The sequence below is a fragment of the Bradyrhizobium genosp. A genome, assembly GCF_049949275.1.
Lineage (GTDB): Bacteria > Pseudomonadota > Alphaproteobacteria > Rhizobiales > Xanthobacteraceae > Bradyrhizobium.
Genome location: NZ_CP188196.1, coordinates 7,964,657 through 8,387,507, shown reverse-complemented (window position 1 = coordinate 8,387,507; position 422,851 = coordinate 7,964,657). Strand labels below are relative to the sequence as shown.

Annotated in this window: 379 protein-coding genes, 3 tRNA genes, 1 other RNA gene, 6 pseudogenes and 1 riboswitch (1 of these 390 only partly in view); of the genes and pseudogenes, 203 read left to right on the top strand and 186 right to left on the bottom strand. The window is 64.3% G+C overall.

Going from position 1 to position 422,851, the window contains the following annotated elements:
* Positions 1-1,286: 1,286 nt before the first annotated feature.
* Positions 1,287-1,553 carry a 30S ribosomal protein S20 gene (rpsT, locus tag ACP2YP_RS39260; RefSeq protein ID WP_426421624.1) on the bottom strand — a complete coding sequence of 89 codons (267 nt, stop codon included), beginning with the start codon at positions 1,551-1,553 and terminating at the stop codon, positions 1,287-1,289.
* A 388-nt stretch (positions 1,554-1,941) separates the two neighbouring features.
* Between rpsT and ACP2YP_RS39255 the strand changes: the two genes are divergently transcribed.
* The 3 genes from ACP2YP_RS39255 (at position 1,942) to ACP2YP_RS39245 (ending at position 4,009) form a co-directional block, all read left to right on the top strand.
* On the top strand, positions 1,942-2,259 hold the full coding sequence (locus ACP2YP_RS39255) for a hypothetical protein (RefSeq protein ID WP_057754029.1): 318 nt from the start codon (positions 1,942-1,944) through the stop codon (positions 2,257-2,259).
* A gap of 130 nt (positions 2,260-2,389) precedes the next feature.
* Positions 2,390-3,046: a peptide-methionine (S)-S-oxide reductase MsrA gene (msrA, locus tag ACP2YP_RS39250; RefSeq protein ID WP_426426435.1), complete on the top strand. Its 657-nt coding sequence runs from the start codon at positions 2,390-2,392 to the stop codon at positions 3,044-3,046.
* Positions 3,047-3,271: 225 nt separating this feature from the next.
* Positions 3,272-4,009: a polysaccharide biosynthesis/export family protein gene (locus tag ACP2YP_RS39245; RefSeq protein WP_426421623.1), complete on the top strand. Its 738-nt coding sequence runs from the start codon at positions 3,272-3,274 to the stop codon at positions 4,007-4,009.
* Between the two features lie 153 nt (positions 4,010-4,162).
* Here the strand turns inward: ACP2YP_RS39245 and ACP2YP_RS39240 are convergent, their stop codons facing one another.
* The 3 genes from ACP2YP_RS39240 to ACP2YP_RS39230 form a co-directional block, all read right to left on the bottom strand.
* Positions 4,163-4,834, bottom strand: a complete 672-nt coding sequence (locus ACP2YP_RS39240) for a dienelactone hydrolase family protein (protein WP_426421622.1) — start codon at positions 4,832-4,834, stop codon at positions 4,163-4,165.
* A 175-nt stretch (positions 4,835-5,009) separates the two neighbouring features.
* Entirely contained in the window at positions 5,010-5,351 is a 342-nt protein-coding gene (locus tag ACP2YP_RS39235) for a hypothetical protein (RefSeq protein WP_426421621.1), read from the bottom strand.
* Between the two features lie 23 nt (positions 5,352-5,374).
* Complete coding sequence (locus tag ACP2YP_RS39230) at positions 5,375-6,139, bottom strand: alpha/beta fold hydrolase (RefSeq protein WP_426421620.1); 765 nt, start codon at positions 6,137-6,139, stop codon at positions 5,375-5,377.
* A gap of 464 nt (positions 6,140-6,603) precedes the next feature.
* Between ACP2YP_RS39230 and ACP2YP_RS39225 the strand changes: the two genes are divergently transcribed.
* Both ACP2YP_RS39225 and ACP2YP_RS39220 read left to right on the top strand, forming a co-directional pair.
* Entirely contained in the window at positions 6,604-7,095 is a 492-nt protein-coding gene (locus tag ACP2YP_RS39225; protein ID WP_092231998.1) for a (2Fe-2S)-binding protein, read from the top strand.
* Positions 7,092-9,377, top strand: coding sequence for a molybdopterin cofactor-binding domain-containing protein (locus ACP2YP_RS39220; RefSeq protein ID WP_426421619.1), 2,286 nt, complete (start codon positions 7,092-7,094; stop codon positions 9,375-9,377). Before ACP2YP_RS39225 ends, ACP2YP_RS39220 begins: the two co-directional genes overlap by 4 nt.
* 221 nt (positions 9,378-9,598) lie before the next feature.
* Here ACP2YP_RS39220 and ACP2YP_RS39215 read toward each other — a convergent pair whose 3' ends face one another.
* Entirely contained in the window at positions 9,599-10,699 is a 1,101-nt protein-coding gene (locus tag ACP2YP_RS39215) for a Fic family protein (protein WP_426426434.1), read from the bottom strand.
* 261 nt (positions 10,700-10,960) lie between these two features.
* On the opposite strand from ACP2YP_RS39215, the gene ACP2YP_RS39210 reads away from it, so the two are divergent.
* Positions 10,961-12,055 (top strand): HD domain-containing phosphohydrolase, encoded by a 1,095-nt coding sequence (locus ACP2YP_RS39210; protein ID WP_426421618.1) that lies wholly within the window; start codon positions 10,961-10,963, stop codon positions 12,053-12,055.
* Positions 12,056-12,065: 10 nt separating this feature from the next.
* Here the strand turns inward: ACP2YP_RS39210 and ACP2YP_RS39205 are convergent, their stop codons facing one another.
* A complete protein-coding gene (locus tag ACP2YP_RS39205) occupies positions 12,066-13,646 on the bottom strand; it encodes an AMP-binding protein (protein WP_426421617.1) in 1,581 nt (526 codons plus the stop codon).
* Between the two features lie 151 nt (positions 13,647-13,797).
* On the opposite strand from ACP2YP_RS39205, the gene ACP2YP_RS39200 reads away from it, so the two are divergent.
* Positions 13,798-14,640 (top strand): RnfABCDGE type electron transport complex subunit D, encoded by an 843-nt coding sequence (locus ACP2YP_RS39200; RefSeq protein ID WP_426421616.1) that lies wholly within the window; start codon positions 13,798-13,800, stop codon positions 14,638-14,640.
* Between the two features lie 2 nt (positions 14,641-14,642).
* Positions 14,643-15,968, top strand: a complete 1,326-nt coding sequence (locus ACP2YP_RS39195; protein ID WP_426421615.1) for a DUF2330 domain-containing protein — start codon at positions 14,643-14,645, stop codon at positions 15,966-15,968.
* Positions 15,969-15,975: 7 nt separating this feature from the next.
* On the opposite strand, the pseudogene ACP2YP_RS39190 reads toward ACP2YP_RS39195, so the two are convergent.
* Positions 15,976-16,379 (bottom strand): annotated as a pseudogene (locus tag ACP2YP_RS39190) (VOC family protein).
* A gap of 108 nt (positions 16,380-16,487) precedes the next feature.
* Here ACP2YP_RS39190 and ACP2YP_RS39185 point away from each other — a divergent pair.
* From ACP2YP_RS39185 to ACP2YP_RS39170, 4 genes are all read left to right on the top strand, one after another.
* Positions 16,488-17,462: a Bug family tripartite tricarboxylate transporter substrate binding protein gene (locus ACP2YP_RS39185; RefSeq protein ID WP_426421614.1), complete on the top strand. Its 975-nt coding sequence runs from the start codon at positions 16,488-16,490 to the stop codon at positions 17,460-17,462.
* Between the two features lie 144 nt (positions 17,463-17,606).
* The gene (locus ACP2YP_RS39180; protein ID WP_426421613.1) at positions 17,607-18,059 is read left to right on the top strand and encodes an ArsR/SmtB family transcription factor; all 453 of its coding nucleotides are present in this window, start codon (positions 17,607-17,609) and stop codon (positions 18,057-18,059) included.
* Positions 18,059-18,403, top strand: a complete 345-nt coding sequence (locus ACP2YP_RS39175) for an SRPBCC family protein (RefSeq protein WP_426421612.1) — start codon at positions 18,059-18,061, stop codon at positions 18,401-18,403. The genes ACP2YP_RS39180 and ACP2YP_RS39175 overlap by 1 nt, the downstream gene beginning before the upstream one ends.
* A gap of 16 nt (positions 18,404-18,419) precedes the next feature.
* On the top strand, positions 18,420-19,154 hold the full coding sequence (locus ACP2YP_RS39170; RefSeq protein ID WP_426421611.1) for a DUF899 domain-containing protein: 735 nt from the start codon (positions 18,420-18,422) through the stop codon (positions 19,152-19,154).
* A gap of 164 nt (positions 19,155-19,318) precedes the next feature.
* Here the strand turns inward: ACP2YP_RS39170 and ACP2YP_RS39165 are convergent, their stop codons facing one another.
* Positions 19,319-20,569 carry a S1C family serine protease gene (locus ACP2YP_RS39165; protein ID WP_426421610.1) on the bottom strand — a complete coding sequence of 417 codons (1,251 nt, stop codon included), beginning with the start codon at positions 20,567-20,569 and terminating at the stop codon, positions 19,319-19,321.
* A 199-nt stretch (positions 20,570-20,768) separates the two neighbouring features.
* Between ACP2YP_RS39165 and ACP2YP_RS39160 the strand changes: the two genes are divergently transcribed.
* The 5 genes from ACP2YP_RS39160 to ACP2YP_RS39140 all read left to right on the top strand — a co-directional run bounded on the left by ACP2YP_RS39160 (position 20,769) and on the right by ACP2YP_RS39140 (position 23,799).
* Positions 20,769-21,386, top strand: a complete 618-nt coding sequence (locus ACP2YP_RS39160; RefSeq protein ID WP_426421609.1) for a hypothetical protein — start codon at positions 20,769-20,771, stop codon at positions 21,384-21,386.
* Entirely contained in the window at positions 21,373-21,747 is a 375-nt protein-coding gene (locus tag ACP2YP_RS39155; RefSeq protein WP_194465100.1) for a transcriptional regulator, read from the top strand. The genes ACP2YP_RS39160 and ACP2YP_RS39155 overlap by 14 nt, the downstream gene beginning before the upstream one ends.
* 31 nt (positions 21,748-21,778) lie before the next feature.
* Complete coding sequence (locus ACP2YP_RS39150; protein WP_426421608.1) at positions 21,779-22,519, top strand: di-trans,poly-cis-decaprenylcistransferase; 741 nt, start codon at positions 21,779-21,781, stop codon at positions 22,517-22,519.
* Between the two features lie 88 nt (positions 22,520-22,607).
* The gene (locus ACP2YP_RS39145; RefSeq protein WP_426421607.1) at positions 22,608-23,297 is read left to right on the top strand and encodes a DNA-3-methyladenine glycosylase I; all 690 of its coding nucleotides are present in this window, start codon (positions 22,608-22,610) and stop codon (positions 23,295-23,297) included.
* A gap of 208 nt (positions 23,298-23,505) precedes the next feature.
* Complete coding sequence (locus tag ACP2YP_RS39140; RefSeq protein WP_426421606.1) at positions 23,506-23,799, top strand: hypothetical protein; 294 nt, start codon at positions 23,506-23,508, stop codon at positions 23,797-23,799.
* A 163-nt stretch (positions 23,800-23,962) separates the two neighbouring features.
* Here ACP2YP_RS39140 and ACP2YP_RS39135 read toward each other — a convergent pair whose 3' ends face one another.
* Positions 23,963-24,634: a hypothetical protein gene (locus ACP2YP_RS39135; RefSeq protein ID WP_426421605.1), complete on the bottom strand. Its 672-nt coding sequence runs from the start codon at positions 24,632-24,634 to the stop codon at positions 23,963-23,965.
* A 704-nt stretch (positions 24,635-25,338) separates the two neighbouring features.
* On the opposite strand from ACP2YP_RS39135, the gene ACP2YP_RS39130 reads away from it, so the two are divergent.
* The 4 genes from ACP2YP_RS39130 (at position 25,339) to ACP2YP_RS39115 (ending at position 30,085) form a co-directional block, all read left to right on the top strand.
* Positions 25,339-26,403 (top strand): M48 family metalloprotease, encoded by a 1,065-nt coding sequence (locus tag ACP2YP_RS39130; RefSeq protein WP_426421604.1) that lies wholly within the window; start codon positions 25,339-25,341, stop codon positions 26,401-26,403.
* 497 nt (positions 26,404-26,900) lie between these two features.
* Complete coding sequence (locus ACP2YP_RS39125; RefSeq protein WP_426421603.1) at positions 26,901-27,665, top strand: hypothetical protein; 765 nt, start codon at positions 26,901-26,903, stop codon at positions 27,663-27,665.
* A gap of 108 nt (positions 27,666-27,773) precedes the next feature.
* Entirely contained in the window at positions 27,774-28,247 is a 474-nt protein-coding gene (locus tag ACP2YP_RS39120) for a hypothetical protein (protein ID WP_426421602.1), read from the top strand.
* Between the two features lie 224 nt (positions 28,248-28,471).
* Entirely contained in the window at positions 28,472-30,085 is a 1,614-nt protein-coding gene (locus ACP2YP_RS39115; RefSeq protein ID WP_426421601.1) for a S8 family serine peptidase, read from the top strand.
* Between the two features lie 168 nt (positions 30,086-30,253).
* On the opposite strand, the gene ACP2YP_RS39110 is transcribed toward ACP2YP_RS39115, so the two are convergent.
* From ACP2YP_RS39110 to ACP2YP_RS39065, 10 genes are all read right to left on the bottom strand, one after another.
* Positions 30,254-30,330 (bottom strand) — tRNA-Arg (locus ACP2YP_RS39110).
* A 67-nt stretch (positions 30,331-30,397) separates the two neighbouring features.
* On the bottom strand, positions 30,398-31,495 hold the full coding sequence (locus tag ACP2YP_RS39105) for a sensor domain-containing diguanylate cyclase (protein WP_426421600.1): 1,098 nt from the start codon (positions 31,493-31,495) through the stop codon (positions 30,398-30,400).
* Position 31,496: 1 nt separating this feature from the next.
* Positions 31,497-34,607, bottom strand: coding sequence for a bifunctional diguanylate cyclase/phosphodiesterase (locus tag ACP2YP_RS39100; protein WP_426421599.1), 3,111 nt, complete (start codon positions 34,605-34,607; stop codon positions 31,497-31,499).
* A gap of 184 nt (positions 34,608-34,791) precedes the next feature.
* Positions 34,792-35,877: a branched-chain amino acid ABC transporter permease gene (locus ACP2YP_RS39095; protein ID WP_426421598.1), complete on the bottom strand. Its 1,086-nt coding sequence runs from the start codon at positions 35,875-35,877 to the stop codon at positions 34,792-34,794.
* Positions 35,874-36,884, bottom strand: coding sequence for a branched-chain amino acid ABC transporter permease (locus ACP2YP_RS39090; RefSeq protein ID WP_426421597.1), 1,011 nt, complete (start codon positions 36,882-36,884; stop codon positions 35,874-35,876). Before ACP2YP_RS39090 ends, ACP2YP_RS39095 begins: the two co-directional genes overlap by 4 nt.
* Entirely contained in the window at positions 36,881-37,603 is a 723-nt protein-coding gene (locus ACP2YP_RS39085; RefSeq protein WP_426421596.1) for an ABC transporter ATP-binding protein, read from the bottom strand. The genes ACP2YP_RS39090 and ACP2YP_RS39085 overlap by 4 nt, the downstream gene beginning before the upstream one ends.
* A complete protein-coding gene (locus ACP2YP_RS39080; protein WP_426421595.1) occupies positions 37,600-38,376 on the bottom strand; it encodes an ABC transporter ATP-binding protein in 777 nt (258 codons plus the stop codon). The genes ACP2YP_RS39085 and ACP2YP_RS39080 overlap by 4 nt, the downstream gene beginning before the upstream one ends.
* A gap of 166 nt (positions 38,377-38,542) precedes the next feature.
* Positions 38,543-39,727: a substrate-binding domain-containing protein gene (locus ACP2YP_RS39075; protein ID WP_426421594.1), complete on the bottom strand. Its 1,185-nt coding sequence runs from the start codon at positions 39,725-39,727 to the stop codon at positions 38,543-38,545.
* Positions 39,728-39,969: 242 nt separating this feature from the next.
* Positions 39,970-41,706: a putative bifunctional diguanylate cyclase/phosphodiesterase gene (locus ACP2YP_RS39070; RefSeq protein WP_426421593.1), complete on the bottom strand. Its 1,737-nt coding sequence runs from the start codon at positions 41,704-41,706 to the stop codon at positions 39,970-39,972.
* Positions 41,707-42,101: 395 nt separating this feature from the next.
* Complete coding sequence (locus ACP2YP_RS39065) at positions 42,102-43,067, bottom strand: sensor histidine kinase (protein WP_426421592.1); 966 nt, start codon at positions 43,065-43,067, stop codon at positions 42,102-42,104.
* Between the two features lie 194 nt (positions 43,068-43,261).
* On the opposite strand from ACP2YP_RS39065, the gene ACP2YP_RS39060 reads away from it, so the two are divergent.
* Positions 43,262-44,101 (top strand): SDR family NAD(P)-dependent oxidoreductase, encoded by an 840-nt coding sequence (locus ACP2YP_RS39060; protein ID WP_426421591.1) that lies wholly within the window; start codon positions 43,262-43,264, stop codon positions 44,099-44,101.
* A 133-nt stretch (positions 44,102-44,234) separates the two neighbouring features.
* Here ACP2YP_RS39060 and ACP2YP_RS39055 read toward each other — a convergent pair whose 3' ends face one another.
* Positions 44,235-45,611 carry a cytochrome P450 gene (locus ACP2YP_RS39055; RefSeq protein ID WP_426421590.1) on the bottom strand — a complete coding sequence of 459 codons (1,377 nt, stop codon included), beginning with the start codon at positions 45,609-45,611 and terminating at the stop codon, positions 44,235-44,237.
* 138 nt (positions 45,612-45,749) lie between these two features.
* Positions 45,750-46,985: an LLM class flavin-dependent oxidoreductase gene (locus ACP2YP_RS39050; protein ID WP_426421589.1), complete on the bottom strand. Its 1,236-nt coding sequence runs from the start codon at positions 46,983-46,985 to the stop codon at positions 45,750-45,752.
* Positions 46,986-47,391: 406 nt separating this feature from the next.
* On the opposite strand from ACP2YP_RS39050, the gene ACP2YP_RS39045 reads away from it, so the two are divergent.
* Positions 47,392-48,801, top strand: a complete 1,410-nt coding sequence (locus tag ACP2YP_RS39045; RefSeq protein ID WP_426421588.1) for an MFS transporter — start codon at positions 47,392-47,394, stop codon at positions 48,799-48,801.
* A gap of 150 nt (positions 48,802-48,951) precedes the next feature.
* Positions 48,952-50,124 carry an extracellular catalytic domain type 1 short-chain-length polyhydroxyalkanoate depolymerase gene (locus tag ACP2YP_RS39040; protein WP_426421587.1) on the top strand — a complete coding sequence of 391 codons (1,173 nt, stop codon included), beginning with the start codon at positions 48,952-48,954 and terminating at the stop codon, positions 50,122-50,124.
* A gap of 1 nt (position 50,125) precedes the next feature.
* Here ACP2YP_RS39040 and ACP2YP_RS39035 read toward each other — a convergent pair whose 3' ends face one another.
* Positions 50,126-50,431 carry a hypothetical protein gene (locus tag ACP2YP_RS39035; RefSeq protein ID WP_426421586.1) on the bottom strand — a complete coding sequence of 102 codons (306 nt, stop codon included), beginning with the start codon at positions 50,429-50,431 and terminating at the stop codon, positions 50,126-50,128.
* Positions 50,432-50,562: 131 nt separating this feature from the next.
* Between ACP2YP_RS39035 and ACP2YP_RS39030 the strand changes: the two genes are divergently transcribed.
* Positions 50,563-50,931, top strand: coding sequence for a winged helix-turn-helix transcriptional regulator (locus ACP2YP_RS39030; protein ID WP_426421585.1), 369 nt, complete (start codon positions 50,563-50,565; stop codon positions 50,929-50,931).
* Positions 50,932-50,934: 3 nt separating this feature from the next.
* Here the strand turns inward: ACP2YP_RS39030 and ACP2YP_RS39025 are convergent, their stop codons facing one another.
* On the bottom strand, positions 50,935-51,615 hold the full coding sequence (locus ACP2YP_RS39025) for an MBL fold metallo-hydrolase (RefSeq protein WP_426421584.1): 681 nt from the start codon (positions 51,613-51,615) through the stop codon (positions 50,935-50,937).
* A 173-nt stretch (positions 51,616-51,788) separates the two neighbouring features.
* On the opposite strand from ACP2YP_RS39025, the gene ACP2YP_RS39020 reads away from it, so the two are divergent.
* Positions 51,789-53,393, top strand: a complete 1,605-nt coding sequence (locus ACP2YP_RS39020) for an alpha-amylase family glycosyl hydrolase (RefSeq protein ID WP_426421583.1) — start codon at positions 51,789-51,791, stop codon at positions 53,391-53,393.
* A 168-nt stretch (positions 53,394-53,561) separates the two neighbouring features.
* Here ACP2YP_RS39020 and ACP2YP_RS39015 read toward each other — a convergent pair whose 3' ends face one another.
* Positions 53,562-55,259: an alpha-amylase family protein gene (locus tag ACP2YP_RS39015; protein ID WP_426421582.1), complete on the bottom strand. Its 1,698-nt coding sequence runs from the start codon at positions 55,257-55,259 to the stop codon at positions 53,562-53,564.
* Positions 55,260-55,517: 258 nt separating this feature from the next.
* Between ACP2YP_RS39015 and ACP2YP_RS39010 the strand changes: the two genes are divergently transcribed.
* Complete coding sequence (locus tag ACP2YP_RS39010; protein ID WP_426426433.1) at positions 55,518-56,006, top strand: MmcB family DNA repair protein; 489 nt, start codon at positions 55,518-55,520, stop codon at positions 56,004-56,006.
* A 153-nt stretch (positions 56,007-56,159) separates the two neighbouring features.
* Here the strand turns inward: ACP2YP_RS39010 and ACP2YP_RS39005 are convergent, their stop codons facing one another.
* Both ACP2YP_RS39005 and ACP2YP_RS39000 read right to left on the bottom strand, forming a co-directional pair.
* On the bottom strand, positions 56,160-56,714 hold the full coding sequence (locus ACP2YP_RS39005) for an ActR/PrrA/RegA family redox response regulator transcription factor (RefSeq protein WP_426421581.1): 555 nt from the start codon (positions 56,712-56,714) through the stop codon (positions 56,160-56,162).
* A gap of 102 nt (positions 56,715-56,816) precedes the next feature.
* Entirely contained in the window at positions 56,817-58,127 is a 1,311-nt protein-coding gene (locus ACP2YP_RS39000; protein ID WP_426421580.1) for an ActS/PrrB/RegB family redox-sensitive histidine kinase, read from the bottom strand.
* A gap of 157 nt (positions 58,128-58,284) precedes the next feature.
* On the opposite strand from ACP2YP_RS39000, the gene ACP2YP_RS38995 reads away from it, so the two are divergent.
* The 4 genes from ACP2YP_RS38995 to ACP2YP_RS38980 all read left to right on the top strand — a co-directional run bounded on the left by ACP2YP_RS38995 (position 58,285) and on the right by ACP2YP_RS38980 (position 62,515).
* Positions 58,285-59,091, top strand: a complete 807-nt coding sequence (locus ACP2YP_RS38995; RefSeq protein ID WP_426421579.1) for an ABC transporter ATP-binding protein — start codon at positions 58,285-58,287, stop codon at positions 59,089-59,091.
* Positions 59,088-59,906, top strand: coding sequence for an ABC transporter permease (locus ACP2YP_RS38990; RefSeq protein ID WP_426421578.1), 819 nt, complete (start codon positions 59,088-59,090; stop codon positions 59,904-59,906). Before ACP2YP_RS38995 ends, ACP2YP_RS38990 begins: the two co-directional genes overlap by 4 nt.
* 120 nt (positions 59,907-60,026) lie before the next feature.
* Positions 60,027-61,355, top strand: a complete 1,329-nt coding sequence (locus ACP2YP_RS38985) for a polyhydroxyalkanoate depolymerase (protein WP_426421577.1) — start codon at positions 60,027-60,029, stop codon at positions 61,353-61,355.
* Positions 61,356-61,675: 320 nt separating this feature from the next.
* Positions 61,676-62,515, top strand: a complete 840-nt coding sequence (locus ACP2YP_RS38980) for a M48 family metallopeptidase (protein WP_426421576.1) — start codon at positions 61,676-61,678, stop codon at positions 62,513-62,515.
* 346 nt (positions 62,516-62,861) lie between these two features.
* Here ACP2YP_RS38980 and ACP2YP_RS38975 read toward each other — a convergent pair whose 3' ends face one another.
* Positions 62,862-65,078 (bottom strand): transglycosylase domain-containing protein, encoded by a 2,217-nt coding sequence (locus ACP2YP_RS38975; protein WP_426426432.1) that lies wholly within the window; start codon positions 65,076-65,078, stop codon positions 62,862-62,864.
* 169 nt (positions 65,079-65,247) lie between these two features.
* Between ACP2YP_RS38975 and ACP2YP_RS38970 the strand changes: the two genes are divergently transcribed.
* Complete coding sequence (locus ACP2YP_RS38970) at positions 65,248-65,673, top strand: DUF1330 domain-containing protein (RefSeq protein WP_426421575.1); 426 nt, start codon at positions 65,248-65,250, stop codon at positions 65,671-65,673.
* Between the two features lie 60 nt (positions 65,674-65,733).
* Here ACP2YP_RS38970 and ACP2YP_RS38965 read toward each other — a convergent pair whose 3' ends face one another.
* Together ACP2YP_RS38965 and ACP2YP_RS38960 are read right to left on the bottom strand one after the other, a co-directional pair.
* Positions 65,734-66,969 (bottom strand): ABC transporter substrate-binding protein, encoded by a 1,236-nt coding sequence (locus ACP2YP_RS38965; RefSeq protein ID WP_426421574.1) that lies wholly within the window; start codon positions 66,967-66,969, stop codon positions 65,734-65,736.
* Positions 66,970-67,117: 148 nt separating this feature from the next.
* On the bottom strand, positions 67,118-67,480 hold the full coding sequence (locus ACP2YP_RS38960; RefSeq protein WP_426421573.1) for a DUF1304 domain-containing protein: 363 nt from the start codon (positions 67,478-67,480) through the stop codon (positions 67,118-67,120).
* Positions 67,481-67,573: 93 nt separating this feature from the next.
* On the opposite strand from ACP2YP_RS38960, the gene ACP2YP_RS38955 reads away from it, so the two are divergent.
* Complete coding sequence (locus ACP2YP_RS38955; RefSeq protein WP_426421572.1) at positions 67,574-68,104, top strand: methylated-DNA--[protein]-cysteine S-methyltransferase; 531 nt, start codon at positions 67,574-67,576, stop codon at positions 68,102-68,104.
* A 10-nt stretch (positions 68,105-68,114) separates the two neighbouring features.
* On the opposite strand, the gene ACP2YP_RS38950 is transcribed toward ACP2YP_RS38955, so the two are convergent.
* Complete coding sequence (locus ACP2YP_RS38950; RefSeq protein WP_426421571.1) at positions 68,115-70,904, bottom strand: [protein-PII] uridylyltransferase; 2,790 nt, start codon at positions 70,902-70,904, stop codon at positions 68,115-68,117.
* Between the two features lie 262 nt (positions 70,905-71,166).
* Between ACP2YP_RS38950 and ACP2YP_RS38945 the strand changes: the two genes are divergently transcribed.
* Both ACP2YP_RS38945 and ACP2YP_RS38940 read left to right on the top strand, forming a co-directional pair.
* Positions 71,167-71,676, top strand: coding sequence for an OsmC family protein (locus ACP2YP_RS38945; protein ID WP_426421570.1), 510 nt, complete (start codon positions 71,167-71,169; stop codon positions 71,674-71,676).
* A gap of 40 nt (positions 71,677-71,716) precedes the next feature.
* Positions 71,717-72,520: a hypothetical protein gene (locus ACP2YP_RS38940; RefSeq protein ID WP_426421569.1), complete on the top strand. Its 804-nt coding sequence runs from the start codon at positions 71,717-71,719 to the stop codon at positions 72,518-72,520.
* Positions 72,521-72,636: 116 nt separating this feature from the next.
* Here ACP2YP_RS38940 and mutS read toward each other — a convergent pair whose 3' ends face one another.
* On the bottom strand, positions 72,637-75,375 hold the full coding sequence (gene mutS, locus ACP2YP_RS38935; protein ID WP_426421568.1) for a DNA mismatch repair protein MutS: 2,739 nt from the start codon (positions 75,373-75,375) through the stop codon (positions 72,637-72,639).
* A gap of 216 nt (positions 75,376-75,591) precedes the next feature.
* On the opposite strand from mutS, the gene pcaF reads away from it, so the two are divergent.
* From pcaF to ACP2YP_RS38915, 4 genes are all read left to right on the top strand, one after another.
* Positions 75,592-76,800: a 3-oxoadipyl-CoA thiolase gene (gene pcaF / locus ACP2YP_RS38930; protein WP_426421567.1), complete on the top strand. Its 1,209-nt coding sequence runs from the start codon at positions 75,592-75,594 to the stop codon at positions 76,798-76,800.
* 206 nt (positions 76,801-77,006) lie between these two features.
* Positions 77,007-77,708: a protocatechuate 3,4-dioxygenase subunit beta gene (gene pcaH / locus ACP2YP_RS38925; RefSeq protein ID WP_426421566.1), complete on the top strand. Its 702-nt coding sequence runs from the start codon at positions 77,007-77,009 to the stop codon at positions 77,706-77,708.
* A 1-nt stretch (position 77,709) separates the two neighbouring features.
* Positions 77,710-78,312 (top strand): protocatechuate 3,4-dioxygenase subunit alpha, encoded by a 603-nt coding sequence (gene pcaG, locus ACP2YP_RS38920; protein WP_426421565.1) that lies wholly within the window; start codon positions 77,710-77,712, stop codon positions 78,310-78,312.
* Positions 78,313-78,405: 93 nt separating this feature from the next.
* On the top strand, positions 78,406-79,467 hold the full coding sequence (locus ACP2YP_RS38915; RefSeq protein ID WP_426421564.1) for a phosphotransferase: 1,062 nt from the start codon (positions 78,406-78,408) through the stop codon (positions 79,465-79,467).
* A gap of 131 nt (positions 79,468-79,598) precedes the next feature.
* Here the strand turns inward: ACP2YP_RS38915 and ACP2YP_RS38910 are convergent, their stop codons facing one another.
* The 3 genes from ACP2YP_RS38910 to ACP2YP_RS38900 are packed head-to-tail and all read right to left on the bottom strand — an operon-like array spanning position 79,599 to position 82,810.
* On the bottom strand, positions 79,599-81,155 hold the full coding sequence (locus ACP2YP_RS38910; protein ID WP_426421563.1) for an MDR family MFS transporter: 1,557 nt from the start codon (positions 81,153-81,155) through the stop codon (positions 79,599-79,601).
* Positions 81,156-81,159: 4 nt separating this feature from the next.
* Positions 81,160-82,335 (bottom strand): HlyD family secretion protein, encoded by a 1,176-nt coding sequence (locus tag ACP2YP_RS38905; protein ID WP_426421562.1) that lies wholly within the window; start codon positions 82,333-82,335, stop codon positions 81,160-81,162.
* Entirely contained in the window at positions 82,328-82,810 is a 483-nt protein-coding gene (locus ACP2YP_RS38900; protein ID WP_426421561.1) for a MarR family winged helix-turn-helix transcriptional regulator, read from the bottom strand. The genes ACP2YP_RS38905 and ACP2YP_RS38900 overlap by 8 nt, the downstream gene beginning before the upstream one ends.
* Before the next feature lie 157 nt (positions 82,811-82,967).
* Here ACP2YP_RS38900 and ACP2YP_RS38895 point away from each other — a divergent pair, with 157 nt between their 5' ends.
* From ACP2YP_RS38895 to ACP2YP_RS38875, 5 genes are all read left to right on the top strand, one after another.
* Positions 82,968-83,462, top strand: a complete 495-nt coding sequence (locus tag ACP2YP_RS38895) for a Fur family transcriptional regulator (RefSeq protein WP_426421560.1) — start codon at positions 82,968-82,970, stop codon at positions 83,460-83,462.
* A 215-nt stretch (positions 83,463-83,677) separates the two neighbouring features.
* Positions 83,678-84,631 carry a DMT family transporter gene (locus ACP2YP_RS38890; RefSeq protein ID WP_426421559.1) on the top strand — a complete coding sequence of 318 codons (954 nt, stop codon included), beginning with the start codon at positions 83,678-83,680 and terminating at the stop codon, positions 84,629-84,631.
* Positions 84,632-84,644: 13 nt separating this feature from the next.
* Positions 84,645-85,928: a flavodoxin-dependent (E)-4-hydroxy-3-methylbut-2-enyl-diphosphate synthase gene (gene ispG / locus ACP2YP_RS38885; RefSeq protein ID WP_426421558.1), complete on the top strand. Its 1,284-nt coding sequence runs from the start codon at positions 84,645-84,647 to the stop codon at positions 85,926-85,928.
* Between the two features lie 132 nt (positions 85,929-86,060).
* Positions 86,061-86,957, top strand: a complete 897-nt coding sequence (locus tag ACP2YP_RS38880; RefSeq protein ID WP_426421557.1) for a TauD/TfdA dioxygenase family protein — start codon at positions 86,061-86,063, stop codon at positions 86,955-86,957.
* A complete protein-coding gene (locus tag ACP2YP_RS38875) occupies positions 86,954-87,766 on the top strand; it encodes an N-acetylmuramoyl-L-alanine amidase family protein (protein WP_426421556.1) in 813 nt (270 codons plus the stop codon). Before ACP2YP_RS38880 ends, ACP2YP_RS38875 begins: the two co-directional genes overlap by 4 nt.
* A 19-nt stretch (positions 87,767-87,785) precedes the next feature.
* Here the strand turns inward: ACP2YP_RS38875 and ACP2YP_RS38870 are convergent, their stop codons facing one another.
* The 3 genes from ACP2YP_RS38870 to ACP2YP_RS38860 all read right to left on the bottom strand — a co-directional run bounded on the left by ACP2YP_RS38870 (position 87,786) and on the right by ACP2YP_RS38860 (position 90,798).
* A complete protein-coding gene (locus tag ACP2YP_RS38870) occupies positions 87,786-89,396 on the bottom strand; it encodes a Na+/H+ antiporter (protein WP_426421555.1) in 1,611 nt (536 codons plus the stop codon).
* A gap of 45 nt (positions 89,397-89,441) precedes the next feature.
* The gene (bla, locus tag ACP2YP_RS38865) at positions 89,442-90,311 is read right to left on the bottom strand and encodes a class A beta-lactamase (protein WP_426421554.1); all 870 of its coding nucleotides are present in this window, start codon (positions 90,309-90,311) and stop codon (positions 89,442-89,444) included.
* A 112-nt stretch (positions 90,312-90,423) separates the two neighbouring features.
* Positions 90,424-90,798, bottom strand: coding sequence for a nuclear transport factor 2 family protein (locus ACP2YP_RS38860; protein ID WP_426421553.1), 375 nt, complete (start codon positions 90,796-90,798; stop codon positions 90,424-90,426).
* 94 nt (positions 90,799-90,892) lie between these two features.
* Here ACP2YP_RS38860 and ACP2YP_RS38855 point away from each other — a divergent pair.
* Positions 90,893-91,321 (top strand): annotated as a pseudogene (locus ACP2YP_RS38855) (GFA family protein).
* Between the two features lie 183 nt (positions 91,322-91,504).
* A pseudogene (locus tag ACP2YP_RS38850) lies at positions 91,505-93,320 on the top strand (caspase family protein).
* A gap of 264 nt (positions 93,321-93,584) precedes the next feature.
* Here the strand turns inward: ACP2YP_RS38850 and ACP2YP_RS38845 are convergent.
* The gene (locus tag ACP2YP_RS38845; protein ID WP_426421552.1) at positions 93,585-94,508 is read right to left on the bottom strand and encodes a polyprenyl synthetase family protein; all 924 of its coding nucleotides are present in this window, start codon (positions 94,506-94,508) and stop codon (positions 93,585-93,587) included.
* A 161-nt stretch (positions 94,509-94,669) separates the two neighbouring features.
* Here ACP2YP_RS38845 and mtgA point away from each other — a divergent pair, with 161 nt between their 5' ends.
* The 3 genes from mtgA (at position 94,670) to ACP2YP_RS38830 (ending at position 96,491) form a co-directional block, all read left to right on the top strand.
* Complete coding sequence (gene mtgA, locus ACP2YP_RS38840; RefSeq protein ID WP_426421551.1) at positions 94,670-95,344, top strand: monofunctional biosynthetic peptidoglycan transglycosylase; 675 nt, start codon at positions 94,670-94,672, stop codon at positions 95,342-95,344.
* Positions 95,345-95,514: 170 nt separating this feature from the next.
* Positions 95,515-95,697 (top strand): 50S ribosomal protein L32, encoded by a 183-nt coding sequence (rpmF, locus tag ACP2YP_RS38835; protein ID WP_007598106.1) that lies wholly within the window; start codon positions 95,515-95,517, stop codon positions 95,695-95,697.
* A 155-nt stretch (positions 95,698-95,852) separates the two neighbouring features.
* Positions 95,853-96,491: a hypothetical protein gene (locus ACP2YP_RS38830; protein WP_426421550.1), complete on the top strand. Its 639-nt coding sequence runs from the start codon at positions 95,853-95,855 to the stop codon at positions 96,489-96,491.
* 6 nt (positions 96,492-96,497) lie between these two features.
* On the opposite strand, the gene ACP2YP_RS38825 is transcribed toward ACP2YP_RS38830, so the two are convergent.
* Positions 96,498-96,758: a hypothetical protein gene (locus tag ACP2YP_RS38825; protein ID WP_426426431.1), complete on the bottom strand. Its 261-nt coding sequence runs from the start codon at positions 96,756-96,758 to the stop codon at positions 96,498-96,500.
* A 219-nt stretch (positions 96,759-96,977) separates the two neighbouring features.
* Here ACP2YP_RS38825 and ACP2YP_RS38820 point away from each other — a divergent pair, with 219 nt between their 5' ends.
* The gene (locus ACP2YP_RS38820) at positions 96,978-98,672 is read left to right on the top strand and encodes an EAL domain-containing protein (RefSeq protein ID WP_426421549.1); all 1,695 of its coding nucleotides are present in this window, start codon (positions 96,978-96,980) and stop codon (positions 98,670-98,672) included.
* A gap of 10 nt (positions 98,673-98,682) precedes the next feature.
* Here the strand turns inward: ACP2YP_RS38820 and ACP2YP_RS38815 are convergent, their stop codons facing one another.
* A complete protein-coding gene (locus tag ACP2YP_RS38815; protein ID WP_200470672.1) occupies positions 98,683-99,051 on the bottom strand; it encodes an antibiotic biosynthesis monooxygenase family protein in 369 nt (122 codons plus the stop codon).
* Between the two features lie 97 nt (positions 99,052-99,148).
* Here ACP2YP_RS38815 and ACP2YP_RS38810 point away from each other — a divergent pair, with 97 nt between their 5' ends.
* Positions 99,149-99,613 (top strand): MarR family winged helix-turn-helix transcriptional regulator, encoded by a 465-nt coding sequence (locus ACP2YP_RS38810; protein WP_426421548.1) that lies wholly within the window; start codon positions 99,149-99,151, stop codon positions 99,611-99,613.
* A 12-nt stretch (positions 99,614-99,625) separates the two neighbouring features.
* Here ACP2YP_RS38810 and ACP2YP_RS38805 read toward each other — a convergent pair whose 3' ends face one another.
* The 4 genes from ACP2YP_RS38805 to ACP2YP_RS38790 form a co-directional block, all read right to left on the bottom strand.
* Positions 99,626-102,490, bottom strand: coding sequence for a PAS-domain containing protein (locus tag ACP2YP_RS38805; protein WP_426421547.1), 2,865 nt, complete (start codon positions 102,488-102,490; stop codon positions 99,626-99,628).
* Positions 102,491-102,665: 175 nt separating this feature from the next.
* On the bottom strand, positions 102,666-103,541 hold the full coding sequence (locus ACP2YP_RS38800; protein WP_426421546.1) for an acyl-CoA acyltransferase: 876 nt from the start codon (positions 103,539-103,541) through the stop codon (positions 102,666-102,668).
* Positions 103,542-103,577: 36 nt separating this feature from the next.
* Positions 103,578-104,558 carry an amino acid--[acyl-carrier-protein] ligase gene (locus tag ACP2YP_RS38795; protein WP_426421545.1) on the bottom strand — a complete coding sequence of 327 codons (981 nt, stop codon included), beginning with the start codon at positions 104,556-104,558 and terminating at the stop codon, positions 103,578-103,580.
* Positions 104,559-104,619: 61 nt separating this feature from the next.
* Positions 104,620-105,837 (bottom strand): acyl-CoA dehydrogenase family protein, encoded by a 1,218-nt coding sequence (locus ACP2YP_RS38790; RefSeq protein WP_426421544.1) that lies wholly within the window; start codon positions 105,835-105,837, stop codon positions 104,620-104,622.
* Between the two features lie 358 nt (positions 105,838-106,195).
* On the opposite strand from ACP2YP_RS38790, the gene ACP2YP_RS38785 reads away from it, so the two are divergent.
* The 3 genes from ACP2YP_RS38785 to mtnA all read left to right on the top strand — a co-directional run bounded on the left by ACP2YP_RS38785 (position 106,196) and on the right by mtnA (position 108,660).
* Positions 106,196-106,468 carry a phosphopantetheine-binding protein gene (locus ACP2YP_RS38785; RefSeq protein WP_426421543.1) on the top strand — a complete coding sequence of 91 codons (273 nt, stop codon included), beginning with the start codon at positions 106,196-106,198 and terminating at the stop codon, positions 106,466-106,468.
* 188 nt (positions 106,469-106,656) lie between these two features.
* Positions 106,657-107,532, top strand: a complete 876-nt coding sequence (locus ACP2YP_RS38780) for an S-methyl-5'-thioadenosine phosphorylase (protein WP_426421542.1) — start codon at positions 106,657-106,659, stop codon at positions 107,530-107,532.
* Between the two features lie 18 nt (positions 107,533-107,550).
* Positions 107,551-108,660, top strand: a complete 1,110-nt coding sequence (gene mtnA / locus ACP2YP_RS38775; protein WP_426421541.1) for an S-methyl-5-thioribose-1-phosphate isomerase — start codon at positions 107,551-107,553, stop codon at positions 108,658-108,660.
* A 6-nt stretch (positions 108,661-108,666) separates the two neighbouring features.
* Here the strand turns inward: mtnA and ACP2YP_RS38770 are convergent, their stop codons facing one another.
* A complete protein-coding gene (locus ACP2YP_RS38770) occupies positions 108,667-109,302 on the bottom strand; it encodes an HAD-IA family hydrolase (protein WP_426421540.1) in 636 nt (211 codons plus the stop codon).
* A gap of 123 nt (positions 109,303-109,425) precedes the next feature.
* Here ACP2YP_RS38770 and ACP2YP_RS38765 point away from each other — a divergent pair, with 123 nt between their 5' ends.
* Positions 109,426-110,184 carry a S1 family peptidase gene (locus ACP2YP_RS38765; protein WP_426421539.1) on the top strand — a complete coding sequence of 253 codons (759 nt, stop codon included), beginning with the start codon at positions 109,426-109,428 and terminating at the stop codon, positions 110,182-110,184.
* A gap of 120 nt (positions 110,185-110,304) precedes the next feature.
* Positions 110,305-111,807 carry a flavin-containing monooxygenase gene (locus ACP2YP_RS38760; RefSeq protein WP_426421538.1) on the top strand — a complete coding sequence of 501 codons (1,503 nt, stop codon included), beginning with the start codon at positions 110,305-110,307 and terminating at the stop codon, positions 111,805-111,807.
* A gap of 239 nt (positions 111,808-112,046) precedes the next feature.
* Here the strand turns inward: ACP2YP_RS38760 and ACP2YP_RS38755 are convergent, their stop codons facing one another.
* Positions 112,047-112,973 (bottom strand): response regulator, encoded by a 927-nt coding sequence (locus ACP2YP_RS38755; RefSeq protein ID WP_426421537.1) that lies wholly within the window; start codon positions 112,971-112,973, stop codon positions 112,047-112,049.
* Positions 112,957-116,328, bottom strand: a complete 3,372-nt coding sequence (locus ACP2YP_RS38750; RefSeq protein WP_426421536.1) for a hybrid sensor histidine kinase/response regulator — start codon at positions 116,326-116,328, stop codon at positions 112,957-112,959. Before ACP2YP_RS38750 ends, ACP2YP_RS38755 begins: the two co-directional genes overlap by 17 nt.
* 177 nt (positions 116,329-116,505) lie before the next feature.
* On the opposite strand from ACP2YP_RS38750, the gene urtA reads away from it, so the two are divergent.
* The 8 genes from urtA to ACP2YP_RS38710 all read left to right on the top strand — a co-directional run bounded on the left by urtA (position 116,506) and on the right by ACP2YP_RS38710 (position 124,477).
* Positions 116,506-117,765, top strand: a complete 1,260-nt coding sequence (gene urtA / locus ACP2YP_RS38745; protein ID WP_426421535.1) for an urea ABC transporter substrate-binding protein — start codon at positions 116,506-116,508, stop codon at positions 117,763-117,765.
* A gap of 162 nt (positions 117,766-117,927) precedes the next feature.
* Positions 117,928-118,854, top strand: coding sequence for an urea ABC transporter permease subunit UrtB (gene urtB / locus ACP2YP_RS38740; RefSeq protein ID WP_426421534.1), 927 nt, complete (start codon positions 117,928-117,930; stop codon positions 118,852-118,854).
* A gap of 18 nt (positions 118,855-118,872) precedes the next feature.
* Positions 118,873-120,015 carry an urea ABC transporter permease subunit UrtC gene (urtC, locus tag ACP2YP_RS38735; protein ID WP_426410904.1) on the top strand — a complete coding sequence of 381 codons (1,143 nt, stop codon included), beginning with the start codon at positions 118,873-118,875 and terminating at the stop codon, positions 120,013-120,015.
* Between the two features lie 10 nt (positions 120,016-120,025).
* The gene (gene urtD, locus ACP2YP_RS38730; RefSeq protein WP_426421533.1) at positions 120,026-120,781 is read left to right on the top strand and encodes an urea ABC transporter ATP-binding protein UrtD; all 756 of its coding nucleotides are present in this window, start codon (positions 120,026-120,028) and stop codon (positions 120,779-120,781) included.
* A gap of 192 nt (positions 120,782-120,973) precedes the next feature.
* Complete coding sequence (urtE, locus tag ACP2YP_RS38725) at positions 120,974-121,663, top strand: urea ABC transporter ATP-binding subunit UrtE (protein ID WP_426421532.1); 690 nt, start codon at positions 120,974-120,976, stop codon at positions 121,661-121,663.
* Between the two features lie 28 nt (positions 121,664-121,691).
* Positions 121,692-122,921 (top strand): formamidase, encoded by a 1,230-nt coding sequence (fmdA, locus tag ACP2YP_RS38720; protein WP_426421531.1) that lies wholly within the window; start codon positions 121,692-121,694, stop codon positions 122,919-122,921.
* Positions 122,922-123,014: 93 nt separating this feature from the next.
* Positions 123,015-123,392: an FmdB family zinc ribbon protein gene (locus ACP2YP_RS38715; protein WP_426421530.1), complete on the top strand. Its 378-nt coding sequence runs from the start codon at positions 123,015-123,017 to the stop codon at positions 123,390-123,392.
* A gap of 44 nt (positions 123,393-123,436) precedes the next feature.
* On the top strand, positions 123,437-124,477 hold the full coding sequence (locus ACP2YP_RS38710; protein ID WP_426421529.1) for an aliphatic amidase: 1,041 nt from the start codon (positions 123,437-123,439) through the stop codon (positions 124,475-124,477).
* A 189-nt stretch (positions 124,478-124,666) separates the two neighbouring features.
* Here the strand turns inward: ACP2YP_RS38710 and ACP2YP_RS38705 are convergent, their stop codons facing one another.
* From ACP2YP_RS38705 to ACP2YP_RS38690, 4 genes are all read right to left on the bottom strand, one after another.
* Entirely contained in the window at positions 124,667-125,497 is an 831-nt protein-coding gene (locus tag ACP2YP_RS38705; RefSeq protein ID WP_426421528.1) for an MlaD family protein, read from the bottom strand.
* 114 nt (positions 125,498-125,611) lie between these two features.
* Positions 125,612-127,861, bottom strand: coding sequence for an acetate--CoA ligase family protein (locus tag ACP2YP_RS38700; RefSeq protein ID WP_426421527.1), 2,250 nt, complete (start codon positions 127,859-127,861; stop codon positions 125,612-125,614).
* Positions 127,862-128,003: 142 nt separating this feature from the next.
* Positions 128,004-128,573 carry a class GN sortase gene (locus ACP2YP_RS38695; RefSeq protein ID WP_426421526.1) on the bottom strand — a complete coding sequence of 190 codons (570 nt, stop codon included), beginning with the start codon at positions 128,571-128,573 and terminating at the stop codon, positions 128,004-128,006.
* A 176-nt stretch (positions 128,574-128,749) separates the two neighbouring features.
* On the bottom strand, positions 128,750-131,011 hold the full coding sequence (locus tag ACP2YP_RS38690) for a marine proteobacterial sortase target protein (RefSeq protein WP_426421525.1): 2,262 nt from the start codon (positions 131,009-131,011) through the stop codon (positions 128,750-128,752).
* A 187-nt stretch (positions 131,012-131,198) separates the two neighbouring features.
* Here ACP2YP_RS38690 and ACP2YP_RS38685 point away from each other — a divergent pair, with 187 nt between their 5' ends.
* Positions 131,199-131,969, top strand: a complete 771-nt coding sequence (locus ACP2YP_RS38685) for a helix-turn-helix domain-containing protein (protein WP_426421524.1) — start codon at positions 131,199-131,201, stop codon at positions 131,967-131,969.
* 76 nt (positions 131,970-132,045) lie between these two features.
* On the opposite strand, the gene ACP2YP_RS38680 is transcribed toward ACP2YP_RS38685, so the two are convergent.
* On the bottom strand, positions 132,046-133,266 hold the full coding sequence (locus tag ACP2YP_RS38680; RefSeq protein ID WP_426421523.1) for an ABC transporter substrate-binding protein: 1,221 nt from the start codon (positions 133,264-133,266) through the stop codon (positions 132,046-132,048).
* A 78-nt stretch (positions 133,267-133,344) separates the two neighbouring features.
* Positions 133,345-134,895, bottom strand: coding sequence for an acyl-CoA synthetase (locus ACP2YP_RS38675; protein ID WP_426421522.1), 1,551 nt, complete (start codon positions 134,893-134,895; stop codon positions 133,345-133,347).
* 263 nt (positions 134,896-135,158) lie between these two features.
* Between ACP2YP_RS38675 and ACP2YP_RS38670 the strand changes: the two genes are divergently transcribed.
* From ACP2YP_RS38670 to ACP2YP_RS38645, 6 genes are all read left to right on the top strand, one after another.
* Positions 135,159-136,295, top strand: coding sequence for an acyl-CoA dehydrogenase family protein (locus ACP2YP_RS38670; protein WP_426421521.1), 1,137 nt, complete (start codon positions 135,159-135,161; stop codon positions 136,293-136,295).
* 76 nt (positions 136,296-136,371) lie between these two features.
* Positions 136,372-137,028 (top strand): glutathione S-transferase family protein, encoded by a 657-nt coding sequence (locus ACP2YP_RS38665; protein ID WP_426421520.1) that lies wholly within the window; start codon positions 136,372-136,374, stop codon positions 137,026-137,028.
* Between the two features lie 176 nt (positions 137,029-137,204).
* Positions 137,205-138,005: a helix-turn-helix domain-containing protein gene (locus tag ACP2YP_RS38660; RefSeq protein WP_426421519.1), complete on the top strand. Its 801-nt coding sequence runs from the start codon at positions 137,205-137,207 to the stop codon at positions 138,003-138,005.
* Positions 138,006-138,203: 198 nt separating this feature from the next.
* Entirely contained in the window at positions 138,204-139,070 is an 867-nt protein-coding gene (locus ACP2YP_RS38655) for a 3-keto-5-aminohexanoate cleavage protein (protein WP_426426430.1), read from the top strand.
* 123 nt (positions 139,071-139,193) lie between these two features.
* Positions 139,194-140,810 (top strand): acyl-CoA carboxylase subunit beta, encoded by a 1,617-nt coding sequence (locus ACP2YP_RS38650; RefSeq protein ID WP_426421518.1) that lies wholly within the window; start codon positions 139,194-139,196, stop codon positions 140,808-140,810.
* Entirely contained in the window at positions 140,807-142,783 is a 1,977-nt protein-coding gene (locus tag ACP2YP_RS38645; protein WP_426421517.1) for an acetyl/propionyl/methylcrotonyl-CoA carboxylase subunit alpha, read from the top strand. The genes ACP2YP_RS38650 and ACP2YP_RS38645 overlap by 4 nt, the downstream gene beginning before the upstream one ends.
* A 111-nt stretch (positions 142,784-142,894) precedes the next feature.
* Here the strand turns inward: ACP2YP_RS38645 and ACP2YP_RS38640 are convergent, their stop codons facing one another.
* The 7 genes from ACP2YP_RS38640 to ACP2YP_RS38610 form a co-directional block, all read right to left on the bottom strand.
* Positions 142,895-143,881 (bottom strand): ABC transporter ATP-binding protein, encoded by a 987-nt coding sequence (locus ACP2YP_RS38640; RefSeq protein ID WP_426421516.1) that lies wholly within the window; start codon positions 143,879-143,881, stop codon positions 142,895-142,897.
* A complete protein-coding gene (locus ACP2YP_RS38635) occupies positions 143,878-144,885 on the bottom strand; it encodes an ABC transporter ATP-binding protein (RefSeq protein ID WP_426421515.1) in 1,008 nt (335 codons plus the stop codon). Before ACP2YP_RS38635 ends, ACP2YP_RS38640 begins: the two co-directional genes overlap by 4 nt.
* A complete protein-coding gene (locus ACP2YP_RS38630) occupies positions 144,885-145,778 on the bottom strand; it encodes an ABC transporter permease (protein ID WP_426421514.1) in 894 nt (297 codons plus the stop codon). The genes ACP2YP_RS38635 and ACP2YP_RS38630 overlap by 1 nt, the downstream gene beginning before the upstream one ends.
* A gap of 9 nt (positions 145,779-145,787) precedes the next feature.
* Positions 145,788-146,735 (bottom strand): ABC transporter permease, encoded by a 948-nt coding sequence (locus ACP2YP_RS38625; RefSeq protein WP_426421513.1) that lies wholly within the window; start codon positions 146,733-146,735, stop codon positions 145,788-145,790.
* A gap of 98 nt (positions 146,736-146,833) precedes the next feature.
* Positions 146,834-148,432 carry an ABC transporter substrate-binding protein gene (locus tag ACP2YP_RS38620; RefSeq protein WP_426421512.1) on the bottom strand — a complete coding sequence of 533 codons (1,599 nt, stop codon included), beginning with the start codon at positions 148,430-148,432 and terminating at the stop codon, positions 146,834-146,836.
* 170 nt (positions 148,433-148,602) lie between these two features.
* On the bottom strand, positions 148,603-150,153 hold the full coding sequence (locus ACP2YP_RS38615) for an AMP-binding protein (RefSeq protein WP_426421511.1): 1,551 nt from the start codon (positions 150,151-150,153) through the stop codon (positions 148,603-148,605).
* An 18-nt stretch (positions 150,154-150,171) separates the two neighbouring features.
* Positions 150,172-151,326: an iron-containing alcohol dehydrogenase gene (locus tag ACP2YP_RS38610; protein ID WP_426421510.1), complete on the bottom strand. Its 1,155-nt coding sequence runs from the start codon at positions 151,324-151,326 to the stop codon at positions 150,172-150,174.
* A gap of 294 nt (positions 151,327-151,620) precedes the next feature.
* Here ACP2YP_RS38610 and ACP2YP_RS38605 point away from each other — a divergent pair, with 294 nt between their 5' ends.
* The 3 genes from ACP2YP_RS38605 (at position 151,621) to ACP2YP_RS38595 (ending at position 157,465) form a co-directional block, all read left to right on the top strand.
* The gene (locus tag ACP2YP_RS38605; protein WP_426421509.1) at positions 151,621-152,838 is read left to right on the top strand and encodes an efflux RND transporter periplasmic adaptor subunit; all 1,218 of its coding nucleotides are present in this window, start codon (positions 151,621-151,623) and stop codon (positions 152,836-152,838) included.
* On the top strand, positions 152,835-155,993 hold the full coding sequence (locus tag ACP2YP_RS38600) for an efflux RND transporter permease subunit (RefSeq protein ID WP_426421508.1): 3,159 nt from the start codon (positions 152,835-152,837) through the stop codon (positions 155,991-155,993). The genes ACP2YP_RS38605 and ACP2YP_RS38600 overlap by 4 nt, the downstream gene beginning before the upstream one ends.
* A 281-nt stretch (positions 155,994-156,274) precedes the next feature.
* Entirely contained in the window at positions 156,275-157,465 is a 1,191-nt protein-coding gene (locus tag ACP2YP_RS38595) for an ABC transporter substrate-binding protein (RefSeq protein ID WP_426421507.1), read from the top strand.
* A gap of 256 nt (positions 157,466-157,721) precedes the next feature.
* On the opposite strand, the pseudogene ACP2YP_RS38590 reads toward ACP2YP_RS38595, so the two are convergent.
* The 4 genes and pseudogenes from ACP2YP_RS38590 to ACP2YP_RS38575 all read right to left on the bottom strand — a co-directional run.
* Positions 157,722-157,874: pseudogene (locus ACP2YP_RS38590) on the bottom strand (MAPEG family protein); the annotation flags it as partial.
* 27 nt (positions 157,875-157,901) lie between these two features.
* Positions 157,902-158,984, bottom strand: a complete 1,083-nt coding sequence (locus ACP2YP_RS38585; RefSeq protein WP_426421506.1) for a lipocalin-like domain-containing protein — start codon at positions 158,982-158,984, stop codon at positions 157,902-157,904.
* Positions 158,974-161,436 (bottom strand): FtsX-like permease family protein, encoded by a 2,463-nt coding sequence (locus ACP2YP_RS38580; RefSeq protein WP_426421505.1) that lies wholly within the window; start codon positions 161,434-161,436, stop codon positions 158,974-158,976. Before ACP2YP_RS38580 ends, ACP2YP_RS38585 begins: the two co-directional genes overlap by 11 nt.
* Complete coding sequence (locus ACP2YP_RS38575) at positions 161,433-162,086, bottom strand: ABC transporter ATP-binding protein (protein WP_426421504.1); 654 nt, start codon at positions 162,084-162,086, stop codon at positions 161,433-161,435. Before ACP2YP_RS38575 ends, ACP2YP_RS38580 begins: the two co-directional genes overlap by 4 nt.
* A 261-nt stretch (positions 162,087-162,347) precedes the next feature.
* Here ACP2YP_RS38575 and ACP2YP_RS38570 point away from each other — a divergent pair, with 261 nt between their 5' ends.
* Positions 162,348-163,673, top strand: coding sequence for an MFS transporter (locus tag ACP2YP_RS38570; protein WP_426421503.1), 1,326 nt, complete (start codon positions 162,348-162,350; stop codon positions 163,671-163,673).
* Positions 163,674-163,859: 186 nt separating this feature from the next.
* Here ACP2YP_RS38570 and ACP2YP_RS38565 read toward each other — a convergent pair whose 3' ends face one another.
* From ACP2YP_RS38565 to soxX, 10 genes are all read right to left on the bottom strand, one after another.
* Complete coding sequence (locus ACP2YP_RS38565; protein WP_426421502.1) at positions 163,860-165,068, bottom strand: MFS transporter; 1,209 nt, start codon at positions 165,066-165,068, stop codon at positions 163,860-163,862.
* A gap of 200 nt (positions 165,069-165,268) precedes the next feature.
* Complete coding sequence (locus tag ACP2YP_RS38560; protein ID WP_426421501.1) at positions 165,269-165,436, bottom strand: hypothetical protein; 168 nt, start codon at positions 165,434-165,436, stop codon at positions 165,269-165,271.
* A gap of 87 nt (positions 165,437-165,523) precedes the next feature.
* Positions 165,524-166,564 carry an MBL fold metallo-hydrolase gene (locus ACP2YP_RS38555; RefSeq protein WP_426421500.1) on the bottom strand — a complete coding sequence of 347 codons (1,041 nt, stop codon included), beginning with the start codon at positions 166,562-166,564 and terminating at the stop codon, positions 165,524-165,526.
* A 312-nt stretch (positions 166,565-166,876) separates the two neighbouring features.
* Positions 166,877-167,335 carry a hypothetical protein gene (locus ACP2YP_RS38550; protein ID WP_426421499.1) on the bottom strand — a complete coding sequence of 153 codons (459 nt, stop codon included), beginning with the start codon at positions 167,333-167,335 and terminating at the stop codon, positions 166,877-166,879.
* Between the two features lie 2 nt (positions 167,336-167,337).
* On the bottom strand, positions 167,338-169,083 hold the full coding sequence (soxB, locus tag ACP2YP_RS38545; protein ID WP_426421498.1) for a thiosulfohydrolase SoxB: 1,746 nt from the start codon (positions 169,081-169,083) through the stop codon (positions 167,338-167,340).
* Positions 169,084-169,138: 55 nt separating this feature from the next.
* Positions 169,139-169,444 carry a hypothetical protein gene (locus ACP2YP_RS38540; RefSeq protein ID WP_426421497.1) on the bottom strand — a complete coding sequence of 102 codons (306 nt, stop codon included), beginning with the start codon at positions 169,442-169,444 and terminating at the stop codon, positions 169,139-169,141.
* Positions 169,441-170,304: a sulfur oxidation c-type cytochrome SoxA gene (soxA, locus tag ACP2YP_RS38535; RefSeq protein ID WP_426421496.1), complete on the bottom strand. Its 864-nt coding sequence runs from the start codon at positions 170,302-170,304 to the stop codon at positions 169,441-169,443. The genes ACP2YP_RS38540 and soxA overlap by 4 nt, the downstream gene beginning before the upstream one ends.
* A complete protein-coding gene (gene soxZ, locus ACP2YP_RS38530) occupies positions 170,304-170,615 on the bottom strand; it encodes a thiosulfate oxidation carrier complex protein SoxZ (RefSeq protein ID WP_426421495.1) in 312 nt (103 codons plus the stop codon). The genes soxA and soxZ overlap by 1 nt, the downstream gene beginning before the upstream one ends.
* A 10-nt stretch (positions 170,616-170,625) precedes the next feature.
* Entirely contained in the window at positions 170,626-171,111 is a 486-nt protein-coding gene (gene soxY / locus ACP2YP_RS38525) for a thiosulfate oxidation carrier protein SoxY (protein ID WP_426421494.1), read from the bottom strand.
* 22 nt (positions 171,112-171,133) lie between these two features.
* Positions 171,134-171,490, bottom strand: coding sequence for a sulfur oxidation c-type cytochrome SoxX (gene soxX / locus ACP2YP_RS38520; protein WP_426421493.1), 357 nt, complete (start codon positions 171,488-171,490; stop codon positions 171,134-171,136).
* 224 nt (positions 171,491-171,714) lie between these two features.
* On the opposite strand from soxX, the gene ACP2YP_RS38515 reads away from it, so the two are divergent.
* Entirely contained in the window at positions 171,715-172,389 is a 675-nt protein-coding gene (locus tag ACP2YP_RS38515) for a DUF938 domain-containing protein (RefSeq protein ID WP_426421492.1), read from the top strand.
* A 165-nt stretch (positions 172,390-172,554) separates the two neighbouring features.
* Here the strand turns inward: ACP2YP_RS38515 and ACP2YP_RS38510 are convergent, their stop codons facing one another.
* The gene (locus tag ACP2YP_RS38510; RefSeq protein ID WP_426421491.1) at positions 172,555-174,624 is read right to left on the bottom strand and encodes a prolyl oligopeptidase family serine peptidase; all 2,070 of its coding nucleotides are present in this window, start codon (positions 174,622-174,624) and stop codon (positions 172,555-172,557) included.
* 202 nt (positions 174,625-174,826) lie between these two features.
* On the opposite strand from ACP2YP_RS38510, the gene ACP2YP_RS38505 reads away from it, so the two are divergent.
* Both ACP2YP_RS38505 and ACP2YP_RS38500 read left to right on the top strand, forming a co-directional pair.
* The gene (locus ACP2YP_RS38505; protein WP_426421490.1) at positions 174,827-176,074 is read left to right on the top strand and encodes an MFS transporter; all 1,248 of its coding nucleotides are present in this window, start codon (positions 174,827-174,829) and stop codon (positions 176,072-176,074) included.
* Positions 176,075-176,284: 210 nt separating this feature from the next.
* On the top strand, positions 176,285-177,520 hold the full coding sequence (locus tag ACP2YP_RS38500; RefSeq protein WP_426421489.1) for an MFS transporter: 1,236 nt from the start codon (positions 176,285-176,287) through the stop codon (positions 177,518-177,520).
* 96 nt (positions 177,521-177,616) lie between these two features.
* Here ACP2YP_RS38500 and ACP2YP_RS38495 read toward each other — a convergent pair whose 3' ends face one another.
* Complete coding sequence (locus ACP2YP_RS38495) at positions 177,617-178,111, bottom strand: VOC family protein (RefSeq protein ID WP_426421488.1); 495 nt, start codon at positions 178,109-178,111, stop codon at positions 177,617-177,619.
* A 110-nt stretch (positions 178,112-178,221) separates the two neighbouring features.
* Positions 178,222-178,767: a carboxymuconolactone decarboxylase family protein gene (locus tag ACP2YP_RS38490; protein ID WP_426421487.1), complete on the bottom strand. Its 546-nt coding sequence runs from the start codon at positions 178,765-178,767 to the stop codon at positions 178,222-178,224.
* Positions 178,768-178,905: 138 nt separating this feature from the next.
* Here ACP2YP_RS38490 and ACP2YP_RS38485 point away from each other — a divergent pair, with 138 nt between their 5' ends.
* Both ACP2YP_RS38485 and ACP2YP_RS38480 read left to right on the top strand, forming a co-directional pair.
* Positions 178,906-180,120, top strand: coding sequence for an acyl-CoA dehydrogenase family protein (locus ACP2YP_RS38485; protein WP_426421486.1), 1,215 nt, complete (start codon positions 178,906-178,908; stop codon positions 180,118-180,120).
* A 154-nt stretch (positions 180,121-180,274) separates the two neighbouring features.
* Positions 180,275-181,414 carry an acyl-CoA dehydrogenase family protein gene (locus ACP2YP_RS38480; RefSeq protein ID WP_426421485.1) on the top strand — a complete coding sequence of 380 codons (1,140 nt, stop codon included), beginning with the start codon at positions 180,275-180,277 and terminating at the stop codon, positions 181,412-181,414.
* 274 nt (positions 181,415-181,688) lie between these two features.
* Here the strand turns inward: ACP2YP_RS38480 and ACP2YP_RS38475 are convergent, their stop codons facing one another.
* The 12 genes from ACP2YP_RS38475 to ACP2YP_RS38420 form a co-directional block, all read right to left on the bottom strand.
* Complete coding sequence (locus ACP2YP_RS38475; RefSeq protein WP_426426429.1) at positions 181,689-182,726, bottom strand: amino acid ABC transporter substrate-binding protein; 1,038 nt, start codon at positions 182,724-182,726, stop codon at positions 181,689-181,691.
* Between the two features lie 53 nt (positions 182,727-182,779).
* Positions 182,780-183,373, bottom strand: a complete 594-nt coding sequence (locus tag ACP2YP_RS38470) for a L,D-transpeptidase family protein (protein ID WP_426421484.1) — start codon at positions 183,371-183,373, stop codon at positions 182,780-182,782.
* Positions 183,374-183,748: 375 nt separating this feature from the next.
* A complete protein-coding gene (locus ACP2YP_RS38465) occupies positions 183,749-184,723 on the bottom strand; it encodes a hypothetical protein (protein WP_426421483.1) in 975 nt (324 codons plus the stop codon).
* 311 nt (positions 184,724-185,034) lie between these two features.
* Positions 185,035-186,045 carry a cytochrome d ubiquinol oxidase subunit II gene (cydB, locus tag ACP2YP_RS38460; protein WP_426421482.1) on the bottom strand — a complete coding sequence of 337 codons (1,011 nt, stop codon included), beginning with the start codon at positions 186,043-186,045 and terminating at the stop codon, positions 185,035-185,037.
* On the bottom strand, positions 186,042-187,451 hold the full coding sequence (locus ACP2YP_RS38455) for a cytochrome ubiquinol oxidase subunit I (protein ID WP_426421481.1): 1,410 nt from the start codon (positions 187,449-187,451) through the stop codon (positions 186,042-186,044). Before ACP2YP_RS38455 ends, cydB begins: the two co-directional genes overlap by 4 nt.
* Before the next feature lie 141 nt (positions 187,452-187,592).
* Positions 187,593-188,159 carry a thioredoxin family protein gene (locus ACP2YP_RS38450; protein ID WP_426421480.1) on the bottom strand — a complete coding sequence of 189 codons (567 nt, stop codon included), beginning with the start codon at positions 188,157-188,159 and terminating at the stop codon, positions 187,593-187,595.
* Between the two features lie 30 nt (positions 188,160-188,189).
* A complete protein-coding gene (locus ACP2YP_RS38445) occupies positions 188,190-188,888 on the bottom strand; it encodes a cytochrome c biogenesis CcdA family protein (protein ID WP_426421479.1) in 699 nt (232 codons plus the stop codon).
* Between the two features lie 401 nt (positions 188,889-189,289).
* The gene (locus ACP2YP_RS38440; RefSeq protein ID WP_426421478.1) at positions 189,290-189,901 is read right to left on the bottom strand and encodes a sigma-70 family RNA polymerase sigma factor; all 612 of its coding nucleotides are present in this window, start codon (positions 189,899-189,901) and stop codon (positions 189,290-189,292) included.
* A gap of 404 nt (positions 189,902-190,305) precedes the next feature.
* A complete protein-coding gene (locus ACP2YP_RS38435; RefSeq protein ID WP_426421477.1) occupies positions 190,306-191,043 on the bottom strand; it encodes a response regulator in 738 nt (245 codons plus the stop codon).
* 35 nt (positions 191,044-191,078) lie between these two features.
* Positions 191,079-192,824 carry an ATP-binding response regulator gene (locus ACP2YP_RS38430; RefSeq protein ID WP_426421476.1) on the bottom strand — a complete coding sequence of 582 codons (1,746 nt, stop codon included), beginning with the start codon at positions 192,822-192,824 and terminating at the stop codon, positions 191,079-191,081.
* A complete protein-coding gene (locus tag ACP2YP_RS38425; protein ID WP_426426428.1) occupies positions 192,794-194,872 on the bottom strand; it encodes an ATP-binding protein in 2,079 nt (692 codons plus the stop codon). The genes ACP2YP_RS38430 and ACP2YP_RS38425 overlap by 31 nt, the downstream gene beginning before the upstream one ends.
* Before the next feature lie 5 nt (positions 194,873-194,877).
* On the bottom strand, positions 194,878-195,873 hold the full coding sequence (locus ACP2YP_RS38420) for a TRAP transporter substrate-binding protein (protein ID WP_426421475.1): 996 nt from the start codon (positions 195,871-195,873) through the stop codon (positions 194,878-194,880).
* A 214-nt stretch (positions 195,874-196,087) separates the two neighbouring features.
* Here ACP2YP_RS38420 and ugpB point away from each other — a divergent pair, with 214 nt between their 5' ends.
* From ugpB to ACP2YP_RS38370, 10 genes are all read left to right on the top strand, one after another.
* Complete coding sequence (ugpB, locus tag ACP2YP_RS38415) at positions 196,088-197,398, top strand: sn-glycerol-3-phosphate ABC transporter substrate-binding protein UgpB (RefSeq protein ID WP_426426427.1); 1,311 nt, start codon at positions 196,088-196,090, stop codon at positions 197,396-197,398.
* Between the two features lie 221 nt (positions 197,399-197,619).
* Positions 197,620-198,573, top strand: coding sequence for an aminoglycoside phosphotransferase family protein (locus ACP2YP_RS38410; protein WP_426421474.1), 954 nt, complete (start codon positions 197,620-197,622; stop codon positions 198,571-198,573).
* A gap of 227 nt (positions 198,574-198,800) precedes the next feature.
* Positions 198,801-200,423 (top strand): ABC transporter substrate-binding protein, encoded by a 1,623-nt coding sequence (locus ACP2YP_RS38405; RefSeq protein ID WP_426421473.1) that lies wholly within the window; start codon positions 198,801-198,803, stop codon positions 200,421-200,423.
* Between the two features lie 249 nt (positions 200,424-200,672).
* On the top strand, positions 200,673-201,686 hold the full coding sequence (locus tag ACP2YP_RS38400; RefSeq protein WP_426421472.1) for an ABC transporter permease: 1,014 nt from the start codon (positions 200,673-200,675) through the stop codon (positions 201,684-201,686).
* Between the two features lie 3 nt (positions 201,687-201,689).
* The gene (locus ACP2YP_RS38395) at positions 201,690-202,589 is read left to right on the top strand and encodes an ABC transporter permease (RefSeq protein WP_426421471.1); all 900 of its coding nucleotides are present in this window, start codon (positions 201,690-201,692) and stop codon (positions 202,587-202,589) included.
* Between the two features lie 94 nt (positions 202,590-202,683).
* The gene (locus tag ACP2YP_RS38390; protein ID WP_426421470.1) at positions 202,684-204,420 is read left to right on the top strand and encodes a dipeptide ABC transporter ATP-binding protein; all 1,737 of its coding nucleotides are present in this window, start codon (positions 202,684-202,686) and stop codon (positions 204,418-204,420) included.
* A gap of 15 nt (positions 204,421-204,435) precedes the next feature.
* Positions 204,436-204,615 carry a DUF4089 domain-containing protein gene (locus tag ACP2YP_RS38385; RefSeq protein WP_426421469.1) on the top strand — a complete coding sequence of 60 codons (180 nt, stop codon included), beginning with the start codon at positions 204,436-204,438 and terminating at the stop codon, positions 204,613-204,615.
* Between the two features lie 7 nt (positions 204,616-204,622).
* The gene (locus tag ACP2YP_RS38380) at positions 204,623-206,017 is read left to right on the top strand and encodes an AtzE family amidohydrolase (RefSeq protein ID WP_426421468.1); all 1,395 of its coding nucleotides are present in this window, start codon (positions 204,623-204,625) and stop codon (positions 206,015-206,017) included.
* A gap of 1 nt (position 206,018) precedes the next feature.
* Positions 206,019-206,411 (top strand): oxalurate catabolism protein HpxZ, encoded by a 393-nt coding sequence (gene hpxZ, locus ACP2YP_RS38375; protein ID WP_426421467.1) that lies wholly within the window; start codon positions 206,019-206,021, stop codon positions 206,409-206,411.
* Between the two features lie 4 nt (positions 206,412-206,415).
* The gene (locus ACP2YP_RS38370) at positions 206,416-207,138 is read left to right on the top strand and encodes a GntR family transcriptional regulator (RefSeq protein ID WP_254134995.1); all 723 of its coding nucleotides are present in this window, start codon (positions 206,416-206,418) and stop codon (positions 207,136-207,138) included.
* Between the two features lie 148 nt (positions 207,139-207,286).
* Here ACP2YP_RS38370 and atzF read toward each other — a convergent pair whose 3' ends face one another.
* Together atzF and ACP2YP_RS38360 are read right to left on the bottom strand one after the other, a co-directional pair.
* Positions 207,287-209,092 carry an allophanate hydrolase gene (atzF, locus tag ACP2YP_RS38365; RefSeq protein WP_426426426.1) on the bottom strand — a complete coding sequence of 602 codons (1,806 nt, stop codon included), beginning with the start codon at positions 209,090-209,092 and terminating at the stop codon, positions 207,287-207,289.
* Between the two features lie 227 nt (positions 209,093-209,319).
* On the bottom strand, positions 209,320-209,814 hold the full coding sequence (locus tag ACP2YP_RS38360; protein WP_426421466.1) for a MarR family winged helix-turn-helix transcriptional regulator: 495 nt from the start codon (positions 209,812-209,814) through the stop codon (positions 209,320-209,322).
* A gap of 153 nt (positions 209,815-209,967) precedes the next feature.
* Here ACP2YP_RS38360 and ACP2YP_RS38355 point away from each other — a divergent pair, with 153 nt between their 5' ends.
* Positions 209,968-211,818 (top strand): feruloyl-CoA synthase, encoded by a 1,851-nt coding sequence (locus ACP2YP_RS38355; RefSeq protein ID WP_426426425.1) that lies wholly within the window; start codon positions 209,968-209,970, stop codon positions 211,816-211,818.
* 408 nt (positions 211,819-212,226) lie between these two features.
* On the opposite strand, the gene ACP2YP_RS38350 is transcribed toward ACP2YP_RS38355, so the two are convergent.
* Positions 212,227-212,730: a MarR family winged helix-turn-helix transcriptional regulator gene (locus ACP2YP_RS38350; RefSeq protein ID WP_426421465.1), complete on the bottom strand. Its 504-nt coding sequence runs from the start codon at positions 212,728-212,730 to the stop codon at positions 212,227-212,229.
* Positions 212,731-212,813: 83 nt separating this feature from the next.
* Between ACP2YP_RS38350 and ACP2YP_RS38345 the strand changes: the two genes are divergently transcribed.
* Entirely contained in the window at positions 212,814-214,022 is a 1,209-nt protein-coding gene (locus tag ACP2YP_RS38345; RefSeq protein WP_426421464.1) for a cytochrome P450, read from the top strand.
* 226 nt (positions 214,023-214,248) lie between these two features.
* Here the strand turns inward: ACP2YP_RS38345 and ACP2YP_RS38340 are convergent, their stop codons facing one another.
* The gene (locus ACP2YP_RS38340) at positions 214,249-215,403 is read right to left on the bottom strand and encodes an IS481 family transposase (protein WP_426419917.1); all 1,155 of its coding nucleotides are present in this window, start codon (positions 215,401-215,403) and stop codon (positions 214,249-214,251) included.
* Positions 215,404-215,546: 143 nt separating this feature from the next.
* Entirely contained in the window at positions 215,547-216,809 is a 1,263-nt protein-coding gene (locus tag ACP2YP_RS38335; protein ID WP_426421463.1) for an NAD(P)/FAD-dependent oxidoreductase, read from the bottom strand.
* A gap of 307 nt (positions 216,810-217,116) precedes the next feature.
* On the opposite strand from ACP2YP_RS38335, the gene ACP2YP_RS38330 reads away from it, so the two are divergent.
* On the top strand, positions 217,117-218,289 hold the full coding sequence (locus ACP2YP_RS38330) for an ABC transporter substrate-binding protein (RefSeq protein ID WP_426421462.1): 1,173 nt from the start codon (positions 217,117-217,119) through the stop codon (positions 218,287-218,289).
* Positions 218,290-218,638: 349 nt separating this feature from the next.
* Here the strand turns inward: ACP2YP_RS38330 and ACP2YP_RS38325 are convergent, their stop codons facing one another.
* The 10 genes from ACP2YP_RS38325 to ACP2YP_RS38280 form a co-directional block, all read right to left on the bottom strand.
* Positions 218,639-220,510: a bifunctional sugar phosphate isomerase/epimerase/4-hydroxyphenylpyruvate dioxygenase family protein gene (locus ACP2YP_RS38325; RefSeq protein WP_426421461.1), complete on the bottom strand. Its 1,872-nt coding sequence runs from the start codon at positions 220,508-220,510 to the stop codon at positions 218,639-218,641.
* Positions 220,507-221,565 (bottom strand): Gfo/Idh/MocA family protein, encoded by a 1,059-nt coding sequence (locus ACP2YP_RS38320; protein ID WP_426421460.1) that lies wholly within the window; start codon positions 221,563-221,565, stop codon positions 220,507-220,509. The genes ACP2YP_RS38325 and ACP2YP_RS38320 overlap by 4 nt, the downstream gene beginning before the upstream one ends.
* Positions 221,562-222,299 (bottom strand): ABC transporter ATP-binding protein, encoded by a 738-nt coding sequence (locus ACP2YP_RS38315; RefSeq protein WP_426421459.1) that lies wholly within the window; start codon positions 222,297-222,299, stop codon positions 221,562-221,564. Before ACP2YP_RS38315 ends, ACP2YP_RS38320 begins: the two co-directional genes overlap by 4 nt.
* 12 nt (positions 222,300-222,311) lie before the next feature.
* Positions 222,312-223,055, bottom strand: coding sequence for an ABC transporter ATP-binding protein (locus ACP2YP_RS38310; protein ID WP_426421458.1), 744 nt, complete (start codon positions 223,053-223,055; stop codon positions 222,312-222,314).
* Positions 223,052-224,050, bottom strand: coding sequence for a branched-chain amino acid ABC transporter permease (locus ACP2YP_RS38305; RefSeq protein ID WP_426421457.1), 999 nt, complete (start codon positions 224,048-224,050; stop codon positions 223,052-223,054). Before ACP2YP_RS38305 ends, ACP2YP_RS38310 begins: the two co-directional genes overlap by 4 nt.
* Positions 224,047-224,922, bottom strand: a complete 876-nt coding sequence (locus ACP2YP_RS38300; RefSeq protein ID WP_426421456.1) for a branched-chain amino acid ABC transporter permease — start codon at positions 224,920-224,922, stop codon at positions 224,047-224,049. Before ACP2YP_RS38300 ends, ACP2YP_RS38305 begins: the two co-directional genes overlap by 4 nt.
* A 167-nt stretch (positions 224,923-225,089) precedes the next feature.
* Positions 225,090-226,220, bottom strand: coding sequence for an ABC transporter substrate-binding protein (locus ACP2YP_RS38295; RefSeq protein ID WP_426421455.1), 1,131 nt, complete (start codon positions 226,218-226,220; stop codon positions 225,090-225,092).
* A 55-nt stretch (positions 226,221-226,275) separates the two neighbouring features.
* The gene (locus tag ACP2YP_RS38290; protein ID WP_426421454.1) at positions 226,276-227,154 is read right to left on the bottom strand and encodes a shikimate dehydrogenase; all 879 of its coding nucleotides are present in this window, start codon (positions 227,152-227,154) and stop codon (positions 226,276-226,278) included.
* A gap of 132 nt (positions 227,155-227,286) precedes the next feature.
* Positions 227,287-228,228 carry a LysR family transcriptional regulator gene (locus ACP2YP_RS38285; RefSeq protein WP_426421453.1) on the bottom strand — a complete coding sequence of 314 codons (942 nt, stop codon included), beginning with the start codon at positions 228,226-228,228 and terminating at the stop codon, positions 227,287-227,289.
* A 226-nt stretch (positions 228,229-228,454) separates the two neighbouring features.
* Complete coding sequence (locus ACP2YP_RS38280) at positions 228,455-228,631, bottom strand: hypothetical protein (RefSeq protein WP_426421452.1); 177 nt, start codon at positions 228,629-228,631, stop codon at positions 228,455-228,457.
* A gap of 167 nt (positions 228,632-228,798) precedes the next feature.
* Here ACP2YP_RS38280 and ACP2YP_RS38275 point away from each other — a divergent pair, with 167 nt between their 5' ends.
* The 7 genes from ACP2YP_RS38275 to ACP2YP_RS38245 all read left to right on the top strand — a co-directional run bounded on the left by ACP2YP_RS38275 (position 228,799) and on the right by ACP2YP_RS38245 (position 234,122).
* Positions 228,799-229,527, top strand: coding sequence for a LuxR family transcriptional regulator (locus tag ACP2YP_RS38275; protein WP_426421451.1), 729 nt, complete (start codon positions 228,799-228,801; stop codon positions 229,525-229,527).
* 85 nt (positions 229,528-229,612) lie between these two features.
* Entirely contained in the window at positions 229,613-230,272 is a 660-nt protein-coding gene (locus ACP2YP_RS38270) for an acyl-homoserine-lactone synthase (RefSeq protein WP_426421450.1), read from the top strand.
* Between the two features lies 1 nt (position 230,273).
* Positions 230,274-230,492 carry a hypothetical protein gene (locus ACP2YP_RS38265; protein WP_426421449.1) on the top strand — a complete coding sequence of 73 codons (219 nt, stop codon included), beginning with the start codon at positions 230,274-230,276 and terminating at the stop codon, positions 230,490-230,492.
* Positions 230,493-230,797: 305 nt separating this feature from the next.
* Entirely contained in the window at positions 230,798-231,715 is a 918-nt protein-coding gene (locus tag ACP2YP_RS38260; RefSeq protein ID WP_426421448.1) for a branched-chain amino acid ABC transporter permease, read from the top strand.
* Complete coding sequence (locus tag ACP2YP_RS38255) at positions 231,712-232,656, top strand: branched-chain amino acid ABC transporter permease (protein WP_426421447.1); 945 nt, start codon at positions 231,712-231,714, stop codon at positions 232,654-232,656. Before ACP2YP_RS38260 ends, ACP2YP_RS38255 begins: the two co-directional genes overlap by 4 nt.
* Positions 232,649-233,416 carry an ABC transporter ATP-binding protein gene (locus ACP2YP_RS38250; protein ID WP_426421446.1) on the top strand — a complete coding sequence of 256 codons (768 nt, stop codon included), beginning with the start codon at positions 232,649-232,651 and terminating at the stop codon, positions 233,414-233,416. Before ACP2YP_RS38255 ends, ACP2YP_RS38250 begins: the two co-directional genes overlap by 8 nt.
* Positions 233,409-234,122 (top strand): ABC transporter ATP-binding protein, encoded by a 714-nt coding sequence (locus tag ACP2YP_RS38245; RefSeq protein ID WP_426421445.1) that lies wholly within the window; start codon positions 233,409-233,411, stop codon positions 234,120-234,122. The genes ACP2YP_RS38250 and ACP2YP_RS38245 overlap by 8 nt, the downstream gene beginning before the upstream one ends.
* Positions 234,123-234,209: 87 nt before the next feature.
* Here the strand turns inward: ACP2YP_RS38245 and ACP2YP_RS38240 are convergent, their stop codons facing one another.
* The 3 genes from ACP2YP_RS38240 to ACP2YP_RS38230 form a co-directional block, all read right to left on the bottom strand.
* A complete protein-coding gene (locus ACP2YP_RS38240; protein WP_426421444.1) occupies positions 234,210-234,383 on the bottom strand; it encodes a hypothetical protein in 174 nt (57 codons plus the stop codon).
* A gap of 71 nt (positions 234,384-234,454) precedes the next feature.
* Positions 234,455-235,900 carry a glutamine synthetase family protein gene (locus tag ACP2YP_RS38235; RefSeq protein ID WP_426421443.1) on the bottom strand — a complete coding sequence of 482 codons (1,446 nt, stop codon included), beginning with the start codon at positions 235,898-235,900 and terminating at the stop codon, positions 234,455-234,457.
* A 145-nt stretch (positions 235,901-236,045) separates the two neighbouring features.
* Entirely contained in the window at positions 236,046-237,404 is a 1,359-nt protein-coding gene (locus ACP2YP_RS38230; RefSeq protein WP_426421442.1) for a Rieske 2Fe-2S domain-containing protein, read from the bottom strand.
* A gap of 113 nt (positions 237,405-237,517) precedes the next feature.
* Between ACP2YP_RS38230 and ACP2YP_RS38225 the strand changes: the two genes are divergently transcribed.
* Together ACP2YP_RS38225 and ACP2YP_RS38220 are read left to right on the top strand one after the other, a co-directional pair.
* A complete protein-coding gene (locus ACP2YP_RS38225; RefSeq protein WP_426421441.1) occupies positions 237,518-238,303 on the top strand; it encodes an IclR family transcriptional regulator domain-containing protein in 786 nt (261 codons plus the stop codon).
* Between the two features lie 77 nt (positions 238,304-238,380).
* Positions 238,381-238,713 (top strand): PRC-barrel domain-containing protein, encoded by a 333-nt coding sequence (locus tag ACP2YP_RS38220; RefSeq protein WP_027533153.1) that lies wholly within the window; start codon positions 238,381-238,383, stop codon positions 238,711-238,713.
* A 12-nt stretch (positions 238,714-238,725) separates the two neighbouring features.
* On the opposite strand, the gene ACP2YP_RS38215 is transcribed toward ACP2YP_RS38220, so the two are convergent.
* The 3 genes from ACP2YP_RS38215 to ACP2YP_RS38205 all read right to left on the bottom strand — a co-directional run bounded on the left by ACP2YP_RS38215 (position 238,726) and on the right by ACP2YP_RS38205 (position 241,080).
* Positions 238,726-239,160 (bottom strand): VOC family protein, encoded by a 435-nt coding sequence (locus ACP2YP_RS38215; RefSeq protein ID WP_426421440.1) that lies wholly within the window; start codon positions 239,158-239,160, stop codon positions 238,726-238,728.
* A gap of 69 nt (positions 239,161-239,229) precedes the next feature.
* Complete coding sequence (locus ACP2YP_RS38210; RefSeq protein ID WP_426421439.1) at positions 239,230-240,063, bottom strand: helix-turn-helix domain-containing protein; 834 nt, start codon at positions 240,061-240,063, stop codon at positions 239,230-239,232.
* Between the two features lie 108 nt (positions 240,064-240,171).
* Positions 240,172-241,080, bottom strand: a complete 909-nt coding sequence (locus ACP2YP_RS38205) for a helix-turn-helix transcriptional regulator (protein ID WP_426421438.1) — start codon at positions 241,078-241,080, stop codon at positions 240,172-240,174.
* 152 nt (positions 241,081-241,232) lie between these two features.
* Between ACP2YP_RS38205 and ACP2YP_RS38200 the strand changes: the two genes are divergently transcribed.
* The 4 genes from ACP2YP_RS38200 to boxB all read left to right on the top strand — a co-directional run bounded on the left by ACP2YP_RS38200 (position 241,233) and on the right by boxB (position 247,265).
* Positions 241,233-242,774: a benzoate-CoA ligase family protein gene (locus ACP2YP_RS38200; protein WP_426421437.1), complete on the top strand. Its 1,542-nt coding sequence runs from the start codon at positions 241,233-241,235 to the stop codon at positions 242,772-242,774.
* Positions 242,775-243,034: 260 nt separating this feature from the next.
* On the top strand, positions 243,035-243,853 hold the full coding sequence (locus ACP2YP_RS38195; protein WP_426421436.1) for an alpha/beta fold hydrolase: 819 nt from the start codon (positions 243,035-243,037) through the stop codon (positions 243,851-243,853).
* A 125-nt stretch (positions 243,854-243,978) separates the two neighbouring features.
* A complete protein-coding gene (boxC, locus tag ACP2YP_RS38190; RefSeq protein ID WP_426421435.1) occupies positions 243,979-245,667 on the top strand; it encodes a 2,3-epoxybenzoyl-CoA dihydrolase in 1,689 nt (562 codons plus the stop codon).
* Between the two features lie 146 nt (positions 245,668-245,813).
* Entirely contained in the window at positions 245,814-247,265 is a 1,452-nt protein-coding gene (gene boxB / locus ACP2YP_RS38185; RefSeq protein WP_426421434.1) for a benzoyl-CoA 2,3-epoxidase subunit BoxB, read from the top strand.
* Between the two features lie 175 nt (positions 247,266-247,440).
* On the opposite strand, the gene ACP2YP_RS38180 is transcribed toward boxB, so the two are convergent.
* Together ACP2YP_RS38180 and ACP2YP_RS38175 are read right to left on the bottom strand one after the other, a co-directional pair.
* Positions 247,441-248,241 carry an SDR family oxidoreductase gene (locus ACP2YP_RS38180; RefSeq protein WP_426421433.1) on the bottom strand — a complete coding sequence of 267 codons (801 nt, stop codon included), beginning with the start codon at positions 248,239-248,241 and terminating at the stop codon, positions 247,441-247,443.
* A 183-nt stretch (positions 248,242-248,424) separates the two neighbouring features.
* A complete protein-coding gene (locus tag ACP2YP_RS38175) occupies positions 248,425-249,483 on the bottom strand; it encodes a polysaccharide deacetylase family protein (protein WP_426421432.1) in 1,059 nt (352 codons plus the stop codon).
* Between the two features lie 166 nt (positions 249,484-249,649).
* On the opposite strand from ACP2YP_RS38175, the gene ACP2YP_RS38170 reads away from it, so the two are divergent.
* From ACP2YP_RS38170 to phoB, 12 genes are all read left to right on the top strand, one after another.
* Positions 249,650-251,044 (top strand): OmpA family protein, encoded by a 1,395-nt coding sequence (locus ACP2YP_RS38170; protein ID WP_426421431.1) that lies wholly within the window; start codon positions 249,650-249,652, stop codon positions 251,042-251,044.
* 2 nt (positions 251,045-251,046) lie between these two features.
* The gene (locus ACP2YP_RS38165; RefSeq protein ID WP_426421430.1) at positions 251,047-251,343 is read left to right on the top strand and encodes a hypothetical protein; all 297 of its coding nucleotides are present in this window, start codon (positions 251,047-251,049) and stop codon (positions 251,341-251,343) included.
* A gap of 123 nt (positions 251,344-251,466) precedes the next feature.
* On the top strand, positions 251,467-252,057 hold the full coding sequence (locus ACP2YP_RS38160) for a TetR family transcriptional regulator C-terminal domain-containing protein (RefSeq protein WP_426421429.1): 591 nt from the start codon (positions 251,467-251,469) through the stop codon (positions 252,055-252,057).
* Positions 252,054-252,980 carry a haloalkane dehalogenase gene (locus ACP2YP_RS38155; protein WP_426421428.1) on the top strand — a complete coding sequence of 309 codons (927 nt, stop codon included), beginning with the start codon at positions 252,054-252,056 and terminating at the stop codon, positions 252,978-252,980. The genes ACP2YP_RS38160 and ACP2YP_RS38155 overlap by 4 nt, the downstream gene beginning before the upstream one ends.
* Before the next feature lie 522 nt (positions 252,981-253,502).
* On the top strand, positions 253,503-254,558 hold the full coding sequence (locus tag ACP2YP_RS38150) for a lysylphosphatidylglycerol synthase domain-containing protein (protein ID WP_426421427.1): 1,056 nt from the start codon (positions 253,503-253,505) through the stop codon (positions 254,556-254,558).
* 44 nt (positions 254,559-254,602) lie between these two features.
* Entirely contained in the window at positions 254,603-255,895 is a 1,293-nt protein-coding gene (locus tag ACP2YP_RS38145) for an ATP-binding protein (RefSeq protein WP_426421426.1), read from the top strand.
* 151 nt (positions 255,896-256,046) lie between these two features.
* Positions 256,047-257,060, top strand: a complete 1,014-nt coding sequence (gene pstS / locus ACP2YP_RS38140; RefSeq protein ID WP_426421425.1) for a phosphate ABC transporter substrate-binding protein PstS — start codon at positions 256,047-256,049, stop codon at positions 257,058-257,060.
* Positions 257,061-257,201: 141 nt separating this feature from the next.
* Positions 257,202-258,191: a phosphate ABC transporter permease subunit PstC gene (gene pstC / locus ACP2YP_RS38135; protein WP_426426424.1), complete on the top strand. Its 990-nt coding sequence runs from the start codon at positions 257,202-257,204 to the stop codon at positions 258,189-258,191.
* A 1-nt stretch (position 258,192) separates the two neighbouring features.
* The gene (pstA, locus tag ACP2YP_RS38130) at positions 258,193-259,038 is read left to right on the top strand and encodes a phosphate ABC transporter permease PstA (protein ID WP_426421424.1); all 846 of its coding nucleotides are present in this window, start codon (positions 258,193-258,195) and stop codon (positions 259,036-259,038) included.
* Positions 259,035-259,856 carry a phosphate ABC transporter ATP-binding protein PstB gene (gene pstB / locus ACP2YP_RS38125; RefSeq protein ID WP_426421423.1) on the top strand — a complete coding sequence of 274 codons (822 nt, stop codon included), beginning with the start codon at positions 259,035-259,037 and terminating at the stop codon, positions 259,854-259,856. Before pstA ends, pstB begins: the two co-directional genes overlap by 4 nt.
* An 11-nt stretch (positions 259,857-259,867) precedes the next feature.
* Complete coding sequence (gene phoU / locus ACP2YP_RS38120; protein ID WP_426421422.1) at positions 259,868-260,584, top strand: phosphate signaling complex protein PhoU; 717 nt, start codon at positions 259,868-259,870, stop codon at positions 260,582-260,584.
* Between the two features lie 37 nt (positions 260,585-260,621).
* Positions 260,622-261,329, top strand: a complete 708-nt coding sequence (phoB, locus tag ACP2YP_RS38115; protein WP_195801068.1) for a phosphate regulon transcriptional regulator PhoB — start codon at positions 260,622-260,624, stop codon at positions 261,327-261,329.
* 235 nt (positions 261,330-261,564) lie between these two features.
* Here phoB and ACP2YP_RS38110 read toward each other — a convergent pair whose 3' ends face one another.
* Positions 261,565-262,077 (bottom strand): GcrA family cell cycle regulator, encoded by a 513-nt coding sequence (locus tag ACP2YP_RS38110; RefSeq protein WP_426421421.1) that lies wholly within the window; start codon positions 262,075-262,077, stop codon positions 261,565-261,567.
* A 452-nt stretch (positions 262,078-262,529) separates the two neighbouring features.
* Here ACP2YP_RS38110 and ACP2YP_RS38105 point away from each other — a divergent pair, with 452 nt between their 5' ends.
* The 3 genes from ACP2YP_RS38105 (at position 262,530) to ACP2YP_RS38095 (ending at position 265,907) form a co-directional block, all read left to right on the top strand.
* A complete protein-coding gene (locus tag ACP2YP_RS38105; RefSeq protein ID WP_426421420.1) occupies positions 262,530-263,732 on the top strand; it encodes an aspartate aminotransferase family protein in 1,203 nt (400 codons plus the stop codon).
* A complete protein-coding gene (argF, locus tag ACP2YP_RS38100) occupies positions 263,732-264,655 on the top strand; it encodes an ornithine carbamoyltransferase (RefSeq protein WP_426421419.1) in 924 nt (307 codons plus the stop codon). The genes ACP2YP_RS38105 and argF overlap by 1 nt, the downstream gene beginning before the upstream one ends.
* Positions 264,656-264,899: 244 nt before the next feature.
* On the top strand, positions 264,900-265,907 hold the full coding sequence (locus tag ACP2YP_RS38095) for an Hsp33 family molecular chaperone (RefSeq protein WP_426421418.1): 1,008 nt from the start codon (positions 264,900-264,902) through the stop codon (positions 265,905-265,907).
* A gap of 14 nt (positions 265,908-265,921) precedes the next feature.
* Here the strand turns inward: ACP2YP_RS38095 and apaG are convergent, their stop codons facing one another.
* Positions 265,922-266,314: a Co2+/Mg2+ efflux protein ApaG gene (gene apaG, locus ACP2YP_RS38090; protein WP_426426422.1), complete on the bottom strand. Its 393-nt coding sequence runs from the start codon at positions 266,312-266,314 to the stop codon at positions 265,922-265,924.
* A gap of 181 nt (positions 266,315-266,495) precedes the next feature.
* Here apaG and ACP2YP_RS38085 point away from each other — a divergent pair, with 181 nt between their 5' ends.
* From ACP2YP_RS38085 to ACP2YP_RS38075, 3 genes are read left to right on the top strand one after another with little or no spacing between them, the layout of a single operon-like run.
* Entirely contained in the window at positions 266,496-267,761 is a 1,266-nt protein-coding gene (locus ACP2YP_RS38085) for an OpgC domain-containing protein (RefSeq protein WP_426421417.1), read from the top strand.
* Positions 267,761-268,531: an SGNH/GDSL hydrolase family protein gene (locus ACP2YP_RS38080; protein WP_426421416.1), complete on the top strand. Its 771-nt coding sequence runs from the start codon at positions 267,761-267,763 to the stop codon at positions 268,529-268,531. Before ACP2YP_RS38085 ends, ACP2YP_RS38080 begins: the two co-directional genes overlap by 1 nt.
* A gap of 12 nt (positions 268,532-268,543) precedes the next feature.
* A complete protein-coding gene (locus ACP2YP_RS38075) occupies positions 268,544-269,545 on the top strand; it encodes an SGNH/GDSL hydrolase family protein (protein WP_426421415.1) in 1,002 nt (333 codons plus the stop codon).
* A 124-nt stretch (positions 269,546-269,669) separates the two neighbouring features.
* On the opposite strand, the gene ACP2YP_RS38070 is transcribed toward ACP2YP_RS38075, so the two are convergent.
* Positions 269,670-270,866: an O-succinylhomoserine sulfhydrylase gene (locus tag ACP2YP_RS38070; protein ID WP_426421414.1), complete on the bottom strand. Its 1,197-nt coding sequence runs from the start codon at positions 270,864-270,866 to the stop codon at positions 269,670-269,672.
* A gap of 70 nt (positions 270,867-270,936) precedes the next feature.
* Positions 270,937-271,016: riboswitch (SAM riboswitch) on the bottom strand.
* A gap of 80 nt (positions 271,017-271,096) precedes the next feature.
* Here ACP2YP_RS38070 and ACP2YP_RS38065 point away from each other — a divergent pair.
* The 3 genes from ACP2YP_RS38065 (at position 271,097) to ACP2YP_RS38055 (ending at position 275,269) form a co-directional block, all read left to right on the top strand.
* Positions 271,097-272,233: a 2'-deoxycytidine 5'-triphosphate deaminase gene (locus ACP2YP_RS38065; protein WP_426421413.1), complete on the top strand. Its 1,137-nt coding sequence runs from the start codon at positions 271,097-271,099 to the stop codon at positions 272,231-272,233.
* A gap of 195 nt (positions 272,234-272,428) precedes the next feature.
* Positions 272,429-273,481, top strand: coding sequence for a hypothetical protein (locus ACP2YP_RS38060; RefSeq protein WP_426421412.1), 1,053 nt, complete (start codon positions 272,429-272,431; stop codon positions 273,479-273,481).
* Between the two features lie 342 nt (positions 273,482-273,823).
* Positions 273,824-275,269 carry an MATE family efflux transporter gene (locus tag ACP2YP_RS38055; RefSeq protein ID WP_426421411.1) on the top strand — a complete coding sequence of 482 codons (1,446 nt, stop codon included), beginning with the start codon at positions 273,824-273,826 and terminating at the stop codon, positions 275,267-275,269.
* Here ACP2YP_RS38055 and ACP2YP_RS38050 read toward each other — a convergent pair.
* The 5 genes from ACP2YP_RS38050 to ACP2YP_RS38030 form a co-directional block, all read right to left on the bottom strand.
* Entirely contained in the window at positions 275,266-275,745 is a 480-nt protein-coding gene (locus ACP2YP_RS38050; RefSeq protein WP_426421410.1) for a hypothetical protein, read from the bottom strand. The genes ACP2YP_RS38055 and ACP2YP_RS38050 overlap by 4 nt on opposite strands.
* A 170-nt stretch (positions 275,746-275,915) precedes the next feature.
* Positions 275,916-276,308, bottom strand: a complete 393-nt coding sequence (locus ACP2YP_RS38045; protein WP_426421409.1) for an SRPBCC family protein — start codon at positions 276,306-276,308, stop codon at positions 275,916-275,918.
* A 144-nt stretch (positions 276,309-276,452) separates the two neighbouring features.
* Positions 276,453-276,812, bottom strand: a complete 360-nt coding sequence (locus ACP2YP_RS38040) for a VOC family protein (protein WP_426421408.1) — start codon at positions 276,810-276,812, stop codon at positions 276,453-276,455.
* Between the two features lie 55 nt (positions 276,813-276,867).
* Positions 276,868-277,707, bottom strand: a complete 840-nt coding sequence (locus ACP2YP_RS38035; protein ID WP_426421407.1) for a helix-turn-helix transcriptional regulator — start codon at positions 277,705-277,707, stop codon at positions 276,868-276,870.
* 9 nt (positions 277,708-277,716) lie between these two features.
* Positions 277,717-278,295, bottom strand: a complete 579-nt coding sequence (locus tag ACP2YP_RS38030; RefSeq protein WP_426421406.1) for a methylated-DNA--[protein]-cysteine S-methyltransferase — start codon at positions 278,293-278,295, stop codon at positions 277,717-277,719.
* 175 nt (positions 278,296-278,470) lie between these two features.
* On the opposite strand from ACP2YP_RS38030, the gene ACP2YP_RS38025 reads away from it, so the two are divergent.
* From ACP2YP_RS38025 to ACP2YP_RS37955, 15 genes are all read left to right on the top strand, one after another.
* Positions 278,471-278,544, top strand: a tRNA-Gly gene (locus tag ACP2YP_RS38025).
* A 62-nt stretch (positions 278,545-278,606) separates the two neighbouring features.
* Positions 278,607-278,825, top strand: a complete 219-nt coding sequence (locus ACP2YP_RS38020; protein ID WP_426421405.1) for a hypothetical protein — start codon at positions 278,607-278,609, stop codon at positions 278,823-278,825.
* Positions 278,812-279,132 (top strand): type II toxin-antitoxin system RelE/ParE family toxin, encoded by a 321-nt coding sequence (locus ACP2YP_RS38015; RefSeq protein WP_426421404.1) that lies wholly within the window; start codon positions 278,812-278,814, stop codon positions 279,130-279,132. Before ACP2YP_RS38020 ends, ACP2YP_RS38015 begins: the two co-directional genes overlap by 14 nt.
* A gap of 260 nt (positions 279,133-279,392) precedes the next feature.
* The gene (locus ACP2YP_RS38010) at positions 279,393-279,974 is read left to right on the top strand and encodes a helix-turn-helix domain-containing protein (protein WP_426421403.1); all 582 of its coding nucleotides are present in this window, start codon (positions 279,393-279,395) and stop codon (positions 279,972-279,974) included.
* Positions 279,974-280,486, top strand: coding sequence for an N-acetyltransferase family protein (locus ACP2YP_RS38005; protein ID WP_426421402.1), 513 nt, complete (start codon positions 279,974-279,976; stop codon positions 280,484-280,486). Before ACP2YP_RS38010 ends, ACP2YP_RS38005 begins: the two co-directional genes overlap by 1 nt.
* Positions 280,487-280,488: 2 nt before the next feature.
* Positions 280,489-280,953, top strand: a complete 465-nt coding sequence (locus ACP2YP_RS38000) for a GNAT family N-acetyltransferase (protein ID WP_426421401.1) — start codon at positions 280,489-280,491, stop codon at positions 280,951-280,953.
* Positions 280,954-281,039: 86 nt separating this feature from the next.
* On the top strand, positions 281,040-282,083 hold the full coding sequence (locus ACP2YP_RS37995; protein ID WP_426421400.1) for a LacI family DNA-binding transcriptional regulator: 1,044 nt from the start codon (positions 281,040-281,042) through the stop codon (positions 282,081-282,083).
* A gap of 145 nt (positions 282,084-282,228) precedes the next feature.
* Positions 282,229-283,683 (top strand): xylulokinase, encoded by a 1,455-nt coding sequence (gene xylB / locus ACP2YP_RS37990; protein ID WP_426421399.1) that lies wholly within the window; start codon positions 282,229-282,231, stop codon positions 283,681-283,683.
* Positions 283,684-285,006 (top strand): xylose isomerase, encoded by a 1,323-nt coding sequence (gene xylA, locus ACP2YP_RS37985; protein WP_426421398.1) that lies wholly within the window; start codon positions 283,684-283,686, stop codon positions 285,004-285,006.
* An 8-nt stretch (positions 285,007-285,014) separates the two neighbouring features.
* Positions 285,015-285,773: an ATP-binding cassette domain-containing protein gene (locus ACP2YP_RS37980; protein WP_426421397.1), complete on the top strand. Its 759-nt coding sequence runs from the start codon at positions 285,015-285,017 to the stop codon at positions 285,771-285,773.
* Positions 285,773-286,843 (top strand): ABC transporter permease, encoded by a 1,071-nt coding sequence (locus ACP2YP_RS37975; protein ID WP_426421396.1) that lies wholly within the window; start codon positions 285,773-285,775, stop codon positions 286,841-286,843. The genes ACP2YP_RS37980 and ACP2YP_RS37975 overlap by 1 nt, the downstream gene beginning before the upstream one ends.
* A 93-nt stretch (positions 286,844-286,936) precedes the next feature.
* Positions 286,937-287,869, top strand: a complete 933-nt coding sequence (locus tag ACP2YP_RS37970) for a sugar-binding protein (protein ID WP_426421395.1) — start codon at positions 286,937-286,939, stop codon at positions 287,867-287,869.
* 102 nt (positions 287,870-287,971) lie between these two features.
* A complete protein-coding gene (locus ACP2YP_RS37965) occupies positions 287,972-288,949 on the top strand; it encodes an aldo/keto reductase (RefSeq protein WP_426421394.1) in 978 nt (325 codons plus the stop codon).
* 3 nt (positions 288,950-288,952) lie between these two features.
* On the top strand, positions 288,953-289,801 hold the full coding sequence (locus ACP2YP_RS37960) for an amidohydrolase family protein (protein WP_426421393.1): 849 nt from the start codon (positions 288,953-288,955) through the stop codon (positions 289,799-289,801).
* 127 nt (positions 289,802-289,928) lie between these two features.
* Positions 289,929-291,107 carry an IS481 family transposase gene (locus ACP2YP_RS37955; protein ID WP_426421392.1) on the top strand — a complete coding sequence of 393 codons (1,179 nt, stop codon included), beginning with the start codon at positions 289,929-289,931 and terminating at the stop codon, positions 291,105-291,107.
* Positions 291,108-291,352: 245 nt separating this feature from the next.
* On the opposite strand, the gene ACP2YP_RS37950 is transcribed toward ACP2YP_RS37955, so the two are convergent.
* The 4 genes from ACP2YP_RS37950 to ACP2YP_RS37935 form a co-directional block, all read right to left on the bottom strand.
* Complete coding sequence (locus ACP2YP_RS37950) at positions 291,353-291,718, bottom strand: nuclear transport factor 2 family protein (protein ID WP_426421391.1); 366 nt, start codon at positions 291,716-291,718, stop codon at positions 291,353-291,355.
* Between the two features lie 111 nt (positions 291,719-291,829).
* Positions 291,830-292,180 carry a RidA family protein gene (locus ACP2YP_RS37945; protein ID WP_148774597.1) on the bottom strand — a complete coding sequence of 117 codons (351 nt, stop codon included), beginning with the start codon at positions 292,178-292,180 and terminating at the stop codon, positions 291,830-291,832.
* Between the two features lie 100 nt (positions 292,181-292,280).
* Positions 292,281-293,198, bottom strand: a complete 918-nt coding sequence (locus tag ACP2YP_RS37940) for an alpha/beta hydrolase family esterase (RefSeq protein WP_426421390.1) — start codon at positions 293,196-293,198, stop codon at positions 292,281-292,283.
* Entirely contained in the window at positions 293,198-294,868 is a 1,671-nt protein-coding gene (locus ACP2YP_RS37935) for an FAD-binding dehydrogenase (RefSeq protein ID WP_426421389.1), read from the bottom strand. The genes ACP2YP_RS37940 and ACP2YP_RS37935 overlap by 1 nt, the downstream gene beginning before the upstream one ends.
* 252 nt (positions 294,869-295,120) lie before the next feature.
* Between ACP2YP_RS37935 and ACP2YP_RS37930 the strand changes: the two genes are divergently transcribed.
* The 5 genes from ACP2YP_RS37930 to ACP2YP_RS37910 all read left to right on the top strand — a co-directional run bounded on the left by ACP2YP_RS37930 (position 295,121) and on the right by ACP2YP_RS37910 (position 299,549).
* Entirely contained in the window at positions 295,121-295,642 is a 522-nt protein-coding gene (locus ACP2YP_RS37930) for a hypothetical protein (protein WP_426421388.1), read from the top strand.
* A 124-nt stretch (positions 295,643-295,766) separates the two neighbouring features.
* The gene (locus tag ACP2YP_RS37925; RefSeq protein WP_426421387.1) at positions 295,767-295,961 is read left to right on the top strand and encodes a hypothetical protein; all 195 of its coding nucleotides are present in this window, start codon (positions 295,767-295,769) and stop codon (positions 295,959-295,961) included.
* 24 nt (positions 295,962-295,985) lie between these two features.
* A complete protein-coding gene (locus tag ACP2YP_RS37920; RefSeq protein ID WP_426421386.1) occupies positions 295,986-296,576 on the top strand; it encodes an SCO family protein in 591 nt (196 codons plus the stop codon).
* A 209-nt stretch (positions 296,577-296,785) separates the two neighbouring features.
* On the top strand, positions 296,786-297,721 hold the full coding sequence (locus ACP2YP_RS37915) for a transporter substrate-binding domain-containing protein (RefSeq protein ID WP_426426421.1): 936 nt from the start codon (positions 296,786-296,788) through the stop codon (positions 297,719-297,721).
* A gap of 184 nt (positions 297,722-297,905) precedes the next feature.
* Complete coding sequence (locus ACP2YP_RS37910; RefSeq protein ID WP_426426419.1) at positions 297,906-299,549, top strand: lysine--tRNA ligase; 1,644 nt, start codon at positions 297,906-297,908, stop codon at positions 299,547-299,549.
* Positions 299,550-299,747: 198 nt separating this feature from the next.
* Here ACP2YP_RS37910 and ACP2YP_RS37905 read toward each other — a convergent pair whose 3' ends face one another.
* On the bottom strand, positions 299,748-300,401 hold the full coding sequence (locus ACP2YP_RS37905) for a S24 family peptidase (RefSeq protein ID WP_426421385.1): 654 nt from the start codon (positions 300,399-300,401) through the stop codon (positions 299,748-299,750).
* Between the two features lie 316 nt (positions 300,402-300,717).
* On the opposite strand from ACP2YP_RS37905, the gene ACP2YP_RS37900 reads away from it, so the two are divergent.
* Both ACP2YP_RS37900 and ACP2YP_RS37895 read left to right on the top strand, forming a co-directional pair.
* Entirely contained in the window at positions 300,718-301,062 is a 345-nt protein-coding gene (locus ACP2YP_RS37900) for a DUF952 domain-containing protein (protein ID WP_426421384.1), read from the top strand.
* The gene (locus ACP2YP_RS37895) at positions 301,059-302,156 is read left to right on the top strand and encodes a quinone-dependent dihydroorotate dehydrogenase (RefSeq protein ID WP_426421383.1); all 1,098 of its coding nucleotides are present in this window, start codon (positions 301,059-301,061) and stop codon (positions 302,154-302,156) included. The genes ACP2YP_RS37900 and ACP2YP_RS37895 overlap by 4 nt, the downstream gene beginning before the upstream one ends.
* A 121-nt stretch (positions 302,157-302,277) precedes the next feature.
* Here the strand turns inward: ACP2YP_RS37895 and ACP2YP_RS37890 are convergent, their stop codons facing one another.
* From ACP2YP_RS37890 to ACP2YP_RS37880, 3 genes are read right to left on the bottom strand one after another with little or no spacing between them, the layout of a single operon-like run.
* A complete protein-coding gene (locus ACP2YP_RS37890) occupies positions 302,278-303,609 on the bottom strand; it encodes an MFS transporter (RefSeq protein ID WP_426421382.1) in 1,332 nt (443 codons plus the stop codon).
* 36 nt (positions 303,610-303,645) lie between these two features.
* The gene (locus ACP2YP_RS37885; RefSeq protein WP_426421381.1) at positions 303,646-304,743 is read right to left on the bottom strand and encodes a M14 family metallopeptidase; all 1,098 of its coding nucleotides are present in this window, start codon (positions 304,741-304,743) and stop codon (positions 303,646-303,648) included.
* Positions 304,744-304,762: 19 nt separating this feature from the next.
* Complete coding sequence (locus tag ACP2YP_RS37880) at positions 304,763-305,560, bottom strand: gamma-glutamyl-gamma-aminobutyrate hydrolase family protein (protein ID WP_426426418.1); 798 nt, start codon at positions 305,558-305,560, stop codon at positions 304,763-304,765.
* A 117-nt stretch (positions 305,561-305,677) separates the two neighbouring features.
* On the opposite strand from ACP2YP_RS37880, the gene ACP2YP_RS37875 reads away from it, so the two are divergent.
* Positions 305,678-306,658 (top strand): LysR family transcriptional regulator, encoded by a 981-nt coding sequence (locus ACP2YP_RS37875; protein ID WP_426421380.1) that lies wholly within the window; start codon positions 305,678-305,680, stop codon positions 306,656-306,658.
* 119 nt (positions 306,659-306,777) lie between these two features.
* Here the strand turns inward: ACP2YP_RS37875 and ACP2YP_RS37870 are convergent, their stop codons facing one another.
* From ACP2YP_RS37870 to ACP2YP_RS37855, 4 genes are all read right to left on the bottom strand, one after another.
* Positions 306,778-308,103, bottom strand: a complete 1,326-nt coding sequence (locus tag ACP2YP_RS37870) for an MATE family efflux transporter (protein ID WP_426421379.1) — start codon at positions 308,101-308,103, stop codon at positions 306,778-306,780.
* A gap of 87 nt (positions 308,104-308,190) precedes the next feature.
* Complete coding sequence (locus ACP2YP_RS37865; protein WP_426421378.1) at positions 308,191-308,493, bottom strand: DUF6460 domain-containing protein; 303 nt, start codon at positions 308,491-308,493, stop codon at positions 308,191-308,193.
* Between the two features lie 290 nt (positions 308,494-308,783).
* The gene (locus tag ACP2YP_RS37860) at positions 308,784-310,658 is read right to left on the bottom strand and encodes an ATP-dependent DNA ligase (RefSeq protein WP_426421377.1); all 1,875 of its coding nucleotides are present in this window, start codon (positions 310,656-310,658) and stop codon (positions 308,784-308,786) included.
* Positions 310,655-311,692 carry a ligase-associated DNA damage response exonuclease gene (locus tag ACP2YP_RS37855; protein ID WP_426426417.1) on the bottom strand — a complete coding sequence of 346 codons (1,038 nt, stop codon included), beginning with the start codon at positions 311,690-311,692 and terminating at the stop codon, positions 310,655-310,657. The genes ACP2YP_RS37860 and ACP2YP_RS37855 overlap by 4 nt, the downstream gene beginning before the upstream one ends.
* Positions 311,693-311,756: 64 nt before the next feature.
* On the opposite strand from ACP2YP_RS37855, the gene ACP2YP_RS37850 reads away from it, so the two are divergent.
* The 4 genes from ACP2YP_RS37850 to pdeM all read left to right on the top strand — a co-directional run bounded on the left by ACP2YP_RS37850 (position 311,757) and on the right by pdeM (position 317,531).
* Entirely contained in the window at positions 311,757-312,683 is a 927-nt protein-coding gene (locus tag ACP2YP_RS37850; protein ID WP_426421376.1) for a methyltransferase domain-containing protein, read from the top strand.
* 118 nt (positions 312,684-312,801) lie between these two features.
* Positions 312,802-314,031, top strand: coding sequence for an ABC transporter substrate-binding protein (locus ACP2YP_RS37845; protein WP_426421375.1), 1,230 nt, complete (start codon positions 312,802-312,804; stop codon positions 314,029-314,031).
* 210 nt (positions 314,032-314,241) lie between these two features.
* Complete coding sequence (locus ACP2YP_RS37840) at positions 314,242-316,806, top strand: ligase-associated DNA damage response DEXH box helicase (protein WP_426421374.1); 2,565 nt, start codon at positions 314,242-314,244, stop codon at positions 316,804-316,806.
* 53 nt (positions 316,807-316,859) lie between these two features.
* Positions 316,860-317,531, top strand: a complete 672-nt coding sequence (gene pdeM / locus ACP2YP_RS37835) for a ligase-associated DNA damage response endonuclease PdeM (RefSeq protein ID WP_426421373.1) — start codon at positions 316,860-316,862, stop codon at positions 317,529-317,531.
* 120 nt (positions 317,532-317,651) lie between these two features.
* Here the strand turns inward: pdeM and ACP2YP_RS37830 are convergent, their stop codons facing one another.
* A complete protein-coding gene (locus ACP2YP_RS37830; RefSeq protein ID WP_426426416.1) occupies positions 317,652-318,512 on the bottom strand; it encodes a LysR family transcriptional regulator in 861 nt (286 codons plus the stop codon).
* Between the two features lie 99 nt (positions 318,513-318,611).
* Here ACP2YP_RS37830 and ACP2YP_RS37825 point away from each other — a divergent pair, with 99 nt between their 5' ends.
* Positions 318,612-319,523: a DMT family transporter gene (locus tag ACP2YP_RS37825; RefSeq protein ID WP_426421372.1), complete on the top strand. Its 912-nt coding sequence runs from the start codon at positions 318,612-318,614 to the stop codon at positions 319,521-319,523.
* A gap of 13 nt (positions 319,524-319,536) precedes the next feature.
* On the top strand, positions 319,537-320,310 hold the full coding sequence (locus ACP2YP_RS37820; RefSeq protein WP_426421371.1) for an MBL fold metallo-hydrolase: 774 nt from the start codon (positions 319,537-319,539) through the stop codon (positions 320,308-320,310).
* Positions 320,311-320,416: 106 nt separating this feature from the next.
* Here ACP2YP_RS37820 and ACP2YP_RS37815 read toward each other — a convergent pair whose 3' ends face one another.
* The 3 genes from ACP2YP_RS37815 to ACP2YP_RS37805 all read right to left on the bottom strand — a co-directional run bounded on the left by ACP2YP_RS37815 (position 320,417) and on the right by ACP2YP_RS37805 (position 325,924).
* On the bottom strand, positions 320,417-321,187 hold the full coding sequence (locus tag ACP2YP_RS37815) for a TIGR02186 family protein (RefSeq protein WP_426421370.1): 771 nt from the start codon (positions 321,185-321,187) through the stop codon (positions 320,417-320,419).
* Positions 321,184-322,101: a sulfite exporter TauE/SafE family protein gene (locus tag ACP2YP_RS37810; protein WP_426421369.1), complete on the bottom strand. Its 918-nt coding sequence runs from the start codon at positions 322,099-322,101 to the stop codon at positions 321,184-321,186. Before ACP2YP_RS37810 ends, ACP2YP_RS37815 begins: the two co-directional genes overlap by 4 nt.
* Before the next feature lie 337 nt (positions 322,102-322,438).
* Positions 322,439-325,924, bottom strand: a complete 3,486-nt coding sequence (locus ACP2YP_RS37805) for a hypothetical protein (protein WP_426421368.1) — start codon at positions 325,922-325,924, stop codon at positions 322,439-322,441.
* 717 nt (positions 325,925-326,641) lie between these two features.
* Here ACP2YP_RS37805 and ACP2YP_RS37800 point away from each other — a divergent pair.
* On the top strand, positions 326,642-327,403 hold the full coding sequence (locus ACP2YP_RS37800; RefSeq protein WP_426421367.1) for an outer membrane protein: 762 nt from the start codon (positions 326,642-326,644) through the stop codon (positions 327,401-327,403).
* A 13-nt stretch (positions 327,404-327,416) separates the two neighbouring features.
* Here ACP2YP_RS37800 and ACP2YP_RS37795 read toward each other — a convergent pair whose 3' ends face one another.
* Positions 327,417-328,007, bottom strand: a complete 591-nt coding sequence (locus ACP2YP_RS37795) for a PadR family transcriptional regulator (protein ID WP_426421366.1) — start codon at positions 328,005-328,007, stop codon at positions 327,417-327,419.
* A 221-nt stretch (positions 328,008-328,228) separates the two neighbouring features.
* Here ACP2YP_RS37795 and ACP2YP_RS37790 point away from each other — a divergent pair, with 221 nt between their 5' ends.
* Genes ACP2YP_RS37790 through ACP2YP_RS37775 form a run of 4 tightly spaced genes read left to right on the top strand, consistent with a single transcriptional unit; the run spans position 328,229 to position 333,947 of the window.
* Positions 328,229-328,612 carry a nuclear transport factor 2 family protein gene (locus tag ACP2YP_RS37790; RefSeq protein WP_426421365.1) on the top strand — a complete coding sequence of 128 codons (384 nt, stop codon included), beginning with the start codon at positions 328,229-328,231 and terminating at the stop codon, positions 328,610-328,612.
* A 51-nt stretch (positions 328,613-328,663) separates the two neighbouring features.
* Entirely contained in the window at positions 328,664-330,454 is a 1,791-nt protein-coding gene (locus ACP2YP_RS37785; protein ID WP_426421364.1) for an acyl-CoA dehydrogenase C-terminal domain-containing protein, read from the top strand.
* Positions 330,455-330,502: 48 nt separating this feature from the next.
* Entirely contained in the window at positions 330,503-331,711 is a 1,209-nt protein-coding gene (locus ACP2YP_RS37780; RefSeq protein WP_426421363.1) for an acetyl-CoA C-acetyltransferase, read from the top strand.
* A 19-nt stretch (positions 331,712-331,730) separates the two neighbouring features.
* Entirely contained in the window at positions 331,731-333,947 is a 2,217-nt protein-coding gene (locus ACP2YP_RS37775) for an FAD-dependent oxidoreductase (protein ID WP_426421362.1), read from the top strand.
* A 412-nt stretch (positions 333,948-334,359) separates the two neighbouring features.
* On the opposite strand, the gene ACP2YP_RS37770 is transcribed toward ACP2YP_RS37775, so the two are convergent.
* On the bottom strand, positions 334,360-334,668 hold the full coding sequence (locus ACP2YP_RS37770; protein ID WP_426421361.1) for a hypothetical protein: 309 nt from the start codon (positions 334,666-334,668) through the stop codon (positions 334,360-334,362).
* A 234-nt stretch (positions 334,669-334,902) separates the two neighbouring features.
* Entirely contained in the window at positions 334,903-335,517 is a 615-nt protein-coding gene (gstA, locus tag ACP2YP_RS37765; RefSeq protein ID WP_426421360.1) for a glutathione transferase GstA, read from the bottom strand.
* Positions 335,518-335,643: 126 nt separating this feature from the next.
* Here gstA and ACP2YP_RS37760 point away from each other — a divergent pair, with 126 nt between their 5' ends.
* The 3 genes from ACP2YP_RS37760 (at position 335,644) to ACP2YP_RS37750 (ending at position 338,346) form a co-directional block, all read left to right on the top strand.
* Positions 335,644-336,141, top strand: a complete 498-nt coding sequence (locus ACP2YP_RS37760; RefSeq protein ID WP_027533069.1) for a MarR family winged helix-turn-helix transcriptional regulator — start codon at positions 335,644-335,646, stop codon at positions 336,139-336,141.
* A gap of 99 nt (positions 336,142-336,240) precedes the next feature.
* Positions 336,241-337,611 carry a glutamate--cysteine ligase gene (locus ACP2YP_RS37755; RefSeq protein WP_426421359.1) on the top strand — a complete coding sequence of 457 codons (1,371 nt, stop codon included), beginning with the start codon at positions 336,241-336,243 and terminating at the stop codon, positions 337,609-337,611.
* Positions 337,612-337,779: 168 nt separating this feature from the next.
* On the top strand, positions 337,780-338,346 hold the full coding sequence (locus ACP2YP_RS37750) for a PAN domain-containing protein (RefSeq protein ID WP_426421358.1): 567 nt from the start codon (positions 337,780-337,782) through the stop codon (positions 338,344-338,346).
* Between the two features lie 116 nt (positions 338,347-338,462).
* On the opposite strand, the gene ACP2YP_RS37745 is transcribed toward ACP2YP_RS37750, so the two are convergent.
* Genes ACP2YP_RS37745 through tldD form a run of 3 tightly spaced genes read right to left on the bottom strand, consistent with a single transcriptional unit; the run spans position 338,463 to position 341,254 of the window.
* A complete protein-coding gene (locus tag ACP2YP_RS37745) occupies positions 338,463-339,029 on the bottom strand; it encodes a nucleotidyltransferase family protein (protein WP_426421357.1) in 567 nt (188 codons plus the stop codon).
* A gap of 24 nt (positions 339,030-339,053) precedes the next feature.
* Positions 339,054-339,830, bottom strand: coding sequence for a signal peptidase I (gene lepB, locus ACP2YP_RS37740; RefSeq protein ID WP_426421356.1), 777 nt, complete (start codon positions 339,828-339,830; stop codon positions 339,054-339,056).
* Complete coding sequence (gene tldD, locus ACP2YP_RS37735; protein WP_426421355.1) at positions 339,827-341,254, bottom strand: metalloprotease TldD; 1,428 nt, start codon at positions 341,252-341,254, stop codon at positions 339,827-339,829. Before tldD ends, lepB begins: the two co-directional genes overlap by 4 nt.
* A gap of 168 nt (positions 341,255-341,422) precedes the next feature.
* Here tldD and ACP2YP_RS37730 point away from each other — a divergent pair, with 168 nt between their 5' ends.
* Positions 341,423-341,710: a hypothetical protein gene (locus ACP2YP_RS37730; protein WP_426421354.1), complete on the top strand. Its 288-nt coding sequence runs from the start codon at positions 341,423-341,425 to the stop codon at positions 341,708-341,710.
* Between the two features lie 49 nt (positions 341,711-341,759).
* On the opposite strand, the gene ACP2YP_RS37725 is transcribed toward ACP2YP_RS37730, so the two are convergent.
* Entirely contained in the window at positions 341,760-342,323 is a 564-nt protein-coding gene (locus ACP2YP_RS37725; RefSeq protein ID WP_426421353.1) for an invasion associated locus B family protein, read from the bottom strand.
* A 437-nt stretch (positions 342,324-342,760) separates the two neighbouring features.
* Between ACP2YP_RS37725 and coxB the strand changes: the two genes are divergently transcribed.
* The 9 genes from coxB to ACP2YP_RS37680 all read left to right on the top strand — a co-directional run bounded on the left by coxB (position 342,761) and on the right by ACP2YP_RS37680 (position 349,812).
* Complete coding sequence (gene coxB, locus ACP2YP_RS37720) at positions 342,761-343,615, top strand: cytochrome c oxidase subunit II (protein WP_426421352.1); 855 nt, start codon at positions 342,761-342,763, stop codon at positions 343,613-343,615.
* An 86-nt stretch (positions 343,616-343,701) separates the two neighbouring features.
* The gene (ctaD, locus tag ACP2YP_RS37715; protein WP_426421351.1) at positions 343,702-345,327 is read left to right on the top strand and encodes a cytochrome c oxidase subunit I; all 1,626 of its coding nucleotides are present in this window, start codon (positions 343,702-343,704) and stop codon (positions 345,325-345,327) included.
* Positions 345,328-345,387: 60 nt separating this feature from the next.
* Complete coding sequence (locus tag ACP2YP_RS37710) at positions 345,388-346,332, top strand: heme o synthase (RefSeq protein WP_426421350.1); 945 nt, start codon at positions 345,388-345,390, stop codon at positions 346,330-346,332.
* A 7-nt stretch (positions 346,333-346,339) separates the two neighbouring features.
* Positions 346,340-346,504 (top strand): CoxF protein, encoded by a 165-nt coding sequence (locus ACP2YP_RS37705; RefSeq protein ID WP_426421349.1) that lies wholly within the window; start codon positions 346,340-346,342, stop codon positions 346,502-346,504.
* A 5-nt stretch (positions 346,505-346,509) separates the two neighbouring features.
* Positions 346,510-347,154 (top strand): cytochrome c oxidase assembly protein, encoded by a 645-nt coding sequence (locus ACP2YP_RS37700; RefSeq protein WP_426421348.1) that lies wholly within the window; start codon positions 346,510-346,512, stop codon positions 347,152-347,154.
* Positions 347,155-347,219: 65 nt separating this feature from the next.
* The gene (locus ACP2YP_RS37695) at positions 347,220-348,077 is read left to right on the top strand and encodes a cytochrome c oxidase subunit 3 (RefSeq protein WP_426421347.1); all 858 of its coding nucleotides are present in this window, start codon (positions 347,220-347,222) and stop codon (positions 348,075-348,077) included.
* 97 nt (positions 348,078-348,174) lie between these two features.
* Complete coding sequence (locus ACP2YP_RS37690; RefSeq protein WP_426421346.1) at positions 348,175-348,576, top strand: DUF983 domain-containing protein; 402 nt, start codon at positions 348,175-348,177, stop codon at positions 348,574-348,576.
* Positions 348,573-349,337, top strand: coding sequence for an SURF1 family protein (locus ACP2YP_RS37685; RefSeq protein WP_426421345.1), 765 nt, complete (start codon positions 348,573-348,575; stop codon positions 349,335-349,337). The genes ACP2YP_RS37690 and ACP2YP_RS37685 overlap by 4 nt, the downstream gene beginning before the upstream one ends.
* Before the next feature lie 109 nt (positions 349,338-349,446).
* Positions 349,447-349,812 carry a nuclear transport factor 2 family protein gene (locus ACP2YP_RS37680; protein WP_426421344.1) on the top strand — a complete coding sequence of 122 codons (366 nt, stop codon included), beginning with the start codon at positions 349,447-349,449 and terminating at the stop codon, positions 349,810-349,812.
* On the opposite strand, the gene ACP2YP_RS37675 is transcribed toward ACP2YP_RS37680, so the two are convergent.
* Positions 349,809-351,149 (bottom strand): histidine kinase, encoded by a 1,341-nt coding sequence (locus ACP2YP_RS37675; RefSeq protein WP_426421343.1) that lies wholly within the window; start codon positions 351,147-351,149, stop codon positions 349,809-349,811. The two genes, ACP2YP_RS37680 and ACP2YP_RS37675, sit on opposite strands and share 4 nt — an antisense overlap.
* A gap of 86 nt (positions 351,150-351,235) precedes the next feature.
* On the opposite strand from ACP2YP_RS37675, the gene ACP2YP_RS37670 reads away from it, so the two are divergent.
* The 5 genes from ACP2YP_RS37670 to ACP2YP_RS37650 all read left to right on the top strand — a co-directional run bounded on the left by ACP2YP_RS37670 (position 351,236) and on the right by ACP2YP_RS37650 (position 356,539).
* Entirely contained in the window at positions 351,236-351,880 is a 645-nt protein-coding gene (locus tag ACP2YP_RS37670; RefSeq protein WP_426421342.1) for a response regulator transcription factor, read from the top strand.
* Between the two features lie 529 nt (positions 351,881-352,409).
* Positions 352,410-353,828, top strand: coding sequence for a threonine synthase (gene thrC, locus ACP2YP_RS37665; protein WP_426421341.1), 1,419 nt, complete (start codon positions 352,410-352,412; stop codon positions 353,826-353,828).
* A complete protein-coding gene (locus tag ACP2YP_RS37660) occupies positions 353,825-355,114 on the top strand; it encodes a M16 family metallopeptidase (RefSeq protein ID WP_426421340.1) in 1,290 nt (429 codons plus the stop codon). Before thrC ends, ACP2YP_RS37660 begins: the two co-directional genes overlap by 4 nt.
* Before the next feature lie 39 nt (positions 355,115-355,153).
* Positions 355,154-355,741: a GNAT family N-acetyltransferase gene (locus ACP2YP_RS37655; RefSeq protein WP_018316343.1), complete on the top strand. Its 588-nt coding sequence runs from the start codon at positions 355,154-355,156 to the stop codon at positions 355,739-355,741.
* Positions 355,742-355,885: 144 nt separating this feature from the next.
* Complete coding sequence (locus ACP2YP_RS37650; RefSeq protein WP_426421339.1) at positions 355,886-356,539, top strand: hypothetical protein; 654 nt, start codon at positions 355,886-355,888, stop codon at positions 356,537-356,539.
* Positions 356,540-356,736: 197 nt separating this feature from the next.
* Here the strand turns inward: ACP2YP_RS37650 and ACP2YP_RS37645 are convergent, their stop codons facing one another.
* From ACP2YP_RS37645 to ACP2YP_RS37625, 5 genes are all read right to left on the bottom strand, one after another.
* On the bottom strand, positions 356,737-357,222 hold the full coding sequence (locus ACP2YP_RS37645; protein ID WP_426421338.1) for an ATP F0F1 synthase subunit B: 486 nt from the start codon (positions 357,220-357,222) through the stop codon (positions 356,737-356,739).
* 5 nt (positions 357,223-357,227) lie between these two features.
* Positions 357,228-357,791, bottom strand: coding sequence for a F0F1 ATP synthase subunit B' (locus ACP2YP_RS37640; RefSeq protein ID WP_426421337.1), 564 nt, complete (start codon positions 357,789-357,791; stop codon positions 357,228-357,230).
* A 60-nt stretch (positions 357,792-357,851) separates the two neighbouring features.
* The gene (locus ACP2YP_RS37635) at positions 357,852-358,082 is read right to left on the bottom strand and encodes a F0F1 ATP synthase subunit C (RefSeq protein WP_007599451.1); all 231 of its coding nucleotides are present in this window, start codon (positions 358,080-358,082) and stop codon (positions 357,852-357,854) included.
* Positions 358,083-358,135: 53 nt separating this feature from the next.
* Positions 358,136-358,885: a F0F1 ATP synthase subunit A gene (locus ACP2YP_RS37630; RefSeq protein ID WP_426421336.1), complete on the bottom strand. Its 750-nt coding sequence runs from the start codon at positions 358,883-358,885 to the stop codon at positions 358,136-358,138.
* A gap of 113 nt (positions 358,886-358,998) precedes the next feature.
* Positions 358,999-359,370, bottom strand: a complete 372-nt coding sequence (locus ACP2YP_RS37625) for an AtpZ/AtpI family protein (RefSeq protein ID WP_426421335.1) — start codon at positions 359,368-359,370, stop codon at positions 358,999-359,001.
* Between ACP2YP_RS37625 and ACP2YP_RS37620 the strand changes: the two genes are divergently transcribed.
* From ACP2YP_RS37620 to ACP2YP_RS37610, 3 genes are all read left to right on the top strand, one after another.
* Positions 359,251-359,643 (top strand): hypothetical protein, encoded by a 393-nt coding sequence (locus tag ACP2YP_RS37620; protein WP_426426483.1) that lies wholly within the window; start codon positions 359,251-359,253, stop codon positions 359,641-359,643. The two genes, ACP2YP_RS37625 and ACP2YP_RS37620, sit on opposite strands and share 120 nt — an antisense overlap.
* A 112-nt stretch (positions 359,644-359,755) precedes the next feature.
* Complete coding sequence (locus ACP2YP_RS37615) at positions 359,756-360,274, top strand: hypothetical protein (RefSeq protein WP_426421334.1); 519 nt, start codon at positions 359,756-359,758, stop codon at positions 360,272-360,274.
* Between the two features lie 165 nt (positions 360,275-360,439).
* Positions 360,440-360,871 (top strand): hypothetical protein, encoded by a 432-nt coding sequence (locus ACP2YP_RS37610; RefSeq protein ID WP_426421333.1) that lies wholly within the window; start codon positions 360,440-360,442, stop codon positions 360,869-360,871.
* Positions 360,872-360,901: 30 nt separating this feature from the next.
* Here the strand turns inward: ACP2YP_RS37610 and ACP2YP_RS37605 are convergent, their stop codons facing one another.
* A complete protein-coding gene (locus tag ACP2YP_RS37605; protein WP_426426415.1) occupies positions 360,902-361,675 on the bottom strand; it encodes a DUF2865 domain-containing protein in 774 nt (257 codons plus the stop codon).
* Positions 361,676-361,831: 156 nt separating this feature from the next.
* On the bottom strand, positions 361,832-362,395 hold the full coding sequence (pyrE, locus tag ACP2YP_RS37600) for an orotate phosphoribosyltransferase (protein WP_426421332.1): 564 nt from the start codon (positions 362,393-362,395) through the stop codon (positions 361,832-361,834).
* A 173-nt stretch (positions 362,396-362,568) separates the two neighbouring features.
* Here pyrE and ACP2YP_RS37595 point away from each other — a divergent pair, with 173 nt between their 5' ends.
* Positions 362,569-363,195 carry a glutathione S-transferase family protein gene (locus ACP2YP_RS37595; RefSeq protein WP_426421331.1) on the top strand — a complete coding sequence of 209 codons (627 nt, stop codon included), beginning with the start codon at positions 362,569-362,571 and terminating at the stop codon, positions 363,193-363,195.
* 119 nt (positions 363,196-363,314) lie between these two features.
* Here ACP2YP_RS37595 and ACP2YP_RS37590 read toward each other — a convergent pair whose 3' ends face one another.
* The 3 genes from ACP2YP_RS37590 to ACP2YP_RS37580 all read right to left on the bottom strand — a co-directional run bounded on the left by ACP2YP_RS37590 (position 363,315) and on the right by ACP2YP_RS37580 (position 368,404).
* Entirely contained in the window at positions 363,315-363,950 is a 636-nt protein-coding gene (locus ACP2YP_RS37590; RefSeq protein WP_426421330.1) for a LysE family translocator, read from the bottom strand.
* A gap of 94 nt (positions 363,951-364,044) precedes the next feature.
* Positions 364,045-367,095, bottom strand: coding sequence for a DNA polymerase I (gene polA, locus ACP2YP_RS37585; RefSeq protein ID WP_426421329.1), 3,051 nt, complete (start codon positions 367,093-367,095; stop codon positions 364,045-364,047).
* Positions 367,096-367,336: 241 nt separating this feature from the next.
* On the bottom strand, positions 367,337-368,404 hold the full coding sequence (locus tag ACP2YP_RS37580) for an acyltransferase family protein (RefSeq protein ID WP_426421328.1): 1,068 nt from the start codon (positions 368,402-368,404) through the stop codon (positions 367,337-367,339).
* A gap of 194 nt (positions 368,405-368,598) precedes the next feature.
* On the opposite strand from ACP2YP_RS37580, the gene ACP2YP_RS37575 reads away from it, so the two are divergent.
* The 4 genes from ACP2YP_RS37575 (at position 368,599) to ACP2YP_RS37560 (ending at position 374,838) form a co-directional block, all read left to right on the top strand.
* Positions 368,599-369,915: a UDP-glucose dehydrogenase family protein gene (locus ACP2YP_RS37575; RefSeq protein WP_426421327.1), complete on the top strand. Its 1,317-nt coding sequence runs from the start codon at positions 368,599-368,601 to the stop codon at positions 369,913-369,915.
* Positions 369,916-370,042: 127 nt separating this feature from the next.
* Positions 370,043-372,517: an ATP-dependent helicase HrpB gene (gene hrpB, locus ACP2YP_RS37570; protein ID WP_426421326.1), complete on the top strand. Its 2,475-nt coding sequence runs from the start codon at positions 370,043-370,045 to the stop codon at positions 372,515-372,517.
* A 128-nt stretch (positions 372,518-372,645) separates the two neighbouring features.
* Positions 372,646-373,158, top strand: coding sequence for a TIGR02281 family clan AA aspartic protease (locus ACP2YP_RS37565; protein WP_426421325.1), 513 nt, complete (start codon positions 372,646-372,648; stop codon positions 373,156-373,158).
* 180 nt (positions 373,159-373,338) lie between these two features.
* Positions 373,339-374,838, top strand: coding sequence for a phosphomannomutase/phosphoglucomutase (locus tag ACP2YP_RS37560; RefSeq protein ID WP_426421324.1), 1,500 nt, complete (start codon positions 373,339-373,341; stop codon positions 374,836-374,838).
* 159 nt (positions 374,839-374,997) lie between these two features.
* Here ACP2YP_RS37560 and ACP2YP_RS37555 read toward each other — a convergent pair whose 3' ends face one another.
* From ACP2YP_RS37555 to ACP2YP_RS37515, 9 genes and pseudogenes are all read right to left on the bottom strand, one after another.
* Positions 374,998-375,507 carry an Lrp/AsnC family transcriptional regulator gene (locus tag ACP2YP_RS37555; RefSeq protein WP_426421323.1) on the bottom strand — a complete coding sequence of 170 codons (510 nt, stop codon included), beginning with the start codon at positions 375,505-375,507 and terminating at the stop codon, positions 374,998-375,000.
* A gap of 99 nt (positions 375,508-375,606) precedes the next feature.
* Positions 375,607-376,527, bottom strand: coding sequence for a sugar kinase (locus tag ACP2YP_RS37550; RefSeq protein ID WP_426421322.1), 921 nt, complete (start codon positions 376,525-376,527; stop codon positions 375,607-375,609).
* A 6-nt stretch (positions 376,528-376,533) separates the two neighbouring features.
* Positions 376,534-377,473 (bottom strand): annotated as a pseudogene (nudC, locus tag ACP2YP_RS37545) (NAD(+) diphosphatase).
* A gap of 11 nt (positions 377,474-377,484) precedes the next feature.
* Complete coding sequence (locus tag ACP2YP_RS37540; RefSeq protein WP_426421321.1) at positions 377,485-377,904, bottom strand: HIT domain-containing protein; 420 nt, start codon at positions 377,902-377,904, stop codon at positions 377,485-377,487.
* A gap of 132 nt (positions 377,905-378,036) precedes the next feature.
* The gene (locus ACP2YP_RS37535) at positions 378,037-379,164 is read right to left on the bottom strand and encodes a muconate cycloisomerase family protein (RefSeq protein WP_426421320.1); all 1,128 of its coding nucleotides are present in this window, start codon (positions 379,162-379,164) and stop codon (positions 378,037-378,039) included.
* Positions 379,161-379,916: an SDR family NAD(P)-dependent oxidoreductase gene (locus ACP2YP_RS37530; protein WP_426421319.1), complete on the bottom strand. Its 756-nt coding sequence runs from the start codon at positions 379,914-379,916 to the stop codon at positions 379,161-379,163. Before ACP2YP_RS37530 ends, ACP2YP_RS37535 begins: the two co-directional genes overlap by 4 nt.
* Positions 379,916-380,722: an amino acid ABC transporter ATP-binding protein gene (locus tag ACP2YP_RS37525; RefSeq protein ID WP_426421318.1), complete on the bottom strand. Its 807-nt coding sequence runs from the start codon at positions 380,720-380,722 to the stop codon at positions 379,916-379,918. Before ACP2YP_RS37525 ends, ACP2YP_RS37530 begins: the two co-directional genes overlap by 1 nt.
* Positions 380,719-381,381, bottom strand: a complete 663-nt coding sequence (locus ACP2YP_RS37520) for an amino acid ABC transporter permease (protein WP_426421317.1) — start codon at positions 381,379-381,381, stop codon at positions 380,719-380,721. Before ACP2YP_RS37520 ends, ACP2YP_RS37525 begins: the two co-directional genes overlap by 4 nt.
* A 183-nt stretch (positions 381,382-381,564) precedes the next feature.
* A complete protein-coding gene (locus tag ACP2YP_RS37515; RefSeq protein ID WP_426421316.1) occupies positions 381,565-382,419 on the bottom strand; it encodes a transporter substrate-binding domain-containing protein in 855 nt (284 codons plus the stop codon).
* Between the two features lie 184 nt (positions 382,420-382,603).
* On the opposite strand from ACP2YP_RS37515, the gene ffs reads away from it, so the two are divergent.
* The 5 genes from ffs (at position 382,604) to ACP2YP_RS37490 (ending at position 386,043) form a co-directional block, all read left to right on the top strand.
* Positions 382,604-382,700, top strand: an RNA gene (gene ffs / locus ACP2YP_RS37510) — signal recognition particle sRNA small type.
* A gap of 94 nt (positions 382,701-382,794) precedes the next feature.
* Positions 382,795-384,636 carry a DNA polymerase III subunit gamma/tau gene (locus ACP2YP_RS37505; RefSeq protein ID WP_426421315.1) on the top strand — a complete coding sequence of 614 codons (1,842 nt, stop codon included), beginning with the start codon at positions 382,795-382,797 and terminating at the stop codon, positions 384,634-384,636.
* Between the two features lie 23 nt (positions 384,637-384,659).
* Entirely contained in the window at positions 384,660-384,980 is a 321-nt protein-coding gene (locus ACP2YP_RS37500) for a YbaB/EbfC family nucleoid-associated protein (protein WP_212303945.1), read from the top strand.
* A gap of 1 nt (position 384,981) precedes the next feature.
* A complete protein-coding gene (gene recR / locus ACP2YP_RS37495; RefSeq protein WP_426421314.1) occupies positions 384,982-385,584 on the top strand; it encodes a recombination mediator RecR in 603 nt (200 codons plus the stop codon).
* 27 nt (positions 385,585-385,611) lie between these two features.
* On the top strand, positions 385,612-386,043 hold the full coding sequence (locus ACP2YP_RS37490; protein ID WP_426421313.1) for a hypothetical protein: 432 nt from the start codon (positions 385,612-385,614) through the stop codon (positions 386,041-386,043).
* A 119-nt stretch (positions 386,044-386,162) separates the two neighbouring features.
* Here the strand turns inward: ACP2YP_RS37490 and ACP2YP_RS37485 are convergent, their stop codons facing one another.
* Positions 386,163-387,533, bottom strand: coding sequence for an AmpG family muropeptide MFS transporter (locus ACP2YP_RS37485; protein ID WP_426421312.1), 1,371 nt, complete (start codon positions 387,531-387,533; stop codon positions 386,163-386,165).
* 179 nt (positions 387,534-387,712) lie between these two features.
* Positions 387,713-388,915: a DNA recombination protein RmuC gene (locus ACP2YP_RS37480; protein ID WP_426421311.1), complete on the bottom strand. Its 1,203-nt coding sequence runs from the start codon at positions 388,913-388,915 to the stop codon at positions 387,713-387,715.
* Positions 388,916-389,086: 171 nt separating this feature from the next.
* On the opposite strand from ACP2YP_RS37480, the gene def reads away from it, so the two are divergent.
* Genes def through truA form a run of 3 tightly spaced genes read left to right on the top strand, consistent with a single transcriptional unit; the run spans position 389,087 to position 391,296 of the window.
* Entirely contained in the window at positions 389,087-389,611 is a 525-nt protein-coding gene (def, locus tag ACP2YP_RS37475) for a peptide deformylase (RefSeq protein ID WP_426421310.1), read from the top strand.
* Between the two features lie 12 nt (positions 389,612-389,623).
* Positions 389,624-390,559: a methionyl-tRNA formyltransferase gene (gene fmt, locus ACP2YP_RS37470; protein WP_426421309.1), complete on the top strand. Its 936-nt coding sequence runs from the start codon at positions 389,624-389,626 to the stop codon at positions 390,557-390,559.
* Complete coding sequence (gene truA / locus ACP2YP_RS37465; RefSeq protein WP_426421308.1) at positions 390,559-391,296, top strand: tRNA pseudouridine(38-40) synthase TruA; 738 nt, start codon at positions 390,559-390,561, stop codon at positions 391,294-391,296. Before fmt ends, truA begins: the two co-directional genes overlap by 1 nt.
* A gap of 152 nt (positions 391,297-391,448) precedes the next feature.
* On the opposite strand, the gene dapE is transcribed toward truA, so the two are convergent.
* The 11 genes and pseudogenes from dapE to rpmH form a co-directional block, all read right to left on the bottom strand.
* Positions 391,449-392,627: a succinyl-diaminopimelate desuccinylase gene (dapE, locus tag ACP2YP_RS37460; protein WP_426421307.1), complete on the bottom strand. Its 1,179-nt coding sequence runs from the start codon at positions 392,625-392,627 to the stop codon at positions 391,449-391,451.
* A pseudogene (locus ACP2YP_RS37455) lies at positions 392,624-392,719 on the bottom strand (DUF805 domain-containing protein); the annotation flags it as partial. The pseudogene ACP2YP_RS37455 and the gene dapE, both read right to left, overlap by 4 nt.
* Positions 392,720-392,903: 184 nt before the next feature.
* The gene (dapD, locus tag ACP2YP_RS37450) at positions 392,904-393,749 is read right to left on the bottom strand and encodes a 2,3,4,5-tetrahydropyridine-2,6-dicarboxylate N-succinyltransferase (RefSeq protein ID WP_200470367.1); all 846 of its coding nucleotides are present in this window, start codon (positions 393,747-393,749) and stop codon (positions 392,904-392,906) included.
* Between the two features lie 128 nt (positions 393,750-393,877).
* Positions 393,878-394,570, bottom strand: coding sequence for a pyrimidine 5'-nucleotidase (locus ACP2YP_RS37445; protein WP_426421306.1), 693 nt, complete (start codon positions 394,568-394,570; stop codon positions 393,878-393,880).
* Between the two features lie 14 nt (positions 394,571-394,584).
* The gene (locus ACP2YP_RS37440; RefSeq protein ID WP_426421305.1) at positions 394,585-395,571 is read right to left on the bottom strand and encodes a DUF1036 domain-containing protein; all 987 of its coding nucleotides are present in this window, start codon (positions 395,569-395,571) and stop codon (positions 394,585-394,587) included.
* A gap of 155 nt (positions 395,572-395,726) precedes the next feature.
* On the bottom strand, positions 395,727-396,614 hold the full coding sequence (gene argB, locus ACP2YP_RS37435; RefSeq protein ID WP_426421304.1) for an acetylglutamate kinase: 888 nt from the start codon (positions 396,612-396,614) through the stop codon (positions 395,727-395,729).
* A gap of 87 nt (positions 396,615-396,701) precedes the next feature.
* Entirely contained in the window at positions 396,702-397,067 is a 366-nt protein-coding gene (locus ACP2YP_RS37430) for a DUF423 domain-containing protein (RefSeq protein ID WP_426426414.1), read from the bottom strand.
* Positions 397,067-397,720, bottom strand: coding sequence for a ribosome biogenesis GTP-binding protein YihA/YsxC (gene yihA, locus ACP2YP_RS37425; RefSeq protein WP_426421303.1), 654 nt, complete (start codon positions 397,718-397,720; stop codon positions 397,067-397,069). Before yihA ends, ACP2YP_RS37430 begins: the two co-directional genes overlap by 1 nt.
* 115 nt (positions 397,721-397,835) lie before the next feature.
* Positions 397,836-399,683: a membrane protein insertase YidC gene (gene yidC, locus ACP2YP_RS37420; RefSeq protein WP_426421302.1), complete on the bottom strand. Its 1,848-nt coding sequence runs from the start codon at positions 399,681-399,683 to the stop codon at positions 397,836-397,838.
* Positions 399,684-399,699: 16 nt separating this feature from the next.
* Positions 399,700-400,128 carry a ribonuclease P protein component gene (gene rnpA / locus ACP2YP_RS37415; protein ID WP_426421301.1) on the bottom strand — a complete coding sequence of 143 codons (429 nt, stop codon included), beginning with the start codon at positions 400,126-400,128 and terminating at the stop codon, positions 399,700-399,702.
* Positions 400,129-400,155: 27 nt separating this feature from the next.
* Positions 400,156-400,290 carry a 50S ribosomal protein L34 gene (rpmH, locus tag ACP2YP_RS37410; protein ID WP_008542748.1) on the bottom strand — a complete coding sequence of 45 codons (135 nt, stop codon included), beginning with the start codon at positions 400,288-400,290 and terminating at the stop codon, positions 400,156-400,158.
* A gap of 363 nt (positions 400,291-400,653) precedes the next feature.
* Between rpmH and ACP2YP_RS37405 the strand changes: the two genes are divergently transcribed.
* Positions 400,654-402,183: a sensor histidine kinase gene (locus tag ACP2YP_RS37405; RefSeq protein ID WP_426421300.1), complete on the top strand. Its 1,530-nt coding sequence runs from the start codon at positions 400,654-400,656 to the stop codon at positions 402,181-402,183.
* 161 nt (positions 402,184-402,344) lie between these two features.
* Positions 402,345-402,421, top strand: a tRNA-Arg gene (locus ACP2YP_RS37400).
* A 69-nt stretch (positions 402,422-402,490) separates the two neighbouring features.
* Here the strand turns inward: ACP2YP_RS37400 and ACP2YP_RS37395 are convergent.
* The 5 genes from ACP2YP_RS37395 to ACP2YP_RS37375 all read right to left on the bottom strand — a co-directional run bounded on the left by ACP2YP_RS37395 (position 402,491) and on the right by ACP2YP_RS37375 (position 407,949).
* On the bottom strand, positions 402,491-403,822 hold the full coding sequence (locus tag ACP2YP_RS37395; RefSeq protein ID WP_426421299.1) for a hypothetical protein: 1,332 nt from the start codon (positions 403,820-403,822) through the stop codon (positions 402,491-402,493).
* A 61-nt stretch (positions 403,823-403,883) separates the two neighbouring features.
* Complete coding sequence (locus ACP2YP_RS37390) at positions 403,884-404,702, bottom strand: pentapeptide repeat-containing protein (RefSeq protein ID WP_426421298.1); 819 nt, start codon at positions 404,700-404,702, stop codon at positions 403,884-403,886.
* Between the two features lie 407 nt (positions 404,703-405,109).
* Positions 405,110-406,000 carry an ABC transporter substrate-binding protein gene (locus ACP2YP_RS37385; protein WP_426421297.1) on the bottom strand — a complete coding sequence of 297 codons (891 nt, stop codon included), beginning with the start codon at positions 405,998-406,000 and terminating at the stop codon, positions 405,110-405,112.
* Positions 406,001-406,159: 159 nt separating this feature from the next.
* On the bottom strand, positions 406,160-406,486 hold the full coding sequence (locus tag ACP2YP_RS37380; protein ID WP_426421296.1) for a cupredoxin domain-containing protein: 327 nt from the start codon (positions 406,484-406,486) through the stop codon (positions 406,160-406,162).
* Between the two features lie 26 nt (positions 406,487-406,512).
* Entirely contained in the window at positions 406,513-407,949 is a 1,437-nt protein-coding gene (locus tag ACP2YP_RS37375) for a hypothetical protein (protein WP_426421295.1), read from the bottom strand.
* A 201-nt stretch (positions 407,950-408,150) separates the two neighbouring features.
* Between ACP2YP_RS37375 and ACP2YP_RS37370 the strand changes: the two genes are divergently transcribed.
* On the top strand, positions 408,151-410,484 hold the full coding sequence (locus tag ACP2YP_RS37370; protein ID WP_426421294.1) for a putative bifunctional diguanylate cyclase/phosphodiesterase: 2,334 nt from the start codon (positions 408,151-408,153) through the stop codon (positions 410,482-410,484).
* An 80-nt stretch (positions 410,485-410,564) separates the two neighbouring features.
* On the opposite strand, the gene ACP2YP_RS37365 is transcribed toward ACP2YP_RS37370, so the two are convergent.
* Positions 410,565-412,337 carry a tetratricopeptide repeat protein gene (locus ACP2YP_RS37365; RefSeq protein ID WP_426421293.1) on the bottom strand — a complete coding sequence of 591 codons (1,773 nt, stop codon included), beginning with the start codon at positions 412,335-412,337 and terminating at the stop codon, positions 410,565-410,567.
* Between the two features lie 282 nt (positions 412,338-412,619).
* Complete coding sequence (locus ACP2YP_RS37360; RefSeq protein WP_426421292.1) at positions 412,620-413,804, bottom strand: TIGR03032 family protein; 1,185 nt, start codon at positions 413,802-413,804, stop codon at positions 412,620-412,622.
* Between the two features lie 187 nt (positions 413,805-413,991).
* On the opposite strand from ACP2YP_RS37360, the gene ACP2YP_RS37355 reads away from it, so the two are divergent.
* Positions 413,992-417,606 carry an autotransporter domain-containing protein gene (locus ACP2YP_RS37355; protein WP_426421291.1) on the top strand — a complete coding sequence of 1,205 codons (3,615 nt, stop codon included), beginning with the start codon at positions 413,992-413,994 and terminating at the stop codon, positions 417,604-417,606.
* A 267-nt stretch (positions 417,607-417,873) separates the two neighbouring features.
* Here the strand turns inward: ACP2YP_RS37355 and ACP2YP_RS37350 are convergent, their stop codons facing one another.
* Both ACP2YP_RS37350 and ACP2YP_RS37345 read right to left on the bottom strand, forming a co-directional pair.
* Positions 417,874-418,971, bottom strand: coding sequence for a glycoside hydrolase family 3 N-terminal domain-containing protein (locus tag ACP2YP_RS37350; protein WP_426421290.1), 1,098 nt, complete (start codon positions 418,969-418,971; stop codon positions 417,874-417,876).
* 205 nt (positions 418,972-419,176) lie between these two features.
* A complete protein-coding gene (locus ACP2YP_RS37345; protein ID WP_426421289.1) occupies positions 419,177-420,472 on the bottom strand; it encodes an MFS transporter in 1,296 nt (431 codons plus the stop codon).
* Between the two features lie 101 nt (positions 420,473-420,573).
* On the opposite strand from ACP2YP_RS37345, the gene ACP2YP_RS37340 reads away from it, so the two are divergent.
* Positions 420,574-421,170: a TetR/AcrR family transcriptional regulator gene (locus ACP2YP_RS37340; RefSeq protein WP_426421288.1), complete on the top strand. Its 597-nt coding sequence runs from the start codon at positions 420,574-420,576 to the stop codon at positions 421,168-421,170.
* 356 nt (positions 421,171-421,526) lie between these two features.
* Positions 421,527-421,658 carry a hypothetical protein gene (locus tag ACP2YP_RS37335; RefSeq protein WP_426421287.1) on the top strand — a complete coding sequence of 44 codons (132 nt, stop codon included), beginning with the start codon at positions 421,527-421,529 and terminating at the stop codon, positions 421,656-421,658.
* A gap of 29 nt (positions 421,659-421,687) precedes the next feature.
* Here ACP2YP_RS37335 and ACP2YP_RS37330 read toward each other — a convergent pair whose 3' ends face one another.
* Positions 421,688-422,086 (bottom strand): VOC family protein, encoded by a 399-nt coding sequence (locus ACP2YP_RS37330; protein WP_426421286.1) that lies wholly within the window; start codon positions 422,084-422,086, stop codon positions 421,688-421,690.
* Between the two features lie 164 nt (positions 422,087-422,250).
* On the opposite strand from ACP2YP_RS37330, the gene ACP2YP_RS37325 reads away from it, so the two are divergent.
* Both ACP2YP_RS37325 and ACP2YP_RS37320 read left to right on the top strand, forming a co-directional pair.
* The gene (locus ACP2YP_RS37325) at positions 422,251-422,469 is read left to right on the top strand and encodes a hypothetical protein (protein ID WP_426421285.1); all 219 of its coding nucleotides are present in this window, start codon (positions 422,251-422,253) and stop codon (positions 422,467-422,469) included.
* A gap of 10 nt (positions 422,470-422,479) precedes the next feature.
* A protein-coding gene (locus tag ACP2YP_RS37320) for a hypothetical protein (RefSeq protein WP_426421284.1) crosses the window boundary here: on the top strand, positions 422,480-422,851 show its 5' portion. The gene runs 90 nt beyond the window's last position; 372 of the gene's 462 nt are visible here — the first part of the coding sequence; the start codon lies at positions 422,480-422,482; the stop codon falls past the right edge of the window.

Here is a 422,851-nt window from a genome sequence, read left to right as displayed (position 1 = left end):
CATTTTTGGAAACTTTTCTCGAGAGATAAGGTTGCGTGGTGGGCGCCATGCAGAGTTCCTGCCGTCAGGGTTTCTGCAATGGCGCGACCTCAAACGATTCCATCTGCGGACATAGCTCGGCCGTTCGGCGCGAACGCCGCGGTCAGATCAGCGATGTCAGAGATGGAGGAGTCGCGAGGTCAGCGCGTACTCGGCGCCTCGTCACACGCGGGAGGCTGGAAGTCCGGCAGATCCAGAACGGCATCGTTCGAAAAAGGGATTTGCTTCAATACCGCGTTCAGTCTGTAAGACATGATACCTCCCCGTCCTGCCGTGATTGCTCACGGCAAGTCCTGCGTGTCCTAGAAGACAACTGCGACCAAAGTCGCCGATGTCCCGCCCGTCTGCACTGTTCGTCCGCTCGGCTACGCCATCATGCGTGTCGGAGTAGCTTCATGACGTCCTCATTTGCGCCTGGCGCGAGCGAGATACGAAAAAATCCCGCTTGGAGACATTCAGACAAAGAGCTACCGTTCCCATATTGCTATGGGTTTTGAACCGACAATCGCTTGTTGAAGCGTCGCCTACGTGCACACCGCCGCCGATTTGCACGCTCGCCCCGTTTCCGATACCGCGCTGGTCTCAAGATCGTGGGCGCCGCGAACGACTTAAGGAATACACTAAGCGGAAAGACTCGCAACGAAATTGATTCACACTTGAGGCATCAAAAAACTTGACCAGCGTTAACGCCGCGCACGAGTTGTTCACAGGCTTGAGACCAAGTTTTTGGATTCGTGCACAGATTCGAAAACGCGAGGTGTCATGTGACAACAACTCCTCCACCGCCAAAAATTTTTTACAAAAGCGTCACGCGCGTGGCGTGTGTGCGAATTTTCCAACTGCTTGTCGCTGCTATGTCGATAAGTGATTAGCGAGACATCGCTTTTTGAGTCTCGTTTGGAAGGGTAACCCCGTGGCGAAACATGTTCCCGGAAAACTACGGTGTGCAGAACTCTTCCGCGTGCCAATTCAACTTAAGCGCGCGCCACGGGGGCTTTCGCACCGCAACGAAAGTTTCCGGTGTTGCCAAACATCGGCAGGTAAAACTACGGAACGCAGCATCGCGAACACGACGAAAGTCTCCCAACGGACGATTGGTCGCCCAAAGACCGCAAGCGTGAATTGTGACAGGCAGCAAAAAGCCCGGCGCGAAGCCGGGCTGATTGACGAATGCGCACGCTTCAACCGATCGAATGAGACGATCGGGTCGCGTTGACGAGCTTACTTCGCGAATTTACTTCGCGAATTTACTGGGCGAGCTTGGCGATCTGCGCGGTGAGGCGCGAGACTTTGCGGCTGGCGTTGTTCTTGTGAATGATGTTGCGCTGGGCGGCGCGCATCAGCGCGGGCTCGGCATTGGCCAGCGCCTTGACGGCGGCGGCGCGATCGCCGGTCGCGATGGCTTCCTCGACGTTACGCACGGCACCGCGCATCTGGGTGCGGCGCGACTTGTTGACGGCGGTGCGGCGGGCGATCTTGCGCGTCGCTTTCTTGGCGGAGGTGGTGTTGGCCATGGTCTCAATGTCCTTTGCGGGTACCGGTCGCGTCTTGGTCGGGTAGCGCCGGCAGCTTGACCGCGGAATCGACGCTCGGATTTAGGGTGTTCGGTTGCTGGGCCGTTCCCGGAACATGAGCGATAAGCCTTGCGGCCATCTCTGAGGCTCAAAAGAGCCTGCAACTGCTCAAAGAACAGCGGCGGCAGGATTGCGCCCACCGCCAGTTGGCGCCCTTATAGAGGGGGTCTTTGGCACCGTCAACGCTTTCCGGGCCTGGAAAACAAGACCTCGGCCGGGCCAAGAGGGGCCGTAACGCCCTGATGAGGTTGAATTTCTGCCGTCTCCCGGCTATTGGCTGACGGCGTTTATTGGGGTCGTCCGATCGGATGGCCATAGAGGGTGAGGCATGATCCGCGGCTTTTTCCGACTGATTGGCTTGTTGCTGCTGGCCGGCGGGTTCTTCTTCATGGTCTACGACGGCGCCCGCTGGGTGGCCGACCAGACTCTGCGCTTCACCCGGTTCGGCCAGTTCTGGAACGACATCAACCAGGCCAGCCAGTCCGCATTCCGGACCTGGGTCGAGGCCAAGGCGCCCTGGCTCTGGACCTCGGTGATCCGCCTGGTGCTGGACCAGCCGGTTTTCGCCGTCCTCGGCCTCCTCGGCATTTTGCTGATGATCCTGTTCCGCCCGCGCAAGCCGCTGATCGGGTACTCCCGGGACTGAGCCGCAAACGAGGGCGCTGTAACAAGCCTGCCCCTTGCTGCGTAAAGACCTATATCCCAACCCGATCGCGAGCACGCCGCCTGAGCGCCTGGTTCAGGCGACGGACCGCTCGTTTCCCGGAGATCCGATCATGCTGTTCATGCGCAAGACCACCGCACTGCCGAGCGCTGCTGACGCGCTGCCCGGCCGTGCGCAACCGATTCCGACCGCGAGCATCCATTTCGTCAACGGGGCGAAGCTCGCGCCGCCTTATCCCGCCGGCCTCGAGCAGGCCCTGTTCGGGCTCGGCTGCTTCTGGGGCGCCGAGCGCAAATTCTGGGAGCTCGGCGACGGCATCCATGCGACCGCTGTCGGCTATGCCGGCGGCCATACGCCGAACCCGACCTATGAAGAGACCTGTTCGGGACGCACCGGCCACACCGAAGTGGTGCTGGTCGTGTTCGATCCGAAGAAGATCTCCTACGAGAAGCTCTTGAAGACGTTCTGGGAGAACCACAACCCGACGCAGGGCATGCGCCAGGGCAACGACGTCGGCACGCAGTACAGAAGCGCGATCTACACTTACTCCGACGCGCAGAAGAAAGCGGCCGTCGAGTCGAAGGCGCTCTATCAGAAGGCGCTCGCCGCAAGGGGCCTCGGCGCCATTACCACCGAGATCGCGCCGGCCGGCGAATTCTATTTCGCCGAGCACTATCATCAGCAATATCTGGCGAAGAATCCCGCCGGCTATTGCGGCCTCGGCGGCACCGGCGTGTCGTGCCCCATCGGTGTTGGCGTGAGCGCGTAAGGCTGGCTACGGAAGTTGGTGCACCTCTCCCGCTTGCGGGTGAGGGCTCTGTCCTCTTGGGGAGTGTCCCTTTGCGGAAGCACCCTCTCCCCACCCCTCTCCCGCAAGCGGGAGAGGGAGCGCACCGTGCCCACGGCGCGCATCGTCGCGCCGCATCCCCCTCAACCCTTTATTAACCATAACCGGTGCATCACTGGAGCTGTCTCGTTTTCGGGGATGGCTCCGGTGCCGGTTGCACGCGCGTTTCGATGGTCGATCCTGGCAGCGTCCGCCGCGCTGACCCTGGGCGGCTGCATGCAGACCGCCGGCCCCGTCGCCTACGTGCAGCCCCGTCCCGATCTCGACGCCATGGCCTATGGCCAGCCCTACAGCGCTCCGCAGCCGGTCGTCGTTGCCAACGGCGGCGGCGCCATTGACGCGCTCACCAATTCCTTTGCCTCAGGCCCCGCGCCCGTGCCAATCGCTTATGCTGCGCCGATGGTGGCGGCGCCGGTCCGCTATGACGCCTCCTATCACCTCGATGCCGGCGACAAGCTGCGCGTCGTGATCTATGGCCAGGAAGGTCTCACCAACAGCTACGCCATCGATGCCGGCGGCTCCATCACCATGCCGCTGATCGGCGCGATGCCGGCGCGCGGCCGCACCACCGCAGGGCTCGCCGGTGAAATCGCCGCGCGTCTGCGCAACGGCTACATCCGCGAGCCGTCGGTCGCCGTGGAGATCGAGTCCTACCGCCCGTTCTTCATCCTCGGCGAAGTCGCCGCGCCCGGCCAATACCCTTACGTGCCCAATATGACGGTCGAGAGTGCAGTCGCGATCGCCGGTGGTTTCTCGCCGCGCGCCAAGCGCGACGTTGTGACCGTCACGCATACCGAAGGCGGCGGCGCCATGCGTGCCGTCGTGCCGCTCGGCACGCCCGTCAGCCCCGGCGACACCGTGTTCGTCGGCGAGCGCTGGTTCTAAAACAGCCAAAATTTCTCCTTGTCATTCCGGGGCGCGCGAAGCGCGAGCTATGATGCGCAATTGCGCATCGGAGAATCCATCGCGCCACCAACTCTGCCGCCCGATGGATTCCGGGCATGCACCGCTTCGCGGCGCATCCCGGAATGACGGAGGCTACTTCAAATGCTTCGCGAAAAAATCCAGGCTGCGCGGCCAGGCGATCTCGGAGCTGGTCTTGTCGTAGCTCGGCCGCTCGTCGCAATGGAAGCCGTGTTGGGCGTTCGGATAGATGAAGACCTCGACATCAGGCCGCTTCGCCTTGACGGTCTCGACGTCGGTCAGCGGAATGCCGGCGTCCTTCTCGCCGAAATGCAGCTGCGTCGGCACCTTCGGTTTCTCATCCGCAAAGCGCACGACCGCGCCGCCGTAATAGCCGATCGCGGCGTTCAGGCCGGCGAGCCGCGTCGCGGCGACAAAGGCGATGCTGCCGCCCAGGCAGAAGCCGATGATGCCGACCGGGCCGACGCCCTTCACCGCATCGATCGCAGCCTGGGTGTCGCGCAGCATCGCGTCCCAATCGGGACTGGCGACGAATTTTCGGGCTTCCGCGATCTCATCGGGCGTATAGCCCGATTGGAAGCCCGGCGAAGTGCGGTCGAAGATCGACGGCGCGATGGCGACAAAGCCTTCGCCTGCGAGCCGGTCGCAAACCGAACGGATGTGATGATTGACGCCAAAAATCTCCTGGATCACCACCACCGCGCCCTTCGGGCTGCCAGCGGGGTCAACGCGATAGGCGCCGAGCTGGAAATGATCCGACGCCGTCAGTTTGATGTCTTGTCCCACGCGGGTTGTCCTTCTTGCTTGTCGATCTGAAAGTCGCTTTCGCTCCTCATCCTGAGGAGCGCATCAGGGCGTCTCGAAGGATGAAAGGCCGAGAGGCGAGAGCCGGGCCTTCATCTTTCGAGACGCTCGCTTCGCAAGCTCCTCAGGATGAGGGGAGGCAGTGGCGCTACCGCGCTCACTCCCACATCCAGTTCTCGCCGTAATCCTCCTTCCATCCTGCCAGCCGTCCATGACGGAATTGCAGGAACAGGCGATGGCGGTACGGCACCAATCCACTGCCGCCGATGTCGCGTAGCGCGAGATAGATCTCGCTGCCGGGGCGCCCTTTGACGTATTGCAAGGGCTGTCCGAGGGCGTGCGCGGTCTGCTCCGCATCCATCCCGAACGCCAAAGGCGTGTTGTTCGACAAGGTCTCGACGAAGGGACGGCGCAGCGGCAGCGTGCCGAACGGCTCGGCCTGCGCGCACACTGTCATTGAAAGAAGCGCTGCGCCCGCAGCCAGGATTGCCCGCTTCATTGCCGTGATCCTCATCTCGCCGCCTATCCCGGCAAGTTCTTCAGGAAAGGCACCACGGCGTCAACAAAAGCCTTGGGCTGATCGATGTTGACGGCGTGCCCCGCCGCGGGGATCACGACCTTTTGTGCGCCGGGGATCTTGGCCGCCATGTAGTCGGACGCGGCCAGGAACGGCGTGTCGTCGGCGCCGACCACGATCAGCGACGGCACCTTGATGTCGGTCAGCAGCTCCATTACTTTGGCGTCGCGCTGGGTCAGCATGCCGCGCGCGGCCAGCGCCAGTCCCTTGGCATCGCGATGGCTGGCGGTGGCGCGCTCGCGCGTCGCCGCCTTCAGCAGGTCGAGGCCTTCACGATCGAGCTTGTCGGCGGTGGCGCGCGCGCGCGCGTTCCAGGCCTCGCGTGCGTCATCCTTCTTGAAGCCGGGGCCGGTGTCGATGATCAGCAGCGCCCGCGTGCGCGCTGGATGGGCACGATAGAACGCCAGCGACATGTAGCCGCCGAGCGACAGCCCGCCGATGATGGCGCGCTTGGCGCCGACCGCATCGAGGATCGCGGCGATGTCGCCGACGGTCAGCGCTTCGCTGTAGGCTTTGGGCTCGTCGGGATAATCAGACTGGCCGTGGCCGCGCATGTCCCACAGCACAAGCTTGTGGTCCTTCGCGAGCGCGTCGACCTGACCGTGCCACATCGCCGAGGTCGAGGAATAGCCGTGGGTGAGCAGCAGCGGCGGCCCGTCGCCGTGGACCTCGTAATAAATTCCGACGCCATCCCGATCGATCCTTGGCATTCCACCCACCCTTGTTTGTTTCCCTCTCCCCTTGTGGGAGAGGGTGGCTCGCCGCGATAGCGGCGAGACGGGTGAGGGGTATCTCTCCGCAAGTGAAGCTCGCAGTGAGTTCGCGGATGGATACCCCTCATCCGGCGCTTCGCGCCACCTTCTCCCACAAGGGGAGAAGGGGCGTCCGCATCGATTGCTGCACTCTAGCTCGGCAAGTTACCTGCAAGAAACTGCCTTGCCGCAATGGCATGCATGCCTAACGTGTTGCTTGTTGTGTCCAGTCGCTAGCGTCAGCGCTGTTGTCGCAACGCACAACAATCAGATGCCGAGATAGTTCGATCGATTCCAAATTGCATTTGCCTCCGTGCACGAACGCGATCATTCTTCGCGCAAGGCGGCCGCCGGCCCGGTGGGCGTCCGCTACACAAGTTGCCGCCGTAAGCGGCTTCATGCACCGGCAGGGGAAGACGCCTATGCCAACGCTCACCATCAACGGGCGGAGTATGTCCGTGGATGCGGCAAACGACACGCCGCTCCTTTGGGCCATCCGCGAACAATTGCAGATGACCGGCACGAAATTCGGCTGCGGTGCCGGCCTGTGCGGTGCCTGCACCGTGCACGTCAACGGCGAAGCCGTGCGGTCGTGCCAGACCATGGTCGGCGACGTCGCCGGCAAGAAGATCACCACCATCGAAGGCCTGTCCGCCAAGGGTGATCACCCCTTGCAGAAGGCATGGATTGCCGAGCAGGTGCCGCAATGCGGCTACTGCCAGTCCGGGCAGATCATGCAAGCGGCTTCGCTGCTGGCGAAGAATGCCAATCCGACCAAGGAAGAGGTCGTGGCGCATATGGACGGCAATCTCTGCCGTTGCATGACCTACTCGCGGATCCAGAAGGCAATCATGCGTGCCGCCACCGAGATGCGCACCGCATCCGCCGCCGGCAACGAGCGGAGGCCCACATGAATCAGCACATGAAAAACGTCACACCCGAGACGACCGATCTCAGCCGCCGCTCCTTCCTGGTCGGCACCGCCGCCACCGGCCTCGTGCTCGGCTATGCCGGCGTGCCCGGTGTCAGCGAAGCGCTCGCTGCGGCGCCCGCTAATTTCGAGCCGAGCGTCTGGTACGCGATCTCGCCGGATGGCCTGGTCACCGTGACCTGCGGCAAAGCCGACATGGGCCAGCACATTGCCTCCACCATGGCGCAGATCGTCTGCGAGGAGCTGGGCGCGAAGTGGAGCGACATGCGGGTCAACCTCGCCTCCAATGATCCGAAATTCAACGACCCCGTGCTGGGGGCGCAGATCACCGGCGGCAGCTGGTCGACCATGATGAACTTTGACGCGATGAGCCGGGCGGGCGCCGCCGGACGCATGGCGTTGACGGAAGGTGCGGCTGCGGCCATGGCCGTGCCGGCCGGCGAGCTCGTGGTGCGCGACTCCATGATCTCGCATCCGAAGTCGAAGAAGCAGATGTCGTTCGCCGATGTCGTGAAGAGCGGCAAGGCGACGAAGACCTTCACGCCCGACGAGCTGAAGGCGATCAAGCTGAAGACGCCGGATCAATACACCATGATCGGCGTGTCGGTGCCGCAGCTCGACATCCCCTCCAAGACCAACGGAACGGCCAAATACGGCATCGACGTGATGATTCCCGGCATGGCCTATGGCGCGGTGGTGACGCCGCCGGTGCGCTACGGCGCTACCGTGAAATCGGTCGACGACAGCGATGCGAAGAAGGTGCCGGGCTTCATCAAGGCCGTCACCCTCGACGACAAGACCCAGACGACGACGGGCTGGGTGGTTGCGGTCGCCAACACCTACGCCAACGCCAAGAAGGCGGCGGCAGCGCTGAAGGTCAGCTATGACGGCGGTCCGAATGCGAAGGTGTCGAGCCAGTCGCTGCTCGACGAAGCCAAACGGCTGCAAGGGCTCGACGATTCCGGCCAGTTCTTCGTCAAGGACGGCGATCCCTCAGCCGCGTTCGGCACGGCGGCCAAGGTGCTGGAGGCGGAGTACACCACCAGCATCAACATCCACGCGCCGATGGAGCCGATGAACGCCACCGCGGAGTTCAAGGGCGACATCCTGCACATCTATTCCGGCAACCAGTTCGCGACGCGCTCCGGCGCCATCGCTGCAGGCGCGGCCGGGATCGATCCGAAATTCGTGGTGATGCACCAGATGTGGCTCGGCGGCGGCTTCGGCCGCAGGTTAGATGCCGACATGATGGTGCCGGCCGTGCAGGCGGCCAAGGCCGTGGGCAAGCCGGTGAAGGTGATCTATACGCGCGAGAACGACATGACGATGGATTTCTCGCGCCCGCTCACCTACCAGAAAGTGAAGGCCGGCGTGGACGGCGCCGGCAAGCTCGTCGCGCTCAGCCACGACGTGGTCTCGGCTTGGCCGACGCAGCGCTGGGGAATTCCTGATTTCCTGTCGCCCTCGGTCGACAAGAAGGGGCCGCTTGATGCCTTCACGGTGAACGGATCGGACTTCTTCTACACCGTGCCCAACCATCACGTACGGGCGATCAAGAACGAGATGGCGCACAACGCCACCCCGTCAGGTCAGCTCCGGTCGGTGGCGCCGGGTTGGACCTTCTGGGCGGTCGAAAGCATGATCGACGAGATCGCGGTCGCGACCGGCAAGGATCCGGCGCAATACCGCATCTCGCTGCTCGACGGCGCCGGCAAGAACGACGGTGGCGCGCAGCGGCTGCGCAACACGCTGCTCGCGGCGATGGGCCTTGCCGGCTACGGCACCAAGAAACTCCCCAAGGGAGAAGGCATGGGCGTGGCCTGCGTGTCGTCGCAGGAACGTGCGACCGCAAGCTGGACCGCTTGCGTCGCGCATGTCGCCGTGGCGCCGTCGGGCGAGGTGACCGTGAAGAAGCTCACGGTCGCGACCGATGTCGGCACGCAGGTGCATCCCGACAACATCCGTGCCCAGGTCGAGGGCGCGGCGTTGTGGGGCCTGTCGCTGGCCTTGTACGAGAAGGCGACGCTGAAGGACGGTGGCATCGAACAGACCAATTTCGATGGCTACACGCCCTTGCGCATGAGCCAGATGCCGGAGGTCGCGGTCGCCGTGATCGCCAATGGCGAGAAGGCCACCGGCGTCGGCGAGCCCGCGGTGACGGTGGTGGCGCCTGCCATCGGCAACGCCATCTTCAACGCCTCCGGCGCCCGCGTCCGGGCGCTGCCGATCACGGCCGAAGCCGTGAAGGGGGCGATGAAGGCGTAAGCTGGTCTAACACTGGATGAGATCATCCGCCGGAGGGCAACCTCCGGCGGATTTGTTTTTGGGTCCTCCATCCCCTCGCGAACCGTTATGCCCGGGCTTGTCCCGGGCATCCACGTTCTTCGTGTCCGCCGCTAAGGCCGTGGATGGCCGGGACGAGCCCGGCCACGACGATGTGGAAACACCGTGCGCAAACCTTACCACTTGCAATAGACCCGCGAAGACTACGGTACCAGCGAATAGCTCGTACTGCGGCCGCCGGCGGCGTCCTTTTGCAGGATGCCTTTGTCGATCAGGTCTTCGATGTCGCGCGCAGCGGTCGCTTGCGAAATTTTGACGATCTTTGCCCATTTGGACGACGTAAGCTTTCCTTCGAAGCCATCGAGCAGGCGGTTCAGCATGCGTCGCTGGCGATCGTTGAGAGAGCTCGCGCCGTGGCGCTCCCAGAACCTCGCCTTGTGCAGCACGTTGCCGATGATCAGCTCGGCGCCGTCGAATGCGCGATCGAGACAGTCGAGGAACCATTGCAGCCAGTCGGTGATGTCCAGCGTGCCACGCTGGGTTTTTTCGAGGATGCCGTAATAGGCGTTTCGCTCTTTCCGGATTTGGTCTGACATGCTGTAGAAGCGCTGCGTGCTTTGCTCCGAACGTGCCAACGCCAGATCAGCGATCGCGCGCGCAATACGGCCGTTGCCGTCCTCGAACGGATGGATGGTCACGAACCAGACATGCGCAATCGCGGCCTTGATCACGGGGTCTGAGTCCCGATCGGTGTTGAACCAGTCAAGGAATGCGCTCATCTCATTGTCGAGCCGCTTGGCAGCCGGCGCTTCAAAATAAATGTGCTCGCGGCCGACCGGGCCGGAGACAACCTGCATGGCCCCCGATTGTTCGGTGCGCCATCCGCCGACAACAATCTTCAATATGTCGCTCCGGCCTGTCGGGAAGAGCGCGGCATGCCAGCCGAACAAGCGCTCGGCGGTGACGGGTTGATCGTAATTCTGGGTGGCGTCGAGCGTCATGTCGACGGTGCCCTCGACGTTTCTGTCGGCAGGTGCGAACGCGCCGATATCGATGCCGAGCCGACGTGCGATCGATGACCGGACTTGATTGCGATCGAGGATCTCATCTTCGATCTCGCTGGATTTGACGACATCCTCGGTGAGCGCCTGGAGCGAAGCCTCGGCCTTCAATTTGAAACCGAGATTTTCCATCCGTCCGAGCAGGCGGCCCTGCTTGTGACGCACCTCGGCCAGTCGCGCCGCGAGCTTGTCCGCGCGCCACTGAAACCTGGGCCAGTCGGGTCTGTCGTGGATATAGGTCATTTTCTCTGCACAATGTGAAGAGAATATAGGGCCTATTCTCGTCACGTCTAGGTTATTCTCGTCATTTTCTGACGGGAACGGGGTGACCCGGCTACTGTGCATGGGGTTGTTTTCGACATCTTCGTCGGGACCGCCGGCCCGACAAAATCGCTCAAATTGTACCCGCATCTGCAGGGTTCCATTGAGCACGCCTCTTAAGGGCCGGAGAACCCGATCCGGCTTAGGCTGACGCCAATACAGTCCCATGCCTTTGGGGAAGCCATGAACGCGCCAGCCAAATCCGCCGCCAAACGCCGGCTTCTGCTCGCCTCCGACCGGAGCGATGCGAGCAACGAGCTCGCCAGCATTTTGAAGGCGGTCGGCGAGGTCTCGACGGTGACGACGCAGGGAATCCCCGAGCAGCCATCGCGCGATCTTTCCGGCCTCGTGGTCGACATCAACCTGCGCTCGCCCGAAAGCGTGCAGCGGGTGCGCAACAAATTGCGCGGCGATGCCTATCGCGCAATGCCGCGGCTGTTCGTGCTGGCCGACGCTCTGCATCACGGCAGCATGCAGGCCTGGGCGCTCGGGGCCACCGACACCATCTCGCGACCGCTACAGCCCGACGCGATCCTGCAGCGCATCCGCGCCGCGTTTCCGGACACCGCGACCTATGACGCGACCGATCGCGGCAAGACGCTCAACCGCGGCGTCGAGGCGGCGCATGCGGTGCTGAAGAAGATGTTCGAGAAGCTGCCGCTCGGCGTGCCCTTGACGTTCGACGACGTCATCGCCGCCGAGAGCAAGATCCTGAAAGCGATCAAGCATTCCTCGCTGCGCGAATGGCTCACCACGGTGGGCTGCCACCATGTCGGCAGCTATCGCCACTGCCTGTTCGTCACCGGCTTTGCGGTTTCCTTCGCACAGCATCTCGGCATGCGCGAGGACGACCAGCGCCGGCTGACCCGTGCCGCCCTGCTGCACGATGTCGGCAAGGCCTTCGTTCCCTCCGTGCTGCTCGACAAGCCCGGCAAGCTCAGCGACGAGGAGACGGCCGAAGTCCGCCAGCATCCGCGCCGCGGCTATGACGCGCTCGCAGCGCAAGGCGGCTTCCCGCCGGAGATGCTAGATGTCGTGCTGCATCACCACGAATTCCTCGACGGCAGCGGCTATCCGAACGGGCTGTCCTCGAACCAGATCAGCGACATCGTGCGGCTGACGACCATCGTCGACATCTACGCCGCCCTGGTTGAGAAGCGCGCCTACCGCATGCCCTTCACCCACTCGCGTGCCTTCACGATGATGGAAGGCATGGGCGGCAAGCTGGACCAGCAGCTGTTGCAGGCGTTCCGCCCGGTGGCGCTGGGATCGTTCTGATCCGGCGCCGCTACCCGACCATCTTCCGCAGCTCCGCCTTCGCCACCTTCTCCAGGGTCGAGCGCGGCATGTCGTCGACAAGCCTGATCTCGTGCGGCACCTTGAAGTCGGCAAGACCCCTGCGGCAGGCCGCCATCACGCTGTCCTGAAGATCCGGCGCCGCGCCCGCGACACCGCCATGCGGGATAATGAAGACGACCGGCACCTCGTCCAGCATCGGATGCTTCTTCGCCACCACCGCGGCTTCGCGCACGCCGGGGACCACGGCGATCACCTGCTCGATCTCGGAGGCCGCGACGTTCTCGCCGCCGACCTTCAGCATGTCCTTGGCGCGGTCGCCGAACTTGATGAAGCCGTTCTCCAGCAGCGTGACGCGATCGCCGGTGATGAAGAAGCCGTGCTCGTCAAAGCTCTCGCGCGTCGCCGTCTCGTTGTGCAGATATTCGGCGAACAGCGACAGGCCGGGGATGCCCTTGATCGCGAGATTGCCGGTGTCGCCGACCGCGGTCGGCCGTCCGTCATCGTCGGTGATGCGGATCTGATATTCCGGTGCGGCACGGCCTATCGACATCGGGATGTTGGGCTGATCGACCTCGCCGACGATGCCGTGCGTGATCGTCTCGGTCATGCCCCACCAGCCGGTGATCTTGACGCCGAACGCGGCAAACGCCGGCGGCTCGTTCACCGCCGTGCCCCACAGGCGGAATTTGTGATCCCTGGGGATCTCCTGCTCGAGCAGCGCCTTCATGCAGAACGGAATGGTCGAGGTCCAGGTCGAGCCGTGCTCGCGCGCGACGCCCCAGAATCGGCTCGCGGAGAAGCGCGGCTGGATCACGCAGGTGGCGCCAACCCACAGCGTCGCCAGCATGGAATAGGCCAGCGCATTGGTGTGGAACAGCGGCAGATAGGTCTGGTGCACGTCGCTGGCGTGCAGGTCCTCATGCGCGGCATTGATCTTGGCGCCCCACAGCGCGTTGGCGTGAGTCCAGAGCACCGCCTTCGGCCGTGAGGTCGTGCCCGACGTATACTGCACGCTGCACGACGCGAGCGGATCGGTCGCGCGCTTCGGCCGGTCCGCGCTGTCGGCGAAAAGTGACTCGAAGCTGTCGCCGCGCGAAACGGCTTGCGCAGGCGCTGCACCCGCATCGTGCGAGGTCACCGCCATCCAGCGAATGTTGCGGCAGTTTTGGGCGACAACCTCGGCATAGGCCGGCTGCGTGATCGCGGCGACCGCGCCGCAATGATTGGCGAAATATTCGATCTCCGCCGGCGCCGAGCGCGTGTTGGTGGTGACAGCGATGGCCCCCAACTCGACGCAGGCAAACCAGGCCAGCAGCGCCTCGATGCAATTGTCGAGATGAATGAGCACGTACTCGCCCGGCTTCACGCCGCGCTTGGCGAGCCCCGCCGCGAGCGCACCGACGCGGTCATGAAACTCGGCATAGCTCCAATGCCGCGCCGGCGCCTCGAACGGCGCCCAGATCAGGAATGGATGATCACGGCGCACCTCCGCGCGCATCCTCAGCAGCCACGGCACGTCGAGCCCCTCGAACGGGCCCACGATACCGGCGGCGCCTTGTGAATACGGCATATGTCCTCCCGTGCAGCCTGCTTGTCGTCCGCGGCCGCTCTCATTGGTCTCGCCACCTTTCTGCCATCGGAATGGCCGCCGATCAAACGCGGCCGACCGTATTGGTGTCGCAATTTGAGGGAACCCTCCCGCTCCGGAAGCGGGAGCGGCGATGAACAAGTCGGCGTTGAAGGTTGGATGGGGCGGCTGGCTGCCGCGCATTCCGGATCCGCGCTATTTCCAGATCGCGGCGCTGGCATCGCTGCTTGCCCTCAATTTCGTCCTGGTCGATTTCGGCGCGCGACCTCTGCCGACGCTCGCTGCGGTCGGCGGCGCGGTCCTGACCCAGCTCCTGTGTGCGAGGCTCGCCGGCCTTCCGGAATTCGATCTGCGCTCGCCGCTCATCACCGGCTTGTCGTTGAGCCTGCTGTTGCGCGCCGACGCGATCTGGCTGCATGCGGCCGCAGCAATCATTGCTATTGGTTCGAAGTTCGTCATTCGTCACAATGGCAAGCATGTCTTCAACCCCGCGGGATTTGCCATCGTCGTCCTGCTGCTCGTGGCCTCCAGCCATGTCTGGATCTCGCCGGGGCAGTGGGGCACGGAGATCTGGTTCGCAGCGCTGACCGGCTTCTTCGCCATCCTGGTGCTGAGCGCGTCGCGTCGCGCCGACATCGCCATTTTCTTCTTCGCAAGCCATGCCGTCCTGCTGCTGGCGCGCGCGTTCTGGCTGGGTGATTCCGTGGCGATCCCGCTGCATCAATTGCAGAGCGGCTCGCTTCTGATCTTCACTTTCTTCATGATCTCGGACCCGCGCACCACGCCGGATTCGATGTCGGGCCGCTTCCTGTTCGCATTCGTGGTGGCGGCGTGCGCCCATTATCTCGCCTTCTTCATGCAGTTGCGGCCGGCGCTCTATGTCGCGCTCATCGCGCTCTCGCCGGCGATCATCCTGCTTGACCGCATGATCCCCGCAGCCCAATTCCGCTGGAAACAGTCCCCTCAAGGAGCCTGACGATGAGCCGCATGACGAAGCAGTCGCTGAAATGTTCGGTGGCCGCACTGGCCATTCTGGCCCAGCTCGCAAGCGGCCCCGCGCAGGCCTTCTGCGGATTCTACGTTGCGCAGGCCGACGCCAAGCTGTTCAACAAATCGTCCAAGGTCATCCTCGCCCGCGACGGCGACCAGACCGCCATCACCATGGCCAGCGACTACGAGGGCGACGTCAAGGAATTTGCCGTCGTCATTCCGGTGCCGACCTTCATCGAGCGCAAGCAGATCGGCGTGGTCGATCCGAAGACGGTCGATCATCTCGATCGCTACACCGCCCCGCGTCTCGTCGAGTATCACGACCCCGATCCCTGCAATCCGCCGCAGACGATGGCCGTGTTGGCGATGGCGGGCGGGGGCGGGATGTCGCCGGTCAACTACGCCATGCGCAGTCGCGCCCAAGGCGTCACCATCGAGGCCAGCTACGATGTCGGCGAATATGACGTGCTGATCCTGTCCGCAAAGGAGAGCACAGGCCTGGTCGAATGGCTCGTCGACAACAAGTACCGGATTCCCGACGGCGCAGAGGCCGTGCTCGGCAGCTACATCAAGCAGGGGATGCGGTTCTTCGTCGCCAAGGTCAATGTCGAGCGCATGAAGGGTATCGGCAACGGCTATCTGCGTCCGTTGCAGGTCCGCTACCAGAGCGCAAAATTCATGGTCCCGTTGCGGCTCGGCACGGTCAACGCCAGGGGACCGCAGGACCTCATCATCTACGCGCTGACCAGGAAGGGGCGCGTCGAGAGTGCCAATTATCGCAACGTGAAGATTCCCTCGGACGTGGACGTGCCGCTCTACGTCAAGGATCAGTTCGGCCCGTTCTACAAGGCGGTGTTCGACAAGGCCGTCGCCCGGGATGGGATGACGGCCGTGTTCGTCGAATACGCCTGGGATATGGGCTGGTGCGATCCCTGTGCGGCGGATCCGCTCAGCAGCAAGGAGCTGGTCGAGACGGGGGCGCGCTGGCTCGAGAGCAACGACGATACGCCATACCGGGCGCCGCGCGGTTCGAACGCCTATGTGACGCGGCTGCATGTCCGCTACGACGCGGCGACCTTCCCGGAAGACATCGCCTTTCTCGAAACCGCCGACCGAACCAACTTCCAGGGCCGCTACGTGATGAACCATCCCTGGCGCGGCGATGCCGCCTGCGCGGCGGCGGATGCCTATCGCAAGCTGTTGCCGGGGCGCTTTGCCGCCCAGGCCAAGAACCTCGAGAATGTCACGGGCTGGCCCCATGGCCAGATCGCGGCGCAGATGGAGAGGACCGGGCAGCCGCTCGAGGGCAAGTGAGGTTGCCTCAATCCTCGTACGACGAAATCTCGATCAGGCTGCCATCCGGATCCCGGCAATAGACCGAGCGCAACGTGCTGCGGGCGCCCTGCCTGGGACCCGGGCCTTCCTCGATCGCGACGCCTGCAAATGCGCCATCACCTCATCGGGCGTGGCGGAGGTGAGGAAGCACAGATCCTCGCTGCCGGCGGTTGGATGGTCCGCGGTGAACCACTCCACCTTGTCGGCGTCGCGCGGCCGGACGTTGATCTTCTGGTTACCAAATTGAAGCGACGTCCGCGGCGCTTTGCCGCCGCCGGGGTCGAACACCTTGACTTCCATGCCGAGGATCTTGCGATACCACTCGGCGGTTATCGCGACGTCGGCGACGTTGATCACGAGGTGATCGAGGGCGTGAACCCTAACCGGCATGCCTTATCCTTTCGTCGCCAAGATCGTTGTGCACTTTCCGCGCGTGGCGGGCTTTGTTACAACGCCGCGGACGCCACTATCAAGAACAACACTGGGAGAACCCTTGAGATGATCACTCGCCGTACCGCGCTGGGCCTGCTCGCCGCCACCCCGCTTGCAGCCAGTCCGCTGTCGAAGGCTTTTGCAGCGGATTATCCGTCTCGGCCGGTGAAATTCGTGGTCGGTTTTCCGCCGGGCGGCGCCACCGACATCCTGGCGCGGCTGATCGGCCAGCTGCTGTCGGAGCGGCTCGGCCAGCAATTCATCATCGAGAACAAGCCAGGCGCCGGCAACAATATCGGCACCGAATCCGTCGTGAACGCGGAGCCCGACGGCTACACCGTGTTGCTGGTCAATCCGGCGAACTACATCAACGCCACGCTCTACGCCAATCTCAAGTTCAACTTCGTCCGCGACATCGCGCCAATCGCCGCGTTCCAGCGCGTGCCGAACGTGATGACTGTAAACAAGGACGTGCCGGCCAAGACCGTCGCCGAGTTCATCGAGTACGTGAAGGCCAACCCCGGCAAGGTGAACATGGCCTCCTCCGGCAACGGCACCTCTGTGCATCTGTCCGGCGAAATGTTCATGGCGATGACCGGCTGCAAGATGCAGCACGTGCCCTATCGTGGCGCGGCACCGGCGATCACCGACATGCTCGGCGGCCAGGTGCAGGTGATCTTCGACAACATGCCCTCGATCATCCAGCACATCCGCTCCGGCTCGCTTCGCGCGCTCGGCGTCACCACGGCACAGCGCTCGCCGCAGCTGCCGGACGTGCCTACGATCGGAGAGACAGTGAAGGATTACGAGGCGAGTGCGCTCTTCGGCATGGGCGCGCCGAAGAACATGCCCAAGGACATGATCGCCAAGCTCAACAACGAGATCAACACGCTCATGAAGGAGCCCGACATGACCAAGCGCCTGGTCGAGCTCGGCGGCGATCCGCTGGTGCTGACGCCGGAGGCGTTCGGCCAGGAGATCGAGGCCGAGACCGCCAAGTGGAAGAAGGTCGTCGAGTTCGCCGGCCTCAAGGTCGAGTAGCAGTCTCGTGACCGACCGGACATGGAGCCCCGCCGGAAGGCGGGGCTTTTTTCTTGCGCGGTCTGTCGCCAAGAGCCTTGGGTAGCGAGTTCGTCGTGCGGGTTCCCGCTTGACGGGATGGCGCTTGCGGCTATACTAAACCTTATGGTTAAGTATCAAGACGAGACGCTCGATCGGACCTTTGCGGCGCTGTCCGATCCGACACGGCGCGCGCTGCTCGCGCGTCTCGGCGAGCAGAATAGCCTGTCGGTGAGCGAGCTGGCGGCGCCGTTCTCGATCTCGCTGCCAGCGATCATGAAGCATCTTGACGTGCTCACAGACGCCGGTCTGATCGTGCGAGAGAAGACCGGACGGACGGTCTCTTGCCAGCTCACCGCGCAGCCGATGGAGCAGGCGATGAACTGGCTCAATCGCTACGCGCAATTCTGGTCCGAGAGTTTTGACCGCCTTGCAGCCTTTGTGGAGGACAAACCATGGTCAACGCAGCCGCCAACACCGCCGAACGCGCAACCGAAGGTCCAAGCCTCACACTCACGCGCCGGCTCCGCGCGCGGCCGGAAAAGGTCTTCGCCGCCTGGACGCAAGCCGAGCAGCTAGTGCAATGGTTCGGGCCGCCGAACATGAAGCCGGCAACGCTGAATGCCGAGCTCGATGTTCGCTCCGGTGGCCGCTACCGCATCTCCTTTACCCGCGACGACGGCGAATATTTCGAGGCGGGCGGCATCTATCGCGAAGTCGTGCCGAACGAGCGGTTGGTCTTCACCTGGGCCTGGCATTCGACGCAGGAGCGCGAATCGCTGGTGACGATCACGCTGAATCCGGACAGTGCCGGCACGCTGATGATCTTTCATCACGCCCAGTTCTTCGACGAGACCGCGCGCGACAATCATCAGCGTGGCTGGAGCTCGTTCTTCGACAAGCTCGACACTTTTGTCGCCTAACCGCAAGGAGGACATCATGCAGCAACATCAGATCGTCTCGCGCGAGCAATGGGTCGCCGCCCGCAAAGCCCATCTGGCGCATGAGAAGGAGTTGAGCCATGCCCGCGAACGCCTTGCCGAGGAGCGCCGCGCATTGCCATGGGTGAAGGTTGACAAGAGTTATGTGTTCGATGGCCCGAACGGCAAGGTCACGCTCGGCGATCTCTTCAAGGGCCGCCCGCAGCTCGTGGTCCAGCACGTGATGTTCGCGCCCGACTGGGAGGCCGCCTGCAAGAGCTGCTCGTTCTGGGCCGATGGTTTTGAGCGCATGGTGCCGCATTTGGCGGCGCGTGACACCACCATGGTCGCGATTTCGCTGGCGCCCGTCGAAAAGCTCGAGGCGTTCAAGCAGCGCATGGGCTGGAGCTTTGACTGGGTGTCTTCAGGCCACAACGACTTCAACTATGATTACGAGGTCTCGTTCACGCGCGAGCAGATCGACCAGGGCGTCCCGAAATATAATTTCGGCACTACGCCGTTCTATGGCCCGGAGCTGCCGGGCATCAGCGTGTTCTATCGCAACGAGGCCGGCGAAATCTTTCACACCTATTCCTGCTTCGCCCGCGGCCTCGACATGATGAACGCCGCCTATCAATATCTCGACCTCACCCCGCTCGGCCGACATGAGGAAGGGCTGCCCTATCCGATGGACTGGGTCCGCCTGCGCGACCAATACGAGCCGCAGGCGAAGGGCGCGTGCTGCCACGGGTGAGGGGCCCTGAATCTACACGAACGGTGTCATCGCCCGCGAAGGCGGGCGATCCAGTATTCCAGAGACAGCGAGGGGTACGGAGAAGCCGCGGCGTACTGGATTCCCCGCTTTCGCGGGGGAATGACAGCGGAGACTGACGCCCCAGCGGCCCTTCCGTTTCGCCACTACCTCTTCGCGTCGGCTTGCTCCGTCCCGTTACACGATATCAGCATCGTGTAGGCGCGGGCGTTGCCGGCGATGTCGGTGGTCTTGAGCTCGGCCTTCGGCTCGGCCGTCTGGTACGGCACAACCGAATTGTCGAGGAAGTCGCGCAGGGCGCCGGTCTTGATCGCGAAGTTGATGTTTTCGGGGATGCTGCCGGTTGCCACGGCGACTCGTAATCCATCGAGCTTTCCAGTGACGACGCCGACGATCTGTCCTGTCGTGTCGAACAGCGGGCCGCCGCTATTGCCGGGCTGCACCGGCGCACTGATTTGCAGGAAGCGCGAATCGTTGCGCATGCCGCTGAGCGAGCTCACAATGCCCGTCGTCACGGTAAAGTCCGAAGTCAGCAGCCCGTGGAAAGGGAAGCCGATCGCGACGACGGAATCGCCGGAGCGGATCGAGCGGTCGCGGATTCGCGCAAACTCCTTGAATGTCGCCGTCGACGGCGCCTGCAAAAGGGCGAGATCGTTGTTCGCGTCGCTCGACACGACGCGCAACACCATCGCGGCCTCGCCGGTGAGATTACCCTTGAGCTCGCTGCATCCCTCGATCACATGGTTGTTGGTCACGATGTGTCCGTTGGGGCTGACCACGAAGCCAGTGCCAAAGCCACTCTTGGCGCCTTTGCCGGATTTGGCGGCAGGCGGTGAGCCTTGCTTGTCCGTCACGGCTGCCGGTTTCGCCGTCGCCTTGGTGAAATCGCCGGCCTTGTTGAGCCCGTCGGCTTTGACTTTGATGACGCAATTGGCCAATGCCGCGATCACGGGGCCGGTCGACGTCAAGTCGAAATTCAGGACGGTGCGGCCGGCCGTTGCGACCATCAGGCTCGACTTCTGAAACGTCCGCACGACGTTGGCCGGCATGACGGATGTGAGCATGTTCGGCTGATTGGCCGTGGCAAACAACCTAGCCTGCTCCTGTCCGTCGAAAATGACGTCGATCGCGGCGTTCTCGCCCTTGCTGAAGCGGTAGCCGGGACTTGCGAAGCTCAGCAACCACGAGCCGGCAGCATTCTGCGCGACGACGAGAATTACGCCGTTGGCGTAGGGCGCGGTCGCGGCGCAATGGGAGAAGGCACCCGTCTCATCATTGCTGAAGGCGCCGCCGATCCAGTTGCCGACATTGACCGTACCGAACGGTCCCGCCGCATTCGCTGCTCCGGCAAGACCCACTTGCAAAAGAGACGCAACGACAAATGACTTAAGCCACATATCTTTCCCCCGCACGCTTTTGGGTGCATCCTATCTGCGCGAGCAGGTGTTGCGCAACCGGCAGTTGCTTGTTCGGTTCGTATCTCCCGCCGGCGACATTTCGGCTTGCGTTTACTTTGTAGCGCGGTATGCTTTGCACTACAAAGTGACCGGGTGAGCCGGTCCGCGAACCGGGTGGAGCGGAGTTTTGGCGTTGCCGATGCGCGATCTCGACAAGGCGCTGGCCGACATCGTGGCGATCCGCAGCCAGATTGCGGCCGGCACAGCGTTCCGCGGCTACGGTCCGGCGACAATGGCTGCGACCGGCGCGGTCGCGCTTGTCACCGCAATCCTGCAATTCTGGCTGCTCGGCGATCCCACAAGCGAGCCGCTGGGCTTCTTTTTCGGCTGGTTCGTTGCGGCTGCGCTGTCCGGCCTGATCATCTGGATCGAGATGCGCGCGCGTTCGCACCGTCATCATTCGGGCCTTGCCGACGCCATGATTCACCAGGCGGTCGAGCAGTTCCTGCCCGCGGGCGTCGCCGGAATCCTGCTCGCGGTGGTGATGTGGAAGTTCGCCTCCGAGACGCTGTGGCTGCTGCCGGGGCTGTGGCAGATCCTGGTGTCGCTCGGCATTTTCGCGTCCGTCCGCTCGCTGCCGCGCAGCGTGGCGTTCGCAGGGGCTTGGTACTTCATCTCGGGTTTTGCGGTGGTGGTGCTGGCGAGCCGGACTCACATGCTATCGCCTTGGACCATGGGCCTGCCTTTCGTGATCGGCCAGTCGGTGATGGCGGCCATTCTGTATGTCGCGTCCGGAGAGAATGATGTCGAAGACTGACAGCGCGCCTTTCTCCTATGAAGGGCTCGACCGTGTGATCCACGAGAAGGCAAGGCTCGGGCTTCTGACCTCGCTGATGGCGCACCCGAAGGGGCTTGCCTTCGCCGATCTCAAGCAGCTCTGCGGTCTTACCGACGGCAATCTCAGTCGGCACCTCGCCGTGCTCCAGGAGGCCGGCCTGGTCGAGGTGACCAAGGGCTATGAGGGCAATCGCCCGCACACCACCTGCCGTCTGACCAAGACCGGCCGCCGCCGCTTCCTCGACTATCTCGCCGTGCTCGAGCGGCTGGTGCGCGATGCCGCCAAGGCCGCCGGCCGCGAGGCACCGCCGCTTGGCCGCCTCGGCATTCTCCCGACCTGATCGTCCCCCCTTTTTGACTGGAGACTTTGCGATGCAAAGTGACGTCACGTCCCACAACGAGAAGCTTCATGTCGGCATCATCATGGACGGCAACGGACGATGGGCGACGCGGCGCGGCCTGTCGCGCGTGCGCGGTCACGAGGCCGGCGTCGAAGCGATCCGCCGCATCGTCGAGACCGCGCCCAAGCAGGGCATCGGCACGCTGACCCTGTATGCGTTCTCGACCGACAATTGGCGCCGGCCGAAGGCCGAGGTCGTCGCGCTGATGACGCTGCTGCGCTTCTATCTCGCCAATGAGGTGCAGAGCCTGGTGAAGAACGGCGTGCGGCTCAACGTGATCGGCCGTCGCGACCGATTGCCGGACGGCATCGCCGCCGCCATCGCACGCGCGGAGGCGGCCACTGCACGCGGCACCGCGCTGCATCTGCGCATCGCCGTCGACTATTCCGCGCGCGACGCCATTCTCAATGCCGCGGCGAAAGCGGCGGCGCTGACCAGCCTCACCCGCGAAGCCTTCTCCCAACTGGTCACCGGCGAGGTCGGCTTGCGCGACGTCGATCTCATTATCCGTACGTCGGGCGAAAAGCGGCTGTCGGACTTCCTGCTCTGGGAAGGCGCCTATGCCGAGCTGCATTTCACCGAGCGGATGTGGCCGGAATTCGATGCGGGCGATCTCGCCACGGCGCTCGCCTCCTTCCATGGCCGCGAGCGTCGCTTCGGAGGCCTTCAGGCCATTATGCCGGAGGAGGTGCCTTCACTCTCGCGGGCGTGACGCGCGGCAGGGGCGCAAGGCGTCGCAGGGCTGGACCGGATCGCCGAATTCTGATGTCGTGGAGCACCCCTTAATCGCGGGTGATCGCATGACCTCCTTCAAGACCATTCGTGCCCGTGCCGAGAAGCGCAAGGGCGGGCCCAAGGCGCTCGACAAGCTGATGCCTGACAAGCCCGACCTGAAGGGGCTCGCAAAACTCGGCGACGATCGCATCCTCGCGGAGATGACCAGGCGGGTGTTTTGCGCGGGCTTTGCCTGGAGCGTGATCGATGCGAAATGGGATGGCTTTGAAGACGCCTTCCTGCACTTCCAGCCGGCCAAGCTCAGCTTCCAGCCCGAAGATTATTGGGAAGCCCTGCTGCGCGATGCGCGGATCGTGCGCAATGGCGCCAAGATCATGTCGGTGCGCGACAATGCCGCCTTCGTGCAGGAGATCGCGAAGGAGCACGGCAGCTTCGGTAAGTTTCTGGCGAAATGGCCGCCGTCCAACGAGATCGGTTTGCTCGATCTGCTGACGAAGCGCGGCTCCCGGCTGGGCGGCAACACCGGCCAGATGCTGCTGCGCTTCGTCGGCTGGGACGGTTTCGTCACGTCGAAGGATGTCGTCGCCTGCCTGCGCGATGCCGGCCTCGACATCGCTGAAGAGGCCAAGTCGAAGGGCGATCTCGCCAAGGTGCAGGCTCAGTTCAACGCCTGGGCCGAGGAGACGGGGCTGCCGTACACCTATCTGTCACGCATCTGCGCGCTCTCGGTTGGCGATATCAGGAGTGAGCATTAGCTCACGAGAAATCGTGGACATGGTGTGGCGATCTCGCGCCGTCGGCGCGGCAGATGCAACGCGCGATCACGAAATGCATTTTGCAGGAACATTTGTGCGCAGCACCCGTTCGGGAGTTTGAGCCAGGCGATACAGGGGCAGGGAACACGCGCTCCGGCCAAAAACTTGGTTCAAGCCATGAAACCGACATGACAGAACGGAGCAGCTCATGAAGCTCACATCCGAACAGGTGAAGCAGACCGTCAACCAGCTCGGCGCCCAGGTGCTGCCCGATGAGCATCCCGCCATGCCCCAGCTCAACAGCATGTTCGGCGAGCACACCTTCTTCGTCGACGAGATGGGATTGAAAGTCCTCGAGCCGACCCCGTCGCTTGGCGCCGAGCGCGAGACCGGGGAAGTCGTCAGCCTCGCCGACTGGAGCGATGCGGATCTGACGCGCTTGACGGCGCACGAGCCCGAGCCGACCGGCGTGATCGTGGTGTTCGAGCATGTCAGGCATTGAGATCGCGAGGACGGGGGCCGCGTGCGGCCCCCGTCCGGAGAAGAATGATGCCAGCCAGGCCGCGCCGCCGTGACGCGGGGCACAGAAAAGAACAATCACCCTTCCAGTCACCCTTTGGGGTGCCGAAGGATGGTTGGATCAGCCGTATGGTGCGTCGCTGATATCAGATCCGGTCGTTGAGAAGGACGCCGGACAGCGAGGGGTCGGAAGGATTGGACGTGCCGCTCGATCCCGTCCCGCTGTAGGTCGAATCCGCAAGCGAGGCTTTCAGCGACTCCAGGAATTTCTTAAGCAGGTCAGTCGTGGAATTGGCGGTCGACGAACTGTTCGTGCCGGTGGCCGACGACGGCGCATTTGCACCGGTCGTGTCGCCGGAGTCCGTCGTGCCGGACGAGGTCGAATCCGTCAGCGAGCTCTTCAGCGCCTGAAGAAATTGCTGCAGCAGGTCGACGACCGAATTTCCGCTGGACGAGCTGTCGGTGCCGCCGGCCGGCGGCGGTCCGCCTGCTCCACCCGGTCCGTGCGAGAACGCAGACTTGAAGACACCTTGCAGCTCGGTGGCCTGCTGGCCAGTGAGCTTGCCGGACGACACTTCCTGCTGGATCAGATCGTCGATCTTCGACTTGATGCCGTCAGGTCCGCTGCCGCTGGATTGATCGCCTGTCCCGTCTGATTGCAGGGAGGCGTCGATATCGTTCAGCGCGGAGGACAGTGCCGACTGATCGGACGCACTGATCGTGCCGGAACTGACTTCCGATTGCAGCTCGTCCTGCAGTCGCTGCAACGGCGATGTGTGTTGGCGGTGATGAGTGGAGAGCGCCGAAATCGAGGTCATGGTTGCTTTCCGTGCTTTTGCTGCACTCGGGCTGATGTTGCCCAAGTCACATCAAGTCCTGAGTTCGCAGTCCTGAGTTCACCTGGCGGTTGGATTCGCTCGGTCGAGCGGTCGTAGGCACGGGAGCTTGCGCGGAGCAGTTGGGGCCGTGATATGCCCGTTGCTCGATGTTGCCGTTGAACGATCAGAAATGTTCAGAAACAAAAGTCCGGCCGCGGCCAATCAGGCCGGAGGCGCCCAAAGGAATTCGGGGCGAACTCCCCGCTTCTGGATGAGGAATTACGGTGACAGTGCACTTAACTCGCGCTCCGCCGCGGCGAGCGTTCGCTTCCCAGCGCCAGCCGGCGCGCCTTGGGGGGCGACCAAAACAGCTGGATGTAAGGCGATCCAACTGGCCGGAAATTTCCGTATGTGGTCTGGAGCGCAAATTGCGAAATGGCGCGCCATTCAGGAAACCGCGAATTCATCTATCATTGGCATCACTATGTAATTGCCAGGTTCCGCTCAAGGCATTAGGCGGTCCCGCGCTACAAACTCGTCCTGTTGGGTCGGGGTTGATTGGCCCGACCTCACCAGCTGAGCGCTGACGGCACCGCAATCCCATCGCGCTGCACGACATTTCTGTGTCTATGGCATGGAATTGGCATGACAGCGTTCCAGTTGGGGATTAGCCTCAGCAATGCACAGCTTTTTGGGGGCAGGGAGTGTTTGACGTTGGCGTAGGCCGCGCGGCTTTCCGCGGCAGCCGGACAGGCGAGAACATCACCGCCGGATTTGCGCCGGCCGTTTCATTCGCCCTGATACGGTGTCCGCCACCTAGGGAGTTGCTTCGCGTCTCCCAGAGCGGCGCAGTTGGGGTCGTGGAAATACTTTGGCCAACACAAGAGGCCGGAGTTTTTCTGCGCTGCCGCGTTGAGTTGCAATACCGGAACCGGGAGCTGCTGCGCCGCCGCCTCGTGCACCAGACCGCGAACCATCACTCTTCGGCATTGGCGATCCTCGCCATGATGCTGCTACTCGCGGTATGCGGCTGGATCGTCGGCGGGAACGAAGGGATCCAGCGGGCGCTGATGGGAAGTGCGCCCCGCCCTGACGGCTCGCTCATCTCTCGGGAAACCATGCATCGATGGTTCGGCGCCCGCCTGTTATCGCCTGCCGAGTTGCCGGAGCTGTTCTCCATTCTGGCAAAGGTCTGCTGCCGAGCCGGCCTGGCCCGATTGCCCGAGATCTATTGTCTGCCGGCGCCAACCGACATGAACGCCTATGCACTGGGCGGGCCGGAACGCGGCGCGATCGTCTTGACCGAGGGATTGTTGCGCGGAATGACTCGCGACGAGATCGCCGGGATCCTGGCCCACGAAGTTGCTCACATCCGCAATAACGACGCCTGGACGATGAACTGGGCGGCAACGTTGCGTCGCGCCATCGATTGGACCTCGCTCGCCGGGCTCGCGCTGCTGCGGACGCCGCATCCCGGCGGAGCAACGGCCGCCCGGCCATTGGCGGCTCTGCTGAGATCAGCACCGGCGCTAGGTCATTTGCTGGGTCTTGCGCTGTCGCGCGTTCGCGAACTCGATGCCGATGCGACCGCGCTCGAACTGACCGGCGACTCGCACGCACTCATCGCGGCGCTCGGTAAGCTGGAGCGCCACCACGTCGGCCCAGCGGCAATGCCTGTGTCTGCATTCCAGCACGACCCAATGCGCCTGCTTCGCAGCCATCCCGCGACCTCTGAACGCGTCGGCACTCTGCTCAGCCTCGTCTATTAGGAACGAACTCTTCGCGGCAAGAGTGCTGACAAAGCAAAGAGTGCTAACAAACGCGACTTGGAATCCGCACAGAGTTGCCACGAAAATATCGCGCGGCATTCGCGAAACTGTTTCGACTCCCCGGTATTGTCGGTGCAACTCCACACATTGAAGATTCCCGCGGAGAGGTCAGCAAACAAACCCAAGCATCTGACCGGGGCAACTAGCTCCGGATGGGTTCGGCGAGGCAAGAAGCCGCGTAAGGTTACGTTATCATCGACCCGTTGCCAGATGCGCGCGTGCATGTGGTGTGTTTCGCATCGCGAGCGCGACACGCTCCTCGATTCGATATGTTTCCGACCTGGCGTTGCCGATCTGAAAATTTGAATTTGAAAAAATGCGAGCCCGTCACATCGTCGTGACGGCTGCCGTCGTCACCGAAGACGCCACAAGCGGATGGTCTTCGCAGGGTTTTGGGTTGGGCTGCGGGGCGCCAACCATCGCAAGGAGAACAAGCGATGACCTACTATGACACTCTCCAACAGAATCACGCGAATAATCCGCAGTTCGGTCCGCAACAATGGGGATGGGGCGCGTTCGGTTCGCAAGCCGGTCAACCGTACGCGGGCGGTCTTGGACTCGGACAGGCGGCCTTTGGCCAGCAATATGGGCAGTATGGCGGCCAGCCGTCGATTGGCGGATTTGGACATAATCCCGGCTGGGGCGCGCAACCGATGGGATGGGGACCGCAGCAATGGGGCGGCCAACAGCGGCAGCTTTCGCAACAGGACGTGAGCGAGGTCGTGCGTCAACTGGTGCCGGTGCTGCCACAAATCCTCGCGCAGGCACAGGCCCCGTACGCCGGAATCGGCTATGCGGCCTATGGCCAGGCGCCACGGCAACTGAGCCAGCAGGACGTGAATGAAGTCGTGCGGCAGATCCTGCCCATCGTGCCCCAGATCATGGGAATGCTGCAGAGCCAGCAGCAGCCTCACTACGCCGCCATGCAGGGCGGACTCGGGCAGGGTGGATTCGGGCAGGGTCAACTCGGCTTGGGTCAGTTCGGGCCGGGCCAATTCGGACTGGGAAATCCCGCGTTCAATTTCGGCTCGCAGCTAGGCGCACCGCAATTCCAGTCGGCGTTCGGCAGTCCGCAGGCATTTGGCCAGCAGCGGCAACTGACACAGCAGGATGTCGCCGACATCACCCGACTATTGATTGGCGTGATTCCCCAGATCATCGGCAATCTTCAGGCCTTCAACAACCCGCAGCGGATGATCTGACCGCATTTCGCGGCCGGTCCAAGTCCAAGCAGCAATCAGTGGCCGCCGCCGAAATGCGGCGGTCCGCTGCCCGCGGCCACGCATGCATCCGCATGAAGGAGAACGCCCATGTCAGATTCCAATCCCTCTGCTTCCAATCCCTCTGCCGCAACCGCATCACAGCCGCGATCGTCAGACATTCAACAGCTCGTCGGGCTGCTCGGCAATTTGATGCCGCTCCTCTTGCGACTACAGCCGCAAGCTTTCGAGCCGCCTTTCCAGACCATGCCCGGCAACCTGCCGATACCGAATCCGGTGCTCGATCGTCAGGCCGCGGAGAGCATGATCGGAGACATGACTGCGGAATCGCTGCGCTCGCTCTCCGCCTATCTCGAGGCCAACGCCGGGCAGCATGCCGGCCTGGAAATCTGTGTCCCGATCGTGACCCAGGCCGCGCACAGGTTTGCCGCGCGCGACTATGGACAGGCATTCAACCTGATCTGGGCGGCCTATCGCGCCATCGAGACTGTCCGCGCAGCCGATCCTCGGCTTCCGTCGCTTCGGCAGGCTTCGACTGATCAGGCCCAATCCTCAATCCATTGAAAGCAGTAGGCAACGACATGGCAGCAAATCCAGATGATCCGCGCTCGACATCGAGCAGCGACCGACGCAGAGCTGCGCGCAGCGCGCAGTACATCACGGCGCCGACGGCGCCCGGCACAAGCAGCCAAGCGCTGGCGGAGCGACTGAACCGGTTCGGCAATATCGAGATTCTGCGAACCTACGACCAGGCCGGCATCCTTTCCCCGCCGATTGCGGTTGTGCGCATGTCTGACGACGTCGCCGCGGCACTGCGCCGCTCAGCCGCCGGCGCACTGATCATCGAGCCGGACGGCCACCTGCGCGCCGCATCGTTCGCGGGGCCGTCATCCCTCTCTCCCACGGTCGCGATGATGACCGCACGTGGGACTGCACTCGCGACCGCATTTGGGCCGGATCTCAATCTGACGATCCGGATCCTCAGCGAGGCAGGCGCGCCTGTGGAGCATGCGGTGGTGCGGCTCATCGGAGAACAGGTGTCAATCCAGGGAGTAACGGATGGCGACGGCCGAGTGGATCTGACGCTCCAGGGCGAACTGCCGGACACGATTGACGCGATATTCGTCAACGCGCGTACCGGGTTTTGGGGCCTGTGGCAGCATCGGCCCTACCTTGAGACAGACGCGGTGAACAGCTTCACGCTGAAACCATTGTCGCTGTCTGAGGAGCAGGATTGGGGCGGTGCGGCGATGCGGTTCGACCGGATTCCAAACCAGTGCCGCGGGGCTCGAATCAAGATCGCCCTCATCGACAGCGGCGTTGCGACCAGCCACAAGCAATTGACCACGATCCACCATGGCTTCGATATCAGGGGCGGCGAAGGTCAAGCCGGGTCGACAGCAGAGCTGTCGGCGGATCTCATGGGTCATGGCACGCCATGCGCGGGCCTGATCAAAGCCGCGCCTCAGCCGGATCACGCTATCCGCGGCTGCGCCCCAGACAGCGAGCTGCATATTTGCAAGCTTCCGGCCGATGCCCATTGCAGCGACCTTATCGCGGCGCTCGACTATTGCCTGCACAACGGCATCGACGTGGCATGCCTGGGCTTTGGGTGCGCGCATGGTTCTGCGCTGGTCGAGCAGCGCATCGCGATGGCGAAACAGCACGGCGTCAGCCTCATCGCCGCCGCCGGAAATTCAGCAGGCGCGGTGCTATTCCCTGCCTGCTCCCCGCATGTCCTGGCAGTCGGAGCGATCGGACAGACCGGAAGCTACCCCGAGGACAGCCCGCAGGCGGCGCAGGCCGCGGGAGCCACCGTGGCCGCGGGCGGGCTGTTCGTGCCGTCGTTTTGCTGTCGCGGGCCCGAGCTGGACTTGTGCGCACCCGGCGTTGCGGTCATGGCTTGCCAATCCCCGGACAGCTACGCGGCCTGCGACGGCACCTCGCTCGCGGCAGCTCACGTCACGGCGCTCGCAGCCTTGATCCTCGCCGACCACAGCGATTTCAAGGGCAATTTCGCTGCAAAAGACTTTCAACGGGTCGAACGGCTGTTCCAGATTCTCAAGGACACTGCGCAGCCGATTGGTCATCCCTGGCAGACCGGAGCCGGGCTGCCGGACGCAGCCCGTGCGCTGGGTATTTGGACCGAGCAACAGCCGCTTGTCGCGCCGCTGAATGTCGGGTTGCGCGAGATGCGCAACGCCATCCGACAGATCGACCAGATTCACTTTGGCGCAAGCGAGGCGATGGCGTTCGGGCCGCCGCGTGGCCCAGCCAACATAACCCGCCTGCCGCTCAATCCGGCACCCTTGGCCTTCCCCCAAGGGTTCCAATCCGCCGGCGGCGACAAGCCAAGCGTCCACGAACTCAAGGCAGCGATGACGCTAGCAGGTCTCGCGTGAAGGGCTTGGAACGATGAGCACCGGAGATCAGATTCGCGGCGAGAGGGGTGCGCCACCACCTCCGGTGCTTCGGTCAACTGCGCAGGGGTGCCGCCGCCTGCCACGAGACGGATGTCCGCGTTGAGTCATCCGCCGCTCGGGTTCGTAGCTTTGTTTTCAATGGTGGCTTGGCGCACCCGACACGATTCGAACGTGTGACCTTTGCCTTCGGAGGGCAACGCTCTATCCAGCTGAGCTACGGGTGCAACGAGGGTTCATTTAGCCGATTGGCGAGAGGTGGGCAACCGCTCTCGCCGTGACAATCATCGCGCTTTAGGCGGATTTGCGAGGGGTTAGGCCAGGAACCTGACCGCTGACCGGTACATTGTCCCGACCAAGGCCCGCGAATTCGGCGAGCACCCGCTCGGAGCAGACCACGCGGTTGCGGCCGAGCCGTTTGGCGGCATAGAGCGCCTGGTCGGCGGCACCCAGCAGCCGGTCGGGGGCGCCGTCGGCCTCGCCGGGGATGTGACTGGCGACGCCGACACTGAGGGTAACGTGGCTGCCGGCCCCATGCGCGCCATGGGCGATCCGCAAGCCCATGACGGCACAGCGGATCTCCTCGGCGATGGCGCAGGCATCGTCGCAACTCATGTCGGGCAGGATCAGTGCAAATTCCTCGCCGCCATAGCGGCTGGCCAGGTCGAGCGGGCGGACCGCGTGGCGGCTGACGACGCGCGCGACCTCGCGCAGGCATTCGTCGCCGGACTGGTGGCCGTGCTCGTCGTTGAACAGCTTGAAATGATCGACGTCGACGAACAGCAGCGCCAACGGCTTCTGCGTCCGCTGCGCGCGCGCCCATTCGGTCATCAGCATCTGGTCGAAGTAGCGGCGGTTCGGCAGCCCCGTCAGCCCGTCCTTGGTGGCGAGCTCCTTCAGCGCCATCTCGGCGCGCTTCTGGTCGGTGAGGTCGCGCAGCGTCTCCACCACGGCGATCAGATTGCCGGCCTCGTCATGAATGGGGCCGGCGTCGATCGCGAGATAGAGCTGGCTGCCGAGCTTCGGCATCACGCACCAGTTCTCCGCGCTGAAGCCGAGCCCGTTGTGGCCGCGCGCGGCGTACTCCGAATAGAACTCCGGCAGCTGCTCGGGCCGGTCGAGCGCGACCAGATCGGCAAGGCAAGGGCGCTTGGTCTCGTAGAAGGCCTGCCAATGCTTCGTCGTGCCGATCACCTCGGAGGCGGCAACGCCGGTCAGGCGCTCGCACGCCCTGTTCCAGATCATGACGCGGCGCTTGGGGTCGATCACGAAGGTCGGCACCACCAAATGCTGCATCAGCCGCACCGCGTAGGAATCCGCCACGTCGACGGTTTTGGCAGGAGACTTTTCAGCAAGGGTCTTGCCAGCAAGGGTCTTGATGAGTTTTGCCATCTCAGGCCACCGCCGCCACAGGCACGGCCTCGCCCGGGCCGAACAGCCCGCGCACCTCGGCCGCCGGCCGCGGCTTGCTGAACAGATAGCCCTGCATCTCCGTGCAGCCGAGTGTGCGCAGCATCTCGCGCTGGGCTTCGGTCTCGACGCCTTCGGCCACCGTGGTCATGTTGCTGGCGGAGGCGATGTTCACCACTGCCTGCACGATCACGGGTGACCCGCCGGAATCGGCGATGTCGGCGACGAAGCAGCGGTCGATCTTGATCTTGTCGAACGGGAAGCGCTTCAGATAGCTCAGCGAGGAATAGCCGGTGCCGAAATCGTCGAGCGCGATGCGCACGCCGATCGAGCGAAGCTGGTGCAGGATCGAGAGTGCCGCCTCGTCGTCGCGGATCAGTACGGCCTCAGTGATCTCGAGCTCGAGCCGCCGCGGCTCGAGTCCTGAGGCTGCGAGCGCGCCCGCGATCCGCAGCGCCAGCGTGTCGCATTTCAGCTGCACCGGCGAGACGTTGACGGCGAGGCGCACATGGGCGGGCCAGGTCGCGGCCTCGTTGCAGGCCGTGCGCAGCACCCAGTCGCCGAGCTCGTTGATCAGGCCGGTGTCCTCGGCGATCGGAATGAATTCGGCCGGCGAGACCATGCCGCGCACGGGGTGACGCCAGCGCAGCAGCGCCTCGCAGCCGGAGACCTCGCCCGAATGCAGATTGACCAGCGGCTGGTAATGGATCTCGAAGCCGCCGTCGATCAGCGCCTGGCGCAGATCCTGCTCCAGGGTGAGGCGGGCCTTGGCACTCGCATCCATCTCCGGCACGAAGAAGCGGTAGGTGCGCCGCCCTTCCGCCTTGGCGCCGTACATTGCGAGGTCGGCGTTCTTGATGAGCTGGTCGAGATCGGCACCGTCCTGCGGTGCCAGCGCGATGCCGATGCTGGCGTCGGTGGAGAGCTGGTGGCCAAGGCAGTGATAGGGGCGGCGGATCGCTTCATGGAGCCGCGTCACGAAGGACAGCACGTCGGCGGACGAGTCGATTCCCGTCTGGATCACGGCAAACTCGTCTCCGCCGAGGCGCGCGATCAGATCGCCCGGCCTGAGGCAGGCGCGGATGCGGCCGGCGATCGCCTTCAGCAGCTCGTCGCCGACATGATGGCCGAGCGAATCGTTGATGCCCTTGAACTCGTCGACGTCGATGTAAAGCAGCGCGAATTGCGCGCCGCCGGCGACCTTCTCCAGCTCGCGCTCGATCTGCTCGCGGAACAGCGCGCGGTTCGGCAGGTCGGTCAGCGCGTCGTAATGCGCCATATGCGCGATCTTCTCGTCGGTCTTGCGCTGTTCCGTGACGTCCTCGATGACGTTGATGATGTAGCGTGGCTCGCCGGCCTTGTCGCGGATGCCAATGCGCTTCGAGACGGTATGACGCTGGCCGTCGGTCCGGGTTTTCCAGCTCTGCTCCTTGAGCAACAGCGGATCGGGGGATTGCAGCACGGCGTCGTCGTCGCGCGTGACTAGGTCGGCGTCCGGCCCGGGGAGGATATCCGCCGCCGTCTTGCCGACGATTGTGTGGCCGCCTTCCCCGAAGATGTCCTCGGCGATCCGGTTGACCAGGAGGTAACGACGCGTCCGGGCGTCCTTCACCGTGATCTGCGACGGGATATGGTCGATGATCTCGCGGAGGAACGTGTAGTTGCGGTCGCGCTCCTGCTCCAGATTGCGCCGCTCGGTGATCTCCTCGATCGTGGCGATCCACCCGCCCTGCGCGAGCGGCGTGTTGATGACCTGGAAGGCGCGGCCGTTGGGCAATTGATGCGTTCTTGTGGCAACCTTGCCCTCGGCGACGCCCCTCATGATGTCGGCGCAAAACGCCTCGACGTCGCCGCTGAATGTGTTGCGCTCCTTGCGGTGGTACATCGCCTGGTGGATGTGGCAGCCGGGCTTGATGACATCGTGGGAAAGGCCGAACATGTCGGCATAGCGGCGATTGCAGGTGACGATGTACCCGGCGGCGTCGTACAGGATCAGCCCTTGGGACATATTGTTGAGGGCGGTGTCGAGCCGCAACCGTTCCGCCTCGATCCGCTCCTGGGCCTCGCGGTTCTGCCGGTTGATCTGGCGGATGATCATGAACAGGATCAGCGCGATCACGGCCGCCGACAGCGTCGCGGTGGTAACCATGAAGCCGGTCTGCTGCCGCCAGTCGGCAAGCGCGGACGACATGGTGTCAGTGGCCATGACGACCAGCGGGAAATGCGTGAGCGAGGCGGCCGAAGCGAGCTTCTCCTCGCCATCGACGGGGCTCTTGACGCGCAGCGTGTGCTGACCGCCGCGGGTCAGCACCTTCTGCATCAGCGGCGCACCCTTGTAGCTGATCCCGATCATCGATTCGACGTGCGGGTAGCGCGCCAGCATCACGCCTTCGCGGTCGAACAGCGAGATGGCGGCGCCATCGGCCAGAGCGACCGAGGCGAAATAGCGCTGATAGCTGTCGGGATCGATCCGCCGGACCAGCGCGCCGACGAAAGTGCCGTCCGGCAGGCTCAGTCGGCGTGCCACGATCGTGGTCCATTTGTCGATCAGGAAGCTGCGCACGGATTCGAGCAGCACCGGTTCCGACATCGCATTCGTTTTGAACGTCTGGAAGTAGGCGCGTGAAGACACGTTGATCTTGGGGAGCGGCTGGGCCCGCGACCAAGCGATCAGCTCGCCGTCGGCATCATAGATCGCGATGTCGCCGAGGTAGGAGACCGCGCTGATCTTGCCGCGCAGCATCTGGTTGGCCTCAGGCCCCGACATGCGCTCGCGGAACATTTGCGGCGATGTGATCTCCGGCAGGCGCATCTGCCCGATCAAATCGGCCGCGACCACATCGGAATCTTCAAACTGCTGATCGAAGTGCCGCGCGATCAGCTGCACGGTGTTTTCCAGCTCGCGCTCGCGATTGCTCAGCGTCTTCTCGCGAAACTCGCCGACAGCCATCGCGGTCACGGCGAAGATGCCGGCGACCAGCAACGCGCCTGAGAGTGTCAGCCACAGCACGGGGCCGCGCCGCATGACAGCGTCCCAGCCGCTCTTCGCGGCCAGGAACATCGCAGCTGCCATCCGAACAAAAACCTGGCGCATCCCACTCCCCTGGGGGAACAGAGATACTATGGACAGATGGCGCAATGCTTAGGAAAGCCGGTTACCCATGGCTTAAATCGGCTGCGGACTTATACGGATGTCCACCAACGCGGGAACTGCGGGGTATCACAGCCACGGTCGACGTCGCGTGCACGGCCCGCTGCGCCGCATCGTTAATCGAGGTTTAATGCGATGCGCCGGCGCTCTTGTCGCCGCCGCGATTGCGCAGCCGTCCAACCACGCCGGTCGGAAAGAAATAGACGCTGGCAATAAACAGGAGTCCGAGCCACAGCAGCCAGCGGTCGGGATGCAGCAGCCCAGGCAGCAGCGGCAGACCGGCTTCGCTCGCCGCCTTGGAGGCGACGCCCATCAGCGATTGCAGGTAGTTCTGCGCGAGAATGAAGATCGTCGCGCCGATGATCGCGCCGTAGATCGTGCCCATGCCGCCGATCACGACCATCAGGAGAATGTCGAGCATGATGGAGAAGCTCAGCGAGGTGTCCGGGCCGGCATAGCGCAGCCACAGCGCGTTCAAGATGCCGGCGCCGGCGGCGACCAGGGCCGCGAGGCAGTTGGCGTAGCTCAAATGGAACACGGTGCGGAAGCCGAGCGCCTCGGCGCGAAAGCGGTTCTCGCGGATCGCCTGCAGCACGCGGCCAAACGGCGAGTTCACGACCCGCAGCAGGGCGAGGATCATCAAGGCCGAGACTGCGAACACCAGGTAGAAGGTCAGGATGCGGCCGTTGATCTCGAAGCCGAACAGGTTTTTGGAGATCAGGACCGTGCCGGGACGGAGCAGCTCGGGGAGCTGGAAGCTGCGCCCGTCCTCGCCGCCGGTCAACCAGGACAGCTGCGAGGCCAGCACCTGGAAGGCGGAGGCAACCGCGAGCGTAATCATGGCAAAGAAGATCGCGGCGACCCGCAGCGAGAACAGACCAATCGCGAGGGCGAGCAGCGCGGCGAGCGGCAGGCCGACGACGATCCCGGTCGCGACCGCGGCCCAGTTTGGCCCCAAGCCATAGAGCGCAATCGCGATCGCGTAACTGCCGATGCCATAGAACATGGTGTGGGCGAACGACACCGAGCCGGTATAGCCGAGCAGCAAATCGTAGGAGGCGACCAGGGCTGCAAACACGCAGATCTTGGCCGCGACGTTCAGCGCCTTCGCGCCAGGGAACAGGAACGGCGTTGTCGCCAGCGCCAGGATGATGACAACGAGAACAAACGTGAGCACGCGGCTCCGCGGCGGATCGCCTGACAGGATCATCATCGGCTGGTCACCGCATAGAGGCCGCGCGGTCGCCACATTAGAATGGCGACCATCAGCAGGATGTTGGAGACGAGGGCGAGTTTTGGCACCAGGAAGCCGCCGTAATTGGCGACCATCGCCACCAGGATCGCGCCGATGAAGCAGCCGCCGATCGAGCCGAGGCCGCCGATGATGACGACAACGAAAATCAAGACCGTGAGCTCGTCGCTCATGGAGGCGTGGACCTGCTCGCGATAGAGCGCCCACATCACGCCGCCGAGGCCGGCCAGCGCCGAGCCCGTCATGAACACGCCGAGGAAGAGACGGCGGATGCGATAGCCGAGCGCCTCGACCATCTCGCGGTTCTCGACGCCGGCGCGGATCAAGAGGCCGAGCTTGGTGCGGTTGAGCACGAGCTGGATCGCGATGAAGACGGCGAGCCCAATCAGCATCGCCAGCACGCGGTATTTGGCGATCGCGACGTCGCCGAGGATGAAGGAGCCGCGCAGCGAGGCCGGCAGCGGCATCGGAATGATCTGCGGCCCCCATAGCGCATAGAGCGTCTGCTCGGCGACAATGAGCCCGCCCGTCGTCATCAGGATCTGCTTCAGATGCTGGCCATAAACCGGAAGGATCAGTACGCGCTCGACGACAAGGCCGAGGGCGCCGGACACGGCCATCGACAGCAACGCCGCCGGCGCCAGCACCGCGAGATTCACCCAGAGCGAATCCGCCTGCACCGAGGCCGCGAACGGCGCGAACACCAGCGTCGCCACATAGGCGCCGACGGCGATGAAGGCGCCGTGGCCGAAATTCAGCACGTCCATCAGGCCGAACACCAACGTCAGCCCGGAGGCCATGATGAAGATCATCATGCCCATCGCGAAGCTTGCCGCGGTCAAGGTCAGCCAGGTGCTGGGTGAGCCGACCAGGGGGATGGTGACGAGCGCAAGCGCGACCGGCAGCAAGATCGGCGCGATATCGCGCTTCGGCTTCGGCAGCGGATCGGTGGCGGCGAGTTCAGTCACTGATGTGCCTCCAGGCTGAGGCCCAGGAGCCGCTCCTGCAGCGGCACGTCGGCGGCCAAGGCCGCCATCTCGCCGCGATGGACGATGGTGCCGTTGTCCATCACCAGCACGTCGTCGCCGAGCTCGCGGGCGGCAAAGAAATTCTGTTCGACCAGCAGGATCGTCGCGCCCTTGCGCTTGATCTCCTTCAGGCACTCGATCAGCGCCATGACGATCGCGGGCGCGAGCCCCTTGGTCGGCTCGTCGATCAACAAGAGCTTGCGTGGCTCGATGATGGCGCGCGCGATGGACAGCATCTGTTTCTGCCCGCCCGAGAGGCTCCCTGCGCGCGACAGCCAGAACCGGCGCAGCGCCGGAAAGAAGCCAAAGATCCATTCGAGCTGGGCGTCGTCCAACGGTCCGTCGCGCGCGGCGAGAACGAGATTCTCTTTCACTGTGAGATCGGAGAACACGGCCATGCTTTCCGGCACATAGCCGACGCCGAGACGCGCAATGTCGGGCGTGGCGCGGCTCTCGATGCGCTCGCCGGCGAGGCTGATCTCGCCGGAAGAGGCCTGCCACAGGCCCATGATGGTGCGCAGCGTCGTGGTCTTGCCGGCGCCGTTGCGGCCGAGCAGCATCGTGACCTGGCCTTGCGGCACCGCGAGGTCGATGCCCTGGAGAATGTGGTAGCGGCCGATATGGGTGTGCACGCCGGAGAGCTTTAAGAGATCGATCATGCGGCGCTCTCAGAAGCTTTCTTGGGTGCGACGCCGAGATAGGCCTCCTGCACGATCGGCGAGGCGATCACCTCGGCCGGCGGGCCGTCGGCGACAAGCTGGCCGTTATGCAGCACGATGATGCGATCGGCGAGCGAGCGCACCACGTCCATCTTGTGCTCGACCAGCAGGATGATCTTGCTCTTGTCCTGCTTGAGCTGCGCGATCAGGTTCAGCACGACCGGCACCTCGTCGATGCTCATGCCGGCGGTCGGCTCGTCGAACATGAAGACTTTCGGTTCCAGCGCGATCATCAGCGCCACCTCGAGCTTGCGCTGGTCGCCATGCGACAGCGCGGTCGCTGCCACCCCGCGGCGGTTGCCGAGCGCGACCTGGTCGAGGATGGCGTCGGCGCGCGCAATCAGGTCGCGGCGGACCATCCAGGGGCGCAGCATGTCGTAATGGGTGCCGTTGGCCGCCTGCACCGCGAGGCGGACGTTCTCTTCGACCGTCAGGTTCGGGAAGAGATTTGTCAGCTGGAACGCGCGTCCGAGACCCGCACGGGTCCGCAGCGGCGCGGAGTGCTGGGTGATGTCGGTGCCGTCGAACAGGATGCTGCCGTGTGAGGCGCGCAGCTGGCCCGAAATCAGGTTGAAATAGGTGGTCTTGCCAGCGCCGTTCGGCCCGACGATGGCGGTGAGCTCGCCCGGGCGAAACGTGCAGGTGACGTTGTTGACGGCGACATGCCCGCCGAAGCGGATGGTGAGGTCGCGGGTTTCAAGGGAGAGGGTCATTGGTCTAACAAATGATGGGAGAGAAATATCTCGGCGATCTCGCTGCGCTCCCTCCCCCGCTTGCGGGGGAGGGGTGGGGAGAGGGTATCTCCACAGGCGAGGACCCCCAAGAGGTTAGAGCCCTATCCCGGCCTCTCCCGCAAGCGGGAGAGGTGAAGTAAGACATCTAGCGCTTGTTCTTAACCGGAACGTCCATGTCCTCGATCTTCAGCTCGCGCACCGGCTCGAGCACGGCCCAGGCGAAGTTCGGATCGACCTTGACCTTGAAGTGATACATGCTCTGCAGTGCCTGATGGTCTTCCTTGCGGAATACCATCTTGCCCTTCGGCGTGTCGAACTCCATGCCTTCCATCGCCGCGATCAGCTTCTCGGTGTCGGTCGACTTCGCCTTGGTCACGGCGGCGACGACGGACATCGCGGCGGCAAAACCGCCCGCGGTGAAGAAGTCCGGCGGCGCGTTGAAGCGCTTCTGGTGCTCGGCGACGAGCCAGTCGTTCACCGGGTTCTTCGGGATGTCGTAGTAGTAATAGGTCGCGCCTTCCATGCCCGGCAGGCCCTTATAGGCCGCGAGCGCCGGCAGGATGTTGCCGCCGGTGGAGAGCTCGATGCCGTAGCGCTTCGGGTCCATGTCCTGGAGCTTTGCCAGCGGATTGCCGGCGCCGGCCCAGATCACCCAGATCACCTTGCGGCCCGGCTTGTCCTTCAGCGCGTCGAACAGGCGCTGGCCCACGGCAGTGAAGTCGGTGGTGCTGGTCGGTGCGTATTCTTCCGCGCCGAGCGTCGCGCCGGTTTTGGCCAGCGCCTCCTTGAAGGCGGCGACGCCGTCGCGGCCGAAAGCGTAGTCCTGCGCCAGCGTTGCAACGGTCAGGCCCTGCTTGCCGATCGCGACCGCGTTCGAGATCGCGTCCTGCGACGAATTGCGCGCGGTGCGGAAGATGTAGCGATTCCACTTCTCGCCGGTAATCTGGTCCGCGACCGCCGGCTCGACGATCAGGATCTTCTTGTTCTCCTCGGCGACAGGGAGAATGGCGAGCGCAGCCGCCGACGAGGTCGTGCCGATCGCGATGTCGGCCTTGTCGTCCTGATAGGCTTCAGCCAGCGCGGCCTTGGACAGGTCCGGCTTGCCCTGATCGTCCTTGGTGATGATCACGATCTTGCGGCCGTCGATCGTCATCGTGCCTTTGGTGGCGTATTCGAAGCCCATTTGCAGGCCGGTCTCGGTCTGCTTGGCATAGGCCTCCAGCGGGCCGGTCTTGCCGTAGATCAGCGCGACCTTGAGATCGTCGGCCCGCGCGGAGGGACTCGCGGCCAGGGCGAGAATGGCTGCTGTGAGAATGAATGATCGACGCACGATGGTCCCTCCTTGATTAAAATGGCTTGGTCACAGCGATTTGCACAAGTGTGCATACATTGCAATTCCACCTTCCGGCGGACCCCTGCCCCAGGGCGCATGTGACAGTGTCTTGACGCGTTCGTCACGGATTGCGGCTGCCGAACAAATCGGCAGCGCGAGACCGGCTGATGTGTTGATCTCACCTCGGAACGGGGGCGTTCAGGCCTTACAAAGTAAGGGTGTGGAGGGGCGGCGCGCGGTTACCGCCGATACCCGCTCGCCCGCGAATAGCCCTGGCGGTTCTGCTGCATCGGGCGGGCGGAGACGCTGGCGCGGGACTCGCTCGAGGCGGGCGTGGCGAGCTTCAGCTCCTCCAGGAAGATCGGGCGGGCGAAATAATAGCCCTGCGCGTAGCGGATCTTGGTCGCGGCCTGGAGATAGGCGAGCTCCTCGTAGGATTCGAGGCCTTCGGCGATCACCGTCATGCCCAGCGCTTCGCTCAGGGACTCGATCGCACGCAAAATGCCCTGGCTGCGCGGGCGCTTATGGATGTCGGTGATGAAGGAACGGTCGATCTTGATCTCGTCGGCGGTGATGTCGGCGAGCGCCGACAGCGACGAATAGCCGGTGCCGAAATCGTCGATGGAGATGCCGACGCCGAGCTTGCGGAACATCGGCAGGATCTCGGCCTGGAAATGATTCTTGGCGACGAAGGCGTCTTCGGTCACCTCGATCATGAAGCGCTGCGGAAAACCGGTGTCCTCCAGCGCTTGGGCGAAACTGCGCATGAATTCAGGATTGCCGGCCTGCCTGGCGGCGACGTTGATGCTGATGGTCGCCTCCGCGCCAAAGGTGTCGTTGATCGGGTCGATCGACTTGACGATTTCGGCCAGCACGAGATGGGTCAGCTCGTCGATCAGCCCGAGCTCGCCGGCGAGATTGATGAACGAGCCCGGTGCCTGGATCACGCCCTCGTCGTCGCGCAGGCGCACCAGGGCCTCGATGCCCTTCACGGCTTGCGTCCGGATGTCGACCTTGGACTGAAAGGCGCAGCAGAAGCGTTTTTCGAGGATGGCTTGCCGCAGCGACTGCTCGATCTTCATCCGCGCCAGCGCCTCGCGCTCCATGCCCGAATCGAAGAAGGCGGCGGATCCCTTGCCGTTGTTCTTGATGCGGTACATCGCGATGTCGGCGTTCTGGCGCAGCGTTTCGAAGCTGCGGCCATGGTCGGGATAGAGGCTGACGCCGACGGAGGTTGACGCGAACACTTCCGAATTGTCGATGAAGAACGGCGCGGTCAGCCGCTCCAGCGTCGATTGCATGAATTCGGCGACCTCCTCCTGGCTCCGGATCGGCGAGAGCAGCAGCAGGAATTCGTCGCCGGAGATGCGCGACAGCACGTCGGAATCGCGCAGGTCGCGGCCGAGCCGCTTCGACAGCTCGACCAGCAGCGCGTCGCCGACGGCATGGCCGTAATAGTCGTTGATGTGCTTGAAATTGTCGACGTCGAGAAAGGCGAGCGCAAAACGCTCGCCACCACGATCCTGCGCGAGCAGGCTGTTGGCGCGATGCTCGATCACGCGCCGCGAGGGCAGGCCGGTCAGCTCGTCGAAATAGGCCGAGCGAAACAGCTGGTCCTCGAAATTCTTCTGCTCGGTGATGTCGGCGGAGGCCGAGATCAAGAGGTCGCGGCCGGCGAGCTGGACCGGCCGATGGGTGGTCAGCAGCACCTGGCGTGCGGCGCCGTCCTGGAGCGCTTCTTCGGAAGTGACCGGCTGTCCGGCCCTCAGCGCGCGCTCGCAGGCCTCGCGGCGCTGTGCGAGATCTGGCGATGGACGGCTGCCGTCCATGCCGAGCTGGGCGGCTGCGGCATCGTTAACCAGGAGCAGCTTGCCTTGCGCATCCTGCACGGTCAGGCCGGCAGGCAGCATTCTAACGATTTCCTTGAGAAACCCGAGTTCGGCTTCGCTCGCGCCGTTATATGCATTGTCGTTCATAGAACTCATGAATCTTGTTGTTTCAGCGCGCCTTCGCAATGGGCGCGATCATGCGCAGTTCCCTCTTAGGTTTGGTTAAGGGGTCCGCAGAAATACGGGGGTGTTCTGGGAGAAACGTGTGGCGTGGCGAGGTGCGCCGCCGATCGTCATTAACAGAGGATCAACAGCGCTTGCGAAAGCGCAAGCGTCGCGCGCGAACTGGTTTCGTTTATTTTGAGTTCAGCCGCTTGATGAGCTTGGGTTGAATCGATTGGCTGCGAGGTCGGTGCACCTCTCCCGCTTGCGGGAGAGGTCGGCGCGAAGCGCCGGGTGAGGGTTCTCCCACCCCTCCCCCGCAAGCGAGGGAGGGAGCACACCTCCCACGTTGCGACATTTGAACCCAATCGCACTATGCTCTATTCGCTCTTGGGAATGCGACACTGCATGGTGCAATGCAGCCCGGTTTTCAAATAAGCGACTTCGGTCTTGCCGTCGAAGGCGGATAGCGCCGACTTCAGCAGCTTGGTGCCGAAACCGGGCTCTGAGATTTTGTCGATGCTCGGTCCCTCGGTTTCGTCCCACGTGATGGTCAGGCGATCGTCGCTGACGGTCCATGATACCTGCAGCAATCCGCGAGGTGAGGAGAACGCGCCGTATTTTCCGGCGTTGGTTGCGAGCTCGTGAAACATCAGTGACAGCGTCACCGCAAGCTTCGGCGGCAGGAACAGCCGGTCGCCGTTGAGGGTGAAGCGGACATGGCCGTAAGGGCCGAGCTCCGAGATCAGGAGATCGCGGATGTCGCAGCCGGCCTTGTCGATCTTCGAGATCAGATCGTCGGTCGCGGCCAGCGAACGCAGCCGCGGGTCGATCCGGGCCCAGACCTGCGGCTGGTCGTGCAGCACCTGGTGCAGCACGGCGTGCACGGTCGACAGCTTGTTCTTCAGCCGGTGCTGCAGCTCGTCGACCAGGACTTTGCGATAGTCTTCTTCCTCGATCAGGCGCTTGGAGATCCGGCGCTGCTCCGCCAGCATCGTGCGATAGTGCTCGACGCCCCAAATGGTCAGCGCGGAAACGCCCCAATAGAGCGTGAGCAGGGCGAACCGCGCCCGATCGGCAAAGGCATCGCCGAAATTGACGACGACGCCGAGCACGCCGCCGGCCAGTGCCGTCACCACGCCGATCCGCAAGCCGCCGAAGGCCGCTGCAAAGAACACGGCGGGAAAATACGGCGTGAAGAAGACGTCGGGGCGCACATGCGCGAGCCCCCAGCGCGCCAGGGTCGCGACCAGCACGCAGGCCACTGCGAACGCTATGCTCAGGCCGAGCGATGGCGGTGCCACACCCTGCCAGCCCTTGCGGAATTCGTCGATCAGCTTCCCCATGCGCGGCCCGGTTGCGATAGAAGTCCGAAAATCGAGAGGCGGGCCACGATGTTACGCATCTCGCATACGCAAGCAAAGCTTGCCTTGTCGGCAGCAGGCAGAAATAGTGATTGTTGCGGCGCCGATTGTCGTCGTGACGTCATCGATCGGCGTCCGCCATTTGGCGTCAAATCATTCGAAAGCAGGGACATTCCATGGGCAGGCTCGACGGCAAGGTTGCGGTGATCACGGGTGCGACGAGCGGGATCGGATTGCGTACCGCGGAAGTCTTCGTTGCCGAAGGTGCCAAAATTGTGATCGCCGGCCGGCGTATACCGGAAGGCGAGGCGCTGGCGAAGCAGCTTGGCGCTTCCTGCGTTTTCCGCCAGACGGATGTGACCGTCGAAGTGCAGATGCAGGCGTTGATCGCACTCGCGGTGGAAAAATTCGGCCGGATCGACTGCCTGTTCAACAATGCCGGCGGCCCGGCGCAAACCGGCGGCATCGAGGGCCTCGAGGTCGAGCACTTCGATGCGGCGATGGCGACCCTGGTGCGCAGCGTCATGCTCGGCATGAAGCACGCCGCGCCCTACATGAAGAAGCAGGGGTCCGGCAGCATCATCAACAATGGCAGCATCGCCGGCCGTCTTGCCGGCTTCTCCTCGTCCGTCGTCTATGGCGCGGCCAAGGCGGCGGTGATCCATCTGACCAAATGCGTGGCGATGGAGCTCGGCGAATCCAATGTGCGCGTCAACTCGATCTCGCCCGGCGCGATCGCAACGGGCATCTTTGGCAAGGCGCTGGGGCTATCGACGGAAGCTGCCGAGAAGACGCCGGCGGTGATGCGCGATGTCTACAAGACCGCACAGCCGATTCCGCGCGCCGGCATCCCCGACGACATCGCCCACGCCGCGGTGTTCCTGGCGAGCGACGAATCCAGCTTCATCAACGGCCACGACCTCGTCATCGACGGCGCCATCACCGGCGGCCGCAACTGGAGCCAGCAGCAGCAGGGCTATGTCGCCCTGCGCAAGGCGTTCGATCAGGGGGCGTAGGGCGATCTCGTGCCCCGGACGCAGTGCGGCGCGAAGTGCCGCACTGCAGAGCCGGGGCCCATCTCTCCGAGCTGAAAGGATCGCAAGATTCTGGGTCCCGGCTCGCGCTTCGCGCGTCCGGGACACGTGAAGCTCACACCGCCCGCATCCTTACCCTCAACCCATCCTTCGGCTTCGGGATCGGCCACATCTGCCAGTCCGGCTTGTAGCCGGGCTCCAGCGACACCTCGATGTTCTGCAGGAAGTGCCGGGCAAAACATTTCGCCTGCATGTAGGCGAAGTGCAGGCCGAGGCACATATGCGCGCCGCCGCCGAACGGCACCCAGGCGAAGCGGTGGCGGTTGCGCTGGGCTTCCTCGGTGAAGCGCAGGGGATCGAAGCGATCCGGCTCCGGCCAGATGTCCTTCATGTGATGCGTGAAGAGCGGATTGACGCCGACCGCTGTGCCGGCCGGAATCGTAAAGCCCTTGAAGGTGAAATCGCGCATGGCGCGGCGCGGCATCGAGGGCACCGGCGGCTTGATCCGCAGCGCTTCCTTGAACGCCATCTCCGATAGCGGCATTTTTTCGAGATCATCGAAGCTGGTCGGCGCATCAGCCGCAAGCCTGAGCGCAACAACCTCCTCGCGCAGCTTGCTCTGCCAGTCCGGATTCGCAGCGAGCTCGCCGATGAAGGACGTCAGCGACGAGGTCAGCGTGTCGTGGGCGGCCATCATCAGAAAGCTCATGTGGTCGATGATGTCCTGCTCGGAGAGCAGGGCGCCGTCCTCATGGGTGGCGCGGCAGAGCTGCGAGAACAGATCGTCGCCGCCGTGATTGCCGCGGCGGAGCGGAATCTGCTCGCGGAAATACGCGACGATGCGCTTGCGCCCGTTGACGCCGCGCGCCATCTGGGTGCCCGGCAGGGGCTTGCGGATCGGGGCGACGGCGGCCGCGACCATGTCGACGAAAGCGCGGTTGATCTCGTCGACCTCCGGCCCGATATCGGCGCCGAGGAAAGATGCTGCAGCGAGATCGAGCGTGAGCTGCTTCATCGCTGGATAAAGCTGCATCTCGCCGGGCTTGGCCTTCCACTGCGCGACGCGCGCGGAGATGCCGCGATCGAGATCGCTCAGATAGGATTTCATCGGCCCGGATTTGAACGCGACCGACAGCGCCTTGCGATGCAGCCGATGCTCTTCGAAATCGAGCAGCATCAATCCGCGCGGAAACAACAGGCCGAGCACATGGTTCCAGCCATGCGTCGACGAAAACAGCTTTTGCTGGTCGAACATCACGAGCTCGTTGGCCTCGGGTCCGAGCAGCACGACATTGGTCTCGCCGAAAATGTGGGTGCGGTAGACTGGGCCGTATTTGGCGCCGCTTCGTTCGATGTGGCCTTTGGGATCGGCGAGCACCTGAAAGGTCTTGCCGATGATCGGCCAGCCTTCGTCACCGGGGATGTGCGTCAGCTGGTTGCGCTTGGGCGCGGTGTACTGAAGCACAGGCGAGGCCACATTCTGCATCGACATGACGATTGCTCCGGTTGGCTGACCGAACAGCGCGCGCGCACGGCAGAAGTGTGGCCCGCGCCAGCTGACCGGGTCAGCATAGCACAGGCCGATGTGTTTTGCTCGTGAACGTGCTTACAAGCGTAGTGCCAATAGGGCCTATTGCTTCGCCGCTTCCTTCTGCAAATCCGGCGCGTTGACGGCGGGAATCGCGACGCGGCCGGGGCCGGTCACCTTCAGCGCCTCGGCAGCCTTCTCGTTCTGCATGATCTTGGCCATCACGGCCTGACCGGCGCGCTCGAAAATCGCGCGGTTCTCGATCACGAATTTTTGCGACTTGCGCAGGCCGTCGATGTAGCCGTTGATCTCCGGCACGACGTAGCGCGCCACCATGTCCCAGCTCCGGCGCGTCGCTTCCGGATTGGCCCAGTCGTGCACGAAGCCGATGACGGCGCCGACGCCGCCGGACACCTCCATCACGTTCTTGATGGTTTTGACGAGATCGTCGGGCGTGCCGATGGTGGACGCCGCGCCCTCGACGAAGGCGGTCTTGTCCACGGCCTCGTCGGGCGAGGAGAATGCGGTGAGGCCCGGCCGCTGCAGCGTGCCGACATTATATTCGTTGTGCCAGCGCATCAGCCCGGCGCCGGCCTCCTTGCGCGCCTGCTCGCGGCTCTCGGCGATGTGGAAGCTCAGCAGCACGCGCCAGTCGGCGCGGCTGACCGTGGTGCCGTGCTTCCTGGCGGCATCCTCGGCGAACTGCCATTGCTGCTGCAGCGACATCAGCCCCTGCGTCGTCATCGAGCCCAGCGAGATGATGCCGATGCCGTATTTGCCGGCGAGCGTCATGCCGGACGGCGAGATCTGCGAGGCCACGACGAACGGCATCTCTTCCTGCAAGGGCAGGATCTGCAGCGCGGCGTCGTTCATGGTGAACCAGTCGCTCTTGGCGGTGACGCGCTCCCCGTTGAACAGCCGGCGGATCACGGCGATCGCCTCGTCCTGGCGGTCCCGCTGCGTCATCGGGTCGATGCCGAGCGTATGCGCATCCGACGCCAGCGCGCCGGGGCCGGAGCCGAAGATGGCGCGGCCGCCGGTCATGTGGTCGAGCTGCACCATGCGCTGGGCGACGTTGAAGGGATGGTGATAGGGCAGCGACACCACGCCGGTGCCGAGCTTGATGCGCTTGGTGCGCTCGCCGGCCGCGGCCAGAAACATCTCGGGCGAGGCAATCATCTCCCAGCCGGAAGAATGATGCTCGCCGCACCAGAACTCGTCATAGCCGAGCGCGTCGAGATGCTCGACCAGGTCGAGATCGCGCCGGAACTGAAGCATCGGATGCTCCCCGATCGGGTGATGCGGTGCGAGGAAGGCTCCAAACTTCAGGCGCGCCATGGCGTTCTCTCCGGCTGTTATTTTCTGTTTGTTAGGTAGCCGGAGGCTACGTGCCAGATCCCGCGAACGCAATCGCGCGATGTCCCGCAGGGCGGAATGCAGCTATGTGCCGAGAGGCAGCCAGGGCCTGCATGGTTCGAGACGCCCGCTTTGCGGGCTCCTCACCATGAGGGTCTGAAACTGCGCCGCGAAACAAAACCTCATCCTGAGGAGACCGCGCAGCGGTCGTCTCGAAGGATGGCCGCAAGGGGACTACCCGTCACGTTTGGACAAGTGAGGCGAGATGAAAGCGTTGCTACCGCGTCATTCTGCCAATGCGGTAAGTCCTACCTCTGAGGTAATCGCGCGGATGACGCCGATCTGCGAGCCTGACGCACGAAATCTATTCCGCGGGGTTCGTGCACCGATGCATCAAACCGTTACAAAGCCTGTCGACTCCACCCACCGCTGGTGGGTGCTGGCGATTGTCGTCGCCGCGCAGTTCATGTTCGGCGTCGACGCCTTCATCGTGAACGTCGCGATTCCCACCATCGCGGTCGACCTGCACGCGACGCCGGCGCAGATCGAATCCGTCATCGCGATCTATCTGATCGCCTATGCGACGCTGGTCGTCACCGGCGGTCGTCTCGGCGACATCCATGGTACCAAGAACGTCTTCCTTGCCGGCGTGCTCGGATTCACTGCAACCTCGTTATGGTGCGGTCTCGCGCAATCCGGCATGGAGCTGATCGTCGCCCGGCTGGCGCAGGGTGCGACTGCCGCGCTGATGGTGCCGCAGGTGCTGGCGACGCTGCATCTGCTCTTCTCCGACGAAACGCGCAGTCGCGCCTTTGGCATCTACGGCATTGTGCTCGGGCTTGCGGGCGCCGCGGGCTTTTTGCTCGGTGGCCTCCTGGTCACGATCGATCTCGCGCACACCGGCTGGCGCTCGGTGTTCTTCGTCAATGTGCCCTGCGGGCTCGTCATCGCTATCGCCGCCTGGCGCATCATGCCGTCGGTGCCGCGCCGGGCCGGCACCAGGCTCGACATCAAGGGCAGCGTCGTGCTGTTCGCGGGGCTGTTGTGCCTGATCGGCCCGCTGCTGTTCGGTCACGATGTCGGCTGGGCGCCGTGGCTGTGGGTGGTGATGCTAGGCGGCGGCGCGATCCTCGCCGGATTCCTGAAGCTCGAGCACGTCGTTGCGCGCGCGGGCATGCCGCTGATCGATCTGACGTTGCTGGCGGATCCCGCCTTCCTGCGCGGGCTGGGCGCGGCCTTCTTTTTCTTCGTCGCCAATCTCTCGTTCTATCTGGTGATGACGCTGTTCATGCAGCGCGGCCTGAACATTGCGCCGCTCGCCGCCGGCCTCGCCTTCGTTCCGCTCGCGCTCGCTTTCGTCATCGCCTCGCGCCACAGCGCCGTACGGGCGAAGCATCGCGGCACCAAAGTGTTGATCGAGGGCTGCGCGTTGCAGATCGCGGGCCTCGCTGCGCTCGCACTTGTAGCCGGCTCTGTCGACGCCCCGACGCCGATCGAACTCGCGCTCATCATGGTCATCTTCGGCTACGGCCAGGGCCTGGTGATGGCGCCGCTCTCCGGAGCGGTGCTTTCCACCGTCAAACCCGTGGCGGCGGGCTCGGCGTCGGGCATGTACGGCACCACGGCGCAGATCGGAAATGCGGCCGGAGTGGCCGCAATCGGCGCAGTGTTCTTCGCGATCGAAACGTTGCAATCGGCGCGCGCAGGTTTTCTGGCTTCGCTCGGGCTGTTTGCGGCGTTAATCATGATCTGCGTCGCATTTCTGTCTTGGATGCGCCGCGCCGCTGCACGAAGTTGAGGCATTGCGGTTAATTCATGCGGTTTCGCGCAGATTCTTGCGGGATTCTGCGCGATTCCGGAGGGATCGGCAGCACACGGCCTTTTCATTTCGCACTGCAGCAACTATCTGGTCTGGGTAACGTTGAAAGCCGCCCACCAGGAATTTGCCGTGTCGCTTGCCCGTAATGTCGACCTCTTGAGACGCCTGCCAAGGCTGGACGGTCTGCGCTTGCCTGACTTCGGCGCGAGCGCCGATGCCGCCAGTCCGCTGAAGGAAGTCACAGGCTTCGGCGACAATCCCGGCAATCTTCGCATGTTCGCGTTCGTGCCGGCGCAATTGCAGAAGCCGCGCGCGCTCGTTGTCGTGCTGCATGGCTGCGGCCAGACGGCCGCGGCTTACGATCTCGGCGCGGGCTGGTCGACGCTCGCGCGTCACTACGGTTTTGTGCTGATGATGCCCGAGCAGCAGCGCATCAACAACGGCAACACCTGCTTCAACTGGTTCAATCCGGAAGACACCGCGCGCGACGGCGGCGAGGCGCGTTCGATCCGCGAGATGGTCGCGCATATGGTTCAGGCGCACCGAATCGATCCCAGGCGTGTCTTCATCACCGGCCTGTCCGCCGGCGGCGGCATGGCCTCGGTGATGCTCGCGACTTACCCGGAAGTGTTCTCTGCCGGTGCGATCATCGCAGGCCTTCCCTACGGCATTGCGACGAATTTGCGCGAGGCGCTGGACGGCATGTTCCATTCGCCGGCGCGGCCCGAGCGCGAGCTCGGCGATTTCGTGCGGCGGGCTTCGGACCATCGCGGGCCCTGGCCGAAGATTTCGGTGTGGCACGGCAGCTCCGACCGCACCGTCAATCCCGGCAATGCCAACGAGATCGTCAAGCAGTGGCTCGATTTGCACGATCTGCCGATGACGCCGATGGCCGAGACCAATGTCGACGGCTATCCGCGCCAGGCCTGGTGGAACAAGGACGGCGAGACGCTGGTCGAATCCTATGCCATCACCGGCATGGCGCACGGCACGCCGCTGGGGCTCGCCGACAACGACCAGCGCTACGGCGTCGAAGGCGCCTTCCTGATCGAGGCCGGCATTTCGTCATCCTATCACATCGCAAAGTTCTTTGGCCTTACCGGATGGATTCCGGATGCGGCCAGGAAGAAGGCGGAGGCGAAATCACCGAAGCCTGCGCTGACCCCCGCTCCGCACCTCGCCCGCTCGATCCGCGCAGCGGTCGCCCAAGAGTCGGCCGAGCCGAAGCCCGAGCAGGCCCGCGGCTTCGATCTCGGCCAGATCATCACCCGTGCGCTGACCGCCGCAGGATTGATGAAGTAGGTCAGGCGGTCTGATCGATCATCTCGATCGGCGTCACCGTGACCTCGCCGCCGGCGGCCACCTTCCGCGTCATCTCCGTATAGTGCTTGAAGAAGTCGCGCGATTGCAGCGTTTTTTGCACGGCATCATCTGTGACGCCGGCGAGATGGAAGTAGTGGCCGTCGTCGCGGTTCTTCAGGACGCGATAGCTGAGCCGCCCTTTTAGCTCCGGGTCGCTATCGATTGCCTTGATGAAGCGGCCGATCTCCTGGTGCCAGGCTTCCGTCGTGCCGTTCTTGAATTCGTACTTGATCATGAAGTGCTTCATGTGACGCTCCCTGTTCGTCATGTGCACCATCATCTGCGGCTTATGCGCAGTCCTGCAAGTACGGACAAAATTGATAGTATGGACTTTTTCGGCCGCGCTCCTATCCTGATCTTGCACATGGAGGAGACGACATGGCAAAGGCAATTCCCGCACGCAGATGTCCCGTCGCGGCCTTTCAAAAAATGATCAGCGGCAAGTACAAGCTGCGCATCGTCTGGGATCTCAAGGACGGCCCGCGCCGCTATGGCGAAATCCGCAGCGGCCTGTTGCGGGGCGCGTCCGGCAGCGCGGAAATCGCTCCGCGCGTGCTCAGCCGCGAATTGAAGGTGCTGACGGCGAGTGGCCTGATCGATCGCAAGGATTTCGGCGAGGTGCCGCCCAAGGTCGAGTATCGCTTGACTCGCAAGGGCAAGAGCTTTGTGCCAGTTGTCGCGGCAATTCGTGAGTGGGGTGAGCGTAACCTCAATGAAACGGCGGCGCTCGTGGACGCCGCCGAATAAACCTTACATCTCGCCGGTGATGAACGGATTGGTCATCCGCTCCTGGCCGATGCTCGAGCCGGCACCATGGCCGCAGATGAAGCCGACATCGTCGCCGAGCGGCAACAGTTTTGTCATGATCGAATTGATCAGCGTGGCGTGACTGCCGCCGGGCAAATCGGTCCGCCCGACCGAGCCGGCGAACAAGACGTCACCGACATGGGCAAACCGCAATTCCTTGTTGAAGAACACCACGCTGCCGGGCGAGTGTCCGGGGCAATGCAGGATGTCGAACTTCAGGCCGCCGATCGACACGGTGTCGCCCTCGTCGAGCCAGCGGTCCGGCTCGAAATTGCGGACCCCCGTCATGCCGAAACGCGCGCCGCTTTCGACCACGTTGTCGAGCAGATATTTGTCCGCGACATGCGGGCCTTCGATCGGCACCTTCAGCGCATCGCGCAATTCCGCGGCGCCGCCGACATGGTCGATATGGCCGTGGGTCAGCCAGATTTTCTCGACTGTGACGCCGGTCTGCTTGATCGCCTCAAGGATCTTCGGCACGTCGCCGCCGGGGTCGATCACCACGGCCTTCTTGCCGGGTTCGTCCCAGATGATGGTGCAGTTTTGCTCGAACAGCGTCACGGGGACGATGATCGCGCCGGCCTTGGATTGCGAGGATTTCTGGGTGTCATTCTGCTCGGTCATGGCCTCACAATGCCGATTTTTGCTGCGCCGCCAAGCAAAATAGTCGCGGTCCGCCCGCGGAACAACCACACCGGCCGTCACACGGCCGTCCCAATTCGCGCGGCTGTTTGAACCGGCGCGTTGCTTCCGCGTTCTCTCGCGCGAGACGCAGATTTCAGGGTGGATTTTCCGACATGGCTCAGGGCGGCGAGAACTGGTGGCGCGACGGCATCTTCTATCAGATCTATCCGCGCTCGTTTCAGGACAGTGATGGCGACGGCGTCGGCGATCTCGCCGGCATTTTGCGGCGTCTCGCCTATGTGAAATCGCTCGGCGTCGACGCGATCTGGCTGTCGCCGATCTTCCCCTCGCCGATGGCCGATTTCGGCTACGACATCTCCGACTACACCGGCATCGATCCGCTGTTCGGCACGATGGCGGATTTCGATGCGCTGCTCGTGGCTGCGCATGACAATGGTCTGAAGCTGATCCTCGACCTCGTCCCGAACCATACCTCCGACCAGCATCCCTGGTTCGTCGAGAGCCGCTCCTCGCGCGACAATCCCAAGCGCGACTGGTACATCTGGCGCGATCCAGCCCCCGATGGCGGCGTGCCGAACAACTGGCTGTCCGAATTCGGCGGCAGCGCATGGCAGGTCGACGCGGCAACCGGTCAATATTACTACCACGCCTTCCTGGCCCAGCAGCCGGACCTCAACTGGCGCAATCCGGAGGTCCGCGCCGCGATCTACGACGTGATGCGGTTCTGGCTGGAGAAGGGCGTCGACGGCTTTCGCGTCGACGTGATCTGGCACCTGATCAAGGATGCCGAGTTTCGCGACAATCCGCCGAACCCGCATTATGTCGAGGGCCGGCCGCCGAACGAGAAGATCCTGACGCAATACTCGACCGACCAGCCGGAGGTCTTCGACGTCATCGCCGAGATGCGGCGCGTCACCGATGCCTATGCGGCGCGCGTGCTGATCGGCGAGGTCTATCTGCCGCTGCACCGTCTGATGGCCTATTACGGCAATGATCTCACCGGCGCGCAGATGCCGTTCAATTTCGCGCTGCTCTCGACCTTCTGGAGTGCGCGCTCAATCGAGAAGATCATCGAGGATTACGAGAAGGCACTGCCGAGAGGCGCCTGGCCGAACTGGGTGCTCGGCAATCACGATCGCCCGCGCGTCGCCAGCCGCGTCGGGCCCGAGCAGGCCCGTGTCGCCGCGATGCTGCTGCTGACCTTGCGCGGCACGCCGACACTCTATTGCGGCGACGAGATCGGCATGCATCAGCTCGCGATCGCGCCCGAGGATGTCCGCGATCCCTTCGAGAAGAACGTGCCCGGCATCGGAGTGGGGCGCGACGGCTGCCGCACGCCGATGCAGTGGGATTCGTCCACCTTCGCCGGCTTCTCGGAGGTCAGGCCGTGGCTGCCGCTGCCCGAGGATCACATCCATGAGAACGTCGTCAATCTTGAAGCCGACACGCGCTCGATTCTCAGCCTGTACAAGCGCTTGATCGCATGGCGCAGGACCTGCCCGCCGCTGGTGTCAGGCGACTATCATCCGATCGCCGCGCAGGGCGATCTGCTGATCTATCGCCGCGAGGCGGAGGGCAGGGCGATCATCGTCGTGCTCAATCTCGGCCCCGAGCCGATTGCGGTCACCACCAGCGCGATCCGGTTTGGCAGTGAGATATTGTTGTCGACGTTTCTGGATCGCGAGGGAGAGAGGTTGGAAGGCGTGCTGGATCTGCGGGGGAACGAGGGCGTGGTGGTGGCGCCGCCACACGCTTAGCTGTCGTCCCGCACAAGCGCAGCGCGACGGAGGAGAGAGTGGCTGACACTCTCTCCTCCGTCATTGCGAGCGCAGCGAAGCAATCCAGACTGCCCGCGCGGAAAGATTCTGGATTGCTTCGCTTCGCTCGCAATGACGATCGTTGAAACTGCGAAGCAGATCTCGGCATCACCCCGGATGCTTGTTGCCCGCACTGGTCCTGTCGATATCACTCCGCTTCAGCAGATAATCCAGCCCGCCGACCCGGTACCAGCGATAGCCATACGGCTCCAGCACGATGCGATGCTGGCCGCTCTTGTCGGCGTGGCTGTGGTCCTCGGCGAGCAGATTGATCAGGTGTTCGCCGGCATCGCCGGGCAGCCCGACCGGGAAGGCGGTTTCGCGCGGCTTTTCGTCGAGATTGTGCACGAACAGCACGGAATTGTTGCGCCAGTCATAGCGCATGATGAACACGGCGGGATCGCGGGTCGGGATGACCGCAAAGTCGCCCCAGCCGATCTCGGGCACCTCCTTGCGCATGCGGACGATGCGCTCGGTCCAGTTCAGCATCGAATTGGGATCGCGCCGCTGCTTTGCGACGTTGACATGCGGATAGCCGTAAGGGCCTTTGTCAATGACAGGGCAGGCCGGCTTGTCGCTCTTGGTGAAGCCGCCATGCGGCTCGGTCGACCATTGCATCGGCGTCCGCGCGCAGTTGCGCTCAGCCAGCGAGAGATCGTCGCCCATCGCGATCTCGTCGCCATAGCGGATCACGGGCGTTCCCGGCAGCGTGCACATCAGGCTGTAGGCGAGCTCGAGCCGCCTGCGGTCGCCGCCCAGCATCGGCGCAAGGCGGCGCCGGATGCCGCGATCGTAAAGCTGCATGTCCTTGTCGGGGCCGAACGCCTTGAATACGGCGTCGCGCTGCGCCTTGGTCAACCGGCCGAGATCGAGCTCGTCGTGATTGCGCAGGAACAGGCCCCATTGCGCGGAGGCCGGCCGCGGCTTTGTCGCCTTCAGTGCCTTTCCCAGCGGGCGCGAGTCGCCGGAGGCGAGCGCATAGAACAGGTGCTGGTTGACGTGGAAGTTGAACATCATGTGCATGCGGTCGCCATCGCGGCCGAAATAGTCCATGTCGGTGTTCGGCAACACATTGGCTTCGGCCAGGATGATGGCGTCGCCCTCGCGCCATTGCAGGAATTCGCGAAAGGTCCGCAGCATGTCGTATTGCTCGACCGGCGTCTTCACCTTCGCGCCCTTGGTCGCGATGATGAAGGGCACGGCGTCCATGCGAAAGCCGGAGACGCCGAGCTGGATCCAGAACCCCATGATCTTCAGGATCTCGGCCTGCACGTGCGGGTTCGACGTGTTGAGGTCGGGCTGGAAATCGTAGAAGCGGTGGAAATAATACGCACCCACTTCCTTGTCGCGCGTCCAGGTCGATTTCTGCACGCCTGGAAAGACCATGCCGGTGTTGGCATTGGCCGGCTTCTTGTCCGACCAGACGTACCAGTCGCGATAGGGCGAGTTGTTGTCGCGGCGCGCCTCCTTGAACCAGTGATGCTGGTCGGAGGTATGGTTGACGACGAGGTCGATGATGATGCGGATGCCGCGCTGCTTGCAGCCATGGGCAAACTCGACGAAATCGCCGAGCGTGCCGTAGCGGGAATCGACGCTGTAATAATCGGCGATGTCGTAACCGTCGTCGCGGCCCGGCGAAGTCTGGAACGGCATCAGCCAGATCGTGGTGATGCCGAGCCCATGCAGATAATCGAGCCGTCGCAACAGCCCCTTGAAATCGCCGACGCCGTCGCCGTCGGCATCCATATAGGTGCCGACGGAGAGGCAATAGATGATGGCGTTCTTGTACCAGAGATCGTCGATCATGCGCGAGCGGCCTCGATGCTCCCGCCGGGGTGCGGCGGCTGCGTGATAAGTGCGAGGGGGAGGGGAGGTTCCGCTGTTGCTGTCGTCCCGGGGCGCGCGAAGCGCGAGCCCGGGACCCATAATCACAGGAAGGAGTTTTGCGAAGACTCTGAGTTGCTGGCTCGCCCCGACAACCACTCCCTGTGGTTATGGATTCCGGGCTCGCGCTTTGCGCGCCCCGGAATGACGGGCACACCGGAATCGGCTAAGCTCCCCCGGATGGACAGCCCCGCCCGCGTCGCCCTCGTCCCACCGCCAGACCGCCGCCAGTCGGAAACAGCGCTCGCGATCGCGCGCGGCACGGCGCGGCTCTTACGCTCGCTGGGTTTTTCCTGCATCAGCGAATTACCGCTGCCGTCGGGCCGGCGCGCTGATCTCGTGGCGCTGAACGAGCGCGGCGAGATCTGGATCGTCGAGATCAAATCGTCGGTGGAGGATTTGCGCGCCGATCAGAAATGGCACGAATACCGCGCTCATTGCGACCGGCTGTTCTTCGCCTTCACGCAGGATCTGCCGTGCGAGATTTTCCCTGAAGACACCGGCCTGATCATCGCGGACGCCTATGGCGCGCACATGCATTGCGAGGCGCCCGAGCACAAGCTGCCGGCGCCGACACGCAAGCAGATGACGGTGCGGTTTGCGATGGCGGCGGCATTGCGGATCAACCGGCTGGTCGATCCGCAGGGGCATGCTGATTTTTGGGAGTAGAATGGTCTCGTGTCCCGGACGCGCTGCAACGCCTTAGCGTTGCTGCGCAGAGCCGGGACCCAGAAGGCAGTGGTTCAAGCTGAGGCATGGGCCCCGGCTCAGCAGCGCATCACTTCGTGCTGCGCCGCGTGCGGGGCACGAGAGCGGTGAAAATTACCGCGGCGCGCGCTTGGCCAAAATCCGCTGCAGCGTACGCCGGTGCATGTTCAGCCTCCGCGCCGTTTCCGAGACGTTGCGGTTGCACATCTCGTAGATGCGCTGGATGTGCTCCCAGCGCACGCGGTCGGCCGACATCGGGTTCGCCGGCAGCTCGGACTTTTCAGCGCTGGTCGAGAGCAGCGCCGCGACGACGTCGTCGGCATCCGCGGGCTTCGAGAGATAATCGACCGCGCCCATCTTCACCGCGGTGACGGCGGTAGCGATGTTGCCATAGCCGGTTAGCACGATGGCGCGGGCTTCGGGACGCTTCTTCTTCAGCGCGGAGACGACGTCGAGACCGTTGCCGTCGCCGAGCCTGAGATCGACCACGGCGTAGGCGGGCGCGGACTTGCCAATTTGCGCAAGACCATCCGAGACCGTGTCACATGACGTCACCGCAAAGCCGCGTGTCTCCATGGCGCGCGACAGGCGCTCCAGGAACGGCTTGTCGTCCTCCACGATGAGAAGCGAGCGGTCGGCCTGTTCGTTCAGTTCGGCGATGGCGTTCAAGGTTTTGTCCTCTGTCTGCACATCTACATATGGCGTCGCAATCAGGCAGTGCCAAGGCCGCCAATCGTCGATCGGGCCTCTCGTGCGACGCAAGGTCGCGGACTATCCTATTGTTTCTTCAAGGCTCTCGATAGCCTCAAAACGCTCCCTCGGCCACGCGATCTGTACCACTGCACCGTGTTCCGGGAAGGTCCGATTGGTAAACGAGACCTTGGCACCGGTGCGTTCGAGCAGCGTGCGGGCGATGAACACGCCAAGCCCGAGGCCGCCGCCGGCATCCTGGGTGCGCCGCCGTGACAGATAAGGCTCGCCGATCCGGTTCATGAGATCGGGCGGAATGCCGGGGCCGTCGTCGGAGATCACGATCTCGATCGTCTCGTTGTTCCACCACGCGTTGACCTCGACCGTCGCGTTGGCGAAATCGACGGCGTTCTCAATGATGTTGCCGACGCCATAGAGCACCGCCGGATTGCGCGATCCCACGGGCTCGGTCGTGACGGCCACCGCGATCCGCACCTTGATGTCGACGCCGAAATCGCGGTGCGGTGCCACCACCTCTTCGATCAGCTCCGACAGCTTCATGCGGTCGAACGGCGCACCGGTGGAGGAGAGCTGGGTGATTTTGCTCAAAATGTCGCGGCAGCGTTGCGTCTGCTCGCGCAGCGTCTTCAGATCCGCCGCGAAGACCGGATCCGTCACGGTCTTTTCCAGTTCGCGCGAAATCAGGAAGATGGTCGCAAGCGGCGTGCCGAGCTCGTGCGCGGCGGCTGCGGCCAAGCCGTCGAGCTGGGTCAGATGCTGCTCGCGCGTCAGCACCAGCTCGGTGGCGGCCAAGGCGTCGGCAAGCTTGCGCGCCTCCTCGGTCACCTGGAACGAGTAGAGGCTGGTGACGCCGATCGCGAGCACGATCGAAAGCCAGACGCCGAGGAGATAGATCGGCGGCAGCACCACGGGATCCTCGGAATCCCAGGGCAGCGGCAGATGAAAGAAGAACAGGATCGAGGCGCAGGCCACCGCCAGGAGTCCGAGCGCGAACGTCAATCGGGCCGGCAGCGCGGTGGCTGAAATCAGGACAGGCGCGAGGAACAGGAACGAGAACGGGTTCTGCAATCCGCCGGTGAAGAACAGGAGCCCGGCCAATTCCACGATGTTCAGCGCCAGCAGTCCGGCGGCCTGGAGCGGCTCCAACCGCTGCATCGGGTTGGCGACGGTCTGCAGAGCCAGATTGAGCGCCGCCGACACCGCGATGATGCTGACACAGGGAACAATCTCGACCTCGAACTCCAGCCCCTGCGCCACGATGAAGATCGCGGCGAGCTGGCCCAGCACGGCGAGCCAGCGCAGCCGCAGGATGGTGTCCAGGCGGATATGTCGTTGCGAGGGACGGAAGTCGGAAGCAGCAGTTTCGGTCATGACAGGCCAATCTAGCGGTGCGCGTGTCCGATCACAAACACGCTGGCCCACTGATTCCAACGAGTTACAAGCCTTGGAGTTACAAGCCTTGGAGTTACGAGCCTTGGAGCTACAGGCCTTGCACTCCACCGCGCAATGGCGGAAGAACGCCCCCAGCATGACTGAGAATTCCAAGGCTTCAAGTCGGCCGACTGTCGCGGATGGCGCATTGTCCGCGGCCATCGAGGTCGATCGCCTCGTCAAGCTCTATAAGCAGACCCGTGCGGTGGACGGCATCTCCTTTACGCTTCCCCGCGGCAGCATCACCGGGCTTTTAGGCGGCAACGGCGCCGGCAAGACCACCACCATCGCGATGATCATGGGGTTGGTGCTACCGACCTCCGGCCGCGTCCGCGTGCTCGGGCATCGGATGCCGGAGCAAAGCGCCGAGGTGCTGGGGCGGATGAATTTCGAGAGCCCTTATGTCGACATGCCGATGCGGCTCACGGTGCGGCAGAACCTCACCATTTTCGGCAAGCTCTATGCGGTTAAAAACCTCGCCGACCGCATCGCAAAGCTGGCCTATGATCTCGATCTCAACGACTTCATCGATCGCGCCAACGGCAAGCTCTCGGCCGGGCAGAAGACCCGCGTCGCGCTGGCGAAGGCGCTGATCAACCAGCCGGAGCTCTTGCTGCTCGACGAGCCGACCGCCTCGCTCGACCCGGATACGGCCGACTGGGTGCGGGCGCATCTTGAGCGCTACCGCAAGGACAACAACGCCACCATCCTGCTGGCGTCGCACAACATGCTCGAGGTCGAGCGGCTCTGTGACCGCGTCATCATCATGAAGCGCGGCCGCGTCGAGGACGACGACACGCCGGACGCCATCATGGCCCGCTACAACCGCACCACGCTGGAGGAGGTGTTTCTGGACGTCGCGCGCGGGCGGACGAATGGTGACAGGGAGGAGGCGGGGCGATGAGCGAGCTCACCCTGCATCGCGGCATCTCCGTGCAGCGCATCGGTGCGATGATCCTGCGCTATTGGTATCTCCTGATGTCGTCCTGGCCGCGGCTGCTCGAGCTGTTGTACTGGCCAGCGCTCCAGATCATCACCTGGGGTTTTCTTCAGCTTTACATCGCGCAGAACGCCAATTTCTTCGCGCGCGCCGGCGGCACGCTGATCGGCGCCGTTATCCTCTGGGACATCCTGTTCCGCGGCCAGCTCGGCTTCTCCATCTCCTTCCTGGAAGAGATGTGGGCGCGCAACCTCGGCAACCTCATGATGAGCCCATTGAAGCCGATCGAGTTTCTTTTGTCACTGATGGTGATGAGCCTGATCCGGCTCGCGATCGGCGTCATTCCGATGACGCTGCTCGCCATTGCGTTCTTTCACTTCAATGTCTACAGCCTCGGCCTGCCGCTGATCGCCTTCTTCTGCAATCTGATCTTCACCAGCTGGTCGGTCGGCATCTTCGTCTCGGGTCTGGTCCTGCGGAACGGGCTTGGCGCCGAGAGCATCGTCTGGACGTTGATGTTCGCGATCATGCCGCTCGCCTGCATATATTATCCGGTCAGCGTGCTGCCCACCTGGCTGCAATATGTCGCCTGGTCATTGCCGCCGACTTACGTGTTCGAAGGCATGCGCGCGCTGCTGATCGAAAACACCTTCCGGACCGATTTGATGCTGGATGCGTTGGCCATCAATGCAGTGCTTCTGGTTGCTTCCTTTTGGGCATTCCTTGCCCTTTTGCGCAGCGCCAGGAAGCACGGCTCGCTGCTCGCGGGCGGCGAATAACTCACTTTATCGTGGATTCCTGCTGATTTAACCGCCTGGGCTACGTAGATGTACGGAACCATGGATTGACGCAATATTGCGCATTCGGCAGTATGCTGCGATGCGAAGAGGAATTTGAACATGCCTATTGGTGAGTTTGGCGGCGCGCCGCCCCTGGCGGCAGAAGGCAGCCCGGTCCTGACCACGCCGATGTACTGGATGTACGAGATGGCGCAGGCCTCCCTCAATCCGGCACGTGCGGTCACCGACGCGACCAAGCTGCTGTTTCAGAATCCGCTGAATCCCTGGGCGCGCACCCAGATCGGCAAGTCGGTGGCTGCAGCCTGCGAATTGTTCGAGCGCACCACGCGCCGCTACGGCAAGCCGGAATGGGGCCTCGACGACACCGAGGTCAACGGCGTCCGCGTCCCCGTCGAGGTCCGCTCGGTCTGGGAAAAACCGTTCTGCCGGCTGCTCTACTTCGATCGCAAATTTGCCCGTCCCTTGCGCAGCCCGCAGCCGCGCGTGCTGATCGTGGCGCCGATGTCCGGCCATTACGCGACGCTGCTTCGCGGCACGGTCGAGGCCTTCCTGCCGGCGCATGAAGTCTACATCACCGATTGGGCCGACGCCCGCATGGTGCCGCTCAGCGAAGGCCGCTTCGATCTCGACGACTATATCGATTACGTCATCGAGATGCTGCATGTCCTCGGTGGCAACACTCATGTGATGGCGGTGTGCCAGCCGTCGGTGCCCGTCGTCGCTGCCGTCTCGATCATGGAAGCGCGGCGCGATCCCTTCGTGCCGACCTCGATGACGCTGATGGGGGGGCCGATCGACACCCGCCGCAATCCGACCGGCGTGAACGACCTCGCCCAGGAGCGCGGCATCGACTGGTTCCGCAACCACGTCATCACCAAGGTGCCATTTCCGCATCCGGGCATGATGCGCGATGTCTACCCGGGATTCTTGCAGCTCAACGGCTTCATCAGCATGAATCTCGACCGGCATATGGATGCCCACAAACAGCTCTTCGCCAATCTGGTGAAAGGCGACGGCGATCTTGTCGACAAGCATCGCGACTTCTATGACGAATATCTCGCGGTGATGGATCTCTCGGCCGAGTATTATCTGCAAACGGTCGATACCGTGTTCGTGAAGCACTCGCTGCCGAAGGGCGAGATGACCCATCGTGGAACCCGCGTCGATCCTTCCAAGGTGACGCGCGTTGCATTGATGACGGTCGAAGGCGAGAACGACGACATCTCTGGTCTCGGTCAGACCGAAGCAACGCACGGATTGTGCAGCTCGATTCCGGATCATCGCCGCGTTCATTACGTCCAGAAGGGCGTTGGACATTACGGCGTGTTCAACGGCTCGCGCTTCAAGTCGGAAATCGTGCCGCGCATCCATGATTTCATGGTCTCGGCTGCGAATCCGAGTTCGTTGCAGGCTCTCGCAGCCGAATAAGCGCGTTTTCGAGCGAAGTGGGCACCGGTTCGCGTAAAGAAAACGCGTCAAAACCAGAATCTAGAGCCCATTCCGATTCCATCGGAACGGAAATGGGCTCTAGACGCGTTTTTCGGCTTTCCCGTCGAAAATTCGGGCCCTGCCGGAGGCCTCCGGAGGGCTTGGTTCCCGTCAGATTCGAGGTATTCTGGTAGTCTTGTAGGAGTGAGTCAGCCCTCACCTCTTGGGGGTGCCACATGCGTCCAGCGGGGGCGAAAAATTGGGGTTCCAACCCCAGTCTGTAGGGTCTCCCGGACGCCAGACCCCTGTATATTGGGCAAATGATTTGTTTTTGCGCCGAGCGCTTTCCCTGGCGGCGGTTATGGCAGAATCCGGGCGAACTCTTGCTCCCCGGACTGACAGACATGGCCACTCGCGCGCTCCTCTACCGTCGGCCCCACGAACCAAAGACCCTTGTCATCACCCATGGATCGCAATTCTTTGCGATTCGACTGCGTAGGCACCGCCGAGCGCGCCGTTACACGCTCAGAATTCATCCGAGCGACCGCGAAGCGATCCTCACGATCCCGCCGCGCGGCACGCTCGCCGAAGCCAAGGACTTCGCGCAGCGTCACGGTGCGTGGATCGCGGCTCGTCTTGGTCGTTTGCCGAAGGCTGCACCGTTTCAGCCTGGCACAGTGATACCGCTCCGCGGCGTTCCCCATCGCATCGTGCATCGCGCAGGCAGCCGCGGCACGGTGTGGACCGAAATTCGCGACAGCGGCGAACGCATTGTCTGCGTGGCCGGCGGCCTCGAGCACGTCGATCGCCGTGTCAGCGACTTCCTCAAGCGTGAGGCGCGTCGCGATCTGCAGCGCTCAGCCGAGACCCATGCCGCCGAGCTCGGTGTCAAGGTGAAGCGGCTCTCGATCCGCGATCAGTCCAGCCGCTGGGGCTCCTGCACCTCGGCGGGCTCGCTGTCGTTCTCCTGGCGCCTGATCCTCGCGCCACCCTTCGTGCTCGACTACCTCGCCGCGCATGAGGTGGCCCATCTCGTCGAGATGAATCACTCGGCCCGCTTCTGGCGCGTCTGCGGCAAGGCGTGTCCCTCGATGGAGCGCGCCAAGAAGTGGCTCGACACTTACGGCAATGATCTGCACCGATACGGGGTCGAGGATTAGGGCTGGCTGCTAACGTCTTGGAAGGTGTCATCGCCCGCCTTGTGCGCACTTGCGCACTGGAGCGGGCGATCCAGTATTCCAGAGGCCGTTGTTGTTAAACCGAGACGCCGCGGCGTACTGGATTCCCCGCCTTCGCGGGGAATGACAGCGGAGAATGAGGCGACATCAGCGCGTCTCGTGCGACTCTCGGCCTACGCAACGAAGATTGCGCCACGTCGCCGATTTGCCCCGCCGCATCAACGCCTTCAACCGATCCACCGCGCATCGCACCGGACCACGCCGCCTACTGTGCATGGGGTTGTTTTCGCGGTTTTTGTTTTGAGACCACGACGACCTCCTGCCGAAGCTACCGGTTTCCGCCAAACAGCCGGTCCATCAGCCAGCCATCAAGCCCCGCGGCAGCCTCCGGTCGCACATTGGCGCGCGTCGGCGGTGGGGCACGATAGCCGCCATTGCTGACCGGCGCAGGTCCAGGTGCGGGCGCCGCCTGTGCCGGTGTCGACACCTGCGATGAGATCTGCACGAGGTTCGCCGGCCCCCAATTGCTTTGCAAATTCGGCAAGGCTGCCACCTGCACGCCCTCGTGCGCGGCACGCATGAAGCGGGTCCAGACTTCCACCGGCAGGCCGCCGCCGGTCGCCTTTTTGGTTGGCGAGTTGTCGTCATTGCCGAGCCAGACACCGGTGACAAGGTTGGCAGTGTAGCCGATGAACCACGCGTCGCGATAATCCTGACTGGTGCCGGTCTTGCCGGCCGCCTGCCAGCCGGGGATCTCGGCCTTCTTCGCCGTGCCCGATATCAGCGTCTCCCGCATCATCGTGTTCATCATGCCGACATAGCGCGGCTCGATCACCTGGTTATGCTCGTCGGGCTGGCGCATGTAGAGCAGCTTGCCGTCGAGCGTCCTGATCCGCGTCACCACATGCGGCGCGGCGGCAAAGCCGCCATTGGCGAACGGTGCATAGGCGCCGACCATCTCCACGACAGAGACTTCCGAGGTGCCGAGCGCGATCGAGGCGTTGGGCTCGAGTTTGGAGGAGATGCCGAGCCGGTGCGCGGTGCGCACCACGTTCTTCGGCCCGACCTCGAGGCCGAGGCGGATGGCGACGGTGTTGAGCGACATCGCCAGCGCCTGCGTCAGCGTCACCGCGCCGAAATATTCATGGGTGTAGTTCTCGGGCTTCCAGCCCTTGACCTCGATCGGTGCGTCCTGACGGACGGTGTCGGGCGTCAGCCCCTGCTCCATCGCTGTCAGATAGACGAACGGCTTGAAGGATGAGCCCGGCTGGCGCTTGGCGGTGACCGCGCGGTTATACTGGCTGTCGGAATAGTTCCGGCCGCCGACCATGGCGCGCACCGCGCCGTCAGGCGTCATCGCCACCAGCGCGCCCTGGCTGACATTGAACTTCACGCTCTTGGCCGCGAGCTCGTCGATGACGGCGGCCTCGGCCACGGCCTGGAGTTTCGGATCGATCGTGGTCTCGACCTTGATGCTGTCATCGATCTGCCCGACGAGGTCGTCCAGCACCTCGCCGATCCAATCGGCGACGTAGTTCACGGTGCCGGCGCCGACCGGCTTCACATTGTAGGAGGGATGGCCGATCGAAGCCTGGGCCTGCGCCTCGGTGATGAACTTGGCATCCGCCATCGCCGCGAGCACGATCTGCGCGCGCGCTTCCGCTCCTTCCGGATTGCGGTTCGGCGCAAGGCGCGAGGGCGATTTGACCAGGCCAGCCAGCATCGCGGCTTCGGCGATGGTCACGCTCCTGGCCGGCTTGCCGAAATATTTCTGCGCGGCGGCTTCGACGCCATAGGCGCCGGAGCCGAAATAGACGCGGTTGAGATAGAGCTCCAGAATCTCGTTCTTGGAATGCTTGCGCTCCAGCCAGATCGCGAGCTCCGCCTCCTGCAGCTTGCGCGCCATGGTGCGTTCCTGGGTCAGGAACAGGTTCTTGGCGAGCTGCTGCGTCAGCGTCGAGCCGCCCTGCGACACGCCGCGATGAAGCACGTTGGTGACGAGTGCGCGCAAAATGCCGACCGGGTCGATGCCGAAATGCGAATAGAAGCGGCGGTCCTCGATCGCGATGAAGGCCTTGGGCAGATAGGGTGGCAGGTCCTTCAGCGACACGTTGGCGCCGGCCATCTCGCCGCGCTGCGCCAGCAGGCTGCCGTCCATGCCGACGATCTGGATCGTGGGCGGACGTTTGGGAATTTCCAGCGACTGGATCGGCGGCAGATGGGCGCCGGCCCAGATCACGACGCCGACCACGGCGATCACGCCCCACAGGCTCAGCACGGCGCCCCAATAAACGAGGCGGCCGAGGCCGGCGCCGATGGATGATTTCGACCGGCGCTTGGCGCCGCTGCTTCTGGCCTGTACCTTGCGCTCGCGCGGCGGCTCGTCGTCGGACGGATCGGCTTTGCGTTTGCTGGAGGACTTTTTCGGCTTGTCGTCGCCACCGCCGGGAATGCGATCCGCCGCCGTCAGGCGCAGATCGGCGAGCGCCGCGGGCAAGCCGAACAACGGCTCCTTCCGCCCACCCTTTTTCTTTCCCGACCCCATACGCAAACGCCCGGTCATCCCGCCCCGCCGCACGCTAGCGGTCGCTGTTTAAGGCCCGGTTACTCCGACGTTAACGCGCGATTAGGAGGTGCGGCATTCCCAGGCCGCAGTTCCGCTCATTCCACGGCGGCGCTAGGATCGCGGCCATCAAGAAGAGGGAACCTCACGCATGGGCCATATCGATCCGACCAAGGAAATCTTCGCGCAATTCCGGGACAACGACCGCCCCGGCCCGATCCACATGCTCAATCTGGTGCGGCTGCGCAAGGACGCGGCCTATCCCGACGGCCGCAAGGCCAGCGGCGCGGAAGCCTATGCGGCCTATGGTCGCGAAAGCGGCCCGGTGTTCGAACGCCTCGGCGGCCGCATCGTCTGGCAAGGCAGGTTCGAACTGATGCTGATCGGCCCGCAGGACGAGCGCTGGGACCACTGCTTCATCGCCGAATACCCAAGCGTCGCCGCCTTCGTCGAGATGATCCGCGACCCCGTCTATCGCGAGGCAGTCAAGCACCGCCAGGCCGCGGTGGAGGATTCGCGTCTGATCCGGCATGCGGTGCTGCCGGTCGGGAAGAATTTTGGGGAGATACCGACGTAGGCGCTCCCAAACAAAATCGGCGGCCCGCAGGCCGCCGATTGGATTTTCAGAGCTCGGTGACTAACCCGCCGGTCCGTTATCCTCGATGATCGGTCCGAACAGCTCCCAGCGCTCGCCATTGAACTTCATCATCTGCATCTGCTTGTTGACGCGGTAGTCGTTCGGCCCGGTGTTGATCTTGATGCCGGGCAGCGCGAAGCTCGGGGTGAAGTCCTTGATGTTGGCGACCTGCTTCATGACGTTCTCACGCGACAGGTCGTCGCCGCACTGCTTCAGCACCTGCGTCAGCAGCTCGGCCACCGAATAGGCGTAGGTGTTGACGGTGTTGAGCTTGTCGCCTTCGGGGAAATACTTGTCCATGAAGGCGAAGAAGGCTTTCACGCCGGGATCGTCCTTCCACTGGGGATCGCTGGGCTCCTTGCCGTACTGGGTCGAGATGATGCCCTTGGAGATGTCGAGACCGGCCGGCTTCAGCGTCGCCGAGATCGGGCTCGCATTGATGTCGAGGATATGCACCGGCGTCCAGCCGAGCTCGGCGACCTTCTTGATGGCCTGTGCCGCGAACTTCGGTGTCGAGGCATCGTAGAAAAGATCGGCGCCCAACGACTTCAACTTGACCACCTGCGAGTCCACCGTCGGATCGGTGACCTCGTAGGAGACCTCGCCGACGATCATGCCGGCGGCCTTGTCGCCGAGGCCACTCTTCAGGCCTGCGAGATAGTCTCGGCCCATGTCGTCGTTCTGGTAGAGGACGCCGATCTTGGCGTTGGGATGTTCCTTGAGAATGTACTTGGCGTAGATGCGTCCCTCGGACACGTAGTTGGGATTATACGCGATGGTCCAGGGATAGTTTTGCGGATCGTTGAAGCGCGCAGCGCCGGTCGACGCGAGAAGCTGCGGGATCTTCTTGCCGTTGAGATATTTCTGCACAGCGGCGTTTGCCGCGGTGCCGATGATCTGGAAGGTGAAGAGCACTTCGTCGCCTTCGACGAGCTTGCGCACCTGCTCGACGGTCTTCGGCGGCGAATAGGCGTCGTCATACTGGATCAGGTTGATCTTGCGGCCGTTGATGCCGCCCTGATCGTTGATCATCTTGAAGTAGGCGGCCTGCGTCTTGCCGATATTGGCGTAGACGGAATAGGCGCCGGAGAACGGCACGGTCTGGCCGATCTTGATCTCGGTGTCGCTCGCGCCGGTGTCGTATTTCTTCTGGGCGAGGGCTTGACCTACGAGGCTGGCGGAGAACGCGAAGGCGAGCGCCGCCGTGGCAGCTAGATAGGCTCTGCGAGTCTTCATGGTGGGTTGTTCCTCCTGACGGAATTTTCCGGCCGACGGTCTTTTTCCGTTGCTCGCAACGGTCGCCATCGCTGCCGAAGAGTGTGGAGGAACGCGAAGGGCCGCGCAAGGATCGCGGCGCCGCGCCGTACCGTCTCAGGCCAAAGTCTTAGGCCAGGAGCAATGCAGCCAGGGCGATTGCGGCCGGCAGCGCCTGCACGATCAGGATGCGCGTGCTGACGGTCGCCGCACCATAGGCGCCGGCAACGATCACGCAGAGCAAGAAGAATACCTTGATCTGGAACGCGAAGGCCGGGTTGCCGTGGACGAGACCCCAGATCAGGCCGGCGACGAGGAAGCCGTTATAGAGGCCCTGATTGGCGGCCAGCACTTTCGTGATCTCGGCCTTCTCGGGCGTATTGTGGAAAACCTTCAAGCCCTGCGGCTTGTCCCAGAGGAACATCTCCAGGATCAGGAAGTAGGCGTGCAGTGCGGCGACCAGCGCCACCAGGATATCGGCGACTAGAATCAAGTTGAGCTCCCCCCAAAAGCGTCAGCTTTCGGGTGGACGTTACCATGGCCGGCATGGAAAGTGCGAAGCGTGTTTCGATGCAAGGTGTCGCAAATGGCTGCTCGACCAACCAGGACTCCTGAACATTTCGGCCTCGATCGCCTGGCGACGCCGATCGGGCTCGCGTTGCTCGTCACCGATGCCGACGGCGCGCTGCGGGCGCTCGACTGGGACGATTACGAGCACCGCATGCGCGAGCTCCTGCGCCTGCACCATGGCGCGGTGGATCTGGTTGACCGGCCCGCGCCGGCGGCAATGAAGACTGCGCTGTCGGCATACTTCGAGGGAGATCTCGGTCAGCTCGCACGGATCGAATGGCGCATCGCCGGCACGCCGTTCCAGCAAAAGGTCTGGACTGCGCTCGCGAAAATCCCCGCCGGCACCACGATGAGCTACGGCGCACTTGCCGCAAAGATCGAGATGCCAAGTGCCATTCGCGCTGTCGGCCACGCCAATGGCTCCAATCCGATCAGCGTGGTGCTGCCATGCCACCGCCTGATCGGTGCCGATGGTTCGCTGGTGAAATATGGCGGCGGCCTCGAACGCAAGCGCTGGCTGCTCAGGCACGAGGGCGTGGAGGTTTAGCGCTCCCCCCTCACGCCGCCGGCTGAACCACCTTGTCGTCGGCCATCACACGGGTCAACGCGCTCTTGATTGCGGCCTGGCGAGTCGGCGCGTTGATTTGCGCGCCGAGCAGATCGGTGACGTAGAACACGTCGCGGGCGCGCTCGCCGAAGGTCGCGACATGGGCCGAGGCGATATTGAGGTTGAGCTTGGAGATCGCGGTGGTCAGCTCGTAGAGCAGGCCGGGGCGGTCGAGGCCTGACACCTCGATCACGGTGTAGCGGTCGGACCACTGGTTGTTGATGGTCACTTCCGGCTCGATCACGAAGGGGCGCGCCCTGCTGCGCACGGTGCGCCGCGCCACCACTTCCGGCAAGCGCAGTTTGCCTTCCAGCACGTCCTCGATCATCTCGCCGATGCGCGTGGCGCGCCGGCCCTCGTCCTCGTCGCGGTCGTATTCCCGCGAGATCGAGATCGTGTCCAGCGCACGGCCGTCGGTCGTGGTGTAGATCTGGGCGTCGACGATGTTGGCGCCGGCCGACGCACAGGCGCCGGCAATGATCGACAGCAGCCAGGGATGGTCGGCGGCGAAGATGGTGAGCTCCGTGACGCCGCGCACCTCGTCGAAGCCGACATTGATCGCGAGCTTGTGGCCGGCCTGTTCGCTCGACCGCACAAAGCGGGCGTGGCGAATTTTGCGCGGAAGCTCGACCTTGAGCCAGTAGGCCGGATAGTGCCGGCCGACATAGGCATCGAGCTCGTCCGCCGGCCATTCGGCGAAGGCGTGCCGGAATTCGGCGTAAGCGGCCGTGAGGCGCTTGCCGCGGTCGACCTCCGAGAAGCCGCCGGTCAGCACCGGTTCGGTCTCGTAATAAAGCGAGCGCAGCAGCTGCGCCTTCCAACCGTTCCACACGCCGGGACCGACGCCGCGGATGTCGGCGGTGGTCAGGATCGTGAGCAGCTTCATCTGCTCGACCGACTGCACCACCGCGGCGAAATTCTCGATGGTCTTGCGGTCGGATAGGTCGCGCGACTGCGCGACCGTGGACATCGTGAGATGCTCCTCGATCAGCCACGCCACGAGCTCGGTGTCGGCCGCGCTGAAGCCGAGCCGCGGGCAGAGCCGCCGCGCCACCTTGGCGCCTGCGATCGAGTGATCCTCGGGCCGCCCCTTGGCGATGTCGTGCAGCAGCGTCGTGATGTAGATCACCGAACGATGCTCGGGACGGATCTTGCGCATCAGGTCGCTGGCGAGCGTGAACTCCTCGATGCCGCCGCGCTCGATGTCCTGGAGGAAGCCGACGCAACGGATCAGATGCTCGTCGACCGTGTAGTGATGATACATGTTGAACTGCATCATCGAGACGATCTTGCCGAAGGCGCGGATGAAATGGCCGAGCACGCCGGTCTCGTTCATCCGCCGCAGCACGATCTCGGCGTTGTCAGAGGTCAGGATCTCCATGAACAGGCGGTTGGCCTCGGGATTCTCGCGCATCTGCGCGTTGATCAGGCCGAGCGACCGCGTCACGTCGCGCATCGCGTCCGGGTGGAAGGCGAGGTTGTTCTTCTGCGCCAGGCGGAAGATGCGGATCAGATTGACTGGATCGTGCTTGAAGACGTCGGGCGCGGCGACGCTGATACGGTTGTTGTCGACGATGAAGTCGTCGCTGTCAGGCACGCGCCGCTTCACAGGCGTGGGGCGAAGCCGCGCCATCATCCGGCTCAGCACCGGTGCAGGCTTGGCCTGCTGGTCCTCGAGCTTGGCGCAGAGGATGGCGGTGAGGTTGCCGACTTCCTTGGCGACCAGGAAGTAGTGCTTCATGAAGCGCTCGACGTCCTGCATGCCGGGATGCGAGGTGTAGCCGAGCCGGACCGCGATCTCGCGCTGGAGGTCGAAGGACAGGCGCTCCTCGGCGCGGCCGGAGTAGAAATGCAGATTGCAGCGCACCGACCAGAGGAAGTCGGCGCAGCGGCGGAAGGTGCGATACTCCTGCGCGTCGAACACGCCACGCTCGACCAGCTCGTCGGTGTCGCGGACGCGATAGACGTACTTGGCGATCCAGAACAGCGTGTGCAGGTCGCGCAGCGCTCCCTTGCCGTCCTTGACATTGGGCTCGACCAGGTAGCGCGACTGGCCGCCGCGGCGATGTCGTTCCTCGCGCTCGGCGAGTTTTGCGGTGACGAACTCGGACGCGGTGCCCTGCACCACTTCCCTGTCGAAGCGTTCGACCAGCTCGTTATAGAGCGGCTGGTCGCCGGTGAGGAAGCGCGTCTCCAGGATCGCGGTGCGGATGGTCATGTCGCCGCGCGCCTGCCGGATCGATTCATCGACCGAACGCGTGGCGTGGCCGACCTTCAGCCCCATGTCCCAGAGGCAATAGAGGATGGCTTCGGCGACCTGCTCGCCCCAGGCCGTCTGCTTGTAGGGCAGGATGAAGAGCAGATCGATGTCGGATTCGGGGGCCATCAGGCCGCGGCCATAGCCGCCGGTCGCGACCACCGCCATGCGCTCCGCTCCGCTCGGGATCGGCGAACGGTAGAGATGACGGGTCGCGGCCGAATAGAGGATGCGGATGATCTCGTCCTGCACGTGGCAGAGGCGTTCGGCGCAGCGGCGGCCATGGCGGTCCTTCAGCAGGATCGCCTGCGCCGCGGCGCGCGCGGCGATCAGCTCGGCCTTGAGCAGTTGCGCGGTCGCGGTGCGAAACGTGTCCTCGCGTCCCTGATGCTTTTCGGCAAGCGCATCGACCGCGGCGGTGATCCGCGCGGTGTCGAAGCGATCATCCACCTGTGGCTTATGCTCGGTCGCAACGCTGTCCATGTTCATCCCGAATATAAGAGGTGATGCGTGCTGTCACCCGACATTGGTAAAAAGACAGAGATACGTGCCGGCCTGCCGATTTGGAAGGGCGCGCAGCGGCTGCGGAATATTTGTCTAACATGTTGATCTTGATCAGTTTTTACGTCCACCCCTGTGTTCGCGGCAGCGTTCATGGCAGCCCTCGACCAAACGCGGGCTGACACGATACGGATCGGTCTCTATACCCGGGCCCAGGAAATGAGATTTGGGGAGAAGACGAAAAATGGACGCTGCCCAACTGCGCCAGATGCAGGCCCCGATCAAGGAACGCTACAAGACCGATCCCAAGGCCGCGATGATCACGCTGAAGGCCAAGGGTTCGACCGACGGTGAAGGCATCGCCTGCAAGGTCGAGACCGGCCGCGCCATCGCGATGGCTGGCCTCCATCCCGCCACCGGCGGCTCCGGCCTCGAACTCTGTTCCGGCGACATGCTGCTCGAGGCGCTCGTCGCCTGCGCCGGCGTCACGCTGAAATCGGTTGCGACCGCGATCGAGGTGCCCTTGAAGACCGGTAACGTCTATGCCGAAGGCGATCTCGATTTCCGCGGCACGCTCGGCGTCGACAAGGAGACTCCGGTCGGCTTCGCCGAGATCCGCCTCCGCTTTGAAGTGGACACCGACGCGCCGCAGGACAAGCTCGATCTGCTGCTGAAACTCACCGAGCGCTACTGCGTGGTCTATCAGACCATCAAGAACGGCCCGAAGGTTTCGGTCTCGATGCAGCGGGTGTAGCTGCCACCTTCCCCATCAAGGGGAGGGCAAGAAGAAAAAAATGCCCGCCGAACTGTCGTACATCTTCTTCCTTCTGCTGCGTATGGCGGTTGCGGCCGCCTTCGTGGTGTCGGCGTCGATCATCACCGAGCGCTCGGGCCCGGTGATCGGTGCGCTGGTGGCGACGCTGCCGATATCGGCGGGGCCGTCCTATGTCTTCCTCGCGATCGACCATGACGCTGCCTTCATTGCGCAGGGTGCGCTATCGAGCCTCCCGGTTAACGCCGCCACGATCTTCCTGGGGCTGACCTATGTCGTGCTGGCGCAGCGGCACAGCTTTGCCGTGAGTGTCGGAAGCGCGGTGGCGGTGTGGATCGTGCTGGCATCCATCATCCGACTGTTCGACTGGACTTTGACGGCCGGGCTCGCCGTCAACCTGGTCGCCTTTGGGATCTGCATTCCGCTGCTTGCACAGTACCGGCATGTGAAGATGCCGCTGGTGACGCGCCGCTGGTACGATATTCCGTTCCGCGCCGCGTTGGTCGCAACCCTGGTCGCGATCGTGGTCTCGACTTCGGGCTGGGTTGGCCCGCGCGTCTCCGGCGTCATCGCGCTCTACCCGATCGTGTTCACCAGCATGATGGTGATCCTGCATCCCCGCATCGGCGGCCCTCCGACCGCTGCCGTGCTCGCCAATTCCGCCTGGGGCCTGCTCGGCTTCGGCATGGCGATTGCGGTGCTGCATGTGGGGACCGCAAACTTCGGCTCCGCGATAGGCCTCAGCACGGGCCTCGCCACCTGCATCGTGTGGAATCTGACGCTGTGGTGGATGGGGCGAAGGAAGCGGTTGGCGGTGGCTTCGTAGGGTGGATTGGCGAAGCGTAATCCGCCGGCTTGCTTTCCGCGGGGACAGACCGCGGTGGGTTACGCCAGCGGACTGCGCTTCACGCAGCCGCGGGGCTAACCCACCCTACGGCACCGTCACTGCTTCGGCAGCTTGGCCTTCAGCGCATAGAGCGCATCCAGCGCCTCGCGCGGGGACATCTCGTCCGGGTGGAGCGCCTTCACAGCATCCATCAATAGCTCCGCCTCGGTCGGCGGCGCGGCTTCTGCGGCGGCGCGCGAGGGCACCGCGAACAGCGGGAGGTCGTCGGCGAGGGCACGGGCGGTCTGGCCGCGGTCCTGCGCCTCGAGCTTTGCCAGCACCGATTTCGCGCGCGTGATCACAGCCAGCGGCAGGCCGGCGAGCTTGGCCACCTGGATGCCGTAGGAGCGGTCGGCCGAGCCTGGCAGCACCTCGTGCAGGAACACGACATTGCCCTGCCATTCCTTCACCCGCACGGTGGCGTTGAACATGCGCGGCAGTTTCGCCGAGAGCGCGGTCAGCTCGTGATAATGCGTCGCGAACAGCGTGCGGCAGCGGTTGCTCTCGTGCAGATGCTCGATCGCGGCCCAGGCGATCGAGAGGCCGTCGAAGGTCGCGGTGCCGCGGCCGATCTCGTCCAAAATCACCAGCGCGCGCTCGCCGGCCTGGTTCAGGATCGCGGCGGTCTCGACCATCTCCACCATGAAGGTGGAGCGGCCGCGTGCGAGATCGTCGGCGGCGCCAACGCGCGAGAACAGGCGGTCGATGATGCCGATCCGCGCGCGCGTCGCCGGCACGAAGCTGCCGATCTGCGCCAGCAGCGCAATCAATGCGTTCTGGCGCAGGAAGGTCGACTTGCCCGCCATGTTCGGACCGGTGAGCAGCCAGAGCTGGCCGGATTTTTGCGCTGGCGACGGCGAGAGGTCGCAGGCATTGGCGATGAACGGCTCGCCATTGCGCTTCAAGGCCTGCTCGACCACGGGATGACGGCCGGCCTCGATGGCAAAGCCGAGGGAGCCATCGACCTCGGGCCGCACATAGTTCTCGTCGATCGCGAGCTTGGCCAGCGACGTCGCAACATCGAGCAGCGCAAAGCCTTGCGCAGCAGCGCGCAAATCGTCGCTGATCTCGAGCGCCTTGGCGCAGAGCCGTTCGAAGATTTCGAGCTCGAGCCCGAGCGCGCGGTCGCCGGCGTTGGCGATCTTGGCTTCGATTTCGCCGAGCTCCGAGGTCGTGAAGCGCACCTGGCCAGCCAGCGTCTGGCGATGGATGAAGGTCGCGTTCAGCGGCGCCGACATTAGCTTGTCGCCGTGCTGCGCGGTGACCTCGACGAAATAGCCCAGCACATTGTTGTGGCGTATCTTGAGGCCCTTGACGCCCGTATTGTCGGCGTAGCGCGCCTGCATCGAGGCTACGACCAGACGCGAGGCATCGCGCAGGTTCCGCGCTTCATCAAGGGCCGGCTCGTAGCCGGCACGAACGAAGCCGCCATCGCGCTTGATCAGCGGCAGCTGCTCGTCGAGCGCACGGGCAAATTCGGCTGCAAGTTCGCGCGAGGGCTTTTGCAGCGCCGCCATCACCGCGGCGATCTCCTGCGGCGGCTGGTCGAGCTCGCCGAGCCGGGTCAGCACCTGGTCGGCGGCGATGATGCCGTCGCGCAAGCCCGCAAGGTCGCGCGGGCCGCCGCGGCCGACCGAGAGACGGGCCAGCGCCCGCGACATGTCAGGCGCACCGCGCAGAATGCTGCGGATGTCCTCGCGCGTGGCCGAATCCGCCACGAAGGCGCTGACGGCATCGAGCCGTCGCGCGATCGCCGGCGCATCGGTCAAAGGGGCGGCGAGCCGTTGCGCCAGCAGGCGCGAGCCGGCCGACGTCACCGTGCAATCGATGGCATCGAGCAGCGAGCCGCGGCGTTCGCCGGCAAGCGTCCGCGTCAGTTCGAGATTGGCCCGGGTGGCGGGATCGATCGCCATGGTTGCACCGGAGGCTTCGCGCGCGGGCGGCGACAGCGGCGGATGCTTGCCGACCTGGGTGCGGTCGACATAGGTGACGGCGGCGGCGGCAGCCGTGGCCTCCAGCCGCGAGAGCTGCGCCAGCCCGTCCATGGTCGAGACGGCAAAGTAGTCGCAGAGGCGCTTTTCGGCGGTGGCGCCGTCGAAGACGTCGCGGGTCACCGGCGTCACCGCCGGCAGTTCGCGCAAGGTCTGCCCGAGCTCGTTATCGCTATAAAGCGCATCGGTGACGATCGCTTCGTTCGGGTTGATGCGCGCCAGCGTCGCGGCGAGCTCACCACCCGAAACTTCCGTGACCGTGAATTCGGCGGTCGAGATGTCGATCCAGGCGAGGCCAAAGCGGTCGCCGCCGGTCGACGAGCGCGCCCGCGCAATCGCCAGCAGATAATTGTTGGCGCGCGCATCCAGCAGCGTGTCCTCGGTGAGCGTGCCCGGCGTGACCAGCCGGACCACGCCGCGGCGCACGACGCTCTTGTTGCCGCGCGCTTTCGCAGCCGCAGGATCCTCGGTCTGCTCGCACACGGCAACCCGATGGCCGGCGCTGATCAGGCGATGCAGATAATCCTCGGAGCGCTCGACCGGCACGCCGCACATCGGGATGTCGTTGCCCTGATGCTTGCCGCGCTTGGTCAGCACGATGCCGAGCGTCTTCGAGGCGATCTCGGCGTCCTCGAAGAACAGCTCGTAGAAATCGCCCATCCGGTAGAACAGCAACAGGCCCTGATGCGCCGCCTTGATCTCCAGGTATTGTTCCATCATCGGCGTGACGCGCGCGGCGGCTTCCGCTGGCGGCGCGGGGGTGGGTTCAGGCTCTGACGCTTGGATGGGCTGTTGCATGGTCATGGGCGGCGCAACCTACAAAATTTCGTCCCGTGCTCCTATCGCTTTGGCCGGGGAGGGGAGGTTTTCCACGTTGTCCGCACCGCGGCATGCGTTGGCGGCGTGCGCGCCCCTCGGAACAAGCAAGAAACCGTCAATTGACCTACTGCGGGCGCCCTCCTAAAACTCCGCCGACATTGAAGAATTTTGGCCGGATCGCGGCATTCAGGGAGAACAACGATGCGTGACGTCTTTATCTGCGATGCCGTGCGGACCCCGATCGGCCGTTTTGGCGGCTCACTTGCCAAGGTGCGCGCCGACGACCTCGCGGCAACCCCGATCAAGGCGCTGATGGCCAAACATCCCAATCTCGACTGGGCGCAGGTCGACGAAGTCTTCTTCGGCTGCGCCAACCAGGCCGGCGAGGACAACCGCAACGTCGCGCGCATGGCGCTGCTGCTGGCGGGTCTCCCGGACTCGGTTCCCGGCCAGACCTTGAACCGGCTCTGCGCCTCCGGCCTCGATGCGGTCGGGGCTGCCGGCCGCGCCATCCGCTCCGGCGAGATCGAGCTTGCGATTGCGGGCGGCGTCGAGTCCATGACCCGCGCGCCGTTCGTGATGGGCAAGGCGCAGGAGGCCTTCTCGCGCTCCGCCGAAATCTTCGACACCACGATCGGCTGGCGCTTCATCAATCCGCTGCTCAAGGCGCAGTATGGCGTCGATGCAATGCCGGAGACCGGCGAGAACGTCGCCGAGGAATTCCAGGTCCCGCGCGCCGACCAGGATGCCTTCGCCATCCGCTCGCAGCAACGCGCGGGTAAAGCGATCACAGCCGGCTATTTCGCCGAAGAGATCACCCCGATCACCATTCCCGGCGGCAAGGCCGGCCCTGTCACCATCGACATGGACGAGCATCCGCGTCCCGAGACCACGCTCGAAGCTCTCGCCAAGCTCAAGCCGATCGTGCGCAATCCCGGCACGGTGACGGCCGGCAATGCGTCGGGCGTCAATGACGGGGCGGCCGCGATGATCCTCGCCTCTGAGGCCGCCGTGAAGAAGCACGGCCTGACGCCGCGCGCCCGCATTCTCGGCCTCGCCTCGGCCGGTGTGCCGCCGCGCATCATGGGAATCGGTCCCGTGCCTGCGACCCGCAAGCTGATGGAACGTCTGGGCAAGAAGATCACCGATTTCGACCTGATCGAGCTCAATGAAGCATTCGCCTCGCAGGGCATCGCCTGCATGCGCCAGCTCGGCGTCGCCGACGATGCGGATTTCGTCAATCCGCATGGTGGCGCCATCGCGCTCGGCCATCCCCTCGGCATGAGCGGTGCCCGCCTCGCGCTCACCGCCGTCCACGGCATGGAGAAGCGCGGCGGCAAGCTCGCGCTCGCCACCATGTGCGTCGGCGTCGGCCAAGGCGTTGCCATTGCGATCGAGAAGCTGAATTGACGGTCCACGCAGTGGACCGTCATCCCGGGGCGGTGCGCTAGCACCGAACCCGGAATCTCGAGAATCCGGGTTCAGCCCTGTCGGGCTGCCCCGGAATGACCAGTTATGGAAGGCCGTAAACCTGCTTCCCCCGATTAGTTATATATTATAATGATTGGCACAAATGTTGTCCGGCTGGACCAGAATGGCCGGGGAGGAGTTCGCCAATGACATTCATCTATCCCGTCGACAGCAACCAGGCGCATCCCCTGCCGCTGTCGCCCGAATACAAGAGCTCGGTCAAGCGCGCGCCGAACAAGCCCTTGATCCCGATGCGCCACACGCTGTCGGAATTGACCGGCCCGGTCTATGGCCACGAGACCGTGCGGAACGGCGACAACGACCTCACCACCCAGCACAAGGGCGAGCCGCTCGGCGAGCGCATCATCGTCCACGGCCATGTCCGTGACGAGGACGGCCGCGGCGTCCCGAACTCGCTGGTCGAGATCTGGCAGGCCAATGCCTGCGGCCGCTACGTCCATGTCCGCGACCAGCATCCCGCGCCGCTCGATCCCAATTTCACGGGCGCGGGCCGCACCGTGAGCGATGCCGCCGGCTACTACCGCTTCGTCAGCATCAAGCCCGGGGCCTATCCCTGGGGCAATCACCACAATGCCTGGCGCCCCGCCCATATCCATCTCTCGGTGTTCGGCCATTCCTTTGTCACCCGCCTGGTGACGCAGATGTATTTCCCGGGCGACCCGCTGTTCCCGTTCGATCCGATCTTCAACTCGGTGCCGGACGAGAAGGCGCGGATGCGCATGGTCTCGTCGTTCGACCTGGAGAATACCAAGCCCGAATGGGCGCTGTGCTACCGCTTCGACATCGTGCTGCGCGGCAAGAACGCTACCCCCATGGAGACGAAGTAACGTGCAGGATTCTGTGAAGCCCAACGGGATCACCCCATCGCAGACCGTCGGTCCGTTCTTCAAATACGGCCTGACGCCATCAGGCGAATACGCCTGGAACGACGCCTTTACCAATTCGACGCTGACGCCTGACGTCACTGGCGATCGCCTCCGCATCGAGGGCCGGGTGTTCGACGGCGACGGTGTCGTCGTGCCTGACGCCATGCTGGAAATCTGGCAGGCGGACGCGCAGGGCCGCTTCGCCGATCCGCAGGATAAGCGCGCATTGCCGAATGCCAGCTTCCGCGGCTTCGCCCGCTGCGGCACCGACAAGGACGGCCATTATTCCTTCGACACCATCAAGCCGGGTGCGGTGCCCGATCCGGACGGCAAGCCGCAGGCGCCCCACATCGTTCTGGCGGTGTTTGCGCGCGGCATGCTGCGGCATCTCTACACCCGCATCTATTTCAGCGACGAGGCCGGCAATGCCGCCGATCCCGTGCTGGGATTGGTGCCGGCCGACCGCCGCGCCACGCTGATCGCGGTGCGCGAGCCCGGCAAGCCGGTCTATCGCCTTGACCTGCGCCTGCAGGGCGACAACGAGACGGTGTTCTTCGACGTGTGACGGTCCCGCCGCCTTCCTGTGAAGGCTGCTGTCGCGCGCTGGCGCTTCCCGGTGTGATCATGCAGTATGGCTGCGGCACCGGGGGCGCGATTCATGACATCCTCACAACTGCCGGCGGTCGCTGAGCCCAGTTACCTCACGGCTGCGCTACGCAAGGCCGGCGTGCTGGACGCGGGCGCCGTCCGCGAGGTGAAGGTGCTGCATAAGCGCGATACCGTCGTGTCGCACATCGCCCGGCTTGGCCTGCGCTATGTCGGCGAGTCCGCTGGTGCGCCGCAATCGCTGATCCTCAAGACGCCGCATGCCGATTTTGCCAAGACGCTCGCCGATGGCGGTCGGCACGAGGTGGCGTTCTATACGAAGCTGGCACCGAACATGCCGCCGGGGCTGGTGCCGCGATGCTTTGACGGACGCTTCGACGAGGAGGGCCAGACCTGGCATCTCCTGCTGGAAGATCTCACCGACAGCCATGAGATCGCAACCCAATGGCCGCTGCCGCCGTCGCGTGAGCAAACATTCGCGATCGTCACCACGCTCGCGCGTTGGCATGCGGCCTGGTGGGACCATCCGAGCCTTGGTGACACCGTCGGCACGTGGGCGAGCACTGAAGACAGCGCGCACCACATGGAGACTTTTGCCGGCCACTACGACCGTTTCGCCGATCTGCTCGGCGATCGCCTCAGTGAAGAACGGCGCATTCTCTATCGTCGCCTGATCGACCAGTCGGCCCGGCTATCCGAGCGCTACCATTCACGCCGTCATCTCAGCATCACCCATGGCGATGCCCATACCTGGAATTTTCTCCTGCCGCGCACAGGCATCACTGACACCGTGCGCATCTTCGATTTCGACCTGTGGGGGATCAACGTACCAGCCAACGACCTCGCTTACATGATGGCGATTCATTGGTATCCGGAACGCCGGCAGGCGCTCGAACGCTCACTGCTCAATCTCTATCACGAGACATTGCTCGCAAGCGGCATCACGGGATACACGCGCGGCGCGCTCGATCGTGACTACCGCTTGTCGGTGCTCTGGCACATCACCAAGCCGGTCTGGCAATGGGCCATCAACATTCCGCCGGGGATCTGGTGGAACAATCTGGAGCGGGTGATGATGGCGGTCGAGGATCTGGGGTGCGAGGAGTTGTTGTAGCGCTCGCGCTACAAGCTTGCTGTCGTCGCCCGGCTTGACCGGGCGACCCAGTATTCCAGAGACGTTTGTCGGATGCGGAGAAGCCGCGGCGTACTGGATGCCCCGGTCAAGCCGGGGCATGACACCTGTAACTACTCCATCACCGCATGCTCGGGTCCGGCCGCCTGCTTGCGCAGCGAGGCCTTGGTCGAGCCAATCATCAGCGCCAGCGGAATGGTGCAGAGAATGAAGATCATCACCAGCATATAGTCGTGCGCGAACGCGATGATCTGCGCCTGCACGCCGACCATGCGGTCGGCCATGGCACGGCCGGCATCGGTGGAGAGGTTGATCATGCCGCGGACATCCGGCATCTGCAGCGCGTGGTTGAACGGGTTGATGTACTCGGACAGGATCGCATAAGTCTTGCGCGTGCCCTGCGTCAGCTGGGCGATCACGATGGAGATGCCGACCGAGCTTGCAACGTTGCGCAGCAGCGTCAGCATCGAGGTGCCATCCGTGCGCAGATGGTTCGGCAGCGTCAGGAATGCGACCGTCGAGAGCGGCACGAAGACGAGGCCGAAGCCGAAGCCCTGGATCACGCTCACGACGACGATCTCCGGTACCTGGGTCTGGTCGGTCCAGCCGGTCATCTGGAACAGCGAGGCCGCGGTCAGCGTCAGGCCGGAAATGATCAGCGTGCGCGCCTCGATGTAGCGCATGATGCGGCCGACCATCATCATGGCGAAGAAGGTGCCGAAGCCGCGGCTCGCCAGCAGGCCGCCGGCGGTCATGATGGGATAGCCGATGACGTTTTGCAGGTAGGGCGAGGCCAGCGCCATGGTCGAGTACAGCACCAGGCCCATCACGGTCATGAAGATGCAGCCGGTGAGGAAGTTGCGGTCCTTGAATAGCGCGAACTGGATGAAGGGCCGCGATGTCGTGAACGAGTGGGCGAAGAAGTAATAGAAGGCGATCCCTGAGATGATGAACTCGGTCACGATCTCGACCGACTCGAACCAGTCGAGCTGCTCGCCGCGGTCGAGCGCGAGTTGCAGCGCGCCGATGCCGATCGCCAGTGCGGCGAAGCCGAACCAGTCGAATTTCAGGCTGAGATTCTTGTCGGTCTCGTCCATGAAGACGCCGAGCCCGAGCACGGTGATCGCGCCGAACGGCAGGTTGACGAAGAACACCCAATGCCAGGAATAGGTCTCGGTCAGCCAGGCACCTAGTGACGGCCCCATGATCGGACCCATCATCACGCCCATGCCCCAGATCGACATTGCGGTGGCGCGTTCCTGGAGCGTGTAATAATCGAGCATCACCGACTGCGACAGCGGCACCAGCGCCGCGCCGAACACGCCTTGCAGCAGGCGGAACAGCACCATCTGGTTGATGTCTTGCGCAAGGCCGCACAGCACGGACGCCAGCGTGAAGCCGGCTGCGCAGCCGATGAAGATGCGCTTGCGGCCGAAGCGGTTGGAAATCCATCCCACCGGCGCGGTCATGATCGCGGCGGCGACGATGTAGGAAGTCAGCACCCAGTTGATCTGGTCCTGCGAGGCCGACAGCGTGCCCTGCATGTAGGGCAGCGCGACGTTGGCGATCGTGGTGTCCAGCGCCTGCATGATGGTCGCGGTCATGGCGCAGATCGTCACCATGTTCCGGCGCAGGCCGGGGACCATCAGGCTGGCATTGGGGCCGGACATCGGCTTAGTCCTTGTCCTGGTCTTTATCTTGGCTTGCGGTCGCGGACAGGCCGAGCAGGCCGGCGAGCGAGCGCTGGTGGCCGGTGTCGATGGTGGCATAGACGCTCATGCCGGCCTTCAGCTTCTTCACGTATTTGTCGCTCTCGTCGAAATAGATCCGGACCGGCACCCGCTGCACCACCTTGACGAAATTGCCGGTGGCATTCTGCGGCGGCAGGATCGCGAATTGCGCGCCGGTGCCGGGCGAGAGCGAGCCGATCTTGCCCTTGAAGGTATGGTTCGGAAACGCATCGACCTCGAGCGTGACGGGCTGTCCCTCGGTGACGTAGGTGAGGTCGCTTTCCTTCGGATTGGCGTCGACCCAGGGATGGGCGATGTCGATGATGGAGAACACCGCCGTACCGGCGGCGACGTAGCGGCCGAGCTGGATCTGCTCGACCTGCGTCGCCACGCCGTCCATCGACGCGCGCACCACGGCGTGGTCGAGATTACGCTCGGCGTTCTCGAGCTTGGACTTGGCCTGGGCGTAGGGCGGGAATTTCTCCAAGGGCAGGTCGGTGTCGCCGAGCAACTGGGTCTTGGCGGTCGAGATCTGCTGCTTGACGTATTGTGCGATCGAGCCCGACGTGACCAGCGCGTTCGAAGCGTTGTCGAGATCGAGCTGCGAGCCGTAGCTGTTCTTCACCAGCGCCTGCTTGCGCTCGACATCGCGCTGCTTCAGGTCGACGCCCTGCTGGGCGAGGTTGAGCATGTCGCCGTAGATCTTGATGTTCGCGCGAAGGTTGTCATAGGTCGACTGCGCCTGCATCAGCTGCGCCTTGGCCTCGTCCACCGCGAGGCGGAACGGCACGGGGTCGATCTCGAACAACACGTCGCCCTGCTTGACGAGCTGGCCTTCTCTGACGACGACCTTCTCGATCTTGCCGGAGATGTCGGGCGTCACCAGCACCTTCTGCGCGCCGACATAGGCATCGTCGGTGCCGACATAGCGGCCGCCATTGAGATAGAAGGTGAAGCCGGCAATGACGGCAACGATCGGCAGCACCACCATCAGCAAAAAGCGGCGATAGCGGCGCAGGCCGGCGACGAAGCGCCGGCGCGGGTCGGTGCCGGCCTTCTTGGTCGGCTTGCCGCTGTCGATCTTCTGCTCGGGCTGGAATTTGAGAACCTGATCAGCCATAGCGCTGCTCCTTACGCGTTTGTTCCGCGCCGGACGTCTGGATCGCGTTACGCACGTTTTCTTTGATGGATTCGAGTTGAGTGAGGAGACGGTGGGCGTCCGCCGGGCTGATGCCGTCGAGCGCGTTCGCCGTGAGTTCCGACTTCAGGCCGCTCATCTTACCCAGCAGCGCACGGCCGGCCTTCTTCAGATAAAGGCGCTTGACGCGGCGGTCCGACGCGTCGCTGCGGCGCTCGATCCAGTCGCTGTCGCAGAGCTTGTCGATCAGCCGCGTCAGCGTGATCGGCTGCATCTCCAGCAACTCGGCGAGTTCCGACTGTTTCATGCCTTCGCTTCGCTCCACCTTGGACAGCACCGCCCACTGCGCGCGGGTGATCCCGAAGCGCGAGGCCTCCTTGTCGGCATAGACGCGCAAGAGGCGGTACAGCTCGCCGAGCGTGAACAGGAAGTTTTGGTCGACAGACCCGCGGGTCATAAGCTTGGTCTCCAATAAGCTTTGGATATAATAAGCAAGCTTATGATTATTTCATGGCGGAAGAACGCGATGCTGTCCCGCAGCAAAAGCATGGCTGACCGCCGCTGCGCCGGTCGTGCTTTGGGTTCTCCGGCCGAAATGCTAGAAGGCGGGTCAAATGACCCTCGCAAAGCCGGCATTTCCGACGCCCGACCATGATCACGGCCGCTGCACCGCGGACGCGCTGGCGCATGCGGAGGCGGTTTGCGAGCAGCGGGCGCAGAAATTCACGCCGATACGCCGCCAGGTGCTGGGCGCGCTGCTCTCGAGCCACCGTCCGCTTGGGGCTTATGAGGTGATCGACGAATTGGCAAAATCGATGCCGCGACCGGCGCCGATCACGGTCTACCGTGCTCTCGATTTTTTGATGGCGAACGGCCTCGTGCACCGCATCGAAAGCCGCAACGCCTATCTCGCCTGCGCCGCCCACGACCATGACGCGACCTCGGCGGTCGCGTTCCTGATCTGCGAGCGCTGCGGTCTCGTCGGCGAGATCCCGTCGGGGTCCTTTGCCAAGGAGCTCAACGCTGCGGCGCGCGCGTCAGGCTTCGCGCCGAAACTTTCCGTGGTCGAGATCACGGGCGTCTGCACCCATTGTCAGAAAGTCTCTTAAGGAGATGGGATCAGCTCGCACAGAGGCGGTGCTCACCTCTCCCAAAGGGAGAGGTCGCGCCGGAGGCGCGGGTGAGGGGCTTCGCTCTCTCGTGGGGCCGGCGCCCCCTCACCCGATTTGCTTCGCAAATCGACCTCTCCCCGCTGGGGAGAGGTGAAGGGCCCGCCGTCTGATCAACCAAGCAACAACGGCGCAAAGCCGGATCCCAGGAAGAAATGTCCTCACCTCGAGCCAATCTGTCCGCCGCGCGCCCCCTGAGTGCCGGCGCCATCGCCCTGATGCTCATGCTGTGCCTGACCTGGGCCTTCAACCAGATCGCGGTGAAGCTGGTGCTCCCGGACATTCCGCCGATGCTGCAGGCGATGATCCGTTCCATGGGCGCGCTGCCGGTGCTGTTCATCATCGGCAGGTTACGCGGCGTCAAATTCTTCGAGCGCGACGGCACGTGGAAGCCCGGCCTGATCGCCGGGCTGATGTTCGGCATCGAGTTCGTGCTGATCTTCCAGGGCCTGCGCCTGACCTCGGCATCCCGCGCGGTCGTGTTCCTCTACACCGCGCCGTTTTTCGTCGCGCTCGGCTCGTACCAGGTGCTCGGCGAGCGCCTTGGCAGCACGCAATGGCTGGGCCTGGCCGTGAGCTTCGCCGGCGTCGCGCTTGCGATCGGCGTGCCGCAGGCCAATGTCGATTCACACGTGCTGCTCGGCGATCTCCTAATCGTGCTTGGCGCATCGCTCTGGGCGGCAACCACGCTGGTCGCTAAGGGCACGCGGCTGCGCTTCGCGGCGCCCGAGAAGGCGCTCGGCTACCAGGTCGCGACCTCGATCCCAATCCTGGGGACGGCTGCGCTGCTGTCCGGGGAGTCCATCACTCACACGCCGTCGCCGCTGTCGTTCGCGCTCATGGCCTTCCAGGCGATCTGGGTGGTTGGAACCACGTTCACGCTTTGGTTCGCGCTGGTGAAGGCCTATTCGGCCAGCAAATTGTCGGCTTTTACCTTCATCACCCCTTTGTTTGGCGTGGTGGGTAGCTATTTCATTATGCACGACAGCCTGAGCCTGGCTTTCGGGGCCGCCGCCGTCCTTGTAATTGCTGGGCTTTTTCTGGTTAACCGTCCCGGCCGATCCGCTACGGCGCCAGCTGATGCATTGCTGAACGTCACCAAAACCTGATATTTGGACCTCCATGAACAAGCTCGAAAACCCCCTCGATTCCGACATCGCAGGTCCGGCGCCGCGTCACCGGACCACCCAGGTCAAGGTCGGCGACGTCACTGTGGGCGGCGGCGCGCCGATCGTCGTGCAGTCGATGACCAACACCGACACCGCCGATATCGACGGCACCATCGCCCAGGTCGAAGCGCTCGCGCGCGCCGGCTCCGAAATGGTCCGCATCACCGTGGATCGCGAGGAGGCCGCTGCCGCCGTCCCGCACATCCGCGACGGCCTGCTCAAGCGCGGCATCACCACGCCGCTGATCGGCGACTTCCACTACATCGGCCACAAGCTGCTCGCGGCCTATCCGGCCTGCGCCGAGGCGCTCGCCAAATACCGCATCAATCCCGGCAATGTCGGCTTCAAGGACAAGCGCGACACCCAGTTCGCCGACATCATCGAGATCGCCAACAAGAACAACAAGCCGGTCCGCATCGGCGCCAATTGGGGCTCGCTCGACCAGGAGCTGCTGACCAAGCTGATGGATGAGAATGCCGCGTTGCCCAATCCGCGCGACGTGCGCGCGGTGACGCGCGAGGCCATGGTACAATCGGCGCTGCTCTCGGCGGCGCGGGCCGAAGAGCTCGGCATGCCCAAGGATCGCATCATCCTCTCCGCAAAGGTCTCGGCGGTGCAGGATTTGATCGCGGTCTATCAGGATCTCGCTTCTCGTTCCGATTACGCCATCCATCTCGGTCTCACCGAGGCCGGCATGGGCACCAAGGGCATCGTCGCGTCCTCGGCCGCGCTCAGCATCCTGCTTCAGCAGGGTATCGGCGACACCATCCGCATCTCGCTGACGCCGGAGCCCGGCGGCGACCGCACCCGCGAGGTGCAGGTCGGCCAGGAACTCCTGCAGACCATGGGCTTCCGCACCTTCGTGCCGCTGGTTGCGGCGTGCCCCGGTTGTGGCCGCACCACCTCGACCACGTTCCAGGAGCTGGCCAGCTCGATCCAGAGCTTCATCCGCGACGAGATGCCGAACTGGAAGAGCAAGTATCCCGGCGTTGAAGAGCTCAACGTCGCTGTGATGGGCTGCATCGTCAACGGCCCCGGCGAGTCCAAGCACGCCAATATCGGCATCTCGCTGCCCGGCACCGGTGAAGCCCCGGCCGCGCCTGTTTTCGTCGACGGCAAGAAGTTCCGCACGCTGCGCGGCCCGACTATCTCTGCCGACTTCAAGGCGCTGGTGATCGACTACATCGACCAGCGCTACGGCCAGGGCGCCCAGGTGCCCGCGCCCGCGGCGGAGTAGTTTGCTCCGAATCAGGAATCGTAAGGCGGGTTAGCGTAACCCGCCTTACTTTTTGCGCGCCCGTTCCCGGATTGCGCTTCGCTCCATCCGGGCTACGATGCTCTCAATCAACAATGATTGGGAGCAACGCCCATGAGCTCGCTGTCCGGCAAGCAAGGCCCGCGTTATCGCCACACAGCCGAGGACGGCGCGGCTTATGAGACCATCGCGGTCGAAAAGCTCACCCCCATCATCGGCGCGGAAATCTCCGGCGTCGACATCGGCAAGCTCGTCTCCGACGATGCCCGCTCGAACCAGCAGATGGACGAGATCCACCGCGCGCTTGCTGAAAACCTCGTGATCTTCTTCCGCGACCAGACCATCACGCCGCAGCAGCATCTCGCCTTCGGCCGCAAGTTCGGCGAGCTGCATTTTCATCCTGCCGCGCCGCACGAGGATGAAGACCCGGCGCTGATGAAGATCTATGCGGATGCGAACTCGCCCCGCGCCAACGGCGAGGGCTGGCATTCCGACGTCTCCTGTGATCTCGAGCCGCCGATGGGCTCGATCCTCTACATCAAGCAGTGCCCGCCGCGCGGCGGCGACACGCTGTTCGCCAACATGTACGCGGCCTATGAGGCGCTGTCCGATCGCATGAAGGCCTATCTCGACGGGCTCACCGCGCTGCATGACGGCGAGCCGATCTATCGCGGCCTCTACGCCAATTACGGCGTCGCCGATCGTCCGGCCTATCCGAACGCGGAGCATCCAGTGGTGCGCACGCATCCGGTCACCGGCAAGAAGGCGCTCTACGTCAACCGCGGCTTCACCCGCCATATCAACGGCATCCCGCGCGACGAGAGCGACGCGATGCTGGCCTATCTCTATCAGCACGCCGAGAACCCGCTGTTCCAGTGCCGCTTCCGCTGGACCGAGAACGCCATCGCGTTCTGGGACAACCGCTGCACCCAGCACCGCGCGATGTGGGACTACTGGCCGCATACGCGCTCAGGCACGCGCGTGACGGTGAAGGGGGAAAGGCCGGTGTGAAAATATCGTGGCGCATCACCGCCGCTATCGCTGTTGCGCTGATCCCGCTTTTGGTTGCGCCGGCTGACCATGGCCACGCAGCCGGAGCGCGGAAGGCCGCAAGGGCCAGGATCAAGCCGCCTGCGCCGGAGACATGCGAGCCACGCAAATTCAAGATCATCCTCGATGTCGGACACACCTCGGAATTGCAGGGCGCCACCAGCGCGCGCAACGACGTGGAATTCGGCTTCAACCTGCACTTGGCGCGGCTGATCGGAGAACGATTGAGATCGGCCGGCTTTGCCGCGACCCGCGTGCTGGTGACCGAAGGCAAGGCGCGGGCAAGCCTGCTCAAGCGTGTCGGCACCGCCAACGCCGCGCATGCCGATTTTTTCCTGTCGATCCACCATGATTCCGTGCCCGACAAAATGCTCGAGGATTGGGAATTCGAGGGCGCCAGGAGCCATTTCAGCGACCGCTTCAGCGGCCATTCACTGTTCGTGTCCGAGCGCAATCCGCGCTTCGCCGCCAGCCTCGCCTTCGCCCGGTTGCTGGGCAGGCAGTTGAAGGATGGAGGCCTGCAATATGCGACACAATACAGCCTGCCGATGATGGGGCGTTACCGGCATCCCCTGCTCGACAAGGATGTCGGCGTCTACCGCTATGACGGGCTCGTCGTGCTCTCGCAGACCCGGAGCGCCGCGGTGCTGCTGGAAGCGGGCTCCATCATCAATCGCGATGAGGAGATGGCAATGAATTCGCCGGAGCGGCAGGATCTGATCGCGACGGCCGTGGTGATGGCGATGCGGGCGTATTGCGAGAAGCGGTAGTTTCCTCAATGACGAGAAGCTACAGCGGCGCCCTCTGATATTCCCGGTTCGCCAGGCTCGCCTCCTCCAGGTCCAGGTCGCGCTCGATCCTCCGTCGCGTCTCGTCGGTGATCTGCCCGTCGCGGAGCAGATCGTGGATGAATTTGCGCTCGGCGACGATCAACTCGCGGGTCAGTGCAGTCCCGGCGGCAGAGACGTCGTGATGGGCGGGATCGAGGGAGTCAGGAAGCTGGTTGATGCGGATATCGTGGCGGGCGCGCAGGAGCCGCATCACTTCGTCCGAAACCTCTTTCTCTTCGGTCAACGCATCCAGCGATTTCAGCGCGGCGTCGAGCGCCTGGCGCCGTGCCGCGATCTCGGCCTCGTGCTCGGCGACATGCTCGTTGCGGCCGGCTTCCGCGATGCCGAGCCAGCGCACCACCGGCGGCAGCGTCAGGCCGACGCCGATCAGGGTGATGAAGATGACGCCGAAGGCAACGAACAGGATCAGGTCGCGATATGGGAAGGCATCGCCATCGGGCAGCGTGAACGGCAGCGCCAGCGCGGCGGCCAGCGACACCGCACCGCGCACGCCGGTGAATGCGAGCGCGAACGGCCATTGCCAGGGCGGCGACGGATCGCGCGCGCGCAGCGTCTTGCTAAGCATCCGCGGTAGATAGGTCGCCGGGTAGAGCCAGGCGAAGCGCGCGAGAACGATGATGACCATGACCACGGCGGTGGCGATCACGATGTCGTCGAGCGGGAACGCTTTCGATTTCTCGTAGAGCGCGCGCATCTGGAAGCCGGTGAGCAGGAACAGCAAGCCCTCGATCAGATAGATGATAAGGTCCCAGAAGAAGATGCCTTGCAGGCGCGTCGACGCCGAAATCAGCAGCGGTCCGTTCCAGCTCACATAGAGACCGCAGGCGACAGTGGCGATCACGCCGGAGCCGCCGACATGCTCGGGCAGCCAGTAGGACACATAGGGCGTGATCAACGACAGCGTCAGCTCGACCTGCGGATCGCAGGACCATTTGCGAAAGCGCAAAGAGAGCCAGCCGACACCGATGCCGAAGGCGATTTCGCCGGCGACGATGAGGGCAAATTCGCCGGCTGCCAGCGGCAGCGAGAAATGTCCGACCACGATCGCAGCGAGCGCGAAGCGGTAGAGGATCAGCGCGGTGGCGTCGTTGGCGAGGCCTTCGCCCTCGAGAATGACCAGGAGCCGGCGCGGCATGTTCAGCCGGCGCGCAATCGCGAGCGGCGCCACTACGTCCGGCGGCGCAACGATTGCGCCCAGGAGGAAGCCGATGCTCCAGGGCAGGCCGATCACGTAGTGGGTGGCAGTCGCCACCATCGCCGCGGTGAAGATCACGGCGCCGACCGCGAGCAGCACAATCGGACGCAGATTGTTCCTGAACTCGCGCCAGCTCATCGCGACGCTCGCCGAGTAGATCAACGGCGGCAGCACCATCAACAGCACCAGTTCCGGCGGCAGCTCCACCGGCGGCATGCCCGGCACGAAAGCGAGACCGACGCCGGAGAGCATCAGCAAAATGGCAGGCGCCAGGTTGAAGCGGCGGGCGACGAGCGCGGTGCCCGCCAGCACGGCGAGCAGGACGAGGAAGGTCTGGAATTTCGCTGCGATCATGGCCTGTCTTGGCCCGGAAGCAGCCAAGAGGTCAATGCGAAGCGGCTACACCAGTCGTTCGGCCACCATGCGCCCGATGCGGGCGAACACCGCCTCGATCTGCGCCGCATTCGGCGTGCCGCCCTGGGTATAGGCCGCGATCAGGATCGGCGCATCAGGCTTGTTATCAGGCTTGGGCCAGGCAACCGCGATATCGCCCGACGCATCCTTGCCATTGTTGCCGGTCTTGTCGCCAAACTTCCAGCTTGCCGGCAGGCCGCCGCGCAGCCGGTTCGCGCCGGTCTTGCAGCCCACCATCCATTCGGTGAGCTGGGCCCGCGAGGCCGACGACAGCGCTTCGCCCGTGACCAGTCGCTTCAGATTGCCGGCCATCGCCACCGGCGTCGTGGTGTCATGGGGGTCGCCGGGCGGCGAGCGGTTCAGCTCGGGCTCGTCGTGGTCGAGCCGCGAGGTGGTGTCGCCGATCGACCGCCAGAATTTGGTGAGTGCGGCGGGGCCGCCGATCCGCGCGAGCAGCAGATTGGCGCAGGTGTTGTCGCTGAGTTCGACGATCGCCTTGCACATGTCCGCGACCGACATCGCGCCGGCCGACAGGTTTTGCTTCGCGACCGGCGCGTACTCCAGCAGGTCGGTCTTGCCATAAGGGATCATCGCGGCCAGCTTCTCTTCGCCGCGATCGACCCGCGCCAGCACGCAAGCCGCGAGCGAAGCCTTGAACGTCGAGCACATCACGAAGCGCTCGTCGGCCCGCCAGGTGAGCCTTGCGCCGGTGGCGAGATTCTCCGCGTAGACCCCGATCCGCCCGCCGCTTTCGCGCTCATAGGATTCGAGCTCAGGCGGTGCGTCCGCGGCGAGAGCTGGAGAAGCGGCCATCCAACAGAGAGAAGCGAGCAGGGAACGGCGGTCGAGCAGCATAGGGGACTTTCGGGTGAGACGGAGGTGGGGATGCAACAGACGTGCTATTCGCGACGCTCGCAATGACCGAAAAATGGGAGACGAGTGTGCCCAATTTCAGGCAGTGGAAGCTTTAATCCTTCAGATCATACCGATACGATTTCGACACGATCTGCCAACCGTCAGCGAGCTTCATTGCCACCAGATAATCCGTGAAGAAGCGCGGCGGCAGCTGGCATTTGACCTTGATGAAGGCGGTCTTGTCGTCCGAGCGGTCGATGGTGACGATGAAATCCTCGCGCGGCTTGCCTTCGGCCTTGGCAGACGGGCGCTTGCGTACCCAGGCGAGCCAGTCCGGTACGGTCAGGATCTTCAGCTCGCCCTTTTCCACCCAGCGCAGATCGGCGGATGGATGGAAGACGTCGCCGAGCTTTTCGGCGTCGCCCTCGTAAAGCCCGTCGAAATAGGATTGCACGACGGCTTCGACGCTCGAACGATTTTGGCTCATGGATCATCCCTTGAATGATGGCGCGCCGCGAACTTAGTGGTACGCATCGAATTGCGCTATGGGTGTCTTCCGCCATTTGTGCGAGGGCACCGTCATGACCGGATCAGAAAAATCGAACGCTGGTATCCTTGCCGGCGAATGCTATTGCCGCGCCGTCGGCTACGAGGTGGCGGATGCGTTCTCCTATGCGCTGAACTGCCATTGTTCGAACTGCCGCCGGACCACCGGTTCCGCCTTCAAGCCGTTCGCGGGCATCGAGTACAGCCGGCTTCGTCTCGTCAGGGGCGAGGACTAGCGGATGATTTACGGGGACGATACCACCCATGACGCGCACTGCGCCCGCTGCGGCTCGCTGCTTTATTCACGGGTCCGGGAAGGAAAATGGGTCCATGTCGCCATGGGAACCCTGGTCGATGCCCCCTCGATCCGCCCGACCGGCCATATTTTCGTCGGCTCCAAGGCGCCGTGGCACGAGATCACGGACGATCTGCCGCAGCATCGGGGGCATGTCGGGGATCCCTAGCGAAAGCCAGCCCGCACGCATTTTTGGCGGCGAACCGCCAACGCGCTGGCGCGACTAACAAAAGGGGTTCCTCGGCCTGTCGCCGCCGCAGTCTTCGTGACCTCCATCACAAGCGCAGGCGGTGGATCTTGCTAAGGCTGGCCCTGAGGGTGTGAACCGCCCCGAACTTTCGGAAGTTGTGTCATGCGCAATTCTTTCAGACTTTGCCCGTTTCTCCTCGCGGTCATGCTGATGTTCGGCGCCGGACCCGCCTTCGCCGGAAAGCGCGTCGCGCTGGTGCTCGCCAACTCGGCCTATCAGCACGCGCCATCACTCGCCAATCCCGTCAACGACGGTGCGGTGATGGCAAAGACATTGAAGGATGCTGGCTTCGATGTCGTCGATTCCCGCCACGATCTGACCGCGCTCGACACGCGGCGCGTGCTGCGCGACTTCGCCGATTCGACCCGCGATGCCGACATCGCGGTGGTCTACTATGCCGGCCACGGCATCGAGGTCGAAGGCTCCAACTACCTGATCCCGGTGGATGCCAAGCTCGAGCGCGACACCGACGTCTATGACGAGGCGCTCTCGCTCGATCGCGTTCTGGTCGCGGTCGAGCCGGCGAAGCAGCTTCGGCTGGTGATCCTGGACGCCTGCCGGGACAATCCGTTCGGCAGGACCATGAAGCGCACGCTGGCTTCGCGCGGAATCGGCCGTGGCCTGGCCCAGGTCGAGCCGACCAGCTCCAACACGCTGATCGCTTATTCGGCCAAGGCGGGCTTCACGGCGCAGGACGGCGACGGCGCCAACAGCCCGTTTACGATCGCGCTGTCGAAGCATCTGACGACGCCGGGCCTCGACGTGCGCCGCGCCTTCGGTTTCGTGCGCGACGACGTGCTCAAGTCGACCGGCAACAAGCAGGAGCCGTTCGTCTACGGCTCGCTCGGCGGCGAAGACGTGCCGCTGGTGCCGGTGAAGGCAACGCCCGTGACCGCAGCGGCGCCCGCACCCGCAGTGAATCCGCAGGCCGATATGCGCCGCGACTACGAGCTCGCGCTCCAGGTCGGCAACAAGCCGGCGTGGGAAGCCTTCCTGGCTCAGCATCCGGACGGCTTCTATGCGAACCTCGCCAAGCTGCAGCTCGACAAGATCCAGGCCGAGCAGGTTCATGCGGCGGCGATCGAGAAGGCGAAGCAGGCCGATGCCGAGCGCGACCGTCTCGCCGCGCTTGGTGCGCAGAAGGACGCCCAGGCCAAGGCTGCGGCAGACGCGAAAGCAGCCGAGCAGGCTCAGCTTGCCGCGCAGAAAGCCAAGGAGCAGGCGCAGCAGCAGGCTGCGGCTGCCGAGCAGCAGCGCGTCAATCTCGCGGCTGCCGCGCCGCGCGCTGCGCCCGCCAGCGCGGCGAGTCCCGCCGGCACCAATATCGCCGCGCTGACGCCGTCCACCACGCCGGCCGATCTCAGCCGCTCGGTGCAGACCGAGCTTGGCCGGGTCGGCTGTTTCTCCGGTCAGGCTGACGGCAATTGGAGCACGTCCTCGCAGCGGTCGCTGTCGCAGTTCAATCGCTATGCCGGCACCAAGCTCGACGTGAAGGTGGCGAGCACGGATGCGCTGGATACGGTCAAGTCAAAGCAGTCGCGCGTCTGCCCGCTGGTCTGCGATCACGGCTTCAAGGCCGACGGTGACAAGTGCACCAAGATCGTCTGCGGCGACGGCTATGTGCTGAACGGCGACAATGAATGCGAGAAGCAGCGTGCCGGCAAGCCGACCAAGCCTGCAACCGCCAAGCGTGACGACGGCGATGAGCGTCCCGCACGGCAGCGCCGTCAGTCCGGTGGCGCGGCCGCCGGAGCGGCGGGCGGCATCGCTGCGGCCGGCGCGGGTCGCGCCTCGGGCGGCAGTGGTCAGATCTTTTGCAACGATCTCCTTTGCCGTCCGGTCAAGCCCGGCTGCCACCTCGACTATCGCGGTGGCGGCGGGCCCTCACGTCGATGCCAATGCCGAGGTCTGCAACTGAGGGCGTCGCTTCTTGCGACAAAGTCCCGGCGAAGCCGGGACAATGTCGCGGGATAGGCGGCCTTCGGCCGCCGTTCCCAAATTAGGACGCCGATGCGAAGCATCGGCTATGGAGCGGGTGTCTCCACAATCGAGAATCCCCAAGAGGAGAGAACCCTCACCCGCGCCTTCGGCATAGCCGAGGCTCCGCCTCGGCGTCTCTTAAGAACGGCCGCCGATGGGCGGCCTGTGCTCTCCCGCGAGCGGGAGAATCGAAAACCCGACGTCAGTTCTTTCGTTCAGCGACGAAGCGCGCGGCGGCTTGCAGCACGGCGGCGCGATCGCCGAAGATCGAGACGGCGCCGTCGGCGCGCGCAAGCAAATCACGCACGCGCTGCTTGGCGCCTTCGATGCCGAGCTGGGTGACGAAGGTGGTCTTGCCCAGCGCTGCGTCCTGGCCCGAGGGCTTGCCGAGCGCTGCCGCGTCGCCCTCGACGTCGAGCAGGTCGTCGGCGATCTGGAAGGCTTCGCCGAGCGCGCGGCCGTAATCGTCGAGCGCCTGATATTCTTTCTGCGAGGCCTGGCCGAGGATCGCGCCGGCGATGCAGCCATAGCGCAGCAGCGCGCCGGTCTTCATCTGCTGAATACGGGCGACATCGACCGGCTCGCTGCCGCCGAAACGGCCTTCGCCGGCGAGATCGAGGATCTGGCCCCCGACCATGCCGCCGATGCCGGCACAGCGCGCAAGCGCTCGCGTCAACAGCAGCCGGACATTGGCGTCGCGATGGATCTCGTCGCGGGTGACGATGTCGAAGGCGATCGTCAAAAGGCCGTCGCCGGCAAGGATCGCGGTGGCGTCATCGGTCTGCTTGTGCAGGGTGGGGCGGCCGCGCCGCAGGTCCGAATTGTCCATCGCCGGCAGGTCGTCATGGATCAGCGAATAGCAGTGGATGCATTCGAGCGCGGCGCCCACGAGCAGCGCCGCTTCACGCGGCACCCCGAACACGGCCGCGCTCTCGACCACCAGGAACGGCCGCAGGCGCTTGCCGCCATTCAGGCTCGAATAGCGCATTGCATCCATCAGTCGCTTGGGACGGGCGATCTCATCGTGCAGGATGTCGTCCGACAGCAGGCGCCCGAGCAGGGCCTCGGTGTCATCAGCGGTCGTGTCCAGACGCTTGGCGAAATCGGACGGGGACGTGCCGGTCATCAAGAAAGGCTCCAGAACAAAAATTCGGCGGGACAATCCTTTATGAGCCGGCCCCAGTCAATCGTTTGGAAGGCCCAAAAAGTGCTGGAAAAGGCCCGAATTATCACAGACTTAATGGCGGGATCCGCGGCCGCGTTTCATCTTGCGCCGGAAAGGTCGATTTGCGCATCGTCAAAATCCTGCTGCTGGCGGTCGCGGTCGTGGCTCTTGCGCCCTACGTGGTCGCGCCGTTCTACCGCACCGGCCATCCGGTTTCGACGCTGATGGCCTGGCGCTCGCTAACGGGCGCGCCGATGCATCGGGAATGGATCGACCTGGCGGCGATGTCGCCCTATTTGCCGCGCTCGGTCGTGGCGGCCGAGGACGCCCATTTCTGCAAGCACCACGGCATCGACTGGGGCGCGCTGCGCGAGGCGATCGACGACGCCAAGGAGGACGGTACGCCGTTCCGCGGCGCCTCTACCATCACCCAGCAGGTCGCGAAAAACCTGTTCCTCTGGCAAGGGCGGGATTTTGTCCGCAAGGCGCTGGAGTTTCCGCTGGCGCTCTGGATCGATTTCGTCCTGCCCAAGCACCGGATCCTGGAGATTTACCTCAACATTGCCGAGCTCGGCCCGCAGGGCCAATTTGGGGCGGAGACGGGCAGCGCCTATGCGTTCGGCAAGTCGGCTAGCAATCTCTCCCCCCGGGAAGCGGCCCTTTTGGCCTCGATCCTGCCGAATCCGGTCAAACGCAGCGCCAGGACCCCGGGACCGGGCGTCCGGCGGCTGGCCGGAACCTATGTGGCAAGGGGGCAGGCCTCCTGGCTCTTGACCTGCTGGCGGGAAAATCGCTGATTTCGGGCCCATTTCGGGCGCATTTTCCGTCCCAGAACCCTAGCTTTACGGCCAGCCTTCCTCTATAAGCCCGGCCTTGATCGGCATTCAGCTCGCCTCGTATTGCGGGTGCTGAGCCGTCCCTCCGCGGACGATGCCCGGATGAACACCAATCCCTAGAGGATACTGAAATGGCCGTTCCGAGACGAAAAACTTCGCCGTCGCGCCGTGGCATGCGCCGCTCGGCAGACGCCATCAAGAAGCCGACCTATGTGGAAGACAAGGACTCCGGTGAGCTCCGTCGTCCGCACCATCTCGACCTCAAGACCGGCATGTACAAGGGCCGTCAGGTCCTGAAGAAGAAAGAGTCCTGAGACAGGACTCCTTGTCAGGCAGGGTTATCCTCAATCAGGATGACGTGACCTGCCTGATTTCGGCCAATCCATGAGATATGACGGTGACGGCGGAGCGAATGCTTCGCCGTCGCATTGTCTTGCCCGGACATCTTGATCGAGAAGGCACTTTGCCGATGGTCGGTTTCCCGCTGCTTCTGATTCCGCTCGCGGTCTACAACATCATCGCCTTCCTGATGCCCAGCGTGTCCTTTTCGGACGTGCTGTTCAAGGTGCCGATGATTACGGGCGAGACTTGGCCGGTCACGCTTGCCGATCTGCTGCTGGCGCTCGGCGTGTTGCTGCTGCTGCTCGAAGTGGTCAAGGGCGCGCGGCCCGGCGCGAAATTCCTGATGGATCATCTGCTGTCGCTGATCCTGTTCGGGGCTGCCGCGGCCGAATTCGTGATGTGGCCTAAATTCGGCAATTCCACTTATTTCCTGCTGGTGCTGCTTGCGATGGCCGATTTCCTCGGCGGCATCGCCCAGCGCGCGCGCCGCCGCATCGCTTACGTTGCCGCAGAGACGGTGGCGGTGCCGCGCAAGGCGAAGCGTCAGGCCGAGGCGCCGCCACCAGCGTCGACGTTCGAGCCGAGGCTCGGTCCTGTGCCCGCACCGCAGCCCGAGCCGCCCGCACCCTCGGCGCAATCGGTTGCCGAATCCGTTTTGATGGATCACCCCGCGCCGAAGCCGGGCATCGTACCGTCGCCGGAAATTCCCTCGCCGCATTTGCAGCCGGGCAACGGCACCCCGTCCTCGCCCGAAGAGCCGCGCTGATCGGCGCTACGCCACCTGACGCGTGCGCGAGCTGACGCTGGGAAGCGGGCGTTTGCCGCCATAGGCCATGTGCGCGTCCTCGGACGAGCCGCGGCGTAGCCGGCTTGCCTGGGGTAGGTGCTCGGCATTGGCGATCAGCTGGGTGACGAAGCTCGGATCTGGGCGCGTCAGTGGCACCTTGCGGACCCACTGCAAAACCGGCGTCAGCGGGACCAGCGCGGTACTGGCTTCCCGCGTTGTCTCTTCGATCTGATCCGCATTCACCATCGCAACACCGCTAATCCGGTTGAACTGGCGCGTTTTGGGACGCTGGCGCCGGTGCATGTGATGGTCTCGCAAGGCCTATGCCGGCCGAGCCTATTCCGTTCCGGAGCGCTCGAAAACGTGGTTTCCAAATTGTTTATGAACTTTGCCTAGGGTGGAGGGCGAATCTGGCCGTATCCTGTGCCGGCTCAGGACTCCCCGCTGTCCCGAAACGAGGCGCCTTTGACCCCAGCATTGCCACAAGCCTCCGAGATCCTGGCCGCCCTTGGCCAAGCCGTGTTCGTCTGGGATATCGCCAGTGACGCCATCGTCTGGGGCGAGCAGGCCGGCGCCATCTTCCCCGGCATTCCCGCCGAGCGGCTGGCGACCGGCGCCGAGTTCGCCAAGCTGATCGAGCCCGCGCAAACGCTGCGGAATGCCGCGCTGGCGCAGACGTCCGCGGTGCACGGCACCGACGGCACGCCTTACCGGGTCGAATATGGCGTGCGCATGAGCGCCTCTGATCCCGTGGTCTGGATCGAGGAGACCGGCCGCTGGTTCGCCGGGGCCGACGGTCGCCCGGTGCGCGCGATCGGCTCTGTCCGCATCAACAACGAGCGGCACGCCCGTGACGAGGAGCTGACGAAGCTTGCCCGGCTCGATCCGCTGACCGGTGAGCTCAACCGTTCCCATCTGATTGCGGCATTGGCCGAAGCGATCGAGGAGACGAGCCGCTTCCGCTCGACCGCGGCCTTCATGCTGGTCGGCATCGATCATCTCGCCCGCGTCAACGACGCCTTCGGCTTCGACGTGGCCGATGCCGTGATCCTCGACGTCGCCAAGCGCATTCGCACGCGCCTGCGTGGCGGCGACGTGCTCGGCCGCTTCTCCGGCAACAAGTTCGGCCTGATCCTGAAGAACTGCACCGTCGACGACATGAATATCGCGGCCGAGCGCTTCCTCGCCGGTATCCGTGACGAGGTGGTGCCGACCAAATCCGGCCCGGTCTCGGTCACCGTCTCGATCGGCGCGGTCAGCCTGCCGCGCTATGCCCGCAATACCGACGAGGCCATCAACCGCGCCCATGAGACGCTGGACGACGCCAAGCGCCGCCGCGCCGGCTCGTTTGCCGCATGGCGTCCGAACGCCGAGCGCGACGCCCAGCGCCGCGTCAACATCCGCGTCACCGATGAGATCGTCACCGCGCTGAACGAGCGCCGCATCAAGCTCGCTTATGAGCCGGTGGTGTCGGCTGCCACGCGCGAGGGCGCGTTCCACGAATGCCTGGTGCGGATGGACCAGGGCGATGGCCAGGTGCTGCTCGCGCCCGACATCGTGCCGGTCGCCGAGCGGCTCGGCCTCATTCGCTTGGTCGATCACCGCGTGCTCGAGCTCGTGGTCGCCGAGCTCGCGGCCGTGCCCGATATCCGCCTCAGCCTCAACATTTCGCCGGACACGACCATGGATCCGGACTGGTGGGCCAGCATTGAATCGCTGATGCGCGCCCATCCCGGCGTCGCCGACCGACTGATCGTCGAGATCACCGAAACCGTCGCGATCCAGGACATCGACGATGTCCGGGCTTTCGTCAGCCGCCTCAAGCATTTCGGCAGCAGAATCGCGATCGACGATTTCGGCGCCGGCTACACCTCGTTCCGCAATTTGCGCAAGCTCGGCGTGGATATCGTCAAGATCGACGGCGCGTTCGTGCAGAACATCGCGCATTCCGCCGACGACCGTGCCTTCGTGCAGACCCTTATCGACCTCGCCCGCCGCCTCGACATCAAGACCGTCGCCGAATGGGTGCAGGACGAGGACGCCGCCAACATGCTGCGCGACTGGGGCTGCGACTACATCCAGGGCCGCCTGATTGGCCTCGCCTCAGCCGAGCGCCCGTGGGGCGGTCCGCCGGACAGCGCGCTGCCTGCGGCAAGCTGAGCGAGCGCAGCTACGCCACGCAAATGCCGGGCACCGCGACCTTCTGAAACAGATGCGGGCTTGCGACGGCGGATGCGGGGTAGACGGCGATCTTCGCGCGGAATTCAGGATGCGTGAACGCGGCGCGGAAATGCGCATTGGATTCCCAGACCGCATAATTGAGATAGGTCGGATTGTCGCCGACGGCGCGGTGAAGCTGGGTCGAGATGAAGCCCGGCTGTCGCTTCATGAAAGCCGCATCGTCCTGCCAGCTCGTCAGGAAGCTCTGTTCATCCGCGGCATCGAGCGTGAACAAATTGACCAGCACCACGGGGCCGGCGTCGAGCGCGATCTGGCGGTCGATCGGGAAGCTCGGGTCAAGCGGGCGCATCTGCGGCATGATATCACTCCGTTCGTTTTGGTGTTATGATGTCAATTCGACAATCCATGACATATGAAATTGACATTATGATGTCAATACGGAATAATGGTTGCAAATGAATAAGGCCAAACGAACCCCAGCGGGCGAAGCCCTGACCGGCTTCATCCTCGACCTGTTCCGGGCCAATGGCCTGCTCCTGACCGCCGGCGACCGCCTGGTGGCCTCGCTAGGCCTTACCAGCGCGCGCTGGCAGATCCTGGGGGCGATCGTCGATGCCGAGCGCCCGGAGCCGGTGGCCTGGCTGGCGCGCAATCTCGGCGCCAATCGCCAGAACGTGCAGCGGATCGTCAACGACCTCGCGCGGGATGGCTTCGTTGCGTTCGAGACCAATCCGCATCACCGCCGGGCGCAGCTCGTGGTGCTCACTGACAAGGGCAGGCAGGTCTACGATGCGGCCGGTCGCCTGCAGGTCCCGTGGGTCAATGATCTGGCAGATGGCTTGTCAGCGAAGGAGATTGAGACGACCCATCGCGTGATCAGTGTTCTGCGCGATCGGCTCAAGGATGCCGGCGAGGACTGATTGCGTCGCGCCTCACGCCACGCGGCGGACCGCGTTCAGCGTCTCGATGGTGCGTCCGACCTCCGCCGCCGGGCACGGCTTGCCGAAGTAATACCCCTGCACCGCGGTGCAGCCGCACGCACGTACGAAGTCGAGTTGTTCGATCGTCTCGACGCCTTCCGCCGTGGTCTCGACGCCGAGCACGGAGCCGAGGCTCGCGATGGTGCGGACGATGGCGACGCTCTCCGGGCTTTCGCCGAGTGTGCCGACGAAGGAGCGGTCGATCTTGATGCGGTCGAACGGAAATTTGCGCAAATAGCTCAGCGAGGAATAGCCGACGCCGAAATCGTCGAGGCTGACGCGCACGCCGAGGGCGCGGAGCTGGTGCAGGATCCCGATCGTCGCTTCGCTGTCATCGAGCAGCGCCGTCTCGGTGACCTCGAGCTCGAGCCGCTGCGGCGGCAGGCCGGCTTCTGCAAGCGCGCTCGTCACCATCGTCACCAGTCCGCGCGTGCGGAACTGCACCGGCGACAAGTTGACTGCGACCGTGACATCCGGCCATGAGGCCGCTGTGGCACAGGCGGCGCGCAGCACCCATTCGCCGATCGGAACGATCAGCCCGTTCTCTTCGGCGATCGGAATGAACTCGGCCGGCGAGACGAAGCCGCGCGACGGATGCGTCCAGCGCAGCAGCGCCTCGAAGCCGGTCAGCTCGGTGGTGTCGAGCCGCACCTGCGGCTGGAACACCAGATGGAATTGGTTGGCTTCCAGCGCGCCGCGCAGATCGTGCTCCAGCACGTGCCGGCTGCGCGCCTCTTCTTCCATCTCAGGCTCGAACAGCTGATAGGCGCCGCGCCCCTTGGCCTTGGCCTGGTACAGCGCGAGATCGGCGCATTTCATCAGCTCGTCGGCGTCGAGGCCGTGGTCGGGCGCGATTGCGATGCCGACGGAGACGCCGACATGGATCGACTGGCTCTCCAGCGGCGGCGGATGGCCGATGATCTCGACCAGGCGTCGTGCAAGCCGCTCCGCCGATTGCGGCTGCGGTCCGCGCTGGAGCACGGCGAACTCGTCGCCGCCGAGGCGGGCGACGGTGTCGTGCTCGCCGACATTTTCCTTCAGCCGTGCCGCGACCCAGCGCAGCAACCGGTCGCCGGCAGCGTGGCCGAGCCGGTCGTTGACGGTCTTGAAATTGTCGAGGTCGAAGCACAGCACTGCCATGGCGCCGCCGGCGATCGCGACCTGGTTCAACCCCTCGCCCATCTCTTCGCGGAACAGCGTGCGGTTAGGCAGGTCGGTCAGCGAATCGTGCCGCGCCATGTGCGCCACTCGGGCCTGGGCCTTGTGACGCTCGGTGACGTCCTCGTAGGTGACGACCCAGCCGCCATGCTCCATCCGCTTGTGGTTGAGCTTGATGATGCGGCCGTCGCTCAAATGGCGGTGCAGCGTGTGCTCGCCCTCGCGCAGCCGCTCGACGTAGTCGGCATAGAGTTTTGCGGCGGTCGTGTTCGGATGGATGCCGAGATCGCAGCTGTGCTCCATGATCTCGCGCATCGAGACGCCGGGCTTCACGATGTCGTGCGACAGGCCGTACATCTCGATATAGCGGCGATTGCAGACGATCACGTGCAGGCTCGCATCGAGCATGCACAGACCCTGGCTCATGTTGTTCAGCGCCGCGTCGAAGCGGCGATACTGCTCGCTCAGCTCTTCGACCGCGTGTTCGCGCTCGGTGATGTCCTCGTAGGTGGCGACGAAGCCGCCCTCGGGCAGTGCGCAATAGCGCACCGAGATCACCGTGCCGTTAGTCATGCTCCGCCGCATCGGCGAGGAGTCGCGGCTTTCGATCCGCGCGCGGGCGGCTTCGAGAATCTGTTGTGGGCTATACTCCGACGCGAAAGTGCCGTTCGCCATCGAACGCTCGATCAGCTCGGAGAGATGCGCGCCGGGCGCGCTCTCCTCCGGCGATAGCCGGTAGATCTTCTGATAGGTGGAGTTGCAGATGCGCAGGCGCATGTCGCTGTCGTAGAAGGCAAGGCCATGCGCCATGTTCTCCAGCGCGGCATCCAGCATGAGGTTCTGCTGCTTCAGCGTCTCCTCGTGCTGCAGCCGCTCGGTGACGTCCTCATGCACGGTAACCCAGCCGCCATCGGGCATGAACCGCGATACGGCTTGTACCCTGCGGCCGTCATAGCGCGTCACGAGAACGGTTTTCGGGCTCCTGGTCCGGACGTCGTTCATCCGGGCATCGCGGAACTCGTCGCCGGGCAGGTCCGCTCTGTTGCCGCGCGACAGCCAGTGGTCGATCGCCGCGCCGTGCGAGAGACCCGGCCTCACGACGTTGGGGTCCAGATTGTAAAATTGCAGAAAGCGCTCGTTGCAGACGACGACACGGCCGTCGGCATCATACATGATGAGGCCGTGCGACATGTGCGCGAGCGCGTGCTGGCTGCGTTCGGTCTGAAGCTGCAGCTCGGTCTCGAGCCGTGCGAGGCGGCTGACATCATCGCAGATCGTCATCCAGCCGCCGTCAGGAAGCGGCTTCAGCTCAAGCGTGATGACAAGGCCGCTGGCGAGTGTCTGCCGGGTGTGAAATGGTTTACCGGCGGTGATCAATGCGATCCGCGAAGCGTAGAGCGCATCAAGCTCACTTGCCGGGATATTGCCGAGCGCCACGCTGTGCGCGAGCACGTCGCGGTAGCGCGCGCCGAGCCGGACGATATCGGCCGACATGTCGAACAGCTCGATATACCGGCGGTTGACCAGCACGATCCGGTTGTTGGCATCGTAGACGCAGACGCCCTGTTCCATGCCGTCGAGCGCAAGCTGGCTCAGCGAGAGCAGGGCCTGCTGACCTTGCTCGCGTGCACTGAGCTCGTTGTCGCTTGTCGACGTCATGGGATCAGTGGATCTCGGTGGCAATAGACTTAACGCAACGCAATTCAGCCACTGAGCGTAGCGAAGAGGCGGGAAAATTCCCTTAAGCGCCGTAGTTTACGGAGGGTGACTGGCGATGAAGAGAGTGCAGGCCCCGGACCCGGCAACAAATCCCATTGTCGTACGCGTACCGCTTCTACGGCCCGTACAGCACCAGTTCCGTATCCGTGAGGTCGGCCAGCCGCGGGCGGTGCGGACCTTTGAAATATTTGCGGCCGCGTCGCTCGGTATAAATACCGACGAGGCCGGGGATGGGCTCGTTGGAATCGACGATCACCGAGATCTTGCCCAGCCGCAACAGCAGCCGGCCGATGCGGCCGGCGCAGGCGGCGTATTCGGCGGCGCTGCGGCAGTAGATCAGTTGCATCGCCGGCGGTGCGATGAAACCGCGGCGGATGCGCACCGGTTGCAGGATGAAGGGGAAGACGCCCTTCGGCGTGCGGCAGACCAGGCTCAGGCAATTATAGCGCGCATGCCGGGTCAGCAGCTCGGTCTCTTCGGCGGAGAGCCCCTCGATCTGCTTGGTATGCTGCGAGATCACCTCGATCTTGCTCCAGCGCGGGGCGCGCGACAGCGCCGGCACCGAGAAGAACAGGCCGCGGCAATAGGCGCGAAAACCCTGCGTCTCGATGATCGGCCATGTCCACGGCGCCGGGCTGATGTTGAGGTAGGTCACGTGCTTGTGCCGCTGCGCGATCTTGGTCAGCAGCGGCGCGTAGTTGCGGTAGGCCGGCTCGACGTACCAGCTCGATAGATTGCACTGGATGGCGGTTTCCTCGCCGTCCTTGCGCGTGGTGTAGATCAGAAGCAGCACGCCGACCGGCTCGCCGTCATTGTCGAGCATGTAGCCAAAGCGCGGATAGCCGTCCGGCACCGGCCGGAAAGCTTGCCGTCGCAGGCCCTGGATCCAATAGTTGCGGGAGCGACCGACGAAGCCGCGCGTCAGCAGGTCCGCGACCGCATCGACGTCGGCTTCGGTGATCTCGCGGCATCGGACCTTGGTGTGGATCACGCTCGTCTTACCCGTGGAAATGGCCGGCCTCTTACCTTAGCGCCAGCCCTCGCCATGGGCGTCGGCCGCGACCTGCGGCTGTAGGCCCAGAATGTCCCGCACCTTGGCGGGCCAGGCGGAAAGATCAGTGCCGTGGGTGTGGAACATCGCGACCGCGAGCCGGTCCATGCCGAAGGCAACGCAGCCGGTGTGCGCGGGCTCGCCATTGGCGTCCTGGATGCCCCAGGTCGTGCCGAAATGTTCGCGGTGATAGTTGAAGCTCATGCAGGCGGTCGGCTGCTCTTCCGAGCGCAGCGGGATCAGGAGCTCGAACTTGAGCTGCTGCTGCTTCTGGCTCACCGCCTTCATCTGGCCGACGCGGCCGAAGAAGGGATCGCTGGCATAGTCGACGCGGAAGGTCAGGCCAAGCTCGGTCGCGATCGCCTGCGCGCGCACCATCCAGCGCTCGCGGAAATCGGCGACGTCGTCGGGTGTGCCGATGCAGACATATTCGCGCATCCGGAACGATTGCAACCGGTCGAGATGTTTTGACGGCTCGCGACGGAAACAGTCGGCAGCGACGTCGAAGCGCAGGCCGCCTTTCGGCAGCTGGCCGCGGCTCGCCGCGATCGGATAGACCGGATAGCAGGCCGCCGGCGACAGCACGAGGTCGGCCGGCGAGAGCGACGAAGTCCAGTCGCCACCGGCGTCGAAGCGGCTCACCGCGGCGTTGATCTCGCGTTCGGTGCCGTGCAGGCCGCAGACGCAGCCGAGCAGATTTGGAAAGCTCTTGAGGTAGCCGGACTTTTCCAGCTGGGCGCGGCTCATCACCGGCGGGAAGCGCATCACCTCGGTGCCGGCTTCGCGATTGCTGGTGATCAGTGCGGCAAGCTTCTCGACGATGCCCTCATAGAGTGCGGTGCGGGCGTAAACGCCGTCCGAGCCCATGCGGTGGAACAGCTTGTCGGCGAGATGATCGAGCGGATCGACGATCTGCGGCGCGGTCTCGGGCGAATTGGGGAGGACGGCAATGTTCATGGTTCGATGTCCTGCTATTTCAAAATTGTTCTTGTTGGTTCAGTCTCAGTCGCAAAGCACTTTAGTCGCGAAGGCTTGCCGGCACGCCGCTCATCAGCGTCGAGGTAGCGGCATTGGCCAGAATGCGGTCGTTGTTGATCATGATCGGCGACGACAGCACGTCGCGCAGATGGCGCCCCACGGTGAACTCGCCGTCGTTACGGTAGCCGGACAGGCCCGCAGTGCGCATCGCATGCATCACGGTCTCGACCGCGAGCTCGGAGGCCTGCACCTTCAACAGCGTGATCGAGGATTGGAAGTCGAGCGCGCCGAGCGCACGCTCGTCATGCTCGGCGCGGGCGAAGGCGTCGAGATTTGCCGCGATCAGCGCGCGCAGTTTCGCCAGCGACATTTTCGCGGCCGTGAAGTGTGCGGCGGCCGGCGGCATCTGACCACCGGAGGTGCGGGCCGCCTTGCGAACGAACGCCTGCGCGCGCGTCACAGCGGCGGCGGCAATACCGGCCCAGGTCGACGACCAGCACAGATGCGCGAACGGCGTCATGGTCTGGGCGTGGATCTTGTCATAGGCTTCCGGGAAGACGCGGTCGGCGGGGCAATCGACCTTCAGCTCGAAGCCGGTCGAACACGTGCCGCGCATGCCGAGCGTTTCCCAGCCCTGCGTCTGCTTCAGCGAATAATCGTCCTTGGCGAGCGCCAGCAGCACTTGGTCGGAAGCAGCGGCCTCGGTGGCGCGGCGGGCGATGGTGACGAGGCCGTCGGCTTGGGCGCCGTAGGAGATCACGGTGGCGTCGCGAACCAGCGAGACGGTGTCGCCGGCATGGTCGACAGCGGCCGCGCTGGCGCGGATGTTGCCGCCGTTCTGGCCTTCGGTGGTGGAGGAGGCGAGCAGCCACTGGTCGCGGGCGACCCGGCGCATCATGGTTTCCATCCAGGGAATACCGTGGCCGTGCCTGACGACGCAGGCGACCTTGGTCTGGTGCATCGCGTAGATCATCGCGGTCGAGGCGCAGGCGCGACCGAGCGTGTAGCAGATGTCGGTGACGTCGTAGATCGATGCGCCGAAGCCGCCGAACTCGACCGGGATCATGACACCGAGCAGCTGCTGCTCACGCGCGGCATCGAAAGCCTTGTGGGGAAAGCATGCGTCGCGATCGACGCCGTCAGCGTCGGCTGCGGCCACAGCCGCGGTCCGGGTGGCGCGCTCGATGAGGGAGGGGCCCTGCTCGAGGAGGCTGGTCTGCGTCTCGTCGACAGTGAGGACTGCTTCACGCACGTTCATGCTTGTCCGCCTCCGCTTCGTCGTTCAGGATCGCAGGCATCATTCGCGATGCCGCATCAGCGATCCTCCGACCATCTTTGCTTATGAGACGAGGCTACGAATTTAATTCAAATTCGTCGATGAAATAGAGGGTAAACGAACTGACATTCCGAACGAACAGTTAAGGTCGGGTTGTTTGCATGACCCGAATTCCGGCGATCGCGTTAGGGGCTCTGGGAGAAGCCTGGATTCCAGACAATCTGAGTCGTCGTTTACTAAGAAACGCGAAGTAGTGGTGACGCCCATTGCGGGATCGGCCCGTCGTGCCCATCGTACCCGGCAGCCGGCCCGACCTTTTATGGACAGATGGAATTTGCCGATGCAGGCCTTCGATACCGATTTGCGCAATCGCATCACCAAGCTGGTGAAGGGCATCCTCGTGCAGAACTCGCTCACCGCCGATGTCACGCCGTCGACGAAACTCGTCGATGCCGGCCTGACCTCGATGGACATGGTCAATCTGATGCTGGGCGTCGAAGCCGAGTTCGACTTCACGATTCCGCAAACCGAGATTACGCCGGAGAATTTCCAGTCCGTCGAGACGCTTGAACGGATGGTCGCGACCCAGTTGCAGCCCGCGACCGCGGCATAGTTCGGCACTCTCCTCCGTCATTGCGAGCGAAGCGAAGCAATCCAGACTGCCTCCGCGGCGGCAGCCTGGATTGCTTCGTCGCTGCGCTCCTCGCAAAGACACCAATCGGGCCCCATCCCCGTTCCAAAACCGCCGCAAAACTGGCATAGCTTAACCATGTCGCAGGTCGCGAACGGGGTGGAGCAGGCATGACGCAGGCGGTATTGGGCATCATCGGCGGCTCCGGCATCTACGATTTGCCGGGACTCGAGGGCGCGCACGAAGAGGTGATCAAGAGCCCCTGGGGCGAGCCGTCGGCGCCGGTGCGGCGCGGCACCATCGCAGGCCTGCCGATCGTGTTCCTGCCGCGCCATGACAAGGGCCACCGCCTGTCACCCTCTGACATCAACTACCGCGCCAATATCGACGTGCTGAAGCGCGCCGGCGTCACCGACCTGATCTCGCTGTCGGCCTGCGGTTCCTTCAAGGAAGAGATGCCGCCCGGCACCTTCGTTCTCGTCGACCAGTTCGTCGACCGCACCCACAAGCGCGAGAGCTCGTTCTTCAGCAAAGGCTGCGTTGCGCATGTCTCGATGGCGCATCCGGTCTCGCCGCGGCTGCGGATCCACCTTGCCGCAGCGGCCGAGGCCGAGGGCATCGCGATCGCGCGGGCCGGCACCTATGTCTGCATGGAGGGGCCGCAATTCTCCACTTATGCGGAGAGCATGACCTACAAGACGCTGGGCTATTCCGTGATCGGCATGACCAACATGCCCGAAGCAAAGCTCGCCCGCGAGGCCGAGATTTGCTACGCGACCGTCGCGATGGTGACGGATTTCGACTGCTGGCATCCCGATCACGACGCCGTCACCGTGCAGGATATCATCCGCGTGCTGACGTCCAACGCCGACAAGGCCAAGGCGCTGGTGGCGCGGCTGGCAAAGGATTTTCCGCGCGAGCATGAACCGTGCCCGGTCGGCTCGGACCGCGCGCTTGACACGGCGCTGATCACCGCGCCCGAGGCGCGCGATCCCGAGCTTCTGAAGAAGCTCGACGCGGTGGCGGGGCGCATCCTGCGCGGTTGAGACGAAAGGCAGAATGCCATGAAGGTCGACGGCAAACATTTCCGCAGCATCTGGCGCGAGCGCGACGGCTGGTCGGTCGGCGCGATCGACCAGCGCAGGCTGCCGCATGAATTCATCGTTGCAAAGCTGACCTCGCGCGAAGACGCGGCGGTTGCGATCCGCGACATGCTGGTCCGTGGCGCACCGCTGATCGGCGCGACGGCGGCTTACGGCATGGCACTTGCGATGCGCGAGGATGCCTCCGACGCGGGCCTGAAGCGCGCCTACGACACGCTGGTCGTGGCGCGGCCGACCGCGATCAATCTGAAATGGGCGCTGGACGAGATGCGTGCGACGCTAGCGCCGATCGATCCGGTCGAACGGGCGGAAGCAGCGTATGCCCGCGCCGACGAGATCGTCGAGCAGGACGTCGAGATCAATCGCGGCATCGCCGCCAACGGCTTTGCACTGATCGAGGCGATCGTGGCGAAGAAGAAGCCGGGCGAGACGGTCAACGTGCTGACCCATTGCAACGCCGGCTGGCTCGCCACCGTCGACTGGGGTACCGCGACGGCGCCGATCTATCTTGCGCATGAGCGCGGCATCAAGGTCCATGTCTGGGTCGACGAGACCCGGCCGCGCAATCAGGGCGCTTCGCTCACCGCCTGGGAGCTCGGTCATCACGGCGTGCCGCATACCGTCATCCCCGACAACACCGGCGGGCATCTGATGCAGCATGGCATGGTCGATCTTGCCATCGTCGGCACCGACCGCGTTGCCGCCAATGGCGACGTCTGCAACAAGATCGGCACGTACCTCAAGGCGCTCGCCGCACACGACAACGGCGTGCCGTTCTACGTCGCCCTGCCGTCGCCGACGATCGACTTCGCCGTGAATGACGGCATCAGGGATATTCCGATCGAGCAGCGCAGCGGCGCTGAGGTCACCGACATGACCGGCCGCACGGCTGATGGCCGATTGGAAACGGTGCGCATCGTGCCGGAGGGTTCGCCCGTCGCAAACTACGCCTTCGACGTGACCCCGGCGCGTCTCGTCACCGGCCTCATCACCGAGCGCGGCGTGTTGAAGCCGGATCGTGCTTCGCTCGCGGCCGCATTTCCAGAGCGGATCGCCCGAACGGCAGAGTAGGTCGGACTAAGAGAGCTTCAACCCCGTCGCCGCCTCGAGCTCGGCGATCGCCTGGGCGCCGCTCGTGACCTTGATCGTGGTCATGCCCATCTCGCGCGGGGGCTTCAAATTGACGCCGAGGTCGTCGAGATAAACGCACCTCTTCGGATCGACCTTCAGCGTCTCGACCATCAGCTGGTAAATGCGCGGGTCGGGCTTGCGCAGGCCGATCTTGGCGGATTCGATGACGTGATCGAACAGCACCATCACCTCGGCGACGTAGAGCGAGCGCCCGGTCATGCTGCCGATGGCGTTGGCCGGAAGGTTGTTGGTGATGCAGCCGGTCTTGAATTGTGCCTTGATGCGCTTCAAGGCCTCGACCATCTCGGGACGCAGATCGCCCTGAAGCAATGGCAGCACGTCGCGTCCGCGTACCTCGGCGCCGAGCGCGAGCGATTCCACCGCAAACAAATGATCGAACGTCTCGATATCGACCTCGGCGCGCTCGAACCTGGCCCAGGCATTTTCCAGATGGTTGGCGGCGTTGGTGCGCCGGATGATGTCGACGGGCAGGCCGCGCTCGGTCTCGAACCGCGAAAACGCCTCGAACGGTGAGCTCGTCAACACGCCGCCAAAATCAAAGATCACAGCTTCGATCGCCACTATCCTGCCCTCGTCAATTTCTTTCCAAGAGGGCTAGCATGCGCTATCGGCAAGGGCCAGTCCGAAGCAATCGCGCATCACCATCGCGCATCACCATCAATGCCGACGCCCGAGCGTGTTCCCATGAAGAAGCTTGCGACTCTCATCCTATCCGCGCTGCTGCTCGCCGCACCCGCCCATGCCATCGTCGGCGGTGGCACGCCGCAGACCGACGGCGTCGCGCGCGCGGTCGTCACCATCGTGGGTTCGCGCGGCAATTTCTGCACCGGCAGCCTGATCGCACCGAAGCTGGTGCTCACCGTCGCGCACTGTGTGCAGCCCGGCGCAGACTACAAGATCGTTGATCGTGGCCCCGACGGCGCGCCACAGCTGCTGAATGTGCGCGCTGTCGCGATCCATCCGAGCTTCAACATGCAGGCGATGCAGGCGCATCGCGCCACGGCCGACGTGGCATTGCTGCAACTGGAAATTCCGCTCAAGGGAAAATCGACTGTGCCGGTGGGCGCGCCGAATATTCCGATCCAGGTCGGCAGCCGTTTCACCATCGCCGGAATCGGCGTCACCGTGCGTGGCGATGGCAAGAGCGGCGGCGCCACGCGGGTTGCTGCACTCGTTGCCACCGGCCAGCCCGGCACGTTCCAGATCCGTCTGGTCGATCCCGTAACCAACGGTGTTCGCGACGGAATTGGCGCCTGTACCGGCGATTCCGGTGGCCCCGTGTTCGAGGACAAGCCGAACGGTGCCGTGCTTGTCGGCGTCATCAGCTGGTCCACGGGACCGAACGGTGGCGCCGGCTGTGGCGGATTGACCGGGGTCACGCCGCTCACGCTCTATCGCGACTGGATCTTGCAGACGGCGCGGAGCTGGGGCGCGGCGTTGTAGTTTGATCGCGACTTGATCTATGTCATTTTGCAGTGGAAGCGCGGCTGGCAACCATGCCCGTCGCGGAGGAAACGCGTCGCCATCAAGGCGGCCCGAAAAAGACAAGGCATAGAAGCAACAATGAATGTCGCGGTTCGCAGTCACGCAACGACCAAACAAGCCTCGGAACATTTCGACGTGCTGATCGTCGGCGCCGGTATCTCCGGCATCGGTAGCGCCTATCACGTCACCAAGCAGTTGCCGGGTACGAGCTACGTCATCCTGGAGACCCAGGCGACGTTCGGCGGCACCTGGAGCACGCATCGCTATCCCGGCATCCGCTCGGATAGCGATCTCCATACCTTCGGCTACAGTTTCAAGCCCTGGGTCGGGCCGCCGATCGCGACCGCCGAGGAAATCCTCGCCTACATGAATGAGGTGATCGACGACAACGATATCGCCCGGCACATCCGCTACAGGCACAAGATCAACTCGGCGAGCTGGTCGAGCGAGCAGAACCTCTGGACCATCGAGGCGGTGACGACCGACACCGGTGAGGCAAAGACCTTCACCGCAAACTTCCTCTGGATGTGCCAGGGCTATTATCGCCATTCCGAAGGCTACACGCCGGAATGGAAGGGCATGGATCGCTTCAAAGGGCGAATCGTCCATCCGCAGACCTGGCCTGACGATATCGATCTCAAGGCCAAAAAGGTCGTCGTGATCGGCTCGGGCGCGACCGCGGCGACGCTGGTGCCGAACATTGCCGACGAGTGCGAGCATGTCACCATGCTGCAGCGTTCGCCGACCTATTTTCGCCTCGGCCGCAACGCGATCGAGATCGCGGAGGAATTGCGCCGACTCCAGGTCGACGAGGCCTGGATCCACGAGATCGTTCGTCGCAAGATTCTGTTCGAGCAGGACGCGTTCACAAAGCTCTGCCTGTCCAAGCCAGAGCAGGTGAAGAAGGACCTGATCGGCCAGATCAGCGCGGTGCTCGGTCCGGACTACGACGTCGAGACGCATTTCACGCCGAGCTATCGGCCGTGGCGGCAGCGTATCGCCTTCGTGCCCGATGCCGACCTCTTCAAGGGCATTGCCAGCGGCAAGGCTTCGGTCGTCACCGACGAGATCGAATGCTTCGTCGAGAACGGCATCCAGCTCAAATCCGGCAAGCTGCTGGAGGCCGACGTCATCGTGACTGCGACCGGCTTCAACCTCTCGGCGCTCGGCGACATTGCCTTTGAGATCGACGGCAAGCCACTCGCCTTCGGTGACACCGTGACCTATCGCGGCATGATGTTCACGGGCGTGCCGAACATGGTCTGGGTATTCGGCTATTTCCGTGCGAGCTGGACGCTGCGTGTGGATCTCGTTGCGGACTTTGTTTGCCGGCTCCTCAACCACATGAAGGCGAAGGGCACCAGGAAGGTCGAGGTGAGCTTGCGCGCCGAAGACCATAACATGCCGATCCTGCCCTGGATCGATCCGGAAAACTTCAATCCCGGCTACATCATGCGCAACATGAACCTGCTGCCCAAGCGTGGCGACAAGCCGGAATGGCAGCACAGCCAGGATTACTGGACCGAGAAGGACGAGATCCCAAAGACGGATCTGGATGACAAGGCGTTTGTGTACGGGTGAGGTGACCGTCCTTGTATGGGGTGGCTAGCGATCGCCCCATACTCAGCTGTCGTCCCGGCGAAGGCCGGGACCCATACCGCGGAATCTAACGATTGCGGATAGTGTTAGTCCCACGGCGAACGGTCTTCGCCAAACCGCTCCCTGTGGTTATGGGTCCCGGCCCCCCGTGCGCAATTGCACACTAGGCCGGACGACACCAATTTTTGGGTGCGCGGCGATGCAACTCACTCAGAGCCCGGTTACGAATTCCGCCTCGTCGCATTCGTGGCAATCGCCGCCGCCGCCGTCCGGTTCTCCACACCGAGCTTGGCGTAAATCTGCTCCAGATGCTTGTCGACCGTGCGCGGGCTCAATCCCAAAATTTGCGCGATGTCGCGGTTGGTCTTGCCCTTGCTGAGCCAGGCCAGCACCTCGCCCTCGCGGGTGGTGAGGCCGAGCTCGCTGGTGAATTCGGGCGGCAGCGCGGTACCGGATTCCCTGGACAACCGCAGCAGGAACTCGTTCGGCGCGGTCTCGCCCAAGTAATAGAACCGGAGCTGTGGATTGTCGGGCAGGGAAGCGGCTTGAGATTTGGCGCTGCCCTTGCCTTTCACCTGTTCCAGCCATTGCAGCAGAGACGGCGGCAGGATGAAATCGTCGGCCTGGGCGCCGTGATGATCGGCCAGCAGTTTTTGCGCCTGCGGGGTCGCCCACAGGATGTGGCCCTGGCGGTTGACTGCGAACAGGAAGCGTCCGGAGACGTCGAGCGCGGTGCGCGCACTCTGGGTCAGCCGCGCGTTGCCGAGATGGACGCGGATGCGCGCCAGCATCTCCTCGATCACGATCGGCTTGGTCACGTAATCGACGCCGCCGGCTTCCAGCCCGCGCACGATGTGCTCGGTCTCGGAAAGGCCCGTCATGAAGATCACGGGGACATTGGCCAGGCCCGCGTCGCGCTTGAGTCGCCGGCAGGTCTCGAAGCCGTCCAGGCCGGGCATCACGGCGTCGAGCAGCACGATGTCGGGGGTGATCTGGTCGACGATGCGGATTGCGCTCGCGCCATCGAGCGCGACCATCACTGTCATCCCGGCGCCGTCGAGCGCGTCGGTGAGCAGCCGCAGCGTTTCGGGGGAGTCGTCGACAACCAGCGCGATGTCGCGCTTTTTCGGCTCAATGCTCATAAGCATGCAGTGTTTTCAATGTTGCCATGTACTGGTCGAGATCGAAGCGATCGACCAGCGATCGCATCTCCGCGACGAAGTCGGCATGCTCCGGATGCTCGCTGCCGATCTCGTCCAGCTTCAGCTGAATCGCTTTGACGTAGCCGATCTGGCCGAGCCCGATCAGTGCCTCGATGTGTCTGACCGGCGGCCGCGAGCCACTGTCCGGCCGCCAGAGCGGCACGACGATCTCGTCGGAGCCGTATTGCCATTCGATCTTGAGCAGCTGGCGAATGGTCTCCAGTAGCCGCGGGATGTCGATCGGCTTCATCAGATAGCCATCGTGGAAAGGCTGCGCGAGCGGTGCACCGTGCGCCTCCAGCGCGCTCGCCGACACCATCAGGATACGGGCCTGGTGATGGCCGTCTACGCGCAGCTGTTCCGCCACGGTCCAGCCGTCCATGCCTGGCATCGAGATGTCGAGCAGGAACAGATCGGGCCGGCAATGCTGCGCCAGCGCCAGACAGCCTGGCCCGTCTGCCGCGCTGAGCAGGATGAACCCAAGCGGCGTCAGCACCTCACGCAGGAGATCGCGATGCACGGGATCGTCGTCAGTGACGAGGATGGTCTTGCGCGCGCCGTGATAGCCAGAAACCGGCGCCTCCACCGGCGCGGTGCGCCTGGGGTTGGTGACCTCCGACAGCAACATCTTCACTTTGAACGTGCTGCCGCGGCCGACAGTGCTGGCAACCTTGATATCACCGCCCATCACGCCGGCGAGCAGCCGGCTGATGGTGAGTCCGAGTCCCGTGCCCGTCTGCGGTTGTGCGACCCCGAGCGCGCCGCGCTCGAACGGCGCGAAGATGCGTTCGAGATCGTCGCCCTGGATGCCGGGGCCGGTGTCGGTCACTTCGAACTCGGCGACGGGGCTGCGGTAGTGCACGATAAACTGCACGCTGCCGGTCTGGGTGAATTTGATGGCGTTGGACAACAGGTTGATCAGCACCTGACGCAGCCGCTTCTCGTCGGCGTAGACCACGGTCGGCAATGTGGCCGGCCGCCTGAACACGAAGTCGATACCCTTGGCGCCGGCCTGGAGGCGGAACATGCCGACGAGCTGGTCCAGGAATTCGCTCACACGGACCTCGTCGCGGGAGAGATACAGCCGGCCGGCTTCGATTTTGGAAATGTCCAGGATGCCGTCGATCAGGCCGGAGAGGTGGTCGGCGCTGCGGCGGACGACGCGGACCTGATCGCGCGGCTTGGTGTTGAGCGTCGCATCCTGCTCTAGCAGCTGCGCATAACCGCTGATCGCATTCAGCGGTGAGCGCAGCTCGTGGCTCAACCCCACCACATAGCGGCTCTTGGCCAGATTGGCGGATTCGGCGACTTCCTTGGCGCGCTGGAGCTCGGCGTCGGTGCGCTTGTGCGCGTCAATCTCCTGGATCAGCAGCGCGGTTTGCCGTCGCGTCTCGGCTTCCGCCGCGCGGCGGCTCTGCTGCGCAAGCACGAACAGCCAGGCGACCACGCCGATGATGATGCTGAGCGAGAAGAACACCTTCCACAGCACGTTGGAGACGAGTGAGTTCTCGCTATGCACGCTCGCGGAGGTCTGTAGATAGATCAGTCCAAGCACCAGCGCGACGAGACCGGCGGAGACCACGAACACGCCGATATAGTGACCGAACTGCGAGTTGATCCGCTGATAGATCGGCTGTGGCAAAATTCTGCTGAGCGCGTCCGCGAACTGCACTTGCGCGCGCCCATGCGGCTTGCAGAGATCGTGGCAGCGGGCATCGAGCGAACAGCACAGCGAGCAGATCGGGCCGGCATAGGCTGGACAAGACGTCATGTCCTCCGGTTCAAAACTGTGCTCGCAGATACAGCACTGGATCGCTTCGATATTGGCCCAGCTCCGCTTCGGCTTGCGCGCGATGTAGTATTTCCCGTCGGTCAGCCAGGCAATGATCGGCGCGCTGACGAAGGCCACCGTCAGCGCGACGAAGGCGGCGAGCGCCTTCATGGTCGGGCCGAACAGGCCGTAGAACGCCGCGATCGACACGATGATCGCAAGCGTCATCGCACCGACGCCGACCGGATTGATGTCGTAGAGATGCGCGCGCTTGAATTCCATCTGCGGCGGACGCAGGCCGAGCGGCTTGTTGATCACGAGATCGGACACCAGCGCGCCGACCCAGGCGATCGCGACGTTGGAGTAGAGCGCGAGCGTCTGCTCCAGCGCCTTGTAGACGCCGATCTCCATCAGCAGCAGCGCCACCATCACGTTGAACACCAGCCAGACGACGCGCCCGGGATGGCTGTGCGTCAGGCGCGAGAAGAAATTCGACCATGCGATCGAGCCGGCATAGGCGTTGGTGACGTTGATCTTGATCTGCGACAGCACCACGAAGAAGCCGGTGAGCGCCAGCACGAGGTCCGGGTCCGACAGCACGTAGCGAAAGGCCACGAGATACATATGCGCGGGCTCGGCCGCCTCTTCGGGCGGCACGCCGTGGCTCAGCGCGAAGAAGGCGAGGAACGAGCCGGCCAGAAGTTTCAGTGCGCCGAGCACGATCCAGCCCGGCCCTGCGCTCATCAGCGCGATCCACCACGACGCTTTGGAGGTGCGGCGGTCGCGCGGCAGAAATCGCAGGAAGTCGACCTGCTCGCCGATCTGCGCCACCAGCGAGAACACGACGGAGGATGCGACACCGAACAGCAACAGGTCGAAATGGCCGCCGAGGTCGCCGTGCTCACCGGCGAATTTGTGCCACTCCGTGAAGGAGTGCGGGCTGGCCCAGGCGATCGCGGCAAAGGGCAGGATGTGCAGGACGATCCAGAGCGGCTGCGTCCAGAGCTGGAAGCGGCTGATCAGCGTGATGCCGTAGGTCACGAGCGGGATAATCGCGACCGCGCTGATGAGGTAGCCGATCGGGCGCGGAATCCCCAGGCACATCTCCAGCGCGGTCGCCAGAATTACCGCCTCGATTGCAAAAAAGATGAAGGTGAAGGACGCGTAGATCAGCGAGGTGACGGTCGAGCCGATATAGCCAAAGCCGGCACCACGCGTGAGCAGGTCAATGTCGATGCCGCATTTGGCTGCATAATAGGCAATCGGCAGGCCACAGAAGAAGATGATGGTCGAGACGACGAGGATCGCTGCCGCGGCGTTGGTGACGCCGTAGTTGAGGGTGATGGTGCCGCCGATTGCCTCCAGCACCAGGAAGGAAATCGCACCGATTGCGGTGTTGGCGACGCGGGCGGCGGACCAGCGTCGCGCGCTCTTGGCGGTGAAGCGCAGTGCGTAGTCTTCCAGCGTCTGGTTGGCGACCCATTGATTATACTGGCGCCTGACGCGGTCTATTCGCTGCCGCCCTGCCACTTATACCCCACTCCCGAACTCGTCCGAACCTCTCGTGAACCCGCAAATCCTGTACCAAAAGCCTACGTCGGTATTTTGCGGTGCAGTATACGCGATCTTGCGTATGCTTGCAGTGCACAAATTCGAGCCATCCTCACGGCACCAATCGCGTGTCCTCGAACAAACAGTGGGGTGCTCATGTCAGACGAAGCAAACAAGGGCCTGTTGTCGCCGCTCCGGCGCAAACTATTGATGGGAATGGCGGCCGTGCCTGTTATCACGATGCTGCCGCGGGCGTCATTTGCCCAGGCCCCGGCGACCTCGGCGGTCAACACCACCGGTCTTGCGGTCACTGACACCGAGGTGACCGTTGGCATCCTGCATTCGGCGACCGGCACCATGGCCATCTCCGAAACCGGCTCGATCGAGGCCGAAAAGCTCGCCATCGAGCAGATCAACGCTGCCGGCGGCGTGCTCGGTCGCAAGATCAAGTTCATCCAGGAAGACGGCGCCAGCGACTGGCCGACCTTTGCGGAGAAGGCCAAGAAGCTGCTCGTCAACGACAAGGTCGCGGCGATCATGGGCTGCTGGACCTCGGCCTCGCGCAAGGCGGTGCTGCCGGTCGTCGAGCAGTACAACGGCATGCTCTATTACCCGACCTTCTATGAAGGCCTCGAGCAGTCCAAGAACGTGATCTACACCGGCCAGGAGGCGACTCAGCAGATTCTCGCCGGCCTGAACTGGATCGCGAAGGAGAAGGGCGCGAAGTCGTTCTTCTTCGTCGGCTCCGACTACATCTGGCCGCGCACTTCCAACAAGATCGCGCGCAAGCACGTGGAGAACGTGCTGAAGGGCAAGGTGGTCGGCGAGGAATATTATCCGCTCGGCAACACCCAGTTCAACTCGGTCATCAACAAGATCAAGCTGACCAAGCCCGACGTGATCTTCACCGACGTCGTCGGCGGCTCCAACGTCGCGTTCTACAAGCAGCTCAAGGCCGCCGGCATCGACCTCTCCAAGCAGGCGCTGCTGACGATCTCGGTGACCGAGGACGAAATCGACGGCATCGGCGGCGAGAACATCGCGGGCGCCTATGCCTGCATGAAGTACTTCCAGTCGCTCGACAATCCGAACAACAAGGCCTTCGTGCCCGCGTTCAAGAAGATGTGGGGCGAAAAGACCGTGATCGGAGACGTCACCCAGGCTGCCTATCTCGGCCCGTGGCTGTGGAAGTTGACGGTCGAGAAGGCCGGCTCCTTCGACGTGGACAAGATCGCCGCGGCCTCGCCGGGCGTCGAGTTCAAGGGCGCGCCGGAAGGCTATGTGCGCATCCACGAAAACCATCATCTCTGGTCGAAGACCCGGGTGGGCCGCGCCAAGCTCGATGGCCAGTTCGAGCTGATCTACGAGACCGCCGATCTGGTCGAGCCGGATCCGTTCCCCAAGGGCTACCAGTAAGAAGCGCTACCGGTAAGAGCGCTACCAGTAAGAAGCGCGGCGTCAGCCGCGATTTACCACAAGACCAGCCGCTCCCTGGCGTGGACAGCAAATCCACGCCCAAGACCCCCGCGTCGCGAAACTGCTCGCGACGCGGGACCTCATCCCTGACGGAGGACATCGATGTTCGGCGACTACTCGCTTGGTGATCTTGGCTCCATCTTCGTCATGCAGGGTTTTGCAGGACTGATCCTGTTCTCGGTCTACGTGCTGATGGCGCTCGGTCTTGCGATCATCTTCGGCCAGATGGGCGTCATCAACATGGCCCACGGCGAGTTCATGATCCTCGGCGCCTACGTCACCTGGCTGACCTCGAATTTCTTCCAGGCTTATTTTCCGAGCCTGTTCAGCGGCTACTTCTTCCTCGCGATGATCCTGGCCTTCATCGTATCCGGCGCGCTGGGAATGCTGGTGGAATGGGTGCTGATCCGTCACCTCTACAAGCGTCCGCTCGACACGCTGCTGGCGACCTGGGGCCTCAGCCTGATGTTGCAGCAGGCCTACCGCTCCGTGTTCGGCGCGCGCGAGGTTGGCGTCGAGCTGCCGCAGTGGATGCTCGGATCGCTGCACGTCACCGACAGCATCGAAGTGCCGATCAACGGCGTCTTCGTGATGTGCCTGACCGTGCTGATCACGATCGGCGTCGCCTATGTGATGTACAAGTCGCGCTGGGGCCGCCAGGTGCGGGCGGTCGTGCAGAACCGCATCATGGCGGGCGCGGTCGGCATCAACACCGAGAAGGTCGATCGTTACACGTTCGGCCTCGGCTGTGGCATCGCCGGCGTCGCCGGCAGCGCCTTCACCATGATCGGCTCGACCGGGCCGACCTCCGGACAGCTCTACATCGTCGACACGTTCCTCGTGGTCGTGTTCGGCGGCGCGGCGAGCCTGATCGGCACCATCGCCTCGGCCTTCTCGATCTCGCAGACGCAATCGACCCTCGAGTTCTTCATGTCGGGCTCGATGGCCAAGGTGCTGACGCTGCTCGCCGTTGTCGGAATCCTGATGCTGCGGCCGCAAGGGCTGTTCGCCCTCAAGGTCCGCAAGTGAGAAATAGAGGCTGATGCAATGACCGACAATCGGTTCTTCAATCGATCGGAGCTCATCGGAATTCTGGTGCTCGCGGTCTTCCTGGTGGTGGTGCTGCCGCTCACGCTCGATGTCTTCAGGCTTAACCTCGTCGCGAAATATCTGACTTATGCCTTCGTCGCGCTGGGGCTGGTGATCTGCTGGGGCTATGGCGGCATCTTGAGCCTCGGCCAGGGCGTGTTCTTCGGGCTCGGCGGCTACTGCATGGCGATGTTCCTCAAGCTCGAGGCATCGAGCGTGGAGAACACCAAGATCCAGTCGACCCCCGGCATTCCAGATTTCATGGACTGGAATCAGATCACGTCACTGCCGCTATTCTGGAAGCCCTTTCACAGCCTCACCTTCACCATCGCGGCGATCATTCTGGTGCCCGGCATCTTCGCCCTGATCATCGGCACAGCCATGTTCAAGCGCCGGGTCGGCGGCACCTATTTCGCGATCATCACCCAGGCGGTCGCGGCCATCCTTACCATCCTGATCGTGGGCCAGCAGGGCTACACCGGCGGCATCAACGGCATGACTGACCTGCGCACCCTGAAGGGGTGGGACATCAGGCCCGATCACGCCAAGGTCGTGTTGTATTTCTTCGAAGTCGGATGCCTGCTCGTCTGCATCATGATCGCGCAGTTCGTCCGGCACTCCAAGCTCGGACGCATCCTGGTCGCAATGCGGGAGAAGGAGGACCGGGTGCGGTTCTCCGGCTACAGCGTTGCAAACTTCAAGATCTTCGCCTTCTGCATCGCTGCCGTGTTCGCCGCCATCGGCGGCGCGATGTTCGCGCTCAATGTCGGCTTCATGTCGCCGTCCTTCGTCGGCATCGTGCCGTCGATCGAAATGGTGATCTACACCGCGGTCGGCGGCCGTTTGTCGATCCTGGGCGCGATCTACGGCACGCTGCTGGTCAACTTCGCCAAGACCAGCCTGTCGGAGACGTTTCCCGAATTGTGGCTGTTTGGCCTCGGCGGCCTGTTCATCGCCGTGGTCCTCGCATTTCCGAACGGCCTTGCCGGGATCTGGGGCGATTATGTGCAGCCGCGCATCGATCGCCTGATCTCGTCGCGCAAACCCAAACCTGAAGGGTGGACCGACAGTTCGGTCGCTGACGGCGCCCCGGCCGAGTGAGGAGATCATCATGCTCGTAGGTCATCAGCCCAAGGAATTCCTGCTCGCTGTCGAAGCCCTGACGGTGTCGTTCGACGGGTTCAAGGCGGTCAACGATCTCTCCTTCTATGTCGACGAGAACGAGATCCGCGTCATCATCGGCCCTAACGGCGCCGGCAAGACCACCGTGCTCGACCTGATCTGCGGCAAGACCAAAGCGACATCAGGCTCGATTCAATTCCGCGGCAAGGAGCTGACGCGGATGAAGGAGAACGAGATCGTCAAGACCGGAGTCGGCCGCAAATTTCAGAATCCGTCGATCTACGACGATCTCACAGTGTTCGAGAATCTGGAGATCTCCTATCCGCGCGGACGCTCGGTGTTCGGCGCGCTGACCTTTACCCGCGATGCCGCCGTGCGCGACCGGGTGCATGAAGTCGCCGAAATGATCTTCCTGAAGGATCGGCTGAATATGAGCGCCGATCTGCTCAGCCACGGTCAGAAGCAATGGCTGGAGATCGGCATGCTGCTAATCCAGGATCCGGACCTCCTGATGCTGGACGAGCCCGTTGCGGGCATGAGCGTGTCCGAGCGTGCCAAGACCGCGGAGCTGCTCAACCGCATCATCAAGAACCGGTCGGTGCTGGTGATCGAGCACGACATGAAGTTCGTCGAGGACATCGCACACAAGGTCACCGTGCTCCATCAGGGCCAGATCCTCTCCGAGGGGACCATGGGGAAGGTGCAGAACGATCCCAAGGTCATTGAAGTCTATCTGGGGCACTGACGGATGGCTGGCAAAGGGCAAATGCAGTCGGCGCACTCGGTTCACCTCTCCCAAAGGGAGAGGTCGAATTGCGCAGCAATTCGGGTGAGGGGCTTCGCTCTCGCGTGGGACCCGCACCTCCTCACCCGCGCCTTCGGCGCGACCTCTCCCCGGTGGGGAGAGGTGAACGAACACCGAGCCTAGGAGTCGACGATGCTGGCTATTTCGGATCTCCACGTCGCCTACGGCCAGAGCGAGGTGCTGCACGGGCTCAACGTCAAGGTCGCGCCCAACGAGATCGTTGCGATCATGGGCCGCAACGGCATGGGCAAGACCACGCTGATGAAATCGCTGATGGGCATCCTCCCGGCGAAAAGTGGCTCGGTGACCATGGACGGCGCCGAGCTTGGCGGCCTGCCGAGCTATGAGCGCGTCGCCAAGGGCCTCGCCTATGTGCCGCAGGGCCGCATGATCTTCTCCACCATGACCGTGAAGGAGAACATCGAGACCGGGCTCGTCGTCTCCGGTGGCACTGAGGTGCCCGGCGACATCTACGAGCTGTTTCCGGTGCTGCTGGAGATGAAGGGCCGCCGCGGCGGCAATCTGTCCGGCGGGCAACAACAACAATTGGCGATTGCCCGCGCGCTCGCGACCAAGCCGAAAGTGTTGCTGCTCGACGAGCCGACCGAAGGCATCCAGCCGTCGATCATCAAGGACATGGCGCGGACGCTCAAGCGCATCCGCGATGAAAAGGGCCTCTCGATCGTCGTGTCCGAGCAGGTCCTGAGCTTCGCGCTCGATATCGCCGACCGCGTGCTGGTGATCGAGAACGGCGCGATCGTGCGTGATGACCCGCGCGACAGCGTCGATGCCGCGCAGGTCTCAAAATATCTGTCCGTCTAACCAACCGTCGTAAAATGGGAGCCTCTCGATGCCAGAGACACTGATCAAGGTCGATCTCACCAAATCGGCCTATGAAAATGACATGGTGCATAACCGCTGGCACCCCGACATCCCGATCGTTGCCTGGGTCAATCCCGGCGACGATTTCATCATCGAGACCTATGACTGGACCGGCGGCTTCATCAAGAACAACGATTCCGCCGACGACGTACGCGATATCGATCTGTCGATCGTTCACTTCCTCTCCGGTCCGATCGGCGTCAAGGGCGCGGAGCCCGGCGATCTTCTTGTCGTCGACTTGCTCGACGTCGGCCCGATGAAGGAGAGTCTGTGGGGCTTCAACGGCTTCTTCTCCAAGCAGAACGGCGGCGGCTTCCTCACCGACCACTTCCCGCTGGCGCAGAAGTCGATCTGGGACTTCAAGGGTCTCTACACCTCGTCGCGCCACGTGCCCGGGGTGAATTTCGCAGGACTGATCCATCCCGGTCTGATCGGCTGTCTGCCTGACCCGAAGATGCTGGAGACCTGGAACAAGCGCGAGGCCGAGCTGATCTCGACCAACCCGACCCGCGTGCCTGGCCTTGCCAACCCGCCATTCGCGGCGACCGCCCACGGCGGCCGTGCCACGGGCGATGTGAAAGCCAAGATCGGTGCAGAAGGTGCGCGCACGGTGCCGCCGCGCGAGCACGGCGGCAATTGCGATATCAAGGACCTGTCGCGCGGCTCAAAAATCTACTTCCCGGTCTATGTGCCCGGCGCCGGTCTCTCGATGGGCGATCTGCACTTCAGCCAGGGCGACGGCGAGATCACGTTCTGCGGCGCGATTGAGATGGCCGGCTGGCTGCATCTGAAGGTCGAAGTGATCAAGGACGGCATGTCGAAATACGGCATCAAGAATCCGATCTTTAAGCCGTCGCCGATCACGCCGAACTACAAGGACTATCTGATCTTCGAAGGCATCTCGGTGGATGAAGCCGGCAAGCAGCATTATCTCGACGTCCATATCGCCTATCGCCAGGCCTGCCTCAACGCCATCGAATATCTGAAGAAGTTCGGCTACTCCGGCGCCCAGGCCTACTCGATCCTCGGCACCGCGCCGTGCCAGGGCCACATCTCCGGTGTGGTCGACGTGCCCAATGCCTGCGCTACGCTGTGGCTGCCGACGGAAATCTTCGACTTCGACGTGATGCCGTCGGCGGCGGGTCCGATCAAGCACATCACCGGCGACATCCAGATGCCGATCTCGCCGGACAAATAGTCCCTGCACGACGGGATGTGGGACGGCGCCTCTCGGCCGCCCGCATCCGCGGCGAAGCATATTGAACAGGCAAGAGCGTAGGGATGTGATGCAATGCCGGTCTATGAATATCTCTGTGACGACTGCGGACCCTTCAAGGATCTGCGCCCGATGGCGGAATGTGACGATCCGCAAAATTGTCCGCACTGCGAGGCGATGGCGCCGCGCGTCATCCTGACTGCGCCGAATTTCTTCTGCATGCCTGCAGAGAAGCGAAAGGCCCACGCCGTCAACGAGCGCAGCACGCACGCGCCGCAGACGCTCGCGCAATACAAGGCCTCGCACGGCCCCGGTTGCGGCTGCTGCTCGTCAGGCAAGACGGTCAAGAACAGGAGCTCGTCGGACAAGAAGAAGCCTGCGCGGCTGGTGACCAGGACCAGGAGCGGTGCCAAGGGCTTTCCCACCGCGCGGCCCTGGATGATCAGCCACTAACGCACGCGATGACCTCAAACGAATAAAAGACAGGAGCGCTCAACATGCTTCACGGCGATATTTCCAGCAGCAACGACACCGTCGGCGTCGCAGTGGTCAACTACAAAATGCCCCGCCTGCACACCAAGGCCGAGGTGCTCGACAACGCCTGCAAGATCGCCGACATGCTTGTTGGCATGAAGGCTGGCCTGCCCGGCATGGACCTGGTGATCTTCCCGGAGTACTCTACACAAGGCATCATGTACGACTCCAAAGAGATGTACGAGACCGCCTCCGCAGTGCCCGGTGAGGAGACCGCGATTTTTGCCGAGGCCTGTCGCAAGGCGAAAGTGTGGGGCGTGTTCTCGCTCACCGGCGAGCGGCACGAGGAGCATCCGCACAAGGCGCCCTACAACACCCTGATCCTGATGAACGACAAGGGTGAGATCGTACAGAAGTACCGCAAGATCATGCCGTGGGTGCCGATCGAAGGCTGGTATCCCGGCAACTGCACCTACGTCTCTGAAGGCCCGAAGGGGATGAAGGTCAGCCTCATCATCTGCGACGACGGCAATTTTCCGGAGATCTGGCGCGACTGCGCCATGAAGGGCGCCGAGCTGATCGTGCGCTGCCAGGGCTACATGTATCCGGCCAAGGAACAGCAGATTCTGATTTCCAAGGCCATGGCGTGGGCCAACAACGTCTATGTCGCGGTCGCCAATGCCGCCGGCTTCGACGGTGTCTATTCCTATTTCGGCCACTCCGCGATCATTGGCTTCGACGGCCGTACGCTCGGCGAGTGCGGCGAGGAGGAATACGGCATCCAGTACGCGCAACTGTCGAAACATCTGATCCGCGATGCCCGCCGCAACGGCCAGTCGCAGAACCACCTCTACAAGCTGGTCCACCGCGGCTACACCGGCATGATCAATTCCGGCGAGAGTCCGCGCGGCGTCGCCGCCTGCCCCTATGATTTCTACAAGAACTGGATCGCCGATCCCGAAGGCACGCGGGACATGGTCGAGGCGATGACGCGCTCGACGCCAGGGACTGACGAGTGTCCGATCGACGGCATCCCGAATGAGGCGGCGGCCAGCAATTACTGAAGCACTGCAAACTGTCGCCCGAGGCGACAGAATCGCGCTCTGGTTGCGAGAGGTGGCCCAATAACCGTTGCGCGAGTACAACACCGAACCCGAAAGTTCCGGCTTTCCGAGCAACTCGGCAAGATTCGGAAACATAACGTCCTTGGCGGCATAGTTGAGCGCGAAAGTGTTGTTGCCAGCTGGTAGGCTCTACCGCTTCTGCTGCGTTGGCTTGCGCGGCGGGCGCGGGGCGACGGCGGGCGCCGGCGTCCCGCTCATCTTGTTCGCGGCCTCGCTGACATCGAGCAGCGAGCGGCGGGTGTCCTCGAGGAAGCTTGCCGATTTTCTCTTCATGGTGTCGGCGAGCTCGTGCAGCCCCTTCACCTTTTCGAACAACTCGTCGGCCTTGCCGTCGACAAAGCCCGGCACCACGCCCTCGATCTTGGTGACCGCCTTGTCGAAGCCCGCAAATGCATTGTCGACCTTGAGCATCACCGCGTCGATCTCGTCACCCTTGCCTCTGAGGTCCGCCGTATGGTTTTCGAACGTGCGCAGGCCGTCCTTGATCGCGGGTGCGTTGCTGACGATGGTGCGATCGACGCTGTGCAGCGTGTCGACGATGGATTCGGCGTCGCTGAGGTCGGCGGTCAGCACGGGAATGCCGTCCGAGTCCAGCGGCACCGGAGGCGCGGACGGGGCGCCGCCGATCAGCGAGACCGCTGCGACACCGGTGAGGCCCTGGAACTCGATGCCGGCCACCGTGTCCTTGCGGATCGGCGCGGTGTTGTCGAGCGACACCAGCGCCACGACCTTGCGCGGACTGTCCAGCTTGATCGACAGGATCTGGCCGGCGGGCACGCCGTCGAAATTGACCGGGCCGCCGGGCCGCAGGCCGCTGGCCGAGCCGCCCTCAAAGACGACGCGCAACGGGCTGCGGCTCTGGATGGTGCGCCATTTCTGCACGCTGAGCAGGCCGCCGAACGCCACGGCAATCACCGCCAGCGTCGTCGTTCCGATCACCAGATTGCTCGCGCGTGCCATGCGGGTGCGATTTTACGACCAAAGCGGGGAAGTTGGAAGGAGCCTGGATGGCCGCAATGTTAACGAGAGCGGGTTAACGACTTGTCCGCCTTCGCTCTTCCGCCCTGCGCGACATCAATGGCCAGCGGCGCGCTTCGCGGCTGCGTTGTTCAGCACGATCAGCGCATCGACCGCGACGCCGGTTCTGGCATTGATCAGGAACGGATTGATGTCGATCGAGGCGATCCGGTCGCCGGCATCCGCGATCAAATTGGACAGGCCGACCAGCGCCTTCACCGCCGAGGTCTCGTGCAGCGCCGGCTTGCCGCGATAGCCGCGCATCTTGATGCCGGCCTTGGTGCGGCCGATCAGGAGCCGCGCCTCGGCCTCGTCCAGCGGCGCGCCGGCCAGCGCCACGTCCTTCATCAGCTCGATATCGATGCCGCCGGTGCCGAACAGCACGACCGGCCCCATCTCGGCATCGAGCGAGGCGCCGACCACGAGCTCGAGGTCGGCCTTGACCTGCTGCGCGATCAGGATGCCGTCGAGCTTCGGCTTGCCCTTCAGCTTCTTCACCCGCGCGGTGATGTCGGAAAACGCTTTCTTCACCTCGGCCGCGCTGTTGAGGTTCAGCACCACGCCGCCGATATCGGATTTGTGCAGGATCTCGGCGCTGACGACTTTGGCCACGACCGGAAAGCCGATCTGCTTGGCAATCTTCACGGCCTCCGCCCCCGTCTGCGCAATTCCCTCCCTCGAGGTCGGGATGCCATAGGCTTTCAGCAGCTTTTTCGAGGCGACCTCGTCGAGCGCGGCGCCGCTCGCCGATGCCAGCGCTTTCTCCAGCACGGCGCGCGCGGCGGGCTTCGAGCTCGAGACGATGTCGGGCACCTCTTTGCGCAGCCTGGCATAGGCGAGCAGGGATTTGATCGCGGTCACCGCGCGATCCATGCCCTGCATCACCGCGAGGTGCGGCAGCGATTTGCGCAGACCCTTGGTGTACTCGGTGAAGCCGATCGACATCGCGCTGATATAGATCACGGGTTTTGAGGCCCGGCTCGCCATCTCGTTGACGATACGCAGATTACGCTCGCGCTGCTCGTGCGGCGCTTTCGGAAGCTCAGCGTCGACGATGACGATGTCGATATCAGGATCGTCGATCATCAGCTTGATCGACTTCATGTAGACGGAAGGATCGACCACGGCGGCAAAGCCGGCATCGAGCGGATTGCCGACGATCGAGCCCGGGCCGAGCATCTTCGCCAGTTCGCTGCTGACATGGGGACTGAGCGGCGCGAAATTCAGGCCTTCTGCATAAAAGGCATCGATCAGCATGCCGCGCTTGCCGCCGGACAGTGTCACTGCGGCAAGCCGGTCGCCTTTGGGCACGGCGGCGTGGACGAAGCATTCGGTGGTCTCGATCAATTCGTCGAGCCCGCCCACGCGGATCACGCCTTCGCGGGTTGCGATCGCGTCGAACGTCTCGATCGAGCCCGCCAGCGCGCCGGTGTGCGCCATCGCCGCGGCGCGGCCGCCTTCCGATGATCCGAGCTTGAGTGCAATCACCGGCTTGCTCGCGGCCCGCGCGGCCTTGCAGGCGTCGCGAAACGCCTTGGTGTTACGGACGCCTTCGAGATAGACCACGATCACCTTGACGCTCGGATCGTCGGCGAAATAGCGCATCAGGTCGGGCGTCTCGAGCCCGGTCTCGTTGCCTGTCGTCACCATATAGCCGACGCCGACGCCGCGATCCTCCAGCGCCTGCCGGATTGCCATGACGATGGCGCCGGATTGGCCGGCGATCGCCACCGCGCCTTGTTCCATGGTGACGTTGCGGTCGTCGATATTGGTGAAGAGATTCTCGCCGGCGCTCAAATTGCCGAGGCAGTTGGGGCCGGTGACGGCGAGCCCCGTCTCACGCACGGCCTGTTGCAGCTCCGTGGCGAGCTTCTGGCTCTCCTCATCCTGCAACTCGCTGAAACCTGAAGTGACGATGGTAGCCGACCGCGCGCCGGCAGCAGCGGCGTCGCGGATCACCTGCACGGCAAAGCGTGCGGGCACCAGCACCAAAACGTGATCAGGCTTCTCGGGGAGGCTCGCAAAATCCTTGTAGCAGGGCACGCCCCAGATGGTTTCGCGCTTGGCGTTGACAGGAAAGAGCCCGCCCTCGAAGCCGTATCTGACCAGATTGTTCCAGATGCGCTCGGCGTAATTGCCCGGCTTGTCGGTCGCGCCCACCAGCACGATGTTGTGCGGATGCAGCATGGCGTGGATGCCCTTGACGATGTCACTGGCATCGGGCGGCGGCGACCATGAGCGGGCAGGAACCGACGCGGCAGAGACCTGGGTTTTAGAGACCTGCGCTTTAGAGACCCGAGCTTCCATGGCGTGACCTCACTTGTTGTTCTTTTTGGCAGCGCGTCACTCTGTTCTATGGCGAGTTCTTCGGAGTGGCAACCGTGTGGGTGGCATGCCGTGTGATGGAATGAATGACGCATCGGCGCGCCTCGCCGGCCCGATGGGCGATCTATCTGTCGGCGCCAATCAATGTTGCATGCAGGATGTAGCGCTCGGGGCCGGAGGTGATGGAGTCGAATGGCCAGCAGGTCGCCAGAACAAGCTCGAAACCCTCTGCCGCGGCGTCGAGGCCCGATGCATCGAAACGGACCACGGTCGAGGAATCCGCGCGATAGCGAAAATGTCGACCGTCGCTGCGGGTGACATCGATGACGTCACCAACGACAACATTCCGCAGGAAACGGAAGTGCGTGTCGCGATGGGCGGCATACACGCCAATCCCGCGTTCGCCCGCGTTAGCCGTGTGCTGGATATGGCCGGGTCCAAAAGCGAGCGCTTGGCCGCTCGTGCCGTCCAGCACGATGGCGCTGGCGCTGATCCGTTTCACCTCGATCCGGGCCACCGGCCAGGTATCGGCCCAGGACCACGGCTTGACCGGCTGGCCGGTCGCAACGCTCCGGTCGAACGCACGCTCCAGCAGCAGCTGCGCGAGCCACGCCTTGGCGTGGATGTAGGCGCCGTCGCCGAACAGGATCGTTCCAACCAGCGCCAGGACCAGAGGCGAGATGAAGCGGGGCATTGATTCCACAATCGTCATTGCGAGCGCAGCGAAGCAATCCAGAATCTTTCCGAGGAGGCAGTCTGGATTGCTTCGCTGCGCTCGCAATGACGGGGAAGAAAAAGGCGCGCGCGGCCGTTGGTTTCGGGACGGGCAGCCGCGCGCGCCAAGCAAGAGGAGTTCGGGGGGCTCCTCTCTCAAGCGGCGTCAGTGAGCAAGGTCTGACGCCGGTTGAACACGAACAGGATCAGGGCGAGAACGATCATGATCAGGCCTGCGATCATCTTCAGCGCGGCCGAAGTCGCGGTCTTGGGCAGACGGATCGCATCGGGCGTGACAGGAGCCGGCCGCCTTGCTGCTGGCTGGCCTGCATCGGCGCGGCGCTCGCGCAACTGTGTCGGTGTCAGCTGCGGCCGTTCGCCGAACACCTTCGCGAAATCCCAGCCCGCCGGCAGGTTGATCGGAAGCTCGCTGAGCTTGAGCGGCTGGCCCTCGGGACGGCTCGGCGTCTTGTCGACCGCGACCAGGCTGGTCAGCCGCGTGACGATCTGATGGTCGAGCGCCAGCGCCAGGATCGTCTTGTCCGTGTCCTCCGGCGTCATCTCGCGGAGCGTCCGCGCCACCTCGGCATCGCCGATCTTGCGCCTGGCCCAGAGTTTTGACAGGCCTTTGCCCTCGGCGGCATTTTGCAGCGGCAGCGTCACCGACCACGGGCGATCGCCGACACGACCCTTGATCTCCAGCGATCCCGCGAGCTTGTCGAGCTTCGCTGCGAGCACCAGCGGCTCGTCGCGATAGATGTCGGGAATGATCGCGGGCGTGACGTCGGCTTTGGCCTCGGAAAATTTTGCGGTGAGGCCGGTCACGGCAGGGTTCTCCAGCTTGGCGAACAGGCCGCGCATGCGCTCCTCGACCTGCTCGACCGAGCCGATATGGGTGAAGGCGCCGCGGCCGAGCTCGGAAGCCCGCGTCATCAGATAGGTGTTGGGCGCGGAGCCGATGCCGACCATGAAGATGCGCGAGCGGCCGCGCATCGCGGTGATGGTCTCGAACAATTGCTGCTCGTTGCCGATCGCGCCGTCGGTCAGGAACACGATTTGGCGAACCATGCTGGTATCACCGATCTTGTCGGTCAGTGCCGCGCGCATCGCCGGCACCATCTCGGTGCTGCCACGTGCCTGCAATGCGCTGACGAATGACGTCGCTTCGCTGACATGCGCGGTATCGGCTGGCACCGAGGTCGGAAACAGCACGTCCATGGTGTCGTCGAAACGGATCACGTTGAAGCGGTCGTTCGGCCGGAGGCGGCCGAGCGCATAGAGCAGGCTCGCCTTGGCTTGCTCGATCGAGGTGCCGCCCATTGAGCCGGAATTGTCGATCACGAACACCACTTCGCGCGGCAGCGGCTTCTGCGTTGTTTGCTCGGCGGCGGGCGGTGTAACGAAGGCGAGCAAATAGTCGGCATCGCCGACATGCTCGTGGAACAGGCCGACCGACGGCGCCTTTTCGGCGGCCGGCTTCCAGGTCAGCTCGAAGTCGCGGTCGGCGGGCACGGTGCCGCCGGCAAGCGTCACGACGCGCGTCGTGTCGTCCGGGCTCTCGATCTTGACGTTGTGATGGTGGCTCTTGACCTCGCCAAGCGCAAAGCCGGCTTTCAGGTGCACCGTGATGCTGGTCGGATTGATCGGCGGATTCTTGGCGGGATCGAGCACCGGCGGCGAGATGCGGTCGCGATCCGGCACGGGGTTCGATGCGGTGGCGCCCCAGCCGGAGCCGTCTTTGCGAAAATCGACGCTCTGAACGCTCGGCGCCGGATTGTAGCGCGGCCCGACCACGAGCGGCACGCGCAGCGAATATTCGTTGCCGGTTTGGTGCACCGGCTCCTGATATTCGATCTGCACCAGCACGGTTTCGCCGGGACCGATATTGGCGACCGAGTTGGTGAAGATGTTGGGCCGTTCCTGCTCGGTGAGCGCGGCCTTCTGTCCGTTGCGGCGCGCCTGCTCGTAGATCACGCGTGCCTGCTGACGCTCCTTGATGTCGCCGACGATGACGCGGTCGCCGACCACCATCTTGAGCGTGTCGACGGCGCCGTCGGCGGCCAACGGATAGACATAGGTCGCCTCGGCCCAGTCCTTGGTCGGGTTGCGGAAGATCTGCGTGACGCGCGTGCGCAGCGTCGGGCCTGACACGGTGACGTCGACATCGATCCCGAGGCGGATGGCTTCGGTGTAAGCGCCGTCCTCCTTCAGGAGGAGGCTGCCGGACTTGGCATCGCCGGGCTGGAGCAGGCTTGCCTGCTCGGTCGTCGCCGACCAGGAAGTCTCGAAGCTCACCAGCAGGGCCACGAAACTGACCAGGAGGACGGCAATGCTTTGCGCCAGAAGGAACAGACCGACCTTGATCAGCCTCCCCAGCCAGGGGTGTTCGTCGCTGTCTTCCGCGTCGTAGATGTCCATTTTTCCTGCTCCCGAAGTGTGTTTGACGCTGCCGAGCATCCGTCGGGAGGGGGCGATTTCGCGAGCAGAATGATCGGCAATGTTCCGCCGCGGCTGGCCTTGCCGGGCCACCTCTTTGGCGACGATGTCCGGTTTTGTGCTGACTTGTCCGTCCTGCTAGACTGGCGGCCGTGGAGCAGGGTTAACGATGCAGACGCAAGACAAGCTCGCTGACAGGCAGCTTTCGGACGAGCAAAGCCGCGAGGTCGCGGAGACGATCCGCGAGGAGATCGCAAGACGCCGGATCTCGCGGCAGGCGCTGGCCGAGCAGGCCAAGCTCAGCCTGTCGACGCTGGAGAAGGCGCTCGGCGGCCGCCGCCCGTTCACGCTGGCAACCACGGTCCGGCTCGAGCAGGCCTTGGGCGTGTCCTTGCGCAAGAGCACGGTTGCGCCGTCGCCCACGGCCGGCAACGATGTCGCGCCAGACAGTCTCGGCTCTTATTCGCATCGCGCGGTGACCTGGATCGAGGACGTCTACATCACGCTGCGGCCGTCCTTTGGCGACAAGGATGCGATCTTCGCCTATCGCACCGAGATCGCCTGGGAGCCGAAGGTCTCCTCGCTGGTCTTCCGCGAGGGCGAGCGGACCGATGCGGCCTATGAGCACACCGGTGAAGTTGCTGTGCCGCATCAGTCGGGGTTCATCTATCTTGTCATCAACAAGCATGGCCAGCATCGCGTGATCACGGTATCGCGGCCAACCGTGTCCGGTGCGATGTATGGCATCATCTCGACGCTGCGCGCCGGCGCCGGCTCGCAACTGACGCCGGTCGCGGCGCCGATCGCCTATGTTCCGTCACGCAATATCGCCGATCCGGCGGTGGGCCGGATCGCACCCGACCACGCGAATTACAAGCTGTATCGAGATCACCTTCGGCGCACTGTCGACGAGTCTTTTGCGCTCTTTTTGCCTGCCTGAATTTGCGCCCGAGCGCCCAAAAAGATAGCGGCCTTACGGCCGCTATCTCGCATGTGTCGGCAATCTCTCGTCGAAGCTAGCCGCTCGGCTCGGCGCTGATGATGGGGCCGAACAGTTCCCACTGGCCGCCTTTGAAGCGCCACATCTTGAGCTGCTCGATCGGCGCGAAGTCGGTGGCCGAGGTGTTGATCGTGATCCCCGGGATCAGCGTGTCGGGAGTGAAGTCCTTCAGGCTGGCGGCCTGCTTCATCACGTTCTCGCGGGTGAGATTATCGCCCGCCTGCTTCAGCACCTGAACCATGGTCTGCGCCGCGGCATAGCCGTAGACCAGATTGGCGTCCGAAATGTTGGCACCCGGCATGTACTTTTCGATGAAGGCCATGAACTTCTTCATGCCGGCATCGTCTTTCCACTGCGGATCCGAGGCATCCTTGAGGTAGCCGGCCGAGAGCACGCCTTCGGAGGCCTCGAAGCCGGCGGGCTTCATCACCGCACCGATCGAGACCGAGACGTCGGTCATCAGATGCATCGGCTTCCAGCCGAGCTCGGCGATCTTCTTGATGGCCTGCGCCGCGAATTTCGGGGTCGCAATGTTCACGAAGACGTCGGCGCCGGTGTCCTTGAGCTTGACGATATGGGCGTCGATCGAGGGCTCCGATGTCTCGTAGCTCTCTTCGGCCACGATCAGCTTCGATGCCTTGTCGCCGAACACGTCCTTGATGCCGGCAAGGTAGTCTTTGCCGAAATCGTCGTTGGCATAGAAGATCGCAACCTTCGCGTCCGGCTTCTCCTTCAGGATGTATTTTGCGAAGATCCGCGCCTCGACCCGGTAGCTCGGCTGGAAGCCCATGGTCCAGGGGAAGTTGTGCGGATCGTTCCACTTGCTGGCGCCGGTGGCGAGGAAGAGCTGCGGCACCTTCTTGGAGTTGTGATATTTCTGCACGGCGGTCTGGGTCGGCGTACCCAGCGCGTTGAACACCAGGAAGACCTCGTCGCTTTCGATCAGCTTGCGGATCTGCTCCACCGTCTTCGGCGGCGAGTAGCCGTCGTCATAGGAGATCCAGTTGATCTTGCGGCCGTTGATGCCGCCCTGGTCGTTGATCATCTTGAAATAGGCTTCCTCGGTCTTGCCGATGACGCCGTAGGCGGAAGCGGGTCCCGAATAGGCCTCGACATTGCCGATCTTGATCTCGGTGTCGGTGACGCCGGTGTCGTACGCCTTCTGGGCGGAGGCGCCCTGGATCGTGAGCAGCGACAACGCGGTTGCTGCGGTAAGCAGGGAGAGTTTCTTGTTCATGAAAATTCCTTGCGGTTCTTCTGGGTGGGAGCAGGCACGTCAGAAAAGCAAAAAGCGCCCGCGAGAGGGGCGCTTTGATCAGGCGTTGGCGACTTTCTTGTCGACTTCTGAAGTCACCGAAAATTCCTTGCGCAGGGTCGGCTTGTGGATTTTTCCGGTGGCGTTGCGCGGCAGCGCATCGACGAAGCGGATCTGGCGCGGACATTTGAAGCGCGCGAGATTCGCCGCGCAATGCGCAAGGACGTCGGCCTCGGTCAGCCTTTGTCCCGGCTTGACCGCGACGATGGCAAGGCCGACCTCGCCCCATTGCGGATCGGGAATGCCGATCACCGCGGCTTCCACGATGGCGTTAAGCTGGTGCAGGACGCTCTCGACCTCGGCCGGATAGACGTTCTCGCCGCCGGAGATGTACATGTCCTTCCAGCGGTCGACGATGTAATAGAAGCCTTCGTCGTCGACGCGCGTCGCATCGCCCGTGTGAAGCCAGCCGTCGGTGAAAGCGGATTTGTTCGCCTCCGGCCTGTTCCAATAGCCCGGCGTGATGTTCGGTCCCTTGACCCAGAGCTCACCGAGCTCGCCGACATCGGCATCGCTCCCGTCGGGGCGGACGATGCGCACCTCCGTGTGCAGCACCGGCTTGCCGGCGGAGCCGGCCTTGCGTGCCGCATCCTCGCGATCGAGCACCAGCACGGCGGGCGACGTCTCGGTCATGCCGTAGCCCTGCTGAAGCGCGACGCCGCGCGCCTCCCACACCTTGAGCAGCGGCACCGGCATCGGTGCGCCGCCGACACCACAGACGATCAACCGGGAAAGATCTGAAGTCGTGAAGGCCGGATGCTGCGCCATGAATTGGTAGATCGCGGGCACGCCGAAGAACACGTTGATGCCCTGGGCGGGATCGTTGATCAGGCCGAGCGCGGTGCCGGGATCGAACGCGCGCATGATCATCACGGTGCCGCCGGCATGCAGCACGGGATTGGTGTAGCAGTTGAGCCCGCCGGTGTGGAACAGCGGCAGCACGGTGAGCAGCACAGAGGACGGTCCGATGCAGGCCGGGCCGCCGAGATTGACGCAATTCCAGAAGGTCATGCCATGCGTGATGGTCGCGCCCTTCGGGTGTCCCGTCGTGCCCGACGTGTACATGATGGTCGAGACATCATCGAGCGTGACCTCTTCGGCGCGCTCCAGCGGCTTGGCGCCTGCAATGCCGGCCTCATAGGCGCCGCCGGGACCGAGCAGCAGGCTGGTCGCGACGTTGCAGAGCTTTGCGACGGCGAGCGCGGTCTCGGCCAGATCGGTGTCATGGATCATCACCTTCGGCGCGCAATCGCCGGTGATGAACTGAAGCTCGGGAACGGTGAGGCGGGTGTTCAGCGGCACGAAGACGGCACCTAGCCGTCCGCAGGCGAACTGCACCTCCAGCGTATCGGTCGTGTTCAGCGCCAGCACCGCGACCCGGTCGCCGCGCGAGACTTTCAGTGTTTGGCGAAAGAACGAGGCAAGGCGCGAGACGCGGGCGTCGAGCTGCCGATAAGTGAAGCGGCGCTCGCTCGCGAGGTCGATGGCCGCAACCTTGCCAGGCGAGCGGCGCGCATGATGCGCGATCCAGTCGTAGTAACGAACGGCCAACAATCCCTCCCTCGGCGGTCTTCTACCGCCTGCCTTTTATTGCCGTGCACCATGCCCGGCGTGGCCCTGGGAGGCCAGCCGGAGTTTTGTGCAGCAGTCCTTTTTTGATTTGGAGTTGGCCTGCGAGGGGTGAAAATCGTCTTGCGTTGAGTTGCTAGGCCACGACCGGCGAGGTGCCATCCCTCACCCAGCCACTCGGCGCAAGTGAGCCGCCAATGTTCCGGCCATGGTGGAAGAAGAGAGTCGTCGAAGGCGCGAATGCAATGAAGAGCCCATTCTATACTGCCGAGCACGAAGCATTTCGCGACGTGATGCGCCGCTTCGTCGACAAGGAGATCGCACCGTTCGCCCATGAATGGGACGAGGCCGGCGAATTTCCCCGCGCGCTCTATCGCAAGGCGGCCGAGATCGGCCTGTTGGGGCTGGGATTTCCCGAGGAATATGGCGGGATCGCCGCCGACCAGTTCATGAAGATCGTGGCCAGCCAGGAGCTGGCGCGGGCAGGTGCCGGCGGCGTCAGCGCCAGCCTGATGAGCCACACCATCGGCTCGCCGCCGATCGCCCGCGCCGCGCTGCCGGAGGTCAAGGCGCGCGTGCTGCCGCAGGTGCTGGCCGGCGAGAAGATCTCTGCGCTCGCCATCACCGAGCCCGGCGGCGGTTCAGACGTCGCAAACCTCCGCACCCGGGCGCGGCGCGACGGCGATCACTACGTCGTGAGCGGCGAGAAGACCTTCATCACCTCGGGCGTGCGCGCCGATTATCTGACCGTTGCGGTGCGTACCGGCGGCGAGGGCGCCGGCGGCGTCAGCCTGCTCCTGATCGAGGGCGATACGCCCGGCCTGTCGCGCACCGAGCTGAAGAAGATGGGCTGGTGGGCCTCCGACACCGCGACGCTGCATTTCGACGATTGCCGCGTGCCGGCCGAAAACCTGATCGGCGAGGAGGGCCAGGGATTCAAGATCATCATGCAGAATTTCAACAGCGAGCGCATGGGCATGGCGGCCGGCTGCACCGCCTTCGCCCGCGTCTGCCTCGATGAGGCGGTCGCTTATGCCAAGGAACGCAAGACGTTTGGCAAGCCGCTCGCCCAGCACCAGGTGATCCGCCACAAGATCGTCGACATGGCGCAGAAGGTCGCAGCGTCGCAAGCGATGCTGGAGATGCTGGCCTGGCGGCTGGAGCAGGGCGAGAGCCCGGTCGCCGAAATCTGCATGATGAAGAACCAGGCGACGCAGACCATGGCGTTCTGCGCCTCGGAAGCCGTGCAGATTTTTGGCGGCGCCGGCTTCATGCGTGGCATCAAGGCCGAGCGCATCTACCGCGAGGTCAAGGTCAATGCCATCGGCGGCGGCACCGAGGAGATCATGAAGGATCTGGCGTCAAGGCAGATGGGGTTGTGACGAGGGGAAAAATGCTGTTCACCGCCGACCACGACGAGATCCGTCGTTCCGGATCATGTTCTAAAGGGAAGTCCTGATGATCACGCTCTATCACTGCGACGCCGCGCGCTCGTTCCGTCCGCTCTGGATGCTGGAGGAGATGGGGCTGCCGTATGAGCTGAAGATGTTGCCGTTCCCGCCGCGGGTCTTTGCCAAGGAATATCTCGCGCTCAATCCGCTGGGGACGATTCCCTTCATGGTCGACGGCGAGACTAAGATGACGGAGTCCTCCGGCATCTGCCACTATCTCGGCGTCAAATATGGCCCGACGCCGCTGATGGTCGGCCCCGAGGATCCCGCCTATGGCGCCTTCCTGAATTGGATGTATTTCAGCGACGCGACGTTAACCTTCCCGCAGACGCTGGTGCTCCGCTACACCCAGCTCGAGCCGGAGGAGCGCCGCAATCCGCAGGTCGCCACCGATTATGCGAAGTGGTTTCTGGGGCGACTGCGCGCCGTCGAGGCAGCGACCGCGAATGCCGAAACCCTGTGCGCCGGCCGTTTCACCGCCGCTGACATTGTCATTGGTTACGCGCTCCGGCTCGCCAGCAATATCGGTCTCGCCAAGGATTTTGGGCCGAATGTCGCAGCCTATTGGGCGCGCTTGCAGCAGCGCGACGGTTTCAGGCGCGCGGTTGCGGCGGAGCAGAAGGCCGGCGCCGAGCAGAATGTTCCGCCGCGCGTGAGGGCGTAAGCCCTCTGCAGGTTGGGGCTACGGTCTCATCGCGGTTCCGGGAAGACTGATTGTCGGCCCGGAATGGTAATCTTTTGCGCTCCATGACAGCGCTATCGCGTCGTGACAGCGCCCCAATTTCCGCTAAGGTGACCTCCGTCCGCAGCGGCCAGAGAGCCGCGCGAGGAGGATACCCAATGGAAGACAAGGGTCGCGAATCCGACCATCTGATGCTGATCACGCCGGAGCGGGTCTTCTATGCCGGCTTGCTCGGCAGGCCCCGCAAGCGGACCCCAGGTTGCTGTCACGTCTATGTCGCCGTGAAAGGCAACCTGCATCTGACCATCGACGATGTCCTCGCCACCGCCGAACTGTTCGTTACCCTGCCGAACCAGCGGCATTCCATTGCCAGCGACTACCGCACCGCAATCAGCGTCACGCTCGAGCCGGAAAGCATGCCTGACGGCGTGATCGAGGCCTTGGCCCAGCGGTTGATGGGACCTGATCGGGCCGTCTATGCCCGAAAAATCCTCGCGGCCTACACGCTGCTGCGCCAGCGCCGCTATAACGACATCACCACCGCCGAGTTCGACGAGATGTGTTTTGGCGAGGCGCTGCCGCGCCGCGTGCTCGACCCGCGCGTGACGCGCGCCGTCGCGCGCATCGAGCGTTTTTCGGGCGAGCCCGTCACCGCAGACACCTGTGCGGCCGAAGCTGGTCTCTCCGCCTCGCGCTTCCTGCATCTGTTCAAGGAAGAGACCGGCATCTCCTTCCGCTCCTTCCGTGCCTGGAAGCGCGCGCGGCATCTGCTGCACTTCGCCAACCAGGACCTCAACCTCGCCCATCTCGCTCAGGACATCGGCTATCCCGATAGCACGCATTTCAGTCATTCGATCCGCCGCTTTTACGGATTGAAGCCGCGTGCGATCTTCGTCGGCTCGCGGGATCTCGCGATCTATCGCAGCACCGAGACGGTGAGGCTGGCCGAAGCGAGTTAGCGCCGCTCTCGTAGGGTTGGCAAAGCGAAGCGTGCCCACCATCTTCGCCAAGTATCGAGACGTGGTGGGCACGGCGCAAAGCGCCTTTGCCCACCCTACGAGAGCTTGTCTTTAACTAGCTTCTCCGCGCAAGAAGCCGCATGCCGCGCATCACATGATCGCAGGCGTTGAATTCTCAACGTGCGAGACATGAGTGGTATGAGCGACAAGGCCGTCATCACCTGCGCGCTGAACGGCGTGCTCACCGACCCGAAGCAGCACAATGTGCCGGTTACGCCCGAGCAGATGGCGCGCGAGGCCAAGGCTGCGTTCGATGCGGGCGCCTCCGTCATGCACATCCATCTGCGCCAGCAGGCGCCGGACAAGGGGCACCTGCCGTCCTGGGAAGTTGCGGTCAGCAAGGAGATCCAGCAGGCGATCCGCGAAGCCTGTCCTGGCGTCATCATCAACCATACCTCTGGCGTGTCAGGGCCGAATTACAGCGGCGCACTCGACTGCATCCGCGAGACCAGGCCGGAGATCGCCGCCTGCAACGCCGGCTCGCTGAACTATCTGAAGGTGAAAGCTGACAACACCTGGGCCTGGCCGCCGATGATGTTCGACAACGCGGTCGAGAAGGTGAAGGACTATCTCGACGTCATGATCGCGGTCGGCGCCATCCCCGAGTTCGAATGTTTCGACGTCGGGATCGTCCGCTGCGTCGGCATGTATCACCAGGTCGGTATGTACAAGGGCCCGCTTGAATACAATTTCGTCATGGGCGTCGCCTCCGGCATGCCGTCGGATCCTGAATTGCTGCCGATCCTGATCAAGCTGAAGCGCCCCGAAGCGCAGTTTCAGGTCACCGCCATCGGCCGCGAGGAGATCTGGCCGCTGCACCAGCGCTGCGCCGAGCTCGGCGGTCATCTGCGCACTGGCCTGGAGGATACATTCTATCTCGCCGACGGCAGGAAGGTGACGTCGAACGGCCAGCTGATCGAGGCCATCGCCGCCTGCGCCCGCCGTGCCGGCCGCGAGATCGCAAGCCCCGCCGAGGCGCGGAAGATCTTTGGGACGAATCGATAAGCCACACTCCGTCATTCCGGGATGGCCCGAAGGGCCAGGCCCGGAATCCATAACCACAATCGGGAGTATGGATTCCGGGCTCGCGACTGCGTCGCGCCCCGGAATGACGACTGGGAAAGAATGATGTCCATTCTCGTAAACACCATCTCCCCCGGCAGCGCCGCCTACAACGCCAACCGGGACGGCATGCTCGGCCTGATCGACCGCATGCGCGCGCTGGAAGAGCGCACGCGTGCGGCATCTGCCGCGGCAAAGGATCGCTTCCACAAGCGCGGCCAGCTGCTGCCGCGTGAGCGCGTCGCACTGGTGCTCGATCCCGGCGCGCCCTTCATCGAGCTGTCAACGCTCGCCGGCTACATGTTCGACGTGCCGGATGCAAACAAGAGCGTGCCAGGCGGCGGCGTCATCGCCGGCATCGGCTTCGTCTCCGGCATTCGTTGCATGGTCAGCGCCAGTGATGCCGGCATCGACGCCGGCGCGCTGCAGCCCTACGGCCTCGACAAGACGCTGCGGGTGCAGGAGCTCGCGCTGGAGAACAAGCTGCCTTACGTGCAGCTCGTCGAGAGCGCCGGCGCCAATCTGCTGCGTTATCGCGTCGAGGACTTTGTCCGCGGCGGCAACATCTTTCGCAATCTCGCGCGGCTCTCGGCAGCAGGTTTGCCTGTTGTCACCGTCACGCACGGCTCGTCTACTGCGGGCGGTGCCTACCAGACCGGCCTCTCCGACTACATCGTCATGGTGCGCGGCCGCACCCGCGCCTTCCTTGCGGGGCCGCCGCTGCTGAAAGCCGCGACCGGCGAGATCGCGACCGAGGAAGAGCTTGGCGGCGCCGAGATGCACACGCAAATCTCCGGTCTCGGCGACTATCTCGCCGAGGACGATCGCGATGCCCTGCGCATCGCACGCGAGATCATGGCGGCGCTGGAGTGGGAGCGGCCGGGCCGGGCGGCTCCGCAATTCAAGCCGCCGCGCTACGACCAGGACGAGCTGCTCAGCATCATGCCGATGGATCACAAGCGTCCAGTCGACATGAAGCAGGTGATCGCGCGCATCGTCGACGATTCCGATTTCACCGAGATGGCGTCGAACTACGGCCCCGCCACTGTCTGCGGCCATGCCCGCATCGAGGGCCAGGCGATCGGCATCATCACCAACAACGGTCCGCTCGATCCCGCCGGCGCCAACAAGGCGACGCACTTCATCCAGGCCTGCTGCCAGACCCGCACGCCGATCCTCTATCTCAACAACACCACCGGCTACATGGTCGGCAAAGCCTACGAAGAAGCCGGCATGATCAAGCACGGCTCGAAGATGATCCAGGCGGTGACATCGGCGACGGTGCCGCAGATTACCATCTATTGCGGCGCCTCCTTCGGCGCCGGCAATTACGGCATGTGCGGGCGCGGATTCCATCCGCGGTTCTGCTTCTCGTGGCCCAACGCCAAAACCGCCGTGATGGGCGGCGAGCAGGCCGCCGAGACCATGGCGATCGTGACGGAAGCCGCCGCCGCACGCCGCGGCAAGCCGATCGAGAAGGACAAGCTCGATGCGATGAAGGCTGAGATCATCGGCGTGTTCGACGGCCAGATGGACGTGTTCTCGACCAGCGCGCGCGTGCTCGACGACGGCGTGATCGATCCGCGCGATACCCGCGCGGTGCTGTCCGAGGTGCTGGCGATCTGCCGCGAGGGCGATTCGCGCACACCCCAGCGCATGCAATTCTCGGTGGCCCGCCCATGAGGAACGGATCAGTGCAGCACCGGCCGTTCTTCAAACTCCTGGTCGCCAATCGTGGCGAGATTGCGCTGCGCGTGATGCGCAGCGCGCGGCAGCTGGGCTTAAGCGTCGTTGCTGTCTATTCGGATGCCGATCGCGATGCGCTCCACGTGCGGCAAGCCGATCAGGCGGTGCGAATCGGCGAAGCCTTGCCGGCGCAGTCCTATCTCAACATTCCCGCGATCATCGCGGCGGCGAAGGCGAGCGGCGCGGACGCGGTGCATCCCGGCTACGGCTTCCTTGCCGAGAACGAAGATTTTGCGCAGGCGTGCAAGGATGCCGGCCTCGTCTTTATCGGCCCGTCACCGCAGGCGATCGAGGCCATGGGCAACAAGGCCGGCGCCAAGGAGATCATGAAAAAGGCCGGCGTGCCCTGCGTGCCTGGCTATCAGGGCGCCGACCAGGGTGACGAGGTTATGCTTGCGGAAGCCAAAAAGATCGGCTTCCCCGTGATGATCAAGGCGGTCGCCGGTGGTGGCGGCCGCGGCATGCGGCTCGTGACCGACGCCGCATCCTTCGCCGATGCCCTGCGCAGCGCGCGGTCGGAGGCGAAAGCGGCGTTCGGCGATCCCACCGTCATTCTCGAACGCGCCATTCAGAACCCCCGGCACATCGAGATCCAGGTGTTCGGTGACAGCCATGGCAATGCCATCCATCTCGGTGAGCGCGACTGCTCGGTACAGCGGCGGCACCAGAAGCTGATCGAGGAGGCGCCATCGCCCGCGGTGACGCCGGAGCTGCGCGCAAAAATGGGCGAGGTCGCGGTCGCGGCCGTGAAGGCGCTGCGCTACGAGGGCGCCGGCACGCTGGAATTCCTGCTCGACGCCAGCGGCGAGTTCTACTTCATGGAGATGAACACACGCCTCCAGGTCGAGCATCCCGTCACCGAGGCGATCACCGGGCTCGATCTCGTCGAGCTGCAATTGCGCGTGGCGCGTGGCGAGCCATTGCCGGTGAAGCAGCAGGACATCCGCTTCTCGGGCCACGCCATCGAGGTGCGGCTCTGCTCGGAAGATGCCGCGCAAGACTTCATGCCGCAGTCCGGCCGCGTGGCGCGCTGGCAGGTGCCTGATGGCATCCGCGTCGAGCACGCGCTGCAATCGGGCTCGGAAATCCCGCCGTTCTACGATTCGATGATCGCCAAGGTGATCAGCCACGGCGCCACGCGCGAGGAGGCGAGGGGGCGGCTGATCGTCGGACTGGAGCAGCTCACGGCGCTTGGCGTGACGACCAACCAGGCGTTCCTGATGTCGTGCTTGCGTCATCCCGGCTTTGCCAGGGGTGAGGCGACGACGGCCTTCATCGGCGCGTATCGCGACGAGCTGCTGGTGCCGCGCGCGGATGCTGCGTTCGATACGGCGCTGGCTGGCCTGTTACTCTACGTCTCGAATCCGCGCGCGCCGTCATGGCGGGGTGGCCGGAGCCTGTCGGCAACATTCCCCTTGCCGGCGAAGATCGAGATCGCAGGTCACGCGCATGAGCTCGAAATCACGCGTGAGCGCGATGGCAGCTACACCGTCGCCACCGACGGTCGCCTGGACAAGTTCGAGATCGAGCAACTCGATCCCGACGCCATCCGCTTCCGCCACGACGGCGTGATGGACAGCGCAAAATTCCTGCGCGACGGCGATCGGCTCTACCTCCAGCATCGCGGCATCCCGATCGCGGTGAATGATCTCACGCTGGCCGCGCCGAACGCCGCCGCAGCGAATGGCGGCGACGGCAAAGTCCGCGCTGCCATGAATGGCCGCGTCGTCGCTGTTTTGGTCAAGCCGGGCGACCGCGTCACCGCCGGCCAGCCAGTGATGACGCTGGAGGCGATGAAGATGGAGCACGTCCACAAGGCCGGCATCGACGGCGTGGTTTCGGCGATCGACGTCGCCGAGGGCGAGCAGGTCACGACGGGCAGGATCGTGGCGGAGATCGGGGCGGGGTAGTGCTGCAAACACCGCATTCGTAGGGTGGGTTAGCGAAGCGTAACCCACCACTTCTCTCTCCCGTGAAGCAGACCTTGGTGGGTTACGCTTCGCTAACCCACCCTTACAATTCTACTGGCCCCGCCCCGTCCCCTCGTTGAGCAGGCACGCCACCTGGTGCCCGTCGCCTGCATCCATCAGCACTGGCCGCTCCGTCTTGCACCGCTCCATCGCAAACCGGCAGCGCGTGTGAAACGCGCAGCCGGGCGGCGGATTGACCGGGCTCGGCACGTCGCCGTCCACCAGCGGCGCGAGCCTTTTCGCGAGCGGGTTGGCGACCGGCACTGAGGCGAGCAGGGCCTGCGTGTAGGGATGGCGCGGGTTTCGAAATAGCTCGTCCTTGTCGGCGAGCTCGACGATGCGGCCGAGATACATCACGGCGACGCGGTGGCTGATATGGGCGACCACGGCGAGGTCGTGCGCGATGAAGAGATAGGAAAAACCGTGCTGCTTTTGCAGGTCGATCAGCAGGTTGATCACCTGCGCCTGGATCGAGACATCAAGCGCGGAGACCGGCTCGTCGCAGACGATCAGGCGCGGCTCCAGCGCGAGCGCCCGCGCGATGCAGATGCGCTGGCGCTGGCCGCCGGAGAACTGATGCGGAAAATTGCGCATCTGGTCGGGCCGCAAGCCGACCTGCTCGAACAGTTTTGCGACACGCACCTCCAGCGCCTTGCCGGTTGCGAGACCGTGCACCGCCAGCGGCTCGCCGACGATATCGCCCGCAGTCATGCGCGGATTGAGCGAAGCAAACGGATCCTGGAACACGATCTGCATCGAGCGGCGGTGCCGGCGCAGCGCCGCCTTGGACAGATGCGTGATGTCCTCACCGTCGAGGCGGATCCGGCCCGAGGTCGGCTCGACCAGCCGCAGCACGCTGCGTGCCACCGTCGACTTGCCGCAGCCGGATTCGCCGACAAGGCCGAGCGTCTCGCCCGCGCCAAGCGAGAACGAGACGCCGTCGACCGAATGCACGGTGCCGACCTGCCGGCGCAGCACGCCGGCGCGCACCGGATAATGCTTCTTGAGGTCGGTGACTTCGAGCAGTGCCTCGGTCATGCCACCTCCGCCACTTCACCCGCGCGCCAGCAGGCGGCGAGATGGCCGCCGCCCCAGTCGGTCAGCGGCGGATATTCGGCTTCGCAGTGCTTGATCGCGAGCTTGCAGCGCGGCGCGAAGGCACAGCCTTTCGGCAACCGCACCAGCGACGGCACCGTGCCGGGAATTTCGTTCAGCCGCTCCTGGGCCGCGGCGCCGGATGTGGGCACGGCCGGAATCGAGGCCATCAGCCCGCGCGTATAGGGATGCTTTGGTGCGGCGAACAACGCCTCGACGCTGGCTTCCTCGACCTTCCGTCCCGCATACATCACGATGACGCGCTGCGCGGTCTGCGCGACGACGCCGAGATCGTGCGTGATCAGCACCAGGCCGGTGCCGAGCTCCTTCTGGAGATCGAGGATCAGCGCCAGGATCTGCGCCTGGATGGTGACGTCGAGCGCGGTAGTCGGCTCGTCCGCAATCAGCAGCGCCGGACGGCACGCCAGCGCCATCGCGATCATCGCGCGCTGGCGCATGCCGCCGGAGAGCTGGTGCGGATATTCGCGCGCACGCCGCGCCGGCTCGGGGATGCGCACCAGCCGCAGCATCTCGACGGCGATATCCCGGGCCTCCTTTGTCGACAGGTTCCGGTGCAGCCGCACCGCCTCGACGATCTGGTCGCCGATCCGCATCACCGGATTGAGCGAGGTCATCGGCTCCTGGAAGATCATGGAGATGCGATTGCCCCGGATCTTGCGCATCTCCGCTTCGTTGAGCGCGAGCAGCTCGGTACCTTCGAGCGTGACGGTGCCGCCGACGATACGACCCGGCGGATCGGGCACCAGCCGCATCAGCGACAGCGCGGTAACGCTCTTGCCGCAACCGGATTCGCCGACGATCGCCAGTGTCTCGCCGCGACTCACAGTGAAGGAGACGTCGTCGACCGCCTTGAACAGGCCGGAGTTGGTGAAGAACACCGTCTTCAGGTTCTTCACTTCGAGCACGAGATCGGAGGTGTCAGCCATCAGCCGCGCTGCCGGGGATCGAGGATGTCGCGCAAGGCGTCACCGAACAAGTTTGCGCCGAACACGGCGAGGCTGATCGCGATACCCGGGAAGATCACCAGCCATGGCGCGGTGCGGACATATTCGGCGGCGGACTCGGAAAGCATACGGCCCCACGACGGATAAGGCTCGGGAATGCCGAGACCGAGGAAGGAGAGCGAAGCTTCGGTGAGGATGGTCGAGCCGAGCTGGGCCGTGGCGAGCACGATCAGCGGCGCCAGCGTGTTCGGCAGCACATGGCGGAGCGCGACGCGGACCTCGCTCATGCCGATCGATTTCGCCGCTTCCACGAACGGCTGCTCGCGCAGCGCCAGCGTGTTGGCGCGGGTGACACGCGAGACGGTCGGGATCAGCGGAATGGCAATCGCAAGGATGACATTCGGCAGGGATGGGCCGAGTGCCGCCGTCATGATCAGGGCCAGGACCAGCAGCGGCAGCGCCTGCAAGATGTCGGAGACGCGCTGGAACACGAGATCGACCCAGCCGGAGAGATAGCCGGAGGTGAGGCCGACGATGACGCCGATCGAGCCGCCGAGCGCGGTCGAGCCAATCCCGACCGCGAGCGAGATCCGCGCGCCATGGATGATGCGGCTGAACACGTCGCGGCCGAACGAGTCCGTGCCCATCCAGTGCGCCAGGCTCGGACGCATCAGCGCATGGGCGGAATCGACGGTCAGCGGGTCATAGCGCGCGATGAAGTCGGCAAAAATCGCCGTCAGCACGAACAGCGTCATGATGGCGAGACCGGCCGCACCCAGCACGTGCCGCTGCGCCAGGAACAGCACGCGCCGCCAGCCGCCGCTGGCATGCGCGCCGGCCCGCCTCAGTTCATCGTCATAGTCGATTGCGGCCAAGCGCCTCTCCTAGTCCGTATACCGGATGCGTGGATCGAACACGGCGTAGAGCATGTCGACGATGAAATTCGCGCTCACCACCACGACGGCGATCAGCATCACGAGGTTCTGCACGATCGGATAATCGCGCCAGCGGATCGCCTCGACCAGGAAGCGTGCGACGCCGGGGATGTTGAACACGGTCTCGGTGACGATCAGACCGCCGATCAGGAACGCCGCCTCGATGCCGATCACGGTGATGACGGGCAGAATCGCGTTCTTCAGCGCGTGATGATAGTTCACGGCGGCATCGGAGGCGCCCTTGGCGCGCGCGGTGCGGATATAGTCCTGCCGCAGCACCTCCAGCATGGACGAGCGCGTGATGCGCATGGTCAGCGCCGCGCTGCGGAAGCCGACGGCGGCGGCCGGCACGGCGTAAGTCGCGAAGGCCTCGAGCCACGTGGCCGGATTGGGATTGAAGATCGGTATCTGGCCGAACATCGCAACCGACGCGGTGAGGATCAGCAGGCCGAGCCAGAACGACGGCAGCGACAATCCGCTCAGGCTCACCACGCGCAGCGCGTAATCGAGCCGCGTGCCCTGTTTGACCGCGCTGATGACGCCAAGCGGAATGCCAATCGACGCCGAGAACAGCAGCGCGAGGCCAGCGAGCCGCGCGGTGATCGGAATCCGCGGCAGGATCTCCTGAAGCGCCGGCTTCTCCGAGACGTAGGAGTAACCGAGATCGCCTTGCAGAAGGCCGCTGATCCAGTGCAGATATTGCATCACCAGCGGCTGATCGATGCCGAGCTGCTTCTCGAGATCGACCTTGTCGGCGGGATCGACGTAGCCAGCCGCTGCGAACAGGATGTCGACGATATTGCCGGGCACGATGCGCAACAGGAAGAAGATGACGACCGAGATCCCGAACAGGGTCACGAGCATCAAGAACAGGCGTCGCACCAGATAGGCAAACATCTTTCGCGCTCCGCGAGCCGCTAGAGCATGATCCGGAAAAGTGCGGGGCGGTTTTTCCGACAAGATCATGCTCAAAAAAATCTCGTCAACCCGGCATGCTACTTGTCGAGCCACACGTCCTCGTAGCGAAAGCCGTTATAGGAGCTGTTCGACATGATCGTGATCCCCTTGACATAGGGCTGCCAGCAGGTGCCGGCCCGCGCATGGAAAATGATCGGACGGGCGACATCCTCCTGCAGCTTCTTGTCGATGTCCCAGACCAGTTGCTTGCGCTTGTTGGTGTCGATCTCCTGTGACTGTACGTCGAACAGCTTCTCGATCTCCTTGTTGCAGTAGTTGGTGTAGTTGCGCTCGGAGCCGCAGGAATAGTTCTCGTAGAAAGACTGGTCGGGATCGTCGACGGAATTGCCGGTCAAATTGAGACCGAGCATGTAGTCCTTGCGCGCGACCTTCGGGAACCAATTCGCGGTCTCCACGACGTCGAGCTCGCCGTCGATATAGATGCTCTTGAGCTGGTCGATCAGGATCACCGCGGGATCGCGATATTCCGCGAGATTGCGCGTCGAAACCTTCACCGCGAGATGCTTGTCGGGGCCGTAGCCCGCCTTCTGCATCAGCTTCTTCGCTGCCTCCCGGTTTGCGTTCACGTCCGGGCCGTAGCCCGGAATGGTCTCAAGCTTGTCCTTGGGCATGCCCCAGATGCCCTGCGGCGGCGGCAGCATGGTGCCGCCGATGTCGGCCTGGCCTTCGAACAGGATGTCGACGAAGGCCTTGCGGTCGAGCGCCATTGCCATCGCCCGGCGGATATCGATGTTGTCGAACGGCGGGGAGGCCGAATTGACAATGATATTGGTCGAGACGTTGGTCGGCTCGACGACGCAGACCGCGTTCGGCGCCTGCGATTTGATGTCCTTCAGGAGCGGGATGGTGATGTGCGTCGGAAAGGTCATGTCGAACTTTCCGGCGACAAAGGCGAGGATCGCGGTCGAGCGGTTCGTGATGATCGTGTACTCGATGCCGTCGAGATAGGGCTGCCCCTTCCGCCAATAGTCAGGATTGCGGGTCAGCTTGATCGACTCATTGGCCTTGAACTCGACGAATTTGAACGGGCCGGTCCCGATCGGACGGGTGCGCATGTCCGCCGGAGAGACGTGACAGGGATAGATCGGCGTATAGCCGGAAGCGAGCATCGCCAGCAGCGAGGGCTGCGGCCGCTTCAGGTCGAAGGAAACCTCGAAATCGCCGTTGGGCGTGACGTCGTTGACCTCGCTGTACCAGGTCTTGCGCGGATTCTGCCGCAGCTTCTGCTGCGATTTGCCCATCAGCAGGTCGAACGTGCACTTTACGTCGGCCGACGTGAACGGCTTGCCGTCATGCCATTTGACGCCCTGGCGGAGTTTGAACGTCAATTTCTTGTTGTCGCTGCTCGACGACCAACTTTCGGCCAGCTCAGGCCTGAGGGTATCAGGACTGTTCTGCGCGATGTGCTGATCATAGATGACGAGATTGTTGAACACCCCCATGAAGGGCACGTTGACCGAGTAAGTTGCTCCCTCGAGGATCGACGCGTTCGCCGGGCTGTCGCGGTGATACATCCGCAGGATCCCGCCCTGCTTGGGCTCTCCGGCCGATGTCGTGGTCGAAAACGCCAGCAAAGATAGCGCCGCCGTCGCAGCGAGCGCCCACACGCTCCGCATCCTCGGTCCTCCCTGGACGTTAGTCTTTTGGGCCATTTGTGGCCTGTTTGACCGGACGATAGCCGACGCGCGTGGAGGGAGGCAACCGGCAAGGCCGCGTGCCGTCTCGACAATTCGGACGACGGAAGGCCGCAGGTGCCTCTCTCACAATGTGAGAGAAGTTCCTCCGCTCACACGATCCGCGACGTCTTGTTGCCCCAATACCGGTCCCGCAGCAGCCGCTTGTAGAGTTTTCCCGTCGGCAGCCGCGGCAATTCCTTCTCGAAATCGACCGAGCGCGGCACCTTCTGCCGCGACAGCGACGCCGCGCAGAAGGCGATCAGCTCTTCGGCCAGCGCATCGTCCGGCATCACGCCCGGCATCGGCTGCACCACGGCCTTCACCTCCTCGCCGAGATCGGCATTGGGCACGCCGAACACCGCGGCGTCCGCGACCTTCGGATGGGTGATCAGCAGATTCTCGCATTCCTGCGGATAGATGTTCACGCCGCCGGAGATGATCATGAAGGTCGCGCGGTCGGTGAGATAGAGGAAACCGTCTTCGTCGACATAGCCGACATCGCCAACCGTGCTCATGCTGCCGTCGGCCGAGCGCGCCTCCCTGGTCTTCTCAGGATCGTTGAAATATTCGAACGGCGATCCCGTCTTGAACCAGACCTGGCCGGGCGTGCCGGCCGGGCAAGGCCTCATATCCTCATCGAGAATGTGGAGGTCGCCGAGCAGCACCTTGCCGACGGTGCCGCGGTGGCTAAGCCATTCCTCGCTGTTGCAGGCGGTAAAGCCGAGGCCTTCGGTGGCGCCGTAATATTCGTGGATGATCGGCCCCCACCATTTGATGATGTCGTCCTTGACGAGCGCCGGGCAGGGCGCGGCGGCATGAATCGCGATCTCGAGCGATGACAGATCGTAGCGGCTGCGCACCTCCTCCGGCAGCTTCAGCATGCGCGAGAACATCGTCGGCACCAGCTGGCTGTGGGTGATGCCCCATTGTTGCACGAGCTGGAGGTAGCGCTCGGGATCGAATGTCTCCATGATGATGGCGGTGCCGCCGATCCGGATGGTCAAATTGACCGCGGCCTGTGGCGCAGAGTGATAGAGCGGCGCCGGCGACAGATAGACCATGCCTTCGCGGTAGTGCCAAAGCTTTGTCAGGAAGTCGAACAGCGGCAGGTTGTGCTTTGGCGGTTCTTCCGGCAGCGGCCGCAAGATTCCCTTCGGCCGCCCGGTCGTCCCCGACGAATACAGCATCGCGATGCCGAGCCATTCATCAGGGATCGGTGTCTTCGGCGGGTCGGCGGTGACGTCCGCCAGTCCAACGATTCGATCACTCTCGCCGGGACCGTCGGCGACAATGCAGAGATTGACGTCGGGACAGGCCTGGATCGCCTCGCGCGCGATGTCGAGCTTTGCAACGGACGTGATCAAGATCTTCGACTGGCTGTTGACGAGGAGATAGGCGAGCTCGCCCGGCGTCAGGAAGGAGTTGATGCAGGTGTAGTAGAGCCCCGATCGCTCGCCGGCGCCGCAGGCTTCGAGATAGCGGGAATTGTTTTCCATGAAGATCGAGTAGTGATCGAGCCGCTTCAGACCGTGCTTGCGAAACAGATGCGCGAGGCGATTGCTGCGCGCATCGAGCTCGCGGTAGGTGACGGCCTCGCCCGTCGCCGCCATGATGAAGGCGGGTTGCAGCGGGCGTAGACGAGCATGCAGACCTGGGTACATCAGTCCTCCGGCTATGAACTATGCGGCGAGAAGCAGGATTTCGCGCACTTGCGCCGGGCTCTCGATCTTGCGCGGATTGCGCGGGATCCAGTTCGTGCGCATCGCCTGTTCGGCGATAGCGTCGAAATGTTCTGGGGAGACGCGGACATCGGCAAGGCTGCGCGGCATGCCGAGCGAGCGGATGAAGGCATCGAGCACGTCGGCGGCATTGTGGCCGGGAAACCCCATCGCGGCCGCGACGATCATCTGGCGTTCGGCATTGTCCCGCGCATTCCAGCGCATCACCGCCGGCAGCATGATGCAGGAGGTGTAGCCGTGCGGAACGTCGAAGGCCGCGCCCAGGACGTAGCCGATGCCGTGGCTCGCGCCCATCGGCACGCCGGCGGCGAGCGCACCCATCGACAGCCAGGTGCCGATCTGTGCATCCATCCGCGCGTCGAGATCGGCAGGATCGGCCTTCACCCGCGGCAGCGCATCGGCGAGCATGGCGAGGCCCTTCACCGACTGCGCGTCCGCATAGGGATGCGTCTCGCGCGAGCAGATCGCCTCGACGCAATGATCGATGGCGCGGATGCCGGTCGAGAGAAACAGCCATTCTGGCGTGTGCACGGTGATGGCGGGATCGAGGATGGTCGCGCGGGGCACGGCGAGCGGATGCCGCAGCAACTGCTTCACATGCGTGCTGCGGTCGGTGACGCCGGCGATGGATGAGAACTCGCCGCCGGCAATCGTGGTCGGCACGCTGATCTGGCGCACGGTCGGCGCGGTCATCTCGGGCGTGACGCCCTTGCGCACACGTATGCGATCGATGCCGTCGATTTCGTCGATGCCGTTGGCGAGACAGAGCTGCACCGCCTTGGCGCCATCGGTGATCGAGCCGCCGCCCACGGTGACGATCAAATCGGCGCCGGCCTCGCGCGCGGCATTGGTGGCCGCGATCACCGCCTCGCGCGGCGTGTGTGCGGGCATGGCATCGAACAGCCCGGCACAGCGTGGGCCCAGCGCTTGCACGATCTTCGCGATTTCGTCGGTCTGGCGGTTCAGCGTGCCCGAGACCATCAGGAAGGCGCGTCGCGTCCCCAGCCGATCCATCTGCGCGACGATGGCTTCAGCCGCCGGATGGCCGAATACGACCTCCTCGATCGCGCCGTAAACGACACGTCCCTGATGCACGCCTGTCCTCCCCCGGACAATTCGTCTTGTTTTGTAAGGGGTAATCTAGCCGAGCCGGCCGCGCCCGTCATGTGCGAAGACGCTGGCGCTCTTTCGTCTCCCCCTCCCCGTTCTTACGGTCCGCAGGCGGGGAGAGGCGAAGAAGGCGGTGTCAACCCGCCATCCGGCCAGGGCATTCTCTTGAGCATTGGGCGCGGTGTAGTCTTGAAGAGTTCATCATCTCAACCCATCTTGTGCCGCCCGCGGGTAGATGAGTACCCTGCTATTTCCGCGGCTTTGATGCGAGGACCTGGGATGACTGGACTGAACGGAAGCGAGCAATTTGTCAAAACGCACGATTTCGTTCAGCCCCGGCCTTACGCGATAGCCGGCCTTCTCGCAGCCGCGTTCGCGCTCAGCGGTTGCGGACAACCGACCTCGCAAGCGGCCGCACCGCCGCCTCCGCCGGTGACTGTCGCCCAACCGGTCAAGCGCACCGTCACCGATTGGGATGAGTACACGGGCCGGTTCGAGGCGGTCGAAGAGGTGCAGGTGCGACCCCGCGTCGGCGGCTTCGTCAATTCGGTCGAGTTCCAGGACGGCGCGATCGTGCATCAGGGCGACCTGCTCTATGTGATCGACCCGCGCCCGTTCGAGGCGGTGGCCGAGCAGGCGGACGGTCAGCTCTCCGATGCCCGCGCCAAGGTGGAGCTCGCCAAGCGCGAGCTCGATCGCGGCCTGAACCTGGTCCAGACCAGCGCGGTGTCCGAGCAGGTCGTCGACCAGCGCCGCCAGGCCCTGCAGGCCGCGCACGCCGCCGAGACCCAGGCCGAAGGCGCACTGAAGGCGGCCCGGCTCAATATCGAGTTCACCCATGTCGCCGCGCCACTGACCGGCCGCGTCAGCCGCCATCTCGTCAGCCCTGGCAACCTCGTGCAGGGCAGCGACACCGGCACGTCGACCCTGCTCACCTCGATCGTTTCGCTCGATCCGATCTATGTCTATTTCGACATGGATGAGACGACCTTCATCAAATACAGCAAGCTCTGGTTCGAGGGTAAGCGCCCGAGCTCGCGCGATACCGCGAACCCGGTGCAGGTGACGCTGGCCGGTGAGACCAAACCGTCGCATGAGGGCGCCATCAACTTCCTCGACAATCGCCTCGATGTTTCCACAGGCACGCTGCGCAGCCGCGCCGTGGTCAAGAACACCGATCTCTCGATCCTGCCAGGCCAGTTCGGCCGCGTCCGTCTGATCGGCAGCGCGCCGTACGAGGCGCTCTTGATTCCCGACGTTGCGGTTGCGACCGACCAGTCCCGCAAGATCGTGTTCGTGGTGAAACCCGACGACACCGTCGAGGCGCGCCCCGTGGTGCTCGGACCGCTCGACGAAGGTCTGCGCGTGATCCGCGAAGGGCTGAAGGCCGAGGACCGGGTCATCGTCAACGGCATCCAGCGCGCCCGCGTCGGCGCCAAGGTCAGCCCGTCTCCCGCGCAAGCGCCGGCCGGTGCCAAGGCTGGTGACAAGTCATGAATCTTGGCCGTCTGTCCATTAACCAGCCCATCCTGGCGATGGTGCTGTCGATCGTGCTCCTGATCGTCGGTACGCTCGCCTATTCGACGCTGCCGATCTCCGAATATCCGCAAGTGGTGCCGCCGACCGTCGTGGTCACCACGCAATATCCGGGCGCTTCGGCGCAAACCGTGTCCGACACCGTCGCCGCTCCGATCGAGCAGCAGATCAACGGCGTCGAGGACATGCTGTATCTCTACAGCCAGGCGACATCGAACGGCCAGCTCACCATCACCGTCACCTTCAAGCTGGGGACGGATCTCGACAAGGCGCAGGTGCTGGTCCAGAACCGCGTCGCAATCGCGCAGCCGCAGCTGCCGGACGAGGTGCAGCGCAACGGCGTCGTCACCCGCAAGAATTCGCCCGACATCCTGATGGTCGTGTTCATGCTGTCGCCGGACGACACGTTCGACCAACTCTATATCTCAAACTATGCGCTGCTTCAGGTGCGCGACCAGCTGCTGCGCATCGACGGCGTCGGCGACATCCAGATCTTTGGCGCGCGCGACTATTCGATGCGGCTGTGGCTCGATCCTGACCGCATCGCCAATCTCGGCCTGACCTCGACCGAGGTTCTGGCCGCGATCCGCGCCCAGAACGTGCAGATCGCGGGCGGCCAGATCGCCGAGCCGCCGATTGCTGACCGCGCCTTCCAGCCGAACCTGGTTTTCACGGGGCGGTTGAAGGACCAGAAGCAGTTCGACGACATCCTGATCAAGGCCGGCTCCGACGGCCGTACGGTGCGCCTGCGTGACGTCGCCCGCATCGAGCTCGGCGCGCTAGCTTATTCCACCAACAGCTTCCTGTTGCGCAAATCCGCGGTCGCCATGCTGGTGACGCAGCGGCCGGGATCGAATGCGCTCGCGACGGCAAAAAACATCTCCGACACCATGACGAAGCTCAAGGAGAGCTTCCCGAAGGGGCTTGACTACAATATCGGCTACAACCCGACCGAGTTCATCGCGCAGTCCGTTCACGAGCTGATCAAGACCATCTACGAGGCCATGCTGCTCGTGGTCGTCGTCGTGCTGGTGTTCCTGCAGGGCTGGCGGCCGGCGATCATTCCGATCATCGCGATCCCGGTCTCGCTGGTCGGCACCTTCGCGGTGATGGCGGCGCTTGGCTTCTCCATCAACAATCTCACACTGTTCGGGCTCGTGCTCGCCGTCGGCATCGTGGTCGATGACGCCATCGTCGTGGTCGAGAACGTCGAGCGGCACCTCGAGCACGGTCTGAGCCGGCGCGATGCTGCGCTGAAGACGATGGAGGAGGTCGGCGGCGCGCTGGTCTCGATTGCGCTGGTGCTGTGTGCGGTGTTCGTGCCGACGGCGTTCCTCGGTGGCATCTCCGGGCAGTTCTTCCAGCAATTCGCTGTTACGATTGCGGTTGCGACCGCGATCTCCTGCTTCTGCTCGCTGACGCTGTCGCCGGCGTTGGCCTCGCAGATCCTCACGCCGCATGAAGAGAAGCGGCCGCCGGCCGCCTGGAATCTGATCGCGCGCGGCTGGAACGCCTTCACCGGCGCCTTCAATCGAGTGTTCGACCGGTTGGCGCACGGCTATGCCGGCGTCGCCAATTTCGTGATCCGGCATTCGGTGGTGATGATCCTGATCTATGTCGTGCTGATCGGCAGCGCCGGCTGGCTGATCGGGACCACGTCGCAGGGCTTCATTCCGGCGCAGGATCGCGGCTACGTCATCATCTCTGTGCAATTGCCGGGCGCCGCATCGCTGGCGCGGACTACCGAGGTCGTGCGCGAGATCGAGCGGATCTCGCTGGATACGCCAGGCATCATCCGCGTTGCCGCCTTCGCCGGTTTCTCCGGCGCCACGCGCACCCAGGCCGGCAATGCGGCGGCGCTGTTCCCGGTGTTTGACGAGCCGGAGGTTCGGCTGAAGAAGGGGCTGACCGCGAATGCCATCACCGCGGAGCTGCGCAAGCGGTTGTTGGCAATCCAGGGTGCTTTCATCATCGTCATCCCGCCACCGGCCGTGCCCGGCATCGGCACCGGTGGCGGCTTCACCATCCGCATCCAGGATCGCCAAGGCCGCGGGCCGGATCTGCTGGCATCGGCGACCGACGAGCTCGTCGCGGCTGCGCGCAAATCGCCGAGCCTCACTTCGGTGTTCTCGCCGTTCTCGGCCAACACGCCGCAGCTGTTCGTCGATATCGACCGCACCAAGGCGCAAAAGCTCGGCGTGCCCATCGCCAACATCAACGACACGATCCAGACCTATTTCGGATCGACCTATGTCAACGACTTCAACCTGTTCGGCCGCACCTATCACGTCACCGCGCAGGCTGATTTCCCGTTCCGCAAGGAGCCCGCCGACCTTTCGCGGCTGCGCACGCGAAACGCCTCCGGCGATATGGTGATGCTCGGCAGTGTGGTCGACTTCAGGGATGTCTCGGGCCCCGACCGCGTCGCGCGCTATAATCTCTATGCGGCGTCGGAACTCCAGGGCGAACCGGCGCCGGGCACGAGTTCGACCACCGCGCTCAACACCATCAAGAAGCTCGCCGATGACACTTTGCCGAGCGGCTTCACCTTCGAATGGACGGATCTGTCCTACCAGCAGGTCACCGGCGGCAATGCCGGCCTTTACGTGTTCCCGATCTGCGTGCTGTTCGTCTATCTCGTGCTTGCCGCGCAGTACGGTAGCTGGACCTTGCCGTTCGCGGTGATCCTGATCGTGCCGATGTGCCTGCTCGCTGCCACCATCGGCGTGCGCATCATGGGCCAGGACGTCAACATCCTCACCCAGATCGGCTTCGTCGTGCTGGTGGGTTTGGCGGCGAAAAACGCGATCCTGATTGTTGAGTTCGCGCGCGACATCGAGAAGGAAGGCAAGCCACGGCTGGAAGCCGTGATCGAGGCGTGCCGCCTGCGGCTGCGACCGATCCTGATGACGTCCTTCGCCTTCATCCTCGGTGTGCTGCCGCTGGTGATCTCGTCCGGCTCGGGCTCGGAGATGCGTCAAGCCGTCGGCGTCGCCGTGTTCTTCGGCATGATCGGCGTCACGCTGTTCGGCCTGCTGTTCACGCCGATCTTCTATGTGGTGGTGCGGAACCTGGCGGAAGGGCGGAACGAAAAGAAGCCGGAGGCAGTGGGCTGACGTTGTAAATGTGGCCATTGTCGCATCAACAACCTCGGAGTCGTCCCGGCGAAGGCCGGGCCCATAACCACAGGGAGTGGTTATGGTGTGAAGCTGGTAACGACGAGTCTTCACCAAATCCAATTTTGTGGCTATGGGTCCCGGCCTTCGCCGGGACGACGCCATTTGTTTGGTGCGCCGCCCGCCCATACTAACGATCAACATGAAATGGATGGGCAGCCGCAGTGTTCTTCACTAGTATCCGCGCGATTTCAAAACAGAACACTGCTGGGAGTTAAAAGATGAAATCAGCACTTTTGGCCGCTGTCGCAACCTCGGCTCTGTTGCTGGCCGCACCGGCCTCCGCGCAAGGCGTCAAGATCGGTATCCTCAACGATCAGTCCGGCGTCTATGCCGATTACGGCGGCAAGTACTCCGTCGAAGCCGCCAAGATGGCGATCGAGGATTTCGGTGGCGAGGTGCTCGGCCAGAAGATCGAGATGATCACCGCCGATCACCAGAACAAGCCTGATCTGGCCACCTCCATCGCGCGGCGTTGGTACGACGCCGACAATGTCGACATGATCACCGAGCTGACGACGTCGTCGGTGGCGCTCGCCGTGCAGGACCTGTCGAAGGAAAAGAAGAAGATCGACATCGTGGTCGGTGCGGCCACGTCGAGCATCACCGGTTCTGCGTGCTCGCCCTATGGCTTCCACTGGGCGTTCGACACTCATGCGCTCGCGGTCGGCACCGGCGGCGCGCTGACCAAGGCCGGCGGCGACAGCTGGTTCTTCCTCACCGCGGATTACGCGTTCGGCTACGCGCTGGAAAAGGACACCAGCGAGATCGTCATGCACAGCGGCGGCAAGGTGCTGGGCTCGGTCCGCGTGCCCCTCAACTCCTCGGACTTCTCCTCCTTCCTGCTGCAAGCGCAGAGCTCGAAAGCGAAGATCGTCGGTCTCGCCAATGCCGGCCAGGACACCGCCAACTCGATCAAGCAGGCGGCCGAATTCGGTATCGTCCAGGGCGGCCAGAAGCTCGCTGGTCTTCTGATGACGCTCGCCGAGGTGCACGGCCTCGGCTTGCAGGCGGCGCAGGGCCTGGTGCTCACCGAAGGTTTCTATTGGGATCAGAACGACACCACGCGAGCCTTCTCCGAGCGCTTCTTCAAGCGCACCGGGAGGATGCCGAGCATGATCCACGCCGGCACCTATTCGGCGACGCTGAGCTATCTGAAGGCGGTGAAAGCTGCCGGCACCAAGGACGCCGAAGCCGTCGCCAAGAAGCTGAAGGAGCTGCCGGTCGACGACGCCTTCGCCAAGGGCAAGGTGCTCGAGAACGGCCGCATGGTCCACGACATGTATCTGTTCGAGGTCAAGAAGCCCTCGGAATCGAAGAAGCCGTGGGACTACTACAAGCAGCTTGCTGTGGTGCCCGGCGACCAGGCCTTCTTCACCGCCAAGGAAAGCGGCTGCCCGCTGACGAAGTGACGCGTTAGGCCAACGTCAGCGCCACAAACTCTAATGTCGTCCCGGCGAAGGCCGGGACCCATAACCACAGGGAGAAATTGTGGCGCGAGCTCGTAACTCCGAGTCTTCGCCAAACTACATCCTGTGGCTATGGGTCCCGGCCTTCGCCGGGACGACGGCAATTAGTGGCGGCGCCATCGCCTCACACCAACCTTAACACCACCGCCCCCAACGCCCCGCCCACAGCGCAATGGCGGCGGTCCCCTGAATCGCAAAGCATCTGGATGCGGAAGGCGCGCTCGAAATCCGGATGGCCCGACATCGCCGGCACCTTGACGCCGGTCCTGGCCCGCGATCGCGAGACGTTGATGCAAGTGAAGAAGAAAAACAGGATGGCGAGCAATGTGACGAGCGCGGTCAGATGGTACATCGGAAGCCTCCGGCAGTCGGATGCAGCTCAATAGCCGGTCAGCTCGAGATAGCCAACGCCGTCGTGCGAACCGGCAAAGCTGATTGGTCCCTCCCAGTAGGAAAAGCCGGTCCCCATCCACGCCTTCGGATTGAGCGGCTTGCAGGAAATCGAGAAGGATCGCGACGGGATCGTGATCTGCCATTCCACGGGCAGCTTGCGGCCCGCAACCTCGGCCGTGGCCTTCGGACTCATCTGGATATCGTCACCCGCAATCATCTGCGTGCGGCCGTCGGCGCTGATCCAGTTGCCGAACGGATAGTCCTTGCCGTCGTTCTGCCGCAGCCGGTACAGCATCAGCTTGTCGCCGGAGGAAAGATGCAGCGACAGCCAGTCCCAGCCGGTCTGGTCGGCATCGAGCGGCTGGCTGCTCCATTCCCGGTCCATCCAGGCCTGGCCGGACACATCGACCGGCTTGTCGTCGATGGTGAGCGTGCCGCGCGCACGGTAGAACGGCTGGCTGTAATAATAGGATGCTTGTCCGCGTTCGGACTTGCGGCTGTAGCCGCCGTCGCCCTGCAAGACGACCGGGCGATCCGCATCAAGCGTGAGCGCGTAGCCGAAATCGGTGCCGGATGCCTTCAGCGCTACCGGCGACAGGGTATGATCGTCGGTGCGTTCAAGCCCCTTCATCTCCCAATCGTCGATCCATGCCGCGAACGGTTTTGCCTCGACACCGGCCTGACCGATGCCGCCGCGGGAAAACAGCTCGTTGAAACGATGGGTGTCGGCGCGCGTCACCGCCGCATGCGCCATCCAGATCTGTTGATTGGCCCAGCCTTCGGCTTGCGGTCCCGGCTTTGCCGCCTGGCGAAACAGCGTCCATTGCAGCCCACACGCCGCACCACTGCTGTCGACGAGGTTCGCCGTCAGATACCACCACTCGATGCGAAACGCCGGATGCGGCCCGTGATCGGCCGGGAAGGCAAACACCTTTCCGGGCGCCACCTTCGCAAATCCGTCGGCTGTCTCGCCGAGCCCGGCATAGCCTTGCGCGCCGGCGCGGCGTGCGAGGGTGAGTGCGGCGATGCCGCCGGCGAAGGCGCGCCGCGAGAGTTTGTCAGCGCTCATTGGCAAACACCTTGACGAGGCTTGCCGGCTGCATCCGCGCCAGCCGCAGGATCGGCAGCAGCGCGGCCAGCAGCGAGGCGATCAGCGCGACGGCGACCAGCTCGACCAGTTGCAGCGGAAACACGTGGAACGGCAGCCGCCAGCCGAACGCCTTCACGTTGACGATCGCGATCAGGCACCACGCCACCAAGAGCCCGAGCGGCACCGCCAGCAGCGACGTGAACAGCGCAACCGAGAGCGTCTTGGTCAGCTCGATCGCGGCAAGGCGCGGCCGCGTGATGCCGATCGCCCAGAGCGGTGCGAGCTGCGGCAGGCGCGAGTTCGCCAGCGTCAAGAGGCTGGTCAAAAGCGCAATGCCGGCGACGCCGAGGGTGAAGGCATTCAGCGCCGACGTCACCGCAAAGGTGCGGTTGAAGATGCGGATCGATTCCGCCTTCACGGTCGCTTGATCCGCCACGCTGCGGTCGTCGAGTGCGAACTGCTTCTGCAGCGCCGCGATCAAGCCGGGGATCTTGTCGCGCGGCACGATCAGCCCGATCCGCGTCTGCGGCGTTTGCGGAAACTGCCGGATCAGCGCCGCGACATTGACCGCCAGCTGCCCCTTGGGGTTGCCGTAATCGGCATAGATGCCGACGATGTCGAGCTCCCAGGTCCCGCCCGGCACCGGTACCTCGACGACGTCGCCGACGCGGACGTTGAGGCGGCGGCTCAGCTGCTCGCTGATGAAGGCGGCGTTGCCCGGTATCAGTTGGGTCCAGGCGCGCGGCGCGGTTTCCAAGAGCGGCCAGCGCTCGCGATAGAGCGCGTGATCGGGCAGGCCGAGCAACTCCACCGGCTGTCCCTGAACTTGCGTCTCCGCGCGCCCACCTGACAGGATCGCCTGGACCTCGCTGCGGTCCTTCAGCCAGTTGCGGATCGCGATCGCCTGCGCATTGTCGGCGGCGCTGATGTAGACGTCGGCGGCGAGCCGTCCGTCGAGCCAGCCGATAAAGGTGCGGCTGAATGTTTCCACCATGGTGGAGACCCCGACATTGACGGCCAGTGCGAGCAACAGCGCCATCAGTGCCAGCGACAGTCCGGAGAGTTGCTGCCGGCTGTCGGCCCAGAACCACAGCGCGAGCGGACCGCGCGCAAAACGCTGGCCGGCCAGCAGGAGGATATCGAGGAACGCGGGCAGGATCAGCGCTGCGCCGAACATCAGCGCCGCCAGCAGGCCAAACCCCGCGATCAGCGATTGGCCGTAGTAAAGTAGCAGCAGTGCGACAGCAAATACGGCGCAGGCAGCGAGGCTTTGCAGGATCAGCCAGCGGCGTTGTCTTTGCTGCCAGGCCTGCGGCTCTGCGGTCGCCAGCACCGGCATCCTGATCGCCTTGATCAGGCTGGTCGCAGCCGCCACCATCGCGCCCGCAACGCTGATGCCGATGCCGGCGAGCCACCACTCGGGCCTTAACGTGAGCTGCCCCGGAATCTGCGCGCCATAGAGCCCGCGCAGCGAGGCCGCCACATCGGGCAACAGCGCCGCCGCGATGACATAGCCGCAGACCAGCCCGATCAGGCCTGCGATCAGCGCCAGCGCCACCAGCTCGATCACCAGCACGGTGTTGACCAGCCGCGCCGAGGCGCCGCAGGCGCGCAAGGTCCGCAGCATCGGCAGCCGCTGCTCGAAGGCGAGGCCGACGGCCGAATTGACGATGAAGAGGCCGACGAAGAACGACAGCAGGCCGAAGGCGGTGAGGTTGAGATGGAAACTGTCGGTCAGCCGCTCCAGCTCCGTCTCCGCGGTCGGCTCTATCAGCTGCAATTGGTCGTCGACGACGCTTGCGAGCTGCGCGGGCTTGCCCTTTGTCTTGCCGATCAGCAGGCGCGACAGCTGATCCGGCTTGTTCAGCAGAAGCTGCGCCACGCCGATATCGACCACCAGCACCTCGGGCACGAGCTGGGCCAGCACATGCAGCGGCGGCAGTCTTGCGTCGCTGCTGATCGACGGTGTCGCATCTTCGGATTCGTGCAGATCGCTCAGCGTCTCCCGCGCCACCAATGTCTGGCCGGGCGCGGCAACAAAACTGCTGAGATCCGCGGCGCCGAGGCGGGGCGCGTTGCCGACGTCAGCCGGCAGCGTCACCGGCTCGATGCCGAGCAGTCGCATCGAGCGTCCATTGATCTGAACCCGGCCTTCCAGCACCGGCGAAACCGGCCAGCCCGCGCGGCGGAGTTTTACGAAAAGGTCCTGTGAGAAGGTCGCCGCATTGGGCGCCACCAGCATGGCCGTGCGGACACCGCCAAACGTCGCCGCCGCGCGGTCATAGGCGCTGCGGGCCTGCTGGTTGATCGCCTGCACGCCGCTCCACAGCGCGGTCGCGGCGATCAATCCGATCAGAAGCGTCGCGAACTGCATCCTGTGCCGTCGCCAATGGCTGAGCAGAACCGCGAGCACCCACAGCGCGCGCCTCATGCGATCCGCCCCGCATGGAGGATGATGTGGCGGTCGAGCGTCCCGGCCAGATGCAGGCTGTGCGTCACCATCAGGAAACCGCAGCCGGTGCGCGCGACGAGGTCGCGCGTCAGCGCGAGCACGTCGTCGGCGGTGGCCTCATCCAGATTGCCGGTCGGCTCGTCCGCAAGCAGCAGCGACGGCTTGATCGCCAGCGCCCGTCCGATCGCGACCCGCTGCTGCTGGCCGCCTGATAATTGCTCTGGATAACGCCTGAGTAAATCGCCGAGCCCGAGCCGGTCGGTCAACTCCTTGGTCCAGGCCGCATCGTGCCGGCCGGCGATGCGTGCCTGGAAGGCGAGGTTGTCGGCGACCGACAGGCTCGGGATCAGGTTGAACTGCTGAAAGACCAGGCCGATCCGGTCGCGCCGCAATTCGGCGCGGCCCGTGTCGGAGAGCTCCATGACCTCGGTGTCCTCCAGCCGGATCGAGCCGCCGTCCGCGGCATCGAGCCCGGCGATCAGGTGCAGCAGCGTGCTCTTGCCGCTGCCGGATTCGCCGGTCAGCGCGACGCGCTCACCGGCCTTCAGGTCGAGATCGACGCCGCGCAGCACATGGACCGGCTCGGCGGCCGAGGAGAAGGTCTTTGAGAGATTTCGGATGCTCAGCACGGGTCTGCCACTTTTTCTTACACCTCTCCCATAGGGAGAGGTCGCGCCGAAGGCGCGGGTGAGGGGTTGCGGTCTCTCAAGGGATTTAAGGCCCCTCACCCGTTTTGCTGCGCAAATCGACCTCTCCCCGATGGGGAGAGGTGAGAATGCTGCGTAGCACACCTGCCGTGGAAATGCCGGGGTTGCGTTGCCGTTCAAGCCGTTGTTAGCTCCCAAGACGGCCAAATCAAAAGTGCCGAAAAAGAACACACGGGGAGAATGATGAGCGCTCAGGGAACACCGTTCGCGGCAGGTAAGACGACCGAAACGCCAAAGGGCGCCTGGACCGTCACTTTTCTGCTCTTTCTCTTCATGCTGGTGAACTTCGCCGACAAGATCGTCGTCGGCCTCGCCGGCGTGCCGATCATGACCGATCTGAAGCTCGAGCCTGCGCAATTTGGCATGCTCGGCTCCTCGTTCTTCTTCCTGTTCTCGGTCTCGGCCATCGTGGTCGGCTTCGTCGTCAACAAGGTGGCGACGCGCTGGGTGCTGCTGACGCTCGCGGTGATCTGGGCGCTGGCGCAGTTTCCGATGGTCGGCACCGTCTCCTTCACCACGCTCCTGATCTGCCGCATCGTGCTCGGCGCCGGCGAAGGGCCGGCGGCCTCGGTCGCCATGCATGCCATCTACAAATGGTTCCCCGACGAGAAGCGCACGCTGCCGACCGCAATCCTGTCGCAAGGCTCGGCGTTCGGCGTCATCCTCGCCGTGCCCGCGCTGAACTGGGTCATCGTCAATCACTCCTGGCACTACGCCTTCGGCGCGCTCGGTGTCGTCGGCCTGATTTGGGTCTGTGCCTGGCTGGCGCTCGGCAAGGAAGGCCCGCTCGAGGACACGCGGGCGCTCGCTGCCAATGAGCCGAAAATTCCCTACATCCAGCTTCTGACCTCGCGCACCTTCCTCGGCTGCGTGATCGCGACCTTCGGCGCCTATTGGGCGCTGTCGCTCGGGTTGACATGGTTCACCGCGTTCATCATCACGGGTCTCGGCTTCTCGCAGCAGCAGGCCGGCTATATCTCGATCCTGCCCTGGGTGTTCGGCGCCACCATCGTCATCCTGACGGGCTGGATCTCGCAGGTCATGATGGCACGCGGTTACACCACGCGCATCTCGCGCGGTGTGCTCGGCTCAGTGCCGCTGATCATCGGCGGCCTGATCCTGGCGACGATGCCGCACGTTCAGGGCGCTGGCCTTCAAATCGCGCTGCTCGTCGTCGGCGCGGGTCTCTGCGGTGCGATCTATGTGGTCTGTCCGCCGATGCTCGGCGAATTCACGCCGGCTTCGCAGCGCGGCGCGGTGCTCGCGATCTACGGTGCGCTCTACACGCTCTCGGGCATCATCGCGCCCGCCGTGATGGGCACCGTGATCCAGCGCGCCGGCAGCATGCTCAACGGCTACATGACCGGCTTCACCATCAACGCAGTGGTGATGATCGGCTCCGGCGTCATCGGCCTGCTGCTGCTCTGGCCGAACACGGAAAAGGCCCGCCTGATGCGCGGTGCAGCTCCTCGGGAAGCCGAGCTGAAGGGCGCGGTGTCGCCGACGTAAGGGAGGCGGGCTGCCCGCTCCAATCACAACTGTCGTCCCGGCGAAGGCCGGGACCCATAACCACAGGGAGTGGTTTGGGGCGAAGCTGGTGACTCCGAGTCTTCGCAAAACTAATGCTGCGGCGTATGGGTCCCGGCCCCCGTGCGCAATTGCGCAACTAGGCCGGGACGACGACTGAATTTGGAGCTACGCCTTGGCTCGCGGCTTCCGCTCCGTGAACGGCGACAGCAGCACCGTCGCCACCATGAAGATCACCGAAGCGCCGAACACCCAATGCGGTGCGCTCTGGTCCATGATCCAGCCGAACAGCAGCGGGCTGACGATGCCGCCGAGATTGAAGCCGGTGGAGACGATGCCAAAGGCGCGGCCGGCAGCGCCGGGAGGCGCGGCGTTGCGCACCAGCATGTCCCGCGATGGCGCGATCACGCCGGAGAGGAAACCCGCGGTCGCCATCGTCGCGGTCAAGGCCCAGCCCGGCAGCGTGACCAGCGCGATCAGCAGCACGATGGCGGCATTGGCGGCAAAGCAGGCGGCGGCGACATAGCCGTGGCGCTCGGTGTGGTCGGCGAGGAAGCCGCCCGCGAGCACGCCCGCGGCGCTGGAGCCAAGGAACGCGGTCAGCGCGACGTTGGCGATGGAATAGGTTGCGCCGTAGCCGCTCATCAGCGCGACCACGCCGAAATTGTTGATGCCGGCAACCGACAGGCTCAGCAGCATGAACAGCGCGGTCAGCGTGATCAGCGCGGGCGTGATGACGGCTTGCTTCGGCATGTTCGCGTTGCCCGGCTTGCTCTTGTGCGCGCCGGCATCGGGAATGTTCATGGCAACCAGCAGCAGTGCCGCCAGCACGCCGATCGCACCCGATGCGAGCAGCGCACCGACGCCGCCGGACACCGTGACCAGCGCAGCGACGATCGCCGGCGCAACGGCGCCACCAAAATAGCCGGCAAAGGTGTGGACCGAGAAGGCGCGGCCCATCCGCGCCTCGTCCATGTGCTCGGCGAGGATGGCGTAATCGGCAGGATGATAGACGCTGTTGGCGAGGCCAAGCAGCACGGCGCAGGCGATCAGCGAGGTGTAGCTAAGGTGCAGGCCGAGCATGATCAGCGCGAGCCCGCCGAGCGCCAGTCCGCCGAGCAGGATTTTGCGCGCGCCGAAATGGTCGACGAGATAGCCGGTCGGCGCCTGCGTCAGCCCGGACACCACGGCCGACACCGTCAGTGCGAAGCCGAGCTCGATATAGCCGACGCCGAGCTGGCTCTTGAGGAACGGAAACAGCATCGGCAGGACCAGCAGATGGAAATGGCTGACCCAATGCGCGATGGAAATCCCGGTCAGCGTGCGCAGCGCGCTGTCCGCCTTGCCGTGTTGCGGTGCGGCGAGAACGTCGACCATTGCAGTTCCGTTTCACTCCCTGGAGGCGCGCGAAAACTATCGGGCACAGCGGTTATTTGTCCATGAACGCAGGCGCATGGCAGGTAGTGCGGGCGGGGGCCAGCCGTCTCAACTATGGCTCGACGGAGCAGCGGGGCACACTGCGCTCCCTCCCCCTTGCGGGCAGGGACCGCACCTTTCACCGAGCAAGCTTCACACCCTCACAACGGCTCGTCATCATTCCCATAACGATCGCGCTTCGGCGTGGCGATGTCGCCGTCTTCGTCATCGTCGTCGGTGTCGCGCGGCGGCCTGGGCTTCTTTGCCTTATCGCCCACCTGTTTCGGCGGCTCGCTGGGCTTGGCTGTCTTATTCCCGATCTTGGTCATGGCTGGTTCCGGACGGTGATGCGTCATCCGCTTCTAGCCGCAAAATCTAAGCGGTTCCTGACTTATCTCAAGGCTGCGACGATGCCGTCAGGCGTGCACCACCGGGCCACCCGCCTTTTTCCAGGCATCGATGCCGCCGGCGATGTGGGCGGTGTTGGAGAGGCCGGCCTCCTTGGCGGCGGCAACAGCCATCGCCGAGCGCTCGCCGAAGGCGCAGAAGAACACGACGCGGCGCCCCGTAGCGGCAGCGACCTCGCGCAGCATGCCGCCGGGCTTGAGGCTCTCCTCGACGCTCGGATAGGGCGAGTGCAGCGCGCCTTCGAGCATGCCGTGCTTCATCCGCTCATTGGTCTCGCGCAGATCGACCAGCAGAATATCGGGCCGGTGGAGCGAGCGGATCGCCTCGACGGCGCTGAGCGCGCGACCCTCTTTCTCCAGCTCTTCCTGATGCAGGCCGACCCGCATGTTGGCCGGCACCGCCACGTCCATCATCTTCGGATTGGGCAGCTTCAGGTTCGCCATCAGCTCGATATATTCGTCGACCGAGCGCACCTGCAGCCGCGGATTATAACGCTTCTCCTCGCCGATGGTGGAGACGGTGTCGCCCTTGTAGTCATGCGCGGGGAACACCATCGTCTCATCGGGCAGCTTCAGCAGCCGATTGAAAATTGACTCGTACTGCGCGCGCGACGAGCCGTTCTGGAAATCGGTGCGGCCGGTGCCGCGGATCAAGAGCGTGTCGCCGGTGAAGACGCGGTCGCCCATCAGATAGGAATAGGAATCGTCGGTGTGGCCGGGCGTGTACATCACGTCGAGCGACAGGCCCTCGATGGTCACCTTGTCGCCGTCGGCGACCCGCATGGCCACCACGTCGGCCTTGGTCTGGTCGCCCATCACGGTCATGCAATGGGTGCGGTCGCGCAGCTCGCCGAGGCCGGTGACGTGGTCGGCGTGCAGATGGGTGTCGACCGCCTTGACCAGCTTGAGGTCGAGCTCGCGCAGCAGCTGGCAGTAGCGGTCGACCTTCTCCAGCACGGGATCAAGGATCAGCGCCTCGCCGCCCGGGCGGCTGGCAAGGACGTAGCTGTAGGTGCCCGAAACGCTGTCGAAGAGCTGGCGGAAGATCATGGCAAGACCCGGCGTGAACTGATTTCGAGAATTCTACTACGCCGGAGGGAAGAAAGAGAAGTAATGTGCTGTTGAAGTAAGAAGATTTAGAAGATTTTTATTCCGCGGAGCGGTGCTGGGCAGCATAGGAACTGTTGGAGCGCTACAGTGCTACCCCACCCACCGCTGTCATCGCCCGCGAAAGCGGGCGATCCAGTATTCCAGAGACAGCGCGAGGACGCGGAGAAGCCGCGGCGTACTGGATTCCCCGCTTTCGCGGGGAATGACAGCGAGTGTGGGGCGGTGACGTGCCACAAACGCTCCGGACGGCCCCTACGGCCTCACCACCGTGTACCCATTCTCCGCCAGAAACAGAATCTGCCCCACGCCTACCTGCACCGGCGTTGCCGCCGGAATGAACTCCGGCCGCTTGCCTGTCTCCCGCTCGATCGTGTCGACCGTCTTGAGGCAGATGTCGAAACGCACGCCCTGCGCGATCAGGCTTTCGACCTGCTTGCGGCGCTCGCCGCCGGACAGCAGCAGATCGATGCCGGGACCGAAGGCGACGACCTCAACCGCGATCTTGTCGGGGTCGTAGGCCTTCAGAAGATTGTTGGCGACGCTCAGCACCAGCGCCTGCTTCTTGGCATCGCTATCTGAGAGCTGTAGCACGATCTTGTGCTCGGCGAACGGCTTGTCCTGGAGCGGCACCTGCTGCGCAAAAACGAGCGGCATCGCCGTCCATACGAGCAGCGCCAGCATCATCGCGCGAACCAACTGCAACCGCATCATCCCTATCCTGCAATGCCTGGATTGCCGTCGACGCCCTTCAGCGTGACGCCGGAGCCGAGCCGCTCCGGAAGCATCCGGCCCGAGCGCAGATATTTGCCGACGACGTCCCACACCGGTGCGCCCTGCTGGCCGTTGACCGAGGCCCAGCCTGCGACCTTGTAGTGCCTGACGGCGCTGAGCGCCTTGCCATCGGCGAGCTTGAGCTCGGAGATGCGGCTGCCGATCGCACTCGTCGGGCTGCAGGCGTAGCTGAGCCCGCCGGCGCGCACCATGTCGCCGCCTTGCTGGTAATAGGGATCGGCATTGAAGAGGTTGTCGCAGATGTCTTCCAGCACGTCCTTGATCTCTGCGCCCGTCATCTCCTGCACATAGGTCTCGGGATAGGTGATCGCGGTCTCCGCGAGCACATCCTCCATGGTCAGCGGCTGGCCGGGCAACGCGGTGACGCCCCAGCGGAAGCCCGGCGACAGCGCGATCTCGGCATCGAGCTCGGTCCGCAGCGCAGTGCAGATCAGCTCGTCGATGGGCCCGACGAAATTGTCGCGGCGATAGAGCAGCCGATCAGGCGTTGCGATCTTCTCCGACCAGTCGGTCACATGCGGCGCGCGCAGCTTTCCGATCAGCTCGGCCATTGCAGGATCGGGCTTCAGCAGCTCGGAATAGACCGGCAGCAGATGATATTTGACGTCGCTGACCTTGCCCTTGTCGAGCGCGAGATCGAGCACGGCGAGAAATTTTCCGTTGGAGCCGGCATTGGTGACAAGCGTCGTACCGCCAGCGTTCTTCACGGGAAGCGGCTGCGGCACGGCGTCATGGGTGTGGCCGCCGAGGATGACGTCGATGCCGGTGACGCGGCTTGCGAGCTTGAGGTCGACATCCATGCCGTTGTGCGACAGCAGGATCACCGCATCGACCTTGTCGGCGCCGCGCAAGCTGTCGACATGCTTCTGCAGCTCTTCCTCGCGGATGCCAAAGGTCCAGTCCGGCGTGAACCGCTTGGGATGCGCGATCGGCACGTAGGGAAAGGCCTGGCCGATGATCGCGACGCGATGGCCACCGAGCTCCTTGATGGTTGACGGCTTGAACACGCGCCCCGTCGTCTTGTCGAAGGCGGGCGCGTCGTTGAACGCGGCTTCCTCGTTCAGGAAGACGTTCTGCGCCAGAAACTCGCCCTTGAAGTGCTCGAGATTGTCGCGCAGCGCCTGCTCGCCATAGGTGAATTCCCAATGCCCGGTCATCGCCTCGATGCCGAGCAGATTGGCGACCTCGACCATGTCGCGGCCCTGCATGATGTTGGCAAGGCCGGTGCCCTGCCAGAGGTCGCCGCCGTCGACCAGCATGGCGTGCTTCTCGCCGACATCGCCGCGCAGGCGGTCGATCAGCGTCTTCAGATGGGCGAAGCCGCCGAGCTTGCCGAAACGGCCGGCGGACTTCTCGAACTCGACACTGGTGAAGGCATAGGCGTCGGCGCTGTCGGGCCGGATGCCAAAATGCTCCAGGAAAGCGCGACCGACCAGATGCGGTGGCCGTCCCGCCATCTCGCCAATGCCGATATTGACGCTGGGCTCGCGGAAATAGACCGGATTGAGCTGCGCATGCGTGTCGGTGAGGTGGAGGATCCGCGCATTGCCGAACCGCTCGATGTCGTAGATACCAGGGGTCTCGGCGCCGCGCGCAAACCGCGGCAGCGCGAGCGATGCGGCAGCAACGGCTGAGCTCTTCAGGAAATCGCGGCGGCGGATCGCCATTTTCAAATTCTCCGCGCCTCTTAACGCCAGTTCGACGGGGCCCACCAAGCTTACTTTAGCGGATTTCCATCGCCTTCCAGGCTTCTTTTTCGGAGGTCGCCTGGACAATCGATGCTTTCGCCAGTGCTTCAGCTTCCTTGGCTGCGGCCACGGCGCGGTCGAAATCGCCGCCGTCGCCCGCCTTCTTGGCGGCCGCCAGCGTCGAGACGGTCGTGGTCCACTGGTTGCGCATGCCGGCTGCCTCCTTGGACGCGGCCTCCGCGGCAGCATAGGCCGCCTTGTAGTCCGCTTCATTTGCCGCGCGCGCCGCCGGCGCGAGGCTCAGGGCCAGCAACATGGCGAGAGGAAGTGTCCGCTTCATGGCCGCGCTCCCGGTCCGGAAATCGGCAGCCCGTTGGCGACGTAGGACAGGAAATATTCGACGTCGCGATATTCGTCCGCCTGCGGCTCCAGCGGAACCGCGCGGGTCTGGCTGTTGCAGGTGATGAAGCGGCGGCTGGTGGTGCCCATGCCGCTCCATTCGGAGCGGTAGATCGGCATTGCGTTCAAAATGCCGAGCGCCGGCGCCAGAATCTCGGCGCGGATACGCTCGCCCGGGCTCTGCACATGGCAGCCCGCGCAGGAGAAGTTCAGCTGGCCGCGGCGGGTGTAGAAATAGCGCTTGCCGTTCTCGAACGCTTCGAGCGCGCGGGGATCGTCGGGAATTCTGATGTCCATCGGCTTGCCACGCGAGGTGAAGGCCATGTAGGCCGTGAGCGAGGCCATCTCGTCCTTGACATAGGAATAGGGCGCCTCGCCATTGGCCTCGCGACAGCGGTTGAGCGCGAGCTCCAGCGTGACGACCTTGCCCTCTTTCGTATCGAAATAGGGATAGTTCTGGCGAATGCCGATGCCGCCGTTCGGGAAGCAATCAGCATAGGTCTTGCCGTTCTTGAACGGTGTCGAAAACATCTCCTTGCCGGCATCGAGTGCGAACTCGTAGGGCGGAAACTCTTCCTTCTCCTGCCACTGCCGCTTCATGTCCTCGTTCATGGAATAAGGACCGTTGACGAAATCCTCGTGCTTCACATCCGGAAACTTCTGGAAGAAGAAGTTCTGGAACGCCTTGGCGTCAGCGACGGGATCGACCTTATCGGCCGCGATCACGCGCGGCGAGGCGAGTGCGAACGCAACGAGCGCGGCGGTCAACGAGCCAAGCAGGAGGGAGGCGCGGGCCTTCATCACGCGATCTTCGCGGTGGTCTCGTCGGACCCGCCCTTGTTGTCGGTCCAGGAGATCTTCAGATCGTCGCCCTTCTTGGCGCCCTTGAAGCTGAACTTGAGGTAGGGATCCTTGGAGATCGCGGTGCCCCAATTGGCGACGAAGACGTCCTTGCCGTTACATGCGAACTTCAGTTCCTGGATGTAGTGCGCAGGGATCAACTCGCCCTTGGCGTCCTTGACGAGGCCGGTATCCATGGGGTGCTGGATCAATGTCTGCACCTCGGTGATGTCGCCGTTGGATGTTGCGCGTACGCGAATGCTGGATGCCATCTTGATTCCCCTAGCCGCCGCAGCCGCCGACGGTGACCTTCACTTCCTTGGTCGCGCTGTAGAGCTTGCCGTCCGCTTCCACGATTGCGGTCACGTTGCTGGTCTTCGCCATCTTCAGGCGGTTGGCGACAGCGGGGATCGTGCCCTCGGGAAACTTGTAGGACGCCGCCAGCGCGTTCGGGTTCTCGGCGACGAAGAACGAGATCGAGGCGACCTTGTCGAGCGTCGTCGCGACCGAGATCGGCACCACGCCGCCATTCTCGGCGATCTCGGGCGCATCGAGCTTGATCTTGTCGGACGGCTCGGCGGTCCTGCCATAGAGCGCCTTGATCGCATCCGCTTCGTTCTTCAGCTTGAACGCCTCTTCCGGATATTTGTCATTGGCCGCAGCGCGCGCAGGCGCAAAGGGCAGATTGCCGAAGCCGATCAGCGCGACGCAAGTCGCGCCCTGAAGGATGAGGCGCCGCGTCGGATGAGGGCCGGTGTGTGTGGTCATCTCAGGTCTCCAGGGCCGGCCGTTACAGCGTCTGCAGGAAATCAACGATCGCGTTGATCTCCTGGTCGGTCAAAAGCCGGTTGCGGCCGAACGGCGGCATCATGGTCTGCGGGTTGCGCTTGGTCTCGTCGAACAGGATCGCGACCAGCTCGTTGCGGTCGGGGTATTTTGCCTTGAGGTCCTTCAGCTCCGGTCCGATCGTGCCCGGCAAATCGCCGCCCTTGATGACGTGGCAGGTGAGGCAATTGCCCTTGCCGCGGTCGAAAGCGAGCTTTTGGCCCTCGGCGATTGCGGACTGCGCCCACGCCGGGCGCGCGGCGAGGCCCGTGAGGACGACCAGCGCGAGGAGCAGGGCGGGCTTGCGAGGAAAGGCGGTCAAGGCGTCGGTCCGAGGCTTAAGATGTCTGCAAAAGATAGTGTTCAAAAGCACAAAGGACATGCCCTGACAATCAAGACTATGCAGGCCGCGAAATGGCGTTAATATCTTCCGCATTGCAACTGATGAGATAGATCGTTCATCAAGCCGGCTTTGTCAGGCACTTGTTTGGGGCGTTTGGCCCTTGTTGCGCTTTCGTCTGCTTTCTCGTTTTCCGGGGACATGAATTGGCTGAATATGTCGTTGAATTTGGCGGGGACGGCGGGAAGGTCGAATCTGACGGCCGTCTCGATGCGCCGGCCTTCCATCGCAATCACGAGCCGCTCTGGGCGGCGCTCGAAAAGCATCTCGCTGCGCGGTCGGGCGACGTGGTCGAGGTCGGCAGTGGAACCGGCCAGCACGTGGTCCATTTCGCCCGCCACACGCCCGATCTCGTCTGGTGGCCGAGCGACCTCAACCAGCGCCATGTAAAGAGCATCGAGGCCTGGCGCGTGCATTCGGGCCTGAAAAACATTCGCTCGCCGTTGCGTATCGATTTGTCCGATCCCGACTGGTGTCCGGAGATGAAGAGCGGGCAGGGGCCGAACAATCTTGCGGCCGTGTTCTGCGCCAATGTCATCCACATTGCGCCCTGGACCGTGGCCGAGGGCCTGTTCGCCGGCGCCGGCCGCTACTTGCGGTCCGACGGCCAGCTGTTCCTCTACGGCCCGTTCAAGCGCGACGGCAAGCACACCGCCCTCAGCAACGCCGTGTTCGACACGTCGCTGCGGGAAGGCAATCCCGACTGGGGTGTGCGCGATGTCGGCGATGTCAAGACACTGGCGCGCAGTGCGGGGCTTCGCCTCATCGATACCATCGACATGCCCGCGAACAATCTGACGCTGGTGTTTGCGCGGGGCTGAGGCGCTAGTGACAGCTCGGCCTGCATGGTTCGAGACGCGCCGGAAGGCGGCGCTCCTCACCATGAGGGTCTTATCTCGCCGCGACACGAGACCTCATCCTGAGGAGCCGCGCAGCGGCGTCTCGAAGGATGGCCGCACAGCTCCTGTAGCCATGCCCCGAGGCCGTCACGCCTCGCCGTCCCGCCACCCGATCTTGTCCTTCAAGAACTGAAACCCCAGCACCTGGAATCCGGCGCGCTCCTTGTTGTCCTTGCCGTAGCCGTGGCCACCGGCGGCCGGCTCGTAGAACCAGGCCTCGTAGCCCATCGCCTGCAGCTTTGCCGCCATCTTGCGCGCGTGGCCGGGATGGACGCGGTCATCGCGCCGCGTCGTCGCGATCAGGATCGGCGGATAGGGCTGGCCCGGTTTTGCGTTGTGATAGGCGGAGTAAGTCTTCAGCCACTCCCATTGGTCGGGCTTGTCGGGGTCGCCATATTCGGCAATCCAGCTCGCGCCCGCGAGCAGCTTTGTATAGCGGCGCATGTCGATCAGCGGGATGGTGCAGAACAGCGCGCCGAGGCGCTCGGGGTATCGCACCAGCATGTTGGTGATGAGGATGCCGCCGTTCGATCCGCCCTGGGCTGCGATGCGCTTTGCGCTCGTGACGCCGCGACGCACGAGATCGGCGGCCACGGCAGCGAAATCGTCATGCGACAATTTCTTGCCGGCGAAACGGCCGGCATCGTGCCAGCGCGTGCCGAACTCGCCGCCGCCGCGCAAATTCGCCTGTACCATTGTGCCGCCGCGTTCGAGCCAGAGCTTGCCGAGCGACGAATTGTATTGCGGCTTCACGGCAAGTCCGAAGCCGCCATAGGCGCTCATATAGACCGGCGCATCGCCGGTCTCGCCAGCAGGACCGGTCTGCACATAGGGAATGCGCTCGCCGTCCATCGAGATCGCTTCGTGCTGGGTCACCACAAGGCCATCGGCGTTGAACGTCTTCGGCGCCTGCTTCAGCACGGTCGGGCTTTCGACGCCGCGCTCGATCAGCATCAGCGACGGTGGGGTCAGCGGATCCTGCACATTGGCAAGCAGGTCGCCATTGCTCTCGGAGTCATAATGATCGAAGCGCCAGACGTCGACCACGCCGATCTCGGGAAGGCCGCGCAGCGTCTCGCGGCTCCAGCCGGCGGGAGACGGCGTGCAGATATCGAACACCGGCCGGAGCTCGTCGAGGATGGACATGAGGAGCTTGCCATCGGCCCAGGAAAATCCCTGGAGCGCCCGGCGTGCGCCTGGCTCGAACAGGACAGCGAAGTCGCGATCGCCTGCGAGAAATGCCGAGAGCGAGATGCCGAGCACGCTGTCGGCCACATAGGTTTGCCCGGCAACGGTCCAGTCCTGCCGCAACTTCATCGCGAACCAGTCGCGATGGGCCTGCATCCAGACATCGGTGGGCAGGTCTAATCGCGTGAGCGTGCCGGCGGCGTCGCGAAGCCAGATCGCGAAATTGAAGAAGTCGACCTGATCGATGATCCAGGCGCGCGGTGCCGCGCCGCTGTCGTCGACCCCGCAATAGACCCGCATCCGGTCGGCGGTGGTCTCGAAGATGATTTGCGCCTGCTCGACCGGCTGCCCGCGTCGCCACAGCCGGATTGTTCTGGCGTAGCCGGACGTCGTCGCCATGCCCTCGCCATAGGCGCTGGAGAGGACGAGCGTATCCGGATCGAGCCAATCGACACTGCCCTTCGCCTCCGGCAAGACAAAGCCGTCGCTCACGAAGCTTTTCGTCTCTCCGTCGAATTCGCGCAACGTGACCGCGTCGCTGCCGCCGCGCGACAGGCTCAGCATGACGCGCGTATAGCCGGACCGCGACGCCGTCCAGTGCAGCAGCCAATCTTCACCCTCGTCCGCCGCAAGCTGGTCAATGTCGAGCAACACCTCCCAGCTCGGATCGGGCTTTCGAAACTCGTCGAGTGTGGTGCGCCGCCACAGGCCACGCGGATGGTCCGCATCCTTCCAGGAATTGTAGAGAAGGTTACCGCTTCGTCCCACATAGGGAATGTTGTCCGGGCGATCGTAGATCGCTGCGAGCGCGTCGCGATCGCGTTCAAACGCCGCGCCGCCGAATCTGTCCAGCGTCAGCCTATTCTGCCGTTCGACGAAATCGATCGCGCGGGCGCCTTCGATCTCCTCCAGCCAGAGCCAGGGATCGTCGTCGGGAGCGCTAAGCGTAGGCCTGTCATCGACGGACATGAACGAAACTCCCTGAAGTAGCGGCGGATAGGATTTGATCGAGCGCAAGCCGTCAAGAGCGCGGGCCGGGTATCATCGGCCCGATTGCGTCAGAGGCATGGCCTGCGCCCGTTTGCGCCGGTTGCCCGCCTTCCCGCGCCCCTCCATAGTTCCGCGAATCACCAAGCCTTTTATTTAAAAGACCCTGCGGGCGGAAATGCCGATGCTAGACGCGACTGCAGCCAGTGAGATTGCCGACGACGTCCGCGTGCGCGGCAATGTGGTGCGCCTCGCCGCAGCCCAGGCGCTGACCGGCGCCAATTCGGCGGTGATCTTCGCCACCGGCTCGATCGTCGGCGCCACGCTCGCACCCGACATGTCGCTCGCGACTGTGCCGCTGTCGATGTACGTAGTTGGGCTTGCGGCCGGCACGCTGCCGACCGGCGCGATCTCGCGCCGCTTCGGCCGCCGCTGGGCCTTCGTCATCGGCACCGGCCTTGGCACGCTCACCGGTCTCATCGGCTCGTTCGCGATCCTGCACGCCTCGTTCGCACTGTTTTGCCTCGCGACCTTCCTCGGCGGCCTCTATGGCTCGGTGGCGCAATCCTATCGCTTCGCGGCCGCCGACGGCGCCAGCGCAGCCTATCGGCCGAAAGCTGTGTCGTGGGTGATGGCGGGTGGCGTGTTCGCCGGCGTACTCGGTCCGCAGCTGGTGCAATGGACCATGGACATCTGGTCGCCCTATCTGTTCGCCTTCAGCTTCCTGGTGCAGGCGGCGGTCGCGCTGGTCGCGATGGGCATCGTCGCCGGCGTCGACATGCCGAAGCCGGCGTCGGCCGATCTGCATGGCGGACGGCCGCTGCTCACCATCGTGACCCAGCCGCGCTTCATCGCGGCCGCACTGTGCGGCGTCATCGCCTATCCCATGATGAATCTGGTGATGACCTCGGCGCCGCTCGCCATGAAGATGTGTGGGCTGAGCCTGTCCGATTCCAATTTCGGCATTCAATGGCACATCGTCGCCATGTACGGGCCGAGCTTCTTCGCCGGCGCGCTGATCGCCCGCTTCGGCGCACCCAAGATCGTTGCCGCCGGCCTGTTGCTGGAAGCCGCTGCCGCCGGCATCGGTCTCTCCGGTATTACCGCGATGCATTTCTGGGCGACGCTGATCGTGCTCGGTGTCGGGTGGAATTTCTCTTTCATCGGCGCATCCGCGCTGGTGCTGGAGACGCACCGTCCGCAGGAGCGCAACAAGGTGCAGGCCTTCAACGATTTCCTGGTGTTCGGCATGATGGCGATCGGCTCGTTCTCATCGGGCCAGCTGCTCGCCAATTACGGCTGGTCCGCGGTGAACATGGTGGTGTTCCCGCCGGTCGCGCTTGGCCTCGTCGCGCTCTCGCTGGCGTCCTGGGCCCGCCGCCGCAGGGCGCGGGTCGCGGCGGCCATGGGCGAGTTCCCGGACGCGATTTGAGTGGCAGGAGGCTGTCAGCAACATCAATACTTCGATCCAGATCGAAGTGATTTTCGAGTGAGGGTTCATTAGATGTCGTCATGGCCGGGCTTGTCCCGGCCATCCACGTCTTCGGTGTGCAATCAAGAACGTGGATGCCCGGGACATAGGCGGGCGGAAGCGACGCCGTCCTTCAGACGGCTATGCCCGGGCATGACGGAGTAAGTGGCAATGCTCGATAATCCTCAACACACCCCGATCGACGAATCCTCCCTCCGCTACGAAGGCTGGCGCATCGTCGCCGTCTGCTTCCTGCTCGCGACCTTTGGCTGGGGGCTCGGCTTCTACGGCCAGAGCGTCTATGTCGCCGAGCTGCAGCGCGCGCGGGGCTGGCCGACCTCGCTGATCTCGTCCGGCACCACGTTCTTCTATCTGTTCGGCGCGCTGCTCGTCGTCTTCGTCGGCGAGGCCGTCCGGAAATATGGCCCGCGGCTTTGTCTCGTCGCCGGCACGCTGGCGATGGTGGCGGCCGCCGTTGCGATCGGCGAGGTGCGCGAGCCCTGGCAGCTTTACCTGGCCGACGCCGTCCTCGCCTTCGGCTGGGCCGGCACCAGCCTCGCCATAATCACCAACACCATCAGCCTGTGGTTCGACCACAAGCGCGGCATGGCGATCAGCCTGGCGCTCAACGGTGCGAGCTTCGGCGGCATCGTCGGCGTGCCGCTATTGGTGACCATGATTGGTCATATCGGCTTCGCCAGCGCGATGTACGCCGCCGCCGGCGCCATGCTGGTGCTGCTGCTCCCGGTGATCCTCTTCGTCGTCGGCCGGCCGCCCGACCTCCATGGCTGGCACGCGGCGGCGAAAGCGAAGCCGCAATCGTCAGCGGAGATCCGCACGCATGCGTTGCGCGACGTCGGTTTCCTCACCGTGACGATCGCGTTCGCGCTGGTGCTGTTCGCCCAGGTCGGCTTCATCGTGCACCTGATCTCGTTCCTCGACCCCGTAATCGGGCGCGAGCGCGCCGCCGTGGCGGTCGCGGTGCTGACCGCGATGGCGGTGATCGGCCGCGTGCTGTTCTCGATGGTGATCGACCGCCTCGACCAGCGGCTGGCGTCCGCGCTGTCGTTCCTCAGCCAGGCAGCCGCGCTGTGCGTCGTCATCAATCTGCACAACGATTATGTGCTGATCGCGGCCTGCGCGGTGTTCGGCTTCTCGGTCGGCAATCTCATCACCCTGCCGTCGCTGATCGTGCAGCAGGAGTTCGACTCCGCCTCGTTCGGCGTGCTGATCAGCCTGAATACCGCGATCAACCAGGTGACCTATGCATTCGGTCCCGGCGTCGTCGGCTTCCTGCGGGATTGGTCCGGCGGGTATTCGTTGCCGTTTTATCTCTGCATCGCGCTGGAGGTGACGGCTGCGGCGTTGATCATGATGCGGGGGAAGCCGCGCGCGAGGACTTCGTAGGGTGGGCAAAGGCGCGCAGCGCCGTGCCCACCATCTCACTCACCAGTCGTGCTGAAAGGATTGGTGGGCACGCTTCGCTTTACCCACCCTACGGCATCACGCCTCGCGCTGTCGCAACAACGCCTCCACATCCAGCCGCTTCGTAAACATCGCCAGCTTCCCATCCGGCCCGAACGGCCATTGCTCCCGCGGCCTGTCCCAATACAGCTCCACGCCGTTCTGATCCGGATCGCGCAGATATAGCGCCTCGCTGACGCCGTGGTCGCTGGCGCCGTCCAGCGCAATGCCGGCCGACAGCACGCGGTGCAGCGCGTCCGCCAGCGCCGGCCGCGTCGGATAGAGGATCGCAGTGTGGAACAGCCCGGTCGTGCCTGGCGGCGGCGGCGAGCCGCCCTTGCTTTCCCAGGTGTTGAGCCCGATGTGGTGGTGATAGCCGCCGGCCGAGATGAAGGCCGCGCCCGAGCCCATGCGCTGCATCAGCTCGAAGCCGAGCACGCCGCAATAGAAGCCGAGCGCGCGATCGAGATCGGCGACCTTGAGGTGGACGTGGCCGATCCTGGTGCCGGCGGCGACGGCTTGCGTTTGCGACATGGTGTTGCTCCGTGACTGAACCCCACTTAAGCCGGGCATCGGGACGGCGCTACGGGCTGATCCCGAAACCCAGCGTTTCCAGATGCGCAATTATGCATCCGAATGGACAATTACGAGAGCTCCGGCATCTCGCCCTCGGGCAACTCGAACTCAAACGTGTTCAGCGTCATCGACACCATGGTGTAATAGCCGCACAGCCCGATCACCTCGACCACGCCGCGCTCGCTGAGAAGCTTCACCGCCTCATCGTAGAGCCCCTTCTCGACGCAGTGGCCTTCATGCAGCGATTTTGCAAGGTCGTAGATCATCTTGCCTTTGGGATCGTCGAACTCAGGCGTGCGGCGATCGCGGATCGCGTCGACAATCTCGGGCTTCATGCCGCCCGCAAGCGCGAGGCGCTTATGCGCATACCATTCGTAATGCGCGGTCCAGTGCCGTGCCGTCAACAGGATCGCGATCTCCGAGAGCCTTGCTGGGAAGATCGTGTCGTAGCGCAAGACCTCGCCGAGCCGCGTCGCGTGACGGGCCATGTCGGGGCTGTTGAGCCAGGCCATCATCGGCGCCGGCGGCTTACCGCGTTTGCCGGCAATCGACTCGTCATAGGTCTGCCGCTGGCTCTCGCTCATTTCGCCAGGCGAAAGAAGTTTCAGGCGCATTCGCGTTTCCTCTTTGTTTTCAAGCACCGTCGCGGAGGTGACTATAGCGGATGACGGGCTGCGGAAGTGGTTGAATTCCGCAGTGCGATGGCCCAGAGTCGCGCCCAATAAGTCGATTGTGATTGATGGAAACGACCCATGACTGATTCCAAAACCAGCGAATCTGAGACCGCCGATCTCGAAACATTCCGCAGCGAAACGCGCGCCTGGCTCGAGGCCAACTGTCCGCCGGAAATGCGCAAGCCCGTGACGTCGGATGGCGAAGTGTTCTGGGGCGGGCGCAATACGAAATTCGCGTCGGAGCCGCAGCGCATCTGGTTCGAGCGCATGCGCGACAAGGGCTGGACCGTGCCGGACTGGCCGAAGGAGTACGGCGGTGGCGGCCTCAGCGCTGCCGAGCACAAGGTGCTGCGCTCTGAGATGGCGAAGATGGGCGCGCGTCCGCCGCTGTCGAGCTTCGGCATCTGGATGCTCGGGCCGGCGCTGCTGAAATACGGCAACGAGGCGCAGAAGAAGGAGCATCTGCCGAAGATCGCAGCCGGCCTGATCCGCTGGTGCCAGGGCTATTCCGAGCCGAACGCCGGCTCCGATCTCGCTTCGTTGCAAACCCGCGCCGAGAGCGACGGCGACGATTTCGTTATCACGGGGTCGAAGATCTGGACGTCCTATGCCAACTACGCCGACTGGATCTTCTGCCTCGTCCGCACCGATTCTGCCGCCAAGAAACACGACGGCATCAGCTTCATCCTGTTCGACATGACCTCGAAGGGCGTCACCACCAAGCCGATCCTCTTGATCTCAGGCTATTCGCCGTTCTGCGAGACCTTCTTCGACGGCGTCCGCGTGCCGAAGTCGCATGTGGTTGGCACCGTCAATCGCGGCTGGGATGTTGCGAAATATCTGCTCCAGCACGAGCGCGCGATGATCTCGGGCATGGGCGAGCGCGGCGTCGGCCGTCCGCTCGGCCAGATCGCGGCCGACTCGGTCGGCGCCGATGCGCTGGGGCGGCTCGACGATTCCATGCTGCGTGGCCGGATCGCGACCTTCGACGTCGACGAAGCCGCGCTTGCGGCCTGCGCCGAGCGCGCAGTCGATCTCGCCAAGGCCGGGCAGGCGCATCCGGCGTTCTCGTCGGCGATGAAATATTACGGCACCGAGCTCAACAAGCGTCGCTACGAGATCCTGATGTCGGCAGGCGGCGTCGACGCGCTGGAATGGGAGAGCGAGCGTTCGCGGCAGGGCGCCCGCCCGCGCGCCTGGCTGCGCACCAAGGCGAACTCGATCGAGGGCGGCACCAGCGAGGTGATGCTCGGCATCGTCGCCAAGCGCATCCTCGATCTGCCGGGGGCTTGAGTGAGCTCTAACCACACGTCATTCCGGGGCGCGCGCAGCGCGAGCCCGGAATCCATCTGACCGCGTACGTGCTGCTTGATGGATTCCGGGCCTGACCCCTTCGGGCCATCCCGGAATGACGAAGACAAATAGATTTCGAATCGGAAACACGCACATGGCCCTCGTCCTCACCGAAGAACAATCAATGCTCCGCGATTCCGCGCGCGGGCTGATCAGCGACAAGGCGCCGGTGTCGCACCTGCGATCTCTACGCGATAGCAAGGATCCCACCGGCTTCTCCAAGGAGCTGTGGCACTCCTTCGCCGAGATGGGCTTTGCCGGCTTGCTGGTGCCGGAAGAGTTCGGCGGCAGCGGCCTCGGCTTCATGGAAGCCGGAATCGTCATGGAGGAGATCGGCCGCACCTTGATGCCGTCGCCGTTCCTCGCCACCAGCGTGGTCGCGGCCTCGGCGCTGAACCGTGGCGGCAACGCCGCGCAGAAGTCGGAGTATCTTCCGAAGATTTCCAACGGCTCGCTGCTCGCGACGCTCGCGATCGACGAGGGCGCAAAGCATCGCCCGCTGCAGACCAACTTGCAGGCGGTGCGCGCCGGCAACGGTTTCAAGCTCTCGGGTGCCAAGGCGCTCGTCGTCGACGGCCACGTCGCCGATCTCTTCATCGTCGCCGCGCGCACCGCGGGCTCCGCCGGCGAGCGCGAGGGGCTGACGCTGTTCCTGGTGAACCCTGCGGCCAAGGGTGTTGCGATCGAGCGCACCATCATGGTCGACGCGCACAACGCGGCGCGGATTGAGCTTTCCAATGTCGAGGTCAATGCCGACAGCGTGCTCGGCGAGGTCGATCAGGGCACCGCCCTGCTCGATGGCGTGCTCGATATCGGCCGCGGCGCCGTCGCTGCCGAAATGGTGGGCCTGAGCGACGAGGTCTTCAGCCGCACCGTCGAGTATCTCAAGAATAGAAAGCAATTCGGCAAGCTGATCGGCGAATTCCAGGCGCTGCAGCACCGCGCCGCCGATCTCTATGTCGACATCGAGATCACCCGCGCCGCCACCATGAAGGCGCTGCAGGCGCTGGATGCCGATGTCGCCAAGGCCGCCTCGGCCGTCGCCGTGGCAAAAGCCCGCGCCGGCACCACCGCCACCCGCGCGGTGCAGGAAGGCGTGCAGATGCATGGCGGCATGGGCATGACCGACCAGTTCGACATCGGCTTCTTTATGAAGCGCGCACGCGTGTGCGAGGAACTGTTCGGTGACGCGAACTACCACACCGAGCAACTGGCGAGGGCGCGGGGGTATTGAGGCGTGCGCGTGAGCGCGAAGTTCGCGCCTCATACTCAGTGTCGTCGCCCGGCTTGACCGGGCGACCCAGTACGCCGTGGCCCTTCGATCAACAACAACTGTCTCTGGAATACTGGATCGCCCGGTCAAGCCGGGCGATGACGGTTGAGAGCGTGGAGAGCGCTCGCCCCAGGCTCGTCATTGCGAGCGAAGCGAAGCAATCCAGACTGTCACCGCGGAGGGATTCTGGATTGCTTCGTCGCTTTGCTCCTCGCAATGACGGCGGAGAGCGCCGTCACCGCATCGGCGGTGCGTACTGCACGCCACCGGCGTTCCACAGCTGGTTCATCCCCCGCGGGATCTTCAGCTGCGATTTCTCGCCGATATTGCGCTCGTACATCTCGCCGTAATTGCCGACGCGGCGGATGATGCGCACGGCCCAGTCCTTGGTCAGGCCGAGCTGCTCGCCGTAATTGCCCTCGGTGCCGACCAGCCGCATCACTTCCGGCTTCTTCGACTTCAGGGCCTCGTCGATATTCTCCGAGGTGACGCCGAGCTCTTCGGCGTTGATCATCGCGTAGAGCGTCCACTTCACGATCATCATCCAGTCGTCGTCGCGCTGGCGCACGACCGGGGCGAGCGGCTCCTTGGAGATCATGTCGGGCAGGATCATGTGGTCGCCGGGCTTCGACATGTTCAGCCGCAGCGCATAGAGCTGCGAGACGTCGGCGGTCAGCGTGTCGCACTTGCCGGCGTCGTAGGCCTTCACCACGTCTTCGAGCTTGTCGAACTTCACCAGCTCATACTTCATGTTGTTGGCACGGAAGTAGTCGGCGAGGTTGAGCTGCGTGGTGGTGCCGGCCTGCACGCAGACCTTGCTGTCGGCGAGGTCCAGCGACGTCTCCTTGTTGCGGGACCGCGGCACCATGAAACCTTCGCCGTCGTAATAGGCGACGGCGGGGAAGTAGAGATCGTAATCGAGCTCACGCGACATGCTCCAGGTCGAGTTGCGCGAGAGGATGTCGACCTTGCGGCTCTGCAATTCCTTGAAGCGCTCGCTGGCGTCGAGCGGCACGAAGCGCGCCTTGCTCGGGTCGTCGAAGATCGCGGCCGCCACCGCGCGGCAGAAATCGACGTCAAAACCGGTCCAGTTGCCCTTGTCGTCGGGGATCGAGAAGCCCGGCAGGCCCTTGTTTACGCCGCACAGCACTTCGCCGCGGCGCACCGTGCGCTTCAGAGTGCGGGTGTCGTAGAATTCGTAGATGACGGCCAAGGCGCCGACCAGCACGGCGACCGCGAGCCCGATCAGCAGGCCGCCTCGAAATGTGCGCATCATGTTGCTCTCTCGAAAAATCGGGAAAAGGAATTCTTGCGAAGGCAGGGAGTTTAGAGTTCGGGCTTCTGCCGGATGACGACCTTGGTGCCAACAGGGACGCGATCGTAGAGATCGGCGACGTCATTGTTGACGAGACGGAAACAGCCTGAGGAGATCTTGGTGCCGATCGTGTCGGGGCGGTTGGTGCCGTGGATGCGGTAGACGGTCGAGCCGAGATACATGGCGCGGGCACCGAGCGGATTGCCGGGGCCGCCGGCCATGAAGCGCGGCAGATAGGGCTGGCGCTGGATCATCTCCGGCGGCGGCGTCCAATCCGGCCACTCCTTCTTGTTGGTGATGTTCACCAGTCCCTGCCACTGAAAACCGTCGCGGCCGACGCCGATGCCGTAGCGGATCGCGCGCCCGCCCGGCTGCACCAGATAGAGATGGCGCTCGGTGGTCGAGATGATGATGGTGCCGGGCGCTTCGGTCGTGCGGTAGTAGACGACCTGCTTCTGCCATTCGGGATCGAGCTGGTAGCTGTCGTCCGCGATCAGGCCGGGTTCGTCGCCGCGGTCAGGCTGCTGGGCGAAGGCTTGCGGCGCGCACAGGATCAGCCCCATCGCAGCCAACAACGCCCCGGTCAGGCGACGAAAATCCGTCATTTCAAGCTCTCCCCGCTGCCACAGCGCAAATCGTTAGGACCATCTGAACTCAGGGGCAGCTTCGTGGCAAGTTAAAGGCGCGCCCGGCTGATATGTCACGAGAATGCTTTGGTTTTTTGACGAAGCCCGGCAATGCCATGAACGGGATGGCGCGAAAAGCACAGATTGTGCCGCGATGTCAGTGCACTCCCTCCCCCGCGGGGGAGGGTTGGGAGAGGGTGCTTCCGCAATGGGACACTCCCGACGTGGAGAGAACCCTCACCCGCCGCGCTGGACGATGCTTCGCATCGCCCGGGGCGCGTCGGCCTCTCCCGCAAGCGGGAGAGGCTAAGGGGCCGCCACCGCGCAATCGATCCAACCTAAAACCGTTCCGTTTCAGATTTGGTTGCTCTCCGCCCCGATCCCGAGCCGCCGGACGATCTCGGCGCCCACGGCGCGCGCCTCGTTGCGCGAGCCGATGCGGGGGCTGCGAAACCGCCGGCCGGACTGCAACCGGATCACCACGATGCAGTGCTCGTCCTCGGACCGGCCGCGGCGTTCGACCGTGATCGCCTTCACGTCGCGCCCCTCGATATGGTCCGCGCGCGGCTGGCCGTTGCCCCACAGGCGCTCGACGCGGATATCGCCCTCGCGGATGATCCAGAAGGCGCCGGTGACGAGATTGGCAAATCGGTAGACCGCGAAAGCTGCGATCAATCCAAGCGGCAGCAGCATGATGTCGATCAGATTGGGCGGCAAGCCGCGCCAGAGCCTATAGGCGTAGGGTGCGACACTCAGTGCGACGGCGATCAGGGCCGCGATCCGGATGTCTCTCTGCGAAAACGGCTCGACGGGGTCGCCAAGACGCATCTCGGGATTGCTGGCATCGAGCGGATTGCTGGGTGCCTCGACATCGGGAACGTCGAACTGCGCGGCGATCCGGGCCACGGTGTCATGAACATGCGTGACGTCGGCGAGGGGCGGGGACGTCAGGCGCTCGCCCGAGGCCAGCGTGAAGGCCAGCTGGAAGCGGGCCCTGGCGGTTTTACTGCCGGGAACCTGGAGCCCCGTGATGTCGTCTTTCGTGACGATCCGGGTCTGAAGCTTGCCGAACGGACGTTGCCGTCCGATCAGGATCTCGTCCGGCGTGATGATCCACACCACCGCCGGGGTCAGCATGACGGCGCCGACGAACGCTGCGCCCGCCAGCAGCGCGACCACGGCGACGATCACCTCCAGCGCATCGTGCGTGAACAGGCCCGGCGTGAAACAGAGTGCAACGGCCGCCGCAGAGCCGGCCACGACCAGCCGCTGCGCGATCGAGGAGCCCTCGCGAAGGCGGATGTCGTTGCTGGTGGTCGCGTCGTCCATTGCGGCGGCCGATTCCGAGGCTCGCGAAACTCCACGGACGGGTCCGTGGAGTCAAGCAGCAACGCAAGCCGCGGCATGCGGCATCAATTGCTGGCGTTCGGCAGCCGCGCCACCGTGCGGTCGATCTCGTCGCGAACCGGTCTCCGCCGCCGTGGCACGATCCCTTTCGGCGGCCCGGGCCGATCATGTCGGCGCAAGCCACAGTCTCAGTCCGAACGAAATCGCGGTGACAGCGCTCACACCGCCGAGCCAGAGAACGGCGAACCACATCAGTCGCTGCCCCAGCGGTCTCGGCTCTGCTGCGCGCCGCATCAATGGTACCCGCTCGCGGCCCGGACCTTGCCGCGGAAGACCCAATAGGCCCAACCAGTATAGCCGAGAATGAGGGGCACCAGTCCGGCCACGCCGACGAGCATGAATAGCTGGCTGTTTTGCGGCGCAGCCGCCTGCCAGATCGTGATGCTCTGCGGGACGATATAGGGATACATGCTGATGCCGAGCCCGGCATAGGACAGCGCGAACAAAACCAGCGACAGGATAAACGGCCTGGAGTCCTGCTTCTGTGCGAGGCTTCGCATCAGGAGCGCGGTCACGGCCGCGATAGCGATCGGAACCGGCGTGACCAGGATGATGTTCGGCCAGGTGAACCAGCGCTGCGCATATTGGATGCTGAGAAACGGCGTGGCGATGCTGACCGTTGCGATTGCCGCAAGCATCGCGAACAGCAGATACCAGCTCAGCTGGTAGGCCTTGTCGCGCAGGTCGCCCTCGGTCTTCAGAACGAGCCAGGTAGCGCCCAGCAGGGAGTAGCCGATCATCAGGGCAATTCCCGTCAGCAGGCTGAACGGCGTCAGCCAGTCCCACCACCCGCCGGCGTATTGTCGTGCCTCGACATGCACGCCTTGCAGGATGGCGCCGAGTGCGACGCCCTGTGCCAGCGTCGCCAGCAATGATCCTCCGGCAAAGGCAATGTCCCAGCGGTTTCGCGCCGCGGTGGTACGCCAGCGAAATTCGAAGGCGACGCCGCGGAAGACCAGTCCGATCAACATCGCGATCATGGGTGTGTAGAGCGCCGGCATCAGCACCGCGTAGGCGAGCGGAAAGGCGGCCATCAGGCCGCCGCCGCCCAGTACGAGCCAGGTCTCGTTGCCATCCCAGACCGGCGCTACGCTATTCATCATGACGTCGCGGTCGGCCTTGGCGGGAAACAAGGGAAACAGGATGCCGAGGCCCAGATCGAAGCCGTCCATCACGACATAGACGAACACCGCGAACGCGATGACGAACGCCCAGACTGTGGCGAGGTCGATGGCGGCGATCATGACAGCGATCCCTGTCCGGCAACGCCCGAGGCCGGAGTGATGCCGGCCGCACGCGCCGGCATGTCGCCGCTTGGCCCCTGCTCTCCATGATGCGGCGATGATCCCATCAAGCGCAGGATGTAGACGACGCCCGCCGCGAACACGATGAAATAGACGAGGATGAAGGCCAGCAATGACGACCCTACCGCCGGCGCGGCCAGTGGCGAGGCTGCGTCCACCGTTCGCAGCAGGCCATAGACCGTGAAAGGCTGCCGGCCGGTCTCGGTGGTGATCCAGCCCGCGAGCACCGCGATGAACCCCGCCGGTCCCATCGTCAGCGCGAAAATGTGCAGTGGCCGCGAGTCGAACAGGGTGCCGCGCCAGCGGGCCCACAGGCTGAAAAGCCCCAGCCCGAAGATCAGGAAGCCCAGCGCGACCATGACGCGGAACGACCAGAATGTGATCGGTACCGGCGGCCAGTTTTCGCGGGGCACGGTGTCGAGTCCCGGCAGCGGCGCATTGAGCGAGTGCCTCAGGATCAGAGAGGACAGCTTCGGTATCTCGATTGCGTATTTGACCCTTCCGGCTTCCTGATCGGGCAGGCCGAACAGGACGAGCGGCGCGCCGTCGCTGTGGCTCTGGTAATGCCCTTCCATCGCCATGACCTTGGCCGGCTGATACGCCAGCGTGTTGAGGCCGTGCTGGTCGCCAGCCAGGATCTGGACCGGCGCGACCAGTGCCGCCATCCACATCGCCATCGAGAACATCACCCGGGGGCCGGCAAGATGCGGATTCCGCAACAGATGATACGCGCCGACAGCGCCGACCACGAGTGACGTGGTCAGATAGGCGGCGAGCACCATATGCAAGAGCCGGTAGGGAAAGGACGGATTGAAGATGACCTTGAGCCAGTCGGCGACCACGAACTGGCCATCGGAGTTGACGGCGTAGCCGGCCGGGGTTTGCATCCACGAATTGGCGGAGAGGATCCAGAACGCCGAGATCAGCGTGCCGATCGCAACCATCAACGTCGCGACGAAGTGCAGCCTCGGGCCGACGCGATCAAGACCGAACAGCATCACGCCGAGGAACCCGGCTTCGAGGAAGAAGGCGGTCAGCACCTCGTAGGCCATCAGGGGACCGATGACCGGTCCTGTCTTGTCGGCAAAGGCCGACCAGTTGGTTCCGAACTGGTAGGACATCACGATGCCCGACACCACGCCCATGCCGAATGCGATCGCGAAGATTTTCAGCCAATAATGGAAGAGGTTGAGAAAGACTTGCCGGCCGGTCCACAGCCAGGTGGCTTCCAGCACTGCAAGATAGCTGGCAAGCCCGATCGAGAATGCCGGAAACACGATGTGGAACGACATCGTGAATGCAAACTGCGCGCGTGCAAGCACGATCGGATCAAGGTTCGATAGCATCGGCGCTCCAGTCACAACGCGACGAGTTGTGGCTATGGGGCGCCGATCTCGCTGCTTAGCTACGCCATCGCGCCCAGCTTAGGCATGATGGCCCATGCCGTCCTCCCATCCTATAGGACTCTTTGTCTAACCTGTACGACATCAGCTGCTGGCGTTCAGCAGCTTGGCCACGGTGCGGTCGATCTCGTCGTAGCGGCCTTCGCCTTCGTGCTGGAACACGATCTTGCCGCTCTGGTCGATGATGTATTGCGCCGGCCAATATTGGTTGCGGTAGGCGTTCCAGGTCTTGGAATCGTTGTCCTGTGCCACCGGATAGGTGATGCCGTGACGCTTCAACGCGGCCTGCACGTTGGATGCGGAGCGCTCGAACGGGAATTCCGGCGTGTGCACGCCGACCACGACGAGGCCCCTGTCCTTGTATTTGGCATAGAGGTCGGTGACGTGTGGCAGCGTGTTGACGCAGTTGACGCAGCCATAGGTCCAGAAGTCGACGAGCACGACCTTGCCGCGCAAATCGGCGATGTTGAGCGGTTTCGAGTTGAACCAGTTGCTGATGCCGGCGAAGTCGGGCGCGGTCGCCGTTTGGCTGGCGGCCGCGACCTTGACCGGCGCCGCGGGCGTGGCCTCGTCGCAGATGCCGGGGACGACGGCGCCGGTGACAGCGAAGCCGATCAGCGCGGCGGTCACAGTGAGCAGTTTGAAAGTCATGCAAGCGTCCTCCGTTGAGATGTGAAGCGATCACAGGCCGATCTGGCCGGTGGGGTAGAAGCCGGTGAGCCACGCCACGATCAGCGTGTCGTATTGGAAGTAGGCGGCGAGCGCGAAGGCGATCACGACCACGCCAAAGCCTTGCTGCAGGCGCGGCGAGATGCGCGCGAGGCTGCGCACGCGCGTCGTCGCGGCCTGTCCGCCATAGGCGATCGCCAGCATCGGGATCGCGGCGCCGATCGCGTAGGCCACCAGCAACGTGCCGGCCCAGGCCAGATTCTTCGAGGTCGCGACCAGTGTCAGGATCGAGCCGAGCACGGGGCCGGCGCAAGGCGTCCAGACCAGGCCGAGCGTGGTGCCGAGCACGAGACCACCGAGCGCGCCCTCGCGCTGCGCGCCGCCGGCAGCGCCGAGATTGAGCCAGCCATTGAGCCGGATCGACAGCCATTCGAACGGCGCCGGCCACAGCATCAGCAGGCCGAAGCCGAGCAGCAGGATCGAAGCCGCCTCGCGCAGCACGTTCGGATCGAAATCGAACAGCCGCGTCAGCGCGCCGAGCAGCAGCGCGACGGCGGAGAAGGACACGACGAAACCGAGCGCGATCATGGCGGGGCGCAGCTGCGACGTGCGCCCGATCGAGGCGCCGAGCAGGATCGGCAACATCGGCAGCGTGCAGGGCGCGGCGATGGTGAGGATGCCGGCGAGGATGGCGAAGAGAAGCTCAAGCATGGGGCACTCGTGATGGAGGTCACGAGGGCAGTTCGGGATGGATGCGGAGATCGTTACGCGGTGTCACGCGCTCGTGACAGCGGCATTGTCTCGCGAGGCAAAAGTGCTGGCGGCAACGGCAGTGCGCTCCCTCCCCCCTTGCGGGGGAGGGCGGGGGAGAGGGGTGCGGGAGAGGCGGGGCCCGCGGAGACACCTACTCCCAAATAAAAACGACCCGGACGGGGCATCGTCCGGGTCGTTGGAGGCCTTGGGAGGTTTAACGAAACCGTATGTGATCTTTATAGGGACGAAGTTTTTCCGCCTGATGTTGTGCTTTGTTTCATTTGTTTCGTCGGCGGTAACGCTTTCGTGTCCCGGGATGGGGCTGGAAATCCGGCCCTATCACATTGAAATCATTGGTCTTAGGCGGCGAAACGGTCGACGCCACACCCCTTAAGCAAATCGGCGAGCTGCTTACGGGCGTAGAACATCCGGGTCTTCACCGTGCTCTGGGGGATGCCGATGATCTGCCCGACCTCCTCCACCGACTTCTCATGGTAGTAGACGAGGGTGATGATCTCGCGATGTGCGGGCGACAGCTTTGCGACGCAGGCGCGCAGGATGGCGCTGGTGTCGCTGCGGTCGAGCGAGGTCTCGGGCGTGTCGCAACCGTCCGGGATCTGGCGCACGTCGTCCTGGTCGATGTCCTCGAACCGGCGCTGGCGCATCGCGGTCAGCGCCTTGAAGCGGGCGATCGACAGCAGCCAGGTCGAGACCTGCGAGCGGCCCTGGAACTGGCCGGCGGTCCGCCACACGTCCAAAAACACCTGGCTGACCAGGTCTTCCGCCGTGGTGGCGTCGCGGACGATGCGCAGAATGAAACGGTACACGCGCACACTGTGACGGCAATAAAGGATGTGCATGGACGTCCGGTTGCCGTCGGCAATGCTTTCAAGAAGCATATCGTCCGAGGTCGCCTGAGCGGCAATGATGCTCTGGCTGGCTTGGGCGTTGATGGCGATGACGTTCGGCATTGACTTAGCTCCCCGGTGCGCCGCAACCGAGCGGCGTTTCCTTGGGCCAAAGTGTTAATGAGCCAACGTTTCGGGACGTCTGCACGAAACGGGGAAAATGGTTTCGTGCAGCGTCAAATTGTTTCGTCGTAACGGCCGCGACGAAACATTCGAGGCAAAAAAGCGTGCAATTTCAATGTACGGAAAATACGGTACTGCGGATTTGGACTGGGCGGAACGATTTTCGGGGGCTTGCGTTTGGGCGCGCCGCAAACACGTCCCGGTGAAGGTCGCGACCGAACCAGAGTGCCGTAGGGTGGGCAAAGGCGCGCTTCGCGCCGTGCCCACCATCTATCGGCAAATGCTGCGAGAATGGTGGGCACGCTTCGCTTTGCCCACCCTACGGCACTCAGCTCCGCTGCCCCTTACGCCTTCTCGCCCGCGGGTGAGAACAGATAGCCGCCGCCGCGGATGGTGCGGATCACGGCGGGTTTGGTCGGGTCGGGCTCGATCTTGCGGCGGATGCGCATGATGCGGAGGTCGACGGCGCGATCGAAGGCTTCGGCGTCGCGCGCATTGGCGAGCTCCAGCAGGCGCTCGCGCGACAGCACGCGCTTCGGATTGGCCGCGAACACTTTTAAGAGCCCGAACTCGGACGCGGTCAGCGGATGCTCGTTGCCTTCGTCGTCGCGCAGGGCCTGGGCTTCGAGGTCGAGCCATTTGGTGCCGAAGCGCACCAGCTGATCCTTGTCCGATTTCGCAGGCGAAGCGTGGGCGCTAGCGGCTTTCACCGGCGCGCTCCGCCGCAGCACCGAGCGGATGCGCGCCATCAGCTCGCGCAACTCGCAGGGTTTTGCCACGTAATCGTCGGCGCCGAGCTCGAGGCCGACGACGCGGTCGATCGGGCTCGCGGTCGCCGTGAGCATGATGACGGGAACGTTGATGCGGCTCTTGAGGTCGCGGATGATCGACAGGCCGTCTTCCTCGGGCATGTTGAGATCGAGCACGACGAGGTCGGGCATGCCGCCGTCGATCGCGGCGCGGAGCGACTTTCCGCCGTCGCACAGCGTCACCGTGAAGCCGTGCATCTTGAGGTAATCGCCGACCATCTCCCGAGCCGGGGCCTCGTCGTCAACGATCATGATGTGCTGGCTTTGTGTCATGTCACTTCGGAATTTTGCAGATCTCAGTGCTCAAATCACGGCATCTCGGTCGCGGGCAGGGTGATTGTGAAGGTCGAGCCCTTGCCCGGACCGTCGCTTTCGGCGGTTACCTCGCCGCCATGCATGTCGATAATACGCTTGACGATGGACAACCCAAGCCCCGTCGAGCTCTCACCCGCCGTCGGTTTTGCGGATAGCCGCTGGAACCGGCCGAACAGGCGGCCGAGATCCTCCGGCGACAGGCCAGCGCCCTCGTCGCTGACGCGAATGATGGTGTCGTGGCCCTCATGGGCGACCGCAACCGTGATCTTGCCTGATATCGGCGAGTATTTGATGGCGTTGCTGATGAGATTGTCGATCGCTTCGCGGATGCGGTCGGTGTCGCACATGGTGACGATGTTGGTCGGCGCGGTGAGGTGGATGGCCTGCTGCTTGTTGACCGCGAGCGGCTGGTTGGCCTCGGCGACCTCCTTGACCAGCGCCGCGACGTCGACCGGCTCGCGGCGGATGGTGATGTCGAAGGCATCCGCCATCGCATCCGAGATCAGATGATCGACCATCGTGGTCAGGCGCTTGGTGGCGTCGCGGATGTGATCGACCTGGGCGACCACGCCGCTCGATGAGGCGCCGGTCGAGATCAGCTCCTTCAGCATCTCGGTGCGGCCGAGGATGACGCCGAGCGGGTTTTTCAGATCATGCGCGACCGTGCCCAGGATCTCGTTCTTGAAGCCGTTGGCGCGCTGCAGCCGCAGCCATTGCGCCGACAGGCGGCTGTTGGCCTGCATCAGCGCGCGGGTACGCTGGGCGACGCGGTCCTCCAGCTGCGTATTGGCGTCCTGGAGCTGTTGGTAGAGGATGACGTTGTCGAACGCGATCGAGAGCCGGCTCGAGAAGATCTCGACCAGCGAGCGGTCGGTCTCCGACAATTCGCGCTCGGCCTGGAGCAGCACCACGACCTCGCGGCCGGATCCGGTGCGTAGATAGATCACGCTGCGATGGTCGGCGAATTCGTTCTTGCGGCGCTGGAAGGCGTCCTCCACCAGCTGGCGCAAATCAGGGTCGAGCGCCTTCGACGAGGTCGTGCCGATGAAGCGGCTGTAGCAGCCGCTGCCCGCGAGCACCGAGAGCTCCGGATCGACGCCGCCATTGTCGCGCAAAACCAGGATGCCGGCGCAGTCGACATTGAGCAGCGAGGCGAGCTGGGTCAGCACGCCCTCGGCGAGCCGTTGCATCGATTTGAAGTCGTACAGCGTGGACGCAGCATCGATGATGATCTCGAGCCCGCGCCTGGTCTGCACCATGCGCTCGAGCTGCTGATAGGAGCGGAGCGCCGCGGTCAGCGAGGTGAACAGCTTGTCGGCGGTGAGCTCGGTCTTGGCCTTGTAGTCGTTGATGTCGTACTGCACGATCACGCGCCGCTCCGGCGCCTGGCCGGGCTGGCCCGTGCGCAGGATGATGCGCACGGTCTCGTTCTTCAGCTCGTTGCGGATGTATTCGACCAGCTCGAGGCCGGCGACGTCGGTCTCCATGATGACGTCGAGCAGCACCGCGGCGATGTCGTGATGCGCGGCCATCAGCTTGCGACCTTCCGCCGCGGAATGGGCGGAAAGGATTTCCAGCCCCTGGCCGTTCAAGCTGTAGTCCGAGAGCGCAAAACGTGTGCCGTCATGCACGGCCGCATCGTCGTCGATGACGGCGATCTTCCATTTCCGCGCGTCAATATCCTCCGACGCGGTACCGGTGTCGTCGATCAGGTGGAGGACATCGTCCTGTTCGGCCATTGCGAAGTCCCGTCGCTTTCTGTGCTTTGCCCGCCACCCTTGGCGATCCGCGGCATGATAATGCGAAAAGTCGTGCCTTGTCCCAGCTTGGATTCCAGCATCATCCGCCCGCCGAGCTGCTGGGTGACGAGGTTATAGACGATATGCAAGCCTAGTCCCGTGCCACCTTCATTGCGCCGGGTGGTAAAGAATGGGTCAAAGGCCTGGCGCTGCACGTCGGGGGTCATGCCGGCCCCGTCATCGGCGAAGATGATCTCGATGTCGTCTGTGCCGCGCGGCCGGGCCGAGATCGTGATGGTGCCGGCGCGCCCGCCGGCGAAGGCGTGGTTGGCGGCGTTGAGGAACAGATTGGTCAGGATCTGGCCATAGGAGCCGGGATAGCCGTCGAGCAAGAGTCCCTCGGGCACGTCGACCTGGAGCGTGATCGGCGCACGCTTCAGCACGGGCCTTAAGCTCGCGATGATCTGGTCGGTGGCTTCGCTCAATGAGAACTGCCGCCGCTCGGCGTGCGAACGGTCGACTGCGACCTGCTTGAACGACTGGATCAGCTCGCCGGCGCGGGTGAGGTTGGCGACGAGCTGCAGCGAGGCGTCGCGCGAGGACTGCACGAACTCTTCCAGCTGTGAGCGGCGCAGGCCCCCGTCGCCCCTGAGCTGGGCCTCAAAGATCTCGCTGCGCCTCGCAAAACTCGAGGCCACGGTCAGGCTGATGCCAATGGGGTTGTTGACCTCATGCGCGACGCCGGCCACGAGGCCGCCGAGTGCCGCGAGCCGCTCGGCGTCGATCAGATTCTGCTGCGCGGCGTTGAGCTCGAGCAGCGCGCTCTCGGCCTTCTCCTTCGATGCTCGCAGCTCGTCCTCGGTCTCGCGCTTCGCGATCGCATTCTCGCGGAACACCTCCACCGCGCGCGCCATGGCGCCGACCTCGTCGCGGGCCTGGGTGCCCTGCACCTCGCGGCCGAGATCGCCGAGCGTGATCGCGCGCATCGCCGCCATGATCTGCTGCAGCGGCAGCCGGATCGACAGCGCGATCAGCACGCCGGCGGTGAGGATGATGCCGAGGAAGATCACCGCGATCGACAGCACACGGCGCGAGATATCCGCCAGCGTGTGGTCAAACGTCTCCTGCGCCTTTTGCTCGCGCTGGCGCATTTTTGTGGAGAGATCGTCGATGGCGCCGATCGCCTCGGCCTGGCTGGCGTCAATGGTGTTGCGCAAGAGTTCGGTGCGGTTGGTGAGCTGCTCGGACAGTTTTGCAAAGCCCTCGCGCAGCGCCATGGTGCGGGCGGCGAGCTTTTGCAGCGCCATGCGCTGCAGATCGTTGTCGGCGAGATCGATCATGACCGGAATGGTCTTCTCGATCGTCTCGGTGTTGCGGCGCGCATCGTCGGCGGCGCCTGATGACAGCGACAGATAATAGGAATTGGCCGCGACCAGCATCGCGGTGAAAGCCTCGCGCGACTTGCCGAGCGAGGGCCAGATCAGCGCGTCGCGATGGCCGGTGGCGCCCTCGATGATGGAGTACAGGCCCGCCATGTCCCTGGCCGGGCCCTGCACCTGCCCCTCATAGGTCGCGGCGATGGTGGCCTGCACGCTGCGCAGCTCGCCAAAGCCGTTGAGGAAGCGGTCGGTGGTGCGCTCCAGCTCCTCGACCGAGCCCGACAGCATCGGGTCCTTGGCGGCGCGGTCGGTCAGCGTGCCCAGCACGGCCTCGCGCAGCAGCAGGATCTCGGCGAACAGGTCCGGGCTCGGCTGGTTGATGTAGCGGTGGATCAGGTTCTGGAGCCGTCCGGTCTCGCTTTCCAGCAGCGCCAAAATTCGGTCGGATTCACGCACCTGGCGCACGTCGTCCCAGGCCGAGCCCAGCACCTGCGCGCCGTTCCAGATCATCGCCACCAGCACGATCACCACGGCGGAGTTCAGCGCCGCGATCGACAGGATGCGCCAGCGGATCGGCACCGCCCGCAGCACGCCGACGAGGCGCGCGCGCAGCCGCCCGACCGGGCCGGGCGGCCTGTCTGCGAGTTCGCTGTGTCCGGGCGCGGCCAGAAGGGTCACTCCACCTTGCGAATGCGTTCGATCAGCGCGGCCGCGGCGGGATCGCGCGCGGCCTTGGCGTAGATCGGTGCCATCGCGTCCTCGAACGGCTTGCGGTCGATGTCCTTGATCACGGTGATGCCGGCGGCCTGCGCCTTAAGCTGCGACTGCTGTTCGAGGTCGCGCCACTTCTCGCGCATGAACTGGCTGGAGCGCTGCGCGGCCTCCCTGAAGATGGTTTGGTCGTCGGCCGACAGGCTGCGCCAGGCCTTGAGCGAGATCACCAGCACCTCCGGGCTCATCGTGTGCTCGGTCAGCGTGTAGTAGCCGGCATATTTGTAATGGTCTGTGGTCACGAAGGATGGCCAATTGTTTTCGGCGCCGTCGACCAGATGGGTCGCGAGCCCCGTGAGCACCTGCCCATAGGGCAATTCGACCGGCTCGGCGCCGAGCGAGCGGATCATCTCGCTCATCAACTCCGATTGCTGCACCCGGATCCGCAGACCCTTGAGGTCGGCGATGCTCTTCACGGGGCGGACCGCATTGTAGATCGAGCGGGCCCCGGAATCGTAAAAGGCGAGCCCGACGAAGCCGTAGGGCTCGAAGCTCGCGAGGATTTCGTTGCCGATCGGTCCGTCCAGCACCTTCTGCATGTGCTCGATGGATCGGAACAGGAACGGCATCGCGAGCACGTTCATCGCCGGGACAAAATTGCCGATCAGGGCGACGTTGGTCCGGTTGAGGTCGATCGCGCCGGCGCGGGTCTGCTCGATCGTCTCCTTCTCCTCGCCGAGCTGGCGGGAGTGAAACACCTTGATCTCGTGCCGGCCGCCGGTGCGCTCGGCGATCAGCGCGCCCATGTAGCGCAGCGCCTGGACGGTTGGGTAATCCTCGGTCTGGGTGTCGGCGGCGCGGAATTCGCGCGCAGCAGCGCCCGTCGCGCAGATGGCGAGCAGAAGCGCGACGAAAATCACCCCGGTCCGTGAGAGTTCGGCACGGTTCAACACTGGCACACTCAACCCCTCGGAGATGGAGTCTATGGCGGGACCAAAAGGTTCAACGCAATCTAGCAGATGGTCAAGGGAAGGCCATCCCACCGGGGCCGGCCGGGCGATTGTGCAGCGCGGCCCGCCTTCATTCCCGGTTGAAACCGCAGCTGCCGCGTCTTAAGCAGGGTGCGGTCGCCTTTTGCCGCTTGATCCGGGAAGAGCCATCGTGACTTCAGCAATGCGCCTTTTGCAGGTCGCCGCCGCCATTTTGGCCCTCGCCTTGAACTGCGAGGCGCGCGCCACCGACATCGCGTGGTGGCACGCCATGTCGGGCGAGCTCGGCAAGCAGCTTGAAAAGCTCGCCGCCGATTTCAACGCCTCGCAATCCGACTACCGCGTCGTGCCGGCCTACAAGGGCAATTACACCGAGACGGTGACGGCCGCGATCTTTGCCTTCCGCTCGCGCAGCCAGCCGGCGATCGTCCAGGTCAACGAGGTCGCCACGGCGACCATGACAGCGGCCAAGGGCGCGATCTATCCGGTCTACAGCATGATGCGCGACATGGGCGAGCCGTTCTCGCTCAACGACTATCTTCCGGCGGTCTCCGGCTATTACACCGATGCGAGCGGCAATCTGCTGTCGTTCCCGTTCAACTCGTCGACGCCGATCCTCTATTACAACAAGACAATGTTTCGCGACGCCGGTCTCGATCCCGAGACGCCGCCGAAGACGTGGCCCGAGCTGGGCGCCGCTGCAAAGCGCCTGCGCGAGCGCGGCGCTGTCTGCGGCTTCACTACGTCCTGGCCGTCCTGGATCCATGTCGAGAATTTTTCGGCGTTTCACAATCTGCCGCTGGCCACGCGCGCGAATGGCTTTGCTGGCCTGGATGCCGAGCTGACCATCAACAATCCGGTCGTGGTCAAGCACGTCGCCCAGCTCGCCGAATGGCAGAAGACAAAACTGTTCGACTATAGCGGCAGGGGACAAGCGGCCGAGCCGCGTTTCCAGAACGGCGAATGCGGCATCTTCATCGGCTCCTCGGCGACGCGCGCCGACATCAAGGCCAATTCGAAATTCGAGATCGGCTACGGTATGATGCCGTACTGGCCCGACGTGAAGGGCGCACCGCAGAACTCGATCATCGGCGGCGCCACGCTGTGGGTGCTGCGCGACCGGCCGCGCCAGGAGTACAAGGGCGTGGCGCGGTTCTTCGCCTATCTGTCGCAGCCCGGCGTGCAGGCGGCCTGGCACCAGAACACCGGGTATTTGCCGATCACCCGCGCCGCCTTCGAGCTGACGCGCGCGCAAGGCTTTTACGAGCGCAATCCGGGCTCGGCGATCTCGTTCGAGGAGATCACGCTGCATCCGCCGACCGAGAATTCGAAGGGCGTAAGGCTCGGCTCCTTCAACCTGATCCGCGGTGCGATCGAGGAGGAGCTGGAGCAGGCCTTTGCCGGCCAGAAGAGCGCGCAAGCCGCGCTCGATGCCGCGGTCGAGCGTGGCAACAAGCTGCTGCGCCAGTTCGAACGCGCCAGCCCAGAGCGGTAGAATGTTGCGATCAGATATCGCTGTAACCGCGAGCGAGGTGCGCTCCCTCCCCCGCTTGCGGGGGAGGGCTGGGGAGAGGGTGTCTCCGCAACGGGACAATCCCCCAGAGGCGAGAGCCCTCACCCGCGCCTTCGGCACGACCTCTCCCGCAAGCGGGAGAGGTGCACCGTCTGCTCGGCTTGCACCGAATCCGCGAAACTTATTCGGATGAGCCAGGGCGGATGATCAACGTTCCGTCGCTACCGGCTTTCGCCGACGCGAAAACCTTTCGCAGCTTTCGCTCCGATCCGCCGCGATGGCTGCCGATTGCGCTCGACATCGCGCGCAGCCACGGCATCGACATTGCCTCGCCGCATGTGTTTTCGACCGGCACCAATCTCGTGGTTGGCTTCGGTGATCGCCTGATCCTGAAAATCTTTCCGCTGCTGCTCCGCGCGCAATTCGTCTCCGAGCGCGGCTCGCTGATGCAGCTCAGGGGCCAGCTGCATCTGCCGATCCCCGAGATCGTCGCGGAGGGCGAGCGCGACGGCTGGCCTTATCTCATCATCACACGCCTCGCCGGCACGCTAGGCTCGGAAGCATGGCCGCAACTCGCTGAAGCGCAGAAGGAGCGCGTGCTGCGCCAGATCGGCGAGACCATTGCGGCCGTGCAGCGCGCGCCGCTCGGCCCGCTCGCGCAAATCGAGCCGCGCTGGAATGCGTTCATGCACACGCAGATGCAGGGTTGCAAGGCGCGGCACACCCGTCTTGGCCTTGCGCCGAGATTCCTGGCCGGCCTCGACGATCTCCTGCGCGACGCAGCTGAGCTCATTCCGATGGATGCGCCGCCGGTGATCCTGATCGGCGAATACATTCCCGAAAACTTCTTGCTGGCCTGCCACGACGGCGACTGGTCGCTCGCCGGCCTGTTCGATTTCGGCGACGTCCGGGCGGGCTGGCGCGACTACGATCTGCTCGGTCCGAGCGCCTTCATGTCGGCGGGCCGGCCGAGGAGGGTGCGCAGCCTGCTCGAAGGCTTTGGCTATGAGAAGTTGGACTACGCGCTCAAGCGGCGCCTGATGGCGTTGATGATGTTGCACGCGGCCAGCGACCTCAACAGCCACATCTGCATCGAGGGCTGGCAGGCGAAGGCGGACGATCTGGTCGCGCTGCAGGAGTTGATCTGGGCGGAGTGAGTCGCCACGCCTACCAAATAAGCCGATGTAAGTTTCAGTCTAATTTTTGAGCAAATAAATTTCTTTGTATGCAATACGCGCGGCTTGGGATGTCTAAGCCTCGTCTGCAAAATCAGAAATTATAAAACGATTACAATGGATTAGCGAAAGCTAAAACTGCCATTAAGCCTTGGCACGAACCTTGCGAATCCTGTTCCAACCAGAAACATCCGCGTTGGAGCACCCCCATGAAGCGTCGCGATTTTCTCAAGTCCGTGTCCGGATTGGCCGCCGGCGCGGCGCTTCCGGCGATGCCGCAGGTCATCTCCTCGGCCCATGCCGACGCGCGCTCGGAAACGCTGCTGATCGTTTCGGAGGGCGGCCCCAACAATCTCGACATTCATGGCGTCGGCACCAACGTGCCCGGCTATGAAGTGTCCTGGAATTGCTACGACCGCCTGATCAGCCACGAGATGAAGGTCGGCCCCGGCGGGGTGCCCTATTACGACCGCGACAAGTTCAAGGGCGAGCTTGCCGAGGAATTCAAGATCGACGACATGTCGGTCACCTTCAAGCTGCGCAAGAACGCCAAATTCCATGACGGCACGCCGGTTACGGCCAAGGACGTGAAGTGGTCGCTCGATCGTGCCGTCAGCGTCGGCGGCTTCCCGACCTTCCAGATGAGCGCGGGCTCGCTGACCAAGCCGGAGCAGTTCGTCGTCATCGACGACACCACCGTGCGCGTCGACTTCCTGAAGAAGGACAGGCTGACGATTCCCGATCTTGCGGTCATCGTGCCCTGCATCGTCAACTCCGAGCTGGTGAAGAAGAACGCCAACGAGAAGGATCCCTGGGGCCTCGAATTTACAAAACAGCAGACCGCGGGCTCCGGCGCCTACAAGGTGACGAAGTGGACGGCCGGCACCGAAGTGATCATGGAGCGCAACGAGGATTGGGTCTGCGGTCCGCTGCCGAAGATCAAGCGCGTGATCTGGCGCATGGTGCCGCAGGCCGGTAACCGTCGTGCGCTGCTGGAGCGGGGTGACGCCGACATCTCCTACGAACTCCCGAACAAGGATTTCCAGGAGATGAAGGCCAGCGGCAAGCTCAACGTGGTGTCGCTGCCGTTCTCCAACGGCATCCAGTATATCGGCATGAACGTCACCAAGCCGCCGTTCGACAATCCAAGGGTACGTCAGGCGGTCGCCTACGCGCTGCCCTATCAGAAGATCATGGACGCGGTGATGTTCGGGCTGGCGAACCCGATGTTCGGTGCGCCCAAGGACAAGCCGACTGAAGTCGCCTGGCCGCAGCCGCACAAATACAACACCGACATCGAGAAGGCGAAGGCGCTGATGGCGGAAGCAGGCCTCGCCAACGGCTTCGAGACCACGATCTCGTTCGATCTCAACTTCGCCGGCGTCAACGAGCCGCTCTGCGTGCTGGTGCAGGAGAGCCTGGCCCAGATCGGCATCAAGACCACCATCAACAAGGTGCCCGGCGCCAACTGGCGCACCGAATTGAACAAGAAGGAGATGCCGCTCTTCACCAACGTGTTCTCGGGCTGGCTCGATTACCCCGAATACTTCTTCTACTGGTGCTATCACGGCAACAATTCCGTCTTCAACACCATGAGCTACAAGTCGGCGGAGATGGACAAGCTCATCGACGGCGCGCGCACCGCAGCCGCCGCCGGCGACACCGCGGCGTACGATGCCGACGTGAAGGGCTTCGTCGACCTCGCCTACACCGACATCCCGCGCATCCCGCTGTACCAGCCCTTCGTCAACGTCGCGATGCAGAAGAACATCAGCGGCTACCAATACTGGTTCCACCGCCGCCTCGATTATCGCGCGATGGCGAAGGGGTGAGGCGATGATCGGCGCGAGCGACAAGTCCGCGTCTTTCGATGTCATTCCGAGTAAGGTGGGCGCCGCTCTCTCATTCCCTCTCCCCTTGTGGGAGAGGGGCAGGGTGAGGGGTAGCCACGAACTCCGACCTCGCTTGGGGCTACCCCTCACCCCAACCCTCTCCCACAAGGGGAGAGGGGGCGCAGCTGAGCAAGCCGCAACACTCTCGCTAACGAACGGCAGAGCTTTGTCATCCGGGAGTGCCACCCCATGCTGACCATGATCGGCAAGCGCCTGATGTTCGCGATCCCGTCGCTGATCGGGGTCGTCATCGTCACCTTCCTGCTGACGCGCGCGCTGCCGGGTGATCCGGCGGCCTATTTCGCAGGCCCCGCCGCCACCAAGGAAGCCGTCGAGCAGATCCGCAAAAAACTCGGCCTCGACAAGCCGCTGATCGAGCAGTTTTTTCGCTACACCAACGATCTCGCCCATGGCGATTTCGGCAACTCGCTGACGACAGGCCAGCCGGTCGCGGCTGAGATTCGCAATCGCCTGCCGGCTTCGGCCGAGCTGACGCTGCTCGGGCTCATCGTCTCCATCGTCATCGCCATTCCGCTCGGCGTGCTAGCTGCGACGCGGCCGGGCTCATGGATCGACCATCTCTGTCGCATCACGACAACAGCGGGCGTCTCGCTCCCCGTGTTCTTCACCGGCCTCGTGCTGGTCTATGTCTTCTACTTCCAGCTCGGCTGGTCGCCCGCGCCGCTCGGCCGGCTCGACGTGTTCTATAACGCGCCGCCGACGGTCACCGGCTTCTATTTGATCGACACGCTGATCGCGCGCGACCTCGAGGCGTTCCGTTCGGCGCTGAGCCAGCTCATCCTGCCGGCGACGACGCTTGCGATCTTCTCGCTGGCGCCGATCGCGCGCATGACGCGCGCCTCGATGCTGGCGGTGCTGTCATCCGAGTTCGTCCGCACCGCGCGCGCCAGCGGCTTGTCGCCCGCGACCGTCATCGTCACTTACGCCTTCCGGAATGCGATGCTGCCTGTGATCACCACGCTCAGCATGGTGTTCTCGTTTCTGCTCGGCGCCAACGTGCTGGTCGAAAAAGTGTTCGCGTGGCCCGGCATCGGCTCCTACGCGGTGGAAGCGCTGATCTCGTCGGACTTCGCGCCGGTGCAGGGCTTCGTGCTGACCATGGCGGTGATGTACGTGCTGCTCAATCTCGTGATCGACATTCTCTATGGCGTGATCGATCCACGCGTCAGGCTTGAGGGCTGAACCATGAGCTCCGTTGCGCCCGCCGTTGAACCCGCCGGTCCCGCGCGAACCTCGGGCCTTGTCGCGATCCTCGAACAGACCCGCTACGTTCTCGGCGAGAACAAGGTCACGGGCTTTTCCTTCGCCCTGCTGATTGTCATTCTGCTTGCCGCGGTCCTCGGTCCTTACGTGGTGCCGTACGATCCGCTCGCCTCCGACACCGCGGCGGCATTGAAAGCACCGTCGGCCGCGCATTGGTTCGGCACCGATCAATTGGGTCGCGACATTTTCAGCCGCGTCGTGGTCGCGACGCGGCTCGATACGTTCATCGCAGTCACCTCCGTCGTGCTGGTGTTTTTGATGGGTGGCCTCGCCGGCATTGCCGCGGGCTATTTCGGCGGCTGGACCGACCGCATCGTTGGCCGCATCGCCGACACCATCATGGCCTTCCCGCTGTTCGTGCTGGCGATGGGCATTGTCGCCGCGCTCGGCAACACCGTGCAGAACATCATTCTGGCGACGGCCATCGTGAACTTCCCGCTCTATGCCCGCGTCGCGCGCGCCGAGGCTAACGTCCGCCGCAACGCCGGTTTCGTGCAAGCGGCGCGTCTCTCCGGCAACGGCGAATTCCGTATCCTGCTGGTGCATATCCTGCCGAACATCATGCCGATCATGATCGTGCAGATGTCGCTGACCATGGGCTACGCCATCCTCAATGCCGCCGGCCTCTCCTTCATCGGCCTCGGCGTCCGCCCGCCGACCGCCGAATGGGGCATCATGGTCGCCGAAGGCGCGGGCTTCATGGTGTCAGGCGAATGGTGGATCGCGCTGTTCCCGGGCCTCGCGCTGATGATCGCCGTGTTCTGCTTCAACCTCCTCGGCGACGGCCTGCGCGACATCGTCGACCCCCAGCGGAGGACGTGATGGCCGATTTTCCGCGAAAAATCCTCAATGATTCCAACGCGATTCTACTGTGCATGGGGTTGTTTTCGACCGTTTTGAGCGACGGGAGGCGTCCATGACGGCCCAACCGCTGCTCGACGTCCAGGACCTCACCGTCGAATTCACCACCCGCCGCGGCATCGTCAAAGCCGTGCAGCACGTCAACATCTCCGTCGCCAGGGGCGAGACGCTTGCCATCGTCGGTGAGTCCGGCTCCGGCAAGTCGGTGACCTCCTACGCGGTGATGCGCATCCTCGATCGCGCCGGCCGGATCGCCGAGGGCTCGGTGATGTTCTCCGGCATCGACGTCAAGGCGGCGACCGAAGGCCAGATGCGCGATTTGCGCGGCCGCGAAGTCTCGATGATCTTCCAGAATCCGCGCGCGGCACTGAACCCGATCCGCAAAGTCGGCGACCAGATCGAGGACGTGCTGCGCACCCATGTGCAGCAGGCCCAGGTCGGCGATCGCGGCGAGAAGGCCATCGAGGCGCTGGAGCAGGTCAAGATCGCGCGCCCGCGCGAGCGCTATCACGCCTATCCGTTCGAGCTGTCAGGCGGCATGTGCCAGCGCGTCGTCATCGCCCTCGCGCTCGCCTGCAATCCGCAGCTCCTCATCGCCGACGAGCCGACGACCGGATTGGACGTTACCACCCAGAAGGCGGTGATGGACCTGATCGTCGAGCTGACCAAACGCAAGGCGATGTCGACCATCCTGATCACCCACGACCTCGGCCTCGCCGCCGCCTATTGCGACCGCGTCGTGGTGATGGAAAAGGGTCGCGTCGTCGAGACCGCCAAGGCCGCCGATATCTTCGCCAACCCGCAGCACCCCTACACCCAGAAGCTGATGCGCGCGACGCCGCGGCTCGGCGTGTGCTTGCGGGATCTGTTGCCGGAGGAGGAGGGCGCTGTGCCCGCCGCGCCCGCGGAAGCAGCCCCGGCGTCCGCAGCAAGCGCAGAGAGCCAGAAGCCCCTCCTCCTCATCGAAAAGCTGGTCAAGGAATATCCCCGCCAGGGCGCGACCGCCACGCTCGGAAAACTGTTTGGCCGCAGGCCGCCCGTGAAGCCTGACGCGTTCCGCGCGGTCGACGGCATCAGCTTCTCGATCGGCCACGGCGAGAGCGTCGGCCTGGTCGGCGAATCCGGCTGCGGCAAATCGACCACCTCGATGATGGTGATGCGGCTCCTCGACCAGACCTCCGGCCTGATCCAGTTCGACGGCGAGGACATCGGCGGCATCGCGCCAGCATCGTTTGCCCGGCTGCCGCAGCGCAGCCGCATCCAGATGGTGTTCCAGGACCCGACCGACAGCCTCAATCCGCGCTTCACCGCCGCCCGCGCCATCGCCGATCCGATCATGCAGCTCGGTGACGTCAGAGGACGCGACGCACTCCGCACCCGCTGCGAGGACTTGGCCACCATGGTCGGCCTGCCGCACAACCTACTGGATCGCTTTCCGCACCAGCTCTCCGGCGGCCAGAAGGCCCGCGTCGGCATCGCCCGCGCCATCGCCCTGCATCCAAAGCTCGTCATCCTGGACGAGCCGACCGCGGCGCTCGACGTCTCCGTGCAAGCAGTCGTCCTGAACCTGCTTCAGGATCTGAAAGCACGCCTAGGTATGAGCTATCTGTTCGTCTCGCATGATTTGAATGTAGTGCGCTTGTTGTGCGATCGTGTCATTGTGATGCGGACGGGGCGGATCGTCGAAGAGGGCTCTTCCGAGCAGGTCTTGAGCGATCCGCAGGACGATTACACCAAGGAGCTGCTGACGGCGATCCCGCATCCGCCGTTGCAGGTACTGAGAGCGCACTGATTGTTTGGGAGCGTGATGGCCGAGCCGCTGGACGATTATATCGACGCCGTATCGAAAGCGCTGGCGCTACCGGTCGAGGACGCCTGGCGGCCCGCGGTGCGCGCCAATCTCGAAGTATCGCTGCGGCTTGCCCGCCTCGTCGACGAATTCGCGCTGCCGGACGAGACCGAGCCGGCGCCGATCTTCACGGTCTGACGCTGCTATGACCACCAAGCCAGTCATGACGGCCTTCGAGATCGCGAGCGCGGTTGCGGGCGGCAAGATGTCCGCGCTCGATGCCACTGAAGCTGCGCTCGCGCGCATCAAGCAGCACGACACCATTCTCAACTCCTTCACCGACGTCACCGCCGATCGCGCGCGTGCGAAAGCGCGCGCCGTCGATGCCGAGATCGCCGCTGGCAAGACCGTCGGCCCGCTCGCAGGCGTCCCCGTCGCGGTGAAGAACCTGTTCGATGTCGCAGGCCTTTCAACGCGGGCCGGCTCGAAGATCAACCGCGATCTCGCGCCGTCCAAGCGTGATGCGACGCTGATTGAGCGGCTGGAAGCGGCCGGTGCCGTGCTCGTCGGCGCGCTCAATATGGGCGAATACGCCTACGACTTCACCGGCGAGAACGTCCATGACGGTCCCTCGCGCAATCCGCATGATACCACGCGTATGACCGGCGGCTCCTCCGGCGGTTCGGGGAGCGCCGTCGGCGGTGCGCTGGTGCCGATCGCGCTGGGCTCGGACACCAACGGCTCGATCCGCGTGCCGTCCTCGTTCTGCGGCATCTTTGGCCTGAAGCCGACCTATGGTCGGCTGTCGCGGGCGCGCTCATTTCCGTTCGTCGCGAGCTTCGATCATCTCGGCCCGTTCGCGCGCTCCGTCACCGATCTCGCGCTCGCCTACGACGCGATGCAGGGACCGGATGCTGACGATGCCGCCTGCACCACGCGTGGCCTGGAGCCGACGCTGCCGCTGATTGCCAATCCGGTTTCGGATTTGCGTATCGCGATCGCCGGGGACTATTTCCAGAAGAACGTGTTTCCGGAAGCTGTCGAAGCCGTCAGCCGTGTCGCCAAGGCGCTTGGTGCAACGCGAGTGGTTGATGTGCCAGAAGCCTCGCGCGCCCGCGCAGCGGCCTACGTCATCAGCACCACCGAAGGCGCCTCGCTGCATCTCGATCGCCTGCGCAAGCGCCCGAACGATTTCGATCCGGCCGTGCGCGACCGGTTGATCGCGGGCGCCATGGTGCCGGCGCCGCTGGTCGACCGCGCACAAAAATTCCGCCGCTGGTATCGCGCGCAATTCGCCGAGATTTTCAAATCGGTCGACGTGCTGATCGCGCCGGCGACGCCCTGCACCGCGCCAAAGCTCGGTCAGGTGAACTTCAATCTCGACGGCGTCGAACTGCCGGTGCGCGCCAATATCGGCATCCACACCCAGCCGATCTCGTTCATCGGCCTGCCCGTGGTTGCCGTGCCGGTGCCGCTGGAGCCCCTGCCGATCGGCGTGCAGATCATTGCTGCGCCCTGGCGCGAGGACATCGCGTTGCGCGTTGCGCACGCATTGGAGAAGATGGGCGTCGTCGCCGCGCCGTCGCCGAGAGGAATTTGAGATGGAGATCGATCTCCCCGACGTGATCGCGGAAGTCAAAGCCGCGTTCGAACGCTATGAGCAGGCCCTCGTCAGCAACGACGTCGCCGTGCTCGGCGAGCTGTTCCGCAACGATCCCCGCACGCTGCGCTACGGCATCGGCGAGAACCTCTATGGCTACGAGGCGATCTCCGGCTTCCGCGCCGGCCGCTCGCCGGTCGGCCTCAACCGCCACACCGCAAAGACAGTGATCTCGAGCTATGGCCGCGACACGGCCGTGGCCTCCACCTTGTTCTACCGCGACACGGCTCCCGGCAAGGTCGGCCGGCAGATGCAGACATGGATTCGCTTCCCGGAGGGCTGGCGCGTCGTCGCCGCCCATGTCAGCATCATCGACGAGTCGAAAGAGATCTGACCGTATGACGCTTGACGATTTTCCGCCCGGGACACTGCCGGCCGAGCCGGTCGTGCCCCGCGTCGACCGGGCCTCGCCATCGGTGCAGAAGGTCACGCGCGCCGAGGAACTGCGTCTCCAGCTTGCCGACGAGATCGTGCGTGGAACTCTCGCGCCCGGCGCGCCGCTGGACGAGACCGACATCGCAAGGCGCTTCAGCGTCTCGCGCACGCCGGTGCGCGAAGCTCTGCGGCAACTGGTCGCGAGCGGCCTGGTCGAGGCGCGGCCCCATCGCGGTGCGGTGGTCGCGCAACCGTCGATCGAGCGCCTGACAAGCATGTTCGAGGCGATGGCGGAGCTGGAGGCGCTGTGCGCCGGCCTTGCCGCCGAGCGCATGTCGGCCGCCGAGCGTCACGGTCTCGAAGCCATCCACGAAGAGTTGCGGGTGCTGAGTTACGCCGGCAATCCCGATCGCTTCCACGAGGTCAATGAGCGCTTCCACAACGCGATCTATGCGGGATCGCAGAACGGCTACATCGCCGAGATCACGCTCGCCACCCGCGTGCGGGTGCAGCCGTTCCGCCGCGCCCAGTTCCGCAATCTCGGCCGTCTCGCAAAGTCGCAAGCCGAGCACGACCGCGTCGTCGTCGCCATCATGCGCGGCGACAAGCAGGGCGCTGCCGCCGCGATGCGCGCGCATATCGAATTGGTGCGCGGGGAATATGAGATTTACGCGGTGTCGGTGTAACTCCTCTCTCCGTGTCCCGGACGCGGTGCAGCGCATAGCGCTGCTCCGCAGAGCCGGGACCCATCTATCCATTTCGCAAGCCGTTCCATGGGTCCCGGTTCAGCAGCGCACCACTGCGTGATGCGCTGCGCCCGGGACACGCGACCGGTTAAGCCTGCACCGCTTCCGCCATAAACTTTCGCCAGCCGCCATACGCCGTGATGTCCCGCGCCTCGCCCAGCACCTCCGGCTCGACGAGAAATCCCTTCACGCTGCGGCCATCGGCAAGCCGGATCGTGCCGATCGCCATCGGCGCAGGGATCGCGTTGACGAATTTGCCGAAGGCCGATGACGACAGCGACCAGATTTCAAGCTCGATCGACGCGCCCGTGCCGGTTTCGACGCGCAGCAGGCCAGGCTTCGGCGGCGTGGTCTTCAGCGCGTAGAGCTTGTAGTCCGGTGCGGTCTTGGTCGCCTCGATCAGCGTTGCATTCAGCGCCTTCAACTCGCCGTTCAGCGCCATGCCGGAGAGATGCGCGCCGACCACCGCAATCGGGATCTCGTCACCGCTGTTTGCCGGCAGTGGCGCGAGCGGTGCTTGCGCAACACCCTTGGCGCCGACACTCAGCTTCGTATCCGCATGGAAAACGCGCCCGATGCTCGCGAGCAGCGCATCGCGCCCGGCGGGCGCCAGCAGCGTGATGCCGAACGGAATGCCGTCCGCCCGCATCGCTGCCGGAACGGCGAGACCGCAGAGATCGAGCAGATTCACAAAGTTGGTATAGGTGCCAAGCCGGCTGTTGAGCTCGACCGGATTGGCGAGCACCTGCGCCGTCGTATAGGCCGTCGGTGCGGTCGGCAGCACCAGCGCGTCGATGTTCGCAAATGTCCGCTCGGCGATCTTGCGCAAGCCCTGCAGGCGGTAGAGCGCGGAGAAGGTCTCCGCCGCCGTCAGCCGCGCACCGGCCGCGGTGATCTCGCGCGTTACCGGATGGATCGAGTCCGGCGCCGAGGCGAGCAGATTCTTGATCACGAGATAGCGCTCGGCGACCCACGGGCCTTCATAGAGCAGCCGCGCCGTTTCGTAGAACGGCTCGAGGTCGAACTCGACCAGCTCAGCACCGAGTGCGGTCCAGCGCTTCAGCGCATCGCCATAAGCGGCCTCCGCCTTCTTGTCGCCGAAGAAGATCAGCTGCCCATTGCGCGGCACGCCGAGGCGCAAGTTTGCGGGCAGGGGCGTGAGCGCGCCAAGCGGCCGGTCGCGTGAGAACGGATCGGCCTGATCAGGACCCGTCATCACCGACAGCGCGAGCGCAGCATCATCCACCGTCAGCGCAAAGACCGAGATGCAGTCGAGCGTGCGACACGCCGGCACGAGACCTGCGGTCGAGATCATGCCGAGGCTCGGCTTCAGTCCGACGATGTTGTTGAGCATCGCCGGCACGCGCCCGCTGCCGGCGGTGTCGGTGCCGAGTGACAGCGGCACCAGCCCGGCGCCGACTGCCACAGCGGAGCCCGAGCTCGATCCGCCCGGAATGAGATCCTCGCGGATCGAATTCTTGGGAATGCCATAGGGCGAGCGTACGCCGACCAGACCGGTTGCGAACTGGTCGAGATTGGTCTTTCCGATGATGATCGCGCCGGCCGCGCGCAGCCGCTCGACCGCAGTCGAGTCGTGCGTGGGCGCATAGGAGAAGGCCGGGCAGGCCGCCGTGGTCGGAAAACCCAGCGCGTCGATATTGTCCTTCACCGCAACCGGCACGCCGTAGAGCGGCAGGCTCGCGGCGTCCTTCGCGGCAAGCTTTTCGGCCTCCGCGATCGCGTCCTTCTCGTCGCGCAGGCTGATGAAGATGGCGGGGTCGTTGTGGTCGCGAATGCGCTGATAGGTCCGCGCGACCGTCTGCGCCGGCGTCATCGTGCCGGCGCGATGCGCGGCCACAATCGCGGCGATCGTTTCAGGCTGCTCAGCCCCCATTTCAGCCTTCATGGCGATAAAACTCCGGCAACTTGCCTTCACCCGGAATGAAGCAAGCGATGTGCCATTGTGTACATTATCCGGGCAGCGTGGTCGCCCGGAAATTATCGAAAGATCAGCAGCTTGTGGGATGCCTCGATGATCGATTGGGCGGTCGTGCCAAGGCCTTGTTGCGTGCATTTGCCCAAATCATGAGCAGTCCGGATCAGGTGAAGCCAGAGTCCGGATCAGGTGAAGCCAGCGAGGATCTGCAGCAGCCGCTCCCGGTTCGCCTTGCCGATCTTCTCCTCGACATGTCGCTCGTGCTCGGCGGCGAGACGCTTGAATTTGGCCAGCGCCGTCTCACCCTGCGCGGTGAGGTGCAGGGCGTGGGAGCGCCGATCCGATTTCGACTTGATCCGCTTCACCAGCTTGCGCTGTTCGAGGCTGTCGAGCAGATGCACCAGCCGGGCACGCTCGATGCCGAGGCGTTTTGCCACCGCCATCTGCGAGAGCCCGGGGTTGGCGCCGATCACCGTCAGCACCGAATATTGCGTCGGCCTGATGTCGACGTCGCCTAGCGTCTTGATGAAGTCCTGAAAGATCCAGATCTGGAAGCGCCGCACCGCGTAGCCGGCGTGGCCGACCAGCGCATCGAGCCCGATCTCGTCCGCGTCGAACCGCCGCGCCGCGCCGTTGCCAGCGCGTTTGCGGGGGGAAGTCTGGGCTGCGCTGGCTGTCACATCGTGTCTCCTGCCGGGCGATCTTAACGCCCCGACGGTCCCAACGGAAGATTGTTGTTGACGACAACAATTGCCGTGCCCAACATCATCGCCAAAGCAGCCCGGAACGAGGCTGTCGTCGATCCGGACGTTTCCCGGGGCGAGGAGGAAACCATGACGATCGCCACTCGCGGTGACGCTTCGAGCCTGTTCGCAACGCCAAAGACCGTCGCCGAGCATCGCGCCGACGGCAGCATCGTGCTGCGCTCGCCGGAGCCCTTGCACGACTGCGCACGCTGCATCGGCGACTGGCTGGAGCATTTTGCGCGGCAGACGCCTGATGCGATCTTCCTCGCAGAACGCGGCAACCCCGAAGCACTCTGGGCCACCGTCACTTATGCGCAGGCGCTGCAGCAGGTGCGAGGCGCGGCGTCATGGATCCTCGCGCGGGGTCTCAACTCCGGGCGCCCGCTCGTGATCCTCTCCGACAACAGCATCGACCATGCGCTGCTCGCGCTTGCCGCCCAGCATGTCGGTGTGCCCTCGGCAGCGATCTCGCCGGCCTATTCGCTGATGTCGAAGGATTTTGACAAGCTCAAGAGCATGATCGCGCTGCTGGAGCCGGGTGCGATCTATGTCTCCGCGACAAAACCGTTTGAGGCCGCGCTCGCCGCGATCAAGCCGCTGCACCAGGCGCAGATCATCAGCGGCAATGCCGATGATGCCGACGCGCTTGCCTTCCACACCATCGCGGCAACGGCTGAGACGCCCGACGTTGCACAAGCCTTTGCAACAGTGACCCCAGACACGATCGCAAAATTCCTGTTCACCTCGGGCTCGACCGGCACCCCCAAGGCGGTCATCAACACCCAGCGCATGCTGACCTCGAGCCAGCAGGCCAAGGCGCAGACCTGGACCTTCCTGGAGCAGGGGCGCGGCAATCTCGTCATCCTCGACTGGCTGCCCTGGAGCCACACCTTCGGCGCCAACCACAATTTTAATCTGGTGCTGCGCAACGGCGGCGCGCTCTATATCGACGGCGGCAAGCCCGCGCCCGGACTGTTTGCGACGTCGCTTGCGAATCTGAAAAGTGTGATGCCGACGGTCTATTTCAACGTGCCGCGCGGCTTCGACATGCTGATCGCGGCGCTCCGTGCCGACGAGGAGCTGCGCCGGCGTTTCTTCGGCGAGGTGAAGTTCGCCTTCTATGCCGGCGCCGCGCTGCCGCAAAATCTGTGGGACGCGCTCGAAGAGCTTTCGATCAAGACTGTTGGTCGTGCGATGCCGATGGTCTCGGCCTGGGGCTCGACCGAAACCTCGCCGCTGGCGACCGACTGCCATTTCCTTGCTGAGCGTTCCGGCAATATCGGCGTGCCGACTCCTGGAACGGAGCTGAAGCTTGTTACCTCCGGCGACAAGCTGGAGGTGCGCGTGCGCGGCCCCAACGTTACGCCGGGCTATTGGAAGGCGCCCGAGTTGACCAAGCAGGCTTTTGATGAGGAAGGTTTTTATCTCATCGGCGATGCCGTGAAGCTTGCGGACGTAGGCCGGCCCGAGCGCGGCTTGTTCTTCGACGGTCGCGTTGCGGAAGATTTCAAGCTCAATTCCGGCACCTGGGTCAGCGTCGGCACGTTGCGCGTCGCCGGCATCGCCGCGCTTGCGCCGCTGGCGCAGGACATCGTCGTGACCGGCCATGGTAGTGACGAGGTGCGGTTTCTGGTGTTCCCGAACATCGGCGCCTGTCGCGCTCATGCCGGTCTGCCGGAGGCGGCGGGCGTGAATGATGTGTTGGCGCACGACAAGGTCAGGACTGCCATCGCGCAGGGCCTCTCAAAACTGAAGCGGCAGGGAGCCAAATCCTCCGGCCACGCCACGCGCGCGCTGCTGCTCGCCGAGCCGCCGTCGGTCGATGGCGGCGAGATCACCGACAAGGGCTACATCAACCAGCGCGCGGTGTTGACGCGGCGTGCGGATACCGTCGCGCGGTTGAACGATGATGCGTCGGGTGATTGGATCGGGTTGTAGGGCTGGGGCATCTAACAGCTCTCGTGCCCCGGACGCAGCGCAGCACCGTAAGCGCGTTTACGCGCGTCTTCGACGCGCTATGGTGATGCGCTGCAGAGCCAGGGCCCATCTCTCATAGCGCGCGCGGCTGCATGGGTCCCGGCTCTGCGCAGCAGCGTTTCACGCTGCAGCGCGTCCGGGACACGAGAGCTGGGCAAGCCCAATACGCCAGCCATTGTGCCGCAATATCCGGCATGATTCTTTTGTTGCCGAAGCAACTAATTTGTGCGAACCATTCCAGACAAGGGATGACGGCGGAGGAACCGCCGCGTCGGATCGGAGGAAACGATGCTCGGCAGAGAGGGTGCCGCGGGCAAATGCCGGCGCATGCTTGAGAACGATGCGGGATCGCGCCCGGCCTGTAGTCCGTCAGGCCTCGCTGCCGCCGGTCACCGCGCCGAGGTTTTCGTGCAATCGGCGCAGCAGGTCGATCAGCACCTCGCGCTCGTCCTTGCTCAGACAGGACAACAGGCGCCGCTCCCGTTCGAACGCCGCAACGATGACCTTGTCGTGGGTGGTGCGGCCCTTCGCCGTCAGCGAGATCGAATGGGTCCGGCCGTCGTTGGGATCGGTGCGGATCGACACATGCCCGCGCCTCTCGAGGCCGGCGAGCGTGCGGCTCACGGGGCCCTTGTCGAAGCCGATGACGTGGCAGATGCGCGAGGCGGGAATGCCGGGCTCGATCGCCAGCAGCGACATGATCCGCCATTCGGTGACGTTGACGCCGAATTGCCGCTGATAGAACGCGGTCGCGCTGTTCGAGAGCTTGTTGGCAATAAAGGTGATGAACGCCGGGACGTAACGATCGAGATCGAGCGTCGGCCCGACGTCAGCGGGCGCAGGCTTTTGGCGGGATCTGGTCGAAGGCGGCATATCGGGAATCTGTCTCGCGGCGTGCCGAAAGACCTAAGGGCAAGCGCCGCCCTTTCACAAGATCAAAATGAGGGAGGATTTTTATGAGCGCACCCGGCTCGACCGTATCAGGCGTCCCGCATCTCGACGTCGATCCCTTCGACATGAATTTTTTTGCCGACCCCTATCCCACGCATGAGCTGCTGCGCGAGACGGGACCGGTCGTCTATCTCGACAGATGGAAGCTCTATGGCGTGGCGCGCTATGCCGAGGTTCATGCGGTTCTGAACGATCCCGCGACGTTCTGCTCGAGCCGCGGCGTCGGCCTGTCCGACTTCAAGAAGGAAACGCCGTGGCGGCCGCCGAGCCTGATCCTCGAGGCCGATCCGCCTGAGCACACGCGCACCCGCGCCGTGCTGTCAAAGGTGCTGTCGCCGACCGTGATGAAGGGGCTGCGCGACCGTTTTGCCGCGGCGGCGGAGGAGCGGGTGGACGCGCTGCTGGAGATGCGCAGTTTCGATGCGATCGCCGATCTCGCCGAAGCCTATCCGCTCTCGATCTTCCCGGATGCATTGGGCCTGAAGCCTGAGGGACGTGAGCATCTCATTCCCTACGCGAGCCTGGTGTTCAATGCCTTCGGGCCGCCGAATGAATTGCGCAAGGAGGCGATCGCGCGTTCGGCGCCGCACCAGGCCTATGTCACCGAGCAGTGCCAGCGCGACAACCTGACGCCGGGCGGTATCGGCGCCTGCATCCACGCTCATGTTGACGAGGGCGCGATCACGGCCACGGAAGCTCCGCTGCTGGTGCGCTCGCTGCTGTCGGCCGGCCTCGACACCACGGTCAACGGGATCGGTGCCGCCGTCTATTGCCTGGCTCGCTTCCCCGATGAGTGGCAGCGTCTGCGCGGTGACCTCACGCTCGCGCGCAACGCTTTCGAAGAGGCCGTGCGCTTCGAAAGCCCGGTGCAGACCTTCTTCCGCACCACGACGCGTGAGGTCGAACTGTCAGGCGCAACGATCGGCGAAGGCGAGAAAGTGCTGATGTTTCTCGCCGCCGCCAACCGCGATCCGCGGCGCTGGGACAAGCCGGACAGCTACGACATCACGCGCCGGACTTCCGGTCATGTCGGCTATGGCGCGGGCATCCATATGTGCGTCGGCCAGCTCGTGGCGCGGCTCGAAGGCGAGACGATGCTGTCAGCCTTGGCCCGCCGCGTTGCCAGCATTGAGATGACAGGCGAGCCAAAGCGCCGCTTCAATAACACGCTGCGCGGGCTCGACAGCCTGCCGGTGAGAATCACGCCGGCTTGACGCTGTCGGCGGCAACCAACCTGAACGAAACGAGAATTGTGTTACCCATGTCGTCGGTCTGAACTGTCACCTATGTCGGCGGTTGCTCAGCTTCGCGAAGCGAAGCCGGGTGAGGGGCCTCCCCTCACGAATGGTATTGCTAGTGGAGAGAACCCCCCATCCGGCGCTTCGCTGTCCAGCGGATGGATAGGTAACACAATAGACCGGATGGATGGGTGACACTCGTTCATGATTTGGTCGGCTGCGGCGCTGTGCTAGCACAGCGCCGCAGCTTGCGTGTTTGCTGGTCGATGATGCCGATCGGCACGTCGAAGAAGCGCACTTGCCAGTATCCGTCCTCGGTTTCCTCGACGACAACTGCTTCACCGTCAAGAGCGCTGCAGATGTGGATGAGGTCGCCACGCCATTTGATCTCGCCGTTGGAGCGGACCTGACGCACCGCGGCTTCGGCTGGATAATCGGGCTCTGGAAGCCGCCTTGGCATCTCACGGGGCGAGGGCTGATAGACGGTTGCAGGAGGGCGCTGGCCAAGCGACTCGTGTGGCCGTTCTTCGTTGTAGTCGCGCACAAAAGCCGCAAAGCGACGGGCCTGCGCGGCCCGGGTTGGCGGCGGTGGCCGCATGGCTTCCAGAAGCGTGAGGTGAAAACGCTCGTGTCGGCCGTTCTGCTGCGGATGGCCAGGATCAATCCGTTCATGCCGGATGCCGAGCTTGATCCACCATACCGACAGCGCCGTCAGGCCCGTGGTCCCGGTCGAGGCGAACGGCGAGCCATTGTCGGAGCAGATGATCTGCGGCAAGCCGTACTCGCGAAACGCCCGCTCCAGCAGCGGTTGGCATTCGGAATATTGCGTGCTGCCCGTCGCAGCCAAACTAATCAAATAGCGGCTGAAGCCATCGGTCGCCGTGAAAGGTTCAACCCGAGATCCGTCGCCCAGTCGGATCCAGCCCTTGTGATCGAGGGCCCATACATGGTTGGCATGCTGAGGCACCGTCAGTTGCCCCATGCGCGGCGGCGCACGTCGCCGAACCCGACGGCTGCTAACCAGTCCCGCCCGTTTGAGGATCTCGCCCGCCGTCGAGGCCGACGGCCAATCGACATCCCCTTGGCAAGCCTCAAGCTTGCTCACAATCTTGCGCGGCCCCCAGCTCGGCCGCTCGAGCCGCAGCCCCACAATCGCATCAACGATGTGCTGCGGCGTCGCGCGCCCATGCACCTGCGCGGCGTGCGAGCGATCCGCAAGCCCTCCAGGCCCTTCCAACCGGTAGCGCTCCAACCATTTGTAGCCGGTCTTGCGACTGATCTCGTAGCGGTCGCAAAGCTCCGTCATCGTCCACAATCCGCTTCGCTGATCCGCGATGAAGCTAACCCGTTGGTCCATTGCGCAGCTCTCTCGCCAAGGCATCGGCTGATCCTCCCAGCCGACAGAGAACTGTCACCCATCCATCCGGTCTACTGTGTTACCTATCTATCCGGTCTGGACACGCGCCACCTTCTCCCGCAAGGGGAGAAGGACGAAAGAAGCTAGACCACCTTACTGCTCCCCTGCGTGATCAACCGCGCCGCGCGCTGGTCGCGGGCATAGATCCAGAGCCAGCTCAGCGCCACGCTCAGGCGGTGGCGCAGCCCGATCAGGAAGTAGATGTGCGCGATGCCCCAGATCCACCAAGCGATGGTGCCGCGCAGCTTGATGCGGCCGAAATCGATCACAGCGAGCCCTTTGCCGATCTGGGCGAGACTGCCGGCGTGTTTGTAGCGAAATGGCCCCGTCGCCGCGCCGCGCAAGCGGGCCTTGATGGTCTCGGCAACATGACGCCCCTGTTGCTTGGCGGCCGGCGCTATGCCGGGCACCGGCTTGCCGTTCCAGGCGTTAATCGTCACGGTGTCACCGATCGCAAAAATTTCCGGATGGCCGGGAATGGTCAGGTCGGCCTCGACCTGCACACGCCCGGCCCGATCGGCCGGCGCACCCAGCCATTCTGCGGCGGGCGAGGCGCGCACGCCAGCGGCCCAGATCATCGTTTTCGCATTCAGCCGCTGTCCGCCATAGACGACGCCGTCGCGATCGATCTCGGTGACGGGCTGGCCCAGCACGACTTCGACGCCGATCTTTTCAAGAGAGGCCTGCGCATACGCGGAGAGATCGTCGGCAAATCCGGCGAGCACGCGCGGACCTGCCTCGATCAGGACGACGCGCGCCTTGGTCGTATCGATGTTGCGAAAGTCCGGCTGCAGCGTGTGCCGCGCCAGCTCTATGATGGTGCCGGCCAGTTCCACACCGGTTGGTCCAGCGCCGATGATGACGAAGGTCAGCCGTGCCGCGCGGCGGGCCGGATCGGTCTCGCGCTCGGCGCGTTCGAACGCGACCAGGATATGGCGCCGCAGCGTGGTCGCATCCTCCAGCGTTTTCAGTCCGGGTGCGAATTGCTCCCATTCATCATGGCCGAAATAGGCGTGCCGGACCCCGGTCGCAAGCATGAGCGTGTCGTAGGGCACCTCGTTGCCGTCATCGAGCAGCACACGGCGCTTCTCAGCGTCGACGCCACTGACGTTCGCAAACAGCGTCGTCACCTCGCGCCGGTCGCGCATCAAGTGTCGGATCGGCCAGGCGATCTCGCTGGTCGCAAGCGAGGCGGTCGCGACCTGATAGAGCAGCGGCTGAAATAGATGGTGGTTGCGGCGGTCGATCAGCGCGATCGTCACAGGCGCGCCTGCGAGCCGGTAGGTCGCCTCCAGTCCGCCGAAACCGGCTCCGACGATAACGACGCGATGGGGAGTCGTGGTCATGATGCGCCCTCGAATCTCGCGGGTCCGCCCGCATCTTGCATATAAGTGCGAACAGGAGGCCGTGGTCCAATAGCCGATATCAATCGAGGCATAGACGGCGTGTATCGAGGCTCGCGAAAAAGCACCGCGGCCTTGGCCTGGTCGAAGTAAGTAGAATTATATTTCTTGCCATCCCCGATTGGCGCGAAATATGGTGCAGGGGCGGGCGCTGAGCCATTGGCGGCGCGACAGATTTTGCGTTCAATAGAGACAGGCCCGGGCGGCGATCACCCCGTTTCCGGGATCAATAATAAGGAGGGGAGTGGTTATGAAGACAGCATTCTGGCTGGCGGGTGCGGCTGCGCTCGTGCTGGCAAGTCCGGCATTCGCCGGCGACACCATCAAAATCGGTTTCGTCTCGACCTTCAGCGGCCCGACTGCCGTGATCGGCAACGACATGCGCAACTCCTTCGAGCTCGCGCTGGATCACCTCGGCCGCAAGATGGGCGGCAAGCCGGTCGAGGTGATCTACGAGGACGACGGGCAGAAGCCCGATGTCGGCAAGCAGAAGACCGAGAAACTGGTGCAGTCCGACAAGGTCGATTTCATCGTCGGCTACATCTGGTCGAACGTGCTGCTCGCCTCGCTCAAGACCGCGGTGGATTCGCAGACCTTCCTGATCTCGGCCAATGCCGGCCCGTCGCAGCTCGCGGGCGAGCTGTGCTCGCCTTACGTGTTTTCGACCTCCTGGCAGAACGACCAGACACCTGCCGCCATGGGCCTTTACATGAACGCGAATAACGTCAAGAGCGTGTTCCTGATCGGCCCGAACTACGCCGCCGGCAAGGACATGCTTGCGGGTGTGAAAAGCACGTTCAAGGGTGAGGTCAAGGGCGAGGAATACACGGTGTGGCCGAGCCAGCTCGACTTCTCGGCCGAGCTTGCGAAGGCCCGTGCCTCCGGCGCTGAATCGATCTTCGTGTTCTATCCCGGTGCGGCCGGTGCGCAGTTCCTCAATCAATATGTCCAGGCAGGCATGAAGAGTACCATGCCGCTCTACACCGCCTTCACCGTCGACGAGACGACGTTGCCGTTGCAGAAGGAGAATGCGTTCGGGGTGTCCGGTGCGCAGGAGTGGGTAAACGACCTCCCGAACGAGCAGAACAAGAAGTTCGTCGCCGACTACCGCAAGAAATATCCGAACGCCCGGCCGAGCTATTATGGCGCGCAGGCCTATGACGCGGCGCAGCTCATCAACAGCGCGGTGGTTGCCGTCGGCGGCGACACGTCCAAGAAGGATGCGATGAAGGCCGAGATGGAGAAGGCCAACTTCAAGTCGCTGCGCGGCGCGTTCAAATATGGCAACAACCACATCCCGATCCAGAACTTCTATTTGCAGGACGTGGTGAAGGGCGCCGGGGGCGAGCTCTCGCTGAAGACCGCTGCCACCATCGTTACGGCCGATCAAGACCGTTTCCACGATAAGTGCCCGATGAAGTGAGGGGATAGAAGCCGCGATGCACGCTGCCCCTTCTCCCCCTGTGGGAGAAGGTGGCGCGAAGCGCCGGATGAGGGGTTGCTTCCGCAAACTCGGTATCGCGTTTGAGGAAAGATACCCCTCACCCGTCTCGCCGCTACGCGGCGAGCCACCCTCTCCCACAAGGCTACTTGATTCACACATCTCAGAAACCGACTCTGGATCAATAACTTAGATGACCATTGATGTTCAGATCGCGGGACACAGCGCACAAGCGCCAACGTTGAAAAGACTCACGGTTTTCTCATTGGTAATCGATGCCTGCCGAGATGTGTGCATATCGTAGCCCACAAGGGGAGAGGGGAAGAGGCACCTACACCCTTGGCATGCTCGCGGGGCGCACCTCGCGGGCCTGCGCCGCGAGCCTGATTCCGGCGTTCGCCGCGCCGAATCCCTGATAGCTCCGCCGCTCTACGATCTCGAAGAAGAAGCGCTCATCAAAAATGTGGGTGTAGACCTGGAAGAACTCGCCGTCGCCCTCGCGGTCGTAGAGGATGTGGTTGGCGCGGAGTTTTGCCATGATGTCGGGGGCGAGATCGTACTTGGCTTCGATGTCGTCGTAATAATTGTCGGGAATATCCAGGAAATCCGCGCCACGGGCGCGCATCGCGGCGACCGCGGCAAAGATGTCGTTGCATGCAAACGCGACGTGCTGCACGCCTGAGCCGAAAAACTCCGAGATGAAGCGCGCCGGCAACGTGCGGTTGGCGGAGGAGCCGTTGAGCACGAAGCGCAGGCTCTGGTCGCCGTTGATGACGGCCTGGCTCTGCACGAGGCCCCTGGGATCGGCGATCTCCATCTGCGGCAGGCGCTTGAGGTCGAGGATGCCGGTGTAGAACAGCAGCCAGGACAGCATCTCGTCATAAGGCATCGACTGCGCGATGTGGTCGATGGCGAGCAGCGCATCCGCGCTTGCCTCGCTCGCAACCGGCGCAAAATCCGTGTCCCAGTTCTTGCCGGCCTGGTCGAGGAAGTAAAGCAGGCTGCCGCCGACGCCGTGGATCGCGGGGATCTCCAGCTCGCCCGGCCCGACCGGCTGGTAGAAGGTGCGTGCCTTCAGCATCTCCGCCCGCTGCATGGCAAGGCCCGCATTGTCGACGTCGAGCGCGATGGCGCAGACGCCGGGGCCGTGCGTGACGTAATGCGAATGCGCAAAGCCGTCGGTCTCCGAGTTGATGACGAGCTCGACCTTGCCCTGCGACCAGCGCTCCACCGCCTTGCTGCGGTGCTCGCCGGTCTTGCGGAAGCCGAGCTGTGAAAACAGATGCGCGAGCTCATCTGCCTTGGTCTCGTTGACGGCGAACTCGATAAAGCCGGTGCCGCTGCTCTTGGCCTTCGGTGCTAAGGGCTCGCCGACGAGCTTTGGCCAATCCGGGGCGAGCTGGTCCTGCAACAGGATCAGCGAGCGCAGGCCGTCGACTGCCGTCTGTACCGCCGACCCGGCGCGGAACTGATCGTTGAAGATCTCCAGCGACCACGGACCGGAATAGCCGGTGGCCGCGATCGCCTGCATGAACTCGACGACCGGCAGGTCGCCCTGGCCGGGGAAGGAGCGGAAGTGCCGGCTCCACGACAGGATGTCGAGCTCGAGCTTCGGTGCATCGGCCAGCTGTACCAGAAAAATCTTGTCGCCGGGGATCGAGGCCACGGCGCGGACCGGGAAGCCGGGCGCCAGCGCGTGAAAGCTGTCGAGGATGACACCGATCGCGGGATGATCGGCGCGGCGCACGACTTCCCAGGCATCGCGATAGTCGTTGACGTGCCGTCCCCAGGCCAGCGCCTCGTAGCCGACGCGCAAAGATCGCTTGGCGGCACGATCGCCGAGCTCGCGAAAATCATCGGCCGCGCGGTCGATACCGCCGAGCGAGGCCGGCGAGACGTTGGAGCAGATCAGCAGCAGCTCGGTGCCGAGCTCCTGCATCAGATCAAACTTGCGCTCGGCGCGGGCAAAATTGCGCGAGCGCTGCGGCTCCGGCATGCCCTCGAAATCGCGGAACGGCTGGAACGCGCAGATCTCGAGATTGAGGTCCTTGCAGAGCTGCGCCACCTCGCGCGGGCCCGAACCGAACGACAGCAGGTCGTTCTCAAAGATCTCGACCGCCTCGAAGCCGGCGGATGCGATGGCGCGAAGCTTTTCGTCGAGAGCCCCCGAAAGAGAGACGGTCGCGATCGAGCGCTTGTTCATGCGGCCTGCTCCATGATTTGGCCCGGCGATATTTTTTGGCCCGTGCGTGCCGCTTCGCTGACGGCTTCGACGACCGCCAGCGTGCCCATCGCGTCCTCGACGGAGATCAGAGGTTGTTCACGGCCCGCGATCACCTCAAGGAAATGCCGGAGCTGTTCGACCAGTGGATCGAATGCGGGCGGTGCGATCGCCTTGCGCGACAGCGGCGCGTGCCAGCCGGGCTGTTGCGCGTAGGACCACAGCTCCATATTCGGTACGGATAGCGAGCCCGCGGTGCCGGAGAGGATGTAACAGGGCTGGTCCTGCTTCGGGTACGCAGCGTTTTCGCCCGACGCGAGCTCCCAGCTCCACGGCGCCGGCGTCGCGTCCGACACGGTCACCGTTCCCAGCGCGCCGTTGGCGAAGCGCAGCAGCAGTGCGGCGGTGTCCTCGACAGCGAAGCCGCGAACCCTGTTCGAGGTCCGCGCCTGCACCTCGGTGATCTCGCCGCAGATGAAGCGGAGATTGTCGATGTCATGGATGAGGTTGATGAGCAGCGGCCCGCCGCCCTGCTCGCGCCGCCACGCCACGTCAAAGTAATCATCGGGCTTCTTCAGGAGCCATAGTCCGACCACGGCTGTGAGTTGGCCGAGCTTGCCAGTCGCCACAGCCTCGCGCGCGGCCTTGATAATCGGATTGTGCCGACGGTGATGGCCGACCAGCATCGGCACGCCGGTCCGTTTGATCGCCGCGCACAGCCGCTGTGCCACCGCGACCGTATCTGTCACCGGCTTCTCGATCATCGCGGGTACGCCGGCCTGCGCGCAGTCGAGCGCCATCTGGAAGTGCAGTGCGTTCGGCGAGGCGATGATCAGGCCATCAGGCTTTTCCTGCTCCAGCAGTGCGCGATGGTCTGCGTACCAGCTTACACCGTGCGCCTGCACATACTCTTTCGTGGTGGAGGATGGGTCAGCGATGCCGGCCAGCACGCAATCCGGCGAAGCGTCGATCAACTCGACATGGCGGCGGCCGATCAGGCCGGCACCGGCAATTGCGATGCGCATTGGCGCGCTCATGCCGCACTCTCCTCCATGGCGCCGCCGAGGAAGAGCTGGCCGATCCGGGGATCGTTGAGGATGCGCTTTGCGCCGTCGACCATGCGGGTCTGGCCGAGCTCGAGCACGATGCCGATATCCGAGATCTCCAGCGCCGAGCGCGCGTTCTGCTCGATCATCAGGATGGTGACGCCGCGGTCGCGCAGGCTTTTGAGGATGTCAAAAGTCTGCTGCACCATCAGCGGCGACAGGCCGATCGAGGGCTCGTCGATCAGCACGAGCCCTGGCTCGAGCAGCAGCGAGCGGGCGATCTCGAGCTGCTTCTGCTCGCCGCCGGAGAGCGTCGAGGCCTGCTGTGTTGACTTGCGGCGCAGCGCGGGGAACAGGTCGAGCGCAGCCTCGATCCGCGTCGGCAGGTCGATGCCCTTTCCGGCTGAGACTCCGCCGAGCTCGATGTTGTGGCGCACCGACAGTTCTGGAAAGATGTTGCGGCCTTGCGGCACATAGCAGATGCCGGCATTGAGCAGCGCGCGCTGGCTCAAATTGGTGACGTCGCGGCCGGCAAAACTGATCTTGCCCTCGCGCAGCTTGAGCAGGCCGAAGATCGCCTTGAACACGGTCGATTTGCCGGCGCCGTTCGGGCCGATGATGGTGGTGATGGTCGCCGGCGGCACCGAAAATGTCGTGCCGTTCAGGATCGTCATCTTGCCGTAGCCGCCGACGAGGTTGTGAACCGAGAGGATCGGGTCGCTCATGGCTCGCTTTCCCTAATGTCCGAGATAGGCTTCGATCACGGCGGGGTTTTTCTGGACCTCGTCCGGCCGCCCCATCGCCAGCACCTTGCCCTCCGCCATCACCATCACACGCGAGCACAGCGACATCACGAACTCCATGTTGTGCTCGATCACGACGAAGGTGGCGTTCTTCTCGCGGTTGATCGCGACCAGCCGCTCCTTCAGATCCGCCAGCATCGACGGGTTGACGCCGCCGGCGGGCTCGTCGAGCAGCACCAGGCGCGGGCCGCCCATGAACGCCATGGCGGCATCGAGCAGCTTTTGCTGGCCGTAGGAGAGGCCACCGGCGGGCTCCGCGGCGAGATGATCGAGCTTGAAGAAGCCGATCATCTGGTTGGCGGTATCAGTCAGCCCGGCATCGGAGCGGCCGACCAGGCGCGAGGCCATGTTGCCCTGATGCTCCTGCCCGGCAAGAATCAGGTTCTCGCGCACCGAAAGTTTTGGAAACACCTGCAGGAGCTGGAAGGTGCGGCTGACGCCGAGCTTGTTGAGCTCGGCGGGGCGCAGGCCGGTGACGACCTTGCCGTCGAGCTTGACCTCGCCGCCTGATGGCGTGAGCTGGCCGAGGATGCAGTTGAACAAGGTCGACTTGCCGCAGCCGTTCGGCCCGATCAGGCCGAGAATCTCGCCCTCGCGCACGTCGAAGGAGACGCCGTCGACCGCAGTGATGCCGCCAAAACTCTTCTTGATGTCGGTGACTTCGAGCACCGCACTCATTGCGCCGTCTCCAGTCGGGACTTTGCGACGGCGCGCAGCGCGGAGGCCGCCTTGGTGCGCCGCGCGGCCATAGTGCGATCGAGGATTCCCAGGATGCCGGTTGGCGACCAGATCAGAAGTCCCATCACCGCGATCGCGTACAGCATCAGATAATAGCCCTCCGTGAAGCGCAGCCACTCCGGCAGCAGCACCGCGATCATGGCGCCGAGGAACGGACCGAAATAGAAGCCGGCACCGCCGACGATCACCATCATCAGGAGATCGAGCGAAAGCGACAGGTTGAACGGCACGGGGTCGATATATTGCGTCAACGGCGCATAGAGCGCGCCGGCGACGCCGCCGAGCGCCGAGCCGATCGCAAAGGCCATCAGCGTGTAGCGGCGGGTGTCGATGCCGAGCGACTGGGCGCGTAGCGGATTCTCGCGCAGCGCCATGAAGGCGCGGCCCCAGGGCGAACGAATCAGCCACCAGACCGCGACGGACACGATCGCGAGCGAGCCGAGGCAGACATAATAGAACGGCAGCGGCTTGTTGGTCGCGATCCCGAAGACATGCGGCCGCGGAATGTTGGAGATGCCGTAGATGCCGCCGGTGAGCCAGCTCTCGTTGCGGAACACCAGGAAGGCCAGGGTCGAGAAGGCGAGCGTGACGAAGGCAAGGTAGTGGTGCTGCACGCGCAGTGCGGGATAGCCGAGCACCCAGCCGACCGCGAAGGCGAGCACGATCGCGACCAGGATCGCGGCCGGCAGCGGCCAGCCATGCGTCGTCATGATCGCGGCCGCATAGGCGCCGATGCCGACGAAGGCGCCCTGCGCCAGCGAGACCTGGCCGGCATAGCCGAGCGTGAGGTTCAGGCCCATCGCGGCAATCGTCATCACTGCCCATTGGCTCAGGATGAACAGGCCGTAGCGGTTGAAGTTCATGGGAATGACGATCAAGCCGGCAATGACGATGAGGCCGAGCGCGATCTTCAGGGGTTTGGCGAAGCCGCTCATACTGTGCGCTCCTCGGCGCGGCCGAGCAGTCCTTGCGGCCGGAACAGGATGACGACGATGAGGAAGATAAGCGGGACGGCGGCGCGGTATTGCGTCGAGACATAGGATGCCGCGAGATTGTCGAGCACGCCGATCAAAAGGCCGCCGGCGATCGCGCCGCGCACCTGGTTGAAGCCGCCGACGATCGCCGCAATGAAAGCGGCTTGGCCCAGCACTTCGCCGCTCGAAAACTTTGCCAGATAGATCGGCGTGATCAGCAGCGAGGCCAGCGCCACCAGGAAGGCGTTGATCAGGAAAGTCAGCAGGATCATGCGCTCAACGGGCACGCCGATGATGCGCGCAACCGTCGGGTTTTGCGCTGCCGCCTGCATCTGATGGCCGAGCGAAGTGCGGTTGAGCAGCGTGGTCAGGCCAAACACGGCAACAATGGCGACGACGAGCACGCCGATGCTTTGCAGCGAGACGGCGTGGCCGAGGATGGAGATGTCGCCGGTCGGCACGATCGACGGAAAGGGCGAAGCCTCCGCGCTGAAGAACTGTTTGACGGCCTCCTTGATCCCGATCGCCAGTGCCATGGTCGCGATTGCGAGCGGCAGCACGCCATGGCGCATCATCGGGTCGACCAGCAGCATCTTGAAGGCCAGCCCAAGCAGGATCATCGACAAGAGGATGCCAAGGATGATCGCGAGCCAGAACGGCGCGCCGGCATGCATCGCCGCCAGCATCAAAAACGCGGGGAGCATCACGAACTCGCCTTGTGCGAAATTGATGGTCTGCGAGGTCTGCCACAGCAGCGTGAAGCCAACCGCGACCAGCGCATAGATCGCGCCGGTGGCAAGTCCCGCGACCAGAAGATCGAACAGATTGGACATTTTCCCCTCTCTATCGTCTCCCTCGCCCCGCTTGCGGGGAGAGGGTCGGGGTGAGGGGGGCCTCCGCGAGGGAGGTGACAGTTGGACTCGCGGAAGCTCCCCCTCACCCGGAATTTGCTGCGCAAATCCCGGTCTCTCCCCGCAAGCGGGGAGAGGCGAAGACCGCCTCACTTCACCTTCGGCAGCACCTGCTTCACGACCTGCTTGCCTTCGACCACCTCAACCAGAAAACTCTGGCGATCGATGTCGCCGTTTGCATCGAAGGTGACGTCCATCAAAATGCCCGGCTCGTCCGCGGCCTTGATCGTCAGGCCGTGCAGCGTGTCGGCGAACGCCTTGGAATCGACCTTGCCCATCTTCTCGGTGGTGGCCTTCACCATGTAGACGGCGAGGTAGCCCTTCAGGCCGTTGTGATCAGGAACGTAATTGTACTTCTTCGAGAAGCGGTCACGGAATCCCTTGATCAGGTCGACCGGGGCATCCGTGGTGAGGCCGACATGGCCGCGCGCGCCGTTGGCGGCATCGCCGGCGAGTTCGATCACCTTCTGGCCGATCAGCGTGGTCTCGCCCATCAACGGCGCGGTGACGCCCTGGCGCTTGAGCTCCTTGAGAATACGCGCGCTCTCTTCCTCGTTCAGATAGATGAACACGGCGTCGGGATTGGCGGCCTTGATCTTGCCGACGTCGGCGGCGAAATCGGCCTGGCCCGCCTCGGTGGAGAGATCGGCGACGACCTTGGAGCCGAGCCGCTCCAGCTCCTTGACCACGACGTCGCGTCCGCCGCGGCCAAAGTCATTGTTGACCCAGACCACCGCGACCGACTTCGCCTTCACGTCGTCGTGGATGTATTTTGCGACCTTCGGCATCGAGGACTGCTGGCCGAACGAGGTGCGGAACAGGAACTTGTTGCCGGCCTGCGTCAGCTCGGCGGCTTCGCCGCCCATGATCTGTGCGATGCCGGCTTCGGCTGCGAGCGGGGCGGTGACCTTCACCGAGCCGGAATAGCCGGGCCCGAGCAGCACGTAGGGCTCGGCGTCGAGCGCCTTCTGCACCTGCGCGCGCGCCACGCCGGGGTTGGACTGCGAGTCGGCATGGGTGACCTCCAACTTGCGCCCGAGCACACCGCCCTTGGCGTTGATCTCCTCGATCGCGAGGTCGATGCCGTTCTTCCAGTTGGTGCCGACGGTGGCGCCGCCACCGGAGAGTTCGGCGACGTCGGCAAGCTTGATCGCCTGTGCGAAGGCGCCCGATGTCGTGATTGCGGTGAGCAGCGCGCCCACCAGTAGCGTTGATTTCATCGTCCTCTCCTCCCGTTTCAATTTTGCAAGCGGCCTTGTGCCCGGCCGCTTCGCCTCAAGCTGCCTGATAGGTGGCGCTGCGCGCGGCCATCACGGCGTCAAAAGCCTCTCCCATGACTTCGGTCGACGGGGCAAGGCCTGTGAACAGTTCGAAGGCGTCGGCAGCCTGGTAGATCGCAAGCTCGCGCCCGGTCATGATCCGCGCGCCCTTCGCCTGCGCTGCGGCAAGGAGCGGCGTGATCAGCGGCGAATAGACGGCGTCGGCGACCCACAGGCTCTGGCGCAGCAGCACCGGCGCGACCGGGGTGTCCCGGTTCGGCAGCATGCCGACCGGCGTGCCGTTGACGAGGCCGGTTGCGCCGTCGAGCGCGTCCTCGACGCTCTTGGCCACCCGCGCGCCACCATGCTTGGCCAGCAGCGCGGCGAGTTTTTCGGCCCGCGCCGGCTCGCTGTCGAAGATGCGGAGGTCAGCCACATCCAGGCTCGCCAGCGCAAAGGCAATCGCCTTGCCGACGCCGCCGGTGCCGATCACGGCCACCGCGTTTCCGGCAGGAGCCAGCAGCGGCTTGACGGCGCGCGCAAAGCCTGTGGTGTCTGTATTGTGGCCGATCAGCCGGCCGTCCTTGACGACGACGGTGTTGACCGCTGCCATGGTGGCCGCAGTCGTGGCCAGCTCGTCGAGCAGCGGGACGACCGCCTCCTTGTAGGGAAAAGTGACGTTGACGCCGGCAAAGCCGAGCCGCCGCACGCCCTCGAGCATCATGCTGAGACCGGTCGCGTCCGCACCGGCGACCTCGATGAGCTGATAATGGCCGCGCAGGCCGAGCGCCTCGGCGGCGCGTTCATGCATGGCGGGGGAGGCGGAATGGGCGATCGGCGCGCCGATCAGGCCGGTCAGCAGTTTTTTGGGGGCAGCAGGTCCGCGGCTAGACATGATCCACTATCGTCTCTGAGGGCGCGTTGATGTCCGGCCATTAGCGGGGAAATCCGCGCCAATCCAAGGGGGACGATAGTCTTTCCCATGCCTAACACAATTACCCATTTATCCGGCAAACCTAACATCATGTTATTTCCTGCGCCCACGCGCCGAGGCGCCCCTGCCGTTGCCGCGGGACGACGGCTCGACCGCCCGCATCTCGGCGCGCAGGGACTCGATGAAATGCTCGGCATGGAGCGACAATGGCGCGCCGCGCTTGACCGCAATGTAGGTGTCGAACCGCGTCGGCTCGGTGATCTTCAAGAGCTCGATGCCAGGATAGCCGCCATGAGCCACCGTGAACTGGTCGATGATGGCGATGCCAAGACCTGCCTTCACCAGCGCGCAGACCGTGGTGCCGAAGCGCGCGCGGATGGTGATGTTGTACTCCAGCCGGTTGCGCGCAAAAATCTCGGCCATGATCCGACCGTAAGGGTCGTTGGGATCGATACCGATCAGCGGATAGCGGGTGATCTCGGCGGCGGAGACCTGCTTGCGGCCGGCAAGCTCGTGGCCGGGCGGCACGATGCAATAGAGCTCGCCCGAGGCGAGCGGCATGAAGTCGAGCCCGGAATGCTCTAACCGGTAGCTCATCGCCACGCACTCGCCGCGACCGAGCATGAGATAGTCGATGGCTTCCTCGAGCTTGAGGATGTTGATATCGATGCCGAGATCGGGATAGCGGCGGCGGACCCGCTCGATCGCGCGCGGCACCATTACCTGCGAGATGCTCGGCACCGAGCCGATGCGCAGTTCCGACAATCCGCCGCGGCCGATCTTGGAGATGATCTCGGAGAGGTCGTCGACCTTCTTGTAGACGCCGTTGATCTGCTCGAAAATGTTCTCGGCTTCCGGCGTCGGGAAGTAGCGGCCGTTCTGACGCTGGAAGAAACGGATGCCGAGCGAGCGCTCGGTGTATTTGACCAGCCGGCTGATCCCCGGCGCCGACACGTTCAACAGTTTCGCCGCGCCGCCAATGGTGCCCGTCACCATCACGGCGCGGATCACTTCAACCTGGCGCAGAGTCATCATGGTCTTGGAATGTCCCAGGCATCCGAATGACGATCGTGGCGGCGATCATCTCACGACAGCCGTGATGTCATCCAGCGGCAAGTGGGGCTTTCAAGTGGGGCTTTGGTGGGAGCAGAAGGGCGGATAACTTCGCCGTCAGGGTATTTCGACCAAAAGCAGCGCGCTCAAATCGAGGGGCATCGTCGCGCGATCGGTTGCATCGGCGCCGTCTGCAGCGGCCTGCGTGCTAGCCCGCGGGGTTCTCCGGCGAGGCGCTGTCGACGAGCTTGGGGCGCTCGCTTTGCAGCACGTCGCGCGCGAACTCGATGATCTTCTGCTTGTTTGCCGTATCGCGCACGGCGAAAAACACGCGGTTCAATTCCAGGCCGAGCACGCTGTTGAGGGCGATGTTCTCGTCTTCCATCGTGGCTTTCCCGCTCTAGACGCCTTAGGTGTAACTTGACGTCACTTCCTCCACAAGTAGATTAAAACTTCGGTGCCAGTGCCACACCGGGAATTTACGGACGCGGTGAATTGAGGCAGCCCCCAAAGACGTGCTATACCGAGCGGCGAACGTCAGGAAATGCACCGATGTCCGCCGTGGATTATGGCCGGGAAGCGCTGGACTTCATCGAAGGGCTGGGAGCCTATGACAGGGTCCCGGACGCAATGGACGCGCTCGCAATGACCTTCGGCCGCTACGGCTTCGAGCACATCATCGTCACCGGCTTGCCGAATCCCGATCAGCGCTTTTCCCAGATGGTGCTGGCCAAGAAATGGCCCGCGGAGTGGTTCAGCCTCTATACTGCAAAGAGCTACGACCGCGTCGATCCCGTGGTCCGGAAGTGCCGCCATACGGTCAATCCGTTTGAATGGTCGGAAGCGCCTTATGACCCGGAACTCGAGCCGGGCGCGGTGGAGGTGATGCGGCGTGCCGCCGATTTCCGCATGTCGCGCGGTTTCGTCGTGCCGATCCACGGCCTGACCGGCTATGAGGCCGGCGTCTCGCTCGGCGGCGTTCATCTCGATCTCAATGCCCGCAGCAAGCCGGCACTGCATTTGATCGCGATGTATGGCTTCGACCACATTCGCCGTTTGCTCGCGCCGTCGCCGCATCCGTCGGCGCGCCTGACCCCGCGCGAGCGCGAGGTGATCGCCTGGGCGTCGCAGGGCAAGTCCGCCTGGGAGATCGGCGAGATACTGAACATCACACAGCGCACTGCGGAAGAGCATCTTGCAACTGCTGCGCGCAAGCTCGGCGCGGTCAACCGGACGCATGCGGTCGCGATCGCGATCCGCCAAAGAATCATCAATCCCTGAAATCTTCGCCTACTGGGAAATTTCCCAATAGTCGGTTTGGCCTTTTTCGCTGAGGCTGCCCTCATTTCAAGCCATGGGGGAGTTCATGATTCATGTGATTTCTGCCGTCAACCGGCACCTCTACGAAGACATCCTCGAACAGCATTTCCGGATTCGTCACGAGATTTTCGTCGAAGAGCGGAAATGGGAGGCGCTGCGCAAGCCCGACAGCCGCGAGATCGACGTCTACGACAACGAGGACACGATCTATTTGCTGGCTCTCGAGAACCGCCGCGTGCTCGGCGGCTCCCGCCTGTATCCGACCACCAAGCCGAGCATGATGAGCGAGGTCTTCCCCCATCTCGCGGCGGTGCGAGGCTGCCCGGTCGATCCGCAAATCTGGGAGTGGTCGCGCTTCTTCGTGACGCGCGAGCGCCGCGATGGCGCGTTCAATCTGCAATTGATGGCGGCGGCGCAGGAGTTCTGTCTCGATCAGGGCATCGAGCGGCTTTGCCTGGTCATGGAGACGTGGTGGTTGCCGCGTTTCCACGACATCGGCTTCGTCGTCACGCCGCTGGGATTGCCGGCGCTGGTCGAGGACTCCTGGACCATGGCCGCGACCATCGAGATACGCCAGGAGTCGCTCAACGTCGTGCGCGACCGGATCGGGATGAAGAGCCTCGTCCAACAGGACGGACCGCGTCTCGATTGTATCGCCCGTGCCAACCTTTGCGGCCGTACCGCCGCGCAACGAAAGAGCGCCTGAGATGTCGAACATGATGCGAGACAGCCAAATCATGGCGCAAACCAAGGACGAGAATCTCGGCTACATGTCCGACATGGCGCTTGAGCTGGCGCAGATGGCGGAAGACACCGGGCTGGCGACGCTGGCCTACCTGTTCCGGATGGCGGCGCTGGAGGCCTCGACGGCCAACAGCGAGCTCGCCGAACTGGACGATCTTCCCCACCAGATCACGTCGCACTAGAGGTAGCTTCATTCCGGCAAGTCGCGCACCCTCTTCCCGGCAACGGGGGAGGGTGATCGTTTTGGTGCGGCAGGCTGACCCACCCCGCGCGGCAGTTTTCTTGCAAGGCCGGTTTTGCAAGGCACAATTTTGATCGCATGCACCGGCATGCAACAAAGTGCATGTCTGGCGCGGAATCGCTCTTGCCTCGGAACGATACTGCCATTACCCATTTTTCGGCCTTGTAGAGGCAGGGGGAGCTCTTTCACTGATGGCGACTGTGTTCGAACATCGGCGCGCGTCCGTATGCGCCTGAAAGAGTTTTGATGCTGCTCGTCGTCGAACAGTTCTTGAACGGATTGCAGTTCGGCCTGCTGCTGTTCCTGCTAGCCGCCGGCCTGACGCTGGTGTTCGGGATCATGGATCTCGTCAACCTCGCGCACGGCTCGCTCTACATGATGGGGGCCTATTTCGCCGCGACCTTCGCGGCGTGGACCGGCAGCTTCCTGCTCGGCGCGCTGCTGGCGCTCGGCGCGACACTTGTGCTCGGCGTCGTGCTCGAGATGAGTGCGCTGCGGCATCTCTATGGGCGCGACCATCTCGACCACGTCCTCGCGACCTTCGGCCTGATCCTGTTCTTCAACGAGGCCGTGCGCCTGATCTGGGGCCCGGCGGGCCTCGCGCTGCCGCTGCCGGCCTGGCTCACGGTGCCGGTGCCGATCCTGCCCGGCATTCACTATCCTGCGTACCGCCTCGCCATCATCGTCGTCGCGCTGCTGGTGGCGCTGCTGCTCTATCTCGGGGTGATGCGCACCCGCATCGGCATGCTGATCCGCGCCGGCGCCTCCAACCGCGAGATGATCGGCGCGCTCGGCATCAACATCAAGCTGCTCTATACGCTGGTGTTCGGGCTCGGTGCAGCGCTCGCAGGGTTGGCCGGCATGATGCAGGCGCCGATCCTGACCGTGCAGATCGGAATGGGTGAGAACATCCTCATCCTCGCCTTCGTCATCATCGTGATCGGCGGCATCGGCTCGATCCGCGGCGCGTTCCTCGCTGCGATCTTCGTCGGCATGATCGACACGCTTGGCCGCGCCTTCCTGCCCAATCTGTTGCGGCAGGTGCTGAGCGGCGCCGCCGCCTCCACCGCCGCGCCCGCGCTGTCGTCCATGCTGATCTACCTGCTGATGGCGATCGTGCTGGTGGTGCGGCCGGAGGGGCTGTTTCCGGCCAACCGTCGATGAAGACTTTCTCAGTGAGTAAGGCCGTCACGGCCCTGATGCTGGCGGGCCTCGTGCTGCTGCCGCTCTATTCGTATTTGTCCGGCAACGTCTTCATCCTGACGCTGTTCACCCGCATCGTTATCCTGGCGCTGGCGGCGGCGAGCCTCAACCTCATCATGGGATTTGGCGGCATGATGAGCTTTGGTCACGCCGCTTATCTCGGCATCGGCGGCTACGCCGTCGGCATGCTGGCGCAGGAAGGCATAGGCTCCGGCTTCATCCAGTTTCCCGTCGCGCTCGCGGCGTCTGCAATCTATGCGCTGGTGATCGGCGCGCTTTCTCTGCGCACCCGCGGCGTCTATTTCATCATGATCACGCTTGCCTTCGCGCAGATGGCCTATTACGTCGCCTCTGGCCTTGCGCGCTACGGCGGCGACGACGGCCTCACCGTTTACAAGCGCAGCGACTTCTCCGGGCTGATCAACCTGTCGAACCGCACGCAGTTCTATTATCTCTGCCTCGCCTGTCTGTTCGGCGTGATCTTCCTGATCTGGCGCATCGTCAATTCGCGCTTCGGTCTCGTCGTGCAGGGGCTGCGCTCCAACGAGCAACGCATGCAGGCGATCGGCTTCCCCGCGAAGCGCTACCAGCTGGTCTGCTTCGTCATCTCCGGCACCATGTGCGGCCTCGCCGGCGCGCTGCTCGCCAACAACACCGATTTCGTCAGCCCGGCCGTGATGTACTGGACGCGCTCCGGCGATCTCATGGTGATGGTGATCCTGGGCGGCATGGGCACGTTGTTCGGCCCGGTCATGGGCGCTGTGGTCTATCTGCTGCTGGAAGAGTTCTTGTCGCGGCTCACCGAATATTGGGCGCTGATCATGGGTCCGCTGCTGCTGCTGATCGTGCTGTTCGGCCGTGGCGGCATCATGGGCCTGCTGGGGAGGCTCAATCGTGGCTGAACCGCTGCTCCGGGTCGAAAAGCTGGTGCGCCGTTTCGGCGGCATCACCGCGACGGACAACGTCTCGCTCGACGTTGCAAGCGGCGAGCTCCACGCCATCATCGGCCCGAACGGCGCCGGCAAGACCACGCTGATCAGCCAGCTCACCGGGCATCTCGAGCCGCATTCCGGCAGTGTCTCGCTGGGCGGCCGCGACATCACCTATCTGCCGGCCTATCGCCGCTGCGCGCTGGGCCTCGCACGTTCGTTCCAGATCACCTCGCTGCTGTTCGACTTCACCGTCGCCGACAATGTCGCACTCGCGGCGCAGGCGCATGCAGGCCATTCGTTCCGCTTCTTTGCCAATGCCCGCAAGGAGAAGGGTCTGCGCGATGCCGCGCATGCCGCGCTCGACCGCGTCGGCTTGTTGCATCGCGCCGACGTCGTGGTGTCCAGGCTCAGCCATGGCGAGCGCCGCGAGCTCGAGCTTGCGGTCGCGCTCGCAAGCCAGCCGAAACTTTTGCTGCTCGACGAGCCGATGGCCGGCCTCGGCGTCACCGAATCCCAACGCATGGTAAAACTGCTCCAGGAGCTGCGGAAAGAGGTCTCGATCGTGCTGGTCGAGCACGACATGCCCGCGGTGTTCGCACTCGCTGATCGCATTTCGGTGCTGGTCTATGGCCGCGTCATCGCCTCCGGCGATCCGGCCGCGATCCGCCAGAACGAAGACGTCAAACGCGCCTATCTCGGCGACCAGCATGTGGTGACGCACCATGGCTGACGCGCTGCTCGACGTCGACGGCATCGAGACCTGCTACGGCCTCTCACAGGTGCTGTTCGGCCTGTCGCTGTCGGTCAAGCCCGGCGAGATGGTCTCGCTGATGGGCCGCAACGGCATGGGCAAGACCACGACGATCCGCTCGATCATGGGCCTGACGCCGGCGCGATCAGGCGCAATCCGCTTTGCGGGTACCGAAGTCCGGCAGCTTCCGTCGTACCGGATCGCCAAGCTCGGCGTCGGTCTGGTGCCGGAGGGACGCCAGATCTTCCCGAACCTCGCCGTACGCGAAAACCTGGTTGCTGCCGCCGCCGACCGCTTCAACAGCGCCAATCCCTGGACGCTCGCTGCGATCTACGTGCTGTTCCCGCGGCTGGCCGAGCGCGCCGCCAACATGGGTAACCAGCTCTCCGGCGGCGAGCAGCAGATGCTCGCCATCGGCCGCGCGCTGATGACCAACCCAAAGCTCCTGATCCTGGATGAAGCGACCGAAGGGCTGGCACCGCTGATCCGCGAAGAGATCTGGAATTGCCTGTCGCTGCTGAAGAGCCGGGGACAGTCGATCCTGGTCGTCGACAAGAACGTCGACCACCTCGCCCGCATCTGCGACCGCCACTTCATCATCGAGCGCGGCAAGACCGTGTGGAGCGGCACGTCGGACCAGCTGATGGCCGAGCCGGATCTGCAGCACAAATATTTGGGGATTTAGCTCCGCTCTCTCGCCGTAACGATCAGGATCAGCTTTCGCACAGACACCTCCATCATTCGGTCAACCACTGTGGCCTGACTTGCGCGGTCAGCGGGCGAGCCGATGCACGCCGATCTCGATCAGGGTGCTCCGGCAGGATAGGCGATAGATCAGGCTGAACAATTGACTGAACATGATCGAACTCCACTGTTGATCATGAAGAGCAACGATAGACCCTGCGCTTTTCACGTGATTTTCGCGGCGCAGGGAAAACGGCTTCATCGGAGCACGGAATGGTGTCGTCGGAACCGGCGGGACGAAACCGCCTCACAGGGTCGTGAGGCGGTTCTCCCTCAGAACATCTCGAAATATTCGCGATGCTCCCAATCGGTCACCTCAGACAGGAAGCGGTCGATCTCGGCATTCTTGATGTGGGTGTAATAATCCACGAACTCCGCGCCGAATTTTTCGCGGAAGAACGGATCGTCCTTCAGCGCGGAGACCGCATCGCGCAGGCTCTTCGGCAGCAGCGGCGCCCTGGTCTCGTAGGGTGTGTCGGCCGAAGGGCCGGGATCGAGCTTGCGGTCGACGCCGTCGAGGCCTGCGAGGATCTGGGCGGCCATGTAGAGATAGGGATTGGCGGCGGGCTCGCCGACGCGGTTTTCCAGGCGCGTGGCGGCATCGCCCGCGCCGCCGAGCACGCGGATCATCACGCCGCGATTGTCGCGGCCCCAGATCGCGCGGTCCGGCGCCAGCGAATAGGAGCGGTAGCGCTTGTAGCCGTTGATGGTCGGCGTGGTGAACACGGTGGCCGCACGGGCGTGGTCGAGCAGGCCGGCGAGGTACGCCCGGCCGAAGGCGCTGAGCGGTTCGCCGTCCTTCGCTGTTTCCTTGGCCATGAACTGGTTGTCGCCGCTCGCGCGCGAGACGACCGACTGGTGCAGGTGCCAGCCGCTCGCGAATAGGTTCGGGAGCTTGGGCCGGCACATGAAGGTGGCATGATAGCCGTGCCGGCGCGCGATCTGCTTCACGGCAGAGCGAAACAGCACCATGTTGTCGGCCGGCTCCAGGCCCTTCTTCGGCGCGAAGGTGAACTCGCACTGGCTCGGCCCGAACTCGACCTCGACCGAGCGCAGCGGCAGCCCGAGCGCGACGATGTCACGGCGCAGGATCTCCAGCACCGGCTCCATCTGATCGAAGCGCTGCTCGGTGAGGTATTGATAGCCGTGAGAGAGCAGGCTCACCGAGGGTGGCGTGCCCGGCTGTCCCGCGTCTTCGGCGCGCATATGCGGGTCGTCGAGCTTGAAGATGTGGAATTCGACCTCGAGCCCCGCGACGAAATCGTGGCCGCGGCGGGCGAGTTCGTCGAGGACCTTGCGATAGAGCCCGCGCGTCGCGAACGGCACCGGGCGGCCGTCATTGAAATGGAGGTCGCACAACACCCAGCCGGTGGCCGGCGCCCACGGCAAGACGCGAAACGTGGTGGGATCGGCGACCATCAGCACATCGGCCGCGCCCTCCATCTCCTTCATGCCGAAGCCGCCGCCTGATGTGAACACCGGAAACACCGTGCGGTGTGAGGTGTCCTTGGCCAGCATGGTGGTGGTGATGGAGCAGCCGCTCTCCAGCGACGCCATCGCCTCGGAGGCGATGATGGTCTTGCCGCGCAAAATGCCGTGTTGGTCGGGGAAGGCGAGGCGGATGACTTCGAGGTTCTTGTCCTCGACGATGCGGCGCATGCGCGCCGCGGCGTCCTTCTGCTCATCCGACCACAGCGCATGACGCGCGACGAAAGTCACTGTGCTACTCCTCCAGTCGTGAGGCGCAAAGCATGCGCCACATTCTCCGTCATTGCGAGCGCAGCGAAGCAATCCAGGAATGCGTCCGCGGAGACAGACTGGATTGCTTCGCTGCGCTCGCAATGACGAGGATAGGCCGTCACCGTCACTCCGCCGCCGTCAGCCGATGCACATTGTCGGCGATCTCCTTTGGCACCGGCGCGGTCCACGGCGCGCCGCGGCGGCGCTTGACGTCGACTTCCATCCAGTAGGTTTCCCAGCCGCGCGTCGGCCCGATGCCGTCCATGGTCGCCGGGCCCTGAATGGAGCGCGCATTGGCCTCGTCCAAAAACAGCATCGGCTTCTCGCCGCCGCCGACCTTCTCGATCTCCTGCCGCAGCAGGCGGCGATATTGCACGATCGCCTTGTCGCTCGAGCCGAGATGCTCCTTGGTGCGGTCCTGGATCGCGCCCATCGATTCCACCGCCCACTGGTCGTGGACGTTGATGTCGTTGCCCATGCCGGTATAGGTCGCGGTCTGCTGCTCGTGCGGATCGAAGCCGTAATCGTTGCTGCGGTTCTTGCGCGACTTGTAATCCGGCAGCTCGTAGAGCTCGAGCCTCTGGTCCCGCATTTTCTGCTTGTCGACCGGGTTCGAATAGCTGGTGAAGATCGCGTACCAATAGCAATTCTCGTCGTCGGCCGGCACGTGCCACTGCGTGATCGTCATCTCCGTGCTCATGGGAATGACGAAACCGTGCGGGAACAGCTGGTTGGTGACGCGCACATGCGTCCGCTCCTCGTCGATCTCGCGCAGCGCGATCAGCCGGAGCCCATACTCGGTGTGCTCGACATTGATGATCGGACGGTCGTATTCGCGCAGGATCTTTGTCATCGGCAGATCAGAACCTGCGGAGGCACCGCGGAACTGCTTGCCATAGGCCGTGGAGGTGTCCTCGTCCTCGAAGAAGCGGTGCAGATAGGAGGCGTGCGCGGGATCGATGCCGACCTCCAATGCCTGCAGCCAGTTGCAGGCCATGTGGCCCTTGAATGCAAAGGTGTGCGTACCGGGCGCGACGAAGCAGTCGAGTTCCGGAAATGCCGGCGGCTCGCCCTCGCCGAGCCAGGCCCAGAGGATGCCGCTCTTCTCCACCACGGGATAAGAGCGTTGGCGGATGTTCTGGCAGAGTTTTGAATCCTTGGGCTCGGCCGGCGTCTCGATGCACTGGCCGGTCGCGTCGAACAGCCAGCCATGGAAGGCGCAGCGCAGGCCGCCATGCTCGAGCCGTCCGAAAGCGAGGTCGGCGCCGCGATGGGCGCAGTGGCGATCGATCAGTCCGTAATGTCCGGTCTCGTCGCGGAACAGCACCAGGTTTTCGCCGAGCAATTTGACGGGACGGATCGGCCGCTCGCCCTCGAGCTCGTCGACCAGGGCCGCCGGCTGCCAGTAGCTCCGCATCAGCTTGCCGCACGGATCTTTCGGCCCGGTGCGGGTGATCAGGTCGTTCTGCTCCTGGCTCATCATGGCGGTCGCGTCCTTTTTCCGGAGGGGCGTTTTGTTCGCCTATTGAACGAATGGGCGAATTATGACATGCCTAGGAAAGGCAGCAAGCACTATTTTTCAGGACGATCCCACCGATGCCCAAGCTGAAGCGGAGCGAGACTGACGAGCGCGCGACGGATTTCGTCGAAGCCCTCGATCGCGGCCTGCGTCTCTTGCAATGCTTCGGCACCAACGCAGGCCCGATGACGCTGAGCGATCTCGCTCGCGCCGCCGAGCTGCCGCGCGCCACCGCGCGACGCATGCTGTTCACGCTCCAGCGCGGCGGCTTTGTCAGTGGCGACGGAAAACTGTTCTCGCTGACGCCGCATGTGCTGACGCTCGCGGCGTCCTATCTGCGTTCCAACCAGCTCGTCACGGTGTTGCAGCCGGTGCTCGATCGCGTTGCGACCGCGGCCAATGAAATATCTTCGCTCGCGGTGCTCGATGGCGACGACGTCGTGTTCATCGCGCGCAGCAGCCCGGCACGGATGTTCTCCGGCGGATTGGAGATCGGCTATCGGTTGCCGGCGTTCTGCACCTCGGTCGGCCGCGCCATGCTCGGTCAGCTTGACGATGCCGATCTGCTCGCGCGTTTGAAGGGGATGAAGCGCGAGCCGCTGACGCCGCAGACCGAGACCGATCCGAAGGCGCTGCGCGCATGCATCGCAGCCGATCGCGCCCAAGGCTACTCTCTGGTCGACCGCGAGGCCGAGCCGCATTTTCGCTCGATCTCGGTTCCTGTGCGCCGCTACGACGACGTGATCGCCGCCGCCATCAACATGGGCGCCCATGTCGACCGCGTGCCCGCGCGGGAGTTGGTCGAACGATTTCTGCCGCTGTTGCGCGAGGGGGCGGAATCGGTGCGGTCGCAATTGCTGTAGCTCACCCTACAACCGGCTTCGCTCATCCGAGCGAAAGCGCTATAATGCGGAAAACACCAGAAATCGAGGAGGACGCCATGCAACACACCATGGTTCCCAGTGATCGCGTCGAGCGCGTCGCCGTTTACGGACGCGACGGCAGCAAGCTCGGCACGATCGAGCGATTGATGCTCGACAAGGTGAGCGGAACGGTCACTTACGCGGTCATCAAGACCGGCGGGCTGCTCGGCACTCGCCATCATTATCCGGTGCAGTGGGGTGCGCTGAAATACGACCCCAGTCATCAGGCCTTCCAGGTCGCACTGACGCTGGAGGAACTCAGCAGCGGCCCGTGCGAGTTCGACGGCGACGCGTTCGACTGGGGCGACCGCTCGCAGCCCTACCCGCATCCGAACTACTGGTCGGTCTAGTCGGGGGGCGGCTCAGCCGGGCAGCGGCTCTTCGCCGACCTTGGGCCAATAGGTACCAAAACTCCAAAGTCCGCCCTCGGGATCGCGGGCCGCGAAATCGCGGCTGCCATATTCGGTGTTGCGCAACTCCATCTCGATTCGAGCGCCGGAGGCCTTGACCTTGTCGTGGAGCGCGTCGGGATCGTCGACCGCAAGATAGACCGCATCGGTCCGTCGCCCGCCGAGATCGCCCACGAGCTTGGTGTACTCGTTGTCCCGATCCTGGCCGAGCATGAGGATCGACGAGCCGAACATCAGCTCGCCGTGGATGACCTTGCCGTCCCTCCGATAGATCACACGCTCGGTGAAGCCGAGCACGTCCTTCAGCCAGGTGATCATGGCCTCGGCGTCCTTGCAACGCATGGTGTGGTAGAGGCGCGGCGCTTCGTTGCCATTCTGCTGGTTCATGAAACTCTCCAGATCGTTTGCGCCACCAAGCTAGTCCAGGTCGCATCGGCCGGCTTGAACAAATGGGACCTATCCGCCAGCGTCGCGCAGCAGGCGTGGGTCTGCGCGTTCCAGCCGCGCCGCCCATCCGGTCGGAGTTTCGCCACAAAACACCCGGAAGTCGCGGGCAAGATGCGCCTGGTCGGCATAGCCGGCGTCCGCGGCGATGGCGGCCCAGCCATCCACGGCCTCGGAGCGGGCGAGCCGGCAGGCGCGGTGAAAGCGCAGCATCTGCGCCAGCATCTTGGGCGCCACGCCGATCTCGTTGTAAAAGCGGCGGGTGAAATGCCTGCGGCTCCAGCCGATGTCGGCGGCGATGTCAGCGATCCGCGCCGAGCCCGCGCTCCGCCACAACATGTCGAGCGCCGAGGCAATCGCCGGCGACGGCTCATGCACGGCCCTACGCAGCACGAAATCTTCCACGATCTCAAATCGCCGCTGCCATCCCGCGGCCTCGGCGACCTGGGCGGCGAGGCTTTCTCCAGCACGCCCCAGGACGTCGTCGAGGCCGACGATGCGCGCGGTCAGATCGGGCACCGCTCCTCCATAGAAGCGGTAGGCGCCGAGCGGGGTGAAATCAACCTGGACGCACTCGGCGCGGCCGTCCGACTCGATCAGGACGGGTCCGGGAAAAAGCCCGGCTGCAAAGCTCGGTCGACCGTCTTCACTCTTCGGCCGGCGGCCAAGCGCGATGCGGAATGGTGTTCCCAGATTCACGAGTAAGGGCAACGCGAGCGGCGCCGCGTGCCGGAAGCCGGCCAAGCCAAGTCCGCGCTCGCGGTAGAACGATATGCTGGACACCAGATGCGCAAGGTCCGGCGTGGCCGGCCGGCGGATGACATCGGGAACTACGCTTGCGTCCATCGCATGTCTCACTGCTTCGGCGCGTAACATAGCCATGCGGGCGCGCGTGACCAAGGGCACGCAGCGCAACGCTGCTTCAGCGATTCCGTCGAGGCGAGAGCATTTGCCCTACAGCGCCACGCTACGCAGCCCGAAGCTGCGGGCTTCGTTTTGCAGCACCGGCCGCACCGCATCGATCAGCCGCGCAGCCGCGGCATCGACCGACAGCCCCGCCGTATCCACCACCGCCGTCGCGCGCGCATACAGCGGCTCGCGGCTCAGCAAAATGTTGCGCAGTTCGGCCATCGCAGAGCGGTCATCCGCCATCGGGCGCAGGTCGCCCTGGCGGCGGACGCGGGCCATGTGCTCTTCGGGCTCGGCCTTCAGCCAGATCGTGTAGAACGACGACAGGATCTGGTCGAATGTCAGCGGCTCCGAGACGATGCCGCCGCCGGTCGCCAGCACCATCAGCTCGTTGCGTGCGAGCAGCTGCTGCAGTGCCGCCTGCTCCATGCGGCGAAAGCCTTCCTGGCCGTAGAGCGCGATGATCTCGGCGACCGAGAGGCCGTTCTGCTGCTCGACCTCCTTGTTGAGCTCGACAAAGCTCCAGCCGATCTTTTTCGCCAGCATCCGCCCAAGCGTCGATTTGCCGGCGCCGCGCAGGCCGATCAGCGCGATGCCGCAGAACGGCGCGCGCCGCGGTGCCGACGCACTGCCGCCGGCGAGCAGATCCTTGGCTTGCGTGATCTGCGCCGGTGTCGCCTTGCGCAGCAGGTCGCGGAACATCTGCCAGTCCGGCGTCGGATCGGCTGAGGGCAGCAGGTCTTCCAGATGCGCGCCCATCGCGTCGGAGACGCGACGCAGCAGCACGATCGAGACATTGCCCTTGCCGCTCTCGAGCTGCGCGATGTAGCGCTCCGAAATTCCTGATACCTTGGCGAGCACCTTGCGCGACATGCCGCGCAGTGCGCGCATGGTGCGCACGCGCTGGCCGAGCTGTTCGAGAAAGCGGGATTCGGCGTCGGGACTGTCGGTCATGAGCCTTCTTTAGCGGATACCTTTTTAGCGGATACCTTCTTTAACGGAGGTCCTGCGACGCGTTTTAATGAAACATAGTGCCTGCTGGCATTGACAGCAAGCTGTCACAGTGTCTTTCTATGAATTATAATTCTAAATTCGGGGAGACGACCGTGAGCGAGGGATCCTACAACGCGGTGACCTGGCTGCTCGACCGTAACGTCGAGGAGGGCCGCGGCAACAAGACCGTGTTCGACGACACCGTCTCGCGGCTGACCTATGGCGAGCTCCAGCGTGAGACGCGGCGTGCGGCGAACATGCTGCGCCGGCTCGGCGTCCGCCGCGAAGAGCGCGTGGCGATGATCATGCTGGACACGGTCGACTTTCCGGCCGTGTTTTTGGGCGCGATCCGCGCCGGCGTGGTGCCGGTGCCGCTCAACACGCTGCTGACCGCGGACCAATACGCCTACATCCTCGCCGACTGCCGCGCCCGCGTGCTGTTCGTCTCGGAAGCGCTCTACCCCGTTATCAAGGACGTGGTCGGCCGCATGCCGGATCTCGAGCATGTCGTGGTCTCCGGCGCCAAGCAGAACGGCCACAAGCAGCTCGCTGAAGAGATCGCCGATGAGAGCGATCGGTTCACGACGGCTGCGACGCATCCGGACGAACCGGCGTTCTGGCTCTATTCGTCGGGCTCGACCGGCATGCCCAAGGGTGTGCGCCACATCCATTCGAATCTGCAGGCGACGGCCGACACCTATGCGAGGCAGGTGCTCGGCATCCGCGAGAACGATATCGGTCTGTCCGCGGCAAAGCTGTTCTTCGCCTATGGCCTCGGCAATGCGCTGACCTTCCCGATGTCCGTCGGCGCCACCACGATCCTGAACAGCGAGCGGCCGACTCCGGCGCGCATGTTCGACCTGATGAACAGGTACAAGCCGTCGATCTTCTACGGCGTGCCGACATTGTTCGCGGCGATGCTGAACGACGAGGCCATGAAGAGCGAGCGCGGCGGCGGCGCCTTGCGCATCTGCACCTCGGCCGGCGAGGCGCTGCCGGAATCCGTCGGCTACAGCTGGAAATCGCGCTTCGGTGTCGACATTCTCGATGGCGTCGGCTCGACCGAGCTGCTGCACATCTTCCTCTCGAACGCGCCGGGCGACATCAAATACGGCTCGTCCGGCAAGCCTGTGCCAGGCTACGCGGTGCGGCTCGTCAATGAAGCCGGCCAGGATGTCGCCGACGGCGAGGTCGGCGAGCTCCTGGTCGATGCGCCCTCGGCCGGCGAAGGCTATTGGAATCAGCGCCACAAAAGCCGCCGCACGTTTGAGGGTCCGTGGACCCGCACCGGCGACAAATATGTCAGGGATGCCGAGGGCCGCTACACCTTCTGCGGCCGCGCCGACGATATGTTCAAGGTCTCCGGCATCTGGGTTTCGCCGTTCGAGGTCGAGAGCGCGCTGATCACGCATCCCGCCGTGCTGGAAGCCGCGGTCGTGCCCGAGGCCGATCCGGAAGGGCTCTTGAAGCCGAAAGCCTTCGTCGTGCTGCGCCCGGGTGCGACGACGAGCGACTTGCAGGAGATGCTGAAGGAGCACGTCAAGCAGAAGATCGGCCCATGGAAATATCCGCGCTGGATCGACGTGGTCGATTCGCTGCCGAAGACGGCGACGGGAAAGATCCAGCGGTTCAAATTGCGCGAGGGCGCGAATTGAGCGGGCGCGCGTGCCGAGTGTGACTGATGCTGCCGCGGCAACCTCCGCTGTGCTCCCTCCCCCCTTGCGGGGGAGGGCGGGGGAAAGGGGTAGCCCAGCAAACGGTGTTTGCTATCGCGCACCAGATGTTCTTCGTCACACCGGGAGTCCCCGTGTGGCACCCCTCTCCCTAGCCCTCCCCCGCAAGGGGGGAGGGAACGACTGAGCGTGTGGCGCGTGATTGCGTTCCACGTTGGATACGACGGAAGAAGAGTGATAGCATGACCAACCTCACCCCCACCGGCTTCCTCAGCATCGGCTGGGCCAGCCTCGAATACAAATGGCTCGCGCCGGAGAGCGCCGATGCGCCGACCATCGTCATGCTGCACGAAGGCCTCGGCTCCGTCGGCCCGTGGAATGATTTTCCGGAGAAGCTCCAGCAAGCGACCGGCGCCGGCATCTTCGCCTATTCGCGCGCGGGCTATGGCCAGTCGAGCCCGGTGACGCTGCCGCGGTCGCTCGACTACATGCAGCGCGAGGCGCTCGATGTGCTGCCGAAAGTGCTGGACGCGATTTCCTTCAAACGCGGCCTCCTGCTCGGCCATTCCGACGGCGGCTCGATCGCGGCGATCTATGCCGGCGCGCATCAGGACCATCGTCTGCAGGGCATCGCGCTGATCGCACCGCATTTCATCGTCGAGGACATCTCGGTGAAGTCGATCGCCGCGATCAAGACCACCTATGAGACCACCGACCTCAAGGCAAAGCTCGCGCGCTGGCACAAGGACGTCGACAACGCCTTCTACGGCTGGAACGGCGCCTGGCTCGATCCGAAATTCCGCGACTGGGACATCTCGGAATATCTGGCCTACATCCGCATTCCCGTCATGGTCGTACAAGGCGTGGACGACCAATATGGCACACTGCGTCAGGTCGAGATTGCGCAGGAAGAATGTTACTGCCCGGTCGACGTGGAAGTCATTTCAGGCGCGGGGCATTCCCCGCACCGTGACGCGCCCGCAGCGACGCTTGACGCGATCGAACAATTCGCAAGGGCGGCCCTGCGCGACGATCAGGGACTGCAGGGACGCGCCGCGTGAGCTTGCGGCCGCCCCAATCTTCATGAAACAAAGTGCATACCGCATCCGTTAACGACTAGACGTGCCCAAAAATATGCACTATTGTGCATCTAACGGTAAAACCTAGACGAGCTCAAGGGTGGCCCATGGCCGGGGAAGATCGGCGCCTCGCAGGCGGCGCGACATTCATCGATTTCCAGACCGAACCGTCCCGCTACAAGCACTGGAAGCTGGCGGTCGACGGTGACGTCGCGACGCTGACCATGGACGTCGACGAGAATGGCGGCCTGTTCGAGGGCTATCTGCTCAAGCTCAATTCCTACGATCTCGGCGTCGACATCGAACTTGCCGACGTGGTCCAGCGGCTGCGCTTCGAGCATCCCGAGGTGAAAGTCGTGGTGATGCGCTCGGCCAAGAACCGTGTGTTCTGCGCCGGCGCCAACATCCGCATGCTCGCGGGCTCGACCCACGCCCACAAGGTGAACTTCTGCAAGTTCACCAACGAGACCCGCAATGGCATGGAGGATTCATCCGAGAATTCCGGCCAGCGCTTCATCACGGTCGTGAACGGCTCCGCCGCCGGCGGTGGCTATGAGCTGGCGCTCGCGACCGATCACATCATCCTCGCCGACGATGGCGCATCTGCAGTGGCTCTGCCCGAAGTGCCGCTGCTCGCGGTGCTGCCCGGCACCGGCGGGTTGACGCGTGTGGTCGACAAGCGAAAAGTGCGCCGCGACCACGCCGACTTCTTCTGCACAATCGAGGAAGGCGTGAAAGGCAAGCGCGCCGTGCAATGGCGGCTTGTCGATGAGATCGCGCCGAACTCCAAGTTGGAAGCCAAGATCGTCGAGCGTGCCAAGGAGTTCGCGGCCGCGTCGAAGCGCAAGGGCAGCGGCAAGGGCATCGCGCTGACGCCGATCAAGCGAATGATCGACGAGACCAGCATTCGCTACGGCTTCGTCACCGTCGATCTCGACCGCACTGCCCGCATTGCCACCATCTCGATCAAGGCGCCGGAGGCAGCGCCGCCTGCCGACATCGACGGCATGATGGCGCAGGGTGCGTCGTTCTGGCCGTTGCAGGTCGCGCGCGAGCTCGACGATGCCATCCTTCACTTGCGCATCAACGAGCTCGAGATCGCCATGCTGGTGTTCAAGAGCCATGGCGATCGCGCCCACGTGCTCGCCGGCGACGCCTTCCTCGAAGCCAACAAGGCGCACTGGCTGGTCAACGAAATCCGCCATTACTGGAAGCGTGTGCTCAAGCGCATCGACGTCACCTCGCGCACGCTGGTGACACTGGTCGAGCCCGGCTCCTGCTTCGCCGGTACGCTCGCCGAGCTCGTTTTCGCTGCCGACCGCTCCTACATGCTGATCGGCACGCGGCAGGGCGACAATCAGCCGCCGCCGTCGATCGAACTGTCGGCGATGAATTTCGGCCCCTATCCGATGAGCCACGGCCTGACGCGGCTTCAGTCGCGCTTCCAGGCCGATCCGGCGGATGTGGAACGTGCGGAAGCCACGCTCGGCACCGCGCTCGACGCCGAGCAGGCCGAGGAGCTCGGCCTCGTCACCTTCGCGCTCGACGACATCGATTGGGACGACGAGGTCCGCGTATTCCTCGAAGAACGCGCCAGCTTCTCGCCCGACAGCCTCACCGGCATGGAAGCGAGCCTGCGCTTCGTCGGCCCTGAGACGATGGAATCAAAGATCTTCGCGCGCCTCACCGCGTGGCAGAACTGGATCTTCCAGCGCCCCAACGCCGTCGGCGAAGAAGGCGCGCTACGCCGCTACGGCAGCGGCCAGAAGCCGAAATTCGATATGACGAGAGTCTAGCTATCGTGTCCCGGGCGCGGCGCAGCACGAAGTGATGCGACGCAGAACCGGGACCCACAAAGACCGAGCAATAGGTCCTGGCTCAGCAGTGCAGCACTTCGCGCCGCACTGCGTCCGGGACACGAGACGGAGCAAGGAGCACGGCCATGAACATGAACATCATGAACGTCGACTACTCGACCAAGATTCCGAACAACGTGAATCTCGCCGAAGACCGCCAGGTGCTGAAGGCGCTGGAAGGCTGGCATCCCGGCTACATGGACTGGTGGAGCGACATGGGGCCGGAAGGTTTCCAGGAATCGCTGGTGTATTTGCGCACCGCTTACTCCGTCGATCCGCGCGGCTGGGCCAAGTTCGACTACGTCCGCATGCCCGATTATCGCTGGGGCATTCTGCTGGCGCCGCAGGAAGAGAACCGCGTCGTTCCCTTCGGCGAGCACTTTGGCGAGCCTGCCTGGCAGGAAGTCCCGGGCGAATATCGCGCCATGCTGCGCCGCCTGATCGTGATCCAGGGCGACACCGAGCCGGCTTCCGTCGAGCAGCAGCGCCATCTCGGCAAGACCGCGCCCTCGCTCTACGACATGCGCAATCTGTTCCAGGTGAACGTCGAGGAAGGCCGCCACCTCTGGGCGATGGTCTATTTGCTGCAAAAGTACTTTGGCCGCGACGGCCGCGAGGAAGCTGACGATTTGCTCCGCCGCCGTTCCGGCGATGCGGATAGCCCACGCATGCTCGGCGCCTTCAACGAGGCGACGCCGGACTGGCTGTCCTTCTTCATGTTTACCTACTTCACCGACCGTGACGGCAAGATGCAGCTGCACTCGCTGGCGCAGTCGGGCTTCGATCCCTTGTCGCGCACCTGCCGCTTCATGCTGACCGAGGAAGCGCACCACATGTTCGTCGGCGAGACCGGCATCACTCGCGTCGTGCAGCGCACTTGCGACGCGATGCGCGAGGCCGGCATCACCGATCCTTCTGAGATCGCTAAGGTCCGCGCGCTCGGCGTGATTGATCTTCCGACCATCCAGAAGAAGCTGAACCTGCACTACACGCTGTCGCTTGATCTGTTTGGCTCGGAGGTCTCGACCAACGCGGCCAACGCCTTCAACACCGGCATCAAGGGCCGCTATCACGAGACCCAGATCGACGACGATCACCAGCTCAAGAATGCCACCTATCCGGTGCTGAAGTTCATCAACGGCGAGATCAAGCTGGTCGACGAGCCGGCGCTGACCGCGCTCAACATGCGCCTGCGCGACGATTACAGCCAGGATTGCGTCAAGGGCATGCTGCGCTGGAACAAAGTGATCTCGACCGCGGGCTACGACTTCAAGCTGACGCTGCCGAACGTCGCTTTCCACCGCCACATCGGCGAGTTCAAGGACGTGCACGCGACGCCCGACGGCATTTTGATCGACGATGCCACCTGGGCCAAGCGCAAGGACGAATGGCTGCCCTCGATCGCCGACGGCGACTTCATCACCTCGCTGATGCAGCCCGTCACCGAAACCGGCAAGTTCGCGTCATGGATATCGCCGCCGAAGGTCGGCATCGACAACAAGCCGGGCGATTTCGAGTACGTGAAGATCGAGTCATAAACGTCGGGTCTGACGCTGGCCCAACACGAATAGTGTCATCACCCGCGAAAGCGGGTGATCCAGTATTCCAGAGACAGTGGAGATAAATCGAGAGGTCGCGGCGTACTGGATGCCCCGGTCAAGCCGGGGCATGACAGTGAGTATGTGCTGAGGGAGAGGCGCTAGCCCCCTCCGCCTACCCCGCAATCTCCAGCCCCGCATTCGCGTAAACCACGCCGCCATCGACCGCGATGGTGTTGCCGACCACGTAGTCGCCCGCGCGCGAGGCGAGGTAGATCGCAACGCCTGCCATGTCCTCGTCGGTGCCGATGCGCCGCGCTGGAATGCGCTTGGCGACATCATCCGAATGGTCGCGTGCGGCGCGATTCATGTCGGATTTGAACGCGCCCGGCGCGATCGCGGTGACGTTGATGTTGTCCTTGATCAGCTTCGTCGCCATGCGCCGCGTCAGATGGATTACGGCAGCCTTGCTCGCAGCGTAGGAATAGGTCTCGCCGGGATTGACGAAGATGCCGTCCACGGACGCGATGTTGATGACCTTGGCGGGCCGCTCGCGCGAGGCCGCCGCGCGCAGCGGCGTGGCCAGCGCCTTGGTCAGGAAGAACAGCGATTTGACGTTGAGGTCCATCACCTTGTCCCAGCCGCTTTCGGGGAATTCGTCGAACTCCGCGCCCCAGGCCGCACCGGCATTGTTGACGAGGATGTCGAGCTTGGGCTCGAGCTTGATGATTTCGGAAGCCAGCTTGTTACAGCCTTCGACGGTCGAGATGTCGATCGGCAGCGCGATGCATTCGCCGTCATATTGCGCCGAGAGTTCTTTCGCCGTGGCTTCGCACGGACCGGCCTTGCGCGCGGTGATGTAGACCTTCGCGGCTCCTGCGCCGAGGAATCCGGCCGCGATCATCTTGCCGATGCCGCGCGAGCCGCCGGTCACGAGAGCGATGCGGCCTTTGAGCGAAAACAGATCGTTGGACATGGTGCCTCCCTTGGGTTGGCGCCGTTTTGAGCGCCGCGGGAAGGGGAGTCAAGGAACGCGCCGCTGGCTCCGCCCTCATCCTGAGGAGCGCGTCAGCGCGTCTCGAAGGATGCGGGCGGCCCATCCTTCGAGACGCGCTCCTTTGGAGCGCTCCTCAGGATGAGGGCGGGGTGTGCGGATGGATTAAGCCGCGGCAAACCGGCGAAAGCCGTTCCACATCGCGGTCGCGGCGCCCGATGTCAGCACCGGCAAGATTCGCGCGTCCTGGTAGTTGCCGTTGAGCGAGACGCGCGGCAGCGCGGTCATGTGGCCCGCGTTCTCTGCGAACAGCATGCCGGGCCGCGTCGTTACCGCGGTCTTGAAGCCGGCGGATGCGGCCAGCGCGAATTCGCGTATCCCAGCGGCCTCGCGGTCGCCATAGGGATAGGCGAGATGCAGGACCGGGCGCTCCAGCGTCTGCTCGATCCGCACCCGGCTTACGGCTATCTCCTGCGCGGCGATCTCCTCGCTCTGCTTGGCGAGATTGCAATGGCTGATGGTGTGGGCGCCGATCGTGATCAGCGGATCGGCGGCGAGCCGCTTCACCTCGTCCCAGGACAGGCAGAGGCTGTGGCACAGCGCTTCCATGTCGACACCATGCGCCGTGCAGAGCGCCTCGATCTCGCGCTTCAGATCATGCTCGCCCGGCAGCGCGCGCAGCCAGTCGTGCAGGCGATCGAATGCCGTCTGCTTCGAGGCAGGCGTGCTCGCATCGAGCCGCAGCGCGGAATGGCCGATCTGCACGTCGACGTGGTCGGCTTTGGCGATAACGGCCTCCAGCGCGTTCCACCACAGCCGTCCAGTGCCCTCGGCAAAATCGCTGGCAACATAGATGGTCGCGGGCGCGTCAAATTCACGCAGCACCGGCAGCGCGTGGTCCCGATTGTCGCGATAGCCGTCGTCGAGCGTGAAGGCGGCGAAGCGGCGGTCGAACCTGCCCTGTACCAGCCGTTCGTGCAACTCGTCCATGCTGACGATGTCGATCTCGCGCGAGCGCAAATGGCACAGCGTCGCACGCAGGAAATCGGGGGTGACCTCGAGATGCCGGTTCGGCTGGAACGTGGCCTCACGGGCCGGCCGCACATGGTGCAGCATGAAAATGGCGCCGACACCCGACAGCAGCGGACGCAGCAGATGGTGCGCCCCGCTGAAATAGAGTGCTCCCAGCCCGGCGCGAATGACATTATTGCGGAGTTGTTTCATGACCGGCTGGCCGCCCCCTGGGCATTCCGCCTGCAACTTAGGGTGTGACCCTTGAAGAAAAAGTTATTCCAATTGTTCACGTGGGGCCCCTGAAAGGGCCCCATTTCCGGTTTGACAGCCTGCCAAGGGTTTGTTTTGTCTCCGGTTCCAGAGTTCGGGTCGTCGAATGCAGATGCTTTTCAGGTGGGCCAGCAAATGGTGGCCGGGGCTGATTCCCCTGGCCGTCATGTGGGGATTTGCGGCCTGGAACAACACCTTGCCGGTCGAGGCCGACCTGTCGGCCCGCAGCTCGGCCGCGCTCAAGGACACCGTCCTGGACAAGACCCGGATCGCGGTCGATGGCCGAGACGTCAGCCTGGCCGCGGATGCCTTCTCCGAGGAGGGGCGCCGCGACGCGGTGACCACGGTCGAGATGGTTTCCGGCGTCCGGCTGGTCGATGACCAGACCCGCCTGGCTCCCGAAGCAAAACCGTTCGTCTGGAGCGCCGAGCGCGACGTCGTGCGCGTGACGCTGTCCGGCTCCGCGCCGCTGCCGTCGATGAAGGCGCGCCTGACGGAAGCCGCGCGCAAGGAGGTCAACGGGACCGAGGTCGCCGATCAGATGGGCCTGGCTCGCGGCGCGCCGGCGCGGTTCGAAGCGGCCGCGATGCTGCTGCTCGACCAGATCGGCAAGCTGAAGGACGGCAAGATCACCATCTCCGACACCAAGGTCAATCTGTCAGGCATGGCGCGCGACCTCGGTGGTCGCGAGGCGATTGCGGCTGCGCTGAAGAACCTGCCCGAAGGCTTTTCGATCGCCGCCAACGAGATCAAGGCACCGCCTTACATCTTCCAGGCCTACAAGGATCCGGTCGCCGCCACCGTGACGCTGACCGGCTACGTGCCCGACAACAACGTTCACGCCGCGATCGCGACCAGCGCGTCGCGAAAATTCTTCACCGAAAAGGTCGTCGACAATCTCAAGGCCAGCGTCGGTGCGCCCGGCTCCTTCAACGCTGCGGTGGTCGCAGCGCTCGGCGCGCTATCGCGGCTGTCGACCGGCACGCTCGTGGTGTCCGATCGCGAGGTGAAGCTGTCGGGCGACGCGCTGTACGAAGGTGCGGCCAACGATATCCGCGCAGGGCTCGGCAAGGACTTTCCAAAAAACTGGCAATACAAGCCTGAAATCACGGTGAAGCCTGCGGCGGGGCCGGTCGACGGGACCGTCTGCCAGCAATTGTTCTCGGAGCTGCTGGCCAAGGGCAAGATCCGCTTCGCAACCAAGCGCGCCGACATCGATCCTGACTCCGCCGGCATTCTCGATCATCTGATCGAGACGGCGTTGCGCTGCCCCACCACCAATATCGAAGTCGCAGGCCACACCGATTCCGACGGCGAGGATGCCTTCAACCAGGCGCTCTCCGAGAAGCGCGCGCAGGCGGTGATCGATTATCTGGTCAAGGCTGGCCTGCCGGCCGACCGCTTCAGCGCGGTCGGCTATGGCAGCACGCAGCCCGTCACCGGCAACGACAGCGACGACGGCAAGGCGCAAAACCGCCGTATCGAATTTCTGGTGAGGTGACGATGCCCTATCTCGTCTCGTTCCATATGGGCTGGCTGATTGGCTCGGTGCTGCTGGGTTTCTGCATGGGCTGGATCTCGGTGGTCCAGCGTGGCAACGGCACCTCGAAGGTGACCGCGCGCTGGCTCGCCGCGCTGGTCGCGGGCCTGGTCTCGGCCTCGTTCGCGCATGTGGTCCCGGGCCGCTTCGGCTACTGGCTCGACCTCGGCCTGGTCATGTTCGCCTGCTACCTCGTCGGCTGCACCATCGGCGCGTGGCTGCGCTATTGGGTGGTCTCGCGCAGCCAGCCTGTGGCCTGATTCATCATCACCGGTCAGGCGATCTGTCGTCTCAAATCGCGATAGCGAATTGATCGGCAAGGAGATTGCCGAAGCAGCAAATCGACGCTTGACAATAATACGTACGTACGTATTATCCCGCTTATGCCAAAGCCCTCACTCAAAGACGCCATTCTCGACGCCGGCCTGAAGGTCATGTTCCGGACCGGCTATCACGGCACCAGCGTGCGCGACGTCACCGCTGCGGCGGGCGCGCCGCAGGGATCCTTCACCAACCATTTCCGCTCCAAGGAGGCGTTCGCCTCAGAGGTGCTCGACCGCTATTTCGACATCACCAGGGGGCTGGTCGCCGAGGCCCTCGATGACGCCTCGCTGACGCCGCGGGCGCGGCTCAGGCACTATCTCGACATCATCACTGGCCGGCTCGAGGCCGACGGCTACGGCCGCGGCTGCCTGATCGGCGACCTCAGCCTGGAGGCGAGCGGAAGCAGCGAGCTGCTGCGCGCGCGCCTCGCGGCGATCTTTGCCGAATGGCGCATGCCGTTCGCCGCCTGCATCAGGGATGCCCAGACCAGCGGCGAGATCGCATCCGATTTCGAGCCCGACGAGCTTGCCGACTTCCTGCTCGCGTCCTGGCAGGGCGCGATCCTGCGCATGAAGGTCGACCGCAATCCCAAGGCGCTCGAGCGTTTCAAGACCATCGCATTCCAAACCGTGTTCAAGGAGCCGACATGACCAAGCAGATCGAGATCCGCAAAGCGTCCGTCCTCGGAAGCAGCATGGCCTATCGCGAGACAGGCGCGGAAGGTGCGCCCGTCGCGCTCTTCCTGCACGGCAATCCGACCTCGTCGCACATCTGGCGCAACATTTTGCCGCTGGTGTCGCCGGTCGCGCGTTGCATCGCGCCCGACCTCATCGGCTTCGGCCAATCCGGCAAGCCCGACATCGCCTACCGCTTTGTCGACCACGTCCGCTATCTCGATGCCTTCATCGAACAGCGTGGCATCAACTCGGCCTACATCGTCGCGCAGGACTGGGGCACCGCCCTCGCATTTCATCTTGCCGCGCGCCGGCCGGATCTCGTGCGCGGTCTCGCTTTCATGGAGTTCATCCGTCCGATGCCGACCTGGCAGGATTTCCATCACACCGACCGCGCGGAGGAGCAGGATCATGCCGAGGCGGCGCGGGCGGCGTTTCGCAAGTTCAGGACGCCGGGTGAGGGAGAAGCCATGATCCTCGAGGCGAATGCGTTCGTCGAACGCGTGCTGCCGGGCGGCATCGTCCGCAAGCTCAGCGGCGACGAGATGGCGCCCTATCGCGCGCCGTTCCCGACACCGGAGAGCCGCCGTCCCGTTCTCACCCTTCCGCGCGAATTGCCGATCGCAGGCGATCCCGCCGACGTCTATGAGGCGCTCCAATCCGCGCATGCGGCGCTGGCCGCATCGTCCTACCCAAAGCTGCTGTTCTCGGGCGAGCCCGGTGCGCTGGTCGCACCGGAGTTCGCCGAGACGTTCGCGGCTTCGTTGAAGCATTGCGCCCACGTTCGTCTTGGGGCTGGACTGCACTTCCTTCAGGAGGATCACCCCGAGGCGATCGGCCGCTCCGTCGCCGGCTGGATCGCCGGCATCGAGGCGGTGCGTCCGCAGCTTGCGGCCTGAGCAGTCCGCCCCCTCTGAACGGCATGGTCTCCGCCGGCCCAGCACCGGCGGACGGCCGCGACAGCACCTCTCTGTGATGTCGCGTTGCAACCAACCGTCAGGGCAAACGCCCGGCCGCGCGATTGCCGCGCGGCTATTCGTGCCGCAGCCGGCCGGCACGGTTCGCCCCCCTCTTTCAACAGCGGCCTAAAGATTGATGTCGACTTAAGGCGTGACGGAACATTGTCCGGTCGAAATCATCAAAACTTCATGGCTCCTGCGCAGGATTGCCATGGAGATTCGCCTCTAGCTTGCCGCCGAAAGCGCCAAACCGTGCACCTTGAGCTCGCAAACCTGCCTAAAATATTGAAGGCACGTGATTTTGTTCACATTGGCGAATTCCACTCCGCCTCAAAACGCGCTAGTGGAGGGATGGGGGGCATGCGCGAGGCCGGAGCCGGCGGTGAGGGTTCGTTGAGTGCCTGTGCGTCGTCCGCCTGTTCGCCGGCCACCCTGGCCGCTGAAGCGTTGTTCGAGGTCTAGATGCTGGAAGCCATACGCAGGGCGATGACGTTTCTGCGCCAGAAGCAAATCCTGCATAAGCTTGGAGTTGTGATCAGCGTCGCGGTCATCGGCATCGCTTGCTATGTGCTCTACCACATGCTGCGCGGCATCGACACGAACGAGGTGATCGAGGCGATCAAGAGCACCGAGCCGCGCCAGATTGGGATGGCCGCGCTGTTCGTCGCCGCGGGCTATTTCACACTGACGTTCTACGATCTGTTTGCCGTGCGCGCGATCGGCCATTCCCACGTGCCCTATCGCATCAATGCGCTCGCGGCCTTCACCAGCTATTCGATCGGCCACAATGTCGGCGCCAGCGTCTTCACCGGCGGCGCGGTGCGTTATCGCATCTATTCGGCGTACGGCTTGAACGCGATCGACGTCGCAAAAATCTGCTTCCTCGCCGGCCTCACTTTCTGGCTCGGCAACGCCGCCGTGCTCGGCCTCGGCATTTCCTATCATCCGGAGGCGGCCACCTCGATCGACCAGCTGCCGCCCTGGCTGAACCGGACGCTGGCGATGATGATCCTCGCCGCACTTGTCGGATATGTGGTCTGGGTCTGGACCCAGCCGCGGGTGGTCGGGCGCGGCCCCTGGACCGTGATGCTGCCGGGCGGCCCGCTGACGCTGCTGCAGATCGCGATCGGCATCATCGATCTCGGCTTCTGCGCGCTCGCGATGTACGTACTGGTGCCCGACGAGCCCAATCTCGGCTTCGTCGTGGTCGCGGTGATTTTCGTTTCGGCGACACTGCTCGGCTTCGCCAGCCATTCGCCCGGCGGGCTCGGGGTGTTCGACGCCGCCATGCTGGTCGGCCTCTGGCAGATGGACCGCGAGGAACTGCTCGGCGGCATGCTGCTGTTCCGGGTCCTCTATTATCTGTCGCCCTTCGTCATCTCTGTAATCTTGCTGACGTTTCGCGAGGTTATCATCGGCGCTCGATCGAAGCGCCTGCAACAGGCAGCGCTCAAGCTTGATCCAGGCCCAGCGCCTAAGGCCGCTTATGTAAGAAAGCGCAGCGATAGCGGCGCCTGACCGGCGCCAAGGAACGCAAAGCCAACAAGGAGAAGCCCGCCCCGATGGCGATCGACGCTCCCTCGTCTCCCACGGTGCAGCCCTGGTCCGACCGGCTGCGGCACTCGACAGCCATCCTGATCGCCGCCGCGCTAGCGCTGTCGGTCGTGGTTTCGCTCGGCGAATTGTCGGTGATGCGGGCCGCGACGGTGTTCCTGTGCATCGCCGCGGCCGCTCTAATCCCCTGGCGGCTGCATGATACCGTTGCCTCCCGCGAGGACACCCGCCGCGTCAATCCGGTCGAGAGTGCGGCGGTCGCCGCGGTCGTCGCCGGCATGCCGGATCCGGCCGTGCTGCTCGACCGCGCCGGCCGCGTCATCCATCTCAATGCCGCCGCCGCCCAGCTCGCGCCGGCGCTGCGCAAGAACGAGCTCGCCCAGTTCGCGCTGCGCTCGCCGGAGATCATCACGGCGCTGCGCGAGTCCATTGCGACCACCGAGCCGCGGCGCGCGACCTATCTCGATCACGTGCCGGTCGATCGCTGGATGGAGCTGATCATCACCCCGGTGCCGGTGCCGACCAATTTCGGCGGCGCTGACAAATGCATGCTGATGACCTTCCATGACCAGACGCCGCTGCGTCGGGTCGAGGAGATGCGCGCCGACTTCGTCGCCAATGCCAGCCACGAATTGCGTACGCCGCTGGCCGCGCTCTCTGGCTTCATCGACACGCTGCAGGGCCAGGCCAAGGACGATCCCAAGGCGCGCGAGCGCTTCCTCGGCATCATGCACAATCAGGCCACCCGCATGGCGCGCCTGATCGACGATTTGCTGTCGCTGTCGCGGGTGGAACTGTCGGCGCATGTCCGGCCGGATACCCTGGTCGACCTGCTGCCGATCATCTTCCAGGTCGCCGACGGGCTCGAGCCGCTGGCCCGGGAACGCCAGGTCGAGGTCGAGACCCATCTGCCTGAGACCCCGGTGATGATCGCCGGCGATCGCGAGGAGCTGCTGCGCCTGTTCGAAAACCTGATCGAGAACGCGCTCAAATACGGCGCTTCCGGCGGGCGCGTCATCGTGTCGCTGAACGCGACACCGGCGATTGATGGAACTCAGGAAGTCCGGGTCATGGTGCGCGATTTTGGCCCCGGCATCGCGCCCGAGCACCTGCCGCGCCTGACCGAGCGCTTCTACCGGGTGGACGTCGGCGACAGCCGCTCGCAGGGCGGAACCGGATTGGGATTATCGCTGGTGAAACATATTCTTAACCGTCACCGCGGCCGTCTTTTGATCGAAAGTGTCCCTCGGCAGGGTGCCACTTTCACCGCCTGTTTTCCCCAGGCCAAGACTTTAGTCTAGACCCGAAAATCAAGCGATTTCAATTGCTTGACAACGTCATCCGACTGTCACGAAACCTTCGTAAAAGCACAGCCGACCGCTCCTAAAGGGGGCGGCGCGGGGAGCGCGATCGGGCGCTGATGGCGCTTCGCTCCCCTGTATGGAGACCAGCATGAATTTCATCAAAACGATCGTCGCTGCTGGCTTGGTCGCCGCAACGACGACGGCGGCCTTTGCTGCCGACATCACGGGTGCAGGCGCGACCTTCCCGTTCCCGGTCTATTCGAAGTGGGCTGACGCCTACAAGAAGGAGACCGGCAACGGCCTGAACTACCAGTCGATCGGCTCCGGCGGCGGCATCAAGCAGATCCAGGCCAAGACCGTGACCTTCGGCGCCAGCGACGCGCCGCTCAAGGCCGACCAGCTCGAGAAGGACGGTCTCGTCCAGTGGCCGATGGTGATGGGTGCCATCGTTCCCGTCGTCAACATCGAGGGCGTCAAGGCCGGTGAGATGGTGTTCGACGGCGAGACCCTCGCCAACATCTATCTCGGCAAGATCACCAAGTGGGACGACGCCGCGATCAAGAAGCTCAATCCGAACGTGAAGCTGCCGTCGGACGCGATCACCGTGGTTCGCCGTTCGGATGGTTCGGGCACCACCTTCAACTTCACCAACTATCTCTCCAAGGCCAGCGCGGACTGGAAGAGCAAGGTCGGTGAAGGTACCGCCGTCGAGTGGCCGGTTGGCGTCGGCGCCAAGGGCAACGAAGGCGTGTCGGGCAACATCAGCCAGACCAAGAACTCGATCGGCTATGTCGAGTACGCCTATGCCAAGCAGAACAAGCTGACCTACACGGCCCTCGTCAACAAGGCCGGCAAGACGGTGCAGCCGACGGTCGAGGCTTTCCAGGCGGCCGCTTCCAACGCCGACTGGGCCAAGGCTCCCGGCTATTACGTCATCCTGACCGACCAGCCCGGCGAGAAGTCCTGGCCGATCACGGCTGCGACCTTCATCCTGATGCACAAGGAGCCGGCTGATAAGGCGGCGTCGAAGGAAGCTCTCAAGTTCTTCGCCTGGGCATTCAAGAACGGCGCCAAGGCAGCCGAAGAGCTCGATTACATCCCGATGCCCGAGAGCGTCGTGAAGCTGATCGAGAAGACCTGGGCGGCCGACATCAAGAGCTAAGCTCTCACGCGATGCGGCCGCAAATGGCCGCATGCCGGACCACATGACTTCTGCCCCGGATCAGCGTGTTGCTGCATCCGGGGCACGAGACTGGTGACACAAGAACAAGTATCGTTTGGACAGGGGATCGGCGTGGCAGAGATGGCTGTCGAGAGCAATGTAGTAGACGCCGCCGGACCATATGATCGCGCCAAGGCCTTGAGCGCGTTCAAGCTTGGCGATGTCACCTTCTACTGGATCACTCGCCTCAGCGCGATCTCCGTGCTGCTGATCCTCGGCGGCATCATCATTTCGCTGATCGTCGGCGCTTTCCCGGCGATGAGGGAATACGGCTTCGCGTTCCTGTGGACGCAGCGCTGGGCACCGTCGGCGGATCCGCCTGTGCTCGGCGCGCTCGGGCCGATGTACGGCACGCTGGTCACCTCCTTCATCGCGATGCTGATCGCCATTCCGGTTGGTCTCGGTATTGCGATCTTCCTGACCGAGCTCTGCCCGCAATGGCTGCGCCGCCCGATCGGCATGGCGATCGAGCTGCTCGCCGGCATTCCCTCGATCATCTACGGCATGTGGGGCTTCTTCGTGTTGGGTCCGTTCCTGGCCAACAACTTCCAGCCCTTCATGATCAAGATTTTTGACGGCGTCCCTGTGCTCGGCGCGATCTTCGCAGGTCCGCCGTCCTATCTCAGCCTGTTCAACGCCGCGCTGATCCTCGCCATCATGGTGCTGCCCTTCATCACCTCGATCTCGGTCGACGTGTTCAAGACGGTGCCGCCGGTGCTGAAAGAGGCCGCCTACGGCGTCGGCTGCACCACCTGGGAAGTCGTCCGCAGCGTGGTGATCCCCTACACCCGCGTCGGCATCATCGGCGGCGTCATGCTGGGGCTGGGTCGCGCGCTCGGCGAGACCATGGCGGTGACCTTCATCATCGGCAACTCGTTCCGCATCTCGTCATCGATCTTCGCGCCGGGCACCACGATCTCGGCGGCGATCGCATCCGAATTCGCCGAGAGTGACGGCCTGCACCAGTCCGGCCTGATCCTGCTCGGCCTGCTGCTGTTCGTGCTGACGTTTTTCGTGCTCGCCGGCGCCCGGCTGATGCTGATGCGGCTGGAAAAGAAGGCGGGGAACTAGCATGAACCCGATTTACGCACGCCGCCGCCGCAAGGACATCCTGATCCGCGGGCTTTGCTTCGGTGCCGCCGCCTTCGGCGTCACCTGGCTCGCGCTGATCCTGATCACGCTGCTTTACAACGGCATCGCCGGCCTCAACCTCGAACTGTTCGTCGCGGACACGCCGCCTCCGGGCTCGACCGAAGGCGGCCTGCGCAACGCCATCGTCGGCTCGCTGATCATGACCGCGATCGGCGTCGGCATCGGCGCGCCGCTCGGCATGTTCGCCGGCACCTATCTCGCCGAGTACGGCCGCAACGACAAGCTGACCTCGGTGATCCGCTTCATCAACGACATTCTGCTCTCGGCGCCCTCGATCATCATCGGCCTGTTCATCTACGGCGCGGTGGTGGTGCCGATGCGCGGCTTCTCGGCAATCGCAGGCTCGCTCGCGCTCGCCGTCATCGTGATCCCGGTGGTGCTGCGCACGACCGAGGACATGCTGCTGCTGGTGCCGAACGCGCTGCGCGAGGCGGCTTCTGCGCTCGGCCTGCCGCGCTCGCTGGTGATCAAGCGCATCGCCTACCGTGCCGCGCGCTCCGGTCTCATCACCGGCGTGCTGCTCGCTACCGCCCGCGTCGCCGGCGAAACCGCGCCGCTGCTCTTCACCGCGCTGTCGAACCAGTTCTTCAGCCTCAGCCTGAACAAGACGATGGCGAACTTGCCGGTCACCATCAACAACTTCGTCCAGAGCCCCTACGTCTACTGGAAGCAGCTCGCCTGGAGCGGCGCGCTGCTGATTACCCTGACCGTGCTTGCCCTGAACATTGGCGCTCGCATTCTTGGCGCCGAGAGGACCGCAAAATGAGTGATCTTTCCGTATCGATGAGCGCTGCCGGTGGTCTGCCGCAGGCGCCCATGCTGCCGGAAGCGCCCGCCAAGGTGACGGTGCGCAACCTCAACTTCTATTACGGCGAGCACCACGCGCTGAAGAACATCAATCTGGTGCTCGGCGCCAACCGCGTCACGGCGTTCATCGGCCCGTCGGGCTGCGGCAAGTCGACCCTGCTGCGCATCTTCAACCGGATGTACGACCTCTATCCGGGTCAGCGCGTCACCGGTCAGCTGATGCTCGACCAGACCAACATCCTCGACCCCAAGCTCGACCTCAATTTGCTGCGCGCCCGCGTCGGCATGGTGTTCCAGAAGCCGACGCCGTTCCCGATGACGATCTACGAGAATATCGCCTTCGGCATCCGTCTCTATGAGAAGATCTCGAAGTCGGAGATGGACGACCGCGTCGAGAAGGCGCTGCGCGGCGGCGCGCTGTGGAACGAGGTCAAGGACAAGCTCAACGCTTCCGGCCTGTCGCTTTCCGGCGGCCAGCAGCAGCGCCTCTGCATCGCCCGCACCGTCGCGGTGCGGCCCGAGGTGATCCTGTTCGACGAGCCCTGCTCGGCGCTCGATCCGATCTCGACTGCGAAGGTCGAGGAGCTGATCCAGGAGCTGTCCGAGAACTACACGATCGCGATCGTGACCCACAACATGCAGCAGGCGGCCCGCGTCTCCGACAAGACCGCCTTCATGTATCTCGGCGAGCTGATCGAGTTCGACGACACCAGCAAGATCTTCACGTCGCCGACCGACCGACGCACGCAGGATTACATTACCGGCCGGTTCGGCTGAGGAGACTGGATATGGGTTCTGAACATACCGCAAAGGCCTTCGACACCGACCTCCAGGAGCTCACCCGGTCGGTGGCGGAAATGGGCGGCCTCGCCGAGCGCATGATCGTCGATTCCGTCGACGCGCTGATCCGCCGCGACGTCGCGCTCGGCCAGCGCGTCGTCGCCACCGACGCCGACATCGACGCCCTCCAGAAGAAGATTGAGGAGCACGCCGTGCTCACCATCGCCCGCCGCCAGCCGATGGCGGTGGACTTGCGCGAAATCGTCGGCGCCATGCGGGTCGCGACCGATCTCGAGCGCATCGGCGACCTCGCCAAGAACATGGGCAAGCGCGTCGCGGCGCTGGAGACGGATTTCCATCCGCTGAAACTGTTCCGCGGCCTCGAGCACATGACCGACCTCGTGCAGCAGCAGGTCAAGTCGGTGCTGGACGCCTATGCGGCGCATGACCTGCCGGCGGCGATGGCGGTGTGGAAGGGCGACGAGGAAGTCGACGCCATCTGCACCTCGCTGTTCCGCGAGCTCCTCACCTATATGATGGAGGATCCGCGCAACATCTCGTTCTGCATCCATCTGATGTTCTGCGCCAAGAACATCGAGCGGATCGGCGACCACGCCACCAACATTGCCGAGACCGTGTTCTACATGATCGAAGGCCAGGCCATCACCGACAAGCGACCGAAGGGCGACATGACGACGTTCGCCGCGCCGGTCCCGAACACCTGATTTCACGATACCTGAACACGCAAGGAGCCACGACACCATGGGCGCACGCATTATGGTGGTTGAAGACGAGGAAGCTCTGACCGAGCTGCTTCGCTACAACCTCGAAGGCGACGGCTATGACGTCGAGACGGTGATGCGCGGCGACGACGCCGACACCCGCCTCAAGGAGCACATCCCCGATCTGATCGTGCTCGACTGGATGCTGCCGGGACTATCAGGCATCGAGCTGTGCCGGCGGCTTCGTGCGCGGTCCGACACCAAGCAGCTGCCGATCATCATGCTCACCGCGCGCGGCGAGGAGAGCGAGCGGGTGCGGGGCCTTGCGACTGGCGCCGACGATTACATCGTCAAGCCGTTCTCGGTGCCTGAGCTCCTGGCGCGCGTGAAAGGTCTGCTCCGGCGCGCAAGCCCCGAGCGGCTCGCTACCGTGTTGGCTTTCGGCGACATCGAGCTCGACCGCGAAAAGCGCCGCGTGGCGCGCTCCGGCCGGCCGATCGATCTCGGCCCGACAGAATATCGCCTGCTGGAGTTCTTCCTGGAGCACCCCGGCCGCGTGTTCTCGCGCGAGCAGCTGCTCGATAGCGTCTGGGGCCGCGACATCTATATCGACGAGCGCACCGTCGACGTGCATATCGGTCGCCTGCGCAAGCTGCTCAATCTCGGTCGCGAGCAGGACCCGATCCGCACCGTCCGCGGCGCGGGGTATGCGCTCGATGATCGCTTTGCAAAGGCCGAGCAGACGTAGGGCTGGCAGTTTGATTTGAGCTGCGGCCACAGACTCCAATGTCGTCCCGGCCTAGTTGCGCAATTGCGCGCGGGGGGCCGGGACCCATAGCCACAGGTGGACGTGGTGGGCGGGACTTGGAGTGACCCCTTAGCGCAGAAATTGCGTTCTCGGAGAATGGGTCCCGGCCCCCGTGCGCAATTGCGCACTAGGCCGGGACGACACCAAACTTTGTTGACTCGTCGCGCGCTGAACCTCAGCGCGGGCTCGGCTTCGCCGGCGCACGCCGGCGATCCGCTGCCGGCTGATACGCCACCCGCGAGTGCTGGGCGCAATAGGGCAGCCCGGAGAGCGCCTTGCCGCCGCAGAAGAAGAAATCCGGGCTCGAGGGATCGCCGACCGGCCAGTGGCAGGTCGCCTCGTTCAATTCGAGCAGCGACAGCCGCTGGCTCATCGGCACCACGTTGTCGTAGGTGACCGGCTCGGCCTCGACCTCGACCTCGAAGGCCTGCGCCAGCGCGGTATTGCCGCGTGCCATAGGCCTGCTCACCCGCATCATGTGCTGCGCTGGGCGCGCCTTGCGCGGCCGCGGAGCTGCCGAAGACGGACTCTTGGCGCGGCCGGAGAGGCCAAGCCTGTGCACCTTGCCGATCACGGCATTGCGGGTGACATTACCGAGCTCTGCCGCGATCTGGCTGGCCGAAAGTCCGGCCTCCCAGAGCTTTTTCAGTTGCTCGACGCGATCATCCGACCAGGTCAAAACCGTCATTGCACCCTTTCCTTCGCCGGCGCCTGCCATCCTGGGGCCGCACGACGAATGCCTAAGCCTCGAAAAACCCGTGCCGTCAGAATCCCTTAAGGCTCGCCGGGCGCAATGAGACGCCCGAACGTTTACGCCGGTACATGAGGACTTAGAGGATCAGAACCGCTGCACGAGATGTCGTATCTGACAAGCCAAACGCTACAATATGGCGTGACTCACGCGCAAGAGTCCGCCGACTCGCTTCCACATGTTCCGTGGCCAAAACCCCGCAAATCTGGCACCGCAAGACTACGGAATCAGCATTTCGTGGGGCTTTCCGGGCGGCATTGACACCCGTGGTGCCAAGCATAAGATAGTCGTGCGTGCCGCCCTTAAAAGGCGGCACGTTTCGTTTTCCGGACCAATGATGCGCTGCGCAACGCACGTTCAGGCCGTCCGAAACATCCAAAGAGATCATCATGGCTAACAGCGCAGCACCGCATTTGCTCCCCGTTTTCGCCAGGGCCGACATTGGTTTTGAGCGTGGTGAAGGCGTCTGGTTGATCGCAACCAATGGCGATCGCTATCTCGATTTCACGTCGGGCGTGGCGGTGAACGCGCTCGGCCATGCCCATCCCGCGCTGGTCAAGGCGCTGCAGGAGCAGGCGACCAAGCTCTGGCACATGTCGAACCTGTTCCAGAGTCCGGACGGCGAGAAGCTCGCGAACCGGCTCTGCAACGAGAGTTTTGCCGACTTCGTATTCTTCTGCAATTCCGGCGCCGAAGCGCTGGAGGGTGTGATCAAGCTGGTCCGCCATCATCACTTCTCCAAGGGTCATCCGGAGCGCTACCGCATCATCACCTTCGAAGGCGCTTTCCACGGCCGCACGCTGGCAACGCTGGCTGCGACGGGATCTGCAAAATATCTCGAAGGCTTTGGTCCGCCGATGGATGGCTTCGACCAGATTCCGCATGGCGACATCGAGGCCGTGAAGAAGGCGATCGGTCCGCAGACCGCCGGTATCCTGATCGAGCCGATCCAGGGCGAGGGTGGCGTGCGTTCGGCGACGCCTTCTTTCCTGCGGGCGTTGCGCCAGCTCTGCGACGAGAAGGGCCTGCTGCTCGCCTTCGACGAGGTGCAGACCGGTATGGGCCGCACCGGCGATCTCTTCGCTCATCGGCGCACCGGCGTCACGCCTGACGTGATGTCACTGGCGAAGGCGCTCGGCGGGGGCTTCCCGATCGGCGCGGTGCTGGCGACTGCGGATGCGGCCTCCGGCATGGGGCCCGGCTCGCACGGCTCCACCTTCGGCGGCAACCCGCTGGCGATCTCGGCTGCGAACGCGGTGCTCGACGTCATGCTCGAGCCCGGCTTCTTCGACCACGTGCAGAAGATGTCGCTGCTGCTCAAGCAGAAGCTCGCTTCCGTGATCGACCGCCATCCCGATGTCGTCAGTGAAGTTCGCGGCGAGGGGCTCTTGATCGGCATCAAGGCCGTGGTGCCGTCGGGTGACCTGGTTACGGCGCTGCGCAACGAAAAACTGCTCACCGTCGGTGCCGGCGACAATGTCGTGCGCTTCCTGCCGCCCTTGATCGTGACCGAGGCGGAGATCGAGGACAGCATCGGCCGGCTCGAACGCGCCTGCACTGCGCTGTCCGGTAACAAGCGGGCGGCAAGCTGATGAGCAAGACGCCAAAACACTTCCTGGATATCAGCGAGCTCCCGCTGTCGGAGCTCAAGAACATGCTCGCGGCCTCCTCCGCCATGAAGGCGAAGCAGAAGGCGCATCAGCCGGTCAGGCCGCTCGAAGGCAAGACGCTGGCGATGATCTTTGAGCGCCCGTCGACCCGCACGCGGGTGTCGTTCGATGTCGCCATGCGCCAGCTCGGCGGCGAGCCCATCATGCTCACCGGCGCCGAGATGCAGCTCGGCCGCGGCGAAACCATTGCCGATACCGCGCGTGTGCTGTCGCGCTATGTCGACGCCATCATGATCCGCATTCTCAATCATGAGGCGCTGCTTGAGCTCGCAGCGTACGCGACCGTGCCCGTCATCAACGGCCTGACGCGGCGCTCGCATCCCTGCCAGGTGATGGCCGACCTCCTGACCTTTGAGGAACATCGCGGCCCGATCGAGGGCAAGACGGTGGCCTGGACCGGCGACGACAACAACGTGCTGGCGTCCTGGGCGCACGCGGCCGAGCGCTTCAAGTTTCAGCTCAATGTCGCAACCCCCCCGGAGCTCGCTCCGAAGAAGGTGATGCGCGACTTCATCAAGGCGACCGGCGCGCCGATCGTGCTCGGCACCGATCCCGAGGCCGCCGTGAAGGGCGCGGATTGCGTCGTCACCGACACCTGGGTGTCGATGGGCGATAAGGAAGGCGAGCACCGCCACAACGTGCTCAAGCCCTACCAGGTCAATTCGAAGCTGATGTCGTTGGCCAAGTCCGACGCGCTGTTCATGCACTGCCTGCCCGCCCATCGCGGCGAGGAGGTCACCGACGAGGTGATCGACGGCCCGCAATCGGTCGTGTTCGACGAGGCCGAAAACCGCCTGCATGCGCAGAAAGGCATTTTGGCCTGGTGTTTTGACGCGGTGAAGTAGGTTCGGCGCGGTAAAATATTTGCCGTCGTCCCGGCGAAAGCCGGGACCCATACCGCGGAATCGTTCTTGTGGCAGCTTGGTGGAGGCGAACGGTCTTCGCCAAACAAAAGCCTGTAGCTATGGGTCCCGGCTTTCGTCGGGACGACACCGAATGTGCGGTATTGTCGTGCGACCCAAGCAGCATCCGGAACACGCCAGCCAACACCCCCTTCCATTTCCACTCTCCGACCCCAGATAAAGCGCCATGGTTTCCCAATCCCCTGACATGAAAACCGGGCCCGCAGGCCCGGTTCGCGCGCCATCCGCGGTTCCGATTGACGACGCCGTGCTGCCTTACGAGGTCGACGCGCTCGATGTGCGCGGACGGCTGGTGCGGCTCGGCCCTGCGCTCGACGAGATCCTGACCAAGCACGATTATCCCGCGCCCGTGGGCAAGCTGCTCGGCGAGGCGATCGTGCTGACGACGCTGCTCGGCTCGGCGCTGAAATTCGAGGGCCGCTTCATCCTCCAGGCACAGACCGACGGCCCGGTGTCGTTCCTGGTGGTGGACTATCAGGCACCGGATCGCCTGCGCGCCTATGCGCGCTTTGATGCCGCGCGCCTCGGTGACGCCAAGGATTCCGGTGCGCTGCTCGGCCATGGCCATCTCGCCATGACCATTGACCAGGGTCCCGACATGAGCCGCTACCAGGGCCTGGTCGCGCTCGACGGCGGCAGCTTGGAAGACGCTGCTCACGAATATTTCCTGCGCTCCGAGCAGATCCCGACGCGCGTGCGTCTTGCGGTCGGCGAGGAGTGGCGCTCGAGCGACGGCGGCAAGCATCGCTGGCGTGCCGGCGGCATGCTGATGCAGTTTTTGCCGAAGGCGCCGGAGCGCGCGCGGCAGGCGGATCTGCATCCCGGCGACGCGCCCGATGGCGTCGAGGTGCACAGTGTGGCTGAGGACGATGCCTGGGTCGAGGCGCGCTCGCTGATCGAAACCGTCGAGGACGTCGAGCTGATCGATCCCGATCTCTCCGGCGAGCGGCTGCTCTATCGCCTCTTCCACGAGCGCGGCGTGCGCGTGTTCAATCCGCTTGTCCTGCAAGCGCAATGCTCCTGCTCGCGCGACGCGGTTGCCTCGATGCTGAAAAGCTTTTCGCCGGACGACCGTTCCGCGATGGTCAAGGACGACAAGGTCGTCGTGACCTGCGAGTTCTGCTCGTCGGTGTACGAGTTCACGCCGGATGAAGCGGGCGTCGAGGACGCGTAGCACCGTCACCCGCGCTAATTCAACACCCGCCTGTTATCCGGGCTGTCGAGCGAAAACGTCGGCACGTCGATCTCGAAGCGTTCGCCGCTTTCGCTGACCATCTGGTAGCGGCCGGTCATGAAGCCGGAGGCGGTCGAGAGGGGGACGCCGGAGGTGTATTCGAAGCGCTCGCCGGGCGCCAGGGTCGGCTGCTCGCCGACCACGCCTTCGCCCTTGACCTCCTGCTGCCGGCCGGAGGCGTCGGTGATGATCCAGTGCCGCGTCTTGAGCTGCACGGTCTCGTCGCCGGAATTGGTGATGACGATGGTGTAGGACCAGAAATAACGCGAGCGGTCGGCCGACGACTGCTCCGGAACAAAGTTCGGCTCGACGGTCACTTCGATCTGGCGGGTCACGGCGCGGTACATGATTGCCATCATAACGAAATCCTGGCCGGGAACCAAACGCCGCAGCGGGCTTTCGCGACATCGTCCCGCCAGAATTGACAGGGAAGTACATCCAGATGTGATCCGGCCGCTTTGCGAGGCGGCGACTGGACCGGTACACTCCTTCAAACGTCGCGATTTGCGGAAGGGTTTTTGGGCCCCGATGACCATTGCCGATCAAGTGACGGGAGCGACGATCGCGGGAACTGCGGGTGCCAAGCCCGTGGAGGCCAAACCCGTGGCAGCGAAGCCGCGTGCGCCGGCCATCACGCTTCCCGCCATCGGCGAGCGCGAGCTCCGGCTCGATTTGTTCCGGGGCCTCGCGCTGTGGCTGATCTTCATCGACCATCTGCCGCCGAATTTGCTGACCTGGTTCACGATCCGCAATTACGGCTTCAGCGACGCCACCGAGATCTTCATCTTCATCTCCGGCTACACCGCCGCCTTCGTCTATGGCCGCGCGATGCTGGAGAGCGGCTTCGTGATTGCCACTGCGCGCATCCTGCGCCGGGTCTGGCAGATCTATGTCGCCCACGTCTTCCTGTTCACGATCTTCCTTGCCGAGATCTCCTACGTCGCGACCAGCTTCGAGAACCCGCTCTACACCGAAGAGATGGGGATCATGGATTTCCTCAAGCAGCCCGACGTCACCATCGTGCAGGCGCTGCTCTTGCGCTTCCGGCCCGTCAACATGGACGTGCTACCGCTATATATCGTCTTGATGCTGGCGCTGCCGCTGATCCTGTGGTCGATGAAATGGTGGCCCGACGTCACGCTCGCGCTCTCGACCATGCTCTATGCGGTGACCTGGGAATTCGATCTCTACTTCTCGGCCTATCCGAACGGCTTTTGGGCGTTCAATCCGCTGGCCTGGCAATTGCTTTTCGTGTTCGGGGCCTGGTGTGCGCTCGGAGGTGCGCGACGCATGTCGCGCATCCTGGCATCACCGGTGACGATGTGGATCTCGATTGCCTATCTCGTCGCTGCGTTCTACGTGACGCTGACCTGGTACGTGCCGCAGCTCTCGCAATTCATGCCGAAGCGGATCGAGCAGTGGATGTATCCGATCGACAAGACCGACCTCGACGTGCTGCGCTTCACGCATTTCCTGGCGCTGGCCGCGCTCACCGTGCGCTTTCTGCCGCGGGAGTGGCCGGGCCTGAAATCGCCGTGGTTGCGGCCGCTGATCCTGTGTGGCCAGCATTCCCTGGAGATCTTCTGCCTCGGCGTCTTCCTGGCCTTTGCCGGCCATTTCATCCTGGCCGAGGTCTCCGGTGGCCCGGGCATGCATGCGCTAATTAGCCTCTCCGGAATCCTGATCATGTGGGCGATGGCCTGGGTGATTTCGTGGTACAAGCGCGTAGCTGACAAGAGCGGTGCGAAAACCAAAAACGCCGTCGGCAACGCCGATCTGGCGGGAGGGGGTTGATGAAGGCGAAGGTTCTCCTGAGCCTGATCCTGTTATGCGGTAGCCTCGCCGCGCCTTCGGCGCGCGCGGACGATGCCGTGCCTGCCGCGCCCGCAGCCTGTGAATTACCGCCCTATCTGCTCGCCACCGACAGCCAGCTCCACAAGGTCGCGGAGACCGTCAAGGCCGGCAAGCCGCTCGAGATCCTCGTCATCGGCAGCCGCTCCACCACCATTCCATCCTCGGAGGACAGCTCCTATCCGGCGCGGATGCAGGCCATTTTGAACGACAAGCTGCCGCCTTCCGAGACCGTGCACGTATCCGTAGAAATACAGAGCAAGAAGACAGCGGAGGAAGCCGCCGGAACCTTCGTTAAGCTGATGGAAGCAAAAACACCTACTTTGGTCATCTGGCAGACCGGGACCGTGGATGCTATCCGCTCCATCGATCCCGATGATTTCCGCAGCGCCGTGACCGAAGGGGTCGCTGCGCTGCAAAATGCAGGGGCTGACGTGGTCTTGATGAATTTGCAGTACAGCCCGCGTACCGAAACCATGATCTCGGCGCCGCCTTATCTCGATAATATGCGTGTGGTGGCGCAGGAGCATGATGTCCCGCTGTTCGACCGTTTCGCCATCATGCGGCAATGGAATGATCAGGGTCAGTTCGACCTGTTCAGCCCCTCCCGCGGCCCCGAGCTAGCGAAACAGGTCCATGACTGCATCGGCCGGGCGTTGGCACAGTTCGTGATCGACGCCGCCCATCTGGGGCCGGCCCAGCAGCAAAATTGAGGTCTAGCGTTAATGAGTTCTCTCCGCCCTTTTGGCCTGTCGACATGGCTGGCCGCGCCCGCAGCGGCGGCGCTGCTAATGCTGACGCCCGTGTTGCAGGCACCTGCCCGCGCTCAAGCCGCCCAGGCGACACCCGCGCCGCAGCAGGCTGCTAATCCAGCACCGGCATCACCGTCCCAGACGACCGTCGCCGCCACCAGCCAGCCGCCCGCCGAGCAGCGCGGTCTGACCTCGCGCGCCATCGACAAGGTGAAGCAAGTCGCGAAATCCGCCACCGACATTTTCAGCCGCGTGCCGTGTCTCGCGCCGAAGGGCGGCTCGAAGACGATGGGCTCGCTGCCGCATGTCGCGAACAAGCTCGTCGCCGGCCAGCCCGTCGTGATCGTCGCGTTCGGCTCGTCGTCGACGGCGGGCTACGGCGCGAGCTCGCCGGACTTCAACTATCCGAACCGTCTCGCCGCGCAGCTGCGCCGGCAATATCCGACCGCCAACATCACCGTCATCAATGCCGGTATCGGCGGCGAGGATGCGCCCGAGATGATGAAACGCCTCCAGAAGGAGGTGATCGACGTGCATCCGGATCTCGTGATCTGGCAGGTCGGCACCAACGCCGTGCTGCGCAACCTCGATCCCGGCGACACCGCCAAGATGGTCGAGGACGGCATCACCCGCATCCAGGCCTCCGGCGGCACGGACGTGGTGCTGGTCGATCCGCAATATTCGCCGCAGGTGACCCAGCGCGCCGAAAGCGCCGGCAAGATGGTGAAGCTGCTCGGCAAGGTCGCCGCGCTCCGTCACGTCGGCATCTTCCCGCGCTTCGAAGTGATGCGCGACTGGCACGAGAAGCAGGCGCTCCCGGTCGAGAGCTTTGTCATCGCCGACGGCTTGCACATGAACGATTGGGGCTATGCCTGCTTCGCCCAGCTGCTCGGCGACGACATCATCCACTCCGTCGGGCAGATCAAGCTGGGCGTGAACGTACCCGCGGACGTGCGGACGTACCGGCCGATGTAGCTCCGCTGCCGTAGGGTGGGCAAAGGCGCAAAGCGCCGTGCCCACCGTCTATCGGCATCGAGATCGTGAATGGTGGGCACGCTTTCGCTTTGCCCACCCTACGAAACTGAGCCCTTGGCTCCCCTCACGCCTTCTCAAGCGCCGCGGTCAGATCCTCGATCAGATCATCCGCATGCTCGAGCCCCGCTGAGAAGCGGATGAAACCTTCGCTGATGCCGAGGGCGGCGCGATCCTCCGGCTTCAGGCGCTGATGCGTCGTCGTCGCCGGATGAGTGACGAGGCTCTTGGCGTCGCCGAGATTGTTCGAGATCTTTGCAAGCTTGAGCTCATTGAGCACGCGGAACGCAGCCGCCTTGCCGCCCTTGACCTCGAAGCCGACCAGCGTCGAGCCGCCGCGCATCTGCTTCTTCACCAGCGCCGCCTGCGGATGATCATCGCGGCCCGGATAGACCAGCCGCGCAATCTTGGGATGGCTCGCAAGCACGTCGGCGATGCGCGCCGCGGTGTCGGTCTGCGCGCGCACGCGCACGCCAAGCGTCTCCAGGCCCTTGAGTAGCACCCAGGCGTTGAACGGCGAGATCGACGGGCCGGTCTGGCGCATGAAATTGTGGATGTGCTCGGCGATGAAGGCTTCCGAGGACAGGATGATGCCGCCGAGACAGCGGCCCTGGCCGTCGATGTGCTTGGTCGCGGAATAGACCACGACGTCGGCGCCGAGCGCGAGCGGGCTCTGCCAGATCGGCGTCGCGAACACGTTGTCGACGACGAGCCGCGCGCCGCCGCTGTGCGCGATCTCGGCAATCCCTGGAATGTCGAGCACGTCGAGCGTCGGATTGGTCGGGCTCTCCAGGAAGAACGTCTTGGTGTTCGGCCTCACGGCACGCTGCCACTGGTCGAGATCGGCTCCGTCGACCAGCGTGGTCTCGATGCCGTAGCGCGGCAGCAGCTCCTGAATGACGTAGAGACACGAGCCGAACAGCGCGCGAGACGCGACGACGTGATCGCCGGCTTTCAGCGGCGCGAGGATCGCAGTCGTCACCGCGGCCATGCCTGTTGCCGCCGAGCGGGCGGCTTCGGCACCTTCGAGCTCGATCATGCGGCGCTCGAACATCGCGATCGTCGGGTTCGAGTAGCGCGAATAGATGAAGCCGGGGTCCTCACCCTTGAACCGCGCCTCGCACTCCTCGGCGCTGTTGTAGACGTAGCCCTGGGTCAGGAACAGCGCCTCCGACGTCTCGCCATATTGCGAGCGCAGGGTGCCGGAATGGACCAGGCGGGTTTCGGGACGGTAGTGCGTGGTGGACGCCGGGGACTTCGACATAGGATCTCCTCTGCGTGACCATCGAAAATGGTCACAAAAAAACCGGCCTGGATATATCCACGGGCCGGGATCACAGAGGTCCCCGGCCTGTTTAGCGACTTATTTAACGTGGCTGCAAGCCGGCCGGCTCAAATCACCACGGGATAAGTGATGCTCATATTCTGCAATGGCCTTTCCGTCAAGGCGTCCATCGGATAGCCGTAAAAGGCTGGTATTCCCGGCATGTCCGGATGCGCTTGCCCCCTGATGAGGACCCCCGGTTGAGTTTCACGGTCGCCGCCGACGCCAATGGTATCCTGCCCGACCGCATGATCGCGGCGATGGCGGAAGCAGGCCTCATCCTGCCCGCATACGATTTCGTCGAAAGCCAGATCCAGCCGGCGAGCCTCGATCTGCGCCTCGGCGACATCGCCTATCGCGTACGCGCGAGCTTCCTGCCCGGCCCCGGTGCCACCGTCGCCGAGCGCATCGACCAGTTGAAGCTGCACGAGTTCAGCCTCGCCGACGGCGCGGTGCTGGAGACCAACTGCGTCTACATCGTGCCGTTGCTCGAGAGCCTCGCGCTGCCGCCGGAGATCGTTGCGGCCGCGAACCCCAAAAGCTCCACCGGCCGGCTCGACGTCTTCACCCGCGTGATCGCCGACGGCACCCGCCGCTTCGACATGATCGGCGCCGGCTATCACGGCCCGCTCTATGCCGAGATCAGCCCCAAGACGTTTCCGGTGCTGGTGCGCGAAGGCTCGCGCCTGTCGCAGGTGCGCTTCCGCACCGGTGATGCCATCCTCAATGCCGACGCGCTCGATGCGCTGCATGCCACTGAGCGTCTCGTCGACATCGACGATGCCGATCTCGCCGGCGGCGTTGCCGTCTCCGTCGATCTCTCCGGCGAGAAAGCCACGGGCTTCGTCGGCTACCGCGCCAAGCGTCACACCGGTGTGGTCGATGTCGATCGTCGCTCCGACTATTTGGCGGAAGATTTCTGGGAGCCGATCTCGGCCCGTCCCGACGGCAGCCTGATCCTCGATCCCGGCGAGTTCTATATCCTGGCGTCGAAAGAGGCGGTGCAGGTGCCGCCGGATTACGCCGCGGAGATGGTGCCGTTCGATCCGCTGGTCGGCGAATTCCGCGTGCACTATGCCGGCTTCTTCGATCCCGGCTTCGGCTATGCTGGCGCCGGCGGGCTAGGATCGCGCGCCGTGCTGGAGGTGCGCTCGCGCGAAGTGCCGTTCATCCTCGAGCACGGCCAGATCGTCGGCCGCCTCGTCTACGAAAAGATGCTAGCGCGTCCCGACGCCATGTACGGCCAGCGCATCGGCTCCAACTACCAGGCGCAGGGGCTGAAGCTGAGCAAGCATTTCCGGGTGTAGCCACACCCCCACCAACTGTCATTCCCTCGCGAAGGCGGGGAATCCAGTACGCCGCGGCTTCTCGATTCGATCACGACCGTCTCTGGAATACTGGATTGCCCGGTCTTCGCCGGGCGATGACGCCGAATGGGTGTCCCGTTGCGTCGCCTCACGGCCGATGACACACTCCCGCAAAACAACCAGCCGGGAGTGAACATGACCGCCGCAGCAGACGCCGCGCAGGACGCGCAATGGAAACGCTGGCGCGCGGTCGCCGACCTCTACCACGCCTACTTCACCGGCCTCATCCTCACCGTGGTCACGCGCCGCGGCACGGCGGATGCGGCGGAATTCGTCTTCCGCGTATTTCGACGTCAGCAGCAGGAGCGTTTCCTGCCTGGGCTGGAAAAGCTGGGCATCAATCATCTGCCGCCGGCAGTGGCGGCCGCGCAATATCACTACCTCTCCAACTGGATCGGCGGCGTGCATGTCGAATACATGCACGAGAGCGACACCAAAGCCTGGATCCGCTATCCGCCGCCGCGCTGGATCTGGAAGGGCACAGCGATCTGCGGCGTGCCGGGCGAGGTCTCGCGCGCGATGCTGCGCGGCTGGCACGCCAACAACGGCGTCGCGCTCGGCGATCTTCGCCTGGGCTTCGTCTGCACCAAGCAGAGCGTTGACGGCCAGGATGGGCTCGAAGGTTACTACCATCAATACGACCATCCGCTCGAGCTCGACCAGCGCCTGGTGTTTGCGCGACATCTCGAAGCCCCTACGTTCGACGCGAAGACCGCACCGGCTCTGCCGGTGTCGAGCTGGCCGAAGCCGCGCCTTGAAAAGGCCTATCGCAACTACGCTATGGAATATGTCCGCACGGCAGCACCCGTGATGGTGCAGCTGTTCGGGCCGGAAGATGCCGGCTATCTGCTGCACCTCACCGGCAAGCTGATCGGCATGCAGTATTTCAACGAGGTCGCAGCCGCGCTGTTGGCGACACGCGGTGGGGCGAGTGAGTTCGCGTCGTTCCTCGGCGCGCTGTTCGCCGCGCAAGGCGATGCGACCGAGATCACGCAATCCGAAGGCACGTTCGAAATCCGCCAGCAGAGCTGGAAGCTGATGGACGAGGTCGCCGATTATCATCGCGCCTGCGCCAAGGTGCTGGAAGGATTGTTCGAGGGGCTGGCTGCCGGATGCGGGCGGCACATCGGCGTGCATTTGCACCCAACGGCGGGCGGCCTTACGCCGCTGGTCTGGACGGTCGGTTAGGCGACGGTGCCGCAGAGCACTCCACCTCGCCCCGCTTGCGGGGAGAGGTCGGATTGCATCGAAGATGCAATCCGGGTGAGGGGGAGCTTCCGCGAGTCGAATTCTCACCGTTCGCGCGGATAGGGCCCCTCACCCCGACCCTCTCCCCGTAAGAACGGGGAGAGGGAGAGCACCGAATTCCACCCGCTGAAATGCGCTGCCGCAGGGCACGCCTGCGGCTAGCGCAGGAGGAATCGGCAGCCGCCGTGCTAACAAGGCTCACCGCGCTTTCCGCGCGAGGAAATTGATTAACACACCTAAGCATTGCCGCGCTGCAAATGGCGCTGTTGCCCGGGAGAGGAAATGACGGACATCGCCGAGATCCCGGTCGATGAGCAGGAACGTCCGCTGCCGCCGCCCCCGCGCCCCGTGCGGAGCGCGCTGACCGACGGGCCTATCCTGCGCACGCTGCTCTCCCTCGCCTGGCCGAACGTGGTCGCGCTATCCGCCGGCACCTGCGTGGTGATCGCGGAGACCTCCTATATCGGGCGTCTCGGCGTCGAAGCGCTGGCTGCGATGGCGCTGGTGTTTCCGACAGTGATCCTGACCATGACCATGTCGGGTGGCGCCATGGGCGGTGCCGTGGCCTCGGCCATCGCACGTGCGCTCGGCGCCGGCGATCGCGAGCGCGCCGGTACGCTGGCCGCGCATGCGCTCCTGATCGGCATCACCTTCGGCCTCGTGTTCATGCTGGGCATGCTGATCTTTGGCCCCCAGGTGCTCGCGATGCTCGGCGGCCGCGGCAATGTTCTGACGCATGCGATCGCCTACACGCAGGTGTTTTTCGGCGGCGCGGTGCTGCCCTGGCTGCTCAACACCATGGCGGGCGTGCTGCGCGGCACCGGCAACATGAAGCTGCCGTCGCTTCTCATTCTCAACTCCGCAGTCTGGCAGATCGTGCTCGGTGGCACGCTCGGCCTCGGGCTCGGACCCATGCCGCAACTCGGCATGCGCGGCGTCGCCGCCGGCGCGCTGATCGCCTATTCCATGAACATCGGCGTGATGGGCTGGTACCTGTTTTCGGGCCGCGCGCGGGTCGTTCCAAAACTGCGAGGCTTGCGCATCCAATGGGCGATGTTCTTTGACATCCTGAAGGTCGGCGCGATCGCCTGCTTCTCGCCGCTGCAATCGGTGCTGACGATCTCGATCTTCACCCACATGCTGGCGAAGTTCGGCACCGCGATCCTCGCCGGCTATGGCATCGGCGCGCGGCTCGAATTTCTGCTGACCTCGATCGCGTTCTCGTTCGGCATCGCGTCGGTGCCGATGGTCGGCATGGCGGTTGGTGCCGGTCGTATCGCCCGCGCGCGGCGCATCGCCTGGATCGCAGGCGCGAGTGCCTTCGTCGCTGTCGGCGCGCCGGCCTGCCTCGTCGCGCTGTTCCCCGACCTCTGGGTCAACATTTTTACGGACAGCGCCACCGTGCGCGCGACCAGCCACCAATATCTGTCGACGGTGGCGCCGTTCTACGCCTTCTTCGGACTTGCCACGACGATGTACTTCTCGTCGCAAGGCGCTGCGATAGTGATCGGGCCGGTGCTGGCCCAGACCGCGCGCCTCATCTACATCGCGACCTGCGGCTGGTGGCTGTCGACGCATGACGCCACTGCGCAAAGCTTCTTCTGGCTCGCCGCGAGCTCGATGGTCGTGCTCGGCCTGCTGTCATGCTCGAGCGTGGTGCTGACACGCTGGGGGCCGCGGAAGACCAAGCCGGCCGTGCGCCCGGCGCTCTCGGTTGCCGCCGACTAGCGGTGCCGGTGGCGGCGATGGCCGCCTCCGCCGCCGACATTGGCGAGCCGCATCAATTGCGGGATCATCGCCATCATGTCGCCGCCGCCGGCACCGCCCAGCATGCCCATGATATCGCCGCCGCCCATGCCGCCGATTCCCATCGGCACGGTGCCTCCACCCATCGGCGCGTAGCCGCCGTAATTGCTGCCGGCGAGGCCGCCCATACCGCCGCCACCCATCATGCCGCCGAGGCCGCCGCCGCCATTCTCCATCATGCGGCTCATCATCGGGCCCATGGTCTGCATCAGCATGGCGAAGCGGCGCTTGCCCATCTTCGCCTTCATCATCTCCAGCATCGGCGCCATCTGGGTCATCATGTCCTCGCCGCCGGCACCGCCGAGGCCTGCGAACTGCGCCTTGGCCGGTACGCTCGAAATCGAAAACAGCAGCAGCACGGCGGCTGCCTGGCAGATCACCTTGTCCGCACCTCTCATGGCATGCTCCTCGCGTGCGTGGCGCCGCCGGGAGAGCGGAGCCCACCGGACGCACGCGGCCATGGTTACGGCCGATGAGGGGAGCACTCTGTGAAAAAGATCACGCAAGCGAGCATGATCCGGAAAAGTGTGAAGCGGTTTTCCGAAAAGATCATGCTTCAAATGAAGAGCTAAGCCGGGAACGCCTTGTGCATGGCGATCACGGCTGCCTTCGTCTGTTCCTGCACGTAACCCGCAAGCTCGTTCGGCAGCATGTCGATGATCCAGACCAGGCGGCATTGCGCCTCGCCGTCGGTGATCACCTGCACCGAGGCGCTGTAATGCGTCAGCCGTTCGTTGTTGATCGCGTAGACCAGCCGTTGCCGCGCGTCGTCGCAATTGACCAGGATTTCGCGTGCAACCGAGCCATTGGCGAAGGTGACGATGCGAGCGTCGCCGTCGAGCCGGCATGCGGTGACGAAGCCCGGCACCAGCCGCTGATGCACCGCGCCGAAATCGCGCACCGCGTTCCAGACGTCGCGGGCCGGGGCGGAGAGGAGGATGTCGTTGTGGATGGAGGCCATGAAGGTGTCCTTGATTAGGTCAGGTGGTCGCAACCATCACCGTCATTGCGAGCGCAGCGAAGCAATCCAGAAATCTTCCCGTGGAGACAGCCTGGATTGCTTCGTCGCTACGCTCCTCGCAATGACGGTGCTGATAGTGAGAGCTCAAACACAAACCGCCTCGACATTGTTGCCATCAGGATCAATCAAAAACGCCGCAAAATACGTCGGGCTGTAATCCTTGCGCGGCCCGGCGCCGCCATTGTCATGGCCGCCGCTCTTCAGGCCCTCGCTGTGAAACGCTTTCACTGCGTCGTGGTCCTTGGCGCGAAACGCAATATGCGCGCCATCGGCGTTGCGGCCCTTGTTCAGATGCAGCCAGAGTGCCGGCTCGCCCTTCGGACCGAAGCCGGCGTAGCCGTCGCCGCTCGAGCACAGGACGAAACCGAGCGGCGCCAGCGCCGCGGTGTAGAAGCGCGTGGCGACGTCGAGGTCGGCAACACGCAATCCGATATGGTCGTACATGGTCGTCTCCACTGCAAAGCGCACCGCTCGCGGCGCGCGCCGGAGCCGACCCTAGTCAGTTGAGGGCAAGCTGCTCTTGGAGAATCTTGCGTTTCCCCTTCGACGCCTGCCGGAACTTCGTTGGCGACATACCGGCGGCGCGGTGGAAGGTGCGGACGAAGTTGGAGAGGTCGCCGAAGCCGACGTCATAGGCGATATCGGTGACCGCGATGTCGTCGTCCGTGAGCAGGCGCGCCGCGTGCCGCAGCCGCGAGCGCACCAGATATTGATGCGGGGTCACGCCGAGCACGTTGGAAAACAGCCGCAGGAAATGGAACGGGCTCAAATCCGCCAGGCGTGCGGCCTGCTCGAGGTCGATCTCGGCATGCGAATTGTTGTCGATCCACAACGCGGCCTCGACCGCACGGCGGCGGTCGCGCGCCGTCGGTGTAGCCGGCTTGCGCGGCTTGCCCGAGACCGAATCGACAAAGCGGCTCGCAAAAATCTGGCCGACCTCGTCGAGGCCCAGATCGCTGTTGCCATCTGCCGCCGTCTGGGCGAGCTCGCCCAGCACCATCAGCTCGGGCAGCGGCGGCGTCGCGCCGACCTGCCACGTCTCGCGCCGCCCGCCGAGCGCCTCGACCAGGTCCTCGCTGAAGAAGAACGACAGGCAGACGTCACCGCAGACATGCTCATGCGTGCAGGTGTATTCGCCGCCGGGCGCGCCGACCAGCAGCGAGCCCGCCACCAGCTCGAAGAAGCCGGCGCGGCAATGGCAGCCAAAGCTGCCAGCGCGGACATAGGCGATGGAATGACCGGTGCGGCACTCGGCAAACGGCTTGTCGCCCGGTCCCGCGTCGCAGCGAAACTCGGAGACCGTCATCGCGCGGGTCGTCAGCAGCGTGGTTGCGTCCATCCCGCCTATTTAGGTGGCGGTCCTCGGCGGGGCAACGGGCAGCAGCATCTCGAACAGCGTCTTGCTGGCGATCGGATGGGCGCCTTCGAGCGCCAGCAGCCGGCGTTTGGAGATCACCCCGCCGTAAGGCGAGATCCGGTCGGCATAGCCGCCGGCTTCCAGCACCCGGTGGCAAGGCACGATGACCATGTAGGGATTTCTGGAGATCGCCTGCGCCACCGAATGGGCGGCGCCGGATGTGCCCAGCGCCTTGGCGATCTCGTGATAGGTGCGCGTCTCCCCGCGCGGGATGGTGCAGGCGTGCTCGTAGACCCGCCGGTCGAAGGCGGGCACGCCGCCGGCATCGAGGCTGACGTCGGAAAAGTCGGGATCGCTGCCTTGCAGCAAGGCCACGATGCCCTCGATCGCAAGCTCGGTGTTGAGCGGGATCGCCTGCTCGCGCGCCTCGGGATGGACCGCAAAGATCCGGCGGCGGGTGTCGATCTCCCGCGCCTCGGGCAGTTGCACGGCGACCACGCCGGTGCTGCTCCAGATGATGCCGCAGCGCCCTATGGCGGTGTCGAATATCGTGTAAGCACGCCCCACCATGCACACGCCCCACTCAGTGCACGTATCTCCCCAGACATGAGATCATAACACCGCCACAATCCGGCGCACCTGGAATCTTGCCAAAACGTTAAGAAGCGTCCGGCCGGTCGCGCCAAAGCGCTTGGCGGGGCGCGCCGTCTCGGCTAATCAGGACGGGCGCGGGACACGCGCATAAGCGGGCGTAGTTCAATGGTAGAACGGCAGCTTCCCAAGCTGCATACGAGGGTTCGATTCCCTTCGCCCGCTCCAAAGCTTTTGAACCTTGCCAGGTTTTGAACCTTGCCAGGTGGCGAATGTGCTAGACTGGGTTCATGGTCAGAACGCTCGAACAAGCCATTGCGCAAATTTCCCGCCTGCCGGACGCCGATCAGGAAGAGATCGGTCGGAAATTGCTCTCGCATATCGAAAGGCTCAACGCGCTTCGTACTGAAATAGACAGGGGCATCCATTCGCTCGACGCGGGCAGGGGCGACACCCTGAATATGGAAGTTTTTCTTCGCGAGAAGAATTCGCGACATGGCGGAGCATAAGCCTCCGGTTATTTGGTCGCCGGAAGCTCTCAACGATGTCGACCGCCTTTGGGACCACTACACCAAAGCGGCGGGAGCTGGAACGGCTGACAGAATCCTGCGCGAGATCGCGAAGGCCGTCGCGGTCATTGACGACTTTCCCTTCGCCGGTCGGGCGCGCGACGAAATCCGGACCGGTCTGCGTTCGCTGGCGGCCGCTCCACAGATTGTGTTCTATCGATTGAAGGATGATCGGCCCGAGATCGTGCGGGTGCTGGACGGCAGGCAGGATATCGAGGCGATTTTTTCCGAGGACGAGGGCGGCTAGCGGAGCGTCCGGCTGGCTAGCAGAGCCGGTCCTGCCTATTGAGCTTCCCAAGCTGCATACGAGGGTTCGTTCGATTCCCGTCGCCCGCTCCAAACTTTTCTGATCGCATTTCCATTTGATCTGACCGCCCAATCGCGTGCTCGCAGGGCAAGATTCTAATATATTAGCCCTTCGGTCCCGGCACGCGCCGCTCCTCCGGCCTAAGCTCCTCTCGTCCGGCGGATGCGGTCCATGTGCCGGGCGATGTTCGGATAGAGGCCATGGACCAGCAGAAACTCGACCGCGCGATCGGTCGCCGCTTGAAGACTTTGAGGACGCAGGCCGGCATGACCTTGAACGAACTCGCTAGCCGCTCCGGCGTCAGCCGGGCCATGATCGGGCGGGTGGAGCGGGCGCAGAGCAGCGCCACCGCGGCGCTGCTCAACAAGCTCTGTGCGGCGCTCGACGTCTCGCTCAGCGACGTCGTCGCTCTCTCGGAGAAGCCGCCGGAGCGGCTGACGCGGCTCGTCGATCAGCCGCAATGGCGCGATCCCGACAGCGGCTACCGGCGGCGTCATGCCTCGCCGGCCGATGCGGCGAGCGGCATCGAGATCATCGTCGTCGATTTGCCGGCCGGGGCGCGCGTGTCCTACAGCCCCTGGGGCCGCAACGCCTTCACCCAGCAATTGCTGATGCTGGAGGGGGCGGTCTGCGTGCATATCGACGCCAAGACGGTGCGCCTGCGGGACGGCGACTGTCTCGATTTCGACGTCATGCGCGCGGTGACCTTCGAGAACGAAACCAAACAGGATGCCCGCTACGTCATCATCACGCGGCGCGGCACCTCTTACGGGAAGATGTGATGTCGCTGATCGTACGGGACGCTACGCTGGAGGATGCGGAAGACATCCTCGCCATCTACAATTTCGCCGCGATCAACACCACGGCGGTCTGGACCGACGGGCCGGCCGATCTCGACTCGCGGCGCGACTGGATCCGCGCGCGGCAAGAGGCGGGCTATCCCGTGCTGGTCGCGATGAAGGGCAGGGAGGTCGTCGGCTTCGCCTCGTTCGGCGATTTCCGCCCCTTCCCCGGCTATCGCCACACCGTGGAGAATTCGGTCTATGTCGACGAGCGGCATCATCGCGCAGGCATCGGCCGCAGCCTGGTGGCCGCGCTGATCGAGCGCGCCACGGCGCTCAACAAGCATGCCATGATCGCCGGGATCGAGGCCCTCAATGCCGGCTCGATCAGCTTGCACGCTTCGCTCGGCTTCATCGAGGTCGCCCGCATGCCGGAGGTCGGCTGCAAGTTCGGCCGCTGGCTCGATCTCGTCTTCATGCAGAAGCAGCTTGCAAGCGGCGTGAGGCCGTGACGATGCAGATCCTTACCGGCGACACCTTCGATCCGCGCGTCGTCGCGCTGCTTGACCACCATGTCACGGCGGCACGGGCGCAGACCGCACCGGGCAGCGCGCATGCGCTCGATCTCGCCGGCCTTCGCGCCAGCGACGTCGCGTTCTGGACCGGCTGGGACGGCGAGACGCTGGTCGCGACCGGCGCGCTGAAGACGCTCTCGCCCGACCACGGCGAGGTGAAGTCGATGCACACGCTCCAGACCACGCGCCGGCGCGGCTTTGGCGGCCTGATGCTCCGCCACATCATTGCCGAGGCGCGCAAGCGCGACATCAAGCGCCTGAGCCTCGAGACCGGCTCATGGGATTATTTCAAGCCGGCGCACGCGCTCTATCAGGCGCACGGCTTTGTGCCGTGCGGCCCGTTCGAGAGCTATGTCGAGGACCCCAACAGCCTGTTTCTGACACTCGATCTGAGCGGCCGCTAAGGCCCGGCGCAACCGGGCCTCGAAAATATCGTCTTGCCCCTCAAAATGAGTTGCGTACCTCAAAACACCTCTGCTAGCCTTCAGGCATGACTGAGGGGACTGCTTCCGCCGCGCTGACGCTGAAGGACATCGCACGCGAGGCGGGTGTCAGCCTCGCGACGGTCGATCGCGTCCTGCACAACCGCCCCGGTGTGCGGCCGGATACGGTCCGGCGCGTCCAGGAGACGATCACGCGTAACGCCTTTCAGCCGCACGTGGCGGCGGCCGAGCTCGCCCGGGGCCGCGCCCGCCGGTTTGCCTTTGTCATGCCGTCGGGAGCGAACCCGTTCATGCAGCAGATCGAGGCCTATCTCGGCGAGATGTCGGCCTGGCTTTCGGCTCGCCGTCTCAGCGTCGAGATGGTCAATACGGATGTGTTCGATCCGTCCGTGCTCGCTGCATCGCTCGAGACGCTCTCGGGCGACTACGACGGCGTTGCCGTGGTGGCGCTGGATCATCCCGGCGTTCGCGCTGCGATCAACGATCTCGTCGATGCCGGCACCAAGGTGGTGACGCTGGTCTCGGATGTGCCGTCGTCGCGCCGCCACCATTATGTCGGCATCGACAACATCGCAGCCGGCCGCACCGCCGGCGCGCTGGTCGGGCGGCTGGTCGGCCAAAAGTCAGGCAAGATCGCCATCATCGCGGGATCGCAGGGCCTGCGCGACCATGCCGAGCGCATTTTCGGCTTCAATCAGGTGATGGCGTCGGAATTTTCGCACCTCGACATACTGCCTCTGCTCGAGGGGCGCGACGAGGACGACCGCTCCGAGCAGCTGATATCGCGGCTGCTCGGCAAGCATCCCGATATCATCGGCCTCTACAATGTCGGCGCCGGCACGCAAGGCGTGGCCAAGGCCCTGACCGAGGCCGGCTGCGAGAAGCAGATATTGTTCATCGCCCACGATCTCACGGCGATGACGCGAAAACTGTTGCTGCAAGGCACGCTGGATGTCGCGATCTCGCAGAATCCGGGGCACGAGGCGCGCGCCGCCGTGCGCGTGCTGCTGTCGCTTGCGCGTAACGAGCCGATCTTGAGCGAACAGGAGAATATTCGCATCGACATCTTGATGCGGGACAATCTGCCGTAGCCGCAAGGCGCGCGGTGCCTTGTGTTTTGAAGTGAGTGACTGCGGAAAGCGCGACGTCAGTTCGTGCACCGCGGCAGCGTGATCCGGAAAAGTGCGTAGCGGCTTTCCGAACAGATCACGCTCAAACGAAGAGGGAGGAACGAGCTTGTATCTCGGAATAGACATCGGCACGTCCGGTGTGAAAGCGGTGCTTGTGAACGAGGTTGGCGCGATTCTCGCGACGGCCGCGCGCGAGCTTGCGCTGTCGCATCCGCAGCCGCTGTGGTCCGAGCAGGATCCGGATGCCTGGGTCGCGGCCGCTATCGGCGCCGTCGACGATCTCGCCGCCACTCATCCGCGTGATGTTGCCGGCGTGCGCGGCATCGGGCTGTCGGGCCAGATGCATGGCGCGACGCTGCTCGGTGCCGACGGTCGCCCGCTGCGGCCGGCGATCCTCTGGAACGATGGTCGCTCGCACGCCGAATGCGTCGAACTCGAGCGCCGCTGCCCCTCGCTGCACGCCATCGCCGGCAATCTGGCGATGCCCGGCTTCACCGCGCCAAAGCTGCTCTGGGTGGCGCGGCACGAGCCCAACATTTTCGAACGCGTCGCAAAAGTTCTGCTGCCGAAAGCCTATGTGCGCTACCGCTTGACCGGCGAGATGGCCGAGGACATGTCGGACGCCGCCGGCACGCTGTGGCTCGATGTCGGCCGGCGCAGCTGGTCGACGGAACTGCTCAAGGCCACCGGGCTCGACCTGCATCACATGCCGCGCCTCGTCGAAGGCAGCGCGGCGAGTGCAGTGCTCGCGCCCGAATTCGCGCAGCGTTGGGGCATGGCCAAGGACGTCGTGGTCGCCGGCGGTGCCGGTGACAACGCCGCGAGCGCGATCGGGCTCGGCGCGATCGCGCCAGGCGATGCGTTTCTGTCACTGGGAACCTCCGGTGTGGTGTTCCGCGTCACCGATCGCTTTGCGCCGGCGCCGGCCTCGGCCGTCCACGCGTTCTGCCACGCGCTGCCGGGTCTCTGGCACCAGATGGGCGTGATGCTGTCGGCGGCCGCATCGCTCGCCTGGCTTGCCGGCGTGATGGAGGTGCCAGCCGCGGCCTTGCTGGCGCCACTCGGCGAGCGCGTCGACGGGCCGAGCCCGGTCAAATTCCTGCCCTATCTCGACGGCGAACGCACGCCGCACAACGATGCCGCCGCGAGCGGCGCCTTCGTGGGCTTGCGCGCTGCGACCGGCCGCAGCCAGATCGTCCAGGCCGTGCTCGAAGGCGTCGCCTTCGCCGCGCGCGATAATCTGGCGGCGCTGAGCGCGGCGGGCGGCGCGATCGCCGAGCTCGATCTCGTCGGCGGCGGCTCGCGCTCGGCGCTGTGGGCGCAGATCTGCGCTGACGTGCTCGGTATCGCCGTGCACCGCGTCGAGGAGGGCGAGGTCGGCGCAGCGCTGGGCGCCGCCCGGCTCGGACGTCTCGCGGCCACCGGCGACGATCCCGCGCAAATCTGCACCCGCCCCCGGCGGCTCGCCAGTTTCGAGCCCCGCGCCACCGCCGCGTCCGCCTATGACGAGGCCTATCGCCGCTGGCGCGAGCTTTACCCCGCGTTGAAGGAGACCACTTAAGTGAACGCGTCAGCCAAGTTTTTCGATGTCAGCGCACCCGTCGCCTTTGCCGGCAAGGATGCGGCAAACACGCTCGCCTTCCGCTGGTACGACAAGGACCGCATGGTGCACGGTCGCAGGCTGGAAGATCATTTGCGCTTTGCGGTCTGCTACTGGCATTCGCTGTGCTGGCCGGGCGGTGATCCCTTCGGCGGCGAGACGTTTATGCGGCCCTGGCACCACGGCTCCGATCCGATGGCGATGGCGCGCGCCAAGGCTGATGTCGCCTTCGAGCTGTTCCGCCTGCTGGATGTGCCCTTCTTCACCTTCCACGACGTCGACGCGGCGCCCGAAGGCGCCTCGCTCAGCGAATCCGTCGCCAACCTCAATGCCATCGCCGATCTGTTCGAAGCGAAGATGGCATCAAGCAAGGTCCGCCTGCTCTGGGGCACCGCAAACCTGTTCACGCATCGCCGCTACATGGCGGGCGCTGCGACCAATCCGGACCCTGAAATCTTCACTTATGCCGCCGGCCAGGTCCGCGCCGCGCTGGAGGTGACGCACCGGCTCGGCGGCCAGAACTACGTGCTCTGGGGCGGCCGCGAGGGCTACGAGACGCTGCTCAACACCGATCTCAACCGCGAGCTCGACCAGCTCGGCCGCTTCGTCTCGCTGGTCGTCGAGCACAAGCACAAGATCGGCTTCAAGGGCCCGATCCTGATCGAGCCGAAACCGAAGGAGCCGACCAAGCATCAATATGATTTCGACGTCGCGACCTGTTACGGCTTCCTCGCGCGCTACGACCTGCTCAAGGACGTCAAGCTCAACATCGAGCAGAACCACGCCATCCTCGCCGGCCATTCCTTCCATCACGAGGTCGCGCTGGCCGAGGCGCTCGGCGTGTTCGGCTCGCTCGACATCAACCGCGGCGACGATCTGCTCGGCTGGGACACCGACCAGTTCGCGATGAATGTGGGCGAGCTGGCGCTGGTGTTCCACGAGATCCTGAATCGCGGCGGCTTCACCTCGGGCGGGCTCAACTTCGACGCCAAGATCCGCCGCCAGTCGATCGATCCCGACGATCTCATCCATGCCCATGTCGGCTCGATGGACGCCTGCGCGCGGGCGTTTCTCGCTGCTGCCGACATGCTCGATGCCGGCGCCCTCACGGCGCCGCTCGCCGACCGCTACGGTGGATGGGCGGGCGCCGAGGGCCGTGCCATTCTCGGCGGTCAGCGTTCGCTCGCCGATCTCGCCGATCGCGCGCTGAGGCCGGGCTTCGATCCGCAGCCGCGCTCGGGACGGCAGGAATATCTGGAATCTCTCGTCAACCGTTACGTTTGAGGTCGCTGATGGCAAGTGCTGACACAACACCGGTCCTCGAATTGACCGGCATCGGCAAGGAGTTCGGCGCCATCCGCGCGCTGCACGATGTCGATATGCATGTCCACCCGGGCGAAGTGGTCGGTCTGATGGGCGACAACGGCGCCGGCAAGTCGACGCTGGTCAAGATCATCGCCGGCAATTTCCGCCCCAGCCATGGCGAGATCCGCTTTGCCGGGGACGCGGTCAATTTCGCCCGCCCGGTCGATGCCCGCGCGGTCGGCATCGAGGTCGTCTATCAGGACCTCGCGCTGGCCGACAATCTGACCGCCGCCGCCAACGTATTCCTCGGCCGCGAGCTCAAGCGCAAATTCGGACCCATCGCTTTACTCGACCACAAGGCGATGGCATCGCGTGCGCTGGAGCTGTTCGGCGAGTTGCGCTCGGAGACCCGTCCCGACGATCTCGTCAAGCAGATGTCGGGCGGCCAACGCCAGGCAGTCGCGATCGCGCGGACGCGGCTCTCCAACGCGAGGCTCGTCATGATGGACGAGCCGACGGCCGCGATCTCGGTCCGCCAGGTCGAGCAGGTGCTGGGCCTGATCCACCGCCTGAAAGAGCAGGGCGTCGCCGTGATGCTGATCTCGCACCGCATGCCCGACGTGTTCGCGGTGTGCGACCGCGTCATCGTCATGCGCCGCGGCGAGAAGCGGGCCGACAAGCCGATCCACGAGACCTCCCCCGAGGAAGTCACAGCCCTCATCACCGGCGCGAAGGAGGCGGCGTGATGGCCATGCCCCTGGAATCTCCCGTCACGTTCTCGAACGTCGGCAAGGTCAAATGGTGGCGGCGCGGCATCTTCGCCTCCCAGACCGGCTACGTCCTCCTGGCGCTCCTGGTGCTGATGGTCGTGATGCATTTTGCCAGCCCCTATTTCTTCACGGAGGGCAATATGCAGAACGTGGCGAAGAACTTCTCCTTCATCGCCATTGCCACGCTCGGAATCACTTTCGTCATCATCACCGGCGGCATTGATCTCTCCGTAGGCTCGATGATGTGTTTTTCTGCGATGATCACCTCCATGGTCATGGTCGAGCTGTCGGCGCCGGGATCGGCGTTCGTCCATTTGGCCGCCGACGGCAAGACCGTCGTCGCCAATGTGCCCGGTTTGATCCTGCTGATCTCGGTGCTTGCCGGGCTCGGCGTTGCGCTCATCGTCGGGCTCATCAACGGCTTCTGCATCGCGGTGCTCGGGCTGTCGCCCTTCGTCACCACGCTCGGCATGCTCTCGATCGTGCGCGGGCTCGCCTATGTCGTCTCGAACGGCCGCGGCAGCTTTCCGGGCGGGCCCGATGCCGATTATTTCTATGCGCTCACGTCGGGTGACGTGTTCGGGGTTCCCGCGCCCTTCATCTATCTGGTGATCCTCGCTCTCGCCATGGCCGTGGTCCTGCACCACAGCGCCTTCGGCCGCCACGTCTTCGCGCTCGGCGGCAACGAGAAGGCGGCGGAGCTGACCGGCATCCCGGTCGTGCGGGTGAAGATCGAGGTCTACGTGATCTGCGCGCTGGCCGCGGGGCTCCAGGGCATCATCATCTCCGGTTGGCTCGGCTCGGCACCGGCCAACATGGCGACCTCCTACGAGCTCAACGTGATTGCGGCCGCCGTGATCGGTGGCGCCAATCTGGCCGGCGGCATCGGCGGTCCGCTCGGGGCCATCGTCGGCTGCGTGCTGCTCGAGGTGATCCGCAACGGCCTCGTGCTCGCGCAGGTCAACTCCTACTGGCAGCAGACGCTGGTTGGCGTGATCATCATCCTTGCCGTGCTGGTGGACCGCATCCGCTCGCGCATGACTTAACCAGTTACTCCGGAAGGACAACGAAAGATCGTCTATCCGCCTGCCGGGGCATCACATCACAAATGGATAGGCAAGAAAGTGTGGAGGGAAGAAATGAAGAAGCTTCTGTTGGCCGGCTTGACCATCGCAATGATGGCAACCCCGGCATTTGCCCAGACCTACAAGTTCGCGGTCGTGCCCAAGGCGATGAACAATCCGTTCTTCGACGTGGCTCGCGATGGCTGCATGAAGCGCGCCAAGGAGCTCGGCAATGTCGAGTGCATCTACAAGGGGCCGATCGAGCACGAACCGGCGACGCAAGCGCAGATCATCCAGGACTTCATCACCCAGAAGGTGGATGGGTTGGCAATCTCGGTTGCCGATGTCGCGGCGATGACCAAGTCGATCGACGCAGCGACTGCAGCCGGCATCCCCGTCATCACGTTTGACGCCGATGCGCCGGGTTCCAAGCGGCTTGCCTATATCGGCACCAACAACAAGGACTTCGGCCTCGCGCTTGGCAAGCAGTTGCTCCAGCTCCGGCCCGATGGCGGCAAATATGCCATGGTTTCCGGCGGCCCGGGTGCGAAGAACCTTGCCGAACGTGTCGATGGTGTCCGCGAAGCGCTCAAGGGCTCGAAATGGGTCGAGGTCCAGGGCTCGCCAACCTTCTGCAATGACGATTCCACCCTCGCGATCCAGCAGATGACGGATCTGCGCACCGCGACGCCGGATCTCGCCGCGATCGTGCCGGTCGGCGGCTGGCCGATGTTTGCACCGGAAGGCTTCAAGGCTTTCGTCAACAAGAACAAGAAGGACATCGACGCCGGTAAGCTGACGCTCGTTGTCGCCGACACGCTCAAGATGCAGCTTGAGCTCCTGCGCGACGGCTACTCCAACGCGCTCACCGGCCAGCGCCCGTTCGAAATGGGCGAGAAGGCGATGGACACGCTACTCGCCATCAAGAAGGGCGGGAAGGTGCCGGAGATCGTCTATACCGGCCTCGATCTCGTGACCAAAGACAACGTCGCGAAGATGTTAAAGTAGCAGTTGTCAAACTAGGAGTGTCGCCAACCCCACGCTCCTGTGCTCTCTTCCGCTTGCGGTCTCCGCAGGCGGGAGAGATACCGGCGTTTGGAGGGAATGGGAATGAAACGTTCGCGACTGGGTTCACTCGACGTCACCTCGATCGGCCTCGGTTCTGCGCCGCTCGGCGGATTGTTTGCTCCGGTCAGCGATGCCGATGCGGAAGCGACGCTCGCGGCCGGCTGGTCTGCCGGCATCCGCTTCTTCGACACCGCGCCGCTCTACGGCTTTGGCCTCGCCGAGCGTCGTTTGGGCGCTTTCCTGCGTCAGCAGAAGCGGGACTCCTTTGCGATCTCGACCAAGGTCGGCCGCCTCCTTCGCGCGCCTGATGGTGCGGCGGTCGAGGATGACCATTACAAGGGCGCGCCTGCGCTGCGGCCGCAGTTCGATTTCAGCTATGATGGTGTGATGCGTTCGGTCGAGGAAAGTCTCGACCGCCTCGGGCTCGATCGCGTCGACGTGCTGCTCGTGCACGATCCCGACGATCACTATGACGCGGCCGTCTACGGTGCCTTCCGTGCGCTAATGCGCCTGCGCGACGACGGCACGGTCAAGGCGATCGGTTCCGGCATGAACCAGTCGGAGATGCTCACGCGTTTCGCCGAAGCCGTGCCGGTCGACTGCTTCCTGCTCGCCGGCCGTTACACGCTGCTCGACCAGGGCGCTCTGGAGGCGTTGTTCCCGGTCTGCGCGGCCAAGAATATCGGCATCCTGCTTGGCGGCATCTACAACAGCGGCATCTTGGCCAATCCGCACACCGGCGCGAAGTTCAACTATCAGGACGCCGACGCAGCGCTCGTGGCGCGCGCGCTTGCGCTCGACGAGCTCTGCCGCAAGCACGGCACCGAGTTGAAGGCCGCCGCGCTTCAGTTCTGCATGGCCCATCCGGCCGTGACGGTCGCCGTGATGGGCGCGCGCAATGCCGCGGAGGTCGCCGACAACATCGCGATGTCGGAACGTACGGTGCCGCCGGCCTTCTGGCAGGAGCTGCGCGCGAAAAACCTCGTCGACGCGCGGGCGCCGCTGCCGGGCGGAGCGTGAGACATGCTCGTCGACGCGCACCAGCATTTTTGGGATCCCGCGCGCGCCGACTATCCGTGGATGGACGCAGCCGAGCTCACGCCGATCCGCCGCGCCTTCGGGCCTGCCGATCTTGCTCCGCTGCTGAAGGCGAGCGGCATCGACGCAAGCATCGTGGTGCAATGCCGCTCCGCGCTCGCGGAGACCGAGGAATTCTTGCAGATCGCGCATGCCACGCCTTCCGTCATCGGTGTCGTCGGCTGGGCTGATCTGACCGATGCCGCGCTCGGCGACACGCTTGATCGGCTACGCACCTTGCCGGGCGGCGCAAAGCTGGTCGGCATCCGTCATCAGGTCCACGACGAGGCCGATCCCGACTGGCTGTTGCGCGCGGACGTCCAGCGCGGACTGGCGGCCGTGTTTGCCCGCGATCTCGCCTACGACTTCCTCGTCCGCACCCGCGAGCTTCCCGCCGCAATCGCAACTGCGAAAGCCTTTCCGCAGGCACGCTTCGTGCTCGACCACGCCGCAAAGCCGCCGATCGCCGATGGCGGCAGCGCCGAATGGTCCGACCGCATCGCATCGCTTGCGGCTAGCGGCAACGTCTGGTGCAAGGTCTCGGGTCTCGCGACGGAGGCGAAGTGGACCGATTGGGATGCGGAGCGGCTGTTTCCGTTCGTCCAGCACGTCGCCAATTGCTTTGGCGAGGACCGCCTGATCTTCGGCTCGGACTGGCCTGTGTGTCTGCTGGCGGGCAGCTACGGCGAGATCAAGGGCGCGCTGGAGGCGTGCCTGGCTAAGCTTGGTGCGAGCGTGCGCGAGAAAGCGTTTGGGGTGAATGCGAAGGCTGCGTACGAGTTGGCGAATGCCTGAGCCAGGAACTCGCTGCCCCTTCTCCCCTTGTGGGAGAAGGCGGCATAGTGTCCAGACCGGATAGATAGGTAACACAGTAGACCGGATGGATGGGTGACAGTTCTCTGTCGGCTGGGAGGATCAGCCGATGCCTTGGCGAGAGAGCTGCGCAATGGACCAACGGGTTAGCTTCATCGCGGATCAGCGAAGCGGATTGTGGACGATGACGGAGCTTTGCGACCGCTACGAGATCAGTCGCAAGACCGGCTACAAATGGTTGGAGCGCTACCGGTTGGAAGGGCCTGGAGGGCTTGCGGATCGCTCGCACGCCGCGCAGGTGCATGGGCGCGCGACGCCGCAGCACATCGTTGATGCGATTGTGGGGCTGCGGCTCGAGCGGCCGAGCTGGGGGCCGCGCAAGATTGTGAGCAAGCTTGAGGCTTGCCAAGGGGATGTCGATTGGCCGTCGGCCTCGACGGCGGGCGAGATCCTCAAACGGGCGGGACTGGTTAGCAGCCGTCGGGTTCGGCGACGTGCGCCGCCGCGCATGGGGCAACTGACGGTGCCTCAGCATGCCAACCATGTATGGGCCCTCGATCACAAGGGCTGGATCCGACTGGGCGACGGATCTCGGGTTGAACCTTTCACGGCGACCGATGGCTTCAGCCGCTATTTGATTAGTTTGGCTGCGACGGGCAGCACGCAATATTCCGAATGCCAACCGCTGCTGGAGCGGGCGTTTCGCGAGTACGGCTTGCCGCAGATCATCTGCTCCGACAATGGCTCGCCGTTCGCCTCGACCGGGACCACGGGCCTGACGGCGCTGTCGGTATGGTGGATCAAGCTCGGCATCCGGCATGAACGGATTGATCCTGGCCATCCGCAGCAGAACGGCCGACACGAGCGTTTTCACCTCACGCTTCTGGAAGCCATGCGGCCACCGCCGCCAACCCGGGCCGCGCAGGCCCGTCGCTTTGCGGCTTTTGTGCGCGACTACAACGAAGAACGGCCACACGAGTCGCTTGGCCAGCGCCCTCCTGCAACCGTCTATCAGCCCTCGCCCCGTGAGATGCCAAGGCGGCTTCCAGAGCCCGATTATCCAGCCGAAGCCGCGGTGCGTCAGGTCCGCTCCAACGGCGAGATCAAATGGCGTGGCGACCTCATCCACATCTGCAGCGCTCTTGACGGTGAAGCAGTTGTCGTCGAGGAAACCGAGGACGGATACTGGCAAGTGCGCTTCTTCGACGTGCCGATCGGCATCATCGACCAGCAAACACGCAAGCTGCGGCGCTGTGCTAGCACAGCGCCGCAGCCGACCAAATCATGAACGAGTGTCACCCATCCATCCGGTCTATTGTGTTACCTATCCATCCGCTGGACAATAGGCGGCCTCCGGTCTTAAGAACGCCGATGCTTTGCATCGGCTATGGCGCCGGATGAGGGGTCCTCTCGGCGAACGCGAACGTGAGAGCTTCATTCGCGGAGAGAGAGACCCCTCACCCCAGTGAGTCCATGTCCTTGAGCGGAGCTGCCCTCTCCCACAAGGGGAGAGGGCACAGCAATTAACATCCCTCACGCGCCCGCGGGCACCTGATCCAGAAATCCGGTGATGCTCTTGATCCGCCCGTCCTTCAGCACGGCGAAATCAGTTCCCTTGATCGGGCTGTCGACGCCGTCGGGACCGAGACCCCAACTGAAGCGCACATGGTCGCCGTAGCCGTTGGGCTCGCCGATCAATGTGAATTTGAAGTCGGGAAAGCGCTGCTGGACGCCGGCGATCAGGGCGTCGATGCCGTCCCGGCCGTCGCCCTTCATCAGGGGATCGACATAGCTCGCATCCGCCGTCCAGTTCTCGGTGAGCAGTTCGCGGCGGCGATTATGCGAACGCTCGTTCCAGAGATCGATGTAGCGGTGGGCGATGGTGATGTGGTCGGTCATGATCTTCTCCTTCGATGGCGCCGTGGTTCGGCTGACCGTCACTATCGAAGGTTCACGCGCGCTGATCGATTACCTCGGAGGTCATCAGCGCGCGTGAATGTTTTCGCGAATTTACTTCGCAGCGGTCACCATGATCTCGACGGTGTATTGCGGCGCGGCCAGCTTGGCTTCGACGGTGGCGCGGGCCGGGGTGTTGCCGGGCGACACCCAGCCGTCCCACACGGCGTTCATTTCCTGGAACGTCTTCATATCGGTGATGTAGATCGTGGCCGACAGCAGCTTCGACTTGTCGGTGCCGGCCTTGGCGAGGTGGCCGTCAATGGTCTTCAGGATGTCCTGGGTCTGCTTGGTCACGCTTTCGCCGGCGGCATTGTTGGCGACGACGCCGGCGAGATAGACGGTGTTGCCGTGCACGACGACCTGGCTCATGCGCGGGCCGGTTTCAAAACGCTGGATGCTCATTGTGCGGATCTCCTGGTGGGAATGGCGGCCCTGTCTAGCGCAGAGGCTTGGGTCGTGCCACCCCGAGCGCGCATGCGTTGCCGGCAACGCATGCGTTCATTCAACGAAATTGGCTGAAGAAAGCCCAAATCGTCTCGGCGCCATCGATATCGCCGTTCTGCGGCCCGAGCAGTCGCGCCGCAATCTTCGGGAAGCGGGCATCCGGCGCAAACCCTGGCATGCGGTGTCCGCCATTGTTGACGCGATAGAGCACGACGTCGTGCGCTACAGGGCAGTGTGACCTGATCCGCGTGACCGTGGATTGATCGGCGGACGCCGTGTCGGGCATATCAGTCACATCCGCGTCGCCGGCGGCGCAGCCATTGAGCTTGCGCCAGAATGCCACGGTGTCCTCGGTGGACCAGAACCCGTCTGCGGCAAAATAGCTCGATCCGCGCCCGCCTTCATAGGGAATCAGCGGATCGGCCGTGCCGTTCATGATCAGCATCGGCAGCGGCCGCGATGGATGGCATGTGACCGCGGCTTCGTCGGTGAGATTCATGATCACGCTCGCGCCGGCCGCGAACAAATCGGCGCGCGCGCAGACCAGCGTCATCACCATTGCGCCGCCGTTGGAGACGCCAGTGACGTAGACGCGCTTTGCATCGGCGGTGCCGTCAGTTACGAGCTTCTCGACCAGCTTGCCGATGAAGGCGACGTCATCGGTGCCTGCAGGTGGTCCGCGCAGCTCGGGTCCTGCCTTCGTCCGCGCATCGGCCCAGGCATGGTTGAGCCCATCGGGAAACACCACGGCAAAGCCTTCGCGCTTGGCGACCTGCGGCCACGCCGTCCGCGCGATCATGTCGGCGCCGCGCTGGGTCTTGCCATGCAGCACGATCACGAGCGGCGCAGGCTTTTTCGCCGGCAGTTGCGCGGTGTAGGACCGCTTCACGCCGTTGATGTCGATCGTGTCGGCGGACGCAGCCGGGGCCGCGGCGAGCAGCGCAACGAACGTCCCGATGCCTATCCACCGTCGCATTATCCCACCGCTTTCGCCGCGGCGCGCCCCGCATTGCGGCCCGAGAACAGGCAGCCGCCGAGGAAGGTGCCCTCCAGCGAGCGATAGCCGTGCACGCCGCCGCCGCCGAAGCCGGCAGCTTCGCCGACCGCATAGAGGCCGGGAATGATCTGTCCTTCCTCACCGAACACGCGGGAATCGAGATCGGTCTCGAAGCCGCCGAGCGTCTTGCGGGTGAGGATGTTGAGCTTGACCGCGATCAGCGGCCCCGGCGCGGGATCGAGGATGCGGTGCGGCGACGCCGTGCGGATTAGCTTGTCGCCGATATAACGTCGCGCATTGTGGATGTTCATCACCTGCGCGTCCTTGACGTACGGATTGGCGATCTCGCGGTCGCGCGCCTCGATCTGCATCCTGATCTCGTCGAGCCTGAGCAGATCGTTGCCGGCGAGCTTGTTCATGGCCGCGACGAGATCTTCGATGTTGTCGCGCACGATGAAGTCGACACCATGGCTCTTGAACGCCTCCACCGGCGCCGGCGCGCCCTTGTTGATGGCGCGGCGCAAGGTCATGCGCCAGCTCTTGCCGGTGAGATCCGGATTCTGCTCCGAGCCCGACAGCGCAAATTCCTTCTTGATGATGCTCTGGGTCAGGATGAACCAGGAATAATCATAGCCGGTCGACATGATGTATTCGAGCTGGCCGAGCGTGTCGGAGCCCGGGAACAGCGGCGCTGGCAGCCGCGTGCCTGTGGCGTCGAACCACATCGAGGACGGGCCGGGCAGGATGCGGATACCGTGGCGCGGCCAGATCGGTGACCAGTTCTGGATGCCCTCGACGTAATGCCACATGCGGTCGCGGTTGATCAGCCGCGCGCCGGTCTTTTCGGTAATGCCGATCATGCGGCCGTCGACATGCTCGGGCACGCCGGAGATCATGAATTTGGGCGGCTCGCCGAGCCGCTTCGGCCAGTTCGCTCGCACCAGATCGTGGTTGCCGCCGATGCCGCCGGACGCCACGATCACGGCCTGCGCCTTCAGCGCAAACTCGCCGATCACAGTGCGCGACGAGCTCTTGCCGCGCTCGACGCTGTCGGGCGCGAGAACGACGCCGCTGACGCCGTCCACGGTGCCGTTGGTGATGGACAGCGCATCGACACGATGGCGGAACCTGAAGATCAGCCGGCCGCTCTCCGCCGCCTCGCGCGCGCGGCGCTCGAACGGCTCGACGATGCCGGGCCCGGTGCCCCAGGTGACGTGAAAGCGCGGCACCGAATTGCCGTGGCCCATCGCGTCATAGCCGCCGCGCTCGGCCCAGCCGACCACGGGGAAGATGCGATGCCCCATCGCGCGCAGCCAGTTGCGCTTCTCGCCGGCCGCGAATGCCACATAGGCCTCCGCCCATTGACGCGGCCAAAAGTCGTCGTCGCGGTCGAAGCCGGCGGTGCCGAGCCAGTCCTGCATCGCAAGGTCGAAGGAGTCCTTGATGCCGAGCCGGCGCTGTTCCGGCGAATCGACCAGGAACAATCCGCCGAATGACCAGAACGCCTGGCCGCCGAGCGATTGCTCACCTTCCTGGTCGACGATGATCACGCGCTTGCCGGCGTCGGCAATCTCGGTCGCCGCCACCAGTCCCGATAGTCCTCCGCCGACGACAATCACGTCGGCCTGCTCAGTCGAATGCTCGGCCATGAGTTCCCCCCTGTAGTTGCCCGGGATTGAAGCCAGCGGTCGCAACTGAGATCAAGGGCTTGTCGCCTAAGGCATCGTCAACTTGTTCCACTTTGGGATTGAGGGTGGGCCTGAGTGCAGCGCGGACGCAACACTGGATTTGAATTTGTTTTGAGTGAGCCGGCGTGCCTAGACAAAACCGCAGAGTCGACAGACGCTGGGCGCGCATCACCACCTGACACACAGATTCGAAAACGACTGGGGCGGGGGATAATGAAGTTTCTGACGGGGTTGCTTGCGGCGGTTTGCTTGATAGCTTGCATGGGGGCGTCTCACGCGGTGGTTCGGATCGCGGATGACCGCGGCGGCCGGATCGGAACCTACGTCGACAAGTACCAGGACCTGCGCCAGTCCGGCGACACCGTCATTATCGACGGCCTCTGCGCCTCCGCGTGCACCATCGTCCTTGGCGCCATTCCGCACGACCGCATCTGCGTGACCTCCAGCGCGACGTTCGGCTTCCACGCCGCCTGGGATTTCGGCGCCAATGGCCGCGCCGTCACCAATGCGGAAGCGACCCAGATGCTCTATGCGATGTATCCCTCGCAGGTGAAGCGCTGGATCAACCAGCGCGGCGGCCTCACCCCGCATATGCTCTTTCTGAGGGGTAGGCAGCTTCAGGCCATGTACAAGCCCTGCTACCTGGACGCGCAGGCTTCGGCCATCAAGCCGTCGCGTCGGCCTATGCCGCAAGCGGACCAGCTCGAATCCGCCCGCGGCCAGCTCCTGCACTGACATCCCCGGCCTGACCGGATCGTCTTGACCGGATCGTCTTGGCCCGTCGGCGGCGCCTTGCCCGCAGGCGGGCTAAAGCTTATCTGGAGGCTTAGGAACCGGGGCTTTCGCCTCGATCATTGCCATGGCTCAACCCGTGTACCCGGCACATCCTGTATCGGACAATTCGCCCACTGCCGGCCGGCTGCCATCCGTGCTGCTGTTGGCCGGCGCTGGCGTGGGCGGGCTGATCGTGCTCGGCGCGCTCGCGCTCTGGTTCCACTACGGCTCCCAAGTGTTCTTCGAAATGATCAGGACCGGCTTCGCCGCCTGCTTCTGATCCGCGACAGGAAGTTTTCCGCTCATGAGTTCCACCGCCCGTCCGCTAGTGATCGCGACCGCCTTCGCCTCGAGCCTCGTCGTCGGTCTCCTGGTGCTGTTCTGGGCCATGGGCGGGGTCAGCAAGGTGGCGCAGCCGGCCGCGATCGGCGGCCCGTTCCAGCTCACCGACCAGAACGGCAAGGCCGTTACCGACAAAAACCTCAAGGGCAAGCCGACCCTGATCTTCTTCGGCTACACCCATTGCCCTGATGTGTGCCCGACCTCGCTGTTCGAGATGTCGGAAGTGCTGCGCGCCATGGGCAAGGATGCCGACAAGGTCAACGCCGTCTTCATCTCGGTCGATCCCGAGCGCGACACGCCCGCGACCATGAAGGACTACCTCTCGAGCTTCGATCCGCATCTCGAGGGGCTGAGCGGCGATCCCGCCGAGACCGCCAAGGTCATCACCTCCTACCGGGTCTATGCCAAGAAGGTCCCGACCAAGGACGGCGACTACACCATGGACCACACCGCGCTGATCTATCTGATGGATCGCGACGGCCGTTTCGTCTCGCCATTCAACCTGAAGCGGACCCCGGAAGAGGCCGCGACCGAGCTGAAACGGTATCTCTGATGTTCACCTCTCCCGCTTGCGGGAGAGATCGCGCCGCAGGCGCGGGTGAGGGCTCTCTCCTCATTGGGGCTCTCGCCCGGCGGAGACACCCTCTCCCGCAAGCGGGAGAGGGTGCGCACTTTCACTGTAGCCGCAATCGGCGCTCGCGTTCCCGGCGGGATGGTCTATAAGGCCTTCCGATCCCAATGAAATTCGCTCATTTCCGGCCGATGGCTCCATCGCAACAGGCGAAATCGTCCAAATCTGCCCGTGGCTTGCTGACGGGACTGGCCGTTGCCGCGTGCCTGCTCGCAGGCCTGTCCGGCGCCCGCGCGCAGGCTCCGGCGAAGCAGCCCCCCGCGGCGCCTCAAGGGACATCCCAAACCGCGCCCCAAGCAGCCCCCCAGGCCGTGCCCAGCTTCTGGGATCCGCGGCGGCGCCCGGAGCGGCCGGACCTGTCGCGCCTGACCGTGATCCGCTTCCTGACCGAGACCGACTACCCGCCGTTCAACTACACCGGCGCCGATGGCAATCCGGCCGGCTTCAACGTCGATCTCGCGCGTTCTCTTTGTGAGGAGATCAAGGTCACCTGCACTGTGCAGATGCGCCGCTTCGAGACGCTGGTCGATGCGCTCACCTCGAACCGGGGCGATGCGATCATTGCTTCCATGGCGGTGAGCCCGCAGCTGCGTGCGCGCGTCGATTTCACCGATCCCTATTATCGCGTGCCGGCGCGCTTCGCCTCGCGCAAGGATGCGGTGATGCCGGAGATCCGGCCCGAATATCTCGAAGGCAAGAAGGTCGGCGTCATCGCGGGCTCCGCGCATGAGGCCTATCTCAAGGCGATGTTCACCGACGCCGAGCTGCACGGCTATCCCAATGACGAGAGCTTGCGCGCCGCGCTCCGCAAGGGCGAGGTCGATTTCATCTTCGGCGATGCCATCTCGCTGGCGTTCTGGATCAACGGCACCGATTCCGGCGATTGCTGCGCCTTCTCCGGCGGCCCCTTCGTCGAGAGCCGCTTCTTCGGCGAAGGCATCGGCATCGCCGTGCGCAAGGGCAATGACGTGCTGCGCCAGGCCCTGAACTGGGCCCTGTTCCGCGTCTGGGAAAAAGGCCGCTACACCGATCTGTGGCTGCGGTATTTTTCGGTGAGCCCGTTTTAGATTCCTCGCTGCCTCCACATCGTCATTGCGAGGAGCGTAGCGCCGAAGCAATCCAGACTGTTTCCGCGGAAAGATTCTGGATTGCTTCGCTTCGCTCGCAATGACGACGGAGGCGGCTGTGTCGCCCCACAAAATTGCATTCTGCCCGGAAATCGCTATTTTCCGCGGCCCGGAGGCCCCCTTGATGTCCGTTATCGATCCCAGCATGAGCCCGAGCGATCTTCGTGCGCTCGCCGAACAATCCAACGCCTGGCCGTTCGAGCAGGCGAAGGCCATTGTCGCGCGGCTGAAGAAAAGCCCGAAGGACGAGGTGCTATTCGAGACCGGTTATGGTCCATCCGGCCTGCCGCATATCGGCACGTTCGGCGAGGTCGCGCGCACCTCGATGGTGCGGCATGCCTTCCGCGTGCTGACCGAGGACAAGATCAAGACGCGCCTGCTCGCCTTCTCCGACGATATGGACGGTTTCCGCAAGGTGCCGGACAACGTGCCGAACAAGGATCTCTTGGCGCAATATCTGGGGCGGCCGCTCACCGCGGTGCCTGACCCGTTCTCGAACGAACATCCGTCGTTTGGCGACGCCAACAACGCGCGCCTGCGCGCGTTCCTGGATCATTTCGGTTTCGACTACGAATTCGCCAGCTCGACCGTCTATTACAAGTCCGGCCGCTTCGACGCGACGCTGCTCAAGATGCTCGCTGCCTACGACCAGGTCATGGCGATCATCCTGCCGACGCTCGGGCCCGATCGCCGCGCGACCTATTCGCCGTTCCTCCCCATCAGCAAGACCACCGGAATCGTGCTGCAAGTGCCGATGATCCGTCGCGACGTTGCCGCAGGCACCGTGACCTATGTCGATCCCGACACGAACCAGGAAATTGAAACGCCGGTCACAGGCGGAAATGTAAAATGCCAGTGGAAGGCCGATTGGGCGATGCGCTGGGTCGCGCTCGGCGTCGACTACGAGATGGCCGGCAAGGACCTCATCGACTCGGTCAAGCTGTCCGGCGCGATCGCCAGGGCGCTCGGCGCCACCCCGCCTGAAGGCTTCAACTACGAGCTCTTCCTCGACGAGAAGGGGCAGAAGATCTCGAAGTCGAAGGGCAACGGCCTCACCATCGACGAATGGCTGCGCTATGCCTCGCCGGAATCGCTGACGCTGTTCATGTATCGCGAGCCGAAGGCGGCGAAGCGGCTGTATTTCGACGTCATCCCGCGCAATGTCGACGACTACCAGCAGTTCATCGACGGCTTTGCCAGGCAGGATGCCAAGCAGCAGCTCGGCAATCCCGTCTGGCACATTCATTACGGCCATCCGCCGAAGGTCGACATGCCCGTGACGTTCCAGCTGCTCTTGACGCTGGTGTCGTCGTCGAATGCGGAAAACGCCGAGACGCTGTGGGGTTTCATCGGCCGCTATCGTCCCGGCGTAAGCCCGCAGACGCATCCGAAGCTGGATGCGATGGTCGGCTACGCCATCAATTACTACCGCGATTTCGTCGCGCCGACGAAGCAGTTCCGCGTGCCCACGGACACGGAGCGCGCCGCGCTGCAGGATCTGCGCGACGCGCTGTCACAGCTGCCAGCGGACGCTTCAGCCGAAGACATCCAGAACGTCGTCTACGAGATCGGCCGCCGCGAGCCGTTCCTCGACCAGGTCAAGAAGGGCAAGGACGGCCGCCCCGGCGTCACGCTCGACTGGTTCAACATGCTCTACCAGGTGCTGCTCGGCCAGGAGAAGGGCCCCCGCTTCGGCTCGTTCGTCGCCGTGTATGGCGTGCAGAACGCGGTCAACATGATCGACGGTGCGCTGGCAAGGAGTGCGTGAGGGCCGGATTGCGTCGCGCTCCATATTCCGTCGTCGTCCCGGCGAAGGCCGGGACCCATACCGCGTGATCTATCGGAGAAGTGTCGGTCGTCGTACCGAAGAGACTTGCATCTATAAGTCTTCGCCAAACGTCTGCCTGTGGTTATGGGTCCCGGCCTTCGCCGGGACGACCCTGAATGTAGGCTACAGCGTCACCCCTCACTGGCTCGCCCACACGATCCTTGCGACCCACGCGACATCACCCGCTGCCATCGTCCGCTCGGCCTGCGTCGCATCGAGCGGCTGCAATTCAAGCGCCTTCGCCGTGCGGCGCTTCAGCATTGCGAGCGTCACCTCGCCCGCCTTTGCCTTCACCACCACGCGATCGCCCTTGCGGATCGGTGCGCTGGGCGAGACCAGAACGATGTCGCCGTGGCGATAGGCTGGCGCCAGCGCGTCGCCGGAAATCTCCAGTGCAAAGGCGCGGTTGTCCTCGGCGGCCGGCAGCGCGATCTCGCTCCAGCCCTTGCCGGATGGAAGGCCGGACTCGTCGAAAGCGCCGCTCGCGCTGGCCAGCGCGAAGCCGAGCAATGGCACCCAGCGGCCGTCGCCTGCATCGTCGCTGATCAGCCTCGCAAAGGTGTCGATCGAGGCGTCCGTCGCCGCCAGCGCCTTCGCGATCGATTCGGTCGAGGGCCAGCGCTCGCGGCCGTCGGAGGTGACGCGCTTGGACTTGTTGAAGGTGGTGGGGTCGAGCCCGGCGCGCTTGGCAAGGCCGGACGACGACAGCCCGGCGCGCGCGGCCAAGCGATCCAGCGCGGACCAGATCTGGTCGTGGGTCAGCATCCTCTGCGCTTTGGCCTGCTTGACCATGGAAGGTCCAGCCCGTCGCAACTCAGGAAAACTATCCTCAAATCAACCGGGTTTCCGTTTTTCGCGCAAGGGGCGGCGAGCAAAGCGTTTTCAAGCGAAGTGGGTACCGGTTCGCGTCAAGAAAACGCGTCAAAACAGGAATTTAGAGCCCCGTTCCGATGAAATCGGAACGGAATAGGCTCTAACTCTTGAGTTCGCGAGGTGTGGCCTTTACGGTCGCGCCGGGTTTTAAGACCCGCAAGAGACGAAAAACCCCAAGAGACTCAACGAGCTGACTCAGCGAGCGGCTCAGCTTCAAACAGGGCTCCGGTAAGCGGTGGTCAAGATCTACAAAATCTGTCCGGCCTCGGCCTGGCGCGAGGCGGAACGGCAGGGCGTGTACCGGGGCAGCGCAGATGACGCGCGCGACGGATTCATCCATTTCTCGACCGCCGCCCAGGTTCCAGAGACCCTGCGCAAGCATTATTTCGGCCAGCGCGCGCTGTTCCTGGTCGAGGTCGACGGCGATGCGCTCGGCAACGAGCTCCGCTGGGAGCGCTCGCGCAACGACGAGCTGTTTCCGCATCTCTATGGCGAGCTCGACCTCGGCGCGGTGCTCTCGGTGATGAACCTCAACATGCGCTCCGATGGCGGCCACGACACCCCGGAGCTTGCCCCGTGATCCGCGCTTTCGACGCTTTCTCGCTGCCGGTGTTGCGCTGGCTCGATCCGGAGGACGCGCATCGCCTCGCGATCCAGGGTCTGCGCTTTCTGCCGCCGGTGAAGCCGCGCACCGATGATCCCAAGCTCGCGGTGCGCGCGTTCGGGCTCAATTTTCCCAACCCGATCGGCATGGCCGCCGGCTTCGACAAGAGCGCGGAGGTGCCGGATGCGCTGCTGCGGCTCGGCTTCGGCTTCGTCGAGATCGGCTCTGTCACACCGAAGCCGCAGGCCGGAAATCCGCGGCCGCGACTGTTTCGCCTCGAGCGCGACGAAGCCGTCATCAACCGCATGGGTTTCAACAATGACGGTGCCGAGGTCGCGCTGCGCCGGCTCGCGGCGCGCGCGGCGAATGGCGGCATCGTCGGCGTCAATGTCGGTGCCAACAAGGATTCGCCGGATCGCGTCGCCGACTACGTCAAGCTGATCGAGACCTTCGCACCGGTCGCGAGCTATTTCACCGTCAACGTCTCGTCGCCCAACACGCCGGGCCTGCGCAATTTGCAGGAGGGCGCGCTGCTCGACGAACTCCTCGGACGCGTGATCGATGCGCGTGAGCGGGTGCGCGAGAGCGCGGGCGACACGCCGGTGCTGCTGAAGATCGCACCTGACTTGAGCCTCGCCCAGCTCGACGACGTCGTGCAGGTCGCACGCTCGCGCAAAGTCGACGGCATGATCGTGTCGAACACGACCATTGCGCGGCCGAGCACGCTGCGCGAGGAAATGCGGTCGAAGGAGCAGGGCGGCCTGTCCGGCCGGCCGCTGTTTCGCTTGTCGACGCGCATGGTCGCGGAGACCTATGTCCGCGTCGAGGGCGCATTCCCCTTGATCGGTGTCGGTGGTGTGGACTCCGGCGGTGCGGCGCTGACAAAGATCCGCGCCGGCGCGAGCCTGATCCAGCTCTATTCGTCGCTGGTCTACAAGGGCCTCGGCCTCGTCGACGAGATCAAGCGCGATCTCACCTCGACGCTGCTGCGCACGGGGCGGGATTCGCTCTCCGAGATCGTCGGCGCCGATGCCGCCACGCTGACAGCGGAAGACTGGCCGGGGATGTAAGGTAGCGCCTCTCCCCGTTTGCGGGTGAGGCTCCTCGCGGGGCCTTGGTCGAGCGCGGCCTTGTTGTCGCGCGCAAGCCCCATTGCTGGAACCGGCCTCGCGGCAGCCAATTTCTGCCAACTCAACGATTCACGTCGACGTCGCGCGATTCCGGCAGCATCCACATCGCCAGCGTACTCACCGCGCTCATGACCACGACATACCAGGCCGGCGCCATTGGATCGTGGGTGATCGCCAGCAGCCAGGTTACCACGAACTGGGTCGTGCCACCGAAGATTGAGGTGCCGATGGCATAGACCAACGACAGGCCCGTGCTGCGCACCGCAATGGGGAGAAGTTCGGGCACCTGCACCAATCCCGCGGCGCCAAACATCGCGGTCAGCGCCGCCAGCACGGCGGTCACCGTTAGCAGGGTCGCCGCGCCCGGCGCGCCCGACAGCCACATGAACAGCGGCACGATCAACAGCATCAGCGCCAGCCGTGGCAGCAGGTTGACTGTGCGGCGCCCCAACCGGTCGCACAGCGCGCCGCCGACCAGGGCGAAAGCGAAGGTCATCACTCCGCCCATCAGCACGCTGCCCTGCGCGAGTGCCGCAGGCAGCTTCAGCACCTGCACCGCATAGGTCACCATGTAGTTGCCCACTTGCGAGGCTACCGCGGTCGACGCCGTGGCCAGTACGCCGAGGATCAGGATCTTCCTGTGCTTGCGAAACACTGAACCGACGATGGCAGCCCCGGTGCGTTCTTCCGCATCGCTATGGGTTTCGGGCAGGCTGCGGCGGATGTAGATGGCGATAGGAACGAGCAGAAGGCTGCCCAGGAAGGGGACGCGCCAGCCCCAGGCCGCCAGATCTTGCGGTGACAGCACCAGCGAGAGGATGACACCGAAGATGCCACCCACCGCGACCGCCAGACCCTGGCTGGCGATCTGCCAGCTCGAATAAAAGCCGCGGCGCCCCGCCGGTGCAGCCTCTATCAGTAAGGCTGTGGCCGGCCCCACTTCGCCACCCAGCGCCAGACCCTGCAGAAGGCGGCACAGCACCACGATAATGGGCGCTGCGATGCCGATGCTCGCGTAGCCAGGCGTAGCCGCCAGGCCCAGAGTTCCGACGGTGATCAGGGCGACCGTGAGAATCAGCGCAGGTTTGCGCCCGGCCTTGTCGGCAAAGGCGCCGATCAGGACACCGCCCAGCGGCCGCGTGAAGAACCCCACGCCAAAGGTGGCCACCGCCGCCAGCAAGCTGCCGAACTCGCCCTCCACCGGGAAGTAGGTCTTACCGATGTACACCGCGAAATAGGCGTAGATGACAAAATCGTAAAACTCCAGCGCGTTGCCGGCCACTGCGGCGGCAACGGACTTGCGGCCGACAACGGCCTCGGACACAGCGGCGCCGTCGCGAACCAAGGTGGCGTCCTGCGGCGTGGCGTGGGAAGTCAGTGTGTTGGCGTTCATACGAAAACTCGCTGGCTTGAAGGACAAGAACCCCGATCAGGCTTCGATTGGACCATTCACCTGCAAGCCGTCGATGGCCTGTACACAGGCCTCGCGGCCTTGATGCCAGATGCGGTGCTTCCAGTCATCGGCATCGGGCGAGAACGCCTCTTTGAGGTTGGATTTGATCTGCTGGGCCAGCAGTGGGTCGGCCGTACCCTGGCGGTGCAGCCAGTGCTCGGCACGAAGGGCGGACGAGACCCGGTCGAAGGGATAGGTGCCATACTCCAGACAAATGCCGATTTGCTGGGCCTGAGGGCACTCCTCGAACAGCGCTGTCTGGATGGGGCCGGTCATGGGAATGCTGGTCGAAGTGCCGGTGTGGACGTCGGTCAGTTCCCCCCACCACTTCCCGGCGCGCGGCAGCACGGTGCGATCAAAACTCGCGAAGATGCGCTCGCCCACGCCGTAAGGGCCGAGTCCAGTGTGGATGTCGATCGAGGCGAGTTGCCGCACTTGGCGCGTGTAGCGCTTCAGGATCGAACGGAAGGTCAGATTGCTCCAGGTGGGTGCGTTTCCGCCGAAGAACATGCCGTCCAGATGGTCGTACTGTCCAAGACCGATGGCACGCTGCAGGCCGCGGGCACCATGCTGCTGGCTGTAGGCGGCCAATTCAGCTTCCGTGCCTTCTCCGGGTGGCCAGGTCGCTGGCAGCAGCCAATCGTGAATCTCGGCGTAGCCGGCGTTGACCGGCAGCGGCTTCGAGAAATCGACGAAGTTACGGTTGAGGTCCACGTTCTCCTGCGTCACGCGTCGCAAGTACGAAAAGCCGTAGGGGTTAATCCCGTGCACGTGCAGCACGGCGGTGTCGGCATGTGCTGGTCCGCCCCCGGCCAGCAAGCCGTTCTGGATGGCGGAGCCGCAGAAACCCTCCGCCCCGTGCACGCCGCTGAGCACGATCAGCATCTTCGATGCGTCGGCCGGCCCGTCCAGCACCACGTCGATGGCCAGGGTCTCGCCTTCGGCGCCGGGCAGGCCCAGCACGTGGCTGTCCACCGCGAGGCCGCGTGCGCCGGCCGCGTTCAGAAACTTGCCGCGGGCAGTGGCATAGGTCGGACTGAAGAGATCGAGGGACCGAGACAAGGTATCGTGCATTGCCTACTCCTGATGAAATTCAAGCCTGCGCAGCGAGCAAACGCAGCCGACGCAAGCGGCGTTGGCGACATGCCGCGCCGAATGCGATGAAAATGGCCTTCGCTAGCGGACAATCGTCGATGCGCATCTCGGGATGCCACTGCACTGCCAGCGCGAAGACCGATGCCGAGGCGACCGAGAAGGCCTCCACCAGGCCGTCGGGTGCCGTGGCTTCGACACGCAGACCCTGGCCCAGCTGATCGATTCCCTGGTGGTGCAGGGAATTGACCCGTACGCGACGCTCACCGAACAAGGTTGCAAGCACGCCGCCGGGGGCTATGTTGATGTCGTGGCTGTCGTCGTACCACCGCTCTATGGGCCGCGCGTGGTCGCCTTCACGATGATCGAGACGGCCGGGATGCGTATGCACCGCAGGATCCAGTGTGCCACCGAAGGCCACGTTCATTTCCTGGAAGCCGCGGCACACGCCGAGAATGGGTACGCCCGCAACCACCAATCGCCGCAGCAACGGCAACACGGTCGCATCGCGCGCCGGATCGAGCAGCACCTCCTCAGGCGGGGCTGGCGCTCCGTAGTGCTCGGGCGCCACGTTCGAGGGGCTGCCGGTGAGCAGCAGGCCATCGATGCTCTCGAAGAGGCTATCGGCGTCGAATGCACCAGCCTCGGCAGGAAGGCCTAGCGCCATGGCGCCAGCGCACTCCGACGCCGCGCGCACATAGCCGTGCAGAACGGCGTGCGCAGGATGGCCGTGCCGCTCGATTCGATCGGCGGCGATGACAACGAGCGGACGGCGGGAAGCAGCGTTCGTGCAGGTCATTTCCACGGCAATGTCCAAGGCAATAGGCGGGCGATTGCCGAGGGTAGGAATCGAAATGGATTGCGTAAATTGCAATTTAAGGCCAACCTCATTGCATAATCTGCAATTGGCTCTGCAATGAATATCCGACAGTTGCGCCACTTTCTTGCCGTGATGGACCTCGGCTCGCTCAGTGCCGCCGCCGAGGTCGTGCACCTCAGCCCGCCTGCTTTGTCGCGCAGCCTGCGCGCTCTGGAGGACGAATTGCGCGTGCCGCTGTTCGATCGTCACGATCGGCGCCTGCGGCCCACGCCCTATGCGCTGGTGTATATCGAGCGCGCCCGGCGAATCGTGTTCGACGAAAAGGAGGGTGCGCGCGCGCTGGCTCTCATGCGTGCCGGCGAGTTGGGGTCCCTGCGCTTCGGCATGGGCTCGTCGATTGCCCGCACCCTCATGGGGCCGATGCTGCTGCAATTGCAGTCAGACGCGCCTGGACTTCGGCTGAGCACCGCGGTGCATAGCACCGACGCGCTGCTGGCCGCACTGCGCCGCGAGGAACTGGACTTCTTCGTCGGCGACATTCGTTCGGTGGCGCATGATAATCAATTGCGGGCCGAGCCCGTCTACCGTTGCAACTTCGGCTGGTTTGCTCGTCGCGGCCATCCGCTGGAGAGGCGGAGGAAAGTCACCATCGGGGCACTCAAGACCTATCCGCTCATTGGAGCCGGCTATGCCGACGAGGCGCTGTTCGACCAGATGGCTGCGCTCTACGAGCTGTCGCTGCCCCTGCAGAATCATTTCTCGGTCAATACCAACGATGTGTCCACCATGCTCACGCTGCTCACATCCAGCGATGCCATCGCCCCCGGCACCGACGTTTCGATGGTCACGGCCCTGCGTGCCGGAAAGTTGGTTCGATTGGATGTCGACCCACCGCTGGACATCCACCTCACCCTGGGCATCATCGAGCACGCTGGCGCGACTCGCGTGCCTGCGGTCGAGCGCGCCTTCGAGATCGTGCGAGAGCACTTCGCCGCCGTGGCACGGGCGGCCGACCCGCACGTGCCCCGCGCGAAGCCGCGCCGCAAGGTCGCGGCGCCGGGTGGCCCGCGGCGTTAGCGGTGCCCGCCTGGCATCCCCTCCTGCGCGGTGAGGGCGATTGCGGAGCAGCCGGATTGAAGCAAGCTCTTCACGAGTTCGGTCCGCGTCGCCCCGGATTGTGCTTCACTCGATCGAGGCTAAGGATTCGGGAACGTCGCCCTGAACTGCGCCGGGTAGCGCGTGCCCTGCAAGCCTCCGCGTGCGACGTAGGAGGCGATCAGCGCCCACCACAGCCCGGCATTGCCGAGCGATTGCAGCGCCCACCAGGTGCCGAGAAAGATCGTGAGCGAGGCCAGCATCAGATTGCGCATCTCGCGCGCCCAGGTCGCGCCGACATAGATCCCATCGAAGCCGAAGGCGAACACGCCGGGGATCGGCGCCATCACCACGAATGGCAGGAAATCGCGCGCCGCACGGCGCACGTCTTCGCTCGCCGTCATGACATCGATCAGGGCCGGACCGAACAGGGCGAACAGCACGGCGACGACCAGCGCGAAGCCAAGGCCCCACAGCAGCACCAGCCGGGTTGAATCGGCAAAGCCTTTGGCATCGCGCGCGCCGAAGGTGCGACCGCAGAGCTGCTGGGCCGCGTTGGCGAGGCCGTCGAGGAAGAAGGCGCTGACCAGCAGGAAGTTGTTGAGCACGGAGTTTGCCGCCAGCGTGACGTCGCCGGCACGCGCGCCCTTGGCGGTGAAGAACAGGAACACGGCGATCAGCGCGGCGGTGCGGACCAGGATGTCGGAGTTCACTGACAAGAGCCGCATCAGCTTCGTCCGGTCGAACAGGCGCGCGCGGGCAACGGCAAAGCCGCCGTCCGCATAGCGCCGGCAGACGATCACGCCGAGGACGAAGCCGACCGCCTCCGACAGCAGCGCCGCGATCGCCGCACCCGCGATGCCGGTGTCGTAAACCAGCACCAGCAACAAGGTCGCCGCCGTGTTGATGAGGTTGATCGCAATCTGGAGCAATAGCGCCGAACTGGCGCGGGCCTGGCCCACCAGCCAGCCAAGGATCACGTAATTGGCCAGCGCCAGCGGCGCCGACCAGATCCGGATCATGAAATAGGTCTTTGCCGCGCGCGTCACGCCCTCGCTGCCACCCATCAGGTCGAACAGCACGGCGGCGAGCGGCAATTGCAGCGCGATCAGCGCGGCGCCGATCAGGCCGGCGACGATGAAGCCGCGCACCAGGATCACGGTCTGCTCGCGCGTCTCGCCCGCGCCGAGCGCCTGCGCGGTGAAGGCGAGCGTGCTCATGCGCAGGAAACCGAACAGCCAGAACAGGCAGTCGAAGATGACCGAGGCCATCGCGACGCCGCCGAGCAGGGCGGCATCGTCGAGCCGGCCGATCGCGGTGGTCGAGACCACGCCGATCAGCGGCGTAGTGAGGTTCGCGACCATCGCGGGGCCTGCGATGGCGAACACCTGGCGGGAGCCGACTTTGGGATGAAGCGGTGCGTTCATGTCAGGTGCGTGTATCCGAGCCCTGCGCCGAATGCACCATCGCGGCCGGCATGGCGTGCTTGCGCCGGCCGCGCACTCCGGAAGGCCTTAGCGGCGCGGTGAGCCGAACACGCGCGACAACAGCCAGATCGGGATCACGATCACCGCCCCGAGCAGGAAGTAGCGCCACAGCCAGTTCACGGCATCGAAGCCGAGATCCCACAGGCGCTGGAACAGCAGACGAATGCTGATGAGGATATTCCAGGGATCGAAGCCGATCGCGGCCAGCACGACGCCGACCAGGATCGAGAGCAGCACCAGGCGAAACGCGACCGTCAGCGGCGAGCCGCCGAGAAAGCGGTGCAGGCCATCGCTGTGGCCGGCCGGCAAATCTCTGACGTCGTGGGCCATCTCAAACTCCTTGGGCGGATTCGCCCCGATTATAAGTCACGGCGGGGGACATGGGGAACCCAGACTTCACCGTCAATCAGCTTACCGCATTTTAATTCGGACAGTACATGCCGCGGGCTCCTTGACCTCTCCCGCGCTTGTCCGCCGAAGCCTTGGCGAAGGCGGGAGAGGTCGCGCCGAAGGCGCGGGTGAGGGTTCTCACCTCTGGGGGAATCCCAATGCGGAGACACCCTCTGCCCAACCCTCTCCCGCTCGCGGGAGAGGGGGCGCACTGCCTTCGTGGCGTCAATTCAAGCCTCAATCTCCGCCGTCTCCGCTTTCAGCATTTTTTCCAGCGTTTCCAGCCGATCCGCTTCCCGCGGCGGCTTGTCCCAGCGCAGGCGGCTAATCCGAGGAAAGCGCATGGCGACGCCGGATTTGTGCCGCGGCGAGCGCTGCAAGCCCTCGAAGGCGACTTCCAGCACCAGCCCTTTGTCTGCCTCGTGCGCGACATGACGAACGGGGCCGAACTTTTCCGTGGTGTTACGACGGACGAAGCGGTCGATCTGCAACAGCTCTTCGTCGGTGAAGCCGAAATAGGCTTTTCCCACCGGCACCAGCTCCTCGCCGTTCTCTGTCTCGGTCCAGACGCCAAAGGTGTAGTCGGAATAATAGGACGAGCGCTTGCCGTGGCCGCGCTGGGCATACATCAGCACGGCATCGATGATGTGCGGATCGCGCTTCCACTTCCACCATTGGCCCTTCGGCCGTCCCGGCAGATAAGGCGCATCGCGCCGCTTCAGCATCACGCCCTCGACGGCGTCGGCATCCTCACCCGCGCCGGCGCTCGCGGGATCGGCGCGCGCGGCAGTGAGTGCCTCCCAGCTCGCGAAGGGGACGGTGGATGACAGGTCGATGCGGGGATCGCCGAGTTTCGCGATAAACGTCTCCAGCCGCTCGCGCCGTTCAGCGAACGGCAATTCACGCAGATCGTTCTCGTCGTCACCGAGCAGATCGTACGCGCGCAAATGGATTGGAAACTCCTTGATCAGCTTTGGCGAGACCACCTTGCGCTTGAGCCGCTGCTGCAGGACGTTAAAACTCTGCACGCGGCCTTCGCGCAGGATCAGCAGCTCGCCGTCGATAGCGCCCGGCAGGCGCAGCGACGGCACGAGGTCCGGAAAGCTCCCGGTGATGTCCTCGCCGCTGCGCGAATAGAGCCGTGCCGTGATCTGTCCGTGCGCGTCGCGTCCGGCGACGGCCTGCACGCGGATGCCGTCCCATTTCCATTCGGCGACGTAGTCGGCAGGATCGAGCGCAGCGAAATCGCTGTCCTCGATCGCATGGGCCAGCATGACCGGGCGGAATGGTGCGGGATCGCGATTGACCGGTTTTTCGGCGCGGCCTTCCAGCCAGGCGAACAGGTCGAGATAGGGCGGCGTGAGACCTGGCCAGATCAGCTCGACCTCATGCGGATCCTTGTCGCCGAGCGCAGCGGCCGCGGTCTTCGCCAGCCGCGCAGAGATGCCGATGCGCAATGCGCCGGTGACGAGTTTTAGCAGTGCCCAGCGGCCGGTCTCGTCGAGCTCGTCGAGCCAGCGTTCGACCTGTTTTGGCAGCTCGGTCTTGCCGAGCGTACGGAGCGTGGTGACGACCTCGGTCAGCGTCGGAGGTGGTGGATTGTTGTGGTTGCTTGGGTGAACGGACTCATTGGCATCTTGCCCGCGGTACTCCCCTCCCTGCCCCTCCCCCATAAGGGGGGAGGGACCGGTGAGAGCAGTGCGTCCATCACGCGTTGAATCACTACCAGTCGTCGAGTCCGTCTGCCGCGACGCGCGCAACTGCGCTCCCTCCCCCCTTGCGGGGGAGGGCGGGGGAGAGGGGTGGCCCGGAAAAGATTGTGTGTTGCTTTGCGCTTTCGGCCACATCAGCGCCACCGTCTCCGAGAGATCGCCGACGTAATCGTAGCTCAGCCCGAACAGCACCTCATCGGTGCGTGACGCGATCAAATCGCGGACCAGCGCGGGCTTGGCATGCTTGAAGCTGAGTGCGCCGGTGAGTGCGGCCAGCGCGTAGCCGCGGTCGGGATCGCCGACCTCGCGGAAATAGCCGGTGAGCAGCCGCAGCTTGTTGTTGCGGCCGGGCTCGTAGGCGAGGCGATCCAGCAGTTCGGCGAAGCGGTTCATGCTTCGGCCTCACCCTGAGCCGGCGGCTCGCTTTCCTCTTCCTCGCCATAGCCGACGAGGTCGAGCGGTTGCGCCCGCAAGCCACGCGACTTGCACCAATGCACCAACGCGTCTTCCTGGCCGTGGGTGACCCAGATCTCGCCGGCGCCGGTAGCCGTGATCGTCGCGGTGAGACCGTCCCAATCGGCGTGATCGGAGATCACCAGCGGCAATTCGATGCCGCGCTGCCGCGCGCGGGCGCGCACGCGCATCCATCCCGATGCGAAGGCGGTGACGGGATCAGGAAAGCGCCGCGTCCAGAGATCGGCGGTCGCCGAGGGTGGTGCGAGCGCAATGGTGCCGGCGAGCGCCGCCTTCTTCACGCCCATCGCCGGCCTGAGCTCGCCGAGGTCGATGCCGCGGCTCTGGTAGTAATGCGTGATCGCTTCCATCGCGCCATGAAGGTAGATCGGCGCGTCATAGCCGGCCTGGCGCAGCAACGCGATGACACGCTGCGCCTTGCCGAGCGAATAGGCGCCGACGAGATGCGCGCGCTCCGGAAACAAAGCGACTGAGGCCAGCAGCTTCTTCACCTCGAAGGCCGCATCGCCATGGCGGAACACCGGCAGGCCGAACGTCGCTTCGGTGATGAAGACATCGCAGGGCACCAGCTCGAACGGGGCGCAGGTCGGGTCGGGCGCGTCCTTGTAGTCGCCGGAGGCGACGATGCAGGTGTCCTTGGCTGTGACCGCGATCTGCGCCGAGCCCAGCACATGGCCGGCCGGGTGAAACTTGACCTTGACGTCGCCGAGCCGGATTTCCTCGCCATAGCTGATGGCCTGCGTCGAGCCTGCAAAATTCTCGCCATAGCGCAGCCGCATCATGTCCAGCGTTTCCTGCGTCGCCAGCACGGCGCCATGGCCGGCGCGGGCATGGTCGGAATGGCCGTGGGTGATCACGGCGCGGTCGACCGGGCGGACAGGATCGATATGGAAGCCGCCGGGCCTGCAGCACAGGCCGTCAGCAGTTGGCAACAGGATGTCTTGCGGGCGCATGCCTGATATATAGGCCGCTCCACCGCATCTTCGAGTCACCACCCGCTTCGCTTCCTGGTTCCCAATGCCGCTCCGCCTGTTTCTGACCTCCGGCGATCTCATGGCCGACCGCCGCTTCGAGTTCGCACGCGACCTCCAGCTCAAGGGCGATTTGCCCGCCGCCGCCGATCTCATCGAACAGGCGATCGAGCTCGCGCCGAATTTTACCTCGGCCTGGTTCACGCTCGGCGAAATCCGTCAGCAGCTCGGCGAGCGCGACAAGGCGATCGCGGCGTTTCGAGAAGCGCGGCGATCCGATCCTGATGACCAGCACGGCGCCGGCCTGCATCTGATGCGGCTCGGCGACACTGAAATGGCGGAGATGCCCAAGGCCTATGTGCAGGCGCTGTTCGACCAATACGCGCCGCGCTTCGAGCATGCGCTGATCAACGATCTCGGCTATCGCGCCCCCAGCCTGATCTTCAAGGCGGTGCTGGCCGCGCGCGTCGCCGCGAAGAAGCCCGCGTTTTTCAAGCGCACCATCGATCTCGGTTGCGGCACCGGGCTTGCGGCCGCCGCCTTCGCGAAGCAGGTCGATCATTTCATCGGTATCGATCTGTCGCCCGGCATGATCAAGGAGGCGCGCGCCACCGAGCTCTACGCCGAGCTCGAAATCGCCGACATGATCGAGGGCCTGCGCACCAAGGCGGATGCAAGCGCGAATCTCGTCGTCGCCGCGGATGCGTTCGTCTATCTCTCCGATCTCGCCCCGGTGCTCACTGAGGTCAGGCGCGTGCTCGTATCCGGCGGCGTACTTGCCTTCACGCTGGAGACGCATGATGGCAATGGCATCGTGCTCGGTGAAGGGCTGCGCTATGCCCATTCGGCGGAATATGTGCGCGGCGCGATTGCGAAAGCCGGACTGAAGCTGCTGACGCTGGAGCCGGCGTCTCCGCGCATCGAGAACAACGAGCCGGTGCGCGGTCTCGTCGTCGTTGCCGAGAAAACTTGAGTCTAGGCGCTAGTCACCCCGTCATTTGAGCGTCATTGCGTCGCAAAGCGACGAACTTCCTACTTGCGAGCTGTGCTGCGTTCCCAGCACAATGCGCGTACCAGGGAGAGAAACAACGATGACCAAGAATCCATCGCGGCGCGATGTCAGTGCCGCCGCGCTCGCCACCATTGCCGCATCCGTTCTGCCCGCGCCCCATGTCTGGGCTGCCGAGAAGAAATACGATTCGGGTGCGAGCGACACCGAGATCAAGATCGGACAGACCGTGCCGCATTCCGGTCCCGGCTCGCTCTACGGCGTGCTCGGGCGCATCGGCGAGGCCTATTTCCAGATGCTGAACGAGAAGGGCGGCATCAACGGGCGCAAGATCAAGTTTCTCACCATGGACGACGCCTACAGCGCGCCGAAATGCGTCGAGGCGACGCGACGGCTCGTCGAGCAGGAAGAGGTGCTCGCGCTCTACGGCTCGCTCGGTACCGCGCCGCAGACTGCCGTGCACAAATACCTGAACTCCAAGGGCGTGCCGCAGCTGCTGCTCAACACCGGCGCGTCGAAATGGAATAACCCGAAAGAGTTCAAATGGACGATGGCGGGGCTGCCGCTCTATCCGACCGAGGCGCGCATCCTGGCGCGGCACGTCGTCAGCGTGAAGCCGAACGCCAAGGTCGGCATCCTCTACCAGAACGACGATTTCGGCCGCGACTTCCTTGGGCCCTTCAAGAAGGTGCTGGCGGATGCCGGCGGCACCGCATCGGTGATCATGGAGCAGACCTACGATCTCACCGATCCGACCGTCGATTCCCAGCTCATCAATCTCTCGAAATCGGGCGCGGATGTGTTCTACAACATCTCCACCGGCAAGGCGTCGTCGCAGTCGATCCGCAAAGTCGCCGAGCTCGGCTGGAAGCCGCTGCAGCTGTTGTCGGCGGGGTCAACTGGCCGCTCGATCCTCAACGCCGCGGGCCTGGAGAACGCCACCGGCATCGTCGCCATCCGCTACAACAAGGAGGTCGGCCTGCCGAAATGGGAAAAGGACCCCGATGTGATGGCGTTCGAGGAGCTGCGCAAGAATTACATCCCGACCATCGACCCCGACAACACCATCGCGTTTGCCGGCTACGGCCAGGCCGTGACCATGGGTGAGATTTTGCGCCGCTGCGGCGACGAGCTCACCCGCGCCAACGTGCTGAAGCAGGCCTCCACGCTCAAGGGCTTCCACTCGCCCTATTTCCTCGACGGCGTCACCTACGACTACACGCCCGACGACTACACCCCGATGAAGACGCTCTACATCTCGATCTTCAGCGGCAAAGACTGGGACATCTCCGACAAGCCGATGTCGGAGTAGGAGCGGCACGCACCGCTATTTCTTCCCCTCTCCCCGCTTGCGGGGAGAGGGTAGGGTGAGGGGGAGCCTCCGCGGGGACGGAGGCAGTTGGACTCGCGGAGACTCCCCCTCACCCGTCGCATCGCGCCGGCCTCTCCCCGCACGCGGGGAGAGGCGAAGCTCCCCACCCACCCCTCGACGAACCCGCCGCCACGGCTTACCTGTGATGCCGTGCCGCCTCGCATCCTCAAAATATCGGCCGAGAGGCCAGCGCTGCTGCCCGACCGCTTCCAGGCGTGGTTCGCGGCCCGCGGCTGGTCGCCGCGCGAGCATCAGCTCGCGCTGCTGGAGAAGGCGCGCGAGGACGTTAGCGCGCTGCTGATCGCACCGACTGGCGCCGGCAAGACGCTGGCGGGATTTTTGCCGACGCTGGTGGAGCTGAGCTCTGCGCCGGCGACTCCTACAAAATCCGCTGTCTCCACCGGCCGCGCCGTGCAGCGCAGCGGCCGCCTGCACACGCTCTACATCTCGCCGCTCAAAGCGCTGGCCGTCGATATCGCCCGCAACCTGGAGCGGCCGATCGCCGAGATGGGCCTGCCGATCAAGGTCGAGACCCGCACCGGCGACACGCCGGTGTCGCGGCGCCAGCGGCAGCGGCGCTATCCGCCGGACATCCTGCTGACGACACCGGAGCAGCTCGCGCTGCTGCTGTCCTCCGACGATGCGCCGTTCCTGTTCTCCTCGCTGAAGCGCATCGTGCTTGACGAGCTGCATGCGCTGGTGACGTCCAAGCGGGGCGATCTTTTGTCGCTGGGCCTCGCGCGACTATGGCGGCTGGCGCCGCAGATGCGCGCGATCGGCCTGTCGGCGACCGTCGCCGAGCCGGATCAGCTCGCGCGCTTCCTGGTGCCGCAGCCTGGCGGCAAGGAAGCCGCCGCCGACATCGTCATCGCCGGCGGCGCGGCGCCGCCGCTGGTCGAGATGCTCGACACCCGTGAGCGGCTGCCCTGGGCCGGCCATAGCGCGCGTCACGCGCTTCCAGAAATCTACGAGCTGATCAAGCAGAACAAGACCACGCTGGTGTTCGTCAACACCCGAAGTCAGGCCGAGATGCTGTTCCAGAATCTCTGGAGCATGAACGACGACAACCTTTCGATCGCGCTGCATCACGGCTCGCTGGATGTCGCGCAACGGCGCAAGGTCGAGGACGCCATGTCGGCCGGAAGACTGCGCGGCGTGGTCTGCACCTCCTCGCTCGACCTCGGCGTTGACTGGGGCGACGTCGATCTCGTCGTCAACATCGGTGCGCCCAAGGGCTCTTCGCGCCTGATGCAGAGGATCGGCCGCGCCAACCATCGCCTCGATGAAGCATCGCGCGCAGTGCTGGTGCCGGCCAATCGTTTCGAGGTGCTGGAATGCCGCGTCGCCATCGACGCCATCGCCGAGAATGCACAGGACACGCCGCCGCTTCGCACCGGTGCGCTCGACGTGCTGGCCCAGCACGTGCTCGGCTGCGCCTGCGGCGAGCCGTTTCTCTCGGATGAACTCTACGCCGAAGTCCGCACCGCCGCGCCCTACGCGGATCTCTCGCGGCAGGATTTCGATGACGTCGTCGATTTCGTCGCCTCCGGCGGCTATGCGCTGAAAACCTATGAGCGCTTCGCCCGCATCAAGCAGGACAAGGAGGGCCGCTGGCGCGTCGCCAATCCCAAGGTGCGGCAGAGCTACCGGATGAATGTCGGCACCATCGTCGAGGACGACATGCTGAAGGTGCGGCTGGTGCGCTCGCGCGGCGGCGGTGCCGGATCGACAGGCGTGATCGCGCGCGGCGGCCGTTTGCTCGGCGAGATCGAGGAGGCCTTCATCGAAGGCCTGAGCCCGGGCGACACTTTTGTGTTCAGCGGCGAGGTGGTGCGCTACGAAACCCTGGTCGAGGACCAGGTCTATGTCTCGCGCGCGCACGACAGGGACCCGAAAGTGCCGTCCTATATGGGCGGAAAATTTCCGCTCTCGACCTATCTCGCCGAACGCGTCCGCCGTCTGCTCGATGACGGCCGCGCATGGGGTGGCTTGCCGGAACAGGTGCGCGACTGGCTGTCGCAGCAAAAGGACGTGTCGCGCGTGCCGGCGGTGCGTGAGCTGCTGGTGGAAAGTTTCCCGCGTGCCAACAAGCATTACATCGTCTGCTATCCGTTCGAAGGCCGGCTCGCGCACCAGACGCTGGGCATGCTGTTGACACGCCGGCTGGAGCGCGCCCGCGCCCGGCCGCTCGGCTTCGTCGCTAACGAATATGCGGTGGCGATCTGGGGGCTCGGCGACATGTCCTTCATGATCCGCGACGGCCGCATCGACCTCAACGCGCTGTTCGATCCGGATATGCTCGGCGACGACCTCGAGGCGTGGCTCGCCGAATCCGCCTTGATGAAGCGCACGTTCCGCAATTGCGCGATCATCTCCGGCCTGATCGCGCGGCGCCACACCGGCGAGGAGAAGAGCCGCCGCCAGGTGCTGTTCTCGACCGATCTGGTCTACGATGTGCTGCGCAAGCATCAGGCCGATCACGTGCTGCTGCGCGCCGCGCGCGCCGATGCTGCTACCGGCCTGCTCGATCTGCGCCGCCTCGGCGACATGCTCGTCCGCATCCAGGGGCACATCACCCACCGGGAACTCGATCACGTCTCCCCGCTCGCCGTCCCCGTGATGCTGGAAATCGGCCGCGAGTCAGTTTATGGCGAAGCTGGAGACGAGCTATTGGCGGAAGCCGCCGACGAGCTGGTCAAAGAGGCGATGGGATAAGAGCAGGTTTTGACGTGACGTTGGGGGCGCTGGTTTCAGGGGATGTCGAGGACATGCGCGTTTCGAATGTCACTATCAGCGATGTGACCTTCGCGGCCGATCTCTCCGGCGCCCTGTTCTGGGAACAGCAGCGCCTGCTCGTCGTTTCCGACCTGCATCTGGAAAAAGGGTCCAGCTTCGCGACGCGCGGCGTGTTGCTGCCGCCCTACGACACGCTGGCAACGCTCAGCCGTCTCGCTGCTGTCATCTCCCGCCATAACCCCAAAATCGTCATCGCGCTCGGCGACAGCTTTCACGATCGCTCCGCGCATGAGCGCCTGTCGGCGGACGATCGCGACGCTGTCGCAGCGCTCCAGAGTGGCCGCGACTGGATCTGGATCTCGGGCAATCACGATCCCATGCTGCCGCGCGATCTCGGCGGCACCGTCGCCGACGAGGTTGCGATCGGCCCGATCACTTTCCGCCACGAGCCGACCGGCGCGCATGGCGAGATCGCCGGCCATCTGCATCCGAAGGCGCGCGTCTCGGCGCGCGGTCGCTCGATGGAGCGGCGTTGTTTCGCCAGCGACGGCATGCGCGCCGTGATGCCCGCCTTCGGCGCCTATGCCGGCGGCCTCAGCATCCGCGATGCGGCCTTCGCAAAAATCTTTCCGCAGAACGGCTTTGTCGCGCATCTGCTCGGCGACCGCCGCGTCCACGCCATCGCGGCGTCGCGGTGTTATTGAGGGGCGCGCTTCGTAGTTTCGTAGGGTGGGCAAAGCGAAGCGTGCCCACCACCTCTTTCGAATTCTTGGTGCGATGGTGGGCACGGCGCGTTGCGCCTTTGCCCACCCTACGAATTCGCCTCACGCCGCCTTCGCCTGCACGGTCTCGCAAAACTCCGCGAGCCGATCCGCGAGCCGCAGCGTCGCGGACGTCGCGTTGGGCGCGGCCATCAGCGCCACTTCGGTCCGGTTGATCGGCGCAAAGCCGTCCTTCGCTGTCAGCACGCGATGGTCGGCCTGGATCGACATCTCCGACAGAATGCTCAGGCCCATGCCGGCGGCAACCGCGGCCTGGATGCCGGCGAGGCTCGATGACGAATAGGACATGTGCCAGGCCCGGCCGGCGCTTTCCAACGCGTGAATGGCGCCGGCGCGATAGAGGCAGCCGAGCGGAAAGCCGATCAGCGGCACCGACGATGCGTTGACGTCGACCGGATGGCTCTTGCTGGTAACCCAGTGCACCCGCTCCGGCCACACCGCAATCGCGCCCTTCGCGCCGGCCTCGCGCTTGTAGAGCGCGAGGTCGAGCTCGCCGCGTTCGAGGTCGCGGGACAGATTCTTGCTCTGGTCGGCGCGCACGTCGAGCCGCAGATTCGGATGCGAGCGTGAGAACGCACCCAGCAGCTTTGCCAGCCGATACGCCGCAAAATCCTCGGGGATGCCGAGCCGGATCGCGCCTTCGCCTTCGTCGCGCAGCACGTCGCGCGCCTCTTCCGCAAGCGTGAGCAGCCGTCGCGCATAGGAGAGCAGGCGTTCGCCGGCCTCGGTCGGGCGCACATCCTTGCCGTCACGGTGCAACAGCACCTGGCCGACATCCTCCTCCAGCCGCTTGATCTGCTGGCTGACGGTCGATTGCGTGCGGTGGACGCGCTCGCCGGCGCGGGTGAAGCCGCCGGCCTCGACCACCGAGACAAAGCTGCGCAGAAGCTCCAGATCGAGCATGGGCGCCTCCATTTATAAATCCACTGACGGCGAGTTAATCATTTAATTTTCAAATGGCAAGCGGGGTCCCTAGATAGAGGGCTCAGGAGAATGCCCCTCATGTCCCTCGCCCCCTCGATATCCGCCCCCAGCAGCCGCTTCAACGCGCTGCCCTTTGCCATCGGCCTGTTCTGCCTGCTCTGGAGCTACGCCTTCGTCGCCGGCAAGATCGGCGTCACCCATTGCCCGCCGCTGATCCTGCTCGCCGCGCGCTTCTCGCTCGCCGGCATTTTGATCTTGGGTGCGACGCTGATCCGCGGCGACGACTGGTCGCTATCGTGGCGTGATGTCGTGATCTTCGCCGTGCTCGGCATCGCCAACAACGCGCTCTATCTCGGGCTCGGCTATACCGGCCTGCAATCGGTCTCGGCCGGCCTTGGCGGCCTGATCGTCTCGGCCAATCCGGTGTTCACGGCCGCGCTCGCAGCGCTCCTGCTCGGCGAGGGCATGACCTGGCGCAAGGCGAGCGGCCTCCTGCTCGGCATCATCGGCGTCACCCTGATCGTCTGGCACCGCCTCTCGGTTGGCACCGACAGCCTGCACGGCATCATCTTCACGCTGGCCTCGCTCGCCTCCATCGTCGCCGGCACCATCCTGTTCAAGCTGCTCGCGCCGAAGGGAAGCCTGTGGATCGGCAACGGCGTGCAAAATCTCGCCGCCGGCATCGTGCTGACGCCGGTCGCGCTCACGTTTGCGGACGTCCATGCGATCGATGTCACGGCGAGCCTGATCGGCGCCTTCGCGTTCCTCGTGCTCGGCGGCTCGATCCTGGCCTACTGGCTCTGGTTTCATCTCCTGAAAGTGTGTGGCGCGACGGCCGCCAGTGCCTATCATTTCCTGATGCCGCCGCTCGGCATGCTGTTCGCGTTTCTCGTGCTCGGCGAACACGTCGAAGCGCGTGACTTGCTGGGGATCATTCCGGTGGCGCTCGGCATTTACATGGTGACGCGTCCCGCAAAGCCCGTCGTGTAAGAGGAGTTCCCTCATGCCCGTTTCCATCACCCTGATCGGCGGCCCCACCGCGCTGATCGAGATCGACGGCTTTCGCCTGCTCACCGATCCCACGTTCGATGCGCCCGGTGCCTATCAATTGCCGCATGTGAAGCTGGAGAAGACCATCGGTCCCGCAATGAAGGCCGACGCCATCGGCCCGATCGATGCCGTGCTGCTCAGCCACGACCAGCATTCGGACAATCTCGACAATTCCGGCCGCGACTATCTGCTTAATGCGCCGCGCGCACTGACGACTGAGGCCGGCGCAAAACGCCTCGGCGGTCATGTCGAGGGCCTCGCGCCCTGGGCGACCGCGCATCTGAAAGACGACGACGGCAACACGCTGACCATCACCGCGACGCCGGCGCGTCACGGCCCGGCCGGCATCGAGCCGCTCTCGGGCGATGTCATCGGCTTCGTGGTGCAGTCGAGCCGCAAGGACACGAGCCCGGTCTATATCAGCGGCGACACCACCTGGTTCGACGGCGTCGCCGAGGTCGCGCGCCGCTTCAAATGCGGCGTGGTGCTGCCGTTCGCGGGTGCCGCGCAAACCCGCGGCCCGTTCCATCTCACCATGGACACCAACGACACCGTCGAGACCGCGCGCGCCTTCCCCGACGCGATGATCGTGCCCCTGCATACCGAAGGCCGGGCGCATTTCCGCCAGAACAGCGAGGATTTGCGCAAGACGTTTGACGCGCTCGGTTTCGGCACACGGTTGCGGTTGCTGGAGCCCGGTGTGCCGACGGTGGTTGAGGCGCCGTGAGGTAAGCCACACCCGTCATTGCGAGCGAAGCGAAGCAATCCAGAATCCCTCCCCGGTGATACTCTGGATTGCTTCGTCGCTGCGCTCCTCGCAATGACGGAGGAGGCTAATCCTTCCGGAACACGATCGACGCCATCCATCCCGTCATCAGCGCCATCGCCGCGGTGACCAGGCCATAAACCAGCCCGTTCTGCCGCGCGTTCGTCGCGACGAACTGCTCGAAACCGACCTTGACGATCTCGAACGCGGTCTCGGTCTTGCCGATGAACGCGCCGTTCGCGAACAGCTTGATCTCGACCTCATAGGTGCCGATCGGCACCTCCGCCGGCAGCGGGATGCCGGTGCGGAACAGCGTCGGCGTCAGGAACGTCACCGCGCTCGCATCCTCGCGATAGAGCCCGCGCTGGGTGCGCAGGCGGATGAAGGCGGAGCGGAACGCGTCGTTCGGCACCACGTCGGCGTAATCGCCGCTGACGCGCTGGGTCAGCAGCACGTTGTTGAGCCCGATCTGCTGCCGCCGCGCGATCTCGGGCGAGGTGATGGCTTCGAACGGGCGATTGGCGAACAGCGCCAGATAGCTCGGCACCTGCAGGAACTGCCGGTAGTCGGTGTTGATCCAGATGCCGAATTTGCGCTCCTTGCGCCGCGTCACCATGTCGGCGCGCGGGCCCATCACGGTGACCACGAGGTCGTAAGCCGTGCGGTCTGCGGGCGTTGCGGCATCCTTCTCCACCGAGCCGAACAGCACCAGCTCCTCGCCGGAATAGTTCGGCGTCACCGTGACGCGGTGGTTGGAGACCGACACGATCAGCCGTTCGGCCCGCGCGGATGCGCCGAGCAGCAGGACGAGGAGAGCCGCAGCGAGCGCACGCATCATCCGCTCACCCCCAATTCCCGGATGGTGAAGAGGTCTTCGGGGCGGATCACCAGCTCGACCGCGAAGCGGACGCCGACGGAAAGGATCAGCAAGCCCAGCAGCAGCCGCAGCTGCTCGCCGCGGATCTTCTGGCCGGCGCGGGCGCCGAATTGCGCACCGGTGACGCCGCCGACCATCAGGATCAGCGCCAGCACGGCGTCGACGAGGTGATTGGTCACCGCATGCAGCATGGTCGCGAACAACATGGTGACCAGCGTCAGCACCATCGAGGTCCCGACCACCGTCGAGGTCGGCACCCTCAGGATATAGATCATGATCGGCACCAGGATGAAGCCGCCGCCGATGCCCATGACCGCGCCGATGAAACCGATCACGATGCCGATGACGACCACCGGGATGACCGACAGATAGATCTTCGAGCGCTTGAACCGCATTTTCAGCGGCAGGCCGTGAATCCAGTTATGCGCGCGCCGTGGCGGCACGGCGCCGCGCCGGGTCCGCATCAATGCGCGCAGGCCTTCGGAGAACATCAGGCTGCCGACCGTGGTGAGCAGCACCACGTAAGAGAGTGCGATCATCAGATCGAGCTGGCCGAGCGCACGGAGCTGCGTGAAGGTCCACACGCCCAGCGCCGTTCCGGTCACGCCGCCGCACAACAATACGCTCGCCAGCGCCGGATCGATCGCGCGCCGCCGCCAATAGGTGAGGGCGCCGGAAAACGACGAGGCCGCGATATGGCTCGCGACCGAGGCCACCGCGACCGCCGGCGTGATGCCGATGAAGATCAACAGCGGCGTCATCAGGAAGCCGCCGCCGATCCCGAACATGCCGGAGACGAAGCCGACAGCCGCGCCCATCGCCAGCACCAGGAACACGTTGACCGGAAGATCGGCGATCGGAAGGTAGAGCTGCATCGGACCCCCGCTCCGGCGAGACGGATCGATTTCGCGGAGCGCTCGCAGGAAGGGCATGCCGCGCCCTTCAATAGCGGAATTTGATGCCGGGCGGATCAGGAATCTTGGGCGTGGAGAATGAGACGGGGAGGCGGCATGAGATAACGCGGATGTTCGCCGCGCCGGCGGTGCGCTCCCTCTCCCGCTCGCGGGAGAGGGTCGGGGAGAGGGTGTCTCCGCAGTGAGATTCCCCAAGGGGAGAAAGCCCTCACCCGGCGCTACGCGCCGACCTCTCCCGCATGCGGGAGAGGTGCACCGAGCCCGCGGCCCGTTTGGTTTGATCTAAAGCTACTCGGCTCTAATGCGCCGCCGACGCCGAGCGCTTCGTCGCGACCGGCTTCGGCGCCGGCTTGGTGCTCGCCTGCGGTGCGCTGTCCCAGCCGCCGGCGGGGGCCGGGACGTTGACGGCGTCGTCGGGCTGCGGCTCGGCGCTAAAGGTCTGGATCGCGAGCTTGGCGGCGGCGAGCGATTGCGGGTCGAGACGCTTGGCGACGTCGTCGCGCTTGGTCGCTGCGTCCGCGTCGCCCTGGCCGGCGGCGAGGGTGAACCATTTGTAGGATTCGGCGAGGTTCTGTTCGACGCCGATGCCGCGGGCATAGAGGATGCCGAGATTGAACTGGCTGTCGGCGACGCCGCGATCGGCGGCTTTCCGGAACCACTGCCCCGCGCTCTTGTAGTTGGCGCCGCGTCCGCCGCCGTCGGCGTCGAGCACCGCGAGATTGTGCATCGCCTTGGCGTTGCCGCGCTCGGCGGCCTGCGTGTAGTAGCGGCGGGCGATGTCGGCGTCCTTCTTGACGCCGAGGCCCTTTTCGTAGAGCGTGCCGAGGCGGAAGGTCGCGGGCACCACGCCGGCCTGCGCCGCGCGGTCGTACCATTTCGCGGCTTCGTCGTAATTCGCAGCCACGCCCTTGCCTTCGGCAAAGCGCACGCCGATCTCGTAGGCCGCGGTCGCATCGCCCTTCATCGCGGCGGTGCGCAGGCCCGGGCCGCCGATGCCGTCAGGCAGCTTCTCGCTCGGCGGCACCTGCACCGTGCCGAGCCGAGCGCGGCTCGTGCCCGTCAGCGCACCGGTCACGTCGCTGGAGGCTGCGGGCGGCACGGCGGCTGGAGCGGGCGGAATTTCGACCGAAGCCGTATTGCCGGAGCTCGTCGCGGGCGCCGGTGCGGCATTGTTCAGGGACTGCTTGCCGATCGGCGTCGGCGAGGTCATCGACGGCGTGACCTGCTCGGGCGCGGCGGGCTTGTTCTCGACCGGCGGCGGCGCCTGCGGCGCCGGCTGGCTGGTATTTTCCATCGCCTGCGGCGCCGGCGGCGCGCTGCCGCCTTCGAGCAGGTTCATCGCCATCTTGAAGGTGCCGAGCACGATCACGACCACGCTCGCGCCGACCAGCAGCGAGCGGATCTTCGAGGTGATGGTCGAGGCGCCTTGCTGTCCCTGTGCCTGGCTCTGGCCCTTGTCTTTGGTGCGGGCCGCGATCGCGGCCTTGACGCCGCGGGCGGGCTTCTCCGGCGGTTGCGCGGCGGCCGCTTGCGCGGCACGGCGCGCGGCCGCGATGAAGCTCGACGACGACACCGGCTCCTTCGGAGTGGCGGGGATTTCGCTGATCGCACTTTCCGACGCGGCAATGCGCTCGGACGGCGTGGCGGGGCGGCCGTTCGGACGCGTGCCGGGCTCAAGCGGGTGATCCGGCGGCAGTTCGGGCGCGATCGCAGCGCGGGCGGGCGCCGTGTGCGGCTCGAGGATCTCGCTGATCGCACGCGGCGGAGCCGGCGCCATCGGCACCGGCGGGGGTGCAGCGGGCGCGGCGGCATGGAATTCACGCGGCGCGGCCACGAAGGCGGAATGCGCCGGCTGTTGCGCGGCGGCCGGATTCGGCAGCTCGGGCTTCGGATCGTATTTCGGCTGCTGCGGCTGCGGCGGCCGTTGCTCGTGCGCCATCGGCGCCGGCTCGACCGGCGGCATGGGCGCAGCCATCGGCATCGGCGCAGGGGCCGGCGGAGCGGTACGCACCGCGCGCAGATCGCCCTCGATCATGGAGAGACGATCGACGACATGGCCGAGCGTGTTGTGCACGGCCTCCAGCGAATCCTGCGTGCTGCGGTTGGTTTCGGCGTGGCTGTAGCGGATGTCGGACAGCTCGCGCTTGACGAGATCGACCATTCCGGAATCGGGAGACGGCGCCGAGCTTCGGCTCTCTGCGAGCGCGGAATAGGTCGCCTGCTGCCGCTCGAGGTGCCGCAGGATGTCGTGCAGCCCGTCCTCGACGCGGCTGAAATTGCCGCCGCGCGAATCGGAGGCGGCTTCGATCCGCTCCAGGAGATAGGAGACGCGCTGCTCGAGATGCGTGAAGGTCGAGGCCGAGTCGTTGCCGACCTGCATGCGGTCGAAACGGTCCGACAGCGCGCGGATCGCGCTTTCCAGATGTTCGGTGCTCTCGGCCGGTTGCGGCCGCTCGCGCGTTTCCAGCGCCGCGGTGAGCGCGGCGATGCGCTGCTCCAGCACGGCAAAGCTGTCGCCGCGGTCTGAGGAGCGATCGACCTGGTCGACCTTGGACGACAGCAGCTGCACGTCCTCGGAGAGCCGTGCCAGTGCCTCGTTGGAGGCGACGTTCGAGACGATGCCGCGCAATGCCGAGATCGCGCCTTCAAGCTGGCGCACCGTCGAGGGGTCGTCATTGGCGCGCAGGATCAGGTCGAGCTTGGCGCCGAGATTGCGGATCGCCTCGTCATAGCCGGTGAGCTGCTCGGCCGGCGTCAGCGTGCGCAGCACCTGCTTGATGTCGGCGAGCGCGCGCTCGATGCCTGAGAGCACCTGGCCGTCGGTACCGTTGGAGCGGGTCTCGTCGATGCGACGGTGCAGCGAGCGAATCTCGTTCTCGATCGATTCGATCGCGCGGCGCGGCATCGCCTCGGTGATGGCGTTGCGGATCTCGGCGAGCTCGGCGCGGAAGCCGTTGATCGCCTGCTCGGTATTGTCAGGACGCTGGAGCGACTCGATCTGGCTCGTGATCTTGAGCAGATGGCGCTCGAGCGACGAGAAATCCGGCCCCGGCTGCGGTGGCGGCGGAGCGTAGGCAGGCGCAGGCGGCGCCATCGGTGGTGCATAGGGAGCTGCCGAGGGTGTGATCGACGGTGCAGCCCGCGGCGGCACCTGACGCGGCGTAAAGCCGTCGAGCTCGCTCTGCCGTGCGGTGATCTCGGCGACCGCGACGTCGAATGACGCCGGGCTCAGCGGAGGTGAGTTGCGATAGACCTGCGCGGCCGCGCGCTCGACCGCATCGGCCTGGCGCTCCCGCGTCTCGACCGGAGCGGCGCGCTGTGCCTGAGGCTGCTGCGGCGCTTGAGGTTGCTGCGGCTGTTGAGGCCGCGAGATTTGCGACAGGCGGGCATCGAGTCGCGAGATCGCGTCGTTGAGCTGGCGGGCGACACCCTGCTCGCGCGACACGTCCGGTCGTGAAGAATCCTGGCGCGGTGCGGCGGGCTTTGAAATCCGTTCGATCTGCTGGGTGATCGCGTCGAGCCGCTGATGGATGTCGGCGACCTCGCGGCTTTCCTGGCTCGGTCCCTGGCTCGGCATTTGCTGAGCGCGCGGATCGGGACGTTGATCTTGACGCTGATCCTGACGCTGCTCGTAAGGTCCGCGAAAGTTCTGTGGGACAGTCTCGCCGAGCGTGGAGTTCAGCCAGTCGTTGAGTGACATGCCGGCTCTGCGCGCAGCAGCTTCGGCCCGCTCCCTCACGGATGGATCGATACCGTCCACACTCCACGATACGCGCGAATTCATGACTCTGTCCGGTTCCGACTCCGGCGCCCCACCCGGCGCCTCCAGTCTCCCCACGCGTGCCGGTTGTAAGACAATCGAATTCGGCGCGGGTCGTCTGCCTCGAAAATCGACTTTTTCCTGTTACGGTAAATAACGGGTTAAGGAATGCCGTCCCGGTGTCTTAAAGTTGGGCGGCTGGAACCGGAGCGGGGCTTTTGCCGCGTGGTCGGTGCGCTCCCTCCCCGCTTGCGGGCAGGGCAATCACGTATGGAAGCGATTCCCCTGTGGCCATCCTTCGAGACGCCCGCCGTTGGCGGGCCCTCAGGATGAGGACCGAATGTGCGGCCGTAGTTTTTGACGAACACCGATGCTGCTTAGCCTCATCCTGAGGAGACCGCAAAGCGGTCGTCTCGAAGGACGAGGCGCGCGCTCAGGTCGCGCAAAATGCCATATGCGATTGCCCTGCGCTTGCGGGGGAGGGTTGGGGAGAGGGTGCTTCCCCAATCGAGAATCCCCAAGAGGAGAGAAAGCCCTCACCCGCGCCTTCGGCATAGCCGAGGCTTTGCCTCGGCGTCACTTGAGAACGGCCGCCGAAGGCGGCCTATGCTCTCCCGCAAGCGTAAGCGGGAGAGGTGACAGCGCCCCCGCCGACAAAATTTTCGCCGCAGGCCCGCCCGACCCGTCTCAGGGATAGAGAGCGCCGCGTTCGGCGCTCTGCCTGAGCAGATTGTTGCTGACATGAAATGGTTGCTCGTGGCCGCGCTCGCGGCCGGCCTGGCATCGCCCGCCTTTGCCGCCGATGCCCCGGCGGCAAAGCCCGTGGTCAAGGCGCCGGCGCCCGCAGGCTTCAACTGGACCAGCTGCTATGTCGGCGTCCAGGGCGGCGGCTCCTGGGGCAAGAGTGAGGACGTCGCGCGTGCCGGCGACGCCGTCGGCCCCACGATTTCCGGCACCTTCAATCTCACTGGCGGCGTCGCGGGCGGGGCATTCGGCTGTGATTTCCAGATCGAGAAGACCGTGCTCGGCTTCGAGAACGACGCCTCATGGACCAACAAGCACGGCTCCGCGCCCGACATGCCGCCGTTCAACGTCACGGCGACGAGCACCACGCGCGAGAGATGGATCGACATGTTCCGCGGCCGCGTTGGCTACGCGCTCGATCAGTTTCTGATCTACGGGACCGCCGGCATCGCCTTTGCCGGTACCGCCGTCACTGTATCCGATCCTGCCGGGGCCGTGACCGAGTCCAGAACGCGGACCGGTCTTGCGGCCGGACTGGGCGGCGAATGGGCAGCCTGGACCGACACCTGGGGCGCCGTGAGCTTCAAGCTCGAATATGTTCACACCGATTTCGGCAGCAAGCGATATTTCGAGACGCGGCCTCTCCTCGGGCCGGCGGCGGTTGCCACGCGCGACGTCCGGCTGACCGACGATATCGTCCGCGCCGGCGTGAACGTCCGGTTCAACTGGGATGACAAGCCCGTCGTGACGAAGTTCTAGGCGTCGCTGCGGCCTAACCCTTGCCCTCGCGCTTGCCGTCGTCCAGCGGCACCACCGTGGCCTTGCCGCTCATCGCCGACAGCGCCTCGAGCGCTTCTTCGCAGAAATCGGCCACCATCTGCTCGTGCCGGGCACCGAGGCGGAGCAGCAGCAGATTGCCGAGGTCGAGCACACCCGACGCCGTGCCTTCCGGAAAACGCTTTTTCAGAATCCGCTCGTAATTCTCGTGCCGGTCGCGGTGATGCTCCAGGCGGTCCATCAAATCGGTGCGGATCGGCTCGATGTCGATGCTGTCGAGGGCATGCAGCCGGACCAGCAGGTCGTCCTTGATCGAGGGCGGGGTGCTCGGTCGCGCGGCCCAGTGCCGCAGCGCTGTTCGGCCTTCCGGAGTCAGCGTATAGATGAGTTTATTGGGCTTGCCGGATTGCACGACCTCGCGGCCCTGGATGTAGCCACGGTCGCGCAGCTTGGAGAGTTCACGGTAGATTTGCTGGTGGTCGGCCTTCCAGAAGAAGCCGACCGAGGAGTCGAATGTCTTGGCGAGCTCGTAGCCCGTCATCGGACGTTCCGTCAGGCATGCGAGGATCGCGTCGCCCAGTGCCATGTGACCTGCCTCCTCCCCGTGACCTTGACCAAGCAGCTTGACTTTATGCGCATCGACGCATATGCGTCAATGTGCATATGAGGCGACCCAAGGTCGGGCTCAAGAACCGATCAGGGAAACCCAGTGGAATCAACCTCCTCGCTACTGTGCATGGGGTTGTTTTCGCGTCTTTGCCAACGCGTCCGATTCAAGGCGTTCGATTCAAGGGAGGCACCCTGACCATGACCGGCCTCGACTCCTGGTACAGCTTCATGAAGTCCCATGATGCGAAAGCGCTCTGGGACCTGCTCCATCCTGACGCCATGTTCGAAAGCCCGGTCGTGCACTCGCCGCAGCGCGGGCGCGACATCACCTTCAAATATCTCGCCAGCGCCGAGAAGGTGCTCGGCGGTCCCGGCTTCACCTATGTCGGCGAGTGGACAAGCGCTGACGGCGCCGTGCTCGAATTCAAGACCATGATCGACGGCATCGAGATCAACGGCGTCGACATCATCACTTTCGATGCCGAGGGTCGGATCACAAATTTCAAGGTGATGGTGCGCCCGCTCAAGGCGATCAACATGCTGCATCGCCTGATGGCGGAGCAGCTCGCCGCCCAATCCTAGAGAATCCATCACTTCAAGGCTCATCGCTTCAAGGCCTGCCGGGAGACCACCATGCCGATCTACAAAGCCCCCGTCGAAGACGTGAACTTCCTGCTCAACGATGTCTTCCAGATCGACCGCTACGACAATCTCGCCGGCTTCTCCGATGCCTCGAGCGACGTGCGCGAGGCCATCCTGGGCGAAGCCGCCAAGCTCGCCGAGGAGGTGCTGCAGCCGCTCAACCGCGTCGGCGATCTCGAAGGCTGCAAGCGCACTGAGGACGGCAGCGTCACCACGCCGAAGGGTTTTAAGGATGCGTTCAAGCAAGTGGCCGAGGGCGGCTGGCTCGGCCTGTCGGCGCCGACCGAGTTCGGCGGCCAGGGCCTGCCGGTGACGCTCTCGCAAGCCGTCAACGAATTCCAGATCTCCGCCAACATGGCGTTCTCGATGTATGGCGGCCTCACCATGGGCGCGACCGCCGCGCTGATCGTTCATGGCACGCCGGAGCAGAAGCAGACCTACGTGCCGAAGATGGTCGCGGGCGAATGGACCGGCACCATGAACCTGACCGAGCCGCAGTGCGGCACCGATCTCGGCATGCTCCGCACCAAGGCGGTGCGCCAGCCCGACGGCAGCTTCAAGATCACGGGCACCAAGATCTTCATCTCGGCCGGCGAGCATGACCTCGCCCCGAACATCATCCATCTCGTGCTCGCCCGCATCGAGGGCGCGCCTGCGGGCATCAAGGGCGTCTCGCTGTTTGTGGTGCCGAAATTCCTGGTGAATGCCGACGGATCGGTCGGCGCCCGCAACGGTGTCGTCTGCGGCTCGATCGAGCACAAGATGGGCATCCACGGTAATTCCACCTGCGTGATGAACTACGACAGCGCCACCGGCTGGCTGATCGGCGAAGAGAACAAGGGCATGCAAGGCATGTTCGTAATGATGAACGAGGCCCGCCTCGGCGTCGCCGTGCAGGGCCTCGCGCAGTCCGAGGTCGCCTATCAGAACGCGGTCGCCTACGCGCGCGAGCGCATCCAGGGCCGCTCGCTGACCGGCGTGAAGGCGCCGGACAAGCTGGCCGATCCGATCATCGTGCATCCCGACGTGCGCCGCACGCTGCTGTCGATCCGCGCCTTCAACGAGGCCGCGCGCGCCTTCGTGATGTGGACCGCGCTGAAGAGCGACGTTGCCCATCGCTCGGAGGACCCGAAGGACCGTCAGGCCGCCGACGATCACATGGGCCTGATGACGCCCGTGCTGAAGGGTTTTCTCACCGACTACGGCTTCGCCAACGCGGTGCAGGCGCAGCAGATGTATGGCGGTCACGGCTACATCGCCGAGCAGGGCATGGAGCAGTTCGTGCGCGATGCCCGCATCGCGATGATCTATGAGGGCGCCAACGGCATCCAGGCGCTCGACCTCGTCGGCCGCAAGCTGCCGCGCGACGGCGGCCGCGCCATCACGGCGTTCTTCGGCGAGGTCATGGCCTTCGCCAAGGAGAACGGCGGCGACGAGGCGCTCAAGCCTTTCATCACCCCGCTCTCGGTTTCGCTCGGCCATCTCCAGCAGGCCACGACATGGCTGATGCAGAACGCGATGGCGAAACCGGACAATGCCGGAGCAGCCGCGACCGATTACCTGCATCTCTTCGGCTTCGTCGCGCTCGGCTACATGTGGGCGAAGATGGCGAAAGTCACCCAGGCCAAGATTGCCGCCAGCGGGGCGACGCCCTATCTCTCGACCAAGCTCGTCACGGGCCGTTTCTTCATGGAGCGCATGCTGCCGGAGACCGCGGCCAATCTCGCGCGCATCCAGTCCGGCTGCGCTACCATCATGGAACTGCCGGCGGAAGCGTTCTGAGCTTGCTTCCGCGCAATCAAAATTCGAACACCAGATCAGGAGGGCGTCATGCCTGAGGCATTCATCTACGATCACGTTCGCACCCCCCGCGGCCGCGGCAAGGCGGACGGCGCGCTGCACGAAGTCACCGCGCTGGCACTCGCCACCGTGCCGCTCAAGGCGCTGAAGGACCGCAACAACCTGCCGGAAGACTCCGTCGACGACGTCGTGCTCGGCGTGGTCGATCCGGTCGGCGAAGCCGGCTCCGACATCGCGCGCTTCGCGGCGCTCAAGGCAGGTCTCGGCGAAGCCGTCCCCGGCGTGCAGATCAGCCGCTTCTGCGCCTCCGGCCTCGACGCCGTGAACTTTGCGGCCGCGCAGATCATGGCCGGCCAGCATGAGCTGGTGATCGGCGGCGGCGCGGAATCGATGAGCCGCGTCGGCATCGGCGCCTCCGGCGGTGCCTGGCCGATGGACCCCTCGATGGCGGTGCCCTCATACTTCATGCCGCAAGGCGTTTCGGCCGACCTCATCGCTACCAAATACGGCTTCTCGCGCGACGACGTCGATGCCTATGCGGTGCAGAGCCAGCAGCGCGCCGCGAAGTCCTGGGAAGAAGGCCGCTTCAACAAGTCGGTCGTGCCGGTGAAGGACATCAACGGCCTCACCATCCTCGCCAAGGACGAGCACATGCGTCCCTCGACCACGATGCAGTCGCTGGCGCAGCTGCAGCCGTCGTTCACGATGATGGCGCAGATGGGCGGTTTTGACGGCGTCGCAGTGCAGTCGCATCCCGAGATCGAGCGCGTCAATTACGTGCACCATGCCGGCAACTCCTCCGGCATCGTCGATGGCGCCGGCGCCGTCCTGCTCGGCAGCAAGGAAGCGGGCGCGAAGTACGGTCTCAAGCCGCGCGCAAAAATCCGCGCCTTTGCCAACATCGGCTCCGAGCCGGCGATGATGCTGACGGGTCCGGTCGACGTCACCGAAAAGCTGTTCGCGCGCTCCGGCATGAAGAAGTCGGACATCGACCTGTTCGAGCTCAACGAGGCCTTCGCCTCGGTCGTGCTGCGTTACATCCAGGCCTTCGACATCGACAACGCCAAGATCAACGTCAATGGCGGCGCGATCGCGCTCGGTCATCCGCTCGGCGCGACCGGTGCCATGATCCTCGGCACCGTGCTCGACGAGCTTGAGCGCACCAACAAGTCCACCGCCCTGGTGACGCTGTGTATTGGCGGCGGCATGGGCACCGCCACCATCATCGAGCGCGTGTAAAGGGTAGGGAGCAACCAACATGGCTTACAAGAACTTCAGGGTTGAGGCCGATTCCGACGGCATCGCGCTGGTCACCTGGGGCATTCCGGGCCGTTCGATGAACGTGCTCGACGAGACCTCGACCAGCGAGCTCGACGCGATCGTCAAGGAAACGACCGGTGACGCCGCTGTGAAGGGCGTCGTCATCACCTCGGCGAAGGAAGCGTTCTGCGCCGGTGCCGACCTGTCCATGCTTGAGGGCATGAACCAGGCCTACGCCAAGGTTCTTAAGGAGCAAGACGAGACCGCCGCGAACCAGATGCTGTTCGAGCAGAGCCGGCGCTTCTCGCAAGTGCTGCGCTCAATCGAGACCTCCGGCAAGCCGTGGGCTGCTGCGATCAACGGCCTCGCGCTCGGCGGTGGCTTCGAGATCACGCTGTGCTGCCACTATCGCGTGGCGGCGGAGAATCCCAAGACCCGTCTCGGCCTGCCCGAGGTCAAGGTCGGCCTGTTCCCCGGCGCCGGCGGCACGCAGCGCGTGCCGCGGCTGGTGCCGCCGCAGGATGCCATGACCATTTTGCTCAAGGGCGATCCGGTCACGGTCGACAAGGCGAAGGCACTGAATTTGATTCACGCCATCGTGCCCGCTGCCGACCTCGTCAAGGCAGCGAAGGATTGGATCAAGGGCGGCGGCAAGGCCGTCGCGCCCTGGGACGAGAAGGGCTTCAAGCTGCCCGGCGGCCCGGTGTTCTCCAAGGCCGGCATGATGATGTTCCCCGCCGGCAACGCGATCTATCGCCGCGAGACCTACGACAACTATCCGGCCGCGCGCGCGATCATGAGCTGCGTCTATGAGGGCCTGCAGCTGCCGATCGACGCGGCGCTTCGCGTGGAGTCGCGCTACTTCACCTCGGTGCTGCGCTCGAAGGAAGCGGCGGCGATGATCCGCAGCCTGTTCCTGTCGATGCAGGAGCTCAACAAAGGCGCGCGCCGTCCAAAGGACGTGCCCGCGACCAAGGTGAAGAAGATCGCCGTGATCGGTGCCGGCTTCATGGGCGCGAGCGTCGGCTACGTCTCGGCCCGCGCCGGCCTCGACGTCGTCCTGATCGATCGCGACCAGGAAAGCGCCGACAAGGGCAAGGCGCATGCGCAGAAGATGATCGAAGACCAGATCAAGAAGGGCCGCGCCAAGCCGGCCGACGCCGAAGCGCTGCTCGCGCGCATCAGGCCGACCGCGGACTATGCTGCCCTGAAGGACGTCGACCTCGTCATCGAGGCGGTGTTCGAGGACCGCAAGGTCAAGGCTGACACGTTTGCCAAGGCGCAGGAGTACATGAAGCCGGACGTGATCTTCGCCTCGAATACCTCGACGCTGCCGATCACCTCGCTGGCCGAGAGCTTCAAGGACCAGGGCAAGTTCGTCGGCATCCACTTCTTCTCGCCGGTCGAGAAGATGATGCTGGTCGAGATCATCAAGGGCAAGAACACCGGCGATCTCGCGCTCGCGACCGCGCTCGACTATGTCCGTCAGATCGGCAAGACGCCGATCGTCGTCAACGACAGCCGCGGCTTCTTCGCCAATCGCTGCGTCGGCCGCTACGTCGCCGAAGGCAACGAGATGTTCCTCGAAGGCGTGCCGCCGGCGATGATCGAGAACTGCGCGAGGATGGCCGGCATGCCGGTCGGCCCGCTCTCGCTCTCGGATGAAGTGGCGCTCGACCTCGGCCTCAAGATCATGAAGGCGACCGAGGCCGATCTCGGCCCCAACGCCATCAACCCCGATCAGAAGAAGCTGATGGTCGAGATGGTCGAGAACCAGGGCCGCCTTGGCCGCAAGAACAGCAAGGGTTTCTACGACTACCCCGAGAAGGGCAAGGGTCAGAAGAGCCTGTGGCCGGGCCTGTCCGCGCTGCAGCCGAAGCAACTCGATCCGGACACGCTCGATGTCGAAGAGCTGAAGCAGCGCTTCCTGGTCGTGCAGGCGGTCGAAGCCGCGCGCACGGTGGAGGATCACGTCATCACCGATCCCCGCGAGGCGGATGTCGGCTCGATCCTCGGCTTCGGCTTCGCGCCGTTCACCGGCGGTACGCTGTCCTACATCGACTTCATGGGCACGAAGAAGTTCGTCGAGCTCTGCCATAAGCTGGAGGCGAAATACGGCTCGCGCTTCACGCCGCCGAAGCTTCTTGAGGAGATGGCCGCGAAGGGTGAAACTTTCTATGGCCGCTTCGCGCCGAAGAAAGCGGCTGCTGCCTGATCGTCTGATCTCGTCGCCCCGTTGGAGACTACAAAAGGCCGGATCGTCGATTCGGCCTTTTTCACGTTCGCTCCCCTCATCACGGTTGCGTCAAGACGCATTTGTGGAACCCGTCACAGATTTCGCGTAGGAACCCTGCCAAAGTTGTGGACCGTTCTGCAATTGTCATAGGTGCGTCGAAGCAGCGCCGTTCTTTTGCCTTGGCATCACTCTTGTTGATCAGTCGGGTAACGCAAGTTGAAGATGAAATAAGAAAGTGTCCTTGATGAACTCTTTGGTGTTGCGGAAGACCGCGCTTGGTCGCGATCTCGCCGCGAAATACGCTGTTACGCCTGCGCTGGGCCGCGTCTCGCCGGCGTCAAAGCCGGCGCGCCTGCGCCGCAAGGGGCCGGTGGTCTGGGTCGCCTTGGCGCTACTCGTGCTCTCGGCGGATTCTCTGCTCGCCTGGCTCGCTTGGCTGGCCGTCGACCTCGTCATGGGCTGAGACATTGCGCGCGCTTAGAAAATAGGCTGCAGCGAAATAGGCGAGCTGGCAGACGGCAAGACAGACGGCGATGACGATCACACCGGCCATCATCCCGAACTCAAAAATGCGAAGAATCATCGCCGAGAAAACTGCGATTGGCGGTGAGATCACGACCAGCGCCCAGATCCTGAAAGCGTAACCTGTCGCTATTCCCACCAACGCACTTGCCACGATCAGGACGAAGGCAATCGCCAAGTTCAACTCCGATGAGAGTCCGAAAAAATCTTCAACAATTCCGCTAGGTTCGCCCTCTTCGCGGGTACTGACAAGCTTACATTCGGCGAACAGTAGCCCATAAGAAGTAGTCCATAAGTCTAACGACAGGTACGATGATCCGGCGAAAATGGGTTCGCGCCCGCGCTGTGCTGCCGCAAATAAAAAGGGCCGGATCGTCGACCCGGCCCTTGGAAGATCGATCGCTCTCGCGGCTCAGGCGGCCTGGATCAGCCCTTCCTTCTTCAAGGCCTCCTGCACCTTCGGCCGTGCCGCGACGCGCGCCTTGTAGGCGGTGAGGTGCGGCATCGCCGAGAGGTCGAATTTCAGCCGATCGCCCCAGCTCAGCATCGTGAAGAGATAGCCGTCGGCGACCGAGAACTGCTTGCCCATGAGGTAGTCGCGGCCGGCGAGCTCGCTGTCGATGTGCTTCAGCTTGCCCATGACGCGATCCCTAAAGAACACCTTGGCCTCGTCGTTCAGCGCCGGCGCGAACAGCGGGCCGAAGCTCTTGTGCACCTCGGAGGTGAGGAAGTTCAGCCATTCGAGCAGCTTGTAGCGCTCGGAACTGTCGCGCGCGGGCGCCAGCGCCTTGGCCGGGGCTTTGTCGGCGATCATCTGGACAATGACCGGGCCTTCGGTCACGATCTCGCCGCTGTCGAGGCCCAGCGCGGGGACCTGACCCTTGGGATTGACCTTCAGATAGTCTTCACCGTTCTCGAGCTTCTTGGCCCGGATATCGACCTTGACCAGCTCATAGGGCAGGTCGGCTTCCAGGAGCGCGATATGGGGAGACAGCGAGCAGGCGCCGGGCGAGTAATACAGTTTCATGGAATTTCCTCCTCTTGACGCTTGGTTGGGGCGAAAGAACGCCTACATGCACCTGCATCCAATAGTCAAGATTGATGCAGGTGCATCGAGTGGGGTAAGAAGCGGACGACGAGTTTGAGCGGGACCATGAAACGCAAACCATCGACCGAGGCAACCAGTGCCTGGATTCGCCTGATGCGGGTGCAGAGCCGCGTGCTCGACTGCGTCGAGCAGGACCTGAAGAAGGCCGGCTTTCCGCCGCTGGCATGGTACGACGCGCTGCTCGAATTGTCGCGCGCGCCGTCAGGCGAGCTGCGCCCGGTGGAACTCGAGCGCCAGATGCTGATCCCGCAATACTCCACCTCGCGCCTGATCGACCGCCTGGTCGATGAGGGGCTGGCCTCCCGGCGCGAATGCAAGATCGACAAGCGCGGCCAATTCGTCGAGATCACGGAGGCCGGCCGCGAGTTGCAGAAGCGGATGTGGGGCGCCTACTCGGCTGCGATCGAGAAATATGTCGGCTCGAAACTGTCCGATGCCGATGCCGTCAAGCTCAGCGGTCTGCTCGACCGGCTGGGCTGCTCGTGCGGCGAGATGAAACTGCCGCCTGTCGTCAACGTCAACGAAACCTCGCCGTCGCGGTGACCGCGCGGCAAACCAGCACATCCGCGCGCCCGGTGGGTTCGCGGACCATCCCCGTCACCCGCGCGCATTCGATCGAAGCGCTTCTGATTAGAGTTTGATATGGCGCGAGACCAGATCGATATGACGCCGCTGCAATCGCGCGATGAGCTCGTTGCGTGGTTCGAGGCCGGCTGCAAGGACCCGTCCGAATTCCGGATGGGCACCGAGCACGAGAAGACGCCGTTCACGCTCGAAGGCCACCGTCCGGTGCCTTATGAGGGCGCGCGCGGCATCGGCGCACTGCTCGAAGGCATGAAGCTCCTGCTCGGCTGGGAGCCGATCATGGAGAAGGGCAATATCATCGGCCTCTACGACGTCACCGGCGGCGGTGCGATCTCGCTCGAGCCCGGCGGACAGTTCGAGCTCTCCGGCGCGCCGGTCGAGAACGTGCACCAGACCCAGAGCGAGCTGATGGCGCATCTGGCGCAGGTGCGCGAGATCGCGACCCCGCTCGGCATCGGCTTCCTCGGCCTCGGCATGACGCCGTCCTGGTCGCGCGCCGACATCCCGGTGATGCCCAAGGGCCGCTACAAGATCATGACCAATTACATGCCGAAGGTCGGTCAATACGGCCTCGACATGATGTACCGGACTTGCACGGTGCAGACCAATCTCGACTTTTCATCCGAAGCCGACATGGTCAAGAAGCTGCGCGTCTCGCTGGCGCTGCAACCGGTCGCGACCGCTCTGTTCGCCAACTCGCCCTTCACCGAAGGCAAGCCGAACGGCTTCCTGTCTTTCCGCTCCGAGATCTGGCGCGACACCGACAATGCGCGCGCCGGTATGATGCCGTGGGCGTTCGAGGACGGCATGGGTTTTGAGCGCTATGTCGACTATGCGCTCGACGTGCCCATGTATTTCGTCAAGCGCGGCGACGATTACATCGACGTATCGGGCTCCTCGTTCCGCGCCTTCTTCGACGGCCGCAACAACAATCTGCCCGGTGAGCGTCCGACCCTCTCGGACTGGGCCAACCATCTCTCGACGATCTTCCCGGAAGTGCGGCTCAAGCGCTACCTCGAGATGCGCGGCTCCGACGGCGGCCCGTGGGGCCGTCTGCCGGCGCTGTCGGCGTTCTGGGCCGGGTTGCTCTATGACGACGTGTCGCTCGGCGCCGCCTGGGATCTCGTGAAGCACTGGACCGTGCCTGAGCGTCAGGCCCTGCGCGACGACGTGCCGCGCTTTGGCTTCAAGGCGCGGATCAAGGACCGCTACCTTTTCGAAATCGCCAAGGAGTGCCTCGTTCTGGCACACGCGGGCCTGCGTCGCCGCGGCCGCATCGACGCGATCGGTCGCGACGAAACGCGGCATCTGGAGCCACTCGACCGCATCATCGATTCCGGCCGCACCCCGGCCGAGGAGATGCTCGAGAAGTTCAACGGCACCTGGAACGGCTCGGTGGAACCAGCCTACGCGGAATACGCGTTCTAGAGCTCGGAAAAACCGCGTCACACTTTGCGCGAACGCGGCCCTTCGGGTCCGGGCCATGCTTTAGGGCAACGATCGGGATTCAGGCTGTTCATCGCCCATACAGGTTTGCGGCGATCAAATGACCGACCGAAAAACCTGAGCGCCGTCAATAACTCGAAAGCTGTTCCGATGGGGAAGGGCCGCCTGCCTGCCGTCATGGCAAAGGTCTTCGTGGCCTGCGTCACGCTGCTGTCGCTCGCGCTTGCGAGCGGGCCTGCGTGCGCCCAGACGGCGTTCGACCGGCCCGGCGGCGATTATTTCAACATGCCGGTCACGTCAGGCGATCCCGCGGATTGCGCGCTGCTCTGCGAGCGCGATCGCCGCTGTCGCTCCTGGAGCTTCAGCTATCCCGATATCGATGGCGCCGCAGCGGTGTGCTGGCTCAAGAATACCGTGCCGCCGCGACAGCCCGCCAATTGCTGTATCTCCGGCGTGCGCGGCGCCGGCGTGATCGAGCCGCGTGTCGAGGGCGTCGAGACCTCGATCGACCGTCCCGGCGGCGATTTGCGCAATTTCGACCTCAAGGACGGCGAAGGCGAGGACGTCTGCAAGGCCGCCTGCACGGCCGACAACAAATGCCGTGCCTTCACCTATGCGCGTCCCGGCTATACGGGCCGCGAAGCGCGCTGCTTCCTGAAAAAGGACATCAAGCCGCCGCGACGGAAGGCCGGGTTCACGTCAGGCGTGGTGCGGTAGAAGTCGTAACAAGGTGTCGTAGGGTGGGCAAAGGCGCAGAGCGCCGTGCCCACCTTCTCTCCGCGATCGCGATGGCTATTGGTGGGCACGCTTCGCTTTGCCCACCCTACGGCATCTCACTCCGCCGCGACCACTGTGATCTCCGGCCATAGCGCTTTCCATCTCGCGGCTTTCACCGCGTAATTCGCCGCGGAGAAATTCGGGCTCGGATTGGGGCGCGTAATCAGGCCCGCGACGTCATCGAAGCCGTGCGGCGCATAGACCTCAAAACCGTCGTCTGTGCGCCTCACGCCTATTTGTGTGCTCTGCGTGAGGAAGCGATCGATGCCATCCGTTGAACAGGTCAAAGGCGGATAGGGCAGGCCGTGCTTCTCGGAATACCAGAGGTGCACGCGCGCCTGATTGCGGGTTTCGATCTCGACGCCGAAAGGAGCGAGCCGCGCGTGCAGCTTGCGGATGACCGCGTCTTCCGCGTCCCACGAGGTGTCGGGGTCAAAATAGAATACGTCGTAGTCAGAGATGCCGTGATCGATCGCGCGACCCGTGATCACGTTCCAGACTGTCTGCGCGAGGCATCCTGCGACGAGCCATGCATCCGGCAGTGCGAGCCGTTGGAGCTCGTCGATGATCGCGATGTTGACCGGATTCTTCAGCGCGAGTGCGACGAAGTCGTGGCGGTCCATCGCGAGGGCGGCGGGTAAGTCAGCTCAGTGCACGGCGGTGAAGAACCGCGCGAGGCGGAAGCCGGAGAGCCAGGTCCACACCGGCTGGCCGCGTATGCCGAGATCCCAGGAGCCGAGCACGGCATCGGCACGGCCGACCAGATTGTCGACCGGCAGCAGGCCGACGCCGCCGGACCGCAGTGGCACGCGGCTGTCGGCCGAGTTGTCGCGATTGTCGCCGAGCACGAACAGATGTCCGGCCGGCACCTTCACCTCGGGCGTGTTGTCGAGCGGGCCATTGTCGCGCATCTTGAAGATCAGGTGCTTGACGCCGTTCGGCAGCGTCTCGACGTAGCGATAGGCGGGTTCGCTGCCGCCATTGTCGTCCTCGGCGGCCCCAACGCCATCCGGCTTCAATTCGGCGGGACGGTCGTTGATGAACAGCTGCCCCTGTCGCATCTGGATGCGGTCGCCGGGGAGGCCCACGACGCGTTTGACCCAGGCCTGCGAGCGGTCGCCGGGCCAGCGGAACACGACGACGTCACCCTGCTTCGGCGTTTCCGCGAAGACGCGGCCGGTTTCCGGCAGGTTGATCTGGATCGGCAGCGACGAGGTGCCGTAGCCATAGGGGAATTTCGAGGCGATCAGGGCGTCGCCGATCAACAGCGTCGGCTCCATCGAGCCCGATGGCACGTAGAACGGCTCGGCCAGCGCGCCCTTGGCGATGAAGACGGCGGCGATGATGCCGGCAAGCTGCACGAGCTGGCCGGCCCAGCCGCTGCTCTTCCGTTTGGTGCTGACAGTTACTTTTTCAACGCTCATGCGCCCGTTCCACCCACCGTAATGCGTTCCATCAAAAGCGACGGCTGGCCGACGCCAACAGGCACGCCCTGGCCGTTCTTCCCGCAGGTACCGATGCCGGTATCGAGCGCGAGATCGTTGCCGATCATGCGGATGCGATGCAGGTCGGTCGGCCCGTTGCCGATCAGCATGGCGCCCTTCAGCGGCGCGCCGATCTTGCCGTTCTCGATCTTGTAGGCCTCGGTGCATTGGAAGACGTATTTGCCCGAGGTGATGTCGACCTGTCCGCCGCCGAAATTCGCAGCAAACACGCCGTTCTTCACCGCCGCGAGAATCTCGGCCGGATCGCGGTCGCCCGCGAGCATGTAGGTGTTGGTCATGCGCGGCATCGGCACATGGGCATAGCCCTGGCGGCGGCCGTTGCCGGTCGGCTTCATGTTCATCAACCGCGCGTTCTGGCGGTCCTGCATGTAGCCGACCAGGATGCCGTCCTCGATCAGCACGGTGCGGTTGGTCGGCGTGCCCTCGTCGTCGATCGAGAGCGAGCCGCGGCGCGAGGCAATAGTGCCGTCGTCGACCACGGTGACGCCCTTGGCCGCGACCTGCTGGCCCATCAGGCCAGCGAAGGCCGACGTCTTCTTGCGGTTGAAGTCGCCCTCGAGGCCGTGACCGACCGCTTCATGCAGCATCACGCCGGGCCAGCCGGCGCCGAGCACGACGTCCATCTCGCCGGCGGGGGCGGGAATCGATTCCAGATTGACCAGCGCTTCGCGCAGCGCGCCGTCGGCAGCGTCGCGCCAGGACTTGGTCTCGATGAATTCGGCATAGCCGGCGCGGCCGCCATAACCCTTGCTGCCGCTCTCCTGGCGGTCGCCTTGGCCGGCGACGACGGAGACGTTGACGCGCACCAGCGGGCGGATGTCGCGATAGCTCTCGCCGTCGGGCCGCAGGATCTCGACGACCTGCCACGTCGCACCCAGGCTGACGCTGACCTGCCGCACCCGTGGATCCTTGTCGCGCAGATAGGCGTCGATTTCGGCCAGCAGCTTGACCTTGATCTCGAAGCCCGGCGCGTCCAGCGGATTGTCGTCGGAATACAGCCGCACATTGGTGCGCGGGGGCGGGGCGGCAAAGCTGCCGGAATAGCCGCCGCGGACGGCGGCCACCGCGTCGGCGGCGCGAATCAGCGCCGGCAGCGACACGTCGGAGGAATGCGCATAGCCGACCGCATCGTCCTTCACCGCGCGCAGGCCGAATCCCTGCGAGGTGTCATAGGTCGCCTGCTTCAACCGCCCATTGTCGAACATCAGCGCTTCGGTCTGGCTGTATTCCAGGAACAATTCGCCGTCGTCGGCACCCGCAAGGCCGCGCGCGACCTCGTGGCGAACCTGGTCGCGGTCGAGATTGGCACGGTCGAGCAGGGAGGTTGTGGCAGGGTTGGTCATGCGTCCGTCCATTATCGGGGGATCTGCGGCAAGATAATGGTTTCGGAACGGTTCCGCGAGGGGCGGGCCGTCACATTACGGAAACGATGGATACGGCTCGGAATTAAGCCGGCTTTCAAGCTTTGCGGGTATGACAGCGTCACTCTGGGCAAGAGCCGCGGCAAAAGCATGTGGAATTCCCTGCTTGTGTTCTGGGACCAGTATCACGGCCTGATCATCGGCTTCACCGTGCTGGCGCTGGTGCTGCTCGCCAATCAGCTGATCTATCGCCGCTTCTGGACATCCTATCCCACCCGCGAGGCCTATCTTGCGGCACATCCTGGCTGCGACACTGCTGACGGCATCGTTTGCGCGACCTGCCGGCAGAAGGCCTTGGAAGGGCCCGTCGCCGGCCGAGGCCGCATCTATCGCTGCGGCTGGTGCGAGACGGAGCTTTATCGCATCGACAAAACGTAACGCGACGGACGAAACGGAGAGCTCGCCCTCGTCCGCGAGCCGAACAGCCCTACGGCAGCTTGTCATACCCCTCGCCGAGCCCGTTCAGGCTGAGCGGGAAGCCGATGCCTTCTTCCGGGGTTTCGAAGATGATGAAGGTCGCGGTCTTGGCGCTGCGGAGCTGGCCGAGCAGCTTGTCGTCCATGACGACCTCGGCGACGCAGCCATTGGGCAGGCAGCGGACGAAGCCGGCGCGGCCGACGTCCTGGTTGTCGAGCTTCAGCCCGAGGCCGGAGGGCAGGAGGACGCCCAGGGGGGCGACCACGCGCATCAGGCGGCTCTTCTGGTCGGCGGTCTTGAGCACGATCACGGTGAGGCCGGCGTTGGAGCGGTCTTCCGCCACCACGCTCTGAATCAGGGCGCATTGCTCGGCCTGAGCGCCCGGCGGGGTGTCGCAGCGGATCTGCCAGTCGCCATGGACGGAGCGCACCGCGCCCTGCGCATGGGCGAGGCTGGGTAGGAAAAGGCTTGATAGAAAAAGGCTTGGCAGGGCAAGGAAAAGGGCGGCAGCCAGCAGGCCGATCAGCGCCTTGAGGCCATCAGCCGGCCTTGCCATGCATCTCGAAAGCCCCATCGGGGTCGGTCCCTCTGCTCGCTCGCGCTGGTGGACTGATACGGCAATGACGGCGTCTTGAAGGCAATTCCCAAGCAAATCCCGCGCCGCTTAGCCCGCCACCGCCGGCACGAATCAGGTTCCTGCGCAACTGTCTGCCAGTGCCTACCGCGGGCAATTCAGCTGTCAAGCCGCGGCATCCCGGGAAACGGTATTTCGTCTGATGTTACTGGGAAATATCTTGCGGGTGATGGCTGACAGAGGGGGCTCAAGACTGCATTGCGATAGATCAAGAATTATGGTTTGAGAGGCTTGATTTCGGCGTTTGAGCGATCTGGCCCCAATTCCTCTTAGAGGTATTCTTGCGCGGCAGTTTGTCGGACGGGCGGGTCGAATAAGCATTTCCCGGAAATAGGGGAATGCACCTGGGGTGATTTCGTAAGGGGAGCGCGAGCGGCATGAGGATGTCGAAGAGTCGGGTGGGCCGGCATTTGCTGGGATTGGCCACCATCGCCTTGGTGGCGGCTGGCATCACGCTGGCGACGGGCGGCGCGGCATTCGCCGAGCTCGGGCAGCCGGAGCCGTGGGAATGGCACCTCCAGGCCTCCGGGTCTCCGGTGATGGACAATATCGTCTGGTTCCACAACTTCTTGTCCGTTCTGATCATCGTGATCACGCTGTTCGTGCTGGCGCTGCTGGTGATCGTGGTGATGAAGTTCAATTCGAAGGCCAATCCGGTGCCGTCGCGGACCACCCACCACACGCTGATCGAGGTGGTGTGGACCCTGGTGCCGGTGCTAATCCTGGTCGGCATCGCGGTGCCGTCGTTCCGCCTGCTGTTCCTCGAGCTCGACGTGCCGAAGGCGGATCTGACCATCAAGGCCACCGGCAAGCAGTGGTACTGGTCCTATGCCTATCCGGATAACGGCAAGTTCGAGTTCGACTCGCTGATGGCCCAGGACAAGCAGCCCCGGCTGCTCGGCGTCGACAATGAGATGGTGGTGCCGGTCAACAAGGTGATTCGTGTTCAGGTCACCGGCGCAGACGTCATCCACGCCTTCGCGCTGCCGGCGTTCGGCGTCAAGATCGACGCCATTCCGGGGCGGCTGAACGAGACCTGGTTCAAGGCCACCAAGACCGGCATGTTCTACGGCCAGTGCTCGGAGCTCTGTGGCAAGGACCACGCCTTCATGCCGATCGCGATACGCGTGGTGAACGACCAGGAGTTCGCCTCCTGGGTTGAATCGGCGAAGAAGAAATATGCGAGCGGCGGCACCAGCACTTTCGCCTCCGCAGCCGGCCCGACGCAGTAAGCGCCGGGCGACGGCTTGAGGGACTGAAAGCGACATAAGGGCGGGACCTCACACGGTCCGAATGGGACGCAAGGCAGGATTTGAAAATGGCAACCAGCGCAGCGGCACACGGCGATCACGCGCAAGACCACGGACATGACGAGCACGCCCATCCGACCGGATGGCGGCGCTACGTCTATTCGACCAACCACAAGGACATCGGCACGATGTACCTGATCTTCGCGGTCATCGCCGGCGTCATCGGTGCCGCGCTGTCGATCGCGATCCGTGCCGAGTTGATGTATCCGGGCGTGCAGATATTCCACGAAACGCACACTTATAACGTGTTCGTGACCTCTCACGGCCTGATCATGATCTTCTTCATGGTCATGCCCGCGATGATCGGCGGCTTCGGCAACTGGTTCGTGCCGTTGATGATCGGTGCGCCTGACATGGCGTTCCCGCGCATGAACAACATCTCGTTCTGGCTGCTGCCGGCCTCCTTCGCCTTGCTCCTGATGTCCACCTTCGTCGAGGGCGAGCCCGGCGCCAACGGTGTCGGCGCCGGCTGGACCATGTATGCGCCGCTGTCGAGCTCCGGTCACCCGGGCCCGGCCGTCGACTTTGCGATCCTGTCACTCCATCTGGCGGGCGCCTCGTCGATCCTCGGCGCCATCAACTTCATCACCACCATCTTCAACATGCGCGCGCCGGGCATGACCCTGCACAAGATGCCGCTGTTCGTGTGGTCGATCCTGGTGACGGTGTTCCTGTTGCTGTTGTCGCTGCCGGTGCTCGCCGGCGCGATCACCATGCTGCTCACCGACCGCAATTTCGGCACCGCGTTCTTCGCGCCCGATGGCGGCGGCGATCCCGTGCTGTTCCAGCACCTGTTCTGGTTCTTCGGTCATCCCGAGGTGTACATCCTGATCCTGCCCGGCTTCGGCATGATCAGCCAGATCGTCTCGACCTTCTCGCGCAAGCCCGTGTTCGGCTATCTCGGCATGGCCTACGCCATGGTCGCGATCGGCGGCATCGGCTTCGTAGTGTGGGCGCACCACATGTACACGGTCGGCATGTCCTCGGCGACGCAGGCTTACTTCGTTGCTGCGACCATGGTGATCGCGGTTCCGACCGGCGTAAAAATCTTCTCCTGGATCGCCACGATGTGGGGCGGCTCGATCGAATTCCGCGCCCCGATGATCTGGGCGGTGGGCTTCATCTTCCTGTTCACGGTTGGTGGCGTCACCGGCGTCGTGCTGGCGAACGCCGGCGTCGATCGCGTGCTCCAGGACACCTACTACGTCGTGGCGCACTTCCACTACGTGCTGTCGCTCGGCGCGGTGTTCGCAATCTTCGCCGGCTGGTACTACTGGTTCCCGAAGATGTCGGGCTACATGTACAACGAGACGCTGGCGAAAGCGCACTTCTGGTTCACCTTCGTCGGCGTCAACATGGTGTTCTTCCCGCAGCACTTCCTCGGCCTGTCGGGCATGCCGCGCCGCTATGTCGATTATCCCGATGCGTTCGCCGGCTGGAACCTGGTCTCGTCGATCGGCTCCTACATCTCCGGCTTCGGCGTGCTGATCTTCCTGTACTGCGTGCTCGACGCCTTCATGAAGAAGGTCCCGGCGGGTGACAATCCCTGGGGTGCAGGCGCCACCACGCTGGAGTGGACGCTGTCCTCGCCGCCGCCCTTCCACCAGTTCGAAGTGCTGCCCCGCGTGCAGTAAGCCAACTTCCGCGGCGCCCGAGACGGGCGCCGCGGCTCTAGAACGAAGCGAGTCAAATTAGTGTCCGTCCTCGACCACAACGCCATTGACATCAATCCCCGCATCTCCGAGGCGGAAGTCGGCGATTACCTCGCGCTGCTGAAGCCGCGGGTGATGTCGCTCGTGATCTTCACCGCACTGGTCGGGATGGCGATGGCGCCGGGACACTTCCACTGGGTGCTCGCGATCACCTCGCTGCTCTGCATTGCCGTCGGCGCCGGCGCTTCCGGCGCGCTCAACATGGCGCTCGAGGGCGACATCGACGCCAAGATGTCGCGCACCGCGAACCGCCCGATCCCGCGCGGCCGCATCACCCGGCCCGAGGCGATGGCGTTCGGTATGACGCTCGCCTTCTTCTCGGTGATGACGCTCGGCATCCTCGTCAACTGGATCGCGGGCGCGCTGCTCGCCTTCACCATCTTCTTCTACGTCGTGATCTACACGATGGGCCTGAAGCGCAGGACCGCGCAGAACATCGTGATCGGCGGCGCCGCCGGCGCGCTGCCGCCGGTGGTGGCCTGGGCTTCCGTGACCGGCACGGTCGACGTCGAGCCGCTGCTGCTGTTCGCCATCATCTTCTTCTGGACGCCGCCGCACTTCTGGGCGCTGGCGCTGTTCCGTTCCGACGACTATGCCCGCGCCGGCATTCCGATGCTGCCCAATGTCGCCGGACCCGACGCGACCCGCCTCCAGATCCTGCTCTATACCATCGTGCTGATCGCGGTCGCCGCCGCACCCTGGGCGCTCGGCTATTTCGACGCCGTCTATGGTGTTACCTCGCTGGTGCTCGGCGCCGGCATGCTGGTGCTCGCGATCAACGTCTATATGCGCCGCGAACGCAGCCAATCGCTGCGCGCGACCCGCAAGCTTTTTGCCTTCTCGATCCTGTATCTGTTCGCGCTGTTCGCGACCCTGCTGGCCGAGGTCGTGTTTCGGGCGCTTGCTCCGATGGTTGGGGGCGCATGAGGCAGGAATGGCTGACAAACCCGAGCCAGATGGAATCGTCCTCACCGAGGCGCAGCAGAAGAACCGTCGTCAGCGCTCGATCGCAATCGCGCTCGCGCTCGGTGTTCTCGTCGTGCTGTTTTTCGCCGTCACCATGGTCAAGGGACCGGCGGTTCTAGTTCGCCCAATGTGAGACAGATGGATCGAGAGCCGACCATATCGCGGGATCAGAGCCGAACGGCCAGGAAAGGTCTCGGCCGTGACGTGCTGGTCGCCTCGATCTGCGGCGGCGTGGTCGCGCTGATGGTCGGCGCGTCCTACGCGGCGGTGCCGTTCTACAATTGGTTCTGCCGCGCCACCGGCTTCAACGGCACGACCCAGGTCGCAAGCTCGGCGCCTGCCACCGGTCCGATCGCGCGGAAGATCACGGTGCGCTTCGATTCCAATGTCGCGCGCGGCCTGCCCTGGAAATTCGAGCCGGAGCAGACCGAGGTCGAGGTCAATATCGGCCAGGTCACCACCATTTATTACACCGTGACCAACCAGGCCGCGCGCACCACCTCAGGGCAAGCCGCCTATAACGTCGCGCCGCTGACGGTCGGGTCCTATTTCCAGAAGATCAACTGCTTCTGCTTCACCGAGCAGACCATGGCGCCCGGCGAGAAGCGCGAGATGCCCGTGGTGTTCTACGTCGATCCGTCGATCGTCAATGATCACGACAATGACGGGCTCGGCACGATCACGTTGTCCTACACGTTCTATCCGGTGCGCGATCCGGTGGTGAAGCCGGTCGCCTCCGGCGAGGACGACAAACGCAAGGGAAATCTCCAGCCGCCGGGTTGACGCTCAGGGGTTGGAATAAGGGGATAAGTGCCGCACAGGCACGGGATTGAGGAGAGAGACCGCAAATGGCAACCGCGCAAGGCAAGCACCACGACTACCATCTGGTCGATCCCTCTCCGTGGCCCGTGGTCGGATCCATCTCGGCCTTCATCATGGCGGTCGGCGCGATCACCTGGATGCACCACATGCTCTCTGCCGCGCCGATCATTTTCGGGGTCGGTACCATCGGCGTGCTCTACACCATGGCGAGCTGGTGGGGCGACGTGATCAAGGAAGCCCAGTACAAGGGCGACCACACCCGCGTCGTGCAGATCAGCCACCGCTACGGCATGATCCTGTTCATCGCCTCCGAGGTGATGTTCTTCGTCGCCTGGTTCTGGGCCTATTTCAATGCGGCGCTGTTCCCGGCCGATCCCGTTCATGCGACCCGCGAAGCCCTGTTCGGCGGCGTGTGGCCGCCGAAGGGCATCGAGACCTTCGATCCCTGGCATCTGCCGCTGCTGAACACGCTGATCCTGCTCACCTCCGGCACCACGGTGACCTGGGCGCATCACGCCCTGCTCGAGGGCGATCGCAAGGGCCTCAAGTACGGCCTGATCCTCACCGTCGTGCTCGGCGCGCTCTTCACCTGCGTGCAGGCCTATGAGTACAGCCATGCGGCGTTCTCGTTTGCCGGCAACGTCTACGGCGGGACCTTCTTCATGGCGACCGGCTTCCACGGCTTCCACGTGCTGGTCGGCACTATCTTCCTGATCGTCTGCCTGGCGCGCGCCTATGCCGGCCATTTCACGCCCACGCAGCATCTCGGCTTCGAGTTCGCCGCCTGGTACTGGCACTTCGTCGACGTGGTGTGGCTGTTCCTGTTCCTCTGCATCTATGTCTGGGGACACGGCGCCGAGACCATGGCCCACGGCGCGCACTGAGCGGGCTGAAATCGGATCGAAAAGGGCGGCCGCGCGGCCGCCCTTTTGCTTTCTCGCTGCCGAGATGCCGGCAGAAACTGTGATAGACTCCTGCGTGATGAACGAAACTGCCGGTACCTCCGAGTCCCGAACCACCGTGCTGCAAAGCGCGAAGCGCGGGCTTGCCTGCAAATGCCCGCGCTGCGGCCAAGGCAAGCTCTATGCGGGTTTCCTTACGCTCGCTCCGGCTTGCGAAAATTGCGGCCTCGACTATGCCTTCATCGACGCCGGCGACGGTCCGGCGATCTTCATCATCATGCTCGCCGGCGCCATCGTGGTTGGCTGCGCGCTCATCGTTGAGGTCAAATACCAGCCGCCGTACTGGCTGCATGCGGTGCTCTGGCTGCCGCTGATCCTTGCAACCACCCTTCTGCCGCTACGCGCGATGAAATCGCTGCTGATCGCGCTGCAATTCCACCACAAGGCAGCACCTGGCCGGCTGGTCGACCGCGCGAAATGAGCGAGACTGCGCGCACGCCCCGCGTGGCCGGCTTTATGCTGTTCACGCTTCTGCTGACCGCGGCCTTCGTCACGCTCGGTGTCTGGCAATTGCAGCGCCGCACCGCCAAGCACGAACTGATCGCGGCACTCACCGAGCGCCTCGCGGCCGCACCCGTCGCGCTGCCGCCGCCTGCGCAATGGGCGGCGCTGACGCCTGCACGCGACGAATTTCGCCGCGTCAGCTTCACGGCGACTTATGCGGCTTCGCCGGATGCGATGGTCTATTCGTCCGGCTCCGCCGTGCGCAAGGATGCCTCCGGCCCCGGCACATGGGCCTTCCTGCCGGCGCGGCTGCCGAGCGGCGAGATCATCGTGATCGATGCGGGCTTCGTCGAGAATACGATGCAGGAGCGCGGCATCGAGGATCGCGCGGTGAAGAAGCTCGTCACCGGCGCGCCTGTTACGCTTACCGGCTATCTGCGCTTCCCCGAAGAACCGGGCTGGCTGACGCCGGCCGAGAACCGCGACAAGCGGCTGTGGTTCGTGCGCGATCATCTGGCGATCGCAAGTGCGCTCGGCTGGGGCACGGTCGCGCCGTTCTATATCGATCTCGAACAGCCGGCGCCCGAGAACGGCATTCCGCGTTCCGGTCCGCTCGACGTGCATCTGAAGGACGACCATCTGCAATACGCCGTCACGTGGTTCGCGCTTGCAGGCGCCGTGCTGATCGCATTCGCAGTCTGGCTGCGGGGACGACGGCAGAGCGGAGCAAAGCCGTAGGTTCCCGGAGGGAATCCGGTATCGCCCGGGCTTTATTATTCGGTGCATATTCACGACTGTGACCTTAAGCCGCCTCTGAATTTTTTCCGCGGCAAACAGGATTGCTGGCGTGCGCGATTTCGATCAGATGGGACTTATTGTCGATTGGGTGGATGCCTGCCGCAAGGGCGACCTCGCGATGCTGCTCGACCTCTATGCCGACGATGGCGAAGTGGAATGCTCGTGCAACGGCACGCATCTCTATCGCGGACGGAGCGAGCTCGAGACCTATTGGGGACCGAAGCTCGGTGCCTTCTCCTCGGCGGGCTTCAGCCTGGAGGAGATCCATCCCGCCCCGAACGGCATCGATCTCGAATATTCCATCGCGGGCGCGCTGCGCGTCCGCGCCTCGTTTCGCTTCAGTGCGGACGGCAAGATCCACAGGACCCTGTGCGAGCCGGCGCGGCAGGGCTCACACGATTGCGGCGCGTGCTAGCCCGAGATCGGGGCATCGCCGACTTCACCGAGCGGAAGGCGGCAGCGCACATAGGTTCGTTGGTCCGCGCGCAGGAGTGACAGCGATCCGCTGAGCGCCCGCACGCGTTCATGCATGCCGGTCAGGCCGCGGCCGAAGACATTGTCGGCGGGAAAGCCGCCGCCGTCGTCGGAGATTTCGACCGCGAGCGCATCGCCGGCAATCGCCGCTTCGACATGGGCGTTGCGGGCTCCGGCGTGCCGCAGCACGTTGGTCAGCGCTTCCTGGATTACGCGATAGACGGTCTGGGCCAGCGGCCCGTCGATCTCGTTGAGATCAGGATCGATCGTTGCGGTGAGGCCGATATGCGGCGCCTGTCTGCGAAAATTCCGGAGCAGCGTCTGCACGCTGGCCTCGAGCCCCAATTCTTCGATGTAGAGCGGCCGAAGCCGGTCGAGGATGCGGCGGTTGGTTTGCTGGAGCGCCTCGACCGATCGCATCACCTCCTGCACGGAGTTGCCGAGATTTCCCGTCTGTGGCGCGGCCTCGCTTAGCGTGATCGCGCCGGCGCGGATGCTGAACAGCAGCGGGCCAAGCTCGTCATGCAACTCGCGAGCGAGATCACGCCGTTCATTGTCCTGAAGCGACACCAGCCGGTGCAACAGGTCGCGATTGTCCTGGCTCAATTGCGCGAGTGTCGCGGCGAGCGCATTGGCCTCCTCGCAGCTGCGCCGGATCTCCGGCGGTCCCCCGACCGGGATCGGCGTCGCGTAATCGCCCCGTCGTATTCGGGTGAGGCCATCGCCGAGATTTTGCAGGGGCCCCAGCGACGATCTCGCGAAGAGGTAGGCAATCGTTCCAGTCAACACCATCAGCGCGGCGATGAGGCCCGTGAGCGCCAAGAAGCCGATCCATTTCTCGAACAGATCGGCCGACAGGTTGGGCATGAACACGATGTCGCCGACGCGCCTGCCGTCGATGATGACAGGCGATGCGGCGTCCATGTCCGGGATGGCGATCAGGTCCACGAACCATTGCGGCACGCCATGCACGTCCCGCAGGCCGTCTCTCACGGACGGGGAGGGACCTGCTTCCAGTGGACGAAATTGGATATCAGAGGAGGTGTCCAAAGAATTGACAAATGCGTCGAGCATCTTCCGCGGGTTGTCAGCCGCGCTGAGGGTGTTGTTGAGCGCGACGGCGACGGCCTGTGTCGAGCGTCGACCAGGCTCATTCTCGTCAGCCAGCTGGCCGGCCGCGAAGGTCTGGAGCAGCACACCACCCATCGCCAGCGCGGCGAGAAAGCTCAAGCCGAGTGGGAGGAACAGCTGGGTCCTGAACGAGAGTCGTTGCCACATTAGGTCAATTCTAACGCGCATTGGCGGGATTTTCTCTTTCCATTTGTTCCCGCCGGTTTATGAGTGAAAAAACAAGAGAGCGCGCGATGCAAGATACCGCCAAGCCGGCAACAAGAGTCCTGATCGTCGACGACCATCCCGTGGTGCTGTCAGGGTGCCGCACCCTGTTTGCCTCCGACCATTCGATCCGGATCGACGAGGCGACCGACGCCAAATCCGGCCATCGCGCCTATATCAGCAAGCGTCCTGACGTGACCGTGATCGACATCAGCCTGCCCGATGTCTCCGGCTTCGAGCTGATGCGCCGGATCCGCAAGGACGACCCGGACGCCAAGATCATCATGTTCAGCATGAATGATGATCCGGCCTTTGTGGTGCGCGCGGTGGAGCTCGGGGCGCAGGGCTATGTCTCCAAGGGCGACGATCCCCGGATCCTGCTCAAGGCCGTGCGCAAGGTGGTCGCGGGCGACAATTTCATCTCGCCGCAGCTCGCGGAGGCCGTGACATTTTCCGGCGCTGCCATCAAGGCCAATCCGGCCTCGCAGATGACGCCGCGGGAGCTCGAGATTCTCCGCCTGCTCGGGCGCGGCAACAAGATCGTCGAGGTCGCCGAGGCGCTCGGCATCTCTTACAAGACCGTCGCCAACACCACGTCTCTGCTCAAGCAGAAGTTGGGGGCCAAGAGCCACTCCGACCTGATCCGGATCGCGGTCGAAATCGGGATGAACTGACACCGTCAGGGACCGAACCGGCTGCTCCAGAAATGCAGCCGGCTCAGTCGACGGATCGGCGCCGCCGCGCGTCCGGGCAATGCGTGGACGACGGCTGACACCTTCCGCCGACACAATGGGCCGGCGAGGCGTTCGTTCCTTATCCGGCGCATCGAATCGGGAAGGAGAGGCAATAGGACCGGGCTCCCAGCAGCCTGATCGCCGGTCCCGCCGGGGCATATCGGGAAAAACAGGAACATTCGGCGCTGCCCGCGTTTTTCTCCTTGACGATCTCATGACAGGTGACGATAGCTCGAACGAACGATTTTTTGGGGCAGGCGTCCCAACGCGGAAAACCGGGTCTGCACACATCAACGACAGACCTTCCAAGAGAGGGCTGCGGCATCGCCGCAGCCCTTTTTCGTTGGGCATGGTGCGACCTTGCAAAACACTCTATGGTGCCGCAACGCCTCTGGCTGTGAACTAGGAACATCGTGAAATCAAAGGCTTAAGGTCCGAATTCAAGCCGGGCCGGCCTTTGGAGGGCAGTTTGACTCGTTATATTTCGACCCGGGGCGAGGCCCCTGAGCTCGGCTTCTGCGACGTGATGCTGACCGGGCTTGCCCGCGACGGCGGCCTGTATGTGCCGGTGACCTGGCCGCAGCTCCCGGTCGAGACCATCGCGGGCTTCTTTGGCCGGCCCTATTGGGAGGTCGCGGTCGAAATCATCCGTCCCTTCGTCGGTGGTGAGATTTCGGACGCAGATCTCGGCCGCATGGCGAACGAGGCCTATGCCACCTTCCGCCATCCGGCCGTGGTGCCGCTGCGCCAGATGTCGCCGCATCAATTCGTGCTGGAGCTGTTCCACGGTCCGACGCTCGCCTTCAAGGACGTGGCGATGCAGCTGATCTCGCGGCTGATGGACCATGTGCTCGCCAAGCGCGGCCAGCGCACCACCATTGTGGTCGCGACCTCCGGCGACACCGGCGGTGCCGCGGTCGAGGCCTTCGCGGGTCTGGAGAATGTCGATCTCATCGTGCTGTTCCCGCACAAGCGCATCTCCGAGGTGCAGCAGCGTATGATGACGACGACGGGTGCGGCCAATGTCCACGCGCTCGCCATCGAGGGCAATTTCGACGACTGCCAGGCGCTCGTGAAGGGGTTGTTCAACAACCATCGCTTCCGGGATGCGACCTCGCTGTCCGGCGTCAATTCCATCAACTGGGCCCGCATCGTTGCCCAAGTGGTCTACTATTTCACCTCCGCAGTCGCCGCCGGCGCGCCGGCGCGCGCGGTGGATTTCATCGTGCCGACCGGAAATTTCGGCGATATTTTTGCAGGCTATGTCGCCAAGCGCATGGGGCTTCCCGTGCGAACGCTGCGCATTGCCGCCAACGTCAACGACATCCTCGCCCGCACGCTCAAGACCGGCATCTACGAGGTGCGCGAGGTGCACGCCACCGCCTCGCCGTCGATGGACATCCAGATCTCCTCGAATTTCGAGCGGTTGCTGTTCGAAGCCGGCAAGCGCGATGCGGCCAGCGTGCGCCGGCTGATGGATTCGCTGAAACAGTCGGGCCGCTTCGTCCTGCCTGACGCTACGCTCGCCGCGATCCGCGAAGAATTCGACGCCGGCCGCGCCGACGAGACCGAGACTGCGGCTGCAATCCGCGCCGCCTGGCGCGAGGCCGGCGAGCTCGTCGATCCCCACACCGCCGTCGCGCTCGCGGTCGCCGATCGCGACACCACCGATACGACCGTGCCCAACATCGTGCTCTCGACCGCGCATCCAGCCAAATTCCCTGATGCCGTGGATGCGGCCTGCGGCCAGCGGCCGCAACTGCCGGCCTGGCTCGACGGTCTCATGACCAAATCCGAACACATGAAGGTCATGAAGAACGATCAGAGCGAGGTGGAGCGGTTCGCGTTGTCGGTCAGCCGCGCCGCGAAACAGGGAGTTGCCGGATGAGCGTCGAGATCTCCAAGCTTGCGTCCGGCCTGACCGTCGTCACCGACAACATGCCTCACCTCGAGACCGCCGCGCTCGGCGTCTGGGCCGGCGTCGGCGGCCGCGACGAGAAGCCGAACGAGCATGGCATCTCGCATCTGCTCGAGCACATGGCGTTCAAGGGCACGACCGGGCGCTCCTCGCGCGAGATCGTGGAGGAGATCGAGGCGGTCGGCGGCGACCTCAATGCCGGCACCTCGACCGAGACCACGTCCTATTATGCCCGGGTGATGAAGGCTGATGTGCCGCTGGCGCTCGACGTGCTCGCCGACATCCTGGCCAACCCCGCCTTCGAGCCCGAGGAGCTCGAGCGCGAGAAGAACGTCATCGTCCAGGAGATCGGTGCGGCCCAGGACACGCCCGACGACGTCGTGTTCGAGCATCTCAACGAGCTCTGCTATCCCGACCAGCCGATGGGCCGCTCGCTGCTCGGCACCGCCAAGACGCTGCGCGCCTTCAACCGCGACTCGCTGCGCGACTATCTCTCGACGCATTACCGCGGGCCCGATATGGTGGTGGCGGCGGCAGGTGCCGTCGATCACAAGCGGGTCGTCGCCGAGGCCGAGAAGCGCTTTGCAAGTTTTGAAGCGACGCCGGGGCCGAAGCCGCAGGCAGCCCAGTTCGGCAAGGGCGGCGCCAAGGTCGTGCATCGCGAGCTCGAGCAGGCGCATCTCACGCTGGCGCTGGAAGGCGTGCCGCAGACCGATCTGTCGCTGTTCTCGCTCCAGGTCTTCACCAACATCCTCGGCGGCGGAATGTCGTCGCGGCTGTTCCAGGAAGTGCGCGAAAAACGCGGCCTCTGCTACTCGATCTACTCGTTCCACGCGCCCTATACCGATACCGGTTTCTTCGGCCTCTACACCGGCACAGATCCCGCCGACGCGCCGGAGATGATGGAGGTCGTGGTCGACATCATGAATGATTCGGTCGAGACCCTGACCGAGGCCGAGATCGCCCGCGCCAAGGCGCAGATGAAGGCGGGCCTTCTGATGGCGTTGGAGAGCTGCTCCTCGCGCGCCGAACAGCTCGCCCGGCACGTGCTGGCCTATGGCCGGCCGCAGACGGTGCAGGAGCTGGTGGCCCGGATCGACGCCGTCAGCGTCGAATCGACCCGCGATGCAGCGCGTGCACTGCTTTCGCGCAGCCGCCCTGCGGTAGTTGCATTGGGCAGCGGCAGGGGTCTGGACACGGCGGTGTCTTTTGCGGAAGGATTGACCAAGGCGCGTGCCAAGGCCCGGCTGCATTAGGAGCCGCGCAGGGGGCGCCCCGCTTCGGGAAGCATCACCATGGCCCTGTTTCGCCTGCCATCCAGTGGACCTGCTGCTCTCGCCCCCCGCGGCAACGGGTTGTTGCTGCGTGCGCCGCAGATGTCGGATTTCCTGCAGTGGGCGCATCTGCGCGAGACCAGCCGCGATTACCTGACGCCGTGGGAGCCGATCTGGCCGTCGGACGATCTGACCCGGTCTGGCTTCCGCCGCCGCCTGCGCCGCTATTCCGAGGATATCGCGGCGGACCGCTCCTATCCCTTTCTGATCTTCCGCGAGCTCGACGGCGCCATGGTTGGTGGCATCACGCTCGCCAATGTCCGGCGCGGTATCGTCCAGGCCGGCACCATCGGCTATTGGGTCGGCCAGCCCCACGCCCATCGCGGCTACATGACCGCGGCGCTCAGGGTGCTGCTGCCGACGCTGTTCGGCGAGCTCAATCTGCACCGGGTCGAGGCCGCCTGCATCCCTACCAATGCGCCGTCGATCCGGGTGCTGGAGAAGTGCGGCTTCTCGCGCGAGGGACTGGCGCGCCGCTATCTCTGCATCAACGGGGTCTGGCAGGACCATCTCCTGTTCGGCCTGCTGCACGAGGATTTCCGCGGCTGAGCCTGGTCGTCTCCGGCACAGAACTCAGCATTTTTCCTGCCTTGTATTCTCGCCTTGTTTTCTCGCCTTGGGATCGCCGATTTTGGCGATATAACCCGCTGGCCGGCCGATCGGCCGGAATGTTGTCATGGAGTACAGGCGTTGATGAACGAGCATCGCTCATTGCGGAAGGCGCTGCGGCGGGGGCCGGTGATCGCGCTGGCGCTGTCGGTGTCATTCGCTTCCGTGTCACCGGTCTCGGCGCAGTCGCTGACTGACCGCTTCAAGAACCTGTTCGGCGGCAAATCCGACGAGCCCGCCCAGCCCAAGCCGGCTCCCGCGCCGGGCCAGCCGGCGGCCGATGACGACATCGACTGCCCCCAGGTCACGGTGCGCGCAGGAGCCTCCACCTACGGGGTTGGGGCGACAGGCAAGCCGGCCGTCGGCAACGACGTGCGTTTCCAGGCCTCGATCACCAAGATGGCGCGCGAATGCGTCCGCAACGGCAGTGAGATCGTCGCGCGCATCGGCATCCAGGGCCGCGTCATCGCAGGCCCTGCCGGCGCGCCCAACACGGTTGAAGTCCCCCTGCGCGTTGCCGTGGTGCAGGGTGGCGTCGGCGAGAAGGTGATCGCCTCGAAGGCCTACCGGACCACGGTCGAGATGTCCGAAGGCGGTAGCGTGCCCTTTACCTTCGTCGCCGAGGATCTGTCCTATCCAATGCCGTCGGCCGCGATCGCCGATTCCTACATCTTCTATGTCGGCTTCGATCCGCAGGCGCTGTCGCCCGAGCCGAAGCCGCGCGGGAAGAAGAAGTAGGTCTCGTGCCCCGGACGCGATGCAGCGCGTAGCGATGCATCGTAGAGCCGGGGCCCAGAGGCAGCAGATGCATGGGTCCCGGCTCTGCGGCGCGTCATTTCATGCCGCACCGCGTCCGGGACACGAAAGTCATCCACCAGTCAACAAAAAAGCCGGCGCTCATCGCGCCGGCTTTTTGATTGGTGAGGCGTCTGCCCTCAGTTCAACTTCTGGCGAACCTCGGTGATGCCCTTGGCGAGCAGATCGTCGGCGACCTGGCCCTTGACCGACTGCGACAAGATCGTGGAGGCGGCTTGCACTGCGGCTTCCGCGGCTGCGGCGCGGACATCGGCCACCGCCTGGGCCTCGGCGAGCGCGATCTTGCTCTCCGCGGTCTTGGTGCGGCGGGCGACGAAATCTTCCATCTTCACCTTGGCCTCGGTCGCGATGCGCTCGGCTTCGGACTTGGCGTTGGCGATGATGTCGGCAGCCTCGCGTTCGGCCGTGGCACTGCGCGCCTTGTAGTCGGCAAGCACCTTGGCCGCTTCCTGCTTGAGACGCGTCGCGTCGTCGAGCTCGGCCTTGATGCGGTCGGCGCGATGGTCGAGCGCAGCCATCGCCTTCTTGAAGACCCCGAGATAGCCGAACAGGACCATCAGAATCACGAAGGCGACGGCGACCCAGGTTTCAGGATCGAAGAACATATCGACTAACCCTTCAAGGACGCGTCAACGGCGGCATTGACCGCTGCACCGTCCGGAACGACGCCGGTGAGCTGCTGCACAATGGTGCCTGCGGCATCGGCCGCGATACCGCGGACGTTGCTCATGGCGGTCGCACGCGTCGAGGCGATAGTCTTTTCCGCCTCGGCGAGCTTGGCCGCCAGTTGCTCTTCCAGCGCCTTGCGCTCGGCTTCCGCTTGCGCATTCGCCTTGTCGCGGGATTCGTTGCCGATCGCCTGCGCCCGCGAGCGTGCCGAAGCGAGCTCGCCTTCATAGGCCTTCAGCGCCGCGTCGGACTGGTCCTTCAGCTTCTGCGCCTCGGCGAGGTCACCCTCGATCTTGTTCTGACGCGCTTCGATCGCACCGCCGACCTTCGGCAGAGCGAGCTTGGACACGATCACGTAAAGAACGACGAAGAAGATCGCGAGCGACACCAGCTGTGAAGCAAAGGTGCTGCTCTCGAACGGCGGAAAGCCGCCACCGTGACCACCTTCGGTCTCGGTATGGGCGCCCGCCGCGGGACCTTTTGCGCCGCCATGACTCTCAGCCATGGAGATCTCCTGTTGCTGTCATGCGCGCCGCTTCGGTTGAAGCGGCGCGAAACGTCGTCCTCAGAGCGGAACGAACAGCAGCAGCAGCGCGATCAGCAGCGAGAAAATGCCGAGCGCCTCGGTCACGGCGAAGCCGAAGATCAGGTTGCCGAACTGGCCCTGAGCAGCCGACGGGTTGCGCACGGCTGCGGCGAGGTAGTTGCCGAAGATCACGCCGACGCCGACGCCCGCGCCGCCCATGCCGATGCATGCGATGCCCGCGCCGATAAGTTTTGCTGCTGCCGGATCCATTTTAGACTCCTTGGAAGAAAGATTGGGTTTTGGGTGGAAATTCCCCGGACCGCTTAGTGTCCCGGATGAATGGCGTCGTTGAGGTAGATGACGGTCAGGATCGCAAACACATAGGCTTGCAGGAACGCGACCAGGATCTCGAGAGCGTACAGCGCGACCGTGAGCGCCAGCGGCAGCACGCCGCCGACCCAGCCGAGGGCGCCGAGCGAGAAGCCGAGCATGGCGACGAAGCCCGCGAACACCTTCAGCGCGATGTGGCCAGCCAGCATGTTGGCGAACAGACGGACGCTGTGGGAGACCGGCCGCAGGAAGAACGACAGGATCTCGATGAACATCACCAGCGGCAGGATGTACATGGGAACGCCGTGGGGAACGAAGATCTTGAAGAACTTCAGGCCGTTCTTGGCGACGCCGTAAATCAGGACGGTGAAAAACACCAACAGCGCGAGCGCGGCCGTCACGATCAGATGGCTCGAGATCGTGAAGGTGTAGGGGATGATGCCGACCAGGTTCGAGACGCACAGGAACATGAACAGCGAGAAGATCAGCGGGAAGAATTTCATGCCTTCCGCGCCGGCGTTGCCGCGGATCGTGGCCGCAATGAACTCGTAGGAGATCTCGGCGACCGACTGGAGGCGCCCGGGAACCAGCTGCGTGCCGCTGGCAAGCATCAGGATCGAGATGATCGCCACCGCCACCAGCATGTAGAGCGATGAATTGGTGAAGGCGATCGTGTGATTGCCGATATGGCCGATCGTGAAGAGAGGCTCGATGTTGAACTGGTGGATCGGATCGATTTTCATCGGCGCGGCATCTCTTGGTCTGCCGGGCGATGCCGGCTGGTCTCGGTCTACCGGCCGGGCCGGCCCGCACCGGCGAAGCCGGCGCGAAAATTCCTCTCCTCTGTCGGATCAGCTTACGAACCATCGCGCCTTTGACCCGCGCCCGCCGTTCTCACCACATTCACCACGCCGGCCACGAAGCCCAGCAGCAGGAATACGATAAATCCGAAAGGCGACGTCGACAGCAAGCGGTCGAAACCCCAGCCAATCCCCGCTCCGACGACGACCCCGGCGACCAACTCAGAGGATAACCGAAAACCAAGCGCCATCGCCGAGGCTCTGGCCGCTCCGTCTCCACTGTCACCTGTGGGTTGCTCGGTCTTGACATGGCGGCCGCGAAGTTCGGACAACCGCTGATCAAGATTTCCGAGCCGTTCGGAAAGCGCAGCTTCCTCGGGCGATCTATCGCGATCTCCATTCTCGCCGTGTCCCGTGTCCTGAGCCATGCCACGAAGACCCGAAACGCTGCGGTTGAATGGAAATTGCGCCCGCCACCCTCAAAAGCCGCGCGGACCATACTGACCGCACATAATCAAGTCAAGCCAAGTCACGATCGCGTCGTGTTCGTTTATGTATCTGATTTAATTGATGATATTGCCTTTTACGCCAGCGCTGCACACAGCATGACGCCGCACCGCAGCAGCTCGCCGCGCGATCTGCCGATATGGCCGACATTTCGACGCGGCTGCCGGGATCAAACAGGCCGCCGTCATCGTTGATTTCGAAGATGCGGTTTTTGGCGGCGGATTCGAGCGAGCAAGCGGTGCGCCGTCGCCGCCCGGGTGTAGAATTCCGGGATGTGCCAGCTTTCGCGGCGTGGCGGAGAGCGCGATGAGACCGGCGAAATCATCCACAATACCATGGTGTGCTGCGGCGCTCGTTGCGGTGACGACGGTCAGCGGCACGTTGGTTGCCGCGCAATCCGCGCCCGACGGTGAAAACGGCCGCTACAGCATGACGCCGATCCCCGAGGGCGTGCTGCGGCTCGACACCCGCACCGGCACGGTGTCGACCTGCACCAGGAATGGCGCCGGCTGGGCCTGCTACGCCGTGCCCGACGAGCGCTCCGCGCTCGATGCCGAGATCGGCCGGCTCCAGGCCGAGGTCGAGACGCTGAAGGGGCAGCTCGCCGCCGGTCCGACCGTCTCCGGCAAGATCGACGAGGCGCTGCCGAAATCCGATTCCCTGAAGAAGGGCGAGTCTGAGGCCGCCGAAGGCGAACGCAAGCTCGAGATCCCGCTGCCAAGCGACCAGGACATGGACCGCATGATGTCCTTCCTGGAAAAGGCCTGGCGCCGGCTGATCGACATGGCCAACCGCGTGCAGAAGGACGTGTCGGGGAAGATTTGAGTGGCCCTCGTCGTCGTCCTGGCGGAAAGCTATGACGACTGTTCTCAACAACTCTTTCACCACCAGAACAAATTAAGAACACTTTAGCAAGTCTTTGATATATCATTGTGATTCGGCGCATTGCCGACACAATATCTAGGGTCTGACAGCCGTCGCGAGGACTACATGTCCACCATTGCCTTCGATCAATTTGCCCTCACCCGAATCGCTGATTTCGCGCGCTCGCTGTCGCGGCTGCACCAGGCGGCGCGGCGCTATGCCGTGGACGACGACCAGTTCGACCGCGAGTTCAACGCGGTGTGCCAGTCGATCTGGGGCTACACCATCGACGACATCAACGACGATCTGTTCGCACCTGAGGATCATCACTTCCTCGACACGCTGGACGAAGCGCATGCGCGCATCTTCGCGGCCGAGCAGGGCTATGACCTCGTCAGCGAGACGGGCATGCTGACCGACTGGTGGGGCTTTTGCTGGATGATCCTGGCCGAGAAACGCGGCCTGCTGACGCCGGACAATCGCGCCGCCGCGCGCGCGGCGATCGAGGAGAAATATCTGGCGGCGCCGAATGTGATCGGGGTGATCATCGGGAGGTGATGGTCTCGTGCCCCGGGACACGAGACTGAACTAATCCAATCCGGCCCGCTTCGCCGACTTCGCCGGCGTCTTCGGCACCGTCACATCCGGCAGCGTCTCGCGCACGATCTCGGCTGCCGGCGCATCTGCCGCCACCGTATCCGCGCGCACCGGAGCCACCTTCATTTCGCCGAGCCGGGCGCGGACCTGCGCGGTGAGGCCGGGATAGGAGGCGACCGGGGTGAACTCTGCGGTCTGCTCCATGCCGAGGCGGACGCCGGTATAGGCGACCAAGCCATCGGAGGTGGCGATGACGTCGCCGGCCTTCAGCGAACTGTCCAGCGTCAAATCGACCGGGGCGAGCCCGGCCGGCTCGCGGCCGTTGCAGGTGCAGTCCGCGCGCAGCGCCTTGCGGTAGGCGAATGCGTTCTCGCTGTCGGCGTAGCGCTCGCCGGTCTGCGAATAGGCGCCGTCGATCGAGGAGCCGAAGAAGACCTTCGTGGTGCTGGCAGGACAGAAGGCCTGACACATCTGCGCCGGCGAGGCGAGGCCGCGCATCAGCGGAAAATATTTGCCGTCACAGCTGCGTACGCAGAACGCCGGGCCGGAGCCTCCGGCCGCCGCCGAGCGGGTTGGCGGCACATATTGCGGTTGGGCAGCCGGGTTCTGCTGACTGGTGAAGGGGTCGGCGTAGGAATTCGACTGCGGCACGTCGCGCTGCGGGCGTTGCTGGGCTCCGCCGAAGAAGAAGTCGAACAGGCCTTCGGCCGAAGCGGGGGCCGGAGCTGCAAGCAGCGGTGCTGCAAGAATGGCGGCCACGAGCATCGCGCGACGCCGCCGGCGCGCATGGGTCACAATCGTACGCAACGCTTACTCCACCCGACGCTACTGAACCGGCCGGGACCATCAGGTCTCAGCAGATGGTTCACCATAAAGCGGGATGGTAAATGAGGGGTTGAGCAGGGGCGCTCCGCCGCCCCTCTAAGCCTTCAAAAATTCCGACGCCTTGTACAGCGAGCGGAACGGCAGGCCGGCCGCACCGAAGGTGTCGTCGGCGCCTTCCTCGCGGTCGACCATGGTCAGCACCAGCACCACTTCGGCGCCGGTCTCGCGCACGGATTCCACCGCCTTCATCGCCGAGCCGCCGGTGGTGGTGACGTCCTCGACGATCACGACGCGCTTGCCATCCAGCGTCTCGCCCTTCGGCAGGCCTTCGATCGCGAGCTTGGCGCCATGCTCTTTCGGCTTCTTGCGCACGAAGAAGGCCGCGATCGGATGGCCCTTGATCCACGAAATCTGCGCCAGCGCACCGGCCAGCGGCACCGCGCCCATCTCGAGCCCGCCGATGAAATCGAGATTGTCGTCCTTCAGCGTCTCGTAGGTCAGCTCGGCGAGCAGCGTCGCGCCCTCGGGGTCGAGCATGGTCGGCTTGAGGTTGAAATAGAAATCGCTCTTGCGGCCCGACGCGAGCGTCACCTCGCCGCGGCCGAAGGAGCGGCGGCGGATGATTTCGAACAGGCGGGCGCGGGAGGCTGATTTCGACACGGCGGTCCCTCGGGAGTGTTTTGAGAGGTGGCGGAATTTATCCGCGACCGCCGCGACATTCCAGAGGGAGTGTCCCCCGTCAATAGGGATCGGCCATCCCGGTCCGCCGGTTGTGGGGGCGCAACTTTCTGGAGTAGGTGGATGCCCGAGACCTCGGGGAAGGAAACAGGCAAATGACCATCGAGCTGCACACCTGGAACACGCCGAACGGCCGCAAAATCTCGGTCGCGCTGGAGGAAATGGGGCTGCCCTACAAGGTGGTCCCGGTGAACATCACCAAGGGCGAGCAGATGGCGCCCGGGTTCCTCAAGCTCTCCCCGAACAACAAGATCCCCGCGATCCTCGACGCCGAGGGGCCGGACGGCAAGCCCGTCAGCATCTTCGAGTCCGGCGCGATCCTGCTCTATCTCGGCGAAAAGACCGGCAAATTCCTGCCGAAGTCGCTTAGCGAGCGCATTCCCGTCTACGAATGGCTGATGTGGCAGATGGGCGGTTTCGGGCCGATGCCGGGCCAGGTGCACCATTTCATTGCGCTCGAGAACGAGCAGGACCGCGCCTATGGCCTGAAGCGTTACATGGCCGAGACCCGCCGGCTCTACGGCGTGCTGGACCGCCGCTTAGAGGCCCGCGACTTCGTCGCCGGCGATCTCTCGGTCGCCGATTTCGCCATTTTGGGCTGGGCCTGGCGCCACCTCCGCCACAAGGTCGATCTTGCCGATTTTCCCAACGTCAAGCGCTGGTACGACGCGCTGATGGTCCGCCCGGCGGTGAAGCGCGGCATGGACGCGAAGCTGGATTGATTTAACGGTGTCATCGTCCGCGTAAGCGGGCGATCCAGTATTCCAGAGCGGGCGGTGGTTAAGCCGAGAGGCCGCGGCGTACTGGATGCCCCGGTCAAGCCGGGGCATGACAGTGTGCCTCACACCTTCCGCGCTTCCACAGCCATCCGCACTGCAAGCCCGGCCAACACTGTACCCATCAGCCAGCGCTGCACCAGCATCCAGCTCGGCCGGCTCGCCAGGAACAGCGCGATCGATCCGGCTCCGAGCGCGATCATCGCATTGACGCTGACGCTGATCGCGATCTGGATCGCGCCCAGCACCACCGATTGCATCAGCACGCTGCCGGCCGCGGGATCGATGAACTGCGGCAGCAGCGCCAGATACAGCATCGCGATCTTCGGGTTGAGCAAATTCGTGACCAGCCCCATCGCAAACAATTTGCGCGGGCTGTCGATCGCGAGCTTCTTCACCTGGAACGGCGAGCGCCCGCCCGGCTTCACGGCCTGCCAGGCGAGCCACAGCATGTAGCCGGCACCGGCGAAGCGCAGCGCGTCATAGGCAAAGGGAATCGCGAGCAGCAGCGCCGTGATGCCGAACGCCGCGCACAGCATGTAGAACACGAAGCCTAGCGCCACGCCGCCGAGCGAGACGATGCCTGCCGCCGGCCCCTGCGTGATCGAGCGCGAGATCAGATAGATCATGTTCGGTCCGGGCGTGAGCACGAGACCGAGGCAGACGAGGGCGAAGCCGAGCAGGGCGGAGGTGTGGGGCATCAATGAACCGGTGCGGGAGATGCCCGGGTTCTAATATACGCGGCGCCGTGGGGCCATTACGCAATTGCACGGAGGACAATTGAGTGAGGCGAAATCAGTGCGCCTCGTCCCAATTATTCGCCGCCCGCGCATCCACATGCAGCGGCACCGACAGCAGCACGGCCGGGAACGGCGCATCCTGCATCACGTGCTGAACCACTGGGAGCGTCGCCTCGACCTCGGCGTCCGGCACCTCGAAGATCAATTCGTCATGCACCTGGAGCAGCATCTGCGCCGAGAGCTTCTTCTCGGCGAGCGCGTCTTCGACCCGCGTCATGGCGCGGCGGATGATGTCGGCGGCGGTGCCCTGGAGTCGCGCGTTGATCGCGGCGCGCTCGTTGAAGGCCCGCACCGAGGCGTTGGAGGCCTTGATATCAGGGTAGTGGCACTTGCGGCCGAACAGCGTGGTGACGTAGCCGTGGCTCCGGCAGAAATCCCGCGTCTCGTCCATGTAAGCGCGGATGCCGGGGAAGCGCTCAAAGTATTTCTTGATATAGGCCGACGCCTCTTCGCGGGCGATGCCGAGCTGGTTGGCGAGGCCGAACGCGGAAATGCCGTAGATGATGCCGAAATTGATCGCTTTCGCACGGCGGCGGATCTCGCTCGGCATGCCCTTGATCGGCACGCCGAACATTTCCGATGCGGTCATCGCGTGAATGTCGAGCCCATCGCGAAACGCCTGCTTTAGCACGGGAATGTCGGCGATCTCCGCCAGCAGCCGCAGCTCGATCTGCGAATAGTCGGCCGAGACAAGCTTGTGCCCTGATGTTGCGATGAAGGCGCGGCGAATCTTGCGGCCGTCCTCGGTGCGCACCGGGATGTTCTGCAAGTTCGGCTCGTTTGACGACAGCCGGCCCGTCGTGGTTGCGGCCAGCGCGTAGGTCGTATGCACGCGATGGGTCTGCGGATTGACGTAGGTCGGCAGCGCGTCGGTGTAGGTCGATTTCAGTTTCGAGACCTGGCGCCACTCCAGAATCTTTCGCGGAAAATCATGGCCCTGCTCAGCGAGCTCGTCGAGCACCTGTGCCGTAGTCGACCACGCGCCGGTCTTGGTCTTGGTGCCGCCCGGCAGTCCCATCTTGCCGAACAGGATGTCGCCGATCTGCTTGGGGCTGCCGACATTGACGGGTTCGCCGGCGATCTCCTGGATCTCGGCCTCGACGCGCGCCGCAGTCTGGGCAAAGTCGCCGGAGAGGCGCGACAAGACCTGGCGGTCGATCGAGATGCCGCGCCGTTCCATGCGCGCGAGCACCGACACCAGCGGACGCTCGAGCGTCTCGTAAACAGTGGTCATATGCTCGGCGACGAGGCGCGGCCTCAGCACGCGCCAGACACGCAAGGCCATGTCGGCACCTTCGGCCGACAGCGGCGCGGCCTTGTCGATAGGCACCTGGTCGAAGGTGATCTTGCCTTTCCCGCTGCCGAGCAGCTCGCTCTCCTTCAGCATGGCGTGGCCGAACCAGCGCTCGGACAGCGATTCCAGCCCGTGCGAGCCGCGTCCGGCATCGAGCACATAGGAGATCAGCTGCGCATCGTCGGTATTGCGCAGGGTGATGCCGTGCTGCGCCAACATCACGGCGGTAAATTTGACGTCGAAGCCGATCTTGAGAATGCCCGGTGATTCCAGCACCGGCCGCAGCGCCTCGATCGCCTCGGCATGCTTGATCTGGTCGGGCGAAAGACCGGCGTCGAACAGGCCGGCGCCACCGCCCGACTGCTTGTGCGCCAGCGGCACGTAGCAGGCCTCGTTCGGCGCCAGGGCCAGCGCGATGCCGCAGAAATCGGCCTGCATCGGATCAATCGAGTTTCCTCGGATCTCGATCGCAACGTGGCCGGCATCATGGATGCGCGCGATGAAGGCGTTGAGCTCTTTCAGTGACTTGATCGCCTGATATTTGCTGCGATCAACCGGCAGCTTGCGCAGTGCCTCTTCGCGCGCAGCGGCGAGCGAGACCGGCGCGCCTTTCGGACTCGCGGCCTTGTCTTCCTTGCTCGCAGATGTGTTGCGCTCGCCCGGCCGGGCTTGCGCCGGCGTGCCCGTCCCTGGCGCGGGTACGACGTCCGAGGGCGGCAGCGGCGAGAATACGCTGGCACCGCTCGCATAGCCGGGATCGGCGTCGACGCTGGCAAGGTCGATCTGCGAATAGTCGGCGACGCGACGCGTCAGCGTCGTGAACTCCATCGCCTTCAGGAAGGCGACCAGCTTGCGTGCATCGGGCTCGTGGACGGCGAGGTCGTCGAGCGGCACCTCCAGATCAACCTTGTCGTCGAGCAGCACGAGCTCGCGCGAGATCCGCGCCTTCTCGGCGTTCTCGATCAGCGCTTCGCGGCGCTTCGGCTGCTTGATCTCAGTGGCGCGGAACAGGAGTTGTTCAAGATCGCCGTATTCGACGATCAGCTGCGCCGCGGTCTTGATGCCGATGCCGGGGACACCAGGCACGTTGTCGGTGGAATCGCCGGCCAGCGCCTGCACCTCGACCACCTTCTCCGGCGGCACGCCGAACTTCTCGATCACCTCGGGGATGCCGATGCGGCGATCCTTCATGGTGTCGTACATCGTGATCTTGTCGTTCACAAGCTGCATCAGATCCTTGTCGGAGGACACGATGGTCGTGTGGGCGCCGCGGTCGCTGGCCTGCCGCGCGTAGGTCGCAATGAGATCGTCGGCCTCGAAGCCGCCCTGCTCCAGGCAGGGCAGGTCGAAGGCGCGCACGGCCTCGCGGATCAGCGCGAATTGCGGGATCAGATCATCCGGCGCAGGCGGCCGGTGCGCCTTGTATTCGGGATAGATCTTGTTGCGGAAAGTGACTTCCGACTTGTCGAAAATGATCGCCAGATGCGTCGGCCGGTTGTCCTCGGGCATGTCGCGGAGCAGCTTCCACAGCATGTTGCAGAAGCCGAGCACGGCATTGACCTGCAAGCCGTCGGACTTGCGGTTCAGCGGCGGCAGCGCGTGATAAGCGCGGAAGATGTAGCCGGAACCGTCGACCAGGAAGACATGGTCGCCTTTTCCAGCCGCCTTCGCCGCGACCGGTTTGGCAGCAGCTGTCGTAGCAGCGGGCTTGGTTTCGGCTTTGGCGGAGGTCTTCGGGGATGGCTTGGGCATGGCGGCAATGTATGAATTTTTGCGGGCTTTGACAGCCTTGGGAGGGGGATTTTTGGGCCGCTGGCGCCGCTATCCCCACTGTCATTCCCCGCGAAAGCGGGGAATCCAGTACGCCGCGGCTTCTCGGCTCAATCACTGGCGTCTCGGCGTACTGGGTCGCCCGGTCCCGGCTTCGCCGGGCTCTTCGGCGATGGGCCGGCGAAGCTTTAGCGAAGACGGCAAGCCGGGCGACGACAGCGAGCTACTCCGCCGCCTGCAACACCGGCCCGGCCTTCTTCGCCGCGATCCAGAAAGCATCCGGCCGCTCGAACAGGAAGTCGGCGTGGAGTCGCAACACGGCCTGCCAGATCGCCAGCGATCCCAGCACGCCGACGATGGTGACGATCAGCGACACCATGCCGATGTCGGAGATGATTCCGGTGTGCAGCAGCAGAGTCCGCGTTGCCGCCATCGGCAGGAAGAAGGCGAGATAGATCACGATTGAATGCGCGCCGCAGAAGCGCAAGAAGTTGCACCAATGCGCGCGCGCGAGCAGCGTGCCGATCGTGATGATGGCACAGGCACCGGCGAAGCCGAGCGCGAGCGACACGATTTTCCATTCGCTGGCGCCGAATGCGACGAGGCCGGCATTGACCAGCGCCCAACTCGCAAGCGCTGCGAGCGCCAGCGCGGGATGGCTGCGCGCGCGATCCGACAGCGCGAACACGTAAGGCGCGAACAGATAGCCCGAATAGAAGTAGACGAAGCGCGCACAGAACTCGTCGATTGCAGTCCAGCCGGTTGCGATGCGTGCGCTCTCCAGCGCGGCCGCCACGAGCCAGATCGCCGGTGCAGGGATGCGTCGTGTCAGTTTTGTGACCACGAAGAATATCGGCAGCAGGTAGATGAACCAGAGCGTGCCGAACGGCTCGATGAAGGATCCGAGATAGAGCAGGCCGACATCACGCCAACCGGTTTCGGCCGCGAAGGCAGGCGCCTTGAAGCCGAACTGGATTGTCACCCAGACGACATAAAAATAAGCGAAATGCACCACCTTGCGGTCGAGATAGGTTCGCCAGTCCCGATCGATCACCAGCGGCAGGAACAGGCCCGAAATCAAGAAGAAGTCCGGCATCCGGAACGGCTTTGCGAAGGCCACCAGGACATGCATGAAACCGGTCTCGCCGGCGGCGAGCTCGACCCCCAGCACCGAGTGCATCATCACGACCATGACGATGCAGATGCCCTTGGCATAGTCGACCCAGTCGACACGCGCGGCAGCCGGGCCTCTGGTGCCCTCGCTCGCGGCGATTGTGCCTGATGATGCCATGGTGTCTCGTTTCGAGGCGTGTTCCGCCCGGTCCTGTGCGGGCGTGGGGCAGTGTCGCGCTTTACGGTTTCCGACTTCTTTACCGGTACAAATCGCGTGCCGGTTTCTGAGCGCGGGCCCTTCCTTCCCGATGGGAAAATGCTAAACCGCCCCGGGATTGGGGTTTCGTTAACCAAGCCAAAACAGGGATTTTCATGCGCATCGCGATGATCGGAACGGGCTATGTGGGACTGGTGTCCGGAGCCTGCTTTGCGGATTTCGGTCACGACGTCACCTGCGTCGACAAGGACGAGAAGAAGATCGCTAGCCTGCATCGTGGCGAGATTCCGATCTACGAGCCTGGCCTCGACGAGCTGGTCGCGACCAATGTCAAGGCCAAGCGCCTGAGCTTCACCACCGACCTGTCGAAGCCGGTGGCGGATGCCGATGCTGTGTTCATCGCAGTCGGCACACCGTCGCGTCGCGGCGATGGCCATGCCGATCTCTCCTACGTCTACGCTGCCGCGAAAGAGATCGCGCATTCGCTGTCCGGCTTCACCGTCGTGGTGACGAAATCGACCGTGCCGGTCGGCACCGGTGACGAGGTCGAGCGCATCATCCGCGAGGCCAATCCCAAGGCGGACGTGGTGGTGGCCTCCAACCCCGAGTTCCTGCGCGAGGGTGCGGCGATCCGCGACTTCAAATTCCCCGATCGCGTCGTCGTCGGTACCTCCGACGAGCGCGGCCGCAAGGTGATGGGCGACGTCTACCGCCCGCTGTCGTTGAACCAGGCGCCGCTGATGTTCACCGCGCGCCGCACCGCCGAGATGATCAAATACGCTGCCAACGCGTTCCTCGCGACCAAAATCACCTTCATCAACGAGATTGCGGATCTCTCCGAAAAGGTCGGCGCCAACGTGCAGGAGGTCGCGCGCGGCATCGGGCTGGACAACCGCATCGGCACGAAATTCCTGCATGCCGGTCCGGGCTTCGGCGGCTCCTGCTTCCCGAAGGACACCAAGGCGCTGATCAAGATCGCGCAGGACTACGACGTGAGCTTGCGCATCGTCGAATCCGTGCTGGCGGTCAACGAGAACCGCAAGCGCGCGATGGCGCGGAAAGTGAGCCAGGCGCTCGGCGGCTCGCTGCGTGGCAAGACCATCGCCGTGCTCGGCCTCACCTTCAAGCCTGATACCGACGACATGCGCGACGCGCCGTCGATCCCGCTGGTCACCGGGCTCCTCGACATGGGCGCAAAGGTGAAGGCGTTCGATCCGGTCGGCATGGAGCAGGCCAAGAGCGAGCTTCCGAGCATCACTTACTCTGAGGATGCGTACTCCTGTGCTGAAGGCGCCGATGCGCTGGTCGTGGTCACCGAATGGGTGCAGTTCCGCGGCCTCGATCTCGACCGGCTGAAGAGCGTCATGGCGCAGCCCGTCGTCGTCGACCTCCGCAACATCTACAGTCCCGAAGACATGGTTGCCGCAGGCTTCACCTATGAGAGCATCGGCCGCCCGCCAGTCCAGGGCTGATAGCCCCGCTATTGTCTACTGAAACCGTCGTGGCCGGGCTTGTCCCGGCCATCCACGTCTTGTTCACTGCCGGGTGAAAGAACGTGGATGCTCGGGCCAAGCCCGGGCATGACGACCGGATGATTTCTTGCCCCGCAATTTCGACACGCCCCTCCCGATCGATGCCGTGCTCGACGACCTCTCGCGCACGCTGGAGGCGCATAACGCGGCCGTGCTGGTGGCTCCTCCGGGCGCCGGCAAGACCACGCGGGTGCCGCTGGCGCTGCTCGATGCGCCCTGGGCCAAGGGCAAGAAGATCATCGTGCTGGAGCCGCGGCGCATTGCGGCCCGCGCCAGCGCCGATCGCATGGCCAAGTCGCTTGGCGAGCGCGCCGGCGAAACGGTCGGCTATCGTGTCCGCTTCGGCTCGAAGATCTCGCGGGCCACGCGCATCGAGGTCGTGACCGAAGGCATTTTCACCCGCCAGATCCTCGACGATCCCGAGCTCTCGGGCATTGCGGCCATCCTGTTCGACGAATTCCACGAACGCTCGCTCGACGCCGACATGGGCCTTGCGCTGGCGCGCGATGCGCAACTCGGCCTGCGCGAGGATCTCCGCATCCTGGTGATGTCGGCCACGCTCGACGGCGCGCGTGTCGCAAAGCTGCTGGGCCAGGCGCCTGTCGTCGAGAGCGAGGGCCGCGCTTTTGCGGTCGAGACCCGTTATCTCGGCCGCAAGGCGGATGCGCCGATCGAACGGCAGATGGCGGATGCGATTGCGTCCGCGCTCCGAGCCGACAGCGGCTCGGTGCTCGCCTTCCTGCCGGGCGCCGCCGAAATCCGCCGCACCCAGAATTTTCTCAGTGAACGCGTGCAGGATGCCAGCATCGAAATCGTGCCGCTGTTCGGCGCACTCGATGCCGCCGTGCAGGACCGCGCCATCGCGCCGGCGCCAAAGGGCATCCGCAAGGTCGTGCTCGCGACCTCGATCGCCGAGACCTCGCTCACGATCGAAGGCGTGCGCATCGTCGTCGATTCCGGTCTCGCCCGCGTGCCGCGCTACGAGCCGGACATCGGCCTGACGCGCCTCGAGACCGTGCGTGCCGCGCGTGCCGCAGTCGACCAGCGCCGCGGTCGCGCCGGCCGTACCGAGCCCGGCGTCTGTTACCGGCTGTGGGACGAGCCGCAGACGGCATCGCTCGCGTCCTACACCCAGCCGGAAATTTTGAGCGCTGACCTCTCCTCGCTGGTGCTCGATCTCGCGCAATGGGGCGTCGCCGACCCTGCCGCGTTGTCGTTCCTCGATCCGCCGCCGCAGCCGGCGTGGAAGGAAGCAAAAAGCCTGCTGTCCGAGCTCAACGCGCTCGATGGCGACGGCCGGATCACGGCGGAGGGCAAGAGCCTGCGCGCGCTGGCGCTGCCGCCGCGGCTGGCGCGCATGATCGTGGACTCGCATCGCGCGGGCGCGGGCGAAGAAGCGGCCGAGATCGCGGCCATTCTCACCGAGCGTGGCCTCGGCGGCGACAGCGCCGATCTCGAGCACCGGCGCGACCAGTTCCGCCGCGACCGTTCCCCGCGGGCGGCAAGTGCGCGCGATCTGGCGCGGCGCTGGGCCTCGCAGGTCGCCGCGTCCGAGAAGGCGGGACAACAGGAGGGTCTCTCGACCGGCCTGATGCTCGCCTATGCCTTTCCGGACCGGGTCGCGCGCAACCGCGGCAATGGCAGTTTCGTGCTCGCCAACGGTCGTGGCGCCGCGGTGGAGCAGACCTCCTCGCTTGCTCGTGCGCCCTATATCGCGATCGGCGAGATGACAGGGACGGCCGCGAGCGGCCGCATCCTGCTCGCCGCGCCGATCGCCGAGGACGATATCGAGCGGCATTTCGCCGAGCATATCGACACGGCCGACGAGATATTCTTCGACCGTGGCGCGATGGCGCTGCGCGCGCGGCGCAAGCGCGTGCTGCATGCGATCACGCTGTCCGAGGCCACGCTTGCCGTGTCGCCGTCGGAAGACACCGCGCGCATTTTTGCCGATGGGCTGATCGCTGCCGGCCTCGACCGGCTGCCTTGGTCGAAAGCCGCCAAACAATGGCGCGACCGCGTCATGTTCTTGCGCAAGGCCGAGGGCGATGGCTGGCCTGATCTCTCCGACGACGGGCTGATCGCGCGGCGCGACGACTGGCTGGTGCCGGCGCTCAACGACAAGATCGCGCTGAAGGACATCTCCGCCGGCGATCTCTCCGATGCGCTGATGGCGCTATTGCCGTGGGAGATGCGCGCGCGGCTCGACCGCGAGGCGCCGACCCATTTCGAGGCGCCGACGGGAAGCGTGCTCGCGATCGACTACGAGGCTGAGCAGGGGCCGACCATCGCCGTGCGCCTGCAGGAATTGTTCGGGCTCAACACGCATCCGTCGATCGCCGGCGGCAAGGTGCCGCTGGTGCTGGAACTGCTGTCGCCGGCGCAACGCGCGGTGCAGGTGACGCGCGATCTCCCCGGTTTTTGGCGCGGCAGCTACGCCGCGGTGCGCTCCGATCTGCGCGGCCGCTATCCCCGCCATCCCTGGCCCGAAGATCCGGCAAGCGCGCTGCCGACCCGGCGGGTCAAGCCGCGCGGGACGTGAGAAATCGCGCCCCGCCATTAACCGTACGCTCATCCTTTTCGTCAAAATGACACCGGCTCTGTCGTGGCGGCGCTCGCGGCCAGGTGTGTTGCGTGGTGAAATCGAGCTTTCGGCTCGGAAGTGGTGTGATGCGTAACATTATGATCTTCGCGGCCATCATGATCGGCCTCGGCACTTTCATGGCGCAGCTGGCGGACAAGATGAGCTCCGCGTCCGCCACGTCAGCGCCGCAGACGACGGTCGCGGTTGCGACCACGGCGCCGGCGGGCGGCCGCAGCCTCAACATTCCCCGCGACGGCCGTGGCCACTTCCAGACCGAAGGCCGCGTCGACGGCCAGCGCATCGGCTTCATGGTCGACACCGGCGCCTCCGTGGTGGCGCTGAACGAAACGTCGGCCGCCCGCTTCGGTCTGCGTCCTTCGCGCAGCGACTACAACGCCACCGTCACCACCGCCAACGGCACCATCAAGGCCGCGCGTACCCGCATCGCCATGCTGGACGTCGGTGGTCTCATCGTGCGCGATGTCGATGCCATGGTGCTGCCGGACGAGGCGCTGTCGGAGAATTTGCTCGGTCTCTCCTTCCTGTCCCGCCTGAAGCGCTTTGAGTACGCCAACGGCCAGATGGTGCTGGAGCAGTAAGTTCGAGCTGATTGCAGCCGGACAATCTCGATATTGCCCTGAGCGAGCCTGCGGCAGGTAACGTTTTTCCGTTACCAAACTGCCGCAATTATCGGCCATAAGCATTCATTCCCGCCTTCCGCTGCGGCCCGGCATTCGCTAAGGCTGCATCAATTCCTGCCTTTTCACGAGACCGTCTCAATGTTTCCCAAGCCGAAATCCGTCTTGCTGCCTAACACCTACGCCTTCGAATCCGAGCCGATGGTGAAGCCGACCGGTTTTCGCGAGTACGACGCGCGCTGGCTGTTCCAGAAGGAAATCAACCTCATGGGCGTGCAGGCGCTCGGCATGGGGCTGGGCGCGCTGATTGCGGAACTCGGCGTCAGCCAAGAGATCGTCACCGGGCATGACTTCCGCGGCTATTCGGCCTCGATCAAATATGCGCTGATCTCCGGCCTGATGGCGGCCGGTTGCAAGGTGCACGACATCGGGCTTGCGGTGACGCCGATGGCCTATTTCGCGCAGTTCGACCTCGACGTGCCCTGCGTCGCCATGGTCACGGCCTCGCACAACGACAATGGCTGGACCGGCGTGAAGATGGGCGCCAACCGTCCGCTGACCTTCGGCCCTGATGAGATGACGCGGCTGAAGGAGATCGTACTCAACGCCGATTTCAACAACAAGGCCGGCGGCTCCTACCAGTTCCACGAGAACTATCCGGCGCGCTACATCGCCGACCTCACCAACCGCCCGAAGCTCAAGCGCAAGCTGAAAGTGGTCGCGGCCTGCGGCAACGGCACCGCCGGCGCATTCGCGCCGCAGGTGCTGGAGGCGATCGGTTGCGAGGTGATTCCGCTCGACACCGAGCTCGACCACACCTTCCCGAAATACAATCCGAATCCGGAAGACATGGAAATGCTGCACGCGATCCGCGATGCGGTGCTGCATCACAAGGCCGATGTCGGCCTCGGCTTCGACGGTGACGGCGACCGCTGCGGCGTCGTCGACAACACCGGCGAGGAGATCTTTGCCGACAAGGTCGGCGTGATGCTGGCGCGCGACATGTCGGCGATCCACAAGGATGCGCAGTTCATCGTCGACGTGAAGTCGACCGGCCTGTTCATCACCGATCCCGTCTTGCAGAAGCAGGGCGCCAGGACCGCCTACTGGAAGACCGGCCATTCCTACATGAAACGCCGCACCAACGAGACCGGTGCGCTCGCGGGCTTCGAGAAGTCCGGCCATTTCTTCTTCAACAACCCGTATGGACGCGGCTATGACGACGGTCTCGTCTCGGCGCTCGCGATCTGCGACATGCTCGACCGTGCGCCCGGCAAGTCGATGGCCGATCTGAAGAACGCGCTGCCGAAGACCTGGTCGTCGCCGACCATGTCACCGCATTGCGCCGACGAGACCAAGTATGGTGTGATCGACCAGGTGGTGAAGCATTTTGAGGGCCTGCAGGCGAAGGGCGCGAAGATCGGCGGTCAGGCGATCCGCGATCTCGTCACCGTCAACGGCGTGCGCGTCACGGTCGAGGACGGCAGCTGGGGCCTGGTGCGCGCTTCCTCCAACAAGCCCGAGCTCGTCGTCGTGGTCGAGAGCCCGGTCTCCGAGCAACGCATGCACGACATGTTCGAGATGGTGAACAGCGTGCTGCGCACCCATCCCGAAGTCGGCGAGTACAATCAGAAGATCTGAGGCGTTTCAGAGATACTGGACGCCGCTATCTCCGCCGTCATGCCCGGGCTTGTCCCGGGCATCCACGCCTCTCCTCATACGCGAATGCAAAGACGTGGATGGCCGGGACAAGCCCGGCCATGACGATTGCCGTAGAAGCGTCGCGGTCCTTGAGCAGACTTAAGCCGTCACCACCGCCGGGATCGGCAGCGCGGTGACCGACTTGATCTTCTCCATCGCGAAGCGCGAGGTGACGTTCTTCAGCGGCACGGCGCTGATCAGCTTCTTGTAGAATATGTCATAGGCCTGCATGTCCGCGACCACGACGCGCAGCATGTAGTCGACGTCGCCGGCCATCCGGTAGAATTCCATCACCTCGGGCATGGCGCTGACCGCCTCGGCGAACTTCTTGAGCCAGGCGTCGGAATGATCCGAGCTCTCCACCGACACGAACACGGAGATGCCGAGCCCGATCTTGTTCTGATCGACCAGCGCCACCCGCTTCAGGATCACGCCGTCGGCCTCCAGGCGCTGGATGCGCTTCCAGCAGGGGGTCGAGGACAGCCCGACGCGGTCGCCGATTTCGGCAACGGACAGGGAGGCATCCTCCTGGAGCACCATCAGGATCTTGCGGTCGATGGCGTCGAGGCGGCGGCTGGTCTCGGGGAGTTGGACGGCGACGTCGGTCATTTGAAGAACTTTGTTCCATTTCATGGGTCAATTTACCTGATATATAGAAAATCATTCTATAGCAAGCCTATAATCTCGACGACCGACCGGCTCAACTCCTCATGGCTTGCGCAAAAGGTCTTCAACTTCAATACGTTGTGGGGCGGCCAGGCCGCCGCCATGGCGGGTGCATTTCAGTGCTGCGGCAGCCGCGGCGAATCGCAACGCCTCCCGCACGCCGCCGCCCTCGGCAAGCCGAAGCGCGAAGGCGCCGTGGAAGACGTCGCCGGCCCCGAGCGTATCGACGGCGTCAACCGGGAAGGCCGGCGTCTGCTCCGGCGTGGCCGCCTCGTTCAGCCAGATCGTGCCGCGCGGGCCGCGGGTCGCCGCGAGGAAAGCTGGTGTCAGCCCGGCCAGCCGCTTCAAGGCCTCGCCGTCGTCAGCGACGCCGGCCGTCTCCTGTACCTGCTCGCTGGAAAACAGCAGATGCGAGGCGGCCGTGAGCAGGCCATCAGTCAGCGCCATCGCGCGGTCGACGCCGACGATGACGGGAATGCCGCGCCGGCGCGCCTCGGCGCAGAGTTCGATGCAGAAGGCGCCGCAGCGGCTCTCGACGAGGACGGCCTGACAATCGGCGAGGAGCTCCTCTGCATCTGATAGCTTCACGGTCCACAGCGCGGGATCGCGATAGATCGTCAGTGTTCGCTCGCCGGTCACGTCGATGATGATCGCAGAGACGGGCGTGGCCGCATCCGGCATGCGCACGATATGTCTGATGTCGATGCCCTCGGCCGCCATCCGCTCGAGGATGAAGCTGCTCGACGTCTCCCGCGCATCGCCCATCGACCCGGCAAACGCGACGCGGCCACCGAGCCGCGCCATCGCGATCGCGGCATTGAGCGCATTGCCGCCGCAGATCTCGGCAAGATGCGTGGCGTTGGCCTTGCTGCCGCGCGCCGGCACGGAATCGACCTGAAAGATAAGGTCGCGCACGGGAATGCCGATGCAGAGGATGCGCGGCGCGATCCCTGATGCAGCCATCTGCGGTCAGCTCTTGTTGTGCACCCAGCGGCCGAGCAGATGATGCGCGATGGCGAAGGGATGCGGGCCGGCGAGCCCGTCGGGATGGGTCCGCGTCAGCATCAGCGCCGCTTGCTCGCGCGTGAACCAGCGCGCATCCTCGAGCTCGGAATGATCGACGACGATGTCCTCGTTCAAGGCCCGCGCGCTGCAACCGATCATCAGGGACGACGGATAGGGCCAGGGCTGCGTCATGTAATACTGCACGTCGGTGCAGCGTATGCCTGACTCTTCGAGGATCTCGCGGCGCACTGCGTCCTCGATGGTCTCGGCGGCCTCGACGAAGCCGGCGAGGCAGGAATACATGCCCGGCGGAAACTGCTTCTGACGGCCGAGCAGGCATTTGTCTCCGGAGGAGACGTGCATGATCACGACCGGGTCGGTGCGCGGGAAATGTTCGGCCTTGCAGGCAGGGCATTCGCGCTTCCAGCCGCCTTCCTTCATCGCGCTGCGGGTGCCGCAATTGGCGCAATAGCCGTGGCGCTGGTGCCAGCCCACCATCGATTTCGCCATCGCGATCGCCGATAGCTCGTCGGGCGGAATCGCGCCCTGCATCGCCATGCCGCGCAGCTCTGTGACGGTGTAATCCTCGCGGCCGATCAGCTTCTCGGCGGCAGCTTGTGCCAGACCCATGCCGAAGATCGCGGCGCCGTCGCGCAAACCCAGAAAGATCGTGCCGGGATTGGCGCCGCATTTCAGCGCTTCGTCGATCGAGAGCAGTGCGCGCACCTTTTCGCCCTCGCGCTTCACCAGGAGCGAGTCGCGATAGACGACATAGGCGCGCGACGATGATCTCTGTTCCATCGCGAACAGTTTTTCGTCGTCACGGCGCAAATGCGCGGCGCGGTCGAGGACATTGGTGACGAAGGCCGGTTGCCCCAGCGGAAACGAGTTCGAATGCTGACATTTCTTGTTCTTTCAGCCCAACCAGATTTTTCGGCGAAGCGCGCTGATGAAATTCTGCACCTCGGTGGCGTCATGCGCCAGAGGCGGCATCACGCCCCAGACCGGCCGCGGCCAGGCGGCGTCGCCGGTGCGGCGCGCGATGATGTGAACGTGAAGCTGCGGCACGAGGTTGCCGAGCGCTGCGACGTTGAGCTTGTCGCATTTGGTGATCTCCTTCAGCGCACGCGAGACGCGGGAGATCTCGGTCATCAGCTGCGCCTGCTGGACCTCGTCGAGATCGATGATCTCGACCGCGTCGGTGCGCCGCGGCACCAGCAGCAGCCAGGGATAATGCGCGTCCTTGATGACCAGCACCTTCGACAGTGGCAGGTCGCCGATGTCGATGGTGTCCTCTTTCAGGCGGGAGTGCAGCGACCAGGCGGGATCGGACATATGCGTTTCCAGATTGCCCGGGGGCGGGCACATTTGGCGGGACCATACGATACCGATTCCGATAGGGGAAGGATCGGAGCCGCATACGCGGTCGGCATTCCAGGTGCGCTGCGCGCCCCGGAATGACAGAACCTACGCCTCCGCCAGCACCCGCGCATTGGCGCGAATCGAGGCTTCGCTGACGCGAATACCGAGGCCGGGGCCGTCGGGCACGACAACGTGACCTCCGCGGTTCGCAACGCGCTCTTCGAGCACATCCTCCGTCAGCACATGATGCGGCATGTAGAACTCGCAGCCGAGCGAGATGCCCGGTGTTGCCGCGATCAGCTGTGTGCCGGCGGCTAGCCCAATGCCGCCCTCCCACAGCGTGCCGCCATAGCCCGGCAGGCCGGCGATGTCGGCGATCGCCATGATCGCCTGCGCCTCGAACAGGCCGCCGGCCTTCATCAGCTTGATCGAGACGGCATCGGCCGCCTCGCGGCGCACCACCTCCATCATGTCGCGACGGTCGAAGCAGCTTTCGTCGGCGAGCACAGGCGTTTCCAGCGCGGCGGTGAGCTGCGCCATCACGTCGAGAAATTTGCGCGGCACCGGCTGCTCGATGAAGGTCGGTGCGAACTCCTCGACATCGCGCAGGATCTTGATGGCGCCGAACGGCACCAGCGCCTGGTTGTAGTCGACGCGCAGATCGACCTTGTCGCCGAACTCTTTGCGGATCGCGGCGAGATGATCGAGGTCTTCCCGATGCGGCTTCACGCCGGTCTTGACCTTGTAGATGACGTTGCCGTCCGGAACCATCTTTCGCATGCGCTCGAGATCGGCGGCGAAATCCGGATCGGCAATCGAGAACGACAGCGGGATCGTATCGCGCACGCGGCCGCCGAGCAGGTCCGCGACCGACAGCCCCGACGATTTGCCGATGATGTCCAGCAGCGCCATCTCGATCGCGACCTTGGCCTCGGTGTGGCCGACCAGCGCGCGGTCGAGCTCCGCCATCAGCGCGCGAATGCGGCGCACGGATTTGCCGAGCAGAATCGGCCGCAGATAGATATCGAGCGCCGAGAACGCCGCTTCCGGCGTTCCCGTGAAGACCTCCCACGGCGCCGCCTCGCCCCAGCCGATCACGCCGTCGCTCGACGTCAGCTCGATCAGCACGCGCTTCACCGTGCCCTTGACGTTGCCGACGCCCTGCAGGCGCGCCATCTTGATCGGGCTCTCGATCAGGAACAGGCGGAGACGTTCGACGGTCGCTTCGGTCATGTCAGGCCTCCATTGACGTGCCAGATCTGGCCTGTGACGTAAGACGCTCTTGGTGACGCCAGGAAGGCGATGATCTCGGCGACCTCTTCCGGCCGCCCGCGGCGGCGCATCGGGATCAGCGCCTCGGTCGCGGCGATCTGCTCGGGCGACAGCCGGCTCTCGCTCGGCTTGTCCTTGACGATGAGACCCGGCGCAACCGCGTTGACGGTGATGCCGTCTTTCGCAAGCTCGATCGCGGTCAGCCGCACCAGCGCTTCCAGCGCGGAGCGGCTCGCCGCCGTCGCCGCGAACGGCGCGAATTCGGGTCGGATCGCATGTGCCACAAAGGACGATACCGCGATGATCCGTGGATCTTGCCCGGCACGCAGCAGTGGAAGCGCCGCCTCGACCATCCGCGTGAACGCGAGTGCCGATTCATTCATCGCCTGGCGAAACTGATCGGCCGGCGTGCCGATGGCGCTGCCGCGGCGAGCGTGGCCGCCGACCAGGATCAATCCGTCGAGCCGGCCGAAGGCGCGTTGCGTGGCGGTGATGGCTTCCGTGGCCGCGGTCTCCTCGGCGAGATCGCCAAGACATTTGGCGACCACAGCGCCCTTCGCCTCGGTCTCCGCCGCCACGGCATCGAGACCTTCTGCGTTCGCGCGCGTGTGCAGCAGAAGCGCGACGCCGGGCGCGGCAAGCAGTTTTGCAGTGGCGCGGCCGATGCCGCTGGCGGCACCGGTGACGAGATAGGCGCGGTCGATATTCGGCATCACGGTGTCGCGGTGGCCGGCGGCAGCGCGCCGGTGCGGTGGAAGTGGCTGAGGAAGGCGCGCGTCGCGGGAGCTTGCGGATTGTCGATCACCTGCCGCGCCGGACCTTCCTCGACGACGACGCCGTCGCGCATGAAGATGAGGCGGTCGGCGACTTCACGGGCAAAGGCGATCTCATGGGTCACGATCACCATGGTCATGCCTTCGGAGGCCAATTGCTGGATCACGTTCAGCACCTCACCGACGAGCTCGGGATCGAGCGCCGACGTCGCTTCGTCGAACAGCATGACATCCGGCTCCATCGCGAGCGCACGCGCGATCGCGACACGCTGCTTCTGGCCGCCGGAGAGCGTCGCCGGATACTGGTCCGCCTTCTCGACAAGGCCCACCTTGGCGAGTTGCGTGCGCGCGAGCTTCTCGGCATCCGCCTTGGCCATGCGCCGCACCGTGACCGGTCCCTCCATCACGTTTTGCAGCGTCGTCATGTGCGGGAACAGATTAAAATGCTGGAACACCATGCCGGTGGTGGCGCGGAATCTGGCGAGTGTCTTCACGTCGGGCAGCTTTGCGCCCTCGCCGAACGCAAAGCGGGTGTCGCCGACCCGGACGCTGCCGCCATCGGGTGCGACCAGCAGATTGATGCAGCGGAGCAGGGTCGACTTGCCCGAGCCGGACGGCCCGATCAGTGCCACGACACCGCCCTTGGCAACGTCGAGGCTAATGTTCTTCAGGACCTCGTTGTTGCCGAAGCTCTTGCGCAAGCCACGGATCTCGATTTTCGAAGTGTTCTTGGATGGCTCGCTCATTCGCTGACCGCCAGTCGCTTCTCGCCGCGGCGGACGATGATGGTGAGCGGAATCAGGATCGCCGCATAGGCCACCGCGACCGCAGTGTAGGTCTCCAGCGGCCGGTAGCTGTCATGGGCCGCGACTTGGCTTTGATAGACCAGATCAGGCACCGCCAGCACCGAGACCAGCGAGGTGTTCTTGAACTGGATGATCGACTGGTTCATCAGCGCCGGGATCATGCGCTTGATCGCCTGCGGCAGCACGATACGCCGCATGCTCTGGCCCGGCGTCATGCCGAGCGCGGCGCCGGCTTCGGACTGGCCGCGGTCGATCGAGATGATGCCGCCGCGGATGATCTCCGAATAGAACGAGCCGCCATAGAGCGAGAGCGCCAGCGCCGACGCGGTGATCGGCGTCATGTCGATGCCGGCGAGGATCGGCAGAGCGTAATAGAACCAGATCAGCTGCACCAGGATCGGCGTGCAGCGGAACGCCTCGATGAAGGTCAGCGCGATCATGCGCACTGCTCTGAAGCGCGACAGGGTGCCGAACGCGCCGAACAGACCGAACACCAGCCCGAGCACCACGATGACCACGGTGAAGCCGACGGTAACGCCGAGCCCGTTGAGAAAGAGCCAGCGATAGCTCCAGAGGATGCCGAAGTCCCAATGATACATGCGTGTCTTCTTACTTTACCTCTCCCGCTTGCGGGAGAGGTCGTGTCGCATCGAAGATGCGACACGGGTGAGGCTCTGTCCTCTTGGGGAGCCCCTCTGCGGAGACACCCTCACCCCAACCCTCTCCCGCAAGCGGGAGAGGGAGCGCAGCGACAGTGCCGATGCAGCGGCGCTCATCACACCTTACAGCGAAACGCCGGGCGGAATGTCCGCTTCGGTCACGCCCACCAGCTCCATGTTGGTGATGATCGCGTTGCGGATGAAGCCGAGGCCCTTGTTGAAGTCGATCCAGGTGTTGACGTAGTCGCGGAAGGTCTTGTCGTTCTCGCGGCGGAAGCCGGCATTCGACGTCGTGGCGAAGATCGGCGTCGGCAGCACGAACTGGCCGAGCGAGGGGTTCTTCTTCAGCACCGTCAGCGACAGCATGGTGATCAGGCACTGCGCATCGACGCGGCCGGTCTGCAGCGCCGCGGTGGCATCGTCGGCCGTTTTCAGCCGCGAGATCTGCGCCTTTGGCGTCAGGCGGCTGACGACTTGGTCGTGCGACGAGCCCTGGTCGACCGCAATCTTGATGTCAGGCGAGTTCAGCTCGGCCCAGCTCTTCGGCTTGAAGTCCTTCTTGCAGAGGATGCCGAAGGCGTTGTTGAAGACCGGCACCGAGAAATCGACCACCAGTGCGCGCTTCGGGGTCGGGTTGAGACCGAAGAAGATGTCGATCTTGTTGGACTGGAGATCGAGCACCGAATTGCCCCAGGTGGTCTCGGTGATCTCGAGCTCGGCTTCCATGTCGTCGGCGAGCGCCTTGGCGATGTCGACGTAAAAACCCTTCCACTGGCCGCTGGCAAGGTCCTTCATGTAATAGGGTGCGCCGCCGCCGACTGCGCCGATCCGCATCTTCTTGGTGCGGCGGATGCGGGCAAAGGTCGATTCGTTGGGATCGGCGGCCTGGGCCACGGCCGGAGAGGCCAGCGCGCCCGCGGCCGCCGCGCCGATGGCGCCAAGTCCGACAATCGATGCAACATCACGACGTGTAACCATTGGGATCAATCGCTTTTCTGGTGAGGTGGAGTTCCGCCACGCGTTCTTACCAAGGCGGCTGGGCTGGTGAAAGCACCGCCTATCGGCTGGGCAGTCCCGGGATTGCCCGGATGCTGGGCAAGATCAAGCTGGGCAAAGTGATACCCGCTTGCTTTCCCGACCTTTTGGCCCCAAATAGGGACCGGGAGATTGGCGGTGGACGAGCCACTCGCCAACCGGGTCAGGTCCGGAAGGAAGCAGCCCTAACGAGGTCCGGATCGGGTCGCTCGTCAGTCTCCTACCTGTTTTTTCGAGCGAATTGCGCAGGCGGGCTTCCCGCCAGCGCGCTCCTGTCCGCAAAAGCCAGCCGAGAGACATTCCATTGCGGATTGACCGATGACCGACGCTGGCGCCCCTCCTAACTCTAACAGCGCCGGCCAGGCCGGCAACGCACCTTACCGGGTGCTGGCGCGCAAATACCGCCCCTCGAGCTTCGACGATCTGATCGGCCAGGAGGCCGTGGTCCGCACTGTCTCCAATGCGTTCGAGACCGGGCGCATTCCGCAGGCCTGGATCCTCACCGGCGTCCGCGGTGTCGGCAAGACCACCACCGCGCGCATTCTGGCCCGTGCGCTCAACTACGAGATGCCGGACGGCTCGGTGAAGGGGCCGACCATCCACATGCCGACCCTCGGCGTGCATTGCCAGGCGATCATGGAAAGCCGGCACATGGACGTGCTGGAGATGGACGCGGCATCGCATACAGGCGTCGACGACGTCCGCCAGATCAATGACAGCGTGCGCTACGCGCCGGCCAGCGCCCGCTACAAGGTCTACATCATCGACGAAGTCCACATGCTGTCGACGGCGGCGTTCAACGCCTTCCTGAAGACGCTGGAGGAACCGCCGGAGCACGCCAAATTCGTGTTCGCGACCACCGAGATTCGCAAGGTTCCGGTCACGGTGCTGTCGCGCTGCCAGCGTTTTGACCTGCGCCGGGTCGAGGCCGACGTGCTGATGAAACATCTCGCCAACATCGCCGCGAAGGAAAGCGTCGAGATCGAGCCGGAGGCGCTCGGCATCATCGCGCGTGCTGCGGAAGGCTCGGTGCGCGATTCGCTGTCGCTGCTCGACCAGGCGATCGCGCATGCGGCGGGCACCGTGAAGGCCGATGCGGTCAGGCAGATGCTAGGCCTTGCCGACCGCACCCGCGTCATTGACCTCTTCGATTCGCTGGCGCGCGGTGACATCGCGAGCGCCTTCAAGGAGTTCCGCGACCAGTACGACGTCGGCGCCGATCCGATCGTCGTGCTCTCGGACCTCGCCGAATTCGTCAATTTCGTCACCCGCGTGAAGATCGTGCCTGTTACCGCCGACAACGTCGCCTATGGCGAGACCGAGCGCGTGCGCGCGAAGGATTTTGCCTCGAAAATCTCGATGCGCGTGCTGTCGCGGATGTGGCAGATGCTGCTCAAGGGCATCACGGAGGTGCAGGCCGCGACGCGCCCTGCTGCGGCCGCCGAGATGGTGCTGGTGCGCATCGCCTATGTCGCCGACCTGCCGACGCCGGACGAAGCCATCAGGATGCTGGAGCAGAACGGCGGCGGTTCGCCGGTCGTGAGCGGCGGCGGTGCTGCGCGCAGCGGCGCGCCGACGGCACCGATGGCCTCCGCGGCGTCTGTGACCTCTGCCGCGCCGGTCCGCATGCCGACCTCGTCGCCGTCATCGTTCGGTGGCGGTGCCCGGCCGCAGATGGCGGCGCCCGCGCCGGATCCGCAAGTTGCCGCACCCCAGCTGCGCATCACCAGCTTCACCCAGCTCGTTGCGCTCGCCGGGCAGAGGCGCGACCTCATGACCAAGGCCGCGCTCGAAGGCGACATGCGCCTGGTTCGTTTCGAGGAGGGCCGGCTGGAAGTCGCGCTCGAGCCGAACGCGTCGAAAACGATGATCTCCGAGCTCGCGCGAAAATTCGAGCTGTGGACCGGCCGCCGCTGGACCATCATTGTGTCCAACGAGCAGGGCCAGGCGACGCTGCGCTCGATGAGCCAGGCCGCCAAGCAGGAACACGCGCGTACCGCCGAGGCCGATCCGCGCGTGCAGGAGGTGCTGTCGCGCTTCCCCGGTGCGAAGGTCGTCGAGGTCCGCAGGCTTGCCCCCGAGGTGCCGGAATCCAATATTAATGCCGACTATGGCTCTGACGATCCGCCCGACGGTTCCGACGCCGACGACGATCTCTGAGTCAGTTTTAAGGACGAACACCCATGGCTGATTTTCTCGGCATGATGAAGCAGGCGGCGCAGCTGCAATCCAAGATGCAGGAGATGCAGGAGCAGCTCGCCAATGTGGAGGTCGAGGGCATCTCCGGCGGCGGTCTCGTCGCCGTGCGCATGACCGCGAAGATGGACGTCAAGGGCATCAAGATCGATCCCTCGCTGATGAAGGCCGAGGAGCGTGAGGTGCTGGAAGATCTGCTCGTGACCGCGCTCGGTGATGCCCGCCGCAAGGCTGAGACCGCGATGCAGGAGAAGATGCAGTCACTCACCGGCGGGCTCGGCCTGCCGCCGGGGCTGTTCGGCCAGTAATATGGGCGCGGTTGCAGGTCCCGAGATCGAGCGGCTGGTCCAGCTTCTCGCACGGCTGCCGGGCCTCGGCCCGCGCTCCGCGCGGCGCGCGGCGCTGCATCTGATCAAGAAGCGCGAAGCGCTGATGATGCCGCTGTCCTCGGCGTTGCAGGTCGCCCTCGACAAGGTGCAAGTCTGCAAGACCTGCGGCAACATCGACACGCAAAATCCCTGCACCGTCTGCACCGATCCGAAGCGCGACCCCGCCATCATCGTCGTCGTCGCCGACGTCGCCGATCTCTGGGCGCTGGAGCGGGCCAATGCGACCCAAGGGCGCTACCACGTGCTGGGCGCGACTTTGTCGCCGCTCGATGGCGTCGGCCCGCAGGATCTCACCATCGACGCACTGGTCGCGCGTGCCCACGCTGCCGAGGTGCAAGAGATCATCCTGGCGCTGAATGCGACAGTCGACGGACAGACCACGGCGCATTACATCACCGACCTGCTTCAGGACGCCAACGTAAAAGTAACCCGGCTGGCCCATGGTGTGCCTGTCGGTGGCGAGCTTGATTATCTCGATGAGGGCACGCTATCGGCCGCGATGCGGCAGCGGACCCTGTTCTAGCCATTCAGACTTGACGGAACGGACGACATGACGAAACGATTCGCCACACGATCGGCTTTGGTCGCGACGATGCTGCTGGTGACCCCGGCCATCGCCGCGCAGCAGGACGGCGAGGCGCCGCCGCCCTCGAAGCCCGGCAAGCCGATCAGCGCCGGCGAGGTGCTCTCGGGTGAGTTGAACGCGATGAAGATTCGTGACGTCAAGAACGCCGGCAAGCGGATTGCGATGTACCAGATCACCTCCGAGCCGCGCCGCCTGCCGGCGCCGAACGGGCTGTGCGATCTCGAGACCGGACCTGAGACCTTCCAGCTCGTCACCTCCAGCGACGCGCAGGCCACGCAGCTGAGATCGTTCGTCGGCAAGGAGATCTCGGTCAAGGTCGACGAAATCGCCTGCGCCAGCGACCCCGGCCAGATGAGCGAGGCCGTGGTCACGAAGTGGAGCCTGGTGAGGAAGTAGTAAGCGGCAGTCGAGCTGCCGTAGGGTGGGCAAAGCGAAGCGTGCCCACCACCTTCTTTCGAATTCCTGGGGCGATGGTGGGCACGGCGCGTTGCGCCTTTGCCCACCCTACGGCACCGTCAAACCCGCACCGGCCCGAGCGCCTCAAAATGCCCGCGCTTCTGCAGCCAGGCGAGCAGTATCAGGCTCGGAATCGCCACCAGCACGCAGATCACGAAGAACAGCGGCCAGCCGGTGGTATCAGCCACGAAGCCGGCACCTGATGACAGATACGTCCGCCCCACCGCTGCCAGCGCGGTGAGCAGCGCATATTGCGTCGCCGTGTGCAGCGGGTTCTGGCACAGAGCCGAGAGATAGGCGACGAAGATCACGGTGCCGATGGCGCTGGTGAAATTCTCGGCGCAGATCGCGAGCGCCAGCGCCCATTGATTAGTGCCGACTATGGCGAGCCAGGAGAAGGTCAAATTGGCCAGCGCCTGCACCACGCCGCCGATCCAGAGCGAAGTCGCAAGCGAGTAACGCCGCGCGACAAAACCGCCGGCGAAGCCGCCGATCAAGGTCGCGGCGAGGCCGACGCCCTTGACGATCGCCGCATAGTCGTTGCGGGTGAAGCCGAGGTCGATCACGAACGGCGCGGTCATCGTTCCCGAGAACGCATCGGTGAACTTGAACAGCACGACGAAGGCGAGCGCGGCGAGTGCGTCCTTGCGCGACAGAAATTCGGAGAAGGCGCCGATCGCCGCGTGCAGCACGCGCGTGAATGCGGTCTCTTCGTGGGTCGCAGCTTCCGCCCGCACCGATTGCTCGGGCTCGGTCGCCGCAAGCGCCGTGATGGTCCCGATCAGCACCATCGACGCCATCACCACATAGCCCCACGTCCAGGCCGAGGCGCGCGGAATGCCGGTGCCCTCGAACCCGGAGACGATGAACAGCGCCCCCGCCGTCGAGACCAGCATGCCGATGCGATAGGCTGCGACGTAAGCCGCCATGCCGGCGGCCTGCTCGCTCTCGGGCAGGCTCTCGACGCGAAAGGCATCGACCACGATGTCCTGCGTCGACGACGTCGTTGCCACCAGCAGCGCACCGAGTGCGACATAGAACGGCGACCTTGCGGGATCGGTCATCGCCAGCAGCAGGATCGCGATGATCAGCAGCAATTGCGAGAACAGCAGCCAGCCGCGCCGTCGCCCGAAAGCGCGCGTGAACAGCGGCACATGCAGCGCATCCACCAGCGGCGCCCACAAGAATTTCAGCGTGTAGGGCGTGCCGACCAGCGCAAACAGCCCGATGGTCTTGAGATCGACGCCCGCCTCGCGCATCCACACCAGCAGCGTCGACCCCGACAGCGCCAGCGGCAACCCCGAGGAGAAGCCGAGGAACAGCACGATCAGCACCCGCGGTTGCAGGTAAACAGCCAGGCTGTCGCGCCAGGAGGTCGGAGCGGCCGAGGAGGTCGGAGCAGCTTCTGAGGTCGCGTCGGGGGCAGTCATTCGGGCTTGTTAGCAGATTCTGGCGCCGCTGCCTCTTCTCCCTCGCCCCGTTCTTACGGGGAGAGGGTGGGGTGAGGGGCCTCTCTCCACAGATGAGATGGCTGTGAGACCTGTACCCCCTCACCCGGATCGCAAGGGCGATCCGACCTCTCCCCGCAAGCGGGGCGAGGTAAGAAAATTTACTCCCCCGCCTGGAGCTTCCTTGGAAACAGCTCCGGCGCGCCTGACGCCACCAGCCGCGGGCCGTCCGCGGGCGCGTCGGTCTTGCTGAAATCGAGCTCCTCGATTCGCCCTGCGCGCTTTTCGATCTTGTCGGCGGAGATCAGGATCTGGCGGACGTCCTCGTTCGCGTCGGCAAAGTGTTTCTGCAATTTCAGCACGCGGTCGCGCAGGCGGCCGAGATCGTCGCCGAGCTTGATCACTTCGGTCTGGATCTGGTCGGCGGCGTCGCGCATGCGCGCGTCCTTCATGATCTGCTGCATCACCTGGATCGCGAGCATCAGCAGCGAGGGCGACACCAGCACGACCTTGGCGCGATAGGCCTTCTGGATCACGTCGTCGAAACCGTCATGAATTTCGGCGTAGACCGATTCCGACGGCACGAACATCAGCGCCATTTCCTGGGTCTCGCCGGTGACGAGGTATTTTTCCGCGATGTCGCTGACATGCTTCATCACGTCGCCGCGCAGCCGCTGCGTCGCGACGCGCTTCTCCTCGTCAGTGCGGGCGTCGTGCAGCGCGGTCATCGCTTCCAGCGGAAACTTTGCGTCGATGCAGAGCGGGCGCTGGTCGGGCAGGAACACCACGCAGTCCGGCCGTTTTCCGGTCGAGAGCGTGAACTGGAATTCGTAAGCACCCTTCGGCAGGCCGTCCTGGACGATCGCTTCCATCCGCGCCTGGCCGAAGGCGCCGCGCGACTGCTTGTTGGCGAGCACGTCGCGGAGCGTCGTCACCTGCGTGGTGAGGTCGGTGAGGTTCTTGTGCGCGTTGTCGATGATGCCGAGCCGCTCGTGCAGCGCGCGCAGGCTCTCCATGGTGTTCCGGGTCGAGTGCTCCATGGACTGGCCGACCCGATGGGTCACCGAATCCAGCCGCTCGTTCACCGCGCGCGCCATCTCCGCCTGGCGGCCGGCCAGTGCCTGGGTCATGGCGTCGGCCCGGCCGGCGGCCTCGCTCTGGGCGTGCAGGACCTGGCTGAGACTCTCCTCGAGCTCGTCGGCCCGGATCGCGTGCGCGATGGCGAGTTCCGCGCCGCGCCGCCCGGATCGCGCGATCACTACCGTGAGAACCACCAGCAGGATGAGGACCAGGGCGCCGAAACCGATCAGCGCATCGATCGCGCGCACCGGCCAGTCGCCGAGCATGAAAATGATCTCGTTCATGCCAGCCCTTCTAGCCGATTCGCCGGGTCATACGAACGAATAGCGAACATTTATGGTTAATCGATCCCTGATTTTTATCGTTAACGAAACCTGAAGTTTTATGGTTAGCGGACCGTTAACGCGTTCCCGGCCGCATTGACCGCTTGTCGCGCGCGGCTTAAATCGCCCGCCATGGCCCTCAGAGAAATCATCATCCTGCCCGACAAGCAGCTGCGTCTGGTCTCCAAGCCGATCGAGAAGGTCACGCCGGAGATCCGCAAGCTTGCCGACGACATGTTCGAGACCATGTACGACGCGCCCGGCATCGGCTTAGCTGCGATCCAGATCGCGCAGCCGCTGCGGCTGATCACCATGGACCTCGCCAAGCCCGACCAGGACGGCGAGACCAAGCCGGAGCCGCGCGTCTTCATCAATCCGGAGATCATCGCGTCGTCCGAGGACCTGTCGGTCTACGAGGAAGGCTGCCTGTCGATTCCCGAATTTTACGAGGAGGTCGAGCGGCCCGCGAAGGTGCGCGTGCGCTTTACCGATCTGGACGGCAAGGTGCACGAGGAGGACGCCGAAGGCCTCTACGCCACCTGCATCCAGCACGAGATCGACCATCTCAACGGCGTGCTGTTCGTCGACTATCTGTCGAAGCTCAAGCGCGACCGCGTGATCAAGAAGTTCGAGAAAGCCGCCAAGCGCGCGGAGTAAGGTTCTCCGTCGATGCCCCTTCGCCTGATCTTCATGGGCACGCCCGATTTCTCCGTGCCGACGCTGCTCGAGCTGGTCGCGCATGGCCACGAGATCGCGGCCGTTTATACCCGCGCGCCGAAGCCGGGCGGCCGGCGTGGCCTTCAATTGCAGCCGACGCCGGTTGAAGAAGCCGCGCGAAAGCTCGGCGTGCCCGTGCTGACGCCGAAGACGTTGAAGACACAGGAGGCGCTCGACGAGTTCAGCGCCTTTGGGGCCGATGCGGCCGTCGTCGTTGCCTACGGCATGATCCTGCCGCAGGCGATCCTCGATGCGCCAAAGCTCGGCTGTTACAACCTTCACGCCTCGCTGCTGCCGCGCTGGCGCGGCGCCGCGCCCATCAACCGCGCGATCATGGCTGGCGATGCCGAGAGCGGCGTGATGGTGATGAAGATGGATGTCGGCCTCGACACCGGCGACGTCGCGATGGCCGAGCGTCTCGCGATTACCGACAACATGACCGCGGTCGATCTGCATGATCGCCTGTCCCGGCTGGGCGCCGACCTCATGGTGCGTGCGATGGCCGCGCTCGATCGCGGTGGCCTCCAGCTCAAGAAGCAGAGCGAGGACGGCGTCACCTACGCCGCCAAGATCGACAAGGCCGAGGCACGGATCGACTGGAGCAGGCCCGCGCACGCGGTGCTGCGCCACATCCACGGCCTGTCGCCGTTTCCCGGCGCCTGGGCCGAGCTCGCCGGTGTTACGGAGAATGCGCGCGTAAAAATTTTGCGCTGTGAGCTTGCAAAGGGCTCCGGTGCGCCGGGCGAGGTGCTCGATGGCCAGCTCACCATCGCCTGCGGCGAGGGTGCGATCCGCATCCTCGAGCTGCAGCGTGAGGGCAAGGCCCGGATGCAGGCGGTGGACTTCTTGCGCGGCGTGAAAATCGAGCCGCCCATGCGGCTGATCTGATGCCCCGCTACAAGCTCACCATTGAATATGACGGCGCGCCGTTCTTCGGCTGGCAGATCCAGGACACGCTGCCCTCGGTGCAGGGCGCGCTGGAAGCGGCGGTGAAGGCGATGACCGGCGCGGATGCGCGGGTGCACGGCGCGGGCCGCACCGATGCCGGCGTGCATGCGCGCGGCCAGGTCGCGCATGTCGACATCGAGAAGCAGTTTCCGCCGGGCCGTTTTCGCGACGGGTTGAATGCGCATTTGCGCCCGCATCCGATTGCGGTGCTCGAAGCCGAGATCGTGCCTGACACGTTCGAAGCGCGCTTCTCGGCTGTGAAACGCCACTATCGCTACCGGGTCATCAACACCCGCGCCAATCTCGCGCTCGACATCGGCCATGCCTGGCGCGTGCCGCGCCGGCTCGACTCTGACGCGATGCATGCGGCCGCACAGCGCCTGCTCGGCAAGCACGATTTCACCACCTTTCGCGACACCGAGTGCCAGGCCAAGTCGCCGGAAAAGACGCTCGACCAGCTCGACGTGCTGCGCGAAGGGCGCGAGATCATCATCGTCACCTCGGCGCGCTCGTTCCTGCATAGCCAGGTGCGCTCGATGGTGGGATCGCTGGTCTGGGTCGGCGAAGGCCGCTGGACTGCGGACGATCTCTCCGCAGCGCTGGACGCGCGCAGCCGCGCCGCGTGCGGCATCGTCGCGCCGCCGGAGGGGCTGTATCTGGTGAAGGTGGATTATTGAGGTCTCTTCACCTCGCCCCGCTTGCGGGGAGAGGTCGATCGCGCAGCGATCGGGTGAGGGGGACTCTCCGCGAGTCCGTCTCTCACCGAAATCGCGGAGACAGCCCCTCACCCCGACCCTCTCCCCGTAAGGACGGGGCGAGGGAGAAGAGCCTACCCAAAATACCGCGTCAAAATTCCGCGATACACCTGCGTCAGCTTCTCCAGATCCTCAACAGGCACGCGCTCGTTGACCTGGTGCATGGTCTGGCCGACCAGGCCGAACTCGATCACCGGGCAATAGCTCGAGATGAAGCGGGCATCCGAGGTGCCGCCTGAGGTCGACAGCTCCGGCTTGCGGCCCGTCACTTCCTCGATCGCCGACACCGCTAGGTCGGTGAACGGCCCCGGCTTGGTCACGAACACGTTGGAGTTCGATGGCTCCCAGACGATGCGGGCCTTGATGCGGTTGCCGCAGGCTTTGGTCAGGCGCGTCTCGACCAGCTCGCGCAGGCTCGCTTGCGTGTGGTTGTCGTTGTAGCGGATGTTGAATTTTGCGCGGGCCTCGCCGGGGATGACGTTATTGGCTTTGTTGCCGACGTCCACCGAGGTGAATTCGAGATTGGACGCCTGGAACTGCGCGCTGCCATGATCGAGCGGCTCGTCGCTGATTGCCACGATCAGCCGCGAAATATCCGGCACCGGATTGGCCGCGCGATGCGGATAGGCGACATGGCCCTGCACGCCGTCGACATAGAGCGTGCCGGATTGCGAGCCGCGGCGGCCGACCTTGATGGTGTCGCCGAGCGTCTCGACATTGGAGGGCTCGCCCAGCACGCAATGGTCGAATTTCTCGCCGCGCTCCGCCGCCCATTTCAAGAGCTTGATGGTGCCGTTGATAGAGACGTCTTCCTCGTCGCCGGTGATCAGGAAAGAGATCGAGCCCGAGCCTGATTCTTGGCCGTCCGCGCGCGGCTTGCCGTCGTTCGCGGCGAGATGCTCCAGCACCGCGGCGACCGAGCAGGCGATGCCGCCTTTCATGTCGACCGCGCCGCGACCGTGCAGGAAACCGTCCTTCACTTCGCCCGAGAAGGCACCGACGCTCCAGGCGCTCTCATCGCCGGGCGGCACCACGTCGGTATGACCGGCGAAGGTAATGTGCGGGCCCTCGTTGCCGATCCGCGCGTAGAGATTGTCGACATCGGCGGTGCCGGGTTCGCTGAAGGTCACGCGGTGGCAGGTGAAGCCGGCTGCATTGAGAGCTTTTTCGAGCACCCCCAGCGCGCCGGCGTCGGCCGGGGTGACAGAGGGGCAGCGGATGAGGTCGCGGGCAATGGACAGGGCATCGGTCATCCGCCCCGCTTAACATGCATGCCGCCGGGTGGGCTAGCACCGGGCGGCACAAATTCGAGCTCGGCCTGCTGGTCCCAGCTTTTCGGAGGGGGCGCGGTGATCGCGGTGCTGTCCGCGAGTTCTTACCTCGCCCCGCTTGCGGGGAGAGGTCGGATTGCATCGCAGATGCGATCCGGGTGAGGGGGTACAGGACCCGCGGCCATCTCATCCGTGGAGAGAGGCCCCTCACCCCAACCCTCTCCCCGCGAAGGGCGGGGAGAGGGAGAGGAGAGAGTCTCAATCCCGCAGCAGCTCGTTGATGCTGGTCTTCGACCGCGTGCGCTCGTCGACGCGCTTGACGATCACCGCGCAGGCGGTGCTCGGGCCGATCTGGCCGTTCTTCATCGGCTTGCCGGGTAGCGCGCCGGGCACCACCACCGAATACTCCGGCACTTCGCCCATGAAGATCTCGCCGGTCTCGCGGTCGACGATCTTGGTCGAGGCGCCCAGGAAGACACCCATCGACAGCACCGCGCCCTTGCGCACGATGACGCCCTCGGCGACCTCGGAGCGCGCGCCGATGAAGCAGTCGTCCTCGATGATGACGGGCTCGGCCTGGAGCGGCTCGAGCACGCCGCCGATACCGGCGCCGCCGGAGATGTGCACGCGCTTGCCGATCTGCGCGCAGGAACCGACGGTGGCCCAGGTGTCGACCATGGTGCTCTCATCGACATAGGCGCCGAGATTGACGAAGGACGGCATCAGCACGACGTTCTTGGCAATGAAGGCCGAGCGGCGCACCACGGCGCCGGGCACCGCGCGAAAGCCGGCATCGCGAAAACGGTTCGGGCCCCAGCCTTCGAACTTCGAGGGCACCTTGTCCCACCAGTTCGCCTGGCCCGGGCCGCCGGGAATGACGTCCATGTCGTTGAGGCGGAAGGAGAGCAGCACGGCCTTCTTCAGCCACTGATTGACCTTCCACTTGCCATCAGTGCCGCGCTCGGCAACGCGTGCCTCGCCCTTGTCCAGAATCTCCAGCGACTGGTTCACGGCCTCGCGGACCTCGCCCTTGGTCGAGGTCGAGATGCCGTCGCGTGCGTCGAAGGCGCTGTTGATGGTGGATTCCAGGGCGGACAGGGACATCGGGATTTCCTCAGTGGCAGGCGGGAATTTTGATGGATTGAGGGGCTTTTTCGGGATTTGGCGGAACGGAGTCAAGGCATACTCCACCGTCGTCCCGGGGCACGCGAAGCGCCCCGGGACGACAGCGGTTATTGGGGCGACAGCCTGCCCAAAAACCTCGCCAAATCATCCGTGACGTGGTCAACATGGGCGGCATCGCGGCCTTCCAGTTCCCAATCCTCGCGCACCACTTCCTTGGTGCCGTCAGGCACCACCAGCACCGTGGTCATGCCGAGCTCATGCGGGACGGTAAGGTTGCGGGCGAGATCCTCGAACATGGCGGCTTTGGTCGGGTCGACCGCATGCAGGTCGAGGAATTTCCGGTAGGTCTGCGCCGCGGGCTTCGGCTCGAATTCGGCCGCGATGATGTCGAACACGCCGTCGAAATGTGAGCCGAGGCCGAGCCGCGCCAGCACCGCATCGACATGATCGACCGAGCCGTTGGTCAGGATCAGTTTTCGCCCAGGCAATTTTGCGATGGCTTCGCCGAGCGCCGGGTTCGGCTCCAGCGGCGAATGGTCGATCTTGTGCACGTAAGCGAGATAGTCGTCGGCGCGCACGCCATGCAGGGTCATCATGCCGCGCATGGTGGTGCCGAAGCGCTGGTAATAGTCTTTCTGGATCTTGCGCGCTTCCTCTGGGCCGACCTGCAGCCAGTTGCATACGAACTCCCCGATCCGCGCATCGACCTGCTGCCACAGATTGACGTGATGCGGATAGAGCGTGTTGTCGAGGTCGAACACCCAGGTGTCGATGTGGGCGAAGTCGCGGGGGGATTTCATCAAAACTCTCTCAATCAAGGCAGCGCAAAGCGCAGCGTCTTGCCGCCGCTCGACATGTCGACCGCGCCAAAACTCGTCGCCGCAAATCCGCGCGCGCCGCAATCGGTCTGCTCGTTGGTCTCGAACTTGGTCTCGCGGGTGCAGAGCTGCTTGTCGCCGCCCCAGTTCAGCGGCTTGTCCTTCAGCTTGATGGCGCGGTTGTCGCCATCGACCGCTTCCGCGAAGCTGAAGATCTGCTTCGGCTGGCCGGCAACGTCAGGATGCAGGCATGTCCTGGGATCGATGCGGTACCAGCCGCGGCTGGTCACCGACTTGCCGTCGTCGGTCGCGACTGCCGCCATCACCTTGTGCGGCGTGTCGTTGCACCAGGTCAGACCGCTGCTGGACGGCGTCTGCGCCGCATCGACCATGGTCTTGAAGAGATTCGGCGAGGACACCACGTCCGCGGACAATCCGCGGCTCTTCAGGAACGCAGCCAATGCGGCCTGCGTCTTCGGCCCGTCGACGCCGTCGATCGCGCCGACATCGTAGCCCGCGATCACCAGCAGCCGCTGGATGCCGGCGCGCCGGGCCTGCTCGTCGTCATATTCGGAATCCTCGGCGAGATAGGCGACGAGATGACCGTCGTCGCCTTGCGTCGGCGTGATCTGGGTGAAGGCGGCTTGCGTCTGTCCGCTGCGGCACTGCCGCGCGGCCGCGATGACGAAATTGTCCTGCGCCACACACAGCGTGTCGCTGCCGTTCTGCGGGATCGGGGACGCACCATAGACGCCGAGCGCGCGGGCATTGAGCAGGATGCGGTCGGCGGTGAGCGTGCCCTGCACCACGACGCGGCAGCTGGCGGGATCGATCCTGAACCAGCCCCGCGTCGCGGTCGCCGCCTTGTCGTCGATGCCGATCGCGGCCTCGACGACATAGGACATGCGGTTGCAGATCTTGAGATCGGCAAACGCCGGCGCGGAGGAGAAGAAGAACGAGACGGCCGCTGCGGGCAGAGACATCAGAACGCGTGTAAAGGTTGAGCGACGGTGACGCCGAGCCCTCAGCTCGTCATGCCCGGGCTTGTCCCGGGCATCCACGTTCTTTGCGCGGGACGAAAGATCGTGGATGGCCGGGACAGGCCCGGCCATGACGGTATCTCTCGTCTTCCCGACTCTCACTTATGTATCAGCGTTCCCGTGCCCGTGTTGGTGAAGAGCTCGAGCAGCACCGCGTGCTGCATCTTGCCGTCGATGATGACGACGCCCTCGACGCCCTGCTCCAGCGCGTAGATGCAGGTCTCGACCTTCGGGATCATGCCGCCGGAAATGGTGCCGTCGGCGATCAATTTGCGGGCGTCCTTCACCGAGAGCTGCGGAATCAGCTTCTTCGACTTGTCGAGCACACCCGGCACGTCGGTGAGCAGCAAGAGACGCTTGGCCTTCAACGCACCGGCGACCGCACCGGCAAAGGTGTCGGCGTTGACGTTCAGCGTCAGGCCGTCCTTGGAGGTCGCGAGCGGCGCCAGCACCGGGATCAGCTCGTAGCCGATCAGCTGGTTGAGCAAGGTGAGGTCGACCTTCTCGGGGTCGCCGACGAAGCCGAGATCGATCGCCTTCTCGATATGCGAGTCCGGATCGACGATGGTGCGCGTCGTCTTCGACGCCTTCACCATGTTGCCGTCCTTGCCGGACAGTCCCACGGCCTTGCCGCCAGCCTCGTTGATGTAGCCGACGAGCGACTTGTTGACGGAGCCGGCGAGCACCATCTCGACGATCTCGATGGTCGCGGCATCGGTGATGCGCAGACCGGCCGCGAATTCCGAGACGATGCCGAGGCGCTTGAGCATGGTCGCGATCTGCGGCCCGCCGCCATGCACCACCACCGGATTGATCGCGGTCTGCTCGAGCAGCACGATGTCGCGGGCAAAGTTCTTCGCGGTCGCCTCGTCGCCCATGGCATGGCCGCCATATTTGATGACGATGGTTTCTTCGTCGTACTGCTGCATGTGCGGCAGCGCTTCGGACAGGATGCGGGCCTGGTCGAGCGGGGAGATTTCGGTCATGAGGCGGATCTCGGCTTGCGGGACTAACGCGGCCAGCGTTCTATCTGATTGGCGGGCGAGGCGCAAAGTGTGACTGCCATGCCGCCGCTACGGACCGCGCTTGGCCGCCACCGCCGCCAGCGTCACCGCCAGCCAGCTCAAGATCATTGTCGTTCCGCCGGTCGGTGCCGCGAACGGAAACAGCGAATGGCCGGCATATTGCAGCACAGTGAGGTCGCCCGCGAACAGCGCGGCGCCGATCACGAAGCCGATCGCGGCGATCAGGCCAATTCCGCCGTGCAGAAGGCCGCGCGCGAGCAGGGCGACTGAGGCCAATATGGCAGTTGCATGAAACAGCAGCATGGCGCTTGCGGAGGCAAGCCGGCTGGCGTCAGCGCCATGGGCGGAGGCGGCGGCCAGCGCGACGCCGGCGGCGCCCATCAAGCCGGCAAGCCCGATCAGCAGGCGAGCCATCACTTGGTCCGCTCCTCCAGCAGCTTTGCCATCGCGGCGCGCAGCTCGGCCATGCCGGTCGCGCTGCGCGACGAGGTCGCGATCACGTTCGGGAACGCGGCCGGATGCTTTGCGAGCGCGGCTTCCGTCTCGGCGATGCAGGATTCGAGCTCGGCGGCTTTCACCTGGTCGGCCTTGGTGAGCACGACCTGGTAGCTGACGGCGGAGCGGTCGAGCGTCTTGAGCACTTCGAGATCGACATCCTTTAGCCCGTGCCGCGCGTCGATCAGCACATAGACGCGCGCGAGCGAGGCACGCCCCAGCAGGAATTTGTGGATCAGCTCGGTCCAGGACGCGACCTGGCTCTTCGGCGCCTTGGCATAGCCATAGCCGGGCATGTCGACGAGGCGCAGGTCGGTTTTCCCGGGGACCTCGAAGAAGATCAGCTCCTGGGTGCGGCCCGGCGTATGCGAGGTGCGCGCCAGCGCGTTGCGGCCGGTCAGCGCGTTGATCAGGCTCGACTTGCCGACATTGGAGCGGCCGGCAAAGGCGATCTCCAGCCCCGCCATCGGCGGCAGCGTTTGAATCGAGGGCGAAGCCCAGATGAACTGCCAGTCGCGGGCGAACAGCTTTCGCCCGGTCTCGATCAGCTTCGCATCTTTGTCGTCGGTCATGCGAAGGCTTTCAGTTGTTTACCGCGTCATTGCGAGCGAACCGAAGCAATCCAGACTTGTTTTGCGGAAACAGTCTGGATTGCTTCGTCGCTCCGCTCCTCGCAATGACGGAGAGCTACGTCGCCTTTCTCGCGAACGTCGCCTTGAGATTGTCGAACAGCTCCACCTTCACGCCGTTGCGGCGCATGATGAAGCTCTGCTGGAGCACGGAGAGCGTGTTGTTCCAGGCCCAGTAGATCACGAGGCCCGCCGGGAAGCCCGCCAGCATGAAGGTGAAGATCAGCGGCATCCAGTTGAAGATGATCTGCTGCGTCGGATCCGGTGGCGTCGGGTTCAGCTTCATCTGGAACCACATCGTGATGCCCATGATGATCGGCCAGATGCCGAGCGCGAGATAGTGGCCGAACAGCGGCAGCGTGGTCGGATCGAACGGGATCAGCCCGAACAGCGTGAACAGGTTGGTCGGATCCGGCGCCGAGAGGTCCTTGATCCAGCCGAAGAACGGCGCGTGCCGCATCTCGATGGTGACGAACAGCACCTTGTAGAGCGAGAAGAACACCGGGATCTGGATCACCACGGGAAGACAGCCGGCGACCGGATTGATCTTCTCCTTGCGGTAGATCTCCATCATCTCCTGCTGCTGCTTCACCTTGTCGTCGGGATAGCGCTCTTTCAGCGCCTGAAGCTGCGGCTGGACCGATTTCATCTTCGCCATCGACGCGTAGGACTTGTTCGCCAAGGGGAAGAACAACAGCTTCACGATCACGGTCACGAGCAGGATCGAGATGCCGAAATTGCCGAAGAAACGGTAGAAGAAGTCGAGGCCGAGGAACATCGGCTTGGTGATGAAGTAGAACCAGCCCCAGTCGATCAAGAGATCGAAATGGTTCAGCCCGAGCTCCTTGTTGTAGCCGCCGAGCCCTGCGAACGGGAACACGCCGACGACGCCGGCTTCCTTGGCACCGGCGAACAGCCGCGCGTTTGCGGTCGCCGTGCCGCCGATCGCGACGGTGACGGGGTCGAGCAGATAGTCGGTCTGGTAGGTATGGACGTTGCCGGCGAGGTTCGAGGAGAACTTCGCCTGGAGCTGCGCACTGGTGTCGGGCAGCAGCGCCGAGGCCCAGTACTTGTCGGTCATGCCGAGCCAGCCATTGGTGGCCTTGAAGTTGACCGACTTGGCTTCGTCGATCTTCTTGTAGGCGTATTCCTGCAGGCCATCGAGATAGCCGATCAGGCCTTCATGCAGGATGTAATAGCCCGACACCTGCGGCGTGCCGTGACGCGAGATCAGCGCGAACGGATAGAGCGTCACCGGCGCATTGCCGACATTGCTCACGTCGTCCTTGATGGTGAAGAGGTAGTGGTCGTCGACCGCGATGGTGCGGCGGAAGGTGAGGCCTTCGCCATTGTCCCATTTCAGCACCGCCGGCGTGGTCGGCGTCAGGCTGCCGCTGCCCTCCTGCTGCCAGACGGTCTGGGCATCAGGCATCTTCGCCGTCACGCCCGTTGCCGCCACCCAGCCGAACTCGGCGTAATAGGGCTCTGCCGTGCCGGAAGGCGAATAGAGAATGATCGGCGGCGACTTCGGGTCGACCGTCTCGCGGAATTGCAGCAGCGCGAGGTCGTCGATGCGGCCGCCCTTGAGCGAGATGCTGCCGGCGAGGCGCGGCGTCTCGATCTTCACGCGGGGGCTCGCAGCAATCGCGGTGTCGCGGCTGACGGTCGGCTGGGCCTGCTGGTTCGCGCCCGGCGCGGTGGTGGGCGCAGGCGCGCTGCCGGATTGCGGCGTGGCGCCCGGCGTCGTGGACGCCGTCGGCTGCGGCGCGGTCTTCTGGAGCTCGGCCTGCGCCTGCTGCTGGGCGCGCTGCTTCTCCATCGCCGGCACGTTGTAGAAATATTGCCAGGCGATCAGCACCAGGCCGGAGAGAATGACGGCGAGGATGGTATTGCGATTGTCAGTCATCACTATGGTCTCGTCATCAATCCGGTTTGCGGCTGGCGGCTGGGCCGGGGCTTGGATCGAGCCTTGGCCCGCGTCCCTTTGCCTGTCCCTCGTAAGGTCCCTTGTTAGGTCCCTTGGCCGTATGCCGCGCGGGCTTCGTGAACGCTATGCGCAGATCGTCGAGCATGGTCGTGAAGTCGCGCGAAAGCGCGTCCCTGCGGCCGACCAGCACGTAATCATGATGGGGTTGCATCGACACCGGATCGAGCCGCTTCACCAGTTCGCGAAGCCGGCGCCGGATGCGATTGCGCTCGGGGGCGTTGCCGTTCTTTTTGGTAACGGTGAAGCCGATCCGGATCGGGCCGCTGTCGTCGCGACTGCGGCTTTGCAAGACGAACGCGGGACTATTCACCCGCGCGCCATTGGCAACGGCGAGGAAATCCGCTCGCTGCCTCAGCCGATCCATAATGAAATCCCAAAAAGGGGGTCCGGCTCAGGCGCTCAGACGCTTGCGGCCGCGGGCGCGGCGGGCAGCCAGAACCTTGCGACCGCCGGCGGTCGCGAGACGGGCCCGGAAGCCATGGCGGCGCTTGCGCACCAGTTTGCTGGGTTGATAAGTCCGCTTCACGGGTTTTTCTCCGCTGACCGGGCAATTTGCCTGTAGAATTGATGATAAAGTCCGGAAGATGCGGCCCAAAATGAGCCATTTCCGGCCCCAGAAGAGCCGCTCCCCGGTGTCGCACCGGGTCATCGCGGACAATTTGCGCGGCTTATATGCGAGCGTCTTGTTTTCGTCAACGCCGCAGGACCGCACAGTTCCGGTGAATATCACTGTTTCCTCGGGGTTTTTAACCCTTGAGGTGGCGATTAGCGATATCAGCGCCTACATCCCACCTTGGCAGATTAGCGATCCGTAATTTGACCGCCCCCCGGGGCGGGTCGCATCCTCCATCAGTCGAACTCTATCAGAAGGCCAGCAGGGGCGAATTTCGTGGTAGCGACAGACCTCCAGCAGCCGACCCAAAATCTGGATCGAGATACGGATCAAGATCCGGATCGGCCAGCGGACCAGCCGGTGACGCGCTCGCGCGGGCCGGGTGGGCTTGGCCTGTCCGGAAAACTGCTGCTGCTGACCGTCCCCCTGGTGATGATCGCGGCCGTCCTGCTCTATGTGCCCGCGATCGCCAACTTCTGGGTCAACCGGCTCAACGACCGCGTTGCCGCGGCCAACACGGCGGCGCTGGTGCTCGATGCGGCGCCGCTCGGCATGGTGCCGGATTCGCTGTCGCGAGAGATCCTGAAAAGCATCAATGCGCGCGCGGTCGCCATCAAGATGGGCCAGCAGCGCCGCCTGCTCGCCAGCGACAATCTGCCCGCCACGATCGAGCACGACATCGACCTGCGCGACCTGACGGTATGGCAGGCCATCACCGGCTCGTTCCAGATGATGCTGGAGACCGGCAACCAGCCGATCCGCATCGTCGGCCCCGGCGTCGGCAACGCCCAGTTCATCGAGATCGTCACCGACGATCAGCCGCTGCGGCAGTCGATGTACCGCTTCTCCCGCAACGTCGTGGTCGTCGCGCTGATCATCGGCGTTTTGACCGCGGGCCTCGTTTATCTCGCGCTCCATTATCTCTTCGTGCGGCCGATGCGGCGGCTGACCGCGAGCCTGGTCGGATTCCACGAAAATCCCGAAAGTTCGGCCCGGATCATCGTGCCGAGCCAGCGCAGCGACGAAATCGGCGTCGCCGAGCGCGAATTATCGGACATGCAGCGCGACCTGATGTCGATGCTGCATCAGAAGAGCCGGCTCGCCGCGCTTGGCCTCGCCGTCTCCAAGATCAACCACGATCTGCGCAATCTGCTGGCCTCGGCGCAGCTGTTGTCGGACCAACTCGCCAGCGTGCCTGATCCGCGGGTGCAGCGTTTTGCGCCAAAGCTGGTGCGCTCGCTCGAGCGCGCCATTGCCTTCTGCCAGTCGACGCTGTCCTACGGCCGCGCCCAGGAGGCCGCGCCCGACCGCCGCATGATGCTGGTCGAGCCGGTCGTGCTGGAGGTGCGCGAGACCGCCGGTCTTGGCAATGACGTCTCGATTGCCTGGGTCGCCGCGATCGAGCGTGGGCTCGCGGTCGATGCCGATCCCGACCAGTTGTTCCGCGTGCTGCTCAATCTGGTGCGCAACGCCGCCCAGGCGCTGGAGAGCCATGCCTCCGGCGACGGCGGCCCGCAGCAGATCCGGATCACGGGAAAGCGCGAAGGCGCGGTCGCCATCCTGGAGGTCTCCGATACCGGCCCGGGCGTGCCCGAGAGGACCCGGGAGCATCTGTTCGAGGCGTTCCAGACCTCCGGCCGTCCCGGCGGCAGCGGGCTGGGCCTCGCCATCGCCGCCGAGCTGGTCCGTGCCCATGGCGGCGACATCCATCTGGTCGAAGGCACCATCGGCGCCACCTTCCGGATCGTCATGCCCGACCGTCCCGTGGAACTCCTCTCCATCCGCAACGAGCGGCAGCGGGCCTAGTCGGCCAAAGGCCGACACAAAAACCGTCATCTCCCTGCAAAATCTCCCCATCCCGGACCTTGCCAATCGGGACAAGAGCGGTTAGTCAGAGCGCTCTTTCGCACCCCTCCGGCGCTGTCTGGAGGCTGCTTGCGGGCCCAGCCCGCGCTGTTTGCGAAAACGCGCCCGTAGCTCAGCTGGATAGAGCATCAGACTACGAATCTGAGGGTCGGACGTTCGAATCGTTCCGGGCGCGCCATTCTACGCCAGAGCACGACTTAGCGACCTTCTTCCGCCCTTTCTGCGCAAATGCGGCAAATTGCAAAATCTACGCCGTCTCCGGCCGAAACCACTCCGGCGACGGCCCGGATATCGCCTCGATCTCGGCTACGAAACTGCGGTCGAGGGAGCCGACCAGCGCCGCGAGATTTTCGACGATCTGTCGCCATCGCTCTGCCCCGCCGATCGGAAACTGACCGACAAATTCGCCCCCTCCCACCATACCTCGGGCGGCCTGGCGCGAGAGCGGCAGATTAAGCGCCGCCTTGAAGCCGTGGTCATCGGCCAGGCCAATCACCTTCATGGAGGCGTTGACAGTGCTGCCCCAGCCTCCGATGTCGACGTGAACGTGCACGGCAAGGTTTTTTGGCGTCCGCCGCTGCAGCTTGAACGAGGCATGGTCGCCGCGGCAGTCATAGCCGAGTGGTGCGAAGGCCTCGACGAGCGCCGGCTTCTTCGGACCCGTCGCAGGGATCCCGGTAGCTGTTGGGCTGATTTCTGCCGAGCGGTCTTCCTGATGTGGCAGATCGTGCGGCAGCGTTTCCAAGAGTTCGGTCATTCTCTCACGATAGGCGCGCACGACAGATCGGATGGCTTCACCCATTTCCGATCCCGCGATGCCCCGAGCAGCGGCGGGCGGAGTCCCCGGCTGCGACATCTGGAACGGCACCTGCATGGTCTTGCGGACCTTGCCGCATGCGGCAAAGACTCCGGCAACGTTGGCTGGTGGAGGAGGGAGCTTTTTCGCCGCTGCATCGGCCTCCACAAGGCGCAGCGCCGCCACGGATCGTTGGCGGCCGTTGACCCACCAGGAATCCCTCACGTTGATGCCGGCCGAGGTCGGTTGACCCGCGAAGACATCCACGCCGGCGCGCGCCAGCATGCTGATGGTCCGCGGATCGGCGGCCGGCGGCAGTTCCGGCCCTTCTGAAAATCCCGACGCGGAGAAGTGAAACCCGACGCCGTGACATGGGAAAGACCGGGGCACGCCGCGCGCGATCTCCTTGATGATTGCAAAATCGATCGGCTCGATCGCGCCGCGCTCCGTGACGTTCGACATCGCCCGCGTGTGGCCGCGGGCGGCGGGTCCGACAATGCGGGCGAAACGTTCCAGCTCAGGCCAACGCTTGAGCACGCGCTCGATGCTCGATACGCGCTTGGTGCCCATGATCTGCACGATGGCGCTGATCTCGGCGCTGTTGGGTGGGTCGGACATCGAGAACCGGATGGCGGGTTCGCCGAAGCCTTGATCGATGAAGGCCTGGTGAGCCCGCTCGACGACGTCGACAAGAGGCACCTTGCGGCTGGCCGCGAACGTCGTGAAGACCGCAATGAGCATCCTTGACCTCCTGTGGCGGATTCCTATGCGGCGCTGCGCCAATTTTCCATTAGCGGGCACAGTTAATATGGGTGTCATGCCAGGTTTCGGATCACTGCGATCACTAAGGTGGGCGCCGCGCCAGGTTCAAGTTCCTGGCTTTGTCCAGATTGCGGGCCTTTTCCAGCGCGGCTGCGCTCGGCAAGAGGGCCGACGCGAGGTCGGTCTCGGTGAAATCGGCACCTGCGAGATTGGTGTTGGACAAGTCGGCTCCCGAAAGGTCGGCACGGCTAAGATTGCAATTCGCCAGATTGGCGTTCTGCAGCTGCGCGAATTCGAGATCGGCGCGCGCGAGATTGGCGCCGTTCAGATCGGCATTCCTGAGATCGGCGGATTTGAGCACGCCACGCATCAAGCCCATCGATTGGTTGCGCATATCAGCGCTCAAATCGGCGCCAGCAAGCTTAGCTCCGATCAAGCTGGCACCAGAAAGATCCGCGGTTATGCGAGCGCTGTTCAAATCGGCGCCGCCAAGCTTGGCGCGCTGCATCTGCGTGCCGAGGAGTGATGCCTTTACGAGAGACGCCCCGGTCAAATCCGCGTCGATCAGCCAAGCCTGGTTGAGGATGGCACGATCGAAGGTTGCGCCTTTCAGGCTGGTCCGGTTGAGCTTGACGAGCCGGAGATTGCTGCCGGAGAAGTCGAGCCCCGAGAGATCGAGGTGCGACAGCCGCTTTCCCTGCAAATCCGCAGAGCTTTGGCCCGCGGCATCTTGAGGCGCCGCCTTGAGAAGCGTCTCGACCTCGACCCGCGTCATCTCGGATGTCGACATTTCGGGGCTGTTGAGGTCGACGCTGCGCAGCATGTCCTGCGACACGGCGTCGATGGGATTAACCAATAGCGCCGCCATCGACACAAGAGCAAACGCGAGACGAAACAGCATCGCTGTCTCTCCGCTTTCCAGTAACCCGGTATTGTCTCTTGCATTTATCGGGTCGGTCGCACCGTCACGTTAGCCGGTCGAGGTGCGCCTCCGGGCTACCTGAGAGTATGAAACCGGATTACGGTTCTCGCAATGCCCGTGATCGCCCCGTCCAAGGAAAGCTGCTCGCGAAAGGCGAAGTGCCGGATCGCAGTCTATCGCAGTCCTGGCGATTTGAGCGCGCAACCGGGCCCCCCTCATAGCGCCACGGCGAAGCAGTAGTGCCCATCTTCATCGGCTGTGGCGCGCCATTTCGGAATCCGCTATTGGCGCCAAAGTCGGTCGGTCCTTCGATTCAACCCGTCAAGTTGTTCGAGTTGAGTGCACTGTCACCATAACCCCGGGTTCGGCTTGCCGGCTCCGCACATTCAGGAATCCAGCGGGATAAGCTCGTGGGCCTGCGCAACCACCTCGGATGGTACGGTAACGCCAAGTCGCTGGGCAGTCCGAAGGTTGACCACGAGTTCATGGGATAACGCCGCCTCGATCGGCAAGTCGCCTGGATTGGCGCCTCGGAGGATCTTGTCGGCATAGCCCGCCATGTATCGCGTCGCCTTGCGCAGATTAGTGCCGTAAGCGATCAGGCCTCCCGCGTCGAGCATTGATATCGGAAAGACCGTGGGTAAGCGGTGGGCCACGGCCAAATCGGCTATCTCCTTCCGGCAAGCCTGGTTGATTGGCTCCTCAAGAACGACCAGTGCCTGGGCGTGCTCCCGCTCCATCGCCGCAAAGGCCTTATCGTATTCCGGAGCTGGTGCCTCTACACGGATGACTTGCGGGCGTAGCTGTAGAGCCAACGTCGCTTCCCGGTTCGAATTCGACATGCAGTCGGAAACGCCGAGATCGCTTAGGACAGCGACACGTTCAAGGCCAGGATTCACGGCCCTGAGAAACTGCAATTGTGTTGTGGCTTGGCGCGGATCAAAGGTAGTGACCCCTGTAACGTTTCCGCCGGGATGCTCGAGGTTGATGGCCAAGCCGTCGCCGATCGGCTCGACCACGACTGCGAATACAATTGGTATGGTCGAGGTAGCCTTGCGAACCGCTCGCACCGTCACCGCTCCGATGACGGCGATGAGGTCGACACCCAGGCTCACCATTTCGGTAGCAAATTCAGGCAGCCGCTGCAGTTGTCCTTCGGCTGCTCGGATCTCAAATCGGATGCTTTCGCCTTCCACCCAATCGAGGTCAGCGAGTCCCGCTCTGAAGCCTTCGATCGGATATGCCGAACCGGCAACGACTATGCCGATGCGCTTCATGAGTGTGGTTCTCCCGAGACTAACTCGGCGAAAACAATAGCACGCGCGAACGAGAGTGGCACCACCTTGGTAGTTGGTTCCAGCCGCCGACGGCAGGGTGACCGGCCCTGCGGTATCGGCGCGCCCGACCGTTCGTCTGGCACGATGCGTGCCAGTCCCTCACTTCACGGTTACGGCCATTTTTACGGATGGATGAATGTTGCACCGGACCCTGTAGGCGCCCGACTTGTCAAACTTGTAGCTCAATAGCTTGCCCGGCTTCTGCAGGCCAAGGTCGACACTGTCATCGTCGCCGGGCCCGAAGATGTGAATGTTGTGTATGACGTCGTCGTCATTGGTGAAGCTCAACCGGTCGCCCTTGCCCAGGGAGACCGATGCCATGTTCAAGGCCAGTCCGCGCTGGATGACGGTGATGGTGGTCGCTGCCGGCACGGCAACGACCAGTCCCATCAGAATGGCCATGGCGATTGAAAGGCGAAGCGACATGCTGACTCCCTCGATGACCGGCGCCGTTAGAATTTCACCGCTGTCCAGAGGCTGAAATAGAAGTGATTGTTTCTGTGGGCGTCCGCGTAGCTGCCGTCGAAGCTGAAATAGTTGACGTACTGAACGGCGAGCCGCACATTCATGTTCTGAAATGGCGAATCCGGCTTGCCCCAAGGCGCATAGGCGACCTCAAAGATCATGCCGTCGGAATTGGGGCTGCCGTTGGCGGTCGCCCAGTAGTTGGGATCTGCGGTGCCCACGGTGCGAAAATATTGGACGGACGGCGTCACAGTGGCCGCGAAGCTGTAGGACACATCGAAGCGCATCGTGTCGAGCCAATGATCGGCGAGCGCCCCCGTCGCTTCCAGTCCTTCGCTGGCCAATCTGGCGGTCTCGTGGATGTAGGTCGCATGCGCCGACAGCCTGTCGCTGGTCACCTTGGCAGGATCGGAGATGAACTGGTAAGTCGCGTCCACCGCCACGTCGCTTTTGCGGACGGCGAAGCCGAGGGTCTGGTCGCCGCCCGGAATGACATTGGCGGACAGTGCATAGGCGCCGATCTCCAGATGATGACGCTTGTCGCCCCAATCCTTGAGCATGGCAACGCGGGCATAGGGGAGAAAGCTTGCGGTCTGGTCGCCGTCATCGGGAACCTGGCCCAGCGCTCTCAGCGTCGGAGCGTTGAGACCCCTGTAGACGTCACCCTCCAGGTACAGGAAGTCGTTCCAGAGCGAATAGACGCCGACGCCGGCGACGCGCTGTCCGAGACCGCCGTCGACCAGTGCTGAAGCCGTTGGCGTGGGGGCCAGCGCGGAGCGATTATACGGAAACCCCCACACCGGCGTCGAATTCCAGGGATCCTGTACCGTTGGATTGTTGTTGGCCGTCACGCCCAAGAGCACGTCCTGGCCGAACAACTGGCCTTCGGTGACGTAGCGGATATCGACATTGTTGAGGGCGGCCCGCTGGGCCACGCCGTCGTAATTCAACTCGATGAAGCCGCCTACCTTTGGTGCAATCTGTCCTGCATAGTAAAGCGACAGTTGATCGATGGCGAAGTTGTCGTTCGGCTTGAAGCCGGGCGCCGCCCCGCCGGGCTGCGGCTGAACGGTGTGGGTGAAGGAGGATTGCACGGTCATCGCCAGAGGGAGTCCATGATCCTTGCCGTCGTTGGCAGTATAGCCGTGCAGCTTGAAGTCGCGGCCATAGGGGGTCAATTGCGGGCCGAATGCGCCGATGTGACAGGCGGCGCAAGGCTGGCCGGTCTGGATCGCGAAGGAGGGAACGGCGAGCGCAGGCCGCGTCGTCACCGCAATCGCCAACAGCGCGACCAGCGGCAGGATCAGCAACCCCCCACCCGGAAAACCAGGAAGCGACCACAGGTGCCATGCGGTGGCGCACGCTGAGGCCTTCTGCACCGCCGCATGCCGCGCCGTCGTCCTGCGCAACAAGTCCAAAAACATGTTCCGCATTCTCGATCTCAAATGGACAAGGTCGCGATGCCAACAAAAGCCGAATATGGTTAATGATCCGTCAAAAAAGACGTTTCCGCGCGCACTTGGACCGCTGGCCGGTTCCACCTGGGCCCAGCGTTGAGTGTCCACCTCGCCTTAATACAAGGCGGCTAGCCTCTGCCGGTTCGCCAATGCCCAAGGGGGAGCGAGGTGACCTCTGCCGAGACTGACGTGGGTGCGATGAGCGCGCGGCCTCACGGAAACCTGCATGCCGATCGCTCCGGTGAACGAGACGCGATCTCCTTTCGCCGGCAGTTTCTCGTCATCACGATCTGCCTGCTGGCGGTCAATCTGATGATCGGCCTGTTCGCCCGCTATCAGCAACGCGCGATCAGCGACTACGCAGCGACGATCTACGACACCGCATTCATCTCCACCAACTATGTCAGCCTCGCCCAGATCGCGTTTCAGCATTATGTCGACGAGCGCTTGCGCGCAGCCGAGCCCGGCCAGGCTGCAAAGGCCAGTGAGCTGCTGGAAGCGGTGCTGGATGATATGGACGTAGCGATCGAAAGGTCGAGCTCCCCGCGCGCCCGCGCCGATGGCGAGAGCGTCAGGGCGAGCATTGCCAATCTTCTCAGTGCGGCAATGGACGCTCCAGAGCTGGAGAATCGGATCGCCGAGATCCAGCAGCGAATGGAGCGGCTGCACCAGAGAAACTCGGACGTCGGCCTGCAGGCTCGCGACGACATCGAAGCATTTTCCCGCAAATCCGACCTGCTTCTGTTCGGTTCGACCGCGATCAGCATCATGCTGGCCGGGCTGATGCTATACGCGATCCACCGCATGATCGGTTCGCTGAATGCGCGGTCAAGCGACCGCCTTTACACTGCGCTCGAGGGCATGCCGCAGGGCCTTAGTATGTTCGATGAGGCGCAGCGGCTGATCGTCTGCAATGCAAGGTTTGCCGCCATGTACGGCCTTGGATTCGAACTGACCGAACCCGGTACCTCGCTTCGAGCCATTCTCGAATACCGCGCCGAGAACGGGACATCCGTGGCGAATACCGGCAGTTTTGTCGAAGAAGAACTGGCGCTGGCACGTCAGTCGACCGACGCCGCCTTCGAACATCAATTGCAGGATGGCCGGATAATTGCTGTGACCAAAGCGCCGCTTAGCACCGGCGGCGCCGTCACCATCCACATGGACGTGACCGAGAAGCGAAATTCAGAAAAACAGATCGCGTTCCTGGCGCATCACGATCCACTGACCGGGCTGGCAAACCGGGTCCAATTGCGCGCGCATATCGAGAAAACGTTGGAATCCGTCAGGCGCGGCGGCAACGCCGCCGTGCTGTGCCTGGATCTGGATCATTTCAAGACTGTCAACGACACCCTCGGTCATCCGGTCGGAGACGCGCTCTTGTGTGCCGTCTCCGACCGGTTGCGCGCCCTTGCGTCCGACAGAGATGTGATCTCCCGCACCGGTGGCGACGAATTCTCGATCGTGCAATTCGGTCCGGACGCGTCGATGGCAGCCGCGGCCTCCCTGGCTGCCCGCATCGTCGAAGTCTTGTGCGTGCCTTTCGAGCTCGGCGATCATCATGTTGTCATCGGAGCAAGCGTCGGCATCGCCATTGCGCCCGATGACGGCGACAACGCGGATCAGCTGTTGAAGAACGCCGACATGGCTCTGTATCGCGCAAAAGGAGATGGACGGGCTCGATTCCATTTCTTCGAAGCGGAAATGGACGTCAAGGCCCAGGCCCGCCGCGTGCTCGAGCTCGATCTTCGCAACGCCTTGCCGGCCGGCGAATTCGAGGTCTTTTACCAACCCATCGTCAGCCTCGCGCAGGACAATATCTCGGGATTCGAAGCATTGCTGCGTTGGAATCATCCTGTTCGCGGCAGAATTCCGCCAAATGAGTTCATTCCGTTGGCCGAGGAGACCGGTCTCATCGTCCCAATAGGCGAGTGGGTGATCCGGCAGGCCTGCAGCGAGGCCATGAGATGGCCAGCCGGATTGCGCGTAGCCGTGAACGTCTCGCCGGTCCAGTTCCGCAACAATTCGCTGATAGCCGCTGTCGTCTCCGCGCTGGCCGCTTCCAGGTTACCTGCCGATCAATTGGAGCTGGAAATTACCGAGACCGTCTTGATGACCAACAACGATGCAACCATCGCGGCGCTGCATCAGTTGCGAACCCTGGGCGTCCGGATCTCGATGGACGACTTCGGGACCGGATATTCCTCATTGAGCTATCTCCGCAGTTTCCCGTTCGACAAGATCAAGATCGATCAAAGCTTCGTCCGCGACCTCATCGACAGACCCGACTCCATTGCAATTATTCGAGCCGTCGCCGGACTCGGCCAAAGCTTTGGCATGACTACAACGGCGGAAGGCGTCGAGACCCAGGAGCAACTCGACAGGATGCGCGAGGAAGGTTGTAGCGAGGTGCAGGGATATTTCTACAGCAAGCCCGTGCCGGCCAGCGAGATTGCCCGACTGTTGGATGGTTTCCAGAAACGGGTGCAGGCTGTGGCCTAGTCGTCCTTTTCAACCGCCGGCTCGCTTGCGACCTCAAGATCCGGTTCTGCCGAAAAGCAGCAAGATGCACGTCACATGATTCATATCGGGCGCATTAAAGTGCTCAGCGCCCGCAATTCGTCCCGTACGCGGTCAAGCACACTCTCGAATTCACGCGTTTCGGTCTGCCGGAACAGGCGCACGCTCGGATACCAGGGGCTGTCCGCGCGATCGAGCAGCCAGCGGTAGTCGGGCGTCCATGGCAGCAGGATCCAGGTCGGACGGCCAAGCGCGCCGGCGAGATGGGCAACGCTGGTGTCGACCGTGATCACGAGATCAAGACAGGCGATCAACGCCGCGGTCTCGACGAAGTCGGTGAGATCGGCGGTCAAATCGACAATGTCGCTTCTGTCCAGCAGCACCGCCGCATCGTTCGCGCGCGGGGCCTTCTGCAGGCTGACGAAGCTGGCATCGACGTCGAGGATACGGGTCAGCGTTCGCAGCGGAATCGAGCGGGTCTCGTCATTCACGTGGAATGGATCGCCGGACCAGACCAGGCCGACCCGGAGCCTGGTGCGAGGACCAAGACGATCCTCCCAGGCCTGAACTAGGCTGTCCGGAGGGGAGGGCAGATACGGTCCCGAGGGGATCGTATCGAGACGGGTCTTGAAGGCGAGCGGCAGGCTGGATATCGGGCAGTGCAAATCGAAAGCCGGCAGCGTGCCCATGGCCGACCTCGGAACACAATGGGATACACCGCTCAGCGTCGACATCAGCCGATGCAGCGGGTCTTGAACGACGAGAACAACGCGTGCTCCTCGCTCCGCCAGCATGGGGACGTAGCGGACGAAGTGAATGGTGTCGCCTAGTCCCTCGTCCGCCGCGACAAGGATCGTTTTTCCCTCTATGCTTTCACCACCGAGCCACATCGGTTGCTGAAACTGAGGGTGTCTTGCCGAAGGCAGTTTCAAACGGGTCTGGTGTCCGAGCCAGCCGGCTTCGAAATTGCCTGTCAGGAGGTGCACCAGCGACACATTCCACTCTGTCACCGTATTATTCAGCCCGAGTGACTTCATGCGATCGGACAGCGCGAAGACCTCGTCGAAGCGATGAAGGTGGAAAAGCGCGACCAGTTTGTTGTCGAAGGCATCCACGAAGCGCGGTTGGATCTCGATGGTTTTGTCGAACCATGCCAGCGCCTCTTCATTCCTGCCGAGCCGCCGCAACGAAAGACCCAGATTATTGCAGATCTCGGCATTGCTGGGATCGAGCTGGTGCGCCCGCCCGCCGTCGGTCGCGGAGTCCTCGAACCGTTTCAGGCAGTAGAGAACCCATGCGCGAGTCCGCAGCGTCGGGGCATGGTTGGGGAACAGGCTGTGGCTGAGGTCAAGACAGGCGATAGCCTCCTCGTTCCGTCCGAGCTTGTGGAGGAGAACCCCGCTCTTATACAGGGCGTCGTGATGATGTGGATTGAGCTTGAGCGCGTGTTGAAAGCTCGGCAGAGCTTGATCCAGGCGCGCAAGCTGAATGAAGATGTCGCCACGCTGCCGCCACAGCTCGGCGTCGTCAGGCCGAAGCTGTATCGCCTGGTCGAGGACGTTGAGTGCTTCGTCGCAGCGCCCATACTGCTGCAGGACCGTTGCGAAGCTCGCCAGATATTCGGGCTTCGGTGCACGCTGGATCGCGCGGACGATCCACTGCAGCGCATCGTTGTATTGCCTGGCCTGGAGAAACAGCAGCCCCATGAGATGCTGGGCGTCGGGGTGCTCGGCATCGATTCCGAGGGCCTGCTGGTAGCAGGCACGCGCGTCGAGATGCCGTCCGTCCCTGAAATGCGCAAGGCCCGCGTCGCAGAAAGCGGCTGCTGTGCTCATCGCTGCTCAAGTCCCGTTCATGGCGAACGTCACCTCAGTGGCGGCAGCGGCTTCTGACGGGCGCAACCCCGCCTCTTTGGCGTCGCGGTTGATTCGACTTCAACAGGGCGAGCTTGCGCGAAGGTTTCGGCCTCCCCGCACAGGCTGTCCCATTGCCTCACGTCGCAGGAATGTCAGCGCCAGCCGCGAATTCCTTGTCAGAGATCAAGGGCACCGGCGAATGGCGCCGTAGTTTGTGTCCAGACAAGGAGCTGCCGCTCGCCGTCTCCGCCGCCTGCTGCATCAACTCGGCATCACGCCATCTGCAAGCGGATCGTGGGTGATCAGTCCGAGGATCTCGTTGCTGGCAAAGCCAAGCGCCATCGGCCGGGTCACGCCGGGCACGACGGCAAGGTCGTAGAGCTCCGCCACCGCGCCATCGAGGCGGAACCAATGGACGCACGTCCCGCTGGCGAGATCGATCACCTGCACGCCGCACCAGGGCTCTGAATCCGCGTCCTCCAGCTTCTTGTCGAGCGCGAGCCCCTCGAAACGCTGGTAGCGCGGCTTCGACAGCCCGACGAAGGCGTAGTTGCCGTGAAAGGCGAGCCCGCGCAAAAAGCCGGGGCAGAAGGCGAGCCTGTGGAATTTGCCCGGGCTCGAGCCGGCGCCGGGCTCGATCCAGCCGAGTTCGCCCGTGCCCGAGTTCAGCAGCCAGAGGCGATCCCGATAAATCCGCGGCGAGTGCGGCATCGACAGGCCGCCGATGACGATCTCGCCCGACTGCACGTCGACGACGACACCGCCGCCGGCACGCCGGTCGCGCCAGCCATCGATGGTATCCGACCGGCTCACGGCGGTGACGTAGCGCGGCACGCCGTCTGCCATGGCGAGGCCGTTCAGGTGGCAGCGGTCCTCCTTGACGATTTTGGAGATGAAGGGCGGCTTCCACAGCGGTGTGAAGCTATGGCGCTCGGACGGCGTGGCGAGACAATTGTACAGCGTATTGACGAACACCACGCGCCCATCCTTGAGGACGCCGACGTCGTGCGCATCGATCTCGCCGGTCACGAAAATTTCGCGCGGCACATAGCAGGCGTCGAACAGGTCGTTGATGCGCTGCTCCGGTTCCAGCACGTTTTTGAATCGCACGATCTGGAACAGCGTCGCCAGCAGGATGGTGTCCTTGTCGGGAACGCAAATCCCCATCGCCTTGCGGAAGAAGCGCTCGTCAACCAGGAGCCCGCCATCGACGTTCTGCCCGAGGAGGTAGAATTTGCCCGACTGATAGGACGACACCGCAAGCGCGATGCGCTCGGCGCCGAGGAAAGCGGACAGGCCTGGCGACATCGAATAGGTGACGCGCTCTTCGGCCGGTGTGGTCTGCGGTTCGGCCGGCGCGATCTCGGCGCTCGCCCGAGGAGCGGCTGGCGCCGGCCCGTCTTCGTCACGCAAGCCGGATGACGGTTCCCGGTTCCGCTCGTCCATCTATTGTTCCCTCTGGTGCCACCGCCTCATCGGCTTGCTGAATCTCATCCGGGAACGCAAGTGTGTGTTTTTCACAACAGTTCGTGGCCGACTTTAATCCACGCAAAAAGTTTCGGGCGGGACGGCTGGAATTTTGCAATCAATGGCTTCGCTAGAGGAAGCCTTAGGGCTGGGAATTGGAAGATTAATGTCAGCGAGCGCGTTGCGTCGCCGGGCCCTGCTGTCGGGCAGCATGCTGGTGGCAGCGGTCGTCGGCTATGGCCGTCGCGCCTACGCGGCTTGCGTGAACAGCGGCGGCTCGACCTACCAGTGCTCGGGCGCCAACGCCACCACGCAGACGATCTTCCAAAACAACGCCACCGTCTCGACCCTTCCCGGGTTTAGCGTCAACACCGCCACGGGCAATGGCATAACGATCTCCGGCGCCGGCGCCATTTCCTACACCGACATCCACGCCTCGCCGGTCACTGCCTACTTCGCGGCGCTTTATGTCCGCGGCGGCAGCGTCACCATCAACAGCAATGGCGCGCTCAGCGCCGCCTATTTCGGCATCAATGCACGCAGCTACGGCACCGGCGCGATCACCATCACCGCCAACGGCAATGTCGGCACCACCGGCGTTGGCGGCTATAGCGGCATTTACGCAAGAAATAGCACCTCGGGCAACGATATCACCGTGACCACCGCCACGGGCACGACCGTGAGCGGCCGTCAGTACGGCATTAATGCGCGCAACGACGGCACCGGCGCGATCACGATCGCCGCCAACGGCGATGTCACTGGCGGCGTCATCAACGCAGTCAATCGCTCTGGCACCAGCACCAGCATCACCGAGACCACCGCCGCTGGCACGACGGTCAGCGGCATTTATGCGAGCAACTACGGCACCGGCGCGACCACCGTCACCGCCAACGGCAATGTCACCGGCAGTGGCATCCACGCGTTCAATATCTCTAGCACCAATAGCAGCAACGTCACCGTGACCACCGCCGCCGGCACGACGGTCAGCGGCATTCATGGCGGCAATTACGGAATTTGGGCGGGCAACTACGGCCATGGCGTGCTGACCATCACCGCCAACGGCGATGTCACCGGCAACGACAGTGGCATCCGCGCTAGCACCGGCGCCGGGGCCGCCGGTCTCAGCGTGACCACCGCCGCCGGCACGACGGTCGGCGGCAACGGCCTTTACGGCATTGATGTGCGCAACCGAGGCACCGGCGTGGTTTCCATCACAACCAACGGCGATGTCACCGGCGCCAATGGCGGCATCGTCGCGATAAACTACGGCGCAGCCAGTATTCTCAGCGTGACCACCGGGGCCAGCACGAGGGTGAGCGGCGGTCGTTACGGCATTTTTGCACGCAATATCGGCACCGGCGCGCTCACCATCACCGCCAACGGCAATGTCACCGGCACCGGTGGGATTGGCATCTACGCAATCAATTTCCCCGGCGCGGGAACCGATCTCAACGTGACGACCGGCCCCGGTACGACGGTCAGCGGTGCGACCCTCGGCATTCGTGCACGCAACTACGGCACCGGTGCGCTCACCATCACCGCCAACGGCGATGTCACCGGCATGTCGAGTAACGGCATCGATGCACAAAACAGCGCCGCCGGCACCAATCTGAGTGTGACCACCGGCGCCGGTGCGACGGTCACTGGCCACTACAACGGCATTCAAGCGCGCAACAACAACGCCAGCGCGCTCACCATTACCGCCAACGGCCATGTCACCGGCGCCCAGGACGGAATTTATGCGGCGAGCACCGGCGGCGCGATCGCCATCACGGTCGCCGCCACAGGCGCCGTGAGCAGCACCGGCACCGGCGCGACCCAGTTTGCCATCGAAACCAAAGGCGGCCCCGCGACCGTGACGGTGGCCGGGACGCTGAACGGCGGCGCCGGCGGCGCCGTCCAATTCGACCAGGCGACCGCCTTCGCCAATCGCCTCGCGTTGCAGACCGGCGCCGTCATCAACGGCAATGTGCTCGGCGGCACGGGCATCGACACCCTGGCGCTCAGCGGCACGGGTTCGGGGAGCTTCAATGTCGGCCAGCTCGTCGCCTTCGAGGCCGGCGAGAAGACCGAGGCCGGCAACTGGACGCTCACCGGCACCAACACCGGGATCACCACGTTCTCCGTCGGCGGCGGCACGCTCGTCGTCAACGGCAGCCTGAGCAACGCGGCTTTCACCGTGACCGCCGGCGTGCTCGCCGGCACCGGCACGGTCGGCAACGTCAGCGTGGCAGCGGGCGGCACGTTCGCGCCCGGCTCCGGCGTCGCCGGCAGCAGCATGACGGTTTCCGGCAATCTCGCGTTCCAATCCGGCGCGCTCTATCTCGTGCAGGTCAGTCCGGCGAGCGCATCGAGCGCCAATGTCGGAGGCACCGCGACGCTGACCGGCGGCAGCGTGCAGGCGGTGTTCGCGCCCGGCAGCTATGTGGCGAGGAGCTGGGACATCCTGCACGCGAGCGGCGGCCGCATCGGCACGCTCAGCTCCCTGAGCAGCAACCTGGGGGCCGGGTTCAGCGAAAGCTTGAGCTACACCGCGACCGACGTGTTCCTCAACCTCACCGCGACGCTGGGCGTCGGCGGCGGGCTCAATCAGAACCAGCAGAATGTTGCTGGGGCGATTAACGGTTACTTCAACAACGGCGGTGCGCTGCCGCCTAATTTCCTGCCCGTGTTCGGCCTGACCGGCGCCAACCTCGGCAACGCGCTGACGCTGCTTTCGGGCCAGGCCTCGACCGGGGCGCAGCAGGGCGCGTTCCAGCTCGGCAATCAGTTCCTCGGCATCATGCTCGATCCGTCCCTGGACGGCCGCGGCGGCGTTGGTATCGGCGGGCCGGCGACCGGCTTTGCGCCCGAGCGCGCGGCGCTGCCCGAGGACATCGCCCTCGCATACGCCAAGGTGATGAAGGCGCCCGCATCCAACGCCACGCCGGTCACTTTCGAGCAACGCTGGACCGCCTGGGCTGGCGCCTTCGGCGGCACCAACAAGACCAGCGGCGATCCGCTCGTGGTCGGCAGCCACGATCTCACCGCCCGGGCCGGCGGCGTTGCGTCCGGGCTCGATTATCACGTCAGCCCGGACGCCGTGCTCGGCTTCGCGCTCGCCGGCGGCGGCACCAAGTGGGACCTGGCGCAGGGGCTGGGCGGCGGCAAGAGCGACGCGTTCCAGGCCGGCGTCTATGGCGTGGCGCGCTCGGGTCCGGCTTACGTGGCGGCCGCGCTTGCGTTCGCCGAGCACTGGACCTCGACCGACCGCTTCGCCGCGCTCGCCGATCATCTCACCGCAAGCTTCAACGCGCAGAGCGTCGGCGGGCGCATTGAGACGGGCTATCGCTTCGGCGTGGCGGCGACGGGGATTGCGCCCTATGCCGCCTTGCAGGCGCAGAGCTTCCGCACGCCCACCTATGCCGAGGTCGATCTCACCGGCGGTGGCTTCGGACTCGCCTTCAACGGCCGCACCGCGACCGACACCCGCAGCGAAATGGGCGCGCGCTTCGATCATGTCGCGCCGATCACCGCCACCGCGGTGGTCACGCTGCGCGGCCGGCTTGCCTGGGCGCACGACTGGATCACCGACCCCTCGCTCACGGCCGTGTTCCAGGCCCTCCCCGGCGCGAGCTTCATCGTCAACGGCGCGGCACAAGCGAAGGACGCCGCGCTCGCTTCCGCCGGGGCGGAGGTACGCCTTGCCAATGGCGTGTCGTTCCTCGCCAAGTTCGACGGCGAGTTCGCCGGCCGCAGCAACACTTATGCCGGCACCGGGACAGTGCGCGTGGCTTGGTGATCCGGTGGGCGTTGAGGGCTCGCGCAACGACGGCAGCGATCCCTGGCCCAGCGATCCCTGGCTCAGCGATCCCTGGCTCAGGTGTGTCAGCGACAGCGACGGGTGTCCGTCAGGACGAAACCGGGCAAATTCCTAGTTGCTCAGGAACCACCGATCGATCTGAACGCTCCAGGTTTCGATCATATGGCTGAAGGCATCGTCAGTCAGATTGGCGAGGTCGGTTTTCCCTTGTTTCAGTCAAGGCGAGCCGACGCTGCCTGGGCCGCCCTACACGACTTCGACGGTCGCCGCGTCGAACTGGGTGCCGGCGCTGCGATGGCGGGCGAGCACCTCGCCTGATAGCTCCGACACCGTGTTTTGCGCGGTGCGATCCAGCATCGCGTGGACGCGCTGGCTTGATGCCGCCAGCACCGCGGGATCGAGCTTACCCTGGTCCACGCCGTTGATGATCGACCGGGCGAGGCCGCGGGCGCGTTCGGTATCGGTCAGATGCGAGCAGATCATCAGCATGTCGTTGCCGGCTTCCATGAAGCGTGCGCCGGAATCCGGCGCGTCGAGCCGGCCCGCCATTGCGCGCATGCCGACGTCGTCGGACACGATCACGCCGCGAAAATTCATCGCCTCGCGCAACAGCCCGTGCGTGATCGCGCGCGACAGCGTGACGGGATCGTTGGCGTCGAGCTTCCGGTACAGGATGTGCGACGTCATCATCATCTCGATGCCGCCAGCGATCGCGGCGGCAAACGGCAGCAGCTCGCGCGCCTTAATCTGGTCGAGGTCGAGGTCGAGCACCGGCAATTCGTGGTGCGAGTCCACCTGCGTATCGCCGTGCCCCGGAAAGTGCTTGCCGCAGGCCCGGACGCCGCGGCGTTCCATCGCCTTGGTGAACGGGAGCATCGACCTGATGACGTCGTCAGCCGTGCGGCCGAAGGCGCGCTCCCCGATCACGGGATTGGCGGGATTGCTGTGAATGTCGAGCACCGGCGCAAAATTCAGATTGCAGCCGAGCGAGGCGAGCTCGACGCCCATGGCGTCGCCGACCTGCTCCGCAGTGCCAGCCCAGCGCGCCGCGTAGGAAAAGCGCGTGATCGGCGGCGGCGTGCGGCACACGCGTCCGCCCTCATGGTCGATGGCGATGAACTGCTTGTCGCGCTGCGAGGCGTCGCGGATCGCGGCGATCAGGTCCCGGTGGATCGACAGCCAGTCCCGATATGGCAGATCGTGGCGGAAATTGCTCTTGTAGAGGATGACGCCGGCCGGCCGGAGATCCTGCAGCAGCGCGCGGTCGCGGTCATCCAGGACGCTGGTCGGCCGCAGCCCAATGAAGAAATGGTCACCGACCGTTGAAAGGAGGGAATCGTTCATCCGCCGGGGCCGCCACAGGTCGTTTCGGTTGAGTGAGATGGAGCCGGACGCAACGCGAACAGTCAGCCCCTGCGCGAGCCTTCGAGCCGCCCGCCTCGTTGCCGCAATATTCCAAATTTCCTCAACGGAATCAATAATCAAATCAAACGTCACGCGAAGCTGCGCCGGCAAGGTCAAGGTTGATCGCCTTGCCGGCGCGCAATCTTCACGCCGCAGCAAGCGCCGGCTGCGCCGGCCGCCGGCCGATCATCAGCGACAGCACGGCCGCGACGATGCCGGTTACACCCGCGATCATGAAGGCTTGCAGATAATCGCCCTGCGACGAGCGCATGAAGCCGGCAAAGAACGCGGCGCAGGCGGCGCCGAGCTGATGGCCGGCGACCACCCAGCCGAAGATGAGCGGCGCGTTCTTGTCGCCGAAGGCTTCATTGGCGATGCGCACGGTCGGCGGCACCGTCGCGATCCAGTCGAGACCGTAGAACACGGCAAAGACCGACAGGCTGACAAAGGAGAAATCTGAGTAGGGCAGGTAGATCAGCGACAGCCCGCGCAGGCCGTAATAGAAGAACAACAGCTTGCGCGGATCGAAGCGGTCGGTGAGCCAGCCCGACAGCGTGGTGCCGAACAGGTCGAAGAATCCCATCAGCGCCAGCAGGCTCGCGGCCTGCACTTCGAAGATGCCGTGGTCGCCGCAGAACGCGATCAGATGGGTGCCAACCAGGCCGTTGGTGGTGAAGCCGCAGATGAAGAAGGTCGCGAACAGGAACCAGAAGGTCTGTGTCTTCGCCGCGCGGACGAGGTTGCCGATCGCGGCGACGAACGGATTGCCCTGCGCCGGCGGTGCCGGATGGTCGTCATGCGTGCTGCCGTAGGAGCGCAGGCCGACCGACGCCGGCCGCTCCGGCACCAGAAAGTACACCAGCGGAATCAGCGCCGCGCAGCATGCGGCGACCGTCAGCACCACGGGCTTCCAGCCGCCCCATTCGACCAGCGATGCGAGGCCCGGCATGAAGATGAGCGTGCCGGTGGCCGTGCTCGCGGTCAAAAGCCCCATGACGAGGCCGCGATTGGTGGTGAACCAGCGATTGACGATGGTGGCGCCGAGCACGTTGGCGACCGCGCCCGAGCCGATGCCGGACAGCAGCCCCCAACTCATGAACAATTGCCAGGGCGCGGTCATGAAATAGCTCATAGCCGTCGAGACCGACATCAGCGCCAGCGCGCCCAGCACCGTGCGGCGGATGCCGAAGCGCTGCATCACCGCTGCGGCAAAGGGCCCCGCGAGGCCGTAGAGGAAGATGCCGACCGCCGCTGACGACGAGATCACGCCGACGTCCCAGCCAAAGGCCTTCTGCAGCGGCAGCATCAGCACGCCCGGCGTTGCACGCAGGCCGGCCGAGGCCAGCAGCGCCAGGAAGATCACGGCGACGACCACGAAGGCATAGTTTCGGCCGAACGGCCGCGGCGAGACGGGGGAGGATTGAATAGAGGCTTCGGGCATGTTACTTACCGGTACGTATTGCGATGCGGTACCAATACGTACCGGTCAGTAACATTGTCAAGCCCAAACCCAGGCCCATGCCTGATGCCGGACAAAGCCAGATGACGAAAAAGGCCGAGAAATCCGTAGACACGCCCCTCCGTGCCGCCGACCGGATTCGCGCATCCGCCAGCGAGCTGTTCTACCGCGAAGGCATCCGCGCCGTCGGCGTCGACGAGGTGGTGGATCGGGCCGGCGTCACCAAGCCGAGCCTCTACCGCAGCTTCGCCTCCAAGGACGATCTCGCGGCCGCCTATTTGCGCGACTACGATCTGAGCTTCTGGGAAAATTTCGAGCGCCCCGGCGGCAGGACCTACGGCAATGCGCGCGATCACGTGCTCGCCTATATCGGCCAGCTCGCACCGCGTGCCATCGCCAAGGGCTATCGCGGCTGCGGCCTCAGCAACGCTGCGGTGGAATATCCGTCGCGCGACAATCCCGCGCGTCAGGTCGCCGAAGCCCACAAGAAGGTCTTCCGCAAGCGCCTGCGCGAGCTCGCGGGCGCCATGGGCGCGCGTCAGCCAAATGTGCTCGGCGACGCGCTGCTGCTCCTGATCGAAGGCATCTATGTCACCGGCCAGCAGTCCGAAGACGGCCCGGCGCAATCGGCGCTCGCGGCGGCGAAGCTGCTGATCGACGCGAGTGTGAAGGCGGGGTGAGGGGTTTGGCTATCTCGTAAGCGAAAAGCGTGGCGTGAAGCTCGCCCGCGGCCATCCTTCGAGACGCCCGCCTCCGGCGGGCCCTCAGGATGAGGTCACGATTTGCGGCGAGATATGAGACCCTGATGGTGAGGAGCCCGCTAAAGCGGGCGTCTCGAACCATGCAGGCCCAGCTCTTCCGGTGATCTCCAACCGTGATATGCGATAGCCCTAGGTGAGCCGGTGATCCCGCGCGTCAGCGCCGGCCGTCCTGAGCCGGCTCATATGGCGCGATCACGTCGTTTCGTCTCGCCGGCAAAACCAGCAAGGCCGACAACGACGCCATCGTTGCGAAGCTCCGCGACAGCCACAAGGTCATGACGGTGCGCCGCGCCGGCGTCGCCAAGGGCCAATGCATCCGCGTGACTCCGGCACTCTTTACCGACGAGGCCGATCTCGACCGCCTCGTCGAGGCGCTCGCCGTCGTCACCGGGACGAAGACGGGGTGAGCCCGGGCGAGGGGGCTGCGGAGCGTGCGTCAACTGCGCTTGATTGACTGGATCAGGTCCCAGCGGTTGCCACAGAGATCCTCGAACACCGCAACGACGCCATAGGCCTCCTGCCGTGGCGGCCGAACGAAGCGGACGCCGGCGGCGATCATGCGCGCATGATCGCGCTCGAAATCATCAGTCTCCAGGAACAGGAAGACGCGCCCTCCGGTCTGGTCGCCGATGCGTGCCGCTTGAATCGGACCGTCCGCCTTCGCCAGCAGCAGGCCGCAGCCTGAACTGCCCGGCGGTCGCACGACCACCCAGCGCTTGCCGCCGCCGAGCGGCGTGTCCTCGCAAAGCTCGAAATTCAGAGCGCCCGTGAAGAAGGCGATCGCTTCGTCATAGTCCGCGACCACGAGACTGATGAGGGACAGATGCTGATTCATCGCACAATCCGGCGAATGGCGGCAAGTTCGCTATCAGGAAGACGAGGATAGCACGACATCGGCCAGGCTGCGCGATCGCCAGAGGTCGCGCAGCCCAATTTGCAGGAACTTCCAGTTTTTCCCCACGTTGAACCGACGGCTCGCACAAGCGGCCGGCTCGCGAGATGAAGAACTTTTCCAACGCAGAATTTTCCCCCGAGGTGATCGCGCTCATGACCACCGCACTGGAAGCTGCGGTCGCGACCCTGCCGGAGCCCGTGCATTCCTCGCACGTCAACGCGCTCGCCGAGTCCATCCTGCGTACGGCCGATGCTGGAGAGCGCGATGTAGCGAACTTGCAGAGGATCGCCTTGCTGGAGCTGCAACTGGCGCCGCGCAACTGATGAGGCCGATATGAAGACAATAGCCGCCGTTGTCATTGCCCTGTCTGCCGTGTCCCCGGCTCTTGCCTGGGCCGACAGCTGGACCACCTATCGCATTCCCGAGACTGGAACTTCGGTCGACATTCCCGGCTCGGTCTTCACGGAGCAGGCCGGAAAACCCGACGGATACGGCCAGCAATTTCGCACGCCCGATGGCGGCGCCGATCTCACCGTACAGGCCGTTCGCCGACAACAAGGTGTCTCGCCCGCCGCATTCCTTGCTGCGAAGCAGCCGCCGCCGGGAATCGTCTACAAGCGGATCACGCCCGACTTCTTCGTCGTTTCCAGCATCAAGCGTGACAAGATCTGGTATGACCGCTGCAACTTCACCAGCCGTTACGTG

What these genes read in the sequence shown, in the direction of transcription:
- ACP2YP_RS38600 (WP_426421508.1), top strand. Translation starts at nt 152,835, where the DNA reads ATGAATCTTGGCCGTCTGTCCATTAACCAGCCCATCCTGGCGATGGTG.
- ACP2YP_RS39035 (WP_426421586.1), bottom strand. Translation starts at nt 50,431, where the DNA reads ATGAAGCACTTCATGATCAAGTACGAATTCAAGAACGGCACGACGGAA.
- ACP2YP_RS37580 (WP_426421328.1), bottom strand. Translation starts at nt 368,404, where the DNA reads ATGGCATCATCAGGCACAATCGCCGCGAGCGAGGGCACCAGAGGCCCG.
- ACP2YP_RS39165 (WP_426421610.1), bottom strand. Translation starts at nt 20,569, where the DNA reads ATGTGGCTTAAGTCATTTGTCGTTGCGTCTCTTTTGCAAGTGGGTCTT.
- ACP2YP_RS38065 (WP_426421413.1), top strand. Translation starts at nt 271,097, where the DNA reads ATGCGCTTGCCCCCTGATGAGGACCCCCGGTTGAGTTTCACGGTCGCC.
- ACP2YP_RS37615 (WP_426421334.1), top strand. Translation starts at nt 359,756, where the DNA reads ATGAGACCGGCGAAATCATCCACAATACCATGGTGTGCTGCGGCGCTC.
- ACP2YP_RS37335 (WP_426421287.1), top strand. Translation starts at nt 421,527, where the DNA reads ATGACGGTGCGCCGCGCCGGCGTCGCCAAGGGCCAATGCATCCGCGTG.
- ACP2YP_RS39180 (WP_426421613.1), top strand. Translation starts at nt 17,607, where the DNA reads ATGGTTAAGTATCAAGACGAGACGCTCGATCGGACCTTTGCGGCGCTG.
- ACP2YP_RS37390 (WP_426421298.1), bottom strand. Translation starts at nt 404,702, where the DNA reads ATGCTGTTTCGTCTCGCGTTTGCTCTTGTGTCGATGGCGGCGCTATTG.
- ACP2YP_RS39210 (WP_426421618.1), top strand. Translation starts at nt 10,961, where the DNA reads ATGAACGCGCCAGCCAAATCCGCCGCCAAACGCCGGCTTCTGCTCGCC.
- ACP2YP_RS39195 (WP_426421615.1), top strand. Translation starts at nt 14,643, where the DNA reads ATGAGCCGCATGACGAAGCAGTCGCTGAAATGTTCGGTGGCCGCACTG.
- ACP2YP_RS38805 (WP_426421547.1), bottom strand. Translation starts at nt 102,490, where the DNA reads ATGACGTCGACAAGCGACAACGAGCTCAGTGCACGCGAGCAAGGTCAG.
- ACP2YP_RS38565 (WP_426421502.1), bottom strand. Translation starts at nt 165,068, where the DNA reads ATGGTCGACGTTCTCGCCGCACCGCAACACGGCAAGGCGGACAGCGCG.
- ACP2YP_RS38605 (WP_426421509.1), top strand. Translation starts at nt 151,621, where the DNA reads ATGACTGGACTGAACGGAAGCGAGCAATTTGTCAAAACGCACGATTTC.
- ACP2YP_RS38560 (WP_426421501.1), bottom strand. Translation starts at nt 165,436, where the DNA reads ATGACCAAGATCGGGAATAAGACAGCCAAGCCCAGCGAGCCGCCGAAA.
- ACP2YP_RS38450 (WP_426421480.1), bottom strand. Translation starts at nt 188,159, where the DNA reads ATGACTTTCAAACTGCTCACTGTGACCGCCGCGCTGATCGGCTTCGCT.
- ACP2YP_RS37340 (WP_426421288.1), top strand. Translation starts at nt 420,574, where the DNA reads ATGACGAAAAAGGCCGAGAAATCCGTAGACACGCCCCTCCGTGCCGCC.
- ACP2YP_RS38000 (WP_426421401.1), top strand. Translation starts at nt 280,489, where the DNA reads ATGCAGATCCTTACCGGCGACACCTTCGATCCGCGCGTCGTCGCGCTG.
- ACP2YP_RS38175 (WP_426421432.1), bottom strand. Translation starts at nt 249,483, where the DNA reads ATGAAACAACTCCGCAATAATGTCATTCGCGCCGGGCTGGGAGCACTC.
- ACP2YP_RS38680 (WP_426421523.1), bottom strand. Translation starts at nt 133,266, where the DNA reads ATGAACAAGAAACTCTCCCTGCTTACCGCAGCAACCGCGTTGTCGCTG.
- ACP2YP_RS38640 (WP_426421516.1), bottom strand. Translation starts at nt 143,881, where the DNA reads ATGACCGAGGCACTGCTCGAAGTCACCGACCTCAAGAAGCATTATCCG.
- ACP2YP_RS38970 (WP_426421575.1), top strand. Translation starts at nt 65,248, where the DNA reads ATGGGCCATATCGATCCGACCAAGGAAATCTTCGCGCAATTCCGGGAC.
- ACP2YP_RS37785 (WP_426421364.1), top strand. Translation starts at nt 328,664, where the DNA reads ATGCCGATCTACAAAGCCCCCGTCGAAGACGTGAACTTCCTGCTCAAC.
- ACP2YP_RS38665 (WP_426421520.1), top strand. Translation starts at nt 136,372, where the DNA reads ATGATCACGCTCTATCACTGCGACGCCGCGCGCTCGTTCCGTCCGCTC.
- ACP2YP_RS39080 (WP_426421595.1), bottom strand. Translation starts at nt 38,376, where the DNA reads ATGACCCTCTCCCTTGAAACCCGCGACCTCACCATCCGCTTCGGCGGG.
- ACP2YP_RS37905 (WP_426421385.1), bottom strand. Translation starts at nt 300,401, where the DNA reads ATGGTCAAGCAGGCCAAAGCGCAGAGGATGCTGACCCACGACCAGATC.
- ACP2YP_RS38225 (WP_426421441.1), top strand. Translation starts at nt 237,518, where the DNA reads ATGCCCAAGCTGAAGCGGAGCGAGACTGACGAGCGCGCGACGGATTTC.
- cydB (WP_426421482.1), bottom strand. Translation starts at nt 186,045, where the DNA reads ATGATCGCCGCCATCGACCTCGCCACAGTCTGGGCGTTCGTCATCGCG.
- ACP2YP_RS38085 (WP_426421417.1), top strand. Translation starts at nt 266,496, where the DNA reads ATGACCATTGCCGATCAAGTGACGGGAGCGACGATCGCGGGAACTGCG.
- ACP2YP_RS39135 (WP_426421605.1), bottom strand. Translation starts at nt 24,634, where the DNA reads ATGACCTCGATTTCGGCGCTCTCCACTCATCACCGCCAACACACATCG.
- ACP2YP_RS38075 (WP_426421415.1), top strand. Translation starts at nt 268,544, where the DNA reads ATGAGTTCTCTCCGCCCTTTTGGCCTGTCGACATGGCTGGCCGCGCCC.
- ACP2YP_RS38445 (WP_426421479.1), bottom strand. Translation starts at nt 188,888, where the DNA reads ATGCTTGAGCTTCTCTTCGCCATCCTCGCCGGCATCCTCACCATCGCC.
- ACP2YP_RS38845 (WP_426421552.1), bottom strand. Translation starts at nt 94,508, where the DNA reads ATGACCGGCACGTCCCCGTCCGATTTCGCCAAGCGTCTGGACACGACC.
- ACP2YP_RS38155 (WP_426421428.1), top strand. Translation starts at nt 252,054, where the DNA reads ATGACCAAGCAGATCGAGATCCGCAAAGCGTCCGTCCTCGGAAGCAGC.
- ACP2YP_RS37620 (WP_426426483.1), top strand. Translation starts at nt 359,251, where the DNA reads ATGGCGGCCGCGAAGTTCGGACAACCGCTGATCAAGATTTCCGAGCCG.
- ACP2YP_RS39100 (WP_426421599.1), bottom strand. Translation starts at nt 34,607, where the DNA reads ATGCGCCAGGTTTTTGTTCGGATGGCAGCTGCGATGTTCCTGGCCGCG.
- ACP2YP_RS38270 (WP_426421450.1), top strand. Translation starts at nt 229,613, where the DNA reads ATGATTCATGTGATTTCTGCCGTCAACCGGCACCTCTACGAAGACATC.
- ACP2YP_RS38940 (WP_426421569.1), top strand. Translation starts at nt 71,717, where the DNA reads ATGCCCGCCGAACTGTCGTACATCTTCTTCCTTCTGCTGCGTATGGCG.
- ACP2YP_RS39105 (WP_426421600.1), bottom strand. Translation starts at nt 31,495, where the DNA reads ATGGCAAAACTCATCAAGACCCTTGCTGGCAAGACCCTTGCTGAAAAG.
- ACP2YP_RS38310 (WP_426421458.1), bottom strand. Translation starts at nt 223,055, where the DNA reads ATGAGTGCGGTGCTCGAAGTCACCGACATCAAGAAGAGTTTTGGCGGC.
- ACP2YP_RS38410 (WP_426421474.1), top strand. Translation starts at nt 197,620, where the DNA reads ATGATCAACGTTCCGTCGCTACCGGCTTTCGCCGACGCGAAAACCTTT.
- ACP2YP_RS38030 (WP_426421406.1), bottom strand. Translation starts at nt 278,295, where the DNA reads ATGGTGGGGCGTGCTTACACGATATTCGACACCGCCATAGGGCGCTGC.
- ACP2YP_RS38205 (WP_426421438.1), bottom strand. Translation starts at nt 241,080, where the DNA reads ATGACCGACAGTCCCGACGCCGAATCCCGCTTTCTCGAACAGCTCGGC.
- ACP2YP_RS37880 (WP_426426418.1), bottom strand. Translation starts at nt 305,560, where the DNA reads ATGACCTGCACGAACGCTGCTTCCCGCCGTCCGCTCGTTGTCATCGCC.
- ACP2YP_RS37645 (WP_426421338.1), bottom strand. Translation starts at nt 357,222, where the DNA reads ATGTTCTTCGATCCTGAAACCTGGGTCGCCGTCGCCTTCGTGATTCTG.
- ACP2YP_RS39000 (WP_426421580.1), bottom strand. Translation starts at nt 58,127, where the DNA reads ATGACCGAAACTGCTGCTTCCGACTTCCGTCCCTCGCAACGACATATC.
- rnpA (WP_426421301.1), bottom strand. Translation starts at nt 400,128, where the DNA reads ATGGATCGGCTGAGGCAGCGAGCGGATTTCCTCGCCGTTGCCAATGGC.
- ACP2YP_RS38785 (WP_426421543.1), top strand. Translation starts at nt 106,196, where the DNA reads ATGCAGGCCTTCGATACCGATTTGCGCAATCGCATCACCAAGCTGGTG.
- mtnA (WP_426421541.1), top strand. Translation starts at nt 107,551, where the DNA reads ATGAAGGTCGACGGCAAACATTTCCGCAGCATCTGGCGCGAGCGCGAC.
- ACP2YP_RS38620 (WP_426421512.1), bottom strand. Translation starts at nt 148,432, where the DNA reads ATGCGGAGCGTGTGGGCGCTCGCTGCGACGGCGGCGCTATCTTTGCTG.
- ACP2YP_RS37365 (WP_426421293.1), bottom strand. Translation starts at nt 412,337, where the DNA reads ATGAGCACAGCAGCCGCTTTCTGCGACGCGGGCCTTGCGCATTTCAGG.
- ACP2YP_RS38975 (WP_426426432.1), bottom strand. Translation starts at nt 65,078, where the DNA reads ATGGGGTCGGGAAAGAAAAAGGGTGGGCGGAAGGAGCCGTTGTTCGGC.
- ACP2YP_RS37525 (WP_426421318.1), bottom strand. Translation starts at nt 380,722, where the DNA reads ATGAGCGAGCCATCCAAGAACACTTCGAAAATCGAGATCCGTGGCTTG.
- ACP2YP_RS38900 (WP_426421561.1), bottom strand. Translation starts at nt 82,810, where the DNA reads ATGACCCGCGGGTCTGTCGACCAAAACTTCCTGTTCACGCTCGGCGAG.
- ACP2YP_RS38240 (WP_426421444.1), bottom strand. Translation starts at nt 234,383, where the DNA reads ATGAAGCCGTTTTCCCTGCGCCGCGAAAATCACGTGAAAAGCGCAGGG.
- soxB (WP_426421498.1), bottom strand. Translation starts at nt 169,083, where the DNA reads ATGGCGATCCGCCGCCGCGATTTCCTGAAGAGCTCAGCCGTTGCTGCC.
- ACP2YP_RS38485 (WP_426421486.1), top strand. Translation starts at nt 178,906, where the DNA reads ATGACTGATTCCAAAACCAGCGAATCTGAGACCGCCGATCTCGAAACA.
- ACP2YP_RS38670 (WP_426421521.1), top strand. Translation starts at nt 135,159, where the DNA reads ATGAAGAGCCCATTCTATACTGCCGAGCACGAAGCATTTCGCGACGTG.
- ACP2YP_RS37865 (WP_426421378.1), bottom strand. Translation starts at nt 308,493, where the DNA reads ATGGCCCACGACGTCAGAGATTTGCCGGCCGGCCACAGCGATGGCCTG.
- ACP2YP_RS39155 (WP_194465100.1), top strand. Translation starts at nt 21,373, where the DNA reads ATGTCGAAGACTGACAGCGCGCCTTTCTCCTATGAAGGGCTCGACCGT.
- ACP2YP_RS38655 (WP_426426430.1), top strand. Translation starts at nt 138,204, where the DNA reads ATGAGCGACAAGGCCGTCATCACCTGCGCGCTGAACGGCGTGCTCACC.
- ACP2YP_RS39255 (WP_057754029.1), top strand. Translation starts at nt 1,942, where the DNA reads ATGATCCGCGGCTTTTTCCGACTGATTGGCTTGTTGCTGCTGGCCGGC.
- ACP2YP_RS37575 (WP_426421327.1), top strand. Translation starts at nt 368,599, where the DNA reads ATGCGCATCGCGATGATCGGAACGGGCTATGTGGGACTGGTGTCCGGA.
- lepB (WP_426421356.1), bottom strand. Translation starts at nt 339,830, where the DNA reads ATGAGCGTTGAAAAAGTAACTGTCAGCACCAAACGGAAGAGCAGCGGC.
- ACP2YP_RS37885 (WP_426421381.1), bottom strand. Translation starts at nt 304,743, where the DNA reads ATGCACGATACCTTGTCTCGGTCCCTCGATCTCTTCAGTCCGACCTAT.
- ACP2YP_RS37845 (WP_426421375.1), top strand. Translation starts at nt 312,802, where the DNA reads ATGACCAAGAATCCATCGCGGCGCGATGTCAGTGCCGCCGCGCTCGCC.
- ACP2YP_RS38695 (WP_426421526.1), bottom strand. Translation starts at nt 128,573, where the DNA reads ATGCCCCGCTTCATCTCGCCTCTGGTCCTGGCGCTGGTTGGAACGATC.
- ACP2YP_RS39125 (WP_426421603.1), top strand. Translation starts at nt 26,901, where the DNA reads ATGACCTACTATGACACTCTCCAACAGAATCACGCGAATAATCCGCAG.
- ACP2YP_RS37995 (WP_426421400.1), top strand. Translation starts at nt 281,040, where the DNA reads ATGACTGAGGGGACTGCTTCCGCCGCGCTGACGCTGAAGGACATCGCA.
- ACP2YP_RS38355 (WP_426426425.1), top strand. Translation starts at nt 209,968, where the DNA reads ATGACGATCGCCACTCGCGGTGACGCTTCGAGCCTGTTCGCAACGCCA.
- ACP2YP_RS37825 (WP_426421372.1), top strand. Translation starts at nt 318,612, where the DNA reads ATGTCCCTCGCCCCCTCGATATCCGCCCCCAGCAGCCGCTTCAACGCG.
- ACP2YP_RS38905 (WP_426421562.1), bottom strand. Translation starts at nt 82,335, where the DNA reads ATGGCTGATCAGGTTCTCAAATTCCAGCCCGAGCAGAAGATCGACAGC.
- ACP2YP_RS38580 (WP_426421505.1), bottom strand. Translation starts at nt 161,436, where the DNA reads ATGAGGCGCGCGCTGTGGGTGCTCGCGGTTCTGCTCAGCCATTGGCGA.
- ACP2YP_RS37950 (WP_426421391.1), bottom strand. Translation starts at nt 291,718, where the DNA reads ATGACCGACCACATCACCATCGCCCACCGCTACATCGATCTCTGGAAC.
- ACP2YP_RS37970 (WP_426421395.1), top strand. Translation starts at nt 286,937, where the DNA reads ATGAAGAAGCTTCTGTTGGCCGGCTTGACCATCGCAATGATGGCAACC.
- mutS (WP_426421568.1), bottom strand. Translation starts at nt 75,375, where the DNA reads ATGACCATGCAACAGCCCATCCAAGCGTCAGAGCCTGAACCCACCCCC.
- ACP2YP_RS38895 (WP_426421560.1), top strand. Translation starts at nt 82,968, where the DNA reads ATGACCCTCGCAAAGCCGGCATTTCCGACGCCCGACCATGATCACGGC.
- ACP2YP_RS38705 (WP_426421528.1), bottom strand. Translation starts at nt 125,497, where the DNA reads ATGGCACGCGCGAGCAATCTGGTGATCGGAACGACGACGCTGGCGGTG.
- def (WP_426421310.1), top strand. Translation starts at nt 389,087, where the DNA reads ATGGCCCTCAGAGAAATCATCATCCTGCCCGACAAGCAGCTGCGTCTG.
- ACP2YP_RS38385 (WP_426421469.1), top strand. Translation starts at nt 204,436, where the DNA reads ATGGCCGAGCCGCTGGACGATTATATCGACGCCGTATCGAAAGCGCTG.
- ACP2YP_RS38165 (WP_426421430.1), top strand. Translation starts at nt 251,047, where the DNA reads ATGCCCTATCTCGTCTCGTTCCATATGGGCTGGCTGATTGGCTCGGTG.
- ACP2YP_RS37670 (WP_426421342.1), top strand. Translation starts at nt 351,236, where the DNA reads ATGCAAGATACCGCCAAGCCGGCAACAAGAGTCCTGATCGTCGACGAC.
- ACP2YP_RS38890 (WP_426421559.1), top strand. Translation starts at nt 83,678, where the DNA reads ATGTCCTCACCTCGAGCCAATCTGTCCGCCGCGCGCCCCCTGAGTGCC.
- ACP2YP_RS38505 (WP_426421490.1), top strand. Translation starts at nt 174,827, where the DNA reads ATGCTAGACGCGACTGCAGCCAGTGAGATTGCCGACGACGTCCGCGTG.
- ACP2YP_RS38465 (WP_426421483.1), bottom strand. Translation starts at nt 184,723, where the DNA reads ATGGACGACGCGACCACCAGCAACGACATCCGCCTTCGCGAGGGCTCC.
- ACP2YP_RS38950 (WP_426421571.1), bottom strand. Translation starts at nt 70,904, where the DNA reads ATGGACAGCGTTGCGACCGAGCATAAGCCACAGGTGGATGATCGCTTC.
- ACP2YP_RS38260 (WP_426421448.1), top strand. Translation starts at nt 230,798, where the DNA reads ATGCTGCTCGTCGTCGAACAGTTCTTGAACGGATTGCAGTTCGGCCTG.
- urtA (WP_426421535.1), top strand. Translation starts at nt 116,506, where the DNA reads ATGTCAGACGAAGCAAACAAGGGCCTGTTGTCGCCGCTCCGGCGCAAA.
- ACP2YP_RS39095 (WP_426421598.1), bottom strand. Translation starts at nt 35,877, where the DNA reads ATGATGATCCTGTCAGGCGATCCGCCGCGGAGCCGCGTGCTCACGTTT.
- ACP2YP_RS39085 (WP_426421596.1), bottom strand. Translation starts at nt 37,603, where the DNA reads ATGATCGATCTCTTAAAGCTCTCCGGCGTGCACACCCATATCGGCCGC.
- ACP2YP_RS38880 (WP_426421557.1), top strand. Translation starts at nt 86,061, where the DNA reads ATGAGCTCGCTGTCCGGCAAGCAAGGCCCGCGTTATCGCCACACAGCC.
- ACP2YP_RS38170 (WP_426421431.1), top strand. Translation starts at nt 249,650, where the DNA reads ATGCAGATGCTTTTCAGGTGGGCCAGCAAATGGTGGCCGGGGCTGATT.
- soxA (WP_426421496.1), bottom strand. Translation starts at nt 170,304, where the DNA reads ATGAAGGCCCGCGCCTCCCTCCTGCTTGGCTCGTTGACCGCCGCGCTC.
- ACP2YP_RS37690 (WP_426421346.1), top strand. Translation starts at nt 348,175, where the DNA reads ATGAACGAAACTGCCGGTACCTCCGAGTCCCGAACCACCGTGCTGCAA.
- ACP2YP_RS38295 (WP_426421455.1), bottom strand. Translation starts at nt 226,220, where the DNA reads ATGAAATCAACGCTACTGGTGGGCGCGCTGCTCACCGCAATCACGACA.
- ACP2YP_RS38050 (WP_426421410.1), bottom strand. Translation starts at nt 275,745, where the DNA reads ATGAGAGGTGCGGACAAGGTGATCTGCCAGGCAGCCGCCGTGCTGCTG.
- fmt (WP_426421309.1), top strand. Translation starts at nt 389,624, where the DNA reads ATGCCCCTTCGCCTGATCTTCATGGGCACGCCCGATTTCTCCGTGCCG.
- ACP2YP_RS38055 (WP_426421411.1), top strand. Translation starts at nt 273,824, where the DNA reads ATGACGGACATCGCCGAGATCCCGGTCGATGAGCAGGAACGTCCGCTG.
- ACP2YP_RS39060 (WP_426421591.1), top strand. Translation starts at nt 43,262, where the DNA reads ATGGGCAGGCTCGACGGCAAGGTTGCGGTGATCACGGGTGCGACGAGC.
- ACP2YP_RS37485 (WP_426421312.1), bottom strand. Translation starts at nt 387,533, where the DNA reads ATGACTGCCCCCGACGCGACCTCAGAAGCTGCTCCGACCTCCTCGGCC.
- ACP2YP_RS38220 (WP_027533153.1), top strand. Translation starts at nt 238,381, where the DNA reads ATGCAACACACCATGGTTCCCAGTGATCGCGTCGAGCGCGTCGCCGTT.
- ACP2YP_RS37815 (WP_426421370.1), bottom strand. Translation starts at nt 321,187, where the DNA reads ATGATGCGTGCGCTCGCTGCGGCTCTCCTCGTCCTGCTGCTCGGCGCA.
- ACP2YP_RS38965 (WP_426421574.1), bottom strand. Translation starts at nt 66,969, where the DNA reads ATGAAGACTCGCAGAGCCTATCTAGCTGCCACGGCGGCGCTCGCCTTC.
- ACP2YP_RS38035 (WP_426421407.1), bottom strand. Translation starts at nt 277,707, where the DNA reads ATGGACGCAACCACGCTGCTGACGACCCGCGCGATGACGGTCTCCGAG.
- coxB (WP_426421352.1), top strand. Translation starts at nt 342,761, where the DNA reads ATGAGGATGTCGAAGAGTCGGGTGGGCCGGCATTTGCTGGGATTGGCC.
- ACP2YP_RS37605 (WP_426426415.1), bottom strand. Translation starts at nt 361,675, where the DNA reads ATGCTCGTGGCCGCCATTCTTGCAGCACCGCTGCTTGCAGCTCCGGCC.
- ACP2YP_RS38760 (WP_426421538.1), top strand. Translation starts at nt 110,305, where the DNA reads ATGAATGTCGCGGTTCGCAGTCACGCAACGACCAAACAAGCCTCGGAA.
- ACP2YP_RS37560 (WP_426421324.1), top strand. Translation starts at nt 373,339, where the DNA reads ATGTTTCCCAAGCCGAAATCCGTCTTGCTGCCTAACACCTACGCCTTC.
- ACP2YP_RS38275 (WP_426421451.1), top strand. Translation starts at nt 228,799, where the DNA reads ATGTCCGCCGTGGATTATGGCCGGGAAGCGCTGGACTTCATCGAAGGG.
- pstC (WP_426426424.1), top strand. Translation starts at nt 257,202, where the DNA reads ATGGCTGTCGAGAGCAATGTAGTAGACGCCGCCGGACCATATGATCGC.
- ACP2YP_RS38210 (WP_426421439.1), bottom strand. Translation starts at nt 240,063, where the DNA reads ATGGACGCAAGCGTAGTTCCCGATGTCATCCGCCGGCCGGCCACGCCG.
- ACP2YP_RS38635 (WP_426421515.1), bottom strand. Translation starts at nt 144,885, where the DNA reads ATGGCTGACACCTCCGATCTCGTGCTCGAAGTGAAGAACCTGAAGACG.
- ACP2YP_RS38540 (WP_426421497.1), bottom strand. Translation starts at nt 169,444, where the DNA reads ATGAAGCGGACACTTCCTCTCGCCATGTTGCTGGCCCTGAGCCTCGCG.
- ACP2YP_RS39225 (WP_092231998.1), top strand. Translation starts at nt 6,604, where the DNA reads ATGCCAACGCTCACCATCAACGGGCGGAGTATGTCCGTGGATGCGGCA.
- ACP2YP_RS37795 (WP_426421366.1), bottom strand. Translation starts at nt 328,007, where the DNA reads ATGGCACTGGGCGACGCGATCCTCGCATGCCTGACGGAACGTCCGATG.
- ACP2YP_RS38285 (WP_426421453.1), bottom strand. Translation starts at nt 228,228, where the DNA reads ATGATGACTCTGCGCCAGGTTGAAGTGATCCGCGCCGTGATGGTGACG.
- ACP2YP_RS39025 (WP_426421584.1), bottom strand. Translation starts at nt 51,615, where the DNA reads ATGACCGAGCAGAATGACACCCAGAAATCCTCGCAATCCAAGGCCGGC.
- ACP2YP_RS38780 (WP_426421542.1), top strand. Translation starts at nt 106,657, where the DNA reads ATGACGCAGGCGGTATTGGGCATCATCGGCGGCTCCGGCATCTACGAT.
- ACP2YP_RS38215 (WP_426421440.1), bottom strand. Translation starts at nt 239,160, where the DNA reads ATGAACCAGCAGAATGGCAACGAAGCGCCGCGCCTCTACCACACCATG.
- ACP2YP_RS37805 (WP_426421368.1), bottom strand. Translation starts at nt 325,924, where the DNA reads ATGAATTCGCGCGTATCGTGGAGTGTGGACGGTATCGATCCATCCGTG.
- ACP2YP_RS38815 (WP_200470672.1), bottom strand. Translation starts at nt 99,051, where the DNA reads ATGCCGCAGATGCGCCCGCTTGACCCGAGCTTCCCGATCGACCGCCAG.
- ACP2YP_RS38390 (WP_426421470.1), top strand. Translation starts at nt 202,684, where the DNA reads ATGACGGCCCAACCGCTGCTCGACGTCCAGGACCTCACCGTCGAATTC.
- ACP2YP_RS38080 (WP_426421416.1), top strand. Translation starts at nt 267,761, where the DNA reads ATGAAGGCGAAGGTTCTCCTGAGCCTGATCCTGTTATGCGGTAGCCTC.
- ACP2YP_RS37790 (WP_426421365.1), top strand. Translation starts at nt 328,229, where the DNA reads ATGACCGGCCTCGACTCCTGGTACAGCTTCATGAAGTCCCATGATGCG.
- ACP2YP_RS37755 (WP_426421359.1), top strand. Translation starts at nt 336,241, where the DNA reads ATGGCGCGAGACCAGATCGATATGACGCCGCTGCAATCGCGCGATGAG.
- boxC (WP_426421435.1), top strand. Translation starts at nt 243,979, where the DNA reads ATGGCCGGGGAAGATCGGCGCCTCGCAGGCGGCGCGACATTCATCGAT.
- ACP2YP_RS38470 (WP_426421484.1), bottom strand. Translation starts at nt 183,373, where the DNA reads ATGACGGATTTTCGTCGCCTGACCGGGGCGTTGTTGGCTGCGATGGGG.
- ACP2YP_RS38945 (WP_426421570.1), top strand. Translation starts at nt 71,167, where the DNA reads ATGGACGCTGCCCAACTGCGCCAGATGCAGGCCCCGATCAAGGAACGC.
- ACP2YP_RS37430 (WP_426426414.1), bottom strand. Translation starts at nt 397,067, where the DNA reads ATGGCTCGCCTGCTGATCGGGCTTGCCGGCTTGATGGGCGCCGCCGGC.
- ACP2YP_RS39010 (WP_426426433.1), top strand. Translation starts at nt 55,518, where the DNA reads ATGGACAGCCCCGCCCGCGTCGCCCTCGTCCCACCGCCAGACCGCCGC.
- ACP2YP_RS38325 (WP_426421461.1), bottom strand. Translation starts at nt 220,510, where the DNA reads ATGAACAAGCGCTCGATCGCGACCGTCTCTCTTTCGGGGGCTCTCGAC.
- ACP2YP_RS38105 (WP_426421420.1), top strand. Translation starts at nt 262,530, where the DNA reads ATGGCTAACAGCGCAGCACCGCATTTGCTCCCCGTTTTCGCCAGGGCC.
- ACP2YP_RS37650 (WP_426421339.1), top strand. Translation starts at nt 355,886, where the DNA reads ATGAACGAGCATCGCTCATTGCGGAAGGCGCTGCGGCGGGGGCCGGTG.
- gstA (WP_426421360.1), bottom strand. Translation starts at nt 335,517, where the DNA reads ATGAAACTGTATTACTCGCCCGGCGCCTGCTCGCTGTCTCCCCATATC.
- ACP2YP_RS38350 (WP_426421465.1), bottom strand. Translation starts at nt 212,730, where the DNA reads ATGCCGCCTTCGACCAGATCCCGCCAAAAGCCTGCGCCCGCTGACGTC.
- polA (WP_426421329.1), bottom strand. Translation starts at nt 367,095, where the DNA reads ATGCCCAAGCCATCCCCGAAGACCTCCGCCAAAGCCGAAACCAAGCCC.
- ACP2YP_RS37745 (WP_426421357.1), bottom strand. Translation starts at nt 339,029, where the DNA reads ATGGACCGCCACGACTTCGTCGCACTCGCGCTGAAGAATCCGGTCAAC.
- ACP2YP_RS39150 (WP_426421608.1), top strand. Translation starts at nt 21,779, where the DNA reads ATGCAAAGTGACGTCACGTCCCACAACGAGAAGCTTCATGTCGGCATC.
- ACP2YP_RS37610 (WP_426421333.1), top strand. Translation starts at nt 360,440, where the DNA reads ATGTCCACCATTGCCTTCGATCAATTTGCCCTCACCCGAATCGCTGAT.
- ACP2YP_RS38315 (WP_426421459.1), bottom strand. Translation starts at nt 222,299, where the DNA reads ATGAGCGACCCGATCCTCTCGGTTCACAACCTCGTCGGCGGCTACGGC.
- ACP2YP_RS39050 (WP_426421589.1), bottom strand. Translation starts at nt 46,985, where the DNA reads ATGGCGCGCCTGAAGTTTGGAGCCTTCCTCGCACCGCATCACCCGATC.
- ACP2YP_RS38255 (WP_426421447.1), top strand. Translation starts at nt 231,712, where the DNA reads ATGAAGACTTTCTCAGTGAGTAAGGCCGTCACGGCCCTGATGCTGGCG.
- ACP2YP_RS38160 (WP_426421429.1), top strand. Translation starts at nt 251,467, where the DNA reads ATGCCAAAGCCCTCACTCAAAGACGCCATTCTCGACGCCGGCCTGAAG.
- ACP2YP_RS37910 (WP_426426419.1), top strand. Translation starts at nt 297,906, where the DNA reads ATGTCCGTTATCGATCCCAGCATGAGCCCGAGCGATCTTCGTGCGCTC.
- ACP2YP_RS37325 (WP_426421285.1), top strand. Translation starts at nt 422,251, where the DNA reads ATGAAGAACTTTTCCAACGCAGAATTTTCCCCCGAGGTGATCGCGCTC.
- ispG (WP_426421558.1), top strand. Translation starts at nt 84,645, where the DNA reads ATGAACAAGCTCGAAAACCCCCTCGATTCCGACATCGCAGGTCCGGCG.
- ACP2YP_RS37540 (WP_426421321.1), bottom strand. Translation starts at nt 377,904, where the DNA reads ATGTCCGATCCCGCCTGGTCGCTGCACTCCCGCCTGAAAGAGGACACC.
- ACP2YP_RS38195 (WP_426421436.1), top strand. Translation starts at nt 243,035, where the DNA reads ATGACCAACCTCACCCCCACCGGCTTCCTCAGCATCGGCTGGGCCAGC.
- ACP2YP_RS38110 (WP_426421421.1), bottom strand. Translation starts at nt 262,077, where the DNA reads ATGACGGTTTTGACCTGGTCGGATGATCGCGTCGAGCAACTGAAAAAG.
- msrA (WP_426426435.1), top strand. Translation starts at nt 2,390, where the DNA reads ATGCTGTTCATGCGCAAGACCACCGCACTGCCGAGCGCTGCTGACGCG.
- ACP2YP_RS38825 (WP_426426431.1), bottom strand. Translation starts at nt 96,758, where the DNA reads ATGGTGAATGCGGATCAGATCGAAGAGACAACGCGGGAAGCCAGTACC.
- ACP2YP_RS37965 (WP_426421394.1), top strand. Translation starts at nt 287,972, where the DNA reads ATGAAACGTTCGCGACTGGGTTCACTCGACGTCACCTCGATCGGCCTC.
- ACP2YP_RS38870 (WP_426421555.1), bottom strand. Translation starts at nt 89,396, where the DNA reads ATGATCGCAGCGAAATTCCAGACCTTCCTCGTCCTGCTCGCCGTGCTG.
- ACP2YP_RS37695 (WP_426421347.1), top strand. Translation starts at nt 347,220, where the DNA reads ATGGCAACCGCGCAAGGCAAGCACCACGACTACCATCTGGTCGATCCC.
- ACP2YP_RS37350 (WP_426421290.1), bottom strand. Translation starts at nt 418,971, where the DNA reads ATGAACGATTCCCTCCTTTCAACGGTCGGTGACCATTTCTTCATTGGG.
- yihA (WP_426421303.1), bottom strand. Translation starts at nt 397,720, where the DNA reads ATGACCGACGACAAAGATGCGAAGCTGATCGAGACCGGGCGAAAGCTG.
- ACP2YP_RS37870 (WP_426421379.1), bottom strand. Translation starts at nt 308,103, where the DNA reads ATGAACGCACCGCTTCATCCCAAAGTCGGCTCCCGCCAGGTGTTCGCC.
- ACP2YP_RS38650 (WP_426421518.1), top strand. Translation starts at nt 139,194, where the DNA reads ATGTCCATTCTCGTAAACACCATCTCCCCCGGCAGCGCCGCCTACAAC.
- ACP2YP_RS37490 (WP_426421313.1), top strand. Translation starts at nt 385,612, where the DNA reads ATGACGAAACGATTCGCCACACGATCGGCTTTGGTCGCGACGATGCTG.
- yidC (WP_426421302.1), bottom strand. Translation starts at nt 399,683, where the DNA reads ATGACTGACAATCGCAATACCATCCTCGCCGTCATTCTCTCCGGCCTG.
- ugpB (WP_426426427.1), top strand. Translation starts at nt 196,088, where the DNA reads ATGCGCCTTTTGCAGGTCGCCGCCGCCATTTTGGCCCTCGCCTTGAAC.
- ACP2YP_RS38070 (WP_426421414.1), bottom strand. Translation starts at nt 270,866, where the DNA reads ATGTCGAAGTCCCCGGCGTCCACCACGCACTACCGTCCCGAAACCCGC.
- ACP2YP_RS38645 (WP_426421517.1), top strand. Translation starts at nt 140,807, where the DNA reads ATGAGGAACGGATCAGTGCAGCACCGGCCGTTCTTCAAACTCCTGGTC.
- ACP2YP_RS38710 (WP_426421529.1), top strand. Translation starts at nt 123,437, where the DNA reads ATGCTTCACGGCGATATTTCCAGCAGCAACGACACCGTCGGCGTCGCA.
- ACP2YP_RS38690 (WP_426421525.1), bottom strand. Translation starts at nt 131,011, where the DNA reads ATGGACATCTACGACGCGGAAGACAGCGACGAACACCCCTGGCTGGGG.
- ACP2YP_RS39145 (WP_426421607.1), top strand. Translation starts at nt 22,608, where the DNA reads ATGACCTCCTTCAAGACCATTCGTGCCCGTGCCGAGAAGCGCAAGGGC.
- phoB (WP_195801068.1), top strand. Translation starts at nt 260,622, where the DNA reads ATGGGCGCACGCATTATGGTGGTTGAAGACGAGGAAGCTCTGACCGAG.
- ACP2YP_RS37940 (WP_426421390.1), bottom strand. Translation starts at nt 293,198, where the DNA reads ATGCGACGGTGGATAGGCATCGGGACGTTCGTTGCGCTGCTCGCCGCG.
- ACP2YP_RS37855 (WP_426426417.1), bottom strand. Translation starts at nt 311,692, where the DNA reads ATGCGCCCGCAAGACATCCTGTTGCCAACTGCTGACGGCCTGTGCTGC.
- ACP2YP_RS37890 (WP_426421382.1), bottom strand. Translation starts at nt 303,609, where the DNA reads ATGAACGCCAACACACTGACTTCCCACGCCACGCCGCAGGACGCCACC.
- ACP2YP_RS38320 (WP_426421460.1), bottom strand. Translation starts at nt 221,565, where the DNA reads ATGAGCGCGCCAATGCGCATCGCAATTGCCGGTGCCGGCCTGATCGGC.
- ACP2YP_RS38020 (WP_426421405.1), top strand. Translation starts at nt 278,607, where the DNA reads ATGGTCAGAACGCTCGAACAAGCCATTGCGCAAATTTCCCGCCTGCCG.
- ACP2YP_RS39215 (WP_426426434.1), bottom strand. Translation starts at nt 10,699, where the DNA reads ATGACCTATATCCACGACAGACCCGACTGGCCCAGGTTTCAGTGGCGC.
- fmdA (WP_426421531.1), top strand. Translation starts at nt 121,692, where the DNA reads ATGCCAGAGACACTGATCAAGGTCGATCTCACCAAATCGGCCTATGAA.
- ACP2YP_RS38245 (WP_426421445.1), top strand. Translation starts at nt 233,409, where the DNA reads ATGGCTGACGCGCTGCTCGACGTCGACGGCATCGAGACCTGCTACGGC.
- ACP2YP_RS38180 (WP_426421433.1), bottom strand. Translation starts at nt 248,241, where the DNA reads ATGTCCAACGATCTGTTTTCGCTCAAAGGCCGCATCGCTCTCGTGACC.
- ACP2YP_RS37915 (WP_426426421.1), top strand. Translation starts at nt 296,786, where the DNA reads ATGGCTCCATCGCAACAGGCGAAATCGTCCAAATCTGCCCGTGGCTTG.
- bla (WP_426421554.1), bottom strand. Translation starts at nt 90,311, where the DNA reads ATGCTGCTCGACCGCCGTTCCCTGCTCGCTTCTCTCTGTTGGATGGCC.
- ACP2YP_RS37480 (WP_426421311.1), bottom strand. Translation starts at nt 388,915, where the DNA reads ATGAACGAGATCATTTTCATGCTCGGCGACTGGCCGGTGCGCGCGATC.
- ACP2YP_RS38985 (WP_426421577.1), top strand. Translation starts at nt 60,027, where the DNA reads ATGCCTATTGGTGAGTTTGGCGGCGCGCCGCCCCTGGCGGCAGAAGGC.
- ACP2YP_RS37705 (WP_426421349.1), top strand. Translation starts at nt 346,340, where the DNA reads ATGGCTGACAAACCCGAGCCAGATGGAATCGTCCTCACCGAGGCGCAG.
- ACP2YP_RS39185 (WP_426421614.1), top strand. Translation starts at nt 16,488, where the DNA reads ATGATCACTCGCCGTACCGCGCTGGGCCTGCTCGCCGCCACCCCGCTT.
- ACP2YP_RS38765 (WP_426421539.1), top strand. Translation starts at nt 109,426, where the DNA reads ATGAAGAAGCTTGCGACTCTCATCCTATCCGCGCTGCTGCTCGCCGCA.
- ACP2YP_RS37500 (WP_212303945.1), top strand. Translation starts at nt 384,660, where the DNA reads ATGGCTGATTTTCTCGGCATGATGAAGCAGGCGGCGCAGCTGCAATCC.
- ACP2YP_RS39015 (WP_426421582.1), bottom strand. Translation starts at nt 55,259, where the DNA reads ATGATCGACGATCTCTGGTACAAGAACGCCATCATCTATTGCCTCTCC.
- pcaF (WP_426421567.1), top strand. Translation starts at nt 75,592, where the DNA reads ATGCGTGACGTCTTTATCTGCGATGCCGTGCGGACCCCGATCGGCCGT.
- ACP2YP_RS38305 (WP_426421457.1), bottom strand. Translation starts at nt 224,050, where the DNA reads ATGAGCGGCTTCGCCAAACCCCTGAAGATCGCGCTCGGCCTCATCGTC.
- ACP2YP_RS38455 (WP_426421481.1), bottom strand. Translation starts at nt 187,451, where the DNA reads ATGCTATCGAACCTTGATCCGATCGTGCTTGCACGCGCGCAGTTTGCA.
- ACP2YP_RS37635 (WP_007599451.1), bottom strand. Translation starts at nt 358,082, where the DNA reads ATGGATCCGGCAGCAGCAAAACTTATCGGCGCGGGCATCGCATGCATC.
- ACP2YP_RS37800 (WP_426421367.1), top strand. Translation starts at nt 326,642, where the DNA reads ATGAAATGGTTGCTCGTGGCCGCGCTCGCGGCCGGCCTGGCATCGCCC.
- ACP2YP_RS38995 (WP_426421579.1), top strand. Translation starts at nt 58,285, where the DNA reads ATGACTGAGAATTCCAAGGCTTCAAGTCGGCCGACTGTCGCGGATGGC.
- pdeM (WP_426421373.1), top strand. Translation starts at nt 316,860, where the DNA reads ATGCGCGTTTCGAATGTCACTATCAGCGATGTGACCTTCGCGGCCGAT.
- ACP2YP_RS37590 (WP_426421330.1), bottom strand. Translation starts at nt 363,950, where the DNA reads ATGCCCCACACCTCCGCCCTGCTCGGCTTCGCCCTCGTCTGCCTCGGT.
- ACP2YP_RS37445 (WP_426421306.1), bottom strand. Translation starts at nt 394,570, where the DNA reads ATGAAATCCCCCCGCGACTTCGCCCACATCGACACCTGGGTGTTCGAC.
- pstA (WP_426421424.1), top strand. Translation starts at nt 258,193, where the DNA reads ATGAACCCGATTTACGCACGCCGCCGCCGCAAGGACATCCTGATCCGC.
- ACP2YP_RS37360 (WP_426421292.1), bottom strand. Translation starts at nt 413,804, where the DNA reads ATGGACGAGCGGAACCGGGAACCGTCATCCGGCTTGCGTGACGAAGAC.
- ACP2YP_RS38345 (WP_426421464.1), top strand. Translation starts at nt 212,814, where the DNA reads ATGAGCGCACCCGGCTCGACCGTATCAGGCGTCCCGCATCTCGACGTC.
- rpsT (WP_426421624.1), bottom strand. Translation starts at nt 1,553, where the DNA reads ATGGCCAACACCACCTCCGCCAAGAAAGCGACGCGCAAGATCGCCCGC.
- ACP2YP_RS37960 (WP_426421393.1), top strand. Translation starts at nt 288,953, where the DNA reads ATGCTCGTCGACGCGCACCAGCATTTTTGGGATCCCGCGCGCGCCGAC.
- ACP2YP_RS38685 (WP_426421524.1), top strand. Translation starts at nt 131,199, where the DNA reads ATGCAGACGCAAGACAAGCTCGCTGACAGGCAGCTTTCGGACGAGCAA.
- ACP2YP_RS37750 (WP_426421358.1), top strand. Translation starts at nt 337,780, where the DNA reads ATGGGGAAGGGCCGCCTGCCTGCCGTCATGGCAAAGGTCTTCGTGGCC.
- ACP2YP_RS37920 (WP_426421386.1), top strand. Translation starts at nt 295,986, where the DNA reads ATGAGTTCCACCGCCCGTCCGCTAGTGATCGCGACCGCCTTCGCCTCG.
- ACP2YP_RS38060 (WP_426421412.1), top strand. Translation starts at nt 272,429, where the DNA reads ATGACCGCCGCAGCAGACGCCGCGCAGGACGCGCAATGGAAACGCTGG.
- ACP2YP_RS37330 (WP_426421286.1), bottom strand. Translation starts at nt 422,086, where the DNA reads ATGAATCAGCATCTGTCCCTCATCAGTCTCGTGGTCGCGGACTATGAC.
- ACP2YP_RS37535 (WP_426421320.1), bottom strand. Translation starts at nt 379,164, where the DNA reads ATGACCGAAGCGACCGTCGAACGTCTCCGCCTGTTCCTGATCGAGAGC.
- recR (WP_426421314.1), top strand. Translation starts at nt 384,982, where the DNA reads ATGGGCGCGGTTGCAGGTCCCGAGATCGAGCGGCTGGTCCAGCTTCTC.
- ACP2YP_RS37980 (WP_426421397.1), top strand. Translation starts at nt 285,015, where the DNA reads ATGGCAAGTGCTGACACAACACCGGTCCTCGAATTGACCGGCATCGGC.
- ACP2YP_RS37925 (WP_426421387.1), top strand. Translation starts at nt 295,767, where the DNA reads ATGGCTCAACCCGTGTACCCGGCACATCCTGTATCGGACAATTCGCCC.
- ACP2YP_RS38500 (WP_426421489.1), top strand. Translation starts at nt 176,285, where the DNA reads ATGCTCGATAATCCTCAACACACCCCGATCGACGAATCCTCCCTCCGC.
- ACP2YP_RS37505 (WP_426421315.1), top strand. Translation starts at nt 382,795, where the DNA reads ATGACCGACGCTGGCGCCCCTCCTAACTCTAACAGCGCCGGCCAGGCC.
- ACP2YP_RS39045 (WP_426421588.1), top strand. Translation starts at nt 47,392, where the DNA reads ATGCATCAAACCGTTACAAAGCCTGTCGACTCCACCCACCGCTGGTGG.
- ACP2YP_RS38810 (WP_426421548.1), top strand. Translation starts at nt 99,149, where the DNA reads ATGAATAAGGCCAAACGAACCCCAGCGGGCGAAGCCCTGACCGGCTTC.
- ACP2YP_RS39200 (WP_426421616.1), top strand. Translation starts at nt 13,798, where the DNA reads ATGAACAAGTCGGCGTTGAAGGTTGGATGGGGCGGCTGGCTGCCGCGC.
- ACP2YP_RS38040 (WP_426421408.1), bottom strand. Translation starts at nt 276,812, where the DNA reads ATGTACGACCATATCGGATTGCGTGTTGCCGACCTCGACGTCGCCACG.
- urtD (WP_426421533.1), top strand. Translation starts at nt 120,026, where the DNA reads ATGCTCGTAGGTCATCAGCCCAAGGAATTCCTGCTCGCTGTCGAAGCC.
- pstS (WP_426421425.1), top strand. Translation starts at nt 256,047, where the DNA reads ATGAATTTCATCAAAACGATCGTCGCTGCTGGCTTGGTCGCCGCAACG.
- ACP2YP_RS38795 (WP_426421545.1), bottom strand. Translation starts at nt 104,558, where the DNA reads ATGAACATTGCCGTCCTCCCCAATTCGCCCGAGACCGCGCCGCAGATC.
- ACP2YP_RS39160 (WP_426421609.1), top strand. Translation starts at nt 20,769, where the DNA reads ATGCGCGATCTCGACAAGGCGCTGGCCGACATCGTGGCGATCCGCAGC.
- dapE (WP_426421307.1), bottom strand. Translation starts at nt 392,627, where the DNA reads ATGACCGATGCCCTGTCCATTGCCCGCGACCTCATCCGCTGCCCCTCT.
- ACP2YP_RS39030 (WP_426421585.1), top strand. Translation starts at nt 50,563, where the DNA reads ATGGCAAAGGCAATTCCCGCACGCAGATGTCCCGTCGCGGCCTTTCAA.
- ACP2YP_RS37385 (WP_426421297.1), bottom strand. Translation starts at nt 406,000, where the DNA reads ATGAAGCGCATCGGCATAGTCGTTGCCGGTTCGGCATATCCGATCGAA.
- ACP2YP_RS38435 (WP_426421477.1), bottom strand. Translation starts at nt 191,043, where the DNA reads ATGACACAAAGCCAGCACATCATGATCGTTGACGACGAGGCCCCGGCT.
- ACP2YP_RS38150 (WP_426421427.1), top strand. Translation starts at nt 253,503, where the DNA reads ATGCTGGAAGCCATACGCAGGGCGATGACGTTTCTGCGCCAGAAGCAA.
- ACP2YP_RS38045 (WP_426421409.1), bottom strand. Translation starts at nt 276,308, where the DNA reads ATGGCCTCCATCCACAACGACATCCTCCTCTCCGCCCCGGCCCGCGAC.
- ACP2YP_RS38340 (WP_426419917.1), bottom strand. Translation starts at nt 215,403, where the DNA reads ATGGACCAACGGGTTAGCTTCATCGCGGATCAGCGAAGCGGATTGTGG.
- ACP2YP_RS39220 (WP_426421619.1), top strand. Translation starts at nt 7,092, where the DNA reads ATGAATCAGCACATGAAAAACGTCACACCCGAGACGACCGATCTCAGC.
- ACP2YP_RS38830 (WP_426421550.1), top strand. Translation starts at nt 95,853, where the DNA reads ATGGTCGGTTTCCCGCTGCTTCTGATTCCGCTCGCGGTCTACAACATC.
- ACP2YP_RS38550 (WP_426421499.1), bottom strand. Translation starts at nt 167,335, where the DNA reads ATGATGCGGTTGCAGTTGGTTCGCGCGATGATGCTGGCGCTGCTCGTA.
- ACP2YP_RS38280 (WP_426421452.1), bottom strand. Translation starts at nt 228,631, where the DNA reads ATGGAAGACGAGAACATCGCCCTCAACAGCGTGCTCGGCCTGGAATTG.
- urtB (WP_426421534.1), top strand. Translation starts at nt 117,928, where the DNA reads ATGTTCGGCGACTACTCGCTTGGTGATCTTGGCTCCATCTTCGTCATG.
- ACP2YP_RS37380 (WP_426421296.1), bottom strand. Translation starts at nt 406,486, where the DNA reads ATGTCGCTTCGCCTTTCAATCGCCATGGCCATTCTGATGGGACTGGTC.
- ACP2YP_RS38440 (WP_426421478.1), bottom strand. Translation starts at nt 189,901, where the DNA reads ATGCCGAACGTCATCGCCATCAACGCCCAAGCCAGCCAGAGCATCATT.
- ACP2YP_RS38980 (WP_426421576.1), top strand. Translation starts at nt 61,676, where the DNA reads ATGATTTGTTTTTGCGCCGAGCGCTTTCCCTGGCGGCGGTTATGGCAG.
- ACP2YP_RS38555 (WP_426421500.1), bottom strand. Translation starts at nt 166,564, where the DNA reads ATGATCTTCCGCCAGCTCTTCGACAGCGTTTCGGGCACCTACAGCTAC.
- atzF (WP_426426426.1), bottom strand. Translation starts at nt 209,092, where the DNA reads ATGGGGGCTGAGCAGCCTGAAACGATCGCCGCGATTGTGGCCGCGCAT.
- ACP2YP_RS38510 (WP_426421491.1), bottom strand. Translation starts at nt 174,624, where the DNA reads ATGTCCGTCGATGACAGGCCTACGCTTAGCGCTCCCGACGACGATCCC.
- ACP2YP_RS37440 (WP_426421305.1), bottom strand. Translation starts at nt 395,571, where the DNA reads ATGTCTCTGCCCGCAGCGGCCGTCTCGTTCTTCTTCTCCTCCGCGCCG.
- ACP2YP_RS37875 (WP_426421380.1), top strand. Translation starts at nt 305,678, where the DNA reads ATGAATATCCGACAGTTGCGCCACTTTCTTGCCGTGATGGACCTCGGC.
- ACP2YP_RS37725 (WP_426421353.1), bottom strand. Translation starts at nt 342,323, where the DNA reads ATGGGGCTTTCGAGATGCATGGCAAGGCCGGCTGATGGCCTCAAGGCG.
- ACP2YP_RS38475 (WP_426426429.1), bottom strand. Translation starts at nt 182,726, where the DNA reads ATGCGCACATTTCGAGGCGGCCTGCTGATCGGGCTCGCGGTCGCCGTG.
- ACP2YP_RS37730 (WP_426421354.1), top strand. Translation starts at nt 341,423, where the DNA reads ATGTGGAATTCCCTGCTTGTGTTCTGGGACCAGTATCACGGCCTGATC.
- ACP2YP_RS37955 (WP_426421392.1), top strand. Translation starts at nt 289,929, where the DNA reads ATGCCTTGGCGAGAGAGCTGCGCAATGGACCAACGGGTTAGCTTCATC.
- argB (WP_426421304.1), bottom strand. Translation starts at nt 396,614, where the DNA reads ATGACCGAAATCTCCCCGCTCGACCAGGCCCGCATCCTGTCCGAAGCG.
- ACP2YP_RS37550 (WP_426421322.1), bottom strand. Translation starts at nt 376,527, where the DNA reads ATGGCTGCATCAGGGATCGCGCCGCGCATCCTCTGCATCGGCATTCCC.
- soxZ (WP_426421495.1), bottom strand. Translation starts at nt 170,615, where the DNA reads ATGGCATCCAGCATTCGCGTACGCGCAACATCCAACGGCGACATCACC.
- ACP2YP_RS37930 (WP_426421388.1), top strand. Translation starts at nt 295,121, where the DNA reads ATGAAGTTTCTGACGGGGTTGCTTGCGGCGGTTTGCTTGATAGCTTGC.
- ACP2YP_RS39170 (WP_426421611.1), top strand. Translation starts at nt 18,420, where the DNA reads ATGCAGCAACATCAGATCGTCTCGCGCGAGCAATGGGTCGCCGCCCGC.
- ACP2YP_RS37700 (WP_426421348.1), top strand. Translation starts at nt 346,510, where the DNA reads ATGGATCGAGAGCCGACCATATCGCGGGATCAGAGCCGAACGGCCAGG.
- urtE (WP_426421532.1), top strand. Translation starts at nt 120,974, where the DNA reads ATGCTGGCTATTTCGGATCTCCACGTCGCCTACGGCCAGAGCGAGGTG.
- ACP2YP_RS38860 (WP_426421553.1), bottom strand. Translation starts at nt 90,798, where the DNA reads ATGAGCCAAAATCGTTCGAGCGTCGAAGCCGTCGTGCAATCCTATTTC.
- ACP2YP_RS37945 (WP_148774597.1), bottom strand. Translation starts at nt 292,180, where the DNA reads ATGAGCATCCAGCGTTTTGAAACCGGCCCGCGCATGAGCCAGGTCGTC.
- ACP2YP_RS37810 (WP_426421369.1), bottom strand. Translation starts at nt 322,101, where the DNA reads ATGCAGCTCTACCTTCCGATCGCCGATCTTCCGGTCAACGTGTTCCTG.
- ACP2YP_RS37775 (WP_426421362.1), top strand. Translation starts at nt 331,731, where the DNA reads ATGGCTTACAAGAACTTCAGGGTTGAGGCCGATTCCGACGGCATCGCG.
- ACP2YP_RS38405 (WP_426421473.1), top strand. Translation starts at nt 198,801, where the DNA reads ATGAAGCGTCGCGATTTTCTCAAGTCCGTGTCCGGATTGGCCGCCGGC.
- ACP2YP_RS37975 (WP_426421396.1), top strand. Translation starts at nt 285,773, where the DNA reads ATGGCCATGCCCCTGGAATCTCCCGTCACGTTCTCGAACGTCGGCAAG.
- hpxZ (WP_426421467.1), top strand. Translation starts at nt 206,019, where the DNA reads ATGGAGATCGATCTCCCCGACGTGATCGCGGAAGTCAAAGCCGCGTTC.
- ACP2YP_RS38015 (WP_426421404.1), top strand. Translation starts at nt 278,812, where the DNA reads ATGGCGGAGCATAAGCCTCCGGTTATTTGGTCGCCGGAAGCTCTCAAC.
- ACP2YP_RS39230 (WP_426421620.1), bottom strand. Translation starts at nt 6,139, where the DNA reads ATGCCAAGGATCGATCGGGATGGCGTCGGAATTTATTACGAGGTCCAC.
- argF (WP_426421419.1), top strand. Translation starts at nt 263,732, where the DNA reads ATGAGCAAGACGCCAAAACACTTCCTGGATATCAGCGAGCTCCCGCTG.
- ACP2YP_RS38585 (WP_426421506.1), bottom strand. Translation starts at nt 158,984, where the DNA reads ATGAGCGCTGACAAACTCTCGCGGCGCGCCTTCGCCGGCGGCATCGCC.
- ACP2YP_RS39120 (WP_426421602.1), top strand. Translation starts at nt 27,774, where the DNA reads ATGTCAGATTCCAATCCCTCTGCTTCCAATCCCTCTGCCGCAACCGCA.
- ACP2YP_RS38005 (WP_426421402.1), top strand. Translation starts at nt 279,974, where the DNA reads ATGTCGCTGATCGTACGGGACGCTACGCTGGAGGATGCGGAAGACATC.
- ACP2YP_RS39065 (WP_426421592.1), bottom strand. Translation starts at nt 43,067, where the DNA reads ATGGGGAAGCTGATCGACGAATTCCGCAAGGGCTGGCAGGGTGTGGCA.
- ACP2YP_RS38495 (WP_426421488.1), bottom strand. Translation starts at nt 178,111, where the DNA reads ATGTCGCAAACGCAAGCCGTCGCCGCCGGCACCAGGATCGGCCACGTC.
- tldD (WP_426421355.1), bottom strand. Translation starts at nt 341,254, where the DNA reads ATGACCAACCCTGCCACAACCTCCCTGCTCGACCGTGCCAATCTCGAC.
- ACP2YP_RS39055 (WP_426421590.1), bottom strand. Translation starts at nt 45,611, where the DNA reads ATGTCGATGCAGAATGTGGCCTCGCCTGTGCTTCAGTACACCGCGCCC.
- ACP2YP_RS37345 (WP_426421289.1), bottom strand. Translation starts at nt 420,472, where the DNA reads ATGCCCGAAGCCTCTATTCAATCCTCCCCCGTCTCGCCGCGGCCGTTC.
- ACP2YP_RS38910 (WP_426421563.1), bottom strand. Translation starts at nt 81,155, where the DNA reads ATGTCCGGCCCCAATGCCAGCCTGATGGTCCCCGGCCTGCGCCGGAAC.
- ACP2YP_RS38700 (WP_426421527.1), bottom strand. Translation starts at nt 127,861, where the DNA reads ATGGAAGCTCGGGTCTCTAAAGCGCAGGTCTCTAAAACCCAGGTCTCT.
- ACP2YP_RS37565 (WP_426421325.1), top strand. Translation starts at nt 372,646, where the DNA reads ATGCGTAACATTATGATCTTCGCGGCCATCATGATCGGCCTCGGCACT.
- ACP2YP_RS39020 (WP_426421583.1), top strand. Translation starts at nt 51,789, where the DNA reads ATGGCTCAGGGCGGCGAGAACTGGTGGCGCGACGGCATCTTCTATCAG.
- dapD (WP_200470367.1), bottom strand. Translation starts at nt 393,749, where the DNA reads ATGTCCCTGTCCGCCCTGGAATCCACCATCAACAGCGCCTTCGACGCA.
- ACP2YP_RS38490 (WP_426421487.1), bottom strand. Translation starts at nt 178,767, where the DNA reads ATGCGCCTGAAACTTCTTTCGCCTGGCGAAATGAGCGAGAGCCAGCGG.
- apaG (WP_426426422.1), bottom strand. Translation starts at nt 266,314, where the DNA reads ATGTACCGCGCCGTGACCCGCCAGATCGAAGTGACCGTCGAGCCGAAC.
- ACP2YP_RS38615 (WP_426421511.1), bottom strand. Translation starts at nt 150,153, where the DNA reads ATGTACCCAGGTCTGCATGCTCGTCTACGCCCGCTGCAACCCGCCTTC.
- ACP2YP_RS37830 (WP_426426416.1), bottom strand. Translation starts at nt 318,512, where the DNA reads ATGCTCGATCTGGAGCTTCTGCGCAGCTTTGTCTCGGTGGTCGAGGCC.
- ACP2YP_RS38145 (WP_426421426.1), top strand. Translation starts at nt 254,603, where the DNA reads ATGGCGATCGACGCTCCCTCGTCTCCCACGGTGCAGCCCTGGTCCGAC.
- ACP2YP_RS38330 (WP_426421462.1), top strand. Translation starts at nt 217,117, where the DNA reads ATGAAGACAGCATTCTGGCTGGCGGGTGCGGCTGCGCTCGTGCTGGCA.
- ACP2YP_RS38595 (WP_426421507.1), top strand. Translation starts at nt 156,275, where the DNA reads ATGAAATCAGCACTTTTGGCCGCTGTCGCAACCTCGGCTCTGTTGCTG.
- ACP2YP_RS37660 (WP_426421340.1), top strand. Translation starts at nt 353,825, where the DNA reads ATGAGCGTCGAGATCTCCAAGCTTGCGTCCGGCCTGACCGTCGTCACC.
- ACP2YP_RS39235 (WP_426421621.1), bottom strand. Translation starts at nt 5,351, where the DNA reads ATGAAGCGGGCAATCCTGGCTGCGGGCGCAGCGCTTCTTTCAATGACA.
- ACP2YP_RS39140 (WP_426421606.1), top strand. Translation starts at nt 23,506, where the DNA reads ATGAAGCTCACATCCGAACAGGTGAAGCAGACCGTCAACCAGCTCGGC.
- pcaH (WP_426421566.1), top strand. Translation starts at nt 77,007, where the DNA reads ATGACATTCATCTATCCCGTCGACAGCAACCAGGCGCATCCCCTGCCG.
- ACP2YP_RS37595 (WP_426421331.1), top strand. Translation starts at nt 362,569, where the DNA reads ATGACCATCGAGCTGCACACCTGGAACACGCCGAACGGCCGCAAAATC.
- ACP2YP_RS37630 (WP_426421336.1), bottom strand. Translation starts at nt 358,885, where the DNA reads ATGAAAATCGATCCGATCCACCAGTTCAACATCGAGCCTCTCTTCACG.
- ACP2YP_RS38755 (WP_426421537.1), bottom strand. Translation starts at nt 112,973, where the DNA reads ATGCTTATGAGCATTGAGCCGAAAAAGCGCGACATCGCGCTGGTTGTC.
- urtC (WP_426410904.1), top strand. Translation starts at nt 118,873, where the DNA reads ATGACCGACAATCGGTTCTTCAATCGATCGGAGCTCATCGGAATTCTG.
- ACP2YP_RS38915 (WP_426421564.1), top strand. Translation starts at nt 78,406, where the DNA reads ATGACATCCTCACAACTGCCGGCGGTCGCTGAGCCCAGTTACCTCACG.
- ACP2YP_RS37675 (WP_426421343.1), bottom strand. Translation starts at nt 351,149, where the DNA reads ATGTGGCAACGACTCTCGTTCAGGACCCAGCTGTTCCTCCCACTCGGC.
- ACP2YP_RS38265 (WP_426421449.1), top strand. Translation starts at nt 230,274, where the DNA reads ATGTCGAACATGATGCGAGACAGCCAAATCATGGCGCAAACCAAGGAC.
- ACP2YP_RS39205 (WP_426421617.1), bottom strand. Translation starts at nt 13,646, where the DNA reads ATGCCGTATTCACAAGGCGCCGCCGGTATCGTGGGCCCGTTCGAGGGG.
- boxB (WP_426421434.1), top strand. Translation starts at nt 245,814, where the DNA reads ATGAACATGAACATCATGAACGTCGACTACTCGACCAAGATTCCGAAC.
- ACP2YP_RS37780 (WP_426421363.1), top strand. Translation starts at nt 330,503, where the DNA reads ATGCCTGAGGCATTCATCTACGATCACGTTCGCACCCCCCGCGGCCGC.
- ACP2YP_RS37375 (WP_426421295.1), bottom strand. Translation starts at nt 407,949, where the DNA reads ATGTTTTTGGACTTGTTGCGCAGGACGACGGCGCGGCATGCGGCGGTG.
- rpmF (WP_007598106.1), top strand. Translation starts at nt 95,515, where the DNA reads ATGGCCGTTCCGAGACGAAAAACTTCGCCGTCGCGCCGTGGCATGCGC.
- ACP2YP_RS38010 (WP_426421403.1), top strand. Translation starts at nt 279,393, where the DNA reads ATGGACCAGCAGAAACTCGACCGCGCGATCGGTCGCCGCTTGAAGACT.
- ACP2YP_RS38570 (WP_426421503.1), top strand. Translation starts at nt 162,348, where the DNA reads ATGAGCGCTCAGGGAACACCGTTCGCGGCAGGTAAGACGACCGAAACG.
- ACP2YP_RS38990 (WP_426421578.1), top strand. Translation starts at nt 59,088, where the DNA reads ATGAGCGAGCTCACCCTGCATCGCGGCATCTCCGTGCAGCGCATCGGT.
- ACP2YP_RS37555 (WP_426421323.1), bottom strand. Translation starts at nt 375,507, where the DNA reads ATGACCGACGTCGCCGTCCAACTCCCCGAGACCAGCCGCCGCCTCGAC.
- ACP2YP_RS37655 (WP_018316343.1), top strand. Translation starts at nt 355,154, where the DNA reads ATGGCCCTGTTTCGCCTGCCATCCAGTGGACCTGCTGCTCTCGCCCCC.
- ACP2YP_RS39070 (WP_426421593.1), bottom strand. Translation starts at nt 41,706, where the DNA reads ATGAACGACAATGCATATAACGGCGCGAGCGAAGCCGAACTCGGGTTT.
- ACP2YP_RS37515 (WP_426421316.1), bottom strand. Translation starts at nt 382,419, where the DNA reads ATGGTTACACGTCGTGATGTTGCATCGATTGTCGGACTTGGCGCCATC.
- ACP2YP_RS38300 (WP_426421456.1), bottom strand. Translation starts at nt 224,922, where the DNA reads ATGTCCAATCTGTTCGATCTTCTGGTCGCGGGACTTGCCACCGGCGCG.
- ACP2YP_RS38660 (WP_426421519.1), top strand. Translation starts at nt 137,205, where the DNA reads ATGGAAGACAAGGGTCGCGAATCCGACCATCTGATGCTGATCACGCCG.
- ACP2YP_RS38095 (WP_426421418.1), top strand. Translation starts at nt 264,900, where the DNA reads ATGGTTTCCCAATCCCCTGACATGAAAACCGGGCCCGCAGGCCCGGTT.
- ACP2YP_RS37685 (WP_426421345.1), top strand. Translation starts at nt 348,573, where the DNA reads ATGAGCGAGACTGCGCGCACGCCCCGCGTGGCCGGCTTTATGCTGTTC.
- ACP2YP_RS39115 (WP_426421601.1), top strand. Translation starts at nt 28,472, where the DNA reads ATGTCTGACGACGTCGCCGCGGCACTGCGCCGCTCAGCCGCCGGCGCA.
- ACP2YP_RS37520 (WP_426421317.1), bottom strand. Translation starts at nt 381,381, where the DNA reads ATGTATCATTGGGACTTCGGCATCCTCTGGAGCTATCGCTGGCTCTTT.
- ACP2YP_RS38955 (WP_426421572.1), top strand. Translation starts at nt 67,574, where the DNA reads ATGGCTGCTCGACCAACCAGGACTCCTGAACATTTCGGCCTCGATCGC.
- ACP2YP_RS38625 (WP_426421513.1), bottom strand. Translation starts at nt 146,735, where the DNA reads ATGTTTGCCTATCTGGTGCGACGCCTGTTCTTGATGCTCGTGACCCTG.
- ACP2YP_RS38230 (WP_426421442.1), bottom strand. Translation starts at nt 237,404, where the DNA reads ATGATGAGCCAGGAGCAGAACGACCTGATCACCCGCACCGGGCCGAAA.
- truA (WP_426421308.1), top strand. Translation starts at nt 390,559, where the DNA reads ATGCCCCGCTACAAGCTCACCATTGAATATGACGGCGCGCCGTTCTTC.
- ACP2YP_RS37530 (WP_426421319.1), bottom strand. Translation starts at nt 379,916, where the DNA reads ATGCCGAATATCGACCGCGCCTATCTCGTCACCGGTGCCGCCAGCGGC.
- ACP2YP_RS38715 (WP_426421530.1), top strand. Translation starts at nt 123,015, where the DNA reads ATGCCGGTCTATGAATATCTCTGTGACGACTGCGGACCCTTCAAGGAT.
- ACP2YP_RS37850 (WP_426421376.1), top strand. Translation starts at nt 311,757, where the DNA reads ATGCCGCTCCGCCTGTTTCTGACCTCCGGCGATCTCATGGCCGACCGC.
- ctaD (WP_426421351.1), top strand. Translation starts at nt 343,702, where the DNA reads ATGGCAACCAGCGCAGCGGCACACGGCGATCACGCGCAAGACCACGGA.
- ACP2YP_RS38290 (WP_426421454.1), bottom strand. Translation starts at nt 227,154, where the DNA reads ATGTCTAGCCGCGGACCTGCTGCCCCCAAAAAACTGCTGACCGGCCTG.
- ACP2YP_RS37935 (WP_426421389.1), bottom strand. Translation starts at nt 294,868, where the DNA reads ATGGCCGAGCATTCGACTGAGCAGGCCGACGTGATTGTCGTCGGCGGA.
- ACP2YP_RS37640 (WP_426421337.1), bottom strand. Translation starts at nt 357,791, where the DNA reads ATGGCTGAGAGTCATGGCGGCGCAAAAGGTCCCGCGGCGGGCGCCCAT.
- ACP2YP_RS38395 (WP_426421471.1), top strand. Translation starts at nt 201,690, where the DNA reads ATGAGCTCCGTTGCGCCCGCCGTTGAACCCGCCGGTCCCGCGCGAACC.
- phoU (WP_426421422.1), top strand. Translation starts at nt 259,868, where the DNA reads ATGGGTTCTGAACATACCGCAAAGGCCTTCGACACCGACCTCCAGGAG.
- ACP2YP_RS38430 (WP_426421476.1), bottom strand. Translation starts at nt 192,824, where the DNA reads ATGGCCGAACAGGACGATGTCCTCCACCTGATCGACGACACCGGTACC.
- pstB (WP_426421423.1), top strand. Translation starts at nt 259,035, where the DNA reads ATGAGTGATCTTTCCGTATCGATGAGCGCTGCCGGTGGTCTGCCGCAG.
- ACP2YP_RS37760 (WP_027533069.1), top strand. Translation starts at nt 335,644, where the DNA reads ATGAAACGCAAACCATCGACCGAGGCAACCAGTGCCTGGATTCGCCTG.
- ACP2YP_RS37625 (WP_426421335.1), bottom strand. Translation starts at nt 359,370, where the DNA reads ATGGCTCAGGACACGGGACACGGCGAGAATGGAGATCGCGATAGATCG.
- ACP2YP_RS37820 (WP_426421371.1), top strand. Translation starts at nt 319,537, where the DNA reads ATGCCCGTTTCCATCACCCTGATCGGCGGCCCCACCGCGCTGATCGAG.
- ACP2YP_RS37860 (WP_426421377.1), bottom strand. Translation starts at nt 310,658, where the DNA reads ATGAACCGCTTCGCCGAACTGCTGGATCGCCTCGCCTACGAGCCCGGC.
- ACP2YP_RS37355 (WP_426421291.1), top strand. Translation starts at nt 413,992, where the DNA reads ATGTCAGCGAGCGCGTTGCGTCGCCGGGCCCTGCTGTCGGGCAGCATG.
- ACP2YP_RS38370 (WP_254134995.1), top strand. Translation starts at nt 206,416, where the DNA reads ATGACGCTTGACGATTTTCCGCCCGGGACACTGCCGGCCGAGCCGGTC.
- ACP2YP_RS38335 (WP_426421463.1), bottom strand. Translation starts at nt 216,809, where the DNA reads ATGACCACGACTCCCCATCGCGTCGTTATCGTCGGAGCCGGTTTCGGC.
- ACP2YP_RS38380 (WP_426421468.1), top strand. Translation starts at nt 204,623, where the DNA reads ATGACCACCAAGCCAGTCATGACGGCCTTCGAGATCGCGAGCGCGGTT.
- ACP2YP_RS38400 (WP_426421472.1), top strand. Translation starts at nt 200,673, where the DNA reads ATGCTGACCATGATCGGCAAGCGCCTGATGTTCGCGATCCCGTCGCTG.
- soxY (WP_426421494.1), bottom strand. Translation starts at nt 171,111, where the DNA reads ATGACCACACACACCGGCCCTCATCCGACGCGGCGCCTCATCCTTCAG.
- ACP2YP_RS38790 (WP_426421544.1), bottom strand. Translation starts at nt 105,837, where the DNA reads ATGAACGTGCGTGAAGCAGTCCTCACTGTCGACGAGACGCAGACCAGC.
- ACP2YP_RS38480 (WP_426421485.1), top strand. Translation starts at nt 180,275, where the DNA reads ATGGCCCTCGTCCTCACCGAAGAACAATCAATGCTCCGCGATTCCGCG.